Here is a 450,128-nt window from a genome sequence, read left to right on the forward strand (position 1 = left end):
GAGCCCGGCGTGGCCGAATACCAGGACTGGATGCGCGCCCAGTTCGACTGAACAGGCCCGCGCCCGTGACAGCGGCCTACCGTCGGTAACGGTGCAAGATTTGCGGTAAAAACCCGTGCTAGAGTGCTCGGCCCTTGTCTGGAGCCTGTCATGAGCCTGTTGATTCGCAGTAGCGCGGCCCTTCTTCTGTGCTTGAGCCTGCCCTTGGCAGCCGCCCCGGCCCCCTTGCACGGGCAGTTCCTGCCTCCCGATGATCTGACCCTGCGCGACAGCGTCCCGCAACAGCAGCAGTTGTTACAGGTCATCGAGTATTCGGTGGTGATCGGCAGCCAGCGCCAATCGAACCAGCAACCGATTCCCGTGACTTCGCCAGTGTGGGTGCGGCTCAAGGGCAAGCCGTTGAACAAGGGCGCCACCATCAGCCAGGTGCTGGTGAACTTCGACGGTGAAAGCAAAAGCCTGAAAAAGCCGCAGTTCGATGCCAAGACCCGGACCCTGACCCTGTATTACCCGCTGGCCCAGTACCGTGCGGTGATGGACCTGTTGCGCAACGACACGGTGTATTGCCAGTTCCTCAGCTATGCCAACGGGCACATCTGGGCTGACCTGCATACCGGCAGCGTGCGTTCGCGTTGAGGCCATATGCGGGCTGGGGGTAAACTGCCCGCCCCGTGAAATGTCTGCGAGCTGGAGTCGGCAATGCGTAAAGATAAGAAACAAGTGATTGGTGACGAGATCAGCGACGAGCAGATCAAGTTGTTCCTCGATTTCGAGCCGGTCGATGCAACTTCGCCGTCCCTGCACAAGCTGATCAAGGCCTATCGTGGCCTGCGCATCGATGATTTCGAACGCTTCCTGACCTTCTTCGTCGAGGCCGGTTTCGACCTGGATGGCAAGGATGAGCACGGCCAGACCTTCGTCGACCTGATCCGCGATCAGCGCAACGCCGCCGACTACATCGAGCTGATGGACAACGCCCGCGGCTGATCTTCTCGCCAGGCATAAAAAACGCCCCGTCCTGCGAAGGACGGGGCGTTTTTCATTCAGCGCGGATCAGATGCAGCTTTCGGTTTCCTTGCTTGGCTCGACCAGCTCCAGGCTCAGGTTGTTTTCGCTGTTGATCTGGTGGTACAGCGTTGCGTCGGTTTCCAGGACCTTTTCCCGTGCCGGGAAGATTTCCTTGAGCTTGGCAGCCCATTCGCCGCTGGCCTTGGCCGGGAAGCATCGCTCGATCAGCTCCAGCATGATCGAAACGGTCACCGAGGCACCTGGCGAGGCGCCGAGCAGGGCGGCCAGAGAGCCGTCCTTGGCGGCCACCAGTTCGGTACCGAACTGCAGGATGCCGCCTTTCTTCGGATCCTTCTTGATGATCTGCACCCGCTGGCCGGCCACCTCCAGGCGCCAGTCCTCGGCCTTGGCCTCGGGGTAGAAGCGGCGCAGGGATTCCAGGCGCTGTTCCATGGACTGCATGACTTCGCTGACCAGGTACTTGGTCAGGTCCATGTTGTCCCGGGCCACGGCCAGCATCGGGCCGATGTTGCCGGCGCGTACGGACATCGGCAGGTCGAGGAACGAGCCGTGCTTGAGGAACTTGGTGGTAAAGCCGGCATAAGGCCCGAACAGCAGGGACTTCTTGCCTTCGACCACGCGGGTGTCCAGGTGCGGCACGGACATTGGTGGCGAGCCCACCGCCGCCTGGCTGTAGACCTTGGCCTGGTGCTGCTTGACCACTTCCGGGTTGTCGCAACGCAGCCACTGGCCGCTCACCGGGAAACCGCCGAAGCCCTTGCTTTCCTCGATGCCCGAGGCCTGCAGCAGGGGCAGGGCCGCGCCACCGGCGCCGAGGAACACGAACTTGGCGTCGACTTCGCGGGTACTGCCGCTGTTGACGTCCTTGATGCTCACGGTCCAGCCGTTGGCCTTGTTGCGCTTGAGGCCAGTGACACGCTTGCAGTACTTGACCTGGGCATCAGGAGCGCTGGTCAGGTGCTTGAGCAACTGGTTGGTCAGGGCGCCGAAGTTGACGTCGGTACCGTTGAGCACGCGAGTGGCGGCGATGGTTTCGTCCGCTGGGCGGCCCGGCATCATCAGCGGCATCCACTCGGCCATCTTGGCCTTGTCTTCGGTGTATTCCATGTCCGCGAAGGCATGGTGCTGGCTCAGTACTTCAAAGCGCTTCTTGAGGAAGGAAACGCCTTTTTCGCCCTGTACGAAGCTCAGGTGCGGCACGGGGCTGATGAAGGACTTGGACGAGCCGAAGGTGCCTTTCTTGGTCAGGTAGGACCAGAACTGCTTCGACACCTCGAACTGGGTGTTGATGTGCACGGCTTTCTTGATGTCGATGCTGCCATCGGCGGCCTGTGGCGTGTAGTTCAGCTCACAGAGGCCGGCGTGGCCGGTACCGGCGTTGTTCCACGGGTTGGAACTTTCCGCGGCACCCGAATCCATCAGCTCGACGACTTCCAGCTTGATCGCGGGGTCAAGCTCTTTGAGCAGTACAGCAAGGGTGGCACTCATGATGCCGGCCCCGACCAATACGACGTCTACTGCTTCGTTATGCGCCATTAACGCGTCTCCAAAATCTGCAGCACCAAATTGACGGCATGGCTGCCAGGAGTGACGGGGCGGTTCACGTAATGCCCCAGGTTACCCATGGCCAGGATCGCCATGTCCGAATCTTCGCAATTTTTTGCAACTACCACGGACGCTGCCAACCGGGCCTCAAGGTGCGTATGAACGCATCTCGGGGAGCCTCGGGCAATTCGACTTATGGTCGATACATCCGCTCGTGCAACCAAATCCGTCAGCGGACAGGCTTCAAGCACCAGTTCTTGAGGAGTGCTCGGTCCTGTGTAATCGGGCTGTTGTAGAGGCCAATGGTGCCAGTTCAGACGCAAAACTATTCATTTGCTCGCCACACTCTTGTGAAGTTGTGAAAACCCGTTTTTTCACGCTCTTTTGAAGACGTGAACCTCAAAAAAGGGCTGCCTCAGCCTGGCACCTGGCCCGCGCGGTGATGCCGGCAAAGGATGCGGGCACGACGGGCAAACAGCTTTAAGTGGCCGAGCAACGGCAGCTCTGCAGTTTCGCGAAAAGTGGAGGTTTGCAAGGTGAACAGCAAGCACGCCAGCTTCACTCGAACTGTGTGGGCGGCTCTCTGTGGGCGGTGCGGGGTGCCAAAGCAGTGGCGTTGGCGGTACTGCGAGGCCCGATCAGGAGACGTCCTTATAATCGGGGGGAGATTGTAACGAAGAAATGCGCAGAAATGATCCTGTTTCGCGACTTTTATTAGGCTTTTGGTCAGGTGGCCAGTATCGGTTGCACCCGGGAGCGAGCGCAGCGCGGGCTGACCCGGGCGCTGGCGGGCAGCGCCTGGTGCAACCAGTTCAGGCGAATTTCCTGGATTTCCACCCAGCCATCGCCTACCGGGGCCAGCAGGCAGTGCTTGAAGGCCTGGCAACGTCCCTGGCTGTCCAGCAGGGCGAAGCTGCGAAACTGTTGACGCGGGGCGAACAGGGAACGGAGGAAGTTCATGACCAGGTACCTGAATGTGTCATTGACGATAAGAATGCCCTTGAGCCGTTACATCATGATGTATTGCCAGTGAACGGCAGGTTACAGGAACCCGGTTGTACGGGACCTGTCTGAGTCTTGACTAAGTCATGCCTGGCGCTGGTTTGCCGTCCTTGTGCACCGCTATACTGCGGGCCTGTTTGTGCCTGATTCCTGGAGAGATGAGCATGTTGCAACGCCTGTTGTTCGGTTTGATCACTGTGACCAGCCTGTCGCTGGTGGGTTGCGCCCACAGCCCGCAACAACTGAGCCCGGAGCCCAAGCTCACTGCCCAGCTGGCGCCTGTCGGCCATGGCCAGCCGGTGGTGGTGAAAGTGGTTGATGGACGTCCTTCGCCGACCCTGGGCACCCGTGGCGGCCTGTACCCGGAAACCAGTGCCATCACCGTGCAGAGCGCGCAGATCCTGCCCAAGCTGCAGGCCCAGGCCGAAGCCGCAGTGCGCCTGCTGGGCTTTACCCCGACCGCCGGTGGCGCCAACGCCCCTCAGTTGACCGTGACCCTGGCCGAGCTCAAGTACCAGTCGCCTAAAGAAGGCCTGTACGTGACCGAGGCTACCATCGGTGCCACCTTCCGCTCGGATGTGCAGAACGCCAACCGTCGTTACAGCGGCCGTTACGGTGCTTCCCTGGACCAGCGTTTCGGCATGGCGCCGAACCAGGACACCAATACCAAGCTGGTGGGTGATGTGCTCAGCGATGCCCTGACCCGTCTGTTCAAGGATCCGACCGTGGGCCAGATCCTCGGCGAGTAACCCGCGCCTGGCCGGGGTTTGAGCCCTGGCCAAGCAACGAAAAAGCCCGGCTGCCTGATGGCGCGCCGGGCTTTTTTATGGGCGCGGATCAGGCCGCCTCGACGTAGAAGTCCAGCATACTGACGCCCGTCAGCAGGTCTGTTTCCGGCAGGTCCGCGTGCTGGTGCCCGCCCAGGGCGCAATACACCAGCCAGTGCCGGTCCTGCACGTTGAACGCCAGGGCGCCCACCAGCGCCTGCTGTTCTTCACTGGGGGCGATCAGGTAAAGGCGGTCCTGGTTTTCGGCGTGCAGCATGACAAGCTCCGTGGGTTTCGAGGGGCGACAGACTGGCTTGTTTAGATGACGAAAAGATGACGCTTTAAATTAATGGACCGGCGTCTCGTTACTGGTCGGAAAGCCCCCCGCGTTTTGTCGGGGATTGAGTAGAATCCGCGCCGCGGGTGCACTCGACGGCCCGTATACGGCTTTCCTCCGAGGTTCATGATGTCGCTGCAACTGATCTGGTCGATGTTCAACGCCCATCCCGCCAAACTGATCAACCTGCTTGCCCTGCTGTTCGCCTGCCCAGGCAGCTGGCTGCTGCACGCCACCCGCCGTCGTGAACTGCGGGCCCTGGCCAATCTGGCCGTGCAGAGCGAGGGACGGGCGGTGGATCAGCCGCTGCTGATGCTGGATCCCGCAACCTTGCGCATCAATAGGTTTTTCTACCGCTTCGGCTTCGCCTGCCTTGGCCTGGCGTTGCTGGTGTCCTGGATCAGCACCCGGTTCTGATCAACCCCCAGGTTGCAGAAACGACAACGGCGCCCGCAGGCGCCGTTGTGCTTTCCAGTCCGGCCGTTACAGCGCCAGACCGGCCTTGACCCGATACTGGTTGCGCACCGGATTGGCGTATTGCAGTACCAGGTACGGCCGGTGTTCTGCCGGGCAGGCATCGAGCCGGCGCTGCCATTCCTGTTCGGCCTTGGCCAGCTCCTGGGCCGGGAAGACCTCGGCGGCCGTTGGCACCTGCAGTTGTGGATCGGCATCGCTCCACTGGGCATAGGCCAGGTAGTGCACCGGGAACAGGCGGTAGCCGCCGAGGATCTGCCGGTCCATTTCCATGGCCAGTTGCTTGGTGTCCTCGAAGGATTCGCTGATGGGCGCGGCGAAGTTCACGTGGACCCGGCCTTTATAGCCGGTGATGCCCTTGGCGATGCTCACGTCATCCTCGCCTGGTGCCTTGGTATAGGTGCCGGTGGTGGCGCGGATGTATAGCTCGCGGGCCTTGGCCTGGTCGCAGGGGTCGTATTCGTAGCTGATGGACACCGGCGTCAGGTTCAACGACTGGATGACCTCGCCGAACGGCTCGTCCTTGCGGCTCATGTGGAACATCTTGAGGATCGCCGACTCGGTGCGATCGTCGCCATCCTTGGCCCGGCCCTCGGCCTGGGCGATCCAGATCGACTGGCCGTCGTTGCGGATCGAGTGGTTGATATAGGCCGACAGCAGCTGGTAGGCCGCGAGCTTTTCCCGGCGACCGCTGATGGAACGGTGCACGATGAAACTCTTGTTCAGGCGCATCAGGTCGCTGACAAACGGCTTCTGCAGCAGGTTGTCGCCAATGGCGATGCGTGGCGTCGGCAGGCCGGCGTGGTACACCGCGTAGTTGACGAAGGCCGGGTCCATGACGATGTCGCGGTGGTTGGCCAGGAACACATAGGCGGTGCCCGACTTGAACTGCTCGACGCCGGTGTAGGTCACGCCGTCGGTGGCCCGCTCGATGGTGTGGTCGACGTAGAATTCGACCTTGTCCTGCAGGGTGGCCACCGAAGTGACCCCGGCAAACTCACGGCGCAGGCGGTGAGCGATCAGGGGTTTGAGCAGCCAGCCGAAAGTCTTGGCAAAACGCGGGAAGCGAAAGTGGGTGAGGATATCTAGAAACGCCTTGTCACCGAGCAGCCGGGCCAGCACCGCTGGTACTTCGCTGTCGTGGTAAGGTCGGATGGCATCGAATTCGCCCATCATGCTCTCTTGTTAGAAACGGCTAGGGTAAGAAAAGGTTCGGATCGAAAAAAAGCCGGGCACGGTCTGAAAATTCAGCTCAAACAAAAAAAGCCCTGCAAATAGACCGGCGATTATACGCATAAGTCACTCTGGAGACGGCGATGCTGGAAACCGACCATTATCAGTGCCCTTACTGTGGCGAACAGGCGGAGGCGGTGCTGGACCTGTCTGGCGGCGACCAGACCTATATCGAAGACTGCCCGGTGTGCTGCCGGCCCATTGTATTCACCCTGCAAACCGACGGTCGGGAATGGATGCTCGACGTTCACAGTGAAAACGACTGAATGGGGAGTGGCCCTTATGCAGCGCATCTACGAGCCGGAAAACCTGCTGGAAGGCGAGTTGCTCCAGTGCATGCTGGCCAGCGAGGGGATCGAGGCCCATCTGCAGGGGCGCGATCTGTTGGGCGGGGCAGGGGAGCTGCCGCTGTTCGGGCTGCTGGGGCTGTCGGTGGAAAACCACCAGGCGCAACAGGCGCGAGAGCTGATCGCTGCGTACAATGCGGCCCTGCCGTTGCCCTTTGATGAACCGGACAATTTTGCCGGGGTGCTGGTCTGTTAGGCTGAGCGCCGATTTGCCGAGAGTTGTATTGCCCCATGTGTGGACGTTATGCCCTGTTTCGCTGGAACCCCGCGTTTGCCGCCTTGCCGGGATTTCCCGCCGACCAGAAGGCGCAGTGGAACATCTCGCCCAATGATTCGGTGCTGATCCAGCGCGCGGAAAACGGCCAGCGCACCCTGGCCCGGGCCCGCTGGGGGCTGACACCGCCGTGGCTCACGGACCTTTCCCGGACGCCCGCCCATGCCCGGGCGGAAACCCTGGCGGAGCAGCCGATGTTTCGCCAGGCCTTTCGCGAGCGGCGCTGCCTGCTGCCGGCCAATGGTTTCTACGAATGGCGCGGCGGCACCCGCAAGCGCCCCTACTGGCTGACGCCGGGGGAAGGTTCGTCGATCTTTTTTGCCGCGATATGGGAGGCCTACCCGGTGCAGGAGCAGGTCTGGCTGAGCACTGCCGTGGTAACCCAGGCGGCTTCCAATCTGCGTCGCCCGCTGATCCTCGATGCCGCCGGCCAGCAAGCCTGGCTCGATCCCGAGACCCCCTTGCATGCCCTGCAAGCCTTGCTGGCCAGCCCGCCGGCAGCCCTGCGCGAGCGGGTCCTGGCCAACCTGGTCAATGACCCCAAGCTCAACGGCCCCGAGTGCCTGACCCCCGCCTGAAGCATCAACTGCAGGAGCTGGCTTGCCAGCGAAGAGGCCCCCTGGTTTGCTGCCCAAGCCAGGATCGCTTTCGCCGGCAAGCCGGCTCCTACAGGTCCGTGATTAGACTTTGAACTGGTTGATCAGGCGCCGTTGCTGTTCGGCGAGCTTGGTCAGCCCGGCGCTGGCCGCACTGGACTCATCGGCACCGCCCGCCACTTCATTGGCCACCTGGCCGATATTGATCACATTGCGGTTGATGTCCTCGGCCACCGCGCTCTGCTCCTCGGCGGCGCTGGCGATCTGGGTGTTCATGTCGTTGATCACCGACACCGCCTGGGTGATGGTTTCCAGGGCCTGGGCCGCCTTGGCCGCGTGTTCCACACTCTGGTCGGTCTTGTGCTGGCTGTCCTCCATCACCCGCACCACTTCCCGGGTGCCCTGCTGCAGTTGCTGGATCATCGACTGGATTTCTTCGGTGGCCTGCTGGGTTTTCTGCGCCAGGTTGCGCACCTCGTCGGCAACCACCGCAAAGCCCCTGCCTTGCTCGCCGGCCCGTGCCGCCTCGATTGCCGCGTTAAGCGCCAGCAGGTTGGTCTGCTCGGCAATCCCGCGAATGGCGATGAGGATGGCGTTGATGTTCTCGCTGTCCTTGGCCAGGGTCTGCACCACGCCCACCGCACGGCCGATTTCCTCGGCCAGGGCGCCGATGGCGCTGGAGGTGTCGCGCACGATCTGCATGCCCTGGCTTGCGGCCTGGTCGGCGTGGCTGGCGGCTTGCGCGGCCTGGGTGGCATTGCGCGCGACGTCCTGGGCGGTGGCGGTCATTTCGTGCACCGCGGTGGCTACCTGATCGATTTCAACCATTTGCTTGTGCACGCCCTGGTTGGTGCGAATGGCGATGTCTGCGGTGTGTTCCGAAGAATCGCTGACGCTCTGAACCGAGGTCACCACTTGGCTGATCATCGCCTGCAGCTTGGCCAAAAAGGTGTTGAAGCCTTTGGCGATGGAGCCCAGCTCGTCAGCGCGATCGCTGGTCAGGCGTCGGGTCAGGTCGCCTTCGCCCTGAGCGATGTCGTCGAGCATTGCCACCATCTGCCGCAGCGGCCGGGCAATGCCGTGGCCCACCAGCCAGATCACCAGCAAGCCGAGGCCGGCAATCACCAGCCCGACCATGGCCATGCCGAAGGTGTCGGCCTTGCGTTGTTCGGCCAGGTCACCTTGCAGTTTGTCGAGGTCGGCCATCACCGCGCTCAGCGGCAGTTGCAGCATCAGGGTCCAGTGCGCATCGGTCTGGCCGATGCCGAAGGGCAGGTACAGGCTGATGGTGCCGTTGGCCTGGTCGATGTCGTAGGTCACTTCGCCGCGCTTGAGGCTGGACAGCTTGGTCAGTGCATCACTGCTGAGCACGTCGCTGACTTTTTCACCGAACTTGCTCGAGTCCTTGGTATAGGCGACCAGGCGACCGTTACCGCTGATCAGGGCCATGTGCCCGGCGCCGCCGTAGAGCTTCTGGTTGGCGCCCACCAGCATGTCCTGGATGAAGTTCACTGACAGGTCGGCACCCACGATGCCCTGGAACTTGCCGTTGAGCAGGATCGGCTGAATAAAGGAGGCGAGCATCACCACCTTGTCGCCGACCTTGTAGGGCGCGGGGTCGATGGCGCAAGGCTTTAGGCTGTCCTGGGAGCAGAGATAGTACTCGCTGGTGCGCACGCCGGTGGAAAGCAGGGTCCGATCATTGACGTCGGCCAGTTTGTCCAGGCCCAGGCTGCCGTCTTCGTTGCGAAACCACCAGGGCAGGAAACGCCCGTTGGCCGCATCGATACCCACCACCGAGGTGCCTATGTAGGCCGCGTCGTTATGGTCGATGGCGCCGGGTTCCCAGCCAATGTAGGCACCGAGGATCTTCGGATTCTGGGTGACGTTTTCCTTGATCAGGGCAATCAGTTGTTCACGGCTCAGGCTCAGCCCGGCGTGGCCTTGCGAGTCCTGGGTGCCCATCAGCGCATTGACCCGCACCAGGCCGCCGGCGATCAGCAGGGGCGCTTCCAGTTCGCGCTGGATCTGGCTGACCTGGGTCTGCGCCAGGCCACTCAGGCGTTGCTCGATGACCTGCTCGAACTGGGCCTGGGTACGCTCTTGCACCATTTGCTGGGTCCTGGCCCCGGAGAACAGGGCGTACAGCACCAGGGCTGCAACCACGCTGAGAACGATGGCGCCGGCCAGGGCGGCGACGGAAAACTGGATCGACTTGAACTTCATAGAGGCTCCGGGCGCAGGAATTTAGGTCTGCCGAGCTGTATCGGCCGTTGCAGCGCTGGCCATTAGCCTTACACGGAAAAAAGACTGTTTCAGGGAACTGGATGTCGTTCTTGGCGAGCGGTGGGGCTAACCCGGGCGGGACTTGCGCAAGGAATGAATTTTTTCCTACACGGCAGGTATGTATCTGAAATGCGACCGATTGCTGTTTTTACATCTGGCGCGGATACATTTCCGCCCTTAGGATACGCGCCACGTTTTCAGGGAGGTTTCATGATGAAGAAGTCATTGGTCGTATGTGCATTGAGTGCCGCAGTACTGCTCAGCGGTTGTGAAACGGTCAATACCACCAGCGGTGGCGTGGTCGGTGTGGATCGCAAGCAATCCATGTTCAGCATGGTTTCCAGCGCTGAAGTGAACCAGTCCTATGCCCAGTCCTATCAGCAGACTCTGGGTGAAGCCAGCAGCCAGGGCGTACTGGACAAGACCAGCGCCAACGCCAAGCGCCTGCAGGTCATTGCCAACCGCCTGATTGCCCAGGCGCCGACTTTCCGCCCCGACTGCGCGCAGTGGAAATGGGAAGTCAACCTGATCAAGAGCGACGAGCTCAACGCCAACTGCGGTCCTGGCGGCAAGATCATTTTCTACTCCGGGCTGATCGAGAAGCTCAAACTCACCGACGATGAAATCGCCGCGGTCATGGGTCATGAAATTGCCCACGCCCTGCGCGAGCACGGTCGCGAAGCCATGTCCAAGCAGTACGCGGTCGGTGCCGGCAAGCAGATCGCCACCTTGTTCGGCGTTCCGCAGGAAACCGTAGCCCTGGGCGACAACGGGGTGAACCTGCTGATGACCCTGCCCAACAGCCGCGAGAATGAAAACGAAGCGGACCTGATCGGCCTGGAACTGGCCGCCCGTGCCGGTTACAACCCGAATGCGGCCATCAGCCTGTGGAACAAGATGGGCCAGGCTGCCGGTGGCTCCGCGCCGCCCGAGTTCATGAGCACTCACCCGGCTTCCACCAGCCGTATCGCTTCCTTGCAGGCGGCGATTCCCAAGGTGATGCCGCTGTATCAGGCCGCCAAGAAGTCCTGATCCCTTCGCGTCATTGTCGATGACGCTGTCGCCGGCACGCCGGCTCCTACGGGTTGCGTAGGGGCCAGCTTGCCGGCGATTTCGTTTATACCCAGCCGCTGATCTGCATGGCCTTGTACACCGCCACCACGGCGAGGATGAAGAAGGCCGACGCCGCCAGGCGACGGATCAGGGTCAGGGGCAGCTTGTCTGCGGCGAAGTTGCCTGCCAGGACCACCGGTACGTTGGCAATCAGCATGCCCAGGGTGGTACCGATGATCACCAGCCACAGATCCGGGTACTGCGCCGCCAGCATGACGGTGGCGACCTGGGTCTTGTCACCGATTTCTGCCAGGAAGAAGGCGATCAGGGTGGTCAGGAATGGGCCGAACTTGCGTGCGGTATTGGCTTCGTCGTCGTCCATCTTGTCCGGAACCAGGGTCCACAGCGCGGTGGCGGTGAAGCTGGCGGCGAGGATCCAGTGCAGGGTCGAGTCCGAGAAGAAGCTGCCGAACCAGGCGCCTACCGCACCGGCCGCCGCATGGTTGGCCAGGGTCGCGGCAACGATGCCGGCGATGATCGGCCAGGGTTTGCGAAAACGTGCGGCGAGAATCAGGGCAAGCAGTTGCGTCTTGTCGCCGATTTCGGCCAAGGCAACGATTGCGGTGGGAACGAGCAGGGAGTCCAGCATCATCAGGGTTTTCCTAAGGGGCGGGTCGACACGGCTATGACACGTACAGCCTTCCCGCCCCGGGTAAGGTGTGCGTGTCATAGGTCTTGTCAAACCCTGCGGTCCGTCTGTGCGGACTCTTGGGTCGCATGCGCCATGGTCTGTTGACCAAGTATGTTGACGCATGCCGGACGAGCGTGGCGCTCGTGGGAGACTACTCCCCTAGGACGGAGCGGATTCTGCCTAGGCAAAACCCTTTCGGCAAGCCTTGTTTGCGAAAAAGGATTTCAGCCGCGCTTGGCCCGATAAATGCGAAAGCCCTGGCCTTCGGCCTTGATCGCACAGGGCCCCAGGTGCTCTTCGATCAGCGGCTGGTAGCGCAGGAAGCTGTTGGCAACTACTCGCAGTTCTCCACCTTTTTGCAGATGTTTGGCTGCTTTTCGCAGCAGGTTTTCCGTTGCCTGGTAGTCGGTATGGACCCCGGTGTGGAAGGGCGGATTGGTCAGGATGCCGTTCAGCCCCATGGGCGCGGCGTCGATTCCGTCACCGGTCAGCACCTCGGCTTCCAGGCCGTTGGCCGCCAGGGTCAGGCGGCTGCTGGCGGCGGCGAAGGCGTCTACATCCAGCAGGGTCACGCGGCTGTCCGGGTAGCGGCGTTTCACGGTGGCCCCGAGCACTCCGGCACCGCAGCCGAAGTCCAGCAGGTGGCCGGCGGGCAGGTGGTCCAGGTGCTCCAGCAGCAGCGCGGTGCCGCGATCCAGGCGGCCATGGCTGAACACCCCCGGCAGGCTGATGACTTTCAGCGGGCCTTCGGCCAGCGGCAGTTCGTACTCCTGGGCCAGGCTCTGTAGGGTGAGCGGTTCGGGAGCATTGGCCACCGTGACCTGCCACAGCTGGCAGTGCCGGGCGCTATCGAGCTTGCGCGGTTTGCCGAAGGGGTTGAGTTGCTTGGCCGCACTCTCCACGCCGCTGCGCTTCTCGCCCACCAGGTACAGTTCGCGCCCGGCCAGGCGCGAGGCCAGGGCGTTGAGCAGGTAGTCGGTGAGGTCCTTGGATTTGGGCAGGAACAGCACGGCGCTGTCGAAGGATTGGGCCGGTGCGTCTACGCCAAAGTGACTGCGGCCGGGAAAGCGCGCCTCCAGGGCTGCCTGGTCGCCGGCGTGCCAGCTCCAGCCCCGGGCATTGGGCAGGCGGCCCAGCAGATCGTCGGCGGCCAGGCCGGCCAGCAGCAGTGAGCCTTGAAACAATTCAGCCTGACGCAACAGTACTTCACTGCGTGTGTCCATGATCCGCCCCCGAAAAAAGTGGCGAAGTTTATCAACTCACGACCCGCAGCGGGGCGCCGCTGAAGAAGGCGTGGGCGTTTTGCGTCAATTGACCGACGATTCGCTGGCGGGCCTCGCGGCTGCCCCAGGCGTTGTGTGGAGTGACGATCAGGCGCGGAATGTCGCCGGCCAGCAGGGGGTTGCCAGCCACCGGGGGTTCGACGCTGAGCACATCGGTGGCTGCACCACCCAGGTGACCATTGCGCAATGCATCGGCCAGGGCCTGTTCATCGATCAGCCCGCCGCGGGCGGTGTTGACCACCAGGGCTCCGGGCTTGAGCAGGGCCAGTTCCCGGGCACCGATAAAGTGGCGGGTGTGCTCGTTGAGGGGGCAGTGCAGGGTCAGGGCGTCCACTTGCGGCAGCAGTTCCTCCAGCGGCAGGCGGTCCGGGCGGGTCGGGCGGCCTGGAATCTGCCCCAGCAGCACACGCATGCCAAAGGCTTCGGCCAGGCGGGCCACCGCGCTGCCCAGTTCGCCATTGCCCAGCAGGCCCAGGGTCTTGCCCGCCAGTTCGATGATCGGGTAGTCCAGCAGGCAGAACTGACTGGCCTGTTGCCAGCGCCCGGCAGCCACGGCCTGCTGGTAATCGGCGACCCGGGTGGCCAGGTTGAGCAGCAGCATCAGGGTGTGCTGGGCCACCGAGGGAGTGCCGTAGCCCTGGCAGTTGCTGACGGTGATCCCCTGCTTGCGGGCTGCGGCCAGGTCGACATTGTTGGTGCCGGTGGCGGCCACCAGGATCAGTTGCAGGTCGGGGCAGGCGGCCAGGGTTTCGGCTGTCAGTGCCACCTTGTTGCTGATGGCCACCCGGGCTCCCTGCAGGCGTTCGGCGACCTGTTCCTGCGCTGTGTGGGCATGTACTTGCAGAGGGCTGAAGCTGTCATGCAGCGCACCCAGGTCCAGGTCACCGAGGTCCAGTGAGCTGTGATCGAGGAAGACGGCGCGGCGATTGTTAGTCATGAACTGTACCTTTTGCACGAGGGTTCTAAGGCGTAATCTGCCGAGCCTAACAGATGAAATAATTAGACATACACAGGAGCCTGCATGTACTTCACCGAGTTCTTGACCGTTGCCCTCATCCATCTTCTGGCAGTGGCCAGCCCCGGCCCGGACTTCGCCGTGGTGGTGCGTGAAAGCGTGACCCACGGCCGTCGAGCCGGCACCTGGACCGCGCTGGGTGTGGGCTGCGCAATCTTCCTGCACGTGGGTTACTCGCTGCTGGGGATCGGCCTGATCGTTTCCCAGTCCATCGTTCTGTTCAACGCACTGAAGTGGCTGGCTGCGGCCTACCTGCTGTACATCGGCTACAAGGCCCTGCGTGCCCAGCCGGCCAAACCGGCGGCCGACGACCTGCACAAGGAAGCCGGGGTCCGCACTGCGCGTGGGGCCTTCACTTCAGGCTTTGTCACCAATGGCCTGAACCCCAAGGCGACGCTGTTCTTTCTCTCGCTGTTCACCGTGGTGATCAACCCGCATACGCCGCTGGCGATCCAGGCCGGGTATGGCGTGTATCTGGCGGTGGCCACCGCTGTGTGGTTCTGCCTGGTGGCCATGCTCTTCAGCCAGCAGCGGGTTCGTGCCGGCTTTGCCCGCATGGGCCACTGGTTCGACCGCACCATGGGCGCAGTGCTGATCGCCATCGGCGTGAAGCTGGCCTTCACCGAGATGCATTGATTGCGCTGAGCTGATTCAGGGCCGCCACGTAATGCCGTGGCGTATCCCCGAGCAAACGGCAGAACATCGCGCTGAAGGCCCGGGCGCTGCCGTATCCCAGCGAGTCGGCCACGTTGTGCACGCTTTCCCCGGCGAGCAGGCGTGGCAGGGCTTCCATCAGGCGCACCTGCTGGCGCCAGGCATTGAAATTCATCTGCACCTGCTGCTGGAACAGCCGCGCCAGGGTTCGTGAACTGGCGCCGACCTGCTGCGCCCAGTCTTCCAGGGTGTGGGGGTGATCCGGGGTCTGTATCAAGGTCCGGCAGATGGCTTGCAAGCGCCGGTCCTGGGGCATGGGAATGTGCAGCGGAAGGTTTTCCAGGGCGGCGATTTCTTCCAGCATCAATTGCTGGATCAAGGGGTTTTCCGCTTGTTCCGGACCTTGCACGGCACGCAGGATCAACTCCCGCAGCAACGGTGTGACCGCCAGGACGCAGCATTGGCGCAATGCGGGCGCAGACAGCTCCGGGTCGATGAACAGAGAGCGCATGCGCACCTCGCCAACCATGAAGATTTCATGCTCCACCAGTGGCGGGATCCACACCGCCCGGCTCGGTGGGATCACCCAGGCGCCCTGGGCGGTGACCAGGCGCATGGTGCCGCAGGCGGCGTAGAGAAACTGCGCCTCGCGATGGCGGTGCAACGGTTGATGCGCGGCGTCGGGGTAGTCCCGTGGATAGGCGCTGACCGGCCCATGGTGGAAGTGGTCGATTAACATGTCCGGTCCAATGACTTTGTTGTCAGAAATGCGGTGGATTGCCAAATTAGCATAGGCGGCACAATAACCAACCCCGGTGTGTCGCCATGAATCAAGCCCGAAACGTCATCCGCTACGTCAACGCCGCCCATGTCATCGATCACATGTTCATGCTGATCTTTCCCGCTGCCGTGCTGGGCATGACCCAGGCCTTTGGCCTGGACTATGCCGGGCTGATCGGTCTGTCCCTGGGCGGTTTCATCGCCTTTGGCGCCTGTTCGCTACCGGCCGGTTGGCTGGGGGATCACTGGAGTCGGCGGCAGATGATGCTGCTGTTCTTTTTCGGCATCGGTGGCGCTTCGATCCTCACCGGGCTCAGTAATAGCCCGAGCATGTTGGTGATCGGGCTGACCCTGATGGGAATATTCGCCGCTATCTATCATCCGGTGGGCACCGCGATGCTGGTGGCCTATGCGCAGAATCGCGGGCGCGAGATCGGCATCAACGGTATGTGGGGCAACCTCGGCGTGGCCTTCTCGGCCTTGATTACCGGCTTGCTGGTGGCGCAGTTCGGCTGGCGCTCGGCGTTCATCCTGCCAGGGGGCGTGGCCATCCTTCTGGGTGTCGGCTTTGCCTTGCAGGTGCGTGACGAGCCTGCCCCCGCACGCGCCCATGTGCCGCTCAAGGGCAAGGGCGGGCAGCAGATCTCCATGCTCCTGGTGTTCGGCCAGGTCACGGTGAACGATGCCATGGTCGCCAACTTCGTTGCGCCCCAGTGGCAGTCGCGAATCTTCGCCTTGCGTTACTGCCTGTCGTTCGGTGCCAGTGCCACGGCGATTCCGCTGATTGCTCTGGTGGAACCGCGCCAGGGCCTGAGCGGCCTGTACCTGGTCCTGGCAGGGGGCGCGGCGCTGACGTTTGCCGCGGCGCTGGCCTTTCCCCGCACCCCCGCGGAAGCGGCAGTGGGGCAAAGCGCCTGAGGTCGTGCAGGGCCGTAACAATACTGGCCTGAAGCTAGTATTTGTACGGCCCTGCAAATCATTCCTTTGGCTGATTTAGCGGGCGCGCAGGAGCTCTAGAGTGGTTATCCTCCAGTCACGACCGAGCCGTCAGAAAAGGGATTCTTATGTTGCAGACTCGCGTTATTCCTCCCGCCGAAGGCGCCTACCAATACCCACTTCTGATCAAGCGCTTGCTGATGTCCGGCACCCGCTACGAAAAAACCCGCGAGATCATCTACCGTGACCAGTTGCGCTACACCTATCCGACCCTGATCGAGCGGGTGGCGCGCCTGGCCAATGTGCTGACCGCGGCCGGGGTCAAGGCGGGGGACACCGTGGCGGTCATGGACTGGGACAGCCATCGCTACCTGGAGTGCATGTTTGCCATCCCGATGATCGGTGCGGTGATCCACACCATCAACGTGCGTCTGTCGCCGGAGCAGATTCTCTACACCATGAACCATGCCGAGGACCGCTTCGTGCTGGTCAACAGCGAGTTCGTCGGCCTGTACCAGGCGATTGCCGGGCACCTGACCACGGTGGAGAAAACCCTGCTGCTCACCGATGCCCCGGAGAAAACCGCCGAGCTGCCGAACCTGGTGGGCGAGTACGAGGCCTTGCTCGCCGCGGCCAGCCCCCAGTACGCGTTCGAGGATTTCGACGAGAACTCGGTGGCCACCACCTTCTACACCACCGGCACCACCGGTAACCCCAAGGGCGTGTACTTCACCCACCGCCAGCTGGTGCTGCACACCCTGGGGGTGTCCACCATCATGGGGGCCATCGACAGCGTGCGCCTGCTGGGCACCAACGATGTGTACATGCCCATCACCCCGATGTTCCACGTGCACGCCTGGGGCTTGCCGTACGTGGCCACCATGCTCGGGCTCAAGCAGGTCTATCCCGGGCGCTACGACCCGGAGTACCTGGTGGAGCTGTGGCGCCGGGAGAAGGTCACCTTCTCTCACTGCGTGCCAACCATCCTGCAGATGGTGCTCAATGCCAAGGCAGCCCAGGGTACGGATTTCGGCGGCTGGAAGATCGTTATCGGCGGCAGTGCGCTGAACCGCGCGCTGTACGAGGCGGCCAAGGCCAAGGGCATCCAGCTGACGGCTGCCTACGGCATGTCGGAAACCGGACCGCTGGTGTCCTGTGCACACCTGAACGATGAACTGATGGCGGGCAGCGAGGACGAGCGCACCACCTACCGCATCAAGGCCGGGGTACCGGGGCCGCTGGTGGAAGCGGCAATCATCGATGCCGAAGGCAACTTCCTCCCGGCGGACGGCGAGGCCCAGGGCGAGCTGGTGCTGCGGGCGCCCTGGCTGAGCGAAGGTTATTTCAACGAACCGCAAAAAGGCGCCGAGCTCTGGGAAGGCGGCTGGCTGCATACCGGTGACGTGGCGACCCTGGACAGCATGGGGGTGATCGACATCCGCGACCGGATCAAGGACGTGATCAAGACCGGTGGCGAGTGGATCTCCTCCCTGGACCTGGAGGACCTCATCAGCCGCCACGTGGCGGTACGTGAAGTAGCAGTGGTGGGCATCGCCGATCCGCAGTGGGGCGAACGCCCATTCGCCCTGCTGGTCATCCGCGAGGGCCATGAGATTGGCGCCCGCGAGCTCAAGGAACACCTCAAGCCCTTCGTCGAGCTGGGCCACCTGAGCAAGTGGGCGATTCCCAGTCAGATCGCCCTTGTTACTGAAATTCCCAAGACCAGCGTTGGCAAGCTCGACAAGAAGCGCATCCGCGTCGACATCAGCGAGTGGCAGGCCAGCAACAGCACCTTCCTCTCCACGCTCTGAGCGTCCTCTGCCGTGCCCGCCAGGGCACGGCATGCCCACCCGGCAAGCCTTTGCCTTGTACTCACGGATTTTTCAGTCATTCTTGCCGCGCCGTTTTTCAAAGGTTATGGCAAAGGGCTGTTCCAGTGCGGTGGGTGGCTGCAAATCACACTTTAGAGGGATCAAGCAGTAATCCCTGCTGGATATAGTCCGTTCACGGATTTTTCTGAACAACGGAGCATTGTGGGGTGCTCGCGCCACGCAACTTCGGAGCCGGAACAAGTGTTCATTCAACCGGTATTCGAAGCGTTTTCAGAAAAGCGTACTGCCATAACAATAATGCACATGGAGTAGCGTCGATGACATCAGCAAACCAGTTCTGGCGCCGGGCGAAACTGCCCCTGGCCGTCGGTCTCGCCTCCACGCTCGCCGGGCCGGCATTCGGCGTCAGCTTCAATATCGGTGAAATCGAAGGCAGCTTCGATTCGTCCCTGTCGGTGGGGGCCAGCTGGTCGACCGCCGGGCGCAACAAGGACCTGATCGGGGTCAACAACGGCGGCAAGGGCCTGTCCCAGACCACCGATGACGGCCACTTGAACTTCAACAAGGGCCAGACCTTCTCGAAGATCTTCAAGGGTATCCATGACCTGGAATTGAAGTACGGCGATACCGGTGTGTTTGTCCGTGGCAAGTACTGGTATGACTTCAAGCTCCAGGACGAAGACCTGGACTTCAAGAACGTCAGCAACGACAACCGTAAAGAGGGCGCCAAGTCTTCCGGCGGGCAGATTCTCGATGCCTTCATCTATCACAACTATTCCATTGCCGATGAGCCGGGCTCCGTGCGTTTCGGTAAGCAGGTGGTGAGCTGGGGCGAAAGTACCTTCATTGGTGGCGGTATCAACTCGATCAACCCCATCGATGTGTCGGCGTTCCGCCGTCCTGGCGCCGAGGTCAAGGAAGGCCTGATCCCGGTCAACATGTTCTACATCTCCCAGAACCTGACCGAGAACCTGTCGGCCGAAGCCTTCTACCAGTTGGAATGGGACCAGACCGTTACCGATAACTGCGGCACCTTCTTCTCGCAGCCGGACAACATTTCCGACGGCTGTGACGACAATCTGCGTCTGCTGGCCAAGCGTTCGACCATCGCCGCCACGGCGCCGGGGCGCGCGGCCCTGGCCGCGATGCAGGCTCGTGGCGTCGATGTCAACGAAGAAGGCACGCTGGTGCGTCGCAGTGGCGACCGAGATGCCCGTGACAGCGGCCAATTCGGTGCGGCGTTCCACTACAACTTCGAGCCGCTGGACACCGAGTTCGGTGCCTACTTCATGAACTATCACAGCCGAGCGCCGATCTTCAGTGCCACGGCGGCACCACAGTCGGCTTACAACATCGCTCCTGGCTTTGGCTCTCTGGCGCCGGTGTGGATCGCCGGTAATTCGAAGTACTTCGTTGAGTATCCAGAAGACATTCGCCTGTATGGCTTGAGTTTCTCCACCACCCTGCCTACGGGGACGGCGTGGAGCGGTGAAATCAGCTACCGGCCGAATGCGCCTGTACAACTCAACTCTACCGATATTCTCTATTCCGCCGTTCGACCTCTGAAGGGGGCATTCGCCAACGCCTCGCTGCTTGAAGGTGTAGCGGGGCAGGACCTTCACGGCTATCGCCGCAAGGAAGTCACTCAGTTCCAGACCACCTTCACGCACTTCTTCGATCAGGTCATGGGCGCCAGCCGTCTGACGCTGGTGGGTGAGGTGGGGGTTACCCACGTCGGAGGCCTTGAGAGCAAGTCGGATGTCCGCTATGGACGTGATCCGGTGTTTGGTCCTGGCGCCTTGCCAGCCACCGGCGGGCAAAACACCTGTCGTGCGCTTAACTCCACCACCATTGCCGGTGCAGGTCCTGGTGCAGACGCCAGCAATCTGAGCGCCAACTGCAACAACGATGGCTTCACCACCGCCACCTCCTGGGGCTACCGCGGCCGTGCCATCTGGGAGTACCCGGATGTGTTCGCTGGTGTGAACCTCAAGCCGAACGTGGCTTGGTCCCATGACGTCAAGGGTTACTCGCCAGGTCCTGGCGGCAACTTCGAAGAAGGCCGCAAGGCCATCAGCCTGGGGCTGGATGCCGAGTACCAGAACACCTACACCGCGAGCCTGGCCTACACCAACTTCTTCGGTGGCGACTACAGCACCGTGGATGACCGGGATTTCCTCGCCTTGAGCGTTGGCGTGAACTTCTAAGCACACTGCATTTTCAGGAAGAACAACAATATGAAAATCACCAAGAGTCTGTTGCACGTCGGTGTGCTGGGACTGTCACTGCTGGCCACCGGGGTCATGGCCGCGGTCTCGGCCGATGAAGCCGCCAAGCTGGGTACCAGCCTGACGCCGATGGGCGCGGAAATGGCCGGCAATGCCGCCGGCACCATTCCGGCCTGGAAGCCACTGGCGACCAATGCTGGCACCGTGGACAGCAAGGGTTTCCTGTCCAACCCCTACGGCAGCGAGCAGCCGCTGTTCACCATCACCGCGCAGAACGTCGAGCAGTACAAGGACAAGCTGGCGCCGGGGCAGTACGCGATGTTCAAGCGCTACCCTGAAACCTTCAAGATGCCGGTCTACCCGTCCCATCGCGGGGCCACCGTGCCGGCTGACGTGTTCGCCGCGATCAAGCGCAACGCCACCAGCACCAACCTGGTGTCCGGCGGCAACGGCCTGGAGAACTTCGAAACCGCGATTCCGTTCCCGATCCCGAAAAGCGGCGTGGAAGTCATCTGGAACCACATCACCCGCTATCGCGGTGGCAGTGTGACCCGCCTAGTGACCCAGGCCACGCCACAGGCCAACGGCTCCTACAGCCTGGTGTACTTCCAGGACCAGTTCGTGTTCCGCGACAAGATGAAGGACTACGATCCGAAAAACCCTGGCAACATCCTGTTCTACTTCAAGCAGAAAGTGACCGCGCCAGCGCGCCTGGCCGGTGGCGTGCTGCTGGTGCACGAAACCCTCGACCAAGTGAAGGAGCCGCGTTCGGCCTGGGTCTACAACGCGGGTCAGCGCCGCGTACGCCGCGCCCCGCAAGTGTCCTATGACGGCCCGGGTACCGCTGCCGACGGCCTGCGTACTTCCGACAACCTGGACATGTACAACGGTGCGCCGGATCGCTACGACTGGAAGCTGGAAGGCAAGAAGGAGATGTACATCGCTTCCGACAGCTACAAGCTCGACTCGCCGACCCTGAAGTACGCCGACATCATCAAGGCCGGCCACATCAACCAGGACCTGGCTCGCTATGAACTGCGCCGGGTCTGGCATGTGGTGGCAACCTTGAAGGAAGGCCAGCGCCACATCTACGCCAAGCGTGACTTCTACATCGACGAAGACACCTGGCAGGCCGCGGTGATCGACCACTACGACGGTCGTGGCCAGCTGTGGCGCGTGGCCGAGGCTCACGCCGAGAACTACTACGACAAGCAAGTGCCGTGGTACGCCCTGGAAACCCTCTACGACCTGCAGTCCGGCCGTTACCTGGCCCTGGGCATGAAGAACGAAGAGAAACAGGCCTACGACTTCGGTTTCACCGCCACCACCAGCGATTTCACCCCAGCCGCCCTGCGTCAGGACGGGGTTCGCTGAGCCGCTGCAAATAGAGGCCGCATCCTCGGAAAAAGCCCCGACCTGGTTCGGGGCTTTTTTTTGCCTGAGGCCCGGCCTTGGAATCCATCGGGGTACAGACGGCTTTCTCTAAGCTAATTAGCCACTTAATCAATAAATAAACGAAATATCCTTCAATCATTCAGAGTTATCTGACCAATTTGCTCATAGTCTTTTTCGCCCGAATGGTCGCAAAAATCTTCAACAGGTGGCCTTTTACCGCTAGTCTGCGGACATCTGCTACGCCGACAACCGTACATCAATAAGAGTTGGCCATGACTGACCTGTCCCCCCTGCAACGGCCTGCCAGCGCGGTGATCCCCGCTCTGGAGGGGCGTTTTTATCGACCCCCCCTGCCCGATGGATACGTGCAGCGGCCGCGTCTTTGCGAGCGCCTGGGCGCCGGGTTGAAGGGGCGATTGCTGCTGGTCTGTGCGCCTGCCGGGTTTGGCAAGAGCTCGCTGGCCGTGGAGTTTTGCCAGGGCCTACCGGATAACTGGCAGAGCCTGTGGCTGGGGTTGAGCCGCCGGGACAGCGATCCCGGGCGTTTCCTCGAGCGTCTGTTGGCCGGTCTGCAGCAGTACTTTCCCCAATTGGGACGGCAGTCCCTGGGCCTGTTGAAAATGCGTCAGCGCCACCAGCCCTTCGCCTTTGAAGAGTGGCTGGACGGCCTGCTGGATGAGCTGGCGGTGCAATTGACCGGTGCCAGTCCGTTATTGCTGGTGCTGGACGACTATCACCTGGCCCAGGGGCCGGTCCTCGATCGTTGCCTGCAGTTTTTTCTCAATCACCTGCCCGATGGCTTGCTGGTGCTGGTCACTAGCCGCCAACGTCCGGACTGGCACCTGGCGCGGCTGCGGTTGTCCCGGCAACTGCTGGAGCTGCACGAGCAGGATTTGCGCCTGACCCACGACGAGTCCCTGAGCCTGCTCGACCGGCACAGCAGTTCGCTGCGCGGCGAAGCCCTGGAAAACCTGATTCAGCGCAGCGAAGGCTGGGTGGCCGGGCTGCGTTTCTGGCTGCTGGCGGCGTCCGAGGCGGGAGCCGGGGGCGCGCTACCCCAGGGCCTGCATGGCGGGGAAGGACTGATCCGCGACTACCTGCTGGAAGAGGTCATCGACTGCCTGCCCGCCGAAGTGCAGTCATTCCTGTATGACACGGCGCCCCAGGAGCGGTTTTGCGCCGAGCTGTGCGATGCCCTTCGCGAAGCCCATGACAGCGCCGAGATCCTGGGTTTCCTCCAGGCCCACCAGGTATTCCTGGTGCCCCTGGATGAACACGGCCATTGGTATCGTTATCACCACCTGTTTTCCGACCTGCTGCGCACCCGGCCCACGGCCAATGCCCTGGTGCCAGCGGCCAGCCTGCACCTGCGCGCCTGCCGCTGGTTCAACGCCCAGGGGCTGCTCGACGAGGCGGTGGAGCAAGCGCTGCGCGCCGGGCACCTGGACGTGGCGGCCAACCTGGTGCAGAACCTGTCCGAAGAGCAACTGCTGGCGGAACAGAACGTCGGCATGCTGCTGCGCTGGAAGATGGACCTGCCCGACAGCCTGCTGATCAGCACGCCGCGGCTGATCGTGCTCTACAGCTGGGCCCTGGGCCTGGCCTGCCAGCTGGATGCGGCGGAGGAACTGGCCAATCACCTGAGTCGTTTCCTGCCGGCCCCTTCGGCCACGGCGCAGAAGTCGATGTTGGCGCAATGGCTGGCCCTGAGCGGAATCATCGCCCGTGGCCGCGGCCAGCGGGAAAACACCCTGGCCTATTGCAGCGAGGCCCTGGAAAGCCTGCCGCCCAAACGTTATGGGCAGCGCCTGATGTGCCTGTCGACCTTGTCCAACCTGGCCATTACCGATGCCGATCTGTGGCGGGCCCGCAGCCTCAATCGCGAATCCCTGGAGCTGGCGCAACGGGTCGGCAATCCGTTGTTCGAAGCCCTGGCCCACTACGACCGTGCCCGGGTCCTGCAGGCCCGCGGCGAAGTGCTGCGGGCGCAGGAGGAGGTACACCAGGGGCTGCGGCGCCTGCAGGGCCTGTCGGCCCAGCGGTTGTATGCGGTGCGGGCCCGGCTGACCCTGTATGACGGTTATCTGCTGACCCTGCGCGCCCAGCCCGAGGCCGGCCTGTTGCGCTTGCAGGCCGGCCTGGTGGAGGCCCGGGCCTGTCGCGATATCAGCGTGCTGATCGGTCACTGCGTGATCGCCAAGCAGGAAGGCCTGGGTGGCGAGTTCTCCCGAGCCTTCGCCGAGCTGGCGGAAGCCGAGCGCTTGATGCACATCTGGGACGTGCCACCGATCTATTACCTGGCAATGATCACCCTGGTGAAATGCGAGCTGTGGCTGGCCCAGGGGCGTACCGATCTGGCCGAAGCCTGGCTGGCCCGCCTGGGCCAGACCTACACCGGCGAACAGGCGGCGGCGCCTCCGGAGTTCCACCCGCAACTGCCGTTGCACATCGAATTGCAGCAAGCCCAGCTTGAAAGCATCAAGGGCGACCTGGGCCGGGCGGAGCAGCGCTTGAATCGGTTGGTCGAGCATGGCCAGCAAAGCGGCCGGCAGTTGCTGAGCGTCATGGCCCTGACCCAGAAAGCCGCACTGTTGCTGGCGGCCGGTCGCGGTCCGCAGGCCCGCCAGGACCTGGCCCAGGCTCTGGAGGCCGGGGTTGGAGGCGCGGTGCAGCCGTTCATGGCATTGCTCCATGGCCATCCCGGCTGGATGCGTGAGCAGTTGCAGCAGGGCGTATCGACAGCCCTGACCCAGGCGTTGCTGGAGCGGTTGCCGGCAGCATCGCGTGAACCTCAGGAGATCGTGGCCCATAACGAGTCCTTGAGCTCCCGGGAGCTTTCAGTGTTGCAGTTGATCGCCCAGGGCTGCTCCAACCAGGAAATCAGCGAGCGCCTGTTCATCTCGTTGCATACGGTGAAGACCCATGCCAGCCATATCAACAGCAAGCTGGGGGTAGAGCGCCGGACCCAGGCCGTGGCCCGGGCCCAGGAGCTGGGGTTGCTGGGGTAGGCGCTGCGCCACTGGCTGCCGGGGCTAGCGGGCCAGGTGCTCCTTGCAGTAGTCGGCGAACAACCGCGCCGGCTTGGTCAGTTGGCCACGTTTGAGCCAGGCGGCCACCAGGCCTGAACCTGTGACGTCCTCGACAATGTCGACACACACCACCGGCTTGCCATCGTAGGAAAAAGGCGAGTGGGGGCGGGTGACCAGGATCGAGAAACCGAAGCCCTGGCCGACCATCCCGCGCACCATCTCGATGGACGGTGAGCTGAAGGCAATCTGCGGCGTCAGCCCCAGTTCTTCGAACAGGCTGACGAAATAGGTGCGGCTCGGTTGCACGTCCAGCAGGATCATCGGCTCCAGGCACAGGTCGCGCAGCGATACCTGGGGCTGCTTGGCGTAGCGATGGCCGGCCGGCAGCAAGGCGTAAGGCCGTTGCGGCGGCATCAGTGGCTCGGTTTCGATGGTGCCGTCCAGGTCATGCTCATAGAGGATCGCCAGATCGAACGCGCCACCGGTTAGGCCCTGTACCAGTTCCTGCTGTTCGCCATCACGGATGCGGATTTCCACCCCGGGATAGAGCGCGCTGAAGCCGGCGATCAGTTGTGGCAGGTACAGCGGTGCCACGGTTTCGAAGCAGCCGATGTCGATCTGTCCGGCGACCACGTCGTTGTCTGCCAGGGCGTTCTGCTCGAACTCCTTGGCCATGCGCAGCAGCTCCTGGGCCTTGCGGTAGAAACGTGCCCCGCTGGGGGTCAGGGAGACGCCGAGGGCATGGTGACGAATCAGCAATTGCACGCCGAAGCTGTCCTCCAGGCCCTTGATGGCGGTGGAGATCGACGGCTGGGCAATGTATAGCTTGCGTGATGCCTCGGCGACGCTGCCGCACTCGACGGTGGTGATGAAGTACTTCAGTTGACGCAGATTGTAGGCAGCCACAGCGAACCTCGTTCTTTGCCCGGGCACGGGGGAAGGGCGGCCGGGTCAGGGTGACCCGGGACTTGCATGAATCACCGCGCATGCAGTGCGCTTGATGCAAGCAAGTTACGCACCTGCAAGGCTCCCCCGGCGTGTTTTTTGTCCCGCAACAATACTCACAAGTGCCGTGAGGGAGGGCATGGCCGAGGCAGTTTTTTCATCGCTTGCGAGCACATTTTTCCTCGCTTGGCTTCAGGCACTCTCCTCGCCGGGGTCGGCGGGCGGGGCTTCCTCGGTCGAGGTGGCGTCGAAGTCCAGGGTGACGCTGAAGCGTTGCTCCTCCACCAGCACGTCGATGCGCCAGCCCAGGCGGGCACACAACTGGCGCATCAGTTCCAGGCCCAGGCCGTAGCCGTAATCGCTGGAAGGCTCGATCTGCTTGGTTTCGCGGATGCGGTTGAGAATGCGCAGGCGCGGGTAGTCGAAGTGGATCTCGATGGTGCCGTCATCGGCATATTGCAGGGCGTTGCGCAGGAAGTTGCCGACCACGATCCGGCAAGCGGTCAGAGGCAGGCGGCAGGGCGTGGTGCCGATGTCCAGGAGCAGTTCGATATCCCGTGTCCCGATCAGGTAGCGCTGTTCCTGGATCAGCTCGTTGACCAGCCCGCTCATGTCGACGGGCTCCTCGGGCAGGGCTTCGGGCAGCTCGCGGCTCATCCACAGCAAGGTCTCGGCGATACGTTGCATGTTCAGTACCGAGCGTTCGATACGTTGCAGAGGCGGCGGCAGGGCGCCGCCGGATTGCAGGGTCAGCAACTCGATATTGGCCTTGAGCACGGCCAGAGGGGTACGCAGTTCATGGCTGGTGTAGCGCAGCAGCCGGCCTTCACGCAGGCTGGCAGCCTGGACCTGTTGCATGCTCTGGGCCAGGGCGTCGGCCAGCATGTTAAATTCCTTGAAGCTGAAATTGGGCCGTTCGCCAGCAACCGTGTCGGGGTCCTTGAGGGTACTGGACCACTGGGACAGGCGCCCCAGGGGCCGCACCAGCCACCAGACCAGCAGGGCAATGATGATCAGTGCCGGTATGAACACCGCCAGGCTGATGAAAATCACCCCGTGCAGTTCTCGGTCCAGGTAGGCGTCGGACAGTGGCGTCTCGACTTCGCCACCTTCTTCCTGGTCATGGTCGACGTCGTACATGTACAGGGTCTTGCCGTCCGCCAGGGGTTGGGCAAGGATCGCCCGGCCCTCATCGTCGTCATCGGAATCCAGGTCGCCAAAGACCTGGACTGCACCGAAGGACAGGCTCGGTGGCGTGTCCAGCAATTGGCGAACTTTCTCGGGCAGTGCCTCCTTGCCGATGACGCTGGTATAGAAATAGTTGTGCGGCGGCGGGGTCGTGGGGTCCTTGTTGTAGTGCCTGGCGAAGTACTGGGCTTCTTCTTCCATCATCGCGCTGGCGGTGTAGAGCAGGCCGCGAACGCTGTATTCCGGCAGCAGCAGGCTGTAGATCAGCAGTACCACGGCGATCAGCAGCAGGAAGCTGCCGCTGATCACCCATTTCAAACTCAGGCCGTTACGCATGTGACCTCAGCTGTATGCCAATACCGGGAAGGGTGTGGATCAGGGGCTGGTCGAAGGACTTGTCCACAGTCTTGCGCAGCCGGTGCATATGCACCTTTAGGGTGTTGCTGTCGGGCGGCTCGTCGCCCCAGATCGTCGCCTCCAGGCGTTCCCGGGTGACAGGCTCGGGGCTGGCACGCATCAGGCATTCCAGCAAGGTCCAGCAGATGGGCGACAGGTGCAGTTCCTGGCCAGCGCGGCTGACCTTGCGGGTGGTCAGTTCCATCACCAGGTCGGCCACCTGCAGGCGGCTGGCCTGGCCGCTGCGGCGCAGGCTCAGGGCACGGATCCTGGCCACCAGCTCGGCCAGTTCGAAGGGTTTGACCAGATAATCGTCGGCACCGGCGGCAAAGCTGGCAAGCTTGTCCGACAGGGCATCCAGCGAGGTGAGCATGAGGATGGGGGTCTGGCTGCCGTGCTTGCGCATTTGTTCGCACAGCTGCTGGCCGTCCAGCCGCGGCAGCATGATGTCCAGGAGGATTACGTCGTAATGCTGGCTGAGGGCCAGGTTAAGGCCGGTCTGGCCGTTGCTGGCGTGGTCGCAGACGATGCCGCCGATTTCCAGGTATTCGATGACGGTATTGGCCAGGTCGAGGTTGTCCTCGACCAGCAGCAGGTGAATATGCACGGAAATGTCCCCTTGGACCCTTGGCATTCTATGGGCCGAAGGATAGCGGAAGCCGAGGTTTTTCCATCGATGTTTACCTACTCTTAACCCGGCGCTCTCTAAGCTCAGGCCCTTCTTAACTGCAGAGCGCGGCACAGCCATGAACCTGCCTTCAGTGCTCAAAGGCATCCTGCTGGTGTTGATTCTTCTCGGCCTGATGGCTTGCGTCCTGCCCTCCGGGGCACCCCTGGTACGACTTGGGGAGGGCGGCCTCTGGAGCCTGTTCCTGCTGGGGCATGACCAGCAACGGGCGGAGGCCGGTCATGTCGCGGGCATCGTCTGATGATAGCGGCGCCGACTACACCGACCAGTTGGTGTTGTGTCTGATGCTGATCCTGTGTGTATCGCTCTCGCTGGGCGCCTATATCGTGCGCTTCAACGCCCAGATCGACCGTCAGCGCGAGCTGTCGCCGGTGCACTTGTTGGAGTGTGGTCAGGGGCGCGGGGCCTTTATCGTCGCCCCCCATGGCCGGCTTAGCAGCAGCGACACGTGCTACCTGGTGGATGAGGACGACTAGCCTCGCCGCCTGGCAGCGCCCAGAATGATTCGCCTTCGAGTTCCAGCGCAAGAAACGAGGTTCTTGCGCTGAAATCTCGTTCTACAGTGCAGGCGTACTGAGATGAAGGCGGCGAACCCCAGGGTTGCCGGCCTGATTTCCCTGGCGGATTGAAGGAGAACTGCGATGTCCTGCGTATTCAAGAAAATGGCGTCCCCGGTTGGCCAACTGACCCTGGTCGCCCGGGGAGCGAAGCTGGCGGCGATTCTGTGGGAGCACGAGCGGCAGAACCGGGTGCGCCTGGGCCCACTGCAGGAAGCCGCGGAGCATCCGCTGTTGCTGGAGACCGAGCGCCAGTTGCGCGAATACTTTGCCGGTACCCGCGAGCGTTTCGAGCTTGAGCTGGACTTTGTCGGCACCGAGTTCCAGCGCCAGGTCTGGCAAGCCCTGCTGACCATTCCTTTCGGCGAGACCCGCAGTTACAGCCAGATCGCCCGACAGATCGGCAATCCCACTGCAGTGCGTGCGGTAGGGGCGGCCAATGGGCGTAATCCGATCTCGATCGTTGCTCCCTGCCACCGGGTGATCGGCGCCTCGGGCAGCCTCACCGGTTTCGCCGGCGGCCTTGAGGCCAAGCAGTTCCTGTTGGCACTGGAAGGCGAGGAAACGTTGCAACTGGCGTTTTGAATGTACTGAAGGCCCGGTGGTTGATGTGCTAACAAGTAGGCGTCACCAGCTGGGCCTTCAGGCTATTACCTGCAAGATGCAGGCTTAGGTTTTACGCCAGACCGTACGATTGATGTAGTCGGTATAGCTGAGCACCACTCGAACGACTTGTAGCGATACCGGTCCACCTTGGTAGTCGGGGACAAGCGGAATTACCCGTTGTTGCCCATTGTGCTGAGCGGTGATGACCTTTACAGCAGCGAGTATCGAAGATTTATCCAGCCCGCTCATGATCAAGGTGCCTTCGTCCATCCCTTCTGGGCGTTCGTGGGCATTGCGTAAAGTTACTGCGGGAAGATTGAGCAGCGAAGCTTCTTCGGTGATGGTGCCACTGTCGGACAGGACGCAGAACGCCGACATCTGCAATTTGATGTAGTCCAGTAGTCCGAAGGGTTTGACGAAGCGGATCAGCGGATGATCCAGTGATTCACCCAATGCTTCCAGGCGTTTACGGGTACGCGGGTGTGTGGAAACGATCAGCGGGTAGCCGTACTCGTCGGCCAGAGCCCGCAGGCTTGCCAGTAGATCGCGAAGATTGTCGGGGGTATCGACGTTCTCTTCGCGATGTGTGCTGACAATGAAGAACTTCCCGGCTTCTAGGCCACTGCGCTCAAGCACATCGGACTTCAGGATCTTGGGCATGTAATAGTCCAGGACTTCCTGCATGTGTGAACCAGTCTTGATGATGGTCTCCGGACGTATGCCTTCGGCGATCAGATAGCGCCGGGCATGTTCGGTCAGCACCATATTGATGTCGGACAAGTGGTCCAGCACCTTGCGGTTCAGTTCTTCAGGTACTCGCTGGTCAAAGCAGCGGTTACCGGCTTCCATGTGGAATACCGGAATTTTGCGCCGTTTGGCTGCAATCACCGCAAGGCAGGTATTGGTGTCGCCATACAGCAAAAGGGCATCAGGTTGTTCGAGTTCAAACACCTGGTCGGCCTTGGCGATAACTTCGGCAATGGTTTGTGCTGCTGTTTCACCGGCAGCGCCAAGGAAATGGTCGGGTTTACGAATCTCCAGGTCATCGAAGAAAACCTGGTTCAGTTCGTAATCGTAGTTTTGCCCCGAATGCACCAGTATGTGATCGACCTGCTTATCCAGCTCGGCAATCACTCGGCTCATCTTGATCAGTTCAGGCCGGGTTCCGACCAGGGTCATGACCTTAAGCATTGAGCTGCTCCTGGATGTAGTCGAGTTTGAGCAGCAGATGCTTGATGCCGGAAATGTCCAGACGTTCTGTATTGTGCGAGGTGTAGTCGTCCAGTTCGGAAATCTTCTCCTCACCCTCTACGAAATACTTCTTGTAGTTCAGGTCACGATTGTCTGCGGGAACCCGATAGTAGCGGCCCATATCCTCGGCTTTGGCCATTTCCTCACGCGATACCAGTGATTCATAGAGTTTTTCGCCATGGCGAGTACCAATCACCCGGACAGGGCTGTCGAGGGAGAACAACTCTTTCAGGGCTTGTGCCAGATCACCAACGGTAGAAGCAGGCGCCTTCTGCACGAACAGATCACCTTGTTGCCCATGTTCAAAAGCATGCAGTACCAGATCCACTGAGTCTTCCAGAGACATAAGGAATCGGGTCATCTGGGGATCTGTCACTGTCAGTGGCTCGCCCTTTCGGAGTTGCTCTACGAATAGCGGAATAACTGAGCCACGGGAAGCCATGACATTGCCGTAGCGTGTTGCGCAGATCACGGTACCGCCTTCCGGGATCATTCTCGACTTGGCTACCATGAGTTTCTCTGCCATGGCTTTGGAGATACCCATGGCATTGATTGGATACACCGCCTTATCGGTACTCAATACCACCACCCGTTTTACTCCACAGGCAATTGCGGCATTAAGTACGTTTTCAGTGCCCTGTACGTTTGTACGCACCGCCTCCATAGGATAAAACTCGCAGGATGGTACTTGCTTGAGCGCTGCTGCATGGAAGACATAGTCAACGCCAACCATGGCCTGCCTCAGGCTGTCCGGATCACGTACGTCGCCAATGTAGAACTTGACTTTGTCGTTCGCCAAGGCGATCCGCATGTCTTCCTGCTTCTTCTCGTCACGGGAAAAAATACGTATTTCGCGCACGTCGGTATTGAGGAAACGTCGCAACACCGTATGACCAAATGAGCCGGTGCCACCGGTGATCATCAATACCTTGTCGTTGAACATAAAACCTTCCAAATCGTGTAAGCCCAGCAACGGGTCAGGAAAAATATTGGTCAACTCCCCGGCAGGGAGCCACCCTTCCAATCGCCTTAGCGATTGGCGTGCATACTTTTGATAAGCTCTGGCCAAGAGGCAGCAATATACCCGGTAGCCTCACGGAAACGTTCACCGTTGAGTGAGCGGTCGATCACTAACGCATCATCAGGTTGGATTTCTATCTCATGGCCATATTCGTTGGCGACCATCCGTAACAAGTCCAACTTGTTAACCGGTGCTGCGGCAACATGATACAACCCACGGAGCTGCGGATGGGGCAGAACGTAGTCTTTCATCACCCGCGCCAACTCTACTGTGGGCAGGCCGGAGAATATGGCTTTGGAGAACCCCTTGACGCAGCCTTGCTGAGACAGGAACCAGTCAACCAGAGCGTTGCTTGATCCTAACTCATGGCCGATGATCGAGGTGCGCAGAGTGATCGCATGAGGCTCATCATGAAGCTCGCCGATGTACTTCGACTTGCCGTACAGATCCTCGGCGTCAGAGATATCCGATTCCAAGTAGCCGCCTTTGTTTCCAGAGAACACGCAGTCGGTACTCACGTGGATCAGTCGCGCGTGCGCTAGGGCGCACAAGCGTGCAAGGCGATGAGGCAGCATGGCGTTGATGGGCAGTGCTGTCAGAGGATCATTGGCATCGGCCAGTTGCTTGATCAAACCGACGCAGTTAATCACCACATCCGGGCGAACCTTCGCCAGTACTGTGGCCAGAGCGTCCTGATCCAGGACATCGACCCCTGTGATCAAGTGTGAGTGATAGGTTTCGGCGAAGTACCGAAGGGCTGATGGGCTGCGCAGCGTGCCCCACGTGTCATGCCCGGTATCACTGCTGAATACGCGAAAAACTGCTTGTCCGAGCATACCCGTGACGCCAAGAACTAATACTTTCATTTCAACCAACCTTACTTTTTGAGTCGTTTTCGAGCAGATCTACCAACACGGAAACCTGTCGGTTCATGTCGAAGTGTTCGTCAAAATATGCTCGGCCTGCGCGTCCCATGGCCTCTCGCTCACTTATGTCCAGCGCCTTCAGGCGACGTATGTTCGCTACCAGAGGTTGCACCTCTTCAGCAGCGGACGTATAGCCGGCTCCGGCCTCAAGTACGATCCTGGCACCTTCACCGTTGATGCTGGCTATGATCGGGCGCCCTGCTGCCAAATAGGCCTGAATTTTACTCGGGATTGTCTGGGCAAAAATGGGCTCATCTGTAAGCGAAACCAACAAAGCAGAGGCTCGCTCGAAAATCTGCGGCATGCTCTCCATTGAAAAGCGACCAGGCAAGATCAGATTGTCCAGGCCGTAAAGTTTCTTTTGGTTCTCAAGCCACTCCAATCGGCTACCGCTGCCGATCAATACCAGGCGAATCGATGAGTCGCTACGTAACTCCAATGCTGTTTGCAGCAGGGTGTCCAGAGACTGCGCGGTGCCAAGGTTACCGGCAAAGACCACACAAAAATGCTGATCGAGCAGATGACTGAGCGAGTCGGGGATCGCGGTTGCAGAAGTAGTCTTAGCGTCGAAAGAGTTTGGGTAATAAATAATCTTTTTTCTGGCGGCGTATTGCGCTACTGGATTGACAAAAGCTTTTGATTGAACCAGCAGAATATCGCAACAGCTATAGATCGCCTTTACCATACAGCCGACTGCTTTGAGCACGTGGCGATTTTTGACAAAGCCTGTCGCAGAAAGGCTTTCGGGCCACAAATCCTGTACCCACAGAGCCAGCTTTGCACCTTTGATCCACTTGAGCAGAATCGCCGGAACCACCTGAGTGATAGGAGAGGGAGCAAAGACCAAGATGGCGTCGAATTGGCGCTTGCGCAGCAACCAAGGAAAACATATCAATCCCAGGAGCATGAACGAAAGATAGTTGAGTGCGAGATTTCTGGCCCCGCCGAGGCCGCGTGGCCATAGAGGTACCCGTACTACCTCGACGGTGTTCTGGAATCGCTCACGCTGTACGCCTCCTGCAGTATAACCGTTAAAAACCCTACCTTCCGGGTAGTTAGGCTTGCCTGTAGCAACAGTTACTTCATGACCTTGTTTTACCAAGTTTGAGACGATGTCATTTATGATGAAACTTTCAGGATAGAAGTACTGACTTAACATCAATATCCGCATTATCAGCCCTTCCTATTTTTGAGAACAGAAAGGAATAGTTCTTTATTCAACTCGACGGATGTGCTGTCAGAGAGTTTTTCAAGAGCTTTTTTATAGACGGATACTCGTTGAGATTGTCGTTCATCTTTTGGAGTTGATGCGAAATTGTCTATTGTTTTTGCAAAAAGTAGAGGATCATCCAAGGAAAGATCCCAGCCTAGGTTCTCCTTCTCAAGGTTTCGCCAAGGTGTTTGATCACTCAGCAATACTGGGGTTCCTACGCTTATTGATTCCGCAACTACATGGCCGTAGTTTTCTCCTTTAGTAGGAAAGAAGAAAAGATCGTAGCTCGCGAAGGTGTCTTTTACATTTTCGGGCATTACATTACCGCAGTAACTCACTTCAATATTGGCTGGCAATTGACGAATATATGACTCGCATTCCATCCAGTACTCCGGATCTTCTTTTGGTCCATAGATGTCTAGTTTGATGTTTTTTGTTACGTGCGCCAAGACTGCCAATGCATAATCCAGATTTTTCATTCGACATATCCGAGAAAGAAAGATAACTCGTAGGGAGGAAGTGTCTGGATTTGTCGGCAATGGTGGAGGTAGATGAGTCTGATCGAGTTTTGTTGGAAGATCGATTGCTACAAAAATATTTTTATCCAATAGCCAGGATAAATTGCGTAACGAGTCATTTTTTTCATATTGGCTGGAGGCATGAAAAGTAATTCCTCGATATATCCAAGAACATAAGCGTATATAAATATTTTTTTTGGTGGTCTTGATACTTAAGGCCCCCTCTGAAAATTCCCCACGGGGTGCCAGGATGATCGGCTTGTCAGTCGACTTTAGAAATTTCCAGCCTAATAAAGGCTTTAACGTAAAATTTGGGTCGAAGAAACTGTTCAGGTAGACCAAATCATGAGGTGTTGAATCTACTACTCTAGCTATACCTCGCACAGTACAGCGATCGGGGGATAGGTAGTAGACATTGGCATTACCTACTTTTTGCCAAGTATTGACGGAGACTGAGCCATATGCCAGAGATTCATCTTGATCGCGATCACGTGTAATGATCCAGAACTCGAAGTGCTCACTGAGATGATCTGCCATGTTGGCTAATGTACGTATTGGTCCGCCAGCTTTGTAGCCTGGAATATAATAACCTAAAAAGGTCAAGACCTTAACTTTGTTTTTTACATCAGGTCTCATAAAATTTCCTATAATTCTGATGATGCTGGCAGAAATCAGTGTGAATTTACTATAAGTGAATTAGCTAAAAAAATTGATTTTAAATTTTATCGTGTGTTTCAAGCGTCGAATGAAAACAACAAGGCCTGCCATTGAAAGTGTCCGACCATTGCTGTGCAAAATTAGAAATGATTTTTGAGCTTCTTGAAAGCTGCTTCTAAACTTGTAAATATCATCAGCTTCTGGATCGCAGGTGAGATCATGCTCGATGGTGTAGTCAAGCAAATAGAAAGACTTGTTCGTTTTTCGATATTGCATCATGAAGTAATCATCAGTTCCATAGAATTTAAGTCGTTTATCATACCCCTTGAAAGTTTCAGTGAAGTATGACCAGCGAATAATCATTCCACTGTTGATCGCTGTGTTGTGTCGTGAGTCCATCAATCCTGGACTCAAGTGCTTGTAGGGGAAGCTTTTGAAAAGAATCTGTTTGCCTGGGCTGACAATCCTATCTTTGAATTTGACGATTGGGAGATACAGATTGGCTGAATTACAGGAGTTCACTGCTTGTTTGTGGGAAATAAATAGCTGTGAGTCGAAAGATGTATCGTGATCGAGCAAAATAATGAAGTCATGTTTTTTTGGGGCTGACTTTATAAAGTTGTTGTATATTTCTGAAAGGCTTTTGTTTTCGGGGGTGTGCTTGTAGATGATATCAAGTTGGCCAGAACGAGCATTTAAGTCATTAAGTTGACTTGGGTCTTTTGCTTGTAGACTGTTATCCCATATAAGTAAGGTTGAGTCTTTTAGTGTGGGGGCCGATTTTAATAGTGATGATATGGTTTCCGATTGGGTGAATGTTTTTTCATATAGTACGATTAGAATGAAGTAATTCATTTTTTATCTCTGAGTCTATAAGTGTTACTTCAGCCTAACGAGGAAGACAGTCCTCGGGATAACAATTTTTACTACCTTGTAGAAGTGGAGCATCATCTCTAAGTAGGTGAATTGGTACGGCCTATCTTAGTTGTGATGGAAAAACGTGCCTGTAAGGTTTTTGAAGTTAAATCAGTATGGCTGTCCATTCCTTTTGTATGTCGTCCCACCTCTTAATAGGTTTTGCGGGTACTCCGACGGCAATGACATTTTTTGGGATGTTTTTTGAAACTACACTGTTTGCCCCGATAATAGATCCACTTCCTATAGATGTATTTGGAAGTATTGTCACGTTATCCCCGATCCATACATTATCTTCAATGATTACATGTCCGGGGCTTGATAGAGGTCGCTCGATAGGTGCTATGTGGGGACTTGAATGAGCTTCTCCGCTATAAACTCCATGAGAATGGTCTGTTATGTGCACCTTGCTTCCTAAAAGTACGTTTCGTCCTATGGAGATTTTGTTAACGCAGGCAAGGTGAACAAAGTCGCTTGCGGAAAAATTATCTCCGATCTCAATGTGTGGCTCAAAAATCTGGTCACGATACTCTGAGATGGCTTCCAACCAAAAGTGATCACCCAGAGAGAAGTTTCCTGCTATTGTTATGTTTTGTATTCCAAGAATTCTAGAATTTGCTCCCAATGTGCATTTTGTTCTTGATCTTGGATTGATCTTTAGGATGAAAAAAACTCTTAATAAGGTCAGTATTCTTTTTGATATTTTATATATTAAAAATACATGATGTTTCTTAAAGGTTTCCAGAATGTGCTTCATTTTGGTTTTTATGATCTCTTTCGGTATTGTCGATTAAGTATTATCGAAAGCGTTTGCTTGTGGCTATGGCGAACTTTAATGCAGACCTTGGAATCATTGTGATCAGTAATACATATATTGCTGGAAAGCCCAGTGAAAATTGGAACGCTTTTTTGAATTTACGATAGATTTCATAGTCTAGAACACCTTGAGCTCTCAAAATCATCATGCCTTTGATAGTGAACGCCTGTGAGATCTGGCCAAAGCCTACACAAGCCTCAAGTTTTTTTTCTAGTGTGTATTTTGCTGGTAAAGAAAAAATGAAATTTACCCATTTTTCTATACCAATATCGAATATTTTTTTTGAACTTGCCCAACTGGTTTTATCGAGGCCTGGTTTATTCAAAGATGTGATCGATACTTCTTTGGCCCAATGAGCATTGAAAGGAATGCGTGATAGATGTTCGAATATTATTCCTGTTTGAAGGAAAGATGTATCACGATATCTTGAAAAATCGGCGGTGGAAATCAGGCTTTTATGGTAGATCAAACAGCTCAAGCAACTCATTAATGCCCCAAGGTCCCCTAATAATTCATTGTGGTTTTTATAGTCGGTAGTAGGGATTTCTAATTTGCTGAATAGATTGCTCACAATTATGTCGTAGGTTGCCTCCTTCTTTAAAAGATTGAGGATGTACGGTATTCCATTTTTTGGCAGAAGATAAGTATCCCCCATTAACCAGATGTAATCTGTATCGGGAACTTTGAGTGCACGCTCGATATTTTCATCTGGGCCCAGGTTGGTTTCGTTTCGATAGTAACTTATTAAAGGGTAGTTCTTTTTCCATTTCTCTACTACTTCGTATGTGTTGTCTGTAGAGGCGTTGTCGCATATGAATACCTGTATGCCGTAAGCCTCAAACAATGGCACATGAGTTTTTAATGAATAGTCTAGGAAGTCGGCGCGATTGTAAGTTGGTATCGATATAGATAGCGCTGAGTTTATTGGGGCACTCATGAGTGTGTTTCCTTGTGTCGAATAAATAAATAGTAAACCCAGGGCAGAACAATCAGATAGGCACTCAGGAATCCCAAGAAAAAATATTCAAATGGTAGATATATCGCAATCAGTGCAGTGGTAATAGATACATAGATACCATTGAAAACAGAAACGGCGACCAGAGGCTCTTTTTTTTGAGCTCTCATATAAACTGCCATGGAGTTAATGGTAAGTTGAGCAAGATAGGCCAAGGCAATAATAAGAAAGGAAGCCGTCGGCAGTAGGCGGTCTAGAATCGGCAGGTAGTCTTGAAAAATACTCAATGCTATGTATAGAGCTGTTATCCCCAAGATATAGGTCATGATCGCAAGAAGAGCGTGCTTGTTAAAGTCGGAGTTAAGTTTGACGTACTCCTTTTGCGCGACATAGATGTTCATTCGAGGGGTTATTATCGTGATCCAGATGTTTGCGATGCTGAATATGGCTAGGCAGACCGCGATAGAGAGACCAACTTTTCCTGCGTCAATCGTGCCGTAGTAATGAAATGCTAGAGGAGTAAATATGGAAAATATAAAGTAGCCGCTGATCCAGCTTATTGCAAAGCGCCATATCAATGGCATGATTTCCCGCATCCAGGGATGAGATTCTCCTGTTGCTTTTTGATAGAGTTGATACAGCATTCTGTTGTAGTGGAACGTGATGAGTGCAGTCCCAGCCAACGCCCCCGCTAGCAGCGAGAGTGAGAGGGCGTAGAGACTTGCCCCCGTAACAAGTAGGATTAGAGTAGTGATAAATGTCACCACACTTATATGAAAACGAATTTTCTGAACGTCTCCTACCGAGTTACAACCTTCGATGAACGATAGCACCATGCTGTTGATGAACACGAAGACTGATGCAGCCCCATAGATGAGCCATGCAAGCTTCCAATCTGTAGTAGTATCTCTCGCGTTTAAAATCGTATAGCCAATAATCAAGACTATAGGGAATACAATCAAAGCCATGAGCGAAGACCACTTCGCTGAAAAACGCAGAAGTGTCGCCAGACGTATCAGGTGGTACTCGTCTCCGGTTATTGTTTTGTCGCTTCTGAAGTTAAGATGCGCAAATTCATGTGCAGAGAATAAAAGTAATATCGCGGAAAAACCCATGTCAGCAAATATTGCCAAGGCGGCCAGGCTAACGAAGGTATACCAATAACCTTGTGCCTCTGGTGTTAAATATAACGGCAGAAGTACAAGCAATAAAGGTCCGGAAAAGAGTCGCCATATCTGATTTATAGCTGTGTGACGAAAGTCTTTATTAAAGAGGCTCTTCAGGTTCATTTTATTCCTGGTATTTTATCAATCTCATAAAACAGCCCATCTAGAGAAGAGAAAACAGGTTCGTATACGAGTTCACTTGGAGCTTTATTCAGTGAGTAGTAATTTAACTTCATTCCTGTGGCATTGAGGCTTTGAAATTCATTTTCTAGTGTATATTTCAATGAGAAACGATCTTGGAATGCTTCTAGTAATGAAATTTTATCAATAGGGGATTTTGTGTAGCAATCAATAGCTTGGTTGAGAAAGTACTTGCTGGAAATTACTTTCTGAACGAGTTGGAAAAAATCTGTGGGAGTGATGAAGTCTCGAGTGATATTTTGGGCAGAGGTATTAAAGACTCTAGCTTGCAGAGTAGCTCTGACCAGATCGGTGATCAAAAACCTTGATTGCATATCGAGGGTATGGCTGAAATAGTTGAAAACTCGGATGTCTATTATTTGATGATGTGGCATGGCTCTATGCTTTGCTTCTGCATAGACCTTGGCAATGGCATACCAATCTGTCGTTTTCAGTTGGTTAATATCAAACTGTGCTGTGGAATGATGAGTGATAGGTGTTTCAAATTGACCGCCGTACACGGCTCCACTACTTAAGAATATGTACTTGCAGGAGGGATGCTTCTGTATATATTCAAGGGCCAAGCCATCGTAGTGCTCTGTGATTTCAAAAATTTGCCCTCCCATTGTTGCCGCTCTGGCGGGGTCACCTACGCCCACAAAATTTAAGATAACATCAAAATTTATATGGTGGGTGAACTCGGTGTACTCCAATACCTGATATTGCTTTTCTTCAATTACTTTTAAAACCAATGCGTCGAGGCTGGAAATGTGTCTGACAAAAAGAGTCAGATGTGTATCTGTCGTTTGTGAAAATGACAAAATAAGATCTTTGGCTATCTGGCTGCTAGCACCTAACATGGCAACATTCATTAGATGCTATCCATCGTGTCGGGGTGATTGCTGGTCAATGGCCCTGCCATATTCAAGTCTTGGTCGGCACTCCCTAGCATCGGACATAGATACTTCCAATAGCAGCGGACGAGGCGATTCCAGAAAGCTTTCCAGTGCAGAGCTAAAAGCTTGCATACTTATTATGGTTTTTGATTCGACGCGGTAGGCCTCCCCGATTTTTTTGAATTGTGATGTGTATCCGTTCCAGTAAGTAGAGGAGTTTCTTCCCTCAAAATACATTTCCTGGAAACCTCGTACCATGCCCAAAGAATGGTTATTCATAACGATTGTCAGGATCGGGAGCTTATCTCTTGCGATAATGTCCAACTCTTGGATATTCAGCTGCGCACCACCATCACCAGTAATGACAATGATTGGCTTCTTTCCTGCGTAGCACGCGCCAATTGCAGCAGGTATTGCAAACCCCATGCTGCCCAGGCCGCCAGAGTGATGCATGGCTTGTTGGGCGTTGAGGCGTAATGTATGTGCAGCCCACATCTGGTTGTTGCCTACATCCAAAATGTAATCCAGTGCTACCCTCTCTGTTAGTTTATTCAGTTGGGTGAACAAGCCAAAGGGGCTGAGGTTCCAAGTGGTATATTCGTCAATAAAAGTTACTCTGAACTTCTCTTTCAATAATGCAGTCCAGACGCTCCAGTCATTGTTGACGGGTATTTGCAATGGGGAGAATCGGGAAAAATACTCGCTCAGTTCAATTTGGTATGAAAAGTCGGCAATGACACGATTGTTTAGCTGCCCTTCCTGCAAGTCTATCTGAATGATTTCGGCGTTCCGAGCGAAGTCTTCTGGTTGTGCTCCAGTCTGACGTACATCCATTCGACTTCCCAGTACCAGCAACAAATCACAGTTTTGCACAGCGTGGTTGGCTGCCCTAGTGCCATAGGCGCCAAGCATTCCCAAGTATAGGTCGCTGGCTTTTATTTTTTCGGCCCCCTTTAAGCTGGCTACATAGGGGATGCCTCTGAGCTCAATCTGTTCTAGCCACTTCTGAAAGCCTGAACTGTTGACAGCCCCACCTCCAATTAGCAGGAGTGGTTTTTTTGCGTTCTGAAGTTTATTTATTATAAAGTCCAGATCACTCATAGCTATTGAAGGGCGTTGGACTTTAGGCTCTGGAGTCATAGGATTGTTGAGCAGGGCTTCGTCGATGTCTGCTCTTTGTATATCCATTGGAATATCAAGTAATACTGGGCCGGGGCGTCCTTCTTTAGCGATCTGGATCGCTTTTCGCAAACAGGGTACCAACTCATCTGCGCTTTTAATCTGATAGGCATATTTGGTAATACTGGTGACCAAGGCTACGCTATCCAGTTCCTGAAAACCCTGCTGACGAATGTCCCTTTTGCCTTTTAGCTCATGGGTGTTGACTTGACCTGTCAGGAAAATGCAGGGGTGGCTATCAAGCCAGCAGTCTGCAATGCCAGTGATCAAGTTGGTCGCACCAGGGCCGCTGGTTGCAAGGGCTAACCCCAGAGTCTTGTGGTGGGTTACTCGAGATACTGCAGATGCAGCAAAGGCGGCGCCTTGTTCATGGTGCATTGAAACCAATTTGGTCTTACCTAATAGATTAATACTATCTACTAGGTGAGTAATCATTCCACCAATCAACTCAAACCCATACAGAACATCATTATCTGCAAGAATTTTTGCTACTGCATCCGAGGCTTTCATAATTTAGAAACCAATCCCGAAGAACTCTTCCAGCTTTTCACCAACAAATTCAAAGTGTTCTTGGCCTAGCGCAGGTTGTACACCCAGCCAGAAAGTTTGATTCATTGTGCGATCTGTATTTGTTAACTCGCCAACGACCCGGTATTCAATATTTTGGAAGTAGGGCTGGCGGGTGAGGTTACCGGCAAACAGCAGCCGTGTACCAATCTTGTTTTGGTCGAGAAATTTGAGCAAGTCTACTCGTTTAACGCCACTGCTCTCTTTGAGGGTGACTGGGAAACCGAACCAGGAAGGTTCACTGTTTGGTGTAGCTTCAGCGATTTCCAAAAACTCTGTCAGGCTGGCCAGACGATCCTTGAGTAGCTTGAAATTACGCTTGCGGGTATCGATGAAGTCCTGAGCGCGCTCAAGTTGGGCTAGGCCGCAGGCTGCCTGCATGTCAGTAATTTTTAGGTTATAGCCCAAGTGCGCATACACATACTTGTGATCGTAACCTTGAGGCAGGCTTCCGTATTGCTGCCCAAAGCGATCACCACAAGTGTTATCGCAACCAGGAGCGCAATAGCAATCACGCCCCCAATCACGAAATGATTCGGCAATTACTTTCAGCAATGGGTTGTTGGTAAATACTGCACCTCCTTCGCCCATGGTGATGTGGTGTGCGGGGTAAAAGCTGAGTGTGGCGATGTCGCCAAAGGTGCCCACCAGTTTGCCGTCATAGGTTGCGCCTAAAGCATCGCAGCAGTCTTCGATCAACCAGAGGTTGTACTTTTCGCAAAGCGCTTTGACTTTGCCCAAATTAAACGGGTTGCCTAGGGTGTGGGCCAGCATGATCGCTTTGGTTTTTGGCGTGATCGCGGCCTCGATCAATTCGGCATTGATGTTGTGGGTTGCCATGTCGACGTCGACGAACACCGGAATAGCGCCAAATTGGACGATGGGATTAACGGTTGTTGGAAAGCCCGCAGCAACACCGATCACCTCATCGCCTTTCTTGATGGCGCGCTCCCCGAGCTTTGGCGAGGTCAGGGTGCTGAAGGCAACCAGATTCGCCGAGGAGCCTGAGTTAACTGAGAGAAGAAATTTCACTCCGAGAAACTCGGCCAGCTTCTTCTCAAACTCGGCATTAAAGCGACCAGTAGTCAACCAGCCATCCAAAGACGCTTCGACCATCAGTTGTAATTCACGTGCGCCAATCACTTTGCCCGAGGGGGGGATGACAGTTTCACCTGCCACGAAAGGTTGGCTCGCCAAAGCGACTTGTGCGTACTGCTCAACGAGCTTACTGATTTCCTGACGGAGCATATCGGGAGTCATGAACGTTCCTGCTTAAAAATTTATTTAGTTGCCGGTGGCATGCATGGCTGACATGTATGCGTGAATTTCGTCGAGGCATTGAGCTTGTATGTCTGCGCCACTTAAGAAGGCTCGGTGCCATTGGACGATACGTGAAAGTGTTTTTTCCAGGTTCCAAGTTGGAGCCCAATTCAGCCGAGCACGCGCCTTGGAGATATCCAGCTTTAGGTAGTTTGCTTCATGGGGGTGAGAGTCGCGATCCAGTTGCCAGTGGGCGCCATCTCCCCAAGAATCGACCATGTAGTTGAGTATCCACTCAACTGGCCGAGCATCCTCATCCTTGGGGCCGAAGTTCCAGCCCTGAGCAAACTGGTGCCCGTTCTTCCATAGATGCTCAGCGAGGACCAGATACCCACTCAAGGGCTCAAGTACGTGCTGCCAGGGACGAGTTGCCTGGGGATTGCGTACTGTTACAGGCTGACCTTTCTCGAATGCTCGCAGGATGTCGGGGATCAGACGATCCTCTGCCCAATCGCCGCCGCCTATAACGTTTCCCGCTCGGGCACTTGCCAGCGCTGCTGCCTGTGGGGTGTTGAAGAATGAATTACGGTAAGAGGCGGTTATCAGTTCCACGCAGCCTTTGCTGTTGCTATACGGGTCATGTCCTCCCATGGGCTCATCTTCGCGGTATCCCCATTCCCACTCCCGGTTCTCATAGCACTTGTCGGTGGTGACGTTGACTATCGCACGCAGGTTTGGGCAAAGGCGGGCGGCTTCAAGAACATGCAAGGTGCCCATCACATTGGTGGCGTAAGTCTCTAAGGGTTCACGATAAGACAAGCGCACCAGTGGTTGGGCTGCCATGTGAATCAGCACGTCTGGATTGAAGCCCACCATGCTGTGGGTGATAGCCTGCAAGTCACGAATGTCACCAATGCAAGATTGCATACCTTTAACAACATTAGCCACATCGAACAGTGCAGGTGTCGTTGGTGGCATCAATGCAAAGCCTTGTACTTGTGCTCCCATGCTTTGTAGCCAAAGCGCCAGCCAGCTGCCTTTGAAGCCTGTATGACCGGTCAGGAAAACTTTCTTGCCTTGCCAAAAGGCCGGAGTAACTGTCGCCTTCATATTCAGTCCCAACTTTTCCATGGGGCCTGGCCCGACTGCCAGAGTTCTTCCAGCAAGTGCTTGTCCCGCAGAGTATCCATGGGTTGCCAAAAGCCAGGGTGCTCGAAAGCCATCAGCTCGCCTTCTTCGGCAAGCCTCATAAGAGGTTCTTGTTCCCAAGTGGTGCTGTCATCGGTCAAGTAGTCGAGCACTTTAGGGGTCAGGATAAAGAAGCCACCATTGATCATGGCTCCATCGCCCTTTGGTTTTTCCTTGAAGTTAAGAACCTGGCCTTTTTTTATGTCCAGGGCACCGAAGCGACCAGGGGGGAAGGTTGCAGTCAAGGTGGCGGCCTTGCCATGTCTTTTGTGAAAGTCAATTGATGCTCTGATGTCCAGATCGCTGACACCGTCGCCATAAGTGAAGCAGAACGATTCTTCATTTTTTACGTAATCAGCCACTCGACGCAGACGCCCCCCAGTCATGGAGTCATCACCTGTATCAATAAGCGTCACATTCCAGGGCTCGGCCCGTTTGTCGTGGACTTCCATTGCGTTGTCACGCATGTTGAAGGTGATGTCTGACATGTGCAGAAAATAGTTAGCGAAGTACTCCTTGATTACATATCCCTTATAACCACAGCAAATGATGAAATCATTGATTCCATGAGATGAGTACATCTTCATGATGTGCCAAAGAATTGGTTTTCCACCAATTTCCACCATGGGCTTTGGACGGACACTGGTTTCTTCACTTAAACGAGTTCCCAGGCCACCGGCCAAAATAACTGCTTTCATGCTTTCTCCGGATTAGTTTGAGCTTACAAAGGCATCGGAATAGAAATTTTTTACAGGCAGGCCGGCTGTCGTCAATATGTCATGCGCGGAGTGAATCATCGCTTCGGAGCCACAGGCATAGACTACGGCGTCGCTCAGTTCGATAGCATCTGCAATCAGAGCATTATGAACATGGCCTCTACGTCCTGACCATTGGATAGGCGCTCGCGACAATACGGGAGTAAAGACCATATCGATTCCGGGAAGCTCTGGACGCCAATAAATATCTGATTCAGTTCTTCCACCCCAGTAGACATGAACGTATTTACCAGTCAGTTGATCTGGGTTTAGTGCTAGAGTCTCTAGTATTGCTTTTACGGGGGCTATGCCGGTCCCTGTAGCTAAGAATACAAGGTGGGTTGCTGCGGAGTTACGCAGGCAGAAGGTTCCCAACGGGCCTTCCAGTCGTAGCAGGTCATTTACCTGGGCCTGGTTAAACCAGTATTGGCTCATGACCCCCTCGTAAACCCGCTTTATGTGGAGTTCAAGCTTTCCGTCGTCTCGCTGAGCATTGGCGATTGAATAACTACGGCGTATTCCTTCCTTTCCGATAATGTCGATATACTGTCCAGAAAGATAAAATAGTGTGCTAGCAGGCGGAGTTCTTAGTAATACCCGAACAATATCTTTGCTCATGAGCTCAATCGAGTCGATCCGGCAAGGTACAGTTTTGATTTTGATGTCTGCAAGTTGGCCAAGGTCCTCGATGTCAAGCTCGATATCGCTTGAAGGGGCTCGACAGCAAGTTAGAATGTAGCCAGCTGTTGAGTCGGTTTCCGTAAGGGCCAGCTCTTCCTGAAGTATGGTCGTCGTACCTTTCAGTAATTTGGCCTTGCAGATTCCACATCGACCAGTTCGGCAGCTGTATTCCAGGATAATATTTTGAGACCTGCCATTGTCGAGCAGGGTTTTTTCTTGCTCTGCAGCGAAGCTTTTGTGATTGGATAAAGTTATGGTATGCATGCTTTAAACATCGCTCTTAATTACGACGTTTTTTCTGAACTTTAAGGTGACACTATCAAGTGTTATAAAAGTTTCCAGCAGAGCGTCGAAGGTTGTCTGTGTAGGCGCCTCTCGGTGATGGAGCCTGCCTATACGTTGTTGTCGATATTCATGAGTCAAGGCATCTCCGCCTCTCTCGCGGGTTGGTTCGTCCTGTAACGGTGTCAGTGTGCTCGAACTAGCATTTTTGACACGCTACCGCCCCAGGATTTGGCGTCGATTCCTGAGAACGATTCTTAGCAATGTTCTCCCGCTGATGCTACAGCCCTGCTGTGGGCGCTTATAGCTCAATGGGAGGGTCTCCATATTAGGCTGAAGGGGCCTAGACCTTGCGAATGCTGGATAGGGGGAGTTCAATCCGCCGCTGCTGATTGAGCAGGGTGAGCAGCAATACAACACGCTCATCACCAATGCTGCTTTCGAATATGGCTTCCAGATCGGCAAAGCAGCCTTCTGTGATGCAAACTCTTGTTCCCTTGTACGGCAACGATGTATCCATGTCTGTTACACGCTGTCGCAAACTCTCTATCAAACTTACTGGCACCGCCAATGGCTGCCCATTGAAGGCGACTAGCCGATTCACCCCTCGTGTCGACCGTAGCGGTGCCCAGCTAGCGTCATGCTCAAGTGCGATAAACAGATAACCTGGGAACAGGGACTCAGTACCGCTTTGTCGACGCCCTTGGACGACGCGTTCACATCCGCGCTGGGGGCGGTAGCAGTGGAAGCCCTGGCGCCGCAGGTTTTCTTCGGCTCGCAGGTCTTGTCGTGGCTTGCATTGCACCAGGTACCAAGTGGTAGAGCTGTCTGGTTGATACGTAGCCATTGAGTCAACAGTCTCTATACACGCCTGCCATTTTGGTAGCTGTGTGATCATATTCATTATTGCAATAGGTCGCGCTACGCTAAGGAGTTCCGACTTTAAGGTTATGAGTAGCGTGATTTCATGCTGCGCATTGTAACCTGCGAGCCGCTCATCCGCACTTAGGCATGTCACGTATTTAGTCGGCCCGCTGGTTGACGGGCCTGTTCTGGATTTCAAGTCAGAGGGGCATTGGAATCACGTATGGTAGTCATCCTGATGCCCGTCTGTAGCGCTTCCCACCTCGCCTGGTTTGGGTCAAGGCGGAGGCGGCTATTGCGAGTGTTTCGAGATGCTGCTGATTAACTGTTGCCGTGTCGAGAGGCTTGCTCGGTTTTTTTGGTGCTCGTCTCATGGCCTTTGTTTTTTCTCACTGCGTGGGGAGGCGATTGAGTTTGCTGCCCTTCACGGGGCGACTTCTCTTTCTTGCATGAAAAGCCTGGTGCAATTCGATTCTGTAGAGAGTTTTATATGAGACCCTTAAAAAGCGCGCTCATCCGCGAAACCTTCCCCGTCGGCCCGCTGCAGTGCAACTGCACCATCATTGGCGACCCGCTGACCAAGAGAGCCCTAGTCGTCGATCCGGGCGGCAACCCCGACCTGATCATGGCGCGCCTGGACGCACTGGGCCTGAAGGTGGTGAGCATCATCCATACCCATGCCCATCTGGATCACTTCCTGGCCTCCGGGCAGATGAAGGAAAAGACCGGCGCCACCCTGCACTTGCACAAGGACGACCAGTTTCTCTGGGACAACCTTGAGATGCAGTGCAGCATGTTCGGCGTGCCCTACACCCCTGTGCCGTCTCCGGATCGCTGGCTGGGTGATGACGAAGAGCTGGCCTGCGGTTGCGGCGTGGCCTTGCACACTCCAGGGCATACCCCAGGTTCCATGAGCTTTTGGTTTTCCGAGGCTAAGCTTCTGATTGCCGGCGACACGCTGTTCAAGCGCGGGGTCGGACGCACGGATTTGTGGGGTGGCGACCAGGCCACGCTGGTGCGTTCGATCAAGCAACGTCTCTATACCCTCGACGAAGACGCCACGGTGGTTGCCGGGCACGGCCCAGACACCCGGCTGGGAGACGAAATGCGCCAGAACCCGTTCGTGCGAGCCTGACTATTTGCCCGTCGGTTCACGGAATTTTTGCCGTTCTGCGTGTTCCAACGCCAGCAAAGGTCCATTGCCAACGTCCGCTGCACCACAGAATGCAAAATGTAGGAGCTTTCCATGTTCACCTCACGTCGTTTGATTGTTGTCGCTACTGCTGTGGCCTTGTTGTCCGGCTGCGCTTCGCCTAACCCCTATGACAACCAGGGGCAGGCCGACGGCGGCTCGTCTGGCATGAGTAAAACCGCCAAATACGGTGGGCTGGGAGCCTTGGCCGGTGCGTTGGCTGGCGCTGCCATCGACCACAACAACCGTGGCAAGGGGGCCCTGATCGGTGCTGCAGTGGTCGGTGCTTCCGCTGCAGGTTATGGCTACTACGCTGACCAGCAGGAGAAAAAACTGCGCGCCAGCATGGCTAATACCGGGGTTGAGGTGCAGCGCCAGGGCGATCAGATCAAGCTGATCATGCCGGGCAATATCACCTTCGCCACTGACTCGGCGAATATCGCGCCCAGCTTCTACCAGCCCCTGAACAACCTGGCCAACTCCCTGCGTGAGTTCAACCAGAACCAGATCGAGATCGTCGGCTACACCGACAGCACCGGCAGCCGTCAGCACAACATGGATCTGTCCCAGCGTCGCGCCCAGAGCGTAGCGACCTACCTGACGTCCCAGGGGGTCAGCGGTTCCAACCTGTCCGCTCGTGGCGCCGGTCCGGACAACCCGATCGCCAGCAACGCCGATGTCAACGGCCGTGCGCAGAACCGTCGGGTCGAGGTCAACCTCAAGGCGATTCCGGGCCAGCAATACCAGCAACCGAACCAGCAGTACCAGCAGCCCTATCAGCAGCAAGGTCAGCAATACCAGCAGTATCCCTGACCAGACTGGCTGAACCCCAGGCATAAAAAAGCCCGCCCGATGCAGATCGGGCGGGCTTTTTTAATGGCTGAGGCGTATTACTTCTTCAGGCCATATTGTTCGTCGAGCATGCCTGGGGCATTCGGCGTCTTCGGCGCGTAGTCCCGTGGTGGTTCCTGGTCCCGTGGAGGGGTCAGGCGCTCACGTGGAGCCTGCACCGACTCCGAGTGCAAGGCGGCCAGCAGGCGCTGGCGGGTCAGTTCGTCCAAGGCCAGGCGATTGGCGCCCTCGGCGAGGTGATCCTGCACTTCCTGGTAACTCTGGGTCAGTTTCTTGACCAGGGTTGCGGTGCTGTTGAAGTGAGTGACCACTTCATTCTGATAATTGTCGAAACGTTCCTGAATATCATCCAACTGACGCTGCGTGCGGTTAGGCGCGGCATTGGGCAGCAGGCGAGCGACCAGGAATCCAATGGCGACACCCGCGACCAGGGCAAGAGTCGGCAACAACCAAACTAAGAGCGAGTGTTCCACGAGTCCTTCCTCTATAAACGGCTTTGCTTTACGTTAACGGCTCGAACCTGCGCTGTATACCGCGATTCACTCGCAATAGATTGGCACAGACCTTTTGCTAGACGAGTCGACCCCCTTCGAGGTCACGGAGTTCCTTCCTTGCTTATGCGTGAAACCCCTGTAGTGATTGCCGGCCCGGTGGGCCAAATCGAAGCCCTGTATCTGCAGGTGCCCGATGCTCGTGGGATGGCGCTGATCTGCCACCCCAATCCGGTGCAGGGCGGCACCATGCTCAATAAGGTGGTGTCCACCCTGCAGCGCACTGCGCGGGATGCCGGCCTGACCACTCTGCGCTTCAACTACCGTGGCGTGGGCGCCAGTGAAGGCAGCCACGACATGGGCAGCGGTGAAGTCGACGATGCCCAGGCGGCAGCCCAGTGGTTGCAGACCCAGCATCCGCAACTGCCTTTGACCTTGTTCGGGTTCTCCTTTGGCGGTTTTGTCGCGGCCAGCCTTGGCGGACGCCTGGAAGCCCAGGGCGCGCAGCTCAAGCACCTGTTCATGGTGGCACCGGCGGTCACCCGTCTGAGTGATAGCGACCAGCTGCCGCAGAACTGCCCGTTGACCCTGATCCAGCCGGAAACCGATGAAGTCATCGACCCTCAGGCTGTCTACGGCTGGTCCGACGCGCTTGTTCGTCCCCATGAGCTGCTGAAAGTGGCAGAATGCGGGCACTTTTTTCATGGCAAGCTCACCGACCTGAAAGATCTGGTGCTGCCGCGACTTTCGAATTGATAGCAGTCTGATAAGCGATTACCCATGACTACTCGTACGCGTATCCTCACCGGCATCACCACCACCGGCACTCCGCACCTGGGCAACTATGCCGGTGCGATCCGCCCGGCGATCGTCGCCAGCCGCGACAGCAATGCCGACTCCTTCTACTTTCTGGCCGACTACCACGCATTGATCAAGTGCGATGACCCGTTGCGCATCCAGCGTTCGCGCCAGGAAATCGCCGCCACCTGGTTGGCCGGTGGCCTGGATGTGGAACGCGTGACTTTCTATCGCCAGTCGGACATCCCGGAGATCCCCGAGCTGACCTGGCTGTTGACCTGCGTGGCGGCCAAGGGGCTGCTCAACCGTGCCCATGCCTATAAGGCTTCGGTGGACAAGAATGTCGAGGCCGGTGAAGACCCGGACGCCGGCATCACCATGGGCTTGTACAGCTACCCGGTACTGATGGCGGCGGACATCCTGATGTTCAACGCGCACAAGGTGCCGGTGGGCCGCGACCAGATCCAGCACGTGGAAATGGCCCGGGACATTGGCCAGCGTTTCAACCACCTGTTCGGCCAGGGCAAGGAGTTCTTCACCATGCCCGAGGCGCTGATCGAGGAAAGCGTTGCCACCTTGCCAGGCCTGGATGGCCGCAAGATGTCCAAGAGTTACGACAACACCATCCCGCTGTTCACCAGCGCCAAGGACATGAAGGACGCGATCTCGCGGATCGTCACCGACTCCAAGGCGCCAGGCGAGGCCAAGGATCCGGACAACTCTCATTTGTTCACCCTGTACCAGGCGTTCTCCACCCCTGCGCAAGCCGCCGAGTTCCGCAGCGAGCTGCTTCAGGGCCTGGGTTGGGGCGAAGCCAAGAACCGCCTGTTCCAATTGCTGGATGCCGAACTGGGCGAAGCCCGCGAGCGTTATCATCAACTGATCGCACGCCCTTCGGACCTGGAAGACATCTTGCGTGCCGGCGCCGTCAAGGCCCGTGCCGTGGCCACGCCGTTCCTCAACGAACTGCGCGAAGCCGTGGGCCTGCGCTCTTTCGCCGCCCAGGTACAGGTGGCAGCCACCACCAAGAAAAAAGCCGCCAAGGCCGCGCGTTTCATCAGCTTTCGAGAGGATGACGGCAGCTTCCGTTTCCGTTTGCTGTCGGCCGATGGCGAGCAACTGCTGCTGTCGCGTAATTTCGCTGATGGCAAGGCTGCAGGTGCTGTCACCAAGCAACTGCAATCGGGCCAGGAGCTGGATCTGCGGACCGAGGGCAATGCATTCGGTATCTGGCTGGACGGCGCCTGTGTGGCGGACAGCCCGGACTTTGCCGATGCCAGCGCCCGTGACGCGGCTGTAGATGCACTGCGCATCGCTCTGACCCCGGCGCAGGACTAATCGGCATCTTCCCGACCAAGGGCTGATTGCCATTCCCCAGGGCCGTCGCTAAAGTGACGGCCCGTTTTTGTTGCCTTGCTAACGAATTATGACGCCCCTAGAACGATACCAAGCAGATCTGAAACGCCCGGATTTCTTTCATGATGCGGCACAGGAAACGGCTGTGCGTCATCTGCAGCGCCTGTATGACGATCTGATCGCGGCCGAGCAAAACAAGCCGGGCCTGCTCGGCAAGCTTTTTGGCAAGAAGGATCAGACGCCGGTCAAGGGTCTGTATTTCTGGGGCGGAGTGGGGCGCGGTAAGACCTATCTGGTGGACACCTTCTTCGAAGCCTTGCCGTTCAAGGAAAAGGTACGCACGCACTTTCACCGTTTCATGAAGCGCGTACACGAAGAAATGAAGACCCTGGGCGGTGAGAAGAACCCGTTGACCATCATCGCCAAGCGTTTCTCGCAAGAGGCGCGGGTGATCTGCTTCGACGAATTCTTCGTGTCTGACATTACTGACGCGATGATTCTTGGCACCCTCATGGAGGAGCTGTTCAAGAATGGCGTGACCCTGGTCGCCACTTCGAACATCGTCCCCGACGGCTTGTACAAGGATGGCTTGCAGCGCGCGCGCTTCCTGCCGGCGATTGCCCTGATCAAGCAGAACACCGAGATCGTCAACGTCGACAGCGGTGTCGACTACCGCCTGCGTCACCTGGAGCAGGCGGAGCTGTTCCACTATCCATTGAACGAAGAAGCACAGGAAAGCTTGCGCAAGAGCTTCCGGGCGTTGACGCCGGAGTGCACCCAGGCGGTGGAAAACGATGTGTTGATCATCGAGAACCGCGAGATCCGCGCATTGCGTACCTGCGATGATGTGGCCTGGTTCGACTTCCGGGAACTGTGCGACGGCCCGCGCAGCCAAAACGACTACATCGAGCTGGGCAAGATCTTCCATGCCGTGTTGCTCAGTGGCGTGGAGCAGATGAGCGTCACCACCGACGACATCGCCCGGCGCTTTATCAACATGGTCGACGAGTTCTACGACCGCAACGTCAAGCTGATCATTTCCGCCGAGGTCGAACTCAAGGACCTCTACACCGGTGGCCGCCTGACGTTCGAGTTCCAGCGCACCCTTAGCCGCCTGCTGGAGATGCAGTCCCACGAGTTCCTGTCGCGGGCGCACAAGCCATAAGCGTTGCCAGATGAAAAAGGGCCTGCATTGCAGGCCCTTTTTTTATGCCGCCTGTTGCTGGAACTGTTGGCGGTACTGGTTGGGTGAAAGTTCGGTGTGCTGGCGGAACAGTCGGGCGAAGAAACTGGCGTCGTCGTAGCCGACTTCGTAGCTGATGGTCTTGATGCTCTTGCGCGTTCCCGAGAGCAGGCCCTTGGCGGTTTCGATGCGCAGGCGCTGCAGGTAATGCAGGGGCTTGTCGCCGGTGGCGGTCTGGAAACGGCGCATGAAGTTGCGAATGCTCATGCCGTGCTCGCGGGCCACGTCCTCGAAGCGGAACTTGTCGGCGAAGTGCTCTTCGAGCCAGTGCTGGATCTGCAGGATGATCACATCCTGATGCAGCTTCTGGCCGCCGAAGCCGATGCGCCCTGGGGCGTAGCTGCGCTGTACCTCATAGAGAATGTCCCGGGCCACGGCCTGGGCCACGTTGGCACCGCAGAAGCGTTCGATCAGGTAGATGTACAGGTCGCAGGCCGAGGTGGTACCGCCCGCGCAGTAGAGGTTGTCGGCGTCGGTCAGGTGCTTGTCCTGATTGAGCTGGACCTTGGGGAAGCGCTCATTGAAGGCGCTGAAGAAGCGCCAGTAGGTAGTGGCTTCCTTGCCATCGAGCAAGCCGGCTTCCGCCAGCCAGAACACCCCGGTGGCTTCGCCGCAGAGCACCGCGCCGCGAGCGTGCTGGGCGCGCAGCCAGGGCAAGATCTGCGGGTAACGCTGGCACAGGGTGTCGAAGTCGTCCCAGAACGCCGGGAGGATGATGATATCGGTGTCTTCCAGCGGGCCGTCCACCGGCATGATCACGTCGCTGAAACTGCATACGGGTTGACCGTCGGGGCTGACCAGGCGGGTTTCGAACGCCGGGGTCAGGCCTTGGCCCAGTTGTTTGCCGTAGCGCAGGCTGGCCAGATGGAAGAAATCCTTGGCTTGCATGAGGGTGGAAGCGAAAACCCGGTCGATAGCCAGGATGCTGACGCGCCGCAAGGGCGTGGAGGTTTGGTTAGACATAATTCAATTGTTCTTATAGGGGAAAGTGGTCACCAGACGGCTGGATCGTCTTATTTTTTGTCGGATGTGTCCAGTGTCCCGTGCAGGTGGCTAGCCTTAGGCTCTGGCAGCCAACCCATGATCAATAACCATCACAGGTGCCTGCATGATCCCTAGAACCTTGTTCAGCTCCGAGCACGAACTCTTCCGTGACAGCGTGCGTACATTCCTTGAGAAAGAGGCAGTGCCCTTCCATGGAGAATGGGAAAAACAGGGCTATATCGACCGTCAGTTGTGGAGCAAGGCGGGGGAGGCCGGAATGCTGTGTTCGCACATTCCCGAGGAGTACGGCGGCCTGGGGGCGGACTTTCTCTACAGCGCGGTGGTGATCGAGGAGATTGGCCGGCTGGGGCTGACGGGCATTGGTTTTTCCCTGCATTCGGACATTGTCGCGCCCTACATCCTGCATTACGGCAGTGAATCGCTGAAGCACAAGTACCTGCCCCGGCTGGTCTCGGGGGAAATGGTCACGGCCATTGCCATGACCGAGCCGGGGGCGGGCTCCGACCTGCAAGGGGTGAAGACCACGGCAGTGCTCGACGGCGACGAATACGTGATCAATGGTTCCAAGACCTTTATTACCAACGGCTACCTGGCGGACCTGGTGATAGTCGTGGCCAAGACCGATCCCAAGGCCGGAGCCAAGGGCACCAGCCTGTTTCTGGTTGAGGCCGATACTCCCGGGTTCTCCAAGGGCAAGCGCCTGGAGAAAGTGGGAATGAAGGCTCAGGACACCTCCGAGCTGTTCTTCCAGGATGTGCGAGTACCCAAGGAGAATCTGCTGGGGCAGGCTGGGGCAGGTTTTGCCTATTTGATGCAGGAGTTGCCCCAGGAGCGCCTGACCGTGGCCATTGGTGGCCTGGCCAGTGCCGAGGCGGCGTTGCAGTGGACCCTGGAATACACCCGCGAACGCAAAGCCTTTGGCAAGGCAATTGCCGATTTCCAGAACAGCCGTTTCAAGCTGGCGGAAATGGCCACGGAAATTCAGGTCGGCCGGGTATTTGTCGATCGCTGCCTGGAGCTGCACTTGCAGGGCAAGCTCGATGTGCCGACGGCGGCCATGGCCAAGTACTGGGGGACTGACCTGCAGTGCAAGGTGCTTGATGAATGCGTGCAGTTGCACGGCGGCTACGGCTTCATGTGGGAGTACCCGGTGGCCCGGGCCTGGGCCGATGCCCGGGTGCAGCGCATTTATGCCGGGACCAACGAGATCATGAAGGAGATCATTGCCCGCTCACTATAGGGAGCGGGCCGCCGGCGAAGGGTGCGAAGCGGGTTATGCGACGTATCCATTCGCTGGCAAGCCAGCAACTGTGGGCCTATTAAGGCGCGGGGTTGGGGTGATCCTTGTGGATTGCCTCGATCCCGGCGAGGACCTCCTCCGACAACTTCAAGGCGGCGCTGGCGATGTTGCTGTCCAGCTGTTCCAGAGTGGTGGCGCCGATGATGTTGCTGGTCACGAACGGCTGTTGAGTGACGAAGGCCAGGGCCATTTGTGCCGGATCCAGGCCGTGCTCGCGGGCCAGCGCCACATAACGGCTGCAGGCTGCTTCCGACTGAGGGTTGAAGTAGCGGCTGAAGCGGCTGTAGAGGCTCAGCCGTGCCTTGGCTGGCCGCGCGCCGCCTTCGTACTTGCCGGACAGGTAGCCAAAGGCCAGGGGAGAGTAGGCCAGCAGGCCGCATTGTTCACGAATGGCAATTTCCGCCAGGCCTACTTCGAAGCTGCGGTTGAGCAGGTTGTAGGGGTTCTGGATCGAAACCGCCCGCGGCCAGCCACGGCTCTCGGCCAGGGCAAGGAACTTCATGGTGCCCCATGGCGTTTCGTTGGACAGGCCGATATGGCGGATCTTGCCGGCCTTGACCTGCTCGTCCAGGGCTTCGAGGGTTTCTTCCAGCGGAGTGAAGTCTTCATCGGCCTGGTGCTTGTAGCCCAGTTGGCCGAAGAAGTTGGTGCTGCGCTCGGGCCAGTGCAGTTGGTACAGGTCGATCCAGTCGGTCTGCAGGCGCTTGAGGCTGGCATCCACGGCTTCGACAATATGCTTGCGGTTGTGCTTGAGCTGTTTGTCGCGAATGTAGTCGATGGTGTTGCCCGGACCTGCGATCTTGCTGGCCAGGACCCAGTCGGCGCGGTCGCCGCGCTGCTTGAACCAGTTGCCGATATAGCGCTCGGTGGTGGCGTAGGTTTCGGCCTTTGGCGGCACTGGGTACATCTCGGCAGTGTCGATGAAGTTGATTCCGGCGTTCTTGGCCCGCTCGATCTGAGCGAAGGCTTCAGCCTCGGTGTTCTGCTCGCCCCAGGTCATGGTGCCCAGGCAAATTGCACTCACATTCAGATCGGTTCGGCCCAGCTGGCGGTAGTCCATCGGGTGCTCCCTTGGCAAAACAATCATAAAAGCAGGTTGAAATTTTTTTCGCAATCTGCATAATTCGGCAGCTCTTTCTGCAGTGGAAGTGATGCGCCGCCTGCCGAAGAATCTTGCCGTATATCAGACGCGCTGACCCGAGCCCCCGATAGCGTCTGTGTCCGGCTGCCTTTGACCTTGTCAAAGTAAGCACTATTCAGTAAGATCCGCCGTCTATTTTGCTGGGCGGCCCCTGAGGCTATAAAGAATGAAAACTTTTACTGCTAAACCGGAAACAGTAAAGCGCGACTGGTTCGTCGTCGACGCTGCTGGTCAGACCCTGGGTCGTCTGGCCACCGAAATCGCGAGCCGTCTGCGTGGCAAGCACAAGCCTGAGTACACTCCTCACGTTGACACCGGCGACTACATCGTCGTGATCAATGCCGAGCAGGTACGTGTTACTGGCGCTAAAACCACTGACAAAATGTACTACTCCCACTCCGGTTTCCCGGGCGGCATCAAGTCGATCAACTTCGAAAAGCTGATCGCCAAAGCCCCTGAGCGCGTGATCGAGACCGCGGTAAAAGGCATGCTGCCTAAGAACCCGCTGGGTCGCGACATGTACCGTAAGCTGAAAGTCTATGCGGGCGCTGCACACCCTCATACTGCTCAGCAGCCCCAAGAACTGAAGATTTAACGGAATAGTTCATTATGTCGGCGACTCAAAATTACGGCACTGGCCGTCGCAAGACTGCAACCGCACGCGTTTTCCTGCGTCCGGGCACTGGCAACATCTCGATCAACAACCGCTCCCTGGATAACTTCTTCGGTCGCGAAACTGCCCGCATGGTAGTTCGTCAACCGCTGGAGCTGACCGAGACCGTTGAGAAGTTCGATATCTACGTCACCGTTATCGGCGGCGGTGTAAGTGGTCAAGCTGGCGCAATCCGCCACGGTATCACTCGCGCTCTGATGGATTACGACGAAACTCTGCGCAGCGCGCTGCGTAAAGCTGGTTTCGTAACCCGTGACGCACGTGAAGTTGAACGTAAGAAAGTGGGTCTGCGTAAAGCGCGTAAGCGTCCGCAATACTCCAAGCGTTAATTCGCTACTGCGTTCAAAAACGCCCAGTCTCCTCGCGGAGCTGGGCGTTTTTTATTGTCTAGAATTTGCTCTGTGACAACTTGCCACATCCGCGGAGGCCCTATACTGCAAGGCTTCGGGCCGGCTCGGCTTGGTAATTACCTTGTCAGAATAGGGGCTTTTCATTACCATTCGGCAAAATTTTTATAAGTTCAGATTTTTACTTAGTAGATGCCTGATTTAACAGGCCACAAAGCTGATGGGAGAGGACTGAATGAGCAATGACGGCGTGAATGCAGGCCGGCGTCGCTTCCTAGTAGCAGCCACATCCGTGGTGGGTGCTGCTGGAGCGGTGGGGGCTGCGGTCCCGTTCGTGGGGTCATGGTTTCCCAGTGCCAAGGCGAAAGCCGCAGGTGCACCGGTGAAGGTGAATATCAGCAAGATCGACCCAGGTCAGCAGATGATTGCTGAATGGCGTGGTCAGCCGGTATTCATCGTCCGCCGTACCGAGGAAATCCTGGGGAATCTTAAAAAGATCGAGGGCCAGTTGTCTGACCCTGACTCCAAGAACTCAGTACAACCAACCTACGTCGACCCGGAAGTGCGTTCGATCAAGCCAGAGATTCTGCTGCTGATCGGTATCTGCACCCACCTGGGCTGTTCTCCGACCTTCCGTCCTGAAGTGGCGCCCGCGGATCTGGGCAAGGACTGGGTAGGTGGCTATTTCTGCCCTTGCCACGGTTCCCACTACGATCTGGCTGGTCGCGTCTACAAGTCGCAACCTGCGCCTTTGAACCTGCCAGTACCCCCGCATTCCTATGAGTCGGATGACATCATCGTCATTGGCGTCGACACGGAGAAAGCGTGATGAGCAAGTTCATGGATTGGGTTGATGCGCGCTTCCCCGCGACCAAGATGTGGGAAGACCATCTCAGCAAGTATTACGCTCCGAAGAACTTCAACTTCTTCTATTTCTTTGGCTCCCTGGCGCTGCTGGTTCTGGTCAACCAGATCGTAACCGGTGTCTGGCTGACCATGAGCTACACCCCTTCGGCGGAAGAGGCCTTCGCTTCCGTTGAATACATCATGCGCGACGTCGAGTACGGCGCGATCCTGCGCCTGCTCCACTCCACCGGCGCTTCGGCGTTCTTCATCGTGGTCTATCTGCACATGTTCCGTGGCCTGCTCTACGGTTCCTACCAGAAGCCCCGTGAGCTGGTGTGGCTGTTCGGCATGCTGATCTACCTGGCACTGATGGCCGAGGCCTTCATGGGCTACCTGCTGCCGTGGGGCCAGATGTCCTACTGGGGCGCCCAGGTGATCATCTCGCTGTTCGGTGCGATCCCGGTCATCGGCGACGACCTGACTCAGTGGATCCGCGGTGACTACCTGATTTCCGGTATCACCCTGAACCGCTTCTTCGCCTTGCACGTTGTTGCCCTGCCGATCGTGATCCTCGGTCTGGTGGTGCTGCACATCCTGGCACTGCACGAAGTGGGTTCGAACAACCCGGATGGCGTCGACATCAAGAAGAACAAGGATGAGAACGGCATCCCGCTGGATGGTATTCCTTTCCACCCTTACTACACCGTGAAGGATATCGTCGGCGTAGTGGTGTTCCTCTTCATCTTCTGCTCGATCGTGTTCTTCTTCCCGGAAATGGGTGGCTATTTCCTCGAGAAGCCGAACTTCGAACAGGCCAACCCGTTCAAGACGCCTGAGCACATTGCTCCGGTGTGGTACTTCACCCCCTTCTACGCGATCCTGCGTGCGGTGCCGGACAAGCTCATGGGCGTCATTGCCATGGGTGCTGCCATTGCCGTGCTGTTCGTGCTGCCTTGGCTCGACCGTAGCCCGGTCAAGTCCATGCGCTACAAAGGCTGGCTGAGCAAGATCTGGCTGCTGGTGTTCTGCATCTCGTTCGTGATCCTAGGTGTGCTGGGTGTATTGGCACCGACTCCGGGCCGTACGCTGCTGTCGCAGGTATGTACCTTCCTGTACTTCGCCTACTTCATTCTGATGCCGTTCTACACCAGGCTCGAGAAGACCAAACCGGTTCCGGAAAGGGTGACTGGCTGATGAAAAAGCTATTTGCTGTACTGATTCTTGCTGCTATGCCTGTATTGTCTTTCGCGGCCGAGCACGGCGGCCCTGAGTTGGAGAAGGTCGATATCGACCTGGCCGACAAAGCTGCCTTGCAAGACGGCGCGCGTACCTTTGCCAACTACTGCATGGGCTGCCACAGCGCCAAGTTCCAGCGTTATGAGCGGGTTGCCGACGATCTGGGTATCCCTCACGATCTGATGTTGAGCAAGCTGGTCTTCACCGGCGCCAAGATCGGTGACCACATGAACATCGGCATGCAGCCGGCAGATGCCAAGACCTGGTTTGGCGCTGCGCCACCGGATTTGACCCTGGTGGCCCGTGTGCGGGGTACCGACTGGCTCTATGGCTACCTCAAGTCCTTCTATGAGGACCCGGCGCGCCCTTGGGGTGTGAATAACAAGGTTTTCCCGAACGTGGGCATGCCTAACGTTCTGGTTGGCCTGCAGGGTCGCCAGGTGATCGGTTGCAAGCAGGTGCAGATCGTCGAAGACGGCAAGAAGCAATACGATCCGCTGACCGGCACGCCGCTGACTCATGAAGCCTGTGACCAGCTGACCATCAAGGAGAACACCGGGACTCTCAACGAGGCTCAGTTCGACGAGAAGGTCAAGAACCTGGTGACCTTCCTGGCTTACTCGGCCAACCCGGTCAAGCTGCAGCACCAGCGCATCGGTACCTACGTACTGCTGTACCTGGCCTTCTTCTTCGTGTTCGCCTATCTGCTCAAGCGCGAATACTGGAAGGATGTGCATTGATAGCGTTTTAAGCATCAGTTGTTGAACGTGCGCGCCCAAGGGCGTCTCTGAAACTGTAACAACCCTGTATCATTCGGGGGTTACCAGAGACGCCCTGAGGGCGCGCTCGTTTTTTCTGCTTCCGATAATTTCAACAAGCGAGGAGGATCGCCATGGGCGTGACCAATCGGTTGGCCTGTTACTCCGACCCCGCCGACCACTATTCCCACCGGGTGCGCATTGTGCTCGCAGAGAAGGGTGTCAGCGCCGAGATCATCAGTGTGGAGGCGGGGCGTCAGCCGCCGAAGCTGATCGAAGTGAACCCTTATGGGAGCTTGCCAACGCTGGTCGACCGCGACCTGGCGTTGTGGGAGTCGACAGTGGTGATGGAGTACCTGGATGAGCGTTATCCGCATCCGCCACTGCTGCCGGTTTATCCTGTGGCGCGAGCCAACAGCCGTCTGCTGATACACCGGATCCAGCGTGACTGGTGCGGGCAAGTGGATCTGATTCTTGATCCGCGGACCAAGGAGGCTGCTCGAGTGCAGGCGCGCAAGGAGTTGCGTGAAAGCCTGACGGGTGTTTCTCCTTTGTTTGCCGACAAGCCATTTTTCCTCAGTGAGGAACAAAGTCTGGTGGACTGCTGCCTACTGCCCATACTCTGGAGATTGCCGGTCCTGGGTATCGAACTGCCGCGGCAGGCCAAGCCGTTGCTTGATTATATGGAACGCCAATTTGCGCGTGAGGCTTTCCAGGCGAGTCTGTCTGGTGTCGAACGCGATATGCGCTGAGGCTTAAGGAGCCGCTATGAACTCCAGTCGACCTTATCTGGTCCGCGCGCTCTATGAGTGGATTGTGGACAACGATTGCACCCCGCACATGCTGGTCAATTCTGACTATCCGGCAGTGCAGGTGCCCCAGGGTTTTGCCAGTGATGGGCAGATCGTCCTGAACATTTCTCCCAGTGCCGTGCGTCATCTGCATATGGATAACGACGTAGTGACCTTCGAAGGGCGCTTCGGTGGTGTGCCGCACAGCCTGCATGTGCCGGTTGCGGCGATCCTGGGGATCTATGCCCGTGAGAATGGCCAGGGCATGGTCTTCGATCTGGAGTCGCCTCTGGATGAAGAGGATGATCTCGAGCCGGATGACGACCTGCCGCCACCGGACAGTGAGCCGCCGCGCCCCAGTGGCCGACCCAGCTTGAAAGTGGTCAAGTAATAAAAAAGGCGATCCATTCGGATCGCCTTTTTTGTATCTCGCGGTTGTGTGTCAGTCGATGTATTCGAACAGTTTGACGATCTTCTGTACACCGGACACGCCTTGAACCAGGTTGGTGGCCTGGGTGGCCTCCTGTTGGGTGAGCAAGCCCAGCAGGTAGACGATGCCGTTCTCGGTCACCACCTTGATTCGCGAGGCGGGCACGCTGGCGTCGGTGAGCATCTGGGTCTTGATCTTGGTGGTCAGCCAGCCATCGTTCTGGCGGGCCAGGAAGCCGGAAGGTGGCAGTACCTGCAGTTCGTTGTGCACCTTCTTGACGCGCTGCACTTCGCTGGCGGCCTGTTCGGCCATGGCCTTGAGGTCCGGGCGGGGTGTTTGTCCGGCCAGCAGGACGATGCCGTTGAAGCTGGTGACAACGATGTGCGAGTTGTTTTCCAGGTCTGGGCTGGCTTTGGCGACGTTGACGGCGACTTTGGTCTCGATCAGCGAATCGTCGATCTTGCTGCCAAAGGTGCGGGTGCCGCGGTCATCATCGATGGGTTTGTCGCGGGTGGCGGTAATCACCGAGCTGCAACCAGTGATGCTCAGGCACAAGGTCAAGGCCAGGAGGCCAAGGCGATTAGGGGTCATTCTTCACTCCCGAACAATTGGCTGTCGATCAGATCGCAGAGGCAATGGATCGCCAGCAGGTGGACTTCTTGAATGCGTGCAGTGACGGTGGCCGGTACGCGGATCTCGACATCTTCAGGCAGCAGCAGGGAAGCCATGCCGCCGCCGTCACGACCAGTCAATGCTACGACAATCATTTCGCGATCATGTGCGGCCTGGATCGCTTGAATAATGTTTGCGGAGTTGCCGCTGGTGGAAATCGCCAGCAATACGTCACCGGGCTGGCCCAGGGCGCGGATCTGCTTGGAGAAGACTTCGTTGTAGCTGTAGTCGTTGGCGATCGAGGTAATGGTAGAGCTGTCGGTAGTCAGGGCAATGGCCGGCAGGCTCGGGCGTTCGCGCTCGAAGCGGTTGAGCAGTTCGGAGGAGAAATGCTGGGCATCGCCGGCGGAGCCGCCGTTGCCGCAAGAGAGCATCTTGCCCTCGTTGAGCAGGGCGTTGACCATGACCTGGCTGGCTTGCTCGATGTGCGGTGCAAGTACGTCCATCGCCTGTTGCTTGGTGTCGATACTGGCCTGAAAAAGCTGGCGAATTCGGGATTGCATGTCCATCTGTGTGACCTTAAGTGGCGCGGCTTGGTGGCACGTAAATGTGCAGCCCGCAAAGCAAAGAGCAAAAAAGTTGAGTGAAAATGGGTGCGGCCTGAGGGCTTCTTTCAGCTGTCGAAGGCATTGCGTAGCCAGTTCAAGCGGGCTTCTGCACCCGAGGCGCCGTCAATGGCGACCACGTCGAAACGGCAAGGATGGCTGGACCAGCGTGATTCGCTTTGCAGGAAAAGCTGCGCGGCAAGGATCAGTTTTTGACGCTTGCGCCCATCGATACTGCCCAGTGCGCCACCCCATTGCGTGTGTTTTCTGTAGCGGACTTCGACGAATACTACTGTATCGCCGTCAAGCATGACCAGATCAAGCTCGCCGCGTTTACACAACCAGTTCTGCGCCAGCAGGCGCAGTCCGTGCTGTTGGAGATGCCGAAGCGCTTGGCTTTCGGCATCTCGTCCGCTGTGCTGGCTTGATCCTTGGAGCATTATCGCGGCGTGTCGGGCAGGCGGGTCACCTGGCCCCCGACGAACTTGGCCCATGGCAGCTGACGCTCGATGCGTTGCCCGGCAGCCATGCCCAGGCTGCCGGATTCACCTTCTATCCGGCTGTCTGGCAGGGCCTTGAGTTGGCCCAGGCGTGGCGCCAATCGATAGGCGTCGACGCCCATGGCATACAGGCGCCCTAGGCTGCCGCCGGCTTGCGGCCATTGTGCGGTGACCTGGCGGCGCAGCGGGCCGTTGGCATCCAGCAGCCATGGGGTTTCGCAGAACATCACGCCGTTCATGTCGTTGTACTGGTTCTGGTCGCCGCTGGCGCTGAACACATTGGAGGTGGCGTAGACCGGTACATCACCAGCGTATTGGAAGTTCAAGGTCGGCTTGATCTGCTGCGCCTGTTGCGGAGTGGAGGCGAGGAAAATGAACTCGATATCCTGGCGACGTGATGGCTGTGCGGCTACCTGGGTGCCTACGGTGCTCTGCAGGCTCTTGGCGCGGCCTTCGCTCTGGCGCAACTGGAACAGGTCGGCAATCTGCTGTGCCAGGGCGACGGGCTGATCGACGCGTTCGATACCGATTACGCTACCACCGTTGGCTTCCCAATCCTGACGGAATGCCTTGAGCACGCGATCGCCCCATTCGCCTTTCGGAACCAGAGCGGCGGCGCGGTGCAGGCCGTCGGCGCGGGCGCGACGGGAAACCTCGCGGGCTTCGTCTTCGGCTGCCAGGCCGAACTGGAACAACTGCGCCGGGCCTTGTTCGCCTTCGCTGTAGTTCAGGGCCAGGGTGGTGATCGGCAGCTGCGGGCGAGCGGCAAGTTGCTTGACCAGGGGCTTTTCCAGTGGGCCGACGACCAGTTGCACGCCAGCGGCCTGAGCCTTGCGGTAGAAGTCATCCAGCGAGCTTAGGCGCGAGCTGTCATAGAACTCGATGCTGGGTGGATTCTGTCCGGCTTGCTGAGCCTGGTAGTGAGCAGCCATGAAACCTTCGCGCAGTGCTTTGGAAACCGATGCGAGGGGGCCGTCCTGTGGCAGCAGCAAGGCAATTTTCGATACCGGCTGGCTGGCCAGTTCCTTGAGCTTGATCAGGGGTTGGGGCAGTTGAATGGCAGCCGGGTGCTTTGGATTCTGGGCGCGCCAGGTATCGATGGCTGCCTGCTGCTGTTCCAGGGTGCCGGCGCTCTTGACTGCCAGGGCCAGGCTCATCCAGCCGGCCAGGTCGTCATTGCCGGCAGGCTGCAACTGATCGGTCGGCAGGGCGGCAATCAGTGCCCAGATGGCTTCGTGGTTTTTGGCTGCTGCATCATCCTTGAGCAAGGGCGCGATAACGATGCGCTCTTTGGCGGCGGCCAATGTCTGGCCGTCGGCTTCCAGTGCGCGAGCATGAACGCTGCCGGTGCGAATCTGTTGAGCTGCCGGCAGTTCGCTCAGGTGTTGCAGGCTTGGATGGCTCAGTGCGGTGAGGGCAGCCTTTGGCTGGTTGCGCACCAGGGCCAGCTCTGCGGACAGGGTGCTGGCGAAGATTTGCTGGGCAGGCTTGAGTTGATCCAGCGGCACTTGCTGCAGGATTTGTCCGGCGCGTCCGGCATTGCCTTGACGATACGCCAGGTCGGCGGCGCTCAGGCGCAGCAGGGCTGCTTTTTCCGGAGTTTTGCTGGTGGCGGCCTGTTCGAGCAGTTGCTCGATACTGGCATCCGGTGTCCGTGGAAGTTCGCCAAGGCTGGAAGAGGGCGAGCTGGCGCAAGCCACCAGAAGGGTAGCCAGGCAGAGGGCAAGAAACAGCCGCAGGCAAGCGATCATGTAAGTGTTCCTGATACTCGATCAAATGAGCGTGGAATTGTACCCAAGCGCTGGCTGGGGTGCGATGTTACTGGCGATAAACCGTCGATTTAGCTCAAGCAAATGTTGCTTGGCTGCCTGAAAGGACGCAGCACAGCGCCATACCGGCTGATCGCAAGGCGTATTGAGAATGCTTCAACGCGCTACAATGGCGCTTTTGCCGATCAAGAGGTGTGCGCTTTGACTGCTCCAGGTCCTTTGAATTCCGCTGCTGGCTCGCTTTATGTGGTGGCGACGCCCATCGGCAACCTGGACGATATCAGCGCCCGGGCCTTGAAGCTGTTGCGCGAGGTGTCGTTGATCGCTGCCGAAGATACCCGGCATTCCCAGCGCCTGATGCAGCACTTTGGTATTTCCACGCCCCTGGCTGCCTGCCATGAGCACAACGAGCGTGATGAGGGCAGTCGCTTCATTACTCGTCTGCTGGCTGGGGATAATGTCGCCTTGATCTCCGATGCGGGCACGCCGCTGATTTCCGATCCCGGCTACCACCTGGTGCGCCAGGCGCGGGCGGCGGGTATCAATGTGGTTCCAGTACCGGGGGCTTGTGCTCTGATCGCGGCGTTGTCGGCGGCGGGCTTGCCTTCAGACCGGTTCATCTTCGAAGGCTTTCTGCCGGCCAAGGCGGTCGGGCGCAGGGCGCGCCTGGAAGCGGTCAAGGAAGAGCCGCGTACGCTGATTTTCTATGAGGCGCCGCATCGCATACTTGAATGCCTGCAGGATATGGAGTCGGTATTCGGTGGTGAGCGGCCGGCATTGCTGGCGCGTGAATTGACCAAGACCTTCGAGACCCTGAAGGGGCTGCCACTTTCCGAGCTGCGCCAGTTCGTCGAGTCCGACAGCAATCAGCAGCGTGGGGAGTGCGTGGTGCTGGTCGCGGGGTGGACAGCACCGGAAAGTGATGAGGCGATCAGTAGTGAGTCGATGCGTATCCTCGACCTGTTGCTCAAGGAAATGCCGCTGAAGCGGGCTGCTGCTTTGGCTGCGCAAATCACTGGCGAGCGCAAGAATGTGCTGTATCAGGTGGCCCTGGATAAACAGAAAGAACAATAAATTGCGTAGCAGGGTGGCCAAAGGCTTTTAGCGCTTGTTCTTCGTTCGCTCTGCCGTTAACCTGCGCGGCGGAGAGTCGATTGGACAGTCGCTGCCCTCTATGAAAATTAGAGGGGGGAGGAAAGTCCGGGCTCCATAGGGCGGAGTGCCAGGTAATGCCTGGGGGGCGTGAGCCTACGGAAAGTGCCACAGAAAATAACCGCCTAAGCACTTCGGTGCCGGTAAGGGTGAAAAGGTGCGGTAAGAGCGCACCGCACGTCTGGTAACAGTTCGTGGCTAGGTAAACCCCACTCGGAGCAAGACCAAATAGGGTTCCAAGGCGTGGCCCGCGCTGGAACCGGGTAGGTTGCTAAAGATGTCCAGTGATGGCCATCGTAGAGGAATGACTGTCCTCGACAGAACCCGGCTTACAGATCGACTCTCCACCTTTTCCCTCCCTGCTTGAATCAATAGCAGAAGCGTTTTTGTAATACCGAAAAAATCTTACTCTTAATAAATTACTTTAACTTCGCGCTGCAGCTTATTGAGCTGTCGGAAGTTGATGCTCTGAAACACCCTTCGAATTCCCGTTACCTCTCCTTTAAGTCTCCTAAATCTCCGTTCTATAAGGCTTTTCCGTCGCCGCGCGCCTTGACGGTGGTGTGGGCGCATTCCTATAGTGTGCGCAAGTGGCGGAAAGTGGCATGAAGTGGGTTTTTTGAGCGCAAAACGCTAAAATTTGGAGAAACGCTGACGTGTTTCGCGGAGCTAACGCTATCAGTCTCGATGCAAAAGGCCGTCTCGCCATGCCGAGCCGGTATCGTGACGAGCTCGTTTCGCGAAGTTCCGGGCAGTTAATCGTCACCATCGATGCCGTTGATCCCTGTTTGTGTGTTTACCCCCTCGATGAGTGGGAGCTGATTGAAACCAAACTGCGCGCACTGCCTTCTCTTCGTGAAGAGAACCGTCGTTTGCAGCGTTTGCTGATTGGTAACGCCGTCGACCTTGAACTCGATGGCAGTGGTCGTTTTCTGGTGCCGCCACGCCTGCGTGAATATGCCAAGTTGGATAAGCGCGCAATGCTGGTGGGCCAACTGAACAAGTTCCAATTGTGGGACGAGGATGCTTGGAATGCTGTTTCCGCAGCGGACCTGGCAGCTATTCAACAACCGGGCGCCATGCCTGATGAACTGCGTGATTTGATCCTGTGACTATTGATAGCGGCTTTAACCACATCACCGTACTGCTTGACGAAGCCGTCGAGGCTCTCGCCGTACGTCCTGATGGCTGCTATCTGGATGGCACCTTCGGGCGTGGCGGGCACAGCCGGCTGATTCTCAGCAAGCTCGGGCCCCAGGGGCGCCTCCTCGGATTCGACAAGGATCCCCAGGCGATTGCCACCGGGCAAGCGCTAGCGGCCGAAGACGGCCGCTTTGTCGTTGTACAGCGCAGTTTCGCCGAGCTTGGTTCGGAAGTTGCCGAACGCGGCCTGGCGGGCAAGGTCAGCGGTGTCCTGCTGGATCTGGGGGTGTCTTCGCCGCAGCTGGACGACCCTGAACGCGGCTTCAGTTTTCTCAATGACGGCCCGCTGGATATGCGCATGGACCCGACTCGCGGCATCAGTGCTGCGCAGTTCATCGCCACCGCTCCGGTAGAGGAAATTGCCCGGGTATTCAAGGAGTACGGCGAGGAGCGTTTCTCCGGTCGCATGGCGCGAGCCGTGGTCGAGCGCCGCGAGATCCAGCCGTTCGAGCGTACCGCCGATCTGGCTGAAGTGTTGAAAGTCGCCAACCCGGCTTGGGAGAAGGGCAAGAACCCGGCTACCCGTGCTTTCCAGGGGCTGCGCATTCACGTCAACAATGAACTGGGTGATCTCGAGGCGGGCCTTGAAGCTGCACTGGAGTCCCTGGAAGTGGGTGGTCGCCTGGTGGTGATCAGCTTCCACTCCCTGGAAGACCGCATCGTCAAATTGTTCATGCGTCGTCTGGTCAAGGGCGAATCGGACAACCTGCCGCGCAATCTGCCGGTACGTTTCGAAGCCTTTGTGCCGAAAATCAAGATCCACGGCAAAGCGCAGTTCGCCTCCGAGGCAGAGCTCAAGGCCAACCCGCGTGCCCGCAGTGCCGTCATGCGCGTCGCGGAGAAGCTTCGGTGAGCAAGCTTTTCGCCAAGCCACTTCCGGGCGGAAGCTTTTTCATGTTCCTGCTATTCGTCGGCGTTCTGGTTTCCGCGATTGCGGTGTCCTACAGCGCCCACTGGAACCGTCAGTTGCTCAATACGCTGTACGGCGAGTTGAGCGTGCGTGACAAAGCCCAGGCCGAATGGGGTCGCCTTATTCTTGAGCAAAGCACCTGGACTGCTCACAGCCGCATTGAAGTGCTGGCCACCGAACAGTTGAAAATGCACATTCCCGGCGCGGCCGAAGTTCGCATGGTGGCGCCATGAAGCTCGAAGGCGCGCTCTATCCATGGCGTTTCCGTGTAGTGCTGGGTTTGCTGGCGGTCATGGTGTCGGCGATTGCTTGGCGCATCATCGACCTGCAAGTGGTCGACCGTGACTTCCTCAAGGGGCAGGGCGATGCACGCAGTGTCCGGCACATTCCGATTCCCGCGCACCGCGGTCTGATCACCGATCGCAATGGCGAGCCGCTGGCCGTCAGTACGCCCGTGACCACCCTCTGGGCCAATGCCAAGGAAATGCAGCTGGCCAAGGATCGCTGGCCGGCGCTGGCCATGGCACTTGGCCAAGACCCGAAAGCCCTGGCCGAGCGGCTTGAAGCCCAGGCCAATAAAGAGTTCATCTATCTGGTCCGAGGCCTGACGCCTGAACAGGGCCAGTCCGTATTGGATCTGAAGGTCCCCGGTGTCTATGGCATCGAGGAGTTCCGACGCTTCTATCCAGCCGGCGAAGTAACCGCGCACATGGTGGGTTTCACCGATATCGACGACCGCGGTCGCGAAGGGGTGGAACTGGCCTACGACGAATGGCTCGCAGGGGTTCCGGGCAAGCGCCAGGTGATCAAGGACCGGCGCGGCAGGCTGATCAAGGACGTCCAGGTCACCAAGAACGCCAAGGCCGGCAAGCCCTTGGCGTTGTCGATTGACCTGCGCCTGCAATACCTGGCCAACCGCGAGCTGCGCAACGCCATCGTCGAGAACGGTGCCAAGGCTGGCAGCCTGGTGATCATGGATGTGAAGACCGGCGAGATCCTGGCCATGGTCAACCAGCCGACCTACAACCCGAACAACCGGCGCAACCTGCAGCCGGCGATGATGCGCAACCGCGCGATGATCGACGTGTTCGAGCCTGGCTCGACCATGAAAGCGATCTCCATGAGTGCCGCACTGGAAACCGGACGCTGGAAGCCCAGCGATACCGTCGAGGTCTACCCGGGCACCCTGCAGTTGGGCAAATACACCATCCGTGACGTTTCCAAGACCGAAGGTCCGGTACTCGACCTGACCGGCATCCTGATCAACTCCAGTAACGTCGGCATGAGTAAGGTGGCCTTCGATATCGGCGGCGAAACCATTTTCCGCCTGGCACAGAAAATCGGTCTGGGCCAGGACACGGGGCTCGGCTTCCCTGGTGAGCGGGTCGGCAACCTGCCGAACTACCGCGAATGGCGCAAGGCGGAAACCGCGACCCTGTCCTATGGCTACGGCCTGTCGGTGACCGCGATCCAGCTGGTGCACGCCTTTTCCGCATTGGCCAACAACGGCCGTATTGCACCGCTGACACTGATCAAGTCCGACAAGACTCCGCAGACCACCCAGGTGATTCCGGAAAATGTCGCCAAGACCATGCAGGGCATGCTGCAGCAAGTGATCGAGGCCCCGCGCGGAGTATTCCGTGCCCAGGTTCCGGCCTATCACGTGGCCGGCAAGAGTGGTACCGCGCGCAAGACTTCGGTGGGTACCAAGGGCTACGCCGAGAACTCCTACCGCTCGCTGTTCGCCGGCTTCGGTCCGATGAGTGATCCACGCTACGCGATCGTGGTGGTGATCGACGAACCGAGCAAAGCCGGTTACTTCGGTGGCCTGGTATCGGCGCCGGTGTTCAGCAAAGTGATGTCCGGCACCCTGCGCTTGATGAACATCACCCCGGACAACCTGCCGACCACGCAGCAGGCCAACGCCGCATCCGGCACCCCTGTACGAGCCAATGGAGGGCGCGGCTGATGTCTCTTAGCCTGAACAAGATTTTCGCCCACGCCGGTCGCGACCTGCTGATTCGTGAGTTGACCCTGGACAGCCGTAACGTGCGGGCCGGGGACCTGTTTCTTGCGGTGCCCGGCGCCAAGTTCGATGGGCGTGCGCACATTGCCGATGCCCTGCAGCGCGGCGCTGCCGCGGTGGCTTATGAAGTGGAAGGGGCAACTGTGTTGCCGCTGACCGATGTACCGCTGATTCCGGTCAAGGGCCTGGCGGCGCAGCTGTCGGACATAGCCGGGCGCTTCTATGGTGACCCGAGCCGCCAGTTGAACCTGGTGGGCGTGACCGGCACCAACGGCAAGACCAGCGTTACCCAACTGGTGGCTCAGGCCCTGGACCTGCTGGGCCAGCGTTGTGGCCTGGTAGGTACCCTGGGGACCGGGTTTCATGGCGCGCTGCAAAGCGGGATGCACACCACGCCGAACCCGATTGCCGTGCAGGCAACCCTGGCAGACCTGAAGAATGCAGGAGCCAAGGCGGTGGCCATGGAGGTCTCGTCCCATGGCCTGGATCAGGGGCGCGTGGCGGCACTGGCTTTCGATGTGGCGGTGCTGACCAACCTGTCCCGTGACCATCTGGATTACCACGGGACCATGGAAGCCTATGGCGCAGCCAAGGCCAAGCTCTTTGCCTGGAACGACCTGCGTTGCCGGGTGATCAACCTCGACGACGATTTTGGCCGGCAACTGGCGGCGGACAAACATGAGTCACGACTGATCACTTACAGCCTCGAAGACGCCGCTGCTTATCTGTACTGCCGCGAAGCGCGTTTTGACGATGATGGCGTGCGCGCGACCCTGGTGACTCCACAGGGTGAGCACCACCTGCGTAGTTGCCTGCTCGGGCGCTTCAACCTGAGCAACGTGCTGGCTGCGGTAGGTGCGTTGTTGGGTCTTGAATACGCGCTGGACGAAATTCTTGCGGTCCTGCCCAAGCTTGAAGGCCCCGCCGGACGCATGCAGCGCCTGGGTGGCGGTACTCAGCCGCTGGTGGTGGTGGATTACGCCCACACCCCGGATGCCCTGGAAAAAGTCTTGCTGGCCCTGCGTCCGCATGCCAAGGGGCGCCTGCTGTGCCTGTTCGGTTGTGGCGGCGACCGGGACCGCGGCAAGCGTCCGTTGATGGCTGAGGTGGTCGAGCGTCTGGCCGACGGCGTGCTGGTGACTGATGACAACCCGCGCAGCGAAGACCCGGCCCAAATCTTCGACGATATTCGTGCCGGTTTCAGCGCGGCAGAAAAGGTGGAATTCGTAGCCGGTCGCGGGCTGGCCATTGCTCGCCTGATCGCTTGCGCGTCGGCTGATGACGTGGTGGTGCTGGCCGGTAAAGGCCATGAGGATTACCAGGAAATCAACGGCCAGCGACATGATTTTTCTGATCTCGCCGAGGCGGACAAAGCCTTGACCGCGTGGGAGGTGGGCCATGCTTAAAGCCCTGCAACTCAGTGAAGTCTCGGCTCCATTGGACGCCCGCCTGATCGCGGGCGATGCTCGTTTTAGCGGCGTCAGTATCGATAGCCGGGCGATTCAGGCCGGCCAACTGTTTATTGCTCTGACCGGCCCACGCTTTGACGGCCACGATTACTTGAATGAAGTGGCGGCCAAGGGCGCCGTGGCTGCGTTGGTTGAACGTGAGGTTCCCGACAGCACGCTGCCGCAACTGCTGGTCAAGGACACTCGCCTGGCGCTGGGGCAGTTGGGTGCGCTCAATCGCGCCGCGTTCAGCCGCCCGGTCGCTGCGGTAACCGGCTCCAGCGGCAAGACCACGGTCAAGGAAATGCTTGCCAGCATCCTGCGCACCCGTGGTCCGGTACACGCCACTCGGGGCAACCTGAACAATGACCTGGGTGCGCCCCTGACCCTGCTGGAACTGGCCCCGGAACACACAGCCGCAGTGATAGAGCTGGGCGCTTCGCGCATCGGCGAGATTGCCTACACCGTGGCCATGACTCGCCCCCACGTAGCGATCATCAATAACGCCGGTACCGCTCACGTCGGTGAGTTTGGCGGGCCGGAGAAGATTGTCGAGGCCAAGGGGGAAATCCTGGAGGGCCTCGATAGCGCCGGGATCGCCGTGCTCAACCTGGACGACAAGGCTTTCCCTATCTGGAAGGCCCGTGCTGCCGGCCGTCAGGTGCTGAGCTTCGCGCTGACTGACAGTTCTGCCGATTTCTTTGCCTCCGATATCGGTCGCGATGCCCGTGGCTGCCCATCCTTCAAGTTGCACAGCCCCAAGGGTGTGGAGGCGGTGCAATTGAACCTGCTGGGCACCCATAACGTTGCCAATGCCCTGGCTGCGGCAGCCGCGGCCCACGCCATGGGCGTCTCGCTGTTCGGCATCGTCACCGGCCTGAATGCGGTGCAGCCGGTCAAGGGGCGTACCGTCGCCCAACTGGCCAAGAACGGCATGCGGGTCATTGATGACACTTACAACGCAAACCCCACCTCAATGTGCGCCGCCGTTGATATACTCGCCGGCTTTTCCGGCCGCACCGTCCTGGTGCTCGGAGACATCGGCGAGTTGGGCGAGTGGGCGGAGCAGGGGCACCGCGAAGTAGGTGCATATGCCGCTGGCAAGGTTTCGGCCCTCTACGCCGTAGGCCCGATGATGGCTCATGCCGTTGCCGCCTTCGGCGAGCACGCACGCCACTTCGCCAGCCAGGCTGACCTGATTGCCGCCCTGGGCGGCGAGCAAGACCCAAATACCACCATTTTGATCAAAGGATCGCGCAGCGCGGTGATGGAAAACATCGTCGCGGCTTTGTGCGGCTCCAGTACGGAGAAACATTGATGCTGCTGCTGCTAGCGGAGTACCTGCAACAGTTCTACAAAGGCTTCGCGGTCTTTCAGTACCTGACCCTGCGCGGGATCCTCGGGGTACTGACCGCGCTGTCTTTGGCGCTGTGCCTGGGTCCGTGGATGATCCGCACCCTGCAGAACCGCCAGATCGGCCAGTCCGTGCGTAACGATGGTCCGCAATCTCACCTGTCCAAATCGGGCACGCCGACCATGGGCGGTGCGCTGATTCTCTCGGCCATCGGTATCAGCACCCTGCTGTGGGCCGACCTGCGCAACCACTATGTGTGGGTCGTGCTGCTGGTGACCCTGGCCTTTGGTGCCATCGGCTGGGTCGACGACTATCGCAAGGTGATCGAGAAGAATTCCCGTGGCCTGCCCAGCCGCTGGAAGTATTTCTGGCAATCGGTGTTCGGCCTGGGCGCGGCGATCTTCCTTTATATGACTGCCCAGAGTCCGGTGGAAACCACTCTGCTGATCCCGATGCTCAAGGACGTGAGCATTCCCCTTGGCATCGGCTTCGTGGTCCTGACCTATTTCGTCATCGTCGGTTCGAGCAACGCGGTCAACCTGACCGATGGCCTCGATGGCCTGGCGATCATGCCGACGGTGATGGTGGGCGGTGCGCTTGGGATCTTCTGCTACCTGTCGGGTAACGTGAAGTTCGCCGAATACCTGCTGATTCCTTATGTACCGGGGGCGGGAGAGCTGATTGTCTTCTGTGGTGCGCTGATTGGCGCGGGCCTGGGCTTCTTGTGGTTCAACACTTACCCGGCGCAGGTGTTCATGGGTGATGTTGGCGCCCTGGCCCTGGGCGCTGCCCTGGGCACTATCGCGGTCATCGTCCGTCAGGAAATCGTTCTGTTCATCATGGGCGGCGTGTTCGTGATGGAAACCCTGTCCGTGGTGATCCAGGTTGCCTCCTTCAAGTTGACCGGCCGCCGTGTGTTTCGCATGGCGCCGATTCACCACCATTTTGAACTCAAGGGCTGGCCCGAGCCGCGCGTGATCGTCCGTTTCTGGATCATCACCGTGATTCTGGTGCTGATCGGCCTTGCCACCCTGAAGCTGAGGTAGAACGAGTGTCTCTGATCGCTTCTGACCACTTCCGCATCGTTGTCGGCCTCGGCAAGAGCGGCATGTCCCTGGTTCGCTTCCTGGCGAGCCGGGGCGTTGCCTTTGCGGTGGCCGATACGCGGGAAAATCCACCTGAGCTGGCCACGCTGCGGCGTGACTACCCGCAGGTGGAGGTGCGTTGTGGCGAGCTGGACGTGGACTTCCTGTGCCGTGCCGACGAACTCTACGTGAGCCCTGGCCTGGCCCTGGCGACCCCGGCCCTGCAGGCTGCTGCTGCCCGTGGGGTGAAATTGTCCGGTGATATCGAGCTGTTCGCGCGTAACGCAAAGGCACCGATCGTGGCAATCAGTGGTTCCAACGCCAAGAGCACCGTGACCACCCTGGTGGGCGAGATGGCAGCGGCGGCGGGCAAGCGCGTGGCGGTCGGCGGCAACCTCGGGACCCCGGCCCTGGACCTGCTCAGCGATGACGTCGAGCTGTACGTGATGGAGCTGTCCAGCTTCCAGCTGGAGACCACCGACCAGTTGGGCGCCGAAGTGGCCACCGTGCTCAACATCAGCGAAGACCACATGGACCGTTACAGCGGCCTGCCGGCCTACCACCTGGCCAAGCACCGGATCTTCCGTGGTGCCCGGCAGGTGGTCTTCAACCGCCAGGACGCTCTGACCCGGCCATTGATCGGTGAAGGCCTGCCATGCTGGACCTTCGGCCTGAGCAAGCCTGATTTCAAGGCCTTCGGCCTGCGCGAAGAGGACGGTGAGAAGTACCTGGCCTTCGAGTTCCAGAACCTGATGCCCGTGCGCGAGCTGAAGATCCGCGGCGCCCATAACCAGTCCAACGCCCTGGCAGCCTTGGCCCTGGGTCATGCAGTGGGCTTGCCGTTCGACGCCATGCTCGCGGCGCTGCGCACCTTCGCCGGCCTCGAGCATCGCTGCCAATGGGTTCGCGACCTGGATGGCGTGGCGTACTACAACGACTCCAAGGCCACCAACGTGGGCGCCGCCCTGGCGGCCATCGAAGGCCTTGGCGCCGACATCGAAGGCAAGATCGTGCTGATCGCCGGTGGTGACGGCAAGGGCGCCGACTTCAAGGATCTGCGCGGCCCGGTGGCGGCTAATTGCCGCGCGGTGATCCTGATGGGGCGCGACTCCGATCAGATCGGCGAAGCCATCGGTGACGCCGTGCCGCTGATTCGTGTCGGCTCGCTGCAGGAAGCCGTGGAGCAATGCCGCGTCACTGCCCAGCCCGGTGATGTGGTGCTGCTGTCGCCGGCCTGCGCCAGTTTCGACATGTTCAAGAACTACGAAGACCGTGGCCACCAGTTCGTCCGCGTTGTGGAGGAACTGGCATGAACCTGAGAAACATCATCAAGCCCTATCCATCGCCGATCATCACCGGTCGGGGCATCGACCTCGATTTCCCGATGCTCGCCGGTTGCCTGACCCTGCTCGGCCTGGGCCTGGTCATGATTGCCTCTGCCTCCACTGAAGTGGCGGCGGCGCAGTCGGGCAGCGCCCTGTACTACATGATTCGCCACCTGATCTACATCCTGCTGGGCCTGGGTGCCTGCATCGTCACCATGATGATCCCGATCGCCACCTGGCAGCGCCTGGGCTGGTTGATGCTGATCGGTGCCTTCGGCCTGCTGGTGATGGTGATCATTCCAGGGATCGGCCGGGAAGTGAACGGTTCGATGCGCTGGATCGGCTTCAGCTTTTTCAACGTCCAGCCTTCCGAGATCGCCAAGGTGTTCGTGGTGATCTACCTCGCCGGTTACCTGGTGCGGCGCCAGAAAGAAGTGCGCGAGAGCTGGATGGGCTTCTTCAAGCCGTTCATCGTGCTGCTGCCCATGGCTGGCCTGCTGCTGATGGAGCCGGACTTCGGCGCCACTGTCGTAATGATGGGCGCCGCTGCGGCCATGCTGTTCCTGGGAGGGGTCGGGCTGTTCCGGTTTTCCCTGATGGTGGTGCTGGCGGTTGCCGCGGTGGTGCTGCTGATCCAGATGCAACCCTATCGTATGGCACGTCTGACCAACTTCGCCGACCCCTGGGCCGACCAGTTCGGTGCCGGCTACCAGCTGTCCCAGGCGTTGATCGCCTTTGGTCGCGGCGAGTGGCTGGGCGTCGGCCTGGGCAACAGCGTGCAGAAACAGTTCTACCTGCCGGAGGCTCACACAGACTTCGTGTTCTCGGTACTGGCTGAAGAGCTGGGCGCCGTCGGTTCGCTGTGCACGGTAGCGCTGTTCGTCTTTGTCTGTATCCGCGGCATGTACATCGGCCTGTGGGCGGAAAAGGCCAAGCAGTTCTTTGCCGCCTATGTCGCCTACGGATTGTCGTTCCTGTGGATTGGCCAATTCCTGATCAACATCGGGGTGAACGTGGGCCTGTTGCCGACCAAGGGCCTGACCTTGCCTTTCCTCAGTTATGGCGGCAGCTCGCTGGTGATCTGCTGCGCCTGTCTGGGGTTGTTGCTGCGTATCGAATGGGAGAGCAGGACCCACCTGGGCAGTGAAGAGATGGAGTTCAGTGAAAGTGACTTTGCCGAGGAGCCGAGCCATGGGCGCTAATGTCCTGATCATGGCCGGCGGCACCGGAGGCCACGTGTTCCCGGCACTGGCCTGCGCCCGCGAGTTCCAGGCCCGTGGCTACACCGTGCACTGGCTGGGCACCCCGCGCGGCATCGAAAACGATCTGGTGCCTGCGGCCGGGCTGCCGTTGCACCTGATCAACGTCAGCGGTTTGCGGGGCAAGGGCAAGCTGTCCCTGCTCAAGGCGCCGTTCGTGTTGATCAAGGCCGTGCTCCAGGCGTGGCGGGTCATTCGCCAGTTGAAGCCGGTCTGTGTCCTGGGTTTTGGCGGTTATGTGACCGGCCCTGGTGGAGTTGCCGCGAAGTTGTCCGGGGTGCCGGTCATCGTTCACGAACAGAACGCCGTGGCCGGTACCGCCAATCGGCTGCTGGTGCCGTTGGCTGCCCGAGTCTGCGAAGCTTTCCCGGACACCTTCGGTGCCTCGCAAAGCCGGCGCACCACGGGCAACCCGGTACGCACCGAACTGTTCCTCGAAACACCGCGCGAGGCCCTGGCCGGACGCAAGGCGCGTTTGCTGATCCTGGGCGGAAGCCTGGGCGCAGAGCCGTTGAACAAGCTGTTGCCGGAAGCCTTGGCACAGGTCGCCCCCGAGCTGCGCCCGGAGGTGTTCCACCAGGCCGGCAAAAACCACGATGAAGTCACTGCAGAGCGCTATCGCGCCGCCGGCGTCGAGGCGCAGGTGCAGCCCTTTATCAAAGACATGGCCCAAGCCTATGGCTGGGCCGACCTGGTGGTCTGTCGCGCAGGCGCGTTGACCGTCAGCGAACTGGCTGCCGCCGGTCTGCCCTCGATGCTGGTGCCTTTGCCCCACGCGATCGACGACCACCAGACCCGCAATGCCGAATATTTGGCTCGTGAAGGTGCTGCCTTCCTGATGCCGCAAAGAACGACTGGTGCTGCGGACCTTGCCGCTCGCCTGACAGAGGTTTTGATGCAACCAGAACGACTCGACAACATGGCCCAGGCCGCCCGCCGCCTGGCCAAGCCCGGCGCCACCCACGACGTAGTGAATATCTGCCTGGAGGTGGCCCATGGTTGAGAATCAGAAAGCCATGCCGCAGCCGGAAATGCGCCGCATCCGCCGCATCCACTTCGTCGGTATCGGCGGTGTGGGCATGTGCGGGATTGCTGAAGTGCTGCTGAACCTGGGCTACCAGGTTTCCGGTTCCGACCTCAAGGCATCGCCGGTTACCGAGCGCCTGGAGTCCTTTGGCGCACAGATTTTCATCGGCCACCGCGCCGAGAACGCTGCCAATGCCGATGTGCTGGTGGTTTCCAGCGCCGTGAACACCTCCAACCCGGAAGTTGCCACCGCTCTGGAACGGCGTATTCCTGTGGTGCCGCGGGCGGAAATGCTCGCCGAACTGATGCGCTACCGTCACGGCGTAGCTGTGGCCGGCACCCACGGCAAGACCACCACCACCAGCCTGCTGGCCTCGGTATTCGCCGCTGGCGGCCTGGACCCGACGTTCGTCATCGGCGGGCGGCTGAATGCAGCGGGCACCAATGCACAACTGGGCACCAGCCGTTACCTGATTGCCGAAGCCGACGAAAGCGATGCCAGCTTCCTGCACCTGCAACCGCTGGTGGCTGTGGTCACCAACATCGACGCCGACCATATGGCGACCTACGACGGTGACTTCAACAAACTGAAGAAAACCTTTGTCGACTTCCTGCACAACCTGCCGTTCTACGGGCTGGCAGTGATGTGCCTGGACGATCCGGTGGTGCGCGAGATCCTGCCGCAGGTCAAGCGTCCGACCGTGACCTACGGCTTCAGCGAAGAAGCCGACGTGCGCGCCATCAATGTACGCCAGCAAGGCATGCAGACCTTCTTCACCGTACTGCGTCGCGACCGCGAGCCGCTGGACGTGTCGGTGAACATGCCGGGCAACCACAACGTGCTGAACTCCCTGGCGACCATCTGCATCGCCACCGACGAAGGCATCAGCGATGAAGCCATTGTCCAGGGCCTGTCGGGCTTCCAGGGTGTGGGCCGACGCTTCCAGGTCTATGGCGAACTGCCAGTGGAAGGGGGCAACGTGATGCTGGTGGACGACTACGGTCACCACCCGACCGAAGTCGCTGCGGTGATCAAGGCCGTGCGCGGTGGCTGGCCGGAACGCCGCCTGGTGATGGTCTACCAGCCGCACCGTTTCAGCCGTACCCGCGACCTGTACGACGACTTCGTGCAGGTACTGGCCGATGCCAACGTATTGCTGCTGATGGAGGTCTACCCGGCCGGCGAAGAGCCGATCCCGGGCGCCGACAGCCGTCAGTTGTGCCACAGCATCCGTCAGCGTGGCCAACTGGACCCGATCTACATCGAGCGTGGGGTCGACCTGGCACCGCTGGTCAAGCCGTTGTTGCGCGCCGGTGACATCCTGCTGTGTCAGGGTGCCGGTGACATCGGTGGCCTGGCGCCAAAACTGCTCGGCAGCCCGCTGTTCGCCGGTGCTGTAGCCGCTGGCAAGGGGGCGAAATGACCGCTGCCTACGCCAACCTGTTCTCTACCGTGAAACCGAGCGATTTCGGTCGCGTCGCCGTTCTTTACGGTGGCAAGAGCGCCGAGCGCGAAGTGTCGCTCAAGTCCGGCAAGGCCGTGCTTGAAGCGCTGCAGAGCGGCGGTGTGAACGCCTTCGGCATCGACGTCGGCGATGATCTGCTGCAACGTCTCTTGAGCGAGAAGATCGATCGTGCCTTCATCATTCTCCACGGTCGTGGCGGTGAAGACGGCAGCATGCAAGGGCTGCTGGAGTGCCTGGGGATTCCTTACACCGGCAGCGGCATCCTCGCTTCGGCCCTGGCCATGGACAAACTGCGTACCAAGCAGGTCTGGCACAGCCTGGGCATTCCGACGCCGCGCCACGCCGTATTGAGCTCCGAGGCCGATTGTATTTCCGCGGTGGCGGAACTGGGCCTGCCTTTGATCGTCAAACCGGCTCATGAAGGCTCCAGTATCGGTATGGCCAAGGTGACTTCCGCGTCCGAATTGATCGACGCATGGAAGGCGGCCAGTACCTACGATTCGCAAGTGTTGGTCGAGCAATGGATCCAGGGTCCGGAGTTCACCATCGCGACCCTGCGTGACCAGGTGCTGCCACCCATCGCCCTGGGCACTCCCCACACATTTTACGACTACGACGCCAAGTACCTGGCTTCCGATACCCAGTACCGGATCCCGTGCGGGCTCGACAGCTCCAAGGAACAGGAACTCATGGAACTCACGGCGAAAGCCTGTGAGGCGCTCGGTATCGCCGGTTGGGCACGTGCCGACGTGATGCAGGACGCCCAGGGGCAGTTCTGGTTCCTGGAAGTGAATACCGCTCCGGGCATGACCGATCACAGTCTGGTTCCGATGGCGGCCCGCGCGGCCGGCCTGGATTTCCAGCAACTGGTATTGGCCATCCTGGCAGCCAGTCTTGAGGCGAGAGGTTAAGTCCATGCAAGGCGCGTCGCTTCGTCATCAGCAACCCGCACCCGGCCGCAAGCCGGTGCCGCGGGGTGCCAGCCGAATGGTGGCCAAAGAGCCGATGTCGGCGCGCCTGCCGAAAGCCAACTTCGGCTTTCTGAAAAGCCTGTTCTGGCCGGTGCTGCTGGTGGCTCTGGGGTTTGGCACCTATGAAGGGGCCCAGCGCCTGCTGCCGTACGCCGACCGCCCGATCACCAAGATCGCGGTGCAGGGGGACTTGAGCTACATCAGCCAGCAGGCGGTGCAGCAGCGGATCGCGCCTTATGTCGCGGCGAGCTTCTTCACCATCGACCTGGCGAGCATGCGCACCGAGCTGGAGCAGATGCCCTGGATCGCCCACGCCGAGGTACGTCGGGTGTGGCCGGACCAAGTGGTGATTCGCCTGGAAGAACAACTGCCGGTGGCCCGCTGGGGCGACGAGGCGCTGTTGAACAACCAGGGCCAGGCCTTCACCCCGCGTGAACTGGCGAACTATGAGCACTTGCCGCAGTTGTTCGGGCCGCAGCGGGCCCAGCAGCAAGTGATGCAGCAGTATCAGGTGTTGAGCCAGATGCTGCGGCCGCTGGGCTTTTCGATCGCCCGTCTGGAGCTGCGCGAGCGCGGCAGCTGGTTCCTGACCACCGGCGCCGGCAGTGCCGGCCCGGGTATCGAACTGCTCCTGGGCCGCGATCACCTGGTGGAGAAGATGCGCCGCTTCATTGCCATTTATGAAAAAACGCTGAAAGAACAGATCACGAACATCGCGCGCATCGATCTGCGCTACGCCAACGGCCTGGCCGTCGGCTGGCGCGATCCGGCGGCACCCACGACGGCGCAACCTGCCGTCGCGAAGAATTAAGAAGAGGCAGGACCATGGCAAATGTGCAAAGCGGCAAAATGATCGTCGGCCTGGATATCGGTACCTCCAAGGTTGTGGCGCTGGTGGGCGAAGTCGCGGCCGATGGCTCGCTGGAAATCGTCGGCATCGGCACCCATCCTTCCCGCGGCCTGAAGAAGGGCGTGGTGGTGAATATCGAATCCACCGTGCAGTCGATCCAGCGTGCGGTGGAAGAGGCGCAACTGATGGCGGGCTGCCGTATCCACTCGGCGTTCGTCGGTGTGGCGGGCAATCACATCCGCAGCCTGAACTCCCACGGCATCGTGGCGATTCGCGACCGTGAAGTCAGCTCGGCGGACCTGGAGCGGGTCCTCGACGCTGCCCAGGCCGTGGCGATCCCGGCTGACCAGCGGGTTCTGCACACCCTGCCGCAGGATTACGTGATCGACAACCAGGAAGGCGTGCGTGAACCCCTGGGCATGTCCGGCGTACGCCTGGAAGCCAAGGTGCACGTGGTCACCTGTGCAGTGAATGCCGCGCAGAATATCGAAAAATGCGTGCGCCGTTGCGGCCTGGAAATCGACGACATCATCCTCGAGCAGCTGGCTTCGGCCTACTCGGTGCTCACCGACGACGAGAAAGAGCTGGGCGTGTGCCTGGTGGATATCGGCGGCGGCACCACCGACATGGCGATCTTCACCGAAGGCGCGATCCGCCACACCGCGGTGATTCCGATTGCCGGCGACCAGGTGACCAACGACATCGCCATGGCCCTGCGTACCCCGACCCAGTACGCCGAGGAAATCAAGATCCGTTACGCCTGCGCCCTGGCCAAGCTGGCCGGTGCCGGCGAAACCATCAAGGTGCCAAGCGTTGGCGACCGCCCACCGCGCGAACTCTCGCGCCAGGCCCTGGCCGAGGTGGTCGAACCGCGTTACGACGAACTGTTCACCCTGATCCAGGCCGAACTGCGCCGCAGTGGCTACGAAGACCTGATCCCGGCGGGCATCGTGCTCACTGGCGGCACTTCGAAGATGGAAGGCGCGGTGGAACTGGCCGAGGAAATTTTCCACATGCCGGTTCGCCTGGGCGTGCCCCACAGTGTCAAGGGCCTGTCCGACGTGGTGCGCAACCCGATCTATTCCACCGGTGTCGGCTTGCTGCTGTACGGGCTGCAGAAACAGTCCGACGGCATCTCGTTCTCTGGCATCGGCAGCCGCGACAGCTACAGCAGCGACGAGCCCAAGGCGGCACTGCTCGATCGCATCAAGAGCTGGGTGCAGGGCAACTTCTAAAGATTTACCGCAACACCGTTTCAAAGCAGTAGGCAGTAGGCGAAAAACTAGAGAAATGAAAGGAGAGGGAAAATGTTCGAACTCGTAGACAACATCCCGCAAAGTCCGGTAATCAAGGTTATCGGTGTTGGCGGTGGCGGCGGCAACGCGGTCAATCACATGGTCAAGAGCAACATCGAAGGCGTCGAGTTCATCTGCGCCAACACTGATGCTCAAGCGCTGAAAAACATCGGCGCGCGGACCATCCTGCAACTGGGTACCGGCGTGACCAAGGGCCTGGGTGCGGGTGCCAATCCGGAAGTCGGCCGTCAAGCCGCCCTGGAAGACCGCGAGCGTATCGCTGAAGTACTGGCGGGCACCAACATGGTGTTCATCACCACCGGCATGGGCGGCGGTACCGGTACCGGTGCGGCGCCGATCATTGCTGAAGTGGCCAAGGAAATGGGCATCCTCACCGTTGCGGTGGTGACCCGTCCGTTCCCGTTCGAAGGCCGCAAGCGCATGCAGATCGCCGATGAGGGCATCCGCGCGCTGAGCGAAAGCGTCGACTCGTTGATCACCATCCCCAACGAGAAACTGCTGACCATCCTCGGTAAGGACGCCAGCCTGCTGTCGGCTTTCGCCAAGGCGGACGACGTGTTGGCCGGTGCCGTTCGCGGTATTTCCGACATCATCAAGCGTCCGGGCATGATCAACGTCGACTTCGCCGACGTACGTACCGTGATGAGCGAAATGGGCATGGCGATGATGGGCACTGGCTGCGCCAGCGGTCCGAACCGTGCACGTGAAGCCACTGAAGCGGCGATCCGCAACCCGCTGCTGGAAGACGTGAACCTGGAAGGCGCACGCGGCATCCTGGTGAACATCACCGCCGGTCCTGACTTGTCCCTGGGCGAGTACTCCGACGTGGGTAGCATCATCGAGGCCTTCGCTTCCGAACACGCCATGGTCAAGGTCGGTACCGTTATCGATCCGGACATGCGTGACGAGCTGCATGTAACCGTAGTGGCCACCGGCCTGGGCGCAAAAATCGAGAAGCCTGTGAAGGTCATCGACAATACCGTCCAGACTTCCATGTCCGCCCAGTCGCAAGCGCCAGCCCCTGCTCGCCAGGAACTGCCGTCGGTGAACTACCGTGACCTGGACCGTCCGACCGTCATGCGCAATCAGGCGCAGTCGAACGCGGCGACCGCGGCGAAGCTGAATCCGCAAGATGATCTGGACTACCTGGACATCCCGGCATTCCTGCGTCGTCAGGCCGATTGATGGAATGCATCAGGGGTATTAGGGTGATTGGTGTTCAGCAAAGGCATGGTCTGCTATTATCGCCAGCCTTTGTTGATACCAGTTCGCAATTTGCGCTGAAGCGGCCCAAGCCATGATTAAACAACGCACCCTGAAGAATATTATCCGTGCCACAGGTGTAGGCCTGCATTCCGGGGAGAAGGTATACCTGACCCTCAAGCCTGCGCCTGTCGACACCGGCATTGTGTTTTGTCGTGCCGACCTGGACCCTGTGGTGCAGATTCCTGCTCGCGCGGAAAATGTTGGCGAAACCACGATGTCGACCACTCTGGTCAACGGTGACGTCAAAGTGGACACGGTGGAGCACTTGCTCTCGGCCATGGCTGGCCTGGGCATCGATAACGCCTACGTCGAGCTCTCCGCGTCTGAAGTCCCGATCATGGATGGCAGTGCCGGACCCTTCGTATTCCTGATTCAATCTGCTGGCCTCGAAGAACAGGACGCAGCTAAAAAGTTCATCCGCATCCTTCGTGAAGTGACCGTGGAAGACGGCGACAAGCGCGCCACTTTCGTGCCTTTCGATGGTTTTAAAGTGAGCTTCGAGATCGATTTCGATCACCCGGTTTTCCGTGACCGCACCCAGAGTGCAAGCGTGGACTTCTCCAGTACTTCGTTTGTAAAAGAAGTCAGCCGCGCCCGTACCTTTGGTTTCATGAGTGATATCGAGTACCTGCGCAAGCACAACCTCGCACTCGGCGGCAGCGTGGAAAACGCAATTGTGGTCGATTCGGATGGCGTACTGAATGAAGACGGTCTTCGCTACGAAGACGAATTCGTCAAGCACAAGATCCTGGATGCAATTGGCGACCTCTACCTGCTGGGCAACAGCCTGATAGGTGAGTTCAAAGGCTTCAAGTCGGGCCATGCACTGAACAACCAGCTACTGCGCAAGTTGATTGAGCAGAAAGATGCCTGGGAAGTCGTGACCTTCGAAGATGCCAGCACTGCACCGATCTCTTACATGCGTCCGGTTGCGGCCGTGTAAGTCACTCTCTCTTTCCTTTTGTTTTTGAAGGCCATCCCCCCGGATGGCCTTTTTTTATGCCTGCGGTTTCAAGCGCCGCGCTTGGAGCCGCCCTGGGACATGTTGGAAACCACCCGGTTGCGCCCGCTGTACTTGGCCTGATACAGCGCCTTGTCGGCGTCGCTCACCCATTGTTCAAGACCGATATCGGCGTTACCCGACCAGGTGTTGATGCCAATGCTCACGGTCAGCGGCGCGGCGTGTTCGCTGATGGCCGGCAAGGCGGCGATACTGGTGCGGATCTTCTCGGCGAGTACGGCGGCGCCGGCACTGTCGGTACCTGGCAGGATGACCGCAAACTCCTCGCCGCCATAGCGCGCCGCCAGGTCCGATGGGCGCCCGACGCAGGCGCCAATGCTCTGTGCCACCGCACGCAAGGCCTGGTCCCCCAGCGGATGGCCGAAGCGGTCGTTGAAGGATTTGAAGTGATCGACATCGACCATCAATAGCGACAACGGCAGGTTGGCGCGCCGAGCCCGCGACCATTCGTTGCCCAGCACCTGGTCCAGGGTCCGGCGATTGGCCAGGCCGGTGAGGGCATCGACGGCTGCCAGGCGCGCCAGTTCCTGCTCGGCGCTCTGCCGGCGCCGCAGTTCGCGGCACAACTGCCAGGTCAGCCAGAACAGGGCGATGCAGAGGGCGCCAGTGGCGCCGCTGATCAGCACCGCGGTGCGTTGCCAGGCTCCGAAGACCTCGTCGATGGACAGCGCGACAATCACGATCAGGGGCAGATCGCCGACCTGGGAAAAGGTGTACAGCCGCTGCTTCTGATCAACGCTGGAGACGCTGCTGAAGCTGCCGTTGCCTTCACGCAGAATGCGGACGAAGTTGGGGCGGCTGCTGAAGTTCTTGCCTATCAGGTCGTCTGCCAGCGGCGGTTGCTGGGCCAGCAGAACGCCGTCGCGGCTCACCAGGTTGATCGTACCGTTGCGACCGATATCCAGATTTCTGAACAGCTCGTTGAAGTAGCTCAGGCGCATGGCCGCTTCGGCCACCCCGATGAACTGGCCATGCTCGTCGCTGAGCCGGCGGCTGAAGCTGATCCGCCAGTCGTGATCGGCGGTGCGCGCGCGGAACGGCGGGCTGATCATCATCCTCGGGTCCGGATTGTCGATGTGCGATCGAAAGTACTCGCGATCGGCGTAGTTGCCCGTGCGCGGCACGACCGAGGCCGAGTCGGCCAGCACGTCGCCGTGCCTGTCCAGCAGCAGGATGTCGCCCTTGTAGGGCGCTGCGGTGGCCCGGTCGAACAGCGCCAGGTGACGTATGGACGCCGAAACATCCTTCAGATCGTCACGTTGCGCGGCACTGATCAGTCCCTTGAGAGACAGGTCGTAGAGCTCGACGTTGCGCAATACATCGGCGTCGATCAGTTGCACGATGTTGTTGGCGGCACGTGTGGCAGCCTGTTCGGCAGCGGCGTGTTCGCGGATCAACAGGTAGGTGACGATGCCGAGAATGGCTACAACGATCAGCGAGCTGGAGAGGATCAGCAGGCGCTCGGTATTTGACGCGATCTTCCCTGTGCGGGGTGTCGCACTACTCACGTTCATGATTTTGATTTCTGCTGCGTCGACAGTTTTGAGTCTAGTGTGGACGTGGGCTACAGAAATCGGTCACGCCTGCGCGCTTGTATAAATCTCCGATAAAAAAAAGACCAGCAAAACATGCTGGTCTTTTTGTTTGGGCGGCTTAGAAGACGTTGATCGGGTAGTCGACGATCACCCGGTATTCGTCGGTGTCGTTGTCCAGCGCGCCGTAGCCGTTGCCGCCACGGTTGGTGGCCCACTGCAGGCGTACGGCGAGGTCCTTGGCGCTGCCACCCTGCACCACGTACTTGAGGTCCAGGTCGCGCTCCCAGTGCTTGGCGTTCTTGCCGTCGGCGCTGTACCAGCTGGCATAGCCGCGGCTGGCCGGATCGACCTTGGTCAGGTCCAGCTCGCCGCGCGAGTAGGACAGCGCCGAAGTCAGGCCCGGCAGGCCGAGACCGGCAAAGTCATAGGCGTACTTGAGCTTCCACGAACGCTCGTTGGGGCCGTTGAAGTCCGAATACTGCTGGGAGTTGTCCAGGTAGATGCTGTCGCCCTGGGCGATGTAGTCGAACGGTGTGTTGCCGTTGACCCGCTGATAGGCCGCGGTGACGCTGTGGTTACCCACGCCGACGGTGAAGTGCAGGCTGTAGGTGTTGTTGTCGATGTTGCCCAGCAGCGCCTGGCCGGTGTCCTGAGTGTGATAGAAGTGCAGGCCCGGGTTGAGGCTGACCAGTTCGTTGACCGCGTAGGTGTAGTCCAGGTCGTAGTAGTACTGGTTCCAGATGTCCTTGAGTTCGGACGCGTAGAGGCTGCTGGTCAGCCCTGGCACGCCGCTCCAGGCCACGCCGGCCCAGTTCAGGTGCAGGCTCTCGTCGCTCTCGCGCAGGCTGCCGTAGGAAGTACCGATGCGTTTGTGTCCACTCTGGTTGTACGGCTTGGTGAAGCTGGCCTGGCCGCCCTCGATCAACCAGCCGTCGAAGCTGTGGTTGGTCAGGCTCACGCCGCGGAAGGTCTGGGGCAGCATGCGGCTCATGCCACCGGCGATCACCGGGTTGTTGAGGAACAGGTCGCCAGCCTTGAGCTCGGTATCGAAGGCCCGCATTTTCAAGGTGGCGCCGGCGGTGGAGAACGAGCCGGGTGCCTTGTGCCGGCCATCGTCGCTGATAGGCAGGATGCTCGACTTGGTGGTGCCGCCACCACCGTCCAGCTTGAGGCCGAGCATGGCGTTGGCATCAAGGCCGAAACCCACGGTGCCCTGGGTGTAGCCCGACTCGAAGACGCCGAGAAAACCCTGGCCCCATTCGATGTTGTCTTTGTTCTGCTGCAGGCGGTTGCGGTTCATGTAGTAGTTGCGGGCGTTGAGCTTGAGGCTCGAACCCTCGACAAAACCCTCGGCCTTGGTTTCTTCGGCGGCTTGCCCGAGTGTCGGGATCGTTGCGGCGATTGCAATGAACAGGGGGCTGATCTTCAGTGAGGTCTTGAACAACGTTTAGCTCCTTTGGTGAACGACAATGGCTTCTTATTGTGAATTCGGGTGTTTCTTGTTCTGGGTATGACGAGTGTGCCGAGGGTTTCTATACGGCAAAAAAAAGCCGCTGAACTCAGCGGCTTTAAGACAACTTACTCCCGGGTTGAAAGCAGAGAAGTTGTCGAGGGAAACAAGTCGGAAGCGTGGATCAACTGTCTTTCTGAGTGTCGCTCTTGCTTTGCTCGGCAGTGATCTTCTGGGCTTGCTGAGTGTTTTGCTGCTGGGCTGCCTGGGCGATCTGGGCTTGTTCGAAAGCGGCGGCGCGTGCGGCATTTCTTGCCACGAATCCCTGGGATTCTTCGGCCATGGCCATTGGTGCCACGAACAGGGAAGACAAAACAAACGCGCTGGCGATACCCATACTGTTGGACATTTCTGAAGACCTTCTTGCAGAGCAAGTTCAATTCGGTGCGACAAAAATATAACCACGTGGCTGTTGGAAAAAGAGCCGAACAGGATAAGGACTGTTACAAAAAAAACAATAGTAGGAGCTGGCTTGTAGGAGCTGGCTTGCCAGCGAACGCGTCCTATTGCCTTGCGCCGGATGTGTTGACGCCTTCGCCGGCAAGCCGGCTCCTACAGAATCCGAGAATCCCGAGTCAGAGAGGCAGGTACAGGCCGAAGGTATTGATGCCCCGGTCGCTGCGCACGAACACATCGCCGCCATGCATCAGGGCGATGGCCTTGACGATGGCCAGCCCCAGGCCGTGATTGGCACCGCTGTTGCTGCGCGAGGCATCCACCCGGTAGAAACGCTCGAACAGCCGTGGCAGGTGTTCACTGGCAATGTCCTGCCCCGGGTTGCTGACGGCGATCGCCACCTGGTGTTCCTGGACCTCGATCCGCACCTGGATCACTTCCCCGGCTGCGGTGTGCTGCACCGCGTTGCTCAGCAGGTTGATCAGGGCCCGGCGCAGGTGGGCAACCTCGATCCGCACCTGGGCATCGCCCTGAACCTCGACCCTGACCTGGGCGTCTTCGAGGATGAAGTCCAGGTAGTCCAGGGTCGTTGCCACTTCCGCCGCCAGGGAACTGGTGGTGAGCTTGGTGGCCTTGCTGCCCTGGTCGGCACTGGCCAGGAACAGCATGTCGTTGATGATCGAACGCAGCCGCTCCAGCTCTTCGAGGTTCGATTGCAGTACCTCGAAGTAATGCTCCGCCGAGCGCCCCCGGGTCAGGGCGACCTGGGTCTGGCCGATCAGGTTGGTCAGGGGCGAGCGCAGTTCGTGAGCCACATCGGCGTTGAACGACTCCAGGCGCGAGTAGGCGTGTTCGACCCGTTCCAACGTGGAGTTGAAGGAATTGACGAACTGCTTCAGTTCCGGCGGCAGTGGCGACAATTGCAGGCGCCCGGACAGTCGTGGCGGTGCCAGGCGCTGGGCTTCCTGGGAGAGCTTGATCAGCGGCTTGAGGCCGATCCGCGCCACCCAGTAGCCCAGGGCCGAGGCCAGCAGCACGCCGACAATGGCCAGGCCGATCAGGGCCATCAGCAACTGATGCTGGGTCTGGTGGAAGGTGTCGGTGTCGATGGCGATCAGAAAGCGCAGGGTCGGGCGCTGTTCCTTGGCCGGCAACTGGCTGACCAGGACTTTCAGCGGATAGGGGTGATCGCTCAGGTTCAGGTCACGCATGCCCAGGGGGCCTTGGGCGAATTCGCGGATCTGCGCGTCGGGGCTGCCGTATTCATAGCCGGGGTCGCCGCTGATGGCCCAGAAGCGGATGCGCTTGTCTTCCTCGCTCAGCAGCTTGAGCTTGGCGTTGATCTTGGCCCAGTGCTCGGGGTTGCCGTAGCGGGTCAGGGCCGACTCCAGCACGCTGTAGCGCGCATCCAGTTCGGCTTCCGGGAGCAGCCCCAGGCCCTTGTCCACCTGCTGGTAGAGGGCCCCGCCAATCAGCAGGAAGATCAGCAGCGCCACCAGAGTGAACAGCCCGCTCAGGCGCAGGGCGATGGAGTTACTCGGCACCGCGGCTCTCCAGCACATAGCCCATGCCACGGATGGTGTGCAGCAGTTTCTGTTCGAAGGGGCCGTCGAGCTTGGCCCGCAGGCGCTTGATCGCCACTTCGACGACATTCGCGTCGCTGTCGAAATTGATGTCCCAGACCATTTCAGCGATGGCGGTCTTGGACAGGATCTCGCCCTGGCGCCGGGCCAGCACGCTGAGCAGGGAAAACTCCTTGGCGGTCAGGTCCAGGCGGCTGCCGGCACGGCTGGCCTTGCGGCTGATCAGGTCGATCCACAGGTCGGCGATGCTGATCTGCACCGGCTCATGCCCACCGCTGCGACGGGTCAGGGCTTGCAGGCGGGCCACCAGTTCAAGGAAGGAGAAGGGCTTGCCCAGGTAGTCGTCGGCGCCATCGCGCAGGCCCTTGATGCGGTCTTCCACGCGTTCGCGGGCGGTGAGCATGATCACCGGGGTCTGCTTGCGCGCACGCAGTGCTCGCAATACGCCAAAGCCATCCAGGCCGGGCAGCATCACATCCAGCACTATCACGGCATAGTCGCCCTCCAGAGCCATGTGCAGGCCTTCGACGCCGTCCCGGGCCAGGTCGACGGTGTAGCCTTGCTCGGTCAACCCGCGGTGCAGGTAATCGGCCGTTTTTTCTTCGTCTTCGATAATCAGAACGCGCATGACCCGCCTCAGGTAGTGGTGGCCGGCAACAGGGCCGGCTGGGGCCGGTGGAACAGCCGTTCAAGCCACAAGTATATGACCGGCGTGGTGAACAGCGTCAGGGCCTGGCTGACCAGCAGGCCGCCCACCACGGCAATCCCCAGGGGCTGGCGCAGTTCGGCGCCGGCGCCGTAGCCGAGCATCAGCGGCAGGGCACCGAGCAGGGCGGCCAGGGTGGTCATGATGATCGGCCGGAAGCGGGTGATGCAGGCCTGGTAGATCGCCTCCTCGGGAGGCAGGCCGCCGTGGCGCTGGGCTTCCAGGGCAAAGTCGATCATCAGGATGCCGTTCTTCTTGACGATGCCGATCAGCAGCACCAGGCCGATCAGCGCCATGATGGAAAAGTCCTGGCCGCACAGCCAGAGCATCAGCAAGGCGCCCAGCCCGGCCGAGGGCAGGGTGGAAATGATGGTCAAGGGATGCACGAAGCTTTCGTACAGCACCCCGAGAATGATGTACACCGCCACCAGCGCCGCCAGGATCAGGTACGGCTGGCTGGCCAGCGAGCTCTGGAAGGCCTGGGCCGCGCCCTGGAAATTGCCGCTGATGGCCGTTGGCATGCCGATCTCGCTCTTGGCCTGGTTGAGCAGGATGACCGCATCGCCCAGGGCCACGCCGGGGGCCAGGTTGAAGGACAGGTTGGCCGCCGGGAACATGCCGTCGTGGGCAATCGACAGCGGGCCGATGGTGGGCGCATTGAAGCGCGCCAGGGCAGAGAGCGGGACCATTTCTCCGGTCAGCGGCGAGCGCAGGTAGAAGTAGTTGAGGCTCTCGGCCTTGCCCCGTTGCTGGGTGTCGAGTTCAAGGATCACGTTGTACTGGTTGATCTCGGTCTGGAACTCGTTGATCTGGCGCTGGCCGAAGGCGTCGTACAGTGCCTCGTCGACATCGCTGGCGGTAAGGCCGAAACGCGCGGCAGCCGTGCGATCGATCTGGATGTGGGTGATGCTGCCGCCCAGTTGCAGGTCGTTGGAGATGTCACGGAAGGCCGGGTTGCTGCGCAGCTTTTCCGTCAGGCGCTGGGTCCAGGTGCTCAGGGTCGGGCCGTCGTTGCTTTTCAGTACGTACTGGTACTGGGCGCGGCTGGGACCAGAGCTGAGGTTGATGTCCTGGCCGGCCCGCAGGTACAGGACAATGCCGGGCACCTTCATCAGTTGCGGGCGGATGCGGTCGATGAAGGCACTGGCAGACACGTCCCGGTCGTCACGGTTCTTGAGGGAAATCCAGAAGCGGCCGTTGGCGATGGTCTGGTTGCTGCCCGAGACCCCCACGGAGTGGGAGAAGGCCTGCACTGCCGGGTCGGCGGCGACGATCTCGGCCAGCGCCTGGTGCTTTTTCACCATGTCCGGGTAGGAAATGTCCGCCGCAGCCTCGGTAGTACCGAGCACGAAGCCGGTGTCCTGCACGGGGAAGAAGCCCTTGGGGATCAGGATATAGCCGGCAATGGCCATGCTCAGGGTCAGGCCGAAGATCCCCAGCATCAGTTTCTGGTGGGCCAGGGCCTTGCGCAGGCCGCGCTCGTAGACCGCCAGCAGGCGCTCGCCGAAGCCCGGCTTGGCATGGGCCGGGTGCACCGGCGCGCGCATGAACAGGGCCGCCAGGGTGGGGGCCAGGGTCAGCGAGACCACCACCGAAATCATGATGGTGGAAGTGGCGGTCAGGGCGAACTCCTTGAACAGCCGGCCCACCACGCCGCCCATGAACAGCAGGGGAATGAACGCCGCCACCAGGGAGAAGCTGATGGAGACCACGGTGAAGCCGATCTCGCCGGCGCCCTTGATTGCCGCCTCGCGCATGCCGTCGCCGGCTTCCAGGTGGCGGTGGATGTTCTCCACCACGACGATGGCGTCATCCACCACAAAGCCCACGGCCACGACAATGGCCACCAGGGTCAGGTTGTTCAGGCTGAAGCCCAGCACGTACATCAAGGCGAAACTGGCGGTCAGGGACACGCCCAGCACCGCGGAGACGATCAGGGTCGCGGACCACTGGCGCAGGAACAGCGCCATCACCGCCACCACCAGCAGCACGGCGATCAGCAGGGTGATCTCCACTTCGTGCAATGAGGCGCGGATGGTCTGGGTCCGGTCCACCAGCACCTTGACCTGCACCGAGGCCGGGAGCATGGCCTCCAGGCCTGGCAGGGCAGCCTGGATGCGGTCCACGGTCTCGACGATATTGGCGCCGGGCTGGCGCGAGATCACCAGGTTGACCCCCGGTTGGTCGCCGGACCAGGCCTGGACGTAGGCGTCTTCCGAACCGTTGACTACCAGCGCCACATCCTGCAGGTGCACGGGGGCACCGTCCTTGTAGGAAACGATCAACTGGCCGTATTCCTCGGGATGGAACAACTGGTCGTTGGTGGACAGGGTGGAGATGCTCGACTCGCCATACAGTGCACCCTTGGCCAGGTTGAGGCTGGTCTGCTGGATCGCCAGGCGGATGTCGGCCAGGGTCAGGCCGATGGCCGCCAGTTTGTCCGCCGAAGCCTGGACCCGGATCGCCGGGCGCTGCTGGCCGGTGATGTTGATCTGGCCGACCCCGTCGATCTGGCTGATCTGTCGGGCCAGCAGGGTTTCCGCGTAGTCACTCAGCTCGGTGCCGGGCATCTGCGTCGAACTGATGCTGAGGATCAGCACCGGGCTGTCCGCCGGGTTGACCTTCTTCCAGGTGGGCAGGGTGGGCATGTCCTTGGGCAACTTGCCAGCGGCGGTGTTGATCGCCGCCTGCACTTCCTGGGCGGCGGTGTCGATGCTCTTGTTCAAGGTGAACTGCAGGGTCAGCAAGGACGAGCCCAGGGCGCTGCTGGAGGTCATCTGGGTCATGCCGGGAATGGCGCTGAATTGCACCTCCAGGGGCGTGGCCACGGAAGAGGCCATGGTGTCCGGGCTGGCACCGGGCAGGGCGGCGGACACCTGGATGGTCGGGAACTCGGCCTCTGGCAGCGGAGCCACCGGCAGGCGCGGGAAGGCAATGGCGCCCAACAGCACCAGGGCGAAGGTCAGCAGGACGGTGGCAACCGGATGGTCGACGCACCAGGCTGACACCGAGCCATGGCCCTTCATGGCTGGGGCTCCGTCGCCTGTACCACCTGGGGTGGATCGCTCAGTACCTGGACCTGGGAGCCGGGCTTGAGCCGCGACTGGCCGTCACTGACCAGCACATCGCCAGCCTGGACCCCGGAGATGATGTTCAACCCGCTGTCCTGATACACCACCTGCACCGGCACGACTTCCACCTGCTGGCCCTTGACCCGGTACACGAAGTGCTGGTCCAGGCCGCGCTGGACCACGGTCGGCGGTACGGTGAGGGCGTTCTGGTCCAGGGCGGTCTGGATTTTCACCGTCACCAGTTGCCCGGGCCACAGCTGCTGCTGGGCGTTGCTGAACTCCGCCTTGGCGCGGATGGTGCCGGTCCCGGCGTTGATCTGGTTGTCGATCAGGGTCAGGTGGCCGTTGCCCAGCAGGGCCCCGGCGCTGTTGCTGTCAGCGCCGAGGAAGGCCTTGACCGCCGCCGGGTCCTGGGCGCGGATCAGTTGCTGCAGGGTTGGCAGCATTTGCTGGGGCAGGGAAAACTCCACGGCGATCGGGTCGATCTGGGTTACCGAGAACAGGCCCTGGGTATCGCTCATGCGTAGGAAGTTGCCTTCATCAACGGTACGAATCCCCACCCGGCCGCTGACGGGAGAGCGGATCTGAGTGTAGGAAAGCTGTACCTGAGCGGCATCAATGGCAGCCTGGTTACCCTGGGCCGTGGCGTTGAGCTGATTGACCAGGGCCACTTGCTGGTCATAGGTCTGCTTCGAGATGCCGTCATCCACCGACAGTAGCTTGTAGCGCTTGAGGTTGATCTGGGCCACCTGCAACTGGGCCTGGTTCTGCGCCAGCTGGGCCCGGGCCTGATCGAGGTTGGCGCGTATCGAACGATCATCGATGGTCGCCAGCAGGTCGCCGGTCTTGACCAGTTGCCCCTCCTTGACCAGCAGCCGGGTCAGGATGCCATCCACCTGTGGGCGAATCACCACGCTGTGCAGCGACAGCACCGTGCCGATGCCGCTGGCGTAACGCGGCACATCCTGCTGGTGCACGCTGACCACCCGGACCGGAATGGCCGTGGGCGCGGCCAGCCTGGCAGTGGCGGGCTTGTTCAGGAACCACGCGACACCGGCGATGAGCACCACGAGTACCGCTGCGGTCACGACTGTTTTCTTGGCAATGGGCATGGGGTGAGAGCGCCGGGCAATGATGTCGGAAGGATGGCCATGATCTGGGCACAGTTATAGCCCGACAACCCGGTCAGCACCGTGACGGCCAGCTGTCAGCGCTGTCAGAAAACTCCCGGTGGGCCCCGATCAAAGATGGCTGGCGCGCAGGTATACTGGCGCCCACTGCGGCCTGCACCCCGGCGCGGATTTCCTTTCTCTCCTGGAGTTTCCATGACTTCCCCTGCACAACCCGCTGCGGATGACGCCCTGAACGTCGACCCGGCCGCCGACGCAACCGCTACCGACACCCCGAGCACAGCGGCGATCCCGGCGTTCAAGTTTCCCTTCAAGCCTTCCGAGTTTGCTCCTGCCAAGAATGCACAGCAGCCCTGGTACAAAAATGGTGCCAGCAACGGACACACCAAGACCCCCGGCGCAGCGCCTCCCGGCACTCGTCGCTCCATGGGCAAACGCTGATATCGCCGACATTCGCAGAAAAAATCCCGATTTGCGCTTTTTTAATCGCAATGATGGCTAATTGCTTTAAACCTGAGCTGGATCAGTATTTGTGGCATCAGTGCGCTTAGAGTCAGCAGCCCTGCCGACTCCACCCAACACATACGAGCGCGCTATCCATGAAGATCAACCTTCCGGTTACTGGGCGAAACGTGGACTTTGCCCCTGATGCGAATATCCTTTCGACCACTGATCTGACTAGCGCGATCACCTACGCCAACCCTGATTTCATCAAGATCAGTGGCTACAGCCGTGAGGAGTTGCTGGGCGCGCCGCATAACCTTTTGCGCCACCCGGACATGCCCTCCGCGGCCTTCGCCCACATGTGGCGCACCCTCAAGCGCGGCCGTTCGTGGATGGGCATGGTGAAGAACCGTTGCAAGAACGGCGATCACTATTGGGTCAGTGCCTATGTCACGCCCGTGACCCGCGATGGCCAGGCGGTGGAATACCAGTCGGTGCGCACCAAACCCAGCGTCCGTCAGATCGAGGCGGCGGAGCGGGCCTATGCCCAGCTCAACGGTGCCGGCCCCTCGTGGTGGAGCCTGTTGCCGGTGATCAGCCTGCGGTTGCGTCTCTGGGCCTCCATCAGCGCCGGCTTCATCGGCAGCTACGGCGTTTCAGTGTGGCTGCTGCCCGAATCCTGGATGGTCCAGGGGGCCGTGATGGCCATGGGGTGGTGCCTGAGCCTGACGGCGGTCGGCGTGCAAGCGCGTCCACTGGATCGATTGGCCGAGCGCGCCCGGCAGATCGGTGACAACCCCTTGAGCCAGGGCATCTATACCGGCCGTACCGACGAGTTCGGGCGCATCGAGTTCGCCCTGCAGATGCTCGAAGCCCAGGTGGGCGCGGTAGTGGGGCGCATCGGCGATGCGTCCCAGCGCCTGGAGGGGCATGCCGCGGAACTGGTGGAGCATCTGCACAGCAGCCACAACAGCACCCTGGAGCAGCAGGCGGAAACCGATCAGGTGGCGGCGGCCATTCACCAGATGGCGGCCAGCGTCGCCGAGGTCGCCACCCATGCCCAGCAGGCCTCGGTGGCGGCGGACCAGGCGGAAAGCGAAACCCGTGAGGGCCACCTGCTGGTGGGCGAAAGCCGCAGTGCGGTGCTGCGCCTGGCCAGCGAGCTGGAGCGGGCCACCGAGGTCATCCATCAACTGGAAAGCCATAGCACCGACATTTCCGGGGTGCTGGAGGTGATCCGCAGCATCGCCGAGCAGACCAACCTGCTGGCCCTGAATGCGGCAATCGAGGCGGCGCGGGCCGGGGAGCAGGGCCGGGGTTTTGCCGTGGTCGCCGATGAAGTGCGCGGGCTGGCCCAGCGTACCCAGGATTCCACCAACGAGATCCAGCGCATGATCAGCACCCTGCAAATGGGCGCGCGCAATGCGGTGGAGGCCATGCAGCACAGCAGCCAGCACCTGGAGAGCAGTGTCGACCAGGCCAAGCGCGCGGCGGTGGCCCTGGACGGCATCAGCCAGCGGGTCAACCAGATTACCGAGATGAGCTTGCAGATCGCCGCAGCGGTGGAAGAGCAGAGCGCAGTCAGCGAGGACATCAACCGCAACATCATCGGCATTCGCAATGCCTGTGAGGCGACCGTCAGTGCCGGCCAGCTCAGCCACGTCAACTCAGGCGACGTGGCCGGGCTGGCGGGGGACTTGCGGCAACTGGCCCTGGAGTTCTGGCACAAGCGCGGCTAGGGCTGTTCGCCGACCCGCCGTTGTCCGCGGCTCAGGCGGCGCGCAGGGAAATGAAGGCGTAGTCCAGAGGCGTTTCACTGACCACCTGGGCACCGGCGGCCTGGACCTGACCGGCGATATCGTCTCCGGACAGGTGAAAGCGCCAGGGCTGGCCCGGTGCTCCGGGTGGTGCAGCCTGGACCTGGTCGATGGCGTTAGCCAGGGCGCCCATGTCCGGCAGGTAAGCGGTGAAACCGTCGCCCTTGAGCGCTGTGGTGCGAATGCCCAGCAAGGCGCAAATGGCCTCCTTGGTGTGGATGTCGTCACGGTCGGCCTGGCGCGAGCGGCGGATCAGCTCGGCCAGCTCCTGATCCACCAGTTCATTCCCCAGAATCAGTTGCGGGCCCTGTTCCCAGGATTCCGGCGGGCATTCCTTGGCCTGCGGGTTGAGGGGAATGTGCGGATTGATTTCCATGGGGTAGATGCGGCACACCAGTGGCCGGCGCTGGTAGATGCGGCACAGCTGGTCTTCGTCAAGATTCCGGCAGGGGCCGACGTTGTAGGCGGCGAAGGTGATCGCCACATAGGCTTCGGTGGCGCCACTGCGGACCCGGCAGGAACGGCGTTCGGCGTGCTCGCGCTGCTGCATCGGCAGCCCCAGGCCATTGCCGAGGAAGGCTTCCACCAGAATGATCACCTGGCCGCCGTCGGCCGCCCAGTCGCGGGCTTCCAGCAGGGTCAGGGGCACGTGGTGATCGTTGCAGCATTTGCCGCAGCCGACGCAGGAAAACTGAGTGTTCATTGCACGAAGCGCCTTGTGGATCAGCAGGAGTCAGGTGGGAAAACCGTCATGGACGCTACCCGGGGCTATGCCGAAGCAAGTTATGCGCCATTCACCGGGCCTTGAGGGCCGGCCGGATCGAGTCCCACTCGCTGACCGCAGCCTGGCCGGTCTGCCTGTTGTACAGGCACAGTTCGATGCCCGATTGGCCGCGCATGTGTTTCTGCGGGTAGCGGCCTTGCAGCAACAGGGCGCTGACGCCGACCTGGTCGGGAAATTGTGCGATGGTTCCCACGGGTTTGGGGTTTTGCAGGCCGCTGGCCTGGGTACAGCTGATTCGGATGGCCTGCTCCAGGGCGGCCCAGGCATCGTCGCTGGAGGCGCTGGCCTGGCCGGTGAGGGTGGCCAGGCAGAGCAGGCACAGAGTCTTGGCGTTCATGGGGGCGGCTCCTTGGGGCGCAGGGGCTTTGGGATCGCCGGGGCTGATCCGGCCGTTCGCAGCCTTCGGCGGCAGCTACAGGATAGTGACCGGCGGATCAGTCGAGGGTTTCGTGACGCACGATGTACATGCCGACGCTTTCGTAGAGGCGCCGGGCCCCCAGGTTGCCTTCCAGTACCCGCAGATCGACGCAGCCTTCCCGGCGTTCGGCGAACAGGATGAAGGCTTGCTGCAGCAAGGCGCGCCCCAGGCCCTGGCCGCGCGCTCGGGGGTGTACCACCAGGTCCTTGATGTAGGCGCTGGTCCAGCACTGGGCGACGCCGATCACACCTTCGGCATCCCGGGCCACCAGGCACAGTTCGGGGTCGTATTCGGCATCGCTCTCGAAGGCCTGGCGCCAGCTGTCCAGCACCGGGACGTCGCCGCCACCGTCCTGGTAGCCCAGATGCATCAACTGATGCACAGCCTGCGCATGCTCGGGGCTGTAGTTGTGCACAGTGATGCCGGCAGGCCACTGCGGCGCTGCCAAAGGGGCAGTGAGATCGCGGCGCATCAACAAACAGTGGATCTGGCTCATGCCTCAGGCGCCCTGGGTGGCAATGGTCTTGGCTGCGTCGATCAGGCAGCGGGTCAGTTCTGGCGAGGAAAACTTGGTGAGCACGGCGTTGGCACCGGCCACACGGGCTTTCTCGCTGTTCATGGCGCTGTCCAGGGAGGTGTGCAGCAGCACGTAGAGATGGGCGAAGTCCGGGGTTTCCCGCAGGGTGCGGGTCAGGGCGTAGCCGTCCATCTCCGACATCTCGATGTCCGAGACAATCAGGTTGATCTCGTTGGCCGTGCCTTGCAGTTCCAGCAGGCAGTCGATGGCTTCCTTGGCGCTGCGGGCGGTGTGGCATTGCAGGCCGAGGTTGCGCAAGGTGTGTACCGATTGCTGCAGTGCCACCTGGCTGTCGTCCACCACCAGGATCCGCGCGTTGCCCAGGGCTTCGGCGTCTTCCATGCTCAGCTCGGTGGGCGCCATCTCGATCTGGGCCGGGGCGATGCCATGGATCACTTTCTCGATATCCAGTACCTGCACCAGGGTGCCGTCCACTTGGGTCACCCCAGTGATGTAGGACCGCAAGCCGCCGGAACCGAAGGGCGGTGGACGGATATCGGTGGTCAGGCAATGTACGATCTTGCTCACGGCCTGCACGTGCAGGCCCTGTTTGGAGCGGCTGACGTCAGTGACGATCAGGCAGCCGCTGTCGGGGTCGGCCAGGGGCCGCTCGCCGATGGCCCGGCTGAGGTCGATCACCGACAGCGAGTTGCCCCGCAGGGTGGCGATGCCTTTCACATGGGGGTGGGATTCGGGCAGCTTGGTCAGCGGCGGGCAGGGAATGATTTCACTGACTTTAAGCAGGTTGATTGCCATCAGCTTGCCGCTGCGCAAGGTAAACAGCAGAAGCGATAGCGAATCTGCGCGGGCTTTGTTGGAGGACATAAAAACCTTCTCTGGAGAAAATTGGCTCGTGGCACGGGCCACGGACAACCATTGATAACGGGTTATCGACGTGTTCAGGGCTGGCTTTAGCGGTGTTCCCGCTTTCCGTCGGCGGCGCGACCCTGGCCGGCAAGCCGGCTCCTGCAGAGGGGCGGGGCGCTTTGTCGGCGCTGGCGTTTACCGCAGGCCCAGGCGCTTGGCCAGGCGGCTCAGGTTGGCCCTGTCCAAGCCTAGCTCACGGGCGGCGCTGGCCCAGTTGTGCTGGTGCCGCTCCAGGCAACTGCTGATCAGTTGGCGCTGGTAGTGGTCGGTGGCCTGGCGCAGGTCGCCGGCTACGGCAGGCATGGCCTGGGTTGCAACAGCAGGCTCGACGGGGGCGCTGGTTCTTTCGCTGGCCCGGGGCAGGTCCAGATCGCCGGCATCCAGGCTGAGGATCTTCGGTCGCTCGGGGTGGTTGCCCAGCGCTTTCAGAGCGCTGCGCCCGATCAAGTGCTCCAGCTCGCGAACGTTGCCCGGCCAGTGGTAGGCCAGCAGCGCCTGTTGCGCCTCAACGCTCAGGCGCAGGCTGCCCAGGCCCATGCGCGAGCGGTTCTGTTCCAGGAAGTAGCCACTGAGCAGCAGCACATCGCGGCCGCGCTCGCGCAGTGCCGGCACCCGCAGGGGGTAGACGCTGAGACGGTGGTAGAAGTCGGCACGATAGCGGCCGTTGCGCACTTCTTCCGCCAGATCGCGGTTGGTGGCGGCGATCAGGCGCACGTCGACCCGATGCTCCTGGTCCGACCCCAGGCGTTGCAGTTGGCCGCTTTGCAGCACCCGCAGCAGTTTGGCCTGTACTGTCAGCGACAACTCGCCCACTTCATCGAGAAACAGCGTGCCGCCATTGGCCAGTTCGAATTTTCCCCGGCGATCCTGGGTGGCCCCGGTGAAGGCGCCGCGCACGTGGCCGAACAGCTCGCTCTCCACCAGGGTGTCGGGCAGGGCCGCGCAGTTGAGGCTGATGATCGGCTGCTCGGCCCGGGGCGAAGCCGCGTGGATAGCCTGGGCGACCAGTTCCTTGCCGACGCCGGTTTCTCCGGTGATCAGCACCGTCAGGTCGCTGCCGCCCACCAGCTTGATTTCCTCCAGCAAGCGTTTGTGGGCCTTGCTCTGGCCGATCATCTCGCGGTTCTGCCCACTGGCCTGGCGATAGACCTCGGCCCGCTGGTGCTCGTTTTCGGCGCGCTGGGCCAGGCGTTCGATGCGCTGGGCGGCGCTGACCGTTGCGGCGGCGAGGCTGGCGAAGGCTTGCAGGGCATCCAGCTCAATGGGTTCGAAGCGCTGCGGGTCCAGGGCATCGAGGGTCAGCAGGCCCCAGGGGCGCTCGTCGACGAACAGCGGGCAGCCCATGCAGTCATGCACTTCCAGGTGATCATCGAGCCCTTCCACCAGGCCGTCGTAGGGGTCGGGCAAGTCGCTGTCGCTGGCAAATCGGGTCGGGCCCGGGCTGCTGAGCAGGGCGGCGAAGCGCGGATGCTCGCTGACCTTGAAACGGCGGCCCAGGGTGTCGGTGCTCAAGCCGTTGACCGCCAGGGGCACCAGCCACTCGCCATCCAGGCGCAGCAGTGCGGTGGCATCGCAGGGCAGCAGGGCGCGCAGAGCTTCCAGCAGGCGGCGATAGCGCTCGCCTTCGGGCAGTTCGCGGGACAGGTCGGTGACCAGGGGAAGCAGGGCGGTGAGCAGGGATTTTGCAGTCATAATGACTCCGTGGTGTCTTAATGACTATAAAAGACAGAGTGTCTTTATGACTATATTTATTTTAACTTGTTGATATTTAACGTATTTATTTCTGGCACGAAAACTGATTAGGCATAGGAAACCTGCAAGCAGTCATAAAGTCCAGGAGTTGTCCTTATGCTAAGCGTTCAAGATCGTGCCATTATCAAAGCCACTGTGCCCCTGCTCGAAAGCGGTGGCGAAGCCCTGATTACCCACTTCTACCGGATGATGCTCTCCGAGTACCCGCAAGTGCGGCCACTGTTCAACCAGGCGCATCAGGCCAGCGGCGATCAGCCCCGGGCCTTGGCCAATGGTGTTCTGATGTATGCCCGGCACATCGACCAACTGGACCAGTTGGGGGACCTGGTGGCCAAGATCATCAACAAGCACGTCGCCTTGCAGATCCTTCCGCAACATTACCCCATCGTTGGCGGTTGCCTGCTGCGGGCCATTTCCGAAGTGCTGGGCAGCGAGATCGCCACCCAGGAAGTGATCGATGCCTGGGCCGCCGCCTATAACCAGCTGGCGGATATCCTGATCGGCGCCGAGGCGGCGATCTACGACGAGAAAGCCCAGGCGCCCGGCGGCTGGCGCGGTGCCCGTGAGTTCCGGCTGGTGCAGAAGGTGGAAGAAAGCGCGGAAATCACCTCCTTTTATTTCGAACCGCTGGACCAGGGGCCGATCCTCGCCGCTGAACCGGGGCAGTACATCGGTTTGCAGCTCTTTATAGGGGGCGAGGAAATCCGTCGTAACTACTCCCTCTCGGCACTTTCCAACCAGGGCCAGTACCGCATCAGCGTCAAGCGCGAAACCGGCGGCGTGGCCTCCAACTACCTGCATGACCAATGCCCGGTGGGCACCAGCGTCATGCTGTTCCCTCCTGCGGGGGAGTTCACCCTGGCGGCCAGCGACAAACCGCTGGTGCTGATCAGCGGCGGGGTGGGCATCACTCCAACCCTGCCGATGCTGGAGGCGGCGCTGGCCACCGAGCGTCCGGTGCATTTCATCCACTGCGCCCGCAACGGCCAGGTGCATGCCTTTCGCAACTGGGTCGATGAACTGGCCCAGCGGTATCCACAGCTCAAGCGCTTCTATTGCTACGCCGAGGATGACGGTGTCAGCCCGGCGGCGGACAAGCTGGGCATGCTGACCCGCGAGCAACTGGCCGAGTGGCTGCCGGAGCAACGCGACCTGGACGCCTACTTCCTCGGGCCCAAGGGTTTCATGGCCGCGATCAAGCGCCACCTTCAGGCCCTGGGCATTCCCGAGCAGCAGAGCCGCTATGAGTTCTTCGGTCCGGCAGCGGCCCTGGAATAACCACCCCGGCCGGCTCCCCTCGGGCGCCGGCCTTTTCTCTCTCCCCTTCGTTTCATGTCGCTCCGGCATTCGCTGATTTTCCCGAAACCGCCTTTATTCTCGGCGTATTTGGTATGGCGGTTAATCCACTCTTAACCTGCTTGTCGCTATTGTCCGCAACTGGCAAAGCGCCCGAAGCCGCGTTGCAGTGGCGCTGTACGTCCCTGCATTCAAAGGTCATGTTCAACGTGTAGACTTCCCGGCAGCCGGGTGTGCCTCTGCGAGCATTGGCCTGCACGCGATCGACGGGTTCATCGAAGACAATCTCGGTCTGCCGCCTCGGGTCTCGGGGGCAGGCTGAACACAACAGAAAAAGGAATAGGGATGAGTGACGACAGACTGGGTTTGGGACGCGAACGGCGTTTCCTGGTGCTGCTGGGGATTATCTGCCTGGCACTGATCGGCGGAGCCCTGTACATGCAGGTGGTGCTGGGTGAGGCGCCGTGCCCGCTGTGCATCCTGCAGCGTTATGCCTTGCTGCTGATTGCACTGTTTGCCTTCATCGGCGCGGCCATGAGTTCGCGACGTGGGGTCACGGTCATGGAAACCCTGGTGGTCATCTGCGCCCTCGCCGGCGCGGGCGTGGCGGGGCACCATGTGTACACCCAGTTCTACCCCTCGGTGAGCTGTGGCATCGATGTACTGCAGCCGATTGTCGACAGCCTGCCGTTGGCCAAGATCTTCCCCCTGGGCTTTCAGGTGGACGGTTTCTGCTCCACGCCGTACCCGCCGATCCTCGGTCTGTCCCTGGCCCAGTGGGCGCTGGTGGCGTTCGTGCTGACGGTGATCCTGGTGCCTCTGGGTGTGGTACGCAATCGCAAGAAAACCTACTGATTCACTCGTAAAAGCCCCGGCTCCCCATGGGAGGGCCGGGGCTTTTTTGTGCCGTTCATTCGGCACCTGAAAAGTCCGTGATTTGCGGCAAGCGCAGGTGCGGCAAAAGTGCGACATGTTGTCACAGTGCCGCGGTCGCAGAGGGGCGGTTGAGTCGCTGCAACAGACTGCATTCTGGCGCGCTGGTTCAATGAGAGCCTGTCAGTTTGTGTACGCGAGCCTGTCGGCCGAGAACCATAGCCTGCTATCGATACAAATCTTCACAGCGCCCGTTTTACAAGGGGTGAAGCCTGATGGAAGGCGGCCCTCAGGGGGGATCGAGAGTCCTGGAAGGTGGGGGGGTCAGGTCCTTTTTGGGGCTTTTTGTTGCAAATGAAAATCGCTATGATTGCGATCCTTCGCAACAATCATGAGGGATTGTTGCGCCATGGGATAAAAATTATTTCGGGATAAGACATGGTTTATAAAACGCGACATATCTACAATCGCCCGCACTGAATTTCCGACGCTGCTCAACCCTGAGCACACGAGGACGGTCGAGGGGCGGATAGAGCGCTCCATGCGACTGCGGGTGTCGGCGCCTTCCAAACTTCCGCACCAAATGGAATTGGTCTGTAACAAGGCCTTTGACCACGAGATCGAATAAGAACCACTGCTAGCCCGGGATGTGTCGTTGAGCGCTTAACGCAACGGGCAGGCCCTTATTCAATTGAAGAAAAATGCCAACCCTTGGCAGGGTGAAGTGTTGGCGATCAAAACCCAACTGCATTGCGCAAGCTGCTTTAGAGGTCGTGAGATGAGTAAAAACAGGTACCCCAGATTACTAGGCTTATTGCCGCTGCTCGGCATGTTAATGCTGGGAGGCTGCAAGTGGACCTTGCTCGATCCCAAGGGTCAGGTCGGTCTGGATGAACGAAACCTGATCATCACGGCAACCATCCTGATGCTGCTGGTGGTTGTGCCGGTCATCATCATGACCTTCGCCTTCGCCTGGAAATACCGCGCCTCCAACAAGGACGCGACCTACGCGCCGAAGTGGTCCCACTCCACCAAGATCGAGATCGCGGTGTGGCTGGTTCCGGTGCTCATCATCATTGCCCTGGGTTATGTCACCTACAAGTCGACCCACGCCCTGGACCCGTACCGTCCGCTGGATTCCGACGTCAAGCCAGTGACCATCGAAGTGGTCGCCATGGACTGGAAGTGGCTGTTCATCTATCCCGACCAAGGGATCGCCACCGTCAACAAGATCGTTTTCCCGGCCCATACCCCGGTGAACTTCCGCGTGACCTCCGACACCGTGATGAACTCGTTCTTCATCCCGGGCCTGGGCGGCCAGATCTACGCGATGGCGGGCATGACCACCAAGCTGCACCTGATTGCCAACCAGAACACCGAACTTGAAGGCATCTCCGCCAACTACAGTGGCGCGGGTTTCACCGGCATGAAGTTCAAAGCGATCGCTACCAGTCAGGAAGATTTCGACGCCTGGGTAAACGAAGTCAAGAAGGCACCTAAACAGCTGGACACCGCTGAATACGAAGCCCTTTCCAAGCCAAGCCAGAACAATCCTGTAGAGCTCTACTCCGCCTACGCGCCAAACCTGTTCCAGACCGTCATCGACAAGTATGAAGGCATGAAACCGGGCAAGCCGCTCAAGCACGAGAAGAAAGAAAAGGAAGTGGCCGCAACGGAAGGGATGGACGTGAGTTCGCATTCAGCTGCCGGGGCAGAGGAGTAAACGATGTTTGGTAAATTAAGTCTGGAAGCGATTCCGTTCCACGAGCCGATTGTCATGGTCACCGTTGCCATGATTCTGCTCGGTGGCGTGGCGCTGTTCGCGGCAATCACCTACTTCAAGAAGTGGACCTACCTGTGGACCGAGTGGCTGACGTCCGTCGACCACAAGAAAATCGGTGTGATGTACATCATCGTCGCCATGGTCATGCTGCTGCGTGGTTTTGCCGACGCCATCATGATGCGTACCCAGCTGGCCATGGCCACCGAGGGTTCGCCTGGCTACCTGCCACCTGAACACTATGACCAGATCTTCACCGCCCACGGTGTGATCATGATCATCTTCATGGCGATGCCATTCTTCACCGGCCTGATGAACCTTGTCCTGCCGCTGCAGATCGGCGCGCGTGACGTGGCCTATCCGTTCCTCAACTCCCTGAGCTTCTGGCTGCTGGTATCGGGCGTGGTGCTGATCAACCTGTCCCTGGGCGTTGGCGAATTCGCCAAGACCGGCTGGGTTGCCTATCCGCCGCTGTCGGGCCTGCAATACAGTCCGGGCGTGGGTGTGGACTACTACATCTGGGCGCTACAGCTATCAGGGCTGGGGACAACGCTGACGGGGGTCAACTTCCTGGCCACCGTGCTGAAAATGCGTACCCCGGGCATGAAGATGATGGACATGCCGATCTTCACCTGGACCTGCACCTGGGCCAACGTGCTGATCGTGGCTTCGTTCCCGATCCTCACCGCTACCCTGGCATTGCTGACGCTTGACCGTTACATGGATTTCCACATTTTCACCAATGAACTTGGTGGCAATCCAATGATGTACGTGAACCTGTTCTGGGCCTGGGGTCACCCCGAGGTGTACATCCTGATCCTGCCGGCGTTCGGTATCTTCTCCGAAGTGATCTCGACCTTCTCCGGCAAGCGCCTGTTCGGCCACCATTCGATGATCTACGCTTCCGGCGCGATCTCGGTACTGGGCTTCATGGTCTGGCTGCACCACTTCTTCACCATGGGTTCGGGGGCCAGCGTCAACGCCTTCTTCGGCCTGGCGACGATGCTGATCTCGATTCCGACGGGGGTGAAGCTGTTCAACTGGCTGTTCACCATCTACCACGGCCGTCTGCGCATCACCAGCCAGGTTCTGTGGACCCTGGGCTTCATGGTGACCTTCGCCATCGGCGGCATGACTGGCGTACTGCTGGCCATTCCGGGTGCCGACTTCGTTCTGCACAACAGCCTGTTCGTGATCGCTCACTTCCACAACGTGATCATCGGCGGCGCGGTATTCGGCTACATCGCCGGCTTCAGCTTCTACTTCCCGAAAGCCTTCGGCTTCAAGCTGCATGAAGGTTGGGGCAAGGCTGCGTTCTGGTTCTGGATCTCCGGCTTCTTCGTCGCGTTCATGCCGCTCTATGCACTGGGCTTCATGGGCATGACCCGTCGTCTGAACGCCACCACCAACCCTGAGTGGGTGCCGTATCTGTACGTCGCCATGGTAGGTGCGGTGATGATCGCCGTGGGTATCGCCTGCCAACTGATCCAGCTGTACGTCAGCGTGCGTGACCGCAAGCAGAACATGTGTGTATCCGGCGACCCTTGGAACGCCCACACCCTGGAATGGTCGACCTCGTCGCCACCTCCGTTCTACAACTTCGCGGTACTGCCGAAAGCCGAAGGCATCGATCCGTTCACCGAAGCCAAGGAAAACGGCACTGCCTACGCGCAGCCTGGCCGCTACCAGCCGATCCACATGCCCAACAACACCGCTACCGGTCTGGTCATGGGTGCTCTGCTGACCGTGTTCGGTTTCGCCATGATCTGGCACATCTGGTGGCTGGCCATCGCAAGCCTGGCCGGCACCGTGATCTATTTCGCGATCCACGCTGCCCGTGATGATCAAGGCTACATGGTGCCGGTCGAAACGATCGAGCGCATCGAAGCCGAACAGCACAAGCGTCTGGTATCGGAGAACAAGATCCCGGCTACCCGTGTTGAAACCTCGTTGGAACAGGCTTAATCCATGTCGAACTTAGTGACCAATGCTGGACACGCCCATGTCGATGACCATGGGCACGATGACCATCACCACGACTCGGGCGAGATGACCGTATTCGGTTTCTGGCTCTACCTGATGACCGACTGCATTCTGTTTGCGTCGATCTTCGCGGTATACGCGGTACTGGTTAACAACGTAGCGGGTGGCCCGTCGGGCCACGACATCTTCGAACTGCCATACGTACTGGGTGAAACCGCCCTGCTGCTGTTCAGTTCGATCACCTACGGCTTCGCCATGCTGGCGTTCTTCCGGGGCAACAAGAAGCAGGTACTGGGCTGGTTGGCCATGACCTTCCTGTTTGGCCTGGGCTTCATCGGCATGGAGATCAACGAGTTCCACCTGCTGATCTCCGAAGGCTATGGCCCTAGCCGTTCCGGCTTCCTGTCCGGGTTCTTCACCCTGGTCGGTACCCACGGTCTGCACGTGACCAGCGGTCTGATCTGGATGGCGATCATGATGTACCAGGTGCAGAAAAACGGCCTGACGACGACCAACAAGACCCGTCTGAGCTGCCTGAGCCTGTTCTGGCACTTCCTGGACGTGGTGTGGATCTGCGTATTCACCGTTGTTTACCTGATGGGGACTATGTAAATGGCCAACACACACTCCCACGACGAAGCCGGTCACGGCAGCGTCAAGTCCTACGCCATCGGCTTCATCCTGTCGGTCATCCTGACACTGATCCCGTTCGGCCTGGTGATGTACCCATCGCTGCCCAAAGACGTGACCCTGTGGATCGTCCTGGCGTTCGCAGTCATCCAGGTGCTGGTGCACCTGGTGTACTTCCTGCACCTGGACCGTTCCGAAGCACAGCGCAACAACGTGGTGGCGTTCATCTTCGCCGCGTTGGTCATTGTTCTGCTGGTTGGTCTGTCGTTGTGGATCATGTTCAGCATCCACACCGTCATGATGGCGAAGTGAGGTAAACCCGATGTCGCTCAAGCACTTTATCCAAATCACCAAACCGGGGATCATTTTCGGTAACGTGCTTTCTGTGGCAGGCGGGTTCTTCCTGGCCTCGAAAGGGCATGTCGATCTGGCCATTTTCCTGGCCGCCATGATCGGCACCTCGCTGGTGGTAGCGTCCGGTTGCGTGTTCAACAACTGCATCGACCGTGACATCGACCTGAAGATGGAGCGCACCAAGAACCGCGTGCTGGTCCAGGGCCTGATTTCCCTGGAAGTGGCACTGGTCTACGCCTCTATCCTCGGTGTCGCCGGCGTCGCCCTGCTGTACTACGTGGCCAACCCGTTGGCCGCGTTGTTCGCGGTAATCGGCTTTGTCATCTACGTCGGCTTCTACAGCCTGTACCTCAAGCGCAAGTCGGTTCACGGCACGCTGGTGGGCAGTCTGTCCGGGGCCATGCCGCCAGTGATCGGCTATGTCGCGGTCAGCAACAGCTTCGACATGGCTGCGCTGACCCTGCTGGTGATGTTCAGCCTGTGGCAGATGCCGCATTCCTACGCTATCGCGATCTTCCGCTTCAACGATTACCTGGCCGCATCGATTCCGGTGCTGCCAGTGAAGCGTGGCATCCGCGTGGCCAAGAAGCACATCCTGCTCTACATCCTGGCATTCCTGGTGGCGACCCTGATGCTGACCTTCAGCGGTTACGCCGGCATGAGCTACCTGGCGGTAGCGGCGGCCATGGGCATGTACTGGTTGTACATGGCCTGGACCGGCTACAAGGCAGTGGATGACACCGTGTGGGCGCGCAAGCTCTTCGTGTTCTCGATCTTCACCATCACCGCGCTGAGCGTGATGATGTCGGTGGATTTCAAGGCCCCGACCGAGCTCCTGCTGACCTACGCACACTAAGCTGTCCAGGCCACAGGAAAAGCCCCGCCTTCGCAAGAAGCGCGGGGCTTTTTTCATTGCGCTGGATTGATGGTCACATCATTTAAAGTTTTTCGGCCCGAAGGCCTGGCCTGGCCGGGTAAAATGCGCCGTTCGTGGATAGAACCTGAGTGGATGCAATGGAAAACCGTATTGAACTGTACGACTCGAAGGTGCGCTATGGCGTCATCAGTCGCGGACTGCACTGGGCCATGGCCCTGGCCTTTGCCTGGATCTACAGCACCACCAGTGCGCATTACCTGCTGGCCGATTCGGCCCTGGACAAGTTCCTCTGGCCGACCCACAAGCAAGTCGGCCTGCTGTTGATGGCCCTGCTGCTGGTGCGTGTGGTCTGGAGCCTGTTGAACCGTCATCGCCGGCCGCCGAGCCTCAACCTTGCAGCAACCCTGGGGCATGGGCTGCTGTATGCCGGGATGTTTGCCATTCCGTTTCTCGGCCTGTTGCGTCAGTACGGCTCGGGTCGCGCCTTTTCCGCCTTCGGTCTGCCGGTAATGAACGGCTTCGACGGGCCGAAGATCCAGTGGATGACCGAGCTGGGCAACAATTTCCACAGCCTCCTGGGCTGGACCCTGCTGGTGCTGATCGTCGGCCATGTGGCGGCGCTGATCCTGCACTGCATCAAGGGCCAGGGGCATATTCTGCGGCGCATGGCCGGCAGTGCACGCTCGGCGTGAGCCGCGCACCCGAACACGGAAAAGCCCCGCCTTCGAGAGACGCGCGGGGTATTTTATTGAGAGCCCTTGCGTGGGCTGCCCAACTATTCAAATGACCCAACTCATGCAGGAAGCAGAATGATGAAGAAAACAGCGGTTATCGTGTTCAGCGGCGGACAGGACTCGACAACCTGTCTGATCCACGCCTTGCCGCTCTATGACGAAGTGCACTGCATTACGTTCGACTATGGTCAGCGGCACCACGCGGAAATCGAGACCGCGCAGCGGCTATCCAAGCAGCTGGGGGCGACCGTGCACAAAGTGCTGGACGCTTCGTTGCTCAACGAACTGGCGATCAGCAGCCTCACTCGGGACAACATTCCGGTGCCCACGGTGAACAGTTCAGGCGAGAGCTTGCCCAGCACCTTTGTACCCGGAAGAAATATCCTGTTCCTTACCCTGGCCTCTATCTACGCCTATCAGGTAAAAGCCGAGACCGTGATTACCGGAGTGTGCGAGACCGATTTCTCGGGTTACCCCGATTGCCGCGATGAATTTGTAAAGGCATTGAACAAGGCCCTCGAACTGGGCATGGAGTACAAGTTGCGCCTCGAGACTCCACTGATGTGGCTGAACAAGGCAGAAACCTGGGCTCTGGCGGACTACCACAATCAACTGGAGCTGGTTCGCGAGCAAACCCTGACTTGCTACAACGGCATCATGGGCAGTGGCTGCGCCAACTGCGACGCCTGCAATCTGCGGGCAAAAGGCTTGAACGCTTATCTGGAGAACAAGACGCAAGTCATGGATAGCCTGAAGAGCAAGATGGGTCTGAAGTGAGGATTTGAGCAGCTTGCTGCCCTTGGAGCCCAACACTGAACCTGCCTGGCAGATAGGTGTTGAGCTCCGGCGTCGCTCTACAAACAGCGATCGATCATTTTGCCTGGCTATCCGTTATGTATCTCTTGAACAGTGATCGTGCGCCATAGGCGGGCAATATATTGAAGAATGCAAAACAGACCTTGATTGCGATCTGAACATAAATCATGTTCAGGATGTCGTTGTTTTGCATGGATCCATAGAATGCGATGTAGCAAAACACGAAGCTGTCGATGATGACCGCAAACAAGGTGCTGAGGAATATCCGCAGAAATAGGAATCTGGAATTTGTGAGTTCCTTTATCTTGCACAGCAAATATGAGTTTATGTTTTCAGAAACAAGGAAGGAAACGGAAGACGCTACGAGTACAGACGACACCTGGATAATAACGTCGTTATAAGGTGTATCGAGTTTCCAGCCTGGCAGTCCGGGGAGAAAAGTGGACGCGTAGAGCAGGATGATGATCATGGCGTTGCTTGCAAATGCAAACAGAATGGCTCTTCTGGCGAGCCTGAGTCCGAAGTTCTCGTTCAGCAGGTCAACGATCAGGAATGTCAGAGGGTACAGAAAGGTGCCGGGGGTAATAATGATGTCGAGGGATTCAAGGTAGATCGGCTTTGTTGCAGCGATGCTGGTGAAAATATAAAAGGTAAAGAGCAGCAGGTTGAGGATGATGTAGATCATCCATGAGTTTTCATTGCGGTCGTTCAAGTCGTATGCAGTAAGTGTTCCTCCTTGTGAGTAGAACTTTTTATACAGGTTTTTAACTTCCATTTTGTTTAAGTTATCCATTATTTCGCTGTTCACTACTTCGCTCAGCTTTATTTTTATGACCTTGCCGGTGTCGATGATCATGATCACGGCCAGGTTTTTATTGTTCTCAAATCCCAGAAGCTTGTACTTGCTGTTCTCGATATCACCTTCATAGGCAGTCATTGAAGCGTTCCTCAATGATATCGCCGACAACGGATATACGATCCGGGTCGAAGACGACCTCGTTCATGATCAGCAGTTTCCTGGTCTGTTTGTCGTAAGCCAGTTTTTCCTTTTCATCGGTGATCGTCCCCTTTTGCACGATCAGCAGGCCGCCGACCTCATACATGCCCTTGATATCGTTTTCCAGGCGCACGGCTATCAAGTTGCAGGATGTACCGAAGTAGTAGGTCAATGGGAAACAAGTGGCGAGTTCGCCAATACGTTTATCCATGTTGGCCATCAACTGGCTTTCCTTGAGGATCGGAACAGCAGCCGGGTTCATGTTCCCTTGCGGGGAAATGCTGCTTTCGATGATCTCTTTCTCTTCAAAGTCGACGGTTTCTATTTCCTCATAGGAAATACCGAAGAAGTCGGAGATTTTTCGAATGGTGGACTGCTGGACGTTGCTGACCTTGCCTTCCAGGATGTTGTATATGGTTGTTCTGGTCAGGCCACTGGCGTTGCATAAAGACAGTTGTGTCTCTCCGCGACTTTTAATCAGGTATTTGATATTGCTTTTTAAATACTCTGTTCTTTCTCTTCTGTGCATCAAATGCCTCACCATTTCCTTATAGTCGTAATGCATCGAATTTTTTAGCGTTCACATCGCGCATGACATCGATTGCCTGGTGCCAATAGCGGGATCTCTGTGGCAGAAGCCTGTCAGTTGCTTTTGTGTTGTCTGGTAATTCGCTAGTGCTCCTTTAGCCAGCCTGTATCCGTCCTAGGATACTTCGCTACGGGGTCTGTGGGCGATCAAGTCGCTGAGAGGGGCCGGTTTGCACAGGGCCGCAACGGACAAGTGTTGCATGCGTCAGCCATGACAATAAAGCCCCAGGGGTTGGGCATTATCACTCTCGCCCTGAGGCTTGCACCGGCAAGGCTGCGCCGATGTCCTTCCACTTCAAAAAAGAAGCATTTAACTTTGGGGATGTTTAATTTTTTGATTAATTCTGTTACGCCTTATACAGTCTTGACCCAGGGCCCGGATCAGCCCGATTCAAACCAACGAACGTAAAACCCAGGAAGCACGCCCTCGTTCGTGGCGCGCAGCACTCAAGGAAGGGGCACAGATTTATGGCAGCCGATACCGAACCACTGAGGAACCAGGCCGACTTGCTGCGATGTGGCTTGGCGGACCTGCGAACAGAAGACGCCGAACTGGCCAGGATCCTGGACGCTGAAGTAAGCCGGCAACAACGCACGCTTTCCCTGGTTTCATCCTCCTGTGCAGCCACCCCGAGAAGCCTTGCCGCCTCGGCCTCGGCGTTGGTCAACGTGACGGCGCAGGGGGTTGCGGGCAAACGCCATCACGCCGGGTGCGAAAACGTCGATCTGGTGGAATCCCTGGCGATCCGCAGGGCACGGGAGCTGTTTGCCGCGCAATACGCCGCGGTGCAATCGCACTCGGCCTCGAACGCCAACTACCAGGTGTTGTCCGCGCTGCTTGAGCCGGGGGACACCCTGCTCGGGATGGCCCTGGATCATGGCGGCGACCTGACCCACGGCAGCTCCCTCGCTTTTACCGGTGCCCACTACAAGGCGATCCGCTACGGCACCACGGCCCAGGGCACCATCGACTACCAGGAGGTACGTCAGCTGGCGATGGCCCATCGCCCGCGCATCATCATCTGTGGGGCAACGGCTTATTCGCGGGTCGTGGACTTCCAGCGTTTTCGCGACATTGCCGATGACGCCGGGGCCATCGTCCTTGCCGACATCTCCCATATCGCCGGCCTGGTTGCCACGGGGCGTCATCCGAGCCCGATCGATGTGGCGCACGTCACCACCACTTGCACCCACAAACAGCTCGCCGGGCCACGCGGCGGCCTGATTCTTTCCGGGCGGGACGCGGACACCAAGGTGCCCGGCCTGAGGTCGAGCTTTCGTCGGGTGCTCGACCAGGCAGTTTTCCCCGGGATGCAGGGGGCGCCTGCAGTCAACATGATCGCCGCCAAGGCGGCCGCGCTGGGCTATGCCATGTCTGCACAGTTCGATGCCTACATGGGGCGGATTCGCGCCACGGCGGATGAAATGGCCTGCGCGTTCATGGCGCGGGACTACGAGGTAATGGGCGGCGGGACGGAAAACCACACGATCCTGTTGCGTTTGCCTAAGGGCATCAGCGGCTCCCTCGCCGAATCGGCATTGGAAAAGTGCGGAATCATCGTCAGCAAAAAACGCGCACCGGGGGAGACTCGATCGTCATTTGCCGCCAATGGCTTGTGTATCGGCACGGGCTCCATCGCACAGCGCTATGTGGACCCCCAGGGCTGCCGGCAGATCGTCGACCTGGTGTGCCGGATACTGGATCAGCTGCAGCCGCGAGGCGAGCAGCCATACGTTCTGGAGCCTGCGCAGCAGGAGTGCTTCCGGCTGGAGACCGAGGCGTTGTGTGCGATGTACCCCATCCTTGAGTACGGGGATCGCTGAAGAAAAAAAAGCCCCGTCTTCACGCTGGAATACGGGGCTTTTCAGGTCTGCAGAAGGCTGTGCTGGCGCTTCGCGAGCAAGCTCGCTCCTGCCGCGGCGGGTTACAGCTGTTGTTGCGCGCTGTAGCCTTCGAACGCGGTCTGCTGCTGGATCGCGGTAACGATGTTCTTGCGGGTGGCCTGCTGTTCGTTGCCATCCTTGTCGAGGAACATCTCGCTTTCCAGTTCCGCCTCGTCGCCTTCGCCGACAAAGCTGAAGCCGAGGAATTCGAAGGCTTCACGGTCGACGTTGGCCTTGGAGCGCGGGCGCATCGGCAGGGTGACGCTGACGCCGTCCTTGCTGATGGCGAACACTTCCATTTCCTTCTTCGGACGCGCCTTGCTCTTGCCGCCGCTGGGGTTGCTGATGGCCTGGTGGGTCTGGTTCAGCACCTTCAGGGCCAGGCCGTAGACCAGTTCCTGGAAGTCCGGATCGTCCTTGTAGCTGGAGAGAATCCGGCTGATGGGGAATTTCTTGCTCAGGTCTTCCAGGGCGGCCAGGTCGGCGGCCTCGGCGTCTTTGAGCTGCTTGAGCTGGCCCATGAGTTCATAGGCGGTGTCGTCGTCAAAGCGGTCGTGGGCCTGGCGAATCGCTGCGCGCAGTTCGCGAATCTGGTCACTTTCTTTCGAGGTGTGGAAGGCGTCGAGCACCATCTCGCTGATGGTCTTGGCCTGGGACACGTGTTGTGAAAGATGAATGGCGTTTTCGTATTCGGCCTTGTTGGACAGGGCGACTACGGATTCTTCGGTGTTGGAATCAGGCATTGAACATCCACTACTTGGTTTAACAGGTTTGAGGCGCGAAAGGCCCAGGGGGATTTTCGGGGGCGCCTAATCTATTGGACCCGGGCCCTATTGTCACGGACCAAGCGACCCGAGCAGCAGGAGCGTCCCTACAGACCGGTTTGCGCGGTGAAGATTCCCCGGTGCTCGAAGTGCTTGGCCGCGCGGCTTTCAAGCGTTGAGCCGCAGTTGCAGGAAGTTGCGGTACAGCTTGAATGCCCGTCCGCAGAACAGACCAACGGTAAAGCCTGCGGCGGCGCCACTGATACCGAGCATCTGCACGCTGCTGGCATGTTCGGGGTGCACGGCGGTTTGATAGCCGATCCAGTATTTCACGGCGAAGAACAGCAGCGAGATGCCGAGGATCTTCAGGGTGCCGGGAACCAGAATGGCCTCGGCGCCGGACTCCAGCAGCACTCCGGTGCTGGAGAACAGCAACATGGCCAGCAGGCTGCCGAGTATTGCGCCGCTGGCCCAGGCACCCAGCGCCAGCAATGGATGATCGCCAAGGTTCACCGACCACAATGACCACACCAGCAGGATCGCCGGTGTCAGGAGCAGCGAACGGCGGCTCTCGCGAGTGGTGGCGAGGGCGCGCAGGCCGTAGTAGCAGATCAGGGCGAAGACCGCATACACCCACATCGGGGTGCCTTGAAGGATATCGAGCATCTGTAGCGTCCTTGCTTCAGCGGAAAATGAGCGATCCATACTGCGCTTTGTATCCGCCGACGTGAAGCCTCCTCCCTCTGCGCATCTCACGGCTATCGCCTACGGCTGAAAACGTGGCGCGTGAAGCTCAGCGCACCTGCGTATCGCTGACCCCAGCCTCCAGTTCCTGGCGCAGATCGCTGCCCCGGCGGGCGATGAATACCAACTGCGCGGCATGCTCGGTGGGCTGATCGGCGGCCAGGGTGAACTGGCTGCGGTTGCCCACATGCTGCAACCAATAAGGTTGTTCATTGCCTTCAAGGCGCACCAGGCCCTTGAGGCGCAGCAGGTCGGCGGGCAGGCGCGCCAGCCAGTCCCGCAGCGCCTTGGGCTGCAGCGGTCGCGAGCTTTTCCACACCCAGCTTTCGAACAACTGGTCGTGGGCCTGGGGCAGGGCCTTGAACAGCACTTCGGTGGAGCGCACCGGCGGCGCCAGCAGCAGCTCGGGGGGCAGCTCGGCCTGCACCGTGTCGAACACCGGGGCGCGATTGCCGAGGCTGGCGCGGATGCTCTGCAATTGCTCGGCGCTCACCAGATCGGCCTTGTTCAGCAGCACCCAGTCGGCGCAGGCCACCTGGGCTCGGGACAGGCGGGCCATTTCCCCTTCCAGGTCCTGGTAGCCGCTGGCGTCCACCAGAGTGATCACCGCGTCCAGGTGCAGGCGGTTGCGCAGTTGCGGGTAGCCGATGGTCTGCACGATGCGCTGCGGGTCGGAGACGCCGCTGCACTCGATGACAATTCGCTCCAGGGCCGGGCGCAGTTTGGACAGGCTCACTAGTTGCGCCAGCAGGTCCTCCTGCACGGTGCAGCAGATGCAGCCGTTCTGCAGGCTGTACACCGCGTCGGTGACCTCGGCGATGATCGCCGCATCGATGTTCAGCTCGCCGAAATCGTTGACGATCACCGCCAGCCGGCCGCTGTCGGCGCGTTGCACCATGCGGTTGAGCAGGGTGGTCTTGCCGGCGCCGAGAAAGCCTGCAACCACGGTTACCGGGATGCTCGGGGTGCTGTTCATTATTCCTTGCCCTCGATCACCGGTGGCAGGCCTTCCCACACCGCTTGCAGCGGGGTGTCGCTGAAGGTGCCCTGGCGGTCGTAGACCAGTTGCCCCTCGACGAAGGTCAGTTGCACCTGGGTGTGGTGGATGTAGTTGCGTGCGCCCTGGGCGAACAGGTCGCGGTCGAGAACGATCAGGTCCGCCGACTTGCCGGCCTCCAGGCTGCCGGTCAGGTGTTCCAGGCCCATGGCATGGGCGCCGTTGAGGGTCGCCACTTGTAGCGCCTGTTCCAGGCTGATGGGGTCACCGAAGGTGTCGGGTTCCTGGTTCCACGGGTTCTGCCGGGTGACCATGGTTTCCAGGGCCAGCCATGGATCGATGGACGCCACCGGCCAGTCGGTGCCGAACACCGCGATGCCACCGGCTGCCAGCACGCCCTTGAAGTCATAGATGCGCTTGAGGCGTTCCTGGCCGTAGCCGGAGCGTGCGCCGCTGGCGAACGGAGTCGGGTACCAGGCTGCCGGAGAGAACTCGGCGATCACGTCCAGGGCCTGGAAACGCTTGAGGTTGCCCGGGTGCAGCAGGGTGCTGTGGGCGCATTGGTGACGGATGCCGCTGTTGCCGTTGCGCCGCCGGGCCTCGGCCACGGCATCGAGGAATACGTCGGAGGCGCCGTCGCCGGTGCAGTGGGCGATCACCCGCAGGCCGCGCTTGTCCATGTCCACCACCATGTCGGTGATGTGTTCCGGGGTCAGGTTGAGCTTGCCGCGCCAGCTCGACTCTTCCGGCCAGGGGGTCAGCAGGTAGGAAGACTTGGGCTCCACGGTGCCATCGAAGTGGAACTTCACCGCGTTGGCACTCAGGCGCGCGCTGCGATAGAAATGCCGCTCGCCACTGAGCAGTTCCCAGCGCCGGCGCACCGGGAAGATGTCGTCCTGCCAGCTGATGGCGGCTTCCACCCGCAGGGTCAGCTCGCCGGCATCGTCCAGTTCCTTGAGGGCCTGCAGGCGGTTTTCGCAGACGTGCACGTACTTGGTGGCGGTGACCCCGCGAGAGGTCTGGAAGTGCACGCCATCGCGATAGGCACGGCGCAGCACCGACACCGGAGTCGGCGGCATGGCGGCATGGATCAGGGCGTAGGCACCGTCGATCAACAAGCCGTTGGGTTCGCCGGTCAGCTCGTCGCGCTCCAGGTAGCCGTTGCGCGGGTCGCTGGTGTGGCGGTCGATGCCGGCCAGTTCCAGGGCCTTGGAGTTGACCATCATGGTCCCCCACATGCGGTCCAGCAGGGCCACCGGGCGGTCCGGCATGACGCTGTCGAGCCATTCGCGGCCCGGGGTCAGCCCGGCCTCGCGGAAGGTGTAGCGCACCCAGTACTGGCCGTAGATCCAGCCGTCGCCGGGATGGCTGTCGGCATAGGCGTGGATCGCTGCTGCCAGTTGCTCCGGGGTCGGGTCTTCGATGCCCACGTCCAGGTCGTCGGCGTAGCGCGGGGCCAGGGCCAGGTCCGGGTGGGTGTGCATGTCATGCAGGCCGGGCATGCAGAAGGCCCCGTCCAGATCGTGCTGGCGGGTATTGGGCCCGATCAGCGAGGCCAGGGAAGCGAGGCTGCCCACCGCGATCAGCTTGCCCTGGCGGATGGCCACGGCGTCGGCCCAGGGCTGGGCCGGATCGAGGGTGTACATCCGGCCGTTGTGCAGCACCAGTTCAGCGTATTGATCGACGGCGCTATGGGTGGAGTTGAATTGGTCGGAAGCGGTCACGGGGTCAACCTCTCAAGCAGGGGGCCCTTCAAAGGTGGGCAAAAAAGTATGGCGCAGCAGTGTTCTTGTCAGAGGTACGAGGGCCGCGGGGCGGCCCGGGTAATGGGTTCAGCGGGTGGCGCCCAGGGTTTCGACAAAGCCGGCAATGCGCTGGCAGGCGTCCTTGAGCACCTCGTCGGCGACGGTGAAGGAGATCCGCACGAAGCCCTCGGCACTGGCGCCGAAAGCCTGGGCGTCGAGCACCGAGACCCCGGTGGCGCGGAACAGCTGCCAGGCGAAATCCATGCTCGACAGGCCGGTGCGGCGCACGTCCACCAGCATGAACATCCCGGCTTCCGGCTCGCGGCAGTCCAGCAGTTGCACCTGCTTGAGGCCCGCTACCACCAGGTCGCGGCGCCGGCGATAGACCTCGCGGGCGCTGCCGATCACTTCTTCATCGAGCTCCAGGGCCTTGAGCGCGGCTTCCTGGATAAACCCCGGCAGGCCGTAGAGCATGCACAGCAAAAGGTTGTCCAGATGCCCGACCAGGGCCGGCGGGGCGATCACCCAGCCCACGCGCCAACCGGTCATGGCATGGGTTTTCGACAGGCTGTTGAGGATTACCGTGCGCTCGGCCATGCCCGGCAGCGAAGCGATGCTCAGGTGTTCGCGGTCGTAGGTCAGTTGCCCGTAGACCTCGTCGGAGATCACCCACAGGTCATGCTTGCGCGCCACCTCGGCCACGGCTTCCAGCTCTTCACGGCTGTAGACGTTGCCGGTGGGGTTGCACGGGGTGGCCAGGGCAATGCCGCGAGTCTTGTCGGTAAGCGCCGCTTCCAGGGCCGCGGCGGTCAGGCGAAAGCCATTGGCCGCCGGCTGCTGGACGCAGGCGATCTGCGCCCCCGAGGCGTGGATGCAGGCCTCGTAGGTCAGGTACATGGGTTCTGGTACCAGCACTTCGTCGCCGCTACTGAACAGGCACAGCGATGTGGCGAACAAGCCGTTCTGCGCACCCGCCACCAGCGCCACGTTGTCGGCGCTGACCTCGATGCCCAGCAGGCGGCGCTGCTTGGCGGCGATGGCCTCACGCAGGGCCGGGCGGCCGAGGACGTGGGTGTAGTGGGTGTCGCCTTGCTCCAGGGCGGCACTGGCGGCGGCGCTGATGCGCTCGTCGGTGGCGAAGTCCGGGTCACCGACGCTGAGCACGATCACGTCTTCGCCGCGCCCACGGGCCTCGATGGCCGCGTAGTGGATGTCCCAGGCGCTGACGGATTCGCCGCTGATGCGCTGTACGAAAGGTGAGTAACGCATGTTGTTCTCCTCACGGGCCTGGTGGCCCGCGCTATCAATGGGTTCAGGCCTGACGCTGGGGCGCCCGGTTTCGTTCGGGGCTGCCCAGGCGTGCGCACAGATGTTCGATGACAAAGGCCAGGACGATGTAGATCAGTGCCACGGCCAGCAGCGGCTCGTAGACTTTCAGGGTCTGGGCCCGTACCAGGTTGGCCGCGCCCAGCAGGTCGGTGACCGCCACGGTGGACGCCAGTGCAGTGGCCTTGAGCAGCAGCACGCATTCCCCCACCAGGGTCGGGCGCACCAGTTCCAGGGCCCGGGGCAGCCACACCCGGCGCAGGGTCAGCCAGTGGCCCATGCCATAGGCGCGGGCGGCTTCCAGCTCGCCTCGGGGCACGGCCCGCAGGCCGCCACGCAGCACTTCGCCGACGTAGGCGCCGACACTCAGGGTCAGGGCCAACGCCACATACCAGAAACCTTCGCGCAGATAGGGCCAGAGAAAGCTGCCGCGGATCGGCGGGTAGGCGGCGAACAGGCTGCCGACCCCGTAATAGAGGATGTAGATCTGCACCAGCAGCGGCGTGCCGCGAAACACACTGATGTAGAACTGCATCGGCGCACGAACCAGAGGGTTGCGCGACACCCGGCCCAGGCCCACTACGACGGCCAGGGCAAAGCCGCAGATTCCGCTCAGCAGCAGGAGCTTGAGGGTGATGCCCAGGCCGCGCAGCAGCTCGCTGGAAAAACCGTTGATCCAGGAAAAGTCCATCCGAGTCTCCTAGTGCTGGGGCAGCCAGCGGTTGGTGCGTCGTTCGAGCACGCGGAACACGCTGCCGGACACCAGGGTGATGACAAAGTAGAAGGCTGCGACCGCCAGGTAGAACACCAGGTAATGCTTGGTGGAACCGGCTGCCTGCTTGCCCACCGAGAGCAGCTCGCTGTAGCCGACGATGCTGATCAGTGCGCTGTCCTTGACCAGCACCAGCCACAGGTTCGATAGCCCGGCCATGGCATAGGGCAGCATGCTCGGCAGCAGGATGCGCCGCACCAGCAGCCAGCGTTCGATGCCGTAAGCGCGGGCCGCTTCGATCTGACCGTAGGGAATGGCCTGGATCGCGCCCCGAATGATCTCTGCCGAATAGGCGCCCTGGACGATGCCCAACACCAGCACCGCGGCGATGAAACCGTTGACCGTGACGCTCGGCCGATCCATGGCGGCCATGGCCATGTTCAGCAGGTCGGTGCCGGCGTAGTAGAGCAGCAGAATCAGCAGCAGCTCGGGCATGGCGCGGTACAGGGTGGTGTAGGCGTTGGCCAGCTTTACCAGCCAGCGCGGGCCCTTGAGCTTGATCATCGCCACCAGCAGGCCGATGCCCAGGCCGAGCACAAAGGCCCCGGCGGAAATCTGCAGGGACACCAGCGCGCCCTGGGCCAGGGCGCCGAGCCAGCCGTCGGCGACGAACAGTTGGGAAAGGTCGGACAGAGAAATCATGACGTATCCAGTCAACGCCGGCGGCCCGCGCAAACGGGCCGGCCGGACGGCTTAGTTGGCAGAAATGTCGACGCTGAAGTAGCGGCTGCGGATCTTGTCGTAGGTGCCATCGGCCTTGAGCGAGGCCAGGGCGGTGTTGATCCGCTGCTGCAGGGCGCTGTCACCCTTGCGCAGGCCGACCCCGATGCCGGAACCGAACAGCGGGTCCTTGGGCGCCAGGCCCTTGTCCGCCAGGCCGGCACCGGCCGCGGTCTTGAGGATCGGCTCGATGGTCAGGGCGTCGGCCAGCATCACGTCGATGCGCCCACTCTGCAGGTCGGCGATCATGTCGTCCTGGGTGGTGTAGTAGCGCAGGGTCGAGGTCTTGCCGTAGTAGGTCTTGGCGAAGGTCGCGTTGGAGGTCGAACCCTGCACGCCGATCAGCTTGCCCTTGAGGCCTTCGGGGGTGGTGACCAGCTCCAGGCTCTGGTCGGCGACCCACATGGCCGGGGTCTGGTAGTAGGGCGCAGAGAAGTCGATGACCTTTTCCCGTTCGTCGGTGATGCTCAGGGAATTGAGGATGGCGTCGATCTGGCTCGATTGCAGGGCCGGGATCAGGCCGTCCCAGGCCACTTCCTTGAGTGGGCACTGGGCCTGCATGCGGTCGCACAGAGCCTTGATCAGCTCCGGTTCGAAGCCGCTCCAGTCGCCGTTGCCGCTTTTCATCGAGAACGGCGGGTAGGGTTCCAGGGCGATGCCGAAGACGATCTTGTCGGCGGCCACGGCGTGGCTGGCCAGTGCACTGAACAGGCAACCGGTGGCGAGCACCTTGAGCAGGTTTTTCATGGCTTTACCCTTTATCGAAGTTGTTGTTTTCAAGGATTGAAGCGAAACGTCAGACGCGGTTTTCCTGAGCCATGACGAATTGCCGGCAGCGCTCGCTGACCGGGTTGAGGAACACTTGCTGGGGTGGCCCTTCTTCTTCCACCAGCCCCTGGTGAAGGAACATCACCTTGCTCGACACGTCCCGGGCAAAGGCCATTTCGTGGGTCACCAGGATCATGGTACGGCCTTCCTCGGCGATGCCCTGGATGACCTTGAGCACTTCGCCCACCAGTTCCGGGTCCAGGGCCGAGGTCGGTTCGTCCATCAACAGCACCTGGGGGCGCATGGCCAGGGCCCGGGCGATGGCCACCCGCTGCTGCTGGCCGCCGGAGAGAAAGGAAGGGAAAGCGTCGCGCTTGTTGGCCAGGCCGACCTTTTCCAGCAGGTGCTCGGCATGGGCGATGGCGTCCTTGCGGTCTTCACCGAGGACATACACCGGCGCTTCGATGACGTTTTCCAGGACGGTGCGGTGGGGCCACAGGTTGAAGCTCTGGAACACCATGCTCAACTGGGTGCGCAGGCGCGCCACCTGGGCCGGGTCGGCGACCTGCGGGTTGCCGGCACGGTCGGTCCTGATGCGCACTTCTTCGCCATTGATGCGCAGGCTGCCGCTGCAGGGAATCTCCAGCAGGTTGATGCAGCGCAGCAGGGTGCTTTTGCCCGAGCCGCTGGAGCCGATCAACGACACCACTTCGCTTTCATTGGCGCGCAGGGCGATGCCCTTGAGCACGTGGTGATCGGCGTAGCTCTTGTGCAGATCATCGATCGCCACCACGGGATTGACGGAGTTGGGCTGCGATTGCAAGGGTCGACCCTCTTGTTATTGTGCGATGGCCGGGCAGTACCCGGCACAGGGTAGGGCTTGAGAATTAGCCATCGACGGCGGCGGGTCAATCGAGCATTTTTAGTGGGACACGGTAATTTTTTTCAGTAATGGGCTTTTTTTTCGGCGACGAGCAAGGCTATTGCCGGACGCCGATTGCAGCTATGGTGCTGCCACTCGTTTTTTTGTAGTCGAGGCATGATCGGTATGCGTTATCCCTCCATGACCGCGTTGCGCGCTCTGGACGCGGTGGCCCGCCTGGGCAGTGTCGCCGAGGCCGCCAATGAGCTGAACCTGACGCCCAGCGCCATCAGCCACCAGATCAAGAGCCTGGAGCAGACCCTGGGTTTTGCCCTGACCGAGCGCCAGGGCCGCAGCATTCGCATCACCTACCAGGGGGAGCGCTATGCCCGAGACATCCACCTGCTGCTGGCCAATATCCTCGAGGCCGGCCAGCGCTCCGATGGCCAGCAGGTCAGCGGCCGGCTGTGCATCAGCAGCCCGCCGGGGTTCGCCACCTATTGGCTGTGCACCCATATCGCCGAATTCCAGGCGCTGTATCCCCAGGTTGAACTGCAGTTGGTGTCGCCCCGCACGCCGGGGGACACCAGCGACAGCAGCGTCGATCTGTTCGTGGCCTATGGCATGGGCGACTGGCCCAACCAGCACGTGCAGAAGATCGTCTCCCTGCGCTATTTCCCGGTGTGCAGCCCGAGCCTGGTGAATGCCATGGGTGGCCTGAAAACCCTTGATGGCCTGGATCACGCCTTGCTCCTGCACATGATCGACTACTCCGACTGGCGGGTCTGGCTGGCGGCCGCCGGGGCGCCGAATGTCGACGTGCGCCGGGGCATCGTGTTTGCCGACGCGCACTTCGTGCAGTCGGCCTGCATCGCTGGCCAGGGCATTGCCATGGGCGACAACCTGATCAGCGGCGAAGCCCTGGCCCGGGGCCAACTGGTGCAGCCCTTCGGCACCGAGATCGAGTCCAATCGCGGCTACTACCTGGTGGCCGACCTGCTCAAGTCCGAGCGGCCGGTGGTGCTGGCGTTCAGCGAGTGGGTCAAGTCCCAGCTGCAGGGCATCACCCGCTTGCACCCGGAACCCCGGCGCAACGGCAAAGCGTGAATTTTATTGAGCAATCGCCGCGATTTTTTTCGATTGTTGCCCCTTGGGTGCAGCGACTAATGTCCCTCGACATCAGCCGGGCGCAGGGTGTCGCCCGCACATAAGAACAAGAGGAAGTAGTCGATGACCACCTGTGCGCAGTCCCTGGTTCGTTTGCTGGAAGGTTATGGCGTGGACACGGTATTCGGGATTCCCGGCGTGCACACCGTCGAGCTCTATCGCGGCCTGCACGGCAGCCGCTTGCGCCACGTCAGCCCACGGCATGAACAGGGGGCCGGATTCATGGCCGACGGCTACGCCCGGGCCAGCGGCAAGCCTGGGGTGTGCTTCATCATCACTGGCCCTGGCATGACCAATATCCTCACGGCCATGGGCCAGGCCTATGCCGATTCGGTGCCGATGCTGGTGATCTCTACCGTCAACCGTCGCGAGCACCTGCGCCTGGGCCACGGCCACCTGCACGAACTGCCGGACCAGCGAGCAATGGTGGCCGGAGTCTGCGCCTTCAGCCACACCCTGCAAGCGCCTTCGGAGTTGCCGGAACTGCTGGCGCGGGCCTTTGCCGTATTCAAGTGCGCACGGCCGCGGCCGGTGCACATCGAGATTCCCCTGGACGTGCTGGAGATGCCCGCCGATAACCTCAACCTGATGCCCCGCAGCCTGCCTGGTGCGCCGGCGCCGGCCGGGGCTTCGATCGAGGCGGCGCTGGCCTTGCTCAACAGTGCCCACCGCCCATTGATCCTGGCCGGTGGTGGTGCCCGGGGTTGCGCCGAGGTCTTGCGGCAATTGGCCGAGCGCCTGCAGGCGCCGGTGGCCCTGACCACCAACGCCCGCGGCCTGCTGCCTTGCGGCCACCCGCTGTTGCTCGATGGCGTGCAGTCCTCGGCCCATGGCCGGGCATTGATCGACGAAGCGGATGTGGTGCTCGCCGTGGGCACCGAGCTTGGGGAAACCGACTACGACTTCTTTGGCCTCGGGCCGCTGCGCTTCAAGGGTTCGCTGATTCGCCTGGACATCGACCCAATGCAGGTCATGGGCGTGCAGCGGGCCCATGTCGGCCTGGTGGGGGATGCCCTGGAAGGTTTGCAGGCACTGCTGGGCAAGGTGGCGCCTGCCAATTCCCGCGGGCGCTGGGCACTGGACAGCGTGCAACGGGTGAACCAGGCCGAGCGCGCCAGCTGGACGCCCAAGCAGCAAGGCTTGCAGGGCCTGCTGGACCTGCTGCGGGACAATCTGGATGCACCGATCCTGGTGGGCGACTCGACCCAGCCGGTGTACCAGGGCGCCTGTGGCTACCAGGCCCCGGCTCCGGCCAGCTGGTTCAACGCCGGCAGTGGTTACGGCACCCTGGGCTACGGCTTGCCGGCGGCCATGGGCGCCAAGCTGGCGCGCCCCGAGCGGCCAGTGGTGGCCCTGGTGGGGGACGGTGGCCTGCAGTTCGCCAGCGGCGAGCTGATCGCGGCCAAGGAAGCACAGATCGGCGTGATCCTGCTGGTGTGGAACAACCAGTGCTACGGCGAGATCCGCGACTACATGCAGGCGCGGGATATCGTGCCGCTGGGGGTGGACATCCTCACCCCGGACTTCCAGGCCATGGCCCGAAGCTTCCATGTGGCGCACCACCGCGCCGACTCCCCCGCGCAGCTGCAAGACCTGTTGCACACCCTCAAGGACACCCGGCAGCCGGTGATGATCGAGGTCGATGCCGGCGCCTACCTGGCGCTGGACTGAACCCAAGCCGGGCACAAGGAGCGCGCTTTACAGGATGCAGGTGGGTTACATTGGCGGCGCCCGACCGGGCGCGCCTTGCCACTTGAGGATTCAGGGATGAATTGCATTTTCTGCCAGATTGCCGCCGGCACCTTGCCTGCCGCACTGGTGTACCGCGATGAGCACTGCATGGCCTTCATGGACGTGCATCCGCTGGGTGAAGGGCACCTCCTGCTGATCCCCCAGCAGCACGTAGAGAAGCTCGAGCAATTGCCCGGTTTCATCCGCCAGCACCTGTACCAGGTCTTCGATGGCCTGCTGGCGGCGCAACGGCGTGCCGGCTACGGCGTCGAAGGCACCCACCTGCTGGTCAATGACGGCCGCGCCACCAACCAGCACATTCCCCATGCGCACCTGCACTTGATCCCGCGCAAACGCGGCGATGGCCTGGGGTTTGCCGGGCGCTTGCTGCTGCATTTCACTGGCTTGTTCGGCCGTCGGACCCAACTGGAGGTGTTGCAGCAGCAGGCCACGAGCATCGCCGAGCAGGTGCGGGTGCCCTGGGTCAGTGAAACCCCGGTGGGTAACCGCTGATATGCACCTGAGCCGCGCGCTGGCGCTTGAAAATGCCGAAACCCAATACCTGCGGGCCCGGGTCCAGGGTCTGGCGAGCCTGCCGGGCAACCCTTATCGGGCCTGCCTGTATGGTGAGCCGGGTTGTGGTGCCTTCGTCGTCGGCGGCAACCCCAGCCCGATGATGAACCGGGTACATGGCGACAGGGCGCAGGATGCCCGGCGCCTGGTCGATCTGCTGCAGAGCTGCGTGGCTTACGCCCCGGCGATCGCCTTGATCGCCGAGTCAGCCAAGGTTGTGCCCACCCTGGAGCTGCAAGGGCTGCCGTTGCAGCGCCTGAAGGGCTGGACTCATGGGCAGCTGTTCGCTCCTGTGGGCGAGATTGTGGCGCCGCCTTCAGTGCTGGATATCGAGCCGGTGACCGCCTCGACGCTGGAAGTGTTCTGCACGCTGCACCGCGAAGGCTTCAATACCCCTGCGGCCGCTCGGCCGGCCACCCAGGCGGCCTTTGGTGGCTTGCTCAACGATGGGCGCGGGCATTTGTACCTGTTGCGGGAGCAGGGCGTTGCGGTGGCCGGCGCGGCGCTGTTCATCGCCGACAACGGCGTGGCGTACCTGGGCACCGCCTTTACCACCCGGGCCGCGCGGGGCCTGGGTTATCACCGGGCCCTGATCGCCCATCGCTTGCAGCAGGCTGCTGCTTTGGGGGCCCGGAGCGTGGCAGCCACCGCCCTGGTGAACTCGCAAAGCCGGCGCAACCTGGAGCACTGCGGCTTGCGCTTGTCCCACCTGCAAACCCTGTATCGGGCCGTGCCCTAGCGGGGGCTCTATGGCGCCGGGTCGAAGCGGATCGACTGCAGGATGGCCCCCAGGGTGGCGAAATCCTGGAAGAACCCTACGCTGTCGGCCACCACCTGACGCTGGCCGCTATCGATCACCGCCGTCAGGCAGGTACCGCCAACGGCATGAAAGCCGGTTTCCTCATCGCTGATGCCGCAGGTCTGATAGGCCAGCAGGCCTTTCCAGCCGGGGCCTGAAATCTCTTGCACCGGGCTGGGTTCATCCCTTCCGGCGCTGCGCATCCACACGCCGCTTTCCTGATAGAAAAACAAACCTTCGGCGGCCTGTTCCAGGCTGCCCTGCTGCAGGCACAGGTACAGGGTGTACTCCTCCTGGAGGCGTTTTTTCGGGTGGTCCAGGGTGAGGCAGTTCTGCGCCTGGCCAAGCTTCCAACCTTTGGGGTATTGCAGGCTGAAGCCCTGACCCTTGAAGCGTGGTGAATCCATGGGCAATACCGGAACTCCGGCTTCCTCGCGCGAGGGTTCGTACAGGCTGGGATCGTTGCGACAGGCAGACAGCGGGCGGGCCTTGGCCTTGTGCAATTGGTCGAGGCGATGAGTCCGGGGATCCGCACTGGCGCTGACACAAGCGCAGCCGTAGCCGTAGTGGTTGTTGGTGCGCACCCATTGCTGGTCGTTGAAAGTGGGCCACTCGCCCTCGGCCTGATAGCCGCCCTGGCTGGCGATCTCCCAGACGCCATCGCGGTCGGTCAGGGTGGCGTTGGCTGGCGTCGGATTCTCGAACCAGCCGCACCGGCGTTCGACTTTGGCTGGCGCGGCACTGGCGGTTAAGGCAAGCAGTACCAGGAGTGTGCAGATCAGGGCACGCTGAAACATGAAGCATCCTTGTTCGAGGGTAGGAACCGCAGGTCGTGTGCTGGCATTAGCTTCGGCAGAGGCTGGAATCCTGGTTCATCAATAGCGCCACTTGCGTACCAGATCCTCGCCGTAGCGCTGGCTGATCAATGCTTCGGCAGCATCATCGTCGTCATACACCTCCGCCAGGCAGAGCAGCATCAGCGCATCCAGGTACTCCTCGGGGGAGTCGAAAAAGCGTGTCAGCGCAGCGCCTGTGTCGTGATCGAAGTAGTAGACCGCGCCGGATTCGCGGTGAAAGCAGAACAGGTTACCGTTGCCCAGATAGTCGCCGAAGGCCACCAGCTTGCCTGCCAGTACCAGGTCGACATCGCTGGTCTCGACGATACCGGGATAGGCCTCCAGCAACGGCTGGATCGGCGTGTGCCCAGGCCCGACGCTACACAGCACCTCCGCCAGGGACAGCACCCCCAATTGCCGATGGTAGTCGCGCAGCGACCGAGGCAACGGGCAGCCCAGGCGTTGCTCCAGCGCCTGCAAGGCGTCCTCGCTGACAGGCGTCAGTTCCGGTTCGTTGACGTGCCCTTCCCATAGCGCGCCGTAGGCACCAATGACCGCCAGGTACCAGCTCAGCCGTGCAGCCTGGTCAGGCAGGTCCGGCCAGGCCAGGGGCGGGCAGCCGGCGGGGGGCCAGTCGGCGTTGGAGTCGTGCTGTTCGGACATGGGTCTTCCTTGGATGAGCTGGAGGCAGGGGAGTGATTATGCGCGATGGCGCGTGCGTTCCAGAGTGATGATCGAGGGTTCGAAGCCCAGCGAGCTGAAAAATTCCGCTGCCCCGGGGCGCCCGGCCCGCAGGACCCAGGTGATCTCGGGGTTGTCGCCCATCACCCAATGCACCAGGGCGCGGCCGATACCGCGCCGCTGGTGCTGCTCGGCAACGACCACCATGGACAGGTAACCGTTGGACAGACCGTCGCTGATGCCTCGGGCGAAGCCGACGATCTGCCCCTGCAGAAGGGCGACCGCCGTGCGCTGGGAGTTTGCCAGCAACTGGGCGAAGTATTCGCTGCTGCCCACCCGATGGCCCCAGCCGTTATCGCCGAGAAACTGCCGCAGTGCTTCGCTTTCAGCGGCGTGTGCGTCGCGGATCAGCATGGTGAACTCTCCAATGGGCAAGTACGGGCAGATCTCGCCCCGACTGTGCTCGGGGCCGACCCATGTAGTTGAGTGCTTCGGCCCAGTGGGCATCGTTGTCGCAGCGGCGTGCCGGCTCGACCGTGGGCGACCTGGAGGATACAAGCCTGCCTCGGAAACTGGCAGCCCTCGGAGCCTGAACGCAACCGGCCAAGGGAGCTCTTCGAAACTCGTACGGCTGTTCGCGGCGTTCAGGCATTGGCCACGGATTTGTGGCCAGGGCAACGTGCTGCTCGCCGGTCAACTCCTCCTGGTGTGTTGAAAAAAAACGCCGGGAGCAGGTCCGGGGCCTGGAACTTCCGCCGGTATTTGCGGACAAATTCCTCCAGGGCAATGCCCGTCGGAAATTCGGTTTGCAAGCGCTGGCGACAGGCGCTCAGACCGCTTTCCAGGGCGCCTGAACGCCGTTGCCGGAATGCGCTTGCGCCGCGGCAGTGGTTTTTCTGGAGGCAGGTTTCTTGTTATCGTGGCCTCCCTCTTTCACGGACGAATATCGAGACAGCCCATGGCTAACTCCACCCCGTCACGCTTTGGCAAGATCCTCCAGGGTCTGCTGTTCGCCCTGATCGGCATCGGCCTGTTGGTCATCGCCATCAATCTCACCCTTGATCGCCGCGAGTTCCTCGCCAGCGCCCAGACCGCCGACGGTATCGTCAGCGATTTGAATGCCGGGGGTTCGCACCCCGAGATCGCCTTCACCAGCAGTACCGGTGAGAAGATTTCCTACCCCCAGGGTGGCTTTATCTTCGGCTACCAGAAGGACCAGCCGGTGCGGGTGTATTACCAGCCCGAGCGGCCGGCCAACAGCGCAATCATCGACGACCCGGCAGCACTCTGGGCCACCCCGGGTGTGCTCGGCCTGATCGGTCTGGTATTTACCCTGGCCGGCCTGGTGGGTGTCATCAGCCAGCGCGGACGAGCCACACAACGAGCAAAAGGACTTTGACCCCATGAACCTCAGCATTCCGATTCCGGTCAACGAAAGTAAATGGCTGTACCAGACCGCCAGCGGCGGCGGCCTGACCGTAGCCCTCGTGGCGGGTAGCGGCGGCTCGATCATCCTGCGTTCACCCCAGGGCAAGGACGTCAGCTATCGCTACGGCGGCCTGGGGGTGGGCGCCGGTTTTGGTGCGCGCCTGCCGCGTTTCGGCAAGGTCAATATCCAGGTCAAGGGCAAGAGCGTTGGAGGCGCAGGCGCGGCGGAGGCCTTTCCCAGCACCGGTAAGGTGTTTGTTAGCGATGCTCTGCGCAGCAGCGACCTGACGGAGGACGACATCACCGGCCCTTGCATGTACACCGAAGTGGGTGCAGGGCTGGTGGTGGGTGGTTCGGCCACGGCCTTGCTGTTCGGCTTGGACCCCAAGCTGCTTGCTATGGCGGTGGCCCTCAACTCCAGCCCGGTGACCTCGATCATCGCTTCGTCCCGGGTCAACGAACAGTTGATGCGCTCGGCCAAGGGCGCGTTGGTGATGGCGGGGATGAACGCGGGCGTACAGGCGGGTGGTGGCGCGGCGATCTACATGGGCTATCTGTTCTAGCCACGGCGCCGGCGCGCCGGGAATCACAGGCGCGCCAGGCATTCCTGGAGAATATCCAGGCCCTCCTCGAAGATTTCAGGCTCGGTGGTCAAGGGCGCCAGCAGGCGAATGATGTGCCGCGACTTGCCGCTGGGCATCAGCAGCAGGCCCGCATCCCGGGCGCTGCCTAGCAGCGTGCTCAGTTGCTCTGGCGCCGGTTCGCCCCGGGCATTGACCAACTCGATGCCGCGCATGGCTCCCACCCCCGTCAGACGGCCCAGGAAGGGGCAGAGCCCACTGCTTTTCCAATGCTCATAGCGTTGCACGATCGCCCGCTCCTGGCGCTCGCCCCAGGCTTGCAGGTGCTCGTCGGTCATTTCATCCAGGGTCGCGAGCGCCGCCGCGCAGGCAATCGGGTTGCCCGAGTAGGTGCCCCCCAGGCCGCCCTTGGGCAGCACGTCCAGCAATGCTTTGCGACCCACCACGGCGCCCAGTGGAACCCCGCCGCCAATGCTCTTGCCCAGCAGGATCAGGTCCGGCTCGATGCCCAGGCGCGAGAAGGCAAAACGCTGCCCGGTGCGGCCGAAGCCGGACTGGATCTCATCGGCGATCAGCAAAATGCCATGTTCGTCGCAGAAGCGGCGCAAGGCCTGGGCGAAGGTCGCATCCAGGGCCAGGAAGCCGCCTTCGCCCTGTACCGGTTCGAGGATGAAGCAGGCCACTTCCTCGACATCGATTTCCACACTGAACAGGCGCTGCATGGCCTTCAGCGCTTCGGCGCAGGTGACGCCGTTGTCGGCGCTGGGGTAGGGCAGGTGGTACACCGGCCCGGGTAGTACTCCGACCTTCTGCTTGTAGGGCGCCACCTTGCCGTTGAGGTTGAGGGTGGCCAGGGTGCGCCCATGGAAGCCTCCGTCAAAGGCGATCACCGCGCTGCGCCCGGTAGCTCCGCGCACGATCTTCAGGGCGTTTTCCGCGGCCTCGGCGCCGCTGTTGGTGAGCATGCCGCTGACCGGGTAACTCACCGGGATGAAGTTCGCCAGGCGCTGCATGAACTCGATGTAGGGCCCGTGAGGCGCGGCATTGAAGGCGTAGTGGGTGAGCCGGGTGGCCTGCTGCTGGATGGCTGAGACTATGCGTGGGTGGCAGTGCCCGAGGTTGAGCACGCCGATACCGCCGACAAAGTCGATGTAGCGCTTGCCATCGATGTCCCAGACCTCGGCGTTGCGTCCGTGGCTGAGGCGGATCGGGTGGACGGTGGAGATCGAACGGCTGATGTTCTCGTGGCTCATGGATGCGGGCTCTGGGTGCCGGAAACAAGCCGTTATCTAAGCCGGGGCCGGGGGCCCTGGACAAACGAAATAAAGTCGCCGGGTCAGTATGAAAATTCCCGATGTGCCGAAGCGGTTGTCTCAGTGCTGCTGGGCCTTGTGCCCATTACGCAAATGCCGCACCAGTGCCGCAAGGACCACCAGCGCTATCACCCCGAGGAAGATCGGCAGGCGATAGGGTTTCAGGTCGCCAAGAAAATGCTGCAAGGCTTCGCCGGCCCAGTAACCGGCGCTGACGAACAAGATGGCCCATACCGCAGCCCCCAGCACATTGAGCAGGGCGAAACGCCAGGGTGCCAGGCCACTGGCGCCGATCACCATCGGGCCCACCAGGCGCATGCCGTAGAGAAAGCGCACGGCGAACACCGAAGTCGAAGGGTAACGCCGGATTAGGCCCTGGACCCGTTCGATGGCCGCCTGATGGCGCTTGAGCTTGGGCAGCAGGCGCGCCCCGCCATAGCGCCCGGTCCAGAACAGCAACTGATCGCCGAGGATGCCCCCCAGGGTGGCCCAGCCGATCACTTGCGGCCACTGCAGGCTGCCCTGATGCGCCGCCATGCCGCCGAGAATCAACACGGTTTCGCCTTCCAGCAGGCAGCCGATGAAGATCACCCAGTAGCCGTAGGCGGCGATCAACGCGTTGAGGTCGAGGTGTTCGAGCATGGGCAAGGGCTTCCGCAGGGGGCATGAAAACAAGCCGGGCGATGATCAGGTTACACATGGCTCTGATTCCTTTCACCGGCACAAGTGCCCGGGATCTTCCAGCGCAGGTACCGCCAGGGCGCCGGCCAGTCCATCAAAACCTAGCGTAGACGCCAGCCTCGGCGGCGGACACGGCTAGACCTACGGATCATTGCTTGTGTGGAGCAAACTGGGTTCAGGGGGTATGTGAAAGCCCCTGCGAGTGCAGACTGGATGCGCGAGCAGGATCAGTCGTTATCTGCGTCGGCTTGCTCGGCCCAGGCGGACTTGGACGAGGGATAGCGTACTTCAACCTGAGCGCCGGCTTGAATCAGGGCCTCCTGCCAGACCCTGAACTGTTGCGGCCAGCTCTGGCTCACCTTGAAGGGGCCGCCCGCCAGCAAGTCCCTGGCCACACTGGGGCTAACGCCCATGGTTTGCCTGACCAGCGCAAAGACCTTCGCGGGGCAGGGGCCCACCTCGGTGATCCAGAGTGCTGGATCACTGGAGGCGAGGGGCGGGTAGTCCGCAAGCGGAGCATACTGCCGGGTCAGCACTGCCCTGGCATCGCTATAGCTCAGTGAAGCCAGGGCCCGGGCACTGGCCAGATGTTCATCGCAGAACCACTCGTAGCCATGAGGGTGTCCCGCGCACCCTTGGCCCAGCGGGCGATAATCGGCGAACTGCACCATGCCGCCGCCAGTTCCGGCATGGCACATCTCCGAGGAAAAATCGTTGTGGCACAGGTCGCATACAGGTGGCTTCATCGATCGATCACTCTGGGCATGCTCGGCCTCTGGGCTGAGGTCACGCAGTCTGCCCCAACACCCACGCCCAGAACATCCCCGCGCCATACAACCCCAGCCCGAACACCGAATGCGCGATCAGGCTGCGCAGCCGGGCCACATTCGGTTTGGGCATCTTGCTCGCCGCGATCCCGGCGCCCATGCCCGGTTGCATCAGCAGGAACGGCGCAGCCACCGTCAATACGCCGATGATCAGGGCCGGTGCCAGGGTTGGCTGTTGTGCCCATTGCAGGCCGCAGGCCAGCAGCAACAGGGCGGCAAACAGGACGCCGATCAGGTAATGGGCCAGCCAGCCCACGGCCCGTTCCCCCGGAACCGTGCCGGCTTGGGCAATGCTCTGGTGCAAGAACTGGCCACGAGGAAAATGCCCGATCCAGCGTCCGACCATGGCCCAGTTGGGGCCAGGAATGTTCAACACTCGCGCCAGAAACAGCGTCCACAAATCAAGGACCAAGGTAGCGCCGACACCGATCAGCAGTGCCGGTAAAATCAACGCCATGAACTCATGCATAAAGACTCCTGGGTAGGGATGGCTGCACTTCAGCCTCGGCTATGGGTGTGATAATGTTTCATTCAATTAAGTGATTGAATGATCAATAAAGCAGCAGGAGCTGTCAATGACCGATTCGATTTCCCCTCAACAGCCTCTGGCGGACATGGCCGAGCTGGCACGTATTCTCGGCCACCACCACCGCCTGATCCTGCTGGAGCACATTGCTCGTGGCGAGCAGCCGGTGGAGCGCCTGGTGGAAGCCTCGGGACTCTCGGTGGCCAACACCTCGCAACATTTGCAACAGCTGCGCCGGGGCGGTTTCGTGCAGACCCGGCGCGACGGCAAGCGGGTGCTCTACAGCCTCAGCCAGGGGCCGTTGGCCGCACTTCTGGGGGGCTTGCGCCAATACGTCGATTACAACCACGGGCAGATCCGTGAGCTGCTGGCCGACAGCGAGCAGCAACCGGGGCGCCTTGAGGGCATCTCCCGGGAAGAGCTGCGCCAACGCCTGCAGGAGGGTGGCATGACCCTGCTGGACGTGCGCTCGCCGCAGGAGTTCGCCCTTGGGCATTTGCCGGGGGCAATCAATATCCCGGTGGAAGAGTTGGAGCAGCGTCTGGCCGAGTTGCCCGCGGGCCAGGAGTTGGTGGCTTACTGCCGCGGGCCCTACTGCGTGCTGTCACACAATGCCGCGGCCTTGCTTCGCGCCAAGGGTTTCAGGGTGCGGCGCCTGGACGACGGTTTCGTCGATTGGCAGGCCGCCGGCCTAGGGGTGGAAACCACCCGGTAAAAGTGTCGCAGAGTCGGCCATACAGGACATTGCCTATAGGGCCATGATCCATATCAACAGGGTTTTCAGAAAAATCCGCTACAAGGGCATCAGGCTCGGACCCACAAGGTATCGAGCCCCGGGCCTGTACCGTGAAGGCCGGGATAACCAATAAAAACCTTTGTGGATATCGGCCGAGGGGACCACCCCAGGCGGATTTTAAAGGAATAACCTGATGGCTTTTTCTCTGTCACGCCTGTGCCTTCTGGGCGCTGCGTTGCTCTGCGTACCCCTACTGCATGCCAGCGAGCCGACCCCGGCAGCGGCGGCCTCCACCCCAGATTCCGAACTGATCCAGCGTGGCCAGTACGTGGCCCAGCTCGGCGACTGCATTGCCTGCCACACCGCCAAGGGCGGGGCCACCATGGCCGGTGGCCTGGAGCTGAAGACGCCCATGGGCACCATCTACTCCAGCAACATCACCCCGGATAAAGACACCGGCATCGGCAGCTACAGCTTCGAAGCATTCGACCGCGCCATGCGCGAAGGCGTAACCCCTGACGGCAGTCATTTGTACCCGGCCATGCCCTATCCGTCCTACGCCAAGATGACCGAAGAGGACATGCGCGCCCTCTACGCCTACCTGATGCACGGGGTGGAACCCGTAGCCCAGGGCAACCTGGAAGCCGACATGGGTTTCCCCTTCAACCAGCGCTGGGGCCTGTGGTTCTGGAACCTGGTGTTCGTCGACAAGCAGCCCTTCAAGCCTGACCCGGCCAAGGACGACCAGCTCAATCGCGGCGCCTACCTGGTCCAGGGCCTGGGCCACTGCGGTTCCTGCCATACCCCGCGGGGCATCGCCTTCCAGGAGAAGGCCATGAGCGACAGCGAATCCGGCGGCCAGCACTACCTGGCCGGCGAGACGGTGGAAGAGTGGCGGGCCCTGAGCCTGCGCAACCTGTGGACCGTGGAGGACACGGTGCAACTGCTCAAGACCGGGCAGAACCGCTTTGCCACGGTGTCCGGCAACATGGCTGACGTGATCCACCACAGCACCCAGCACTTCACCGACGCCGACCTGACGGCCATCGCCGCGTACCTCAAGTCCCTGCCGGCCGGCAAGGACGACTTGCCCATGCCATCGGTGGCCCTGACCCCAGCAGCCCCGCCGAACAATCTGTTCACCTCCCGTGGTGGCCTGGGCTACGCGCAATTCTGTTCCGACTGCCACCGTCAGGACGGCGCTGGTGTGCCGCAGATGTTCCCGTCCCTGGCCGGCAACCCCAGCGTCGCTTCGGCCAACCCGACCTCCTTGCTGCACATCACCCTGACTGGCTGGAAGACCGCCCAGACCGCGGCCCATCCACGGGTCTACACCATGCCCGGCTTTGCCCAGTTGGCCGATGGCGAGATCGCCGAGATCCTCAGTTTTGTCCGCAGCAGCTGGGGCAACAACGGCTCCGCCATCAGCGCCGAGCAAGTGAAGAAGATGCGGGCGCAACTGAGCCCGCAAGTGGAAAGCACCCTGTTCGAAACCCCGCGCCTGGCCAACCTGCTGGCGGCGCCGAATGCCGAGCAAGTGGTGCGTGGCATGCGCCTGCACCTGGAAACCAAGGCCCTGCTGCCGGACAACGTCGGCAACTCGCTGAATTGCACCAGTTGCCACCTCAACGCCGGCACCGTGGCCGACGGTTCACCCTTTGTCGGCGTCTCGGCGTTCTTCCCCGGCTACGCGCCGCGAGCGGGCAAGACCATCACCCTGGAAGAGCGCATCAACGGCTGCTTCCGCCGCTCCATGCACGGCAAGCCGCTGCCGGTGAACGGCGCCGACATGCAAGCCATGGTGGCTTACTTCGAGTGGATGAAAATGAACACCCGCCCAGAAGACAAAGTGGCCGGCCGCGGTGTGGGCAAGATCGACCCGGCCCTCAAGCCCAATGCCGACAATGGCAAGCAGGTGTACGCCAAGCAATGCGCGGTGTGCCACGGAGCTGACGGTGAGGGCCTGAAACGTGCCGACGGCAGCCTGATCTTCCCGCCGCTGTGGGGCGATCAATCCTTCAACATCGGTGCTGGCATGGCCCGGACCTACACTGCGGCGGCCTTCGTCAAACGCAACATGCCGATCGGTTTCCACGAGAAGTTCCCCCTGGGCCAGGGCGGTCTTTCGGATCAGGAGGCGTTGGACGTGGCCGAATACTTCTCCCACCAACCGCGTCCGGACTTCCCGGACAAGGTCAAGGACTGGCCTAACGGCGGCCGTCCGGCGGACGCCCGTTACTGAGGGCTTGACCCTGTAGTCGCCGCCTTTGGCTGCGGCTACAGGCCCCGCAGAAAATTCTGCCGACGCTCCCTGGCTCCGAGGTAAGATTGCCATCCTTTGCGTCAGCCTTCGCTGTCGGTCCTTCAAGGATGAATCATGCGGCTTCGCTCGATCCTGTTGCTGAGCCTGTCTCTGGTGCTCGGCGGCTGTACCTTTGTCTCCACCCTCAAAGCCACCACCGTGAGCTACCGGGTGCCGGCCGATGCCGGTGACACCGCGCTGATCCGCATCGTTGCCCAGGGGTTGGTGCGTGGCGTGCCCTACAGCGATTGCATCGACTGGCGCAAACCGAGCTCCGGGCTGATGGTTCGCCCCCATCGTGGCATTGCCAATCCCAACTTCCGCAACCTGGGCATTCCGATGACGGCCGCTACCGACCGCATGCGCCGCCAGGAAGGCTTTGGCGCCAACGAGCTGAAGATCCCGGCCAATCGTCCGTTCGCCTTCATGTTCTACAACACCGAGCCCGGGATGGATAAGGACTACCGCGCAGTTTGCGAGCAAAGCGTGACCTTCGTGCCCGAGGCCGGCGCCACCTATCAGATGGTGTTTCTCCAGGATCAGATGTGCACCGCCATGCTGCGCAAGATCGACGACAAGGGCGAGATGCTGCCGGAGCGGGTGGCGCTGCGGCCTACCGATTACTGCAGCGCCGATGCGCGCTAGGGCAAGAACCTACGGACCATAGTGCTTGCAGATTTCCTCCCAGATATAGGCGCCGCGAAAGCGGATCCAGCGGATGAACAAGCGGTCGCGAAAGGCCTGCCAGCGGCTGCTGCGCCGCAGTGCCAGGCTGTCCTCGATTTCCTCCAGCAAGGACTCCCGCTCGAAGCCGATCCAGATCTCCGGGATCACCGACATCAGGTTGATGTAGCACACCGGGGCCACCTCTTCGTAGAGAATGCGCTCCACCTCGGCCCGGTCGTAGGCCAGGGTTTCCCGGGCGATGTAGGCGTAGTCCACCTCGTTGTCGACAAAGGCGTCCGAGAGCAGGTAGCGGATGGTGTCTCGCTGTACCGGGGTGATCGAGCTTGAAGGCATGTTGGGGCGGGTCCTTCCTGGTGGCCGGCGACAGCGGATTCTATCTCGGCGCAATCATCCGTGTCGGCGCCGTGCCATTGGCGTTGTGTTGATAGATCGCCACGGGCTGCCCCTGCTCATTGAAAAACACCTGGCCGATCCCCGACGAGTTCCACAGCCGCTCCCCGGCCTCGGCATGCTCGGGCACATGGGGCATCACCTTCATCCGCCGGCGCTTGGTGAACCAGTTCAATGGCGAGCGCGGCGAGTAGAGCCAACGGTTGAGGCGGTCGAACCATTCCAGCAGGGCGGCGGGGAATTCGTTCTTGATGCCACTGCTGGTGATCTGCCAGATCCGCGGGCCGCCCTGGCGGTGACGGATCAGCACTTCGTAGACGAAGGAATAATGCACATCCCCCGAGAGAATCACGTAGCTGCCCGGGGTTCGCGAGTGGCGAAAGATGTTCAGGATCACCTGGGCGGAACCGCGATGGGCCATCCAGTTTTCCGCGTCCACCAGCAGCGGGTAGCCGCACCAGCTGAAGACCTTCTGCACCGTTTCGATCAGCTTGACGCCGAAGATCGGCGCCGGTGAAACGATGATCGCCGAGGGGTGATCCAGCAGTTCATGTTGCAGTTCGCTCAGGGCTTCCCAGTCCAGCAGGCCGGAAGGCTGGCCCAGGTTGGACTCGCTGCGCCAGCGCCGGGTGCGGGTGTCCAGCACCACCAGGGCCGGGGTGCTGGGCAATACGTATTGCCACTGCTGGAAACCCAGCAACTGGTCGATCAGTTCGTTTTGGGCCTGGCATTCCAGCATGCGTTCCGGAGTTTGTGCCGTGGTGCTCAAGGCGCGGGTCTGCTCCAGCAGTTGGGCGAAGGCATCCGGGTTGTTGCCCCAGCCCTGGCACAGCATGTAAGCCAGCAGGGCGTTGCCGATGATGCGCTTGGAGAAGGGATGGCCGTAGGCGGTTTCTTCCCATTGGGCGCTGAGGTTCCAGTCGTCGGTGATGTCGTGGTCGTCGAAGATCATCAGGCACGACAGGTGGGCAAAGACCCGCGCGGCACCCTTCAGTCCCTGGACAAACTCGTCGATGCGCTGCTGTTCCCGGGTGTAGCGCGTTTGCTGTTCCGGCGTCAGTTGCGGCGGCTGCGGCGTGATCAGGGTCCAGGGCAGCGGCGACCAGACCAGCAGATACATGGCCAGCACCTCGGCGAACGTCACCAGGTGGTTGTCAGCGTTGCTGCTGGTGAAGATCGGTTTTTTCACCCCGCCGAAAAACCGCTCGCGCAGGGTTTCATTGCTCTTCAGTGCCGGGAGCAATTCGGCCCGCTGGTAGTAGCTGGCGCCATGGCGGTACAGCCCCTGACTGTCGGCCACCACGGCACCGTCCAACTCTTCATCGAACAGCTCGAGGCGCTCGATCAGGGCGTGGACGGCCCGCAGCATGGGCCCGGCCACATCGTCGGCGTACACCTGGTCGCCGCTCATCATCAACAAGGCCGGGCGTTGTGCAGGCTCGGGTTGTTGCGCCAGCAGGCGGTCGACGCAGAGCAAGCCGTCAGCGGACGGGTGATGGGGCTTGCGGCAGGAGCCGTGGAGCAAGTTGTCGATGCGGCTGTGGAGCACGAACTCCGGGGTCCTGGCATCGCCATACAGCAGGTGTGGCGCCCAGTCGGCAATGGATCGGGCGCCGTCCTCGGTGTCGTTTATCAACAGGTCATAGGCAATCGTCACGTCCTGGGGCAGGGCGGCGTCCAGTGCCACATCGATCAGATGGATAAAGGCATGGCGACCGACGGGAATGACCTGGCATTGCTGCGGGTCGAGGGCCAGGTCCAGGGTCGTGCTGCCAGCGGGCTGCAGGCGCAGGGTCAGCGCCAACGCCCTGGAACCCACCAGCCACAGCACCAGCCGCGTCGGCTCCAGGCGGCGCAGCAACGGGCCGGCGAGAACAGGAGGCAGGGCAGTGGGGGGCGTGGTCAAGGGCATGCGTAACGGCGACTCTAGCGATTCGAAAGGGCGCGCAATAGTAGCTCGGTCGATGTTGAAGAAATGTCGGCTGCGAGTATTGGATTAGCCCTTTTGTATCTGATTATTTAGTGGCGCTGGCCATCAACACCCCGCCACCCATTACACCCAGGCCCACGCCGGAGGTGTGCAATGACCATCAAGCCCCCCGGCCATGTCACCTTCGCGCCTTGCGGCGAAGCCCTGCACCCGCTGTTCCGGGTCAATCCGGTTGTGCCGCTGCGTGATGCCCGGGAGCAGGTTTTGGTCTCACACCCCCTGCATAAGTAAAACGCCCCGATCCAATCGGACCGGGGTGCCTGATGCTAAATGCAACGCCGCCTGGAATGGCTACCGCGCCAACTCACGCCACTTCAATCTTCGCAGGTTCAATCAGCAACTGCCGTTGTTGCTCCGGTCGCGAGGCTTCGAACGTCTCGGCCTGGGCGGTGGCCCACATGCGCAGGTAAAACTCGCTGGAGCAGCGGCCATTCAACAGTTCGCCGGTTTTAAGGAAGACGTGGGTCTGCGAGTAGAGGCGCACTTGGGTGTCGCTCACCCTCCGTACCAGGTGTTCGGCATTCAGTTGCCAAGGGTGTTGCAGGCCGGCGGCGGCGATCATTTCCGAAAGGGCGATCAGGGTGTTGCGGTGGAAGTTGTAGACTCGCGCCGCCTTGTCCGGTACCACCAGCGCCTGTTGGCGCAGTGGGTCCTGGGTGGCGACGCCGGTGGGGCATTTGTTGGTGTGGCAGGACTGCGACTGGATGCAGCCGACGGCAAACATGAAGCCGCGCGCCGAGTTGGCCCAATCGGCGCCCAAGGCCAAGACGGCGGCAATGTCGAAGGCGCTGATGATCTTGCCGCTGGCCCCGAGGCGGATCTTGTCCCGCAGGTTCAGGCCTACCAAGGTGTTGTGGATAAACAGCAAGCCTTCGCGCAGTGGCATGCCGATGTTGTCGCTGAACTCGCGGGGCGCGGCGCCGGTGCCGCCTTCGCTGCCGTCGACGACGATGAAGTCGGGGAGGATGTCGGTTTTCAACATGGCCTTGGCGATGGCCATGAACTCCCAGGGCTGGCCCAGGCACAGTTTGAACCCTACGGGTTTGCCGTCGGACAGCGTCCGAAGGCGGGCAATGAACTGCAGCAGTTCAATCGGCGTGGAGAACTCGCTGTGGCGAGCCGGGGACACGCAGTCCTGATCCATGCGCACGCCTCGGGTGCTGGCGATTTCAGCGGTGACTTTGTGCTTGGGCAGTATCCCGCCGTGGCCGGGCTTGGCGCCCTGGCTGAGCTTGATTTCAATCATCCGCACCTGCGGACTCTTGGCCTGGGTAGCGAAACGCTCGGGATCAAACCGCCCTAGTTCGTCACGGCAGCCGAAGTAGCCGCTGCCCAGTTCCCAGATCAGGTCGCCGGCGTGTTCGCGGTGGTAGGGGCTGATGCTGCCTTCGCCGGTGTCGTGGGCGAAACCGCCGAGCTTGGCGCCCTTGTTCAAGGCGCGGATGGCATTGGCGCTGAGGGCGCCGAAGCTCATCGCCGAGATGTTGAAGATTGAGGCGCTGTAGGGCTGGCTGCACTGTGGGCCGCCGACGGTAATGCGGAATGCGACCGGGTCATGCGGTTCGGCGGGGGTCATCGAGTGGCCGATAAATTCGGAACCGACCTGGTACACGTCACGTAGGGTACCAAAGGCTTTTTCCGCGCTCTGGTTCTTGGCGCGGGCGTACACCAGGGAACGCTGGTTACGGGAAAACGGCAGTTGGTCATCATCGGCTTCCAGCAGGTATTGGCGCAGTTCCGGGCGCACCCGTTCCACTAGGTAGCGAATATTGCCGATCACCGGATAGTTGCGCCGTACTGAATGTCGGGTCTGGCGCAGGTCATACAGGCCCAGCAGGCTGAGCACCGCCGCCGCCAGGGTCACTGGCCACCAGCCGGGGAAGCTCGAGGCTAGCAGCAGGCCGCCGAGGGTCAAGACAATGCACAGGGTGAAGCATGAGTAACGGCTCAATAACGACAGTTTCATGCAGGTTTCCTTATCACAGGGCGGTCTTCGCCGATGCTGCGCGTATGTTGGCGTCAGGCCGGAAGTGCTTTCAGGGCGTCATAACGGGTTTGGAGTTCCTGGCGCTGCAGGGCGTCGTTGCTGGGCCTTGGCGTGCCGGCGCTTTTCCAGCGGGGTTTCCGGAGTCAGTGGACGCACCGGCACCGGCGCGCCGTTTTCATCCACCGCGACCATGGTGAAGTAGCAGCTGTTGGTGTGGCGCACGCTGCGTTCGTGGATGTTCTCGGTCATCGCCTTGAGGCCGACTTCCATGGAACTGCGTCCGGTGTAGTTGACCGAGGCGAGGAAGGTCACCAGTTCGCCGATGCGGATCGGCTCGCGGAACATCACCTGGTCCACCGAGAGGGTCACCACGTAGCGCCCGGCATAGCGCTTGGCACAGGCAAAGGCCACTTCGTCGAGCATCTTGAGCAGGGCGCCGCCATGCACGTTGCCGGAAAAGTTGGCCTTGTCCGGGGTCATGAGCACGCTCATGGTCAATTGATAGCTGCCAGGTTCCATGGTGTTCCTCGTGCCATCAGTGGAGCGTTGTGAGTGGTCTGTCGCCCCTTCGGGCCGGCAGAAGCGGTGTGCACCGGTTTCCTCGCAGTACGGCAGGAAAGGCTCTAGCCTGATACTTTGCGCCAGTGGTCAGGCCGTGGCGGTGAGTCTAACAATCGGCTTTTTCGTTAGCTAGCTAACGATTTGTGAGAGTCTTTCTCCGCTTTTGCAACAATGCGACAGAATGTCTCAGTTAGGATTCGGCAACGCAGCCGTGCCCTGACTGCCTTGCGGCAGGGGTACGCGCAAACACTGGAACGACGACGGCGACCTGCGCTCGATCGTCATGAGCCTTGGGGTGTGGTTGATGAATGAGTACCTGCATAACGTGGCAATCGGCCTGGTGGCCGTGCTGCCGGTGGCCAACCCGCTGACCAGCATTTCCCTGCTGCTGGGGCTGGGTTCCAGCCTGTCGGTGGCAGAGCGCAACCGGCAGATCTTCAAGGCCAGCCTGTATGTCGCACTGATCATGCTGGTGAGTTTCTACGGTGGCAGCCTGGTGATGAAGGTGTTCGGCATTTCCATTCCCGGGTTGCGGATTGCCGGTGGGCTGATCGTGACCTACCTGGGCTTCACCATGCTGTTCCCCAAGAACAACCTTGATGAAACCACACTGCAGCATGACCTGCTGTCGGACCAGGACAAGGTCTTGCCCAACTACCGCGACCTGTCCTTCGTGCCCCTGGCTCTGCCGGGCACCGCCGGGCCCGGGACCATTGCCTTGATTGTCAGTTCGGCCTCGACCCTGCAATCGACCTACGGTGAAATACCCTGGGTGATCCACGGCGCGGTGGTCACCGTGACCCTGCTGACGGCGCTGATCTTCTGGATGGCCTTGCGCTGCTCGGGGCAGATCATGAAGGTGCTCGGCGAATCGGGGATCGATGCGATTTCCAGGGTCGTGGGTTTTCTGCTGGTGGGCATGGGCGTGCAGTTTGTCATCAACGGTGGTCTGGAACTGGTGGCCGGGGCGACAGTGCATTGAGTGCCCGTGCAATGAGGCGTCGTACCGGGAAATTCCTCGCCAGGTAAAAAGCCCTCCGCCAGAAACTGGGGGAGGGCTTGCGCGCAAAGCATGATGGAACTACTCGATATCAATGATCGCCAGTGGGCTTTTGCAGTACCCAGTGGGCTTCACCATTAGGCGTGGGAGGCATGATGTTATTAATGCCGATCGAGCGGGTGTCGCGGGTGTTGCCAACAGGATGCCAGGTACCACCTTGTGGGCATTTTTCACCCACTTTTGCTGTGATTGCAGTCATTGTGAATCTCCTTTGACAGGTCACCGAAATGAGTGACAGAAAGGACATGGCGCTGCATTTTCGTAAAACAATACAGGTCAGAATCATCGTTGGCTTTTTCAGAGTTATCCGCTCGAAAGCCAGGATGCAGGTGGCGCCGTGGATACGGTGATCGCTAGGCCATTGCCTTTCGCGGTTCTGTGCTCTGCACCAGTGCCTGCGGTTCTCCCTGCTCGATTACCCAGCGCATCAGGTCCGTCACACTGACCCGGTGCTTGCGCTCAACCCAGTGCCGGCCTTCGGGGCTGTAGCGTTCGGTGTAGCGGCTGAGGATCAGGTGCTGCTGATCGATCGACAACTGCAGGCTGACTTCGCGGCAGTGCAGGGCGTTGTCGCCTTGTTTGGCCACGCGTTGCAGCAGGATCAGCGCCGGGTGTTCAGAAGTCATCATGGGTGGAGCCCTCGCAATGGTGTTTGGCGGGTTCGGTGATGTCCAACTGGCCTTCACGCACGAAGGCCGCACGGTGTTCGGCAATGACGCTGCGCATCGCGCCGTAGTAGTCGGGCAGTTGCTGCAAGCTGTCGGTGAGCGGCAGCAGGGCGGCGCGATCATCGATGGTGCCGCCGACCAGGGCCACGGTGTTCAGGATGCGCAGGGTGTCGCTGGGGTCGCCGAACGGGTCGACCACCAGGTTCAGAACCTTGCCGACCGAGTCACGGCTGTTGCCGTTGCCCAGCAGCGGCAGTTCGACGATGGGGCCGTCGCCGATACCCCAGACGCCGAAGGTCTGGCCGAAGTCGGAGGTGTGGCGCGGGATGCCCGCCGGGTCGGACACGTTGATCAACCCCAGCACGCCCACCGTGGTATTGAGGGCAAAGCGCCCGAGGGTGTTGACCGAGCGCTGCGCATTACCTTGCAGCACATCGTTGATGAAGACCTTGGGCTCGCCGAAGTTGCTCGCGAAGTTGTGTACGTCCTGTTGCATGAAGTCCGGCAGGTGGCGGTAGCCGCGTGCAACCGGGGCCATGACATGGTCGACGACGGTACGGTTGAAGGCGAACACGCTGCGGTTGAAGGATTGCGCCGGGTCGTGCACCGCATCGCTGACCGGGGCACAGAGGCTGGCCTCGCGAGGGGGAGGGCTGCTGCAGCTCGCCATATAGGCTGCACTCAGCAGCAGGGCAGTGTGACGGGCAAGGGCGGCGCGACGGTTGAGGACGAGCATGAACGGCAGGGCTCCAAAGGGGGAGGCCGATGCTGGCATGCGCATTTTGCGCAAAGATTTCCTCTTTATTGCGTGGTTGAAGGTTTGTTGCGGTATTGAAATAAATGACGGGGTGCGTCGAATGGTTTTGAATAACCTGTCCTGAACCTCTTAAGTGATGCCTCTGGTGAGCCGTCTTTTGATCGTGGACGACGACATTGAAGTCCTCGCTCTGCTGAAGAAATTTTTTGTCCAACAGGGCTACCAGGTGGTGGTGGCCACCGATGGCGCGTCGCTGTGGGCGGCTCTGGAGCGGGAGGTTCCGGACCTGATCATCCTCGACCTGATGCTCCCCGGCGACAACGGCCTGACCCTGTGCCAGCGCTTGCGCCAGCAGCACGCCACGCCGGTGATCATGCTTACCGCCATGGGCGAGTTGAGCGACCGGGTGGTGGGCCTGGAGATGGGCGCCGACGATTACCTGAGCAAGCCCTTCGACGCCCGCGAACTGCTGGCCCGGGTACGGGCGGTGCTGCGTCGGGCTGGGGAGAGCCGGCCGGTGAGCGCGGACGTGCCGCGACCGCTGATCAAGTTCGCCGACTGGCAGCTGGACCTGACTCGCCGTGAGCTGCGCTCGCCGGAGCAGGTGATGATTCCGCTGTCGGCGGGGGAGTTCGACCTGCTGCTGGTGTTTGTCGAGCACCCGCAACGCATCCTCACCCGCGAGCAGTTGCTGGACCTGGCCCGAGGCCAGGCCCATGACGCCTTTGATCGCAGCATCGATGTCCAGGTCAGTCGCCTGCGGCGCAAGCTGGAGTTCGACACCAAGCGCCCGGCGATGATTCGCACGGTGCGCAACGGCGGTTACCTGTTCACCCCCAGCGTGACCCGCCAGTGAAGCTGATCAAGCCCTTGTGGCGTTATCGCCTGCGCGACACCGTGGCGCGCTGGATCGCCCTGACCATCATCATGGCCATGCTCACAGCCCTGGCGTTCAATGCGCTGTTCGTGCAGTTGGCCGGGGTCTGGGCTTACCCGCCACTGGCGGAAACCGGGTTGCTGGAGAAGACCGCATCCATCGTGCAGATGATCGAAGCCTCGGAGCCTGCGCAGCGCACGCGGTTGGCGGCGGCGGTGAGCGGCGATCATATGAGGGTCAACTGGCTGCCGACGCGAGAAGGCTTCAACCTGCCCATCGTGGATGATTCCCGTGTCGGCTCCAAAGGCATTCGTGAATTGCTGGAGCCGCCACAACGGCAAATCGAGGCCTATCAGCCGTCTGACTGGCCCGGTGAAGGTGGACGTTACGCGCTGATGGTGCAGTTGACCGACCAAAGCTGGCTGATGTTTTCCTCGGCATCCCGCAGTTGGGGGCTGGAGGAGGGCACGCGCAACCTGATCGTGATCGCCCTGGTGCTGATTTCCACCGGCCTGGTGGCCTTGATCGCCACTCGCCGGCTGGCCAGGCCATTGCAGCAGTTCGCCCAGGGGGCGCGGCGCTTTGCGGTGGACTTTCGCGCGCCGCCCATCGATCCGGTGGGGCCCCACGAGATCCGTCAGGCGATTCTCGCCTTCAACGCCATGCAGGCGCAGTTGCAGCACTTCATCAAGGACCGCACGCAGATGCTCGCGGCCATTTCCCATGACCTGCGCACACCCCTGACCCGCATGCGCCTGCGCGGCGAGTTCATCGAGGATGCCGACCAGCAGCAGCGCTTGTTCCGCGATGTGGACGAGATGCAGGCGATGATCAATTCGGCCCTGGAGTTCTTTCGCGACGATGCACGGCTGGAGCAGGCCACCCATTTCGACCTGGCCGAACTGTTGCAGACCCTGGTGGACGACTACCGCGACCAGTCCATGGAGATCCACTTCACCGGACCGCCGCGCCTGGTGTATTGCGGCCGGCCCCTGGGGCTCAAGCGGGTGATGAGCAATCTGCTGGATAACGCGCTCAAGTACGGTGTGCAGCCAGCCATCGTGCTGGAGCAGGGGGCGGACCAGGTGCGGGTGCGCGTGCTCGATCGTGGCCCGGGGATTCCACCCGAGGCTCTGGAACAGGTGTTTGCACCATTCTTCCGGCTGGAGAGCTCGCGCAACAAGAGCACCGGCGGCGTGGGCTTGGGGCTGTCGGCAGCGCGGGCCATTGTCCGCGAACACGGTGGCGAGTTGCGGCTGTTCAATCGTGAAGGCGGTGGGCTGGAGGCGCGGGTGGAGTTGCCGCTGTAGCCGCTGCCGCAGTTGAGGGCTTGCGTCAGAGCTCCATTGCCTCCGGCCCTGGCCCGCTAGGCTTTTTTTCAAGCTGCCCGTAGCGTGACTTGCGCCATCCTGCATTTGCAGGATGGTTTCTGCCCTGGTGCGCCGGGATACTCGATCAGGCACTACCGCGCCCCTGGGCGCACCCTCGCCGAAACCGATAACAACAAGAACGGTGGGCACTATGAACGCAACCCTGGTCGTCCGGAACGCGCCTGCCGCCTGGACATTGATCGATCCGCCTGTGCAGTACCTGGCCCCGGGCCAAGGTTCTGAACATCACGTCTTCCGCTGTTCGTCCACTGGCATGCGCCAGACATCACGGCCTCAAGCGCCGCCCTGAGTTTGTCCTTCCTGCAATCGCACTTCTCTGTCTGTGGCCTCTGTCGCGGGCCGCTATTGCTCGTCCCAAAGAAAGGATCTGCATCATGACTGGTAAACCTTTAGCCATGCTGGGCGCGATTTTGTTGAGCGTCAGTCTCGGCGCTCATGCGGCGCAGCCGCCGGTACAGCCCTACCTGGCGCCTCAGGCGCTGGAACTGGCGGCCTTCCTGCCTCCACCACCCCTTGCCGGCAGCGCCGAGGACCGCCAGGACCTGGAGACCGTACTGCTGGTCCAGGGCCAACGCACGCCGCAGCAGGTGACGCAGGCCAAACGCGACGATCATCTGAGCGACGCGGTATTTCCCTTTGCCGGGGAAATTTTCGGGCCGCAGTTCACTCTCGACAGGCACCCGCTGACTGCGCAGTTCTTCCGCCGCACCCTCAAGGACCTGGTGCAGACCCTGATGCCTGCCAAGGCCCATTTCGCCCGCCCCCGGCCTTATGAGCTGAGCGCCGAGGTAAAGCCGGTGCTGGCGCCGCCGATGGGCGAGTCCTACCCCAGCGGGCACACCATGGATGCCTACCTGAGCGCCATTCTCCTGGCGCGGATGGTCCCGGAAAAGCGTGACGAGCTGTTTGCACGGGCCGCTGCCGCGGGGCAAAGCCGAGTGGTGGCCGGGGTGCATTACCCCACGGACCTTGAAGGGGGGCGGATCTCGGCGGTGGCCCTGGCCGTCGAGCTGTTGCACAACCCTGAGGCCCTTGACGACTTCAACCGGGCCCGGCGCGAACTGCGCGCCACCCTGGCCCTGGATTGACCTCCTATCCCTGAGCGCCGGCTACGGGCGGCGCTCCTTCACTGACGAGGAACAGTGCCATGTCCGTGTATCGCACAAGCATTGTGCTGCTGGGGTTGTGGCTGGGCCCGGGCGGTATCAGCCAGGCGGGAGATGAGGACTGGGAGGAGCTGTTCACCGAGGGCGAGGCCCGGATGTTTTTCGATAACCAGTACTTCGCCCGGGATTACCGCAACGGGCCCAACAACAGTGGCCGTAACCGCTACAAACTGCGTAGTGAGCGCAATGGTTATCGCCAGGAGTGGGGCCAGTCGGTGCAGCTGTATTACCGTTCCGGTTTTACCCCCGGGCTTCTGGGCCTGGGGTTCGATGCCTTTGCCATGCAGGCCTTCAAGCTCGACAGTGGCGGTGGGCGCACCGGCACCGGCACCCTGGCGCTGGACGGCAAGGGGCATCCGCGGGACAGCCATGGCAAGGTTGGCGGTGCCCTCAAGCTCAAGGTGGCTGAGGCACAGCTGCGTTATGGCAATTTCACCACCCAGGCGCCGGTACTGGCGGCCAACAACAGCCGGATCATTCCCGGGATGGCCTACGGCTGGCAGTTACAGCGCGACTGGGACGGGCTGAGCCTGGAAGCGGCGTGGCTGAGTGCCTTGTCCGGCCCCACCGAAAGCAGGGCCCGAGGCGGGATTTCCACGGTATACGGACGTTTGTCCGGGGCGCGGATCAATATCGACAGCGCCCAGTACCTGGGGCTGAACTACAAGGGCGAGCAATGGCGCGGGGCTTATTACCTGGGGCAACTGGAGGACGTCTGGACCCAGCATTACCTCAACCTGGGCCACACCCTGGAACTGGCTGGCGAGCGCAGCCTGAGCAACACCTTCAACCTGTATCGCACCCGGGATAGCGGCGCCTCGTTGTTTGGCCCCATCGACAACCTGATCGCCTCCCACGCCCTGGCGTACCGTTTCGATGCCCATCGTTTGACCCTGGCCTACCAGCGCTCGTTTTCGGATACCCCGTTCGACTACATAGGTTTCGGAGACGGCCAGACCGGGCAATCCATCGTCCTGGCCAACTCCGCGCCCTACTCGGATTTCAACGGGCCACGGGAACGCTCCTGGCAATTGCGTTACGACCAGCGCCTGGCCTGGCTTGGGCTGCCGGACCTGAACCTGGGGCTGCGTTATCAGCGGGGCTGGGGAGTGGATGGCAGTCATGCCCCGGCCAACAGCATCTACCGTGGCCTGTATGGCGAAGATGGCCGTCATCACGAAACCGACCTGGATTTGAGCTACACCTTCAGCAGCGGTTCGCTGAAGGGCCTGCACCTGCGGGCCACGCAGATCTGGCACCGAGGCAACAGCGCCCAGGCCGATGGTTCCATCGACCAGTTGCGGATTCGCGTGCAGTATCCGCTGGCGCTGTTCTGAAGGGGGGGGTGGAACTCAGGACCAGTCGAAGCAGAACAGCACCAGCCCTTCCACCGGTTCGTAGAACATCACGATCAGGTCGGCGCCGCTGATTCCGTAGTGGCTGGCCGGTACGCTGAGCGCGTGCTCGAAGCGCCGGCCAGCGGGGCTCAAGGGCCAGACGTCGATGTCGCCGCTGTCATCCGTGGCTTCGACGATATCCATGGGAAATTCCACGGTTTCCACCCAGTTGCCATAGCCCTCGGCGATGCCGGCCATCTGGTCGATGAAGGTCATGTGGTAGTCGCTGTCCTCCGGCCAGGTCAGGCGGCCGAGTTCCTGGTAGCGCTGGCGCGAAGCCTGGTAGGTGGCGTGCTCTTGGGCGTAATGGCGTTGCAGGCTGGCCCGCACGTTGCGCCGGGGCTCGGGCAGATCGGCATTGCCCGGGTGCAGGAAGAAGTAGCGCGGGTCGCCGCACAGGCGGTAGCGGCCGTTCTCGATCTTGAAGCCGATCCAGTTGGTCTTCAGCAGTTCGCTGCCAAAGCCGCAGTCTGCCGTCAATTCGCCTACCAGCCCCTCATCGGGTTCGATGGGGCTCAGCAGGTGCAGGCGCCCGGACCAGCCGGGGTTGATCAGGTTGGCGTCGATGGACAGCAGCGGCAGCAGGTGCTCGGCCAGTTCCTGCTGGTCGGCGACGAACACCTCCTGGGCATCGGGGTAGGCGACGGCGCCGGCCGGCAGTTGGGTGCATTCCGGGGTCTGGATCGTGGGCATACAGCGGGTCCTTGCTCAAACGGGAACAACAGGGAAAGAAGGCCGCGCCTCAGGCGCGGCTGTTACGGAAACTGCCGGGGGTAATGCCCACCACCTTCTTGAAGGCGCGGGTCATGTGGCTCTGATCGAAGAAGCCGCAGCTGAACGAGGCTTCCGCCAGGCTGGCGCCGGTGCGCAGCAGGTTCTGCACCTGGGCCACGCGCTTCTGGATCTGGTAGCTGTGGGGCGAGACGCCGACGGTCTTCTTGAACACGCGGATCAGGTACAGCGGGTCCATGTCCACCAGTTGCGCCAGTTCTTCCAGGGGAATGTGCCGGGCGTATTCGTCTTCGAGCTTCTTCTTGATGAACTTGACGGCGCTGCGCTCGGCGCTGGCGATGGCGGCAATGGGGGCGCCGCTGCGTTCGAAGAGTTGGGTCACCAGGTCCAGGAGGATGGATTCGCGCTCCAGGCTGGGTGGGGAATTTTCGATGATCTGGTGTTGCTGGAGAAAGGTCAGGGCAAAGCTGGGGTCCAGGTTCAGGGCATTCTGGAACAGATGGATGTGCTCGGCGCCGAAGCGGCCCTGGAAAATCACCCGGTTGACCCAGCCCGGGTCGAGGTAAAGCATGCGGTACATCCAGCCCTGGTCATGCCCGGGGAGGCCGTCATGAATTTCCCCCGGGGTGATGGTGACCACGCTGCCGGCGCTGCCCAGGTAGTAGCTGCCTCTATAGAAGAGTTTTTCCACCCCGCTGCTTATAACGCCTACTGCATACCGATCATGTGAATGCCTGCCAAAAGACTGAGTGCTGTAACGCGCCGATAACAACTCACAGTCGCCTTCTGGTATTCGCCAAAACTGCACGAAATCCTTGTCTGGCCTAAAGACTTTGCCGGGTTGGTGCTCATCCATGAGTTTGTCCAGTTTTGTGCAATACGTTGGAAAAGAGGGCCGCTAAATTTAGCACCCATTTCACAACGCGAGCTAGGGGAAGTGATGCCTACAAAACTAGTTATTGGGGATTACAAAAAGTCTTCATGGTCATTTCGTGCATGGCTGGTTCTTGTAACGGCAGACGTCTCCTTCGAGACCCTTCAGGTCAAGCTGGAACAGGATGACACCCGCCAGCAGATCCTGCGCTATTCGCCCTCGGGCAAGGTGCCGGCACTGCTGCTGGACAAGGTGGTGATCAACGACAGCCTGGCCATCTGCGAGTACGTTGCCGGTGCCTATCCGGCGGCCAACCTGTGGCCCCAGGACCCGCTGGTCAAGGCCCAGGCCCGCGCTGCCGCGGCGGAAATGCACTCCGGGTTCGTCAACCTGCGTACCCAGATGTCCTTCGGCCTGAACACCGGCGATACCCCCGAGCCGCTGACCGCCGACACCCAGGAAGAGATCCAGCGGATCTTCGACATCTGGACCAACCTGCGCCACGCCAGCGGCTCCAAGCAGTTCCTGTGCGGCGACTTCGGCATCGTCGATGCCATGTTCGTACCTGTGGTGTTCCGCTTCCGTCGTTATGGCGTGGCGGTGCCGGCACAACTTCAGGCTTATGTCGAACAAGTTCTGGCCTACCCGCCAGTACAAAAGTGGCTGAAGTTGGCTGCGGAAGAAGTTTGAAAAAGCCGAACTAGTTATAACGAATAACGCTAACTAAAAATTAATGGCTATTTGACGGAAGGCAGAAAAGACCCTGGTGTTTTTTCTGCTTTTTCGAGTCTGACTTTTGTTGCAGGAAGGGGAATTTATGAGTGTTCATAAAGTGACTGCCAAGGATGTTGGCCGTGAAGGGCAAGTTTACGACGTGATCGGCATCGGTTTTGGTCCGGCGAACATCGCCCTGGCCATCGCCATGGAAGAGATGGAATTTGCCGGCACCCGGCTGTTTCTCGAGCGTCACGCGAGCACTCAATGGCAGCCGGAGATGATGCTTTCCGGCAGCGATATCCAGAACCACCCGAGCCGTGATCTGGTAACGCCGCGCAACCCGCGCAGCCGCTACACCTTCACCAACTTCCTGTTCGAGAACGACCGCCTGTTCGAACATCTGAACCTGGGCCTGGAGTTCCCCCTGCGCAGCGAGTTCGCCGAGTACGTACGCTGGGTTGCCGGCTTTTTCGCCCGGGACGTGGCCTACAACCAGAGCGTGAGCCAGATCCAGGTCGACCCGGCCAGCAACCTCTACACCATCACCACCCAGGCCGGCGTGCAGTATCAGGCGCGCTCCGTGGTCCTGGCCCCGGGCCGCACCCCGGTGATTCCGCAGGTGTTCGCCAACGCCGCGGCGGACCGGGTGTTCCACCTGACCCAGTACCTGGGGCGCCTGGCCAGCCTGGCGCAGAAGGGTGAGCTCAAGCGCGTGGCGGTGGTCGGCGGCAGCCAGAGCGCCATCGAAATCATCCTGCACCTGCGCCACACCTACCCGAACCTGGAAATCGTCAGCGTGCAGCGCGGCTACGGCTTCCGCCTCAAGGACACCAGCCAGTTCAGCGAGCACGTGTACTTCCCGTCCTTCGTCGACCAGTACTACAACAGCTCCGCCGAGGCGAAGAAGAACATCAACCGCCACCTGCACTACACCAACTATTCCGCTGCCGATGCTGACGTAATCAAGGAACTCTACGTGGGCATGTATGAGGACAAGCTGCAGGGCCGCGAGCGCGTGATCATCAAGGGGCTCAGCGAGATCCAGGGCTGCACGCCGGACGGCGAGGGCTACAGCCTGTCGCTGCGCAACAGCAGCACCCACGCCATCGAGGAGCTGGGCGGGCTGGACGCGATCGTCCTGGCCACGGGTTTTCGCAACCTCGGCACCGGCCCCCAGGAAGAACGCTACCCGGCGATCCTCAAGGACCTGGCCGAACACCTGGAGAGCGACGCTCAGGGCGTGATCCGCATCGGGCGCGACTACAGCCTGGCCGCAGCCAAGGGCAGCCATCTGCCCGCGTTGTACCTCAATGGTCTGTGCGAATCCTCCCACGGCTATGGCGATGCCGGCTCCTTCAGCCTGCTGTCGCTGCGCTCGCGGGACATTTTCAACTCGCTGAACCAGCAACTGGGCCTGGCCCAGGCTGCAGAAAAGATCGCTTGAGCCGCTGCATCGAATCCTGAACCTCGACCCCTTTATGTGAGCAGGCAGCAATGGATATTTCAGAAATGGATGAGTTGGGCGTATTTGCGGATGTGGAGTCTTCGGCGCGCAGTTACTGCCGCAGCTTTCCGGTGGTCTTCGACCAGGCCCAGGGCAGTCATCTGTATGACCTGAAAGGCCAGGCCTATATCGACTTCCTGAGCTGTGCCGGGTCCGTGAACTATGGCCACAACCCCAAGGCGGTGAAGGCCGCGGTGATCGACTACCTGCAACGGGACGGCATCCAGGCCGCCCTGGACATGCACAGCCGGGCCAAGCAGGAGTTCATCTACAACTTCCGCAAGATCATCCTGGCGCCCCGGGCCCTGCCCTACAAAATGCAATTCACCTCGCCCACCGGCACCAGCGTGGTGGAGTCGGCGGTCAAACTGGCGCGCAAGGTCACCGGGCGCCGGCACATCGTGGCCTTCACCAACGGCTTCCACGGCATGTCCAACACCTCCCTGGGGCTGACCGGCAACCGTGACAACCGCCAGCCAGGGGTGGATCCCTATGTGTTCCGCATGCCGTTCGACGGTTACCTGGAAGGCCTGGATTCCATCGCCTACTTCGAGCGCCTGGTCAAGGACAACAGTTCCGGCATGGACCTGCCGGCAGCGGTGATCCTGGAAACCATCCAGGGCGAAGGCGGGATCAACGTGGCTTCGGCAGAGTTCCTGCAGCGCCTGCGCCAGCTGACCGCCGAGCACGGCATCCTGCTGATCGTCGACGACATCCAGGCCGGCTGCGGCCGCACCGGGACCTTCTTCAGCTTCGAGCCCTCGGGCATCACCCCGGACATGGTGTGCCTGTCCAAGTCCCTCAGCGGCTACGGCTTGCCGTTCGCCCTGCTGCTGCATCGCCCGGAACTGGACCAATGGTCCCCTGGCGAGGACAACGGCACTTTCCGCGGCAACACCCTGGCCTTTGTCGCCGCCACCAAGACCGTGCAGGAGTTCTGGAGCGACGACCGCCTGGTCAAGCACATCCAGGCCAACGAAGCACAGCTCAAGGAGTGGCTGGCTGAGGTGACCGAACGCTTCGCCGGGCATATCAAGGATGTGCGCGGACGCGGGCTGTTCTACGGCATCGAGTTCCACGACCCGGCCCTGGCCGCCGCGGTGATGCGTGCCTGCTTCGCCCGCCGCCTGATCATCGAGCGCTGCGGTCCGGTGGACCAGGTACTCAAGCTGATGCCGGCGCTGACCATCAGCAGCGAAACGCTGCAGGCCGGCCTGGCGAGCATTTTCGACGCCATGCAACAGGTGCTGGAGCAGGGCAAGTTAAGTGACCCGGACCAGGACGTCGATCCTCTGGTCTTCATTAATGGAGTCGCGCATGTCGACTAATACCAACCGTGCCATCATCGAGCTGACCATTGGTGGCTTGATGCTCAGCCTGTCGGCGCTGGCGGTGGCCTTTGCCCACATCGGCGCCGGTGGGGCCGGGTTCTACCGCATGCTGTTCGCCTCGATCCTGTTCTTCCTGCTGCTCAAGGTGCGGCGCATCCCGGTGCTGCTCAAGAGCGCCAAGGCGCAGCTGTACACGGCCCTGGCCGGGGTGTTCCTGGCCATCGACCTGGTGCTCTGGCACCAGAGCATCTACATCGTCGGCCCGGGCATCGGCTCGATCCTGACCAACTGCCAGGTGTTCTTCATGACCCTGCTGGGGCTGTACCTGCTCAAGGAGAAACCGTCGATCTACTTCCTGATCTCCATCACCCTGGCGTTTATCGGTCTTTACCTGTTGCTGCTGCCGGAAATGACCAGTGCAGTGGGCATCAAGGGTGTGGTCTATGGCGTGCTTTCGGGCCTGGCCTACGCCATTTGCGTGTATTTCCTCAAGGTCAACACGCAGTTGCCTGACGGTGGGGGCGACAAGATCGCACAGATGCTCAACCTGAGCCTGTGGGCCGCGCTGGTGCTGCTGGTGTATGCCCTGGCCATGGGGGAAAGCCTGGCCATCGTCGATGGGCAGACCCTGGTGATGCTGATCATCTATGGGGTGATGGTGCAATTCGTGGGTTGGTTGCTGGTCAACCGCTCCATCGGTGCCATCAGCCTGGGCCTGGCGGGGCTGATCCTGCTGCTGGAACCGGTGATCACCTACTTCGTCGATGTGGCGTTTCTCGGCAAGGCCAGCTCGGCGCTGCAGATCGCGGGTGCGCTGCTGACCATCTTTGCGGTGTACATCGGCTCTATCAAACCACCGGAGAAGGTGACGCCGGTGACCGAGGCTGCCTGAGGCCTCGAGCTGATCCAGTGCTCTGATTCATAGATCCGCTCGACTTTTGCTGCGCACAGACCCGCCTGTCTGCGCGCAGTTTTTTTTGCCCGGGATTCAGGCCGACAAGGCCAGGCGCGTGGCTCGCGGATCTGTCGCAGCCTGGGCCTGGGTGCCTTCATCTTCTTCCAGTACCCGCGAGGCGCGGCCCACCAGCAATGGGTCCGGGGCGTGGGCGACTTTCAGGTCCTTGCCCGGGTAGTCCAGCTCGTGCAGGAAGTGGCGGATACAGTTGATTCGCGCGCGCTTCTTGTCATCGGACTTGATCACCGTCCAAGGGGCATCGGCGGTGTCGGTGTGGAAGAACATCGCCTGTTTGGCGGCGGTGTACTCGTCCCACTTGTCCAGGGACTTGATGTCGATGGGCGAGAGCTTCCAGTGCTTGAGCGGGTCGTCCCGACGGGAGATGAAGCGGCGCAGCTGTTCTTCGCGGTTCACCGAGAACCAGAACTTGAACATCAGGATGCCGCTGTTGCACAGCATGCGCTCCAGCTCCGGGGTCTGGCGCATGAACTCCAGGTATTGCAGGGGCGAGCAGAACTCCATCACCCGTTCCACCCCGGCGCGGTTGTACCAGGAGCGGTCGAAGAAGACCATTTCCCCGGCGGTGGGCAGGTGCTGGATATAGCGCTGGAAGTACCACTGGCCCTTTTCCTGTTCCGAGGGCTTTTCCAGGGCCACGATCCGCGCGCCGCGGGGGTTGAGGTGTTCCATGAAGCGCTTGATGGTGCCGCCCTTGCCAGCAGCGTCACGGCCTTCGAACAGCACCACGATGCGCTGCCCGGTTTCCTTGACCCAGCTTTGCACCTTGAGCAGTTCGATCTGCAGTTCGTTCTTGGCCTTTTCGTACTCGGCGCGGCGCATGCGGTTGCGGTACGGATAATTGCCCGGCAGCGCAGCGGACACGCTGTCTTCGTTGGAGCCGCGCGGCGCGCTGGCTACCTGCAGGGCCATGGGCTTCTGGCTGATGGCGCTGATCTCGGCCTCGGCGGCTTTCACCGGTGCAGCCTTGCTCGCTGTGCGTGGGCGACGCGGGCGCGGCGTTGCGGGTTTGCGCGGGGTGCTCTTGGAAGGGCTGGCGGAACTGGCTTCCGGCAAGGCTTTGGGTTGGGTGCGGAGGGTGGATTCTTCACTCATATAAGGAGGGCCTGTGCGTCTCGTTCAAATGTTCACTTACAAGTGTATGGCCCTCAAACGTCGGCTCTTTGACCTCCATCAAGGATGTGCCCGAGAGATGCTTGTATCAGGCGCGCGGGGCCCTGGCGCCGGCTACGGAAGCAATTCCTGCTGATGCACCGCGAGCCTCGGGAATCCAATGCGAGTGTCGCCCCTGGCAGGGGGAGCGACATTCCTCGGAACCTGCATGGAAGGATGCTGAATATGGATACTGATACCGTTGTTCATTCAAGCCGCCGTCGTCTGGCGCGTCGCTGGCAAAGTCTGTTGCTGCTACTGGGCCTGGGTGCGCTGGCGCAATCGGCGCTCGCCATCAACGTGGCGTTTGACGGCTCCTGTGCCACCCAGGCTGACCGTACCGCGGTGAGCAATGCGGTGGCTGTCGCTACTACCTGGTCGACCAATGCCTACAACCAGGTCAACAACAATGAAGCGACCTTTCGCCGCAATCAGGACCTGGCCTACCGGACCTGGTTCGGTACCTTCAGCCAGGATCGCTACCAGCGGGTGCGTGCAGTGCTCGACGGGGTGCGTTTCAAGCTCAACAGTGGCAACACCCTGACGGCCTATTGCCGGGTCAACCCGAATGACCCTTGCGACGCGCCCGGGGATATCGCCGCCACCTACGTCAACGCCCGCGGGGACGTGCAGGCCTGGTTCTGCACGGCATTCTTTGCCCTGCCGCCGCGCGTGGGTTTCGATACCCAGGCCGGTACCGTGGTGCATGAACTGACCCATTCCATTGGCCACACCACCGATATCCCCGGCGCCTACGGCGTGGCGGGATCGCAGAACCTGGGAGCCAACCGCCCGAGCGACGCGGTGGAGAATGCCGACAACTACGAGTACTACGTGGAGGACTTGTACGACTGAGCAGGGCGAGGAAAGAGGCCCGCAACGGGAGGTGTGCGCCGTGCTGGCACTTTTCTGCAGGCGAAAAAAAAGACCTTGGATTTCAAGGTCTTTTTCATGTTTGGTGCCGAGGGAGACTGGAGTCTTCCATGCAATCCGTGGCCTACAGCTTAATTGAATAGTTAGGGATACACGCAGGGATACAGATTGCTTGGGCCTATGATCGCAGATCATAGATTTAGGCATAAAGCACCCGTAACCAGCCGTGCATCCCTAGCAACCTAGCTGGTGTGGCAAGGATTGCAGCAGTAGTAGCAACCATTGATTCGCAGGTTCGCGTTTACGGCTCGAGCAGCGTTTACAGCACCGATACAGGTGAGATGACTTCCTAGTGGTACCTGATTCTCTGGCTGCGGCATAAATCTGCATCCAATCGTCGTGTTGTGCACTTCGTAGTCGCCGTTGGGTTGAACGTTTCTGTTCACGATAAATGATTGCATTTGCTAGTCCTCGCTTCCGTGTGTCGGATCGGTAGTGACTCAACATTTTTAACCATGTCTGTTGTGCTGGCTGAGATACGTGATGACCAGCAGGGATGGAGGTTAGCTGGGAGATGGCAAAAAGCAATCAATCGCGAAATGCCGCCGGGGACCCTGGGACTATCTGAAGAATACGGGGTCGGAAACCCGCGTGATCGTGTCAGCGAAAGCTTTTACAGCTTACTGAAATTTCAATGTTGAAATTGAAAGGATGTTCAGGGGGAAAGGGCATCGTTACCTGATCGGTAAAGGTGAGCATTGGTGTTGTAGATCCCGAACGTTTGGATACCGTCAACCTGAGTGACTGTGTCAAGCACGTCAACCTGTCAACCAACGTAGAAAACTCAGCCGCTAACCAGGTGCGGCGGGTTCTCTGCCCCGCGTCTTTCAGATTTGCTCAGGGTCCCCGGCAACCTCTCAAGACCTTGTGCATTTGCACTGATGAACTGTGTGTTCACCCGGTTCACCAGTTCACTAAGCTGGGTACTTTGTCGCTAACACAGTCCCGCGGGTTTCCGACCCCGTGTTCGTATGCATGAGTCAGGGCCCCCAGCCTATTTTTTAGGGCTCATACCATGTCGTTTTAGAGCCGACGGAGAATCGTCGTTCGCTGAAGGCGCTTTATAGAAAGGGGAGTGGGGGGCTGCGTTCTCTAAGAAAACGATGTAACAGGTGTAACTGGTGTGACGTATAGTCTTAACTTATTGTATTTATTGAGAAAAATACGCGTAACACGGTTTTGTGAGTGTTCTCACTACGCGTGTAACAAAGCTCAACTGTGTAACACTGAATTACCTCAAGCAAAGTCCTTGCAGGCTGCTCGTAAGAGTTAATTGAGGATTAGATGAACCACAGGTTTCGACTACATATCCTCTTTTTCGAGTGTGGAAGCGACCGTGGTGAGATGATTCAAGTGATTTCAAGCATGAGCCATGCTGCTAATGTTTGATTGCAAAGCCGAAGCTCGGGAGCTACGTTGTGATGCGGCGCCGATAGCAGGCGGTATCTTCTTCCGATTTATGCCGACACACGCCGAAAACGACGCGGTGAAGAACGATGAGATAAGACGTCAAGAATACTACGCTGGAAGCGGGAGGATTCTCCCGTGTAGGTATGTCAAAGTTCGATAGCTTCATTACATACTTTGCTGTGGATAATTTTAAGAAGGGAAGAAAAATTGCCTAGGATTGACTACGAAAAACTGCTTCAGAATGTCTCTATTGAAGATATAGCCAATCGTCTAGGCATGACGCTTAAGAAAACGGCTGTGAATCAATTCAAAGCTCTATGCCCTTTTCATGATGATAAAACACCCTCTCTATTAATAGACGCTAGACGAGATAGCGGTAGGCAGCATTTCTATTGCTTTTCTTGCGGAGCGCATGGGGACGCCATTGATCTAGTTAAGGAAAAGCTGAATCTTGGTTTCAAAGATGCAGTCGAATGGCTTTCCCCTAGCACGTCGATTGCCCGTAGTGGGGGGCGAAATAAATTAATTGAGAGAAATAGCACTGCCCCTGCTGTTGATCTTTCAGCGCTTCAGTTTGGATACAATTTATACAAAAAGGGATCAGATCATGCTGCACTAGATGCTTGGATCAATGAGCGTCGACTTGATGCTACTGTTATAAAGCGCGCCGGTTTTGTGTACGCGCCACGTAATTTTTTATCCCGAGCGCTTGAGACAGAAACCAACCGATCTGTCAGGCGCGAATACACTGGCGACTTAGAGGATGCGTTTCTCATCCGGAAGTTGATTCCAGGAGTAACTGCAGAGATGCACCTGCCGTTGAATTCCGGTAGTGAGTCAATAAATAGGTATAGTGACTTTTTTATAGCGGACCGAGTAATATTTCCAATCCATGATGAAAAAGGTCAGTTGCTAGGATTGGCGGGCCGAGCTTCGAGAAGTGCTGCTGGATCAACAGTGCCGAAGTACCAATTCACGCGTGAATTTCCTAAGTCAACCGTGCTATATCGAGCAGACTTCGCCTTCAAGCTTGTGAGAAGTGAGGCGAAGAAAGGTAATAAGAACATAGTCGTTTATTTGTGTGAGGGATTTCTTGATGCACTTCGGTTTGAAAGTCTCGGGTTTCCTGCTGTTGCAATCATGGGAAGCTCAATTAGCGAGCCTCAGGTCAGGCTTCTTCAAGCTTTAAGTGAGTCCCTACCAAAGGCTACGACTTTAACTGTTGTTGTTAGTTTCGATAGGGATGAGGCCGGCTTGCGGGGCGCGGCAGATGCGTGCTTGAAACTCATGAATGCTCCAGTCGAGTGTGCCTTCCTATGGCCGACGGATCTCCAGCTTAAAGAAATTGGCGTCAGTAGTGAAAGCAGAAAAGATCCAAACGACTATCTTGAACTTTGCTCCGGAGAGTCAGCGAAAATTTTATTACAGAGCGCAACATATCCGCCCCATCTTTCCATTCTCGCATACTCCTTTAGTACTACTGCTGAGGATATTTTAGATGAAGATGTATGGGGTGCAGCGCCGCGGACTCGTAGATTTAGGGCCTTCAGTCAAGCGTTTAGTCAGATCGAAAAATCGATAGGGTCTGATTCCAAGGAGTATCTTCTGCGGTCGCTTTCACACACTGACTCATCAAATAACATTCCTGTTTTTGCAGAGTGGCTGAGCTTCATTAGTGAGTCTGCCTCTGAAATTAATAAGTCGTATTCTGATGATTTTCTAAACAATGCAGGCGCACGTCTTAACCACTCTCGCATACTTGCATACATGGGGTCGAGACGAGGTGAACTTCCGTGTGATGAACCGCGTTGGGAACGTTTAGATATTGCCGCTACAGCGTTCAATACATTGTTGACGGATCGCTTGAAAAACATACGAGCCAGTGGGCCAATCGGTACTTATAACGCAGTCTGGGTGCCTCGGTCTTTCGGTGGTTCAGAGTTTAGGTTGAAGATTATGCCTCTCCCTGAGGACTTGATTGTTCAACAGTATCTACTAAACGAGATTCTTACTGAGCGTTGGGATCATGAAGGTTTTACTGATTTCCCGTTTAGCAGGAGAATACCTGCGGTACGCTACTATCGAGAGAGTCGCAGAACAGTTACTACGGGCTTCGATATCAAAGGTGACGGAAATGGCGAAGCATTAACTTCGCAGACTCTCAGTTTTGCCTATCAGATCGACATGGATGTACTTGAAGGGCGTCAGCCTGCAACAGATCAAGGGATGTATCGTCCGTACGCTGAGTGTTGGCGTGATTTTATGGCCTCCTTAACCAAGCAGGCCACAGATATTGGATATGTTTACTCAATAAGGTTAGATGTAAAAAGGTATTATGATCGTCTTCGGCGATATGTCGTTCGCGATCGATTGCTAGCACCGCTTCAATCTGCAATATCATCGGTCTCTGATAATACTCCAGAGTTCGCAGAGCTACTTAAATTTGATACGCAAAACCCAAATGCTCCTGCCAAAGCAGCTTTTGTTCTTGATAGGCTTGACGAGCATCTATTTGGTGTAAATTACGCAAGGCCTGATACGGGGCTTAGTGAAGAGACTAATCCTTTAATGGGGATTCCACAGGGGCCAGTATTATCTGCCTGGATTGGTTCAGTAGCTTTGTTTCCAATCGATGAAGAAGCTTATCGCTTCATGTCCGCGCTAAATGTTGATTCCAAGCGCGTTGGTTATGCTCGATATGTGGATGATATCGTGCTACTCGCAGATGATCCGGAGACTTTGGCTCACTTGAGGGAGGCTGTTGATCGGTGTGCCCGTAAGCTTGAACTGACGCTCCTTGCGAAGGCTGACGAAATTCCGGCGATGAGCGCCGAGGATTTTGCTACATATATTAATCAAGGAAGAGCTCTTGCTGCCTATGGACCAGCATGGGAGCCACCGTTAGTCGGTGATGGTGAGTCAGGTTGGGATTTCTGGTCTGCGGCACCAGCAACTGATCGTCAGTCAGCTTTGCATTTACTGCATAACGTAGAACTATACAAGGCATCTAAATCAACACTCTTGCAAACTGTTAAAACTGCGTTTCAGGCACCAGACCTTCGTGCATCAGAGCTACCCAAGGCTGCAAGATTAATTTGGTACTCAATTGCTGTAGAGCAACTTGGGAGTATTGAGGCTGCTGAGGTTTTTTCTCAATATATAGAAACTTGGGATCACTGCGTGCACGATGCAGCTTGGAGCCTTCGACCTGAGGAAAATGAGTGGGAATCACCCGTTTTGTTCGCGCTCGAAGGCCTCGAACATTTAATTGACAAGCAGGCTCGCGATATTGCGGAACTTTCCGCTGAAGAGAACGCACTAAGACGACGTCGTATTGCATGGCTTGCTGATCTAGTCTTAAGCACGGCATTCGAAGCCTATGTGTTTAATTCAACACCAGGTCCTCAGCATCAACTTGATGTGCGTTTGGAGCTTGTGCGCTGGAAAGCAGCGCGGCTTCTGGGGCGGCATAAAAACTCAGAAGCACATCTACACGTAGAACGATCTAAACTGGTACAAGTCTGGCAACCATTTGAGTGGATGCATGAAGCAGTAGCATTGCTTTCAGATGCAGACCAATCAGCAGAAGATCCACTAACTCCTTTTGTCGCCCCAACTGAAGATCATGTGCGGAAGGGCACAATTTCAGGTTTCGCCGCCGATGTGTTTATTGCATTACTACCGGGAGACGATATTCGTTCAAAGTTTTTAAATGATGGAAGTCAATCGGCGGCGATAAATATTGCTTTGCAAACCATTGTTAGCATTGTTTCGAAAGAGCAGCTGCCAGTGTGCTTGAGTCGACGTAATCACCTCATATGGAACACCACAAAAACTAATGTCGTGAATCGGCTAATACTTCCACCTTTGCCAGGTATTAAAACGTACCGTCTTTTGTCATGTCTAGGAAGCAGTGCAAGCGAAGATGGAACGGTATTAGTAGATGCAATCGAGGCTCTCGATTTTTCTGCTGTGGCTGCCGCTCCGGCCTTTATCGGTGCAGATAATGGTAGCGTAGTCCGGTTACTGAATACTGAGTGGATGTCTGTACCGCTAGCTGGCTCTCTGACTCGGCTTCGGAGCGATTTGCCAGCGGAAGATTATATTAATCTGCGCGAGCGGGTCCTACCAGTAAACATCAACGTGTCCACCGAGACTTTAAAGCTTGCTGCGAAATTGTTCAGATCAGTTGCACAAGTGGTCATTTCCTATTCGGAGAATAATGAGGGCAAAGAACTGGTTCCTGCGTGGCCCTACATTGCAACTGATCTCAATAAGCAGATGTATTATCTAATCGCAGAGGGAGTATCACGAGATGAGCTCGGTAACAGAGCTTTTGTACGTGATGGCGGAAGAGCTTTGCGGACGGCTGAAGTACCTATCTATGAAGCAAGTCTTTGGAGGGTCGGCGTTGCGATTTCAGATTATCTGGGCCTTTATGACGATGTCTCCAAATTTGGCGATGCTGAATCGGATGTTGCACTTGACGCTGTAGCACTAACAAACCCTGCTCGATACGTTCTTCGAGCGCAACTTCGTAAACTTCGAGGAGCGTATGCTGACTCCCAAATAAGCAAAAGAAGAAGTGATGATGGTTTATTGCCTGCCACTGTCAATCGCTCTCTGCGCTTGTTAGAAACATTTCCAGAGCAACTAGAAGACTCTCTAGATCCGATTCTTTATGTCCTCGCCTCGGAAGCTGAGTCGGCAGGCATGTACCTGGCATTTCGCGAGAGTTGGAAAAGCAGTGATGCCGCGTCATTTTTGGTACTGTTAACAAACAAAGTTCTAGGGCGCCTACCTCTATCAGTTAGTCAAGTGCTTGCAGTAAGTGATGAAGGGGGTACCGGTGTAAGGCGTGATCTCTTTGGTTTACTGTGTTTTTCTAAACGGCTGTTTTCTGTTTCAATGGAGTCCTCGGTCTCTGAAATTCCATCATGGAAGGCATTGCGTGCAGGTGTTATCAGCACAGGTATAAACGTGGCTTTTGAAGGGCTGATTGCTTCTCTACGAAGCCATGGGGCATTTGAACGGTATGAGAATTTTGATTTTCCAGAGGCTTGGGGTATTCCTTCAGCTCCGCCTCATCTCTTGGAGGAAAAATCAGCCTCAGACAATGCAATCCAATCAAACAGCAAGGTCTTATTGATTGAACAATGTCGTAGGTTAGTACAGCATCTTGGACATCGATTGGTTCAAGATAATTTAGAGCGGCTATCTGACTCCCTATGTGAGCAATTAGGGATAATTGCTAAGGCACTTGCTTCAATTGACTATCATGATAACGAGGCTGACTCTTTTCTCGAGTGGCCATTTGAAATGTTGAGTGATAATTGTTTGGGGTTGCTCAATCTGGAGTTGCTAGAGTCTGTTGTGTTGCTGGTTAGAAGGATAGATGAAGAGCTTGGTTTTGAGTCAATAACAGTAGTCGAGAAGTCTTATGGTTATAATCCTCAGACAAAGCGCTTCACCGATTCAAGAAACGGAGTCAGGGATGTCACTTCGTGGATGATCTCCCAGTTTCCCCGGTTCTCTAAGCATATTGAAGAAGTAACTCATGATGGGCGATTTTTGCGAGTTTGGTCAGAAATTTTTGATCGTGAGAGTGGCAAACTTTTATCTGTCTCCGCGCTTGGTGAGCCATTTGCTTCGATCGCTATTATTAAGCCAGGTATTGATACTTCTCTCCAGGTTGAAGTGGTAGAGGAAGAAAATGGAAGTGGCTTAGTACCAGCGATAAGGGAGGAGGATTATGAATTTCACACAGATTCCATAACTGGGGCTGTCGGGATCAATTCGCCGTCTGTTTTTCCCTTGCCACGAGCTTCCATGTCAACTAATAGTGTTCATGGTGATGAGGAAGGTGCGGTAGGTGGTTTAGTTGAGGATGCTTTATTAGAATTTAAAAATTCACCTTCCTGCAATACTGATATTCCTGTGGGAAACGTGGTTGAGCACGGTCTGGGCCGCGACGCTAATGCATTTAGAAAACAGCAGGCAGAGCAGTGGACTCGGCGCGGTGAAGCTTGCAAGCCCAGAGGGCTGGTTCGTATTGCATTGCTTCAGGCTGACTTTGATTTGACGTATCAGCACCCTTTCGTCGAGGCTTGCCCGACGCATTGGCCTTTTGGTTCAAAGGTCAATGAGGGTATCTCCTTGAATCTAAAGGTTAATGCTGACTCGAAATATGGGCGATTGCTGAATGCCGCAGAAAGGCACGATACCGCACATATGTGGACAAAATTAGAATCTCTGCCTAGTTGGTCAGAACACCGCCGTCGCTCGATTCTGAAACGTGTCGTGGATACATGTCAAAATTTCGGGGTGGACTTGCTTGTTCTTCCTGAATACTCCGTAAGACGTGAGACAGTTGAGTGGTTGAAAACGTATATCATAAATAAAGGTGTTTCGGTTTTGGCTGGGACGTACATGAATATATGTGATAAGTCTGATGAAAATCACTTGTCTGCTCCACTGACGTTGCTCTGGCCTTTGCCTAAATCGGCGTCGAAAGTGTTTCTTGCTTCCCTGCGGAAGAAAAAATTGGGTTCCGATAAAGACTATGATGCGTTACAGCGGGGGCATGTTCTTGAGTTCTCGAGAAATAAAAAATATCGCTCTATCGCATTAGAAGAATTTTTTCGACCTTCTGCTTTGCCGTTGAAGCCCTTATTTAATTCAGGGGAACTCGCAAGCAAACTAGAAAGTGTTATCGGATTCGAGCCGTCGGCCGATGTTATTACTCATCTATTCACAGAGGCGAAGCTCCCTCTCAAGTATCTTTTGGAATTAATATGCTCTGAGGCTTTCTTGGTCTCCAGTCCGGCTAATTACATTCAAATGGGGGAGGACCTTAAGGCAATGTGGCGTAGATTTGGCCGGCCAGCGGAAATTGATGAGGTTTTTAGCGATCTTAAGGCATTGTCCGAGAAACTCTCGATCACTGGTAATGGGGCTGAGGCACGAAGATCAATTCTCGCGGTACCTGCAGCCACATCGCGTTCTGCCGACTATTGGTTCGCTGGACAGTCCGGATTCTTGGCTGCGGGTACAACAACGGTATTCTGCAATAGTATAGATGGTAAAACTCTCGTAGGTGGGAGCTGTTTTATCGGGCAGGGAAGTTGGAAGTCTGAAGAGACTACAATGGGTTATCTTGCCAAGATAACTCCTTATCACGGATGGTCTAAGGGGATTTATTACAACAATAGAGATGATGCTTTAAGTAAGAATGATCAAGCATTGGTGATTGCAGACGTGGATCCGCATAATATGCTCGAAGGTAAACCTCGTGCTCAGACGATGCCGTCTCCACTTCAGCTTGTAGCTTATTTGCCTTTGGTCGAGTCTATTGACTGGGAACGTACGCAATCAAATTTACTTAAAGTTCTTTCCATTTCCCTACCCGAAAGCGTTCTTGCTTCAAAAGAAAAAAGCAAAAAGCGTCCGCAAGACGAGGGTGAATTCTGGAAGGCGGTTGGGCGATCCAAAGACACGCTTGATGAGACAAATCTTGGTGACCTGTGGCGGAAGTTTCCCGATGCGACTCCGCTTTTGTCTCGCGCAAAGGCTCATCATAATAATGGGGATATGCAACCGAACGCACCAAAAGGCTCTCTTGGGCTATTCGCCGCGCCTGCATTTTATGACTGGATCGATGTGAGTTTAACGTTGACGGAGCATCAGGAACTTCCATCAATCGCTGTCCACCCATGGAAGGCCCCCGAAGATTAAGTGCCTGTTGCGATACCTTGCAACCGAATATAAAACAGCCCGCGAATGCGGGCTGTTTTGGGTTAGGCTGCGAGTAGATCGGCTAAAGAAATTTCACGTGCGGCAGATGCCAGATCGGAATGAGCAAGGCTTGAATGAAACGGACCGAACCGTGGTACGTCGAGTCTGGATAGAGCATCCCCGATCCCACCTTTCTGATAGCTGACGGCAAGTATCCGTGCGCCTATAGCTATGAGTTGATCTGTAACGGCATTCCACTCTTCGTCTAACGTAAGCCCTACAGCCCTCAGGGCCGCATTTTTGGCTTCGTCTGCTCGCTGCTTGGCGTTTGAGATTTGCGTTTCAAGGGAGTCAAGTTCCGCCTGTAAAGCCACGAGGATGAGCTCCTGCCTTCTAACGTGCTCATCTGTGGTTGCGAGTTGCTTGGCCGCCTTCTGAATTTCACCGTTGGCAGCTTTCTCGCCTTCGCTGTCGCCACTGGCGAGACTTCTGGCATACAGACTCGCAGCGTCTCTTTCTGCTTGCTGCGCTTTTTCCAGGGATTGCTCCGCATCCGTCTGAATCGTCAGAAGGCGCTCATTCAAGTGCGACTGTGTCCGTTCTAACGCTTCGACCTCAGCAGCAGTTTCGGACATGGTTTGGATCGACTGCGATTTGATCTCGTCAACCTGCTCCATGCGTTCTAAGTACGCGATCTTTTTATCGATACGTTCAATTTCGGATGGGATGTCTCGTAAGCGGCTGTTGGCAGATGATAGTCGCTCCATAGCTTCACGCCCCTCAGGGCTTCCTATCATGTTGCCGTTCGGGCTGTAGTTGCTGGGGGCGTTGCGCCATTCGGCCTCCAGAACAGTAAGACTGTTTTCGATGGTTTCGCGCTCAGCGACCAGAGCGGCTCGTTGCTGTTTCAATTCATTCATTTTCATGTTTATGGTCCGTGATGAGTTTTGATTACGTTGATTTGGCTGGCGAGGCCGGGAGTGAGCCGGCGTTACCTCGATTAGCTGAGATGCCCTCAGGCAGCCCGAGCCTCGCTGTTATCCGTTCCCGGAATTGCCTTCACGATGTAGCAGCGCTGTTGGCCTAAGCCGGGCAATCGCACCAGACTCGATGCCTTGCCGTCGCTGCTCGGCTCCAGCACACCGCGTTGCAAGAGTTCCTTGTTTACTGCGGTAAGGTTCATGCCCCGGAATATCTCCGAGCGCCAGGCCTCGGTCAGCACGTAATAAGTGTTGGTGGTATGCATGGTGTCGCCCATGCCGTGTTCCATGGTCTTGCGAAAACCCAGGCGGTCGATGGTGCGGGGGCCGTGTTCATCGATCTTGGCGGCAGTGGACTCCCATCGCGTGAACCGGCTTTCTCCAAAGCGCTCGATCACCTGGCGCAGTCGGGCCACGATGGCATCGGCCTCCAGGTTGCCCGCGCCACCTCGCTCAGCCAGCCACCCATGCAAGCAAACCCGGGCGGCAGTCGTGGCGGTGCCATCTGGCCAGCTGGTGACACCAAAGGCCGTCGCCAGCTCGCCCGCCGCAGCGGCGAGGCCGAAGCGCAGGGCTGCACGTTGAGCTTGACCGCTGGCTGTAGCGGGTAGGTTTTGGGTGATGAATTGCTCCAGAGTGCGGCGAACGATCACCGACCATCTCAGCATCTCGCCGGGCTCACTCAGGGCCTTCAGGAAGGCGGTGAGGGGTGTGCCGTAGAACTTGGCTACGCGAGCCTTGAGCGCATCGGAGAGGGCGGCGGCATCCTCAAAACCGTTCAGCGCATCAAACATGCCGAGGCCTTTGCTTGCGTCCGCTGGGACCGCGAGCATGCGGACCTCCATGCCAGCTTCCAGCTCCTTGTTGGCCTCGGCCATGTGTTGCGCCAATGTCTTCTCGCCGGTCGAGAGAAATAGCAAGCGCCACTCCTGCACCTGTCGACCCGCTTGTCCTCGATCATTGGCCCGGGCTTTACCGGTGCCGTTGCCGAGCATGTAAACCGTCTCGCCAATGATGCGGGCATCGCACATGCCAATTTCATCCAGCACCAGAAGCCCGTCTGAGTGCGCGGCGGCGATGGACTCCAGAGCGTTGTCTGTAGAGCGCCACGAACGCACCAGGCGCGGCCCGCCATAAACCGAGGCGGCTACCTGCAAGTGGGTGGTTTTGCCGCCCGAGCTGTCACCGTAGAAGTGGAAGCCGCCCGACTCATGGCCCAGCAAGTTCAGCAGAGGGCCCGCAAAGGCCACGCTAACGACAAACGCTAAGCGGTGATTGCCAACGCACAGGGCTCCGATCTGCTGCTGCCATTGCTCCAGGGAGCCCGCCTCGCTGATCGGCGGGAGCTGGGCACCGGCCTCGTAGAAGTGCAGGTGTTCTTCGTGCGATCCAATCTGTTGTTCGGGCAAAAGGAAGGCGTTGCCGTGCCAGCCCAGTCGCGTCACCAGACGGGCCCGCTGTGCGCTGTCAAAGCCGCCGAGGTAGCTCTGCAAGTCGTTGCGTGCGTTACGTCCCGAGCGGCTTCCGGCGAGACGTAAGCCCATGTCCACCAAGGGGCCTAGAACGTCTTTACCGAAGTCGCCGGTCATGGTCCTGGCCGGAATGTTCCAGCGCTTCTTGGCGCCGTCTGGATCGTCGAACTCGACCAGCAGGCCCCAGTTATGGCCCTTCTCGTCACGGGTGCGAGCGATGATTTCCAGGGGCGAGCACACCGGGCGTGCCTCACCATCATCACCGGCATAAAACACCCCTTCGGGCGTCAGGCGAAAGCCACTGGGCATCAGGTCATTTTTCGATTTCGCCGGGCGCTTGGTCGCTGTCTTTGTCTTGATGGGCTCCTCTGTTTTTTCGTCCGCCGTGTTCACGAAAAACTCACCGCTGCGCACCAGCTCGGCAACGTGGTCCGCGGTCCAGCCCTTGGTCAGTGCGTCGGCAGCGTCGTCGCCTTCTAGCCACTTGCCGCCTTTAGCGAATGAGGGATTGCCGTCCTTGGTGGTGGGCTTGCGCTTGAACACCTCAAGTGACACTCGCTGTACTGACTCCGCGCCCAGTTCAAGCAGCTTCGGCTCGATGGCGTCCATGCACGCTTTACCGCTGGCATCGTTGTCCGGCCAGAGCAGCACCGACCGCCCTTTGAGCGGCAACAGGTCGGCCTTGTGCCAGGAGTTCGAACCGTTCGGCCAGCAGGTGGCCACGTACTCAGGCATCAACTCAGCGGCGGCGTCTGCGGCCTTCTCGCCTTCACACAGCACCACCGGGGCGTCGATACGCTGGGCCAATTCATCCAGGCGCAGCAAGGGGCGTGGTTCAGGCAGGCCCTGCCAGCGCCATTGCGTTGTTTGGCCATCGGAGCGTTTGCACCAGGTCAGCGGGGCAAAGACCTTTCTCGGCTCACCGTCTTCGTCCGGGCCCAGGTCGAACCGATACAGCGCCATGACCGGCTGACCTTGAGCGTCGCGGTAGATCCATACCTTGGACGGTGCGCCGTGTTGGCGGTGTTTGGCCGGGCACTTGCTCATGGCCTCTGCTGGGATCGGCTGGATGGCGATCCACTCGGGCGACTTGCATTTGGCCGGTGTGGGTTTGGCTTGCGCTGTTCCAGCAGAAACGCTCAGTAGATCCGCAAGCTTGTTGCAGGCTTCCACATCTGTGCCGCCGTCGAGGTAGCGCACCAGGTCAATCAGGTCGCCGCCCTTGTCGCCGGTGGCAAAGTCCGCCCAGGTACCTTTGCTCAGGTTGACCTTGAGTGAGCCTGCGCGTTTGTCGGTGCGCGTGGGGTTCGGTGCGTTGTATTCCTTGCCTCCGTCTACGCGTTTGCCGTTGGGTAGCCAGTGGGCCAGCACGCGGTCAATGTTCTTGAGAGCGGCGCTTTTCACGTCGGCAAAGCTGGGCCGTTTTGAGGCGTTGCTGGTGCGTTGGGTCATGGCTCGGCCCTCGACACGAAGAGTGAGTCGTTCACATCGTCGAGGAGCGCCTTGGCCATCTCGCCGAGATAGAGCGCACACCAGCTATAACGCTCGCCTTTATCGCTCATGGCCGCGTCAAGAGTGAGCTGGTTGCTGTAGTGCTGAAGGAGTGAAATCGTTTCGAGCGCGTCCTCAATCGACACTCCTGCATTGACTCGAAACAGGCATTGGCCGTTGGTGCTGCCGAAAAAAGATGCCCGGCCCAAGGTGGTTTGAATGCTCATAGCGCACCGCCTTTCTGGTCCAGAGGAACAGAAGAAGCATCACCATGCAGGGTGAGTGTTTTGATCAGGCCCAGGGTGCCGCGAACGTCCCAAATAACCGAGGCGATAACGTGATTGGAGAGGCGTGACTGATCACCTTCGAAGTGATCTTCGAGCAGCGTAAGTACGGAGTCTGCACGGTCAATAGCGCAGGTGATTGCGTCGATAGGGATACCGGCTTCAACGTCATTGCTGACGCACAGCAGGTCTTCGGGCAGGGCAAGGCTGCGCTGAGTGCTCATTGGGCACCCCCTGCGCTTTCCAGGGCACGAGCCTTGGCCATGTGGGTGTTGTAGCGAGAAAGGCGTGTAGCGAGGCTGGAGTTGGCGTGTAACGCGGCGAGAGCCATTGCCCTGTGGGCAGCGGCGCGAATTTTGGACGGATTGAGGGCGTGCATGGGTGTAGCTCCTTTTCTGAGTAGGAGCTGCCACTGATCGTCGCCAAACGAATTAGGGTGGCAGCTGTGCGCAGGTTGGCGAACCGGGGAAAAGGAACCCGGCAGACCCGAAGGTCTCCCACGCACAGCCACCATAAAACGGACATGCGGGCACAAAAAAAGCGCCTGCAATCGTAATGGGGGCGCCTGTGCGCCTTTTCTATCCGGGTCGCCAAACCCGTTCGCTGAATTTGCAGCGAAGGTCAAAGGGTAGCTCTCGATTTTTGAAAGTGCAACTGCGGTGATGGCTTGCAGATTGTTCAGGTGCGGCATAAATTGTTCGTGCATGTAGATTTACCTCAACGCCTCCGGATAGCCCCCGGGGGCGTTTTCATTTCAGGCATGAACTTCCCAGCGCAGGGAAAGCAGAGGAAGGAAGTCGCCCTCGATGCAGGAGCGTGCGTCTTCGTAGGCATCGATCTGCTGGCCTTCATCGACGATGACGGCGTGAGGGGGCATGCTGGGCAACGCGAGCGCGCACCAGGTGCCGTCAGCCCAACTCATCACGGCCACTACGTGGTTTCGTCTGGCCTGCTCGGTTCGGTAGCGCTCCAGGCGTTGCATGCATCGCGACGAAAAGCCGATTTTTCGAAGTACGGAGAAGGGCTGCAGGACGGCTCGGTGGGCTATGCGCTTTTTCATGCGGCCACCTGATCGCGTGCTGCGATGCGCGCTCGCGTCCATGCCTGAACCTCTCCCAGTACCCAAGCGACCGGAGCACTTCGGGCATTGCTGTTACTTAGCTTTACCGGTAAGGGAAATCCGCTTTCAGGTTGGCGCATCAGCTTGTAGATCGTCGGGCGTGCGAGCCCTACGATTGAAATGACCTCAGGCATACGGATGAGGGTCGTGGAGGGATCATGCGAGGAGATGGCTTTTGAAACGGTAGTCATAGCGATCTAACCCTTTGTTAATTGAGACAACGGGTCATACGCTACGCGGGGGAGAGGGAGTGGACTGTGTCCGCTCCCTTTTTTATTTCAGTGGTCTAAGGCCTAGGGCGGTTAGGTGTTCTCGAATGGTCTTTTCGGTGCCATGAATCCCCTGCTTGAAGAGCAGCTTGGTCAATTCAGCATCGGTCAGTCGGCGCTTTTCAATCATTCGCCCATTGATGATTTGTTCGGCGGCAGCTTTGATTTTTGCCCGTCTCTGCATGGCATCTAATTGTATTTTTGAACTGGGGTTGCTGTTTCCTTTACCGGCTTCCCGACCTCGCCTTGTTGCTTTTTCAGAAAAGGCGTTGTTAAGAACTTGATGCATTAGGCTTGATGGGTTGAAGCCATTTTTTTCTACGTCTATCTGCTCAACTTGGCGATATAGATTCGCCATCAATAGTGCCTGATTCGCCTCTCCTAACAACGTAGCGAATTCTTCTCGGGCTCTGATTTCGTTACCGCTACGGCGGTCTCGTTCCTTTTCAGCTAAGGCGAGATATTGGCGTGGAGAGTCATGTCTCAGCTGTTCTATCAGATCTGCATCAATGTCGTAGGTCGCAAGCTCAATATCGAACAACCAGTTTGCGAGTGTTTCCACGGCTTGGGTGCCAAGAATTAGGGCAAAGGTCGCAACAAGTTGTGAGTCTGTTACGGGATGGCGTAGCTCGAGCAGTCGTCGAATTACACTCGGCAATGAGCTTGCTGCTTCATAGCTGGCATGCTCATAGATGACATCACGTAGTCGATAAGTAGCTCTGGTCACCGTCACTGCGCATGAAGCATATGACTCGCCTTCGAGCCAGAACGATGTAGCTGTGTTGATCAGGTCGAAGGCGTCTCTGAAGTATTCGTTGAATTGCGGAAACAGTACTAGATTGCGAACGGCTGTTTCGACGTCGTGTTGGTCGAAAACCAGGCACTCTACGTCGAGTCCTGCAATTTCCAGTTCCCCTGTCTCGATACCTTGCTCAATGTCCACTTAGATCACCCCGTCGCCCCAGGTTCGGTGTGCTGTACCAGCGGCACAAATAGTGCTTAGCGGCTGCCAGCAGCAGGGAAGGGGAGTTATCGTTGTTACACGATTTAGCTCCGTTACACTGGATCTGCTCGAATTTTGATTCGCGTGTAACTTTAAAAATATTGTTTATTATCAACTGGTTAGTGCTGTTCGTTACACCGGTAACACGCGTAACCCCTGTTTTAACAGAGTGTGGAGAACTCCCCCTCATAGTGCTTTACCGAATTGACCTTGAATCACGTTCCCCTGCTCTAGGGCGTCCAAGTGATCGGCGTACCACTGCATCATTGTTATGCGCTGTTCGAGATACTGAGCCTTGTTGTAGACCCCTGAGATTCCTTCCTCCTTGTGGGCCAGTTGTGCCTCAACGTGCTCCTTGGGCCAACCATGTTCTCGCAGCAGCGTGCTTGCTGTGTGCCGGGTACCGTGACCCACAAGGCGGCCTTTATACCCGATGGTAGCGAAGACTTTGTTGATCGTGTTTTCACTGATGGTCGGGTTCTTGGCGCCCACTCCGGGGAACAGCCAACGACTGCGGCCAGTCAGGCAATGGAGTTCCTTAAGGGCGCTTATGGCTTGATGGGGGAGAGGGCAGACGAAATCCCGGCGCATCTTCATCTTTGCCGCAGGTGTCGTCCAAGTGGCCTTATCGAGGTCGAACTCTTTCCATTCAGCCAGGCGAACCATGCCCGGACGTGAGGCTGTCCAGATGCAAAGCCATGCTGCTGTTCGTGCCGTTAGTCTGCTGGGGGTGTTTTTAAGTGCGGTGAGGAACTCGCCTAGCTCAGGTTCTAATAGGTGCGGGTGCTGTTGAGTTTTTGGCGCTTGGGCAGCTATATCCCGAAGCCGGCTTCCCGGGTCGTTCTCGGTGAGCCCTAACCCGATAGCCCGCCCAAATATCTGGTTGATCCAGGTGCGGCACTTTTCCGCTACGTTGTGGGCATCTCGGGCTTCGATGGATGCTTGGAGTTCGGCGCAATCGGTACGGGTGATTTCGTCGAGCGGTTTGTCCCCCAATGCCGGGAGAATGTCCTTGTCGAGGTAGGTGCGGATTTTGTTGAGCGTTGAGGGAGCCAGTCCCTTTTCTTCTTTTGCCTTTAGCCAGGCGTCAGCAGCAGCTCTGAAGGTTCGTGTCTTGGCTGCATCTATGGCGGCCTTGGCAGATCGCTTTTGCTCAAGGGGATCAATTCCGCTGCTTATGGTCTTGCGCAGTTCGGCACATTTTTCCCGGGCCAATGCACCGCTCACCTCGGGGTAACCCCCTAGCCCCATCCAGGCCCAATTGCCCGCAGGGCGTTTGTAACGGAGCTGCCAGGATTTACCACCATCAGGCTTGACCCTGAAGTACAGGCCGTTTCCGTCCAGCTCGCGATACTCCTTTGCTTCAGGTTCTAGCCCTGTAAGTGTCGTGTCTGCGAGAGGGCGGCGCTTGATATCTGCGCGCTTCATCCTTGTATCCCAAAGTTCGGTATTTTTCTCAGGATACAAGCGGGGATACAGGGATACAACGGATAAGGGGAGATAGGGGTAGATAGCCAGACACAAAAAAACCGGCTCAAGTGGCCGGTTTTCCTGGTGCTGAGAGCCTTATGGAGACTTTCAGATACTGCTATATGGTGCCCCGAGGGAGACTCGAACTCCCACTTCTTGCGAAAACGGATTTTGAATCCGCCGCGTCTACCAATTCCGCCATCAGGGCTCAATGGCGGCGAAGTATAGAGAGGCGCTTACCGTTGGTCAATCGGCTTTCATGGTCAATTTTTACTTATTCCGCTAAACTTTCCGGCCCTGCTAGACGAACCCCATCATGCGCGTTGCTGACTTTACCTTCGAGCTTCCTGATTCGCTGATCGCCCGCCATCCACTGGCCGAGCGTCGCGGCAGCCGCCTGTTGACCCTGGATGGGCCAACCGGCGCCTTGGCCCACCGTCAATTCACTGATTTGCTTGAGCATTTGCGCCCGGGCGATCTGATGGTGTTCAACAATACCCGGGTGATTCCGGCACGTCTGTTCGGTCAGAAGGCTTCCGGCGGCAAGCTGGAAATCCTCGTCGAGCGGGTGCTGGACAGCCACCGTGTTCTGGCCCATGTGCGCTCCAGCAAGTCGCCCAAGCCTGGGTCGAAGATCCTCATCGACGGCGGTGGCGAAGCCGAGATGCTGGCGCGCCATGACACGCTCTTCGAGCTGGGCTTTGCCGAAGAAGTGCTGCCGCTGCTGGACCGGGTCGGGCACATGCCGTTGCCTCCTTATATAGACCGTCCGGATGAAGGCGCCGATCGCGAGCGTTACCAGACCGTGTACGCCCAGCGCCTGGGCGCGGTGGCGGCACCGACCGCAGGGCTGCATTTCGACCAGCCGCTGCTGGAGGCCATTGCCGCCAAGGGCGTGGAGACCGCGTTCGTCACCTTGCACGTGGGGGCTGGTACCTTCCAGCCGGTGAGGGTCGAGCGCATCGAAGATCACCATATGCACCATGAGTGGCTGGAAGTCGGCCAGGACGTGGTGGATGCAGTTGCTGCGTGCCGGGCTCGCGGTGGCCGGGTGGTGGCAGTGGGCACCACCAGCGTGCGCTCCCTGGAAAGCGCCGCGCGCGATGGCGTGCTCAAGCCGTTCAGTGGCGACACCGACATCTTTATCTACCCGGGCCGGCCGTTCCATGTGGTCGATGCCCTGGTGACCAACTTCCATCTGCCGGAATCCACGCTGTTGATGCTGGTTTCGGCGTTCGCCGGCTATCCCGAAACCATGGCCGCCTATCGCGCCGCGGTGGAAAATGGATACCGCTTTTTCAGCTACGGTGATGCGATGTTCATCACCCGTAATCCCGCGCCGACCGCTCCCAAGGATCTGGCCCCCGAGGAAACTGTATGAGTCGCACTTGTCGTATGTCCTTCGAGCTCCTGGCCACTGATGGCAAGGCTCGTCGCGGTCGCCTGACCTTCCCCCGCGGCACGGTGGAAACCCCGGCCTTCATGCCGGTGGGCACCTATGGCACGGTCAAGGGCATGCTGCCGCGGGATATCGTCGCTACCGGCGCCGAAATCATCCTCGGCAACACCTTCCACCTGTGGCTGCGCCCGGGTACGGAAGTGATCAAGGCCCACGGTGACCTGCATGATTTCATGCAGTGGAAAGGCCCGATTCTGACCGACTCCGGTGGCTTCCAGGTGTTCAGCCTGGGGGCCATGCGCAAGATCAAGGAAGAGGGCGTGACCTTCGCCTCGCCGGTGGACGGCGCCAAGGTGTTCATGGGCCCGGAAGAGTCGATGCAAGTGCAGCGCGACCTGGGTTCGGACATCGTGATGATCTTCGATGAATGCACGCCGTACCCGGCTGATGAAGACGTGGCACGAATCTCCATGGAGCTGTCCCTGCGCTGGGCCCAGCGCTCGAAGAATGCCCACGGCGACAACACCGCGGCGCTGTTCGGTATCGTCCAGGGCGGCATGCACCAGGACCTGCGCATGCGCTCCCTGGAAGGCCTGGACAAGATCGGCTTCGACGGCCTGGCCATTGGTGGCCTGTCGGTGGGCGAGCCCAAGCATGAAATGATCAAGGTCCTGGACTACCTGCCAGGCCAGATGCCAGCCGACAAACCTCGTTACCTTATGGGAGTTGGCAAGCCGGAAGATCTGGTTGAGGGTGTGCGCCGCGGTGTGGACATGTTCGATTGCGTGATGCCAACCCGCAATGCCCGCAATGGGCATCTGTTCATCGATACAGGCGTGCTGAAGATCCGTAACGCGTTCCATCGCCATGATGATTCGCCGCTGGACCCAACTTGTGATTGCTACACCTGCCAGAACTTCTCCCGTGCTTATCTGCACCACTTGGACAAGTGTGGGGAAATGCTCGGGAGTATGCTCAATACCATCCATAATTTGCGCCATTACCAGCGTCTTATGGCTGGTTTGCGCGAGGCTATTCAACAAGGTACATTGGCCGCCTTTGTCGATTCCTTCTATGCCAAACGCGGGTTACCCGTGCCGCCTTTAGAATAAGTTCTAAAGACGTTAAGACACTAATTCTGAAATTATCGGAGTGTTAAATGAGCTTTTTGATCCCTGCCGCGTATGCGGACGCCGCTGCACCTGCCGCTGCCGGTCCTGCTGGCACTGGTTTCGAGTGGATTTTCCTGGTCGGCTTCCTGGTCATCTTCTATCTGATGATCTGGCGCCCACAGGCCAAGCGCGCCAAAGAGCAGAAGAACCTGCTGGGTAGCCTGCAGAAAGGCGACGAAGTTGTGACCACCGGCGGTATTGCCGGCAAGATCAACAAAGTGACCGATGACTTCGTGGTTCTGGAAGTGTCGGACTCCGTTGAACTGAAGTTCCAGAAGGGCGCGATCGCTGCCACGCTGCCAAAAGGCACGCTGAAAGCGATCTAAGTTTCATCTTTTACCAATCGACGGGGCGCGCAAGGCGCCCCGCGTCATAAACGGGCGGCGTGATGCTGAACAAATATCCTCTGTGGAAGTACCTACTGATCCTGGCGGTGCTGGCGATCGGTTTTATTTATTCCGCTCCCAATCTATACCCTGATGATCCGGCCATTCAGGTCAGCGGCGCGAGTACCGCGTTGCAGGTCACTCAGGCGGATCTGGATCGTGCGAGCAAAGCGCTCACCGACGCCGGCATCAACGTCAAGGCTTCTTCCATTGCCGCCAACGGCAAGGGTGGCCTGCTGCGCTTGACCAACAAGGAAGACCAGCTTCCGGCCAAGGATGTAGTGCGCAAGGCGCTGGGCGATGACTATGTGGTGGCGTTGAACCTGGCGCAAACCACTCCGCAATGGCTGCGCAACCTCGGTGCGCACCCGATGAAACTGGGTCTGGACTTGTCCGGTGGTGTGCACTTCCTGCTGGAAGTGGACATGGACAAAGCCCTCGACGCCCGCCTGAAAGTCTACGAAGGCGATGTCAAGAGCCTGCTGCGCAAAGAGCGCCTGCGCTATCGCAGCCTGCCGCAGCTCAATGGCGCCATCCAGCTGGGCTTCAGCGATGAAGACAGCCGTGAGCAGGCCCGTTCGCTGATCCGCAAGAACTTCAATGATTTCGATATCGTACCGGCCGACCTCAATGGCCAACCGGTGCTGCGTCTGGCGATGACCCCGGCCAAGCTGGCGGAAATCCGCGAATACTCCATCAAGCAGAACTTGACCACCGTACGTAACCGGGTCAATGAGCTGGGTGTGGCCGAGCCTCTGGTTCAGCGCCAGGGTGCCAACCGTATCGTGGTTGAGCTGCCGGGCGTGCAGGACACCGCTGAAGCCAAGCGGATCCTGGGCAAGACCGCCAACCTGGAGTTCCGTCTGGCCGCCGAGCCGGGTGCTTCCAAGGCGACTTCCGAGTCCTTCGAATTCCGTGAGGGCAATCGTCCTCCAGCGCAGATCGAGCGTGGCCTGATCATCACCGGTGACCAGGTGACCGATGCCCAGGCCGGTTACGACGAGCATGGCCGTCCACAGGTGAACATCAAGCTTGATGGCCACGGTGGCGAGCTGATGAACCGTTCGACCCGCAGCAACGTCGGCCGCAGCATGGCGGTGATCTTCATCGAGCAGAAGCCGATCACCACCTATACCAAGCAGGTGGTCGACGGCGTCGAGAAGGACGTGCCGGTCCAGGCGTTCAAGGAAGAGAAGAAGATCATCAGCCTGGCGACCATCCAGTCGCCGCTGGGCAGTCAATTCCGTATCACTGGCCTCAATGGTCAGGGCGAATCCTCCGAGCTGGCGCTGCTGTTGCGTGCCGGTGGTCTGGCGGCGCCGATGTACTTCGCTGAAGAGCGCACAATCGGTCCGAGCCTGGGTGCTGACAACATCACCAAGGGTATCGATGCGTCGCTGTGGGGCATGCTGTTCGTGTCGCTGTTCATCATCGCCATCTACCGCTTCTTCGGGGTGATCGCCACTGTGGCGCTGGCCTTGAACATGGTGTTGCTGCTGGCCCTGATGTCCCTGCTGGGGGCTACGCTGACCCTGCCGGGTATCGCCGGTATCGTGCTGACCATGGGCATGGCGGTGGACGCCAACGTGCTGATCTTCTCGCGGATACGTGAAGAGATCGCCGCCGGCATGACCGTGCAGCGGGCAATCAACGAAGGCTTCGGCCGGGCATTTACCGCGATTCTCGATGCCAACCTCACCACCTTGCTGGTGGGCGGCATCCTGTTTGCCATGGGCACCGGCCCGGTCAAGGGCTTTGCGGTAACCATGTCCCTCGGGATCTTTACCTCGATGTTCACGGCCATCTGGCTGACCCGTGCGATGGTCAACCTGATCTTCGGCGGTCGTGACTTCAAGAAGTTGTGGATTTAAGGGGCTGCCATGTTACGTACTATCAACTTTATGGGCGTGCGCAACGTTGCGTTCGGCGTCACTGTGCTCCTCACCGTTCTGGCGTTGTTCAGCTGGTTCCACAAGGGGTTGAACTACGGTCTGGACTTCACCGGCGGTACGCTCATCGAGCTGACCTACGAGCGTCCGGCGGACGTGATGAAGGTGCGTTCGCAACTGAACGACGCCGGTTATCACGAAGCCATCGTACAGAGCTTCGGTGCGACCACCGACCTGCTGGTGCGGATGCCGGGTGAAGATCCGCAGTTGGGCCACCAGGTGGCCGAAGCACTGCAGAAGGCTGGCAGTGACAACCCGGCGCAGGTCAAGCGCGTCGAGTTCGTGGGCCCGCAAGTGGGTGAAGAGCTGCGTGACCAGGGGGGGCTCGGCATGCTCATGGCGCTGGGCGGCATCCTCATCTACCTGGCGTTCCGCTTCCAGTGGAAGTTCGCGGTCGGTGCCATCGTTTCGCTGATCCACGACGTGATCGTGACCGTGGGCATCCTGTCGTTCTTCCAGATCACCTTCGACCTGACGGTGCTGGCGGCGGTGCTGGCGATCATCGGTTACTCGCTCAACGACACCATCGTGGTGTTCGACCGGGTGCGTGAGAACTTCCGCGTGTTGCGCAAGGCCAGCCTGATCGAGAATATCAACATCTCGACCACCCAGACCCTGCTGCGCACCATGGCCACTTCGATCTCCACTTTGCTGGCGATCGTGGCTCTGCTGTTCTTCGGTGGGGACAACCTGCACGGTTTCTCGATCGCGTTGTTTGTCGGCGTTCTGGCGGGTACCTATTCGTCGATCTACATCGCCAACGTGGTGCTCATCTGGTTGAACCTGAACAGTGAAGACCTGATTCCTCCGGCCAACACCGAGAGGGAAGTGGACGACCGTCCTTGATAGTCTGACCTGTTCCGGCTGTCAGTTAAAAAGGCGCGAGTGTTGAACTCGCGCCTTTTTTTTTGCTCCAAGGCTGGGAGAAGCGCGGGCTTTTGACCCGCATGTATGGTCAGGAGGTTCACGTGAACAAGTCGTTGCTGGTTGGTGCGGTATTGGGTGCTGTCGGTGTCACCGCCGGGGGTGCTGTTGCCACCTACAGCCTGGTTAAAAGCGGCCCTGAGTATGCGCAAGTGCTGGCCGTTCAGCCGGTCAAGCAACAGATCAAGACCCCGCGGGAGGTCTGCAAGGACGTCGCCGTGACCCGGCAGCGCCCGGTCAAGGATGAGCATCAGATCCTGGGCACCGTGGCTGGCGCAGTGGGCGGTGGCCTGTTGGGCAGCATGATCGGTAATGGCAATGGCAAGAAGCTCGCCACGGTTGCCGGTGCTGTTGGTGGGGGCTATGCGGGGAACAAGGTGCAGGAAGGCATGCAGGAGCGTGATACCTACACCACCACGCAGACTCGCTGTAACACGGTCAATGACATCAGTGACAAGATCGTTGGTTATGACGTGAAGTACGACCTGGGTGGCAAGCAGGGCCAGGTGCGTATGGATCGGGATCCGGGCAACCAGATTCCGGTGGATAAAGAAGGGCGCCTGATTCTCGGTCAGAACCAGAATCAGCCCGGCCAGTAACCCTCAGCTGCAGCAGCTGTTTGCCGGCGAAGGCGATCTCAAGGTCCCATTCGCCAGCAAGCTGGCTCCTACGGGATCTGCGGGCATAAAAAAAGCACCCCTTGGGGTGCTTTTTTTGTCGCTGGTGCTTAGCGCTTCAGCGAAGCCGGCAGGTGCGGCTGGATTGCGGTCAGAACTGCCTTGAAGCATTTGGTGTTGCCGGCCACGACGTGGCCTTTTTCCAGGAAGTCGTGACCGCCGGTGAAGTCACTCACCAGGCCGCCGGCCTCCTGGATCAACAGGGCGCCTGCTGCCATGTCCCATTCGGACAGGCCCGATTCCCAGAAGGCGTCAAAGCGACCGGCGGCGACGTAGGCCAGGTCCAGGCTTGCTGCGCCAGCGCGACGGATGCCTGCAGTCTGGCCAACCAGGGCGCGGAACATGCCCAGGTAGTTGTCCAGGTTGTCCATCTGGTCGTCACGGAAGGGGAAGCCGGTGCCCAGCAGGGCGCCGTCCAGGCTGGTGCGGCCGCTGACGCGCAGGCGGCGACCGTTCAGCTGGGCACCGCGGCCACGGCTGGCGGTGAATTCTTCCTGGCGAACCGGGTCCAGAACCACGGCGTGTTCCAGGCGGCCACGGTATTTGCAGGCGATGCTCACGGCAAAGTGCGGGATGCCGCGCAGGAAGTTGGTGGTGCCGTCCAGCGGGTCGATGATCCACAGGTAGTCTTCGCCTTCGCCGCTGCCGGCGTGCAGGCCGGTTTCTTCGCCGAGGATGGCGTGGGTCGGGTAGGCTTTGCGCAGCGCGTCGATGATCTTCTGCTCGGCAGCGCGATCAACTTCGGATACGTAGTCTTTGGCGTCTTTTTCGTCGACCTTGATGGTATCCAGGCGCTCGATGGAGCGGAAAATCAATTCACTGGCGCTGCGGGCGGCGCGCAGCGCGATATTCAGCATTGGCTGCATGGATAGGTCACCTAAGGTTGTTAAAGAAAGCCGAGCATTCTAGCAGAAAACTTTTGCAGATGAAGGTCGGCGTTCGCTTTGATTGCATTGATCCGCTGTGTGGCGCATTTCCTCAGCGGGTATTGGCCGCTCCTGTCGCGGGCTCTCAATAAGGCAGCGGAATTGGCAGATGGTTATTTTTGAGGCGGTGGTGCAGCCTGTTCTGTAATATTTGCTCCCCCTTCCCGTGTCCGAGAGCGCCTCCCTTGCTGCAGAACATTCGTGTCGTCCTGGTCAATACCAGTCATCCGGGCAATATCGGCGGGGCTGCGCGTGCCATGAAGAACATGGGCTTGTCGCGGCTGGTGCTGGTGGAGCCGCGGGTATTTCCGTCCCATGAGGCGGATGCGCGGGCTTCTGGTGCCACCGATATTCTCGAAAATGCCCAGGTGGTGGCGACGCTGGAGGATGCTCTGGCGGGTTGCACCCTGGTGTTCGGCACCAGCGCTCGTGATCGGCGCATTCCCTGGCCGCTGCTGGATCCCCGCGAGTCGGGCCTCAAGGTCGTGGAGGAGGCCGGGCAGGGGGCGCAGATCGCTCTGGTGTTCGGTCGTGAAGATTCCGGCCTGACCAATGACGAATTGCAGCGATGTCATTTCCATGTGCATATCCCGTCGGATCCGGAGTTCAGCTCGTTGAACCTGGCCACGGCGGTGCAAGTGCTGACCTATGAAGTGCGCATGTCCTGGTTGGCAGCCCAGGGCCAGCCGAGCAAGGTTGAGAAGGATGAGGTGGCGTCGCCGCGCAGTGATGAGTTGGCAACCATGGATGAGCTGGAGAGGTTCTACGAGCACCTGCAGCAAACCCTGGTGGCCATCGACTTCCTCGATCCGGAGAAACCTCGACACTTGATGGCGCGCTTGCGTCGGTTGTACGGTCGCAGCTCGGTCAGTCGGGCGGAAATGAATATATTGCGAGGCATCCTCACGGAAACCCAGAAAGCGGCTCGTGGGGAGCTACAGAAGCGGAAGGATCAGTGATGTTCGAACGTCTGCGTGAAGATATCCAAAGTGTTTTCCATCGTGACCCGGCTGCGCGCAACGCCTTTGAGGTGCTGACCTGCTACCCGGGGATGCATGCGATCTGGATCCATCGCCTGTCCGGCGCCTTGTGGGGGATGGGCTGGAAGTGGCTGGCGCGGCTGGTCTCGAACTTCGGGCGCTGGCTGACCGGGATCGAGATTCATCCGGGGGCCAAGGTCGGTCGTCGCTTCTTTATTGACCATGGAATGGGCATCGTCATTGGCGAAACCGCCGAGATCGGTGATGACGTCACGCTTTACCAGGGGGTGACCCTGGGTGGCACCAGTTGGAATAAAGGCAAGCGCCACCCGACCCTGGAAGATGGTGTAGTGGTGGGGGCTGGCGCCAAGGTGCTGGGGCCGTTCACGGTCGGGGCCGGGGCCAAGGTCGGTTCCAATGCCGTGGTGACCAAGGCGGTGCCGGCCGGTGCGACCGTAGTGGGGATCCCGGGGCGGATCATCATGAAATCCAATGATGAGCAGGAAGCCAAGCGCAAGGCCATGGCGGAAAAGCTCGGCTTCGATGCCTATGGCGTCAGCGAAGACATGCCTGACCCCGTGGCGCGGGCCATTGGTCAGTTGCTTGATCACCTGCAAGCGGTCGATGGTCGTCTGGAGGGGATGTGTGGCGCGCTGAAGGATCTGGGCAGTGACTACTGCGCCAAGGACTTGCCTGCCCTGCGTGAAGAAGACTTTGCTGAAGTCAAGGGCAAGGGCGACAGCCAGGTCGGCTGATGCCCCGCAAACCGGCTTCTCCTGCAGGAGCCGGTTTGCCGGCGAAAAAGCCCCTGAGATGCCATAAGCGACCCGCGGGTCAGTTGTTGCCATCGCGCTGTGCCATTACGTCGCAGACTTTGCTATGATTCGCGCGCTCTTTTGCGGGTAAATCCGACTAAAGTAGTTGGTCTTATAGTTGACCTGATTACTCGGGTATTGCATACTCGCCTCCATTCCGAAACTCCGTGGTACTTGTCCATGCGACTGACTACTAAAGGCCGATACGCCGTGACCGCCATGCTCGATCTGGCGTTGCACGCGCAACATGGCCCGGTCTCCCTGGCCGATATCTCCGAGCGCCAAGGCATTTCCCTGTCCTATCTCGAACAGCTTTTCGCCAAATTGCGCCGTAGCAATCTGGTGTCCAGCGTCCGGGGTCCTGGTGGCGGCTATCAGCTGTCCCGCGACATGCAGGGGATCCAGGTGGCCCAGGTGATCGATGCGGTGAACGAATCGGTCGATGCAACCAAATGCCAGGGGCTGGGTGATTGCCATGCCGGCGACACCTGCCTGACGCACCACTTGTGGTGCGATCTGAGCCTGCAGATCCACGAATTTCTAAGCGGTATCAGCTTGGCTGACCTTGTCACTCGCCGTGAGGTGCAAGAAGTAGCCCAGCGTCAGGACCAGCGCCGTTGTAATGGCAAGGCGCCGCGCCTGGACAAGATTGAAGCGTCCGCCGTCGAATGACAGCCAAAGAGCTAGCGGCACGCCAGCCAGCCTGATTTAGGAGAGAGTCCATGAAATTGCCGATTTACCTTGATTACTCAGCGACCACCCCGGTTGATCCGCGCGTCGCGCAGAAAATGAGTGAATGCCTGCTGGTCGACGGGAACTTCGGTAACCCGGCGTCCCGCTCCCACGTGTTTGGCTGGAAAGCCGAAGAATCGGTGGAAAACGCCCGTCGCCAAGTGGCCGACCTGGTTAACGCCGACCCGCGTGAAATCGTCTGGACTTCCGGTGCTACCGAATCCGACAACCTGGCAATCAAGGGTGTCGCGCATTTCTACCACACCAAGGGCAAGCACCTGATCACCTCGAAGATCGAGCACAAGGCTGTCCTGGACACCATGCGCCAACTCGAGCGTGAAGGCTTCGAAGTGACCTACATCGAGCCGGGCGAAGACGGCCTCATCACTCCGGCCATGGTCGAAGCAGCCCTGCGTGACGACACCATCCTGGTTTCGATCATGCATGTGAACAACGAGATCGGCACCATCAACGACATCGCTGCCATCGGCGAACTGACCCGCTCCAAGGGCGTGTTGTTCCACGTCGACGGCGCTCAGTCCACCGGCAAGGTCGACATCGACCTGCAGGCCCTGAAGGTCGACCTGATGTCCTTCTCCGCCCACAAGACCTACGGCCCGAAAGGGATCGGCGCGCTGTACGTCAGCCGCAAGCCGCGGGTGCGCCTGGAAGCCACCATGCACGGCGGTGGTCACGAACGCGGCATGCGTTCCGGTACCCTGGCTACTCACCAGATCGTCGGCATGGGCGAAGCCTTCCGCGTGGCCAAGGAAGACATGGCTGCCGAGAACCTGCGCATCAAGGCCCTGAGCGACCGCTTCTACAAGCAGGTCGAGCACCTGGAAGAGCTGTACATCAACGGCAGCATGACTGCCCGCGTACCGCACAACCTGAACCTGAGCTTCAACTACGTTGAAGGCGAGTCGCTGATCATGGCCCTCAAGGACCTGGCAGTGTCTTCCGGTTCGGCCTGTACTTCGGCCTCCCTGGAGCCTTCCTACGTGCTGCGTGCCCTGGGTCGCAACGACGAGCTGGCTCACAGCTCGATCCGCTTCACCTTCGGCCGCTTCACCACTGAAGAAGAAATCGATTACGCGGCGCAGAAAGTCTGCGAAGCCGTTACCAAGCTGCGCGCTCTGTCGCCGCTGTGGGACATGTACAAAGATGGCGTCGATATCTCGAAGATCGAGTGGGCGGCGCACTGAATATAAGTCGCCGCACAGGGTTCTGTAGAGCGTACCGATAACGGCGATTTGCAGAACCCAAGAGCGACTCTCTGATGAGTGAGGATTAAGAATCATGGCTTACAGCGAAAAGGTCATCGACCACTACGAGAACCCGCGCAACGTCGGCAAGATGAACGCGGAAGATCCGGATGTCGGCACTGGAATGGTCGGCGCTCCTGCCTGCGGCGACGTGATGCGCCTGCAGATCAAGGTCAATGAGCAGGGCATCATCGAAGACGCCAAGTTCAAGACCTATGGCTGCGGTTCCGCCATTGCTTCCAGCTCCCTGGCCACTGAGTGGATGAAGGGCAAGACCCTGGATGAAGCCGAAACCATCAAGAACACCCAGCTGGCTGAAGAGTTGGCCCTGCCTCCCGTGAAGATTCACTGCTCGGTACTCGCCGAAGACGCCATCAAGGCTGCCGTACGCGACTACAAGCAGAAGAAAGGCCTGATCTGACCGATCGGCTTTCACAGATTTGGCGACAAGTAAGGAGTCACGATGGCTATCAGCATGACAGAAGCGGCTGCTCAACACGTGCGACGCTCCCTCAACGGGCGCGGCAAGGGTGATGGGATTCGTCTGGGTGTTCGCACCACGGGCTGTTCCGGCCTTGCCTACGTGCTGGAGTTCGTCGACGAGATTGGCGAGGACGATCAGGTATTCGAGAGTCACGGCGAGAAAGTGATCATCGATCCGAAAAGCCTGACCTATCTGGACGGCACCGAACTTGATTTCGTCAAGGAAGGGTTGAACGAAGGCTTCAAGTTCAACAACCCCAACGTGCGCGGTGAGTGTGGCTGCGGCGAAAGCTTCAACATCTGAGGCTTGTCGTGGGTACTCCTTGTCATTTCGCTTTATTTGAGCTGCAACCGAGCTTCCGCCTGGATCTCGAGCAGTTGGCCGCGCGCTACCGTGAGTTGGCGCGTGGGGTTCATCCAGACCGTTTTGCCGATGCTTCCGAGCGCGAGCAGCGCCTGGCCCTGGAGCAGTCGGCAAGCCTCAACGAGGCTTACCAGACCCTCAAGAGCCCGCCCAAGCGCGCCCGTTACCTGCTTGCTTTGAATGGCGGCGAGTTGCCGTTGGAAGTCACGGTGCATGATCCGGAGTTTCTTCTGCAGCAGATGCAATGGCGCGAAGAGCTCGAGGATTTGCAGGACAGCGCCGACCTGGCCGGAGTGGCGGCATTCAAGCGTCGGCTCAAGACAGCCCAGGATGAACTGAATGAAAGCTTCGCAGCCTGTTGGGATGATGCGGCGCAACGCGAGCAGGCCGAGCGCCTGATGCGGCGCATGCAGTTCCTCGACAAGCTCACCTACGAAGTGCGCCAGTTAGAAGAGCGCCTCGACGATTAACCCAGTGCCGCTCCGGTCGCACGCCTGATATACAGATAAGTCCAGATAAGCATGGCCCTACTGCAGATCGCCGAACCCGGCCAAAGTCCTCAACCGCACCAGCGTCGCCTGGCTGTGGGGATCGACTTGGGTACTACCAATTCGCTGGTCGCTGCCTTGCGCAGTGGTCTTTCCGAGCCGCTGGCCGACGCGCAGGGACAGGTGATTCTGCCGTCCGCGGTGCGTTATCACGCCGACCGCGTCGAGGTGGGCGAGTCTGCTCGCCTGGCTGCACCTACCGACCCTTTGAACACCGTGCTTTCGGTCAAGCGCCTGATGGGGCGTGGCCTGTCCGACGTCAAGCAGCTGGGTGAGCAACTGCCCTATCGCTTCGTCGAGGGCGAGTCGCACATGCCGTTCATCGAGACCATCCAGGGGCCGAAAAGCCCGGTGGAGGTATCGGCTGAAGTGCTCAAGGTGCTGCGTCAGCGTGCTGAGGCGGCCCTGGGTGGCGAGCTGGTAGGTGCGGTCATCACCGTTCCTGCCTATTTCGACGACGCCCAGCGTCAAGCCACCAAGGATGCGGCCAAGCTGGCCGGCCTGAATGTACTGCGCCTGCTCAACGAACCTACTGCGGCAGCTGTGGCTTATGGCCTGGATCAGCATGCCGAAGGCGTGGTGGCGATCTATGACTTGGGTGGCGGCACCTTCGATATTTCCATTCTGCGCCTGACCGGCGGCGTCTTCGAAGTCTTGGCTACCGGTGGCGATACTGCCCTGGGCGGCGATGACTTCGATCACGCCATTGCCGGCTGGATCATCGAGGGCGCGGGCCTGTCCGCCGACCTCGACCCGGGTACCCAGCGCAGTCTGTTGCAAGCCGCTTGTGCGGCCAAGGAAGCCTTGACCGGCGCCGCGTCCGTGGAAGTGGTGTATGGCGATTGGCGTGCCACCCTGACTCGCGACGCCTTCGACGCCCTGATCGAGCCGATGGTTGCCCGCAGTCTCAAGGCCTGTCGTCGTGCTGTACGCGATTCCAATGTCGAATTGGATGAAGTGCAGGCGGTGGTCATGGTGGGCGGTTCGACCCGTGTGCCGCGTGTGCGTGAGGCGGTGGCTGAAATGTTCGGTCGCCAGCCGTTGACCGAGATCGATCCGGATCAAGTGGTGGCCATTGGGGCCGCGATCCAGGCCGATACCTTGGCCGGCAACAAGCGCGAAGGCGGCGAATTGCTGCTGCTGGACGTGATTCCGCTGTCCCTGGGGTTGGAAACCATGGGCGGGCTGATGGAGAAGGTGATTCCGCGCAACACCACCATTCCGGTTGCCCGTGCCCAGGACTTCACCACCTACAAGGATGGCCAGACGGCCATGATGGTTCATGTGCTGCAGGGCGAGCGCGAGCTGATCAGCGACTGCCGCTCCCTGGCGCGTTTCGAATTGCGCGGCATCCCACCGATGGTGGCCGGTGCGGCGAAGATCCGCGTGACCTTCCAGGTCGACGCCGATGGCCTGCTCAGCGTTTCTGCGCGAGAGCTGGGTTCGGGCGTCGAAGCCAGCATCCAGGTCAAGCCATCCTACGGTCTGACCGACGGCGAGATCGCCAAGATGCTCAAGGATTCCTTCCAGTACGCCGGCGACGACAAGGTGGCCCGTGTACTGCGCGAGCAGCAGGTTGATGCTCAGCGCCTGATCGAGGCGGTGCAAGGTGCCTTGGACGCCGATGGCGAGCGTCTGCTGGACGCCGAAGAGCGCATGGTTATCGAGCTGCAGATGCAGGAATTGAGTGAATTGATGCGTGGCACCGATGGTTATGCCATCGAGCAGCAGACCAAGCGTCTGTCGCAAGTGACCGATGCCTTTGCTGCCCGACGCCTGGATTCGACGGTGAAAGCCGCGCTGGCGGGGCGCAACCTGAATGAAATCGAGGAATAACTGATGCCGCAGATCATTTTTCTGCCACACGCCGTGTTCTGTCCGGACGGCCTGGTTGTAGAGGTCGAGCCTGGCGTCTCGGTGCTCGAGGTGGCGCATGACAACCACATCGAGATCGAAAGTGCCTGTGGCGGCGTCTGTGCCTGCACCACCTGCCATTGCATCATTCGTGAAGGCTTCGACTCGCTGAACGAGGCTGACGAGCTGGAAGAAGACCTGCTGGACAAGGCCTGGGGCCTGGAAGCGCAGTCGCGCCTGTCCTGCCAGGCCATCGTCGGCGATGAAGATCTGACCGTCGAAATTCCAAAATACTCGCTCAACCATGCAGCCGAAGCGCCGCACTGATTTCAAGGAACTGGCATGAGCCTCAAGTGGGTTGATGTACTGGAAATCGCGATCCAACTGGCTGAGTCCAAGCCGGATGTGGATCCGCGTTATGTGAACTTTGTCGATCTGCACCAATGGGTTCTGGCACTGCCGGAGTTCAGCGACGATCCGGCTCGCGGAGGCGAGAAGGTTCTTGAAGCAATTCAGGCCGCCTGGATCGACGAAGCTGACTGAATCCGCGGGCTACGCAGTTAGGCAATCCCTATAAACCCGCGTATAATTCGCGGGTTTAATTTTTCGCTTTAATCACCGTTTCTGGAGTTACACCATGGCTGTTCAACGTACTTTCTCCATCATCAAGCCTGACGCTGTTGCAAAAAACGTTATCGGCAAGATCGTTTCCCGTTTTGAAGAAGCCGGCCTGCGCGTTGTAGCTTCGAAAATGAAGCAACTGTCCAAGGCCGAAGCTGAAGGCTTCTACGCTGAGCACAGCGAGCGTGGCTTCTTCGGCGAACTGGTTGCCTTCATGACTTCCGGCCCGGTTGTTGTTCAGGTTCTGGAAGGCGAAAACGCCATCGTTCGCAACCGTGAGCTGATGGGCGCTACCAACCCTAAAGAAGCTGCTGCCGGCACCATCCGTGCTGACTTCGCCGAGTCCATCGACGCCAACGCCGTTCACGGTTCGGACTCCGAAGCTGCCGCTGCTCGCGAAATCGCTTACTTCTTCGCAGCTACTGAAGTAACCGCTCGCTGAGTAAGGCTTGCGCGTGAGAGGTGAAACCATGACTGCATCGATCGGCAAAACTAACCTGTTGGGGCTTACTCAACCGGAAATGGAGAAATTCTTCGACTCAATCGGGGAGAAGCGTTTCCGTGCCGGTCAGGTAATGAAATGGATTCACCACTTTGGCGTCGATGATTTCGACGCCATGACGAATGTCGGCAAGGCCTTGCGCGAAAAGCTCAAGGCTGTTGCCGAGATTCGCGGTCCGGAAGTGGTCAGCGAGGACATCTCCAGCGACGGCACCCGTAAATGGGTGGTGCGCGTGGCGTCCGGCAGTTGCGTCGAGACCGTCTACATTCCCCAGGGCAAGCGCGGCACTCTGTGCGTTTCGTCCCAGGCGGGCTGTGCCCTGGATTGCAGTTTCTGCTCCACCGGCAAGCAAGGCTTCAACAGCAACCTCACCGCCGCCGAAGTCATCGGCCAGGTGTGGATTGCCAACAAATCCTTTGGCAGCGTCCCGGCGACCGTCGACCGTGCCATCACCAACGTGGTGATGATGGGCATGGGTGAGCCGCTGCTGAACTTCGACAACGTCATCGCTGCCATGCACCTGATGATGGACGACCTGGGCTACGGCATCTCCAAGCGCCGGGTGACCCTGTCGACCTCCGGCGTGGTGCCGATGATCGATGAGCTGGCCAAGCACATCGACGTCTCGCTGGCGTTGTCTCTGCACGCACCCAATGATGCGCTGCGCAACCAGCTGGTACCGATCAACAAGAAGTACCCGCTGAAGATGCTGCTCGAGTCCTGCCAGCGCTACATGTCGGCCCTGGGTGAGAAGCGTGTGCTGACCATCGAGTACACCCTGCTCAAAGACGTCAACGACAAGCTTGAGCACGCGGTGGAGATGATCGAGCTGCTCAAGGATGTACCGTGCAAGATCAACCTGATCCCGTTCAACCCGTTCCCGCATTCCGGGTACGAGCGTCCGAGCAACAATGCCATTCGTCGCTTCCAGGACCAGCTGCATCACGCCGGTTTCAATGTCACCGTGCGCACCACGCGTGGTGAAGACATCGATGCTGCCTGCGGTCAGTTGGTCGGGCAGGTGCTGGACCGCACCCGTCGTAGCGAACGCTATATCGCCGTGCGTGAGTTGAGCGCCGACGCCGATATGCCGCAAAGCGCCGCAACCCGTACCTGAGAGAGGATCTCCATGGCCCTGCGCTTTGCGCTGCTCCTGCTTGTTGCCAGCCTGTGTGCTGGCTGTGTTCTGTCGGGTGATTCCAACCCGATGAACACCAGCAAGGGGCGCGACGAGGCGCGCGAGGCCTATGTGCAGTTGGGCCTGGGCTACTTGCAGCAGGGCATGAGCGAGCGGGCCAAGGTGCCACTGAAGAAAGCCCTGGAACTGGCCCCCGCCGATGCCGACGCCAATGCTGCCCTTGCACTGGTGTTCCAGGCCGAGATGGAACCGGCCCTGGCCGACGAGCATTTTCGCCAGGCCCTGGCGGCGCGTCCGGACAGTGCCCGGATCCTCAATAACTACGGCAGCTTTCTGTTCCAGGAAAAACGTTACAAAGAGGCTTATCAGCGCTTTGAGCAAGCCGCTGCTGATACTCTGTACCCCGAACGTTCCCGAGTGTTTGAAAACCTCGGCATGACCGCTTCAAGGCTTGGCCAGCGTGATCTGGCCCAGCTGCAGCTGGAAAAGGCCTTGCGTCTCAATCATCAACAGCCCCGTGCATTGCTGGAAATGGCTGAGTTGTCTTACGAAGACAGGCATTATGTGCCCGCGCGCGACTATTACGATCGTTTTAGCCTGCTCGGCGAGCAAAATGCACGTAGTCTATTGCTCGGCGTTCGACTGGCAACGGTGTTCGAAGATCGCGACAAGGCCGCCAGTTACGGTCTGCAACTAAAACGACTTTATCCCGGTACGCCGGAATATCAGCAATACCTGTCGGAGCAATGATGAAAGCGGCCCATCCCGAAGTTCAAGCAGTGACTCGCGTAAACCCCGGTGAGACCCTGCGTCAGGCCCGCGAAAGCAATGGTTGGTCGCTGGCCGAAGTGGCCCACAAGCTCAACCTCACCGTGAGCTCCCTGAGCAACCTGGAAGCTGGCGCCTTCGACAAGCTGCCGGGGCACACTTTCGCCCGTGGCTATATTCGTGCCTACGCCAAATTGCTGGGCATGGATCAGGCGGTACTGGTCCAGGAGTTCGATCAATACACCGGTACCGACTCCCAGGGCAGCAGCGTCCATGCCCTGGGGCGCATCGAAGAGCCGGTGCGGGTTTCCCACACTATCTTGCGCATTGTCAGTTTGCTGCTGCTGGTGGCGGTGGTTGGTGGCGGTTTCATCTGGTGGCAGGATCAGTCCTCCCAGCGCGGCAAGGAGCCGGTCTCCCTGAGCCCCGAGCATGTCGAGGTCGAAGGCGCCGATGGCACTACCCAGATTCATCCTATCGACGAGCCCGAAGACCAGGCGGTTGCCGAGGGGCAGAGCGAAGCGCTGGACAACGCCGCTCAAAGCGAAGGCCAGGCAGCGAGCGAGACTCCTGCCGCCCCAGCCGTTTCGACCGCGCCGGCGCCGGCTGCCACTGCGTCCCTCCCCGCAGCTCCCGTGCACAACGCGCCGGCTCCGGCGCCTGTCGCACCGGCTGCCGTGGCGCAAGCGCCTGTCGCACCGGCTGCCGTGGCGCAAGCGCCTGTCACGCCGACCGCGCCTGCTGCTGCGGTTGCACCGGGCAGCGCTGCGGCAACTGCAGTTGCAGGCGCGGGCCAGGTACAGATCCAGTTCAGCGCCGACTGCTGGGCCCAGGTCATCGATGCTAACGGCAAGGTTCTGCTCAGCGCCCTCAAGCGCAAGGGTGAAAATGTCGATGTCAGCGGCAAGCCGCCTTTTGCCGTACGTCTGGGCTATGCCCGTGGCGCACAAATCACTTACAACGGTCAGGCGGTGGATATCGCCCCGTTCACCAGCGGCGAGACTGCTCGCCTGAAGTTAGGTCAATAAGTCATGCACGGCGAATCTCCAATCAAGCGTCGCGAATCCCGCAAGATCTGGGTCGGCTCGGTACCGGTCGGAGGCGATGCCCCGATTGCGGTGCAGAGCATGACCAACAGCGACACCAACGACGTGGCCGCAACCGTCGCCCAGATCAACCGCCTGGAAGCCGCCGGTGTCGATATCGTGCGGGTTTCGGTGCCGGACATGGACGCCGCCGAGGCGTTCGGCCGGATCAAGCAGCAGGTCAAGGTACCGCTGGTGGCCGACATCCACTTCGACTACAAGATCGCGCTGCGCGTGGCCGAACTGGGCGTCGATTGCCTGCGGATCAACCCGGGCAATATCGGTCGTGAAGACCGGGTACGCGCGGTGGTGGATGCTGCCCGTGATCGCGGGATCCCGATCCGTATCGGGGTCAACGCCGGTTCCCTGGAAAAAGACCTGCAGAAAAAATACGGCGAACCGACCCCGGCTGCATTGGTGGAGTCGGCGCTGCGTCACGTAGAACACCTGGAACGCTTGAATTTCAAGGACTTCAAGGTCAGCGTGAAAGCCTCGGACGTGTTCATGGCCGTCGAGGCCTACCGCCTGCTGGCCAAGGAAATCATCCAGCCCCTGCACCTGGGGATCACCGAAGCCGGTGGTTTGCGCTCAGGCACAGTGAAATCCGCCGTCGGCCTCGGTATGCTGCTGGCCGAAGGAATTGGCGATACCATTCGCATTTCGCTGGCGGCCGACCCGGTCGAGGAAGTGAAGGTCGGCTACGACATTCTCAAGTCCCTGCACCTGCGTTCCCGTGGCATCAACTTCATCGCCTGCCCGAGCTGCTCGCGGCAGAACTTCGATGTGGTGAAAACCATGAACGAACTGGAAGGACGGCTTGAAGACCTGTTGGTGCCGTTGGATGTTGCAGTGATCGGTTGCGTGGTCAACGGTCCGGGTGAAGCCAAAGAGGCGCACATCGGCCTGACCGGTGGTACACCGAACCTGATCTACATCGATGGCAAGCCGGCACAGAAACTGACCAATGACAATCTGGTGGACGAGCTTGAAAAGCTGATCCGGCAGAAGGCGGCCGAAAAGGTCGAGGCCGACGCAGCGCTGATCGCTCGCGGCTAACCGAACGTATTTAAGGATTTTTTGTGAGCAAGTCTCTGCAAGCCATTCGTGGCATGAATGACATCCTGCCCGAGCAGACGCCCCTGTGGCGTTATTTCGAGGGTACTGTGGCGCGCCTGCTGGATAACTACGGTTACAAGCAGATCCGCATGCCGATCGTCGAGTTCACCGAGCTGTTCAAGCGCTCCATCGGTGAAGTGACCGACATCGTCGAAAAAGAGATGTACACCTTCGAGGATCGCAACGGCGACTCCCTCACCCTGCGTCCGGAAGGCACCGCTGCCTGTGTCCGTGCAGTGCTGGAGCACGGCATTACCGGCGGTGGCCAGGTGCAGAAGCTGTGGTACATCGGCCCGATGTTCCGTCACGAGCGCCCGCAGAAAGGCCGTTATCGCCAGTTCCACCAGATCGGTTGCGAGGTATTCAACCTCGACGGGCCGGACATCGATGCTGAGCTGATCGTGTTGACCTGGCGCCTGTGGGGCGAGCTTGGCATCCGTGATGCGGTCAAGCTCGAACTCAACAGCCTGGGTACCGCCGAAGCGCGCGCGCGCTATCGCGACGCGCTGGTGGAGTTCCTGTCGGCGCGCATGGACAAGCTGGACGAAGACAGCCAGCGCCGCCTGAAGACCAACCCGCTGCGGGTGCTGGATACCAAGAACCCGGACACTCAAGCCGTGCTGGTGGATGCGCCCAAGCTGGCCGACTACCTGGACGAAGAGTCCCGCGTGCACTTCGAAGGCCTCAAGGCCCGCCTGGATGCTGCGGGTATCCCCTATGTGATCAACCCCAAGCTGGTGCGCGGGCTGGATTACTACAGCAAGACCGTTTTCGAATGGGTCACCGACAAGCTCGGTGCCCAGGGCACTGTCTGTGCCGGTGGCCGTTACGACGGCCTGGTGGAGCAGATGGGCGGCAAGTCTACGTCGGGCGTTGGCTTTGCCATGGGGATCGAGCGTCTGGTGCTGCTGCTGGAAACCCTGGAGCAGGTCCCGGAAGAGATCTCGCGCCAGGTCGACGTTTACCTCTGCGCCTTCGGTGAGGCCGCCGAACTGGCCGCTCTGGCGCTGAGCGAGCGTGTTCGCGATCAATTGCCGAACCTGCGTCTGCAGATCAATGCCGGTGCTGGCAGCTTCAAGAGCCAATTCAAGAAGGCCGACAAGAGCGGCGCGCTGTATGCGCTGATCCTCGGTGACGACGAACTGGCCCAGCAAGTGGTAGGTTTCAAACCCCTGCGTGGCCAGGGCGAACAACAAAGCATTGCCTGGGATGCACTCGCTGCGCACCTGGCCACCTGCGTCGTGCAGGGTTGAAGCTGTCAAACAGCCGATTTAGCGAATAAGGAGTATTGGGGTGTCGAGTACCGAAGATGAACAGCTGGCGGAATTGAAAGACTGGTGGCAGCGTAACGGCAAACCCCTGGTGACTGGCGGCCTGCTGGCCCTGGTTATCGTGTTCGGCTGGCAAGCCTGGCACAAGTATCAGAACAATCAGTCGCAAGGCGCTTCGGTGCTCTATCAGCAACTGCTGGAAACTACCCTGACGCCGGATGGCAAGCCGGATGCGGCTCGTGTTACGGACCTGGCGGGCAAGCTCAACAGCGAGTTCGGCGGTACTGCCTACGCGCAGTACGGCAACCTGTTCGTGGCCAAGGTGGCAGTAGACACCGGCAAGCTGGACGATGCAGCGGCACAGCTCAAGGCCGTGGCCGACAAGCCCGCCAACCCGACCCTGGGTGAAGTGGCGCGTCAGCGCTTGGCACAGGTACTGGCGGCGCAGAACAAGGCCGACGAGGCTCTGAAGCTGCTCGACGGCGATGCCGACAAGGCATTCCTGGCGACTCGTGAAGAACTCAAGGGCGATCTGCTGGTCCAGCTGGGCCGTGTGGACGAAGCCCATGCGGCATACCAAAAAGCCAAGGCGGCGCTCTCGGATGAAGCGGCAGTCGGTGGCCTACAAATCAAGCTGGACGACCTGGCCAAAGGGGATGCATGACGTGATCCGTTGGAAACATGCAGCATTGCTGGCTCTGGCCTTGTTGGCCGCGGGTTGCAGCAGCAACAGCAAGAAAGAACTGCCACCGGCGGAACTGGTCGACTTCAAAGAAGAAGTGGTCCTGCAGAAGCAGTGGAGCCGTTCGATCGGTGACGGTCAGGGCGAAACCTACAACATGCTGGTGCCAGCCATCGATGGTGACACCATCTATGCCGCTGACGTGACCGGCGTGGTGGTTTCCATGGATCGCATGAACGGCGACGTCAAATGGAAGAAAGATCTCGAACTGCCTGTTTCCGGCGCCGTTGGCGTGGGTTATGGGCTGGTCATGATCGGCACTCTGAAAGGCGAAGTGGTTGCCCTGGATGCCTCCAGCGGTGAAGAGAAATGGCGTGCCCGTGTGACCAGTGAAGTGTTGGCTCCGCCAGCTACCAACGGTGACGTGGTGGTGGTGCAGACTCAGGACGACCGCGTGATTGGCCTTGAAGCAAGCACCGGTCACCAGATCTGGCTCTACGACAGCACTCCAGCGGTGTTGACCCTGCGGGGCACCAGTGCGCCGTTGGCGACCAACCGTCTGGCCCTGGCCGGTCTTTCCACCGGCAAGGTGGTCGCGCTGGATATTCGCAACGGCGTGCCGGTGTGGGAACAGCGTGTAGCCATTCCACAAGGCCGTTCCGAACTGGATCGGGTCGTGGACATCGACGGTGGCCTGCTGCTGTCCGGTGGCACCCTGTACGTTGCCAGCTACCAGGGGCGTGTGGTTGCCCTGGACCTGGAGAGCGGCCGTCCGCTGTGGCAGCGTGATGCTTCCAGCTACGCCGGTGTGGCCCAAGGGTTCGGCAGCGTTTATGTCAGCCTGTCCTCGGGTACCGTGGAAGGCGTGGACGAGCGTTCGACTACCGCGCTGTGGAGCAACGACTCCCTGGCTCGCCGCCAACTGTCGGCACCGGAAGTCTTCTCCAGCTACGTAGCCGTGGGCGACCTGGAAGGTTACCTGCACCTGCTGAGCCAGGTTGACGGTCGCTTCGTCGGTCGTACGCGCATCGATAGCGACGGCCTGCGTGCTCGTCCGCTGGTGGTGGGCGACATGATTTATGTGTATGGCAACAGCGGCAAACTGGAAGCCCTGACCATCAAGTAATGGTTTGACTATGCTTGGGGTGATCCCCAAGCGAACTGCAGGAGCGAGCGTGCTCGCGATGGATGCCAGGTGACGCCAGCTTGCTGGACGAGCGCGGCGCCATGGAGTTAATCGCGAGCACGCTCGCTCCTACAGTGCTGCCCCGAGCACCAGCCGCTGCCTCGCAGCGGCTTTTGTATTTTCTGAATTAACGCAGTGGAGAGCCGCATGGTTCCCGTAATCGCCCTGGTGGGCCGACCTAACGTCGGCAAGTCCACCTTGTTCAACCGCCTGACTCGGACTCGCGACGCCATTGTCGGCGACCTGTCCGGTCTGACCCGTGATCGCCAATACGGTGAGGCCAAGTGGCAAGGGCGTACCTATATTCTGATCGACACCGGCGGTATCTCCGGTGACGAGCATGGAATGGATGAAAAGATGGCCGAGCAGTCGCTGCTGGCCATCGAAGAAGCTGATGTGGTGTTGTTCCTGGTGGACGCCAAGGCCGGGTTTACCGCGGCCGACCAGATGATCGGCGAGCACCTGCGCAAACGTAACAAGACTTCCTACGTGATCGCCAACAAGGTCGACAACATCGACCCGGACATGGCCCGCGCCGAGTTCGCGCCGCTGGGCATGGGCGATGCCATCCCGATCGCCGGTGCTCATGGCCGCGGTATCACCCAGATGCTGGAAATCGCCCTGAGCGAATTCCCCAAGGATGACGCTGACGAGCCGGAAGAAGGCGAGGAAGAGATCGTTGCCGAGGGTGAGGAAGCCAAGCGCATTCCGGGCCCGAGCGAGAAGGACGGGATCAAGATCGCCATCATCGGTCGTCCCAACGTCGGCAAGTCGACCCTGGTCAACCGCATGCTCGGTGAAGACCGGGTGATCGTCTACGACCAGCCCGGCACCACTCGCGACAGTATCTACATCCCGTTCGAGCGCAACGACGAGAAGTACACCCTGATCGACACCGCCGGTGTGCGCAAGCGCGGCAAGATCCACGAGGAAGTCGAAAAGTTCTCGGTGGTCAAGACGCTGCAGGCGATCAAGGACGCCAACGTGGTGATCTTTGTCATGGACGCCCGCGAAGGTGTGGTGGACCACGACCTGAACCTGCTGGGCTTTGCCCTGGAAGCCGGTCGGGCCCTGGTGATCGCCCTGAACAAGTGGGACGGCATGCAGCCGAGCGAGCGCGACTACGTGAAGACCGAGCTGCAACGCCGGCTGTTCTTCGTCGACTTCGCCGATATCCACTTCATCTCGGCGCTGCACGGTACCGGTGTGGGCAACCTCTACCAGTCGGTGCAGAACTCCTTCAAGTCGGCGGTAACCCGCTGGCCCACCAGCCGCCTGACACAGATCCTCGAAGATGCCGTTGGCGAGCACGCGCCGCCTATGGTCAACAATCGCCGGATCAAACTGCGCTATGCCCACTTGGGTGGTGCCAACCCGCCGCTGATCGTGATCCACGGCAACCAGGTGGAGAAGGTGCCCAAGTCTTATGTGCGCTATCTGGAAAACACCTACCGCCGAGTCTTGAAGCTGGTAGGTACGCCGATCCGCATCGAGTTCAAGGGCGGCGAGAACCCGTACGAAGGCAACAAGAACACGCTGACCGACCGCCAGGTCAACAAGAAGCGTCGCTTGATGTCGCACCACAAGAAGGCCGACAAGAAGCGCCGCGACAAGCGCTGACCGGCTTAGGAGCCGGTTTGCCGGTGAAGCTCCGGACCTGCTTCAGAGCTTCGCTGGCAAGCCAGTTCCTACGGGATCTGTGTGGATAAGAGGGCGCCCCGGGCGCCCTTTTTCATGCCTGGCGTTTGGGCTATTCTCGGGGACCTCCGCGCCGCCGTAGTGCGGACTGCTCAGCAGGGAATCCTCATGATCATCAGTAAGTTGCCGAATGTCGGCACCACCATCTTCACGCAAATGTCCCAGCTCGCGGTGGAAACCGGAGCGCTCAACCTGTCCCAGGGCTTTCCTGATTTCGATGGCCCGCAAGCCCTGCGTGATGCGCTTGGCTGGCATGCCGCCAATGGCCATAACCAGTACGCACCCATGACCGGCCTACCGGCACTGCGCCAGCAGGTCGCCGCGAAAATCGCCCGCAGCTATGGCGTCCAGGTCGATGCTGACGCTGAGGTGACCATCACCCCCGGTGCGACCCAGGCAATCTTCTGTGCCATCCAGGCGGTGATCCAGCGCGGTGACGAAGTCATTGTGTTCGACCCCAGTTACGACAGCTATGAGCCGTCGGTGGAGCTGGCCGGTGGGCGTTGTGTGCATGTGCCGTTGGCCGGGCAGGGCTTTGCCCTCGATTGGCAGAAACTCGGTGAAGCCCTGAGTCCGCGCACGCGGATGATCATCCTCAATTCGCCGCACAACCCCAGTGGTGCCTTGATCAGCCGCGCCGAGCTGGACCAGTTGGCCGCCCTGATCCGTGATCGCGATATCTATCTGGTCAGTGACGAGGTCTACGAACACCTGGTGTTCGATGGCGTACCCCATGTCAGTGTGCTGGCCCATGAGGAGCTGTATCAGCGGGCCTTCGTGGTCAGCTCGTTCGGCAAGACCTACCACGTGACCGGCTGGAAGACCGGTTATGTGGTTGCACCACCGGCCCTGAGCGCCGAGCTGCGCAAGGTGCATCAATATGTCAGCTTCTGCGGGGTCACGCCTTTGCAGTACGCTCTGGCGGACTTCATGGCCGAACACCCGGAACATGTCGAAGAGTTGCCGGCCTTTTACCAGGCCAAGCGTGATCTGTTCTGCGATCTGCTGAGCGCCTCGCGTTTCAGCTTCAACCGGGTGTCGGGTACCTATTTTCAATTGGTGGACTATTCGCAGATTCGTCCAGACTTGAATGATGTCGACATGGCGACATGGATGACCCGCGAACACGGCGTGGCGGCCATTCCGGTGTCGGTGTTCTATCAGCAGCCGCCCCAGGGGCAGCGCCTGGTGCGTCTGTGTTTTGCCAAGCGCGAGGAGACGTTGCGCCAAGCAGCGGAGAAACTATGCGTGATCTGAGTGCATTACCCGATCTGAATCTGGCCCTGATCCAGACCACCCTGGCCTGGCACGACCGCCAGGCCAACTTCGAGCATTTCGAGCAGTTGCTGGAGCAGGCCCGTGGTGCAGATCTGATCATCCTGCCGGAAATGTTTACCACCGGATTCTCCATGGAATCCGCGACTCTCGCGGAAGCGGAGAATGGCCCTACCAGCAAATGGCTACGTGGCCAGGCGAAAAAGCTGAATGCGGTGATCACCGGCAGCGTGATAATCCAGGCAGCGGATGGCAGCCATCGCAATCGCTTGCTGTGGGCGCGCCCTGACGGTGAGGTCTGGCACTACGACAAGCGCCACCTGTTTCGCATGGCCGGCGAGCACAATCACTACACGCCGGGGGAACGGCAGGTACAGTTCGAGCTCAAGGGTTGGCGTATTCGCCCGCTGATCTGCTACGACCTGCGGTTCCCGGTGTGGAGCCGGGACGCCCAGGACACCGACCTGCTGCTCTACACCGCCAATTGGCCGGGTGCCCGCCGCCTGCACTGGAATCGCCTGCTGCCAGCCCGGGCCATTGAAAACCTCTGCTACGTTGCGGCGGTGAACCGGGTGGGCACCGACGGCAAGGGCTTTGCCTATACCGGAGACAGCCAGGTTCTGGACTATCAGGGCGAAACCCTGCTCAGCGCCGGGGAGGCCGATGGCGTCTTCCAGGTGTGCCTGAACGCGGGTGAACTGGCGGCTTACCGTGCGCGTTTTCCGGCGAACCTCGACGCCGATACCTTCATGTTCACTTAGGATCGCTTCGGCACTGCACACTTTTTTACAGGTTGTGAATATCAAGCTTCGAGGGTGAAGGCCGATAGCAGGATCAGTTCAGGAGGAATCAACCATGACTACCATCACTGCCACCATCGTCAATCCTTACCCCCTGTCGGCACCCAAAACTGCTTCGACTGAAGCCGAAGGCAACAGCGCCAGCCCGCTGGCGCCGGTGGATGACAGCAAGGACGGTCAGGATAAGGAGCTGCGGGTCAACTCTGGCGATGCCAATATCGATGCGGTAAAGGCCGGTGGTGATCCGGTCAAGGCGCTGCAGAAACAGATCGAGCAGACCCAGAAAACCCTGACCGAACAGCAGGCCCAATTGGCCAATGTGCAGAAGGGCCAGGCCAGCGACGAACAGAAAGCCCAGCAGGTGATGGAAGTCCAGGCGCAGATCGCCGTGACCAACAGTACCTTGCAGGTGCTGCAGGCGGCTTTGCTGCAAGCCATGTTCAGTGTTGATGTGCATGCCTGAAACAGTCGTTGCTGACATTTAGCTGGTGTTATCTGTTCCGGCATAAAAAAGGCCCCGGGGAGTCGAGCTCCTCGGGGCCTTTCGCTTTTGGCAGCCTTTAGGCTGCCTTGGCCTGCTGCTCGCTCAAGGAGCGGTTCAGCGCACTGAACAGCGCCTTGAAGCTGGCGGTGGTGATGTTTTCGTCGATACCGACGCCGTGCACGGCGCGCTCACCGTTGACCCGCAGTTCGATGTAGGCCGCCGCCTTGGCGTTGGTGCCGGCGCCGATGGCGTGCTCGTTGTAGTCCATGATCTCCACCGGAACCGGCAGCCCGGCCACCAGCGCTTCCAGGGCACCGTTGCCCTTGCCGCGCCAACTGAGGTTGGTCTCGCCCTGACCCTTGCTCGAGACTTCCACTTCCACGGCGCTGTGGCCGTTCTCTTCCTGCAAGCGATGGCTGACCAGCGCGTAGGGAGTGTTGGCCTGCAAGTACTCGCTGTGCAACAGCGCGTGGATCTGCTGGGCGGTCATTTCCAGGCCCAGGCGGTCGGTTTCCCGCTGCACCACCTGGCTGAACTCGATCTGCATGCGACGTGGCAAGCTGATGCCGTATTCCTGCTCGAGCAGGTAGGCGATACCACCCTTGCCCGACTGGCTGTTGACGCGGATCACCGCCTCGTAGCTGCGACCGATATCGGCCGGGTCGATCGGCAAGTACGGCACCTCCCACAAGCCATCGGCTTTCTGCTGGGCGAAGCCCTTGCGGATCGCGTCCTGGTGCGAGCCGGAGAACGCGGTGTGGACCAGGTCGCCGACATAAGGGTGACGCGGGTGCACGGCAATCTGGTTGCACTCTTCCACGACTTTGCGCACGCCGTCGATGTCGGAGAAATCCAGTTCAGGGTTCACACCCTGGGTGTAGAGGTTCAAGGCCACAGTGACCAGGTCGACGTTACCGGTACGTTCGCCGTTGCCGAACAGGCAGCCTTCGACACGGTCGGCGCCGGCCATCAGGCCCAGCTCGGTGGCGGCCACGCCCGTACCGCGGTCGTTGTGGGTGTGCAGGCTGATGAGCACGCTGTCACGACGGTTGATGTTGCGGCAGAACCACTCGATCTGGTCGGCGTAGATGTTCGGTGTGGCGACTTCAACGGTGGCCGGCAGGTTGAGGATCACCTTGTTGCTTGGCGTGGCGTTCCAGACTTCCACCACGGCGTCGCAGACTTCCTTGGCGAACTCCAGCTCGGTGGCGCTGAAGGTCTCTGGCGAGTACTCGAACTGCCACTGGGTTTCCGGTTGCTGGGCGGCGTATTTGACGAACAGCTTGGCCGCATTCACCGCGATCTCTTTCACACCGGCCTTGTCCTGGTTGAAGACAATGCGGCGGAACGAAGGGCTGGTGGCGTTGTACAGGTGGACGATGGCCTTTTTCGCACCACGCAAGGACTCGAAGGTGCGGGCGATCAAGTCTTCACGGGCCTGGGTCAATACCTGGATGGTGGTGTCGTCCGGAATGTGCCCGCCTTCGATCAGGGTGCGCACGAAGTCGAAGTCGGTTTGCGAAGCGGCCGGGAAAGAAGCTTCGATTTCCTTCACACCTACAGCCACCAGGGTCTTCCAGAAGCGCAGCTTCTTGACGGCATCCATCGGTTCGATCAACGACTGGTTGCCATCACGCAGGTCCGAACTGCACCAGATCGGCGCGCTGGTGATGGTTTTCGACGGCCAGGTACGGTCCGGCAAGTTGATGGTCGGGAACGCGCGGTACTTGGAGGATGGGTCTTTGAGCATGGTCATGGAGAAATCCTTATTGTCCGGGCCGAAAAGAGGCGGCCTGCCGGTGAGTCAAGAGTGAGGTTGACGCAGGGGGATGAGGCACCGCGATTCAGCCTGGCAGTCGTGCGCTGACGAGGCAGAGGCTCCGGTGTTGACGACGCTGAATGAGGGTGTGAGAGGTTTTCATGTGCTCAACCCTAACCACTGGGGTGAGAGATGGCAAGCAGTCGAAAAAAATTGAGAGGAATACTCGAAAACAAAGCTATATCGAGATTTTATGCTGGGTATTCTTTGAAAGAATACTAACGATTGCGCAGTCGAGTAGGGCTGCGCAATCCCCGTGGGCGTCGGCTCGCCGCTGAATCAATGCCTGATGCAGGCAAGCGGCGCTGCGCGATCAGGGCTGGAAGGCCCCGATAAAAATGGCCGGATCGACCCGCGCATCATTCAGGCTGACGTTCCAGTGCATATGCGGCCCGGTGGCGCGGCCGGTCGCCCCCACCTTGCCCACCACGGCGCCACGGGCCAGGGACTGGCCGATCTTCACGTCGATTTTCGACATGTGGCAGAACATGCTGATGAAGCCCTGGCCGTGGTCGACGAACACGGTGTTGCCGTTGAAGAAGTAGTTGCCGATCAGGATCACTTTGCCCGCCGCCGGGGTCTTGATCGGTGTGCCTGCCGGCACCGCGAAGTCCAGGCCCGCGTGAGGGTTGCGCTCTTCACCGTTGAAGAAACGGCGTACGCCGAACTTGCTCGACAGCGGGCCATTCACCGGCTTGTCCAACAGCAGGTTGCTTGGGGTGTTGGGGCTGAAGCTGCGGTAGGCGCGGATCTGTTCCGCCAACTCGCCGTCGATGCGCTTGAGGTCCGCCGGGTTCGGATTGACCTGGCGCTGGTTCTTCAGGGTGATGTGCTGCTCCGGGTATTTCTTGTTGCCGACCACGAAGTTCAGGCTGCGCCCGCCGGTGCTTACTTGTTGAGTGCCGGGCTTGACCGTCAGCGGGATGCCGACAATCGCCAGCCAGTTGTTCTGCTCCTTCACCACCAGCACCGGCTTGCCCTGGTAGCTGGCCTTGGGCGCCTGGGCGGCGCTGCCCAGGTCGACCACCGCTACGCCACCGGGCACGGGTTTGTTCAGCAGGCGGGTGATGTAGCTGTCGGCGTGAGCATTGAAGGCCAGGCACAGCAACAGCAGGGAGCAGAGAAAACGCGGCATGGATCAATCCAGTAGAGAAAGGGTGACGGGCGTCAGGTGGTTGTCTTCGACGCGTACTTGCAGCTCGCCTTCGCCCAGGCGGGCACTGAGGCGCTGGCCTGGGCGGGTCTGGCCGGCACTGCGAATGGCCTGCCCGCGATCGTCCAGCAGGATGCTGTAACCGCGCCCCAGGGTGGCCAGGGGGCTGACCACATGCAGGGTCTGCATCTGGCTGTGCAATTGCAGGCGGCGGCCCTTGAGGCCTTCGCGCATGGCCCGGGGCAGGCGTTCGGCCAGGCTGTCCAGACGCTGGCGCAGCAGTGCCAGTTGCCGCCCTGGATGCTGGGCTCCGAGGCGGGTTTCCAGGCGGATCAAGCGTTCGCGACGGGTATTGAGGCTGCGCTCGAAGGCGCGGCGCAGGCGCATGTCCAGGTCGTCCAGGCGCTGTGCCTGCTGGCGCAGGCGTTCACCGGGATGGCGCAGGCGTCGGGCCAGGCCGTCCAGGCGCAGCCGGTCGCGCACCAGCCGGTCGCGCATGCGCATCACCAGGCGTCGATGCAGGTTGTCGACCCGGCGTTGCAGGTCACTGGAATCGGGGGCCAGCAGTTCGGCTGCTGCGGAAGGCGTGGGCGCGCGAACGTCGGCCACGAAATCACTGATGGAGACGTCGGTTTCATGGCCGACGGCGCTGACGATCGGTGTCACGCAGGCATCCACCGCACGGGCCACGGCTTCTTCGTTGAAGCACCAGAGGTCCTCCAGGGAGCCGCCGCCACGGGCCAGGATCAGCGCGTCGAAGCCCCGGGCGTCGGCCAGCTGCAGGGCCCGGACGATCTGCGCCGTAGCCTCGCGGCCCTGCACGGCGGTAGGGATCAGGGTCAGCACGACCTGCGGTGCGCGGCGCCGGAACACACTGATGATGTCGCGGATCACCGCGCCGGTGGGCGAACTGATGATGCCGATGCGTTGCGGATGGGCCGGTAGTGGCACTTTGCGTTCGGCGCTGAACAGCCCTTCGGCGCTCAGCTTGTCTTTCAGGGCATCGAAAGCCAGGCGCAGGGCGCCATCACCGGCCGGTTCCACGGTGTCGAGAATCAGCTGGTAGTCACCGCGCCCTTCGAACAGCGAGACCTTGCCCCGCACCTTGACCGCCAGGCCGTCCTTCAGCGCCTGGCGGACCCGCGCGGCGTTCTGCCGGAACAGTGCGCAGCGCACCTGGGCGCCGCTGTCCTTGAGGGTGAAGTACACATGGCCGGAAGCCGGGCGGGCGAGGTTGGAGATCTCGCCCTCCACCCAGATATTGCTGAACACGTCCTCGAGCAGCACCCGGGCGCGGCCGTTGAGCTGGGTGACGGTGAGGACCTCGCGGTCCAGGCCGAGTCGTGTGAAGGGATCTTTAATCATGGGGCGCAGTTTAAAGGCCTGTCTCTGAATGGAACAACGCAAATCAACTACAAGTGATTGCGAAAATGTTCGACGAATTGCGCCACCAGGGGCGTCGGCTCCTGTCGATAGGCGAGGGCCACGGTGCTCTGGCAATCGGCATCCGCCAGCGGCAGGAAGCGGATGCTGGCCGGGGCGATGTCCTGCATCGACTCGGGCAGCAGGGCGATGCCGAAGCCGGCCTGGATCAGTTGCAATTGGGTGGTCTTGCGCGACATCACCCGCGCCGCCCTGGGAAAAAAGCCCTGGCGCATGCACAGCTCGGCCGAGAGGTAACTCAAGCCGCCCCGCTGGGGGTGGGGGATGGAGATGAAGGCTTCCTCGCGAAGCTGGGCCAGGTCGACGCCCCCGGCCGGAGGGGCCAGCGCCAGTGGGTGCTGAGGTGGCACCGCCAGCAGCAAGGGTTCGGCGAACAGGGGCGTGATCTGTACACCTGCCCGTTGACGTAACACCGGCAGGCGCAACAGGCCGATATCCAGGTGCCCCTGCGCCAACTCTTCCAGTTGCGCCTCGGAAGACAGCTTGGCGATGTCCATCGAGGCTCCAGGGCAATGCTGCAAGTAGCTGCCGATGCCCTGGAGTAGCCGGCCGCTCATGGGCACGGTGCTGGAGTGGCTCAGGCGCAAGGTGCCCAATTGCCCCATGCCTACCTGAGTGGCCAGTTCGCTGGCCTTGTGCAATTCACTCAGCAGGTTGCGTGCCTTGGGGAAAAACGCTTCACCGGCCGCCGTCAGCCGCGGCAGGCGCGCGGTGCGCTCGAACAGTGGGGTCTGCAATTGGTTTTCCAGCTCCTTGATCTGCCGGCTGAGGGCTGACTGGGCGACGAACAGGCGCTCGGCGGCGGCGCTGAAGCTGCCGCATTCGGCGATTTCCACGAAATAGCGCAGTTGGCGGGTCGAAATCACGAGGTATGCCTTTTTGCGATGAGTTGGCGACTTCGACGATATTAGTCGCAAGGCTCACTGCTGGCTAAAGTCACTGCGTATTCAACTGGGAAGTCGCAGCGATGAGCGTGGTAATCGAGGGTTTGAACCAGTGGTCTTTCGGCCCGGGCAGTTGGTTGGTGATCGGCCTGGGTATCGCGCTGGCGTACATAGTGTTCGGCATTGCCGGGTTCGGTACGGCGCTGGTGGCGGGACCGATCCTGATCCTGTTCATGCCATTGTCGAAGATCGTGCCGTTGCTGGTGCTGCTGGATTTCGTCGCCGCCTTTGGCAATCTGCTGCCTTCGCGCAGGGACGTGGCAAAACCCGAGTTGTTGCGGCTGCTGCCCTGCATGGCGCTGGGCTGCACCTTGGGGGTGATTTTCCTGCTCAACCTCAAATCCGATCTGTTGCTGCTATTGATGGGGCTGTTCATCAGTGCTTATGCCATCTACAGCCTGTGGGTGAAGGCGCGTCCGACCCAACTGGCGGCCGGCTGGGCGGTGCCGATGGGGATTGTCGGTGGGCTGTTTGGCGCCCTCTTCGGCAGTGGCGGCTTTCTATATGCCATCTACCTGAACAGCCGCCTGCCCAAGGACCCGGCGCGGGCGACCCAGAGCGCGCTGATCAGTTGCAGCACCGTGGTGCGCTTGAGCCTGTTCGCCCTGGCCGGGGTCTATGCCGAGTTGCCGCTGCTGCTATTGGCGCTATGCCTGTTGCCGGCGATGGCCTTGGGGTTGTGGATTGGCCGCCGGCTGACGATGAAACTGTCCCGGGAGGCTTTTGTACGCCTGGTGACCTGGCTGGTGCTGGCCAGTGGCGTTGCCTTGATCGGCCGTTACCTGAGCACTTGACCTGCTGGGGCCAGGGATTAAGCTGCGGGCCTTTGAATTCGTTCGCCGGGCCGGCTCCTACAATTGATGACAGGAGCCGGCTTGCCGGCGAAAGCGTGAGTACCGTCCCCGCATGTTCCAGGCTTATCCATGAACTCCCAAAGCATCCTCGTCCCGAAAATTTCCACCCTGCCGGTGCACGAGCCCCGGGCCCGGGCGATCGTGCGCTGGCTGGTGCGCAAGAACATCGTTGAGGAAAGCCTCAGCACCTGCGGGCGCACGGGCAATCGCATGGGGCACGCCATTGCCGCCGGGGCACGGGAGGTGGTGCTGCGGCCAGAGGCGCTGCCCTTCGGCGAGCCGATCAATGGCCTGGAGATCATCACCAAGCGCTGCATCTATACCCCGGCCAAGGGCTTTCTCGAAGAGGCCGGCTGTGCCGAGTGCCGGCAGGAAATCGGCGAAGCGCTGTTCGAAAGCCTGGAAGACTGGATGCCAGGGCGTACCGACAACTTCACCTGCCCCGAATGCGGCCATGAAGATGACATCAACGGCTTTCTGTTTCTTCAGGAATGCGGTTTTTCCAACTTGGGCTTTATCTTCAACAACTGGGCCGAAGCGGGTTTTAAACAGAGCTTTATCGACGAGTTCGCCGACTGGCTGGATCAGCCGATAAGTTGGGTCAAGGTCGAGTTGTAGCGCGCGGATATCTCCATCTATCACTCCAGCGATATTAGCCAGAGTTTTACATTGAGCCCGGGTAGCTGTCTGAGTATAATGGCGCGCTTCCATTTTCCCGCCCGGGAGCCCCCGCGATGCTGCGTATCAGCCAAGAAGCCCTCACCTTCGACGACATTCTCCTAGTGCCCGGTTATTCCGAAGTACTGCCTAATGAAGTCAGTCTTAAGACCCGTTTGACCCGTGGCATCGAGCTGAATATTCCACTGGTTTCCGCCGCCATGGACACCGTCACTGAAGCCCGTCTGGCAATCGCCATGGCTCAGGAAGGCGGCATCGGCATCATCCACAAGAACATGACCATCGAGCAGCAGGCTGCCGAAGTGCGCAAGGTCAAGCGTTTCGAAGCCGGTGTGGTCAAGGACCCGATCACCATCGAGGCCGACGCCACCGTGCGTGACCTGCTCGAACTGACCAGCATGCATAACATCTCCGGTGTGCCGGTACTGCACAACGGCGACCTGGTGGGCATCGTGACTTCCCGTGACGTGCGTTTCGAAAGCCGTCTGGAAGTCAGCGTCCGTGAAGTGATGACGCCTAAAGAGCGCCTGGTCACGGTCAAGGAAGGCGCCGACAAGACCGCCGTCCGCGAGCTGCTGCACAAGCACCGCATCGAGCGTGTACTGATCGTCGACGACGCCTTCGCTCTCAAGGGCATGATGACCGTCAACGATATCGAGAAAGCCAAGGCTTACCCGCTGGCCAGCAAGGACGACCAGGGTCGCCTGCGCGTCGGCGCTGCGGTCGGTACTGGCAAGGACACTGGCGATCGCGTTGCTGCGCTGGTCAATGCCGGTGTCGACGTGGTGGTGGTGGACACCGCCCACGGTCACTCCAAAGGCGTGATCGACCGCGTTCGCTGGGTCAAAGAGAACTTCCCGCAAGTGCAGGTGATCGGCGGCAACATCGCCACTGGCGCTGCCGCCAAGGCCCTGGCCGAAGCTGGCGCCGACGCAGTCAAGGTCGGTATCGGCCCGGGCTCGATCTGCACCACCCGTATCGTTGCCGGTGTTGGCGTGCCGCAAATCAGCGCCATCGCCAATGTTGCAGCGGCGCTGGTAGGCACTGGCGTGCCGCTGATCGCCGACGGCGGTATCCGGTTCTCCGGTGACCTGTCCAAGGCCATCGTCGCCGGTGCTTCCTGCGTGATGATGGGTTCGATGTTCGCCGGTACCGAAGAGGCTCCAGGCGAGATCGAGCTGTTCCAGGGCCGCTCCTACAAGGCTTACCGTGGCATGGGTTCCCTGGGCGCCATGTCCCAGGCCCAGGGCTCTTCCGACCGCTACTTCCAGGACTCCTCCGCGGGTGCCGAGAAGCTGGTGCCGGAAGGTATCGAAGGTCGCGTGCCGTACAAGGGCACCCTGACCGCGATCATCCATCAGCTGATGGGCGGCCTGCGTTCTTCCATGGGCTACACCGGTAGCGCCAACATCGAAGAAATGCGCACCAAGCCGGAGTTTGTCCGCATCACCGGTGCCGGCATGGCTGAATCCCACGTCCACGACGTGCAGATCACCAAGGAAGCGCCAAACTATCGCGTAGGTTGATAGTGATCGCCTCCAGGCCAAGGCCCGGAGGCGATTGACGAATTTAGTAACCGGGGCTGTGTTTTTCAGCCCCGTGTCGTTTCTGAAATTAGACGAGACTGACCATGGCCCTCGACATTCACGCTCACCGTATCCTGATCCTCGACTTCGGTTCCCAGTACACCCAACTGATCGCCCGCCGTGTGCGCGAGATCGGGGTCTACTGCGAACTGCATCCGTTCGACATGGACGACGAAGCGATCCGCGAATTCGCTCCCAAAGGCGTCATCCTCGCCGGCGGCCCCGAATCCGTGCACGAAGCCAACAGCCCTCGCTGCCCGCAGGCGGTGTTTGACCTGGGCGTCCCGGTCTTCGGCATCTGCTACGGCATGCAGACCATGGCCGAGCAGTTGGGCGGCAAGGTCGAAGGTTCCGAGCTGCGTGAGTTCGGCTATGCCCGGGTTGATGTAGTCGGCAAGAGCCGCCTGCTGGACGGCATCGAAGACCACGTCGACGCCGACGGCCTGTTCGGCCTAGACGTTTGGATGAGCCACGGTGACAAGGTCACCAAGATGCCGGAAGACTTCCACATCCTGGCCAGCACCCCGAGCTGCCCGATTGCCGGCATGTTCAACGACGACCTGCGCTACTACGGCGTGCAGTTCCACCCGGAAGTGACCCACACCAAGCAGGGCGGTCGCATCCTGTCGCGCTTCATCCTCGATATCTGCGGCTGTGAAGCGCTGTGGACCCCGTCGAAGATCGCCGAGGACGCCATTGCCCAGATCCGTGCCCAGGTTGGCACCGACAACGTCCTGCTGGGCCTGTCCGGCGGCGTCGACTCCTCGGTGGTCGCGGCCCTGCTGCACAAGGCCATCGGCGACCAGCTGACCTGCGTCTTCGTCGACAACGGCCTGCTGCGCCTGCACGAAGGCGAGCAAGTAATGGCCATGTTCGCCGAGAACATGGGCGTCAAGGTGATCCGCGCCAACGCCGAGGAGCAGTTCCTCAATAACCTGGCCGGCGAAGCCGACCCGGAGAAGAAGCGCAAGATCATCGGCCGTACCTTCATCGACGTGTTCGATGCCGAATCCTGCAAGCTGGAAAACATCAAGTACCTGGCCCAGGGCACCATCTACCCGGACGTGATCGAGTCGGCTGGCGCGAAAAGCGGCAAGGCCCACGTGATCAAGTCGCACCACAACGTGGGCGGCCTGCCGGAAGAAATGAACCTCAAGCTGGTCGAGCCACTGCGCGAGCTGTTCAAGGACGAAGTCCGCCGTCTGGGCCTGGAACTGGGCCTGCCGTACGACATGGTCTATCGTCACCCGTTCCCGGGCCCGGGCCTGGGTGTGCGCATCCTTGGTGAAGTGAAGAAGGAATACGCCGACCTGCTGCGTCGCGCCGACCACATCTTCATCGAAGAGCTGCGCAAGGCCGACTGGTACCACAAGGTCAGCCAGGCATTCGTGGTGTTCCAGCCGGTGAAATCCGTGGGCGTGGTAGGTGATGGCCGTCGTTACGCCTGGGTCGTGGCCCTGCGCGCCGTGGAAACCATCGACTTCATGACCGCACGTTGGGCGCACCTGCCTTACGAACTGCTGGAAACCGTCAGCGGCCGGATCATCAACGAGATCGAAGGCATCTCCCGCGTCACCTACGACGTGTCGAGCAAGCCGCCGGCCACGATTGAGTGGGAATGATCGGGGCCGAGTGATCGGCGCTTGATCCATTCGCGTTAGCCAATGGCGATCGGGACCTTCGGGTGTCGATCGCCATTGTCGTTTCTGGGGGATTGCCTGCGGTACACATCGGCATTTGTGTTGCAGGACCTTTGGAAGCGGCGCTTTTTCGCCTTCCGGCAATATCACGTAAGACATGCTCGGCCCCTTGTCCTGGGCTTCTCTCTACCCTTGGATCTCCCCCCCGCCTGTTTTTGCTGCGGCTTGTTCGCGGCGGGGTTTGATCGGAGGGCACAAGGTTGTCGGTTGACAACCTTGTGTGACTGGCGATACTGGAGGCTATGGATGGCTCGTGCAACTCATCCCAAGAAGGACATTGAAATGGCCCTGCGCTACGCCGAATGGCAGGGCTGGCGCATCGAGGTCGGCGGTGGTCATGCCTGGGGGCGGATCTACTGTCCGTACAACAACGAAGTGTGTCGCTGTGGCGAGTTTTGCATCACCAGCGTATGGCGCACGCCGAAGAATCCGACCCAGCACGCCCGGGCGTTATGCCGGGTGATCGATAACTGCACCCTGAACCAGCTGCGTGGAGCCAAGTCGCCGGCAGCCCGCAAGGAGTAAGCACCATGGAATACCTGTTCACCCTCAACTACCTGCTGCCGCTGGAGGGCTGTGATCCGCTGCAACTGGTGGAGCGCCTCGGTGCGGCGGGTTGCACCGACGTCCTGGTGGGCACCGGCCTGGCCGGGCGCCTGGCCCTGGAGTTCAGTCGCGAGGCCGAGAGTGCCGAAGCGGCGCTGCTCAGTGCCCTGGGGGATATCAAGCGGATCATTCCCGAAGCGCGGCTGGTGGAGGCCAGCCCGGATTTTGTCGGCCTCAGCGAGATCGCCGAGATCGTCGGCGTGTCCCGGCAGAACATGCGCAAGCTGATGCTCGGCCATGCCGACAGCTTTCCCCTGGCGATCCATGAAGGCAGCGCTTCGCTGTGGCACTTGGCGGAGGTCCTGAGCTGGCTGGACAGCAAGGGCGGCTACGCCCTCAAGCACCCGGTGATCGAGGTGGCGCGGGTGGCGCAGCAGGTGAACACCGCCAAGGAGTCGCAGCGCATCGGCCCCCTCAGCGATGAACTGGTGGCCTTGCTGGGCTGATGGGGCAGGGTGGGGCTTAGCGCCGCGCCACGTCGGAGAAGTAGAACTTGTCCAGGGTGTGCCGTGATTCGGTGTACTCGAACTGGCGCCCGTCCTGGAGAAAGGTCTGGTTGCTCACCACGATCACGTGGCTCTGGCCGTCCAGGTCGAGCAACTGCTGGTCGTCCTTGCTCCGCGGGCTGGCCTCGATGGTGCGTTGGGCGTAGCTGATGCTCAATTGCAGGGTTTGTTCGATGTAGGCATAGATCGACTGCTCGGCGATTTGCCGGTCCAGCCCCGGAATCAGATCGGCGACAAAGTGGTTGATGTCGAGAATCACCCGTTTGCCGTCAATGCGCCTGACCCGCTTGATCCGGGTGATCAGGCTGCCTTCTTCGGCTTGTAGATGGGCCCGCAGCGGGCCTTCGAGAGGAAACTGGCTGAACTCCACCACCTCGGTGCTGACGTCATCCCCCAGGCCTGGATAGGTTTCCTGGAAGCTGACGATGCCGCCCAGTTGGAACTCGATGGGATTGGGCGAGAGCACGAAGGTGCCCTTGCCGTGGATCTTCTGCGCGAAGCCGCGCTCCTGCAGCAGTTCGATGGCCTTGCGCACGGTGCCGCGGCTGGCCTGGTAGCTGTCCATCAGTTCGCTTTCCGAAGGCAGGCGGGCGCCACGCTCCAGACGTTCGGTGGTGATGCTGGCAAGCAGATCGCTGTAGATCTGGTTGTATTTGCTCATGGGATGGCTCTGTGCCGCGCTGTGCTCAAGGCAGGCACCTTAAGGGCTGCGCGGGGTATTTGTCCATGTACCTGGCAGGCCGGAGTCGGCTCGGAAAAGCACATTTCGAGCGTTGGCCCGAAGAAAAATCCAAACTCGTCTGTACGAGTTGTTGATTTAACTCGTACAGACGAGTAGTTTCCTCCTCGGCGTGCTGCCAATAACAAAAATCTCAGGTGGAAGAACGAGCATGAGCCACGACTATTCAACGATCGCCAGCGAGTTGCTGCACAGCCTCGGTGGCGCCGACAACCTCGAGCAGGCTGCCCATTGCGTGACCCGCCTGCGCCTGGCCCTGAAGGACCCGAGCCGGGTCGACAGCGCCACGCTCAATCAGATCGACCTGGTCAAGGGATCGTTCTTCACCGGCGGCCTGTTCCAGGTCGTGATCGGCCCCGGCGAAGTGGAAAAGGTCTATGCGGCGCTGCGTGAGCAGACTGGCCTTGCGGCCTCGACCATTGCCGATGTGAAGGACAAGGGCGCGCAGAAGACCCATGCCATGCAGCGCCTGGTGCGGGTGTTCTCCGATGTGTTCATGCCTATCCTGCCGGCCCTGATCATCGCCGGCCTGCTGATGGGGGTGAACAACCTGCTGGGTGCCAAGGGCATGTTCATCGAGGGCCAGACCCTGCTCGAGGCCTACCCGGGCCTGGACGGGCTGTGGAGCCTGATCAACCTGATGGCCAACACTTCCTTCGTGTTCCTGCCGGCCCTGGTGGGCTGGTCGGCAGCCAAGCGCTTCGGCGGCAGCGAGATCCTCGGCATCGTCCTGGGGCTGATGCTGGTGCACCCGGATCTGCTCAACGCCTGGAACTACGGCAAGGCCGTGGCCGGGCTGGATGGCCAGAGCCTGCCGTACTTCGACATCCTCGGCCTGTTCCAGATCGAGAAGGTCGGCTACCAGGGGCAGATCCTGCCGATCCTGCTGGCAGCCTATGTGATGAGCGTGATCGAAAAATGGCTGCGGGCCCGGGTGCCCAACGCCATTACCCTGCTGGTGGTGCCCATCACCACCATCGTGGTCACCGGGGTGCTGGCCCTGGCGATCATCGGCCCGGTGACCCGCCATCTGGGGATCCTGATCACCGAAGGCGTGGTCACCCTGTTCGACCTGGCGCCGGTGGTGGGTGGGGCGATCTTTGGCCTGCTCTATGCGCCGCTGGTGATCACCGGCATGCACCACATGTTCCTGGCGGTCGATCTGCAACTGATCTCCACCCAGGGCGGCACCTTTATCTGGCCCATGATCGTCATGTCCAACCTGGCCCAGGGCAGCGCGGCCCTGGCGGTGTTCACCATGAGCCGCAATGCCCGGGACCGCAGCATGGCTTCGACCTCGGCGATCTCGGCCTATTTCGGCATCACCGAGCCGGCGATGTTCGGCGTCAACCTGCGCTACAAGTTTCCGTTCTATGCCGCGCTGATCGGTTCGGCCCTGGGCAGCATCTTCCTCTCGCTGAACAAGGTCCAGGCCTCGGCTATCGGCGTCGGTGGGCTGCCGGGGTTCATCTCGATCATTCCGCAATACATCCCGATGTTCGTGATCGGCATGGTCGTCGCCCTGGTGGTGCCTTTCGTCCTGACCTGCGGCCTGAGCCTGAAGATCATCCGTCCCGGCTACCGAGTGGCCTGACCGGCCCTGCAGGAGCCGGCTCGCCGGCGAATGCCCTCGCACTTTCCAAAGGATTCCCCCATGCAAGACTGGCAGCGTTCGGTGATCTACCAGATCTACCCGAAAAGTTTTCACAGCCACCAAGGGCAGGCCACCGGCGACCTGCTGGGAGTGGTAGACAAGCTCGACTACCTGCACTGGCTGGGGGTCGATTGCCTGTGGTTGACCCCGTTCCTGCGTTCGCCGCAACGCGACAACGGCTATGACATCAGCGACTACTACGCCATCGATCCCAGCTACGGCAGCATGGCCGACTGCGAGTTGCTGATCGCCGAGGCCGGCAAGCGCGGGATCAAGCTGATGCTGGACATCGTGGTCAACCACACCTCCATCGAGCACGCCTGGTTCCAGCAGGCGCGCAGCAGCCTGGACAACCCCTACCGGGATTTCTACATCTGGCGCGATGAGCCCAACAACTGGGAGTCCAAGTTCGGCGGCTCGGCCTGGGAATACGAAGCGCAGACCGGGCAGTACTACCTGCACCTGTTCGATCACACCCAGGCCGACCTCAACTGGGACAACCCCCAGGTGCGTGCCGAAGTCTTCAAGATGATGCGCTTCTGGCGGGACAAGGGCGTCGGCGGCTTTCGCCTCGACGTGATCAACCTCATCTCCAAGCCTGCGGACTTCCCTGAGGACCAGAGCGATGGCCGGCGCTTCTATACCGATGGCCCGAACGTTCATGAGTACTTGCAGGAAATGCATCGGGAAGTGTTCGCCGGCCATGACCTGGTGAATGTCGGCGAGATGTCGTCCACCCGCCTGGAACACTGCATCCGCTACTCGAACCCGGGGTCGAAGGAGCTGTCCATGACCTTCAACTTCCATCACCTGAAGGTGGATTACCCCAATCAGCAGAAGTGGTTGCGGGCCGATTTCGACTTCCTTGAACTCAAGCGCATCCTGTCCGACTGGCAGTGCGGCATGCAGGCCGGCGGCGGCTGGAATGCGCTGTTCTGGTGTAACCACGACCAGCCCCGGGTGGTATCGCGCTTTGGCGACGACGGCGAACACCGTGTGGTGTCGGCGAAGATGCTGGCCACCGCATTGCACCTGCTGCAGGGCACGCCCTTTGTCTATCAGGGCGAAGAGCTGGGCATGACCAATCCGCATTTCCAGCGCATCGAGCAGTATCGCGACGTCGAGACCCTGAACATCTACCGCCTCAAGCGCGAGGCCGGTGAAGAGCCGCAGGCCATCATGGCGGCGATCCAGCAGAAGTCCCGGGACAACGGGCGTACGCCAATGCAGTGGAATGCCGGGGCCAATGCCGGTTTCAGCAGCGGCACCCCCTGGATCGAGGTTGCGGCCAACGCTGGCCAGATCAATGTCCAGGCACAGCTCGACGACCCGCAATCAGTGCTGCACCACTATCGCCAATTGATCGCGTTGCGCCGTGAGCAGGGTTTGATCCAGCACGGCGTCTATCGCCAATTGCTGCCCGAGCATCCGCAGGTCTGGGCCTACGTGCGGGAAGGGCAGGGCGAGCGACTGCTGGTGGTGAACAACTTCTACGGTTCGCCGTGCGAGGTTGAATTGCCGCAGGAGGTCGTCGAGCCGGGCATGCAGCAGCGTCTGCTGATCAGCAACTACCCGGGGGATGGCGCCCGCAGCCGGCATTTGCGGCTGCGGCCCTATGAGTCCTTCGTCCTGCACCTGACCGACTGCTGACAATCCTCGCAGAAGCCGCCGGGCGGTTTGCGTCTGCCGTGAATGCGCTGTTGCAGATACAGCGCAGGGCTTCGTTCGTCGGCAAGCCGGCTTCTGCGGATCGAAATATCACAATAAAAATAATGGGGTGGCTTATGAAAACAACAATAAATCGCGGCCTGGCGGCGTCCTGCCTGTGCCTGGCATTGCCCTTTCCGGCCCAGGCCCTGGAGTTCGCCGGCTACTTGCGCAGCGGCCTTGGCACTTCGGTCAACAGCGGCCCGCAATCCTGCTTTCAGCTACCCGGCGCGCCCTCCAAGTACCGCCTGGGCAACGAGTGCGAGCAGTACGCCGAGCTTGAGCTGCGCCAGGACCTGTACACCCTGGAGGACGGTTCGGTACTCAGCGTCGACGGCATGGCCTCGCTCTACAACCGCTACGACCGCAACCTGACCTTCCAGGGCGAAAACGGCTCGGCGCGCATGCCGCAGATGTACGCCCAGTGGTCGAACCTGCCCAGCCTCAATGGCGGCTCGCTGTGGGCCGGGCGCCGTTACTACAAGCGTAACGACATCCATATTTCCGACTTCTACTACTGGAACCAGAGCGCCACCGGCGGCGGGGTCGAGGACGTGCGCATCGGCGATCTGAAATACAGCTACGCCTTTTCCCGCAAGGACAACCTCTACCAGAAGCAGGCCGTGAGCCGTCATGACTTCAACGTTGCCGGTTTCCAGACCAACCCCGGCGGCGAGCTGGAGCTGGGCCTGAGCTACCTGGAAAAGCCCGATCGCCGTGGTGCCCACAATGGCTGGGCGATCACCACCCAGCATGTGCAGAAAGACTTCTTCGGTGGCAAGAACAAACTGGCCCTGCAATACGGTGAGGGGCCCGGTACCGGCCTGGGCTACACCGGCAATCCCTACCTGGATGACGGCAACAAGAGCTATCGCCTGGTGGAGTTCTTCGATTGGCAGGTCACCCCGCGCTTCGGCGGCCAGGTAGAGGCGGTCTATCAGAAGGACATTCGCCCCGACGGCCAGGACCAGAACTGGATCTCCCTGGGTGTGCGCCCGGCCTATGCCATCACCGAACAGTTCAAGCTGGTGACCGAGTTTGGTCATGATCAGGTGGAGGCGCCCGGGGGCACCCGCAAACTCAGCAAGTTCACCTTCGCGCCCACCTGGTCACCCAAGGGGCCGGAGTTCTGGGCGCGGCCCGAGGTGCGCCTGTATTACACCTATGCCAGTTGGAACGAGGCCGCCAAACGCGCGGCCAACGAACTGGCGGCCGGCTCCGCGCTGTCCGACAGTGGTGTCTTCGGCACTGCCCGACACGGGGCGAACGTCGGTTTGCAGGTCGAGTACTGGTGGAAATAAGCGATGCTGTCGGGGCTCGCGCTCCATCGGCACTTCAAGGAATCATTAGCAGGTGACGTCATGGCCATAACCCAACCCTTGCAATTGCTCGCGCCCCTGTCCGGTGTGCTGCTGCCCCTGGACCAGGTTCCGGACCCGGTGTTTTCCAGCCGGGTGATCGGTGACGGCGTGTGCATCGACCCGACTTCCCAGACCCTCTGTGCGCCTCTGTCCGGGGTGGTCAGCAACCTGCAGCACAGCGGCCATGCAGTGAGCATCACCGGTGAACAGGGCCAGCAGGTGCTGATGCACATCGGGCTGGACACGGTGAACCTCGCGGGCAAGGGCTTCACCTGTCTGGTCGAGGAGGGTCAGCAGGTCTCGGCAGGCCAGCCGTTGATCGAGTTCGATGCTGATTATCTGGCCCGGCACGCGCGCAGCCTGTTGACCCTGATGCTGGTGGTCAGTGGCGAGGCGGTGACGGGGCTGGTGTCCGGCAGCCTGCTGGTGGAGCTGGGACAGCCGGTGTTGCAGATCGAGCCCGCCTGCGCAGAGGAAGGGGCCAAGGTCGAGGGCGCTGAAGCAGAGGCGCTGTTTTCCAAACCGCTGATCCTGGGCAACCCCCAGGGGCTGCACGCACGTCCGGCGGCGTTGCTGGCCCAGGCCGCCAAGGGCTTTGCCGCGAATATCTGCCTGCACCGGCGCCAGGACTCGGCCAATGCCAAGTCCCTGGTGTCGATCATGGCGTTGCAGACGGTGCAGGGCGATGTCTTGCAGGTCAGTGCTGCGGGTGCGGATGCCGAGCAGGCGATCCAGGTTCTGGTGGAACTGCTGGCCTCGGGTTGTGGCGAGAAAGTCAGTGCTGCGGCGCCGAGTCCTGAGCCAGTAGCGGCGCGGGATGAGTCGCAGGAGACGGTTCTGCGGGGTGTCTGTGCGTCACCGGGTTCGGCGGTTGGCCAGGTGGTCCATGTGGCTGAGCAGCGCCTGCAGATAAGCGAGTGGGCGGCAAACCCGCAGCAGGAGCGTGAAGTCCTTGAGCGGGCCTTGCGAGAGGCGGTGCGGGGCCTGCAACAGCTGCGGGACAATGCCCCGGGTGAAGCACAGCAGGAAATCTTCCGTGCCCACCAGGAACTCCTCGACGACCCGAGCCTGTTGCAGCAAACCGAAGCCCTGATCGTCACCGGCAAGAGCGCCGCCTTTGCCTGGAACAGTGCCATCGAGGTTACCGCCGAGCTGTTCAAGGGCCTGGGCAGCACGCTGCTGGCTGAACGCGCGGTGGATCTGGCGGACGTCGGCCAACGGGTGCTCAAGCTGATTCTCGGGGTGCAAGAGCATGCCGTGAGCTTGCCGGACCAGGCCATTCTGATTGCCGAGCAACTGACCCCCTCGCAGACCGCCAGCCTGGACACGGCCAAGGTGCTGGGGTTTGCCACTGTCGGCGGCGGCGCCACCAGCCACGTGGCGATTCTCGCCCGAGCCCTGGGCCTGCCGGCGATCTGTGGGCTGTCGCCCCGGGTCCTGTCCCTGGCCAACGGCACCCGGGTGCTGCTGGATGCCGATCGCGGCGAACTGCATACGGACCCGGACCCGCAACGCTTGCAGCAACTGGAGTCCCTGCGTCAGCAGCAACGCCTGCGCCAGCGTCAGGACCTGGCCCAGGCGGCGCAACCGGCGGTGACCCGCGATGGTCATCATCTGGAGGTCACGGCCAACATTGCCTCTCTGGCGGAGGCCGAGCAGGCCATGAGCCTGGGAGGCGAGGGCGTCGGCCTGTTGCGTTCGGAGTTCCTCTACCAGGACCGCAGCCACGCCCCCAGTCTGGAGGAGCAGGCCGAAACCTATCGGGCCATCGCCCAGGCCCTGGGCCCTGAGCGCAATCTGGTGGTGCGCACCCTGGACGTGGGCGGCGACAAGCCCCTGGCCTATGTGCCCATGGACAGTGAAGCCAACCCCTTTCTCGGCCTACGGGGCATCCGCCTGTGCCTGGAGCGCCCCGAACTGCTGCGGGAGCAGTTCCGGGCGATTCTCGCCAGCGCCGGGCAGGCACGCCTGCACATCATGTTGCCCATGGTCAGCCAGCTGGCGGAGCTGCGTCAGGCGCGGCAGCTACTGGATGACGAGGTTCGGGCCCTGGGCCTGGCGGAAAGGCCCAAGTTGGGCATCATGATCGAGGTGCCTTCTGCGGCCCTGATGGCAGATCGCTTTGCTCCGGAGGTGGATTTCTTCTCCATCGGCACCAACGACCTGACCCAGTACACCCTGGCCATGGACCGTGATCATCCGCGCCTGGCCAGTCAGGCCGACAGCTTCCACCCGTCGGTGCTGCGCCTGATCGCGCGAACGGTGCAGGCCGCCCATGCCCACGGCAAGTGGGTCGGAGTCTGTGGTGCACTGGCGTCCGAAACCCTGGCAGTGCCGCTGTTGCTGGGCCTGGGGGTGGACGAACTGTCGGTGAGCGTGCCGTTGATTCCGGCCATCAAGGCCCGGGTACGCGAGCTGGATCTGAGCGAATGCCAGGCGCTGGCAGCTCGGATCATCGATCTGGAGGACGCGGTTCAGGTACGTGAATACCTGCACAAGCAGCAAGTCGCAGCCGATTCACTGGTTCTGGAGAACTGAAGATGTTCGAGAAATTGCAACGCGCGTTCTGGAAAGCCCTGACTCCGGACCTGATCCCTGATCAGCCGAAGGCCCCCAGGGCCAACGGCAATGTTCTGAATGACGCAATGCTGGCGGCGCTGGGTGGCAGCGCCAACATCAAGAGCCAGCAACCCCTGGCCCTGACCCGCCTGCGCCTTGAGCTGCATGATCCGCAACTGCTGGACAGCAGCGCCCTGCGCGTGGCGGGGGTACCGGCGGTGATGCTCCTGGCCGGTGGCGTGGTGCACCTGCTGTTGGGGTTGCAGGGCTGAGGGGCCTGTTCGCCGGCCAACCGGCTCCTGCAAGAGCAACGGGCTTGCCAGCGAGCAGACTCTCGAAAACACCCATCGTTTCCCCGTCTCGCCTGCGTCCCGTCGCCGCGCCGGCCTTACTGTTTCTCAACTGCGGGTGTATCGTATTCGCCTTTTGCGGGCCTGGGCCCGCGGCTGATACGTGAGGTAGTTGAGTCCATGTCCTTTACCCGTCGACAAATACTCGGTGGTCTGGCCGGTCTGGTAGTGGTGGGCGTGGGGGCGGGCGGCGCATCGCGTTATTGGCTGGGAAAGATGGCTGACGCTGAGGCGGGGCACGATTACGAGCTGATCGCCGCGCCACTGGACGTGGAGCTGGTGCCTGGGCACAAGACCGAGGCCTGGGCCTTCGGCCCTTCGGCGCCGGGTACCGAACTGCGGGTGCGCCAGGGCGAATGGCTGCGGGTACGCTTCATCAACCACCTGCCGGTGGCCACCACCATCCACTGGCACGGCATCCGCCTGCCCCTGGAAATGGACGGTGTGCCTTACGTCTCGCAACTGCCGGTGCTGCCCGGCGAATACTTCGACTACAAGTTCCGCGTGCCGGATGCCGGCAGCTACTGGTATCACCCCCATGTGAACAGCAGTGAAGAACTGGGTCGCGGCCTGGTGGGCCCGCTGATCATCGAAGAACGCGAACCCACCGGCTTCAAGTACGAGCGCACCCTGAGCCTGAAAAGCTGGCACGTGGATGAAGAGGGCGCGTTCATGCCCTTCAGCATCCCTCGGGAGGCGGCGCGCGGTGGTACGGCCGGGCGCCTGTCCACCATCAACGGTGTGTCCCAGGCGGTGATCGACCTGCCGGCCGGGCAGATCACCCGGGTGCGCCTGCTGAACCTGGACAACACCCTGACCTACCGCATCAACATCCCGGATGTCGAAGCGCAGATCTATGCGCTGGACGGCAACCCCATCGAACCGCGCCCCTTGGGCAAGGAATACTGGCTGGGCCCGGGCATGCGCATCTGCCTGGCGATCAAGGCGCCGGCGGCCGGTGTGGAGTTGTCCCTGCGCAACGGACCGGTGCGCCTGGGCACTTTGCGCTCGGTGGCCAACAACGACGCGCCCACCCAGTGGCCCGCCGCCTTGCCGGCCAACCCCGTGGCCGAGCCGGATCTCGACAACGCCGAGAAGCTCAACTTCAATTTCGAATGGGTTGGCTCGGTCTCGGTGAACGTGGACAATGGCAAGCCGCCTAGCCTGTGGCAGATCAACGGCCAGGCCTGGGACATCACCGACAAGACCTGCGCCGACCGCCCGATTGCCACCCTGAAAAAGGGCAAGAGCTACATTTTCGAATTGAAGAACATGACCCAGTACCAGCACCCGATCCACTTGCACGGCATGAGCTTCAAGGTCATCGCCTCGAACCGCAAGAAGATCACCCCCTACTTCACCGACACCTACCTGCTGGGCAAGAACGAGCGTGCCCGGGTCGCCCTGGTGGCGGATAACCCGGGGGTCTGGATGTTCCACTGCCACGTGATCGACCACATGGAAACCGGCCTGATGGCCGCCATCGAGGTGGTGTGATGCGCCAGATACGCCCGGCGCCGATCATCGACCGCAGCCGCGACCAGGACTTCATGCGTGAAGCCCTGGCCCTGGCCGCGCAGGGCGCTGCCCTGGGCGAGGTGCCGGTTGGCGCGGTGCTGGTGCTGGATGGGCAGGTCATCGGCCGTGGCTACAACTGCCCCATCAGCGGCAGCGATCCCAGCGCCCACGCCGAGATGGTGGCGATCCGCGAAGCGGCCCAGGCGGTGAGCAACTATCGCCTGCCCGGCAGCACCCTGTACGTGACCCTTGAACCTTGCAGCATGTGCGCCGGGCTGATCGTCCATTCGCGCATTGCCCGGGTGGTGTACGGCGCACTGGAACCCAAGGCCGGCATTGTGCAGAGCCAGGGGCAGTTCTTCACCCAAGGGTTTCTCAACCATCGAGTGCTGTACGAGGGCGGAGTTCTGGCCGAGGAGTGCGGCACGGTGCTGAGCGAATTCTTCAAGGCGCGTCGAGCGCGCTGATCTCAAACCGGTTCGCGGCCTACACAAAACCGTAGGAGCCGGCTTGCCGGCGAAGAGGCCCTTGAGCCTTGCGCCGCTCTGGCGGGCGCCTTCGCTGGCAAGCGGAACGCCGCCCGGCCAGCTCCTGCGGGGGAAGGCGGGTTATTTCTTGGCGACTATCACCGCACGCATCGGCGCCGGCAGGCCTTCGATGGTCTTGCTGTGGTCGTTGGGGTCCAGGAAGTCGCTCAGGGACTGGTACTTCATCCACTCGGTGCCGCGCTGCTCCTCGACGCTGGTCACGCTGACATCCACGCACCGCACGTCGCTGAACCCGGCGCGCCGCAGCCACAGTTCCAGGGCCGGCACCGACGGCAGGAACCACACGTTGCGCATCTGCGCGTAGCGGTCTTCCGGTACCAGCACCTGATGCTGGTCGCCTTCCACCACCAGGGTTTCCAACACCAGTTCACCGCCCTTGACCAGGCAGTCCTTGAGCGCCAGCAGGTGCTCGATGGGCGAACGGCGGTGGTAGAACACCCCCATGGAAAACACCGTGTCGAAGCCTTCCAGGTTGGCCGGCAGGTCTCCGAAGGGGAAGGGCAGGTGCCACACCGAAGGCTCCGACAAGTAACGCTGCACCGCCTGGAACTGGCAGAAGAACAGCCAGTTGGGGTCGACGCCGATCACGCTGTGGGCGCCGGCGCCAAGCATGCGCCACATGTAGTAGCCATTACCGCAGCCGACATCGAGGATGCGCTTGCCCTCAAGGTTCAGGTGCGGGGCGACCCGCGACCACTTCCAGTCCGAACGCCATTCGGTGTCCACGTGCACGCCGAACAGGTCGAACGGGCCCTTGCGCCACGGCGACAGGCCCATCAGTGCGGTGCGCATCTGCGCCCGAGTGGCGTTGTCGCAGTCGGTGTCCAGGCGCAGGCCATTGATCAGGTCGATTTCGCTGGGCTGGATCTTCGGCAATGCATCCAGGGCGCTTTGCCAGCGCTCCAGGTCGCCATGGCCTTTTTCCATCTTGGCGTCGAGCTGGGCTTGCAGCCCATTGGCCCAGGTGGCCAGGGGCGTACCCGCCAGACGGCGAGCGAGGGGGGACAGATCAATCATGGCAGGGCAATCAACGAGGCAAAGTTAAGGCATTGGAACCACGGCACGACTTTCGAGAACCCGGCAGCCAGCAGGCGTTCGCGGTGTTCTTCGAGGCTGTCGGGCTTCATGACGTTTTCGATGGCACTGCGCTTCTGGGCGATTTCCAGTTCGCTGTAGCCGTTGGCGCGCTTGAAGGCGATGTGCAGGTCGGTGAGCAGGGCGTGTTCCTGGTCATCGTTGAAGCGCAGCTTCTCCGAGAGGATCAGCGCGCCACCGGGTAGCAGCGACTGGCGGATGCGCCCGAGCAGGGCCAGACGCTGCTCGGGGGCGATGAACTGCAGGGTGAAGTTCAGGGCCACCACCGAGGCCGGCTGGAATTCCAGGGCCAGGATATCGCCCTCGATCACCTGCACCGGCAGCAGCTCCTGGAACATCGAATCCTGGCCGTTGAGGTATTCCCGGCACCGTTCGACCATGGCTGCGGAGTTGTCCACCGCGATGACCCGGCAGCCATCCGTGCGCACATGGCGGCGCAGGGCCTGGGTCACTGCCCCCAGGGAAGAGCCCAGGTCGTAGAGCACGCTGTTGGGCTGGGCGAACTGCGCCGCCAGCACCCCGAGGTTCTCGACAATGGTCGGGTAACCCGGCACCGAGCGCTTGATCATGTCCGGGAACACCCGCACCACATCCTCGTTGAAGGCGAAGTCGGGCACCTGGGCCAGTGGCTGGGCGAAAAGGCGGTCGGGTTCTTTGCTCACGGCGGTTCCGGCGATGGAGATAAAAAGAGGGCGGCATTGTAGCCGCTGCCGCAGGCTGCGATAAGGCCCGCAGGGCCTTCAGGGGCGCAAGGGCGACGCAAGGTGGGGTCCTTTCGCCGGCAAGCCGGCTCCTACGGAGAGTAGGGACCGGCCTGTCGGCGCAGGCGGCTCAGCGTGGCTTCTGGCTGAACGCCGAAGCGGCAATGCCCCACTGGCCCAGCCAGTAGAAAATGATGATCAGGTAGGGCGCGGCGTCGAAGGCCAGCACGAAGCGGCTGATGCCGATCAGGCTGTCGGAGAAGGCAAAGCTCAGGGCGCCCAGCGCTGCCAGTACCGCGGACCGCGTGGGCACCGCTGAGCCGAGGCGTGCCAAGGCGCGCCAGAGCATGGCGCTGATGGTCAGGGCGTAGACGATCACCGGCACCAGCAACGGCCCCAGGCCGTGGGAGATCAGGATGCTCAACAGCACCGCGCCAATGGCCAGTGCCACCAGCAAGGGCAGCAGCGCCGGGCGCCGGCAGTCGCTGAGATAAGCCTTGAGGTAGGCCAGGTGTGCCACCAGGAAGGCTCCGAGACCGAACACGAACAGGTCCGTGGGCCAGGCCAGCAGGACATCCCCCAGCACCGAGAACAGCAGGCCGATGATGATCCAGCGCCGGTAGTCCCCGGGCGGTGCATCGTGCAGCCAGCCCAGCAGGGCCAGCACCGGCAGTGGCTTGACCAGCAGGCAGAGCAGGGTGGCATGCACGCTGACGCCGTAGAGGAAGGTCGCGGCGCCCATCAGCGCCAGTATCAGCCAGCCCATGTCAGTTCACCGTGATCGAGCAGTCGAAGGCCTTCACCGGGGCCTCTTCCGGTGCCCAGGGTTGCTGGTAGGTCAGCAGCAGCCGGCCCTGGCCGCTGGCGAAGGCCTGGAAGCGCCAGGTCGACTGCCCGCCACTGCCCACCAGGCCGGTGTCTTCGGGGTTGCTGTAGACCTCGGGGCTGACCTTGCGCAGGATGCCGCCGGCCGAATCCTGGATCGCCCAGCGATAACCGGTGGTGGGGTTGCTTGGCAGGGTGAGGATCAGGTTCTGCCCATTGTGCAGTTGCAGCGGGCATTCACTCTGGTTTTCAACGGTGACGTTCTGCTTGGGCTGGCTGGCGCAAGCGGTCAGCAGGGCGAGGCTGAGCAGGGCAAGAAGGCGGGGTGTGGGCATGGGTCAGGAAGCTCCGATCATTCATGACGAACGGCGAGCATAACTGAAGATGATGGGCGGTGTGGGGAGGGGAATAAAGGTTGGCGGTTATGGCCTGTTCGCCGGCAAGCCGGCTCCTGCGAGGGGGGCCCTGCAGGAGCCGGCTTGCCGGCGAAAGGGGTTAGAACAGTACTTTGGCCACGTCGGCAAAACGCTTGGCAAAATGCACGGTGATGCCTTCCTTGAGGTAGTCCGGCAGTTCTTCGAAATGCCCGCGGTTGGGCTCCGGCAGGATCAGCTCGTGGATCTTCTGGCGCCGCGCGGCGATGACTTTCTCGCGCACCCCGCCAATGGGCAGCACGTGGCCGGTGAGGGTCAGCTCGCCGGTCATGGCCACGCCTTTCTTCGGCGGCTGGTTGCGCGCCAGGGACAGCAGGGCGCTGGCCATGGTCACCCCGGCACTGGGGCCGTCCTTGGGGGTGGCGCCTTCGGGAACGTGCAGGTGGACGAAGGCTTCGTCGAAGAACTTGCTGTCGCCGCCGAATTGCTTGAGGTGCGAGCTGACGTAGCTGTAGGCGATCTCCGCCGATTCCTTCATCACATCCCCCAGTTGCCCGGTGAGCTTGAAGCCGCGGTTGTGGGTGTGAATGCGCGTGGCCTCGATAGGCAGGGTGGCGCCGCCCATGCTGGTCCAGGCCAGGCCGGTGATGACCCCGGTGCCGCTCAGGACCTGCTCGTTACGGAACACCGGCATGCCCAGGGAAGCCTCCAGGTCCTTGGGCGCGATCTTGATCGTGGCGTCCGGCTCGTCCAGCAGCTTGACCACGGCCTTGCGTACCAGCTTGCCCAGTTGTTTCTCCAGCTGGCGCACCCCGGCTTCCCGGGCGTAGCCATCGATCACCGTGCGCAGGGCGCTGTCGCTGATGCTCAGGCTGGTCTTGGCGACACCGGCCTTTTCCAGCTGCTTGGGCCACAGGTGGCGTTTGGCGATGGCCAGTTTTTCTTCGGTGATGTAGCCGGACAGGCGAATCACTTCCATACGGTCCAGCAGCGGGCCGGGAATCGAATCCAGGGTGTTGGCAGTGCACACGAACAGGACCTTGGACAGGTCCATGCGCAGGTCCAGGTAATGATCGAGGAAGTCGACGTTCTGCTCCGGGTCCAGGGTCTCCAGGAGGGCCGAGGCCGGGTCGCCCTGGTAGCTCTGGCCCATCTTGTCGATCTCGTCGAGCATGATCACCGGGTTCATCACCTCCACTTCCTTGAGGGCCTGCACCAGCTTGCCCGGCTGGGCGCCGATGTAGGTGCGGCGGTGGCCCTTGATCTCGGCTTCATCACGCATGCCGCCGACGCTGAAGCGGTAGAACGGCCGCCCCAGGGATTCGGCGATGGATTTGCCGACGCTGGTCTTGCCGACACCGGGTGGGCCTACCAGCAGCACGATGGAGCCGCTGATCTCGCCCTTGTAGGCGCCCACCGCGAGGAATTCGAGGATACGGTTCTTGATGTCGTCGAGCCCGGCGTGGTGCTTGTCCAGCACCTTGCGCGCGTGCTTGAGGTCGAGCTTGTCGTCGCCGAAGACACCCCAGGGCACGGCCGTGGCCCATTCCAGGTAGTTGCGGGTAACCGCATATTCCGGCGAGCCGGTCTCCAGGATCGACAGCTTGTTCATTTCCTCGTCGATGCGTTTCTGCGCCTGGGGCGGCAGCACTTTGCCAGTCAGGCGCTGTTCGAACTGCTCCAGGTCGGCGCTGCGGTCATCCTTGGTCAACCCCAGCTCCTGCTGGATCACCTTGAGCTGCTCCTTGAGGAAGAACTCGCGCTGGTGCTCGCCGATCTTGCGGTTGACCTCGGCGGAAATCTCTTTCTGCAGGCGCGCCACTTCGACTTCCTTGCGCAGCATCGGCAGGACTTTTTCCATGCGCTTGAGCATGGGTACGCAGTCCAGCACTTCCTGCAGTTCGTTGCCGGTGGCGGAGGTCAGGGCGGCGGCGAAGTCGGTCAGGGGCGACGGATCGTTGGGGCTGAAGCGGTTGAGGTAGTTCTTCAGCTCTTCGCTGTACAGCGGGTTGAGCGGCAGCAACTCCTTGATCGCATTGATCAGCGCCATGCCGTAGGCCTTGACCTCGTCGGTGGGCTCGCTGGGCTGATGGGGGTACTCGACCTCCACCAGGTAGGGCGGACGATGGTGCTTGAGCCAGGTGCGGATGCGCACCCGGGTCAGGCCCTGGGCAACGAACTGCAGCTTGCCGTTTTCACGGCTGGCGTGATGGACCTTGACCAGGGTGCCGTACTCCGGCAGCGCGGAGGTATCGAAGTGCCGCGGGTCCTCCTGCGGGGTGTCCATGAAAAACAGGGCAAGGGAGTGATGCTCGGATTTGCTCACCAGTTCCAGGGTTTCAGCCCAGGGCTCTTCATTGACGATGACCGGCAATACTTGCGCAGGAAAGAAGGGACGATTGTGAATCGGGATGATGTAGACCTTGTCCGGCAGATTCTGTCCGGGCAGGGCCAGGCCGGTGCCATGGGCAGCCTGGTGTTCGGTGTTTTCCGGATCGACGTAGTCACGTGGATCTTCGGGAAATTCTTGCTGGTCGCTCATGGAGGCTCCTGCGCGATGGACTATGCAGCTTAGATGGGGCGGGTCGCCGCGGGTTTCAATGGGGGACTGGTTTCAGCGTTTTTCCGAAGCGGTGGGAAATGCCGCTGCATCGCCCCTTGCCCTGGCAGAGAAGCGTTGCATAGCCGCGGTCTAGGCTGTTCTTGCTGCATGTCTGGGGGTTTTTGCGAAGGGATTCAAGCTCACTTGAAGGGGCTGTTTGACATGGGTTGTCAATAAAATGACTGCGATGTCACCTGTTTTATTGCGTGATCTTGTGTAATTTGAGGATTAATCTGATTGCCCGGAATGCCGGAATGAAGCTGGCATTTATTTGACGCGCGCATTCAGCTTCTCAGAGGGATGGGTATGAAGAAGGGATTTTTCAGCTTCCGGCAGGGGTTATCCGCGTTGGCCTTTTCAAGGCCCGCCGGGGACTTGGAGCGACTGAGAGCAGCCTTATGAAGTGGCGCCGAACCTTTCAGGCAAGGATTGTCGGGGTGCTGGCGCTATTGCTGTTGGTATTGATTGCCGCGGTGTATTTCGCGGTCAAGACCGCCACTACCCAAGCGGTGGAGCGCCAGGCGCAATTGCAACTGAAGATCGGCACCCGGGTATTCGAACGGCTGCTGGACTTGCGCGGTCGCAACCTGCAGTACGGTGTCGACTGGCTGGTGGTGGATTCCGAGTTTCGCCGGGCGGTGCTCAGCGGCAAGCCGGTGGATATCCTTGCCGCCCTGGCCCAGCATAGCGGCGGCATCCGTTCCAGCGAGATGTTCGTGCTCAGCCCCGAGGGCCGGGTCATCGCCAGCACCCTGCCGGTGATCGCCCGGGACCAGCACTTTCCCTACGACCAGGCCCTGCGCCGGGCCATGCGGCACAACACCCACATGCTCTTCGTCGCAATCAAGGGCCGGCCCTATCTGCTGGTCCAGGGGGAAGTGCTGGAGTCGCTACCCATCGCCCGGGTAGTGATGGGCTTTCCCATGGATGAGCTGTTTGCCCAGGAACTGCGCTCCATGAGCAACCTGGAAGTGTCGTTTCTGACGGTCGATGGTCAGCATCCCGGCGAGCTGTTCAGCACCCAGCCGGAGTTCTTCTGGTCGCCCATCATCAATGTCCTGGCCGACTCCCTGTGGCAATCCCTGCCGCAGTTGAGCGAGACCCATGGCCAGCGTTTCCTCAACCAGGCCTTGCAACTGGCCAATACCGGGGATGCCGGCGATCCGCGGGTCATGGCCTTGCTGCAAAGCCCCCTGGAGCAGGCGTTGCAGGCCTTTGCCCCGCTGGACCGGGAGTTCATGTGGATCGCCATGGTGGCGCTGGTGGTCTCCCTGGTCTGCGCCCTGCTGATGGCGCGGCGGGTATCGCGGCCCCTGGAAGACCTGGCCCAGGCGGCAAGACGCATCGGTGCCGGTAACTATCAGGCCCCGGTAACCATCAAGCGCAGCGACGAGTTCGGGGTGCTGGCAGATGCCTTCAACGCCATGCAGAGCGCCATTGCCACCCGCGAACGGCAACTGGCCCACAACGCTCTGCATGATCCGCTGACCGGGCTGCCGAACCGGGCCCTGGCCATCGAACGCCTGACCAAGGCCATTGCCGCCCGGCGCAATGTGGTGCTGCTCTACCTGGGCATCGACAACTATCGGGCGATCAACGAAGGCTTTGGCACAGAAGGCCTGGACCAGATGATGGGCGAGCTCAGCCGGCGCCTGCGGGAAGTATTGTCCCAGGGCGATACGGCGGCCCGGATCACCGCCAGTGAATTCCTCCTGCTGCTGGAGAACACCGAACTGGACGGGGCCATGGCCATGGCTGACCGGCTGCATGACCTGCTCAGCCGGCCGCAACTGATCCAGGGCGATGAGGTGCGCCGGCAGATCTGCATGGGGATGGCGGTGTACCCCGCCGACGGCAAGTCCGCCGAGGAGCTGATCAGCCGCGCCGCCATCGCCCGCCATGATGCTTCGCTCAAGCCCGGTTACTTGCAGGTCTACCAGCAGGACCGAGACCTGGCTCACCAGCGGCAGATCAGCCTGATCCGCGACCTGCGCCGGGCGGCCGCCGAAGGTGAGCTGTTCCTGTTGTACCAGCCCAAGCTCGATCTGCGCCGGGACTACCTGCACCAGGCCGAAGCCCTGCTGCGCTGGCAGCACCCGGTGTTCGGCGTGGTCTCGCCGGCGGAATTCATTCCCCTGGCCGAGCGCACCGGCAGCATGCACAGCCTCACCGCCTGGGTCATCGAAGCCTGTATCCGCCAGCTGGCGGAGTGGAACCGCCGGGCCCTGCCCGTACGCCTGTCACTGAACATCTCGGCCAGCGACCTGGAGGACGACGGCCTGGAGGTACGGGTCAGCGATTACCTTGAGGGCTATCAGGTGGCAGCCGAACAGTTGGTGTTCGAGATCACCGAGAGCGCCATCATGCGCGACCCGGAGCAGGCCCTGGCCGTGCTGCAACGCTTGCGCGGCTGCGGCATCAGCCTGTCGGTGGACGATTTCGGTACCGGCTATTCATCCCTGGCGCAGTTGCAGCGCCTGCCGGTGCAGGAACTGAAGATCGACCAGTCGTTCATCCGCAATCTGGATGAAACCAGCGGCGATGCGGTGATCGTGCGCTCCACCATTGAAATGAGCCACAAGCTGGGGCTCAAGGTGGTGGCCGAAGGCGTGGAATATGAGCATTGCCTGAAATTGCTGGAAAGCTGGGGCTGCGACACGGTGCAGGGCTATCTGATCAGCCGACCGTTGCCGACCGAGGCCTTTGAGCGCTGGCTGGTGAACTCCCGGGTGTCGAGCTGAAAGCTGGATGGCCGAGGGGCCATCCAGGGGGCGCGCTCAGGGAGCGGCGGACTCGGCCTTGGTCAACAGGCTTTGCAGCTCCGGCTCTATGCCTTCCTCACTGAGGTTGTCCATGATTTCCAGGATGCAGGGCGCATAGCGGGGCTCGATGGCCGCTTCCGACCAGTCCAGTTCATAGATCGCCATGACCCTCACGTCCAGGTAGGGCGAATCCACCAGCAGGCGTTTCAGCAGCTCAATGGCCGGCGGGCTGCGCAACTCTCCCAGGGACACCGCGCAGCGGTGCTGCCAGTACTCGGGGCGCGACAACAGGGTTTCGCCGAGGCGTTGCCATTGCGCCGGGGTAAAGGCGTGGAGGACTCCCTTGGCCACCTGCTCGGTGGTGTATTCGTTCCAGTTGGCGGCTTCCGAGTCACCGAACCAGTGGTGTAACCGTTCAAACAACTCATCACGCTTATCCGTACTCATGATGTCTTTCTCCTGCGAGGGCGGTCGCGCCAGCACGCTGTTCCTGGCGTGCCGCCCAATGCCATGGCGTTTATACCGGCGTGCCAGAACCGATGCTGCCTCATTTGCGCAGGGCTTCCCAGCATTAACGGCGCGCGCTGACCAACCGTGTCTTGGCATTCTGGTGCAGGCCGCCCGATAGCGCGGCCCCGATTGTCCCGGTTTACCAGGTGCCGGCGAACTTCACCGCCGCCGCGGCGCGTGACGGCACCTTGAGGGTATGCAGCAGGGAAGACACGTGGATGCGCACGGTGAACGGCGAGATATCCAGCTCTCGGGCGATTTCCTTGTTGGTCTTGCCCTGGGCGATCAGGCGCAGGACTTCCTGTTGCCGGGTGGTCAGCTGGCTCACTTCGGCGCAGGCGTCCAGGGGCAGCAGCAGGCCGGAAGGCGCGTACTTGACCACCACGTCGCCTTCGCGGATGGCCTGAATCGCCTGGCCGATCTCGTCCGGGCTGATGCTCTTGCCGATGAAACCGTCGGCCCCGGCGGCCATGACTTCGGCGATCAGGTCCTGGTTGTCGACCATCGACACCACGATGATCGAGGTGCGCGGCAATTGCTGGCGCAGGCCGGCAATCATGCTGACCGAGGTCAGGCCGGGAAAGCGCAGGTCGAGAATCAGCGAGTCCGGCTCCTCGCCGCTCTCGGCCAGGGCCATTACCGCAGCCAGGTCGCCGGCCTCTTCGAGCACGGCATCGGGCAGCAAGCGCTGGATGGTGCGCAGCATGCCTTCGCGAAACAACGGGTGGTCGTCGGCGACGATAATCCGGCATGTCATGTTTGAAACTCCTTGAAACATCCAGTCCTGTGGGCATGCTAACTTGGCGCACGGCGTTGTAACTGCCCGCTGGTCGTGTCCGATGGGCCAGTTTGCCGAACGGCAAAAGACCACGGCAGCGCATATTGCACAAGGAGGTGATTGCATGAAAGTTGAGAAAGACAGTGAACTCGATCAGGCCACCCTGCGGATTATCGTCGCCGGATGCGCCCTGGTCTGGTTTGGCGTGATCGGCTTCCTGCCGGGGCAGGATGTGGATCCCTACGTGCCGGTGATGATCTACATTTCCCTGTTCATGCTGGGTTCGATCGTGCTGCGCATGGCCATTGCCCGTTGGCCCGGGCACTACCCGGCGCGGCGCATCCTGGGCATGGTCTATGACTACACCGGCACCTGTTACGGCCTGGTGGTAGGCGGCGAGGGGGCGCTGCCGATCTATGCGGTGATGGTCTGGGTCAACCTGGGCAATGGCATGCGTTTCGGCTCGCGCTACCTGGCCATCGCCACCGTGCTGGCGCTGTTCGCGCTGTTCATGGTCTACCTGCTGACCCCCTATTGGCAGGCCCAGCCCTACATGGTGCTGATGCTGATGATCACCAGCACGGTGATCCCGGTGTACGCCCACATCCTGCTCAAGCGCACCCGCCTGGCTTCGGAAGAGGCGATTGCCGCCAACCTGGAAAAGTCCCGTTTCCTGGCCCAGGCCAGCCATGACCTGCGCCAGCCGATCCACTCCATCGGCCTGTTCACCGCCTGCCTGCGCGAAGCCAGCCTGGGGGTGGATGAGCGGCGCCTGGTGGACAACATCGATCGTTCGCTGCTCAACGTCTCGCAGCTGTTCCGCTCGATCCTCGACCTCTACACCCTGGACAACGGGCGAGTGCAGCCCAAGTACGAAACCGTCCACCTGGGCGAACTGCTGCGCGACCTGGTGCGCCAGAATTCCGAGGCGGCGCGCTGGGCCGGTGTCGAATTACGGCTGCGGCCCTGCGCCCATTGGGTGCGGGTCGATCCGGGGTTGCTGGCGACCATGGTGCAGAACGTGCTGTCCAACTGCTTCAAGTACGCCGCGGAACGACCGGTGCTGATTGGCGTGCGCCGGCGTGGCCAAGGCCTGGCCATTGTCATCTATGACCAGGGCCGGGGGATTGCCGAGGAGCATCTGCCGAAGATCTTCGATGAGTTCTACCGGGTTCGCCAGGTACGGGACAAGGACGTCGAAGGCGTCGGCCTGGGCCTGTCCATCGTCAAGCGCCTGGGGCAGATGACTGACCTGCAGGTGGCGATTCGTTCGCGGGTCGACCACGGCACCACGGTCAGCCTGCACGGCCTGTCACTGGCCGCGCCACAGCGTTTGCACGGTCGTGACGAGGCGTTGCAGAGCGGCTTGCTGACCGGGCTGCGGGTCTGTCTGGTGGAGGATGACCGTAACGTGCTGCTGGCCACTTCGGCGCTGCTGGAGCGCTGGGGCTGCGTGGTCCAGGCCGAATCGAGCGGGGAGAACCTGCTGACCGATTGCGACATTATCGTCGCCGACTATGACCTGGGCACCCGGGCCTCGGGTATCGAATGCATCGACAGCATCCGTCAGCAGCGGGGCTGGGAAGTGCCGGCGCTGATCATCACCGGGCACGACATCGAGAAAATCCACGCCGCCCTGCACGACCGCAACATCGCCATACTGTCCAAGCCGGTGCGGCCGGTGGAACTGCGCAGCACCTTGCGAGCCCTGCGCGAGGCACCGCTGGTGCCTGCCCACAGGGCTGCGGCGCCAGAGACAGTTACCAGGTCCGGCACGGGATAAGCAGGGGGTAGTTGGTCATGGTCAGCTTCTTGTTCTCGCCGCTGGCCAGTTCGACGAAGTCATCCAGCATGCCCGAGTACGAAGAGATCGAACTGCGCTCGGTGTAGTAGTGGGTGGTCACCGGCCCGTAGTTGGTGTTGCTCTGGCCGGTGCCCACGTACTCGTTCCAGCGGCTGGTGCCGTACACCATATCGTGGCCCTGGACGAAGTAGCGGCCCGGTTGCAGCCCCGTGAACTGGAAGATGCCGTTGCCGTCGGTGCGGGTCACCCGGTGCACGGCCAGGGCTTCGGGGACCATGCTCACCGGTGCGCCTTCGGGTTGGGACGCGCGCAACTTGTGCCAGGCCTGCAAGTGCGGGGTGGCCGGGTAGAGATAGATCTCGACGTTGCGGCTGTCTTCGATACCGTCATTGCCGACGATACAGAACTTGCCGGTGAGCGTTGCGGTGCCGGGTTGCAGCGCGGCGCGCGCGGCCTGGGTGTCGAAGGGCTCGTCGGGGTACTGCACGGTGGGAATCTTGACTGGCGGGTATTCGTCCAGGGTTCGCCCTTGGCGCGGCGCGCAGGCAATCAGGGTACAGGCGAGCAGGGCCAGGCCTGTCACCATGAAGAGACGGGGTTTCATCAACTCAGGACCTTTTCAGGAGGGAGCGGTGCTCGCCCGACGCTGTCCCGCTGCTACACCGGGGCAGCCCGTCGCGGCGAACCTGGTTGGCCAGGGGCTAGCGGTTTATTGCTTGCTGCACTCGGCCGGCAGCGCTACTGCTCCACCCATGGTGGCGAAGGCGACCATGCCGCCGCTGGGCAGTACGCAATTGTATTCGCCGGCACTGGTGCTGGCGGTGAAGTAGGTCTGGGACGCGTCGCTGCGCACGTTGGAAACCGTGGAAACCGGCTTGCCAAGGGTGATCTGGGCGCGGTTCTTGAGGTCGTCGTTGCTCGGTTTGGCGATGGCGCAACCGCCCAGGGCGAGTGCCAGGAGGCTGAGCAGGGCAACGGGGCGGAGGCTGGACTGGAGTTTCATGATGAATCTTCCTTGGTGTTGTTGTGTTTTCAACGGCGCAGCCGCTCCCGACACCGCAGGCTGGCAACGGTGGGGAGATCAGATGGTTGCTCGGCACTATAGCCCCGGGTTGGGGGAGGGTCGATTAGCACAAATGGGCTAATGTCGCTTTGCAATTACGGGACTGCTGGGCAGGCGAACAGGGCCGCTTGAGAGGGCCGGCGAGGCGCCGCCGGTCCTGGAGCCGGGGTCAGGTCAGCAGTTGTTCCTGCAGGCGTCGGCCCAGTACGTCCAGCAGGTCGCAGCCATCGCGCAGGGGGATGACGCACAGCTGGGCGAAGTCCTGGAGCAGGGCCGGGTTGCTCTGCAGGTTGTCGTGGCTGGCGATGTTCTCCAGCAACTGGGTGGCCGCGCGGATGCGGTGTGCGGCGGCTTCGTGGAGAGCGTCCAGCGGGGCCTGGGTGTCCACCAGCAGGGCGGGGATGTTGTAGTCGTTGCTGGTGAGGGGCATGTATTGCTCCACGGCTTTGTCCAAAGTGCAGGCTACAAACAGGTCAGGCATTTGCTGGTGCTTTGCGCGCCTGACGATATGGGGGGCTTCCACACCCCTGTCACTGAGTTTTCAATGACCCCCAGACCTTAAGGGCAGAGCCCTTGAGGGGCAAGGTGATGCGATGGGACGTGAGTTGTAGGAATTTTCGGTGACCGTCCTTTGATGGGCTGCCGGTCGAGCAAGATGGAATGACAAGCCCCTTGTAGGAGCCGGCTTGCCGGCGAAGAGGCCCGCAAGCCATGCAGCGCCCGGGCCCGCGTCTTCGCTGGCAAGCCAGCTCCTACGCAGAGGGCGAACGGCACAAAAAAAGGCGGCTACCAGAAGGTAGCCGCCTTTTTCATGCCTGCCGGTAAAGCTTATTCCGACAGTTTGTAGGCAATGATGTAGTCGCCCATCTTGGTGCCCAGGGAGCCGTGGCCGCCCACGACCACCAGCACGTACTGCTTGCCATCCTTGCCGGTGTAGCTCATCGGCGTGGCCTGGCCACCCGCTGGCAGGCGGGACTTCCACAGCTCCTTGCCGTTCTTCACGTCATAGGCGCGGATGTACTGGTCCAGGGTGCCGCTGAGGAAGCCCACGCCACCACCGGTAACCATGGAGCCGCCCATGCTCGGCACGCCCATCGGCAGGCCGATCGGGATTGGCGAGCTGTCACGGCTGGTGCCGTTCTTGTGCTTCCACACCACCTTGTTGGTGGTCAGGTCGATACCGGCCACGTAGCCCCAGGCCGGAGCCTGGCAAGGTACGCCGAGCGGCGACATGAACGGATGCATGATCACCGCGTAAGGCGCGCCGGTGTTGGGTTGCACGCCCGAGGTCTCGCTTTCGCGCTTGCTCCCGGCGGCCACTTCGGCACGCGGCACCAGCTTGGAAACGAAGGCCATGTAGTTCGGGCTGGTGAACAGCAATTGACGGACCGGGTCCAGCGAGACGCTGCCCCAGTTGAACACGCCCACGTTGCCCGGGTAGATCAGGCTGCCCTGCACCGATGGCGGGGTGTACTGACCTTCATAGCGCAGTTCCTTGAACTGGATGCGGCACAGCATCTGGTCGAACGGCGTCGCGCCCCACATGGCTTTCTCGTCCAGTGGCGGCGGCAGCAGGTTCAGGTCCGAACGGGCCTGGGTCGGTGCGGTGTGGTCGCCTTCGACTGCGCCGGTCGGGGCCGGTACTTCACGGATCGGCACGATCGGGGTGCCGTCGCGACGGTCCAGTACGTACAGGCTGCCTTGCTTGGTCGGCTGGATCAGCGCCGGCTTGACGCCGTCCGCGGTCTTCATGTCCAGCAGAGTCGGCTGGCTGCCCACGTCCATGTCCCACAGGTCGTGGTGGGTGAACTGGTAGTTCCAGCGCAGCTTGCCGGTGTCGATGTCCAGGGCCACGGTGCCGGCGCTGAATTTCTCGGCGCCTGCGGTGCGGTTGCCGCCCCACTGGTCAGGCATCTGGTTGCCCAGTGGCAGGTAGACCATGCCCAGTTTCTCGTCGACGCTGGCCAGGGACCACATGTTCGGCGAGTTGCGGGTATAGGTCTTGCCTTCCGGCAGCGGAGTGGTCTCGTCCGGGTTGCCCGAGTCCCAGTTCCACACCAGGTGGCCGTCGTGCACGTCGAAGGCGCGGATCACGCCGGACGGCTCGTTGGTCGACTCGTTGTCGGTCACGTGGCCGCCAATGATCACCAGGTTACGGGTGATGGCCGCCGGGGAGGTGGAGTAGTAGCCGCCCGGGGTGAATGGGCCGATACCGGCCTTCAGGTCCACGGCGCCCTTGGTGCCGAAGTCTTCACAGACCTTGCCGGTGTCGGCGTTGATGGCGATCAGGCGCGCATCGGCGGTAGGCAGGAACAGGCGACGCGGGCAGCTGGTGGCGATGGCCTGGCCCGCGGGGGACAGGGTGGCCGGCTGGCTGATGGCGTCGGCGTTCTTGAAGTTGGCTTCGTCGTAGTACGACACGCCACGGCAGGTCATGTGTGCCCAGCCACGGAAGTCGTCACCGTTGGGGCCCTGGATCTGCGGGTCGAAGCGCCAGATTTCCTTGCCGGTATCCGGGTCCAGGGCCAGCACCTTGCTGTGGGCGGTGCAGGCATAGAGCTTGCCGTTGACCTTCAGCGGGGTGTTCTGGTTGGTGATTTCCACCGGGTCCTTGTCGGTCGGCATGTCGCCGGTGCGGATGCGCCAGGCTTCCTGCAGCTTGCCGATGTTGGCCGGGGTGATCTGCTTCAGCGGCGAGTAGCGATCGCCGAACTCGGTGCGGCCGTAGGCCTGCCATTCACCGTCGGGGATGGCCGGCGCGGTGCTGGTCATGTCCGCGGTGTCGCGGCCCAGGTCACCGGAGATTTCCCCGGGGTTGGTGAACTGGCTGCCAATGGCGGCGCCACCGGCCAGGACCACGGCCACGCTCAGGGCAGCGGTGCCCAGCGGGGCCGGGCCATCGCGCAGCAGCGGGCGACGGAACCAGGGCAGCAGCAGGACCACGCCGAGGGCGAACCACAGCGACAGGCGTGGCACCAGTTGCCACCAGTCCAGGCCGATTTCCCATAGCGACCAGACGGTACTGGCGAACAGTACCAGGGCGTACAGGCCCAGCGCCGCGCGTTTACCGGCCAGCAGCAAGAGGCCGGTCAACGTCAGGCCGATACCGGCCAAAACGTAGTACAGCGAGCCGCCGAGCATGCTCAGCTTGATCCCCCCGGCCAGCAAGGCCAGGCCCATTAGCAGCAGCAAGATCCCGAGCAGGCTTGGCAGCAAGCGGCTCGGACTTGAAGCACCCTCAGTGCTCATAGTGTGGTTCTCCGTGACGTTTAGAGTGTTCCCGCGCATGTTCACTGTAGATGACGATCAGGCGCGGGCTTGGTTCAGCTGAAAACTGTGAATGGCGTCGTTGTGTGCCTGTCGGCCTTAGAACGAACTCTGGATCTTGATCCCGCCGATCAGGGCGTCGTCCACCCGGCTCACGCCGCCGGGGTGGCGGATGTATTGCAGGTTGGGGCGCACGGTCAGCCAGTTGGCCAGGTGCACGCCGTAGTACAGCTCGGCGCTGTATTCGGTGTCCTGGGGCGGCAGGTAGCTCGGGTTGTCGTAGTCGTAGAGCGCCCGGGCCTGGTTGCTGGCCTGGGCGTTCTTGCGGTACGCCGGGTTGACATGGACCCGGGCCAGGGCAAAGCCGATGTCATCCTTGGCCCGGGCATCGAACAGCCCCTTGTAGACCAGGCCCGCCTGGACATAGTTGTCGATGGCGTTGGTCTTCTTGTCGTGGGCGGTGACGTTGGCGAACAGGCTCAGGCCGCGGGAGTGGTCGCTGGCCTGGCTGGTGACCTGCTGTTGCGCGCCCAGCCACAGGCCGTGCTTGCTGGAGCTGCTGCGGTAGGCCTCGCCGGTCAGGGCTGCAGGCTGGCCATTGCCATCCTTGTAGACGTCGCTGGCCTTGGCGCTGCTGTAGTAATAGCCGGCGCGGTACTCACCGGCCAGGCCGTTGAGTTTGGGTGTCCACACCAGTTCCACTGGCAACAGTGTGCCCTGGGTGCCGCTGCCGCTGAGCTTGAAGCCGTTGTCGCGATCGAGGTTCGAGGGGTTTTGCTCATAGGCACCGATCTGTGCGTAGAGCTCGGCGTTCAGGTGGTACTTGACCCGCAGGGCCCACTGGCTGACCGGCCAGTTGTACCAGACGCTGCCGGCCCAGTTGCCCACCTGGGAGCCGCAGAACGCCAGGTTCTGGAAGTCGCAGGGAAAGCTGTTGAAGTCTTCGCCCTGGCCGAAGCGGCCGGCCTTGATGTCGAGCTTCTGGTCGAAGAATTTCTGCTGGTACCACATTTGCGTCAGGCGCCAGGTCTGGCCGCGGCCCCAGACTTCCTGGGCCGAGGTGAAGCCGCCGACCCGCGGGTCGTTGATCCGGTCGTTGCTGATGTTGTCGCCGTCGCGCTTGGTCACCGTCAGTTGGAATTCGGCGTCGTCCCAGCCGAGGATCTTCTGCAGGTCCAGGTGGCTGCCGAAGGCAAACTGGTCGCTGTAGCGCGCGGTGCGGTCGTGGTCGTAGCCACCGTGCAGGTTGGCGCCCATCTCGCCGACGTAGTCGATCTTGAAGTCGTAGCCTTTGTTGGCCAGTTCCGTGCGGGTGCCATTCCAGTCGCCGAGCATCCATGGTGAGTCACTGTCGAAGGCCGGTGCGGCCTGGGCGCAGGCGGCAAATCCAAGGGCGCCGAGCAGGCTCAGGCTCTTGGGCAGGGCGACGGAAGTCAGGACAGCGCTGTCTTTTAAACGCTGAAAAGTGGGCATAGGCATTCGGATAAGGTCTTTTTCTAGGAATAGGCAGAAGCAAGGGCATGGCGCGTAGCATCGATGCAGGTTGATCGAGAACGGCAGGCCACTGATTTCAAAGGGAAAGATGAAACGGTTCAGCTTTATTAGGGGGCTAAGGATAAAGCGCCGTCTCCGGGAGAGAAAGCGCTTTTATTGACATGAACAGTTTCGCAATCGGTAACAGTTCCCGGCCCGGGCTCTGCTCAGCGTGGGGCGCTGGCCTGGGCGAGGCTGGGTTTGTGCCGGGTGTGGCTCAGAGCAAAGTGCGCCACCAGGCCGAAGATCAACCCCCAGAACGCGGCGGCCAGGCCCAGGAAGCTCATGCCCGATGCCGTGACCAGGAAGGTGATCAGCGCCGCTTCACGCTGTTTTTCGTCGGCCATGGCGCCGCTCAACCCGGCGCTGATGGCGCCGAACAGGGCCAGGCCGGCCAGTGCCGCAATCAGTTCCTTGGGTAGGGCGGCGAACACCGAGGCCAGGGTCGCGCCGAAAATCCCCATAAGGATGTAGAACAGGCCGCAGGCGATCCCGGCGATGTAGCGCTTGTCCTTGTCTTCATGGGCTTCGCGGCCGGTGCAGATGGCAGCGGTGATGGCCGCCAGGTTGATCCCGTGGGAGCCGAACGGCGCCAGCAGTGCCGAGGTGATGGCTGTCCAGGAAATGATCGAGCGGGCCGGGGTGTTGTAGCCGGCGCTGCGCATCACCGCCATGCCCGGCACGTATTGCCCGGTCAGGGTGACCAGGGCCAGGGGCAGGCCGATGTTGATGATGGCGTGCCAGCTCCACTCGGGAGCGATGAAGATCGGCTGGGCCATCGCCAGGGTGATGGCACCGCCATTGAGTTCGCCCAGGCCTGCGGCCATCGCGCAGCCCACCAGCAGCACCGCGAGGATCGCGTAGCGGGGTGACAGGCGCTTGCCCAGCAAATAGGCGGCGATCATCGCCAGCACCAGGGCCGGTTGCAGGCTGACCGAAGTGAACAGGCCGGCGCCGAAGCGGAACAGGATGCCCGCCAGCATGGCGGCGGCAATCGCCTTGGGCAGGCGGCTCATGAGCTTGTCGAAGGCCCCGGAAAGCCCGACCAGCGCGATGAGCAATGAGGCCACTATGTAGGCGCCGATGGCCTGGGGCAGCGACACCGTGGGTAGCATCGACACCAGCAGCGCCGCGCCGGGGGTGGACCAGGCGGTGATCACTGGCACTTTCAGGCGCCAGCTCAGCAGCAGGCCGGTGAGGCCGCTGCCGATGGAGATGGCCCAGATCCACGATGACACCTGGTCGCTGGGCAGATGGGCTTCGCGGGCGGCCTGGAACACGATGATCAAGGGGCCGGCGTAGGAAATGATCACGGCGATCAGGCCGGCGATCACGGCGGAGAGGGACAGGTCCTTGCTGAGACTGTGCATGGCATCTCGACTGGGCATGGGTGGGAGGGATTGAGTCGATTGGGTTGGTGCTGCCTGAGTGTATTTCAATGAATTGAATCGATTCAATTGTTTCTCGGGATGGCTGTACCGAAGCTGGCTGTGTTTTGTTGGTAAGTTAATGATTTATAAGAATTTATAGATAATATAAAAACTTTTTAGCGTTTTTTAGTCGCCAGTTTGGCTTGAAGATCGAATCAATTTTCCAAATGAGTCGATGTTAAGGGGCGATCCATGGCTGTGATATGCTCCGGTCCACCTCAACGCAGCCGATGGTCATCAGCCTCCATGTGGGTTCCCCAGTTAAGCGAGTTCAATCAACCGGTCTACCTGTCCATCGCCGACGCCCTGGCGCGGGATATCGGCAGCGGTTTGTTGAATGATGGTGACCGCTTGCCGACCCTGCGCGAGCTGGCGGTAACCCTGAATGTCACCCCTGGCACCATCAGCCGCGCCTACAGCGAAGCTCAGCGGCGCGGGTTGGTGCAGGGCGAAGTCGGCCGCGGCACTTACGTGCTGGCGCAGCCGCCGCTGGTGTTGCCCGAAGGTTCCAGCGCTCCGTCCCTGTCCCTGGGGCAGGCCGAAGCCCTGGACCTGTCGATCATCAAGCCCTACAGCGAAACCCTGGAGTACTGGTTGCGTGGCGCCCTGGTGGGCATGGCCCGCAGCAGTGACTTCGGCCGGGCGCTGGACTACGCCCCCGATGGAGGCCACCCGGCTCATCGCGAGGCCGGGGCGCAGTGGTTGCGGCATTCCTTGCCCGAGGCCAACTGGCAGCAGGTGGTCATTACCTCCGGTGCCCAGCACGGGCTGATGGTGGCCATCAGCGCCCTGAGCAACGCCGGCGACCTGGTGCTTTGCGAGTCGCTCTGCTACCCGGGCATCATCTCCGTGGCCCACGGCCTGGAGCGGCGCCTGCGGGGCGTGGCCATGGATGAAGAGGGAATACTCCCCGAGGCCCTGCGCGAGCAGTGCCTGCGGGAAAAACCGGCGCTGCTGGTGTGCGTCGCCAGTTGCCAGAACCCCACCACGGCGATCATGTCGCCAAGGCGTCGGGCGCAAATTGCGGCAATCGCCGAAGAGTTCGACTTCCTGATCATCGACGACGATATCTACGGCTTTCTCGCCACCGATCCGTCGATCAAGCCGCTGTCGAGCTATGCGCCGCAGCGTTCGGTGTACCTCACCAGCCTGTCCAAGGCGATCATGCCGGCGTTGCGCGTGGGTTACCTCTACAGCCCGCCAAAGCTGCTGTCGCGGCTGAGTTCCATGGTCCGTAGCAGCGTGTGGATGCCGTCGCCGCTGACCGCGCAATTGGCCAGCAATGTGATTGTCGAAGGCTTGGACCGCAAGCTGGTACAGACCCAGCGCAATGAAGCGGCAGCACGCCAGGCGATTGCCCGGGACGTGTTTGCCGGCCTGGAGATCCGGACCCAGCCCCACAGCTATCACCTGTGGCTGACCTTGCCGGAGCCCTGGACGGGCGATGAGTTCGCCACCCTGGCCCGAGCCAATGGCGTGCTGGTGATGAGCGGCAGCCAGTTCCAGGTGGAACGCGGTGCCAGCTCCCGTTGTGTGCGGGTGGTATTGATGTCGCCCACCACCCAGGACGAGTTGCGCTTTGCCCTGACCCAGCTGGCCAGCCTGATCGAGGCTGACCCGCGGCGTTACCGCTAAACCCTTGGCCGGCAAGCCGGCTCCTGCGGGGCCGTGTAGGAGCCGGCTTGCCGGCGAACAGGGCCCTAAAAGGTAGTACGCAACCCCACTTCCACACTGCGCCCGGCGGCCGGCGCGATATCCCGCAGGATCGAGCTGGCATAGCGCACGGTCTGGTTGGTCAGGTTCTCGCCCTTGACGAAGGCCAGCCACTGGCTATGTCCGATATCAAAGCGATAACCGGCACTGGCGCCAAAGGTGGTGTAGCCATCGGTGCCGCTTTCGTTGTCCGGCACCCGGCCCTGGCTGGCGGCATGTTGTACATCCAGGCGTGCCTGCCAGCGGTCCAGTTCCCACAGCAGGCCACTGTTCAGGCGCAATGGAGCGATGCGGGGCAGGTCCTGGCCGTTATCCAGGTTCTTGGCCCGGGTGTAGTCGCCGGACAGTTCCAGGGCGAACTTGCCGTAGGCGTTTTCCCCCAGGGTCCAGCGATCCTGGGCCTCGATCCCACTGAAGCGTGCCCGCACTCCGCTGTAGGCGTATTCCGGGATGCCTGTCGCATCTTCTTCGCCTTCATCGTTGAGGGTGCGCCCCGTGCCCAGCAGGCCGATGTAGTTGGAGAAGTGGCTGTAGAACACGCCGACGCTGCCTTTGTGGATGCCGTTGTCGAAGCGCAGGGCCAGGTCGCTGGACACGGCTTTTTCCTTCGATAGCTTGGCGCTGCCCACTTCATAGGTGCCGGTGGCGACGTGGGCGCCGTTGGCATACAGCTCGTAGAAGGTCGGGGCGCGCTCGGTGTAGCCCAGGGTCGCGGCCAGGGACCAGACCGGGGTCAGGGTGTAGACCGCCCCCGAGGACAGGCTGCCGGCGGTGAAGCTGCTGGACTTGTCGGCCTGGGCGAAGCGTGCGTTGCCCTTGCTGTCCGGGTCCACGGTGGTGTGTTCCAGGCGCCCGCCGAGGCTGAGCCGCAGGCGTTCGGTGGCTTGCAGTTCTTCGAGGATGAACAGCGCGCCGCTGTTGGTATCGGTCTGTGGCACGAAGGCTTCTTCGCCCAGGGCGGAGAATTCGTTGCGGTTGACCTGTGCACCGATCACCCCTTCGAGCGGGCCCAGCGGCTGGTGCCGGGCCTCGACACGGGCCTCGTAGCCCTTGTTCTTGAAGGTGGTGCCGGTTTCACCGCCCTCGATCTCGCGGTGTTCGTAGTCGGTGTAGCCGGCGTTGAACTTGAGCGAGCTGAACGGGCCCTGCAGGTTGCGCAGTTCCGAAGCGAAGGCGTAGTGGTCCTGCTTCATGCGGATGCGCACGTCTTCTTCGGCGGGGGAGCCGTAGTTGGAGTCGTAGTTGCTGTAGGACAGGCCGGCATAGCCGTCGTCCCAGGTGTAGGAACCGCCGATGGCACCGCCGTCCTGGCGACCGTCGCTGTTGCCCAGGCGGCCTTTCTTGCCATCCCCGTCTTCACTGGCCGCAGCGTGACGGCTGCGGGCGTAGCCGGGAATCTTCAGGTCATTGAACTGCCGCGAGTTGGCATCCAGGTGCAGGGCAAAGGTGCCATCGCCGGCTTCCAGCTTGCCGGCGCTGCTGCGGGTGGTGTCGGCGCCGCCGTAGCGCAACTCGCCCGCCCCGTGGATGCCCTCGATGGCCTCGGTGGGAATCCGATTGTCGAAGCTGTTGACCACCCCGCCAATGGCGTTACCGCCGTACAGCAGGGCCGCCGGGCCGCGGACGATCTCGATGCGCTCGACGTTAACCGGGTCCAGGGGCACCGCATGGTCGTAGGACAGCGACGAGGCGTCGAGGGCCCCGACGCCGTTCTGCAGAATGCGAATCCGGTCGCCATCCAGGCCGCGAATGATCGGCCGGCTGGCCCCCGGCCCGAAGTAGGATGAAGACACGCCCGGCTGTTTGTTCAGGGTTTCACCGAGGCTGCCTTTTTGTTCCAGGGTCAGTTGGTCGCCTTCCAGCACAGTGCTTGGGGCGGCCAGTTCGGTGCTGCCCAGGGGGTTGGCGGTGATGACCTGCTGGGGCAATTCCACGGCATGGGCCTGGGAGGCGATCAGCAGCGCGGCGGACAGTGGCGACAGGCGCCAGAGCAGGGAACGAGAAGGGCGGGGAGTTGAGCGGGACATCGGTCATTCCTTGGCGAACAGAGCGCTAGGCGCTTTGAGTCAGTGAGCAGGCGGGACACGGGGGTGCCCAAAATACGGGTGAGTTGTTATTGATTGATACAATATAACATCTCTTTTATTTCGAAAAGCCAGGAACTTTTCGCCGTTCATGCCCGATCGCCTCGGTGGCGGGCTGCGACTACAGTTACTCAAGCGTGCTGGCGCGGGGCCAAGCCCTCGGCTAAGGTGCGCGGCTTTCCTCATTTTCTTCCCGCAAAGGCCTGGCATGACCGACACCCACACCGACCCGCTGCATGGCGTGACCCTGGAACAGATCCTCAAGGCGCTGGTGGAACACTACGAGTGGTCGGGGCTGGCCGAACGCATTGATATCCGCTGCTTCAAGAGCGACCCGAGCATCAAGTCGAGCCTGACCTTCCTGCGCAAGACGCCCTGGGCGAGGGAGAAGGTCGAGAAACTCTATGTGAAGTTGCAACGCACCAAGCGCCCGCTTTAAGGAGCCCTATGGCTGGCTTCTCGCTGCCGGGGCTGTGCACTCGGCGTGGCCTGATTGCCGTGGCGGCGATCCTTGGCTGGTTCGGGCTGACCGTCCAGCTGTACCTGATCCTGCTGTTGCGCTGGGACAGTGGCGCCAGCCTGCTGGGCGGGCTGGTGAACTTCTTCAGTTTCTTCACCGTGCTCAGCAATACCCTGGTGGCCAGCGTGCTGACCTGCGCCCTCAACCTGCGGGTTTCCAAGGGGCAGGCGTTCATGCTCCAGCCCTGGGTCAGCGGCGCCGTGGCGGCGAGCATTCTGCTGGTGGGGCTGGCCTACAGCCTGCTGTTGCGCCACCTGTGGCATCCCCAGGGTTGGCAATGGCTGGCGGACGAGTTGCTGCATGACGTGATGCCGCTGCTGTTCCTGGTCTATTGGTGGTGTTGCGTGCCCAAGGGCGGGCTGCGGATGAGGCACATCGGGTGGTGGACGCTCTACCCGATTGTGTATTTCGCCTACCTGTTGCTGCGCGGGCACTTGCTTGGGCTGTACCCCTATCCCTTCATCTCCGTGGACAGGCTGGGCTACCCCCGGGTGCTGCTCAATGCCCTCGGGATATTGGCGGGGTTCGTCCTGGTATCCCTGCTGTTGCTGGGGCTGGACCGCTGGCTGGGTAAACTCCGGTCCCGGGCCCCATAGGAGCCGGCTTGCCAGCGAAGGGGCCCTTGGGACCGCCTTCGCTGGCAAGCCAGTTCCTACCCTGATGCGCGATTATTCTTCTTCGCTGCTGTCCAGGCGCCAGTAACCGGCGGCCTTGACGAATTCGTCGTTGAGCTGGTGCTCATCCAGCAGCACTCGACGCACCTGGCGCGACACCTTGCTCTCGGTGGCTACCCAGGCATACAGCTTGCCTTGCGGCACCTGCACCTGGCGCACCGTGCTGATCAGGTCCTGCCCGCCTGCGTCCCGTTCAACCCAGATCACCTGCACCTGGGCGGCGCTTTCCAGAGCCTGGCGTTCGGCGGCGTTCTGCACCTCGATCACCGCCAGCACCTGGCGCCCGGCCGGCAGTTCTTCCAGGCGCCGGGCAATGGCCGGCAGTGCGGTTTCATCGCCGATCAGCAGGTAGCTGTCGAAGATATCCGGCACCACCATCGAGCCCCGTGGCCCGCCGATGTGCAGGAACTGGCCCGGTGCGGCCTGTTCGGCCCAGGTGGAGGCAGGGCCGTCGCCGTGGAGCACGAAGTCGATGTCCAGCTCGCCCAGCTTCAGGTCGTAGCGGCGCGGGGTGTAGTCGCGCATGGCGGGCATCGGGCCGCTGTCCTTGCCCGGGCCCAGTACCAGGGTTTCCAGGGCGGCTTGCTGTTCGGCGTTCTGCGGGAACAGCAGCTTCACATGGTCGTCGCTGCCCAGGCTGATGAACCCGGCCAGCTCAGGGCCGCCCAGGGTGATGCGGCGCATGCGCGGGGTCAGGTCGACCACGCGCAGCACCTCCAGGCGGCGGCGCTTGATCTCGTGCATGACCCGATGGATGGACAGTTCTGGGCTGGCAGTCATTGGCTTTTCTCCGGGGCGGGGTGGCTCACAGGACCATCGACAATGGCCTTGGCGGTGTTGTTCAGCAGGTCGCGCACCCGAAGGATTTCTTCCGGGCTCCAGCGGCCATGGTGCATTTGCAGGGCGTGGCGCAGGTTGTGCACCGCCTCGTGGATTTCAGCGGGGCGATCATGTCCGCGCAGGGAACGCTTGCTGACCTCGATGCGCATGCGCACGCCGTCCAGGGCGATGGCCTGCTCCTGCAGGGAAAGACGTCCGGCGTCGGTCACGCTGTAGCGCTTTTTGCCGCCTTCGGCATCGCCCTGGATCATTTCGCTTTCTTCGAGAAAGGTCAGGGTCGGGTAGATCACCCCGGGGCTGGGGCTGTAGGCGCCGTCGAACATGCTTTCGATCTGGCGGATCAGGTCGTAGCCGTGGCAGGGCTGCTCGGCGATCAGCGCCAACAGCAGCAGTTTCAGGTCGCCGGGGGCGAATACCCGGGGCCCGCGGCCACCGCGTTCGCGGCCCGGGCGGCGTTCGAAGATCTCATGGCTGTCCCCGTGCTCGCGATGGGGAGGGTGGTGGTGCTCTCTCATTTTCTCTATCTCCGTTTCGATTTAGACATAACTTAAGATATATCTTAAGAATGACGCAAGCACTTCTGCCTGCGGCAAAGCTGCCGTTTGTCGGAGAGAGAGGGGGCTGCCTGTCGTGATTCAGCGTTGCGCCACGCTGCCCAGGCATTGGGTGCCACTGCCCGGTTGCAGGTAGGGCATGAGGATCGGCGCCATGCCCTTGAGCACCTGCACCGGCAAGGCCGAGGTGAATCTGAAGGCCTGGGCCGAGGCCCCCGGCACGTAGGCGGTAAGGGTGCCGAAATGGTGGTCACCGATGTAGAACACGAAGGTTGCGGTGCGGTTGATGGATTTGGAGCTCAACACCCGCCCGCCGGCGCCAATGGCTTCGATGCGGTTGTCGCCGGTACCGGTCTTGCCGCCCATGGCCAATGGCGTGCCATCAGCCAGCTTGAAGCTGCCGGACACCCGTTTCGCGGTGCCGGCATCCACCACCTGCGACAAGGCCCCGCGCAGCGCCGTGGCCACCTCCGAGGGCATCACCCGCTTGCCCTTGTCCGGGTCGTTGAGCAGGCGGGTTTCATAGGGCGTGCCGGCGGCGAAGTGCAGGCTGTCGATGCGCAAGGTTGGCAGGCGCACGCCGTCGTTGAGGATGGTGCCCACCAGTTCCGCCAACGCCGCGGGGCGGTCGCCGGAGCTGCCGATAGCAGTGGCCAGGGACGGTACCAGGTGGTCGAACGGATAGCCGACGCTCTGCCAGCGCTGGTGGATATCGAGGAAGGCCTCGATCTCCAGCATGGTGCGGATACGGCTGTCGCGGGCACTGCGATGGCGGCTCTTGAACAGCCAGCTGTAGACCTCCTGGCGCTCGAACTCGCTGGCCTTGACGATCTGGGTGAAGTTCGCCTCCGGGTTGTTCATCAGGTAGCCCAGCAGCCAGAGGTCCAGGGGGTGGACCTTGGCGATGTAGCCCTGGTCCGGCAGGTCATAGGCGCCGGGGCCGTAGCTGGCGTAGAGCTTGTCCAGGCGCTCGTCGGTGAGCTTCTCGCTGACCTTGGCGCTCTTCATGTGGGCCCGGACGAAGCGGTTGAAGCTCTCCTGGCTGGCGTCCGGCAGCAGGTAGCGGTGCACGGCGGCGAGGCGGATTGCCGTGGGGTGCATGCTGTCGAGGAAGGTTTCCAGGCGCGACTGGGTGTCCTTGTTGCGGTACTTCTTCCAGAAACGCAGCAGGAACGAGGTGCCCTCACGGTCGGCAAAGCGTGCCAGGTACTCCTGGCGCCGCGGGTTCTGGTCGTCCTTGAGCAATTCGGCGCTGCTGCTGTCGCCGCCATAAGTGCTGTAGCGCACCAGGTCGCGCATCAGGCGGATGAACGGCAGGTTGATGGATTCGCGCAGGGCATCGCGCAGGGTCGGGCTACGGCCGTTGTCTTCGTTGCGAAAGTTGTGGAAGTGATGCACCCCGCCACCGGTGAAGAAGGCCTCGCCGGGGCTGGCGGAGTAGGTGCGGTCCAGGGCGGCGTCGAGCATCTTCGGCAGGCTGCGGTCGCTGTTCTGCATCAGGTAGTCGAGGGCCCAGCGGCTCAGGCGGTCCTGCTCGTTCACCGGGATCTTTTTCAACTGCGCGGGTGCTTGCGTGGCGTACTTGTCGTGCAGCTCGGAAATGATCTGCAGGTAGGTGGTCAGCACCCGCAGCTTGGCGGTGGAGCCCAGTTCCAGCTTGCTGCCTTCGTTGATGTCGAAAGGCTGGTCGGTGCTGTCGGTCTGCACCCGCACCCGCGAGCCGTCGGGGGTCAGTTCGAACAGGGTGAAGCTGTAGCGCACCTGGGTGGTGCTGGTGGGGGTCAGCAGGCGTTCGCCGAGCACACCAATCTGCGCGGCGAAGGCCGGGTCCGCAAGGTGCTTGAGGTATTCGGTGGCCTGGCGCTGCAGGTCGCTCTGCAAGGTGCTGGTGGCCGAGAGGTCGAGGCGGTCCAGGTCATACAGCGGCCGGTTGAGCAGGGCGGCGAGGCGGCTGCGGGCGACGCTGATGCCCTTGTTGGTCTCGATCGGCTGAATGGTCGGCTGCTGCTGCCAGTCCCGGTAGGTCACCTGGCTGGCCAGGGCGGCGCTGCTCAGCGCCGGGTCGATGACGTTGTTCTGTGCCAGCAGGCGGATATGGCTGTCCGTCAGTTCCGCCAGTTCTGCGCGACCCTTGGCCAGGTAATGGGAGGGACGGCGCTGGGCAATCATCAGCGACAGCACCTGGCGCAGGGCCAGCCCTCGTGCGGCGAGGCTTTTCGAGTCCATGGCGGTGCTGCCGAGCACCTGGTTGACCTTGTCGAAGTCAGCGCCATACCAGACCCGCAGCCCCTCGGCCATGCCGTGCACTTCGCCGTGGCCGGGCACCGCGGACAGCGGCACGCTGTTGAGGTAGTCGCGCACGATGCGTTTGCGGGCCTCCAGGGTCTGTGGGCCGTCCTGATAGGCCCGCACGCTGGCGGAAACCATCTGCCGGATCTTCTCGCCCCCGGATACCGTCAGGCCATCCGGCGAATGGCGGTATTTTTCCAACTGGGTGGCCAGGGTGCTACCCCCGGCGCTCTGCCCCGGCAGGTGCAAGAGCCGGGCGATCTGCGACCAGGCGGCCTTGGCAAAGCGCGGCCAGTCCACCGCCGGGTTGGCCTCGGCCGGCTTGGGGGCCAGCAGATCGCGGTTCTCGATGAACAGCAGGCTGTGCACCACTAGCGGCGGAATGCTGGCAAAGCTCTCATACAGCTGTTGCGGGTAATTGAACTGGTACAGGGGCGCGGCGCGGCAGTCGGTAATGGACAGGCCAGCCTGGATCTTTTCGGTGTAAGGCACGAAAAATCCGCTTTTGCTGTAGTCCATCAGTGCCGGGGAGAAACGCGTCTGGGCGTCGATCAGGTAACCGCGCTTGAGCAAGCGTGGCAGGAACTCCCCCAGGGCGCTGTAGCCCAGGCGCCGGTCGAACGGCCCGGCACCGGGATAGAGCACGGCATCACTGGGGCCGGGCTCCAGGGAGTAGCTCAGGTCAGCGGCCAGCCGGCTGAATTCCCGGGCCTGGAGTTTCGAGGTGCGCATCTCCCGGGCAGTGGCAAAGCCAAGGGCAATCAGGGCGATCAGCAGCAACAGCCAGAACAGGCGCCAGGCATAACGGCGGGATTTGCGGCGTTTCGGTAAAGGCGTTTCGTCCTCGCTGTGGCTTGGCACTGCGTTCTTATGCGAATCGGTCTGCCACAGAGCGCCCATAGTCGATTGATCCATTCACGCAGATTGATCGGACTTGCCTGAAGCTTAGTCGGTGGTGGGCGTCGGTGAAGAAAATGTGAAAACGACCCGGCCCCGCTTCTGTGGCGAGGGAGCAAGCTCCCTCGCCACAGGGTAGAGCCTTTTCCCAGGTAAATACGCCCTAGGTAGGGGCATGACGATGCACCAGGCCTGTGCAATACTCCCGGCCCTTTCCGAGTGAGGTTTCAGGGCAAAAAGCAGGTAATGCTTCTCCGTGAAAGCGGTATTTGCCGAGATTTCTCTCTGAATATTGCAACTTATAGAGTGAAAAGCCCTGTCGGGAGCTTTTTATACTGCGCACCCCGCTGATCTGGCAGGTCTTGTCCTACCAGACGCTCCGTCCCACAAGGCCGGTGCGGTCGAGCAAGCTTCGGCTATCCGCTGGCGCTTCGAAGGCTCGGTGGTTCATATCCAATAACAAAATGAGGTTGTATCTCTATGCCAGTTGGCAACCAACTGCCCCACGGCGAGACCGCTCAGGGCGGCCCGCTGAAACGCGAACTCGGCGAACGGCATATTCGCTTGATGGCCCTCGGCGCCTGTATCGGTGTCGGCCTGTTCCTCGGCTCGGCCAAGGCCATCGAAATGGCCGGCCCGGCCATCATGCTGTCCTACATCATTGGCGGCCTGGCGATCCTGGTGATCATGCGCGCCCTCGGCGAGATGGCGGTGCATAACCCGGTCGCAGGTTCCTTCAGCCGTTACGCACAAGACTACCTGGGCCCCCTGGCGGGCTTTCTCACCGGCTGGAACTACTGGTTCCTGTGGCTGGTGACCTGTGTTGCGGAAATCACCGCAGTGGCGGTGTACATGGGGATCTGGTTCCCCGATGTGCCGCGCTGGATCTGGGCCCTGGCGGCCCTGGTGAGCATGGGCTCGATCAACCTGATCGCGGTCAAGGCCTTCGGTGAGTTCGAGTTCTGGTTCGCCCTGATCAAGATCGTCACCATCATCGCCATGGTGGTCGGCGGCATCGGCATCATCGCCTTCGGTTTCGGCAATGACGGCGTGGCCCTGGGCATCTCCAACCTGTGGAGCCACGGCGGCTTCATGCCCAATGGCGTGACCGGCGTGCTGATGTCCCTGCAGATGGTGATGTTCGCCTACCTGGGCGTAGAGATGATCGGCCTCACCGCCGGTGAAGCGCGCAACCCGCAAAAGACCATTCCCAACGCCATCGGCTCGGTGTTCTGGCGCATCCTGCTGTTCTACGTGGGCGCGCTGTTCGTGATCCTGTCGATCTACCCGTGGAACGAGATTGGCACCCAGGGCAGCCCCTTCGTGATGACCTTCGAGCGCCTGGGTATCAAGACCGCCGCCGGCATCATCAACTTCGTGGTGATCACCGCCGCGCTGTCCTCCTGCAACGGCGGCATCTTCAGCACCGGGCGCATGCTCTACAGCCTGGCGCAGAACGGCCAGGCCCCGGCCGGCTTCGCCAAGACCTCGAACAACGGCGTGCCGCGTCGCGCGTTGCTGCTGTCGATCTTCGCCCTGCTGCTGGGCGTGCTGCTGAACTATTTGGTGCCGGAAAAAGTGTTCGTCTGGGTGACCTCCATCGCCACCTTCGGTGCGATCTGGACCTGGGTGATGATCCTTCTGGCCCAGCTCAAGTTCCGCAAGGGCCTGAGCCCGGCAGAACGTGCCGGCCTGAAGTACCGCATGTGGCTGTACCCGATCAGTTCCTACCTGGCCCTGGCCTTCCTGGTACTGGTGGTGGGGCTGATGGCCTACTTCCCGGATACCCGTGTGGCGCTGTATGTCGGCCCGGCGTTCCTGGTGCTGCTGACAGTGCTGTTCTATCTGTTCAAGCTGCAACCGACCAATGTCCAGCAAGGTTCGGCGCGGTCGGCGTCCTGACCTGCGCTTGGGTGATGCGGCTGGCTTGAGCATCCCGGACTGAAACGCTGAGACCAGAAATCCGGCGACCTGCAAAGGCCGCCGGATTTTTTTTGCCCGGATCAACCGCCCAGGGTGCCGCTGGTATCGGCGTCGAAGATGGCCTTGGCCTGCAGCGCCGCCGGCGCCAGCAGGGCAAGCAACGCCGTTTCGCTGTGGAGCTGATGGGCGGCCAGGGTCTTGGGTGTCGGCTCGATGGGAATCAGCACCTCTTCGCCGGGTCCATGCAGCCAGATCGCCGTGACCTGCAGCGCCGAGATGAACAGCAGGCGCAGTTCATAGCTTTTTCCCTGCAGTTGCGGCGCCTGTTCCGCCAGGTCCAGGGCGTTGACGGCGGACGCCGCCAGGCTGCCATGGTTCAGCGCAGAGAAGCCGGCCTTGCCGGCCACCTCGGTCAACTGCGCATCGGCAATCGACACTCCGGCATCGAACACCAGGTAATGCCAGTCACCGGCCTTGGCCTCGGCCAGCCCCTTGCCCTGGGCCAGGTCCTCCAGGCTCAGGGCGTAGCCGCGAAAGGCCTGGGACAGATTCAGGTTACGGGCACTGGCCTTGGCAAACCCGCGGTTGATACCGAAACCCTGGGTCTGCAGGGCCGCCTGAAGGGCCGCGCGCAGGTGCTGGACGCCATCGACAGGCGCCTTGGGGTAAGTCAGTTGCATGTCGCCTCCTAGTTTTTTCGGGTGAAGTAGGTGTGGGTCCAGTTGCCGCCGCCGTTGTAGGAACCGGGGAAACTGTTCAGGGCGCGGGTCGAGTAACCGTAGATCGAATCCGCCACCAGGATGTAGCCGCCATCGCTGCCGTAGATCGTCAGGAAATGCGCACCGCCGCCGTACCAGGCACAGCGCAGGCCCACGGGGCGGCCCATGCCGAGCTGGTTGTCGATGGCCGGCATCTGCATCCTGTTCTCACGCATGCCGCCGTAGCAGCGGGTGGTGCGCAGGGCCGAATCCAGGTAGCCGTAGACGTTGCAAGGCCCGGGCTGGCTGCAGCAGGAGTTGCGGCCCAGTTCGGCGTTGGCCACTCCGCACTGGGTCCAGGAACCGGTGCCGTAGTAGTTGCCCACCGATGCGGACAATGCGGCCCAGCACCAGTTGCTCTGGGTTTGCTGCTGCACGCGGAAGTTGAGCCGGGCAGCGGCCTGGGGCGCAGCTTCGGTGTGTGGATCGACTTCGCTCAGTTGCGGGTCGAGCAGGCTGCCGGCCAGGCACTGGGGCAGGGCCTGGGGAGCGTGGCCTGGGGTCAGGTTGCTACTTAACATGTTCATCCTCCATGAATGAAATCCAGCCTCCGGCTGGTGTCGTCGTTGCGTGTCGGGCTACTGCGCGTAGCCGGACCCGGGAAATTACGCTGCGCTGGGCCAGCCTCGATGGCCTGCGTTGACCGGGTCTGCAAACAACCTTAGAAGATTGATGCGTCAATGCAATTAAAATATGCGTTTATGCATATTGTCTGCCGTGGACGTCCCTGGAAAGAGGGGCATCCATGGCGATGGCCGGGGCTATTTTTCGTCGAGGAAATGTTCCAGGGCTGCATTGAACAGGCCCGGGTCCTGGAGGAAGGCGAAGTGGCTGACGTTGGGCAGGATCAGCAGCCCGGCGCCGGGAATCGCCTGGGCCATGTATTCGGTGTGCTCGCGCTTGATGGCTTCATCGTGGTCGCCATCGACGATCAGTACCGGCGTCTTGATCTTCGCCAGGTCGGCGTCGCTCCAGTTCGGCTGGCTGGCCCACATGTGGCCGATCTGCTCGACAAAGGCCGGGTACTCCTTGGGCGTGAGTGACAGGCGGGTGTACTCCTGGCCGGCGCGCTCGATGTAGGCGGCGAAGGTCGGGTTGTTCTCCACGCCTTCCTTGACCCCTGAGGTCTGGGTGTTGGCGGCATAGGCGAAGACCTTGCCGACCCGCTGCGGGTAACGCATGGCCAGGTCCAGGCCGAGGATCGCGCCGTCGCTCCAGCCGACGAAATCGGCGCGGGGGATCTTCAGCTGGTCCAGTAGGGCGATCACGTCGTCGGCCATCAGATCGTAGCCGTAGGGACGGGCGTCCCGGGTGCTGCGCCCGTGGCCGCGGCTGTCGACGCTGATCACCGTGTGCCTGGCCGCCAGGGCCTTGGCCTGCAGCCCCCAATAGTCGGCATTACCCAGGCCGCCATGCAGCAGCACCACCGGTGAGCCGTGGCCGAGCTTGCTGTAATACAGGCGGATGCCGTTGACTTCGGCATAACCGGCTTGCGCCCCGGCCACCGGGGCCGGTGTGGGCGGCAGGCTCTGCCAGCGTTCGCCGGCAAAGGCGCTGTTGAAGGACATCAGTAGAGCGATCACTGCAAACAGACGACGAGGCATGGGCTTCTCCGTGCATGGGCCCTCTGGTCGGACCGACCTTGGGCAGGTGGTTACCGCGATTGAGTCGATGCGAGACAGGCTAGACGTCGATGATCACCAGGGTGCCGTGGCTGCCGGGCAGCACGCTATGGGCCTGGCCGGCCTCCACCAGGTACATCTGGCCCGTCGCCACTTCCACCACGGCCTGGCCAATGCCCAGGTGCAGGCAGCCCTGGGTCACCAGCAGGCCTTCGTTGAAGTCGTGGGTTTCTTCCGGGTAGGGCTGGCCGTCCATGCGCAGCACCTTGATGCGGGCCGGGCCGACCTGGCCCACCAGCGTGGATTGCCAGGGCGCTGGCAGTTGGCGGGACAGTTGTTCGAATGACAGCAAGGGCATGGCGGGTCTCCGAAAGGTCAGTGGGGTTGGGGTCTGCTTTCGGTGGTCCGGTCAAGCAAGGTCTGGGTCGGGTTTTCTAGAACTCGTTCATCAACAGCACACGGCATTCGCGGCGCTGAAAAGCATTGATCTGCGGCACCAGGCGGGTGAAGTGCTCGGTCTGGCAGTGGGTGTCGAGGGCCGCTTGGTCCGGCCATTGTTCGACGAAGATGAAGTGCCCGGGGTCTTTCTGATCGACGAACAGATCGTAGGCGATGCACAGCGGTTCCTGGCGGGTTTTTTCCACCAGTTCGGCGTACCACGGGCGCACGGTGTCCAGGTGTTCGGGCTGGATGAAATCTTCAGCGATGACCTTGAGCATTGCAATCTTCCTTGGGTGACGCCCCGCGCTCCCCGGCAACCGGGGAGCACTGGGCAGTGGGGCTTAAGCGGCGGCTTCGGTGTTGGGTTCGAAGCTGTCGGCCCGGGCCAGTTGCCACATGCGCGAGTAGAACTCGCCGTTGACCTCGCCGGTGAGCAGCTCGCCGGGCTTGAGGAACACGTGCAACTGGGAGAACAGCTTGATCTCGGTGGCCGACATGCGTCGCACCAGGTGCTTGGCTTCCAGTTGCGAAGGGTGTTGCAGGCCGGCGGCAGCGAGCATTTCCGCCAGTGCCTTGAGGGTGTTGCGGTGGAAGCTGAATACCCGCTGGGCCTTGTCCGGCACCACCAGGGCGCGCTGGCGCAGGTTGTCCTGGGTGGCGACGCCGGTGGGGCACTTGTTGGTATGGCAGCTCTGGGACTGGATGCAGCCGATGGCGAACATGAAGCCCCGGGCCGAGTTGGCCCAGTCGGCACCGATGGCCAGCACGCTGGCGATGTCGAAAGCGCTGACGATCTTGCCACTGGCGCCGAGCTTGATCTTGTCCCGCAGGTTCAGGCCCACCAGGGTGTTGTGGACGAACAGCAGGCCCTCGCGCATCGGTGCGCCGATGTGGTCGGTGAACTCCACGGGGGCCGCGCCGGTGCCGCCTTCCTTGCCGTCCACCACGATGAAGTCCGGCAGGATGCCGGTTTCCAGCATGGCCTTGGCGATGCCCATGAACTCCCAGGGGTGGCCCAGGCAGAACTTGAAGCCCACCGGCTTGCCGCCGGACAGCTCACGCAGTTGCTGGATGAAATGCATCATCTCGATCGGGGTGGAAAAGGCGCTGTGGCTCGACGGTGATATGCAGTCCTCGCCCATGCGGATGCCCCGGGTGTCGGCGATTTCCTGGGTCACCTTGTGCTTGGGCAGGATGCCGCCGTGGCCAGGCTTGGCGCCCTGGCTCATCTTGATCTCGATCATCCGCACCTGGGGGTTCTGCGCCTGCACGGCGAAGCGCTCCGGGTCGAAACGGCCGTCGCTGGTGCGGCAGCCGAAGTAGCCGCTGCCCAGTTCCCAGGTCAGGTCGCCGCCGTGTTCGCGGTGGTAGGGGCTGATGCTGCCTTCACCGGTGTCGTGGGCGAAGTTGCCGAGCTTGGCACCCTGGTTCAGGGCGCGGATGGCGTTGGCGCTGAGGGAGCCGAAGCTCATGGCCGAGATGTTGAACACCGAGGCCGAGTAGGGCTGGGTGCATTGCGGGCCGCCGACGGTCACGCGAAAGCTGTTGGGATCACTCAGGGGCGCCGGGCGCATGGAGTGGCCGATGAATTCGAAGCCCGACTGGTAGACATCGATCAGGGTGCCGAAGGGTTTGTCGGCGCTTTCGTTCTTGGCCCGGGAGTACACCAGGGAGCGTTGGGCGCGGGAAAAGGGCAGGGCGTCGCTGTCGGATTCCAGCAGGTACTGGCGGATCTCCGGGCGGATGCCTTCCACCAGGTAGCGGATATTGCCCAGAATCGGGTAATTGCGCCGCACCGCGTGCGGGCTTTGCAGCAGGTCGAAGATCCCCAGCAGGCTCAGCAGGCCGGTGACCAGGGCGAATGGCCAGAGCCAGTCGTGTTCGAGAAAGGGCAGGCTGGCGAGGGTGAAAATCACACAGGCGGCAAAGAAGGCGTAGCGGCTCAGAAGGGACAGGCTCATACGGTTTCCTTGGTTCGGACTCATTAAGGTCGTTTATCAGTACTCATTCTTATGGGTGCACAAGATCTTATTGTTGTGTGGGGCTGCCGGGGCGGCCCTGAAGGGGTATCAGGCGCTTTGCGCCTGGAGAAAAATCGAAAACAGCTCGGACTGGGATTTGATGCCCAGCTTGCTGTAGATGTGCTTTTTATGAACTTTCACGGTTTCGGCGGAGATTTCCAGCTTACGAGCGATCTCCTTGTTGGAGCAACCGCTGAGCATCAGGCGCCCCACATCCAGCTCCCGGGCGGTGAGTTGTGCGCCCCGCAGTTGTTGCATGGAGTGGTCCAGCTGGCTGCGCCAATCGGGCATTGGATGCAATTGCGCTGGGTTGTCTTGCTCAATGCTTTCGTGGGGCAGGCGCTGGCGCAGCAAGGCCACCACCCAGGGCTCGATCAGTGACAGCAGGGCGATCTGGGGTGGGGCGAAGCGTTGTCGCGAACCCAGGGACAGGCACAGGGTGCGGCCGTCCGCCAGCTGGCAATTGAACTGGATTTCATCGGCCACCACATTCAGACGAAAGTAGCGTTGGTAGTACTCGGTCAGCTGGAAGTGTTCCGGGGCCACTTCCGCCAGGCGCAGCAGGCCGCTGCGCGATTGTTCGCGGCTGGCAACGTAGAAGGGGTCGAGCAGGTACAGGCCGTTGAGGTAGTCCTGGAACAACTGGTCGGGGCTGCCGTCCTCCCCCGGGCATTCGGCGAACACCAGGGGTTTGCGCTCACTGCAAAACAGCAGCGCCACCCAGCTGTCGAAACTCACGTACTGCTCCAGCAGGCGCACCAGCTGGGGCCAGAAACTGGCCTGGTCCAGGGCTTCGATCATCTGCCCCACCGAGCGGTGCCAGGCGATGTCATCCAGCGACAATGTCATGCATCTACCCCTATCGGGTTACCCCGGCTGCGTGATTTGCGGGCCGGTTGCTGCTGCGCATACTGCGGCACAGCCAAAGAACAAGGAATACCCATGAAGGTTGAACTGGCCCAGTTGGCGGGCCGTGATAACGCCACAGCTTACAACCTGGAACGGGCCCTGGCGGCCATTGCCGCCTGCGCCGCCGATACCCGGTTGATCGTGTTTCCAGAAACCCACCTGATGGGTTTCCCCAGCGCCGAGACCGTGGCCGCCGTGGCCGAGCCGCTGGATGGCCCCACCGTGCAGGCCGTGATCCAGGCCGCCCGGGCGCGCAATATCGCGGTGGTGATCGGCATGGCCGAAAACGACGACGGCCGATTCTATAACACCACTTTGCTGATTACCCCCGAGGGCATCGCCCTGCGTTATCGCAAGACCCACCTGTGGGCGTCCGACCGCGGTGTGTTCACCCCCGGTGACCGCTACGCCACCTGCCTGTGGAACGGTGTGCGGGTCGGCCTGCTGATCTGCTACGACATCGAGTTCCCCGAAAGCGCCCGGGCCTTGGCGCAACTGGGCGCCGAACTGCTGATCGTGACCAATGGCAACATGGACCCCTACGGGCCCACCCACCGTACCGCGATCATGGCCCGGGCCCAGGAAAACCAGGCGTTCGCGCTAATGGTCAACCGAGTGGAAGAAGGCGATGGCGGCCTGCTGTTCGCCGGCGGCAGCGCCCTGGTGGACCCCCTGGGCAGCCTGCTATTCGAAGCCGGGCGCGAGGAAGGTCAGTTCAAGGTCGAGCTGGATCTCAAGCAACTGCAGGTGGCGCGCCAGGACTACCGCTACCTCGAAGACCAGCGCCTGAAGCTTGCGGGCGAAGTGCTCGAACACGGCGATGGCGTGCGTGAACTGCTGATTCCGATCCGCTGAAAGGGCCGTCCGCGGACGGCCAATCCCATAAGAAAGACCCCCTGCTGCACTCTTTTCAGTCCTGCCATAAATCTAATAATTGCGGAGTACTCGCTCATGGCTCGCTTGCAACGCACCCTTTCATTGGGCGCGGTGGTGCTGTTCGGTATCGCTTACATGACGCCGATCATTGTCCTCGGTACCTTTGGCATCCTCGCCCAATCCACCGCTGGCATGGTGCCGGCAGCCTATCTGGCAGCGCTGGTGGCGATGTTCTTCACCGCCATGAGCTACGGGCGCATGGCCGCGGCGTTTCCCGTGGCCGGCTCGGCTTACAGCTATGTGCGCAAGGCCATCAGCCCCAAGCTGGGTTTCATCGCCGGCTGGGCGGTGCTGCTGGATTACCTGTTCCTGCCCATGGCCATCTGGCTGATCGGCGCCGCTTACCTGCATTCGGCGTTTCCCGGTGTACCGCAGTGGGTCTGGGTGCTGGCTTTCATCGGGGTGACCAGCGCGATCAATATCGTTGGCCTGAAACTGGCCAACGGCATCAACGGCCTGCTGATGCTGGTGCAGTTCCTGGTGCTGATCGCCTTTGTCGGCCTGTGCATCCACTACCTTGGTGGCGAGGCCGGGCGGCCGCTGTTCACCCTGGCACCGTTCTTCAACGGGCAGATGCACCTGCCGCTGATCATGAGCGGGGCGGCAATCGCCTGTTATTCGTTCCTGGGCTTTGACGCGGTCAGCACCCTGACCGAGGAAACCCGCGACCCACGGCGGACCATTCCCCGGGCGATTATGCTGATTACCCTGGTGGGCGGGCTGATCTTTGTCGCGGTGTCCTACTTCGTCCAGGTTGCCCATCCGTCCTTCGAGTTCGCCGATGTGGATTCGGCGGCCTACGAGATTGCGCGCAATATCGGCGGCGACCTGTTCGTCTCGATCTTCCTGATCGGGCTGATTGTCGGTCAGTTCGCCTCGGGGCTTTCGGCCCAGGCCAGCGGCTCGCGACTGCTGTTCGCCATGGGCCGCGACGGGGTCTTGCCCAAGTGCTTTTTCGGCAGCCTGCACGGGCGTTTCGGTACCCCGGTCAACAGCATCCTGCTGTGCGCCGTGGTGGCGTTGCTGGCATTGAAGCTGGATGTCACCACCTCGACGTCCTTCATCAACTTCGGCGCCTTCCTGGCCTTCAGCCTGGTCAACCTGTCGGTGATCTTTCATTACTGGGTGGGGGCCCGGCAGCGTGGCCTGCGGGAGTTGATCCTGTTCCTGATCTTTCCCCTCATCGGTCTGGCGGCCGATCTGTGGCTGATGTCCAGCCTCGATCACCTGGCGATCTACCTGGGGGCAAGCTGGCTGGTTATTGGCCTGGTGTACCTGGGTTTCCTCACTCGCGGTTTTTCCCGCCAGCCTCCGGAAATGGATTTTCAGGAAGCGGCATAGAACTGTCGGCAGTTTCCTTATTGCAATCGGTTCTCGTTTGGGCGATTTGGATATGTTATTGTATAACGAATCCAGCTCACCCAGATGCCCAGGAGGCCTCATGAAACCCGGTATCCATCCTGACTACCGCACCGTGCTTTTCCACGATACCGCTGCCGACGTGTACTTCCTCATCGGCTCCACCGTCGATACCGATCGCAGCCACACCTACAGCGACGGCAAGACTTACCCCTATGTGGCGCTGGACGTTTCCAGCGCCTCGCACCCGGTGTACACCGGCCAGCAGCGCAAGACCCAGTCCGAAGGCCGCATCGCCGGCTTCAACAAGCGTTTCGCTTCCTTCGGTTCCGGCGCCAAAGCCGCCCAGTGACTGCGTGCACGGCGAGTGTTGCGACTGCGCAACACTCGCTGAAGGTGGTTGGCGGCCCAGCCGCAGCGGACCGATGGTATTAAAAAGCCACTATCTCGATTGGAAATTCTTCTAGTCTTCAATCAGGCAACAGGGATTACCGTTGCCAGCTCTAACAATGAAGGACACGTGCATCGACGTTGACCCGAGGTGTCTCATGGGTGAGCTAAACGTTGCCACTGTCACACGCCGACCCGAGATTCTGCTGGTCGATAGCCAGGAAGTGATCCTGCAACGCCTGCAGCAGTTGCTCAGCCCGCTTCCCTACACGCTGCATTTCGCCCGCGATGCCACCCAGGCCCTGCAGCTCCTGGCCAGCCGGGAGGTGGACCTGGTGATCAGCGCCGCCCATCTGCCGCAGATGGATGGCCCGACCCTGCTGGCGCGTATCCATCAGCAGTACCCGAGCACCACCCGCATCCTGCTGACCGGCGACCCGGACCTGAAATTGATTGCCAAGGCCATCAACGAAGGGGAGATCTACCGTTACCTGAGCAAGCCCTGGGATGACCAGGAATTGCTGCTGGCCCTGCGCCAGGCCCTTGAGCATCAGCACTCCGAGCGTGAGCGCCTGCGCCTGCAGGATCTGGCCCAGCAGCAGAATGCCGAGCTCAAGGCGCTCAACACGCTGCTGGAAAAACGCGTGGCGGCACGCACCTCGGAGCTGCAGCAGACCGCCGACATGCTCGACCTGGCCTATGAGGAGCTCAAGCACAGCTACGCCACTGGCGCCGAGCTGTTTTCCCTGCTGGTCAACCAGCGCTTGCCCGCGGACAAGCAGACCAACCGGCGGATCATCGAGCTGGTGCGGGCCTACTGCAAAGTCCAGGGCATCGACCCTGGCGCCCAGCGTGACCTGGCCATGGCCGCGGCGTTGCACAACATCGGCAAGCTGAGCTGGAGCGACAGCATGATGACCAGCCCGGCGGATTTGCTGCATCACCATCAGCGCGAGCGTTATCGGGCCTATCCGGCGCAGAGTGAATCGTTGCTGATGACCCTGGAACCGGTGCAGGACGCCGCGCGGCTGATCCGCCATCACCAGGAACACTGGGACGGCAGCGGTTTTCCCGACCACCTCAAGGGCGACGCGATTCCCCTGGGCTCGCGGCTGCTCAAGCTGGCGGTGGACTTCATCGAGTTGCAGTGCGGGCTGATCCTGGAACGGCACATGAACAGCGACGAGGCCCTGGTGTTCATCCGCAAGTACGCCGGCCGCTTGTACGACCCGGACCTGGTGGAAGGTTTCATCCAGGTGTGTGCGGTCTACCTCAGCGACGTGACCCTGGGCGACCCTTCGGTGAAGGTTCTGAGTACCCGGGAGCTGGCGGCGGGGATGATCCTGGCGCGCAACCTGAATGCCGATAACGGCATGCTGCTGCTCAACGCCGGCAAGGTGCTCAACCTGCCGCTGGTGGACAAGCTGATCGCTTTTGAAACCATGGAGGGCGCCCGCTACAGCGTGTTCGTCAAGTTGCCCCAGGAAAAGCAGGCAAGGGCCTGAAGCCGGGTGGCGGTCACATCGAAAAATGCCGGCGGCGGATGACGAGCCGCCGCCGCGCATGTGATCCTTGCGCCCTCATTCTCAAGGCTCCCGGATTCCCATGTCGCTGTCGTCCGTTGCTGCACCCTCCATCATTCGTATCGCCGCTGCCCTGCTGATCGGTGCCGACGGCCAGACCCTGCTGGTGCGCAAGCGCGGCACCCAGGCCTTCATGCAGCCCGGTGGCAAGATCGAAGCCGGTGAACAGCCGGTGCACGCCCTGGCCCGTGAGCTGGAAGAAGAACTGGGATTGCGCATCGACCCGGCCCAGGCCCGTTACCTGCAACAGTTCTCGGCACCGGCGGCCAACGAGCCGGGGCATGTGGTGGAAGCCGAGGTGTTCCTGGTCCATATCCATAGCCCGGTGACCCCGGCGGCAGAGATCGAGGAAGTACGCTGGATCGACCCGGCCGGCGATGGAGATTTGTTCCTTGCGCCGTTGACACGCGATCTGATCTTGCCGTTTTATCGCAAGGCCCGAGCGGGCCACGCCTGACCCCCTCCCATTGCCAAGGATTGCCATGATTCCACTCCACGACTACCTGATCTTCGCCGCTGCTTCCCTGCTGATGGTGCTGACCCCGGGGCCGAACATGATCTACCTGATTTCCCGTTCGATCTGCCAGGGGCGCAAGGCTGGGGTGACGTCGTTATTGGGGGTGGTGGCGGGGTTCTTCGTCCACCTGTTCGCCGCCGCGCTGGGCCTGACCGCGGTGTTCATGGCGGTGCCCATGGCCTATGAGGTGCTCAAGTGGGCCGGCGCCCTGTACCTGCTGTGGCTGGCCTGGCAGGCGCTCAAGCCTGGCGCGCGCTCGCCCTTCGAAGCCCAGCAGCTGCCGGCGGATTCGCCGCGCAAGCTGGTGACCATGGGCTTTCTGACCAGCGCCCTGAACCCCAAGATCGCGGTGTTCTACCTGTCGATCTTTCCGCAGTTCATCCACCCCGAGCACGGTTCGGTGTTCTCCCAGAGCATCATCCTGGGCCTGACCCAGATCAGCGTGAGTTTCTCGGTGAACCTGCTGATCGCCCTGTTTGCCGCCGGTATCGCCTCCTGGTTTGCCAGCAACCCCACCTGGCTCTCGGTGCAGCGTTATTTCATGGGCTTTGTGCTGGCGGGGCTGGCCGTGCGCCTGATGTTCGAACAGCGTCGCGTCAACTGATCGAGGAGCGCCAGCATGAGTGATTTTCCAAGCCCGCAAGCGGTGGTAGAAGCACAACTGCAGGCCTACAACCGCAAGGATCTGGAGGCCTGGCTGGCGACTTATGCCGTAGATGCCCGGCAATACGAACATCCGGCCACCTTGCTGGCCAGGGGGCACGAGGAAATACGAGCTCGGGCCGTGGTGCGTTTCCAGGAACCCAACCTGCATGCCCGGCTGATCCAGCGTACGGTCATGGGCAACGTGGTGGTCGATCACGAACTGATCAGCCGCACCTTCGCCGACGGCAGCGGCACCTTGGAAACCGTGGCCATTTATGAAGTGCAGGGCGGCAAGATAAAATGCGCTTCATTCATTACCGGACACAAGACCCTCGACTGAGCATGCAGATCCAGCGCCTGACCCCTGACGATGTGGAGCAATACCGGGCCTTGATGCTCGAGGCCTATGAGCGCCATCCCCAGGCCTTCACCTCCAGCGTCAAAGAGCGGGAAAAACTGCCTCTGGCCTGGTGGGCCGCACGCCTGGACGGCGAGCTCGACCTGTTGCTGGGGGCGTTTTCCGAAGGGCGGTTGCTGGGGATCGTCGGCCTGGCCTTCGAGCTGCGGGAGAAGGCCCGGCACAAGGCGACCCTGTTCGGCCTCTATGTCACCGGCACGCAGCGCAACAGCGGGCTGGGCTACCGCCTGGTCCAGGGGCTGCTGGCCGAAGCGGCTGAATACGAAGGGCTGCGCCTGATCCAGTTGACCGTGACGGCCGGCAATGAAGCGGCGCTGGCCCTGTACCAGCGCTGCGGTTTCGTCCAGTTCGGCCTGGAACCCCAGGCAGTGCGGGTGGGCGAGGACTATTTCGACAAGATCCACATGTGGCGCCGATTGCCGGTCGAAGGTTGACCCCGGTTCGCCGGCAAGCCGGCTCCTGGGCAAGCCAGCTTGGGGTCAGCGTACGGCGCTGACGCCGTCCAGGGTCGAGAACGAGGTGTCCTTGGCCGTGAGCAAAAAGTCGCGCATGTAGGGCGCATCCAGCATGTCGGCGCGAATCGCCGCGTACAGGGTGGCGAACAGGCCCTTTTCCCCAAGCCTCTTGGCCTTCACATAACCCCGTGAGCTGTACTCGTGCAGGGCCCAGTGGGGCATCCCGCACACGCCCCGGCCGCTGGCCACCAGTTGCATCATCATCACCGTCAGTTCCGAAGTCCGTACCTGGGCCGGTTCGATGTCCGCCGGTTCCAGGAAGCGGGTGAAGATGTCCAGGCGGTCGCGTTCCACCGGGTAGGTGATCAGGGTTTCGCTCAGCAGGTCTTCCGGGACTACGTATGGCTTGCTTGCCAGCGGGTGCTGGTTGGCGACCGCGAGCATGGCTTCGTAGGTGAACAGCGGCACGTAGGTGATACCCGCCAGCTCCAGGGGGTCGGAGGTCACCACCAGGTCCAGGTCGCCCCGGGCCAGGGCTGGCAACGGAGCGAACGAGAAGCCGGAGGCCAGGTCCAGCTCCACTTCCGGCCAGGCGTCGCGGAACTGATCGATGGTCGGCATCAGCCACTGGAAGCAGCTGTGGCATTCGATGGCCATGTGCAGGCGCCCGGCAGTGCCGCCGGCCAGTCGCGAAATGTCGCGTTCGGCGCCGCGCAGCAGGGGCAGGGTCGCATCCGCCAGTTGCAGCAGGCGCAGACCGGCGCTGGTGAAACGCACCGGCTTGGTCTTGCGCACGAACAGCGGCATGCCCAGGCGCTCTTCCAGCTCCTTGAACTGATGGGACAAGGCGGACTGGGTCAGGTGCAGGCGTTCAGCGGCTTCCACCAGGCTGTCGGCTTCGCGCAAGGCGTGCAGGGTCTTCAGGTGACGGATTTCGAGCACCAGGATCTCCATGAGTAAATTTTGTGGTTAAAGCGAAAAGGTTGAGTTTGTCTCATGTTGACGGGCCTGTCGACCATCCCGCGTTCATCGATTCGCGGGCATCTTTGCCGATACGGGCGACAGCGCCTGTGTGTTGTGCACCGGGTGCCGGGGGCAAGCGCCGACCCTTGCCGCGGAAAAAGTACCGCTGGGGCAATCTTCATCAAATTGTCACGCAACTGTGGCAGCGCGAATCATCCAGGTTCATCAGACTCGCGCTCCACTGGGGTTCTGCGTTTCGGTGTTTTTCATGCGGGTACGATTTCTTTCGACTGTTCTACTCTTGGCCGGGCTGTTGCTCGGCCCGCTGTGTTTTGCGGCCGCGCGCTGCGATGTCAATGTCCCGACCCAACGGGTCGACCTGCCGCAGGTGAGCCTGGCCTACCAGAGCATTGGGCGCACCTCCGACCCGGCGTTGCTGCTGGTCATGGGCCTGGGCGGGCAACTGATCCACTGGCCGGATGAGGTGGTGGTGGCCCTGTGTCAGCAAGGGTTTCGGGTGATCCGCTACGACAATCGCGATGTCGGCCTGTCCACCTGGCGCCAGGCCCCGGCCAGCGCCAACCTGACCTTCGAAGTGCTGCGCTACAAGCTGGGCCTGCCGGTGGCGGCGCCCTACACCCTGACCGACATGGCCGATGACGCCCTGGGCCTGATGGACGCCCTGCATATCGAGCAATTCCACGTGCTGGGGGCGAGCATGGGCGGGATGATCGCCCAGCACCTGGCAGCCATGGAGCCGCGGCGGGTCGAGAGCCTGACGCTGATCATGACCAGTTCCGGGGCCGAAGGTTTGCCGGCGCCGAACGCGGCGCTGGTGCAACTGCTCTCGCGGCGCAACGCACCGAGCCGGGAAGCGGCGCTGGAGCAGCAGGCCGACCTGCTGGCGGCCCTGGGCAGCCCGAAGGTCAGCGATGACCGCCAGGTCCTGTTGCAACAGGCGGCGGTGGCCTATGACCGGGCGTTCAACCCGGAAGGGGTCAAGCGCCAGATCATGGCGATTCTTGCCGAGCCGAGCCGGGTGGCATTGCTCAAGCAACTGCGGGTGCCGACCCTGGTGGTGCATGGCACCGCCGACCCGTTGCTGCCGGTGATGCACGGCGTGCACCTGGCGGCGCAGATCCAGGGCAGCCAGTTGAAGTTGATTCCGGGGCTGGCCCACCGGTTCCAGGAAGCCTTCAAGGCGCCGCTGCTGGCGGCGGTGCTGCCATACCTGCAAACCCACCGGGAAGACACTTCCCACTGGGCGCAGATCGAGCCGCTCGATAGCAGCAACATCCTCTAGGGCAGCGCGGCAAGCCGGCTCTTGCGGTTGGGTGCAGGAGCCGGCTTGCCGGCGAATGAAGCGCTGCGGTTTCAGCGAACGATCTTGTCCACCTGGATGCCGAGTTTCTTCAGCCGGTACCAGAAGCTGCGCTCGGAAATACCGATCAACTGCGCCGCTGCCGCCTGGACACCGTTGCTCTGCTGCAGGGCGGCGAGAATGTAGGCCTTTTCCACTTCCGCCAGGGCCGCTTCCAGGTCGCTGGGCACTTGCGGGCCGACACTGATGGCTGCGCTGCTCTCTGTGCCCTGCGCCTGGGGGCCGAACAGATACCCTGGCAGGTCCTTTTCTTCGATGACCTGGCCGCTGGCGACGATGGTGGCCCGCTCCACGCAGTTCTGCAGTTCGCGGATATTCCCCGGCCAGGCGTAGCTGGCCATGGCCTGCAGGGCTTCGGGGCTGAAGCCGCTGATGCGCTTGCCGGCGGTGGCACCCAGGCTGTGGGCAAAGTGCCGGGCCAGCAGGGCGATATCCTCGACCCGTTCGCGCAGTGCCGGCAAGGGGATCGGGAATACATTCAGGCGGTAGTACAGGTCTTCGCGAAATTCCTTGTTGGCCACCGCTTCCAGCAGGTTCTTGTTGGTGGCGGCGATCACCCGCACATCCACCTTGCGCTCCCGTGGATCGCCCACCGGCTCGATCACCCGCTCCTGCAGGGCACGCAGGATCTTGGCCTGCAGGGCCAGGGGCATGTCGCCGACTTCGTCGAGGAACAGGGTGCCCTTGTCGGCTTGCTGGAAACGTCCGACCCGGTCCGCCACGGCGCCGGTGAAGGCGCCCTTGCGGTGGCCGAACATCTCGCTTTCCAGCAGGCCCTCGGGAATGGCCGCGCAATTGACCGCGACAAAGGGCTTGTCGGCCCGGTTGCCGTGCTTGTGGATGGCCCGGGCGACCATTTCCTTGCCGGTGCCGCTTTCCCCGGTCAGGAGGATGGTGGCGTTGCTTTCGCGCACCGAATCCACGGCTTGCAGCACCCGACGGAAGGCCGGGCTGTCGCCCACCAGGCTGTCGATCTGCTGATGCTCTGCGAGCTCGGCGCGCATGCGCTGGTTGTCTTTGAGGATGTCGCGAAACTGCAGGGCCTTGCTGACGGTGATGTCCAGTTCGTCGATGTCGAAGGGTTTGGCGATGTAGTCGTAGGCGCCGTTGCGCATGGACTGCACGGCATTCTTCACCGTGCTGTAGGCGGTCATCACGATCACCGGCAACTGCGGGTAGCGCTGCTTGATTTCCCCCAGCAACTGCGGCCCGTCCATGCCGGGCATGCGCCAGTCGCTGATCACCAGGTCGATGTCTTCCTGCTCCAGCACCTTGAGCGCGTGCAGGCCGTTGCCTGCGGTGAATACCTGGATGCCGTTCTGGCTCAGGGCCGAGGACAGCAGGTCGCAGAGTTTCGGCTCGTCATCGACCACCAGCAGGTTATGCGTCATCACTGTCCTCGTCGTCTTCTTCACCGTTGGCCGGAATGTACAGGCTGAAGGTGGCGCCAGCATCTTTTTCGCTGGTGCACTCGATATGGCCGTCATGGCTTTCCATGATCGAGAAGACTTTAGCCAATCCCAGGCCGGTGCCCGAGGCCTTGGTGGTGACGAATGGGGTGAAGATGCGTTCCAGCATGTCCGGCTCGATGCCCTGGCCGGTGTCGCTGACGCTGATGATGGTTTCGTCGTCGCGCTGGGAAATGCCCAGGGTCAGGCGGCCGCCGTCGGGCATGGCGTCGATGGCGTTGAGAATCAGGTTGAGGCAGGCCTGCTTGAGTTGCCGGGCATCGGCGTGGAGGGTCGCGCCGGGGGCCTGGTCGTCGATCCGCGCGTCGATGTTGTGGGTGGCCAGTTCCGGGGTGCAGAAGCCCAGCAATTCCTCCACCAGCGGGCGGGCCAGCTGGGTGGCGCGTATCGGCGCGCTGGGCTTGGCGAAATCGAGGAATTCGGTGATCAGGTCGTTGATCCGGCTGACCTCGCTGATCACGTATTCCAGGTGGCGCTTGTCGTTTTCCGGCAGGTTGGCCCGGCGGTGCAGCAACTGCGTGGCGGTCTTGATGATGCCCAGCGGGTTGCGGATCTCGTGGGCCAGGCCCATGGCCACTTCGCCCAGGGCGTGCAGGCGGTCGCGGCGGCGCAACTGGGCTTCCAGATGCTGCAGTTCCCCCAGGCGCTCGGTCATGTGGTTGAAGGTGCTGCTCAGCTCCGCCAGTTCGTCGCCGCCGATCACCGGCACCCGTTGGCGGTAGTCGCCGGCGATCACCGCCTGCACGCCCTTGGACAGGCCCCGCAGCGGTCGGGTCAGGCGTTGGGAAACCAGCCAGCCGACGCACAGCGAGGCTGCCGAGCTGAGCAGGAAGATCAGGATGAACAGGTTGCTCTGGTTGACCAGGCCCACCAGGCTGCTATGGCGAAGCAGGCCGCTGAAGATCACCCCCACCAGGTCGCCGCTGTCGTTGAAGATCGGCCGGTACAGGCCGCTGTAGCGGCTGGTGAACTGCTCGGTGGGCTGGCGGGTGGCGCGCAGGATGTCTTCGATCTTGTGCGGCACCTGGGGCGGGTGGTCCTCGAAGCGCTGGGTGGCGAAGATTTCCGAGAAGTCATCGGCCTTGGCCAGGTACAGGCGCAGGTCCAGGGAATGCACGTCGGCCACGCTGGTGAGGAAGCTGGCGTCCAGGTAGGTGGCGATCAGCAACTGGTAGTCGACCCCGTCGAGCTGGGTCTGGAACGTCGAGACCACCGCCCCGGTGGCCACGCCGCCGACCTGGATGGTCTGCAGCACGGCATTGGAGGCGGTACTGATCTGCCCCACCACGTCATCGGCGGCAGTGGTGAACACCACCTTGTGATCGTTCTTGCGGATCAGCGCCACCACGTCGATGCCCATGGAATCGGCGATGTCGGCGGTGAGCTTGTCATGCTTGGCCGCATTGCGGTCCGTGGGCGGGCGCGTATAGCGCAGGAACAGCTGGGCGATCCGCGCGTTGTCATGGAGGATTTCGGTGATCTCGTCCTCGACGATCTTGGTGGACTCCTGCAGCCAGATCCGCACGTTGCTGTCGAAGATTTCCGACAGGGTAGTGGCCGCCAGTTCCGCGGCGATCATGGTGGGAATCACACTGACCAGCCAGAACGCCAGCACCAGCTTGCGTTGCAGGCTCCAGCGGGAAATGGCGAAGGGGCGAGGAGGGCGACGATCTTTTCTGGTCATGTACTTTCGCTTATTGCAGCAGCCATGGCGGGGTCGGAGCGATCCGGGCGGACAAAGCGTTTTATCAGTTTGAGCAGGGCATTGAGCAAGGGATTGCGATGCCGGAAAAACAACATGTTACCGGTGAACTGGCAACCCAGGCGCAACTTGCTGGCATAACCGGCCTGGCCGCACTCGTACAGGGGAATGCGTTGCTGAATACAGTAGTCGACGTTGGCCAGCCAACTGCGGAAATACAGATTGTGCTCACGGGTGACACTGAGGTCGTGGGCAAAGAACTTGTCGATCAGCCGATGCTGGTCGATGAGCACCAGGTTGAAGGCCACCAGTTGCTCGTCGACCCAGTACAGGACGCAGGCCGCGCGTTCCCCCAACTGCTCGAGGATGCCGGTGAAGTAGCCTGCCGGCAGGCGTTCGAACTGCAGGTCGCTACGATTCAGGGTGGCCTCGTAGAGGCGCATGATGTCCGGCAGCACGTCGTCGATCTGGCGTCGCCATTCTATGCGTGGCGCCGGTGTCCGGAGTTTGCGGCGCAGGTCCTTGCGGGTGGATTTGCCCAGGGTGCCCAGGTAGGCGTCGATCGAGGCAAAGGGTACCGGCAGCAGCGCCGTGGGCAGGCTCGGCATGGCTTGCAGGCCCGCGGCCAGGCAACTGGCAGCCCATTGCCGGTCATTGCTCGGCGCATCCTTGACCGCCATCAGGCCGATGCCGAAGCTGTCGGCATCGCGTCGCGCCAGTTGCAGCAACTGCTCCAGCAGCTCCTGGCGGCGTTGCGCAGGCACATGGCTGGCGGTGCCGGCATTGCACTGTTCGGCCACAGGCGAGCCTATGGCGTACAGGCGCAGCTCCAGGGCCCCGGGCCACTGGCGTGCCAGGCGTTCGGTGAAGCGCTTGGCCAGCCCGGAGACCGTGGTATCAAGCCGGTACTGGGTGGTGAAGGCCGGCGCCACTGCCACCAGGGTCGAACCCTCGTAGAGCGCCAGGTAGCGCCAGCGAAAATCGGCGATCGCGGCTTTTTCCACGGCCAGGTAATAGTCCCAATCCTCCAGGGCCCCTGGGAAACAGTCATTCCAGGCGCTGCGATCGATGGCCTGGATGGTTGAAAAGGCTTGGGCGGTTATCACGTCTCTTCCTTAAGTCACGCCAGCTGTCGGTAGTCTTCGCGCACCGCAGGTGCCACCACTCGCTGCTGGATGAAATCTGCGCTCAGTTCGATCACCCGCTGGTACTGCAGGTCCACGGTGATCATGTGATAGCAGTTGTCGAGGAGGATCTTGGTCACCGGGCCGCCGAGCTTGCGCTCCACGTAGTCGGCGTTCCAGATACTGGTGATGTCGTCTTCGCTGGAGTGCAGCACCAGGGCCGGGGTCAGGATCGACGGCATGCGTTTCTTGACCACGGCGTTCATCCGGTGCAATTCGCGCACCGTCACGCCCTCCATGGTCAGGAGCCCGGCATTGCTGCTTTCACCGGCTTTCATCTGCTTCTCGACGATGGCCCGCAGGCGTTCGTTCTTGATGCCGTAGGGTGGCTTTTCCTCGAAGCGGCAGATGTGCACGCCAAAGGGGATCTTCATCAGCAACGGGGTGAGGAAGGCCAGTTTGTTGATGCTCCAGCCGTCGTACTTCAGGGTGGTGGAGTACATCAGCAGGCCGCTGATCCGTCCCGGATGCTCGGAGGCCAGGTACATGGACATCACCGCACCCATGGACAGGCCGCCGACGAACACCTGCTCGTGGCGCTGCTGTACATCGGCGAAGGTCTTGCGCACGCCCTCGTACCAGTCCTGCCAGCCGGTGGCCTGCAGGTCGCTGTTGTCCCCGCAGTGCCCGGGCAGGGTCGGTACGTACACCGTGCACGTACCGTCCTTGGCCAGGCCCTGGGCCACCCGACGGAGTTCCGTCGGGGTGCCGGTCAGGCCGTGGATCAACAAGACCCCGACCGGACCCGTGCCGAGAACGAAGCCGGCGCTGCCTTCGCCCAGATCGATCTCAGCCTTGCTCATCGCTTCATGGCCCGATCCAGCAGGCGATCCAGCAGTGCGATGCCCAGGTCGATTTCCGCGTAGCTGATTTCCAGCGACGGGGCCAGGGTGATGACGTTCTTGTAGTAGCCGCCCACATCGAGGATCAGGCCCAGGCGCTGGCCGTTGATTTCGATGTCGCCCTTCATGCCTTCCTCGACCATGTAGTCCAGGGTCGCCTTGTCCGGGGTGAAGCCGTCGGTGGTGCAGATCTCGCAGCGCAGGGCCAGGCCCAGGCCGTCGACGTCGCCGATGATCGGGTAGCGCTTCTGCAGGTCCTGCAGGCCGGCCAGGAAGTACTTGCCCTTCTCCATGACCATCGCGCCGTAGTCGATCTCGCTGGTCATCTTGAACATTTCCAGGCCCACGGCGGTGCCCAGCGGGTTGGAGGCGAAGGTGGAGTGGGTCGAACCTGGCGGGAACACGCCCGGGTTGATCAGCTCTTCACGGGCCCAGATGCCGCCCAGCGGGTTGAGGCCGTTGGTCAGCGCCTTGCCGAACACGATCACGTCCGGCTTGACGTCGAAGTGCTCGATCGACCACAGCTTGCCGGTGCGGTAGAAGCCCATCTGGATCTCGTCGACCACCATCAGGATGCCGTGCTGGTCGAGCACGTGCTTGAGCTCGCTGTAGAAGTTCATCGGCGGGATCACGTAGCCGCCGGTGCCCTGGATCGGCTCGACATAGAAGGCGGCATATTCGCTCTGGCCGACCTTCGGGTCCCAGACGCCGTTGTATTCGGTTTCGAACAGGCGGGCGAACTGCTGCACGCAGTGGCTGCCGTACTCTTCCTTGGTCATGCCTTTGGGGCCGCGGAAGTGGTACGGGAATGGAATGAACTGCGCACGCTCGCCGAAGTGGCCGTAGCGGCGGCGGTAGCGGTAGCTGGAGGTGATCGACGAAGCGCCCAGGGTACGGCCGTGGTAGCCGCCTTCGAAAGCGAACATCAGGCTCTTGCCGTTGGTGGCGTTACGCACCACTTTCAGCGAGTCCTCCACCGACTGCGAACCGCCGACGTTGAAGTGCACGCGGCCGTCGAGGCCGAACTTCTTCTTGGCGTCGACCGCGATCATTTCCGACAGCTCGATCTTGCCTTTGTGCAGGTATTGGCTGGCGATCTGCGGCAGGGTGTCGATCTGTTGCTTGAGGGCGTTGTTCAGGCGTGGGTTGGCGTAGCCGAAGTTCACCGCCGAGTACCACATCTGCAGGTCGAGGTAGGCCTGGTCGCTGGTGTCCCAGACGTAGGAGCCTTCGCAGCGGCTGAAGATGCGCGGTGGTTCGATGTAGTGAACGGTATCGCCGTAGGAGCAGTACTTGGCTTCTTTTTCCAGAAGGATCTGGTCTTCTGCGGTAGCGATGCGGATATCAGACATGGTGGAAGAGTTCCTGGGTTTCAAGAGAGAAATTGGTTGCGTTGGCGGCGTTGTTCGGCAGCTTGGCCAGCAGCGCTGGCAGTTCGGCGAAGGAGTCGAACCGCGCATGGGGAATCTTGTTGCGTTCGCAGTAGTCGGCCAGGCGATCCTTGGCGAACACGAAGTCGGCGGTGGAAGCCACGCACATGTCCGACTGGCCGTCGCCGATCACCAGCACGCGCTTGCCCCGCGGGGTGGATTTGCACTTGCAGTTGCCGGAAGCGGCGCGGCAGGCGTCGCTGGCGTAGGGGAAGTCGATGCGCCAGCTGTTGTGGTCGACCTGGCGCAGGCGGTTGGCGAGGATCGGCAGCAGGGTCACGTAGTTGCGTGCCAGGATGCGGGCGATGCCCTGCTCGATGCCGTCGCTGACCACTTCGATGGAAGCGCCCAGGCCGATCACGTGATCGACGAAGTCGGGGAAGTCGGGGTCGATTTCGACACTGTCGAAGTAGCCCAGCAGTTCGGTGGGCGAAGCCTTGACCAGGGCCAGTTGGCGGCTGAGGCATTCTCGGGAGCCGATGTGACCGTCCAGCCATTCCTGCTCTATGCCTTCCCAGCTGGGGTCGGCGAAGCGTTGGAGAACGTTATCGATCACGTCGGCGCGGGAGATGGTCCCGTCGAAGTCACATACGATATGCCAGTGCATCATCTGCTGTTACCTGTTGAATAAGAGCGCTCTTTGCGCTTGTGGCAGGGGTAGAGCAGGGACTGTGCCAAGTGGCGAAAACCCAGCGGGGCTGGGGCCTTGGCGAGGAAGGAGAGGGATTTGTAGAGTTCTGGCTACAATTTTTGTAGGTCCCTACAAAGAACATCAGTGCTTGCGCCCAAGGGCCGCTCTGATGATTGATGCGCGCATGTTCAGACAAGGAAACTCATTCATGCCCAGGCTTTCTTCCCCCGCCTTACTGGCCGGCCTGCTCTCCCTGACCCTCGCCAGTGGCGCCATGGCCGACTCCGGCATCACCGGTGAACTGGGCCTGGGCCTGGGCTATCAACCCCATGACCCCACAGGCAGCAGCTACGACACCGTACCGCTGCCGTACATGGACCTGGATTGGGGAGATGTCAGCCTGAACGGTGATGATGGCCTGACCTGGGATGCCTTCAAGAGCAACGGCTTGAGCATCGGCCCCTACATCAATTACCTGCAGGGGCGTAATTCCGACGGCGCGCTGCGCGGCCTGCGGGACGTTCGCGACATGGCCGATATCGGCGCCTTCATCGAGTACGCCCCCGAAGACTTCTGGCGGCTGTTCGCCGCCGTGGGCCAGGCGGTGGGCGGGGCCGGGGGCCAGGGCGGGGTGCTGGGCAAGGTCGGGGGTGAAATCGGCTACCCGCTGGGCCTGGGCATCATTGGCAGCAACAACCTGACCCTGCACTTCGCCGATGGCCGCCAGAGCCAGACCTTCTTCGGCGTCGACGCCAAGGAGTCCCTCGCCTCCGGCATTGGCCAGTACAACGCCAGCGGTGGCGTGCAGAACTTCACCCTGAGCCAGAATTTCCACTTCCCCCTGGGGGACAACTGGGCGCTGGTGGCCAGTGCCAGCTGGACGCGTCTGGTCAATTCCGCCGCCGACAGCACCATCGTCCGCGACAAGGGCGAGGTCAACCAGGGGCAGGTGCAGACCGCCATCAGCTACAAGTTCTGAGGAGCGCCGCCCAGGCCTGAGCACGGCCTGGGGCGGCTACAGCAAAAACTGGTCTGGCCTTTGCAATGGTCGCCATGAATTCAATTTCTCAGGAAGTTCTTCATGGCTCGACCTGCCTATCGTCTACTCGCCTATTCCCTCTGGGACCTGATCCCGATTGCCATGGCCCTGGCGCATTTCGCTTTTGTGCTGTGGTTGGTGCTGGATTTCCACGCCCTGTCCTGGTGGGTCATCCTGCCGGCGGCGCTGCTCTACGCAGTCAGCCTGTCGTGGAGCATCAACAGCATTTCCCATAACCAGATCCACAACGCCTATTTCACCCCCGGGTGGATGAACCGCGGCTTCGACCTGCTGCTGTCGGTGACCATAGGTTTTTCCCAGACCCTGTACCGCGACATCCACAACCGCCACCACCGGGGCAACTCCGACCTGCCGGACGCCAATGGCAAGACCGTCGACCCGCTCTCCATCTACCTGCATGGCAAGGATGGCCAGCCGGACAACCCCTGGGCCTACACCTTCCTGAGCTTTTTCCGCGACGACCCCAAGGAGATCTACCAGGAAATGCAGCGCAAGCGGCCTGACGATGCCCGTTGGGTAAAGGTGGAAATCGGCGTCACAGTGGCCTTCTACCTGGCTCTGGCGCTGTATGACTGGCACGCGGTGCTGGTGCTGCTGCCGTTCTGGTACCTGGGGCAGTCACTGTCGTCGCTCAATGGCTACTACGAGCACCTGGGAGGCAACCCGGACCTGCCGATCGCCTGGGGCGTGAGCTCCTACAGCCCGCTGTACAACCTGATCTGGATGAACAACGGCTACCACGCCGAGCATCACTACCGGCCGAAGATGCACTGGACCAAGGTCAAGGCTTTCCACCGCGAGATCCGCGAGCAGCAACGGGCTGCCGGGGTGAAAGTGATTCCGGTGTCCCACGGCCTGGGATTCCTGGTTGCCCACCGCAAGGTCTAAACCCCGTTGCTGTAGGAGCTGGCTTGCCAGCGAAGGGGCCGGCAAGCCGGCTCCTGCACAACATCCCTTCGCTGTAGCAAAGAGGCCCTCAGGCCTCTTCACCCTCCGCCAAGAGGGCAATCCCGCCGATGATCACAAAGACGCCGACCCAATGCAGCAGGCTGATCTGCTCGCCCAGGCCCAGCCACGAGCCCAGCAGCACCACCACGAATACCAGGGAGCTCAAGGGGAAGGCCAGGGACAGGCTGCTGCGCCGCAGGATCAGCATCCACACGAAAAACGCGCCGATATAGCAGGCAATCGCCATCAGCACCCCGGGGTTGACCGCGACCGCCGCCAGCCATTGCAGGTTGAAATCCATCTGGCCCAGCTGGTCGCCGCCAACCTTGGTGGCGATCTGCCCGGCGCTTTCGAAACCGATCAGCAGGGCCCAGAGCACGATGGTGCCCAGGCGTTCGTGCAGCCAGCCGTGGGAGGTATTGGAACTCATCAAACGCTTCCTTCTATTCGTTGAACAAGGCTCAGGTGCTGGCCACGCACACCAGCATCACCCCGGCGGTGATCACCAGGGTGCCGAGCCAGCGACGGCGGCTGACGGTCTCGCCCAGCACCACCTTGCCCGCCAGTACCACGCCGCAATAGGCCAGGGCCGCCGCGGGGAACAGCAGGCTCAGGGGCGCCCGGGACAGGGCTTCGAGCCAGACGAAGAACTCGATGGCGTAGGCGCCGATGCCGCACCACAGCAAGGGCGCGTTGAACACCTGGCCCCAGAAAGCGTTCAGGCGAAAACCGCCTTCCAGCTCTGGCAGGCGGTCCAGGCCGAGCTTGAAACAGAGTTGGCCGACCACGTCCAGGACAATGGAAAAGGCCACCAGCAGAACAACGGTCAGGGTCACGGGAACAGCTCCTCGAACAGCGAGATCAGGGCTTCATTGGTCACCGAGTTGCGCAGCAGGTCGTCCTGGCTCCAGCGCTCGGCCGGAGGCTGGTCGGACTTGGCTTCCCAGCGTTTGAAGGCGTTGCTGAAGGCCGGCTGGGCGAACTCGCCGCAGACGTCGATGCCCAGGATCCGCTTGCGCGCGGCCAGGGTGCGCAGGGCCTGCAGCAGGTGGGTCAGGCGCATGCCGCCCTGGTCCCAGTTGGTGGCTGCGTCTTCGCTGGCCAGCACATCCTTGTCGATGGTGATCCAGATCGCCTCGGTGGGCAGGCTGTCGATCATCTGTTCGAGAAAGGCCTGCCAGTCCAGTTCCGCCAGGTTGCGCCAATGCAGGTGGTTTTCCTGCTGCTGGTGCCCGGCGCCGTCGCCGACCCGCCCCCAGACCTTGGACGGCGCGTGCTGCCAGGGGAACAGCTGCAGCTTGCCGTGCTTGAGGGCGGCGACATTGCCGCCGCGCAGTTGTGGGTTGTGCAGGTCTTCGCTGCAGGGGCCGAGGGTGACGATGCGCTGGATGTGCGGCAGTTTCAGCGCCCGGTTGACCCAGGAGCCGCAATGCCGGCGCGGAGCCAGGCGTACCCAGTCCGGGTGGTTGTCGAAGTGGATCAGGCTCACCGGCTCTTGCAGGTCGCCGAGAAAGGCCGGGGTCAGGTGGTGATAGTCACCGGAGCCGACAAAGAAGATTTCCGGCTGCGGGCCGCTGTGGCGAGGCCGCTGGCGCAGGCGTTCGGTGAAGTGACGGTAGGTGCGCTCGGTGGACCACAGGCGCAGCTTGGGGCCCAGGTCCAGCAGGTCGAGACGCCGAGCCTGGCCGCTGTTCAGGCGTCGGATGATCGGCTCCTGGGCGGTCAGGCTGTGGTCGAGATCTAAGATATTCAAGGTGTTCTTTACCCATGGCAGCGCCCTCCAGAAAACGGCGTGATCAGGCTGAAACGCAGGCTGGACGGGCTTTGCCGGGTAAATGCAAGGGTCGGGCCAGGGTCGTTGCCGGGTTGCCGGCGAAAGACCGCGGCGCAGGCTTCGCGAGCAAGCTCGCTCCTACGGGAATGGCAGGGCTCAGGCGTGCAGGCGCACCCAGACGCTGACCAGGATCGTCGCGGCGATCAGCCAGGCCACGGCAGCCACTGCCAGGGAAGCTTCCAGGCGCAGGCGATCGACCATCACATACAGGGTCGCCAGGTAGACGAAGTAGGGAATGATCGACCACATGCCGAACAGGATGGTGGTCTTCAAGTCATCGAGGGAGCGGCCCTTGCCGACGATGTAGTGGGCGATCAGGGCAAAGGTCGGGAACAGCGGCACCAGGCCGGCGATGTAGTAGTTCCGGGTCTTGGCCAGGGCCGCCAGAATCACCACCACCGCCGCGCCCAGGGCGGCCTTCAACAATAGATCCATGGTTACTCGCGCCTTGGGTTAGTGGCTCAGGCCGTACTTCTTGACCTTGTCGAACAGGGTGGTCTTGGCCATGCCCAGCTCCTGGCTGGCCTGGGTCAGGTTGCCGCCGCTGCGCTGCAAGGCATCGTTGAGCAGGTTGCGCTCGAAGGCTTCCACCGCCTCGGCAAAGCCCAGCCCCTGGGCGACACTGCTGCCGGGCTTCTTGAAGGCCGGCAGGCCGAGGGCAAAGCGTTCGGCGACGTTGCGCAACTCGCGCACGTTGCCCGGCCAGTCGTGGCTCATGAGGGTCGACAGGGTCTGGTTGTCCAGCTCCGGCACCGCGCGGTCAAAGCGCAGGGACGACTGCTGCAGGAAATGCTCGAACAACTGCAGGATGTCTTCGCGGCGTTCGCGCAGGGGCGGCAGTTCCAGGGTCACCACGTTGAGGCGGTAGTACAGGTCGCTGCGAAACTCCTTGGCCCGGCTCATTTCGTCCAGGTCCGACTTGGTGGCGGCGATCACCCGGCAATCCACGGCCACGCTCTGGTTGGAACCGAGGCGCTCCAGGGTGCGTTCCTGCAACACGCGCAAGAGCTTGATCTGCAGGTTGATCGGCATGCTTTCCACTTCGTCGAGGAACAGCGTGCCCTGGTGGGCGTGCTCGATCTTGCCGATGCGCCGTTTGCCGGCGCCGGTGAAGGCGTTGGCCTCGTGGCCGAAGATCTCGCTTTCGAAGAGGTTCTCGGGCAGGCCGCCGCAGTTCAGGGCGACGAACTGCTGCTGGTGGCGCCGGCTGAAGTCGTGCAGGCAACGGGCGACCAGTTCCTTGCCGGTGCCGGTCTCGCCTTCGATCAGCACGTTGGCCGAGGTATCGGCAACGTTGGCGATCAGCTCCCGCAGGTTCTGCATGGCCGGCGAGCGGCCGATGATCCGCCCTTCCAGGGAACTGCGTTCGGCCAGTTGGCGGCGCAGGGAGGTCACTTCCCGGGCCAGGCCCCGTTGCTCCAGGGCGCGGCGGGCCACATCCACCAGGCGCTCGGGGGAGAAGGGTTTTTCCATGAAGTCGTAGGCGCCTTTCTGCATGGCGCCCACGGCCATGGAAATATCGCCGTGGCCAGTGATCAGCACCACCGGCAGGCTGCGGTCCCGGGCCTTGAGGCGGTTCAGCAGTTCCAGGCCATCGATGCCCGGCAGGCGAATATCGCTGACCACGATGCCGGGAAAGTTTTCACCGACCTGGGCCAGGGCTTCTTCGGCGCTGCCCACACCGATGCAGGGAATGTCTTCCAGGGCCAGGGCCTGTTGGCAACCCAGCAGGACATGGGGGTCGTCTTCGACGATCAGCACGGTCAGCTCGTTGTTCATATCGGCTCGGCTCGAGTGGGGCTTGCCAGGGGCAAGCTGAGGACAAAGGCGGTGCCGCCGCTTGCCGGGTGTTCCACCCCCAGGCTGCCGCCGGTAGCGGCGGCGAGGCTGGCGGACAGGGTCAGGCCGAGGCCCAGGCCCTGTTCGCCGGGTTTGGTGGTGAAGAAGGGTTCGAACAGGTGCTTGCGCGCTTCAAGATCGATGCCGTGGCCGTTGTCGCGCACCCGCAGGCGGTACTTGCCCTCGCTGAGTTCGCCCTCCAGCCACAGTTGCGGCGCCGGTTGGGCCTGCATGGCATCCAGGGCATTGCCGATCAGGTTGACCAGGATCTGCTCCAGGCGGGTCTGGTCGATCTGCAGGGTCTGCTCGGTGAAGTCGCGGTGCAGTTGCAGGGGCAGGGGTTCGAGGCGCGCATTGAGCACTTGCAGGGCTGCGTCAACGGCCTTGTCCAGGCTGGCCTGGCCCTGGTCGTCGCCACGGCGGGCGAAGGAGCGCAGGCTGGCGGTGATGCGGCCCATGCGGTCGATCAGTTCATTGATGGTCTTGAGGTTGGCGCTGGCGGTGTCCAGGGCGCCGCGTTCGAGGAAGCGCACGGTGTTGCCGGACAAGGTACGCAAGGCCGCCAAGGGCTGGTTCAGTTCGTGGGCGATGCTGGTGGACATCTGGCCGATGGCCGCCAGCTTGCCGGCCTGGACCAGTTCGTCCTGGGCGCGGCGCAGGGTTTCCTCGGCCTGGCGGCGTTCGCGGATCTGGCCCTTGAGCCGTTCGTTGCTGGCCCGCAGGTCGGCGGTGCGTTCGGTGATCCGCCGTTCCAGCTGGCTGTTGGCTTCCTGCAGGGCTTCACGGGCGGCCAGGCGAGTGGCGATGACCTTGCGCCGTTCGTTCCAGGCGATCAGCAGAAAGGCCACCAGGGCAAAGGCCACCGCCACCAGGATGCCCTGGTTGATGGCTTCGCGGCGCAGGTCCTGCAACGGGGTGAGCAGGGTGAAGTTCCAGGGGGTATCGCTCAGGGGCCGGGTCTGGGACAGGTAGCTGATGGCTTTCTCGTCGGACACCAGCTCGGTGTTGGCCGGAAAGGTCAGCTTTTCCACGCCTTCGGCCAGGCGTTCCCGGGCCAGGGGTTCCAGTTCGTTGAGGGGGAACCAGTAATATTGCAGGCTGCGGGCCAGGCGTTCCTTGGTGTCGTCGCTGAGCGGGCGGACCGACTTGAGGCGGCGCGCCGGGTCGCTGGACAGGATGATGATGCCGTTTTCGTCGCTGACGAAGGCTTCCAGGCGGGCACGCTGCCAGCGTTCCTCCAGGGCCTCCAGGCGTACCTTGACCACCGCCACGCCGATGATCTTGCCTTGTTCTTCCAGGCCATGGGCCAGGTAGTAGCCAGGTTCGCCGTTGGTGCTGCCGATGCCGTAGAAGCGCCCGGGCTGGCCGCGCACGGCGTTCTGGTAATAGGCCCGGAACGACAGGTCTTCGCCCAGGTAGCTGTCGACGTCACGCCAGTTGCTGGTGGCCACCACCCGGCCCGTGGTGTCCATGACATAGATGGCCCGGCTGCGGCTGCGGCGGTTCAGGCCTTCGAGGTATTGATTGACGGTTTGCCGGTGTTCCGGCGAAGGATCGCCCAGCAGCTGGGAAACACTGGATTCCAGTTCCAGCAGGCTCGGCAGATAGGTGTACTTGCTGATCTCACTTTCTACGGCGCGGGCATGCAGCTCCAGCTGGCGCTGGCCATTTTCGCCGAGGGTGCGGATGCCGTTGTGCTCGCTGATCCAGAACCCGACGTAGCCCAGGCCGATCATCAGCAGGATGACCAGGGGCGGCAGGAACAGATGTCGGATCAGGCGGGGTTTCACGGCGAGTGATGGCGGCGCGGCGCGATAGAGAGTGGGGTCGCATTTCATCACAGATGCCTTGGGTCAACCACTGCGCAGTGTCTGTAGGCGCCGGCTTGCCGGCGACCAGGGCGGCACTGACGATAGGGGAGTCAGATACCGTCCCGTCGCAGGCAAGCCGGCGCCTACAGGAACGCGGGTTTTAGTGCTGCAGGATCTTCTCGAGGAAGTGCTGCGCACGTTCGGAACGGGCGCTGATATCGCCGAAGAACTCTTCTTTCTGGCAGTCCTCGATGATCTGGCCCTTGTCCATGAAGATCACCCGGTTCGCCACTTTGCGGGCAAAGCCCATTTCGTGGGTCACGCACATCATGGTCATGCCTTCATGGGCCAGTTGCACCATGACGTCCAGCACTTCGTTGACCATTTCCGGGTCCAGGGCCGAGGTCGGTTCGTCGAACAGCATGACGATCGGGTCCATGGCCAGGGCGCGGGCGATGGCCACACGTTGTTGCTGGCCACCGGAGAGTTGCCCCGGGTGCTTGTGGGCGTGGGCGGCGAGGCCGACGCGGTCCAGCAGTTGCAGGCCTTTCTTGGTGGCCTCTTCCTTGCTGCGGCCCAGCACCTTGATCTGCGCGATGGTCAGGTTCTCGGTGATGGTCAGGTGCGGGAACAGCTCGAAATGCTGGAACACCATGCCCACGCGGGAACGCAGTTTCGGCAGGTTGGTCTTGGGGTCGGCGATGGAAGTGCCGTCCACCACGATGTCGCCTTTCTGGAAGGGTTCCAGGGCGTTGACGCACTTGATCAGGGTCGACTTGCCGGAGCCGGACGGCCCGCAGACCACCACCACTTCACCTTTCTTGACCTCGGTGCTGCAATCGGTCAGCACCTGGAAGTCCCCATACCACTTGTTGATGTTCTTGATAGAGATCATACGGCGAACCTTTTTTGCAGACGCTTGACCAGCAGCGAGGCGGCAAAGCTGATTGTGAAATAGACCAGACCAGCGATGATCAGGAATTCATTGGAGCGGCCGATGATGTCGCCGCTGGACCGCGAGGCGTTGAGGAAATCCACCAGGCCCACGGTGTACACCAGGGAGGTGTCCTGGAACAGGATGATGCTCTGCTGCAGCAGCAGCGGGGTCATCTTGCGAAACGCCTGGGGCAGGATGATCAGGCGCATGGTCTGGCCATAGCTCATGCCCAGTGCCTGGGCGGCGCCCATCTGGCCCTTGGGGATCGACTGCACGCCGGCACGGACGATTTCGCAGAAGTACGCCGCTTCGAACATCATGAAGGCCACGATGCACGAGGTGAATGCGCCGATCGGGGTGTCTTCGCCGGTGATCCAGCGCAGCACGAAAGGCACCGCCAGGTAGAACCAGGTGATCACCAGCAGCAGCGGGATCGAGCGGAAGTAGTTGACGTAGGCGCCCGCCAGGTTCGACAGCAGCTTGTTGTGAGACAAGCGCATCAAGGCCAGCAAGGTACCGAGGATGATCCCGCCGACCACACCCATGACCATCAGCTTGAGGGTCATCAGCATGCCGTTCCACAGGCCGGGAATGGCCGGGATGATGCCCGAGAAGTCGAATTCCATTATTTACCTCCCACGGAGATCAGGCCGGGGACCGAAACTTTCTTCTCCACCAGGCGCATCAGCAGCATCAGGCTCATGTTCAGGGTGAAGTAGATCAGGGTAGCCAGGGTGAAGGCTTCGAACAGGTTGGCCGAGAACTCGGCGGTCTGCTTGGTCTGGGCCAGCAATTCCATCAAGCCGATCAGCGACGCCACGGAGGAGTTCTTGAATACGTTGAGGAATTCCGAGGTGAGCGGCGGAATGATGATCCGGTAGGCCTGGGGCAGCAGCACGTTCCAGTAGATCTGCGGCAGCGAGAAGCCCATGGCGCGTGCGGCGGATTCCTGGCCACGGGGCAGGGCCTGGATACCGGTACGTACCTGTTCGCAAACCCGTGCGGCGGTGAACAGGCCCAGGCACACGACAACGCTCAGGTAGGCCGAGGTGGTCGGGTTGAGGTCCTGCTTGTACCACTCCTGGAGGTTCTCCGGCAGCAGGTCCGGCACCAGGAAGTACCAGATGAACAGCTGCACCAGCAGCGGCACGTTGCGGAAGATCTCCACGTACACGGTGGCGATGCCCGACACCAGGCGGTTCGGCACGGTGCGCATGACGCCCAGGATCGAGCCCAGCAGCAGCGCGATGATCCAGGCCACCACGGCGATGGCGATGGTCCAGCCCAGGCCGGAGATGAACCAGTCGAGATAGGTCTCGCTGCCCACGCCGGTGGACTTGAAGAACACGCCCCAGTCCCAGTTGTAATTCATTAGGGTTACCCCTCAGATCGTTCGATGTACAAGCACCCGCCTGGGGACGTCCGTTCCCGCCTGATCATGACGATCAGGCACACACGATCGGCTCGACAACCACCGGTTCGAGTGTTTCCAAAAAATGCCAGCAGGTAGTGACAGACTCCTGAAAGGGCAGGGCCCCTTCAGGAGATAAGGTTAGTCAGGAATCAGGACTTTTTGTCGTCAGCCGCTTTGTCGGTCGGGTTGGCGATCAGGGCCTTGAGCTCGTCGCTCATCGGGAACATCAGGTTCAGGCCTTTTGGCGGGATCGGCGACTGGAACCACTTGTCGTAGATCTTGTTGATTTCGCCCGATTTGTAGGTGGCGACGATGGCGTCATCCACGGCTTTCTTGAACGGGGCATCGCCCTTGCGCACCATGCAGCCGTAGATTTCGTAGGACTGAGGGGTACCGGTCACGGCCCAGTCGGTCGGTTTCTTGGCCTTGGCCATTTCACCGGCCAGCAGCGCGTCGTCCATCATGAAGGCTACGGCGCGGCCCGATTCCAGCATCTGGAACGACTCACCGTGGTCCTTGGCGGAGATCACGTTCATGCCCATCTGCTTGTCGGCGTTCATGGCCTTGAGGATGCGCTCGGAAGTGGTACCGGCTGTGGTTACCACGTTCTTGCCTTTCAGGTCCGCGAAGTCCTTGTAGGAAGAGTCCTTCTTGGACAGCAGACGGGTGCCGATCTCGAAGATGCCAACGGAGAAGTCGACTTGTTGCTGACGCTCGACGTTGTTGGTGGTGGAGCCGCACTCGACGTCCACGGTGCCGTTCTGCACCAGCGGGATACGGGTCTGGGAGGTGACCAGGTTGTACTTGACCTTCAGGTCAGGCATGTCGAGGTCTTTCTTGATCGCTTCGACGATTTTCAGCTGGATGTCGTGGGAGTAACCCACTGGCACGCCGGAAGCGTCAGCGATGTAGGAAAACGGAATGGAAGCGTCGCGATGTCCGAGGGTGATGGTGCCGGACTCTTTGATTTTCTTCAGTGTGCCGGTGAGCTCGGCAGCGAAAACTGGAGTGCTAATCAGAGCGGCAGCGATAGCTGCGCCCAACAGATGGGGAACGATGCGCATCAATATTTCCTCGACATTTGTTTTTTTTATGAAGCCAGTTCGACGGCTCTTTTATACAGCGAATGCCTTGACGGCTCCTGTTGTGTTGGCACGACAGGCATTCGTCGCACAGTGTAGAGCATGAGTCGTGCCAGACCCATTGATCATCGTCAAACCCTTGATTTTCAAGCCTATAGAATATTTATGACCTGGGGATTTCAGCGGCTGTATCCGGTTATCCGAACCCCTGTGGCTTTGTCATTCGGAAAACCGAACGCGCCCCTGCCATTGTAGGAGCCGGCTTGCCGGCGAAACGTTCAATCCTGCTGGCCCACAAAAAAGCCCCTGGACCTTCCGGTGCAGGGGCTTTGCTTGCCTATGTGGCTCAGGCAGCCTTGATCTTGCCGCGATTGTGCTCGACTTTTTGCAGATAATCCTGCAGTTGCTGCTGCTGCGCCTCGGTGGTGAACAGCCCGAGCTTGCTCCGGCGCCAGAGAATGTCCTGGGCTTTCACTGCCCATTCCTCGCTGCACAGGTAATCCACTTCGCGGGTATAGAGGCCGCCGCCCAGGTGTTCGCCCAGGTCGCTGAGGCTGTGCACGCCTTCCAGCAGGCGCCAGGTACGGCTGCCGTAGCTGGTGGCCCAGCGCTGGGCGATCTGGCTGGGTACCCAGTCGAACTTCTTGCGGATGGCTTCTGCCAGTGCCTGTGGCGTGCTCATGTTCTCGCCACCGGGCAGGGTGGCCTGGGCTGTCCAGCTCGGCTTGGCCTGCTTGAAGTACGGCGCCAGCTGCGCCATCGCCGATTCCGCCAGTTTGCGGTAGGTGGTCAGCTTGCCGCCGAACACCGACAGCAGGGGGGCCTCCTCGCCATGGCCGGAAAGGGCCAGGGTGTAGTCGCGGGTCACGGCCGAAGGGTTGTCGGATTCGTCATTGCACAGCGGGCGAACGCCGGAATAGCTGTGCAGGATATCGCTGCGGCTCAGCTGTTTCTTGAAGTGCGCATTGACCACTTGCAGCAGGTAATCGGTTTCACCTTCAGTGATCGCTACCTTGGCCGGGTCACCGGTGTATTCGCGGTCGGTGGTACCGATCAGGGTGAACTGGTTGAGGTAGGGAATGGTGAAGACGATGCGCTGGTCCTCGTTCTGCAGGATGTGCGCGTGCTCGCCCTCGTACAGCTTGGGCACGATCAGGTGGCTGCCCTGGATCAGGCGGATACCGTATGGCGACTCCAGCTTGAGGTCGTCCTTGATGAACTTGGCGACCCAGGGGCCCGCGGCGTTCACCAGGGCCTTGGCGCTGATGGAGAACAGGCTGCCATCGGCGCGCTCCAGCTCCAGTTGCCACAGGCCCTTGCTGCGGCGGGCGCTGATGCAGCGGGTCTGGGTATGAACATGGGCGCCGTGTTCGCGGGCGGCCATGGCATTGAGCACCACCAGGCGCGCATCGTCGACCCAGCAATCGGAGTATTCGAAGCCCTTGGTGATTTCGGCTTTCAGGGCGCTGTCGGCACCGAACTTCAGGCTGCGCGAGCCGGCGAGTTTTTCCCGCTTGCCCAGGTGGTCATACAGGAACAGGCCGGCGCGAATCATCCAGGCCGGGCGCAGGTGTGGCCGGTGCGGAAGGACGAAACGCATGGGCTTGACGATATGCGGGGCCTTGGCCAGCAGCACTTCGCGTTCGGCCAGGGCTTCGCGCACCAGGCGGAACTCGTAATGTTCGAGGTAGCGCAGGCCGCCGTGGATCAGCTTGCTGCTGGCCGAGGAGGTATGGCTGGCCAGGTCGTCCTTTTCGCAAAGGAACACGGACAGGCCGCGACCTGCCGCATCGGCGGCAATTCCAACACCATTGATCCCACCGCCAATGACGGCGATATCGTAAACCTCGGAAAGAGGGCGCGCGGGCAAGGTAGAAGTGGGCATCGACAGGCCTCGTGTTACTTTGATATTTGAATTCGAACATTAATGTTCATTTTCGAAAATACTAGCGCATAAAGATGCACGCATCCAGCGTGCTTCGATTGAAAAAACTGATCGAAGCAGCGCTAAAGGAAAGTTTTCGAACATTGTCGACGGGTAACTGTAGCCGCTGCTGTTGCCTTGGGCTGGATGGCGGGATCGGCCGCGGCGATTTCGAAAGCGATGAAGCATCGAGGCTTGTCGTTCGAGCGCGGCCGGATCCGCAGGAGGGGGAGCAGTCAGACCACTTCGAGGCGGATCTTGTGCTGGTTGAGCAGTTGGGTCAGGGCCGGTACCGGTTGCTGGTCGGTGACCAGGCAATCGATCAGGCTGATGGGCCCCAGGCGGATCATGGCGTTGCGCCCGAACTTGCTGGAGTCGGCAGCCAGGATCACCTGCCGGGCATTGGCGATGATCGCCTGGGATACCCGCACTTCCTGGTAGTCGAAGTCCAGCAGGCTGCCGTCCTCGTCGATGCCACTGATGCCCACCAGGGCGAAGTCGACCTTGAACTGGTTGATGAAGTCGACACTGGCCTGGCCTACCACGCCGCCGTCACGGCGCACATTGCCGCCGGTGAGCAGTACGTCGAAATCATCCTTGGCGCTGAGCATCGAGGCCACGTGCAGGTTGTTGGTGATGATCTTCAGGTGGCTGTGATTGAGCAGGGCCCGGGCGATGGATTCGGTGGTGGTGCCGATATTGATGAACAGCGAGGCGTGATCGGGGATCTGCGCGGCAACGGCTTCGCCGATACGCTGCTTTTCGTCGCGCATCTGGTCGGCGCGCATGGCGTAGGCGGTGTTTTCTACGCTGGAGTCATAGGCTGCGCCACCGTGGTAGCGGCGCAGCAGATTGGCTTCCGCCAGCTGGTTGATATCGCGGCGGATGGTTTGCGGGGTTACGACGAACAGCTGGGCCAATTCCTCGATGCTGACGTAGCCGCGTTCGCGAACCAGATCGAGGATTTGCTGCTGACGGGGAGGCAGATTCATGGGGCTTCCTTTGGGCTGCCGTGCAAAATTTGCCCATGATGCCGCAGGAATCCCCTCCCTACCAGTTACAAGCGGTTACCAATCCACGGCTTGGCTTATTTGGCCTCGTCGTGGGGTTCCCAGTCGCGGGTGCGGCTGACGGCCTTCTTCCAGCCTGCGTACAGGCCTTCTTTTTCCGCTTCCGCCAGTTGTGGTTCGAACTCGCGCTCGATCACCGCCTTGCCCCGCAGTTCTTCCAGGCTGCCCCAGAAACCGCAGGCCAGGCCCGCCAGGTAGGCAGCGCCCAGGGCGGTGGTTTCACGCATTTGCGGGCGTTCCACCTGGGTGCCGAGGATGTCGGCCTGGAACTGCATGAGGAAGTTGTTGGCCACGGCGCCGCCGTCCACCCGCAGGGCTTTGAGGCGTTCGCCGGAGTCCTGCTGCATGGCGTCGAGCACGTCGCGGGTCTGGTAGGCGATGGACTCCAGGGCGGCACGGATGATGTGGTCCACGCGCACGCCGCGGGTCAGGCCGAACAGCGCGCCACGGGCATAGGGGTCCCAGTAGGGAGCACCCAGTCCGGTGAAGGCCGGCACCAGATACACGCCGTTGCTGTCCTTGACCTTGCCGGCGAAGTATTCGGTGTCGTGGGCGTCGTTGATGATCTTCAGTTCATCACGCAGCCACTGCACGGTGGAACCACCGTTGAATACTGCACCTTCCAGGGCGTAGGCCACTTCGCCACGGGGGCCGCAGGCGATAGTGGTGAGCATGCCGTGCTGGGATTTAACCGCCTTGTCGCCGGTGTTCATCAGCAGGAAGCAGCCGGTGCCATAGGTGTTCTTGGCCTGGCCCGGCTCGACGCACATCTGGCCGAACAGCGCGGCCTGCTGGTCGCCGGCGATACCGCCGATGGCGATGCCGCTCTTGGTGCGGCCATATATTTCCGACGAGGACTTCACTTCCGGGAGCATTTCCCGCGGGATGTCCAGCACCTCCAGCATCTTCGCGTCCCACTCCAGGGTGTGGATGTTGAAGAGCATGGTGCGCGAGGCGTTGGTGTAGTCGGTGACGTGGGTCTTGCCGCCGGTGAATTTCCAGATCAGCCAGCTGTCGATGGTGCCGAACAGCAGCTCGCCGTTGCGCGCACGCTCGCGGCTGCCTTCGACGTTGTCGAGGATCCACTTGAGCTTGGTACCGGAGAAGTAGGGGTCGGTCACCAGGCCGGTGGTTTCGCGGATGTAGTCTTCCAGGCCGTCGCGCTTGAGCTGCTGGCAGATCTCGGTGCTGCGGCGGCACTGCCAGACGATGGCGTTGTAGATCGGCCGGCCGGTGTTCTTGTCCCAGACCACAGTGGTTTCACGCTGGTTGGTGATACCGATGGCGGCCACCTGGTCGTGATGCAGGCCGGCTTGTGCCAGGGCCTCGACCATCACCGCGCTCTGGGTGGCGAAGATTTCCATCGGGTCATGTTCGACCCAGCCGGCCTGAGGGTAATGCTGGGCGAATTCGCGCTGGGCGGTGCAGACCACGTTGGCGTCGCGATCGAAAATGATCGCCCGGGAACTGGTCGTACCCTGATCGAGGGCAATGATGTAGTTCTTATTCTGAATGTCGGTCATGTCGATTGCCTTGGACGAAATAAGGGAGTGAGAACAGGCGCGCGATCGATTTGGGCAGGATCACGCGCCACTGGATTCAGGAAGCTTTGACTTTGCCTTCGGTGACCTGTTCGGCCTCCGGGGCGACAGCAGCGCTGGGCAAATGGCGGGCAATCAAGCCGCGATAGGCTGCCGCACCCAGGCAGGCGCCGAGGATCGGAGCGAAGATTGGCACCAGGAAATACGGAATATCACGGCCGCCGGTGAAGGAAATTTCACCCCAGCCGGTCACGAACGTCATCAGTTTAGGCCCGAAGTCCCGCGCCGGGTTCATCGCAAACCCGGTCAGCGGGCCCATGGCACTGCCGATCACGGCAATCAGCAGGCCGATCAGCAGCGGAGCCATCGGGCCGCGCGGCAGGCCATTGTTGTCATCGGTCAGGGACATGATCACTCCCATCAGGATGGCGGTGATCACCAACTCCACTAGGAACGCCTGGGCAGTGGACAGCGCCGGGTTGGGGAAGGTGGAGAACACCGAGGCCAGTTCCAGGCTGGCCTGGGAGCCACGGACCATCTGGTGGGTTTGTTCGAAATCGAAGAACAGGTTGCTGTACAGCGTGTAAACCAACAGCGCCGCGCAGAAGGCGCCAGCGATCTGGGCGAGGATGTAGAACGGCAGTTTGCGCTTCTCAAAATCGGCGAACAGGCACAGGGCGATGCTCACGGCCGGGTTCAGGTGCGCGCCGGAAACTCCGGCGGTCAGGTAGATCGCCATGCTCACGCCGATCCCCCAGATGATGCTGATTTCCCATAGGCCGAAGCTGGCCCCCGCGACCTTGAGCGCGGCGACACAGCCGGTGCCGAAGAAGATCAACAGCGCAGTACCCAGAAACTCGGCGATGCATTGGCCCGATAGCGACGGTTGTTGCAGAGCAGTTGTCATGTGAACCTCGATTTTTGTTGTTGTCTGGCGCTGCTGCAAAAGGCATGGAGCGCGACTTCAAACGAAGGCGGAATCCCCATTCCGACCTCGCCTTGCTACTGGGTACAACCTTGGATCTACCGCATGATATTCAGAAACGAAAAAATATAGACAAGAAACACCGCTGTCAAAGGTCGAAAGTGAACGGATGGTCATTTTATAGATATCAATCAAATGAATGATTCCGGGGCATAGTCGCGGGAACGACAGGCATGGTTGCTTTCGTAGGCACACGGGCCGGTTATCAAGGCTTGGAATAGAGCCTTTTGCTGGTGAATGACCTAAAATTCGCGCGCTTGGTTTTGCCTTTTCATTCCTCGCCTGGAGCTGCCATGACCCCTGCACTGGACCTGCTGAAAAAAGTTCGCGCCGAACATCGCATCCACAGTTACGAACATGACCCCAAGGCCGCCTCCTATGGCCTGGAGGCCGCGGAGAAGCTTGATCTTGATCCTGCGCAGGTATTCAAGACCTTGCTTGCCAGCAGTGAAAAGGGTGAGTTGCTGGTGGCGGTGGTGCCGGTCGTCGGAAGTCTTGACCTGAAGGCCCTGGCCCACGCAGCGGGCGTGAAGAAGGCTGAAATGGCCGACCCGGCTGCCGCCCAGCGCGCCACGGGGTACCTGCTGGGAGGCATCAGCCCGCTGGGGCAGAAGAAGCGCCTGCGGACCTTTATCGATAACAGTGCGCAGCCGTTCGCCAGCATTTTTGTCAGTGCCGGGCGCCGTGGCCTGGAAGTCGAGCTGGCGCCGGCGGTACTGGCCGAGCATACCCAGGCCAGGTTCGCCGATATCGGTCGTCCTTGAGTCGCAACGGCTGCGGCCAGGGCCGCTGCTGTATGCAGGAAAATCCCGACTTCTGTGTCTGTCGCCCGTCGGGGGCCAGGGCCCATGCTGGGGGCCAGTTATTCACGGAGAAGGGATATGCAGCTTGAGTTTCATCAGGTCGATGCGTTCAGCGAGCGCCCGTTCGCGGGTAATCCGGCCATGGTTTACCGGCTTGAGTCCTGGCTCGATGACAGGCTGATGCAGCAGATTGCTGCCGAGCACAATCTGGCAGAAACCGCTTTTGTGGTGCGTGAGGCCCAGGGCTGGCGGATTCGCTGGTTCACCCCGGTGACGGAAGTGCCGTTGTGTGGGCATGCAACCTTGGCCAGCGCCTATGTGTTGTTCGAGGTTTATGGCCAGACCGCGCAGCGTATCGACTTTCTCAGCCAGTCCGGGCCCCTGAGTGTCACCCGTGAAGAGGGCCTGTTGTGGCTGGATTTCCCGCTGCGCAGCCCGAGCAGCCAGGCAGGGCGGGAGGCGGTGGCGCAAGCGCTGGGGGTTGAGGTCGTCGAATTGCTGGGGGCCAACGAGCTATTGGCCGTGCTGGAGTCGGAGCAGGCGGTGCGTGAGTGCCGGCCGGATATGACGGCGCTGGCGAAACTGCCCTGGCCCGGGGTGATCGTGACTGCGCGTGGGGAGCAGCACGACTTTGTCTCGCGCTATTTTGCCCCCGCCATCGGTATCGATGAGGACCCGGTGACCGGATCCACCCATTGCTGCATGGCGCCTTACTGGGCGAAGCGGTTGGATAAGCCGCAGTTGAGCGCCTACCAGTGCTCTGCCCGAGGTGGCGCATTATTTTGTCGTCTGGAAGGTGAGCGGGTGAAGATCGGTGGGCATGCCCGGCTGATTGCCAGTGGGCAGTTGCATCTGCAATGACTGTGCTGGGTGTTTCGCCGGCAAGCCGGCTCCTACAGTGCGCTGTCGTAGGAGCTGGCTTGCCAGCGAAGACGGCTCAATGCGCGCTGCTGTAGCGGCGCACCCCTGAGTCGCTTTGCGGGATCTGCGCTGCGGTACTGCCCGAGGCCTGGAACAGCACCAGGTGTTCCGCCGCGACCCGGATACCCACATCGGCGCCGACCTGATGATCGGCGTGGCTCGGAAAGATCGATTCCAGCTGGCTGCCGGTGGGCAGCTGCAGGCGATACAGGGTCGAGGCGCCGAGGAACGTCTTGCCCACGACGCGGGCTTTCAAGGCGCTGTCGGGGGCGTGGACGATGTCGTCCGGACGCAACAGCACATCCACCGCACCGCCGGTTGGCCAGGTGTAGGCACGGTTGCCCTGCAGCAAGCCGAGTTCGGTCTGTACCGATTCCGGGCTGCTCAACTGGCCGCGAATGAAGTAGCCCTGACCGATGAAGCTGGCGACGAAGGGCGTCTGGGGTTCGTGGTAGAGGTTGTACGGTGTGTCCCACTGTTCCAGGCGGCCCTCCTTGAATACCCCTACCTGATCGCTCACGGCGAAGGCTTCTTCCTGGTCGTGAGTGACCAGGATCGCACTGGTGCCACGGGCCTTGAGGATGTCACGCACCTCGTGGCTGAGCTTGCGTCGCAGTTCGCCGTCGAGGTTGGAGAAGGGCTCGTCGAGCAGCAGCAGTTGTGGTTCGGGAGCCAGGGCACGAGCCAGGGCCACCCGTTGTTGCTGGCCACCGGACAGTTCGTGGGGGAAGCGCTGGCCGAGGCTCTTCAGGTTCACCAGCTCCAGCAGTTCGGCCACCACCCGCTCTTTCTGCGGGTGTTTGCGAATGCCGAAGGCAATGTTGTCGGCCACGCTCAGGTGCGGGAACAGGGCGTAGTCCTGGAACACCATGCCGATCCGGCGTTTCTCCGGCGCCAGGGTGAAACCGGCGCTGGAGATGGTCTCGCCCGCCAGCTGGATTTCCCCCTCATGCACCGGCTCGAACCCGGCGATGGCGCGCAGGGTGGTGGTCTTGCCGCAGCCGGATGAGCCCAGCAGGCAGCCGATATCCCCGGCATTGAGGTGCAGGTTGAGGTTCTGCACCACGCGTTGGTCCTGGTAGCCGCAAGCGAGGTTGCGCAGGTTCAGTAGCAAGGGCTGGCTCATGCGTGGTGGTACGCCGGCTCGACGAGGAATTCGAGCAGGGCCTTTTGTGCGTGGAGGCGGTTTTCCGCCTGGTCCCAGGCCACCGAACGCGGGTCGTCCAGCAGGTCGAGGCTGATCTCTTCACCGCGGTGGGCGGGCAGGCAATGCATGAACAGAACGTCCTCGGCGGCCAGGTCCAGCAGTGCACGGTTGACCTGGAAGGGAGCGAACAGTTGCAGGCGCTTGGCGGTCTCCTCTTCCTGGCCCATGGAGGTCCAGACATCGGTGCTCACCAGGTGGGCGCCACGCACGGCTTCGCGAGGATCACGAACGATGGTCACGCGGTCGCCGGCCTGGGCTACGAAATCCGCGTTGGGCTCGTACCCTTCGGGGCAAGCGATGCGCAGTTGGAAGTCGAACTGGATGGCCGCTTCTATATAGCTGTTGCACATGTTGTTGCCATCGCCGATCCAGGCCACGGTCTTGCCCTGGATCGAGCCGCGATGCTCGAGGAACGTCTGCATGTCAGCCAGCAGTTGGCAGGGGTGCAGGTCATCGGACAGGCCGTTGATCACCGGTACGCGGGAGTTGGCCGCAAACTCGGTCAGGGTGCTGTGGGCAAAGGTGCGGATCATCACGGCATCGAGCATGCGCGACATGACGATGGCGCAGTCGCCGATGGGCTCGCCGCGCCCTAGTTGCGTGTCCCGTGGCGAAAGGAAGATGGCCTGGCCGCCCAGCTGGATCATGCCGGCTTCGAAGGACAGTCGGGTTCGGGTCGACGACTTCTCGAAAATCATGCCAAGCACACGATTTTTCAAGGGCTCGAAGAGTACGCCGCGGTTACGCAGGTCCTTCAGCTCGATGCCTCGACGAATCACACTGACCAGCTCTTCGGGCGTGCAATCCATCAGGGAGAGAAAGTGCCTTGCGCTCATCATTAACTACCTTTTTGCAACGGACCGCAGATTCTCAAAGCCTTGTTTAGTCGAACAACGGGCTGGACCTGCGGCGAAAGCCGCACGGGGCGACGAAATAGGGGAAGGCGCGATCTTATAATTAAATGTCGCGTCTTACCAATAGTAGTGCTACGGCGATTATGGGCATGAGAGGCCAGGACGCGAATGCGCTGGCACTTTTGAGACCAGTTTCCAGACAGCAGCCGGGCATTTGTACACTGCCCCGGCGCGCCTTGGCAATCGAGCGCGGCGCGGGTGATGCCCATGCAGTCGTTTTCTGACCTGGAGGGCGGGGGCTGCGTCCCGGATAATCCGCGGGCTGGCAGCCTGAAACATTTCCTAATGCAAAGTGCTGAGGTTATAAAGGCGAATCAGTGGCAGGGACGGGTGAACGATGGAATCCAGGGAGCAACAACTGATGACGCTCTTGGGGCTCACGGCCCGGGCACTCACCGACATGACAGCTTCGGTGACGGCGTTTTCCTTCGAGCTGCTGCGCAGTGAAGATCCGGTGACCCGAGCGGCCGCGCGCAAGATGATCGACCGGATGATGAGCCTCAGTGCAGGCCTGGACGAGCATTGGCGATTGCTCGCACAACTCTCGGGTGGCTATGGAGAGCGGGAGGCCGTGGATGCAACCACCCACGTCTCAGCGGATGGGCCGCCACGGTTGCCCTCCAACTGAAGGCGCCGATCATGGCCGGGGCTGATGGCCGTGAATTCATGGGACGAACGTCACTGGTGTCCTGTCAGGGGAGCGCCCATAGTTTTTGCTTCCGGCAAGCGAATACGCTGCGCTCTCAGACAATAGAAACTGGCCATGACCAAGACTCTCCATCACCGTGCCTGCCACCTGTGTGAGGCCATCTGTGGCCTGACACTGGAAATCACCGAAGAAGACGGCAGTGCTCCGCGCATCAGCTCGATCAAGGGCGATCCTCAGGACAGTTTCAGCCGCGGTCATATCTGCCCCAAGGCCGTAGCCTTGCAGGATATCCAGAATGACCCGGACCGCCTGCGCCAGCCGGTGCGCCGGGTTGGCAATGAGTGGCAACCGATCGAATGGGACGAGGCCTTTGCCCTGGTGGCCGAGCGGCTGGCGAGCATTCAGCAGCGTCATGGCAACAACGCGGTGGCGACCTACCAGGGCAATCCCAGCGTGCACAACTATGGGCTGATGACCCACAGCAACTACTTTCTCGGCCAGCTCAAGACGCGCAATCGCTTCTCGGCCACCTCGGTCGACCAATTGCCTCAGCACCTGACCAGCTACCTGATGTATGGCCACGGCTTGCTGTTGCCGATTCCGGATATCGATCACACCGATTTCATGTTGATTCTTGGTGGCAATCCCCTGGCGTCCAACGGCAGCATCATGACCGTTCCGGATGTGGAAAAGCGCCTGAAAGCGATCCAGGCCCGTGGCGGCAAGGTAGTGGTGGTCGATCCGCGGCGCAGCGAAACCGCGGCCATGGCCGACCAGCATCTGTTTGTCCGCCCGGGGGGCGATGTCGCGCTGCTGTTTGGCCTGCTCAACAGCATCTTCGAAGAGGGGCCGACCCGCGACAGTCACTTGCAGGTGGATGGGCTGGCCGAGGTGCGCCAGGCCATATCCCGGTTCACGGCGGAGGCCATGAGCCCCCTGTGCGCCATTGCGGCGCCGCAGATCCGCCAACTGGCCAGGGATTTCGCCTCGGCCGACAGAGCGGTCTGCTACGGGCGCATGGGCGTCTCGACCCAGGCCTTCGGCACGCTGTGCCATTGGTTGCTGCAATTGCTCAACCTGGTCACCGGTAACCTCGACCGCGTGGGTGGCGCCTTGTGTACCAGCCCCGCGGTGGATCTGGTAGCGGCGACTTCGGGCGGCCACTTCAATGCCTGGCAGAGCCGGGTTTCCGGGCTTCCGGAATACGGCGGCGAGTTGCCGGTGTCGGCCCTGGCAGAAGAGATGCTCACCGAAGGGGAGGGGCAGGTACGGGCGCTGATCACGGTGGCGGGCAACCCGGTGCTGTCCACGCCCAATGGCCGGCAGCTGGAGCAGGCGCTGGATGGCTTGGAGTTCATGCTCAGCATCGACCTGTACATCAACGAAACCACCCGCTATGCCGACTTGATCCTGCCGTCCACCTCAGCCCTGGAAAATGATCACTACGACACCACGTTCAATCTGTTCGCGGTGCGCAACGTCAGCCGTTTCAACCGGGCGATCCTGCCCAAGCCCGAAGGTGCACTGCACGACTGGGAGATCTTCGTCGGCCTGGCCAAGGCCTTTGCCGAGCGCACCGAAAGCTCGCTCAAGCCGACCATCGCGCCGGCGCAAATGATTGATATGGGGCTGCGTGCCGGGCCTTATGGCGACGCCTCGCCGTTCAAGCTGTCATTGGCGACGCTGGCCGAGCATCCCCATGGCATCGATCTGGGGCCGCTGCAGCCGAATCTGGCCGGGCGCCTGAAAACCGAAAACCGGCGGGTCCAGGCTGCGCCGCCGGCGATCATGGCCGACCTGGAGCGCTTTGCTGCCCTGAAGGCGCCGCAGGAGGGGGAACTGTTGTTGATCGGCCGCAGGCATGTGCGCAGTAACAACTCCTGGATGCACAACTATCACCGCCTGGTGAAGGGCAAGCCTCGTCACCAACTGCTGATGCATCCGCAGGATCTGGCTCTCCGGGGTTTGCAGGACGGTCAACGGGTACGCATCAGTTCACGGGTCGGCGCGGTGGAAGTCGAAGTGCTGGCCAGCGCCGAGATGATGCCGGGGGTGGTGAGCCTGCCCCATGGCTGGGGGCATGGGCGTCCGGGCGTGCGGATGAACATAGCCACGGAGCAGCCGGGTTGCAGCGCCAATGACCTGACCGACGAGCGCCAGCTCGATGTGCTGTCGGGAAATGCGGCGTTGAACGGGGTGCCGGTCAGGGTGCAGGCGGCCTGAGATGTCTGTCGGAGAGGCCGAGCAGGGTGCTCAGGATTCCGTTACAATGCGCCACCGTGCCGACAACAGAGTCGGAAAGTTCAGCCGAGGTGTTCCATGGATATCATCGAAACTATTAAAGAGCAGATTGCCAACAACACCATTCTGCTTTACATGAAAGGCTCGCCGAATGCCCCGCAGTGCGGCTTCTCTGCCAAAGCCGCTCAGGCCGTAATGGGCTGTGGTGAGAAGTTCGCTTACGTGGACATCCTGCAGAACCCGGAAATTCGCGCCAACCTGCCCAAGTACGCCAATTGGCCAACCTTCCCACAACTGTGGGTGGCCGGTGAGCTGGTCGGCGGCAGCGACATCATGGCTGAAATGTTCGCCAACGGTGAATTGCAGAGCCTGATCAAGGCCGCTGCCGAAAAAGCCGCTGCCAAGACCGAAGCGTAAAAGCGCGCCTGCTCGCGAGGGTTTCCGGGAATCGACATGCTACTCGTGTGATTCTCGGAAACTTGCGGCAAGCACTCTGCTTCGGTTTGTTACGCGAACATATCCGCGTAATAAAAAAAGCCCCGCTCTCATAAGAGAAGCGGGGCTTTTTTATTCTTCGGGTATTACGAGTTGAGTTACTCGTCACCCATTTGCGATTGCAGATAGTTCTCGATACCCACTTTATCGATCAGGCCCAATTGGGTTTCCAGCCAGTCGATATGCTCTTCTTCGGATTCCAGAATATCTTCCAGCAGTTCACGGCTGCCGAAGTCACCAACCGATTCGCAATGGGCGATCGCGGCCTTGAGGTCGGCATGGCCGGTGCGCTCGATACGCAGGTCGCATTCGAGCATTTCCTTGGTGTGCTCACCGATATGCAACTTGCCCAGGTCCTGGACGTTGGGCAGGCCTTCGAGGAAGAGGATGCGCTTGATCAGCTTGTCCGCATGCTTCATCTCGTCGATGGACTCGTGGTACTCGTGCTTGCCCAGCTTGTTCAGGCCCCAATCTTCATACATGCGCGCATGCAGGAAGTACTGATTGATCGCGACCAGTTCATTGGCAAGGATTTTATTGAGATGCTGGATGACTGTAATGTCGCCTTTCATGATGGGGTCCTGCCCTGTATTTAGTGGAACATGGGCAGAGTCTGAGCTGCATGAACATTACTGTCAAACCTAAGTTATTGAATAATATATAAAAATTAATCGGAATAAGAATGTTTGTGTTCCGCGTTTTGTCTCTAAGCGATTGAATTACAGGCATAAAAAAACCGGACGCCAGGTCCGGTTGTTTGTAACGCCGCTAATTATTGATTAAATCAGGCGACATTAAATTCCACAGGGTAGGGGATTGACGCTTGGCTGCTCTGCAATTCGGTCAGGGTTTCGCGAACCACTTGCTTGGCCAGGCAGGCACATTTGCCGCACTGGCTGGCAACGCCGGTGGCCTGGCGTACTTCGCGGTAGCTGCAGCAACCTTCGTAGATCGCTTCGCGAATTTGTCCGTCGGTGACACCGGTGCAGAGGCAGACATACATAAGATGAGAACCGTCGCTGGTTAGGGCTCAATTGCGATGGATCTTAATGTTAACGAGAATGATTGTCAAAGTGGTTTCTACGCCCTTTGTTGCTGATTCTTGCTTGAGTGACGAACGGCTTTTCTTGGCGTTAATGACAGATCATTCGCATTTTTCGCGTTGGAGGCCGGCCAGAGGAAAAACCACTAAGGACAGCTTAAAAACGCCGTGTATGATGGTCGGTCCTTGCGAAGAGGGCGCACGTCACGGGGCTGTCGCATCAGCATGGCAGGCTCGGGGCCAACCCTTCTTCTTCATTACTACGTCCACACCAGGAGATATCCAATGAGCGTACTCGTAGGCAAACAAGCCCCTGACTTCACCGTTCCGGCCGTTCTCGGCAATGGCGAAATCGTCGACAGCTTCACCCTGTCCTCGGCCATCAAAGGCAAATACGGCCTGGTGTTCTTCTACCCACTGGACTTCACCTTCGTGTGCCCGTCCGAGCTGATCGCTCTGGACCACCGCATGGCTGATTTCAAGGCACGCAACGTTGAAGTGATCGCTGTGTCCATCGACTCGCACTTCACTCACAACGCCTGGCGTAACACCCCGATCAATGCCGGCGGCATCGGTCAGGTTCAATACATCATGGCTGCTGACATGAAGCACGAAATCGCCAAGGCCTACGACGTTGAGTCCGAAGGCGGCGTGGCTTTCCGTGGCGCGTTCCTGATCGACGACAAAGGCGTTGTCCGCTCGCAGATCGTCAACGACCTGCCACTGGGCCGCAACATGGAAGAGCTGATCCGTCTGGTCGACGCTCTGCAGTTCCACGAAGAGCACGGCGAAGTCTGCCCTGCCAACTGGAAGAAAGGCGACAAGGGCATGACCGCTTCGCCAGAAGGCGTTGCTGCTTACCTGAGCGAGAACGCCGGCAAGCTGTAAGGCTTGGCGTCACGCATAAAAAAACCGGCCTTAGGGCCGGTTTTTTTATGGGGCAAAGGAAAGCGACTATTCAGTCGTCGAAATCCTGCCAGCCGCCCATCTGTTTCCAGCGGTTGACGATGCCGCAGAACAGCTCGGCGGTCTTCTCGGTGTCGTAGCGAGCCGAGTGGGCCTCGCGACCGTCGAAGTCGATGTCTGCGCTCTGACAGGCCTTGGCCAGCACGGTCTGGCCGTATGCCAGGCCAGCCAGAGTGGCGGTATCGAAGCTGGAGAACGGGTGGAACGGATTGCGCTTCATGTCCAGGCGCGCCACGGCGGCATTCAGGAAGCCCAGATCGAAGCTGCTGTTGTGGCCTACCAGAATGGCGCGCTTGCAGCCATTGGCCTTCAGCGCCTTGCGCACCCCGCGGAAAATATCGGTGAGGGCGGTTTCTTCGCTCACAGCCATGCGCAGGGGATGATCAAGCTTGATCCCGGTGAATTCCAGGGCTGCAGCTTCGATGTTCGCGCCTTCGAAAGGCTCGACCCGGAAGAAGTAGGTGTGTTCGGGGAACACGAAGCCTTTTTCGTCCATGCCGATGGTGGTTGCGGCAATTTCCAGCAGGGCGTCGGTGGCCGAGTTGAAGCCACCGGTTTCAACATCGACGACTACCGGCAGGTAACCGCGAAAGCGTGCCGCCATTGGATGGCGAGGACCGCCGCTGCTACCTTCTTGTTCGTCGTCGAAATGGTCGTCACTCACGAGTGATCCTCCAGCAGGCGCCAGCGCAGTTTTTCACCGGCGCGCAGCGGAATGACAGTCAGCTCGCCAAACGGCAGGCTGGCAGGAGCGGTCCATTCTTCACGGACCAGGGTGATGCTGTCGGTGTTGGCCGGCAGGCCGTAGAAGCGCGGGCCGTTGAGGCTGGCGAAAGCTTCCAGCTGATCCAGGGCGTTGCGTTGTTCGAACGCTTCGGCGTACAGCTCGATGGCGGCGTAGGCGCTGTAGCAGCCGGCGCAACCGCAAGCGGCTTCCTTGGCGTACTGGGCGTGAGGTGCCGAGTCGGTGCCGAGGAAGAACTTCGCGTTGCCGCTGGTGGCCGCATCCAGCAGGGCTTCCTGGTGGGTGTTGCGCTTGAGGATCGGCAGGCAATAGAAGTGCGGACGAATACCGCCCACCAGCATGTGGTTGCGGTTGTACAGCAGGTGATGCGCAGTGATGGTGGCGCCGACGTTCGCCGAAGCCTCCTTGACGAACTGCACGGCTTCAGCGGTGGTGATGTGTTCGAACACCACTTTCAGGCTGGGGAAGCGTTCAACCACACGCCGCATGTGCTCGTCGATGAAGATTTTCTCGCGGTCGAAGACGTCGACGTCGCCGCGGGTTACCTCGCCGTGGATCAACAGCGGCAGGCCGACTTCGGCCATGGTTTCAAGCACCGGGAAAATCTTGTCGATGCTGGTCACGCCCGAATCCGAGTTGGTGGTCGCGCCGGCCGGGTACAGCTTGGCGGCGTGGACGAAACCGCAGGCCTTGGCCGCGCGGATTTCCTCCGGCTGGGTACGGTCGGTCAGGTAGAGCACCATCAGTGGCTCGAAGCGGCTGCCGGCCGGGCGCGCAGCTAGAATGCGCTGGCGATAGGCGTCGGCTTCCGCGGCGTTGCGCACCGGAGGTACCAGGTTGGGCATGATGATGGCGCGGCCAAAGGTGCGCGCGACATCTGCGACTGTATTGGGCAACACGGCCCCATCGCGAAGATGAATATGCCAGTCGTCGGGACGCAGCAGGGTCAGGCGGTCGGACATTGGAGGTTCCAGGCGGGTAAAACTCGGGGGAATGCTACCGGAAAAGACTCTTCCAGGCACTCGCTATCAAGTTTTGCGACGAGCAACCGATATCCCGAAGGTATGGCGTATTAACGCCTGTCGATTTTTCTGTTGTACACGTCAGTGGAGCCTCCCGTGCGCCAGCGTTATCTAGCCTTGCTCAGTGTGTTTGCCAGCCTGCCCGCGATGGCTCTCACTTTCCAGACTCGCCTGGAGAGCATTGAGTGGACGGTCGAAGGTGACAAGTTCGAGTGCCGCCTGATCCAACCGGTTACCGATTTCGGTTCCGGCGAATTCGTTCGTCGCGCCGGCGAGCAGGCGATTTTCCGCCTCAAGAGTTTCAACCCCATGCAGGCCGGTGGTTCCGCGACCCTGCTTGCGGCCGCCGCCCCCTGGCAGCCGGGGCGTGGCGACATCAACCTCGGGGCGGTCAAGGCCGGTACCGATGGGGTGCTGTTCAACAGCAACCAGATGCAGGCCGGACGTCTGATCGTCGGTTTGCTGGAGGGGCGCAGCCCGGTGGTCCGGCACTTCTCCCGCGAAGGCGGAGTGTCCGAGGTACGCCTGTTGCCGGTGAAGTTCAGCAAGGCCTATGGCGACTATCAAAGCTGCATGGCCAAGCTGTTGCCGATGAACTATGAACAGGTCAAGCAGGCCGAGATCGGTTTCCCCGGGGGGGGCATCGACCTGGACGCCCGGGCCAAGGCCAAGCTGCAAGTGATGGTGGACTTCATCAAGGCCGACCCCACGGTCAATCATGTCGAATTGGACGGGCACTCTGATAACAGTGGCAACCGCCTGACCAACCGTGACCTGTCGCGCCGTCGTGCGCTGGCGGTCATGGAGTTCTTCAAGGCCAATGGCCTGGCGGAAAACCAGATCGTGGTGCGCTTCCATGGCGAGCGCTATCCCCTGGCCCCCAACACCAATGCGGCCAACCGGGCGAAGAACCGGCGGGTCAATGTGCATCTGGAGCGGGTCGCTCCTGTCGAAAAGCCGGCCCCAGCGCCTCAGGCGGCTTCCGGATCCAGCGCAGCGGCGACTTCCTGATACGGCTGTCGTCGTCGCTCGCTCGACATAATCTGTCGCTTGGTCGTCATAAGCTGTCGCGCCTCTGTAAATTATCCGCGTGGATCGGTAGACTTGGCGGCTTTCCGTACAACCCCGTGGAGTGATGGCATGGCGGACGTTAACAAGGTCGTTCTGGCGTATTCGGGCGGCCTGGACACTTCGGTGATCCTCAAGTGGCTGCAGGATACTTACAACTGTGAAGTAGTGACTTTCACTGCTGACCTGGGCCAAGGCGAAGAGGTCGAGCCGGCCCGCGCCAAGGCGCAAGCCATGGGCGTCAAAGAGATCTACATCGACGATCTGCGCGAAGAGTTCGTGCGTGATTTCGTCTTCCCGATGTTCCGCGCCAACACCGTCTACGAAGGTGAGTACCTGCTGGGTACTTCCATCGCTCGTCCGTTGATCGCCAAGCGCCTGATCGAAATCGCCAACGAAACCGGCGCCGACGCCATTTCCCATGGCGCCACCGGCAAGGGCAACGATCAGGTGCGTTTCGAACTGGGCGCCTACGCCCTCAAGCCGGGTGTGAAGGTGATTGCCCCTTGGCGCGAGTGGGACCTGCTGTCCCGCGAGAAGCTGATGGACTACGCCGAGAAGCACGGGATCCCGATCGAGCGTCACGGCAAGAAGAAATCCCCGTACTCGATGGATGCCAACCTGCTGCACATCTCCTATGAAGGTGGCGTGCTGGAAGACACCTGGACCGAGCACGAAGAAGACATGTGGCGCTGGACTGTCTCCCCGGAGAAGGCCCCAGATACCCCGCAATACCTGGAACTGACCTACCGCAACGGCGATATCGTGGCACTGGACGGCGTCGAGATGACCCCGGCCACCGTGCTGGCGACCCTGAACCGCATTGGTGGCGAACACGGTATCGGTCGTCTGGACATCGTCGAGAACCGTTACGTGGGCATGAAGTCCCGCGGCTGCTACGAGACACCTGGCGGCACCATCATGCTGCGTGCTCACCGCGCCATCGAGTCCATCACCCTGGACCGCGAAGTGGCTCACCTCAAAGACGAGCTGATGCCCAAGTACGCCAGCCTGATCTACACCGGCTACTGGTGGAGCCCTGAGCGTCTGATGCTGCAACAGATGATCGACGCCTCCCAGGCCCACGTGAATGGCGTGGTACGCCTGAAGCTGTACAAGGGCAACGTGATCGTGACCGGTCGCAAGTCTGACGAGTCGCTGTTCGACGCCAACATCGCTACCTTCGAAGAGGACGGCGGTGCCTACAACCAGGCGGACGCAGCTGGCTTCATCAAGCTCAACGCCCTGCGCATGCGCATTGCCGCGAACAAGGGTCGGACCCTGGTCTGATGCTTTGAGTGGTTGAAGAAAGCTCCGCGATAAGCGGGGCTTTTTTTTGCCCTGGATAATTGCAGTGAGCGTCGGGGCCTAATTCAGATCAGCAAATGTCTGTTGGGCAAGGTAAGCCACTTCTTGATGGGCGAAGTACCAAGTACCGCTACTGAGAGTGCTTGTAGGTTGGAGTTTTATTAGTACGAAAAGTAGCTGATTTGACGATTGATCCTAGGCGGTTTGGATATTGAACCACTTTTATCTAGGTCGTTTTGTAAGGCAATTCGGTATTGTTTGTAAGGATCGTCCTCGTAAGGTCGTAGCCCTCTGTAGCACGGTGTCAGAGTCAATTCTCTGGGGTATTGTGCGGGCTCTAAAAAACTCTCAGGACTGAGATGGACCTATGAAAAGAGTATTGATCGTGGATGATCACCCTGTTGTCCGTTTGGCTGTGCGCATGTTGATGGAGCGCCATGGCCTTGAAGTAGTAGCGGAAGCAGATAACGGCACGGATGCATTGAAGTTGGCTCTTGAATATGTTCCAGATATCTTGATTCTGGATATTGGAATTCCGCAACTTGATGGGCTCGAAGTTATAAACCGGCTGATGTCCAGAGGTATGTCGATCAAGATTCTGGTATTGACCCTGCAAGTTCCTGGGCCTTTCTCCATGCGCTGCATGCAGGCCGGTGCTGCCGGTTATGTGTGCAAGCAGCAGGACATCACCGAGCTGTTGAGTGCCGTGCGTGCGGTGCTTGCGGGATACAGCTACTTCCCCAACGAGGCCTTGCATACTTTTCGCTCAAGCCAGGGCATCAGCAGTGAGCAGCAGATGATCGAGCTGCTTTCAGGGCGCGAATTGATCGTATTGAAACAACTCACCAACGGCATGAGTAACAAGGAAATTGCCGAGGGGTTGTGCTTGAGCAACAAGACCATCAGTACCTACAAGCGCCGGCTGCTGGCCAAGCTCAATGCTCGTTCACTGGTTGATCTGATCGAGTTCGCTCAACGGCATCGGTTGATATGAGCCTTTAGAGCACGTGCGCATTGAGACGGTGTTGCTGGATGGGCTCGCTTGAGTGCCGACGCAGCCGGTCAGTGGGGGAGGCTGACCGGCCAGATTTGCGGCTGGGCACAGGTACAAAAAAACCTCCATGGGGAGGTTCTTTTGTGACTAGAGGTCAAAGTCGTAATCGGCCAACTGTTTTTGCAGGCGCCGTTCCTCGAGGAGATTGTCGATGGTCCGGCGCTTGCTCAGATTGGTTTTCGCTACTTCGACCACCGGTTCTGCGTCATCTGTTTCAGCTGCGACGAAATCGTCTTCTACGTCCAGTTGTTCTTTGCCAGTACTCATAAGGTCGACTCCAGGCTAGGACTGCCATTGGCGCTCCTTATATCGATATTCTCCTGGCGGGTAAAAAAGATTTTTTCAATCGATCTATCGGCAAAATCAATGCTTGCTCAATCGTCGGAAGTCTTTTGCTTGTATTCGCACAGGTCTTCGATTCGACAGCTGCCACAGCGTGGCTTGCGTGCCAGGCAAACGTAGCGGCCGTGGAGGATCAGCCAGTGATGGGAGTCCAGCAAAAACTCCTTGGGCACGAACTTCATGAGTTTCTTTTCGACCTCGACCACGTTCTTTCCCGGGGCCAGCCCGGTTCGGTTGCTGACCCGGAAGATATGGGTGTCCACCGCCATGGTCAGTTGCCGGAAAGCGGTGTTGAGGACCACGTTGGCGGTCTTGCGGCCCACCCCGGGCAGAGCCTCCAGCTCTTCCCGGGTCTGTGGCACTTCGCTGTTATGGCGTTCCACCAGCAGGCGACAGGTCTCGATGACGTTCTTGGCCTTGCTGTTGTACAGGCCGATGGTCTTGATGTATTCGGACAGGCCTTCGACACCCAGGGCGTAGATTGCCGCTGGGGTGTTGGCTACGGGGAAGAGCCTGGCAGTCGCCTTGTTGACTCCGACGTCGGTCGATTGCGCCGAGAGAATCACCGCGATCAGCAGCTCGAACGGCGAGGAATAGGCCAGCTCGGTTTTCGGTTCGGGGTTGTCTTCGTGTAGCCGGCGAAAGATTTCCAGGCGTTTGGCGGCATTCATGGGTGATTCATTTCCTCGAAGGCGGTCGGTTTAAGGTCCAGGAGCCAGCCCAGGCTCGTTTTGCGGCCAGCAGCGCACCCAGCAGGATAAAACCGCCGGGGGCGAGGGTCAGCAGGCGTAGCCCCCCATGTGGCAGCACGACCCAGCCATTGCCTGCATCCGGCTGGCCGACAAGCCAGCCCAGATGGCTGCCCAGCGTACCAGCGCCCAGCAGCTCGCGCAGGGTACCCAGGCCGATCAGGGCCACACAGAAAGCGCCGGCCAGGCGCAATCGGTTGCGGTGCTGGAAGAAGCCCGCCTGTTCCAGTACCACGCATTGCAGGGGCAGCAGGCCCAGGTACAGGCTCAATTGCTGGTGCAGCTCATAACTCCAGGCCTGCAGCGCCAGCCACAGGCAACTGCCGAGGCTGGCGCTGAGCAGCAGGCTGGCCAGCCAGTGGTGGCGGGCCTCGATGGGCGGACGCAGCAAGCGCATGCCGGCGCCGTAGAGGCCGATCAGCAATACCCAGGCCAGGGCCAGGCCGATTGCCTTGACCCAGGAGTCCGTAGCCCCGATCAGGGGTGGCAGCATCAGCAGCCCCGGCAATGACAGCGGCTTATTCATGAGGCGTTCCAGGGAGCAGTTGTCCGCGGTGTTCGTCGAAGTAGCGCAAGGCATCATGCAAGGCACTGATCACCGCACGGGAAGTGATGGTGGCGCCGGCAATCTGATCGAACTGCCCGTTGTCCTTTTTCAAGGCCCAGGCGCTGTCGCCCGGATCATTGCGGGATTTTCCTGAAAACCCCTGGAGCCAGGCATTGGGCCAGCTGGCGATACGTGCTCCCAGCCCCGGAGTCTCATCCTGCCGGAGGGTCTTGCTGCCCAACAGGCGCCCCTGGCTGTCGATAGCGATCAGCAACTCGATGGGGCCGGCGTAGCCTGTGACCTGGCTGCGCAGCAGCACGGCGCTGGGCCGGCCATTGCGGGTGGCCAGGTAGCCATCGAGCAGGCGACTGTTGCTCAGTTGCCCATCGGCCAAGGGCAATGGCTGGTCCAGGGGCTGGTTGTCATAGCTGCCGGCGGGCAGCACATCCAACAGCTTGCGTGCCTGCAAGGCCCGTTGTTCGGCTTCTATGCGTGGAGTGGCGGCATATTGCAGCCACAGGGTGGCACCGATGCCCAGGGAGCCGAGCAGCATCAGCAGCAACAGGCTGCGAGCCCCTTTCATGAGGGGCGCTCCAGCGGTTTTTCGGAGCTCAGGCGCTCCAGGGCCGGTACCGCCAGGTTCATCAGCAGCACGGCGAATGCGAGCCCGTCGGGGTAGCCACCCCAGGTGCGGATCAGGTAGGTGAGCAGGCCAACGCCAACGCCAAACAGCAGTCGGGCCTTGGCGGCCTTGGGGCCGGATACCGGCTCGGTGACGATAAAGAACGCGCCGAGCATGCTGGCGCCGCTGAGCAGGTGGAACAGCGGCGAACCGTGGGAGTCGGAGCCGCTGCCGTTCCAGCACAGCAGGCTGATCAGCAGCAGGCTGCCAAGCATGCCCACGGGCGCTTGCCAGCCGATGACCCGCTGTTGCAGCAGAAACAGGCCGCCAGCCAGAAATCCAAGGTTGACCCACTCGGCACCACGGCCGCCGAAGTGACCGAAGGCGGGGTTGCCGGCAAAGAGTTCATCGACGGTCAGGCTCTTGTTGATCCGCAGGCTGTCCAGCGCCGTGGCCTGGGCCCAGGCGTCCGGGGGCGGGTTGCCTCCCAGGCCGAATACCTGCTGCAGCCCGCCGAGCAGGTCCAGGGCATGGGGCGCGGGCCAGTGAGTCATGGATTGCGGGAAGCACAGCAGGGCCAATGCATAACCCAACATCGCCGGGTTGAAGGGGTTCTGGCCGACACCGCCGTACACCTGCTTGCCCAAGAGCACGGCGCTGGCAGCAGCGCTCAGCGGCAGCCACCAGGGGCAATAGGGTGGCAGGGCCAGGGCCAGCAAGGTGGCACTGACCAGCGCACTGCCATCGCTGAGGGCAGGTTGCAGGGGACGCCGCCGCAGGAACAGCACCAAGGCTTCCATGGCCAGGGCCCCACTGGCTGCTAGCAGTAGATTCAGCAGTGGCCCCCAGGCATACAACCACAGCAGTACCAGCAGCCCCGGCAGCGTGGCCAGCAGCACGCGCTGCATGGCCTGGCGCAGGCGCGGGTCGACTGTTTCAGGGCACGTCATGGGCGTTTACCTGGCGCTCGGCTTCGCTCAGGCGGGCTTGGGCCTGGGCCAGTTGTTCGCTGCTGGTATCGGTCTGGCGTTGCAGTTTGCTCAGTTCGGCTCGGGCGTAGGCCAGTTCGGTCTTCAGTTGTCGCAGTTGTGGGGCGATCGGGCGTTTCTCGATCCGCTCCAGTACTGGTGCCGGTTTGCCACTGGCGTCTTCCGCGGCGTGCAGCGCCTGTTCGGCCGCCGCCAGGGCCGCGGCCAGGGTTTGCAGTTCGGCTTCGGGGGCTGCTGCGGCCTGGGCCTTTTTCAGTTCGGCGCGGCGCATCGCCAACTGGATCTTGGCTCGCTTTAGGTCGGCATCCCGGGCCACCGGCGCGGTCGGTGTAAGCGCCTGGGTTTCCAGTTGGGCCAGTGCCTGCTCGGCCACTTCGAACTGGCGCTGCAGGACGATCAACTGCGATTGCTGCTCGAAGGTCGGCGGATGACCGAAGGCCTTGAGGGATTTGTGCAATTGCGCGCGACTCATGGCCAGCTCGATCTTGGCCTTTTTCAAGGCGGCATCGGCCGCCGCGGCTTTCTGTGCGCGGACCCGCTCGATAGCCGACTGAACCGGATCCTGGCTGGCGTCGCTGGCCTGGGTGGCGCGCTGGGCCCTGGCCTGACGTTCGGCCAGGCGCCGGGCCTCTTCGCGCTGCAAGCGATCATTGCGCTGCTCGAAGCGGCGCCGGGCGTGATCGCGTTTGGCGGCGCGAGCCTGCAACTGCTCGGGGCTGCTGGCCAGGCCGCCGACAATGGGCAGCACTCGGGCCATGGGCAACGGCAGCATGTCGATGCAATCCACCGGGCAGGGCGCCACACAGAGGTCGCAGCCGGTGCATTCGTCGATCAATACGCTGTGCATGAGCTTCGCCGCGCCGACGATGGCGTCTACCGGGCAGGCCTGGATGCACTTGGTGCAGCCGATGCATTCGGCCTCGCGGATATGGGCGATCTGCGCCGGGGCCTCGCCACGGCTGTGGTCCAGTTCCACCACCGGCAACTGGAGCAGTTGTGCCAGGCCGGCGATGGTTTCCTGGCCCCCTGGCGGACACTTGTTGATGGCCTCGCCACTGGCGATGCCCTGGGCGTAGGGTTTGCATCCGGCGTGGCCGCACTTGCCGCATTGGGTCTGGGGCAGAAGGGCGTCGATGCGTTGAATCAGACTCATGTCTTGGGCAGTCCGTTGAAGCCGAAAAACGCCACTGCCAGCAGGCCGGCGCTGATCAGGTCGATCGGCAGGCCTTGCCAGGGCAGGGGAATATCGTTGGTGGAAATACGCTGGCGCAGGTCATTGAACAGGCTCAGTACCAACCAGAAGCCCAGCCCGGCACCCAGGCTCATGGCGCCGAGGGTCGCCAGCCCAAGGTTTTCCCCGCTGGCGATCAACAGCAGGCCGAGCATCCCGGCATTGGCCAGCAACAAGGGCCAGAGGCCATCGAATGGCAAACCGGGCAGGACCCGGGGCAGCCAGTGTAGCGCCGGCCTGATCAGCAGCACACTCAGGGACAGCCAGGTAAACAGCTGCAAGGACTGCAGCCCCCAGGGCACCAGCACGCCACGATAGAGGACATGGCCGAGTACGCAACTGACCAGCATCAAGACCGTCGTTGCCAGGCCCAGCGCATGGATCCGAAGCCGAGCGCTATCGGCTGGGGCCTGCAGCAGCGGGTCGACGCCCAGCGGCCACTGCAACACGAAGTTGTTGATCAGGGCAGTGCTGACAAGGGCGAGGAGGAAGTCGGTCATGGTCGGGGCCGGTACGGGCAGGCTGTCCTTCAAGAGTAGGCAAACTCCAGCGTCGGCGCAGGGCCCGCCAGATATGCAAATCCCCCCGCTGCGCCGGGCGCAACGGGGGGATGGGGTCCAGCCTGCAGCCTTACTTGATCCGCTGGCCGGGCTTGGCGCCGCTGTCCGGGCTCAGCAGGTAGATTTCTTCACCGCCAGGGCCGGCAGCCATCACCATGCCTTCGGAGATGCCGAACTTCATTTTCCGTGGCTTGAGGTTGGCGATCATCATGGTCAGGCGGCCATCGAGCTTGGACGGATCAGGGTAGGCGCTCTTGATGCCGGAGAACACGTTGCGCTGTTCGTCGCCGATATCCAGGGTCAGGCGCAGCAGCTTGTCGGCACCCTCCACGGCTTCGGCCTTGACGATCAGGGCGACACGCAGGTCGATGGCGGCAAAGGCATCGAAGTCGATTTCCGCGGACAGCGGGTCCTTCACCAGTTCACCGTTGCCTTTAGGGCCACCGGTGTCGGTCTGGCTGGCGGCCAGGTCTTCCTTGGAGGCATCGGTCATGGCTTGCACTTTTACCGGGTCGATCCGCGTCATCAGCGGCTTGAATTCGTTGAGCTGATGGTTGGCCAGCAGTTGCTGGTGGTCGTTCCAGGTCAGCGGGGCCACGTTGAGGAAGGCCTCGGCATCGGCAGCCAGCAGTGGCAGTACCGGTTTGAGGAAGATCACCAACTGGCGGAACAGGTTGATGCCAGTGGCGCAGATGGCCTGGACTTCATCCTGCTTGCCTTCCTGCTTGTTCAGCGACCATGGAGCCTTGTCGGCGATCCAGGCGTTGGCGCGGTCGGCCAGGCCCATGATCTCGCGCATGGCACGGGCGAAGTCACGGGCTTCATAGGCGTCGGCGATGCTTGGCGCCGCGGCCAGGAAAGCCTGGGTCAGCTCGGGGGCGGCATTGCTGTCCACTATCACCCCGGCATTGCCCTTGTGGATGAAGCCGGCGCAACGGCTGGCGATGTTCACCACCTTGCCCACCAGGTCGGAGTTGACCTTCTGCACGAAGTCTTCGAGGTTCAGGTCCAGGTCGTCGACACCACGGCCCAGCTTGGACGCGTAGTAGTAGCGCAGGTATTCCGGCGACAGGTGCTCCAGGTAGGTGCGGGCCTTGATGAAGGTGCCCCGGGACTTGGACATCTTCTGGCCATTGACCGTCAGGTAGCCGTGGACGTTGATGCCGGTCGGCTTGCGATAGCCGGCGCCTTCGAGCATGGCGGGCCAGAACAGGGCGTGGAAGTTGACGATGTCCTTGCCGATGAAGTGATACAGCTCGGCGGTGGAGTCCTTGCCCCAGAAGGCGTCGAAATCCAGTTCCGGACGACGGCTGCAGAGGTTCTTGAAGCTGGCCATGTAGCCGATCGGCGCGTCCAGCCACACATAGAAGTACTTGCCCGGCTCATCCGGGATCTCGAAGCCGAAGTACGGTGCATCGCGGGAGATGTCCCACTGCTGCAGGCCGGCGTCCAGCCACTCGGCGATCTTGTTGGCCACGGCGTCCTGCAGGGTGCCGCTGCGGGTCCAGCTCTGCAGCATCTGCTGGAAGTCCGGCAGCTTGAAGAAGAAGTGCTGGGAGTCCTTGAGCACCGGAGTGGCGCCGGAGATCGCCGACTTAGGATCCTTCAGGTCGGTCGGGGCATAGGTGGCACCGCATTTTTCGCAGTTGTCGCCGTACTGGTCCTCGGTGCCGCATTTCGGGCAGGTGCCCTTGATGAAGCGGTCGGCCAGGAACATTTTCTTTTCCGGGTCGAAATACTGGGTGATGGAGCGCGTGGCGATGTGCCCGGCGTCCCGCAGCTTGAGGTAGATCTGGCTCGACAGCTCACGGTTTTCTTCAGCGTGAGTGGAGTGGAAGTTGTCGAAATCCACCAGGAACTCGGCAAAGTCGGCGCAGTGTTCAGCCTGCACGTTGGCGATCAACTGCTCCGGGGTGATGCCTTCCTTCTCCGCGCGCAACATGATGGCCGAGCCGTGTGCGTCGTCCGCGCAGACATAGATGCATTGGTTGCCGCGTAGCTTCTGGAAGCGCACCCACATGTCGGTCTGGATGTACTCAAGCATGTGGCCAAGGTGGATGGAACCATTGGCATAGGGCAGGGCGCTGGTGACGAGGATGTTGCGTGGCTCGGACATGGGGCTCGGCTACTTGATGAAACGGAGGTCGGCCACTATAAAGCGCCGGAGCGGAATTTTCACCCTTCCAGGCACATTGTGCGCAGCAAGCTTTCTCGCCACGAAGGAGTCGGCGGCGTAGGATAGCCGGCTGATTTTCCTGTCTTGTTATCGGAGTTGCCCATGAGCGCCGTCAATCGCGCAGCGGTGGAAGCCGTCCTTCGTCAATACACCGACCCTTACCTGAACCAGGACCCGGTCAGCGCCGGCTGCGTGCGGGACATCGAGGTCCAGGGCGACCGGGTTACGGTCCGCATGGAACTGGGTTATGCCGCCGGCCTGTTCAAGAGTGGCTGGGCGCAGATGCTGCAACTGGCCATCGAGGGCCTGGACGGCGTGAGCTCGGCCAAGGTCGAGATCAGCAGCGTCATTGCCGCGCACAAGGCCCAGGCGCAGATCCCGGGCCTGGCCAACGTCAAGAACGTGGTGGCGGTGGCTTCCGGCAAGGGCGGTGTGGGCAAGTCCACCACCGCGGCCAACCTGGCCCTGGCCCTGGCCCGCGAAGGCGCCAAGGTGGGGATTCTCGACGCCGACATCTATGGCCCGAGCCAGGGCATCATGTTCGGCATCGCCGAAGGCACCCGGCCGAAGATCAAGGACCAGAAGTGGTTCGTGCCCATCGAGTCCCACGGCGTGGAGGTCATGTCCATGGCCTTCCTCACCGATGACAACACGCCGATGGTCTGGCGCGGTCCTATGGTCTCCGGGGCCTTGCTGCAACTGGTGACCCAGACCGACTGGGGCAACCTGGACTATCTGGTGATCGACATGCCGCCAGGCACCGGCGACATCCAGCTGACCCTGGCGCAGAAAGTCCCGGTGGCCGGTGCGGTGATCGTCACCACGCCCCAGGACCTGGCTCTGCTGGATGCGCGCAAGGGCGTGGAGATGTTCCGCAAGGTCAATATCCCGGTGCTGGGCGTGGTGGAGAACATGGCGGTGCACATCTGCTCCAACTGTGGCCATGCCGAGCACCTGTTTGGCGAAGGCGGCGGCGAGAAGCTGGCCAGCCAGTACGACGTCGAGCTGCTGGCCTCGCTACCGTTGTCGATGCTGATCCGCGAGCAGGCCGACGGCGGCAAGCCGACGGTGATCGCCGAGCCGGAAAGCCAGATCGCCATGGTCTACCAGGAGTTGGCGCGGCATGTGGGCGCGCGCATTGTCTTGCAAGAAGCGGCCGCCCCGGCGATGCCCAACATCACCATCAGCGACGACTGAAGCCTCAGGCGGGTGAGTCATGTAGGAGCCGGCTTGCCGGCGAAGGCGTCCTCAAGATCGCTTTCGCCGGCAAGCCGGCTCCTACCGTTGCGACGGCAGGATCAGACCCGCAGGCCGCCGTCCATTTCCAGGATGCGCCCGGTGTAGTAGTCGTTCTCGAAGATATAGGCCGCCGAGTGGGCGATCTCTTCCGGCTTGCCCATGCGCTTGAGGGGAATACCGGCAGTCATCTTTTCCAGGGCCTCGGGTTTCATGCCCAGAGTCATCTCGGTTTCGATAAAGCCCGGGGCAATGCCCGCCACGCGGATACCGTAACGCGCGAGCTCCTTGGCCCAGGTGACCGTGGCTGCCGCGACCCCGGCCTTGGCTGCGGAATAGTTGGTCTGGCCGATATTGCCGGCGCGGGAGATCGAAGAAATGTTGATGATCGCGCCGTTGTTTCCGAGCTCGATCATCTTCGCCGCCACTTCCCGGGTACAGAGGAAGACCCCGGTCAGGTTGACGTCGATCACCGCCTGCCACTGGGCCAGGCTCATCTTGGTCATCTGGCCGTCCTTGACCTTGACCAGCAGGCCGTCGCGCAGGATCCCGGCGTTGTTGATCAGGCCGTGGATGGCGCCAAAGTCCTCGGCGACCTGGGCCACCATGTGGTTCACCTGCTCTTCATCGGCGACGTTGCACAGGTAGGCACGGGCTTCGACGCCGTGGGTCTTGCACGCCGCGACAGCCTGGTCGAGCTTTTCCTGGTTCAGATCGACCAACGCCAGGCGCGCGCCCCTGGCTGCGAAATACTCAGCCATGGAGCGGCCCAGACCTTGGCAACCGCCGGTGATAATGATTACTTTGTCAGTGAGTTGCATTCGCATGTCCCGCTAGCTGGTCTTGAGGGGAGTCCTTTTCGGGAACCCTCGCTCGGCTGCCGGACCTGGCCTGGCTGCAGATGAGAATTGCCCTGTTGGCGTAGCTGGAACAATGCTCCAGGCGCCCGTCCGTTTTCGACGGATTCTATATAAGGAGTCATAAAGTGAGCGTTGAAGCTGCCAAGAATGCACGAGAACTGCTGCTCAAGGAATATCGTGGGGTGCTGTCCACTCACTCCAAGGCCATGCCGGGATTTCCCTTCGGGTCCGTGGTGCCCTATTGCCTGGACGCCGAGGGCCGGCCGCTGATCCTGATCAGCCGTATCGCCCAGCACACCCACAACCTGCTGAAGGATCCCAAGTGCTCGCTGCTGGTGGGTGAGCGCGATGCCGATGACGTGCAGGCAGTCGGTCGCCTGACCTACCTGGCCGAGGCTGAGAAGCTCGAGGACGAGGCCGCCATCGACGCCGCAGCCGAGCGTTACTACCGTTACTTTCCCGAGTCGCAGAACTACCACAAGGCCCATGACTTCGATTTCTGGGTGCTCAAGCCGGTACGCCACCGCTACATCGGCGGCTTCGGGGCGATCCACTGGGTCGACCAACTGACCCTGGCCAACCCCTTCGCCGGAAAGGCCGAGCTGAGCATGGTGGAACACATGAACAGCGACCATGCCAAGGCCATTGCCCACTATGTCCAGTTGACCGGGTTGCCGGACAACGCGCCGGCGCAGATGGCCGGGATCGATACCGAAGGCATGCACCTGCGCATCGGCCAGGCGTTGTATTGGCTGCCCTTCCAGGCGCCTTGCAATACGCCGACACAAGTACGCGAGGCCCTGGTTTTCCTGGCCCGAGCTGATCAATGGCCGAAAAATCCGCCCCTGGGTGCTTGAATTCACGAATTGGCGACGTCATTTACGGTCTACTGGAAGGCATTCTTCCGCAGAGGAAACCATTTGATGCGCCCTTTTCTGTTGCTCTTTTTACTTTTCCCGGTGCTCGAGCTGTTCGTCTTCGTCAAGGTCAGCGCGGCCATCGGGTTTTTCCCGGCGCTGCTGCTGATCATTCTCGGTTCGATGCTCGGTGTGCTGGTGTTGCGCGTGGCCGGTCTGGCCACGGCACTGCGTGCCCGTGAAAGCCTCAATCGCGGTGAGCTGCCGGCCCAGCAAATGCTCGAGGGCCTGATGCTGGCCCTGGGTGGTGGTTTGCTGATCCTGCCGGGTTTCATCAGCGATGTGTTCGGCCTGCTGATGCTGTTGCCGATCAGCCGTCGCCTGCTGGCCAATAAAATGCGTCAGCGTGCCGAGGAGCAGGCCCTGCGCCAGCGCGCCTTTGCCGACGACATGCGTGCTGCCCGTGGCGGCCCTGCGCCCCAGCAGCCGCTGGGCCGCGAGCCCAACGTGATCGAAGGCGAATTCGAGCACCGCGACTCCTGAGTCAGAAGCTCACGTCTCACGGCACCTTCGGGTGCCGTGTTCGTTTTGGCGCCAGCGATGTAAAAAATTTCATCGGCCAGCCCTTGTAATAACCTTATGCGCCCTTATGTAACGGTCACCGCAAGGTTTCTGGTGCTGACACCAGACAGACTTCCGCGGCTCGCTTGTCGAGCCGCACCCGGCAAAGCCGGATTTGCTAACCCGCCGGTATCGACACCGGCCGTTGAAAACCACAATTAGGAGAGATCGACAATGAAGCTTCGTCCTCTGCATGACCGCGTCGTCATCCGTCGCAGCGAAGAAGAATCGAAAACTGCCGGCGGTATCGTTCTGCCTGGTTCGGCTGCTGAAAAACCTAACCGTGGCGAAATCGTCGCTGTAGGTACCGGCCGTGTGCTGGACAACGGTGAAGTACGTGCGCTGGCCGTGAAAGTGGGTGACAAAGTGGTGTTTGGCCCGTACTCCGGCAGCAACACCGTGAAAGTCGATGGCGAAGATCTGCTGGTAATGGCCGAGAACGAGATTCTCGCTGTTATCGAAGGCTGATTTCCCGCGTATTTTCCCGCTACTACACAGTATTTAAGGAATATCGATCATGGCTGCTAAAGAAGTTAAATTCGGCGATTCCGCCCGCAAGAAAATGCTCACTGGTGTCAACGTTCTGGCTGACGCAGTAAAAGCGACCCTGGGCCCGAAAGGCCGTAACGTGATCATCGAGAAGAGCTTCGGCGCTCCGACCATCACCAAGGACGGCGTTTCCGTTGCCAAAGAAATCGAGCTGAAAGATCGCTTCGAAAACATGGGCGCGCAGCTGGTCAAAGACGTTGCCTCCCGTGCCAACGATGACGCTGGCGACGGCACCACCACCGCTACCGTTCTGGCTCAGTCGATCGTCAACGAAGGCCTGAAAGCCGTCGCTGCCGGCATGAACCCGATGGACCTGAAACGCGGTATCGACAAGGCGACCATCGCCATCGTCAAAGAACTGAAGGGTCTGTCCAAGCCATGCGCTGACTCCAAGGCCATCGCTCAGGTCGGCACCATCTCCGCCAACTCCGACAACTCCATCGGCGACATCATTGCCGAAGCCATGGAAAAAGTCGGTAAAGAAGGCGTGATCACCGTTGAAGAAGGCTCGGGCCTGGAAAACGAACTGTCTGTCGTAGAAGGCATGCAATTCGACCGCGGCTACCTGTCCCCTTACTTCATCAACAAGCCGGACACCATGGTCGCCGAACTCGACGGCCCGCTGATCCTGCTGGTGGACAAGAAGATCTCCAACATCCGCGAAATGCTGCCAGTGCTGGAAGCCGTTGCCAAAGCCGGCCGCCCACTGCTGATCGTGGCTGAAGACGTTGAAGGCGAAGCCCTGGCGACTCTGGTTGTGAACAACATGCGTGGCATCGTCAAAGTCGCTGCCGTCAAGGCACCTGGCTTCGGCGACCGTCGCAAGGCCATGCTGCAGGACATCGCCGTTCTGACCGGCGGTACCGTCATCTCCGAAGAGATCGGCCTGAGCCTGGAAAGCACCACCCTGGAGCACCTGGGTAACGCCAAGCGCGTGATCCTGTCCAAAGAAAACACCACCATCATCGACGGTGCTGGCGTTGAAGCGGACATCCAGGCTCGTGTGACTCAGATCCGTCAGCAAGTCGCCGACACTTCGTCCGACTACGACCGTGAAAAACTGCAAGAGCGTCTGGCCAAGCTGTCCGGCGGCGTTGCAGTGATCAAGGTTGGCGCTGGTTCCGAAGTTGAAATGAAAGAGAAGAAGGCCCGCGTTGAAGACGCCCTGCACGCTACCCGTGCAGCCGTTGAAGAAGGCGTGGTACCTGGCGGTGGCGTAGCCCTGATCCGTGCTCTGCAAGGCATCAACGACCTGAAAGGCGACAACGCCGACCAGGACGTGGGTATCGCTGTACTGCGTCGCGCTATCGAAGCTCCACTGCGCCAGATCGTTGCCAACTCCGGTGACGAGCCAAGCGTTGTCGTGGACAAGGTCAAGCAGGGTGCCGGCAACTTCGGCTACAACGCTGCTACCAGCGAATACGGCGACATGATCGAAATGGGCATCCTGGATCCAACCAAGGTAACCCGTTCCGCGCTGCAAGCAGCTTCGTCCATCGGCGGTCTGATCCTGACCACCGAAGCCGCTGTTGCTGAAATCGTGGAAGACAAGCCTGCAGCTGGCGGCATGCCAGACATGGGCGGCATGGGTGGCATGGGCGGCATGATGTAAGCCAGCCTTACCCCTGTACTGAAAAAGCCCCGCCGGTGAAAGCCGGCGGGGCTTTTTTATGCCCCGGATATGGGGGGCGCCTGGATCTTCGCGGGCAAGCCTGCTCCACTTCTGCAGGAGCGGGCTTGCCCGCGAACGACTTCAGCGCTGGCTCAGTTCATTCGCCGCTGCCTTCGGCGCCTTCCAGCCCAGCAATTGCTGCTTGAAGCCATAACTGGCGCTCTGGTAGTAGCTGATGCCGCGCTGGATCAACGGATCGCTGTCCGGTACCCGGGATTCCTGGCTGGCGCCCAGGGCCTGGTCATGCCGGCGCAACCCCTGGCGCGGGCTGAGAATCGCCAGGTCCTGGCCGTCGAACAGGCCCAGGTGCTGATAGTTGCCCACCAGCACCCGGGGAGGCAGAGGGTTGTCCTGCAGCAGGTTGCGTCCGAAGAAGGTCGACTCGTAGTCCAGGTTCAACAGGCCCAGCAGGGTTGGCGCCAGGTCGATCTGGCTGGCCAGCTGTGCATTCTCCCGCGCCGGAATCAGCTTGGGCGCATAGATGAACAACGGAATCTGATAGTTGCTGATGGGCAGGTCTTCCTTGCCCGCGCTGCCTGCGGTGTGGTCGGCGACAAATACGAAAATGGTGTTGTCGAACCAGGGCTTCTGGCGGGCGGCCTTGAGGAACTCGCCAATGGCGTAGTCGGTGTATTTGACCGCGCCGTCCCGGCCCTTGCCGGACTTGATGTCGATCCGGCCATCGGGATAGGTGTAAGGGCGATGGTTGGAGGTGGTCATCAGTTGCAACAGGAAGGGCCGCTGCTGTGCGTAGTCGGCGTCCGCCAGCTTCAGGGTCTGGGTGTAAAGGTCTTCGTCGGCCATGCCCCAGGCGTTCTTGAAGTGGATCTCGGATTCCTCGACGCTGCTCTGGTCCACCACGCGGTAGCCGTTGCCGCTGAAGAAGGCATTCATGTTGTCGAAGTAACCCCGGCCGCCATAGACAAACACACTGTCGTAACCCACGGACCGCAGTTGCTGGCCAAGGCTGGCGAAACCACTTTCACGACCGATGCGCTTGACGATGGAGCGCCCCGGGGTGGGGGGAATCGCCAGGGTGATGGCTTCCAGGCCGCGGTCGGTGCGGGTGCCGGTGGCGTAGAAGTTGTTGAAGTACAGGCTCTGTGCGCGCAACGCATCCAGGTTCGGGGTCAGGTTGCGGTCGTCGCCGTTGCTGCCCATGTATTTGGCGCTGAAGCTTTCTATGGTCACCAGGACGATGTTGGGGGTGCGTGGAGCCCCCGGGTTGTCGATGGCGCGCCGGATATCCAGCGGGTCCTTGCCGATGAAGCGAGCATTGGGTTCATTCAGTTCGGCGCGCATCTGGCGGGCCACCACATCGGCGGGCAGGCTGCGATAGAACTGCTGGTAGTCCAGCTCGTTGTTACGAAAGGCGGCAAAGAACTGATAGGGGCCGTTGCTCGCCAGTTCGTTCTGATAGGCGTTGCCGCCTTGGCTGCGCGGGCTGTCCTGGCTGAGCAGTTGCAGGCTGGCGCCGACCACCAGCAGCAGGCCGAGGGCACTGAGCAGGCGGCCACGCAGAGGCGGCAAGGGCGCATCCAGCGCAGCCTTCAGGGGCTTGCGCAGGGCCAGGCTCAGGGCGATTGCCGTCAGGGCCAGCAGGCTCATGTACAGGCCGATCGGGTAGGACTCGAGAATGTTGTTGAGAACCTCGTCGGAGTACACCAGGTAATCGACGGCGATGAAGTTGAAGCGCACGCCGAATTCATCCCAGAACAGCCACTCCGCCACGGCCGTGAACAGCATGGCGAACAGGCTCAGGCTGAACAGGCCCTGCAACAGCCAGCGGTGGCCGCGCCGACGCCACAGGGCGGGTGGGCAGAGCACCAGGTACAGGCCCAGGGGCAGGGCGGCATAGGCCAGGAAACCCAGGTCGTAGAGCAGGCCGACGCCAAACAGCGGCAGCCAGCCGCTACCGGCTTCGTCGAGGTGGGTGAGCAGCAAAATGCCGCGGGTCAGCAGGAAAATCGCCAGCCAGGTGCTGGTCAGCAGCAGCACGAATCGCGCCGGAGCTGTCTTGAGAAGATCCATCAGAGGGTGTTCCTTGGGGGCAAATGGCCCGCAGTCTGGGGTTGTCCCTGTAGTCAGCTTGTGAACCGCTGGTGAAAATATTGTTAAGCCCCCAGGCCCGGGAAAACTCTGCCAGGCACCGGCCGACAAGGCTGGCGGCGAGCCGGACTTGGCCTTAAGCTGCGCGAGCCAAGATGGCCGTAACCCTGTACGGAGAGAGTGCCGATGCGAATTCTACTGGTTGAAGACAACCGCGATATTCTCGCCAACCTGGCTGACTACCTGGGGCTCAAGGGCTATACCGTGGATTGCGCCCAGGATGGCCTGTCCGGGTTGCACCTGGCGGCCACTGAGCATTACGACCTGATCGTGCTCGATATCATGCTGCCGGGAATCGATGGCTATACCCTGTGCAAGCGCCTGCGCGAAGACGCCCGGCGTGATACTCCGGTGATCATGCTCACCGCCCGCGACCAGCTCGACGACCGCCTTCAGGGCTTCAAGTCCGGGGCGGATGACTACCTGCTCAAACCCTTCGCTCTCTCGGAACTGGCGGCGCGTATCGAGGCGGTGATGCGCCGTTCCCAGGGTGGCGGCCGTCGGTCGCTGCAGGTTGGCGACCTGAGCTACGACCTCGATACCCTGGAGGTCACCCGCGAAGGCCGCTTGCTCAAGCTCAACCCCGTGGGCCTCAAGCTGCTGGCGGTGCTGATGCAGAAAAGCCCCCATGTACTGCGTCGGGAGATCCTCGAAGAAGCCCTGTGGGGCGACGATTGCCCGGACAGCGACAGCCTGCGCAGCCACGTTCACCAATTGCGCCAGGTGATCGACAAGCCGTTCGCCAAGCCGCTGCTGCACACCGTGCACGGTGTCGGGTACCGCCTGGCCGAGGGCCGAGATGGAGTTTAAGCAGAGCCTTGCCCAGCGCATCATCATCGCCTTTGCGTTGATGAGCGCACTGGTGGCGGGGGCGTTCGCCATGGGTATCGTGGCGACGGTGCACCTGGTGGAGGAGAAGCTCATCTCCGCAGGCCTGGGCGGTGACCTGCAACGCCTGTTGCTGATGGATAACGTCGGCGACTGGAGCCACCGTCCCGAGCCCGACCAGTTGTTCTACTACAGTGGCGGGCGCGGCGACTTCGAGCTGCCCAAGGATTTGCGCCATCTGGATCCGGGTTTCCACGAGGTGTTCCGCGAGGAGTTGTCCTATCACGCCATGGTCGAGGTGGTGGACGGTCGGCGCTATGTGCTGCTGCAGGACCAGAGCGATTTCGAAGAGCGCGAGCGAGTGCTGTTCGCCGTGGTGCTGGTAGGTTTTGTCCTGAGCCTGGCGCTGGCGGTGTTTCTCGGCTGGATCCTGGCTCGCCGGGTGATGGCGCCGGTGGTGCGTCTTGCCCGGCAGGTGCGCCACCGGGATCAACTGCTGGGCCTGGCTCCGCCCCTGGCGCCGGACTACGCGGCGGACGAGGTGGGAGAGCTGGCCATTGCCTTCGATGCAACCCTGGGCCGCTTGCGCCAGGCCTTGAGCCGCGAGCGGCTGTTCACCAGCGACGTCAGTCACGAACTGCGCACGCCATTGATGGTTCTGGCTACCTCCTGCGAGCTGCTGCTGGAGAATCCACGGCTGGACCCTCGTGGGCGAGCCCAGGTCGAACGCATCGCTCGCGCTTGCGACGAGATGCGCGAGCTGGTGCAGACCTTCCTGATGCTGGCCCGAGCCCAGCGTGAAGATGCCAGCATGTCGCCGCAGCTGAGCCTGAGCCAGGCGGCCAGTGACTTGACCGGTATCTGGCGCGAAGCCATCGAGGCCAAGGGGCTCGAGCTGATCTTCGAGCCCGGAACCCCAGGTGACAATCGCTACAACGCCACCTTCCTGCATGCGGTGATGGGCAACCTGCTGCGCAACGCCTTGCACTACACCGAACAGGGTTTCATCCGCCTGAGCCTGGTGCCCGATGGATTCGTGGTGGAGGACAGCGGCGTGGGCATTCCCGAGGAGAAGCGCGAGGCAATGTTCCAGCCGTTTGTGCGGGGCGATGAAAAGCGTGGGGAAGGCCTGGGGCTGGGGCTGTCCCTGGTGCAGCGGATCTGCGAGAACCAGGGCTGGACTGTCAGCCTCACTACCATGACGCCCAATGGCTGTCGTTTTTTCGTTCAGCTGAACTCGGCCAAGGCCTGATTGTTCTTTCCCGGCCCTGTTTTACGGGGCCGGTCACTTGTCGTTTTTTCCTCTTAAGTGGCCCCAGGCCACTGTCCTCAGCCTGTAAAACCCTGAAATATTTCCTCGTTGGACGGTACGAAGTTTTCACAAAGGGATGACCTGTCGCTGACACGTCGCTGCTTAAGGTGGCGCCATCAGTTGCAGGAGACTTTGATGATGGCTACGCCGATCAAGCTGGAATTTTCCGAAAAATACGATGCCCAACACGCCCAGGAATACCTGCTCAAGCACCAGGATGGTCTGGCGCGGCAGTTGTCCCACAAGCGTGACGAACAATTGGCCCGTACTGCGCTGGCCCTGGCGGGAGAGCCCGGGCTGGTACTGGACCTGCCCTGCGGTGCCGGTCGTTTCTGGCCGCTGCTGGCAGAAAAAACCAATCGAGTGATCATTGGCGCTGACAATTCAGCAGCTATGCTGAGTACCGCCACGGTGGCCCAGCCGGCCGACGTGGTAAAACGGGTACGGCCCTTGCAGACCTCTGCGTTTGCCATTGATTTGCCGGACAACGCCGTGGACTGCATTTTCTCCATGCGTTTATTGCACCACATAGGCCAAGCGGAGCACCGCATGGCGCTGCTACGGGAGTTTCAGCGGGTCAGCCGTGACAGCGTGATCATCTCGTTGTGGGTCGATGGCAACTTCAAGGCCTGGAAACGCAAGCGCATGGAGCGCAAGCGCCAGGCTGAAGTTGGGCAGGAGGGTTACCAGAATCGTTTTGTGTTACCGGCGGCCACGGTCGAAGAAGAATTCAGGCAAGCCGGCTTTCGTGTCCAGGAGCACCTGGACTTCTTTCCGCTCTACGCCATGTGGCGGGTCTACGTATTACGCAAGAGGTAAGAGGATGGCTGTTGAATGTGCTTCGGAACTGGATGCCGCGCCCACAGATTGCTTCGAATACTTCTGGAATAAACAAGGTGAATGGGTCGAGGAACCCAATCAGCGTCGAGGCGGCGAGAGCGGCGTCCAACGCATTCAAAGCAGTAGCGGCGGCCTGCTCTATGCCAAGCGGCAGATCGGGCACATTCATCGCAGTTGGTTGCACCCTTTCGGGCGACCGACGGTCCTGCGTGAGCGCGAGGCTCTGCAAGGCCTGCGCCTGCTGGACGTAGAGGTCCCGGAACTGGTGTTCTGCGGGGCCCGGCGTGGCCCGGAGCGACAATGGCAGGCGTTGCTGGTCACCGCAGCGCTGGAGGGCTTCATGGAGGTCGACAACTGGTATGCCGCCGGTGGGCGCGAGCGCCATGGTGAAGCCTTTCATGATAGTTTGTTGCAGGCAGTGGCTGCGACCCTGGCGCGCATGCACAAGGGGCGCTGGCAACATGGTTGCCTGTACGCCAAGCACGTTTTCGTACGGGTGGACGGCGAGGGCGAGCAGGCTCAGGTGCGAGTCGCACTGCTGGATTTCGAGAAATGCCGCCAGCGCTTGAGCAGCCGCCGGGCCGCAGCCCATGACCTCAAGCAACTGCGTCGCCATTCGTCGTGGAATGACGCGGACTGGCAAAAGCTCTACTACTTTTACAAGACGGTGTTTGGCAGCCCCATCAAAGGTTTATAGCGATGAAGCTAGAAATTGCACGAGGTTTGTTCCTGGCAGGAGCCTTGGCAGTCGCTTCTTTGGCCGTAGCTGCCTGGGAGCAGCCGCGCACGCAGGTCCTGAGCGCCCAGGGAGACGCCCATTGCCCGTTGCCGCGGGTGGCCAAAGCCTCGGTGGCGGTCAAGCCCGATCATGACCTGTTGCTGTTCATGTTCGGCATGGCTCAAGGATTGAAACCCCAGAGTTGAAGCTTGTTCAGCCCCTAGAAAAAGGCCTCGCAATGCGAGGCCTTTTGTTTGCCCGGAAATGATCAGATCAGATGCAGGTGGTTGTCCCACAGGCCCGCTGGAAGGTCCAGGGGCTTGGCCACGATCTGCGTCTGGCGGCAGTCGTAGAAGCGGCAGCGACCTTGTCCCGAGGTCACCACGAAGCCATCGGCTACCGCTCCGACACCGGCGCAATCGGGCAGCGGGGCGTCGACCCGCACGGCACCGCTGTCCAGGTCCCAGATAAAGAAGCGGTTGCCCCGGGGAGCGGTCAGGGCCACCAGCCGCAGGTCGCTGTGCACTGCCACGCTGGCGGTGTAGTGCCCCATGGCCTGCAATTGTTCCTGGGCTACCGGGAAGGGGGCGAAAGGCTGGCCGGGACGCTTGATCGCCAACAGTTCCGAGGATTCGTGGGCGGCGCCCATGAACTGCTGGCCGGTGACTATGGTGCCGTCGCCGGCAATGCCCATGTGGCGCACGCTGTTCATCTGCTGGGCCAGGGTTTCCTTGCTCAGCAGCGTGCCATCGCGCTGCATCAGGACCAGGCTCGGTTCCATGGCGTCGAGGTTCATCTCCACCCGGCTTTCGGCTTCGGTACGGATACCGCCGTTGGCCACCACCAGGGTTTCCCCGTCGGGCATCCATGACACCTGGTGGGGGCCGATGCCATGGGTGGACAGCTCGCTGTTGTGCACCAGGCGCTCACCCTCGAAGCGGTAGACACCCAGCAGGCCCCGGCCCGGGTCCCGGGTATCGTTCTCGGTGGCGTACAGCCATTCGCCGCTCTTGTGGATCACCGCATGTCCGTAGAAATGCCGGTCCGGTTGCGCGGTCAGGGTCTGCAGGAGCGCGCCGTTGCGCAGGTCGATCAGGTAGCTTTCGGTGCCCGGGCGCCGCGCCACGAACAGGGCGATGGGCAGTTGCGGGTGGTTGATGATGTCATGGCAACGTTGGCCGACCTGGGTGGCAAACACCTGTTTACCGTCCAGTTGATAACCGACGGCGTAATGCTTGCCGTCACCATCGTCCCTGGCCGAAAGCAGCAGGGGCTGCTTGCCCTTTTGCTTGAACAGCGTCCAGCCGCCCAAGGTCACCGCACTGAGCAGCAGGCTGCCCAGCGCCAAAGCCTGACGTCGCAGCATCATCAGTCACCGTCGTTGGCGTTGAAGCCCAGTTGGATCCCCAGCGCCTTGGCCAATTCGCCTTCATGCAGGCGGTGGACCACGTTGAGGCTGTCATACAGGTCGTTGAGTTGCTGGCGGCCAGCGTCGTCACTGAGCATTTCGGTCAGCGAGCGCTGGGTGCTGGCGAAGAGTTTCAGCGAGGCAGCGTAGGCGGCGTCGATCTTGTCGGCCAGAGGCTTCTGATCGGCAGGCAACAGGCCGCGCAGGCCCTTGTTGTCGACCCCGGCCCAGACCGTCTGGGCTGCGCTGAGGCTGGCTTCCAGGCCCTGCAGGGACGACTGGCTGCGCCAGGCATCGGCCTGGAACGGCTGCGGGATGCCCTTGGTCTGGCGGCCCATCGGCGTGCCGAGCTTCTTCTTCAGGGTATCCAGAGCCGTGACCTGGACCCGCAGCAGGTCGGCGATGGCCTCGTGGGAATCGGCGTACCGCTGGTTGGGGAACTTGCTCATCTGCGCGAGCATGCCGTCGTTGGTGTTCCAGCTCGACAGGATTTCTTCGGCCAGTTGTTTCTGGCGCTCACCAATGGCAGTCAGCAGCGGGCAGTAGCGGGCTTTCTGCGCGCTGTCGGCCATGTCGATCTTGCTGTCGAAGAGGATGTATTCGTAGGCCGACAGCCCCTGCACCACGACGCTGGACTTGGCCAGGGCGGCGGCATCGATCTGCGGGTTGGCGGTGACCAGTTGCTCCACCTGACGGCCCACCAGGTTCTTCTTGTCCGGCCAGAACTGGACCTGCCAGGAGCGGTTGCCCTCGGCCAGTGGGCCGATCAGCAACGGCTGGAGCTCGGCCCAGGCTTTTTGCGCATGGAGGAAGTCGGCCCGGGCGGTGTCCAGGCTTTCCTTGCCTTCACAGAAGGCCAGGGCACTAATGGCCAGCTGGCGGTCGGCGTCGACCCAGCGACTGTAGGTCGGCAGGATGACCTGCTTGGCGATGGCCGCCGAGGTGACGGCTTGTGGGTCCTGGGGCGAGCAGGCGCCCAGGGCGAGTGCGGCAAGGCTGGTGAACAGCAGTTTGGGGCGGAACATGTTCGGGCTCCCTTTATTGTGGAGAAAACGTGTGAGTCGAGCGTTACAGAGAATTCAGGAATGCCAGCAACGCGGCGCGCTGCTGGGCATTGAAGGTCAAGACCTGTTGTTTCGCGCCTTCGGCTTCGCCGCCGTGCCAGAGCACCGCCTCCATCAGGTTGCGGGCGCGGCCGTCATGCAGGAACTGGGTGTGGCCGCTGACGGTTTCGGTAAGGCCGATGCCCCACAGCGGCGCGGTGCGCCAGTCGCGGCCACTGGCCTTGAACTCCGTGCGGTGGTCCGCCAGGCCTTCGCCCATGTCATGCAGCAGCAGGTCGCTGTAGGGGCGTATCACCTGGTTGGCCAGCTCGGGTTCGGCGGCGTTAGCCGCGGTGGTGAAACTTGGGGTATGGCAGGACTGGCAGCCGGCCTGGAAGAACAGGTTCTTGCCGGCCAGGACTTGGGGCGAGTCGACATCGCGACGTGCCGGCACCGCCAGGTTGCGGGTATAGAACAGCACCAGGCGCAGGATGTTGTCGCTGACCTCCGGCTCGCCATCCGGGCCGTTGCCATTGGGGGCCTGCTTGCAGGCGGTTTGCGCGTCGGTGCAGTCATCGAAGGGTCTCAGGCGGGTGGTCAGGCCCATATCACCAGAAAACGCGTGAACATTTTGTTGATTGAGGTTGGGTTGCCCGGCTTTCCAGCCAAAACGCCCGAGTACGGTCTTTTGCAGGGCGTCATCCCAGACCCAGTTGGGCCGGCCGGCGATGGCGTTTTTATTCGCCGGCCTGGCATTGGCCAGGATCGCCTCTTCGGGAATGGCTTCCAGCAGCCCCAGGCCGATCATCGGTGGCGCCACCCGGGCGGAAAAACGCGTGTCCGGGTGCATAGGCCCGTAGCCCAGGTCGGTGATCTGCAGCTTGGGTTTGCGCAGCTCCACTTGGGTGCCGTCCTGGAAGCGTACCGGCAGGGGATCGTAGTCCACCCGTACCCGGCCTTCGGGAGCGACCCCGGGAATGGCCATGTCCTGCAACTGGCCGCCGTACACCGGCTCCGGAACGATGCCTGCCTGTTCGATGAGCCTGGCAAAGGCCGGATCGTCGGGGATCGACAGGCGCACCAGCATTGACACCGCGTTCAGCGCATCCGGCGCCGGGGGATGGCCGCGCCCGTCCTTGATGTGGCAGTTCTGGCAGGCGTTGGTGTTGAACAACGGGCCGAGGCCGTCGCGGGCGGTGGTGGTGGAGGGGGCGATGACCCAGGGGCTGCGGAAGAAACTGTTGCCGACGCTGAAGTCCAGGCGCCGGGTGGGTGGCAGGTTGGCCGACGGCAGGGAGAAGGCATTGCGATCGCTCTTGTTGACCGTGGTCGCGCCGCCCGCCCGGGCTTCTCCAGGTTCGGCCTGGGTAAAGCGCGGCGCGTCATCGCAGGCACTCAGGCTCAGGGCCATGAACAGAGCGGACCAGCGAAGCGGCAACGAGGGCATCGGACATCCTGCAAGACGAGCAAAACAAGGGCGCAAAGTCTAACAGGGCGGCCTGGATTGAATAAGAGGAATTATCGTTTGGTTTGACCCAGGACAAGCTGGACGGGGCGCAGGCAACGATGTTGCAGGTTGTGCAAACGGCTGCGGCGGGCACAAAAAAGGCGACCCGAGGGTCGCCTTTCTGCCTGGCGCAATGCGGATCAGAATTCGTGATCGGCGTTGTCCGGGTTCAGGTCGCTGATGCCCAGCTTGCCGGCGGCCTGCTCGATCGAGCCGGTCTGCTTGACCAGGGCGGCGATGGCGTCACGCACGATCTGGTTGCCGGACTCGTTGCCCGCCGCAATCAGCTGGTCGTAGTGCTCGCCCTTGTTGGCGTGGTCGACCATGACCTGGATCTTGGCTTCGGTGGCCGCCAGGTCGGCTTTCAGGGCCGCGTCGGCGGCCGGGTCGGCCTTGGCCACCAGGGACGACAGGCTGGCGCCGCTCATCTTGGTGCCGTCGGTACGGGTGTACTCGCCCAGGTAGACGTTGCGGATGCCCTTGGCGTCGTAGAAGTGCGAGTTGTGGGTGTTGTCGCTGAAGCAGTCCTGCTCGTCTTCAGGGGAGTTGGCTTCCAGGGAAACCTTCATCCGCTCGCCCGCCAGTTCACCCAGGGACAGACTGCCCATGCCGAACAGCATCTTGCGCAGGCCGGTCTCGGCCGGCTCGGCTTCCAGGGTGGCGCGGTAGTTGTCGGCCACGTCCGGCTTCCAGTTGCCGACCATTTCTTCCAGGTCGTTGACCAGCAGTTGGGTCACGGCCTTCAGGTAGGCACGACGACGATCGTTATGGCCACCGGTGGCACCGGCACCTTCCAGGTAGTCCGAAGCAGGGCGGGCGCCGGCGCCAGGGCCGGTGCCGTTGAGGTCCTGGCCCCAGAGCAGGAATTCGATGGCGTGGTAGCCGGTGGCGACGTTGGCCTCGGCACCGCCCAGCTCGTTCAGGCTGGCGAGTTTTTCCGGGGTGATGTCTTTTACGTCGACCTTGTCTTCGCCGACCTGGATCTCGGTGTTGGCGATGATGTTGGCGGTGGCACCCGGGTTGCCCAGTGCGTGCTCGTAGCTCTTGTCGACGTAGTCGATCAGGCCTTCGTCCAGGGGCCAGGCGTTCACCTGACCTTCCCAGTCATCGATGATGGTGTTGCCGAAGCGGAACACTTCGCTCTGCAGGTAAGGCACGCGAGCGGCGACCCAGGCAGCCTTGGCGGCTTTCAGGGTGTCGTCGTTGGGCTTGGCGAGGAAGGCATCGATGGCGGTCTGCAGGGTTTTCGCGGTGGATTCGGAGTCGCTGTATACGGCGAAGACCATGTCGGCGTAATGCGCGACCACGGCCTTGGCAGCCGCTTCGTCGACCTTGCCGGCTGCATCGGCCGCTGGGGTGGCAGTGCTGGTGGCCGGGGTCGGCGCTTGGGCGGCAGCCTTGTCGTCTTTACCTTCGCCGCAGCCGGCGAGGGAAATTGCGATGGCCAACAGACTGGCGGTAGCCAGAGGCATACGAATCATGGCGAACATCCTGCTTCGAGAGGGGAGTGGACGGCGCGGGGGCGCGCAAAAGCTGCGACATAATGCGAAAGATTTGCATTATGTGTAAAGGGTTGTGCCTGGAAATATTTCTTATTCAACAGGGGATTGCGCTGGGTCAGGTTCGCCAGCGCCGTGCCTGGCTCAGAGGATTGCCGCATTGCTGCGCTGGGCCTGTTTCAGGTAGGCCCCCAGCTCCCGGGCGGGCAGGGGTTTGCTGTAGTGGTAGCCCTGACCTTCGTGGCAGCCTTCGGAGATGATGTAGGCCTCCTGCTCGGCAGTTTCCACGCCCTCGGCGATCACCTGCATGCCCAGGCTCTTACCCAGCTGGATGATCGCGCGCACGATGGTGGCATCGTCGTCGTCGTCCAGCAGGTCCTGGACGAAGCTCTTGTCGATCTTGATCTTGTCCAGGGGCAGGCTCTTGAGGTAGCTCAGGGACGAATAGCCAGTGCCGAAGTCGTCGATTGCAATCAGGGCGCCGGAGCGGCGCAGGCTCAGCAGGTGCTGGGCGGCGGTGCTGATGTCTTCCATCAGGCCGGTTTCGGTGACTTCCAGCTCCAGGCTGCGGGGCGGCAGGCGGTAGATCTGCAACAGATTGTTGACCACCCGTGGCAACTCGGCGTGGTGCAGTTGCACGGTGGACAGGTTGACCGCCATGCGCAGGTCGCTGAAGCCCATGTCGTGCCATTCCCGCAGCTGGCGGCAGGCCTGGTCCAGCACCCATTCGCCGATGGCGATGATGGTGCCGTTCTGTTCCGCCAGGGGAATGAACAGGTCTGGCGGCACCAGGCCATGCTCGGGGTGCTGCCAGCGGATCAGCGCTTCGACGCCCACCACACGGTGGTCGCGATAGCTGATCTGCGGTTGGTAGACGAGGAAGAACTGATCCCGGGCCAGGGCCTCGCGCAGGTCTTTTTCCAGCTCGCGGCGGCGACGCATCTCGCTGTCGACGCTGGCGATATAGAACTGATACCGATTGCGTGACCGGGTCTTGGCCAGGGTCATGGTCTGTTCGGCTTTTTGCAGGAGTTTTTCCGTGCTGTCGCCGTCTTCCGGGAACAGGGTGATACCGATGGTGGCACGCAGGCGGATTTCCTGGTGATCCAGGGCGAAGGTGGCCTCCAGGTCATCGAGGATGCTCTGGGCCAGTTCCGCAGCTTCGTAAGGCTGTTCGATATCGGCCTGGACCAGGGCGAACTGATCGCCCCCCAGGCGCGCCAGGGCGCCAAGCCGGCCGCTGTGGCCGCGCAGGCGGTCGGCCAGGGCCAGCAACAGCTGGTCGCCGGTCTGGTAGCTGAACTGTTCGTTGATGCCCTTGAAATCATCCAGGCCGACACAGAGCACCGCCACCCGGCGTTGCAGGCGCCCGGCGTCCACCAGGATCTTGTCCAGTTGCTGTTGCAACTGCTGGCGGTTTGGCAAGCCGGTGAGGAAGTCGTACTGGGCCATGCGCAACAGGCTGTTTTCCGCCTCGTGACGCAAGTGGGTGTTGCGCTCGATGGAGGCCAGCAACTGGTTGGCGGTATTGATCCAGATCCCCAGCTCGTTCTTCTCGTGGCCCTTGAGCAGGGGCAACTGGTGTTCGCTGGGGCGGTCGGGGTTGATGGTTGTCAGGTGCTCGATGATTCGCGACAGCGGCTTGGTCAGCAGCCAGTGATAGACCAGGTACAGCACCAGGCCCATGGCCAGGGCCCGCAGGACTCCGGAAATGAAGATGATCACCGAACTGACGATGAAACCCTGGCCATAAGTGGCGGTGTCGAGGGTGATGCTCAGGTCGCCGTAATATTCGCTGTAGGGGCCACGGCCCACCAATTGCGTAGTGAAGGTGCGTTCCTGACCGAGGATCAGGTCGGTCAGCCAGCGGCTGGAGGATTTCTGCAGGTCGCGGGATTTCTCCGCGAGCATGGTCTCGTTCGGGTGGCCAATGGAGGCCATGCGCACAGCGTCATCCTGGAACAGGCCTTCAATGACTTGCATGCCCATTTCCCGGTCCAGGCTGTAGACGGCCTGTGTCGATGGGTCGCGAAACATGTCGAGAATGCGCTGGGCATCGCTAGCTACCGCCTGCCGAGTCTTGTAGGCATCGAAGACGATCTGGGCGCAGCTCAGGACCACGCCCACTATGAGTGCCGACAGCAGCACAACCCGGAGCAACTTCACCGACAAGCTGTTTTTGAGTTCCAGCTTCAAAGGGCTATTCCTTGTTCCGTGCGTGTAGCGTCAAGTTGCCATGAGTATTGGCAATCCCGTGATGGCCGTCAAAGTGACATTAGTGCCGAGAACAGGATGTCTGCGGGCCAGGCCCGGGTGATCAGAATCAGGATTGCTCGTGCTGTGGATAGTGTGTCGGTAGCGACGCCTTGCAACTTGAGGGGCGGCGTTGTTTTTTACCTGCCATGAATCTTAGCGCTTCAGGTGGGCGGGACAAGATCCCGGCTTTGCCACAGGCAAAAAAAACCCGGCCAGGCCGGGTTTTTTACACTGCAAACGGACTTAAGCGACGAAGTTCTTGCCTTCGAACTGCTCAGCCACGAATTTCCAGTTGACCAGGTTCCAGAACGCTTCGACGTATTTTGGACGAACGTTGCGGTAGTCGATGTAGTAGGCGTGTTCCCAGACGTCGCAGGTCAGCAGCGGGGTGTCGCCGCTGGTCAGCGGGTTGCCGGCGCCGATGGTGCTGGCCAGGGCCAGGGAACCGTCAGCCTTTTTCACCAGCCAGCCCCAGCCGGAACCGAAGGTGCCAACCGAAGTCTTGGTGAATTCTTCTTTGAACTTGTCGAACGAACCGAACGCAGCGTTGATGGCTTCAGCCAGGGCGCCGGTAGGTTGGCCGCCGGCGTTTGGCGCCAGGCAGTTCCAGTAGAAAGTGTGGTTCCAGACCTGGGCTGCGTTGTTGAAGATGCCGCCCGAAGAGGTTTTGACGATCTCTTCCAGAGTCTTGCCTTCGAACTCGGTGCCTGGCACCAGGTTGTTCAGGTTCACGACGTAGGTGTTGTGGTGCTTGTCGTGGTGGTATTCCAGGGTTTCCTTGGAAATGTGCGGCTGCAGAGCGTCGTGTGCATAGGGCAGCGGCGGCAATTCGAAAGCCATGATGATTCTCCTAATCAGGTCAGTTGCGGTGAGCGCAAGGCCGATCACGGGCGGCCAGACAAGCGCCGGGGAGTTTGTACTCTTTGCGGCGCAGGGTTCGGATCATAGCACCGGGGGTGCGGCTTAACCACGCAACAACTGTGTGGGATAGAGGTTCCAGAGCCTTTTGGAATAAGTCACGCGGCGCTGATCAACTGCAGGGCGACGCTGAACATCATCACCGCCACCAGCAGGTCGAGTATCCTCCAGGTGCTCGGGCGCGCCAGCCACGGAGCCAGCCAGGCGGCGCCCAGCGCCAGGGTGAAGAACCACAGCAGCGAAGCGCTCGCGGCCCCCACCACATAGGCGCCCGGTTCGGTCTGCTGGGCCCCCAGCGAGCCGATCAGCAGCACCGTGTCCAGGTACACGTGGGGGTTGAGCAGGGTCACCGCCAGGGCGCTGAGCATCACCGCCCGCAGCGAACGCACGGTCTGTCCTTCGCCCTGCTGCAGGCTCTGTTTCGAGCAGGCCCGGCGCAATGCCTGGGCGCCATACCAGATCAGGAATGCCGCGCCGCCCCAGCGTGCCACCGCCAGCAGCATCGGGCTCTGGGTGAGCACGGTGGCCAGGCCGAACACGCCGGCCGCCACCAGTAGCGCATCACAGGTGACGCACAGTGCCGCCACCGGCAGGTGGTGCTCGCGGCGCAGGCTCTGGGCCAGGACGAAAGCGTTCTGAGTACCGATGGCCATGATCAGGCCGAAGGCCACCAACAGGCCATTCACATAGCTTTGCCACATGGTTATTGCTCCTCGCCGGCGGCCAGTTGTTGCAATACCTGCATGGCCCGCCCGGCATCCGCCTGGCCGACAAACAGGTGGTCGTGGTAGTAGCCGGCGATCACGTTGCAACTGATCCCGGCCTTGCCCAGGGCCCCGGCGAAGGCAGCGGTCAGGCCCACGGCTTCGAGCGCCGAATGCACGTTGAGGGTGATCCAGGCGGCTACATAGTCAAAGCCCAGGCCCAGGCGCTCGGCCTGCTGGCGCGGGAGAATCACGGTCAGGCCTTCGCGCTCGCGAAAACTGCCCAGCACTTCGCAGTCCTGCAGCAGGCTGCGGTCGGGGAGGGAGCAGAACACGTACTCGCCGTCATTGAGCTGCGGGCTCATGCTGCGCAGCAGGGTTGCGAGGGAGGTTTCACCGGCCATGAACGGAATCCTTGAACGAAGAGGCATTGCTGAGGCTTTACGCTGGCTATTTTCCCGGCCCGGGTTGTATAAGAAAAACCAATATTGCTGATCTCTCATTAGGAAAACTGATGTTCGACTACAAGTTGCTCTCGGCCTTGGCCGCAGTGATCGAGCAGGCAGGGTTCGAGCGGGCGGCCCAGGTGCTGGGTTTGTCACAGTCGGCGATTTCCCAGCGGATCAAACTGCTGGAGGCCCGGGTCGGCCAGCCAGTGCTGGTGCGGGTGACGCCGCCGGCGCCGACGGAAATCGGCCGGCGCCTGCTCAACCATGTGCAGCAGGTGCGCCTGCTGGAGCGCGACCTGCAAAGCCTGGTGCCGGCGCTGGACGAGGAGGGCCTGCCGGAGCGCTTGCGCATCGCCCTCAACGCCGACAGCCTGGCCACCTGGTGGGCTGGCGCAGTGGGCGATTTTTGCGCCGAGCACCATCTGCTCCTGGACCTCGTGGTGGAAGACCAGACCGTCGGCCTCAAGCGCATGCGCGCCGGGGAAGTGGCGGCCTGCGTCTGTGCCAGCGAGCGCCCGGTGGCCGGGGCCCGCAGCCTGCTGCTGGGGGCCATGCGCTACCGGGCCATGGCCAGCCCGGAATTCATCGTCCGGCATTTTCCCCAGGGCGTGCGTGCCGAGCAGTTGCCGCGCACACCGGCGCTGGTGTTTGGCCCCGACGATTTCCTGCAGCATCGGTACCTGGCTTCCCTGGGCGTGGACGGTGCTTTCGAGCATCATCTGTGCCCGTCTTCCGAGGGCTTCATTCGCCTGACCGAGGCCGGCCTGGGCTGGGGGCTGGTGCCCGAGTTGCAGGTCCGCGAGCAGCTCGAGCGGGGCCTGCTGTTGGAACTGTTGCCGGATAAACCCATCGATGTGCCGCTGTACTGGCATCATTGGCGCAACGGCGGCCAATTGCTGGGGCTGCTCACCGAGCACCTGGCACGTTTGTCGGCACAATGGCTGGTGCCCTGGGAGCAGCCGTAAGCGTCAAGCGACAAGCTGCAAGTAGACAGCTTGCGCACTGATTTTTAACTTGCAGCTTGCAGCTTGCAGCTTGCAGCTTGCAGCTTGTAGCTCGTAGCTCGTCACTGCTTTCTTAGGAATATTTCATGAAGATTCTGGTTACCGGCGCAAGCGGCTTCATCGGCGGGCGCTTCGCCCGCTTTGCCCTTGAGCAGGGCCTGGAGGTGCGGGTCAATGGCCGTCGCGCCGAAGCCGTGGAGCATCTGGTGCGCCGTGGCGCTGAGTTCGTCCAGGGTGACCTGAGCGATGCCGATCTGGTGCGCGAGCTGTGCCGTGACGTCGACAGCGTGGTGCATTGCGCCGGTGCCGTGGGCTTGTGGGGGCGCTACCAGGACTTCCACCAGGGCAATGTGCTGGTCACCGAGAACGTGGTCGAAGCCTGCCTCAAGCAGCGGGTGCAGCGGCTGGTGCACCTGTCTTCGCCCTCGATCTACTTCGACGGCCGGGATCACCTGGGGTTGACCGAGGAACAAGTGCCCAAGCGCTTCCGGCATCCTTATGCGGCCACCAAGTACCTGGCCGAGCAAAAGGTCTTCGGCGCCCAGGAGTTCGGCCTTGAAGTGCTTGCCCTGCGCCCGCGCTTCGTCACCGGCGCCGGCGACATGAGCATCTTCCCGCGGCTGTTGAAGATGCAGCGCAAGGGCCGCCTGGCCATTGTCGGCAACGGCCTGAACAAGGTCGATTTCACCAGTGTGCACAACCTCAACGAGGCGTTGTTCAGCAGCCTGCACGCCAGCGGCTCGGCCTTGGGCAAGGCCTACAACATCAGCAACGGCACACCGGTGCCTTTGTGGGATGTGGTCAATTATGTGATGCGCCAGATGCAGGTGCCGCAAGTCACCCGTTATCGCTCCTTCGGCCTGGCCTATGGCGTGGCGGCGCTCAACGAAGGTTTCTGCAAGCTCTGGCCGGGGCGACCGGAGCCGACTCTGTCGCGCCTGGGAATGCAGGTCATGAACAAGAATTTCACCCTGGATATCAGCCGTGCCCGGCATTATCTCGGCTATGAGCCCAAGGTCAGCCTGTGGGCGGCCCTGGATGAGTTCTGCGCCTGGTGGAAAGCCCAGGACATAAGCTGAAACCAAAGACTGAACCGAGTTTGCCCGGCCCGGTCCATTGGCCGGGCGAATTAGCGGTTTATACTCGCCGCACTCAGCCACCACCGCGTTTCACAAAGGTTGCCCCATGCGTAACGATGCAAACGATGACTTCGACGACGTTCCCAGTCTGCGCGCCGATCCTCTCGACGACGATGTCTTCCCCACCACCAGCGCTGCCCGCGAGCGTACCTCCGTGCATTCGCGCGGCACGCCGGTAGTCAAGGTCAAGAGCCCCAGCACCGGCCCGCTCTGGGCATTGGTGGGCGCCTTGTTCTTTGCCTTCATCGGCCTTGCCTGGTGGAGCTTCCAGCAGATTTCGCTGATGGAACAGCAATTGGTGGCGACCCAGGAAAGCTTCGCCAGGATCAGTGAGGAAGCGGCCGGACGCCTGCAGGACATCTCCGGCAAGGTGGTGGCCAGCCAGACCAATGTCACCACGGACAGTGAAGCGCTGAAGCTGCAGATCAAGCAACTGGAGAGCCGCCTGCAGGACCAGAGCCGACAGCAGCAGGGCGTGGCGGGGCAGGCCACCGATCTGGACAAGCGCCTGGCGCAGATGAGCGCGCAGACCGCCGAACAGCAAGCAGCCAACAGCCAGTTGCAGGCTCAGGTGAAAGCCTTGAGCGGTGAACTGGCGAGCCTGAAAAGCGCCCAGACCGACAATGGCAAGGTCGATGCCCAGCTCAAGAGCCTGGGCGCCGACCTGGCCACGCTGAAGAAACAGGGTAATCCGAGCGCCGCCATCGAGCGTCTGGAACAGGACCTGATCGTGCTCAAGAGCCAGCAGGACAACCGTCCCGCCGCTGCGCAAAACGGTGCCAGCACTGCCGAGTTCGACGCCTTTCGCGGCCAGGTGACCCGCAACATCAACACGCTGCAAAGCCAGATCCAGAACCTGCAGCAGCAGATCAACACCCGCCCTTGATGGGGGCCGCCTTCCCACGCCTGGCGTGGGAAGGCGTCGGTTCACCCCCCGTGTGCTGAATGTTTCCGCATATCCTGCAGCCGTCTACGCTCTTCGAACGCCAACACGAACGAGGAGCGGGCGATGAGACTGTGGCTTGGAAATACCTGGGTGGGCTGGCTGCTGCTGTTGTGCTTGGGCCCGCTGCAGGCGGCGCCGTCGGTGGATGATGGCGCGGCGGCCCGGGCGCTGCTGGAAAAGGCCCTGGGCTACTACCACGATCAGGGCGACAAGGCATTCGCTGCCTTCAGCCGCCAGGGCGAGTTCGTCGACCACGACCGCTATGTGTTCGTGGTGGATACCCAAGGCGTGATGCTGGCCAGTGGCGGTCCCTCGTCGGCGTTGATTGGCCGTGATGTGTCGCAAGTCCTGGGGCCGGACCTGCGCAAGGCGTTCAAGCAAGCGTTGAAGACGCCCGAGGGCAATGGCATCCAGCAGGCCGAGTACCGCTGGCAGAACTGGGCCGACGGCAAGATCGAGCGCAAGCATGTGTATTTCCAGCGGGTCGGCGAACGCATCCTGGCGGTGGGTTACTACCAGCCCCGGGCGTCGGCCGAGCAGGCCAGGGCATTGCTGGAGAGGGCAGCCACGGCCCTGAGCACGGACCGCAACGGCACGCTCAAGGCGATCAACCAGTTGCAGGGCGGTTTTCTCGAAGACGATCTGTACGTGTTCGTGGTGGACATGGACAGCCGGCGCTACCTGGCCCATGGCACCAACCTGCGTTTGCTCAACACCGACTTCGCCAAGATCAAGGATCCCGAAGGCAAGCCGGTGGGCGAGCCGATGCTGGCGCTCATGGCTCGCGAGGATCAGGGCGAATACCAATACCGCTGGAAGAACCCGGTGACCGGCAAGGTGGAGGACAAGCACGCCTACCTGCGCAAGGTAGGGAATCTGCTGGTTGCGGTGGGCTACTACAGCCCTTGATCATGCTGTCCTGCAGCCGCTGCCGCAGGCTGTCGACCAAAGCGGCTACAGGAGCTCGGGGTGGGTTAACGCGCCTTGTCTTCACGACCGCGCAGCAGGCGATTGGGCATGGCGATCGCCGCTGCCAGCCCCAGCAGGGATACCCCGGCACTGACCAGCAACAGATGCTTGAAGGTCGTCAGCAACTCGGCTCGCAAGGCGTCCCGCGCCGGGCCGGGGGCGGCGTTCAGGCCTTCCAGCAGGGCATTGCCGGAGTGCCCTTCAACCATCAGCCCGGCGCCACCGAGATGGGCCAGGCTGGAATCCTGGAGCAAGGCCAGCAGCAACGCCGACATCAGCGCCACGCCCACCGCCCCGCCGAGGGCGCGGAACAGGTTGGTGGTGCTGGTGGCCACGCCGATATCCCGTTGTTCCACCGAGTTCTGCGTGCCCACCAGGGAGGTGGGGAACTGCATGCCGCCGGCGATCCCGCAGAGCAGCATGAACAGGCCGCTGAGCAGCTCCGCCTGCGGCGGCACCAGGGCCATGCCGAGGATCGACAGCGGCATCAGCAGCGCGCCACTGAGGATCATCGGCTTGTAGCGCCCGGTGACCGAGGTCAGGCGCCCGGCACAATAGGCGCCCATTGGCAGGCCCATGGCCAGCGGCAGCAGGTGCAGGGCGGCACTGTCGGCCCCGGCGCCGGTGATGCTCTGGAAGCGCAGCGGCATCAGCACGATCAGGGAAATGGCCTGGAAGCTGGTGAAGAAGATCGTGCACCAGCACAGCAGCGCGTTGCGGTTGGTGAACAGGTGCATCGGCAGCAGGGGTTCCCGGGCCCGGCGCTCATGCCAGACGAACAGTGCCAGGACGATGACCGCGATGGCCAGCAGATCGAGCACTTCGGCGCTGCGCCAGGAATAGCCCTGGCCTACCTGGGTGATACCCAGCAGCAGGGCGGTCAGGCCGATGATCATCAGCACGGTACCGAGGTAGTCGATGATCGGCTTGCGCTGGGGCACCGGCAGCCCGATCAGAGTGCGATGCGCCACCCACCAGGCGCCCAGGCCCAGAGGCAGGTTGATCAGGAACACCCAGCGCCAGGAAAGGAATTCGGTCATGTAGCCGCCCAGCACCGGGCCGGCGACGCTGGCCACTGCGTACATGCTGCTGAAGTAGCCCTGGTAGCGACCGCGCTCCCGAGGCGGAACTATGTCGCCAATAATGGCCTGGCTCACGGAGATCATGCCGCCGGCGCCGATACCCTGAAAAATCCGCGCCAGCACCAGTTGCTCCATGTTCTGTGCCAGGCCGCAGAACAGCGAGGCCAGGGTGAACAGCCCCATGCCGAACAGCATCAAGCGGCGGCGGCCGTAGAGGTCGCCGAGCTTGCCGTAGATGGGCACTGCCACGGTCATCGCCACCATGTAGCCGGAGATCACCCAGGCCAGCAGGCCGACGTCCTTGAACTGGGCGGAAATGGCCGGCATGGAGACGGCGACGATGGTCTGGTCCAGGGCGCCGAGAAAGATCGCCAGCATCAGGGCGATCAGCACGCTGCGAATGGCCGGTTTGGGCGAGACGGGCTGTTGGAAGTGGGTCACGAAAGAACCTGCGGGCAGAGATTGACCCGGCGGAGCAAGGCCGGTGGAAGTGCGCTTCAGTGTACTAGATAGGAGCCTACTAGATAGCCATACAAGGAAGTCTCCGGGGATTTTTCATCTGGGCTTAACTGATGGAAACGATGCTCTGTGAAGACCTGGGCGGTCAGACGAAAACGCAGATTATTCGGCGGTAATTAGCTGGTAATGGGACGCATTCTGTATAGTGCCCGGCACTGGGCCGGTGCTCTGAACACCGGCCCGGTCAATGTCCATTGATGTTGCTATTGCTTGCATTTCGCCCGGGCGTATTCGTTTATCGAAGAGCCCTGGCGGTTGTCTGATGGTTCGCCCGCTGGCGCCCCCGTCGCCCGTCACACTGAGGCCTGGACTGTAGTGATGAACAAGCCTGCCCTTGCGTCGATTCCGGTGTTCAAGCTCTATGGCGAGAGCCTGGACTGGCCTACCCCGGACCTGCTTCATTGCGAGCCCATCAGCCAGCGCAGCCGCGAGCACCATTGGGAAATCAAGCCCCATCGGCATGCCGACCTCTGCCAGTTGCTGTTTGTATACCGTGGGCAGGCGGAACTGGAGATCGAAGGCCAGCGTACCCTGCTGGACAAATCGATGGTCCAGGTCCTGCCGCCGCTGTCGGTCCATGGCTTCCGGTTTTCCGAAGACATAGAAGGTTATGTGGTGACGCTGGCAGCGCCGCTGGTAAGCCATCTGCAAACCCAACTGGGGCAGGGGCAAAATACCCTGGCCAGGCCCGAGGGATATCCGACGGGGGCAGACGAGGCGTACCTGAACGGTTTGTTCGCCGCCTTGCAGCAGGAGTACCAGGGGCAGCAGCCGGCCCGGGAAATGCTCATGCATGCGCTGGTCAGCATGATTGTGGTCTGGGTCGGGCGCCAGGCGTTGCAGCGCAGCAGTGCCAGCCGGCGTCCCCAGCGGGCCCGTGAGTATTTCAATGGCTTCATCCAGTTGGTGGAAGCCCATTACCGCGAGCATGTGAAGGTCGAGGACCTGGCCCACAAGCTGGGCATTTCCGTGTCGCACCTCAACGGCACCTGCCGTGAACTGGCAGGGCAGCCCGCGCTGCAGATCATGCACGAACGCCAGCTACTGGAAGCCAAGCGGCTGCTGACCTACACCGGGATGACCATCTACGAGATTTCCGCGGACCTGGGGTTTTCCGACCCCACCAACTTCACCCGGCTGTTCCGGCGCCGGGAGGGGATCTCGCCCAAGGTATTTCGCGACCGCCTGAAGGCCGATCAGGCCGGCGACGCCGATTCGCTGACGCTCACCTGAGGGCGTTCAAGGTGGCGTTGTGGGGCATACAGCGCTCCAGGTTGCAACTGGCGTAGTTGCGCGGTTGCATGCGCGCCTGCTCCACGCGATAAGCGGCAGTACCGTATAGCGCCAGGGTCACGGTGCAGGTCATGAAGATGGCCAGGTACCTTCTTGTCTTGACGTTCATGGCAACGACCTCTGAACCCATACCCCTTTGGTTTAAAGGGGTACTGTTATCAGCATAGGTCAGTTGCGTGGGCTTGCCCGGCCTGTTTGGCAGGGTATTCAGCAGTTGGATCGAGCAGCCTGGCCAGCGCCGTGCATCTATCTACAAACCTTCGTCCCAGAGCGGTTGCTGGGGAAACCTGAGGACCAGGAAGTCGAGCATGCTGCGCAAGGTCGCCGGCATGTGCTTGCGCGAGGCATAGACCGCGTACATGTTCATCGTGCGCGGTTCGGCGTGGGGCAGCAGGCGTACCAGCTCTCCACGCTTGATGTACTCACCGGCCTGGTAGCTGGGCAGCATGGCGATCCCGGCGCCGGCCATGGTGGTGCGCAGCAGCGTGCTGGCCTCGTTGGCGCTGATGTTGCCCTGCACCGGCACCGATACCTGTTCGCCATCCTGTTCGAAATGCCACAGGCTCTTGCCGAAGTAGGAGTGGGTCAGGCAGTTGTGCCGGTTCAGTTCCTCCACCCGCTGGGGCGCGGGGTGCTCTCGCAGATAGGCCGGCGAGGCGCAGATCACCGAGCGGCAGACCGTCAGGCGCCGGGCGATCAGGTTCGGGTCCAGGTCGTTGCTGGTACGGATCGCCAGGTCAATGCGTTCATCCACCAGGTTTACCGTGCGATCGAGCATCTGCAGGTCGATGCTGACCCCCGGGTAGCGCTTGACGTAGTCGGCCACGGCCTCCGCCAGTTGCGACTGGCCGAACGAGGTACTGACGCTGATGCGCAGCAGGCCGCGGGGTGCATCGTCCGGCTCGCCGACCGCGGCCTGCATGTCGCTGGACAGCTCCAGCATCTGCCGGCAGCGGGGCAGGATCTCACCGCCGGCGGCGGTCAGGCTGAGCTTGCGCGTGGTTCGGTGCATCAGCCGGGCGCCGACCCAGTCCTCCAATTCCGCCAGATAACGTGACACCACCGGACGCGACAGGTCCAGGTGATCGGCGGCGGCCGACTGGCTGCCCAGGTCGACGACGGTGACGAAGACCCGCATTGCTTGGAGACGATCCATGATTTGCCCGCTTTCAGAAACAAACTATGTTCAAGCATCGCATTTTTTGTAACGAGTCTGGCAACTAAGCTCTGTCCATCCCAACCCAGCCAACAGATGCCGGAGCTGCCCTCATGATCGGATTCACTTCACTCAAACGCTTGCTGCTGGCCACTGCCACCCTGGGCTTTGCCGCCCATGCCGCGGCCGCCGAGCCGACCCTGAGCCTGGATGTCTACAACCCGGGCGCCAACGCAATCTTCCCGGTGACCTCGGTGCTGGTCAGCGGCAAGAAGGACGCGATCCTGGTGGACGCCCAGTTCGGCAAGTCCCAGGCCCAGCAACTGGTGGACAAGATCCGCGCCAGCGGCAAGCACTTGACCACCATCTACATCAGCCATGGTGACCCGGACTACTACTTCGGCCTCGACACCCTGACCGCCGCCTTCCCCGACGCCAAGGTGGTGGCTTCGCAGCCGACCGTGGATCACATCAAGGCCACGGTGGATGGCAAGCTGGCGTTCTGGGGCCCGAAAATGGGCGCTGACGTACCGGCCAAGACCATCGTGCCGGGCGTGCTCAAGGGCCACAGCCTGACCCTGGAAGGGCAGAAGCTCGACGTCATTGGCCTGGACGGCAAGCAGCCGGACCGCAGCTTTGTGTGGATCCCGTCGATCAAGGCGGTGGTCGGTGGCGTGGTGGTCGCGGAAAACATCCACGTGTGGATGGCCGACACCCAGACCCCGCAGTCCCATGCGGACTGGCTGGCTACCCTCAAGACCATCGACAGCCTGCAACCCAAGACCGTGATCCCCGGGCACTTCCTCGGTGACAGCGCGCGTTCCCTGGCCCCGGTGCACTTCACCGCGGACTACATCAAGGCCTTCGACGAGGAAACCGCCAAGGCCAAGGATTCCGCCGAGCTGATCGAGGCCATGAAAAAGCGTTACCCGGACCTGGGCGAGGACAGCTCCCTGGAGCTGAGCGCCAAGGTCGCCAAGGGCGAAATGAAGTGGTGAAAACGGTTTGACCCGCTCCCTTGTGGGGGCGGATGCCTCTGTACTCTCTTAGCCAACTGGAGACATGTCATGAGCAAGATCGCAATCATTGGTGCCACCGGCCGTGCCGGTAGCCAACTGCTGGAAGAAGCCCTGCGTCGCGGCCACAGCGTGACCGCCATCGCCCGCAACACGGCGAAGATCGGTCCGCGTGCCGGCGTGGTCAGCCGCGATGTGGATGTGGCCGACAGCGCCGCGCTGCAAGCGGCAGTGGCCGGTCACGATGTGGTGATCAGCGCGGCGCATTTTTCCAGCATCGCTGCCAATGCCATCATCGACCCGGTGAAAAAGGCCGGGGTCAAGCGCCTGCTGGTGGTAGGCGGTGCCGGTTCGCTGTTGCTGCCGGGTGGCAGCAAGGTCATCGATAGCCCGGGCTTCCCGGAGGAATACAAGGCCGAAGCCAGCGCCGGCGGGGTGTACCTGGAGACCCTGCGCAAGGAGCAGGACCTGGACTGGACCTTCCTTTCGCCATCGGCGGAGTTCGTCGAGGGTGAGCGTACCGGGCACTTCCGCCTGGGCCAGGACGACCTGCTGGTCAGCGCAGAGGGCCGCAGCTGGATCACTTTTGCCGACTACGCCATCGCCATGCTCGACGAGGTGGAAAAGCCGGCCCATAGCCGTCAGCGTTTCACCGTCGGCTACTGATCACTGGCTGATTGACCCGTTAGCCGCCTGTTGCAGGCGGCTAACGGGTTGTTCCGGCAAGCGTTGAAGGCCCCTCGCGGGGCTATTATCTGCCTGCCGGTATTTCAGCGCTGCCGGGCCTGTTCCACCAGCCAGTCCAGCAGTTCCTGCAGGGCCGGCGAAGGCCCCGGGCGCTCCGGGTACACCAGGTAATACGCCTGCCCTGTCGGCACCTTCAATTCAAAGGGCATGACCAGCCGCCCGGCACTCAGGTCATCGCCAATCAATGCCCAGTCGCCAATCGCCACGCCTGTGCCCTGGGAGGCCACGGACATCGCCAGGTCCAGGGTCTCGAAGTGCTGGCCCTTGCCCAGGGTGTCCAGGGGCGTGCCAGCGGCCTTGAGCCAGGTTTGCCAGTCCCGCTGATCATGGGAGGGGTGCAGCAGCAGGTGCTGTTGCAGGTCTCTGGGGCTCGTCAGCGGCACCGGGCCTTCCAGCAGGGGCCGGGAACAGACCGGAGTCAGCTGTTCATTGAACAGGTGTCGCGAGCCCAGGGTCGGTGCCGGTGGCGCGCCGTACATGACCGCGGCGTCGAACGGCTCGCGGCCGAAATCCACGCCATGGGCAATGGTGGTGGTCAGTTGCACCGGCACATCGGGGCGCTCCTTCTGCCACTGCAGCAACCGCGGCAGCAGCCAGCGCATCACGCAGGTCGGGGCCTTGAGCCGCAGGTTGCGCTTCTGGCCGCCGATCTCGTCCACCGCGCCATTGATCATTTCGAACACCTGCTGCACCCGTGGCAGCCATTCCAGCCCCTCGGCGGTGAGGCTCAGGCCCCGGGCCTGGCGCAGGAACAACGGATAGCCCAGGTGACTTTCCAGCCCGGCGATCTGCCGGCTCACCGCTCCCTGGGTGATGTGCAACTGCTCGGCGGCGCGAGTGAAGTTGCAGCACTGGGCGGTGATCAGAAAAGTGTGCAGCGCGGGCAAGGGAGGAAGGCGTTTCATGGCTGGCCGAGGCATGACGTGGGGACATGGCTAGTATGACTTTTTATCCATTGTTGCGGCTACAGGCCCACCGTTCCAATAGCCCCTCTATCGGCGCCCGCAGGCGTTTTCCAGCCTGTGGCCGACGTGCGGTTTTCCTCCAATAAGAAGGGCGATGAGATGGCGACGTGCGGTGAAGTACTGGTCAAGCTACTGGAAGGTTATGGCGTCGAGCAGGTGTTCGGCATTCCCGGGGTACACACCGTGGAGCTGTATCGCGGCCTGGCCCGTTCGCCCATCCATCATGTGACTCCGCGCCACGAGCAAGGCGCCGGCTTCATGGCCGACGGCTACGCCCGAACCAGCGGCAAGCCCGGTGTGTGTTTCATCATCACCGGCCCCGGCATGACCAACATCACCACCGCCATGGGCCAGGCCTACGCCGATTCGATTCCCATGCTGGTGATCTCCAGCGTGCAGGCCCGCAGCCAGTTGGGGGGCGGGCGCGGCAAGCTCCACGAGCTGCCCAACCAGAGTGCGCTGGTCAGTGGCGTGGCGGCGTTTTCCCACACCCTGATGTGTGCCGACGAGTTGCCAGCGGTGCTGGCCCGGGCCTTTGCCCTGTTCCAGGCCGGGCGCCCACGCCCCGTGCATATCGAGATTCCCCTCGATGTGCTGGTCCAGGACGCCGACCACCTGTTGACCAGCGAGCCGGTGCAGATCGCCCGCGCCGGCGCCGCCCCGGCCGCTGTCGCGCAGATGAGCCAACTGCTGGCCAGTGCCAAGCGGCCGCTGATTCTCGCGGGCGGGGGCGCCATCGATGCCGCCCCGGCCCTGACCCGCCTGGCCGAGCTGTTGCAAGCGCCGGTGGCCCTGACCATCAATGCCAAGGGCATGCTGCCTTCGGCGCATCCGCTGCTGATCGGTTCCACCCAGTCCATGGTGGCGACCCGGGCCCTGGTGGCCGAGGCCGATGTGGTCTTGGCCATTGGCACCGAGCTGGCGGAAACCGATTACGACGTGACCTTCGCCGGTGGTTTCGAGATTCCCGCTACCCTGCTGCGTATCGATATCGATGCCGACCAGACCGTGCGCAACTATCCGCCGAAAGTGGCGCTGGTGGCCGACGCCCGGATCGCTGCCGAAGCGCTGCTGGCGCAACTTGCCGGGCTGGAATTGGCAGCGCGTCGCAGCGACTGGGGCCAGGTCCGCGCCGCCGCCTTGCGCAGTGAGCTGAGCCAGCTCTGGGACGGCCCGACCCAGGCCCAGACCCTGTTTCTGCAGACTGTGGTCCAGGAACTGCCGGAGATTGTCCTGGTGGGCGATTCCACCCAGCCGGTGTACAGCGGCAACCTGACCTTCAACCCCGAGCAGCCACGACGCTGGTTCAACTCCTCCACCGGCTACGGCACCCTGGGTTATGCCTTGCCGGCGGCCATTGGCGCCTGGCTCGGCGGCGGTTCGCACGCCAGCCAGCGACGGCCGGTGGCCTGCCTGATCGGCGATGGCGGTTTGCAGTTCACCCTTTCGGAACTGGCCTGCGCGGTGGAGGCTCGCACCCCGATCATCGTCCTGCTGTGGAATAACCAGGGCTACGAAGAGATCAAGAAATACATGGTCAACCGCGCCATCGAGCCGGTGGGCGTCGACATCTACACCCCGGATTTCATTGCCGTGGCCAAGGGCCTGGGCTGCGCCGCCGAGCGCATCGACAGCGTCGAGCAACTGCGCGCGGCGCTGCGCTCGGCGGCGGATCGCCAGGGCCCGACCCTGATAGAGGTCGATCAGAACCGCTGGACCCAAGGAGTACAGGCATGAGCGCGCAACCCCTGTTGAACGGGCTGTACATCGACGGCCAATGGTTGGCGGGCAGCGAGCATCTGCAGGTGATCAACCCCAGCACCGAGGGCGTACTGGCCCAGGTTGCCGGTGGCGGTCCCGAGGCCGTGGAGCAGGCGCTGTGCGCTGCCAGCGCCGGCCTTGCGCGTTGGTCGCACAGCAGCGGGGCTGAACGTGCCGCGGTCCTGCGACGGATTGCGGCCGGGGTGGCCGAACGCCGGGAGCAACTGATGCACCTGCAGTCGAGCAACAACGGCAAGCCGCAATTCGAGGCCGCCATGGATGTGGACGATGTGATTGCCACCTTCGAGTACTACGCCGGGCTGGCCGAAGGCCTGGATGCCGCTCAGGACGCCAACGTGGCACTGCCCAGCGAGGCCTTCAGTGCCCGCCTGCGCCGCGAGCCCTGTGGCATCGTCGGGCTGATCGTGCCGTGGAACTTCCCCATGGTCACCACCGCCTGGAAGCTCGCTCCGGCCCTGGCGGCCGGTTGCAGCGTGGTACTCAAGCCTTCCGAAGTCACCCCTTTGCCGGAACTGGAACTGGCGGCAATCATCGCCGGCAGCGGCTTGCCCCGGGGCGTGTTCAACCTGGTCTGCGGCACCGGCCTGGCAGTGGGCGCGCCCCTGGCAGCCGACCCGCGAGTGGCGAAAATCTCCTTCACCGGCAGCAACGCTGTGGGGGTCCAGGTGATGCAACGCGCGGCGGAAACCGTCAAGGGCGTGAGCCTGGAGCTGGGGGGCAAGTCGTCGTTGCTGGTGCTGGCGGATGCCGATCTGGATCTGGCGGTGGAGCTGGCCTGTGGCGGCGGCTTCTTCAACGCCGGGCAGATGTGCTCGGCCACCAGCCGAGTGCTGGTGGCCGATGAGTTGGCCGATGAGTTCCTGTTGCGCCTCAAGGCCCGGGCCGAAGCCATTCGTGTGGCCGACCCGTTCGACCCCGAGGTGGAAATGGGCGCGCTGGTCAATCAGGCGCAATACCGGCGGGTGCAGGCCCATATCGAGGAAGGCTTGAATGTGGGGGCCAAGCTGGTCTGCGGCGGTGGCCGCCCGGCCGGCTTGCAGCAGGGGTATTTCATCCAGCCCACGGTGTTCACCGAGGTGCCGCTGGACAGTGCGCTATGGCGTGAGGAGATCTTTGGCCCGGTGCTCTGCGTGCGCAGTTTCAGCAACGAGCAGCAGGCCATCGAAATGGCCAATGACAGCGAGTTCGGGCTGGTGGCCAGCGTAGTGGGAGCGGATGCAGCGCATGCCGAGCAAGTGGCCAATGCCCTGCAGGCCGGTCTGGTGTGGATCAATGCGCCCCAGGTGATCTTTCCTCAGACGGCGTGGGGCGGCTACAAGCAGAGCAGCATCGGTCGTGAACTGGGGCCCTGGGGGCTACAGGCCTTTCAGGAAATCAAGCATGTGATCCGCGCTCGTTAGGCAGGCCTCAGCTGCTCACCCGCAGGCGCGCCATATCCCGCAACGGCGGCGCGCCGAACAAGCGGCTGTACTCGCGGCTGAACTGCGACGGGCTTTCATAACCCACCCGATAGCCCGCCACCGAAGCCTCCAGCCCCTCGGCCAGCATCAGCCGCCGGGCTTCTTGCAGGCGCAACTGTTTCTGGTACTGCAGCGGGCTCATGGCGGTCATGGCCTTGAAGCGGTGGTGCAGGGTCGAGACGCTCAGGTTCACCTCCCGGGCCAGATCATCGATGCGCAACGGGTGCACGAAATTGCCGTTGAGCCACTTGATGGCCTGGTTGACCCGGTGGCCCTGGCTGTTGGCAGTGGCGATCTCATACAGGCGGTGGCCCTGGGGGCTGCGCAGCAGGCGATAGAGAATTTCCCGGCGTACCAGCGGCGCGAGCATGGCGATGTCTTTCGGGGTGTCCAGCAGGCGGGTCAGGCGCAGCACCGCGTCGAGCATTGCCGGGTCCAGGCGCTCCACGTACAGGCCGCGCCCGGTAGGCCGGGCGGGTACGCCGATGGGGCCGGCATCGGCAATCAATGCATTGATTTCCCCGGGGTCGATGTCCAGGCGCAAGGCCAGGATCGGCTCCTCTGGTGAAACGATCGCCACCTTGCCGCTCAGGGGGACGGAAACCGAGACCACCAGGTAATTCAAGGGGTCGTAGTTGTAGCTTTCATCGGCCAGGCGTACTTCCTTGCGGCCCTGGGCCATGATGCACAGCGCCGGCTGTGCCAGCACAGAACCGAATTGATGAGAGCTGCTGTGGCGCGAGACGAACAACGAGTCGATGGCCGTGGCGTAGCTGCCGTCCTCGGCGGTGTTGCGTGCAATGATCGCGGCCAGTTCCACGCGCTGCCGTTCCATCTCCGGGGCCAGGGGCGGTGGCGGGGTTTCCAGTGATGGCATGGGGCAGCCTCCGAGTGTTTGCAGTCGGCACAGCTTAAGTTTGTGCAAGAAGCGCGGGTAGGCGAATCCTGCGTAAAACTTGCCTGATCCTGCTGCTTGCGCGCGCGATAGGCAAGATCAGCCGAGGCTCCTGAGCTTCACTTGCTTGAAACACCGTTGTCATGCTTTTGCCCAATGGCGCGGAGTCGGGGAGGGAGCAAAGGGCTTGTCGCAGGATTGGGCAAATCAACGGCAGAAATCGACTAACGCGCGCGAGGGCCTGCCCCGTATCGTTGATCCTGTCGCAGCCCGTCCCATGGCTGCCTCGACAACACCCTGGGAGGGTCGCACATGTCCACGCATATTCCCGTCAGTCACATGGCCTTTGTCCGAGCCCGGGCCGGGCGTTCCAAGGAGCTGGGTGCGCGCTTGAGCAGCCTGATCGAACCGTCCCGCCAGGCCTGTGGTTGCCTGCATTTTGCCCTGCAGCATTCGCAGTGCGATGCCGACCTGTGGCTGGTGTCCGGTTTCTGGAGCAGCCAGCAGGCGATGACGGCCTATTTCAATTCCCCGGCCATGGCGATCTTTGCCGAGCTGGTGCAGGACCTGGTGGTCAACAGCCTGGATTTTCATACCTTCAGTACCGTGTCGGCGCTGCAAGCCCATGGCGAATATCCGCAACTACAGCAGGCGCCGGTGCACAAGCTGGCCAGTTGAAGGTTTAGAATGGCCGACTTTTCATTGGCCAGGACTCGCAACATGGCACGCAAAGAGTTTGCACACTACGAAGCAGTTTCCGCTGTGGTTCCAGGGGAGGGGGGATACAGCGCCGCCATCGCCGTCAAGGCTCTCGGCGCATCAAGCGCACCACGCTTTCATAAAGTCCTGGATGAGCAGAAATTCAAGACGGCGCATGACGCCGACCAGGCTGCCGCACAACAACTCGAACAGTTGGCCGACGTCGATCAGGACGGCGAATTGAGCTGGAAGAACTACTGAGTCCAAGCGCTATTTGACTGCCCCCGGGCGGTGCATCCTGAACAGAGCCTCTGGCCCCAGTTGGAAGTAATCCGCCGGCCCGCCGCCGCGCAGAATCGGCTCTGCCGCGGCGGTGTCGTAGATCCCGTCCTTGAGCAGCCACTTGGCGATATGCACGGCGACCACTTCGCCGAGGATCAGCCAGCTCGGCACCAGTTCCTTGTCCGCCCGCTGCAATTGAATGATCTGGGTGACCTTGCACTCGAAGGACACCGGGCTCTCGGCTACCCGGGGCACGCTGATGACTTTCGACGCCACGGGGGTCAGGCCGGCCAGTTCGAACTCGTTTACCTCGGCCGGGACTGCGGCGCAGCTCTGGTTCATCTGCTCGGCCAGAGGTCGGGTGGCCAGGTTCCAGGCGAACTCGCCGGTCTGCTCGATATTGTTCAGGCTGTCTTTGCGCCCGACGCTGGAGAAACCGATGATCGGTGGAATGTAGTTGAAGGCGTTGAAAAAGCTGTAGGGCGCCAGGTTCAGGCGACCCTCGCGATCCTGGGAAGAGATCCAGCCGATGGGGCGCGGGCCGACGATGGCATTGAACGGGTCGTGGGGCAGGCCGTGGCCTAGGGCAGGTTGGTAAAAGTGGATATCGTCGGGCATGGCTCAAGGTTCCTGCTTGGGGCGAGTTAAGGGCGTCATAGTGCAGTGCGCAATCGCCCAATTCCAGCGTCCTGGCCCTTGAGCGTTCCACGCTGTGGGTGTTTTCCCCTGGCCAGAAACGACTAAGCCCGGCCAAGGCCGGGCTGTGGTGTCAGGTGCATCAATCAGCTGATGCTGGCGGAACCGGTGCGGTCGTAGCCATCGGCAGCGAAGGTAGCGGAACCGGTGCGGTCGTAGCCATCAGCGGCGAAGGTGGCGGAGCCGGTGCGGTCGTAGCCATCAGCGGCGAAGGTGGCGGAGCCGGTGCGGTCGTAGCCATCAGCGGCGAAGGTAGCGGAACCGGTGCGGTCGTAGCCATCGGCGGCGAAGGTAGCTGAACCGGTGCGGTCATAGCCATCGGCAGCGAAGGTGGCGGAACCAGTGCGATCGTAGCCATCAGCGGCGAAGGTGTTGGCAGCCAGTACCGAGAGGGTCAGGGCGAGGATCAGTTTGCTTTTCATGATGGTGACTCCGGGTTCGTTGAGGTGAATACGTTGGGCTTGGGATGAATCCTACTCCGGTAAAGTTGATATAAAAGCGCAAATTAATGCTTATAAATATCTACTTTATCGATGTTTATGAGGTCAGCCCTCGCCGCCAAATACCGCGTTCAAGCCTCACTGCATAGACGAGCCAAGTACCCACTTGGATTCATTAGCAGGCTATGCATCCAGCATTAACTGATCATTAATTGAGCAGATTGCTTGTAAGAAAATATTTCAACGATTTTTTCATCCGCGCCTTACCTGTTTTTCACCCCTTGACGTTCAGCCTCCGCGCAGGCCTGCAGTCCATAGACAGGCCGCCTTGAATGCGACCTTTGGAGCACCTTTGCGAATGAACAAGCTACCCCAGATCACCCTGGCCTTCTGGGTCATGAAAATCTGCGCGACCACCCTCGGCGAAACAGCGGGGGATCTGCTGTCGATGACCCTGAATGTGGGTTATGCCATCAGCTCGATGATTCTGATCAGTGTGTTCCTGCTGACCCTGGTCACCCAGCTGTGGTCCAAGACCTACAACCCGGTGCTGTACTGGATCGTGATCCTCTCCACCAGTACCGCCGGCACCACCATGTCGGATTTCATGGACCGCACCCTGGGCCTGGGCTATGCCAGTGGCTCGTTGATACTGATCGGTATTCTGCTGGCGATCTTCGCGCTCTGGCGTCTGAGCGGCGACTCGCTGAACGTCAACAAGATCCAGACCTTTCGCGGCGAGATGTTCTATTGGATGGCGATCCTGTTTTCCAACACCCTGGGCACCGCCCTCGGCGACTACCTGGCGGACGATTCGGGGCTGGGCTTTGCCGGCGGGGCGCTGTTGATCGGCTTGACCATCGCCGTGGTGGTGCTGCTCAAGTACTTCACCAGGCTCTCGTCGGTGCTGTTGTTCTGGGTCGCTTTCGTATTGACCCGGCCGTTCGGCGCAACCTTGGGCGACTTCCTCACCAAACCCCACGAAAAAGGCGGCCTGGATTTCGGCACCATCGGCTCGTCGGCGGTATTGGCGGGAATCCTGCTGGTGATGATCGTGGGGGCGGCCTGGGCCCAGAACCGCGATGGGCGCCAGGGCGCTGCCGAACTTTCCTGACCTGTACAGCCTCTGTAGGAGCCGGCTTGCCGGCGAAAGCTTCCCCACAGATCGCGAAAAGCGCCCGGGCCTTGCACCCGGGCGTTGTTGTTTTCAGTCAGTCTCGATCCGCGAATGCTTGCGGGTGTCTTTCATGGTCGCGTAGACCAGCAGCGAACAGGCGATGCAGGCGGTGACGTACCAGTAGTAGCCGGTTTCCATACCGATGCTCTTGAACCACAGGGCGATGTATTCGGCGGTACCGCCGAAGATCGACACGGTCAGTGCGTACGGCAGGCCCACGCCCAGGGCGCGGATTTCCGTAGGGAACAGCTCGGCCTTGACCACCGCGTTGATCGAGGTGTAGCCGCTGACGATGATCAGCGCCGCCATGATCAGGAAGAACGCGCCCCACCAGGTCTGGATGGTGTGCAGGGTGGTGAGGATCGGCACGGTGAACAGGGTGCCGAGGATACCGAAGGCAATCAGGATCGGGCGCCGGCCAACCTTGTCCGAGAGAGCACCGATCACCGGTTGCAGGCACATGAACAGGAACAGCGTGGCGGCGGAAATGGTGGTGGAGTCGGAGATGCTCATGCCGACAGTGTTCACCAGGTATTTCTGCATGTAGGTGGTGTAGGTATAGAAGGCCAGGGTGCCGCCCATGGTCAGGCCGACCACGGTCATCAACTCCTTGGGATGACGCATCAGGGTGCGCATCAGGCTTTCCTTGGGCTTTTCCTTCTTCTTGGTGAAGGACTCGGTTTCTTCCATGCCGCGACGCAGGTACAGGGCTACCACGGCGCAGAGGGCACCGATGCCGAACGGAATCCGCCAGCCCCAGGACTGCAGTTCCTCGGTGGTCAGAATGTTCTGCAGCACGATCAGCACCGCCAGGGCGATGAGCTGGCCGGAGATCAGGGTCACGTACTGGAAGCTGGAGAAGAAGCCACGACGTTCCTTGGTCGCCATCTCGCTGAGGTAGGTGGCCGAGGTACCGTATTCACCGCCTACCGACAGGCCCTGCATCAGGCGCGCCAGCACCAGCAGGATGGGGGCGCCGACGCCGATGGTTTCGTAACCGGGGGTCAGGGCGATGATCAGCGAGCCGAAGCACATCAGCAGCACCGAGGCCATCAAGGCGGCCTTACGCCCTTTGCGGTCGGCATACAGCCCCATCAGCCAGCCACCGATCGGGCGCATCAGGAAGCCCACGGCGAAGATCGCGGCGGTGTTCAGCAGTTGGGCGGTGGTGTCGCCCTTGGGGAAGAAGACTTTGGCGAAGTACAGCGAGAAGGCGGCGTAGACGTACCAGTCGTACCACTCGACCATGTTGCCCACGGAACCGCTGAAGATCGACTTCAGGCGGCTGGCGGTGGTCTTTTCTGTGGCGGGCGCAGCCGCCGACCCGGCAGGCAGGGTATTAGAGATATCCATGAAGGACCCTTCTATTCATTGTTTTTGTGGAGTGCGCGCGAGCGCAGCCTGCTGGGGCTATAGCAGGACCTGTGCCAAGGGCGAGAAGCCCGGGCTAGAGGGGGGGAGGCGGGAGTAATGAGCGGAAATCCGCCTATCGGCACCTTGTGGGTAAGCGGGAAATTGCCGAAAGCGGCCGTGCCCCTGGGCATGTGGGCGAAGGCGTCGATGGGGGCGGTGCCGGGCTTGAGGCTGATTCTCCGGCAAGCCGGGTCCTATAGGGGTTACTCCTCCTTGAGGAATTGTTCCCTGGTCAGTCCATGGCGCTGCATCTTTTCGTTAAGAGTCCGGCGGGGCAGTTGCAGCTCGTTGAGCACCGCCTTGATATCACCCTTGTGCCGGCTCAGGGCCGCGCGCAGGCATTGGGCCTCGAAGGCTTCCTGCTGCGCCGCCAGGGACTGGCCGGGTTCGATGGCGTCGGGTTCCGGCTCGCCCAGGCCCAGCACCTGGCGCTCGGCGGCGTTGGCCAGCTCGCGCACGTTGCCCGGCCAGTCGTGGCTGAGCAGGCGGCTCAGTTGCGCGCCGCTCAAGGGCGCGACGCTGCGCCCCAGGCGTTCCCCGGCATTCTGGGCAAAGTGCTCGTAGAGCAGTGGGATGTCCTCGCGGCGCTCGCGCAAGGGTGGCAGGCGCAGTTCAGCCACGGTCAGGCGGTAGGCCAGGTCTTCACGGAAACGCCCGGCACGGGCCTCGTCCAGCAGGTCGGGCTTGGTGGCGGCGATGATCCGCAGGTCGACCTTGATGCTCTGGTTGGAACCCAGGCGTTCCAGCTTCTGCTCCTGCAACACCCGCAGCAGCTTGACCTGCTGGGCCAGGGGCATGCTTTCGATCTCGTCGAGAAACAGCGTGCCGCCGTCGGCGTATTCCAGCTTGCCGATGCGTTTGCCCTGGGCGCCGGTGAAGGCGCCGCTTTCATGGCCGAACAGCTCGGCCTCGAACAACTGCTCGGGGATCGCCGCGCAGTTCAGGGCGACGAAGGGCTTGCCGGCCCGCGGGCCGAAGTCGTGCAGGCAGCGGGCAATCAGTTCTTTGCCGCTGCCGGTCTCGCCGCGGATCAGCACGTTGACCGGCAGGGCTGCCAGTTCCAGTACCTGGCGGCGCAGGGTCTGCAAGGCCCTGGAGACCCCCAGCAAGGTGGCGTCGAGCTTGGCCCGGCTGTCGGCCTGTTGGTGCAGGCGGCGGTTTTCCAGGACCAGGCGGCGCTTGTCCAGGGCCCGGCGCAGGCTGCTGAGCAGGGTGTCGGGGCTGAAGGGTTTTTCCAGGAAGTCGTAGGCCCCGTCGCGCATGGCTTCCACCGCCATGGGCACATCGCCGTGGCCTGTGAGCAGGATGATCGGCAGGTCCGGGTCCAGGCGCTGGACCTGGGCCAGCAGTTCCAGGCCACTGATGCCGGGCATGCGCACATCGCTGAGGATCACCCCGGGAAAGTTCTTCGGCAGTTGCGCCAGACAGTCCTCGGCCCGGCTGAACAGCTGGACCTCGAAGCCCGACAGGCTCAGCCACTGCTCGACGGCGGTACGGATGCTGGCTTCGTCGTCCACCACGATCACTGAGTTCAGCATTGGATATGGGCCTCCAGGTCGATGGGCAGGCTCAGGGTGAACACCGCCCCTTGCTCCTGGTTGGCCACGCTCAGGCGGCCACCCAGCTCGTGGACTATGGCATAGGACACCGCCAGCCCCAGCCCCAGGCCATCACCCACCGGTTTGGTGGTGAAGAATGGATCGAAGACGCTCAGCAAGTGTTCCTCGGCAATACCGCCGCCGTTGTCGGCCACCCGCAGTTGCCAGAGCTGGTCTTCGGCTTCGAGACTGATCTCCAGGCGCTTGTGCGGTTTGTCCTGCATGGCGTCCAGGGCATTGCGCAGCAGGTTGATCAGCACCTGTTCCAGGCGGATGGCGTCGCCCCGGACCCAGGCCGGGCGGGTCAGTTGCAGCACCACTTCGACGTCTTCGGCACGCAGCCGGGCTTCCAGCAAGTGCAGCGACTGGTCCACCACAGCGGTCAGGTCCAGGCGTTCTCGCAGGCCACTGGGGCTCTTGCGGGCGAAGGTCTTGAGATGGCTGGTGAGGGCGGCCATGCGGGTCAGCATGTCGTCCAGTGGGCGCAGGGCTTTGTAGGCTTCGTCCACCCGGCCGTGATCCAGCAACAGCCTGAGGGTTGCCAGCTGCATGCGCTGGGTGGTCAGGGGCTGGTTGATTTCGTGGGCCAGGGCGGCGGACATCTGCCCCAGGGCCGCGAGCTTGGCCGATTGCACCAGGCCTTCCTGGGCGGTGCGCAGATCGCGGGTACGTTCCTCCACCAGTTGCTCCAGCTCCTGGCGATTGCGCTGGCGGACTTTCCCCAGGCGCCAGCGCTGGTTGAGGAACAGCAGCAGGAACACCAGGGTCAGCCAGGCACCGGCGGCGGCAAGCCCGGCATTGCGGGTTTCCTCGAAGGCATTCGGCGGTTTGCGCAGCAGGTGCAGGGTCCAGCCTTCGGCGGCCAACGGCAGGGACTCCCAGAGATAGCTGGCGCGGCCCTCGGGGCCTTCGACCCGGGCCAGGCTGCTGTTGTCGTCAAAGCGTTGCAGCGTCTGGTGCTGCAGCGGGGTCAGGGGCTGTTTGTCGTACTGGCGGGTGAGCTTGATTTCTTCCAGGTCGTTGCTCGACAGCGGCTGCAAGTGCCGGTAGCGCCAGCCTGGCTGGTTGGCGATGAACACGATGCCCCGGGCATCGCTGACCAGCAGGGTGTCGTTGCCCTGGCTCCATTCATGTTCCAGCTCGGGGAATTCCAGCTTCACCACCATGGCCCCGAGGAAGTCCTGGTTGTCGGCCTTGACTGCGCTGGCCAGGAAATACCCCGGGATGCCGCTGGTCACGCCCACCGCGTAGAAGCGCCCGCTGCCCTGGCTGCGGGTCTGCTTGAAGTAGGGGCGAAAGCCGTAGTTGTGGCCCACGTAGCTGCTGGGCAGGCGCCAGTTGCTGGCGGCCACGGCCAGGCCCTCATGGTTCAGCAGCTCCAGGGTCGAGGAGCGGGCCGCGCCATTGATCTTTTCCAGCTTGCGGTTCAATGCGTCCTGGGTTTCGGTGGCCACAGGCCCCTGCAGCGCCGCGCGCAGTTCCGGGTCCAGGGCCAGGACCGCCGGCAGAGCGCGATAGCGTTCGATCAGGGTATGCAGCGAGTTGGCATACAGCCCCAACTGCTCATTGGCACGGGCGGCTTCCTCCACCAGCGTCTGCCGTTCTGCATGGCGCATGGCCAGGCCGGCGCTGAGCACGGTGCCAGCAAGAATCACCAGGATATAGAACGTCAAGCGGAGGGGGCGAGAGATCTGGGCCATGAGTCGGGGCAGGCTGCAATGGGGGCGGGAACGATAGCATGAGCGCCGGGGCTAACGTTGATCGCGGACAGTGTCGGGAAAGGGCGGTGCATAAAAAAAGCGGCGGGCCATTCAATGAACAGCACCGCCGCCTGGGCCGAACGGAGGAAGGGCTTACTGCACTTCTACCGCCAGGCTGTCACTGATCTTCTTCTGCCAGATGGCGGGACCTGTGATGTGTACCGACTCGCCCTTGCTGTCGACGGCGACGGTCACCGGCATGTCCTTGACCTCGAATTCGTAGATCGCTTCCATGCCCAGTTCGGCAAAGGCCAGGACCTTGGACTTCTTGATCGCCTGGGCTACCAGGTAGGCAGCACCGCCGACGGCCATCAGGTACACGGCCTTGTTGTCCTTGATCGCTTCGATCGCGGTCGGGCCGCGCTCGGACTTGCCGATCATGCCCAGCAGGCCGGTCTGCTCGAGGATCTGGCGGGTGAACTTGTCCATCCGCGTGGCGGTGGTCGGGCCAGCCGGGCCGACCACTTCGTCACCGACCGGATCGACCGGGCCGACGTAGTAGATGAAGCGACCCTTGAGGTCCACCGGCAGGGTTTCGCCCTTGTTCAGCATCTCGACCATGCGTTTGTGCGCAGCGTCGCGGCCGGTGAGCATCTTGCCGTTGAGCAGTACGGTTTCGCCCGGCTTCCAGCTTTGCACTTCTTCCGGGGTCAGGGTGTCGAGGTTGACCCGACGGGCCGACGGGCCGGCTTCCCAGACGATTTCCGGGTAGGCGTCCAGCGGTGGCGCTTCCAGGCTCGCCGGGCCGGAGCCATCCAGTACGAAGTGCGCGTGACGGGTGGCGGCGCAGTTGGGGATCATGCACACCGGCAGGGAAGCGGCGTGGGTCGGATAGTCCATGATCTTCACGTCGAGCACGGTGGTCAGGCCACCGAGGCCCTGGGCGCCGATGCCCAGCTGGTTGACCTTCTCGAACAGCTCCAGGCGGATCTCTTCGATGCGGTTTTGCGGGCCACGGGCCTTGAGCTCGTGGATGTCGATGGATTCCATCAACACTTCCTTGGCCATCACTGCCGCTTTCTCGGCGGTGCCGCCGATACCGATGCCCAGCATGCCCGGTGGGCACCAGCCGGCGCCCATGGTCGGAACGGTCTTGAGTACCCAGTCGACGATCGAGTCGGACGGGTTGAGCATGGCCATCTTCGATTTGTTCTCGGAGCCGCCGCCCTTGGCCGCCACGTCCACTTCCACGGTGTTGCCCGGGACGATGGAGTAGTGGATCACCGCCGGGGTGTTGTCCTTGGTGTTTTTCCTGCTACCTGCCGGGTCGGCCAGGATGGAGGCGCGCAGGACGTTTTCCGGCAGGTTGTAGGCGCGACGCACGCCCTCGTTGATCATGTCGTCCAGGCTCATGGTGGCGCCGTCCCAGCGCACGTCCATGCCCACGCGCACGAATACCGTGACGATGCCGGTGTCCTGGCAGATCGGCCGGTGGCCGGTGGCGCACATGCGCGAGTTGATCAGGATCTGCGCTATGGAATCACGGGCAGCCGGCGATTCTTCCCGCAGGTAGGCCTCGTGCATCGCCTGGATGAAGTCCACGGGGTGGTAGTAGGAAATGAACTGCAGGGCGTCGGCAACGCTCTGAATCAGGTCGTCTTGCTTGATCACGGTCATGAGTCGCGCTCCTCTAAAAGACGGGAACATTTAATAAGGTGCCTGCACTTGGGTGCATCGGTCGGATGCAGGCACCTTCTAAGGCACGCCGGACAGACAACTGGCGCGACGCTAAAAAGGCGCGGCAGTATACCTCGCCTGGGGGTTGGGTACACCCGCCGGCCGGGCCAACCAAAGTCGCCCATCGGATGGGCACTGTTCTTGCCTGAGTCGGCGCTGAAACCTGCCGACGGGGTTTTAAATTTGAATAGTCATTTGCCGGGCTCAGCACTAAAGTGGCAAGTGGCCTGCAGGGTAGGAAACTCTTTAAGCCTCCTTTCTCACGGTGAGTCAACGATTGACCCATAAAGCCATCCAGAGCCTGTTATTCAAGCGCTTCGCCATTGCCGCGGGCACTTACGCACTGATCCTGCTGCTGTTCTGGCTGGCCGTCGTCACGGGGCATTCCCGTGCTTCGAGCGGCAGCGCGCTGCTGGGCACTGGCCTGGTGCTGGCCAGCCAGGGGCTGCTGTGCTGGGTGTTCGTCAGCGGACGCAACCTGCAGTTCGCCGACCCCAGCCTGACCGAAGTCCAGGTGGTGCTGGGCATCGCCTGGCAGACCTGGCTGATGGCCCATCTGGATCAGGCCCGCGGGGTGTTCCTGGTGTTCTACCTGCTGCCGTTGCTGTTCGGCCTGTTTCACCTCTCCCGCCGGGCCTATCTGCGCAGCGCGGCGCTGATCTTCTTCTGCTTTGCCGGGGTCAACCTGTGGGACGGCTATCGCCTGCTCCTCGGTGATCCGCAACTGGCCGCGCTGCAGGTCTGCGTGCTGCTGGTGATGCTGGTGTGGATGTGCCTGTATGCCGCCTATGTCCAGGCTTCGCGCTCACGCATGCGCCAGCGGCGCTTTGCCTTGCAGGCCCATCAGGACACGCTGCGAGGCATGATGCGACAGCTGGAGGACCTGGTAGCCACCGATGAACTGACGGGCCTGTTCAACCGCCGGCACTTCCTGCGCATTGCCAGCCGCGAGCTGCAAGCCATGGATCAGGAGCAGGTGCATGGGCTGGCGCTGATCGACCTGGACCATTTCAAGCGCATCAACGATCTCCACGGCCATGCTGCCGGCGACCAGGTACTGCAGGCCTTCGCCGCGGTGGCCACGGCTTGCCTGCGCGATGGCGACGTATTGGCCCGTTACGGTGGCGAGGAATTCGTGGTACTGCTGCCCGAGTGTGACGCCGAGCGCCTGACCTCCTGCTGCGAGCGTTTGCGCCTGGCGTTCACCGAAGTGCAACTGGTGGGCCTTAACGTACGAGACCTGAGCCTGTCGGCGGGGATGACCCTGCTGCGGGCCGGCGACGATCTGGACCATGCCCTGCAACGCGCCGATCAGGCGCTGTATCGGGCCAAGCGCGACGGTCGCAATCGTTGCTCTGCGGCCTGGGAAAACCTCGATGCCTGAATTGACCGTTGGCAGCCGGTGCTGGCCGGTGGCGCCTGGAAGCAATCTGCTGGATGCCCTGAATCAGGCTGGCGTGACGGTGCCCTACAGTTGCCGCGCCGGTAGTTGCCATGCCTGCCTGGTGCATTGTGTCCAGGGCTTGCCCAGCGATAGCCGGCCAGATGCCTTGAGCGACGAACAGCGCCGGCTCGGCTGGCGCCTGGCTTGCCAGTGCCAGGTGGTGGAGGACCTGCACGTCGAGACCTTCGACCCTGTGCGTGATGGCCTGCCTGCGACGGTGAGCGGCCTGGACTGGTTGTCGAGCTCGGTCCTGCGCCTGCGCCTGCAGCCGCAGCGGCCCTTGCGTTACCGCGCCGGCCAGCATCTGGTGCTGTGGGCCGCCGGCCAGATCGCCCGGCCTTATTCCCTGGCCAGCCTGCCGGAAGACGACCGCTTTCTGGAGTTCCACCTGGATTGCCGGCATCCGGGCCAGTTCAGCGATGCGGCGCGCCAGTTGCAATTGGGCGACCCGATGCGCCTGGGGGAGTTGCGGGGCGGCGCCTTGCACTACGATCCGGACTGGCAGCAGCGCCCACTCTGGCTACTGGCCGCGGGAACCGGCCTGGCGCCGCTGTTCGGCATACTGCGCGAGGCCTTGCGCCAGGATCACCAGGGCCCTATCCGTATCATTCACCTGGCCCATGACAGCAGTGAGCATTACCTGGCCAAACCCCTGGCGGCCCTGGCGGCGAACCGGGCCCAGCTGTCCGTCGAGCTGTGGACCGGGGCCGAGCTGACAGCCGCTTTGGCGCAACTGCGGCTTGTTTCCCGGCAAACCCAGGCCTTACTCTGCGGTCACCCTGACAGTGTCGAAGCCTTCGCCCGGCGCCTGTACCTGGCGGGGCTGCCGCGCAATCAACTGCTGGCCGATGTGTTCCTGCCCCGCGGTTGAGCGCTGATTCTTCCAGAGCGAGATCCCCATGACCGACGCCATCGAGTTGCAACGTGAGGGCGGGCTGCTGACCCTGCGCCTGAACCGTCCCGACAAGAAAAACGCCTTGACCCGCGCCATGTACGCTCGCCTGGCCGACGCCCTGAGCGAGGCCGATGGCGATCCCGAGATCAACGCCGTGATGATCTGCGGCAGCAGCGAATGCTTTACCGCCGGCAATGACATCGCCGACTTCCTCCAGCAACCGCCCCGGGACCTCGACAGCCCGGTGTTTCGCTTCATGCGCAGCCTTGTGCAATGTCGCAAGCCGGTGGTGGCCGCAGTGGCCGGCGCGGCAGTAGGCATCGGCACCACGATGCTGCTGCATTGCGATCTGGTCTATGTCAGTCGCGATGCACGGCTGCGCATGCCGTTCGTCAACCTGGCGCTGTGCCCGGAATTTGGTTCGAGCCTGATCCTGCCGCGCTTGCTGGGGCAGGCCAAGGCGGCGGAGTTGCTGTTGCTGGGCGAAGGCTTCAGTGGCGAACAGGCCGCCGCCTGGGGGATTGCCAGCGCCGCCCTGGGGGATGGTGTGGCCACCTTGGCCAAGGCCCGGGAGGCGGCCTTGCGTTTCAGCCAGTTGGCGCCCGAAGCGGTGCAGGTGAGCAAGCGCCTGATGAAGGCGCCGGACCGCGAACAACTGCGCCAGGTCATTGAGCAAGAGGGCGTGGAATTCACCCGGCGCCTGCAGTCCCCGGAAGCCATCGCCGCGTTGTCCGGGTTTCTCAGCAAGGGCTGAGACCCTGGAAAGCGGTTTCACGCGGGCATGAAAAAGCCCCGGTGTTTTCGGCACCGGGGCTTTTTGTTCAGCAAGGCGAAGACTCAGACCATCGGGTCGCCCACGTGCAGGATCTTCATGCCGTTGGTGCCGCCGGTGGTGTGGTAGCTGTCGCCCTTGGTGAGAATCACCCAGTCGCCTTTCTCTACGACACCGCGCTTGAGCAGCTCATCGATCGCTGCCTGGCTGACCTGCTCGGGCGGCAGGGAAGCCGGGTCGAACGGGATGGTGTAGACGCCACGGAACATGGCTGCGCGAGCCTGGGTTTCGCGGTGCGGGGAGTAGGCGTAGATCGGCACCGAGGAGCGGATGCGCGACATGATCAGCGGGGTGTAGCCACTTTCGGTCAGGGCGATGATCGCCTTCACGCCCGGGAAGTGGTTGGCGGTGTACATGGCAGCCAGGGCGATGCTCTGGTCGCAGCTTTCGAACACCTTGCCCATGCGGTGGCTGGAGGTCTTGCTGGTGGGGTGCTTTTCCGCACCGACGCAGATCCGCGCCATGGCCTGCACCGCTTCCAGCGGGTAGGCACCGGCGGCGCTTTCCGCCGAGAGCATCACCGCATCGGTGTAGTCGAGCACGGCGTTGGCCACGTCGGACACTTCGGCGCGGGTCGGCATCGGGTTCTGGATCATCGACTCCATCATCTGGGTCGCAACGATCACCGCCTTGTTGTGGCGACGGGCGTGCAGAATGATTTTCTTCTGGATGCCCACCAGCTCGGCGTCGCCGATTTCCACGCCCAGGTCGCCACGGGCAACCATGACCGCGTCGCTGGCCTTGATCAGGCCGTCGAGGGTTTCGTCGTCGGCCACCGCTTCGGCGCGTTCGATCTTCGCTACCAGCCAGGCAGTACCACCGGCTTCGTCACGCAGCTTGCGCGCGTATTCCATGTCGGCGGCGTCCCGTGGGAAGGACACGGCCAGGTAATCGACTTCCATCTCGGCCGCGAGCTTGATGTCGGCCTTGTCTTTCTCGGTCAGGGCCGGGGCGGTCAGGCCACCACCACGACGGTTGATGCCCTTGTGGTCGGACAGCGGGCCGCCGATGGTCACCACGCAATGCAGCTCGCTGGCGGTGGCGGTTTCCACACGCATCACCACGCGGCCGTCGTCCAGCAGCAGCTCGTCGCCCACGCCGCAGTCCTTGACCAGATCCGGGTAGTCGATGCCGACGATATCCTGGGTGCCTTCGGTCAGCGGATGGCTGGTGGAGAAGGTGAACTTGTCACCGATCTTCAGCTCGATGCGCTTGTTGGCGAATTTGGCGATGCGGATCTTCGGGCCCTGCAGGTCGCCGAGGATGGCCACGAAGCGGCCGTGCTTGGCTGCCAGGTCGCGGACCAGTTTGGCGCGAGCCTTGTGCTCGTCCGGAGTGCCGTGGGAGAAGTTCAGACGGGCAACATCCAGGCCCGCGAGAATCAGCTGTTCGAGAACTTCCGGCGAGTTACTGGCCGGGCCAAGGGTGGCAACGATTTTGGTACGACGAACGGACATGCACGGACTCCTGAGTTCAAGCGCAACGAGAGGCTACTATGCTCCGAAGTTGTAGTCATTGTTCGTTTGCACTACTTATTGCTTTGTTTGTTTACCGCAACAACCTTGAAGATTTTTGCCGATGAGTCGATACACTGCACAAGACAGGAGATACCCCATGCGATTCGTACTCATTGCTGCCCTGGCCGTCAGTGTTGTCGGCTGTACCCGCTGGTCCATGGACCATCATTTGAATAACGCCTACCGCGCTTATGACCGCGGCAACTGCGAGAGCGTGATGCTCGAGTTGAGCCAGGTCGACCGTGACAGCCGTGCCCGTCGCTACATCCAGCCGGAAGTGTCGATGCTGCGCGGGCAATGCCTGGAGCGCCAGAAGTTGTTCGTCGATGCCGCGCAGACCTACCAGTTCATCATTACCCAGTACCCCACCAGCGAGTACGCGTTTCGCGCCCGGGCTCGCCTGGATACCCTGCAACAGTTGGGGCACTACCCGGCAAATGGCGCCGCTCAAGTTCGTCGCACGGCGTTGTAAAAGAGATTCACTAGGGGGCGGTGTAATTGCCCCTCGTGCTTGAGCTAACATCTGCACAGGCTGTTCGAAAACTGCCCCGGCCCGGCTGGTGGCAGTGGCGTTGGAATCCTTCTGGCAGTCTTCCTCGCGCATCGAATCCGGGAGGGCGGGCCGATTCAGGGCCTGTTCCGAAGCACTAGTGCGGTCATGCTTAATGACCTTTCATAGCGATACCCAGCATGTTCATGGAACCTCGGATCGAGCGGCACCAACTGCCGTCCTTTTTAAAAGTATTCAATCGTTTCACCGACAAGCCGGTGGGTTTCCTTGGCAACCTGTCGGCCGACGGGCTGATGCTGATCAGCCAGTTGCCGATGCTGATCGGTGCCGAATTCGACTTGCGGGTGAAAGTCCCCGGCGGTGACGGCCAGGTGCAGTTCATCGACTTCAGCGCCTGCTGCCTCTGGTGTCATGAGGACCTGACGCCGCACCACTACGACAGCGGTTTCAGCCTGTTGCGGGCCGGTGCGGAGTTTGTCGAGCTGGAGCAGGCGTTGCGTCATTACTTCAGCTTTCACCCGTTGCAGACCTCGGCCTGAGGCGCTCGGCAGCAGCTACAGGCTGCCGGCTTTCTTCCAGCTCAGATAGCGGCTGACCAGTTCGGCCCCCAGTTCTCCCGGGCGGGCGTCGAGCAGGGCGACGCCGTGGGCGCTCAGGCGTTCGTGCAGCTCGGCGCGGCTGTTCAAGTAGTTCACCGTCGCGCTGTAGGCCAGGGCTTCGGGCAGGGTTTGCACCGGGCTCTGGCGCAACTGGTCGAGCACCTCTTCGCGCAGGCTGGCCACCAGCACCCGATGCTGGCGGCCGATGCGCTTGACCGCCGTCAGCAGTTCCTGGTCATCCTCGTCCCGCAGGTTGGTAATCAGCACCACCAGTGCCCGGCGTTTCTGCCGCGCCAGCAGCTCGCTGGCGGCGGCCTGGTAATCGGCGGGGCGCTGGCTGGTGTCCAGGTCGTAGACGCCATTGAGCAGCACGCTCAACTGGGCCGAGCCCTTGACCGGTGCAAGGTAGCGCGAGCGTTCCCCGGCAAAGCTGTACAGACCCACCGCATCGCCCTGGCGCAGGGCGACATAGCTCAGCAGCAGGCAGGCATTGAGGGCATGGTCGAAGTGCGCCAGCTCGCCATCCTGGCTGCGCATGCGGCGCCCGCAGTCGAGCATGAAGATGATCTGCTGGTCGCGTTCGTCCTGGTACTCCCGGACGATGGGCGCGCGTTGGCGGGCCGTGGCCTTCCAGTCGATCTGCCGCAGGCTGTCGCCTTCGCGAAACTCCCGCAGTTGGTTGAACTCCAGGCCCAGGCCGCGGCGTTGCCGCTGGCGCACACCGAGTTGGCTGAGCCAGTTGTCCACCGCCAGCAATTGTGCGCCGTAGAGCCGGGCGAAGTCCGGGTAGACCCGGGTGCTGTCGTGCACCTTGAGCAGGCGCCTGGCGCTCCATAATCCGAGAGGGCTGGGCAGGCTGACTTCGCACTGGTCGAAATTGAAGTGGCCGCGCTGCAGTGGGCGCACGTTATAGCCGATCCGGCTGACCTGCCCCGGCTCCAAGCGCGTGGACTGCGGCAGGTGCTCGAAGCCCAGGCCCTGGGGCGGGTGGTCGAACAGCTGCACATCCAGTGGTTGCCGGTAGTCGTGCAGGATCTCCAGTTGCACTTCGCTCCAGCGGCCCAGGGGCAGGCTGCCGGGTAGCTGGCGCTGGATCTGCGGCGAGGCCACGCGCAGCAGGCGCAGGGCGTCCAGCAATGCCAGCAGCAACAACGCCAGCAGCAGGCCCCAGGCAATCGAGTCCAGGCGCGGCAGGGCCTCGCTGCCCAGGGCGCGGGCGGCGCCGAGCAGGGTGTACAGGCCGGTCAAAGTACCCAGCCAGATCAACAGCAGACGGGTCGGCTTCATTGGCGTGGGCGGCTCACAGGCGCGGTGCCGGAATCTGTTCGAGCATCTGCTTGAGCACCTGTTCCACCGACAGGCCTTCGATGTCCAGCTCCGGGGCGACCCGTACTCGATGCCGCAGCACGGCCATGGCGCAGCCCTTGATGTCATCGGGAATCACGAATTCGCCGCCACGCAGCAGGGCTCGGGCACGAGCGCCGCGCACCAGGGCAATGGAGGCGCGGGGGCCGGCGCCCAGGGTCAGGCCTGGCCAGCTGCGGGTGGCCCGGGCCAGGCGCACGGCATAATCGAGCACCTGCTCGTCCAGGGGCAGTTCGCTGGCGATGCGCTGCAGGGCCAGTACGTCCTTGGCCTGGAGTACGGTGCGCAGAGGCTGTACATCGAGCATGTCGGCGCGGGTCGAGCGCGTCACCTGGCGGACCATGGTCAGTTCTTGTTCGGCATCCGGGTAGTCCATGCGCAGCTTGAGCATGAAGCGATCCAGCTCGGCCTCCGGCAGCGGGTAGGTGCCTTCCTGTTCGATGGGGTTCTGGGTAGCCAGGACCATGAACGGCTGGGCGATGGGCAGCGCTCGGCCTTCGAGGGTGACCTGACGTTCCTGCATGGCTTCCAGCAGGGCGGCCTGGGTCTTGGCCGGCGCGCGGTTGATCTCGTCCGCCAGCAGCAGGTTGGTGAACAGCGGGCCCTTGCGCAGCTTGAACTGCTCGGTCTGCAGGTCGTATACCGCATGCCCGGTGACGTCGCTGGGCATCAGGTCGGGGGTGAACTGGATGCGCGCGAACTCGCCGCCAAAGCAGCGGGCCAGGGCTCGTACCAGCAGGGTCTTGCCGAGCCCGGGTACGCCTTCGAGCAGCACATGGCCGCCAGCGATCAGGGCGGTCAGCACATCATCGATGACCGCTTCCTGGCCGATCACCGCCTTCTGCAGTTCCAGGCGCACCGCCTGAGCCAGCTGGCTGGCCCGCTGGCGCTGCTGGGCAGCATGGACCTGAGGCTGTGGGGCCTCGGAAGGCTCGGGGAATTCGATCGGTTGTTCGCTCATAGGGCATTCCTGAGAGTTTGCAGGCGGGCGACCTGGTGGCTGAAATCAACGCTGGAAAGGCGCTGTCCGGACAAGGGTTGCAGGGCCTGTCGAATGGCCTCGACAGGTTGTTGGCTGAGCAGGGCCAGCACGTCCCACTGGGCCTCGGCCGGCAATTGCTCGAAGCCCGGGTGGCGGCGCCGTGCACGGCGCCGGATATCCAGTTGCAGGGCCTGCAGCAACGCACCCTGGCCAGCATGGCGCAGCAGGAAGTCGGCACTGGCCCGCAGGTGTTCACGCAGTTGGCGCCGCGCCTTGGGGGCCGGAGCCAGCAACGGCCCGTGGCGCACGCCGGCCTGCCAGAGCCACAGGCCGAGCAGCAGGGCCAGGGCTACCAGCGCCTGGGGGAAATAGCGCCAGAGCAACTGCCAGAGGTCCGGGTGATCGGTATTGAACAGCAGCGTCACGGCGCTATCGGTATTGAGGTACCACAGCAGCCAGGCGTTGTCGTACAGGCCGATGGCCGGGGCTTTCCAGATATCGGCATCGGTGAGCACGATGACCGCGCCCTTGCCGTATTCAAGCTGGATCATGTGGGTCGCCACGCCGCTGTTGGCCCAGGATTGCGCCAGGCTTTGCGGGTCGTCCAGGTGGAAGTCGGTGTCGAAACTGATGTAGGCCGGAGCCTGTTCGTCTTCCAGGTAGACCTTGGTCAGCTTCGGATAGGCATCGTCGGCTTCCGGCTCCGGTGGCTCGTCAAGGTCCTGGCTGAGCTGCTGGTGGATCTGCACCCGGTCCAGCAGCAGGTCGCCGCTCTTCTGGCTGTCCTCGTCCCACAGGGCCTCGGCGACGAAGAGCAGGCGGCCGCCGGCGCGGGCCCACTCCAGGAGCTGGTCGACCTGGGGCGGGCTCATGTTCGAGCGCTCCCCCAGCAGCAACAGGCTGTTGCCGGCCGGGGGCAAGCTGGCCAGGACGTCCAGGCTATTGGCGTGTTGCACCTTGAGGCCCCGTTCGCGCAGGAACATCTCGGCCGCCAGGTAGGGGTTGGCCCGGGCCTCGGGGGAGGGGCCGTGATCGACCAGTTCCTGATAGGGCGTGGCATGGCGATACAGGTAATAGCCGCCGGCCCCGAGGACCAGAGCCAGGAGCAGGACCAGGCCGCCCCACAGGTAGCGCTTCATGGCTGTGCTCCGGGGCCGAACAGGCTGCGCCAGGCGCCGCACAGTTGTGGTTGCAGGTCGGCGCCGGGTACCTGATGACCGTACGCCATGTTCTGCCAGTGGCGGGTCAGGCTGATGCTGAAAGCCTCCAATTGTGGCTGCTGCAGCGCCTTGATGCGCTCCAGCACCTGGCCTTCGGTATCGGCCACGCTGAGGGGCAGGTGGAAGTCTTCCAGCAAGCGACTGAGCAGCGCCCGGTACAGCAGGCCCAGGGCTTCCCGGGGCTGGCTGGCCCAGAGTTCAGCGGCGCGGGCGGCGACATCGGCGGGCAGGGTTTCGCTGCTGACTTCCAGGCCGAACAACTGCTGGGGCATGGCCGCGGGGCGTTTCTTGCGCGGCAGCGGACGACGGCTGACGAAGGCCTGCAGCCAATCGCGGTAGCGCCAGATCAGCCAGCCCAGAGCCGCCAGCAGCAACCCCCAGAGCAGAATCTCCAGGCCCTTGGCGACCCCGCCGAAACTGTCCTTGCCGAGGCTTTCCAGCAGGTTCTTGAGCCAGCCTGGAGGCTTGCCCTTGGCGTCCTTCTTCTGGGCTTGCTCGTCACCGAAACGGTAGCGAGTGACCGACTCCTGGTTCTTGAAGGGGGGCTTGTCCAGGATGGCCTGGATGCTGTTCCTGGAGGCCTTGCTGGTCAGCGGTTGCTGCAGCAGCCGCGGGGTCTCGGGGCCGGCCGCGGAACTGCTGGGGGCGGCGGCCCAGAGCGGTTGGGGCGGTGCCAGGAACAGCAGGCCGGCGAGCAAGAGCAGCGTGCTGGCACCGGTCAGGCGCTGGCGCAGGCGACGGAATACCAGCTCGATGTCCCAGGCCTCCAGCTCGGTGCGTCGGTTCAGGTACAGGCTGAAACCGCAGGCCACGTAGATCGGCTCCCAGATCACCAGGACCAGGGCGTAGAAGACGTTGGTCAGGTGTTCCAGCCATAGCCAGTCCTGTTGGGCGGCGATCATCAGGCTCTGCCAGCTCCAGTCCACTTCGACCTGTTGTGGCAGCAGCAGGTAGAACAGCACCATCAGGCCAATCCACAGGGCGCCTTCCAGGTGCATGCCAATCAGGGTCAGCCAGCGCGCGGCCCCGGCATTTTTCTGTAGCAGCACCGCCAGGCGTTGTTGCCGGGCGTCGGCGCTCAGGCCTTCAAGTTGTACCACCGGCAGGGTGAAGCTGCGGCTCATGCTGAAGCGGCGCCAGGTCAGGCTGGCCAGCAGTTGCGGCTTGAGCAGGCGAGGCCATTGTTTCAGCGCTTGCCCCAGGCTGGGTGTTTCGCCGAACAGGGCTTTAGACAGAATAAACAGCGGCAGGCGTTCGAAGGCCGGCTTCAGCCACCAGAACAGCAGGATCGCCAGCGACGGCGATTCCCAGAGCAGTAGGCTCAGCAGGGCGAACACTGGCAGGCTGACGATGGCCCAACTGGTCATCAGCAAGCGCCGATGACGCTGGCTCAGTAGCACGCCCAGGTCCATGGCCTCCCAGGCGCTGCGGGGGCGGATCACCACGCTGGCATCACTCAGGCGCATGGGATTCACGTCCGGCCAGGGTCAGGTAGGCCGCCACCAGGCCCCAAAGGGCACTGCCGACGCTGTATTTGACCCAGGCGGCCGGCCAGGTCATGGAGGACCAGTAGGCTTCGACAAAGGCGGCGATCAGCAAGAAGCCGATGACGCCGTAGATCAGTTGCACGCTGACGCGCGCGGCTTGCAGCAGGGCTTCGCCGCGGGTCAGGCGGCCCGGCGCGATCAAGGCCCAGCCAAGCTTCAGCCCGGCGGCGCCAGACAGGGCAATGGCGCTGAGTTCAAAGGCGCCGTGGCCGATCACGAACGGCCAGAAGGTCTGGCCGAAGCCGATCTGGGTCAGGTGGCCGGCAATGGCGCCGATCATCAGGCCGTTGAAAAACAGGAAGAACACACTGCCCACGCCGAACAGCAGGCCGCTGGCAAAGGTCTGAAAGGCGATCCCGATGTTGTGCATGATGTAGTAGCCGAACATCACCCAGTCTTCGCTCGAGGCCCGTTCGGCGGCCCGCCCCAGGCGCCCGGCGGTAGGGTCGTACATGCCCTGCATCTCGCTGACTTGCTGCGGGCTCACCAGGCTGTAGATCAGATCGGGAAACAGGTACACCAGCACCCCGATGGCCAGCAGGCTGCCGAAGAACAGCAGGCTGGCCAGCAGCACCAGGCGCCACTCCTGACGCACCAGGCGGGGGAAACCGGCCAGCACGAAACTCAACAGATTGGCCCCGAAGGCGCTGCGCTGTCGGTACAGCTGCTGGTGGCCGCGCAGGGCCAGTTGTTGCAGCGGATCGATCAGGTAGCTGCTGTAGCCGCGTTCTTCGGCCAGGGCCAGATGCTGGCACAGGCGCCGGTAGTCCTGGACGAAGCTCTGGCATTCCTCGGCTTTGGCCCGGCCATGTTCCAGACGCTCGAGCAATTGCTCGAACTGCTGCCATTGCGCCTGGTGGCGGTGTTCGAAAAGGCTTTGTTTCATGGGGTTCCCAGGAAGCCGCGGGCAATGCCATTGAGTTCGGCCGTGGCCTGGGCACTGGGTACATGCAGCGGTTGTGCGAGGATGCCGGCCAGTTCCCGGGTACGTTCGGCCGACAGCTGGCCCTGGCGCTCGGCAAAGCCGAGGATCGCCCGTTGCTCATTCAGGCTCAGGGCGAAGGGCGCGCTGCGGGGGACGGCTGGCGGCAGTTCGGGGCGTTTGACCGGCTGCTCGCGGTAGATCACCAGGGTGCCGGCGGCCAGATCGCCGAGGCGTTTGAAGGTCGGGTGCTGCAGGCAACTGATGGCGCCGAGGAAATAGCCGAAAGGCAGCATGTCGGCGAAGCGCAGCAGGTTGCGGGTCAGGGAGGCACTCCAGCCAATCGGGGTGCCGTCGTCCTGCACCACTCGCAGCCCCATCAGTTGCTTGCCGGGGGAGCGACCCTGGTTCAGCACCTCGAACAGCACCATGTACCACCAACTGATGAGGAACAGCAGGATGGAGCCGAGGCCGACGCCGACTTCGTCGAAAAAGCCCAGGATGATGAACAGCAGGCCCAGCACCAGCCCGCGGATGCCCAGGTCGAGACTGAAGGCCAGGGTGCGCACCAGCAACCCCGCAGGCCGCAGCGGCAGGTCGATGCCCTCGGGGGTTTCGACCTGGTAGCGCGTATCCAGTGGCGGGTGCAGCGATGCGTTCCTTGGCGTTGCTGTCGTCTCAAGCATGGGTAACTTATCGGCTTGGTCTGGTAAAAAATCCAGCGCCGATGCTAGCAGTGTCTGAGGGGCAAACGACATCATTAACTACGAATTCGCCAAGTCCAATGCCTTCGCCCCGGTTCGTGCGGCTGGCCCTGACGGCGCCTGAACGCCTAGACTGCGGCGGTCTTTCAGTTCAGGAACAGGCCGTGACTTCCCTCTTTTGGTACGACTACGAAACCACCGGCATCAATCCGCGTTGTGATCGCCCGTTGCAAGTGGCCGGTATCCGCACCGACCTGGCACTCAACGAGATCGACGAGCCGGTCAACCTCTACTGCCAGCCCAGCGACGATATCCTGCCCCATCCGATGGCTTGCATGATCACTGGCATCACCCCTGGCCGTCTGGCCGAACAAGGCCTGGGGGAGGCGGATTTCATGACCCGGGTGCACGAGCAACTGGCGCGCCCCGGGACCTGCGGCGTGGGCTACAACACCCTGCGTTTCGACGATGAGATGACCCGCTACAGCCTGTACCGCAATTTCTTCGACCCCTACGCCCGGGAGTGGCAGGGCGGCAACAGCCGTTGGGACCTGATCGACGTGGTGCGCACGGCTTATGCGCTGCGCCCCCAGGGGATCGTCTGGCCCGAGGAGCAGGGGCAGGTAAGCCTCAAGTTGGAGCGCCTGACCGCAGCCAATGGCATCGATCACGGCCAGGCCCATGACGCGCTGTCCGATGTCCGGGCGACCATCGCCCTGGCGCGATTGGTTCGCGACAAACAGCCCAGACTCTATGACTGGCTGTTCCAGTTGCGCAGCAAGCAGCGGGTGATGGATCAGGTCCGCCTGTTGCAACCCATGGTGCACATCTCCGGGCGCTTTTCTGCGGCGCGCCACTACATCGGCGTGGTCCTGCCCCTGGCCTGGCATCCACGCAATCGCAATGCCTTGATTGTCTGCGACCTGCACCTGGACCCTCAGGGGCTGTTGGAGTTGGACGCCGAAACCCTGCGCCAGCGTTTGTACACGCGCCGGGAAGATCTGCTCGAAGGCGAGTTGCCGGTGCCGTTGAAACTCATCCATATCAATCGCTGCCCGGTCGTGGCGCCATTGAGTGTTCTGCGCAGTGAAGATCAACAGCGGCTGCACTTGGACATGGAGCTATATCAGCGTCGGGCTGTGGCCTTGAGCGAAGCTCAAGAAGTTTGGCGGGATAAACTTTCGGTGATTTATGGGCCGGATGAATTTGCCGCAAGCGATGACCCGGAGCAACAGTTGTACGACGGTTTTATTGGTGACCGTGACCGGCGTTTGTGTGAGCAAGTACGTGAGGCTGACCCGTTGCACTTGGCCCAGCAACAATGGCCATTCGATGATGAGCGCTTGCCGGAATTACTCTTTCGCTACCGTGCCCGCAACTTTCCAGAAACATTGAACAAAGCCGAGCAAGAACGTTGGCTGGTTTTTTGTCAGCAGCGTTTGCTAGATCCGCGACTCGGTGCTCCCAATACCCTGGAAAGTTTCCGGCAAGGGCTTGAGCAATCGTTGTTAAGTGCGGACCCGATGCAGCGTCAGGTTCTGGATCAATGGCAGGACTATGTGCAGGCCCTGACGAGGCGCCTGGCTCTTTGAGCAGCGGCCCCGCTCCTTGAGCGGGTTGCCAGGGCATAAAAAAACGCCAGCATGCTGGCGTTTTCTCTGTAGGGCTGCAAAGCCCGGGCGCTCAACGGAGAGGCTTAGCCCAGCAGGGTGGCCCAGCCTTCTACCACGTCGCCGCCCCACTTGGCTTTCCACTCTTTCAGAGTCTTGTGGTTGCCACCTTTGGTTTCGATGACTTCGCCGTTGTGCGGGTTCTTGTACTGTTTAACTTTACGGGCGCGCTTGGTGCCGGTGGTTTTAACCGCGGCGCGAGGTGCTTTAACTTTCGAGTCCGGATCCAGCAGGGCGATGATGTCGCGCAGGGATTTGGAGTACTCGCCCATCAGGCTGCGCAGTTTGCCTTCGAACTCGAGTTCGGCTTTCAGTTTGTCGTCTTGGGACAGGTTCTTCAAACGCGCTTGCAGTTCTTTGATGGCTTCTTCAGTGGCACGGTATTCGTTGATCAGGGACATGAGGACTACCTTATTGAGCGCTGAGTGGCTGGGTGACAGTGTCGCAATAATAGTCAGGGAGTTTGAGCAAGTAAACATAATACCGCTGTTTTATTCGTCTCTCTTAGTGTGTTTAGGCGTAAAAGACATTTCGCTATTTAATAGGTTGATGCATTCGGGCCGGTTATTCACAAACTAGTTGAGCACTATTTACAAGTGCCATTACGGCGCCTGGAGTAGCGGCCGCTAAGCCGGGCCGGAGCGGCCCTTGGTGATCTACCCGGGGCGCTGGATGCAATGAATACTGCAGTTTTGTCGCGCAATCGCTAGAATGGCGACCTTTGCGAAGTTCTGGAGTTTCCCCCCCATGCGCACCTTTCGGTTGGTGATTTCTTGCCCTGACCGCGTTGGCATCGTTGCCAAAGTCAGTAACTTTCTAGCCTCCCACAACGGTTGGATCACCGAAGCGAGCCACCACTCGGACAATCTCAGTGGCTGGTTTTTCATGCGCCACGAGATTCGTGCCGATTCACTGCCCTTTGGCCTGGAGGCTTTTCGCGAGGCCTTTGCGCCGATCGCCGAAGAGTTCTCGATGGACTGGCGCATTACCGATACCGCCGAGAAAAAGCGCGTGGTACTGATGGCCAGCCGCGAATCCCACTGCCTGGCCGACTTGCTGCACCGCTGGCACAGCGATGAGCTGGATTGCCAGATCGCCTGTGTGATTTCCAACCACGATGATCTGCGCAGCATGGTCGAGTGGCACGGCATTCCTTATTACCACGTGCCGGTCAACCCGCAGGACAAGGAGCCGGCCTTCGCCGAGGTGTCGCGCCTGGTCAAGCAGCACGACGCCGAAGTGGTGGTGCTGGCGCGCTACATGCAGATCCTGCCGCCGGAGCTGTGCAGCGAGTACGCGCACAAGGTGATCAACATCCACCACAGCTTCCTGCCATCCTTTGTCGGTGCCAAGCCTTACCATCAGGCCTCGCTGCGCGGTGTGAAGCTGATCGGCGCAACCTGCCACTACGTCACCGAGGAACTGGACGCCGGTCCTATCATCGAGCAGGACGTGGTGCGGGTCAGCCACAGCGACAGCATCGAGGACATGGTGCGTTTCGGTCGTGACGTGGAGAAAATGGTCCTGGCCCGCGGCCTGCGCTATCACCTGGAAGACCGCGTGCTGGTGCACGGCAACAAGACTGTGGTGTTCTGATTGAAAAAAAACCAGGCGCGGGGGTTCAATACCCCGCTCCTGGTTTTGCACATCACGAGGTCAGCCCGATGACCGATCCACTGGATAAAGCCACGTCCAAGGCACCCGCCACCCTCGGCGAAGGTTGCCTGAGCCGTTATGACCCCGATGAGTTGAGCCCTGACGACGGCACCGATTTTCCCGATGCCGCGCAGTTGTGGGAGCAATTGCAGCAGGAACCCCAGGCGCCATCCCGGCCCAAGCCTGCTTGAGCCTGCCGCCGGCTAGCCGGCGACAGGGCGTTGGGCGCTTTCAGATCCTGAAACTGCCCACCAGTTGCTTCAAGCGTGCTGCCTGCTGCTCCAGATCGGAGCAGGCCCGCAAGGTAGCCTGGAGGTTTTCCACGCCTTCCTGATTCAGCGTATTGATCTCGGTAATGTCCATATTGATGGACTCCACCACCGAGGTCTGCTCTTCGGTCGCCGTGGCCACCGACTGGTTCATGCCGTCAATCTCGCCTATGCGCTGGGTCACGCTGTTGAGTCGTTCCCCGGCCTGGTTGGCGATTTCCACGCTGTCCTGGCTGTGGCGCTGGCTGTTGCTCATGGTGCTCACCGATTCGCGGGCGCCCACTTGCAGCTCCTCGATCATGCCCTGCACTTGCTGCGCCGACTCCTGGGTGCGGTGCGCCAGGTTGCGCACTTCATCGGCAACCACGGCAAAGCCGCGTCCTGCCTCGCCGGCCCGGGCCGCTTCGATGGCCGCGTTGAGGGCCAGCAGGTTGGTCTGCTGGGAAATGCTGGTGATCACTTCGAGGATCTGCCCGATGTTCACGGTCTTGCTGTTGAGGGTTTCGATGTTGCTGCTGGAGGCGCTGATCATGTCCGACAGTTGGTTCATCGCCTGGATGCTGCGATCCACCACTTGCTGGCCGTCTTCGGCGAGGTTGCGCGCATCGCTGGCCTGTTGCGAAGCCTGGGCGGCATTGCGGGCGATTTCCTGGGCGGCGGCCCCGAGCTGATTGATGGCGGCGGCCACGCTGTTGGTGCGGCTGGCCTGCTCGTCGGAGTTGAGCATCGACGAGTTGGAGGCGCTGACCACGCGCAGGGCGACTTCGTTGACGTGCTCGGTGGCCGAGGACACTTCGCGGATCGAGCCGTGGATGCGTTCGACGAAACGGTTGAAGGCGGTGCCGAGGATACCGAACTCGTCCTGGTTATGGATGTTCAGGCGTCGAGTCAGGTCGCCTTCGCCATCGGCGATGTCCTGCATGGCGCGGGTCATCACGTGCAGCGGCTGCATCAGCAGGCGGATCAGCAGGCCCAGCAGGGCAATGGTCAGGGCCACGGCCGTCAGGGTGGCGATGATCGCCGAGGTGCGGAACTCGCTGAGCATGGCGAAAGCCTTGTCCTTGTCCACGGACAGGCCGATGTACCAGTTCACCGAGGACAGGCCCTTGATCTGGGTGAAGGTGACAATACGCGGCTTGCCATCGACAGTGATCTCGCTGAGTTCACTGCTGATCTTGGGGGTGTCCTGGGGGTAGACGTCCTTGAGGGTCTTCATCACCAGGTTCTTGTCCGGGTGTACCAGGATCTTGCCGTCGGCGCTGATCAGGAAGGCGTAGCCCATGCCGTCGAAGTCCAGGGCATTGATGCTGTCGGTGATTACTTGCAGGCTCAGGTCGCCGCCGACCACACCGATCCTCTGGCCGGCCTTGATCACGCTGTCGACGATGGATATCACCAACTGGCCGGACGCCAGGTCGATATAGGGTTCGGTCAGGGCCGAGCCGCTGCTGTTTTCGGCACTCTTGTACCAGGGGCGGGCGCGAGGATCGTAGCCATCCGGCATCTTGCTGTTGGGACGGATGATGAAGGTGCCGTCATTGTTGCCCAGGTAGGCCCCCATGAAGGTCGAGCTGACGGATTTCTGTTCCAGCAGGTTGCTGACATTCGCAGGGTCCGTGTTGAGGGCCACCGACTGGGAGATGTTCTCGATCAGCAGGGCGCGACCGGCGAGCCAGGTCTGAATATTTTTTGCCGTGACGTCGCCCATTTCCTGAAGATAGTTGTCCAGATCATCACGAATGGCGTTGCGTTGCAGGTAATCGTTGTAGAGCGTGAATAGTGCAAATGCAGCTATGACGATCAGCGAGGCGGCAAGCAGGATCTTGTGGCTGAAGCGCAGATTTTTGTTCATGGCTTGGGGTGTCCGCTAAGGTCTTTGAGTCCAGGGCATCGGGTTGGAAAAACGCACAGAAGGGCGGTGTTATAAGTAAGCTGATATCTCCATCTATCCCACGGGAATTACCTGACCTTTATTTCAGATACTTCTGATCCATCATTTATTCATATCGACCGTGTAAGGCCAAAGATTAACCAGGGGTGACAAAATGCCTGACTCATCGCAACTCGTAATCGGTGCCGGCCTCGATGGCCTGCCGATCGCCCAGGCCATGCGCCTGGCCAACCGCCACGGTCTGGTGGCGGGCGCCACGGGCACCGGCAAGACCGTCACCCTGCAGCGCCTGGCAGAAGCCTTCAGTGATGCCGGGGTGGCGGTATTTGCCGCAGACATCAAAGGCGACCTCTGTGGGCTGGGTGCTGCGGGCAACCCCCAGGGCAAGGTTGCCGAGCGGATCGCCGGCATGCCCTGGCTCAAGCATCAACCACAGGCCTATCCGGTGACCCTGTGGGATATCCATGGGCAAAGCGGTCATCCTCTGCGCACCACCCTGAGCGAAATGGGCCCGCTGCTGCTGGGCAGTTTGCTGGAACTCACCGACAGCCAGCAGTCGGCGCTCTATGCGGCGTTCAAGGTGGCTGATCGCGAAGGCCTGTTGCTGCTCGACCTGAAGGACCTCAAGGCGTTGCTCAACCACCTCAAGGACAACCCGCAGCTGCTCGGGGACGATGCTGCGTTGATGACTACCGGCTCCAGCCAGGCGCTGTTGCGGCGCCTGGCGACCCTGGAGCAGCAGGGCGCCGAAGCACTGTTCGGTGAGCCGGCGTTGCAGCTGGAGGACATTCTGCAGCCGGCCGCCGATGGTCGCGGGCGGATTCATCTGCTCGATGCCAGCCGCCTGGTGCATGAGGCGCCGAAAGTCTATGCGACCTTCCTTTTATGGCTGCTGGCCGAGCTGTTCGAGCAACTGCCGGAGCGGGGCGATGCGGACAAGCCGCTGCTGGCGCTGTTCTTCGACGAAGCGCACCTGCTGTTCGCCGGTACTCCCAAGGCCTTGCAGGACCGGCTGGAGCAGGTGGTGCGGCTGATTCGCTCCAAAGGTGTGGGGGTGTATTTCGTTACCCAGTCGCCCGGGGACCTGCCGGACAATGTCCTGGCTCAATTGGGATTGCGTATCCAGCATGGCTTGCGGGCCTTTACTGCCAAGGAACAGAAGTCCCTGCGCGCCGTGGCGGATGGTTTCCGTCCCAACCCCGCCTTCGATGCGCTGGCGGTACTGACCGAGCTGGGCATCGGCGAAGCGCTGGTGGGCACCTTGCAGGACAAGGGCACGCCAGAAATGGTCCAGCGGGTACTGGTGGCGCCGCCGCAGTCGCGGATCGGGCCGCTGACCGAGGCCGAGCGCCAGGCCCTGATCGCCAGTTCGCCGCTGCTGGGGCGCTATGACAAACCGATCGACCGCGAATCAGCCTATGAAGTGTTGCTGGGGCGCAAGGAGTTGGCACCGCAGGATCAGCAGCCTTCTGGCAAAGCAGCGGCTGAAGAGCCCAGCCTGGCCGACCGGGCGGGTGAGTTACTTGGCACGGCTGCCGGGCAGGCATTGAAGTCGGCCATGCGCCAGGCGGCTAATCAATTGGGACGGCAACTGGTGCGGGGCTTGATGGGTTCCCTGCTCGGCGGCAGCAAGCGACGCTGAAGTACAGGCTTGAGTCAGCCCCGCGGTTTGGCGTGGCTGGCCAGGCGCTCCAGGGCTGCGCGCAGGTTGGGGTCGGTGATGCCCTCTGCGGTGGCCTGGATGGTTTCAGCGGCGTTGTTCGACAGGTCCATGGTGTGTCCCGCGGCCCCTTGCTGGACCGTCGGCGGCTGGACCTTGAACAGGATGCGCGTCAGGTTGCTGAACTCGTTGAACTCCAGCAATTGACGTTGCAGGCGCTTTTGCTGATAGCGCAGGCGCGTTGCCCAGTGCCCGTCGGTGACGATCAGCAGCAGGCTGCCTTCACGCCAGGAAGCAACGTGGCAATGTTCGCGAGCGGCCGGCTGCAGCTGGCTTTCCAGCAGGCGCTGCAGATGCGCCAGGCGCTGGGCGTGGCCGAGTATGGCTTTCAGAGGCTTGGCTTCGCGAAGAAGAACGGCGGGAGCGCGTGCCGTAAGGGGGCGAAATGCCATGATCAGAAACCTGAAGTTACAGAGGCGCCATGGTAGCAGAAAGCGCCCGCCACGCCGGCGCCATCGCTTGTTCGTACTTTGATCAATTTCTGGTTCTTTGCTGATCGTAATCATTAACTTCTGTGGTCAATGGGCTTGAAGTTCAGCGAAAAGCCCTTATTTTAGGTGAGCCCCGTCACAGCGCTGTGCCAGCATCGTGGAATAACGCCACTTTCCTCACCATCGTTTCCGGGTAGAATGCTCGTTCGCATGCGGCCATGAGGGCTGCTCGGGCGACTCACGGGGCCGCCCTCCAACCCTATGTGTGGAAGATCCTGCCGATATGTTTGCGCCTTTGTTAAAGAAACTTTTTGGAAGCAAGAACGAGCGTGAAGTCAAACGCATGCTCAAGACGGTACAGATCGTCAATGCCTTCGAAGAGCAAATGGTGGCCCTTTCGGACGATCAATTGCGTGCCAAGACTGCCGAGTTCAAGGCCCGTATCGCCAAGGGTGAAACCCTCGACAAACTGCTTCCCGAAGCCTTCGCGGTCGCCCGTGAAGCCGGTAAGCGGATCATGGGAATGCGCCACTTCGATGTGCAGCTGATCGGCGGCATGACCTTGCATGAAGGCAAGATCGCCGAGATGCGCACCGGTGAGGGCAAGACCCTGGTAGCGACCCTGGGTGTGTACCTCAACGCGCTGTCCGGCAAGGGCGTGCACGTGGTGACCGTGAACGACTACCTGGCTCGCCGCGACGCCAACTGGATGCGCCCGCTGTACGAATTCCTCGGCCTGAGCGTCGGCGTGGTCACGCCGTTCCAGCCGCCTGAAGAGAAACGTGCTGCCTACGCCGCCGACATCACCTACGGCACCAACAACGAATTCGGTTTCGACTACCTGCGCGACAACATGGCTTTCAGCATGGAAGACAAGTTCCAGCGCGAGCTCAATTTTGCCGTGATCGACGAAGTCGACTCGATCCTCATCGACGAAGCCCGTACTCCGTTGATCATTTCCGGCCAGGCTGAGGACAGCTCCCGCCTGTACACCGAGATCAACAAGCTGATCCCGCGCCTGGAACAGCACATCGAGGAAGTGGAAGGCCAGGTCACCAAGGCCGGTCACTTCACTGTCGACGAGAAGACCCGCCAGGTCGAGCTCAACGAAGCCGGTCACCAGTTCATCGAAGAAATGCTGACCCAGGTCGGCCTGCTGGCTGAAGGCGAAAGCCTGTACTCGGCGCACAACCTGGGCCTGTTGACCCACGTTTACGCCGGCCTGCGTGCGCACAAGCTGTTCAACCGCAACGTTGAATACATCGTCCAGGATGGGCAGGTGGTCCTGGTGGACGAACACACCGGTCGTACCATGCCCGGTCGCCGCTTGTCCGAAGGCCTGCACCAGGCCATCGAAGCCAAGGAAAACCTCAATATCCAGGCCGAGAGCCAGACCCTGGCCTCGACCACCTTCCAGAACTACTTCCGTCTGTACACCAAGCTGTCCGGCATGACCGGCACCGCCGACACCGAAGCCTTCGAGTTCCATCAGATCTACGGTCTGCAGGTGATGGTGATTCCGCCGAACAAGCCGCTGGCCCGTAAGGACTACAACGACCTGGTGTTCCTGACCGCGGACGAGAAATACGCCGCGATCATCAACGACATCAAGGAATGCATGACCCAGGGCCGTCCGGTGCTGGTAGGCACCGCGACCATCGAAACGTCCGAGCACATGTCCAACCTGCTCAACAAGGAAGGCATCGAGCACAAGGTCCTGAATGCCAAGTTCCACGAAAAGGAAGCGGAAATCATTGCCCAGGCCGGTCGCCCGGGCGCCCTGACCATCGCCACCAACATGGCCGGTCGTGGTACCGACATCCTGTTGGGCGGCAACTGGGAAGTGGAAGTGGCTTCCCTGGAGAACCCGACTCCGGAGCAGATCGCCCAGATCAAGGCCGACTGGCAGAAGCGTCACCAGCAAGTGCTGGAGTCCGGTGGCCTGCAGGTGATCGCTTCCGAGCGCCATGAGTCCCGTCGTATCGACAACCAGCTGCGTGGCCGTGCCGGCCGCCAGGGCGACGCCGGTTCCAGCCGCTTCTACCTGTCCCTGGAAGACAGCCTGATGCGTATCTTCGCCTCTGACCGGGTGAAGAACTTCATGAAGGCCCTGGGCATGCAGTCCGGCGAGGCGATCGAGCACCGCATGGTGACCAACGCCATCGAGAAGGCCCAGCGCAAGGTCGAAGGCCGCAACTTCGACATCCGCAAGCAGTTGCTGGAGTTCGACGACGTCAACAACGAGCAGCGTAAAGTGATCTATCACATGCGCAACACCTTGTTGGCCGCGGACAACATTGGCGAAACCATCGCCGACTTCCGCCAGGACGTGCTCAACGCTACCGTCAGCGCCCACATCCCGCCGCAATCGCTGCCTGAGCAGTGGGACGTGGCAGGCCTGGAAGAAGCCATCCAGAGCGGCTTCGGTGTCAGCCTGCCGATCCAGCAATGGCTCGACGAAGACGATCACCTGTACGAGGAAACCCTGCGCGAGAAGCTGCTCAACGAGCTGATCGCCGCGTACAACGAGAAAGAAGACCAGGCCGGTGCCGAAGCCCTGCGCACTTTCGAGAAGCAGATTGTTCTGCGGGTACTGGACGACCTGTGGAAAGACCACCTGTCGACCATGGACCACCTGCGTCACGGTATTCACCTGCGTGGTTACGCGCAGAAGAACCCGAAGCAGGAGTACAAGCGCGAATCCTTCACCCTGTTCTCCGAGTTGCTCGACTCCATCAAGCGCGACTCGATCCGCGTGCTGTCCCACGTCCAGGTGCGTCGCGAAGACCCGGCCGAGGAAGAGGCTCGCCTGCGTCAGGAAGCCGAGGCTCTGGCCCAGCGCATGCAGTTCGAACACGCCGAGGCACCGGGGCTGGATCAGCCGGAAGCCCTGGAAGAGGGCGTCGAGGTCGATGTGGCCCTGGCCACCGCGCCAGTGCGCAACGAGCAGAAGCTTGGCCGCAATGAACTGTGCTACTGCGGTTCGGGCAAGAAGTACAAACACTGTCACGGCCAGATCAACTAAGATCCCCGCCAGACACTGAAACACCCGCGCCGTGACGGCATCAGCCGTCGCGGCGTTTTTCCATTTGCGGCACCGTCTTTTGAGACGACGGTGCAGACACCTGATAAGAGGAGCGCATTCATGGCTGTTGGTCTTGGTCCTTTGCCTACGTTGCACCCGGTTGCCGGCTTCGAGCTCGGTATCGCTTCGGCCGGCATCAAGCGCCCGGGGCGCAAGGATGTGGTGGTCATGCGTTGTGCCGAAGGCTCCACGGTGGCGGGGGTGTTCACCCTCAACGCGTTCTGCGCCGCACCGGTGATTCTGGCCAAGCAGCGGGTACAAGGCCCGGTGCGGTATCTGCTGACCAACACCGGTAACGCCAACGCCGGCACTGGTGAGCCGGGCCTGGCCGCGGCGTCCCGCACCTGCGCCAAGCTGGCGGAGCTGACCGGCGTCGATGCCAGCGCCGTGCTGCCTTACTCCACCGGGGTGATCGGCGAGCCATTGCCGGTAGAGAAAATCGAAGGCGCTCTGCAAGCTGCGCTGGACGACCTGTCCGTGGACAACTGGGCTGCCGCCGCCACTGGCATCATGACCACCGACACCCTGCCCAAGGGCGCCAGCCGCCAGTTCCAGCATGATGGCGTGACCATCACCGTGACCGGCATCAGCAAAGGCGCGGGGATGATCCGCCCGAACATGGCAACCATGCTCGGCTACATCGCCACTGACGCCAAAGTCTCCCGCGAAGTGCTGCAGAACCTGTTGCTGGACGGTGCCAACAAGTCCTTCAACCGCATCACCATCGACGGCGACACGTCGACCAACGACTGTTGCATGCTGATCGCCACGGGGCAGGCCAAGCTGCCGGAAATCACCAAGGCCGAGGGCCCGCTGTTCGCTGCCCTGAAGCAGGCGGTGTTCGAGGTGTGCATGGAAGTGGCCCAGGCCATCGTCCGTGACGGTGAGGGCGCGACCAAGTTCGTCACTGTGGAAGTCAACGGCGGGGCTACTTGCCAGGAGTGCCTGGACGTGGGCTACACCGTGGCTCACTCGCCACTGATCAAGACCGCGCTGTTCGCTTCGGACCCGAACTGGGGCCGCATCCTGGCGGCAGTAGGTCGTGCCGGAGTGCCGGACCTGGATGTCAGCAAGATTGACGTGTTCCTCGGCGAAGTCTGCATTGCCAGCCGTGGCGCCCGTGCCGCCAGCTACACCGAAGCCCAGGGCGCGGCGGTGATGCAGCAGGAAGAAATCACCATCCGCATCGAACTGGGGCGTGGCGCGTGCAGCGAAACCATCTGGACCACCGACCTGTCTCACGAATACGTGAAGATCAACGCGGAATACCGCACCTAAGAACCTCGCCGGCGTTGCCGCTCCTGCTGTAGGAGCCGGCTTGCCGGCGAAGCGCAGATCCAACGCCCGGCCCGCAAGGGCCTGGCCAACATGCCTGAGCAGAGGAAGTAGTGCGGTGAAACGAGTACATGTGGCTGCGGCCGTTATCCGGGATGCCAGCGGCAAGATCCTGATTGCCCGGCGTGCCGATACTCAACATCAAGGTGGCCTGTGGGAGTTCCCCGGCGGCAAGGTCGAGCCCGGGGAGGCGGTCGAAGCCGCGCTGGCCCGCGAGCTACAGGAAGAGCTGGGCATCGTCGTCACCGCAGCGCGCCCGCTGATCAAGGTGCAGCACGATTATCCGGACAAGCAGGTACTGCTGGATGTCTGGGAAGTCTCGGCGTTCAGCGGTGAGCCTCACGGCGCCGAAGGGCAACCTCTGGCCTGGGTCACTGCTCGTGAGCTGGCCGACTATGAGTTCCCCGCGGCCAATCAGCCGATTGTCGCTGCCGCGCGTCTGCCAGCCCAATACCTGATCACCCCGGAAGGCCTGGAAACCCCGACCCTGTTGCGAGGCATGCAAAAAGCCGTGGCCCAGGGCTGCAAGCTGATTCAACTGCGGGCTCCCGGCGGCTACGACCCGCAATACCGCGACCTGGCGGTGGATGCGGTGGGCCTGTGCGCCGGCAAGGCGCAACTGATGCTCAAGGGGCCCTTCGAATGGCTGGGGGATTTCCCCTCGGCGGGCTGGCACATCACTGCGGCGCAACTGCGCAAGTACGCCAGCGCCGGGCGGCCGTTCGGCAAGGATCGCTGGTTGGCGGCTTCCTGCCATAACGCCGAGGAGCTGTCCCTGGCCCAGCAGATGGACGTGGACTTCGTGACCTTGTCTCCGGTACAGCCCACCCAGACCCATCCGGATGCACAGCCATTGGGCTGGCAACAGGCCGAGCAACTGATCAGCGGTTTCAACAAGCCGGTGTATCTGCTGGGTGGCGTGGGGCCCGCCGAATGCCAGCAGGCCTGGGCAGCGGGTGCTCAAGGTGTAGCGGGTATCCGCGCCTTCTGGCCGCAGGATTGAAGACATCCTCAATGGCAGCCTGGGCCCAGGTCTGCGGGAGCAGGCTTGCCTGAGAGGCATCGTCGGGCGCTTGCAGGCCCTTTCGCCCGCAAGCCGCGTGGTCAGGGCTTGGCGGCGGCCTGCCAGAGGATTTCGGCAATGCCCTGGCGCTTGGCGATCAGTCGCGCGGCGACAAACAGCAGGTCCGACAGGCGATTGATGTAGGCCAGCCCAACCCCTTGCAAAGGCTCAACGGCATTCAGGTGCTGACAGCGACGTTCGGCGCTGCGGGCCAGGCTGCGGCAGACATGGGCCTGGGCGATCAGCGCCGAGCCGCCGGGCAGGATGAAGTTCTCCAGCGGGCCCAACTCCTCGTTCCACAGATCGATGGCCGCCTCCAGGCGCTGTACTTCGGCCTCGTTGAGGGCCTGATAGACCGGCATCGCCAGCTCGCCACCCAGGTCGAACAACCGATGCTGACAGGGAGCCAGCACTGTGATCACTTCCTCGAGCCGGGGGCAGGCACCGCTCTGCTCACCGAGGCCTGCCAGTAGCAGGCCCAATTGGCTGTTCAGGGTATCAACCTCGCCAATGGCTTCGACCCGAGGGTGATCCTTGGGCACCCGACGGCCATCCCCCAGTCCGGTTTCGCCTTTGTCGCCAGTGCGGGTGTATATCTTCGACAAGCGAAAGCCCATGTTCAGTTCTCCAGTGGTAACGGTTCTTGGACCAGCGGCTGGCTGCTGGCCAGGGGCAGGCGCAAGGTGAAGCAAGTGCCCTGCCCGCGAGTGGACTGCACCTCCATCTGCCCCTTGTGGTTATTGGTGATGATGAAGTACGACACCGACAGGCCGAGCCCGGTGCCCTGGCCGATTTCCTTGGTGGTGAAGAAGGGCTCGAAGGTACGCTTGCGCACGTTTTCGCTCATGCCGATTCCGTTGTCCTCCACCTGGATCTCTGCCCAGGGCGGATTCAAACGGGTACGCAGGATGATACGTCCGGGTTCGCTGTCATCTTCGCGCTGATGGATGGCCTGGGCGGCATTTTTCAGCAGGTTGAGCAGCACCTGCTCCAGTTCGTTGGCAGTGCCGGGAACCGGGCCCAGGTTCGGGTCGAACTGGCGAATGATCGCCTGGCCCTTGAAGTCGAAGCCAATGGCCAGGTCGAAGTCATTGCTGGCGATCTCCACCGCCTGGTCGATCAGCGCCGGCAGGTCGCAGGGGGCCATCTGCCGGTTGCTGCGCCGGCTGAAGCTGAGCATGTGGGTGACGATCTTCGCCGCCCGGGCTCCGGCCTGCTGAATGCCATCGAGCAGTTGCGGCACTTCGCGGCTTTCCAGGTAGCGATTGACGGTCTGCAGTTCAACACCGATCTGCTGCGCGTGCTCAAGGTTCTTTGGCAGATCGGCAGACAGTCGTCGGCGAATGTTCTGTACGTTGTGCAGGATCGCTCCCAGCGGGTTGTTGATCTCATGGGCCATGCCGGCCGCGAGGCCGCCCACCGAAAGCATTTTCTCCGATTGCACCATCATCTCTTCCAGGGACAGGCGCTGGGTGATGTCGTCGATACGGATCACCACCCCGCGTCCGGCGCCCCCCATCAGGGGGTAGAAGGTCAGGGCGTAGTGCTTGGGTTCTTCGTCCTTGAACCAGGTGACCCGCTCCACCTTGGTCACCGTGTGCTGTTCGACGGTTTCCTTGAGCTGCGGCAGGAACGGCTTGAGCGGTTCGAAGGCGAGGAAGATCGGCTGGTTCAGGGCTTCGTCGAGCCGGGTGCCGGACAGGGCGCTGGCTTCCTGGTTCCACTGGGTGACGTAGAGCTGTTCATCCAGAGCGATCAGCGCCGAGGGCATGGAGTCGATGATGCTGTTGAGGTAGTTCTGAAAGCCGGTGAGCTTCTTCTCGATCTTGCTGCGCACCTGGACTTCCAGTTCCAGCTTGCGGTTGGTATGGCGGGTTTCCTCCGCCAGCCCCTGGGCCTGGTCGTAGGCGGCCTGGGAGTCGTCCCGGGCGCGCTTGAGCTGCTGCTCGCGAGCTTCGATACGCGACAGCATGGTATTGAAGGCTTCTGCCAGGCTGCCGATTTCATCGTGGTTGCCCCGGGCTGCGCGCAGGGCGTAGTTCTCCTCGCGGGTGACCTGGCGCGACAGTTCCTCGAGCTGATGGATCGGCTGGGTGATCAGGCGCTTGATCTGCCGGGCGATGACCAGCCACAGCAGCACACTGAAGATCAGGATTCCCAGGCTGGCGGTCAGGGTGCCGGTGTAGAAGGCCATCGGCAGTTCGCTGGTGGCCACCAGCAGCAGGTGGCCGGGGGGCTGGCCCGGGCGGGGCAGGGTGATGACCTGGTTGCTGCGAAACTCGGTCATTTGCCAGGCTTCGATGTGCCGGTAGCGTTCGGGCAGCTTGAGGCGTTCGCCGTGCTGCAACTGGGCCAGGCGCTGGCCCTTGCCGTCATAGAGTGCGGCAGCCCGCAGCGGGGTATAGCTGTCGAGTTCGTTGAGCAGCTTCTCGGCATCTTCGGGGGAGTTCAGCGCCTGAATCGCCAGGGTCGGATTGGACACCAGGCGGCCAATGGTCTGCAGCGCCTGGGGCGCCATGCTTTCCTGGGAGATCCAGTAGGCCGCGCTGATAAAGGTCAGGTTGGCGACCAGCAGAACGGTGGTCAGCAGGACAAGCAGGGCGGCCAGGAGCTTTTGGCCCACTGGCAGGTTTTCGAGGCGCTGGCGCAATGGCATCGGCTATATCGCTGGAAATGAGCAAGTGGGGAGCGTAGCCGCTGCTCAGGCGCTGGGCAATCCGCGTTGCTGCAGCTGGTTCACCAGGCGCTGTTGCAACTGCTGCAGATGAGGCAGTTGCAGGCGATGCCGGGCAGCGGCTTCACAGGCGTAACCCAGCAGGTAGCTGATTTCGGTGCGTCGCCCGTTGCTGACATCCTGGTGCATGGAGGAATAGTTGGCGGCGGTGGCCAGGATCACCCGTTCCACTTCCTGTTGCAGGTTTTGCGCGGCGGCGGGTTGCCCGCAGCATTGCAGCAGCTCGCTCAGCTCGGCGCACAGGGTGGCCACTTCGCACTGATGCTGCTGCAAGCCACCGTTACGGCAGTCATGCAGTACCGTCAGTGGGTTGATCGCGCAGTTGAGTGCCAGCTTGTGCCAGAGCCGGGTGAGGATCTGGGTACTCCATTCATGGGGAATGCCGCTGGCCGCCAATTCGTCGAGCCAGATCGGCGGAGTGGGGTGCCCCGAGTCCCCCAGCCAGGTGTAGCCGTGGCCGGCAAAGACCACGCGCCAGTCGCCATCGCGGAAGGCGCCTTCGGTGCTGGAGGCGGCAATGCAGCGTGCCTGGGGTACTCGGGCGGCCACGGCATCCTGGCTGCCTAGGCCGTTCTGCAGCAGGATCAGTTCGGCTCCCGGCGCCAGGCGCGGGGCGATACTGGCCACTGCCGCCTCGGCGTCGTAGGCCTTGCAGGCCAGCAACAGGCGCTGGATGGGGGTGCTGCTGGTGCTGGTTTCTCCGGGAATTTCCAGCAGGCTGCTCTGGCCCTGTTCTACCAGGGTCAGGCCGCCGGCCGCCTGATAGGCCCGCAAGCGGGCGGGGTCACGCAGAATCAGGCGTACCGGCAAGCCGGCGCGGGCCAGGCGGGTGGCCCACAGGGTGCCGAGGCTGCCGGCGCCGAGAACATGCCAGGTGGTGGACATCAGGTTTTCGCTCTGTTTGGCCGCCCGGGGGAGGGCGCGGGGTGAAGGAGGGGAAAGACCCGTTATAATGAGCGCGGATTTTAACCGCAAGCCGGGCGTGTTCGATGTTTTGAACAGCGCCCCTTTTTATTTGGAGAGATTACATGCCGTCGTTTGACGTGGTATCCGAACTGGACAAGCACGAAGTCACCAACGCGGTGGAAAACGCCGTCAAGGAACTGGATCGCCGCTACGACCTCAAGGGCAAGGGCAGCTTCGAGTTCAAGGACAAGGAGCTGACCGTCAACCTGACCGCCGAGGCCGAGTTCCAGCTTGAAGCGATGATCGAGATTCTCAAGCTGGCCCTGGTCAAGCGCAAGATCGACGTGCAGTGCCTGGAGGTCAAGGACGCCTATGCCTCGGGCAAGGTGATGAAGCAGGAAGCGGTCCTCAAGGAAGGTATCGATAAAGAACTGGCGAAGAAAATCGTCGCCCATATCAAGGACGCCAAGTTGAAAGTGCAAGCCGCCATTCAGGGCGAGCAAGTACGGGTGACCGGCAAAAAGCGTGACGACCTGCAAGAGGCCATCGCCGCCCTGCGTGCCAAAGAGTTCGGCATGCCGCTGCAATTCAACAACTTCCGCGATTGATCGGCTTCTCCGGGAACCTCTAGAGCTTATTGGCGTCCGAGGCCGGAGGAATGGCAGAAACGATTGAGCTCCCGCGGGGCTGGTCGTTCTGCCTGTCAGTCATGTGCGCCGCAACCCCGGGAATCTGGAGAAATAGATGGATTTGAACGCTGAAGTAGACAATCTGGTCCGGGCCTCCCAGGCCTGGATTCCAATGATCATGGAATACGGCAGCCGGGTGCTGCTGGCTGTCATCACCCTGGCCATCGGCTGGTGGTTGATCAACAAACTGACTCACAAAGTGGGCAAGTTGCTGGCCCTGCGCAATGCCGACCTGGCGCTGCAAGGTTTTATCAGCAGCCTGGCCAACATCATTCTCAAGGTCCTGCTGATCGTCAGTGTGGCTTCGATGATCGGTGTCGAAACCACCTCCTTCGTGGCCGCGATCGGTGCTGCCGGCCTGGCCATCGGCCTGGCGCTGCAAGGCAGCCTGGCGAACTTCGCCGGTGGGGTATTGATCCTGCTGTTCCGCCCGTTTCGTATCGGTGACTGGATCGAAGCCCAGGGCATCAGCGGTACCGTCGACAGCATCCAGATCTTCCACACCGTGCTGCGTACCGGTGACAACAAGACAGTGATCGTGCCCAACGGCAACCTGTCCAACGGCATCATCACCAACTACAACCGTCAGCCGACCCGCAAGGTGGTGTTCGACGTGGGTGTGGACTATGACGCGGACCTGCAGAAGGCCCGCGAGGTGTTGCTGGAACTGGCCAAGGATGAGCGGGTACTGGCCGATCCGGCCCCGGTAGCTGTGGTTTCAACCTTGGGCGATAGCGCCATTACCCTGTCGCTGCGGGTATGGGTCAAGACTTCGGACTATTGGGACGTGCTGTTCCAGTTCAATGAGTTGTCCCGTGATCGCTTGAAGGCAGCGGGCATTGATATTCCTTTTCCACAACGGGTGATTCGAGTGGTTCAGGAAGCAGCAGCGCAATAAGTCAGTTTCATGACCTGGCCGTTCGGTCAGCTAATGTTGTTCAAGACAAGGGGCTATCAGCCCCTTGTTTGTTTTCAAGTCCGGACTTGGCAACTATGTAAGTTCGCATCGGCAAGGTCTGAAGTAGCTATTGAAGCCTACTTTATTAGTTAGCTTGCTATCTTGGTCAGCGGGTTCAATAGGGTACTTTTGCAAGGCAAAAAAAACCGCCAACCTGGCTCAGGTTGGCGGTTCTTATTAGTACTGCGTGTTAAAGCAATCCGCTGAGCCGTGAATTACAAGATGCTCAGTGGGTACTCTACGATCAGACGCAGGTCGTTCAGGTTGTCGTAGTTGGTCGCGCGGTAATCGCTATTGGTACCACGATAGATCGCGTTACGCAGACGGAAGGACAGGTCTTTGGCCGGGCCTTCCTGAAGCACGTACTTGGCTTCTACGTCCCATTCATGCTCTTTGCCGTCACTGGAGTCAGCAACGGTAACGTTGCTGCCGCGAATGTAGCGAGTCATGAAGCTCAGGCCTGGCACGCCGAAGGAGGCCATGTTCAGGTCGTAGCGAGCCTGCCAGGATCTTTCGTCTTCGCCCACGAAGTCGGAGATTTGCACAGAGTTGGCTACGTAAACGGTGCCACCACCATCAACGCCGTAGTTGTAGCCGGTCTTGCCGCTGGACTGCTGGTAAGCCACGGTGAATTTGTGGGCTTCGATGCTATAGGCAGCTGCCAGGCTCCAGACGCGGTTGTCCAGGTCGCCAGCCAGCTTCTTACCATCATCCTTGCTGCGATAGCCGTTGAAGTCGAAGTTCAGAGATTGTTTTTCGCTCAGCGGCAGGGTGTAGTTGACGTTGAAGTACTGCTTCTTCCAGTAGTCTTCAACATCGGAAGCGTGCACGGCGAAAATGAAGTTCTCAAGACCCGAGTAGGTAGCACCTACGATGTTTGCAGAGCTCAGGCCCGGGTTCTGTTTGCCAGTAACGCGGCTGCGACCGTTGATGCTGTCACGGCCCATGCCGGTCTGGGCGCTCAATGCGGTGAAGCGACCACCGATCAGTTCCAGGCCCTTGATTTCGTTGCTGGTGATCAGGGTACCGGTGGCAACTTCAGGCAACAGACGGCCGTCGTCTGTAGTAAATACTGGGCTGGATACGAACTGGTTGCCGTATTTCAGTACAGTATCGGAGATGCGGAACTTCGCAGCGCCGCCCAGTTTCGACTGGGTGTTTTCAGGCTCGCCGGAACCATTGGTGGCGAACAGGCCGTTACCCGCACGACCCGAACCGCCGTCGAGTTTCACGCTGCCCATGGCCATGGCATCGACGCCGAAGCCGACGGTGCCTTGAGTGAAGCCGGACTGATAGGTGAGCAGTTCGCTGATACCGGTGTCTTGACGGTAGCCGCTGGTTTTATCGTCAGTGCCTGTGGTGTAAGTACCGTTACCACGACGCACGTTACCAACGCCGTCCTTATAGTCACGGTTCATGTACATTGCGCGAGTTTTCGCGGTCAGGGTGCTGTCTTCGATAAAGCCTTTTGCATCGTCCTGGGAGGATGCAATTGCAAACTGCGAGGTGCCTGCTGATACAGCCAGGGCGATCATGCTCCACTTCATCACGCGCATCGTGATTTGCTCCTTTGGTTTTTAGAAGAGTACTGCCGTCCCACCTGTTTTTTTATCTGGGCGGCTCTTTCTTTTTGTGTCGGCGCAAACTTATATCACGCTGACAATGTTGGCGATACTTGCCTATCTATCCTTTCAGCTTCTTTACGGCCCTGTCGCAATTTGCTCGATAGGCGTCGTAATTCTGCAGTCAGTCTGTATCCAGGCCGACAACTTTCAGCAGTGTTTTTCGAAGCCGAGAATGAAGGAAACAAGTCCCCATGCACACACTCTAAAAAGCACCGCGGGGCAGCCCTGCCACTATTATTATGAGTCTGTAAGGCCTGACTTCCGTTAGACCGTTGCAGACGATGCGGGGTTGAATGCAACAAGCGTGCACAAACTGAATCTAGCCACCCATTTTTCTTCAAAGAGCCGTTCGGGCCTGTAAAAACCGCATAAAATCGCTGTTTCAAGGGGCGTTTTGTTTGGCTTGACTCTGTGGTTTTCCTGGTGCAGGGCTGTGCATTAAGTTGCACAGTGCGGCGAAACGTTACCGCTGCACACTGCAAAGTGAGTAAACGGCGGATGCTTGAGGAATTTAGCGTAGACCGCCTGTGCGATTCTGGTGCAAAACTTTTGCAACGCTGTGCACGATTCATACAGTCAGGCCCAGGCACAATAAGGGGCGCAAGGGTTGGTTCGGGTCATTTTCCGAATGGTCTGCGGGTTGTGGGCGCAAATGGTGCGAGGCGCGAGGAAATGTCCTGCTGTGGGGCGTGGCCTTTGCATCGCGATCGGCTCCTTGCCGTGCCTGAGTGTGTGCTGTCCGGTCTCTGGCTCATTGGTCATGAAGCGCAGGGCATTCGCAGGTATGCTGCGCGTCTGTCGCCTGGCAGGAGTCCGTCTACTGGACGCCGGGCTGAAACAAGCTGAGCGGGAGTAAACGCGGTGTTCACTTTAGATTCACGGCTGCAACAAGACACATTGACCCTCGGGGATTTCCCCCTCTGCCGGTTGCTGCTGTCCAATGACGCCAACTATCCCTGGTTCATCCTGGTGCCGCGTCGCGAGGATATCAGCGAGTTGTTTCAACTGGATGTCACCGACCAGCAACAGCTATGGCAGGAAACCACCGCGCTGGCCGAGTTGCTCAAGGACTCGTTCGATGCCGACAAGTTGAATGTGGCGACGTTGGGCAATGTGGTGAGCCAACTGCATATGCACGTGATCGTGCGCAGGCGTGATGATGCGGCATGGCCGGCACCGGTATGGGGCAAGCATCCGGCCAAGCCTTACAGCACCGAGCAAGTGGCGGCGATCCGTGAACGCCTGCGGTTGGTGCTGACCGATGATTTTCAGTTTCTGGAGGGGTGAGGCATGAGTCTGCAAGAGCGTGTAACCGACCTGGAGAGCCGCCTGGCGTTTCAGGATGACACCATTCAGGCCTTGAACGATGTGCTGGTGGCGCAGCAGAGGGCAGTGGAGCGCCTGCAGTTGCAGATGGCGGCATTGCTCAAGCGCCAGGAAGAAATGGTCGGGCAGTTCGAGTCGTTCGAAGAGGAAGCGCCACCGCCTCATTATTGAGGGGGATCGTTAGCCATAAAAAACCGCGCCTGGGCGCGGTTTTTTTATGGGCGGCCGATCAGCGGCGCGGCAGCGCGGCAATCACGTCTTCGGCTTGCAGGCCCTTGTCACGGTTCATTACCGAGAACTCAACGCGCTGGCCTTCCACCAGGACGCGATGGCCTTCTCCGCGAATGGCGCGAAAGTGCACGAAAATATCATCGCCGGAATCCCGGGAGATAAAACCGAAGCCCTTGGAGGTGTTGAACCACTTCACGGTACCGGTATCACGATTGCTCATATCGTAGCTTGGCGTGGCGGAAGCGGAAGGTGATGACTTGTAGAAGCTGATGGCCAGGTGCAGGACTACGGCGATCAGTGCAGTCAGCAAGCTGACCAGAACCGCCGGTTGGCCACCAATGACTGGCATGGGGGCCAGCAGGGTGAGGGTTTGCAGTACAACGACCAGCACCAGCAGGGCGCTGACCAGATTTTGCAGGTGATGACGAGAGCCTTTGTTCCAGTAGGGAATAACTGGAGCCAGGATCAGGTTGAGCAGGCCGAAAAGGGCCAGGTAAAGAGCATCGGGTTGTTGCAGGTAGGGAACCGCGTCAGATCTCAGACTCGGAATCAAGGACAGCAGCAAAGCTGCAATGCCTGTCAGCAGGTGGACGATTTTCAACATTTTGATTAACTCACGTTAAGAAGGAAGCACAAGGAGGAGCTGATCACGCACGGTTCGCTTCTGAACAAATAGGTGAGGCGGTGGTTACGTACGCGGTGTCAGCCTATGCGCGCTGGCCGAAGAAATAGGCAACAGCGACACGGGCTCTATTTAACAGCAAAGCCCAGGCCTTCTCAAATCAGCAGCGGGGCTTGGCCCGGGCGTACAAATGAGCGCTTCTGCAGGCCGAGCTCGGAGAATCGGGCAAAGGCCTGTTCTAGACAGATGGCGGTGATTTTTCCAAGGAACGTCGGATTTCTGCTGCTGTCTGACCTGACTCGAACTCAGTGAGGTTTATCCCGGGCCGGGCCACGGGACAATCCACCGCAGGCCGATTGACGATCCTGGGCGGCGCAGGGGCGGTACTCTTGCTAGAGTGGTCCGGCAGATGAATGGGTGAATCCATCCCGATAACGGAGAGAAACATGGCAATTGATATCGGTATCAGCGAAGAAGATCGTAAATCCATCGTCGACGGTCTTTCCCGTCTGCTTTCGGATACCTACGTGTTGTACCTGAAAACCCATAATTTCCATTGGAACGTCACCGGCCCGCAATTCCGTACCCTGCACTTGATGTTCGAAGAGCAGTACAACGAACTGGCCCTGGCAGTGGACCTGATCGCCGAACGCATTCGCGCCCTGGGCTTCCCGGCTCCGGGGGCCTATTCCATCTATGCCCGGCTGTCTTCGATCAAGGAAGAGGAAGGGGTGCCTGCCGCCGAGGAAATGATCAAGCAACTGGTCGCCGGCCAGGAAGCAGTGACCCGTACCGCCCGCGGCATCTTTCCGTTGCTGGACAAGGTCAGCGACGAGCCCACGGCGGATCTGCTGACCCAGCGCATGCAGGTGCATGAAAAAACCGCGTGGATGCTGCGCTCTCTGCTGGAAAACCGTTAAGCCCGCTCTTGCGAATGGCGTCCCGCACGCCGTTCGCACCCTCGCCCAGCAGGCAGCACCTGCGTTCTCCAGACCTTCCGGGGTTGCAGCCCGGATAGATGCCTGACGGTCGGTGACGCCCGCGATGGGGTCATACGGCTGCACAGGGCCGATTTAATGGATATAATCCCGCTCTTTGCTACGTAGCCCGGGCTTTGGCGTGGGCTCTGGCTGTAGTTCAAGCAATAATCTGGATTGCCGAGACGCCCCCCATGCCCATGTACGACTATCAATGCGCTTCCTGTGGTCATCAGCTGGAAGCCATTCAAAAGATCAGCGCCGCGCCGCTGGTCGACTGCCCAGCCTGCAAGGCGCCCGAGCTGAAAAAAATGCTGTCCATGCCTGGTTTCCGCCTGAGCGGCACCGGCTGGTACGAAACCGACTTCAAGACCGGCTCCAAGAAGAACCTGGCCGGTGGCGACAAAGCTGACTAAGTTGAACGACACGCGCGAGTTCTTGCACTATCCGGCACCTTGAGGTGCGCAAGGCCTCCATCGAATTTCGAATTACGAGAAGTGAAACCACTACCATGATGCGCAGCCATTATTGCGGCCAACTGAACGAAAGCCTGGAAGGTCAGGAAGTAACCCTTTGCGGATGGGTCCACCGTCGTCGTGACCACGGCGGGGTGATCTTCCTCGATATCCGTGATCGTGAAGGTCTGGCCCAGGTGGTGTTCGACCCGGACCGCGCTGAAACCTTCGCCGCCGCCGACCGCGTGCGCAGCGAATTCGTGGTCAAGATCACCGGCAAGGTACGCCTGCGTCCGGCCGGTGCCGGCAACGCCAACATGGCTTCGGGCATGATCGAAGTCCTGGGCTACGAGCTGGAAGTGCTGAACGAAGCGGAAACCCCGCCGTTCCCACTCAACGAATATTCGGACGTGGGTGAAGAAACCCGTCTGCGCTATCGTTTCATCGACCTGCGCCGTCCGGAAATGGCCGAGAAGCTGCGCCTGCGTTCGCGCATGACCACCAGCATCCGTCGCTACCTGGACGAGAACGGTTTCCTCGACGTGGAAACCCCGATCCTGACCCGCGCCACCCCAGAGGGCGCCCGCGACTACCTGGTGCCGAGCCGCACCCACGCCGGCAGCTTCTTCGCCCTGCCGCAATCGCCACAGCTGTTCAAGCAACTGCTGATGGTGGCCGGCTTCGACCGCTACTACCAGATCGCCAAGTGCTTCCGCGACGAAGACCTGCGTGCCGACCGTCAGCCTGAGTTCACTCAGATCGACATCGAGACCAGCTTCCTCGACGAAAAAGACATCATGGGCCTGACCGAAGGCATGATCCGCAACCTGTTCAAGGAAGTGCTGGGTCTGGAATTCGGCGAATTCCCGCACATGACCTTTGAAGAAGCCATGCGTCGCTACGGTTCCGACAAGCCGGACCTGCGCAACCCGCTGGAACTGGTGGACGTTGCCGACCAGCTCAAGGAAGTGGAGTTCAAGGTGTTCAGCGGCCCGGCCAACGATCCGAAATGCCGCATCGCCGCCTTGCGCGTTCCAGGCGGGGCGAGCATGCCGCGCAAGCAGATCGACGACTACACCAAGTTTGTCGGCATCTACGGCGCCAAGGGCCTGGCCTACATCAAGGTCAACGAGCGCGCCAAAGGCGTTGAAGGCCTGCAATCGCCGATCGTCAAGAACATTCCGGAAGCCAACCTGAACGTGATCCTCGATCGCGTGGGCGCGGTCGACGGCGACATCGTGTTCTTCGGGGCCGACAAGGCCAAGATCGTCAGCGAAGCCCTGGGCGCGCTGCGTATCAAGCTCGGTCACGACCTGAACCTGCTGACGTGCGAATGGGCGCCGATGTGGGTTGTCGACTTCCCGATGTTCGAAGAGAACGACGACGGCAGCTTCACCGCCCTGCATCACCCGTTCACTGCGCCGAAGTGCTCGCCGGAAGAACTGGAAGCCAACCCGGCTACCGCTCTGTCGCGCGCCTACGACATGGTTTTGAACGGCACCGAATTGGGTGGCGGTTCGATCCGTATCCACCGCAAGGAAATGCAGCAAGCGGTATTCCGCCTGCTGGGCATCAGCGAAGCGGAACAGGAAGAGAAGTTCGGCTTCCTGCTGGACGCCCTCAAGTACGGCGCGCCGCCGCACGGTGGCCTGGCCTTCGGCCTGGATCGCCTGGTGATGCTGATGACCGGCGCCCAGTCGATCCGCGAAGTGATCGCCTTCCCGAAAACCCAGAGCGCGGCCTGCGTCATGACTCAGGCACCGGGTCTGGTGGATGCCAAGGCTCTGCGCGAGCTGCACATCCGCCTGCGCGAACAGCCCAAGGCTGAATAAGCCGGCCCGATAAGGCGCACCTTCGGGTGCGCTTTTTCTATGGGTCGAGTTTTTGTTGCCCGCACCCGCCAGGCGGCGTGGGCAATGTTTCAAAGAGAATTTGGAGCAAGTTATGGCAGGTCATTCCAAGTGGGCGAACATCAAGCACCGCAAAGAGCGTCAGGATGCCAAGAGAGGCAAGATTTTCACCAAGTGGATTCGTGAGCTGACTGTCGCGGCCCGTCAGGGCGGCGGCGATCCCAACTCCAACCCACGCCTGCGCCTGGCCCTGGACAAGGCCCTGGGTGCCAACATGAGCCGCGACATCATCGACCGGGCCATCGCCCGTGGCACCGGCGCTGCCGGCAGCGACGATGTGGTCGAGCTGACCTATGAAGGCTACGGCCCCAACGGCGTGGCGGTGATGGTCGAGTGCATGACCGACAACCGCAACCGCACCGCGGCAGCTGTTCGTCATGCCTTCAGCAAGTGTGGCGGCAACCTGGGTACCGACGGTTCGGTGGCCTACCTGTTCGAGCGCAAGGGGCAGATCACCTTCGCCGAAGGTGTCGATGAAGACGCCTTGATGGAAGCGGCGATGGAAGCCGATGCCGACGATGTGGTCAGCAACGAAGACGGTTCGATCGACGTGTTCACCTCGTTCGCCGGTTTCTATGGCGTGCGCAATGCCTTGGAAGCGGCGGGTTTTACTGCTGCGGACGCGGAAATCGTCATGCTGCCGACCACCAGTGCCGAACTGGATCTGGAAGGCGCCGAGAAGGTCCTCAAGCTGATCGACATGCTGGAAGACCTGGATGATGTGCAGAACGTCTATTCCAACGCGGATATTCCAGAGTCGGTCGCCGAGCAACTCGGCTGATTCAACTGCACTAACCTTGAGGCCGGAGGTGCGAAGCCGTGATCATTGCGCGGCAGGGCGCTTCCGGCTTCTGCCTTTTCGCTGTTCCGGTCCTGGCCGGCAAGCCTCTTTATTCAAGCAGCAGGCGTTATGACTCTTATTCTTGGCATCGACCCCGGTTCGCGCATTACCGGTTATGGCGTGGTTCGAGACACGGGGCGCGGCTGTGTGTACGTGGCCTCTGGTTGTATCCGTACCGGGGCTGGCGAGCTGCCCGACCGGCTGCAGATCGTCTATCGCGGGGTGCGTGAAGTGATCCAGACCTACGGTCCGGTGACCATGGGGATCGAGAAGGTGTTCATGGCGCGCAACGCCGACTCGGCGCTCAAGCTCGGCCAGGCGCGGGGGGCAGCGATCGTTGCCGGTGCCGAAGAGGGGCTGGAGATTGCCGAGTACACCGCCACCCAGGTCAAGCAGGCCGTGGCCGGCACTGGCGGGGCCAACAAGGAACAGGTGCAGATGATGGTCATGCACCTGCTCAAACTGACCACCAAGCCGCAGATCGATGCCTCGGATGCCCTGGCCATTGCCATCTGTCACGCTCATACCCGTTCCAGCCTGCTGCCCCATGGTCTGGGGACAGCACGCAGTCGTGGCGGCCGCCTGCGTCTCTGATAGCATCAGCGCAGTCATTTTAGGGGTTGAGCGTTTTGCGCCTGGGTAGCCGGCGCAGACGCTCGCCCAACGAGTCGCCAGCTGCGGGCTGGCCATCGCCTAAGGATCTGAAACGTGATTGGACGCTTGCGCGGCACCCTGGCTGAGAAACAGCCGCCGCACCTGATTCTTGATGTAAACGGGCTGGGATATGAAGTCGAAGTGCCGATGACCACCCTGTATCGCCTGCCGTCGGTCGGCGAGCCCCTGACCCTGCACACCCATTTGGTCGTCCGCGAGGATGCGCAGTTACTCTACGGTTTTGCCAGCAAGCGCGAGCGAGACTTTTTCCGCGAGTTGATCCGTCTCAATGGTGTGGGCCCGAAACTGGCCCTGGCGTTGATGTCCAGCCTTGAGGTGGATGAGCTGGTGCGTTGCGTGCAGGCCCAGGACACCTCGGCCCTGACCAAGGTGCCCGGAGTCGGCAAGAAGACCGCCGAGCGCCTGCTGGTAGAACTCAAGGACCGTTTCAAGGCCTGGGAAGCCGTGCCGAGCATGTTTGCCTTGGTGCCGAACCAGCCGGATGCGCCGGCGCCAGTGGCCAGCGCCGAGTCGGACGCGGTCAGCGCGCTGATCTCCCTGGGCTATAAGCCGCAGGAAGCCAGCAAGGCCGTATCCGCGATCAAAGACAAAGGTTTGAGCAGTGAAGACATGATCCGCCGAGCCCTGAAGGGAATGATTTAAGTGATTGAAGCCGACCGTCTGATCGCCGCCACGGGCCCCCGTGAGCGCGAGGAAATCCAGGACCGGGCGATTCGTCCGGTCAGCCTGGCCGACTACATCGGCCAGCCTAGCGTGCGCGAGCAGATGGAGCTGTTCATCCAGGCCGCCCGTGGGCGCAACGAGTCCCTGGACCACACCCTGATCTTCGGTCCCCCGGGCCTGGGCAAGACCACCCTGGCCAACATCATCGCCGAGGAAATGGGGGTGTCGATCAAGAGTACGTCCGGCCCGGTGCTGGAGCGCCCTGGCGATCTGGCGGCCTTGCTGACCAATCTTGAGCCTCACGACGTACTGTTCATCGACGAGATTCACCGGCTTTCGCCGATTGTCGAAGAAGTGCTGTACCCGGCCATGGAAGATTTTCAGCTCGACATCATGATCGGCGAAGGCCCTGCGGCGCGCTCGATCAAGCTCGATCTGCCGCCGTTCACCCTGGTAGGGGCAACCACGCGTGCGGGGATGCTGACCAACCCGCTGCGGGACCGCTTCGGCATCGTCCAGCGCCTGGAGTTCTACAGCACTGCGGACCTGGCAACCATTGTCAGCCGTTCCGCCGGCATTCTTGGTTTGCCCCTGGATCCGGAAGGCGCCTTCGAGGTCGCGCGCCGTGCCCGGGGCACTCCGCGGATCGCCAACCGTCTGCTGCGTCGGGTGCGGGATTTCGCCGAGGTGCGGGCCAAGGGGCATATCACCAAACCGATCGCCGACCTGGCGCTGAACCTGCTGGACGTCGATGAGCGTGGCTTCGACCACCAGGACCGACGTCTATTGCTGACCATGATCGAGAAGTTCGACGGCGGACCGGTGGGGGTCGACAGCCTGGCCGCGGCCATCAGTGAAGAGCGCCATACCATCGAGGATGTGCTGGAGCCGTACCTGATCCAGCAGGGCTATATCATGCGCACCCCCCGTGGTCGTGTGGTGACCCGGCACGCCTACCTGCACTTCGGTCTTAACATTCCGTCACGAATGGGGGACATGCCCGTGGTAGACGAATTCCTCGATGCCGTGGACGATTAATAACCCGCTCTTTGTCGATTTATTCGGGGTTTGTGCTGTCCTAGGGACTGGCATGGTTAAAACATCACGAAAAGTCGTACAAGAATGAAAAAACAGTTGCCTGGCCGGATTGGCAACCTGAGGAGTAAGCACTAGAGTATGCGCGCGCAAAACGGGCTTGAGCCGTTCGCACATCGTTGTCGCGTTTATTACGAGGACACCGATGCCGGCGGCATCGTGTATTACGTTAATTACCTTAAGTTTATGGAGCGGGCTCGAACCGAGCGGCTACGACACCTGGGCTTTGCCCAGTCGCAGCTGGTGGGGGAGAACCTGTTATTTGTCGTGCACTCCAGCGAAGCGCGTTATCACGCGCCGGCGCGACTGGACGACGAACTTCTGGTCAGTGCCCAAGTTACCGAATTGAACCGGGTCAGCCTGCGCTTCACTCAGCAGGTCAGGCGAGCCAAAGACAATGCACTGCTCTGTGAAGGGCAGTTCCTGGTGGCCTGTGTGCGCGCCGACAATTTCAAACCCCGCGCCATTCCAGACGCTCTGCGTACGGCCTTTGCCGACGAGAGCAGCGCGGGTACACACTCAGAGCAGGAGATAAAGCGTGGAAGCTAACGTCGTCGACCATTCCTCCATGTGGAGCCTGGTCAGCAATGCCAGCGTTGTAGTGCAGTTGGTAATGCTGACCCTGGTTGCCGCATCGGTGACTTCATGGATCATGATCTTTCAGCGCAGCAATCTGCTGCGTGCCGGTCGACGTGCCCTGGAGAGCTTCGAAGAGCGCTTCTGGTCCGGTATCGACCTGTCCAAGCTGTACCGCCAGGCGGGCAGCAACCCTGATCCGGATTCCGGCGTGGAGCAGATCTTCCGTGCCGGTTTCAAGGAGTTCTCCCGCCTGCGCCAGCAACCGGGTGTCGATCCTGAAGCGGTCATGGAAGGCGTGGCCCGTGCCATGCGCGTAGCGATTTCCCGCGAAGAAGAAAAGCTCGAGCAGAGCCTGCCGTTCCTCGCCACTGTCGGTTCCGTCAGCCCGTACATCGGCCTGTTCGGTACCGTCTGGGGGATCATGAACTCCTTCCGTGGCCTGGCTCAGGCCCAGCAAGCGACCCTGGCTACCGTAGCCCCGGGTATCGCCGAAGCACTGATCGCCACGGCCATCGGCCTGTTCGCGGCCATCCCGGCGGTGATCGCCTACAACCGCTTCGCCGCTCGTGGCGAGACGCTGATCAGCCGTTACTACACCTTCGCCGACGAGTTCCAGGCGATCCTGCACCGTAAAGTGCACACCAGCGAAGAGTGAGCAGGTAAAACCCATGGCCCGAGTTCGCCACAAACGCAAGCCGGTTGCCGAGATGAACGTGGTGCCTTACATCGACGTGATGTTGGTACTGCTGGTTATCTTCATGGTGACCGCGCCGATGCTCAACCAGGGCGTGAAAGTTGACCTGCCCAAGGTTTCCAGCGAAGCCTTGCCCCAGGACAACAACACCCAGGTGCTGACCATCTCGATCAAGGCTGACAAGACCTACTACTGGAACCTTGGCAGCGAAGTCGACACCGAAAAGCAACAGGACAAGGCGATGACCTTGCCGCAAATGACCGACGCGGTGACCAAGATCATCCGTGCCGGCAATGAAGGCGGCAAGCACACCCAGGTGTTCATTCGCGGTGATAAATCCGTCGACTACGGCGCCGTGATGGGTGCCATGGGCGGCCTGCAGAAAGCCGGAGTCGGTAACGTTGGCCTGATTACCGAGGCGCCCTGATGCACCAACAGCGAGAGCCGTCCGCCTCGGAAAGCTACTTCTGGCCTAGTGTCTGGGCAATTGCCCTGCACGTGCTGGTGTTTGGCATGCTGTTCGTCAGCTTTGCCATGACCCCGGAACTGCCCCCGGCCAAGCCGATCGTTCAAGCGACCCTGTACCAGCTCAAATCCAAGAGTCCGGCAACCACCCAGACCAATCACAAGATTGCGGGTGAGGCGAAGAAATCCGCCGCGCGCCAGACCGAAGCCGAACAGTTGGAGCAGAAGAAGGTCGAGCAGGAAGAGATCAAGGCCGCGGAACAAAAGAAAGAAGAGGCTGCTCAAAAAGCCGAGGAAGCGAAAAAGGCCGATGAGGCCAAGAAAGCCGATGAGGCGAAGAAGGCGGATGACGCCAAGAAAGCCGCAGAAGCGAAAAAGGCTGAAGAGAAACAATTGGCTGATATAGCCAAGAAGAAATCCGAAGAAGAAGCCAAGAAAGCTGCTGAAGAAGAGGCCAAGAAAAAGGCCGCTGAAGAAGCGAAGAAGAAAATCGTCGAAGACGCGAAGAAGAAAGCCGCGGAAGACGCGAAGAAAAAAGCTGAAGCAGACGAGGCGAAGAAAAAGATCGCCGAGGATGCCAAGAAGAAAGCTGCGGCCGACGCTGCGAAGAAGAAGGCCCAGGAAGCAGCGCGCAAATCTGCCGAAGAGAAAAAGGCCCAGGCCCTGGCGGACTTGCTGTCCGATAAGCCGGAGCGTGAAGCCACCAAGTCGGATGAGGTGGGTGACAGTGTCGCAGGCAGTTTCGATGACCTGATTCGCATTCGTGCGGCGGAAGGCTGGGCTCGTCCTCCTTCGGCGCGCAAGGGAATGACGGTGGAACTGCGGATCGGCATGTTGCCTGATGGCACGGTGACCACGGTCAGCGTGATCAAGTCCAGTGGTGATGGTCCGTTCGACGCTTCGGCGGTGGCGGCAGTCAAGAACATTGGGCGTTTGACAGAAATGCAGGGTTTGAGTCCGAAGGATTTCGCGCCCTATCGTTCATTCAAGATGACATTCACACCTGAGGATCTAGCCTTGTGAGAAACCTTCTTCGAGGAATGCTTGTCGTTATTTGCTGTATGGCAGGGATAGCGGCAGCGGACGAAAAAAACATTCTGGTCACCAGTGGCAGTGATCGGGCGACGCCGATTGCGGTAGTGCCGTTTGGCTGGCAGGGCGGCAGCGTGCTGCCGGACGACATGGCACAGATCATCGGTGATGACCTGCGCAACTCGGGTTACTACGCACCGATTCCAAAGCAGAACATGATCAGCTTGCCGACCCAGGCCAGCGAAGTCATTTTCCGCGACTGGAAAGCCCTGGGCGCCCAGTACGTGATGGTCGGTAGCATTGTTCCAGCCGGCGGTCGCCTGCAGGTGCAGTACGCGCTGTTCAACGTCGCGACCGAGCAGCAAGTGCTGACCGGCAGCGTGTCGGGTAGCGTTGATCAGTTGCGGGACATGTCGCACTACATTTCCGACCAGTCCTTTGAAAAACTCACCGGCATCAAGGGGGCGTTCTCTACGCGCCTGCTGTATGTGACGGCTGAGCGTTTCTCGGTGAACAACACCCGTTACACCCTGCAGCGTTCGGACTACGACGGTGCTCGGGCGGTAACCCTGTTGCAGTCTCGCGAGCCGATCCTGTCGCCGCGCTTTGCTCCGGATGGCAAGCGCATTGCGTACGTGTCGTTCGAGCAGAAGCGCCCGCGCATCTTCGTTCAGCACATCGATACCGGGCGTCGTGAGCAGATCACCAACTTCGAAGGCCTGAACGGCGCTCCAGCCTGGTCGCCAGATGGCACCCGCCTGGCTTTCGTGCTGTCCAAGGACGGCAACCCGGATATCTATGTGATGAACATGGCGTCCCGGCAGATCAGCCGCGTCACCAGTGGCCCGGGCATCAACACCGAACCGTTCTGGGGCAAGGATGGTTCCACCATCTATTTCACCTCCGACCGTGGCGGCAAGCCGCAAGTCTATAAAAGCAATATCAATGGCGGTGGCGCCGAGCGTGTGACCTTTATTGGTAACTACAACGCCAACCCGAAACTTTCTGCTGACGAAAAGACCCTGGTAATGATTCACCGCCAGGATGGTTTCACCAACTTCCGGGTAGCGGCTCAGGATTTGCAGCGCGGTAGCGTAAAAATCCTTACAGACACTAACCTTGATGAGTCAGCTACTGTTGCGCCCAACGGCACCATGGTAATCTACGCCACCCGCCAGCAGGGCCGGGGAGTCTTGATGCTCGTGTCCATTAATGGACGTGTGAGGCTCCCGCTTCCTACCGCTCAAGGCGAAGTCAGAGAACCGTCCTGGTCCCCTTACCTGAACTGACGCGGCGCTACAATGTTTCACTTAACACACTGGGGTTCATTAGGAGTTTCACGATGGAAATGTTGAAGTTTGGTAAGTTTGCTGCGCTGGCTCTGGCCATGGCTGTGGCTGTAGGTTGCTCCTCCAAAGGCGGCGACAATGCCGGTGAAGGCGCTGTTGATCCAAACGCTGGTTACGGCGCTAACACCGGTGCTGTTGATGGCTCCCTGAGCGAAGAAGCTGCTCTGCGCGCAATCACCACCTTCTACTTCGAATACGACAGCTCGGACCTGAAGCCAGAAGCCATGCGCGCTCTGGACGTTCACGCCAAAGACCTGAAAGCAAACGGCGCTCGCGTTGTTCTGGAAGGCAACACCGACGAACGTGGTACTCGTGAGTACAACATGGCTCTGGGCGAGCGTCGTGCTAAAGCCGTTCAGCGCTACCTGGTTCTGCAGGGCGTTTCCCCTGCACAGCTGGAGCTGGTTTCCTACGGTAAAGAGCGTCCAGTTGCTACTGGCCACGACGAGCAGTCCTGGGCTCAAAACCGTCGCGTCGAACTGCGTAAGTAATTCGTCATGCGAACGTGCCGTCGTGCTGTAACTATTTTGGCTCTCAGTCTCACGCCGCTTGCGGCGTGGTCTGCGGTTCCTGTGGTCGATAACAACTCCGGCTATAACAATAGCGGGAGCAGTTATCCGCCAGCGGGTTATGGCACGAACGGCGCCTATGCCGGGGGAGGGGTTTCGACCCCTGTCTCGGCACAGGGCGAGCTGTTCCAGCAACTACAGCAAATGCAGGAACAGATTGCACGCCAACAGGGTGTGATCGAAGTTCTGCAAAATGATGTAGCGCGGATGAAGCAAGAAAGCCTGGAGCGTTACCAGGATCTTGATCGACGCATAGGAAGCGGTGTCGCACCTGCCGCAACTCCTGAGAATTCTTCTGCCGGTGGCGATAACAGCGCTGCCGGTGCCGCTGCTCAGGCGCCAGCCGCCAGTAGCGAACCCGGTGATCCGGCCAAGGAAAAGCTCTACTACGATGCTGCCTTCGACCTGATCAAGGCCAAGGATTTCGACAAGGCCAGCCAGGCCTTCTCGGCATTCCTGCGCAAGTACCCCAACAGCCAGTACGCCGGCAATGCCCAGTACTGGTTGGGTGAAGTGAACCTGGCCAAAGGCGACCTGCAAGGCGCGGGCCAGGCATTTGCCAAGGTTTCCCAGCTGTATCCCAAGCACGCCAAGGTGCCGGATTCGCTGTACAAGCTGGCTGACGTAGAGCGTCGTCTCGGTCACACCGACCGGGTCAAGGGCATCCTGCAGCAGGTGGTGGCCCAGTATCCGGGCACTTCCGCCGCTCAGTTGGCCCAACGGGACCTGCAGCGCATGTAAGTGCGTTGGTCTCCGTTACAAGAAACCCGCGCTTGTCGCGGGTTTTTTCGTTAGAATCCATGCCCTTTTTCTGAAACACGCTTCCTGGGATCTGCGCGATGGCGGGGTTCCTTGAAGTGCCTGACGGAGGCGGACAGCCTGTTTAGCTGTTACGCCCGTGGCGACTATGCAAGACACATTGAGAATCACCGAAGTTTTCTACTCGTTGCAGGGGGAAACTCGGACTGCCGGGCTGCCCACGGTTTTTGTGCGCCTGACCGGTTGCCCGTTGCGTTGCCAATACTGCGACAGTGCCTACGCGTTCAGCGGCGGTAGCCAGCGGACCCTCGACAGCCTGCTGGAGCAGGTTGCCGGTTTCCGCCCTCGCTACGTCTGCGTCACTGGTGGCGAGCCTCTGGCCCAGCCCAATGCCATTCCCTTGCTCCAGCACTTGTGCGATGCCGGCTACGAGGTCTCGCTGGAAACCAGCGGTGCCCTGGATATCTCTGCGGTGGACCCGCGCGTCAGCCGGATCCTTGATCTCAAGACTCCCGGCTCCAAGGAAGCGCACCGCAACCGCTACGAGAATATCGAGCTGCTGACCGCCAACGACCAGGTCAAGTTTGTCATCTGCTCCCGCGAGGACTATGACTGGGCGGTGTCCAAGCTGATCCAGTACGGTCTTGAGCGACGCGCCGGCGAAGTGCTGTTTTCGCCCAGCCACCATGACTTGAATGCACGAGACCTGGCGGACTGGATCGTCGCCGACAACCTGCCAGTACGTCTGCAACTGCAGTTGCATAAATACCTGTGGAATGACGAGCCGGGGCGCTGACATGACTGAACAAGCACAGAACCCATCTTCGAGTGAAAAGCGTGCCGTGATCCTGCTGTCCGGTGGCCTGGACTCTGCCACCGTGGTGGCCATGGCTCGCGCCGAAGGCTACCGCTGCTACACCATGAGCTTCGATTACGGCCAGCGCCATCGGGCCGAGTTGCACGCCGCCGAGCGCGTGGCCCGGGACCTCGGTGTGGTGGAGCACAAGGTGATCGGTCTGAACCTCAACGGTATTGGCGGATCGGCACTGACTGATAGCACCATCGAGGTGCCAGAGGCGCCGGGGGAGGGCATTCCTGTCACCTACGTGCCGGCACGCAACACCGTCTTCCTGTCCCTGGCCCTGGGCTGGGCGGAAGTCCTGCACGCGCGGGATATCTTCATCGGTGTCAATGCGGTGGATTATTCCGGTTACCCGGATTGCCGTCCCGAGTTCGTCGAAGCCTTCGAGCGCATGGCCAACCTGGCGACCAAGGCCGGTGTCGAAGGGCAGGGCTTTCGTATCCAGGCGCCGCTGCAGAACCTCAGCAAGGCCGAGATCATCCAGGCCGGTGTGCGCCTGGGGGTTGATTACGGGCTGACGGTTTCCTGCTATCAGGCAGACGATAGCGGCCACGCGTGCGGCAAATGTGACAGCTGCCGTTTGCGTGCTGAAGGCTTCAAGGCGGCCGGAATCAGTGATCCAACACCTTATTTTTGATTTTTTTCATATAGGGTGTTGAATTCCCGTTAGAAATCAGTATTATACGCGCCACCACACAGCGGGTCGTTAGCTCAGTTGGTAGAGCAGTTGGCTTTTAACCAATTGGTCGTAGGTTCGAATCCCACACGACCCACCATATTTGGCGGTTTAGAAAATCCGGAAGGCCCACGAAAGTGAGGATTTCCGGGTTTTTTTTTGCCTTGAAAAAACCTTGATCCCGCCACTCAGCTGCTCAGCTTGCCTTCTTCTCACTGCTTGAATATCAACTCTTCTGCAGAGGCTGGCCTTTTGCCGGTAGCCGGGCTCATCTCTAAAAACCTTGATAAATTCAGGGGCTTTATCTGAATTCCCCCTTTTTTTCAGGGGTTATCGCTTTAAATTCAGAATAAGTGCGGGGCTCGTTGACAGCGCAAATGCCTCCCGCGTAAATCTTGCCGCCATTGCCGACAGGGGTTGCGTCCCTGGCAAGGAGAACACATACCAGGGTCGGTAACTTCGCAGTCAGCAGGGCTTTGCCCTGCCTGTACGAATCTGTCCCTGAGTCTGTGCGTGAGTCACAAGCCCGGCTTACTCAAGGTGACAGGATGTTCACAGAAGCAGTTGCAATATCCGTTAGGCGCAGTGCCCCCTCCAGCCCTTCCGTCATTCGTGGCAAGGGGTGCTTTCTCTACGATGAGCAGGGCAAATCCTTCCTCGACATGTCCGGTGGCAGCGGTGCCGCCAACCTGGGTTATCAGCGCGATGACCTGGTCGAAGTCCTCAAGCGTCAATCCGAACTGCTGATCCATACCGGTTGGAACATCGACAACCCGCAGCGCCATGAAGTGGTCGCCAAGCTGGAGGGGCTGGTGCCCTATGCGCAGGCTTCGGTGTTTGGCGCGGTCACCGGTGCCGAGGCAATCGAGGTGGCGCTGAAAATCGCCCGCGCCGCTACCGGACGCCAGGGCGTGGTGTATTTCCACAATTCCTTCCATGGCAAGACCCAGGGCGCCCTGTCGGTGACCTCCAACCGCGGTTTTCGCAAGCACCTGGCCGGTGGCGACAGCCTGCAACTGACCGCCCTGGCCCTGGACTATGACGCCGACCAGGACCCGGCCCTGGCCGCCTTGTGGCGTGAGCAACTGGCCGAGGATCTGCGCCAGGCGCAGCAGGCCAATTGCTTGCCCGCGGCGCTGATCATCGAGCCGATCCAGGCGGCGGAGGGCATGTATCCGGTGCCTCTGGCGTTGCTCGAAGCGATTGTCGAACTGGGCAGGACCTTCGGCGTGATCACCATATTCGATGAGATCTACACCGGTTTTGGCCGCACCGGGACGCCGTTTTTCAGCAACCCGCAACTGCTGCCGGACCTGTTGGTGCTGGGCAAGGCCCTGGGCAATGGCTTGCCGATTTCCGCGGTGGTAGGCCGCCCGGAACTGGTGGACTGCCTGGGCTATGCCGAGCATTCCTCCACCTTCACCCTGATGCCGCTGGCCTGTGCCGTGGCTTCCAAGGTGCTGGATATCTACCACCAGGAACAACCCTGGCAGTGGGCGGCGAGCAACGGCGCGTACCTGCGCCAGGCCCTGGAAGGCCTGGGGGGCCAGGACGCGCGAGTGGTCAATGTGCGCGGCCGCGGCATGATGCTCGCCTTCGATTTCGAGGGCCAGGGCCAGGGCGCTGATGTACTGGCGCTGCGCAACCGTCTGCTGGAGCACGGGGTGATCGTGCGCACCGGCGGGCGCAATCCGGCAACGGTCAAGCTGACCCCGCCACTGAGCATCTCCCAGCAGGAAATCCAGGCATTCATGCAGACGCTGCAGGGCGTTTGTCGCTCCCTCTAATAACAACAAGGCAGGGATATCATGTTGCAGGCTTTTACCCGCATGGCGGGTACCGATGTTGCGGGTGTCATCGATGTCCAGGGCAGCCTTGGCTTTGCCGCGCTCGACCAGTTGCGCGAGGGGGTCAGCGCCGAGCTGCAAGGGCTGCCGGAGCCGGTGCTGGCGCTGTATGCCAGCCATGGCCGGGCCATGTATGCGGCGTTGATCGCGGCCTTGTCCGCCGCCCGGCGAGTGGTGTTCATCGACCCGGCGAGCAACCTCGACGAGTTGATGCCGGTGCTCCAGCACCTGGGCGTTAACCTGGTCCTCAATGGCACGACACGGCCTGGTTCACAACTGACCCGTTCCTTGCCGGTGCTCGACCTGCAGCACCTGCAACCCCGGCCCGTGCCCCCTGGCCGGGAATACCCGTTGCGTTGCCAGGACTACGTGATCTTCACCAGCGGCTCCACTGGCGAGCCCAAGGCCATAGTGCAGCGCATCGAGGCCCTGGGCCGGCACATCGACAACTACATCGGCTATGTCGGAATCGGCCCCGGGCAGCGTGTGCTGCAACTGGCTTCCATGGGGTGGGACGCCGGCCTGATGGACATCTTCGCCAGCCTGAAGACTGGCGCCACCCTGTGCAGCCTCAACCCCCGGGAGCATGACTTCGCCGCAGTCGAGGCGCTGATCGCCGAACATGACATCGATGTGTTGCATATGACGGTGCCCTATCTGCGTGCCTTCTACACCGATGCGAGCGCCGTCTATGCCCGGCCCAAGCAACTGGTGATCGGCGGCGAGATCATCCACCCCTCGGACATCCAGCGCTTCAACCACGCCTTTGCCCCAGGCTCGCAGCTGTTCAACGCCTACGGGCCGACCGAATGCACCACCGCGCTCTACGCCCGCATCGACCAGGGGCAGACGCTGCAGGACCCGACCTGGGCCCTGGACCGGCCGGTGGAAGGCGTCACCCTGGACATTGCCCAGGAACCGGGGCAGCCCTACGGCGAAGGGGTGGGTGAACTGCTGCTCTATTCTTCCCTGGTGGCCCGGCGCCTGGACCCGGCCAGCGGGCTGATCGTCGAGCTGACCCAGCCCAGCCCCCTGGACTCGCAGCGCCAGTGCTACGCCACCGGTGATCTGGCGTGCCGCCAGCCCGATGGCGCCCTACGCCTGCTGGGGCGCAAGGATTCCATCGTCAAGATCAACGGGCAGAAGGTCAGCCTGGTCCAGGTGGAATCGGAGCTCAAGGCTCTGGCCCAGGTACGGGAAGCCTGTGTGATCGCCCATCAGGCCGGGGACAACCTGGCCCTGGTGGCCTTTGTCATTGCCCGTGACGCCAGCCTTGGCGAAGACCTCCTGCGTCAGGCCGCCAGGGCCGCACTGCCGGCGCACCGGGTGCCGGCGCGCTTCCTGCTGGTGGAGCGTTTTGCCTTGAACCGCAACAACAAGATCGACCGGCAGGCGTTGGCGCAACTGGCTGCCCGTGCCATGGCGGCGCCGGAGCCGGCACAGGCCGCACCGGAGCCTTTCTGGCAAGCCATCGGCCAGGTACTTGGCGGGCAGAGCCCGGACCGGGCCAAGAGCTTTATCGACAATGGCGGCGATTCGCTGCGGGCCTTGCAAGTGGTTGCCACGCTGAAGAGAAAGGGCCTGGTGCTGGACCTGGAAGAGTTGCTGTCGGATCAGGCCCTGGGGCAATTGCCGGTACACGCGGCGGCGGCCAAGGCCCGGCCCGGGGTTTCCCGGCCGCAGGTCGAGGGCCTGCCCAATCGCCGCTTCCTGCTGAGCCGCGGCATCAGCGACCTGGATCACTGGAATCAGGCCCTGGTGCTGGACATAGCCGCCGGCCAGGAGCCACAGCGAGTCAGCCAGGCGCTGCGGGCAATTTTCCGTCATCACTTTATCGAGGCGGGCGTTCAGGATCAGGGGCTGCAGCCCGCCGGGACGGATCTGCAGCAAGCGGTGCAGCGGACCTGCGCAGCCATCTCTCTGAGCCAGGGGCAACTCTTCTGCTTCAGCCAGCAACAGGATGCCGCTGGCCATCACCTGATCATTGCCGGGCACCAGTTCCAGGTCGATCGCTACTCCTGGATGCTGCTGGTTTCCGAGCTGGACGAATGCCTGGGGCAGGGCCTGGAGTGCATGCAAAGCTGGCCGCGGCCGACGGCCTTCGAGGAGTGGCAGCAGAGCTACCAGCGCGAGCATGCCGCGGCGACCCATGAAGCGTTCTGGGAAGCCCTGCCCTGGGGCCGCTGCGTGCAGTTGACCGGGCAGCGCCCCGAGTTTCCCCGGCGCGAGGCCTTTCGGCGAGCCGAACTGTGCCTGGGGCTGGTCCGCGACCTGCCGCAGTGGGCCCAGGGTGTGGCCGAGACCAGCCAGTTGCTGCTGGCGGCCATCCTGCGCGCCATGAGCCAGAGCGATGACAACCCGTTCCAGAAAGTCCATTTGCTCGACCATGGGCGGGCCCTGGACAAGAGCGGCGCCGAGCTCAACAGCGTGTTCGGCTGGCTGACGGTGATCTACCCCCTGGTGCTGCAAGTTGCCAGCCTGGAGCTGGAGCAGATCGCCAGGGAAATCAAGGCCGGCCAGCAAGCCAGCCAGGGCATTGCCCACAGCTTCGGCAACCGTTATTTCGCCACGCCCGAGGCCGAGCGCCTCAAGGGCCTGTTCGATTGCGGCTACAGCTACAACTTCCTGGGCGCCGTGGAGAACCCGCCCGGGGCCCGGGTCGGCGTGCATCCCTTGAGCCTGCAACTGATGCAGGGCAGCCCCAGCCATCACCTGGAGTTCACCGGCTACCTGGCCGCGGGCGAATTGCTGCTGAAAATCGACTATGACCCGCAGGTCTTCGGCGAAGAACGCCTGGAGTCGCTGCTGATCGGGATCACCGCTGCCTTGAGCTAGAGAAACCTCCATGAACGCCTTACCCGATAACAACAAGAAACCCCGTTCACTGGTCGCCGTGCTGATTTTCCTCGGCTGCCTGCTGATCTGGTCCACCAACTGGATCGCCATTTCGCTGCAGGTGGAACACAGCGATGTCGGCTCTTCGCTGATGCTGCGCTTCCTCATTGCCTACGGGGTGCTGTGGCTGTGGCAACGGCTGTTCGCCGGCCCGCAGCAGCCGGTAACCCGCAAGGCCTACTTGCTGATGGCCGGGGTGGGGGCGGTGTACTTCTATGCCGGCATCGGCCTGGCCTACCTGGCCACCGCTTACCTGGGCAGTGCGCAGATGGCCTGCCTCAGCGCCTTTGTGATTTTCTACATCATCGGCATCAAGCGCCTGTTCCTGCATGTGCCGGTCGCCCTGCACAACCTGCTCGGCGCACTGGTGAGCATCGCCGGGCTGGGGCTGTTCATGCTTGGCGATCCGGGGCGGCCGCTGTCGCTGGCGGGGGTGGCCCTGGGCCTGACTTCCTTCCTGGCGGTGGCCATCGGATCGGTGCTTTCGGAGCACATCCAGAAGACCTGCCAGCTCGGCACCTTGCACATCAACAAGGTGGCGGCCGGCTGGGCCTGCGCTCTATACGCCGTCAGCCTGTTGCTGGGCGGCCATGGCTTGCAACTGCCGGGCACCCTGGCCGATCTCGGCATCCTGCTGTACCTGGGGGTGGTGTGCTCGGCGCTGGTGTTCGTGCTGTTCATCGATCTGATCAAGCGGATGGGCGCCGAGAACGCCGGCTACGTCGGCGTGCTGTACCCCATCGGCGCCAGCTACCTGTCGGTGTGGCTGGGGGAAACGCCCCTGAGCCTGCACCTGATGCTCGGCAGTGCCCTGGTGATGCTGGGCAGCCTGATCAATTTCAAGTTTCGCTACCACCCCGCCCCCAAGAAAGTGGAGTTCAGCTGAATGAGCAATGTACGGATACGCCAGGCCACCACGGACGATCTGATCGGTATTTTCGAGGCCCACCGCAACTCGGTAGAGCGCCTGTGCACCTCTGAATACAGCGATCAGCAGATCCGCATGTGGCTCGATGGGCGCTCCCCGGAAACCTACCGCGAAGCCGTGGAAAAGGGATCGCTGTGGCTGGCCGAGGGCGAGCAGATCGAAGGGTTCGTCGAACTCGACGGCAATGAGGTCAGCAAGCTGTTCATCCGTGGCGATGTGGCCAGGCGTGGCCTGGGCAGCCGTCTGCTGGAGGTGGCGCTGGCTCGGCTGCGGGCCAGCGGTGCCAGCTCGGCCTACCTGGAGGCGACCCTGACGGCCGAAGGCTTCTATGCCTACCACGGCTTCCAGAAGATCGGCGAGGGCACCTTCAGCCGCGGCAACAGCCCGGTGTCCATCGAGATCATCAAGATGGAACGCCCGCTTTGATCTGACCGTCAGCGGCCACTTCAGCACAGCAGGTCTTGCCCGTCCCCGGTTCGCGGGGGCGCGGCCGGCTGCACCCGGAAAACGGCACACGAGGCTTATCCAAGATGACAGGGATGTTATTGAAATTGACGGTGCTCGATCAGAATCTGTGCGCCGGGTGCGGCGCCTGCGCCCTGGTGTGCCCACAGCAGGTGATCGTTTTCGACCCGGACCGGGTGGTGCCGCTGCTGGAGGGCATCGGCGACAGCTGTGAAAGCTGCACCGAGTGCCTGGCGGTGTGCCCGGGGCTGCAGCCGGATACCGATCGCTCCGAACTGGAACTGTTCGGCCGTACCCGCCGCGCCGAAGAGCGCTGGCTGGGGATCAGCCGCCAGGCCATCGGTGCGCGTTCCACCGACCCGCAGATAGTCCGGCGCTCGGCCAGTGGCGGCACCGCCACCACCTTGCTGCTGACCGCCCGGGAGCACTTTGACGTGGACCTGACCCTGACCATGGGCCGTCACCCCGGGCAGGGCTGGCGCAGCGCGCCGCAACTGGGCAGCGCTGCAGCGGCGATCATCAACAATGCCCAGTCCACCTACCAGCTGGCGCCTTACCTCAATGCCCTGCGCGAATGCTACGAACAGCAGCCGGACGCGCGCATCGCCGTGGTGGGGCTGGCCTGCCACGTCCAGGCGATCCGCAAGCTGCAGCGCCGGGACACGGCCATCGGCCACTGGGCCCGCAGCCGAATCATCTGCGTGATCGAGACCGCCTGCTCCTCCAACACCCTGCCGGCCGGCACCCATAGCATCATCAGCGAGGTGCTGGGGCAAGACCCGCAGCAGGTGCGCGATATCAAGTACCGCGAAGGCGATTACCCCGGCCGGCTGCAAGTCACCTTGCTGGACAGCCAGACCTTTGGCATCGATTTCTGGGAGATCCTCGGCAAGCTCAAGGATAACAAGACCTTTCGCTGCCTCAGTTGCGGTGACTGGATGAGCGGGCTGGCCGACGTCAGCGTGTGTGACGGCGACCCCAACATTTTCGAAGCCAGCCTCAACGGTTCCGAAGAACAGAAACACGGCCGCGCGCTGATCCGCACCGAGATGGGCCAGGCCCTGGTGGACAGCGCCATCACCCATGGCCGGCTGGAAAGCTGGGGAGTCGACCTTGGGGGCTTCAACCTCGGCCTTGAACGCAAGAAGAACCGTCGGCGCTTCTATGAAACCCAGCCGCTGGTGTTGCCCGCCGGCCCCGGGGTGGGCGACCACTTCGAGGACGAAGCGCTGGTGGACGACGCCGAACTGATCAACCCCGCCAAATACAGGAGTAGCCCATGATCGATTACCCGGACCGGCCCATCGATTTCACCCTCGGCCGCCAACAGCAAGTCTGGGCCAACATCGACGGCTACCTGCCATCGGACAAGTCCATCAGCCATCGGATGATCCTGTTTGCCGCCCTGGCCCGGCATCCGGTGCGCCTGCGGGACCTGAACCGCGGCAAGGCGGTGACCCTGTTGCTCGATGCCCTGCAGCAACTGGGCCTTGAGGTGACGCCAGGGCAGACGCCCCAGACCCTGGAGATCAGCGGTGAGTTCGCCCTGGCGACCCACGAGCGGCGGGTCGACCTGGGGCCCTCCAGCGCGGCCGCGCGGTTACTGATCGGGATGCTGGTGGGGCTCAATGTGCCGTGCATCGTCGATGGCGACGAAACCCTGCGCAACCGTCCCTTCGACTGGATCGTCGAGCCCCTGAACCAGATGGGCGCCCACCTGGAGTACCTGGGGCGTCCGGGCGCGCTGCCGATCCGTATCCACCAGGCTGCATTCCGCGGCGGCGCGGCGCAGATCCACATCGGCAGCGCCCAGGCCATCAGCACCTTGCTGTTTGCCGGGGTGGCGGCACGCAAGCCGATGTCGATCCGGTACCCGGTGGTGGCCCGGGATCACACCCAGCGCATCATCAACAGTTTTGGCGACCGGCTGCTGGACGAGCAGTTGCAGATCCACTACCAGCCACGGGACTGCGCGATTCCCGAGGAGATCAGCATCCCTCGCGACCCCTCGGCCATTGCCTATCCGGCGGCGTTGTTCCTGCTGTGCAACCGCCACCAGGAGCAGCAGCGTCTGAGCTTCGACAATGTGTGCCTGAACCCTACGCGCCTGGGCTTTTTCAACTGGCTGCTGGCCTGTGGTTTCAACCTGACCCTGGAGGTGGACAGCATTCGTCATGGCGAGCCGGTGGGCCGCCTGCTGCTGCGCGGGGGTGGCCAGCCCAGGGCTCACGACTTGCGCGACAAGCACCAGTTCCACGCAATGATCGACGAAGTGCCGCTGGCCCTGGCCATCAACTGCGTGCTGCCCGGCAGCGCGACCTTCAGTGACCTCTACGAGCTGACCTTCAAGGAGTCGGACCGGATCGCCGCCACCCGCAGCATGCTCAATGCCCTGGGCCTGGACTACCAGGTCGACGGCTACGACGTGCGGGTGGAAGGCGGGCAGGTGCCCAGTGTGCAGGGAGCGATCCCGACTTTCGGTGACCATCGCCTGTCGATGACCGCCCACGTCCTGCTGCTGGCTCACGGGCTGCAGGCCACCATCCTCGAAGGGCATTGCTACCAGACTTCATTTCCAGGGTTTGCCCAGTGCCTGGATCGCCTGACCGGACGGGAGGCCTGATGAGCAGCAGCCGATACACACTCACCGCCTGTGGCGCCGATGGCGTGATCGCCGTGCATGAACCTCTGGCCGCCCTGGCGGCCACTGAAGTGCAGGTGGCGGTGGACTACTCCATGGTCAGCCCGGGCACCGAGCGTCATTACCTGCAGCAGGTACGCGAGAGTGGCGAGCAACTGCCGCTGGGCTATTGCGCGGCCGGGGTGGTTAGCGCCGTAGGGCCCGAGGTGGAAGGCGTGCAGCCGGGGGACCGGGTGGTGGCCATGGGCTGGAAGATTGCCACCCATTCCAACTGGATCCAGGTGCCCCAGCGGCTGGTGTGCAAGGTACCGCCGCCACTGACCCAGGACCAGGCGATTCTTGCCACCCTGGGTGCCACTGCGGTGCATGCGGTGGACCGTGCGCAATTGCAGGCGGGGGAGCAGATCCTGGTGGTGGGCATGGGCCTGGTGGGCAAGATGCTGAGCCTGGTGGCGGCCTGTCATGGTGCGCGGATCTGGGGCGCGGACCTCAACCCCGCCGCCATCGACCCGGGCCTGCCGGTGCAGGTGCTCGACCTGCTGGCCGAGCCGGGGGCGATGGCCGGGCAGTTCACCCGGATCTTCCTGTGCATCGATGCTGATATCAGCGCCTTGTTCCCGCGGTTGCTGGCCCTGCTCAGTCCGCAGGGCAACGGGGCTGGCCGCTCGCGGCTGGTGAATGTCGGGCGGGTCAGCCTGACCCTGGAGCTCTCGCCGCAAATGGGCAACATCGACATCATCAACGTGTCCCGCTGCGGTAACGGTTACCGCGACGATGCCTACCATCACGGGCGCAAGAGCGTGCAGTGCCCGGCAGGGGAAGCCACGGTGGAGCGCAACATCGCTCGTTGCCTCGACTACCTGGTGGCCGGCAAGGATTGGCTGAAGCACTTGCAGCGGGTCGAGATGGACCTGGGGCAGGCGTTGGCGCACTACAACGGCGCGGCGTTCTTCGCCCCTGGAATCAACCTGATCAAACACAGGGAAGCGTGACGGCATGGCTCATCTATCTATTGCTTCGTGCCTGGACGACGTCTTCGCCCGGCATGCCACGGATACCGCGCTGAGCTGCAACGGCGCACGGCTCAGCTACCGGGAGCTGGAACAGCGTTCGGCACAGGTGGCGGCCCGCTTGCTGGGCTTGGGCCTGACGCCTGGCAGCACCCTGGGCCTGGAGGTGGAGCGCTCGATTGAACAACTGGTGCTGCTGGTGGGCATGGTGCGGGCCGGCCTGTCGTACTGCTATCTGGACCGCAACAACCCGCCCCAGTGGAACCAGTCGGTGTGTGAACGCAGTGGCGTGCGCTGGCGGGTCACGCCGGAGGTTGCCGGTGGCCCGGGGTATCTGGCGCTGGATGAGTTGCTCGCGCCCACGGACGAGGCTGCGTGCTGGCCGCCGCTATGCGGTGCCGAGCCGGTGTACGTGAACTTTTCCAGCGGCACCACCGGCGCGCCGAAGATCATTCCCTGTACCCATCGCGGGGTGTTGGGGTTCTGCGACCGGCCGCGACATTTTCCGCTGCAGCCGGGCTTTCGCATGCTGTACGCCTCGAACCTGACCTTCGACGCCTCGCAGTTCGAGATCTGGACCGCGCTGCTCAATGGCGGCGAATTGCATATCCATGTTCCCGGCGCCCTGACCCTGGAACACCTGCATCGTTACATCCACGAGGCCGGGGTCGACAGCCTGTGGCTGACCTCGACCCTGTTCAACACCTTCGTCGATATCGACCGCGGCTGGCTGCGGGGCGTCAAGCGGCTGATGGTCGGCGGTGAGGTCCTGTCCGCAGGGCATGTCCGCCAGGCCTATGCTGCCGCCGATGGGCTGGTTCTCTACAACGGTTATGGCCCCACGGAAAACACCATGGGTACCTGTGTCTATGCCATTCCCCGCAGCTTCGACAGCACCCGGGACATTCCCATCGGCCAGGCCGTGGACGATGCCACCCTGTTGCTGCTGCGCCCTGACGGGCAGCCGTGCGAGGTGGATGAACCCGGCGAGCTGCTGATCGCCGGGGGCGGCTTGTCCCCGGGGTATCTGGGGGATGCCGGGCTGACCCGGGAGCGCTTCATCGACCTGCCATGGCAGGGCCGGACGCTGCGTTGCTACCGCAGTGGCGACCTGGTTTCCCGGGATGGCCAGGGGCTCTATCACTTCCATGGCCGCAGCGATGACCAGATCAAGCTGCGTGGCCAGCGCCTGTCGCTGACCGAGGTCGCCGCCGCCTTCAAGCGTTACCCGGGAATGTTCGATTGTGTGGTGTTGCTGGATGACCAGGGAACCGAAGCGCAGTTGCTGCTGGTGTACCTCAAGGCGCCTGGGGTCGAGCCCCGGGTGCTGGCCGAATATGGCCGGCAAAGCCTGCCGCCGTTCATGGTGCCGTCGCGATTTGTCGAGGTTGAGCGCTTTGCCCTGCGCTCTTCCGGCAAGCTGGATATTGCTGAGCTCAAGCAGCGCCTGTGTCTCGGGCAGCCGGCCACTGAAACGGACGACTCGCCGGCAGGGCGTTTTCTCGCGCGTTTCGGCGTGTCGGCTCATGACCTGCAGCGCAGCTTCTTCGACAGCGGTGGCAACTCGCTGGCGGCGATCAAGCTGGTGGGCACGGTGAACCGTCACCTGGGCTGGGAAGGCCTGGGCCTGGAGCAGTTCTACCGCATGGCCACCCTGGGCCAGTTGCTGGACTGGCTACAGGCCCAACCCGGCCTGGCGTCCCTGCTGGAAAACGGTGCGCAGGAGTACTACGTGATCGAGTCGGAGCAGGAGTCCTTGCCCGCCGCCCATGCAGGGTTTTCGATCAATACTCACCTGGGGCGTTTTGCCGTGGTCCGCGCCACCTCGGCCAGCCACGCCCGGGAGGCGCTGCGCAGCGGTTCCGGGCGGTTGCCGGCTGCCGGCGACAGCCGCTGGATCGGCTTGAACAAGAGCCAGTTGTCGATGGTGTATGCCGAACTGTTCAACAAGGATCTACGGGCCAACAACGTGCTCTACCTGTTCCGGCCCGAGCAGTTGCCGGCCGCCGGGCTGGACCTGCAGGCGTTGGCCCAGGGCTTGAAGCGGCGCTATCCACTGGCGGGCTGTCGGGTGGCGCGGGTCGAGGGCGAGTACTGTCTTGATCTGGCCCCCGAGCCGCCGGCGCGCCTGTGGCTGGAGCCTGTGGCGGAGTTTCCCAGCCAGCAGGCCTGCGTGGAGCATTTCCTTGAGCGGCCGCTGTCACTGTTCGAGCAGGACCTGTGCAGCCTGTTCAAGGTGCGCATCGACGGCACCTTGCACCTGGGGCTGTGGCTGCACCACATCCTTGGCAACCATGTCGGCCAGTTGAGCCTGCTGCGCAGCGTGGAACAGTTGGCGCTGGGCGTGCAGTCGCCGCCGGTGGCGGATTTTTCCTTTGTCGGCAATAACCTGATGCAGGCCGAGGAATATGAGCGTCTGGCAGATGCCGGCACCGAGGCCTGGGAGCAAGAGGCCGAGGAGTACGCGCCGCTGGCCGATGTCCCGGCGCCGGCGGCCACTGCCCAGGCGCTGCAGTTGCGCGCGGCACTGGCCATGGACCCGATGAAGCTGGCCTCGCCGCAGCGTCTGTTTCACCTGTTGCAGGCGTTTCGCCAGGGCTGCGCCGAGGGCTTGGGGATAGAGGCGCCGATCGTCAATCTATTGTTCGCCTGGGCTGAGCGTTCGGTGATCAGCGGATTCTCCAGTTACACGGTGCCCGTGCCCCTGGCTCCCGGGCGCTTCGCCGAAGGCTGCGAGCCACAGGCCTGCATGGATTACCTGAATGCCAAGCTGGCCCGGGCGGCCTTGGGTTACGAGGAAATACTCGCGGCCCTGGGCCTGTACGGCTTTGCTCCGGCGTTCCTGTGCAATTTCGTCGAGCTGCCGGCCAGTGACGCCCGGTGGTTGCAAACGCGGATTGCCAACCCGGTTAGCGAGTGGCCCAAGACCCTGCTCGACCTGACGGTGGTCAAGTCGGCGCTGGGCTGCGAAGTGCTGCTCAACAGCTATCTGCCCGAGCCGCAGGCCAGGGCATTTCTCGAATCCTTTGTCGCGGCGGGGCAACGTCAATGAAACTGATCTGCTTTCCCGACTTCGTCGGCCATCCGATCTGTTTTTCCGCCCTGGGCCGGGCACTCAAGGGGCGGGTGTCGCTGGTGCAGGTCAACTACAGCGACTACTGGCCCTATTCCAGTGTCGAAGACCTGGCCCGGCAGATTGCCCAAGAGCATGAGCTGACGACCCTGGACGCGGTGCTCGGTTACTCCTTCGGCGCTTATGTGGCGGCCTGTTGCGTGGCCCGCAGCACGGCACCCGCCAGGCCGCTGCTGTTGGTGGACCCGCCGCTGCTGGCCGAGCTTCGAGGGTTGGCCCCTGACGCCATTGCCCGGCGTTTGGCGGCCGATCCGCAGTACGCCTACGTCGATGACCTGGTGGACGCGCAGTTGGTCAATCGCGAGTGCGTGCACGGCAATATCCTGCTGCTGTCCCAATGGCAGGCGGTGCCGCTGAAGGGGCGCGCGGTGGATGTGCTGTTGTCCGCCGGGCGCAGTGCCGAGGGGCTGGCCCCGGGCCTGGGGCTCGATCCGGCCCAGGACAATCGCTACTGGCGGGACGAGCAGCACCACCATGGCTCGGTGATCAATAGCCCCGATGTGCTCACCTGGCTGCTGGACCCTGGGGCCTTGCAGCGCATTGCTTGGTGATCGAAGCCGGCCCGTTCGGGGTGCCCTCAGTTCCAGCTAAGTTTTCCCTCGTAGCCTCTGCCTCGCGCCAATACACGCGCCGTTATGGAGAGGCACCCGATGAAGCCGCTGAGCAAGACCGATTGGCTGAACAAGGTTCCGGAGGTGACGCTGTCCTTCTGGATCATCAAGATCATGTCCACCACCGTGGGCGAAACCTGCGCCGACTACCTGGCCGTCGACGCCGGCCTGGGGCAGGGCGTGACCAGCATCGGCATGGCCCTGTTGCTGGGGCTGGCGCTGTTCGCGCAGTTCCGCAGCCGGACCTACACGCCATGGATCTACTGGCTGAGCGTGGTCCTGGTGAGCATCGTCGGGACCCAGATCACCGATGTGCTCACCGATCAGCTGGGCATCAGCCTGTACCTCAGCACCGCAGTGTTTGCAGGTTTGCTGGCGGTCAATTTCGCTGTCTGGTACGCCGTTGAGCGCAATCTGTCGATCCGCCAGATCGTTACCCCGCGACGCGAGCTGTTCTACTGGGCCACCGTGCTCTGCACCTTCGCCCTGGGAACCGCCGCCGGGGACCTGGCCACCGAGGCGCTGGGGCTCGGCTTTACCCTGGGAGCGCTGATCTTTGCCGCACTGATTGCCGTGACCCTGGTGGCCTGGCGCCTGGGGGGCAATGCGGTGCTGACCTTCTGGATCGCCTACATCCTCACCCGACCGTTAGGCGCCGCCCTCGGCGACCTGCTGACACAAGCCAAGACCTACGGTGGCCTGGGCCTGGGCGCCACCTGGACCAGCGCAATCTTCCTCTGCGTGATTCTTTTGCTGGTGACCGTCGCGCAGCTCAACGTCAACAACCGTCAGCGCCTTTCCCACTGATTATCCGACCCTCACTCAAGGACTCATCATGGCCTTTATCCGCTCTGCCATTCGCTACACCACGACCCTTTCCATGATTGCCCTGCTGGGGCTGGCCGCGGGGTGTTCCAAGCCTGCCGATGCGCCCAAGCCCGGCACTGCCGCTTCAGCCCAGGCTACCGGGGCCACGGCCTCCAGGCTGGGCGACCTGGCCGAGTTCCAGGCCATTGCCCGTGATGTGGCCGGCTTGGTGGACAAGCAGGACCTGGCGGGGGCGAAGCGCCGGATCAAGGATCTGGAAGTTGCCTGGGACTCCGCCGAAGCCGGCTTGAAGCCCCGTGCCGCCGGTGACTGGCATGTATTGGACAAGGGCATCGACCGAGCACTTGACGCCCTGCGCGCCGGCACCCCGCAACAGGCCGAGTGCAAGTCGGCGATGGACGATCTGCTGGCAACGTTCAGTCGCTTGCAAGGCAAGGCCTGACCCTCATCTTTTCCAGCAGACCGGCAGGCGAGTGATTACCCTTGGGGGGACTCGACCCGGGCCCGGCCTTGCTCAAGCGCAGGCCGGGCCTGTTTCACTACGGAGGCACTATGCGGATCTTGCTGGTGGAGGACGACGGGATGATCGCCGAGGCGATACAGGGCGCCCTCAAGGATGCAGGCTACGCCGCCGACTGGGTCAGCGATGGGGTGACCGCCCTGGCTGCCCTGGACAGCCAGCATTACGACCAGGTGCTGCTCGACCTCGGCCTGCCCGGCAAGGACGGGTTGCAGGTGCTCGACAGTATTCGCCGCCGTAACAACCCGGTGCCGCTGTTGATCATTACCGCTCGTGACAGCCTCGATGACCGGCTGCGAGGCCTGGACGGCGGCGCGGACGACTACCTGCTCAAGCCCTTCGCCATGGCCGAGCTGCTGGCGCGAATGCGTGCGGTCATGCGTCGCAAAGGCGGTAGCGCGGCACCGCTGCTGGGCAATGGTGTGGTTTCGCTGGACCCGGTATCGAAACAGGCAAGCTCGTTCGAGCAGCCTGCGGTGCAGCTGTCGAACCGCGAATTCGCCTTGTTGCAGGCGCTGTTGATCCGCCCGGGGGCGATTCTTTCCCGTAGCGAGCTGGAAGACCGCATCTACGGCTGGGGCGAGGAGGTGGAAAGCAATGCGGTGGAGTTCCTGATCCATGCCTTGCGCCGCAAGTTGGGAAGCCAGGTGATCAAGAACGTCAGGGGGATGGGATGGATGGTTTCAAAAGACGTCTGAGCGAGTCGGTCCAGCTCAGGCTGTCCATTGCCCTGTCAGTGGCGGTGCTGATCGTTGCGCTGCTGGCCGGAGTCTTTGCTTATGTCTCGGCCTTCGACGAGGCCCTGGAGATGCAGGACAACACCCTGCGCCAGGTGGCCGCGCTGTTCGAGCGCCAGCACATGACCCTGGCCTACCCGCCGCCGGGGCAGGTCGTCGCCGACGATAACGAGGAATCCAGGGTGGTCGTTCAATACCTGGCCGATGGCGCCAGGGCGGCGGCGGACAGTGATGCCGAAATCCCCCTGCCGCTGCCCACCACCCTGGCGGACGGTCTGTCGACCCTGACGGTGGGCGGCGAGCCGTTTCGGGTGCTGGTCAAGACCACCAGCGCTGGCCTGCGGATTGCCGTGGCCCAGGAAACCGGCGCTCGTGACAGGGATGCGCGGGAAAGCGCCTGGCGTGGACTGTTGCCCTTCCTGATCCTGTTCCCCGTGCTGTTGCTGGTGATTGCCGATCTGGTGCGCAAACTGTTTCGTCCCATCGAGCAGTTGGCGGCCGAGATCGATCTGCGTGACGAGCAGGAATTGCACCCGATCGACGAGCGCCATCTGCCGACCGAGGTGCGGCCTTTCGTGCGGGCCATCAATCGCCTGTTGCTGCGGGTGACTCAGTCCATGACGACGCAGCGGCGTTTCGTGGCGGATGCCGCCCATGAATTGCGCTCGCCGCTGACGGCCTTGTCCCTGCAGGCCGAGCGCCTGGCATCGGTGGAGATGCCCAGCCTGGCTCGGGAACGCCTGCAACTGTTGCGCCGGGGGATCGAGCGCGGCAGGAAGCTGATCGATCAATTGCTCGGGCTGGCGTCTGCACAATCGGCCATCAATGGCCGGGTTGAGCCGGTCTCGGTGCACGGGGTGTACCGCCGGGTGCTGGAGGACCTGCTGCCCCTGGCGGAGGCCAAGGCGATCGACATCGGCCTGGAAGGTGGGCCGGACAGGCAGGTGCTGATCAGCCAGGAGGACCTGTTGACCCTGGTGAAGAACCTGGTGGACAACGCCATCCGCTATACCCCGCAAGGTGGGCGGGTAGACCTGTCGGTGGCCCAGGTGCAGGACGAGATCCTGCTGCAGGTCAGCGACTCGGGGCCGGGTATTGCCGTGGCTGAGCGCGAGCGCGTGTTCGACCCTTTCCATCGCGGGCTGGGCAGCGATGAAGTGGGCTCCGGGCTGGGGCTCGCCATCGTCAAGGCCATTGCCGATCGGCATGCCGGCCGGGTCTGGCTGGATTACTCCGACCAACGGACCAAACGCGGGTTGTGTGTGACGGTGGCTTTCGCCCGGGTGCAGGTGCCGCCGGCAGGGTAGGGCGCGGCTGTTGGGCAGAATAGGCTTTTGAATACCCTGGATATTCTGTAGCCTTGCGCGGCTCCAATGTTGTCCGTACCTGATGAACTCACTCTCCCGGCGGGGCCTTAAGCGGTCCGGAGCCGGTGGTATACTCGACTTTCGCGCCTCAAGCGCCTGCAGGTCTTGCGAACATGACGCAAATTTCTGAACGCCTTCTGGTTCAAGCCCACCTCGACGCCAAGCAGCCCAAACCCTTTAGCGCTGCGCAAGAGGCCCATCTGCGTGCCGCCATCGCTGCCGAGCTCAAGGCTCAGGATGCGGTGCTGGTTGCACACTTCTACTGTGATCCGGTGATTCAGGCCCTGGCCGAAGAAACCGGTGGCTGCGTGTCCGACTCCCTGGAAATGGCCCGCTTCGGCAATGCCCATCCGGCCAAGACCGTGCTGGTTGCCGGGGTCCGCTTCATGGGTGAGACGGCGAAGATTCTCAACCCTGAAAAACGGGTGTTGATGCCGACCCTGGAAGCCACCTGCTCCCTTGACCTTGGCTGCCCGGTGGAAGAGTTCTCGGCCTTCTGCGACCAGCATCCCGAGCGCACCGTGGTGGTCTATGCCAACACGTCGGCGGCGGTCAAAGCCCGTGCCGACTGGGTGGTGACGTCCAGTTGCGCCCTGGAAATCGTCGAAAGCCTGATGGATAACGGCGAGAAGATCATCTGGGGCCCCGACAAGCACCTGGGCACCTACATCCAGCGCCAGACCGGTGCCGACATGCTGCTCTGGGACGGTGCCTGCATCGTTCACGAGGAGTTCAAGTCCAAGCAGCTGGAAGACATGAAGGCGCTGTATCCGGATGCGGCCATTCTGGTGCACCCGGAGTCCCCCAGCTCGGTGATCGAACTGGCCGATGCGGTGGGCTCCACCAGTCAGCTGATTGCTGCCGCGCAGCGCCTGCCGAACAATACCTTCATCGTCGCCACCGACCGCGGCATCTTCTACAAGATGCAGCAGCTGTGCCCGGACAAGGTGTTCATCGAGGCGCCGACGGCCGGCAATGGTGCGGCGTGCCGCAGTTGTGCCCATTGCCCGTGGATGGCCATGAATACCCTGGAGCGTACCCTGCAGTGCCTGAAGGATGGCAGCAACGAGATCAGCGTCGACCCGGCGCTGATCCCCAATGCGCTCCGCCCTCTGAAGCGCATGCTGGATTTCACCCAGGCCGCGCGGATGAAACTGGCGGGCAACGCCTGATCGGTTCTTCTGCTCGCTTAAAAAAAACGCCCCGATCTGTCGGGGCGTTTTTGTAGGCGGCGGGCTTACTTCTTCTGCTTGGGAATGCGCACCAGCTGGCTGTTGGAGTAGATGTCGTGCCAACTGCGTTTCTGCTTGTCCACCAGCACCCAGAAGAAGCCCAGGCCGGCACACAGCCAGGACGCGATCGACACCATGAAGCGCAACAGTGCCTGCCACAGGCTGATACGGCTGCCGTCGGCGTTCTGCACCCGGATACCCCAGACCTGCATGCCCAGGGTCTGGCCGGAGTGGGTCCAGAACTTGGCGAAGAAACCGAACAGTACGAACAGCAGCACCGTGGAGTACAACGGGTCACCGTCCAGGGCGCCGGACTCGGTCAGGGTACGCATCCGCGCCTCGCCGATGATCTGCATCTGGATCAGCTTGTAGACGCCGCCCGTGACAATCAGCAGGGCAACGCACAGCAGGAAATCATAGAACATCGCTGCCAGGCGACGACCCAGGCCGGCGGCGGGGAACTCGCCTTGGGGGCTTAGCAGATGTTTCGACATGACAGGCTCTCGACTGAAAAAAGAAGCCATTTTACGGAATTGCGCGCACAAAAAAGCCCCTGATGTCAGCATCAGGGGCTTTTTCGTTACAGACGATTAAGCTTCTGCTTGTACTTCGTCAGCCTGCATGCCTTTCTGGCCTTGCACAGCGATGAAGGTCACTTTTTGGCCTTCTTTCAGGCTCTTGAAGCCGTTGCCCTGAATGGCGCGGAAGTGTACGAACAGATCCGGACCGCTTTCTGGAGTGATAAAACCAAAACCTTTCTCGTCGTTAAACCACTTGACGGTACCGCTCTGACGTTGGGACATTTCTTATTTCCTTTGACGCTAAAAAATTAATGACAGTCTCTTTCTCATGAAAGAGTACTGGGCTGGGTTGCAGGAAAGTAAGAGACGTCGAACGGGTTGTAGCAAACTTGTTAGCTACTGCCCAGGTCACGATTCCAAGCGACCCATGCAAACACAGTGGGGAAACTCTACGCCAACTATGGGAGAAAAAACAAGCCCCGCGAAGCCCCGGTTTTACTCAGCTTGCCGAGGTTTGGCGGAACTAGCGTACGGGGCTTATTCGATAGAGTTGTTCAATTGTTTTCGGGCGTTATAAGTGAAGTTCAGTATCGAAAATATGCACTGTTTTATGGCGGTTGCGTTACAGATTAGTGCACTTTTAACGCAACCGCGTTACTTATAGAAACAGTCCCTCAGCCGCGGTAGTAGCGTTGTGGCACGAATGGCATTTTGCTTACAAGCATTGGCACCTTTTTCCCACGAACTATTGCTGCAACTGGCGTATCGAGTGCGCAGTGCTCTATGTCGAGGTAGCCCATGGCCAAGGGGCCGCCCAGGGTCGGACCAAAACCGCCGCTGCACACGCTGCCGATAACCTTGCCTTGGGCGTCGACGATCTCTGCACCTTCACGTACCGGTGTGCGTTCCTGGGGCAGCAGGCCGACGCGTTTGCGGCTGACACCGCCTTGCTGTTGGGCAAAGATCACCTCGGCACCGGGGAAGCCGCCGGCGCGGGCGCCATCGGCACGACGTGCCTTGGAGATGGCCCACAGCAGGCTGGCCTGGATCGGCGTGGTGTCGCTGTTCATGTCATGGCCATAGAGGCACAGGCCGGCTTCCAGGCGCAGGGAGTCGCGGGCGCCGAGGCCGATGGCCGCTACTTCCGGCTCGGCCAGCAGGGCACGGGCGAGTTTTTCCGCCTGGGCCGCCGGCACCGAGATTTCGAAACCGTCTTCGCCGGTGTAGCCCGAACGGCTGACAAAGCAGTCTACGCCCAGCAGGGTCACCGGCTTGAACTGCATGAAGGTCATCTGCGCCACCTCCGGCGCCAGGCGCGCCAGCACCGTGACCGCAGCCGGGCCTTGCAGGGCCAGCAGGGCCCGTTCCTCGAACAGCGGTTGAATGTCGCATTGCTCGCCCAGGTGGCGGCGCAGGTGGGCCAGGTCCTGGTCCTTGCAGGCGGCGTTGACTACCAGGAACAGCTGTTCGTCCCCCAGGTTGGCCACCATCAGGTCATCAAGGATGCCGCCCTGTTCGTTGGTGAACATGGCGTAGCGCTGCATGCCCACCGGCAAGTCGATGATATCCACCGGCACCAGGGTCTCCAGGGCCTGGGCGGCATTGGCGCCGCGCAGCAGGATCTGCCCCATGTGGGACACATCGAACAGCCCGGCCTGTTCACGGGTGTGCTGGTGCTCCTTCATCACTCCCAGCGGGTACTGCACCGGCATGTCGTAGCCGGCGAACGGCACCATGCGGGCGCCGAGTTCCAGGTGCAGGCTGTGCAGCGGGGTTTTCAACAGTGTTTCGGTGGACATGGGCAACTCCTGAAAAAAACGTGCGGATACAGGCTGCGTATCAGCACTCGATAATGTTCACGGCCAGACCGCCACGGGCGGTTTCCTTGTATTTGCTTTTCATATCGGCGCCGGTCTGGCGCATGGTGCGGATGACCTTGTCGAGGGAGACGAAGTGCTGCCCGTCGCCGCGCAGGGCCATGCGCACCGCATTGATGGCCTTGACCGAGCCCATGGCGTTGCGCTCGATGCAGGGCACCTGCACCAACCCGCCAATGGGGTCACAGGTCAGCCCGAGGTTGTGTTCCATGCCGATTTCCGCGGCGTTCTCTACTTGCTGCACGCTGCCGCCGAGGACCTCGCACAAGGCCCCGGCCGCCATCGAGCAGGCCACGCCCACTTCACCCTGGCAGCCGACTTCGGCGCCGGAGATCGAGGCGTTTTCCTTGTAGAGGATGCCGATGGCTGCGGCGGTGAGGAGAAAACGCACCACCCCGTCTTCGTTGGCCCCGGGAATGAAGCGCATGTAGTAGTGCAGCACCGCCGGAATGATTCCGGCCGCGCCATTGGTGGGGGCTGTGACCACCCGTCCGCCGTTGGCGTTTTCTTCATTCACCGCCAGGGCATAGAGGTTGACCCAGTCCAGCACCGACAGGGCATCGCGCAGCGCCGCTTCCGGGTGCTTGCACAACTGGCGGTGCAGGGCCGCGGCACGGCGCTTGACCTTGAGCCCGCCGGGCAGGATGCCTTCGTTGCGGCAGCCAGCGTCCACGCAGTCCTGCATCACCTGCCAGATCTTCAGCAGTCCAGCGCGGGTTTCCGCTTCCGGGCGCCAGGCGCTTTCATTGGTCAGCATCACCTGGCTGATGGACAGGCCATAGGTAGCGCAATGTTGCAGCAGTTCCTTGGCATTGCGGAAAGGGAAGGTCAGGCGGGTGGTGTCTTCAACGATGCGATCGGCTCCGGCGGCATCTTCATCCACGACGAAACCACCGCCAACGGAGTAGTACTCGCGGCTGCGGATCTGCAAACCGGCGCTGTCGAAGGCACGAAAGATCATGCCATTGGGGTGATAGGCCAGGGGCTTGCGGATCATGGCCAGGTGTTCTTTCTCGTTGAACGCAATGCTGTGTTCGCCGAGCAGGTTGAGGCGCGCGCTGCTGCGTATTTCCTGCAGGCGCGCGGCGATGTTTTCGGTATTCACGGTGTCCGGGTGCTCGCCTTCCAGGCCTAGTAGCACCGCCTTGTCGCTGCCGTGGCCTTTGCCGGTGGCGCCCAGCGAGCCGTACAGCTCGACCTTGACGCAGGTGGTGCTGGCCAGCAGTTGATCGCGACGCAGGCCTTCGACAAAACGCGCGGCGGCGCGCATCGGGCCGACGGTATGGGAGCTGGAGGGGCCGATGCCAATCTTGAACAGGTCGAACACGCTCAGGGACATGTTGGTTCTCCGGTTTCTTATTGTATTGATCGGCAAGCAAGCACTTGCAGGAGCTAGCTTTCCCGCGATACAGGCAGCCGCTGCTCTACCCGATTGATGCGTTATCGCTCATCGCCGGCGAGCCGGCTCCTACAGGTATACGCGGTATCTGCAGGGGCACGGCTCTCCAGTGATGGACGGCTTACGCGTCCTGGTAGCTCTCGATCGAAGGGCAGGCGCACACCAGATTGCGGTCGCCGAACACGTTGTCGACCCGGCCAACCGGCGGCCAGTACTTGCCTTCCACCAGGGATGCCACTGGGTACACCGCCTGTTCACGGCTGTATGGATGGGACCACTCGCCCACCAGTTCGGCCGCGGTGTGCGGAGCGTTCTTCAGCGGGTTGTCGTCCTTGTCCAGGGCGCCGTTTTCCACTGCGCGGATTTCTTCGCGGATGCGGATCATGGCGTCGCAGAAGCGGTCCAGCTCTTCCTTGGATTCGCTTTCGGTCGGTTCGATCATCAGGGTACCGGCCACCGGGAACGACATGGTCGGCGCGTGGAAGCCAAAATCGATCAGGCGCTTGGCCACGTCATCGACGCTGATGCCGCTGCTGTCTTTCAAAGGACGCAGGTCGAGGATGCATTCGTGGGCCACCAGGCCGTTGCTGCCGGTGTAGAGCACCGGGTAGTGCTCTTCCAGGCGGCGCGAGATGTAGTTGGCATTGAGGATCGCCAACTGCGAGGCGCGCTTGAGGCCGGCGCCGCCCATCATGCTGATGTACATCCAGGTGATCGGCAGGATGCTGGCGCTGCCGAACGGAGCGGCACAGACCGCGCCTTTCTTGTTTTCCAGCGCGGCATGGCCGGGCAGGAAGGGCGCCAGGTGCGACTTGACGCCGATCGGGCCGACGCCCGGGCCGCCACCGCCGTGGGGAATGCAGAAGGTCTTGTGCAGGTTCAGGTGCGACACGTCGCCACCGAACTTGCCCGGCGCGCAGAGACCGACCATGGCGTTCATGTTGGCGCCGTCGATGTACACCTGGCCGCCGTTGTCGTGAATGATGCCGCAGATTTCGCGGATGCCTTCTTCGAACACGCCGTGGGTCGACGGGTAGGTGATCATCAGCGCGGCGAGGTGCTCGCGGTGCTCGATGGCCTTGGCCCGCAGGTCCTCGATGTCGACGTTGCCGCGGGCGTCGCAGGCGGTGACCACCACGCGCATGCCGGCCATGTTGGCGGTGGCCGGGTTGGTGCCGTGGGCCGAGGAGGGAATCAGGCAGATATCGCGGCGCTCGTCGCCACGGCTCTGGTGATAGGCACGAATGGCCAGCAGGCCGGCGTACTCGCCCTGGGAGCCGGCGTTGGGCTGCAGCGACACCGCGTCGTAGCCGGTGGCAGCGCAGAGCATCGCTTCAAGTTCGGTGGTCAGTTGCTGGTAGCCGGCGCTTTGCTCGGCGGGAGCGAAGGGGTGCAGCGCGCCGAACTCGGCCCAGGTGATGGGGATCATTTCGCTGGCGGCGTTGAGCTTCATGGTGCAGGAGCCCAGCGGGATCATGGTGCGATCCAGGGCCAGGTCCTTGTCCGCCAGCTTGCGCAGGTAGCGCATCAGCTCGGTTTCCGAGTGATAGCGGTTGAATACCGGGTGGCTGAGGATCGCCGACTGGCGTGCCAGGGCTGCGGGGATGGCGCTGGTGACCGCCGCCGCGAGTGCCGCGAAGTCCGGCGCGGGCTTGCCGTCGGCCAGCAGGCTCCACAGGGTTTCAACGTCGGCTTGAGTGGTGGTTTCGTCCAGGGACAGGCCCAGGCGCTCGGAGTCTATCACCCGCAGGTTGATGCCCTGGGCGCGTGCCTTGTCGTGCAGCGCGGCGGTGTCGGCACCAGTGCGCAGGCTCAGGGTGTCGAAGAAGCTTTCCTGCTCCACGGTCAAGCCCAGCTGGACCAGGCCCTTGGCCAGGATCGCGGTCAGCTGGTGGATGCGCTGGGCGATCTGGGTCAGGCCCTTGGGGCCGTGGTACACGGCATACATGCTGGCGATGTTGGCCAACAGGACCTGGGCGGTGCAGATGTTGCTGGTGGCCTTCTCGCGGCGGATATGCTGCTCGCGGGTCTGCATGGCCAGGCGCAGGGCCGGCTTGCCGAAACGGTCCACCGAGACGCCCACCAGGCGGCCGGGCATGTCGCGCTTGAAGGCATCGCGCGTGGCGAAGTAGGCCGCATGCGGGCCACCAAAGCCCAGGGGTACGCCGAAGCGCTGGGCACTGCCGATGGCCACGTCGGCGCCGAATTCCCCGGGCGGGGTCAGCAGGGTCAGGGCCAGCAGGTCGGCGGCCACGGCTACCAGGGCGTTGGCAGCGTGGAAACGCTCGGTCAGCTCGTGGTAGTCGAACAGGTCACCGTTGCTTGCCGGGTATTGCAGCAGGGCGCCGAAGAACGGGCTGACGTCGGTCAGCTTGCGCTCATCGCCCACCACCACGTTGATCCCCAGGGGCTCGGCACGGGTGCGCAGCACATCGAGGGTCTGTGGGTGGCAATGCTGCGAGGCGAAGAAGGCGTGGCTGCCCTTGTTCTTGCTCAGGCGCTTGCAGAAGGTCATGGCTTCGGCGGCGGCGGTGCCTTCGTCCAGCAGCGAGGCGTTGGCGATCGGCAGGCCGCTCAGGTCGCTGATCAGGGTCTGGAAATTCAACAGGGCTTCCAGGCGACCCTGGGAGATTTCCGGCTGGTACGGGGTGTAGGCGGTGTACCAGGCGGGGTTTTCCAGGAGGTTGCGCAGGATCGGCGACGGCGTATGGCAGTTGTAGTAGCCCTGGCCGATATAGGTCTTGAACAGCTGGTTCCTGGCGGCGATGGCCTTGATCGAGGCCAGGGCCTGGGCTTCGCTCAGGCCGTGGCCCAGCTCCAGCACGCTGGTGCCCTTGATGCTCTCGGGAATCACGCTGGCGCTCAGGGCTTCCAGGGAGTCGAAGCCGAGGCTATTGAGCATGGCTTGCTCATCGCCCTGGCGCGGGCCGATGTGGCGCGCGATGAATTCGTTGGCGGTGCTCAGGTTGACGGTCATGGCGGCTCCTCAGGCTTCGGCGCTGGCTTTGATCAGGCGGTCGTAGGCGTCCTGGTCCAGCAATTGGCCAACGGCAGCGGCATCGGCAGGGATGAAGCGGAAGAACCAGCCTTCGCCCAGCGGGTCTTCGTTGACCAGTTCCGGGCTGTCTTCCAGGGCCGGGTTGGTGGCGACCACTTCACCGTCCAGGGGCATGTACACGCCGCTGGCGGCTTTCACCGATTCCACGGTGGCGGCTTCGGCGCCCTTGTCGTAGCCCTGCAGCTCCGGCAGTTGCACAAACACCACATCACCCAGGGCGTTCTGGGCGAAAGCCGTAATGCCGACGGTGACACTGCCATCCGTTTCGGTACGCAGCCATTCGTGATCTTCAGTAAAACGCAACTCGCTCATGGAAACTCCTCAGGGCCAGACTCGTCTGGTGGACGCGATTGAATGCTCGGACAGCGCCGAGCCGAATGGCAATGTCCATAGCAAGAACACGGCCAATATTTATTTGGCCTTTGTAAATCAAGGGGTTGAGTGTTTTTTGTAGAGAATGGAATTTCACGGCCGTAGCGAAAACGCTACAGCACGGGGTGCGGAAAAAAGGCTTTGAGGATCAAAGCCTTGCACGGCTGCGATTGCAAGGCTTTGTAGCGAAATCGTTCCACTGTAGCGCTTTCAGTACAGATGGAGGTCGCTTTCAGAGCGGCAGGCGCAAGCTCAGGCCTTGCTGGGAATGCCGTATTTGCGCAGGCGATGGGCAATCGCGGTATGGGAGGTCTGCAAGCGGTTGGCCAGTTGCCGGGTCGAGGGGTAACTGACGTAGAGGTTTTCCAGCAGCTCCTTCTCGAAGGCTTCCACGGCCTGTTCCAGGCTGGCCACTTCGGCATCGTTCTGGCGGGCTACCGAGGTGCCGGCAATGTCCAGGTCACCGATGTCCACCAGGTTGCTCTCGCAGATCGCCGCCGCACGGAAGATCACGTTCTGCAATTGCCGCACGTTGCCCGGCCAGCGGTTGCCCAGCAGCGCCGGGTAGGTTCCCGGTGTCAGCCGGCACACCGGCCGCTGGATCTGCGCGCAGGCCTGCTGCATGAAGTAGCGGGCCAGCAGCAGGATGTCCTGGCCGCGTTCGCGCAGCGGTGGCACTTCCACGTTCAGCACGTTGAGGCGATAGAACAGGTCTTCGCGGAAGGTGCCTTCGTTGACCATTTTTTCCAGGTCACGATGGGTGGCGCTGAGGATGCGCACGTTGACCTTGATCTCGCGATCGCCACCGACCCGGCGAAAGCTGCCGTCATTGAGAAAGCGCAGGAGCTTGGCCTGCAGGTAGGGCGACATCTCGCCGATTTCATCGAGGAACACCGTGCCCTGGTTGGCCAGCTCCATCAGCCCCGGCTTGCCGCCGCGCTGGGCGCCGGTAAAGGCGCCGGGGGCATAGCCGAACAGCTCGCTCTCGGCCAGGTTTTCCGGCAGTGCCGCGCAGTTCAGGGCCAGGAACGGCGCGCCGTGGCGGGCGCTGATGGCGTGGCAGGCGCGGGCCACCAGTTCCTTGCCGGTGCCGGTTTCACCCTGGATCAATAGTGGTGCGTCCAGCGCTGCAACCCGCTGCGCCCGGGCCTTGAGGGTGCGGATCGCCGGTGATTCGCCGAGCAGGGCATCGAAGCCTTCGGCGTGGTCGTGATGCAGGGCCGAGAGCCGTTCACCGATACGGTTGGGCGGGTACAGGGTCAGCAGGGCACCGGCGTCGGTAATGGGAGTAGCGTCCAGCAGCAGGGTCTGGCCATTGACGGTGATTTCCCGCAGCGGCAGGCGAAAGCCGTTTTCCAGCAGGGCCTCCAGCAGTGCGGGGTCGGCAAACAGCTCGGCGACGCTTTCCCCGGCCGGTTCGCGACCATACAGGGCGATCAGCGCCGGGTTGGCCAGCAGCACTTTGCCGGCACTGTCCAGGGCCAGCACCGGATCGGTCATGGCCGCCAGCAGGGCGTCCAGTTGCAGGTGCCGGCGTTGCCCGGGAAGGATGTCCACCACCGTCACCGCCTGCACGCCACGTACGTTGAACAGCGCATCGCGCAGTTCTTCCAGCACCTGGGGGCTCAAGGTCGGGGCATCGATATAGACGTTGGGCGGCACCATTTCCACCGCATCCAGGTTGAGGTTGCGCCCGCCCAACAGGGCCAGGACTTCCTGGGTGATGCCGACGCGGTCGATGAAGCTGACGTGGATACGCATGGGGTGACTGACGGTTCTGCAAAGCGGAGGGTGGCCAGTATGCCTTGGGGCAGGGGCTTAGTCGAAATCGTCACGCATGCCGCAAGAGCCGGCTAGCCGGCGAAGGCGGGCCGGGCAGCGATGCAGGGCCGTGGTCAGTTCGCCGGCACGTCGGCCCCAGCAGGGGATCGGGGGTTATGCAAGGTGCTCGGGTTTCACCGGGTCGCCGGGCTTGACGTCCAGTTGCTTGCGTACGTCCTCGAACATTTCGTCGTAGTACTTGTGCATCGAGGCAATGCTGGCGCTTTTGGGCAGGCCGTGCTGCTGGGCGAGGCGGGTGGCGTGGCGGGCGAAGTCGAAAGCCAGGTCCTTGGCCAGGAAGAACTGCTCCTTCAGGGACTTGTCTTCGATGGTGCCGTGCAGGGTGAACAGCATGCCCTTGCCCTCCTTGGGATCGTGGGCCACTTCGTAGTCAATGCACAGGTTGTAGCTGAAGTCGTCCTTGTTCAGCGCATGGCGCTCGATATGCAGGTGACCGGGCTCAAACATGGCCATAGGCTTCTCTCCTCCAGGGCTTTGAAATGAGGGCAGGCGCCGGGCCTGCCCCGAGTTTTCACTGCAAGCGTCTTACAGGTAACTGATGCCAGGTTGCGCGGTGCTGATGCGGGTGCCGGCCTTGCCCTGGACGATCGCTTCGATGTCCGAGAGTGAACCGATCACTGCGGTTTTGCCAGTGTGCCGGGCAAATTCGCAGGCGGCCTGGACCTTCGGCCCCATGGAGCCGGCGGCAAAGCCCAGCTTCTCGATTTCGTCCGGGTGGGCCTGGCCGATGGCCTTCTGGGTCGGTTTGCCGAAGTCGATGAACGCCGCGTTGACGTCGGTGGCGATCACCAGCAGGTCGGCTTCCAGTTGCTCGGCCAACAGCGCCGAGCACAGGTCCTTGTCGATCACGGCCTCGATGCCCTTGAGCTTGCCATCCTCGCCGTACATGGTGGGGATGCCGCCACCGCCGGCGCAGATCACGATGCTGCTTTTTTCCAGCAGCCACTTGATCGGACGGATCTCGAAGATGCGCTTGGGTTTCGGGCTGGCCACTACCCGGCGGTACTTGTCGCCATCCGGGGCGATGGCCCAGCCTTTTTCCTTGGCCAGCTTCTCGGCTTCTTCCTTGCTGTAGACCGGGCCGATGGGCTTGGTCGGATTCTTGAATGCCGGGTCCTTGGCGTCCACTTCCACCTGGGTCAGCAAGGTGGCGAACGGCACCTCGAAGTCCAGCAGGTTGCCCAGTTCCTGTTCGATGATGTAGCCGATCATGCCTTCGGTCTCGGCGCCTAGCACGTCCAGCGGGTAGGGCGAAACCTGGGTATAGGCCGCCGCTTGCAACGACAGTAGGCCGACCTGCGGGCCATTGCCGTGGGCAATCACCAGTTGGTTGCCGGGGTGGATCTTGGCGATCTGTTCGGTGGCGATGCGGATGTTGGCGCGTTGGTTGTCCGCGGTCATGGGTTCACCACGGCGGAGCAGGGCGTTACCGCCCAGTGCAACGACGATACGCATAATGCAGTCCTTCTAGAGTCCGGTGCCGGCGCCGCCTGGGCGGCCCCGGTGCTGGAGGGGGATTACAGGTCGGCCAGGGTCGAAACCAGGATCGCCTTGATGGTGTGCATGCGGTTTTCCGCTTGCTCGAAGGCGATGCAGGCGGGCGACTCGAACACGTCGTCGGTCACTTCAATGCCGTTGGCCAGGTGCGGATACTGCTCGGCGATCTGCTTGCCGACCTTGGTATCGCTGTTGTGGAAAGCCGGCAGGCAGTGCATGAACTTGGTCCGTGGGTTGCCGGTGGCTTTCATCAACTGGGCGTTGACCTGGTAGGGCAGCAGTTGCTCGATACGCTCGGCCCAGGCTTCCACCGGTTCGCCCATGGAGACCCAGACGTCGGTGTGAATGAAGTCCACGCCCTTGACCGCGGCTTTCGGATCCTCGGTGAGGGTGATGCGGGCACCGCTTTCCTCTGCGTATTGCTTGCAGCGCTGCACCAGGTCGTCATGGGGCCACAGGGCCTTGGGCGCGCAGATGCGCACGTCCATGCCGAGCTTGGCGCCCACCAGCAGCAGAGAGTTGCCCATGTTGTTGCGCGCATCGCCCAGGTAGGCGTAGCTGATCTCGTGGATCGGCTTGTCGGCGTGCTCACGCATGGTCAGCACGTCGGCGATCATCTGGGTCGGGTGGTATTCATCGGTCAGGCCGTTGAACACCGGAACCCCGGCGAATTTCGCCAGTTCTTCGACGATTTCCTGCTTGAAGCCGCGGTACTCGATGGCGTCGTACATGCGCCCCAGCACTCGGGCGGTGTCCTTCATGCTTTCCTTGTGGCCGATCTGCGAGGAGTTGGGGTCGATGTAGGTGACGTTGGCGCCCTGGTCATAGGCCGCCACTTCGAAGGCGCAACGGGTACGGGTCGAGGTCTTTTCGAAGATCAGGGCGATGTTGTTGCCCTTGAGGTGCTGCTGCTCGGTGCCGGTGTACTTGGCGCGCTTGAGGTCGCGGGACAGGTCCAGCAGGTAGCGCAGCTCACGTGGGGTGTGGTGTTCCAGGCTCAGCAGGTTACGGTTGTGGATGTTGAAAGCCATGATGGATCTCCTTTGATTTCGGTCGTCCACTTGCCGAGGCCCTTTGTAGGGGCAACGGCAAGCTGCTATGTCGGATAGGGCGCTTAGTAGTCGATCGGGTCGCGGATGATCGGGCAGGTCATGCAGTGGCCGCCGCCACGGCCCCGGCCCAGTTCGCCGGCGCTGATGGTGATGACCTCGACCCCGGCCTTGCGCAGCAGGGTGTTGGTGTAGGTGTTGCGGTCGTAGCCGATGACCACGCCGGGCTCCACGGCCACCACGTTGTTGCCGTCGTCCCATTGCTCGCGCTCGGCGGCGAAGGCGTTGCCACCGGTTTCCACCACGCGCAGGGCCTTGAGGTTGAGGGCCTTGGCCACGGTGTCGAGGAAGCTGGTCTCTTCGCGGCGCACATCGATGCCGCCGGGCTTGCTTTCGTCAGGGCGCAGGCTGAAGGCGACGATCTGGCTCACCACTTCCGGGAAGACCGTGACCAGGTCGCGGTCGCAGAAGCTGAACACGGTGTCCAGGTGCATCGCCGCGCGGGATTTCGGCAGGCCGGCGACGATCACGCGCTCCACGGCCTTGTGCTTGAACAGGTTCAGCGCCAGTTGGCCGATGGCCTGACGCGAGGAGCGCTCGCCCATGCCGATCAGGACCACGCCGTTGCCGATCGGCATCACGTCGCCGCCTTCCAGGGTGGCGTTGCCGTGTTCCTGGTCCGGGTCGCCGTACCAGATCTGGAAGTCGGCGTTGGTGAACTCGGGGTGGAACTTGTAGATGGCGGTGGTCAGCAGGGTTTCCTGACGTCGCGCCGGCCAGTACATCGGGTTCAGGGTCACGCCGCCGTAGATCCAGCAGGTGGTGTCGCGGGTGAACTGGGTGTTGGGCAGCGGCGGCAGGATGAAGCTGGAGTGGCCGAGGAAGTCGCGGAACATCTCGATGGTCTTGCCACCGAAGCTGGTGGGCAGGTCATCGGCCGATACACCGCCGATCAGGTACTCGGCGACCTTGCGCGGCTCCAGGCTGCGCAGCCACGAACCGACTTCGTTGACCAGGCCCAGGCCGACCTGGTTGGCGGTGATCTTGCGCTCCAGAATCCAGTCCAGGGCTTCGGGCATGGCGACAATGTCGGTCAGCAGGTTGTGCATTTCCAGCACATCGATATCCCGCTCACGCATCTTGGTGACGAAGTCGAAGTGGTCGCGTTTGGCCTGGGCCACCCACAGCACATCATCGAACAGCAGTTCATCGCAGTTGTTCGGGGTCAGCCGCTGATGGGCCAGGCCTGGGGAACAAACCATGACTTTGCGCAGTTTGCCGGCTTCGGAATGTACGCCGTACTTAACTTTTTCCGTGGTCATTACTGTGATCCTCCAGAGACAAAACAATCGGGGGTGTTGCTAGAGCTATAGGGTCAGGAAGCCGTCGTAGAGTCCGTAGGCCGCCACCAGGGCGCCTATGACCACTGCGGCAAAAATCAGCTTCTCGACGTTGGTGAAAATTGGTTTGTGCAGTTCCATCTTGGCCTTGGCGAACAGCACCACGCCGGGGGCGTAGAGCAGGGCCGAGAGCAGCAGGTACTTGACCCCGCCGGCATACAGCAGCCAGATCGCGTAGAGCAGGGCGATGCTGCCGATGATCAGGTCCTTCTTGCGTTCGGCCAGGGCCTGTTCATAGCTTTCGCCGCGCACCGCCAGCAGTACTGCGTAGGCCGCCGACCACAGGTAGGGCACCAGGATCATCGAGGTGGCGAGGTAGATCAGCGACAGGTAGGTACTGGCCGAGAACAGGGTGATGACCAGGAAGATCTGCACCATGGCATTGGTCAGCCACAGGGCGTTGGCCGGTACGTGGTTGGCGTTCTCGCGGCGCAGGAACTCCGGCATGGTGTGGTCCTTGGCGGCGGCGAACATGATTTCCGCGCACAGCAGCACCCAGGACAGCAGCGCCCCCAGCAGCGAGATGATCAGGCCGACGCTGATCAGTACCGCGCCCCAGTGGCCCACCACATGCTCCAGCACTGCCGCCATGGACGGGTTCTGCAGCTTGGCCAGTTCCGGCTGGGTCATGATCCCCAGGGACAGCACGTTCACCAGCACCAGGAACAGCAGCACGGTGATGAAGCCGATGACGGTGGCCTTGCCCACATCCGAGCGTTTCTCCGCCCGGGACGAGAAGATGCTCGCGCCCTCGATGCCGATGAACACCCACACGGTGACCAGCATCATGTTGCGCACCTGGTTCATCACGCTGCCCAGGTCCGGATTCTTCACGCCCCAGATGTCGGCGGTGAAGATATCCAGCTTGAAGGCGAACAGGGCGATCAGCACGAACAGCAGCAGCGGCACCACCTTGGCAACCGTGGTCACCAAGTTGATGAAGGCCGCTTCCTTGATGCCGCGCAGCACCAGGAAGTGCACGGCCCAGAGCAAAACAGAGGCGCCGATCACGGCCGCGGGGGTGTTGCCCTCGCCGAAGATCGGGAAGAAATAGCCCAGGGTGCTGAACAGCAGGACGAAGTAGCCGACGTTGCCCAGCCAGGCGCTGATCCAGTAACCCCAGGCCGATGAAAAGCCCATGTAGTCACCGAACCCGGCCTTGGCGTAGGCGTAGACGCCGCCATCCAGATCAGGTTTGCGATTGGCTAGAGTTTGGAAGACGAAGGCCAGGGTCAACATGCCGACAGCGGTAATTGCCCAACCAATAAGAACAGCACCAACATCGGCGCTGGCGGCCATGTTTTGCGGTAAGGAGAAGATCCCGCCGCCAATCATGGAACCCACTACCAGGGCGACTAAGGCGCCCAGTCTTAGTTTACCGGGGGATTCAGACATTGCATGACTCCAATGCAGGAGAAGAGAGACGTCAGAGTAAATCTGCTTGCAATCCGAACAGCTGACTCAGATCAGTTCATTACTGCATTTCGTTGTGAATGAATGACTTAAGATTTGTTGCGGGGGGTAGAATGCTGTCCGGAGAGGGCCATTCCAGACAGGTTTCGATCTCCTTATCAGTAGCGGTTCTCATTGCCGACGACGTTTGAAACTAGACCCTTTTGGGGAATGTGCAAATCTTTCAGCGGCATTGATTAATCACTTGGTAGTGATGGCACTTAGTGCATATACATAACAAAACAGTCGGTTATTCAGGGCTTTCTACGAGGTGTCCAGAGGCCCGTTGCATAAAGGATAAATAATTGACTGTTACTGTTAGACGCAAATTTGTAGAAGTTATTTAATAGCGTGTAGCTTTAATCGCCAGATCGACTCACTGAAGCAGAGGTAGGGATGTCACAACCGGCGCAGAAGCTGCAACTCGGTGCATTGATCGCCCTGGTGGTGGGTTCCATGATTGGCGGCGGGATCTTCTCGCTGCCGCAGAATATGGCGGCCCGGGCCGATGCCGGAGCGGTGCTGATCGGCTGGGCCATCACCGCGGTGGGGATGCTGACCCTGGCCTTCGTCTTCCAGACCCTGGCCAACCGCAAGCCGGAGCTCGATTCCGGGGTCTACGCCTATGCCAAGGCCGGGTTCGGCGACTACATGGGCTTCTCTTCCGCCTGGGGTTACTGGATCAGTGCCTGGCTGGGCAACGTCGGCTACTTCGTCCTGCTGTTCAGCACCCTGGGCTATTTCTTTCCGGTGTTCGGCCAGGGCAATACCCCGGTGGCCATCGGCTGTGCCTCGGTCCTGCTGTGGGCCGTGCATTTCCTGGTGTTGCGGGGGATCAAGGAGGCGGCGTTCATCAACCAGCTGACCACGGTGGCGAAGATCGTGCCGCTGGTGATGTTCATCGTCATCGCTGCCGTGGCATTCAAGGCGGATATCTTCACCCGGGATATCTGGGGCCGCAGCAACCCGAACTTCGGCGGGGTGATGGACCAGGTGCGCAACATGATGCTGGTGACGGTGTTCGTGTTCATCGGTATCGAGGGCGCCAGCGTGTATTCGGCCCGGGCGCAGAAGCGTGCCGATGTCGGGCGGGCCACGGTGATCGGTTTTCTCGGGGTGCTGGCGCTGCTGGTACTGGTCAACGTGCTGTCGTTGGGGATCATGAGCCAGCCGGAGCTGGCGCAATTGCAGAACCCTTCCCTGGCGGCAGTGCTGGAGCATATCGTCGGCCCCTGGGGCGCCTTGCTGATCAGCATCGGACTGGCGATTTCCCTGCTGGGGGCCTTGCTGTCCTGGGCCTTGCTGTGCGCCGAGATCCTCTACGCCACCGCCCGGGACCGGACCATGCCGGCTTTCCTGAAGAAGGAAAACGCCAACCATGTGCCGGTCAATGCCTTGTGGCTGACCAACGTGATGATCCAGATCTTTCTGCTGATCACCCTGTTCTCCGCCGGCACCTACACCAGCCTGATCTACCTGGCGTCGTCGATGATCCTGGTGCCCTACCTGTGGTCGGCGGCCTATGCGGTGCTGCTCAGCGGTCGCGGGGAAACCTACGAGCAGGCCTCCCGGGAACGCAAGAAGGACCTGTTCATCGCCACCGTGGCCCTGAGCTACGCCATCTGGCTCCTGTACGCCGGCGGCTTGAAGTACCTGCTGCTATCGGCCTTGTTGTATGCGCCGGGGGTGATCCTGTTCGCCAAGGCCAAGCATGAGCAGGGCGAGCCGTTGTTCACCCCGCTGGAAAAACTGATCTTCGCGGCTGTGGTCATCGGCGCCTCATTGGCGGCCTATGGCTTGTACAGCGGTCTGCTGGCGCTGTGATTCATCACCTGCCCTACCAGGGCGCCTACGACTGGCCGGCGATGCTGGGCTTTCTCAGGGCCCGCGCCATCGAGGGCCTTGAGGTGGTGCAGGGCGATACTTATGCCCGCACCTTCGCGCTGGCGGGCGGGCAAGGCATCTTGAGTGTCTGCCCGGGGCCTGCAGGCCATTTGCAGGTGCAGTTGCAGGGGGCCGAGCAGGCCCTGCTGCCCCAGGTGCTGGCGCGCTTGCGCCGGCAATTCGATCTGGACGCGGACCTGTCCCTGATCAACCGCCATCTGGCCCGTGATCCGCTGCTCGCACCGTTGCTGGCGGCACGCCCTGGCCTGCGAGTACCCGGGGCCTGGGACGGTTTCGAGCTGGCCATTCGCGCCGTGCTGGGCCAGCAGATCACCGTGCAGGGCGCGATCCGCCTGGCGGGCAAGCTGGTGGCCGTGCATGGCCGGTTGCTGGCCAGTCCCGACCCGCAGTGGCCCGGCTTGACCCACCTGTTTCCCACTCCCCAGGTGCTGTCCACTGCCAACCTGGCCGACCTGGGAATGCCCCGCAGCCGGGCACGCACGCTGTCTGCCGTGGCCCAGGCCTTGCTCGACGATCCACTCCTGTTCGAACCCAGGGCCAGCCTGCAACAGGGGGTGGAGCGCCTGTTGCAATTGCCGGGAATCGGCGATTGGACCGCGCAATACATCGCCCTGCGCCAGTTGCGCGAGAGCGATGCCTTTCCGGCGGCGGACGTAGGCCTGTTCAACGCTGTGGCACGTCTGCAGGGGCTGCGGCCCAATGCCCGCCAACTGCTGGCCCGGGCCGAGGCCTGGCGGCCGTGGCGCGGTTATGCGGCGCAGCATTTGTGGGCGACCATGGGCTGAAACGGTCCGCCGGTTCCTACGGGATCAACTGCCAGCCAAGGCCTTCACCACCATCTGGGGCGATGGGCGCCCAGGGCGGTGGCCGGGCAACTCCACTGCACCGGCGTTCCATTGATGTGCAACGGCACCCGCAGGCGCCGCGCCGGCCCCCAAGGGGTCTGTTCCAGCACCAGCCCCTGATCCTCGTGGTCTTCGGCGCGCAGTGGAGTTTCGGCGGTTGCTGACGGGGAATGATCAACCAGCAACTGGGCGGTACGGGCCAGGGACAGGCGCGCCGATGCGCCCTGCTCGCCGCTCAGGGACCGGGTCAGTGCCCGCAGGGCGCTGGCTGCCATCAGGTAACCGGTGGCGTGATCCAGGGCCTGGACCGGCAGTGGCACAGGCCTGTCCGCGGCTTTCCAGGCCATGCCGGCTTCGGCGATGCCGCAGCTCATCTGCACCAGGCTGTCGAAGCCCCGGCGGTTGCGCCAGGGGCCGCTCCAGCCGTAGGCATTGAGGCTGACTTCGATCAGCCCCGGAGCGATTTTCTGGCGTTCCCGGGCGTCATAACCCAGGTGTTCCAGGGCATCGGCGCGGTAGCCATGCAGAAGCAGGTCGGCCTGCGCCAGCAGGCCTTCGAACAGGGCACGCTGCTCAAGGTCGTGCAGATCGAGGCGCGCGCAGCGTTTGCCCAGGGTCACCTCCGGCTCCAGGGCCGGCTCGTTCCAATGTGGCGGATCGATGCGTAACACCTCGGCGCCCAGCCCCGCCAGCAGGCGGCTGGCCACCGGGCCCGCCAGGACCCGGGTCAGGTCCAGTACCTTGAGCCCGGCCAGGGGCCGGTCGACGCCACCGCTCCAGGCCCTGTGCCGCTGATCGGCCTGGGGCAGCCAGTGCACCAGGGGTTCGCTGTTTACCGCCTGGCCCTGGGGGTGGGCCTGCCACTGCGCCCAGCTGCGCATCTGCGCGGCACAACCGCCCTGGTCGACTATCGCCTGCTCCAGTTCCAGGGCGTTCCAGGTGGCCACCTGGGCGGCCATGGCCGAACGTTCGGTCACCGCTCCCAGCACCCGTTCGGCGGCGGCCCGGTGGTGAGGTGCGTTGGTGTGCAGGCGAATCCAGCCGTCGCGGCTGGCGTAGTCGCCGGCAATCGGGTCCCAGGGGGATGGCAGGCTCCAGCCCTGCGGGCGGATCGAGCTGGCGAACCAGAACGAGGCCAGGCGCCGGTCGACGCTGACCTCTGGCAGGCGTCCGGTCTGGCTGTACAGGAGTTCAGCGACTGCCTGCCCGGCAGCGGCAATGCTGGCGCTGGCCAGGTCGGTCACGGCGAAGGCCGAGGGCAGGGAGCCCTGGCCGGTTTGCCGGATGCTTGATGACGCCAGGCCCAGCGCGGCCTGGATGGATGCGAGTAACTCGGTCATGGCCCACTCCGTGGATCAGAGGAGGGCATTGCACCCTGAAACTGCCGCGGCTGTCGATCACCCCAGGTCATCGGCCGCGGCTGGCGCCGGAGCAGCGCTTACACGCGGAACTGATCCATGAGTTTCATTTGCTGGGTGGCCAGGGCATTGAGCTGGCTGCTGACCTGGGCCGACTCACTGGCCTGTTCGGTGAGGGTTTCGGTCACGGTGCGAATCGCCGAGACGTTGCGGTTGACCTCTTCGGCCACCGCGCTCTGCTGCTCGGCAGCGCTGGCGATCTGCAGGTTCATGTCGCTGATCACGGTGACCGCGTCGCTGATCTTGCCCAGGGCCTGGACTGCCTGCTGGATCTGCCCGGCATTGTTCTGCGCCTGGCTCTGGCTGGCGTGCATGGTGGTCACCACATCCCGGGTGCCGCTCTGGATGCGTTCGATCACCACGCGGATTTCCTCCACCGAGTCCTGGGTGCGCTTGGCCAGGTTGCGCACTTCATCGGCCACCACGGCGAAACCGCGGCCGCTTTCCCCGGCGCGAGCCGCTTCGATGGCGGCGTTGAGGGCCAGCAGGTTGGTCTGCTCGGCAATACTGCGGATCACTTCCAGCACCGACCCTATCTGTTCGCTGCTCACCGCCAGGGCTTCGACTTCCCCCACCGCCTTGCTCACCTCGTCGGCCAGCAGGCTGATGTCCCGGGTGCTGCGCTCGATGATGGTCATGCCTTCCTTGGCCGACTGGTCTGCGCCACGGGCGGCCTGGGCGGCATTGGAGGCACTGTTGGCAACATCGTGGGCAGTGGCGCTCATTTCGTTGGAGGCGGTGGCCACCTGGTCGATTTCGCGGAACTGCACCTGCATGCCTTCACTGGTCTGGCGGGCGATCTCCGAAGACTGGTCGGCGGTGCCCCGGGCTTCGGTGATGCTCTGCTTGATCTGGGCGATGGTCGGTTGCAGCTTGTCGAGGAAGCGGTTGAACCAGCCCACCAGTTCGCCGAGTTCGTCTTTCTTGCTGTAGTCCAGGCGCTGGGTCAGGTCGCCGTCGCCGCTGGCGATGGCCTTGAGCATCTGCGCCACGCTGTTGATCGGGCGGGTCACGCCCGAGGCGCTGAGCCAGATCAGCAGCAGGCCCAGCAGGCCGGCGCCGACGGCCACCAGTACGGTTTTCACCGTGCCGCTGGTCTGGGCTTCATCCAGCAGGCCTTGCAGTTTTACCGAGTCTGCCAGCAGCACTTGTTGCGGCAGGTCGATGGTGACGCCCCAGGGCTTGGCATCGGCAATCGGGCTGAAGGGGTAGACCGCGCGGATCAGTTCGCCCTGTTGCAGGACCTTGTTCTGGTTGCCGGCGAGCAGCGCGAGGATGTCCTTGCCCTGGGCGCCTAGGGTTTCGTTGATGTTCTTGCCGACCTGGCTGGCGTCGGCGCCCACGGCCGCCAGCAAGCCGCTGCCGGCGACGATCATCATGTGCCCGGCACCGTTGAACAGAAAGCGCTGGGATTCGCCGGCCGCGGCCTGCAGGGAATCCAGGGCGATGTCGACGCCAATCACCCCGATGACCTTGCCGTCCACCAGCAAGGGCTGGGAGATGGTGGTCATCAGCACCTGTTTCTTGTCCTCGCCGATGGTGTCGGCGTAGGGGTCCAGCAGGCAGGTACGGCGGCTGTCGCGGGGGCAGGTGTACCAGACGTTGTAGGGGGTGCCGCTGAGGTTGAGGGTGGTCTTGGTCAGGTCGTCTTCCACCATCACGGTGTTCAACTGCTGGCCCCCGGATCGGCTCCAGTAGGTGGCGAAGCGCCCGCGTTCGTTGGAAGCACGGGCTGCGTCATTGAGAAATTCGCTGTCCTTGCCATCCAGGGCGTTGGGTTCGTAGGCCAGCCAGATGCCGAGCACTTTGGGATTGCGCTCGAAGGCGGTCTTCAGGCTGTGGTTGAGCTCTTCGCGCAGTGCCGCAGCTTCCAGGCCGCGCTTGCTCGCCATGTCACGCAGGTCGCGTACCTGGTCCGCCAGTGCGGTGATCACCAGGTTGCTTTCACCGAAGGTCTTCTGCACCCGTACTGCCTGGTCGGCGGCCTTGGCCTGCAGCAACTCTTCGACCCCGGCGGTGAGCATCCGCGTGCTGGAGGTGTTGACCAGTTGGTTGTTCTGCTGGCTCTGGTACAGGTTCATGCCGACGATCAGCGCCACTACGCCCAACAGGCACAGTCCGGACAACAGCACTATTTTCAGGCGAATGGAGAGAGAGTCGAACATGGGGGGCGATCTCGCGAAAGGACGGATGGAAAGCACGGAATCGGATGACTCCGGTCGCCAAGTCCATTCAGCGCTATGCCCGGAACATCGGCTCGGGCGGCCTTTGCGTGAGGGGAGGCCGACGAACGGTCATGTTCTTGACATATATGGCCTCGGGGGCAAGGGCATAGCTGCCAGCGGGCGCAGGTCAGGAGGCCTGCGGCAGGGCTTCTGGGCGTGACCAGATCCACAGGTTGCCCAGGGTCATGCCGGCAATGGCGGCATACATCGTCCAGTGATGGTTGAGCAGGGTCAGCATCAGCCCGGCACACAGCAGCATGCTGACCGTGGCGCTGATCTTGGCCTTGCGGCTGACGATCCGGCCGTTGCGCCAGTTGCAGAGGATAGGCCCGAACAGGCGATGGTTCTCCATCCAGGCGCTTAGCCGTGGCGAGCTCTTGGTGGCGGCCCAGGCAGCGAGCAGGATGAACTCGGTGGTCGGCAGGCCGGGTACGACGATGGCGATCAGGCCGATGGCCAGGCTGACATAGGCCAGCGCGCCAAACAGCAGGCGGGAAATCTTCGACGAGGAGGGGCGAGTGGGGGTCATGGTTTCGATGATGAGGTAACGCGTCGTACGGCTCAATCCGCGAATGCCGCCGGCCGACAAAATACCGCTGCGGGCAGGGGCACGCCTTGGCGCGCCACCTGCCCGCAACTACGCGGGTCAGGCCGGTTGTGCGGCGCCGGAGTAAGCCTGTTCCAGCAGCACGGTGAAGCGGTTGAAGGCATCCAGGGCACCTTTTTCCGCCGCGGCTTCTTCTTCGGCGGTGAACTCCAGGCCGTCGAGGATGCGGGTGAAGGTTTTCCAGCCTTCGGCGCGGCCACCGGCTGGTTCGCCCAGGTGACGGGCACCGAAGGTTTCGCTCAGGCCCAGGCCCACGGCGCGCTTGATCAGGAACGCGGCACCCAGCTTGGAACCCTCGGAGACGAAGATCCAGCCCAGGGCTTCGGCCTGGCTTGGGTTACTGACGGCACCGGCCACTGGTGCAGGAACCTCGGTTTCCAGGTCGGCCAGGTCAGCCTTGGCAGCTTCGGCGCGGCAGCGCTCGGCCAGGTCCGGGACGATCTTGTTCAGTTCGGCATCGTTGTACAGGTCCACCAGTTCCGACTGGAACAGGTACTGGGCCACCACGAAACGGGCGAATGCACCTTGGGTTTCGAAGGGCGCATGGGCCTTGACCAGGGCGTCGAGCTTGGAATGCGGCTCGTGGGTGATCTGGTTCAGGCGTTGGGAGCGCAGGTGGTGACGCTGGGAGGAATCCTGGGAGGTCATGCAGATGTCCTTGAGAATGAGAGGCACTTAGTGACTAGACGAACAAGAAGACGCGACACAGTAAAAAATCCTCACTGCCCTGGATGAAAAAGGGCAGTGAGGCGGTTTGGCGTCAGATATCCCACACCAGGTTGACCGAGAAGTTGCGGCCGGGCTGGGTCAGGCGGTCGAGGTTGGCGGGTGCGGTCTGGCCGGCTTCGCCGACGCTGTCGTAGCCGCGCACGTCGTCCCAGTTCCAGTATTTCTTGTCGGTCAGGTTGTACAGGCCGGCGTTCACGGTCAGGTCGTCAGTGACCTTGTAGAAGCCGCTGAGGTCGAGGATGCCGTAGCCCGGTGTCTTGAACTGGCCGCTGGTGGTGCGGCCATCCGGGGCCTTGAAGGTACTGTTGTCGACCCGGTCCTTGCGTTTGACCAGGGTCCAGCTCAGCAGCGCGCCATAGTTGTCCTGGTCGTAGCCGAGACCAAACACGCCCTTGAGCGGGTTGACGCTGTTGATCGGTTCGCCGTTGTCATTGTTGCGACCGTAGGCGTAGGCCAGCGAGCCGATGCTGTACAGGCCCTGTGGTGCACCGAAGGCATCGAGGTTGAGACGGCCCCTGGCTTCGGCGCCCTTGATGGTGGCGTGTTTGATGTTGTTGCTCTGGATCACCGATTGCAGCGCGCCGGCGGTGATGGCGTCTTCGTTGATGAAGTCGCGGTACTGGTTGTAGAACACCGAGACATCGAAGGAGCCGGCGTCGAAATTACCTCGCAGGCCGGTTTCGTAACCTTTGCTAGTTTCCGGCTTGAGGTTGGAGTTGGGCTCGACGATGTACCCGGTGGTGATGTTTTCAAAGCGGCCGTAGAGCGCCTTGGCCGACGGCGTGCGGAAGCCCTCGGAGTACTGGCCATAGGCCGTGTAGTGCTCGTCGAAGCTGTAGGTCAGGCCGAACTTGGGCGAAACCCGATGCCAGGTCTTCTTGTCGTCGCTGACCGGAAAGTTGCCGGTGGGGTTGGCGACATTGAGGAACTCCTGGGTCAGCTTGGGCTTGAGTTGGGTGTAGTCATAGCGCAGGCCCGGAGTGAAGGTCCAGGCGTTCCAGCTGATCTGGTCCTGGACGAACAGGCTGTAGGTGTTGATGGTCGGGTCCGGGAAGTCGCTGGACTTCTTCACGCTGTCACCGGCAGAAGGGCTCGGAGCGCCAATCGCGGTACAGCCGGCACCGACGGCCAGGCAACTGGCGGTGCCATAGCGCGAGCCCGTGACCTTCTGCTGCTTGAGAGTGGTGCCGTAGGTCAACTGGTGATCGGTTTCACCCAGGGCGAAGGCCTTGTCCAGCTGAGCGTCGAACACCCATTGTTTTTCCTGGTACAGGGTTTTCCGCTCACGCTGCACGTCACGCGCCACCGGGCTGAAGATCGACACCGGGTTGTAGCGCTCGGAGGTGGTCTGGTCGGTCTTGGCGATCTGGTAGTTCAGGCTCCACTTGATCTGGTCGGCGATCGGCGAGTTCAGGGCAAAGCTGTTTTCCAGGCCGAAGCGTTCGCGGGTGATGGTGTCGTTGCCGACGCGCGAGCGATACCAGTTCTGGCCAACGCCATTGAGGAACAGGCCGCCCACCGCACTTTTCTGATTGGTGTCGCGGTCGTCCTTGTACTTTTCGTAGGTCAGGCCCAGGCGTGCGTCGTCCGCATAGTTCCAGCCGAGCTTGGCCAGTACGTTGGTGGTCCGGGCGTCTTCCGGGTTGGCGGCAGTGCGGTTCAGGCCGGTGCCGTTGTTGCTGCCATAGGACTCGGTCTCGTGGCCGTCACG

General features: G+C 61.4%; 418 protein-coding genes, 2 tRNA genes, 1 other RNA gene, 6 pseudogenes and 1 riboswitch (2 of these 428 running past the window's edge). Of the genes and pseudogenes, 221 read left to right on the forward strand and 206 right to left on the reverse strand.

Going from position 1 to position 450,128, the window contains the following annotated elements:
• The 3 genes from AC1RGE_RS16775 to AC1RGE_RS16785 form a co-directional block, all read left to right on the forward strand.
• Nucleotides 1–51, forward strand: the 3' end of a protein-coding gene (locus tag AC1RGE_RS16775) for a WbuC family cupin fold metalloprotein (RefSeq protein ID WP_346624780.1). It extends 423 nt beyond the left edge of the window; the window shows 51 of its 474 coding nt (coding positions 424–474); its start codon lies beyond the left edge, outside the window; the stop codon is at nt 49–51.
• A gap of 99 nt (nt 52–150) precedes the next feature.
• Nucleotides 151–636: a hypothetical protein gene (locus tag AC1RGE_RS16780; protein ID WP_492584657.1), complete on the forward strand. Its 486-nt coding sequence runs from the start codon at nt 151–153 to the stop codon at nt 634–636.
• 63 nt (nt 637–699) lie between these two features.
• Entirely contained in the window at nt 700–987 is a 288-nt protein-coding gene (locus tag AC1RGE_RS16785) for a PA4642 family protein (RefSeq protein WP_011063382.1), read from the forward strand.
• Between the two features lie 66 nt (nt 988–1,053).
• On the opposite strand, the gene mqo is transcribed toward AC1RGE_RS16785, so the two are convergent.
• Nucleotides 1,054–2,565 carry a malate dehydrogenase (quinone) gene (gene mqo / locus AC1RGE_RS16790; protein ID WP_011063381.1) on the reverse strand — a complete coding sequence of 504 codons (1,512 nt, stop codon included), beginning with the start codon at nt 2,563–2,565 and terminating at the stop codon, nt 1,054–1,056.
• Between the two features lie 735 nt (nt 2,566–3,300).
• A complete protein-coding gene (locus AC1RGE_RS16795; protein ID WP_019096022.1) occupies nt 3,301–3,534 on the reverse strand; it encodes a hypothetical protein in 234 nt (77 codons plus the stop codon).
• Between the two features lie 206 nt (nt 3,535–3,740).
• On the opposite strand from AC1RGE_RS16795, the gene AC1RGE_RS16800 reads away from it, so the two are divergent.
• Entirely contained in the window at nt 3,741–4,325 is a 585-nt protein-coding gene (locus AC1RGE_RS16800) for a YajG family lipoprotein (protein WP_011063379.1), read from the forward strand.
• Between the two features lie 88 nt (nt 4,326–4,413).
• Here the strand turns inward: AC1RGE_RS16800 and AC1RGE_RS16805 are convergent, their stop codons facing one another.
• Nucleotides 4,414–4,620, reverse strand: coding sequence for a hypothetical protein (locus AC1RGE_RS16805; RefSeq protein WP_011063378.1), 207 nt, complete (start codon nt 4,618–4,620; stop codon nt 4,414–4,416).
• 189 nt (nt 4,621–4,809) lie between these two features.
• On the opposite strand from AC1RGE_RS16805, the gene AC1RGE_RS16810 reads away from it, so the two are divergent.
• A complete protein-coding gene (locus AC1RGE_RS16810; protein WP_015636955.1) occupies nt 4,810–5,097 on the forward strand; it encodes a hypothetical protein in 288 nt (95 codons plus the stop codon).
• A gap of 66 nt (nt 5,098–5,163) precedes the next feature.
• Here AC1RGE_RS16810 and AC1RGE_RS16815 read toward each other — a convergent pair whose 3' ends face one another.
• Entirely contained in the window at nt 5,164–6,330 is a 1,167-nt protein-coding gene (locus tag AC1RGE_RS16815) for a 1-acyl-sn-glycerol-3-phosphate acyltransferase (protein ID WP_015636954.1), read from the reverse strand.
• Nucleotides 6,331–6,470: 140 nt separating this feature from the next.
• Here AC1RGE_RS16815 and AC1RGE_RS16820 point away from each other — a divergent pair, with 140 nt between their 5' ends.
• Genes AC1RGE_RS16820 through AC1RGE_RS16830 form a run of 3 tightly spaced genes read left to right on the forward strand, consistent with a single transcriptional unit; the run spans nt 6,471 to nt 7,586 of the window.
• Nucleotides 6,471–6,653 carry a CPXCG motif-containing cysteine-rich protein gene (locus tag AC1RGE_RS16820; RefSeq protein WP_011063375.1) on the forward strand — a complete coding sequence of 61 codons (183 nt, stop codon included), beginning with the start codon at nt 6,471–6,473 and terminating at the stop codon, nt 6,651–6,653.
• A gap of 16 nt (nt 6,654–6,669) precedes the next feature.
• Nucleotides 6,670–6,930: a putative signal transducing protein gene (locus AC1RGE_RS16825; RefSeq protein WP_011063374.1), complete on the forward strand. Its 261-nt coding sequence runs from the start codon at nt 6,670–6,672 to the stop codon at nt 6,928–6,930.
• Nucleotides 6,931–6,965: 35 nt separating this feature from the next.
• Nucleotides 6,966–7,586 carry an SOS response-associated peptidase gene (locus AC1RGE_RS16830; RefSeq protein ID WP_011063373.1) on the forward strand — a complete coding sequence of 207 codons (621 nt, stop codon included), beginning with the start codon at nt 6,966–6,968 and terminating at the stop codon, nt 7,584–7,586.
• A 102-nt stretch (nt 7,587–7,688) separates the two neighbouring features.
• Here AC1RGE_RS16830 and AC1RGE_RS16835 read toward each other — a convergent pair whose 3' ends face one another.
• Together AC1RGE_RS16835 and AC1RGE_RS16840 are read right to left on the reverse strand one after the other, a co-directional pair.
• The gene (locus AC1RGE_RS16835; protein ID WP_371261320.1) at nt 7,689–8,531 is read right to left on the reverse strand and encodes a methyl-accepting chemotaxis protein; all 843 of its coding nucleotides are present in this window, start codon (nt 8,529–8,531) and stop codon (nt 7,689–7,691) included.
• 12 nt (nt 8,532–8,543) lie between these two features.
• Nucleotides 8,544–9,830, reverse strand: a pseudogene (locus AC1RGE_RS16840) (methyl-accepting chemotaxis protein); the annotation flags it as partial.
• A 273-nt stretch (nt 9,831–10,103) separates the two neighbouring features.
• On the opposite strand from AC1RGE_RS16840, the gene AC1RGE_RS16845 reads away from it, so the two are divergent.
• Nucleotides 10,104–10,922 carry a M48 family metallopeptidase gene (locus AC1RGE_RS16845; RefSeq protein ID WP_011063371.1) on the forward strand — a complete coding sequence of 273 codons (819 nt, stop codon included), beginning with the start codon at nt 10,104–10,106 and terminating at the stop codon, nt 10,920–10,922.
• An 85-nt stretch (nt 10,923–11,007) separates the two neighbouring features.
• Here the strand turns inward: AC1RGE_RS16845 and AC1RGE_RS16850 are convergent, their stop codons facing one another.
• The 3 genes from AC1RGE_RS16850 to AC1RGE_RS16860 form a co-directional block, all read right to left on the reverse strand.
• The gene (locus tag AC1RGE_RS16850; RefSeq protein WP_011063370.1) at nt 11,008–11,592 is read right to left on the reverse strand and encodes a TMEM165/GDT1 family protein; all 585 of its coding nucleotides are present in this window, start codon (nt 11,590–11,592) and stop codon (nt 11,008–11,010) included.
• Nucleotides 11,593–11,683: 91 nt separating this feature from the next.
• Nucleotides 11,684–11,807: riboswitch (yybP-ykoY riboswitch) on the reverse strand.
• A gap of 51 nt (nt 11,808–11,858) precedes the next feature.
• Nucleotides 11,859–12,857, reverse strand: coding sequence for a methyltransferase (locus tag AC1RGE_RS16855; protein WP_011063369.1), 999 nt, complete (start codon nt 12,855–12,857; stop codon nt 11,859–11,861).
• A 31-nt stretch (nt 12,858–12,888) separates the two neighbouring features.
• The gene (locus AC1RGE_RS16860) at nt 12,889–13,854 is read right to left on the reverse strand and encodes a 2-hydroxyacid dehydrogenase (RefSeq protein WP_072442938.1); all 966 of its coding nucleotides are present in this window, start codon (nt 13,852–13,854) and stop codon (nt 12,889–12,891) included.
• Between the two features lie 84 nt (nt 13,855–13,938).
• On the opposite strand from AC1RGE_RS16860, the gene AC1RGE_RS16865 reads away from it, so the two are divergent.
• Nucleotides 13,939–14,568, forward strand: a complete 630-nt coding sequence (locus tag AC1RGE_RS16865) for a LysE family translocator (RefSeq protein WP_011063367.1) — start codon at nt 13,939–13,941, stop codon at nt 14,566–14,568.
• Here the strand turns inward: AC1RGE_RS16865 and AC1RGE_RS16870 are convergent.
• Nucleotides 14,552–15,325 carry an AraC family transcriptional regulator gene (locus AC1RGE_RS16870; RefSeq protein WP_011063366.1) on the reverse strand — a complete coding sequence of 258 codons (774 nt, stop codon included), beginning with the start codon at nt 15,323–15,325 and terminating at the stop codon, nt 14,552–14,554. The two genes, AC1RGE_RS16865 and AC1RGE_RS16870, sit on opposite strands and share 17 nt — an antisense overlap.
• 86 nt (nt 15,326–15,411) lie before the next feature.
• On the opposite strand from AC1RGE_RS16870, the gene AC1RGE_RS16875 reads away from it, so the two are divergent.
• The 5 genes from AC1RGE_RS16875 (at nt 15,412) to AC1RGE_RS16895 (ending at nt 24,765) form a co-directional block, all read left to right on the forward strand.
• The gene (locus AC1RGE_RS16875; protein ID WP_492584659.1) at nt 15,412–16,284 is read left to right on the forward strand and encodes an MFS transporter; all 873 of its coding nucleotides are present in this window, start codon (nt 15,412–15,414) and stop codon (nt 16,282–16,284) included.
• Between the two features lie 146 nt (nt 16,285–16,430).
• The gene (locus tag AC1RGE_RS16880) at nt 16,431–18,113 is read left to right on the forward strand and encodes a fatty acid--CoA ligase (protein WP_220223247.1); all 1,683 of its coding nucleotides are present in this window, start codon (nt 16,431–16,433) and stop codon (nt 18,111–18,113) included.
• Nucleotides 18,114–18,451: 338 nt separating this feature from the next.
• Nucleotides 18,452–20,341, forward strand: coding sequence for a DUF1302 domain-containing protein (locus AC1RGE_RS16885; protein ID WP_019093007.1), 1,890 nt, complete (start codon nt 18,452–18,454; stop codon nt 20,339–20,341).
• A 30-nt stretch (nt 20,342–20,371) separates the two neighbouring features.
• Nucleotides 20,372–21,736 carry a DUF1329 domain-containing protein gene (locus tag AC1RGE_RS16890; RefSeq protein ID WP_011063362.1) on the forward strand — a complete coding sequence of 455 codons (1,365 nt, stop codon included), beginning with the start codon at nt 20,372–20,374 and terminating at the stop codon, nt 21,734–21,736.
• Between the two features lie 293 nt (nt 21,737–22,029).
• Nucleotides 22,030–24,765, forward strand: a complete 2,736-nt coding sequence (locus AC1RGE_RS16895) for a winged helix-turn-helix domain-containing protein (RefSeq protein WP_183000066.1) — start codon at nt 22,030–22,032, stop codon at nt 24,763–24,765.
• Nucleotides 24,766–24,789: 24 nt separating this feature from the next.
• Here AC1RGE_RS16895 and AC1RGE_RS16900 read toward each other — a convergent pair whose 3' ends face one another.
• From AC1RGE_RS16900 to AC1RGE_RS16910, 3 genes are all read right to left on the reverse strand, one after another.
• Entirely contained in the window at nt 24,790–25,692 is a 903-nt protein-coding gene (locus AC1RGE_RS16900; RefSeq protein WP_011063360.1) for a LysR family transcriptional regulator, read from the reverse strand.
• Nucleotides 25,693–25,923: 231 nt separating this feature from the next.
• Nucleotides 25,924–27,255 (reverse strand): sensor histidine kinase, encoded by a 1,332-nt coding sequence (locus tag AC1RGE_RS16905; RefSeq protein WP_492584661.1) that lies wholly within the window; start codon nt 27,253–27,255, stop codon nt 25,924–25,926.
• A complete protein-coding gene (locus AC1RGE_RS16910) occupies nt 27,248–27,922 on the reverse strand; it encodes a response regulator transcription factor (RefSeq protein ID WP_492584663.1) in 675 nt (224 codons plus the stop codon). The genes AC1RGE_RS16905 and AC1RGE_RS16910 overlap by 8 nt, the downstream gene beginning before the upstream one ends.
• Before the next feature lie 139 nt (nt 27,923–28,061).
• On the opposite strand from AC1RGE_RS16910, the gene AC1RGE_RS16915 reads away from it, so the two are divergent.
• The 3 genes from AC1RGE_RS16915 (at nt 28,062) to AC1RGE_RS16925 (ending at nt 29,145) form a co-directional block, all read left to right on the forward strand.
• Nucleotides 28,062–28,244 carry a hypothetical protein gene (locus tag AC1RGE_RS16915; protein WP_492584665.1) on the forward strand — a complete coding sequence of 61 codons (183 nt, stop codon included), beginning with the start codon at nt 28,062–28,064 and terminating at the stop codon, nt 28,242–28,244.
• Nucleotides 28,225–28,479 carry a hypothetical protein gene (locus AC1RGE_RS16920; protein WP_492584667.1) on the forward strand — a complete coding sequence of 85 codons (255 nt, stop codon included), beginning with the start codon at nt 28,225–28,227 and terminating at the stop codon, nt 28,477–28,479. Before AC1RGE_RS16915 ends, AC1RGE_RS16920 begins: the two co-directional genes overlap by 20 nt.
• A 165-nt stretch (nt 28,480–28,644) precedes the next feature.
• Nucleotides 28,645–29,145 (forward strand): methylated-DNA--[protein]-cysteine S-methyltransferase, encoded by a 501-nt coding sequence (locus tag AC1RGE_RS16925; protein ID WP_011063355.1) that lies wholly within the window; start codon nt 28,645–28,647, stop codon nt 29,143–29,145.
• A gap of 84 nt (nt 29,146–29,229) precedes the next feature.
• Here the strand turns inward: AC1RGE_RS16925 and wecB are convergent, their stop codons facing one another.
• The 16 genes from wecB to rfaH form a co-directional block, all read right to left on the reverse strand.
• Complete coding sequence (gene wecB, locus AC1RGE_RS16930; protein WP_011063354.1) at nt 29,230–30,357, reverse strand: non-hydrolyzing UDP-N-acetylglucosamine 2-epimerase; 1,128 nt, start codon at nt 30,355–30,357, stop codon at nt 29,230–29,232.
• Complete coding sequence (locus tag AC1RGE_RS16935; protein ID WP_011063353.1) at nt 30,350–31,360, reverse strand: nucleoside-diphosphate sugar epimerase/dehydratase; 1,011 nt, start codon at nt 31,358–31,360, stop codon at nt 30,350–30,352. The genes wecB and AC1RGE_RS16935 overlap by 8 nt, the downstream gene beginning before the upstream one ends.
• An 86-nt stretch (nt 31,361–31,446) precedes the next feature.
• Entirely contained in the window at nt 31,447–32,304 is an 858-nt protein-coding gene (locus tag AC1RGE_RS16940; protein ID WP_011063352.1) for a dTDP-4-dehydrorhamnose reductase family protein, read from the reverse strand.
• 1 nt (nt 32,305) lies between these two features.
• Nucleotides 32,306–33,535, reverse strand: a complete 1,230-nt coding sequence (locus AC1RGE_RS16945; RefSeq protein ID WP_011063351.1) for a glycosyltransferase family 4 protein — start codon at nt 33,533–33,535, stop codon at nt 32,306–32,308.
• Between the two features lie 2 nt (nt 33,536–33,537).
• Entirely contained in the window at nt 33,538–34,731 is a 1,194-nt protein-coding gene (locus AC1RGE_RS16950; RefSeq protein WP_492584669.1) for a glycosyltransferase family 4 protein, read from the reverse strand.
• Between the two features lie 60 nt (nt 34,732–34,791).
• Nucleotides 34,792–35,607 (reverse strand): glycosyltransferase family protein, encoded by an 816-nt coding sequence (locus tag AC1RGE_RS16955; RefSeq protein ID WP_492584671.1) that lies wholly within the window; start codon nt 35,605–35,607, stop codon nt 34,792–34,794.
• Between the two features lie 166 nt (nt 35,608–35,773).
• Complete coding sequence (locus AC1RGE_RS16960; RefSeq protein ID WP_011063348.1) at nt 35,774–36,424, reverse strand: DapH/DapD/GlmU-related protein; 651 nt, start codon at nt 36,422–36,424, stop codon at nt 35,774–35,776.
• A 40-nt stretch (nt 36,425–36,464) separates the two neighbouring features.
• Nucleotides 36,465–37,421: a glycosyltransferase family 2 protein gene (locus AC1RGE_RS16965; protein ID WP_492584673.1), complete on the reverse strand. Its 957-nt coding sequence runs from the start codon at nt 37,419–37,421 to the stop codon at nt 36,465–36,467.
• Entirely contained in the window at nt 37,418–38,728 is a 1,311-nt protein-coding gene (locus tag AC1RGE_RS16970; RefSeq protein WP_401261181.1) for a hypothetical protein, read from the reverse strand. Before AC1RGE_RS16970 ends, AC1RGE_RS16965 begins: the two co-directional genes overlap by 4 nt.
• On the reverse strand, nt 38,725–39,657 hold the full coding sequence (locus AC1RGE_RS16975; RefSeq protein WP_011063345.1) for an NAD-dependent epimerase/dehydratase family protein: 933 nt from the start codon (nt 39,655–39,657) through the stop codon (nt 38,725–38,727). The genes AC1RGE_RS16970 and AC1RGE_RS16975 overlap by 4 nt, the downstream gene beginning before the upstream one ends.
• A 6-nt stretch (nt 39,658–39,663) precedes the next feature.
• Complete coding sequence (locus AC1RGE_RS16980; RefSeq protein WP_492584675.1) at nt 39,664–41,370, reverse strand: thiamine pyrophosphate-binding protein; 1,707 nt, start codon at nt 41,368–41,370, stop codon at nt 39,664–39,666.
• A gap of 3 nt (nt 41,371–41,373) precedes the next feature.
• Nucleotides 41,374–42,687, reverse strand: coding sequence for a lipopolysaccharide biosynthesis protein RfbH (gene rfbH, locus AC1RGE_RS16985; RefSeq protein WP_011063343.1), 1,314 nt, complete (start codon nt 42,685–42,687; stop codon nt 41,374–41,376).
• 24 nt (nt 42,688–42,711) lie between these two features.
• Entirely contained in the window at nt 42,712–43,797 is a 1,086-nt protein-coding gene (rfbG, locus tag AC1RGE_RS16990; RefSeq protein ID WP_011063342.1) for a CDP-glucose 4,6-dehydratase, read from the reverse strand.
• 2 nt (nt 43,798–43,799) lie between these two features.
• On the reverse strand, nt 43,800–44,573 hold the full coding sequence (gene rfbF / locus AC1RGE_RS16995; protein ID WP_011063341.1) for a glucose-1-phosphate cytidylyltransferase: 774 nt from the start codon (nt 44,571–44,573) through the stop codon (nt 43,800–43,802).
• 12 nt (nt 44,574–44,585) lie between these two features.
• A complete protein-coding gene (locus tag AC1RGE_RS17000; protein WP_492584677.1) occupies nt 44,586–45,575 on the reverse strand; it encodes an FAD-binding oxidoreductase in 990 nt (329 codons plus the stop codon).
• A gap of 361 nt (nt 45,576–45,936) precedes the next feature.
• Complete coding sequence (rfaH, locus tag AC1RGE_RS17005; RefSeq protein WP_492584679.1) at nt 45,937–46,497, reverse strand: transcription/translation regulatory transformer protein RfaH; 561 nt, start codon at nt 46,495–46,497, stop codon at nt 45,937–45,939.
• A 450-nt stretch (nt 46,498–46,947) separates the two neighbouring features.
• Between rfaH and AC1RGE_RS17010 the strand changes: the two genes are divergently transcribed.
• Together AC1RGE_RS17010 and AC1RGE_RS17015 are read left to right on the forward strand one after the other, a co-directional pair.
• Nucleotides 46,948–47,592, forward strand: coding sequence for an MBL fold metallo-hydrolase (locus AC1RGE_RS17010; protein ID WP_492584681.1), 645 nt, complete (start codon nt 46,948–46,950; stop codon nt 47,590–47,592).
• A gap of 111 nt (nt 47,593–47,703) precedes the next feature.
• Entirely contained in the window at nt 47,704–48,462 is a 759-nt protein-coding gene (locus AC1RGE_RS17015; protein WP_011063337.1) for a YiaD family glycine zipper/OmpA-like lipoprotein, read from the forward strand.
• A 77-nt stretch (nt 48,463–48,539) separates the two neighbouring features.
• On the opposite strand, the gene AC1RGE_RS17020 is transcribed toward AC1RGE_RS17015, so the two are convergent.
• A complete protein-coding gene (locus AC1RGE_RS17020) occupies nt 48,540–48,974 on the reverse strand; it encodes a Z-ring associated ZapG family protein (RefSeq protein ID WP_011063336.1) in 435 nt (144 codons plus the stop codon).
• 144 nt (nt 48,975–49,118) lie between these two features.
• On the opposite strand from AC1RGE_RS17020, the gene AC1RGE_RS17025 reads away from it, so the two are divergent.
• The 3 genes from AC1RGE_RS17025 to zapE all read left to right on the forward strand — a co-directional run bounded on the left by AC1RGE_RS17025 (nt 49,119) and on the right by zapE (nt 52,311).
• Nucleotides 49,119–49,748: an alpha/beta hydrolase gene (locus AC1RGE_RS17025; protein ID WP_492584683.1), complete on the forward strand. Its 630-nt coding sequence runs from the start codon at nt 49,119–49,121 to the stop codon at nt 49,746–49,748.
• A 24-nt stretch (nt 49,749–49,772) separates the two neighbouring features.
• On the forward strand, nt 49,773–51,128 hold the full coding sequence (locus tag AC1RGE_RS17030) for a tryptophan--tRNA ligase (RefSeq protein ID WP_015636937.1): 1,356 nt from the start codon (nt 49,773–49,775) through the stop codon (nt 51,126–51,128).
• A gap of 88 nt (nt 51,129–51,216) precedes the next feature.
• Entirely contained in the window at nt 51,217–52,311 is a 1,095-nt protein-coding gene (gene zapE, locus AC1RGE_RS17035) for a cell division protein ZapE (protein ID WP_019093692.1), read from the forward strand.
• Nucleotides 52,312–52,353: 42 nt separating this feature from the next.
• On the opposite strand, the gene AC1RGE_RS17040 is transcribed toward zapE, so the two are convergent.
• Nucleotides 52,354–53,253, reverse strand: coding sequence for a GlxA family transcriptional regulator (locus tag AC1RGE_RS17040; RefSeq protein ID WP_169892244.1), 900 nt, complete (start codon nt 53,251–53,253; stop codon nt 52,354–52,356).
• A 244-nt stretch (nt 53,254–53,497) separates the two neighbouring features.
• Here AC1RGE_RS17040 and AC1RGE_RS17045 point away from each other — a divergent pair, with 244 nt between their 5' ends.
• Nucleotides 53,498–54,634 carry an acyl-CoA dehydrogenase family protein gene (locus AC1RGE_RS17045; RefSeq protein WP_492584685.1) on the forward strand — a complete coding sequence of 379 codons (1,137 nt, stop codon included), beginning with the start codon at nt 53,498–53,500 and terminating at the stop codon, nt 54,632–54,634.
• A gap of 79 nt (nt 54,635–54,713) precedes the next feature.
• On the opposite strand, the gene AC1RGE_RS17050 is transcribed toward AC1RGE_RS17045, so the two are convergent.
• Entirely contained in the window at nt 54,714–55,754 is a 1,041-nt protein-coding gene (locus AC1RGE_RS17050) for an NADP(H)-dependent aldo-keto reductase (protein WP_053153710.1), read from the reverse strand.
• A gap of 247 nt (nt 55,755–56,001) precedes the next feature.
• On the opposite strand from AC1RGE_RS17050, the gene rplM reads away from it, so the two are divergent.
• From rplM to AC1RGE_RS17085, 7 genes are all read left to right on the forward strand, one after another.
• Nucleotides 56,002–56,430 carry a 50S ribosomal protein L13 gene (gene rplM, locus AC1RGE_RS17055; RefSeq protein WP_007928449.1) on the forward strand — a complete coding sequence of 143 codons (429 nt, stop codon included), beginning with the start codon at nt 56,002–56,004 and terminating at the stop codon, nt 56,428–56,430.
• A gap of 14 nt (nt 56,431–56,444) precedes the next feature.
• Nucleotides 56,445–56,837 (forward strand): 30S ribosomal protein S9, encoded by a 393-nt coding sequence (gene rpsI / locus AC1RGE_RS17060; RefSeq protein WP_003228056.1) that lies wholly within the window; start codon nt 56,445–56,447, stop codon nt 56,835–56,837.
• Nucleotides 56,838–57,090: 253 nt separating this feature from the next.
• Nucleotides 57,091–57,684 carry a ubiquinol-cytochrome c reductase iron-sulfur subunit gene (gene petA / locus AC1RGE_RS17065; RefSeq protein ID WP_011063329.1) on the forward strand — a complete coding sequence of 198 codons (594 nt, stop codon included), beginning with the start codon at nt 57,091–57,093 and terminating at the stop codon, nt 57,682–57,684.
• On the forward strand, nt 57,684–58,895 hold the full coding sequence (locus tag AC1RGE_RS17070; RefSeq protein WP_011063328.1) for a cytochrome b: 1,212 nt from the start codon (nt 57,684–57,686) through the stop codon (nt 58,893–58,895). Before petA ends, AC1RGE_RS17070 begins: the two co-directional genes overlap by 1 nt.
• On the forward strand, nt 58,895–59,677 hold the full coding sequence (locus AC1RGE_RS17075; RefSeq protein ID WP_011063327.1) for a cytochrome c1: 783 nt from the start codon (nt 58,895–58,897) through the stop codon (nt 59,675–59,677). The genes AC1RGE_RS17070 and AC1RGE_RS17075 overlap by 1 nt, the downstream gene beginning before the upstream one ends.
• A gap of 152 nt (nt 59,678–59,829) precedes the next feature.
• The gene (locus tag AC1RGE_RS17080; RefSeq protein ID WP_011063326.1) at nt 59,830–60,447 is read left to right on the forward strand and encodes a glutathione S-transferase N-terminal domain-containing protein; all 618 of its coding nucleotides are present in this window, start codon (nt 59,830–59,832) and stop codon (nt 60,445–60,447) included.
• Between the two features lie 16 nt (nt 60,448–60,463).
• The gene (locus AC1RGE_RS17085) at nt 60,464–60,877 is read left to right on the forward strand and encodes a ClpXP protease specificity-enhancing factor (protein WP_011063325.1); all 414 of its coding nucleotides are present in this window, start codon (nt 60,464–60,466) and stop codon (nt 60,875–60,877) included.
• 51 nt (nt 60,878–60,928) lie between these two features.
• Here AC1RGE_RS17085 and AC1RGE_RS17090 read toward each other — a convergent pair whose 3' ends face one another.
• From AC1RGE_RS17090 to AC1RGE_RS17105, 4 genes are all read right to left on the reverse strand, one after another.
• The gene (locus AC1RGE_RS17090) at nt 60,929–61,507 is read right to left on the reverse strand and encodes a BON domain-containing protein (RefSeq protein WP_011063324.1); all 579 of its coding nucleotides are present in this window, start codon (nt 61,505–61,507) and stop codon (nt 60,929–60,931) included.
• A complete protein-coding gene (locus AC1RGE_RS17095) occupies nt 61,504–62,097 on the reverse strand; it encodes a phosphoheptose isomerase (protein WP_015636934.1) in 594 nt (197 codons plus the stop codon). Before AC1RGE_RS17095 ends, AC1RGE_RS17090 begins: the two co-directional genes overlap by 4 nt.
• Nucleotides 62,098–62,201: 104 nt before the next feature.
• Nucleotides 62,202–62,573: a YraN family protein gene (locus AC1RGE_RS17100; protein WP_011063322.1), complete on the reverse strand. Its 372-nt coding sequence runs from the start codon at nt 62,571–62,573 to the stop codon at nt 62,202–62,204.
• The gene (locus AC1RGE_RS17105; protein ID WP_011063321.1) at nt 62,573–64,384 is read right to left on the reverse strand and encodes a penicillin-binding protein activator; all 1,812 of its coding nucleotides are present in this window, start codon (nt 64,382–64,384) and stop codon (nt 62,573–62,575) included. The genes AC1RGE_RS17100 and AC1RGE_RS17105 overlap by 1 nt, the downstream gene beginning before the upstream one ends.
• A gap of 219 nt (nt 64,385–64,603) precedes the next feature.
• Between AC1RGE_RS17105 and rsmI the strand changes: the two genes are divergently transcribed.
• From rsmI to lpxC, 18 genes are all read left to right on the forward strand, one after another.
• Nucleotides 64,604–65,476: a 16S rRNA (cytidine(1402)-2'-O)-methyltransferase gene (gene rsmI / locus AC1RGE_RS17110; protein WP_443693867.1), complete on the forward strand. Its 873-nt coding sequence runs from the start codon at nt 64,604–64,606 to the stop codon at nt 65,474–65,476.
• A 72-nt stretch (nt 65,477–65,548) separates the two neighbouring features.
• Nucleotides 65,549–65,902: RNase P RNA component class A (gene rnpB / locus AC1RGE_RS17115), an RNA gene on the forward strand.
• A gap of 308 nt (nt 65,903–66,210) precedes the next feature.
• Nucleotides 66,211–66,666: a division/cell wall cluster transcriptional repressor MraZ gene (gene mraZ / locus AC1RGE_RS17120; protein WP_011063319.1), complete on the forward strand. Its 456-nt coding sequence runs from the start codon at nt 66,211–66,213 to the stop codon at nt 66,664–66,666.
• Nucleotides 66,663–67,610 carry a 16S rRNA (cytosine(1402)-N(4))-methyltransferase RsmH gene (gene rsmH / locus AC1RGE_RS17125; RefSeq protein WP_011063318.1) on the forward strand — a complete coding sequence of 316 codons (948 nt, stop codon included), beginning with the start codon at nt 66,663–66,665 and terminating at the stop codon, nt 67,608–67,610. The genes mraZ and rsmH overlap by 4 nt, the downstream gene beginning before the upstream one ends.
• A complete protein-coding gene (gene ftsL / locus AC1RGE_RS17130; protein ID WP_011063317.1) occupies nt 67,607–67,900 on the forward strand; it encodes a cell division protein FtsL in 294 nt (97 codons plus the stop codon). The genes rsmH and ftsL overlap by 4 nt, the downstream gene beginning before the upstream one ends.
• Nucleotides 67,897–69,636, forward strand: a complete 1,740-nt coding sequence (locus AC1RGE_RS17135; RefSeq protein WP_011063316.1) for a peptidoglycan D,D-transpeptidase FtsI family protein — start codon at nt 67,897–67,899, stop codon at nt 69,634–69,636. The genes ftsL and AC1RGE_RS17135 overlap by 4 nt, the downstream gene beginning before the upstream one ends.
• Nucleotides 69,636–71,099, forward strand: a complete 1,464-nt coding sequence (locus tag AC1RGE_RS17140) for a UDP-N-acetylmuramoyl-L-alanyl-D-glutamate--2,6-diaminopimelate ligase (protein ID WP_492584687.1) — start codon at nt 69,636–69,638, stop codon at nt 71,097–71,099. Before AC1RGE_RS17135 ends, AC1RGE_RS17140 begins: the two co-directional genes overlap by 1 nt.
• Entirely contained in the window at nt 71,092–72,459 is a 1,368-nt protein-coding gene (locus tag AC1RGE_RS17145) for a UDP-N-acetylmuramoyl-tripeptide--D-alanyl-D-alanine ligase (protein WP_492584689.1), read from the forward strand. Before AC1RGE_RS17140 ends, AC1RGE_RS17145 begins: the two co-directional genes overlap by 8 nt.
• Nucleotides 72,459–73,541: a phospho-N-acetylmuramoyl-pentapeptide-transferase gene (mraY, locus tag AC1RGE_RS17150; RefSeq protein ID WP_011063313.1), complete on the forward strand. Its 1,083-nt coding sequence runs from the start codon at nt 72,459–72,461 to the stop codon at nt 73,539–73,541. The genes AC1RGE_RS17145 and mraY overlap by 1 nt, the downstream gene beginning before the upstream one ends.
• A 5-nt stretch (nt 73,542–73,546) precedes the next feature.
• Nucleotides 73,547–74,893, forward strand: coding sequence for a UDP-N-acetylmuramoyl-L-alanine--D-glutamate ligase (murD, locus tag AC1RGE_RS17155; protein ID WP_236203320.1), 1,347 nt, complete (start codon nt 73,547–73,549; stop codon nt 74,891–74,893).
• Nucleotides 74,890–76,107 carry a putative lipid II flippase FtsW gene (gene ftsW, locus AC1RGE_RS17160; protein WP_011063311.1) on the forward strand — a complete coding sequence of 406 codons (1,218 nt, stop codon included), beginning with the start codon at nt 74,890–74,892 and terminating at the stop codon, nt 76,105–76,107. Before murD ends, ftsW begins: the two co-directional genes overlap by 4 nt.
• The gene (murG, locus tag AC1RGE_RS17165; RefSeq protein WP_065365214.1) at nt 76,097–77,167 is read left to right on the forward strand and encodes an undecaprenyldiphospho-muramoylpentapeptide beta-N-acetylglucosaminyltransferase; all 1,071 of its coding nucleotides are present in this window, start codon (nt 76,097–76,099) and stop codon (nt 77,165–77,167) included. The genes ftsW and murG overlap by 11 nt, the downstream gene beginning before the upstream one ends.
• A complete protein-coding gene (gene murC / locus AC1RGE_RS17170) occupies nt 77,160–78,614 on the forward strand; it encodes a UDP-N-acetylmuramate--L-alanine ligase (protein WP_011063309.1) in 1,455 nt (484 codons plus the stop codon). The genes murG and murC overlap by 8 nt, the downstream gene beginning before the upstream one ends.
• Nucleotides 78,611–79,567 (forward strand): D-alanine--D-alanine ligase, encoded by a 957-nt coding sequence (locus AC1RGE_RS17175; protein WP_011063308.1) that lies wholly within the window; start codon nt 78,611–78,613, stop codon nt 79,565–79,567. The genes murC and AC1RGE_RS17175 overlap by 4 nt, the downstream gene beginning before the upstream one ends.
• Before the next feature lie 4 nt (nt 79,568–79,571).
• Nucleotides 79,572–80,438, forward strand: coding sequence for a cell division protein FtsQ/DivIB (locus AC1RGE_RS17180; protein WP_015636926.1), 867 nt, complete (start codon nt 79,572–79,574; stop codon nt 80,436–80,438).
• 14 nt (nt 80,439–80,452) lie between these two features.
• A complete protein-coding gene (gene ftsA / locus AC1RGE_RS17185) occupies nt 80,453–81,712 on the forward strand; it encodes a cell division protein FtsA (protein ID WP_011063306.1) in 1,260 nt (419 codons plus the stop codon).
• Between the two features lie 72 nt (nt 81,713–81,784).
• On the forward strand, nt 81,785–82,978 hold the full coding sequence (gene ftsZ, locus AC1RGE_RS17190) for a cell division protein FtsZ (RefSeq protein WP_011063305.1): 1,194 nt from the start codon (nt 81,785–81,787) through the stop codon (nt 82,976–82,978).
• 112 nt (nt 82,979–83,090) lie between these two features.
• On the forward strand, nt 83,091–84,002 hold the full coding sequence (lpxC, locus tag AC1RGE_RS17195; RefSeq protein ID WP_011063304.1) for a UDP-3-O-acyl-N-acetylglucosamine deacetylase: 912 nt from the start codon (nt 83,091–83,093) through the stop codon (nt 84,000–84,002).
• 68 nt (nt 84,003–84,070) lie between these two features.
• Here the strand turns inward: lpxC and AC1RGE_RS17200 are convergent, their stop codons facing one another.
• From AC1RGE_RS17200 to AC1RGE_RS17230, 7 genes are all read right to left on the reverse strand, one after another.
• Nucleotides 84,071–85,594 carry a sensor domain-containing diguanylate cyclase gene (locus tag AC1RGE_RS17200; RefSeq protein ID WP_011063303.1) on the reverse strand — a complete coding sequence of 508 codons (1,524 nt, stop codon included), beginning with the start codon at nt 85,592–85,594 and terminating at the stop codon, nt 84,071–84,073.
• 139 nt (nt 85,595–85,733) lie between these two features.
• The gene (locus AC1RGE_RS17205; RefSeq protein ID WP_492584691.1) at nt 85,734–87,059 is read right to left on the reverse strand and encodes an OprD family porin; all 1,326 of its coding nucleotides are present in this window, start codon (nt 87,057–87,059) and stop codon (nt 85,734–85,736) included.
• A 190-nt stretch (nt 87,060–87,249) separates the two neighbouring features.
• Complete coding sequence (locus AC1RGE_RS17210; RefSeq protein ID WP_011063301.1) at nt 87,250–87,474, reverse strand: hypothetical protein; 225 nt, start codon at nt 87,472–87,474, stop codon at nt 87,250–87,252.
• A 226-nt stretch (nt 87,475–87,700) separates the two neighbouring features.
• Nucleotides 87,701–89,065, reverse strand: coding sequence for a heavy metal sensor histidine kinase (locus tag AC1RGE_RS17215; protein WP_011063300.1), 1,365 nt, complete (start codon nt 89,063–89,065; stop codon nt 87,701–87,703).
• Entirely contained in the window at nt 89,055–89,732 is a 678-nt protein-coding gene (locus AC1RGE_RS17220) for a heavy metal response regulator transcription factor (RefSeq protein ID WP_011063299.1), read from the reverse strand. The genes AC1RGE_RS17215 and AC1RGE_RS17220 overlap by 11 nt, the downstream gene beginning before the upstream one ends.
• Before the next feature lie 8 nt (nt 89,733–89,740).
• The gene (locus tag AC1RGE_RS17225; protein ID WP_492584693.1) at nt 89,741–92,836 is read right to left on the reverse strand and encodes a multidrug efflux RND transporter permease subunit; all 3,096 of its coding nucleotides are present in this window, start codon (nt 92,834–92,836) and stop codon (nt 89,741–89,743) included.
• On the reverse strand, nt 92,833–93,993 hold the full coding sequence (locus AC1RGE_RS17230; protein ID WP_011063297.1) for an efflux RND transporter periplasmic adaptor subunit: 1,161 nt from the start codon (nt 93,991–93,993) through the stop codon (nt 92,833–92,835). The genes AC1RGE_RS17225 and AC1RGE_RS17230 overlap by 4 nt, the downstream gene beginning before the upstream one ends.
• A 213-nt stretch (nt 93,994–94,206) precedes the next feature.
• On the opposite strand from AC1RGE_RS17230, the gene AC1RGE_RS17235 reads away from it, so the two are divergent.
• The 3 genes and pseudogenes from AC1RGE_RS17235 to AC1RGE_RS17245 form a co-directional block, all read left to right on the forward strand.
• Complete coding sequence (locus AC1RGE_RS17235; RefSeq protein WP_011063296.1) at nt 94,207–94,452, forward strand: hypothetical protein; 246 nt, start codon at nt 94,207–94,209, stop codon at nt 94,450–94,452.
• A gap of 158 nt (nt 94,453–94,610) precedes the next feature.
• A pseudogene (locus AC1RGE_RS17240) lies at nt 94,611–94,892 on the forward strand (PAS domain-containing protein); the annotation flags it as partial.
• Nucleotides 94,893–95,204: 312 nt separating this feature from the next.
• Nucleotides 95,205–96,194 (forward strand): annotated as a pseudogene (locus AC1RGE_RS17245) (methyl-accepting chemotaxis protein); the annotation flags it as partial.
• A gap of 31 nt (nt 96,195–96,225) precedes the next feature.
• Here AC1RGE_RS17245 and AC1RGE_RS17250 read toward each other — a convergent pair.
• The 5 genes from AC1RGE_RS17250 to norR form a co-directional block, all read right to left on the reverse strand.
• Entirely contained in the window at nt 96,226–96,975 is a 750-nt protein-coding gene (locus AC1RGE_RS17250) for a YkgJ family cysteine cluster protein (RefSeq protein WP_011063294.1), read from the reverse strand.
• Between the two features lie 91 nt (nt 96,976–97,066).
• On the reverse strand, nt 97,067–97,393 hold the full coding sequence (locus tag AC1RGE_RS17255) for a hypothetical protein (protein WP_015636919.1): 327 nt from the start codon (nt 97,391–97,393) through the stop codon (nt 97,067–97,069).
• 97 nt (nt 97,394–97,490) lie between these two features.
• Nucleotides 97,491–97,970 (reverse strand): GNAT family N-acetyltransferase, encoded by a 480-nt coding sequence (locus AC1RGE_RS17260; protein ID WP_015636918.1) that lies wholly within the window; start codon nt 97,968–97,970, stop codon nt 97,491–97,493.
• Between the two features lie 3 nt (nt 97,971–97,973).
• The gene (locus AC1RGE_RS17265; RefSeq protein WP_011063291.1) at nt 97,974–98,876 is read right to left on the reverse strand and encodes a chemotaxis protein; all 903 of its coding nucleotides are present in this window, start codon (nt 98,874–98,876) and stop codon (nt 97,974–97,976) included.
• A gap of 177 nt (nt 98,877–99,053) precedes the next feature.
• Nucleotides 99,054–100,610, reverse strand: a complete 1,557-nt coding sequence (gene norR, locus AC1RGE_RS17270; protein WP_015636917.1) for a nitric oxide reductase transcriptional regulator NorR — start codon at nt 100,608–100,610, stop codon at nt 99,054–99,056.
• 156 nt (nt 100,611–100,766) lie between these two features.
• Here norR and hmpA point away from each other — a divergent pair, with 156 nt between their 5' ends.
• The 9 genes from hmpA to queC (AC1RGE_RS17315) all read left to right on the forward strand — a co-directional run bounded on the left by hmpA (nt 100,767) and on the right by queC (AC1RGE_RS17315) (nt 109,974).
• Nucleotides 100,767–101,948, forward strand: coding sequence for an NO-inducible flavohemoprotein (hmpA, locus tag AC1RGE_RS17275; RefSeq protein ID WP_492584695.1), 1,182 nt, complete (start codon nt 100,767–100,769; stop codon nt 101,946–101,948).
• A 363-nt stretch (nt 101,949–102,311) separates the two neighbouring features.
• On the forward strand, nt 102,312–102,821 hold the full coding sequence (locus AC1RGE_RS17280; RefSeq protein ID WP_011063288.1) for a disulfide bond formation protein B: 510 nt from the start codon (nt 102,312–102,314) through the stop codon (nt 102,819–102,821).
• A gap of 796 nt (nt 102,822–103,617) precedes the next feature.
• Nucleotides 103,618–104,562: a ubiquinol oxidase subunit II gene (gene cyoA / locus AC1RGE_RS17285; protein WP_011063287.1), complete on the forward strand. Its 945-nt coding sequence runs from the start codon at nt 103,618–103,620 to the stop codon at nt 104,560–104,562.
• Between the two features lie 3 nt (nt 104,563–104,565).
• Nucleotides 104,566–106,584: a cytochrome o ubiquinol oxidase subunit I gene (cyoB, locus tag AC1RGE_RS17290; protein ID WP_492584697.1), complete on the forward strand. Its 2,019-nt coding sequence runs from the start codon at nt 104,566–104,568 to the stop codon at nt 106,582–106,584.
• A 3-nt stretch (nt 106,585–106,587) separates the two neighbouring features.
• Nucleotides 106,588–107,214 (forward strand): cytochrome o ubiquinol oxidase subunit III, encoded by a 627-nt coding sequence (locus tag AC1RGE_RS17295; RefSeq protein ID WP_492584699.1) that lies wholly within the window; start codon nt 106,588–106,590, stop codon nt 107,212–107,214.
• The gene (cyoD, locus tag AC1RGE_RS17300) at nt 107,215–107,544 is read left to right on the forward strand and encodes a cytochrome o ubiquinol oxidase subunit IV (RefSeq protein ID WP_011063284.1); all 330 of its coding nucleotides are present in this window, start codon (nt 107,215–107,217) and stop codon (nt 107,542–107,544) included.
• 10 nt (nt 107,545–107,554) lie between these two features.
• On the forward strand, nt 107,555–108,442 hold the full coding sequence (gene cyoE / locus AC1RGE_RS17305) for a heme o synthase (protein ID WP_011063283.1): 888 nt from the start codon (nt 107,555–107,557) through the stop codon (nt 108,440–108,442).
• Between the two features lie 158 nt (nt 108,443–108,600).
• Entirely contained in the window at nt 108,601–109,155 is a 555-nt protein-coding gene (locus AC1RGE_RS17310; protein ID WP_210483245.1) for a cytochrome b, read from the forward strand.
• Nucleotides 109,156–109,275: 120 nt separating this feature from the next.
• Nucleotides 109,276–109,974 (forward strand): 7-cyano-7-deazaguanine synthase QueC, encoded by a 699-nt coding sequence (gene queC / locus AC1RGE_RS17315; RefSeq protein WP_011063281.1) that lies wholly within the window; start codon nt 109,276–109,278, stop codon nt 109,972–109,974.
• A 94-nt stretch (nt 109,975–110,068) separates the two neighbouring features.
• Here the strand turns inward: queC (AC1RGE_RS17315) and AC1RGE_RS17320 are convergent, their stop codons facing one another.
• Complete coding sequence (locus tag AC1RGE_RS17320) at nt 110,069–110,950, reverse strand: queuosine precursor transporter (protein WP_015636913.1); 882 nt, start codon at nt 110,948–110,950, stop codon at nt 110,069–110,071.
• The gene (locus AC1RGE_RS17325) at nt 110,937–111,539 is read right to left on the reverse strand and encodes a helix-turn-helix transcriptional regulator (protein ID WP_011063279.1); all 603 of its coding nucleotides are present in this window, start codon (nt 111,537–111,539) and stop codon (nt 110,937–110,939) included. Before AC1RGE_RS17325 ends, AC1RGE_RS17320 begins: the two co-directional genes overlap by 14 nt.
• Before the next feature lie 527 nt (nt 111,540–112,066).
• On the opposite strand from AC1RGE_RS17325, the gene glyA reads away from it, so the two are divergent.
• On the forward strand, nt 112,067–113,422 hold the full coding sequence (gene glyA, locus AC1RGE_RS17330; protein ID WP_103289319.1) for a serine hydroxymethyltransferase: 1,356 nt from the start codon (nt 112,067–112,069) through the stop codon (nt 113,420–113,422).
• Between the two features lie 101 nt (nt 113,423–113,523).
• Here glyA and AC1RGE_RS17335 read toward each other — a convergent pair whose 3' ends face one another.
• From AC1RGE_RS17335 to AC1RGE_RS17375, 9 genes are all read right to left on the reverse strand, one after another.
• Nucleotides 113,524–114,225: a hypothetical protein gene (locus tag AC1RGE_RS17335; protein ID WP_011063277.1), complete on the reverse strand. Its 702-nt coding sequence runs from the start codon at nt 114,223–114,225 to the stop codon at nt 113,524–113,526.
• Between the two features lie 189 nt (nt 114,226–114,414).
• Entirely contained in the window at nt 114,415–114,912 is a 498-nt protein-coding gene (locus tag AC1RGE_RS17340; RefSeq protein WP_492584701.1) for a hypothetical protein, read from the reverse strand.
• 127 nt (nt 114,913–115,039) lie between these two features.
• Complete coding sequence (locus AC1RGE_RS17345; protein WP_492584703.1) at nt 115,040–115,966, reverse strand: CobW family GTP-binding protein; 927 nt, start codon at nt 115,964–115,966, stop codon at nt 115,040–115,042.
• The gene (locus AC1RGE_RS17350) at nt 115,966–117,711 is read right to left on the reverse strand and encodes an amidohydrolase (protein WP_053159991.1); all 1,746 of its coding nucleotides are present in this window, start codon (nt 117,709–117,711) and stop codon (nt 115,966–115,968) included. Before AC1RGE_RS17350 ends, AC1RGE_RS17345 begins: the two co-directional genes overlap by 1 nt.
• A 108-nt stretch (nt 117,712–117,819) precedes the next feature.
• Nucleotides 117,820–119,001, reverse strand: a complete 1,182-nt coding sequence (locus AC1RGE_RS17355) for a pyridoxal phosphate-dependent aminotransferase (RefSeq protein WP_492584704.1) — start codon at nt 118,999–119,001, stop codon at nt 117,820–117,822.
• Between the two features lie 43 nt (nt 119,002–119,044).
• Nucleotides 119,045–119,749: an ABC transporter permease gene (locus AC1RGE_RS17360; RefSeq protein WP_492584706.1), complete on the reverse strand. Its 705-nt coding sequence runs from the start codon at nt 119,747–119,749 to the stop codon at nt 119,045–119,047.
• A 9-nt stretch (nt 119,750–119,758) separates the two neighbouring features.
• On the reverse strand, nt 119,759–120,472 hold the full coding sequence (locus tag AC1RGE_RS17365; RefSeq protein WP_015636909.1) for an ABC transporter permease: 714 nt from the start codon (nt 120,470–120,472) through the stop codon (nt 119,759–119,761).
• Between the two features lie 51 nt (nt 120,473–120,523).
• Nucleotides 120,524–121,297: a transporter substrate-binding domain-containing protein gene (locus AC1RGE_RS17370; protein ID WP_011063271.1), complete on the reverse strand. Its 774-nt coding sequence runs from the start codon at nt 121,295–121,297 to the stop codon at nt 120,524–120,526.
• 49 nt (nt 121,298–121,346) lie between these two features.
• Nucleotides 121,347–122,141: an ABC transporter ATP-binding protein gene (locus AC1RGE_RS17375; RefSeq protein WP_492584708.1), complete on the reverse strand. Its 795-nt coding sequence runs from the start codon at nt 122,139–122,141 to the stop codon at nt 121,347–121,349.
• Between the two features lie 225 nt (nt 122,142–122,366).
• Between AC1RGE_RS17375 and AC1RGE_RS17380 the strand changes: the two genes are divergently transcribed.
• The 4 genes from AC1RGE_RS17380 to AC1RGE_RS17395 all read left to right on the forward strand — a co-directional run bounded on the left by AC1RGE_RS17380 (nt 122,367) and on the right by AC1RGE_RS17395 (nt 126,390).
• A complete protein-coding gene (locus tag AC1RGE_RS17380) occupies nt 122,367–123,287 on the forward strand; it encodes a LysR substrate-binding domain-containing protein (RefSeq protein WP_015636908.1) in 921 nt (306 codons plus the stop codon).
• 123 nt (nt 123,288–123,410) lie between these two features.
• Nucleotides 123,411–125,018, forward strand: coding sequence for a 5-guanidino-2-oxopentanoate decarboxylase (locus AC1RGE_RS17385; protein ID WP_019094242.1), 1,608 nt, complete (start codon nt 123,411–123,413; stop codon nt 125,016–125,018).
• A 96-nt stretch (nt 125,019–125,114) separates the two neighbouring features.
• Complete coding sequence (locus AC1RGE_RS17390; RefSeq protein ID WP_011063267.1) at nt 125,115–125,591, forward strand: HIT family protein; 477 nt, start codon at nt 125,115–125,117, stop codon at nt 125,589–125,591.
• Nucleotide 125,592: 1 nt separating this feature from the next.
• Nucleotides 125,593–126,390, forward strand: coding sequence for a GNAT family N-acetyltransferase (locus AC1RGE_RS17395; RefSeq protein ID WP_258611141.1), 798 nt, complete (start codon nt 125,593–125,595; stop codon nt 126,388–126,390).
• 8 nt (nt 126,391–126,398) lie between these two features.
• Here the strand turns inward: AC1RGE_RS17395 and AC1RGE_RS17400 are convergent, their stop codons facing one another.
• The 3 genes from AC1RGE_RS17400 to AC1RGE_RS17410 all read right to left on the reverse strand — a co-directional run bounded on the left by AC1RGE_RS17400 (nt 126,399) and on the right by AC1RGE_RS17410 (nt 128,381).
• Complete coding sequence (locus tag AC1RGE_RS17400) at nt 126,399–127,247, reverse strand: DUF4087 domain-containing protein (protein ID WP_492584710.1); 849 nt, start codon at nt 127,245–127,247, stop codon at nt 126,399–126,401.
• 78 nt (nt 127,248–127,325) lie between these two features.
• A complete protein-coding gene (locus AC1RGE_RS17405; RefSeq protein ID WP_019094245.1) occupies nt 127,326–127,949 on the reverse strand; it encodes an SMI1/KNR4 family protein in 624 nt (207 codons plus the stop codon).
• Nucleotides 127,950–127,985: 36 nt separating this feature from the next.
• Nucleotides 127,986–128,381 (reverse strand): GNAT family N-acetyltransferase, encoded by a 396-nt coding sequence (locus AC1RGE_RS17410; RefSeq protein ID WP_011063263.1) that lies wholly within the window; start codon nt 128,379–128,381, stop codon nt 127,986–127,988.
• Nucleotides 128,382–128,925: 544 nt separating this feature from the next.
• Here AC1RGE_RS17410 and AC1RGE_RS17415 point away from each other — a divergent pair.
• Together AC1RGE_RS17415 and AC1RGE_RS17420 are read left to right on the forward strand one after the other, a co-directional pair.
• Nucleotides 128,926–129,366, forward strand: coding sequence for a DUF3592 domain-containing protein (locus tag AC1RGE_RS17415; protein ID WP_026020098.1), 441 nt, complete (start codon nt 128,926–128,928; stop codon nt 129,364–129,366).
• Nucleotides 129,367–129,370: 4 nt separating this feature from the next.
• Nucleotides 129,371–129,958: a hypothetical protein gene (locus AC1RGE_RS17420; RefSeq protein ID WP_011063260.1), complete on the forward strand. Its 588-nt coding sequence runs from the start codon at nt 129,371–129,373 to the stop codon at nt 129,956–129,958.
• 23 nt (nt 129,959–129,981) lie between these two features.
• Here the strand turns inward: AC1RGE_RS17420 and AC1RGE_RS17425 are convergent, their stop codons facing one another.
• From AC1RGE_RS17425 to AC1RGE_RS17440, 4 genes are all read right to left on the reverse strand, one after another.
• On the reverse strand, nt 129,982–131,229 hold the full coding sequence (locus AC1RGE_RS17425) for a 2-aminoadipate transaminase (RefSeq protein WP_492584712.1): 1,248 nt from the start codon (nt 131,227–131,229) through the stop codon (nt 129,982–129,984).
• Between the two features lie 120 nt (nt 131,230–131,349).
• Nucleotides 131,350–131,931: a DedA family protein gene (locus AC1RGE_RS17430; protein WP_492584714.1), complete on the reverse strand. Its 582-nt coding sequence runs from the start codon at nt 131,929–131,931 to the stop codon at nt 131,350–131,352.
• Nucleotides 131,932–132,197: 266 nt separating this feature from the next.
• Complete coding sequence (locus AC1RGE_RS17435; RefSeq protein WP_492584716.1) at nt 132,198–132,716, reverse strand: hypothetical protein; 519 nt, start codon at nt 132,714–132,716, stop codon at nt 132,198–132,200.
• A gap of 40 nt (nt 132,717–132,756) precedes the next feature.
• The gene (locus tag AC1RGE_RS17440; protein WP_492584718.1) at nt 132,757–133,266 is read right to left on the reverse strand and encodes a DUF2938 domain-containing protein; all 510 of its coding nucleotides are present in this window, start codon (nt 133,264–133,266) and stop codon (nt 132,757–132,759) included.
• A 106-nt stretch (nt 133,267–133,372) separates the two neighbouring features.
• Between AC1RGE_RS17440 and AC1RGE_RS17445 the strand changes: the two genes are divergently transcribed.
• From AC1RGE_RS17445 to AC1RGE_RS17455, 3 genes are all read left to right on the forward strand, one after another.
• Nucleotides 133,373–134,038, forward strand: coding sequence for an ArsR/SmtB family transcription factor (locus AC1RGE_RS17445; RefSeq protein ID WP_015636898.1), 666 nt, complete (start codon nt 133,373–133,375; stop codon nt 134,036–134,038).
• A gap of 214 nt (nt 134,039–134,252) precedes the next feature.
• Nucleotides 134,253–136,301, forward strand: a complete 2,049-nt coding sequence (locus AC1RGE_RS17450; protein ID WP_093408307.1) for a c-type cytochrome — start codon at nt 134,253–134,255, stop codon at nt 136,299–136,301.
• Between the two features lie 135 nt (nt 136,302–136,436).
• On the forward strand, nt 136,437–137,006 hold the full coding sequence (locus tag AC1RGE_RS17455) for a hypothetical protein (protein ID WP_492584720.1): 570 nt from the start codon (nt 136,437–136,439) through the stop codon (nt 137,004–137,006).
• A gap of 9 nt (nt 137,007–137,015) precedes the next feature.
• Here the strand turns inward: AC1RGE_RS17455 and AC1RGE_RS17460 are convergent, their stop codons facing one another.
• Both AC1RGE_RS17460 and AC1RGE_RS17465 read right to left on the reverse strand, forming a co-directional pair.
• Complete coding sequence (locus AC1RGE_RS17460) at nt 137,016–137,381, reverse strand: DUF7079 family protein (RefSeq protein ID WP_492584722.1); 366 nt, start codon at nt 137,379–137,381, stop codon at nt 137,016–137,018.
• A gap of 40 nt (nt 137,382–137,421) precedes the next feature.
• Nucleotides 137,422–139,350: an alkaline phosphatase D family protein gene (locus AC1RGE_RS17465; protein WP_492584724.1), complete on the reverse strand. Its 1,929-nt coding sequence runs from the start codon at nt 139,348–139,350 to the stop codon at nt 137,422–137,424.
• A gap of 171 nt (nt 139,351–139,521) precedes the next feature.
• On the opposite strand from AC1RGE_RS17465, the gene AC1RGE_RS17470 reads away from it, so the two are divergent.
• On the forward strand, nt 139,522–139,659 hold the full coding sequence (locus AC1RGE_RS17470) for a DUF3077 domain-containing protein (protein WP_492584726.1): 138 nt from the start codon (nt 139,522–139,524) through the stop codon (nt 139,657–139,659).
• Nucleotides 139,660–139,732: 73 nt separating this feature from the next.
• Here the strand turns inward: AC1RGE_RS17470 and AC1RGE_RS17475 are convergent, their stop codons facing one another.
• Both AC1RGE_RS17475 and AC1RGE_RS17480 read right to left on the reverse strand, forming a co-directional pair.
• Nucleotides 139,733–141,394, reverse strand: a complete 1,662-nt coding sequence (locus tag AC1RGE_RS17475) for an FMN-binding glutamate synthase family protein (RefSeq protein WP_492584728.1) — start codon at nt 141,392–141,394, stop codon at nt 139,733–139,735.
• A 53-nt stretch (nt 141,395–141,447) separates the two neighbouring features.
• Nucleotides 141,448–141,934 (reverse strand): annotated as a pseudogene (locus AC1RGE_RS17480) (acyl-CoA thioesterase).
• Between the two features lie 346 nt (nt 141,935–142,280).
• Here AC1RGE_RS17480 and AC1RGE_RS17485 point away from each other — a divergent pair.
• Nucleotides 142,281–142,958 (forward strand): MarC family NAAT transporter, encoded by a 678-nt coding sequence (locus AC1RGE_RS17485; RefSeq protein WP_492584730.1) that lies wholly within the window; start codon nt 142,281–142,283, stop codon nt 142,956–142,958.
• Nucleotides 142,959–143,067: 109 nt separating this feature from the next.
• On the opposite strand, the gene AC1RGE_RS17490 is transcribed toward AC1RGE_RS17485, so the two are convergent.
• The 3 genes from AC1RGE_RS17490 to AC1RGE_RS17500 all read right to left on the reverse strand — a co-directional run bounded on the left by AC1RGE_RS17490 (nt 143,068) and on the right by AC1RGE_RS17500 (nt 144,440).
• On the reverse strand, nt 143,068–143,235 hold the full coding sequence (locus AC1RGE_RS17490; protein ID WP_492584732.1) for a hypothetical protein: 168 nt from the start codon (nt 143,233–143,235) through the stop codon (nt 143,068–143,070).
• Between the two features lie 154 nt (nt 143,236–143,389).
• The gene (locus AC1RGE_RS17495) at nt 143,390–143,665 is read right to left on the reverse strand and encodes a hypothetical protein (RefSeq protein WP_492584734.1); all 276 of its coding nucleotides are present in this window, start codon (nt 143,663–143,665) and stop codon (nt 143,390–143,392) included.
• The gene (locus tag AC1RGE_RS17500; protein ID WP_492584736.1) at nt 143,652–144,440 is read right to left on the reverse strand and encodes an MlaA family lipoprotein; all 789 of its coding nucleotides are present in this window, start codon (nt 144,438–144,440) and stop codon (nt 143,652–143,654) included. Before AC1RGE_RS17500 ends, AC1RGE_RS17495 begins: the two co-directional genes overlap by 14 nt.
• Before the next feature lie 166 nt (nt 144,441–144,606).
• Between AC1RGE_RS17500 and AC1RGE_RS17505 the strand changes: the two genes are divergently transcribed.
• The 4 genes from AC1RGE_RS17505 to AC1RGE_RS17520 all read left to right on the forward strand — a co-directional run bounded on the left by AC1RGE_RS17505 (nt 144,607) and on the right by AC1RGE_RS17520 (nt 149,232).
• Entirely contained in the window at nt 144,607–145,317 is a 711-nt protein-coding gene (locus tag AC1RGE_RS17505; protein ID WP_492584738.1) for a response regulator, read from the forward strand.
• On the forward strand, nt 145,314–146,648 hold the full coding sequence (locus tag AC1RGE_RS17510) for an ATP-binding protein (protein WP_492584740.1): 1,335 nt from the start codon (nt 145,314–145,316) through the stop codon (nt 146,646–146,648). The genes AC1RGE_RS17505 and AC1RGE_RS17510 overlap by 4 nt, the downstream gene beginning before the upstream one ends.
• A 455-nt stretch (nt 146,649–147,103) precedes the next feature.
• Complete coding sequence (locus AC1RGE_RS17515) at nt 147,104–147,817, forward strand: acid phosphatase (RefSeq protein WP_492584742.1); 714 nt, start codon at nt 147,104–147,106, stop codon at nt 147,815–147,817.
• Nucleotides 147,818–147,876: 59 nt separating this feature from the next.
• Nucleotides 147,877–149,232: an OprD family outer membrane porin gene (locus AC1RGE_RS17520; RefSeq protein WP_011063243.1), complete on the forward strand. Its 1,356-nt coding sequence runs from the start codon at nt 147,877–147,879 to the stop codon at nt 149,230–149,232.
• Between the two features lie 15 nt (nt 149,233–149,247).
• On the opposite strand, the gene AC1RGE_RS17525 is transcribed toward AC1RGE_RS17520, so the two are convergent.
• Nucleotides 149,248–149,985, reverse strand: coding sequence for a hypothetical protein (locus AC1RGE_RS17525; protein ID WP_011063242.1), 738 nt, complete (start codon nt 149,983–149,985; stop codon nt 149,248–149,250).
• 49 nt (nt 149,986–150,034) lie between these two features.
• Complete coding sequence (locus AC1RGE_RS17530) at nt 150,035–150,880, reverse strand: helix-turn-helix domain-containing protein (protein ID WP_011063241.1); 846 nt, start codon at nt 150,878–150,880, stop codon at nt 150,035–150,037.
• A gap of 84 nt (nt 150,881–150,964) precedes the next feature.
• Here AC1RGE_RS17530 and AC1RGE_RS17535 point away from each other — a divergent pair, with 84 nt between their 5' ends.
• The 4 genes from AC1RGE_RS17535 to AC1RGE_RS17550 all read left to right on the forward strand — a co-directional run bounded on the left by AC1RGE_RS17535 (nt 150,965) and on the right by AC1RGE_RS17550 (nt 155,342).
• Nucleotides 150,965–151,588: a glutathione S-transferase family protein gene (locus AC1RGE_RS17535; protein ID WP_011063240.1), complete on the forward strand. Its 624-nt coding sequence runs from the start codon at nt 150,965–150,967 to the stop codon at nt 151,586–151,588.
• 127 nt (nt 151,589–151,715) lie between these two features.
• Nucleotides 151,716–153,059 carry a SidA/IucD/PvdA family monooxygenase gene (locus AC1RGE_RS17540; RefSeq protein WP_011063239.1) on the forward strand — a complete coding sequence of 448 codons (1,344 nt, stop codon included), beginning with the start codon at nt 151,716–151,718 and terminating at the stop codon, nt 153,057–153,059.
• A gap of 65 nt (nt 153,060–153,124) precedes the next feature.
• On the forward strand, nt 153,125–154,447 hold the full coding sequence (ectB, locus tag AC1RGE_RS17545) for a diaminobutyrate--2-oxoglutarate transaminase (protein WP_019094259.1): 1,323 nt from the start codon (nt 153,125–153,127) through the stop codon (nt 154,445–154,447).
• Entirely contained in the window at nt 154,437–155,342 is a 906-nt protein-coding gene (locus tag AC1RGE_RS17550; RefSeq protein WP_011063237.1) for a DMT family transporter, read from the forward strand. The genes ectB and AC1RGE_RS17550 overlap by 11 nt, the downstream gene beginning before the upstream one ends.
• Before the next feature lie 96 nt (nt 155,343–155,438).
• On the opposite strand, the gene ppk2 is transcribed toward AC1RGE_RS17550, so the two are convergent.
• Nucleotides 155,439–156,335: a polyphosphate kinase 2 gene (gene ppk2 / locus AC1RGE_RS17555; protein WP_161466650.1), complete on the reverse strand. Its 897-nt coding sequence runs from the start codon at nt 156,333–156,335 to the stop codon at nt 155,439–155,441.
• Between the two features lie 426 nt (nt 156,336–156,761).
• Here ppk2 and AC1RGE_RS17560 point away from each other — a divergent pair, with 426 nt between their 5' ends.
• Nucleotides 156,762–157,430 (forward strand): M35 family metalloendopeptidase, encoded by a 669-nt coding sequence (locus AC1RGE_RS17560; protein ID WP_011063235.1) that lies wholly within the window; start codon nt 156,762–156,764, stop codon nt 157,428–157,430.
• 1,695 nt (nt 157,431–159,125) lie between these two features.
• On the forward strand, nt 159,126–166,652 hold the full coding sequence (locus tag AC1RGE_RS17565; protein WP_492584744.1) for a CHC2 zinc finger domain-containing protein: 7,527 nt from the start codon (nt 159,126–159,128) through the stop codon (nt 166,650–166,652).
• Between the two features lie 62 nt (nt 166,653–166,714).
• Here AC1RGE_RS17565 and AC1RGE_RS17570 read toward each other — a convergent pair whose 3' ends face one another.
• The 10 genes from AC1RGE_RS17570 to AC1RGE_RS17615 form a co-directional block, all read right to left on the reverse strand.
• Nucleotides 166,715–167,578, reverse strand: coding sequence for a coiled-coil domain-containing protein (locus AC1RGE_RS17570; RefSeq protein ID WP_239690406.1), 864 nt, complete (start codon nt 167,576–167,578; stop codon nt 166,715–166,717).
• Nucleotides 167,579–167,667: 89 nt separating this feature from the next.
• Nucleotides 167,668–170,556 carry a DUF927 domain-containing protein gene (locus tag AC1RGE_RS17575; RefSeq protein WP_492584746.1) on the reverse strand — a complete coding sequence of 963 codons (2,889 nt, stop codon included), beginning with the start codon at nt 170,554–170,556 and terminating at the stop codon, nt 167,668–167,670.
• Entirely contained in the window at nt 170,553–170,822 is a 270-nt protein-coding gene (locus tag AC1RGE_RS17580; protein WP_414159538.1) for a DUF3077 domain-containing protein, read from the reverse strand. The genes AC1RGE_RS17575 and AC1RGE_RS17580 overlap by 4 nt, the downstream gene beginning before the upstream one ends.
• On the reverse strand, nt 170,819–171,103 hold the full coding sequence (locus tag AC1RGE_RS17585) for a hypothetical protein (protein ID WP_194237135.1): 285 nt from the start codon (nt 171,101–171,103) through the stop codon (nt 170,819–170,821). Before AC1RGE_RS17585 ends, AC1RGE_RS17580 begins: the two co-directional genes overlap by 4 nt.
• Complete coding sequence (locus AC1RGE_RS17590; RefSeq protein WP_492584975.1) at nt 171,100–171,585, reverse strand: hypothetical protein; 486 nt, start codon at nt 171,583–171,585, stop codon at nt 171,100–171,102. Before AC1RGE_RS17590 ends, AC1RGE_RS17585 begins: the two co-directional genes overlap by 4 nt.
• Before the next feature lie 48 nt (nt 171,586–171,633).
• Nucleotides 171,634–171,939, reverse strand: coding sequence for a hypothetical protein (locus AC1RGE_RS17595; protein ID WP_492584748.1), 306 nt, complete (start codon nt 171,937–171,939; stop codon nt 171,634–171,636).
• A complete protein-coding gene (locus tag AC1RGE_RS17600) occupies nt 171,936–172,190 on the reverse strand; it encodes a helix-turn-helix transcriptional regulator (RefSeq protein WP_073698973.1) in 255 nt (84 codons plus the stop codon). The genes AC1RGE_RS17595 and AC1RGE_RS17600 overlap by 4 nt, the downstream gene beginning before the upstream one ends.
• An 82-nt stretch (nt 172,191–172,272) precedes the next feature.
• On the reverse strand, nt 172,273–173,211 hold the full coding sequence (locus AC1RGE_RS17605) for a hypothetical protein (protein ID WP_492584749.1): 939 nt from the start codon (nt 173,209–173,211) through the stop codon (nt 172,273–172,275).
• Between the two features lie 246 nt (nt 173,212–173,457).
• Nucleotides 173,458–174,699 (reverse strand): tyrosine-type recombinase/integrase, encoded by a 1,242-nt coding sequence (locus tag AC1RGE_RS17610; protein ID WP_492584751.1) that lies wholly within the window; start codon nt 174,697–174,699, stop codon nt 173,458–173,460.
• Between the two features lie 165 nt (nt 174,700–174,864).
• Nucleotides 174,865–174,949: transfer RNA gene (locus AC1RGE_RS17615), tRNA-Leu, on the reverse strand.
• Nucleotides 174,950–175,057: 108 nt separating this feature from the next.
• On the opposite strand from AC1RGE_RS17615, the gene queA reads away from it, so the two are divergent.
• The 6 genes from queA to AC1RGE_RS17645 all read left to right on the forward strand — a co-directional run bounded on the left by queA (nt 175,058) and on the right by AC1RGE_RS17645 (nt 181,170).
• A complete protein-coding gene (gene queA / locus AC1RGE_RS17620) occupies nt 175,058–176,122 on the forward strand; it encodes a tRNA preQ1(34) S-adenosylmethionine ribosyltransferase-isomerase QueA (protein WP_011063226.1) in 1,065 nt (354 codons plus the stop codon).
• A 14-nt stretch (nt 176,123–176,136) separates the two neighbouring features.
• The gene (tgt, locus tag AC1RGE_RS17625; protein WP_162470478.1) at nt 176,137–177,252 is read left to right on the forward strand and encodes a tRNA guanosine(34) transglycosylase Tgt; all 1,116 of its coding nucleotides are present in this window, start codon (nt 176,137–176,139) and stop codon (nt 177,250–177,252) included.
• Nucleotides 177,253–177,299: 47 nt separating this feature from the next.
• The gene (yajC, locus tag AC1RGE_RS17630) at nt 177,300–177,638 is read left to right on the forward strand and encodes a preprotein translocase subunit YajC (RefSeq protein ID WP_011063224.1); all 339 of its coding nucleotides are present in this window, start codon (nt 177,300–177,302) and stop codon (nt 177,636–177,638) included.
• A gap of 62 nt (nt 177,639–177,700) precedes the next feature.
• Nucleotides 177,701–179,569, forward strand: a complete 1,869-nt coding sequence (gene secD, locus AC1RGE_RS17635) for a protein translocase subunit SecD (protein WP_492584753.1) — start codon at nt 177,701–177,703, stop codon at nt 179,567–179,569.
• A gap of 9 nt (nt 179,570–179,578) precedes the next feature.
• Nucleotides 179,579–180,493: a protein translocase subunit SecF gene (gene secF / locus AC1RGE_RS17640; RefSeq protein ID WP_492584755.1), complete on the forward strand. Its 915-nt coding sequence runs from the start codon at nt 179,579–179,581 to the stop codon at nt 180,491–180,493.
• Nucleotides 180,494–180,615: 122 nt separating this feature from the next.
• Nucleotides 180,616–181,170 carry a glycine zipper 2TM domain-containing protein gene (locus tag AC1RGE_RS17645; RefSeq protein WP_011063221.1) on the forward strand — a complete coding sequence of 185 codons (555 nt, stop codon included), beginning with the start codon at nt 180,616–180,618 and terminating at the stop codon, nt 181,168–181,170.
• Nucleotides 181,171–181,298: 128 nt separating this feature from the next.
• On the opposite strand, the gene suhB is transcribed toward AC1RGE_RS17645, so the two are convergent.
• Entirely contained in the window at nt 181,299–182,114 is an 816-nt protein-coding gene (suhB, locus tag AC1RGE_RS17650; RefSeq protein ID WP_011063220.1) for a type III secretion system regulator SuhB, read from the reverse strand.
• 245 nt (nt 182,115–182,359) lie between these two features.
• On the opposite strand from suhB, the gene trmJ reads away from it, so the two are divergent.
• The 22 genes from trmJ to AC1RGE_RS17760 all read left to right on the forward strand — a co-directional run bounded on the left by trmJ (nt 182,360) and on the right by AC1RGE_RS17760 (nt 201,820).
• Entirely contained in the window at nt 182,360–183,133 is a 774-nt protein-coding gene (gene trmJ, locus AC1RGE_RS17655; protein WP_019094261.1) for a tRNA (cytosine(32)/uridine(32)-2'-O)-methyltransferase TrmJ, read from the forward strand.
• Nucleotides 183,133–183,909, forward strand: coding sequence for a serine O-acetyltransferase (gene cysE, locus AC1RGE_RS17660; RefSeq protein WP_011063218.1), 777 nt, complete (start codon nt 183,133–183,135; stop codon nt 183,907–183,909). The genes trmJ and cysE overlap by 1 nt, the downstream gene beginning before the upstream one ends.
• Nucleotides 183,910–184,149: 240 nt before the next feature.
• Nucleotides 184,150–184,641: a Fe-S cluster assembly transcriptional regulator IscR gene (gene iscR / locus AC1RGE_RS17665; RefSeq protein ID WP_011063217.1), complete on the forward strand. Its 492-nt coding sequence runs from the start codon at nt 184,150–184,152 to the stop codon at nt 184,639–184,641.
• A 50-nt stretch (nt 184,642–184,691) separates the two neighbouring features.
• Nucleotides 184,692–185,906, forward strand: a complete 1,215-nt coding sequence (locus AC1RGE_RS17670) for an IscS subfamily cysteine desulfurase (protein WP_015636881.1) — start codon at nt 184,692–184,694, stop codon at nt 185,904–185,906.
• 94 nt (nt 185,907–186,000) lie between these two features.
• Nucleotides 186,001–186,387 (forward strand): Fe-S cluster assembly scaffold IscU, encoded by a 387-nt coding sequence (gene iscU / locus AC1RGE_RS17675; protein WP_007929523.1) that lies wholly within the window; start codon nt 186,001–186,003, stop codon nt 186,385–186,387.
• 42 nt (nt 186,388–186,429) lie between these two features.
• Nucleotides 186,430–186,753 (forward strand): iron-sulfur cluster assembly protein IscA, encoded by a 324-nt coding sequence (gene iscA / locus AC1RGE_RS17680; RefSeq protein ID WP_007929524.1) that lies wholly within the window; start codon nt 186,430–186,432, stop codon nt 186,751–186,753.
• A gap of 8 nt (nt 186,754–186,761) precedes the next feature.
• Complete coding sequence (hscB, locus tag AC1RGE_RS17685) at nt 186,762–187,283, forward strand: co-chaperone HscB (RefSeq protein WP_011063215.1); 522 nt, start codon at nt 186,762–186,764, stop codon at nt 187,281–187,283.
• A 51-nt stretch (nt 187,284–187,334) separates the two neighbouring features.
• Entirely contained in the window at nt 187,335–189,197 is a 1,863-nt protein-coding gene (hscA, locus tag AC1RGE_RS17690) for a Fe-S protein assembly chaperone HscA (RefSeq protein WP_011063214.1), read from the forward strand.
• A gap of 3 nt (nt 189,198–189,200) precedes the next feature.
• Complete coding sequence (gene fdx, locus AC1RGE_RS17695; RefSeq protein ID WP_011063213.1) at nt 189,201–189,542, forward strand: ISC system 2Fe-2S type ferredoxin; 342 nt, start codon at nt 189,201–189,203, stop codon at nt 189,540–189,542.
• A 15-nt stretch (nt 189,543–189,557) separates the two neighbouring features.
• Complete coding sequence (iscX, locus tag AC1RGE_RS17700; protein WP_011063212.1) at nt 189,558–189,758, forward strand: Fe-S cluster assembly protein IscX; 201 nt, start codon at nt 189,558–189,560, stop codon at nt 189,756–189,758.
• Nucleotides 189,759–189,852: 94 nt separating this feature from the next.
• On the forward strand, nt 189,853–190,278 hold the full coding sequence (ndk, locus tag AC1RGE_RS17705; protein ID WP_011063211.1) for a nucleoside-diphosphate kinase: 426 nt from the start codon (nt 189,853–189,855) through the stop codon (nt 190,276–190,278).
• Between the two features lie 28 nt (nt 190,279–190,306).
• Nucleotides 190,307–191,455: a dual-specificity RNA methyltransferase RlmN gene (gene rlmN, locus AC1RGE_RS17710; protein ID WP_011063210.1), complete on the forward strand. Its 1,149-nt coding sequence runs from the start codon at nt 190,307–190,309 to the stop codon at nt 191,453–191,455.
• A gap of 12 nt (nt 191,456–191,467) precedes the next feature.
• Nucleotides 191,468–192,226 (forward strand): type IV pilus biogenesis/stability protein PilW, encoded by a 759-nt coding sequence (gene pilW / locus AC1RGE_RS17715; protein WP_011063209.1) that lies wholly within the window; start codon nt 191,468–191,470, stop codon nt 192,224–192,226.
• Nucleotides 192,226–193,272 (forward strand): RodZ domain-containing protein, encoded by a 1,047-nt coding sequence (locus AC1RGE_RS17720; RefSeq protein ID WP_492584757.1) that lies wholly within the window; start codon nt 192,226–192,228, stop codon nt 193,270–193,272. Before pilW ends, AC1RGE_RS17720 begins: the two co-directional genes overlap by 1 nt.
• Nucleotides 193,273–193,275: 3 nt before the next feature.
• Nucleotides 193,276–194,385, forward strand: coding sequence for a flavodoxin-dependent (E)-4-hydroxy-3-methylbut-2-enyl-diphosphate synthase (gene ispG / locus AC1RGE_RS17725; protein ID WP_011063207.1), 1,110 nt, complete (start codon nt 193,276–193,278; stop codon nt 194,383–194,385).
• A gap of 23 nt (nt 194,386–194,408) precedes the next feature.
• Nucleotides 194,409–195,698 (forward strand): histidine--tRNA ligase, encoded by a 1,290-nt coding sequence (hisS, locus tag AC1RGE_RS17730; RefSeq protein WP_492584759.1) that lies wholly within the window; start codon nt 194,409–194,411, stop codon nt 195,696–195,698.
• A gap of 40 nt (nt 195,699–195,738) precedes the next feature.
• Complete coding sequence (locus AC1RGE_RS17735) at nt 195,739–196,380, forward strand: tetratricopeptide repeat protein (RefSeq protein ID WP_011063205.1); 642 nt, start codon at nt 195,739–195,741, stop codon at nt 196,378–196,380.
• A complete protein-coding gene (gene bamB / locus AC1RGE_RS17740) occupies nt 196,373–197,524 on the forward strand; it encodes an outer membrane protein assembly factor BamB (protein ID WP_011063204.1) in 1,152 nt (383 codons plus the stop codon). Before AC1RGE_RS17735 ends, bamB begins: the two co-directional genes overlap by 8 nt.
• Nucleotides 197,525–197,731: 207 nt before the next feature.
• Nucleotides 197,732–199,204, forward strand: a complete 1,473-nt coding sequence (gene der, locus AC1RGE_RS17745) for a ribosome biogenesis GTPase Der (protein ID WP_011063203.1) — start codon at nt 197,732–197,734, stop codon at nt 199,202–199,204.
• Nucleotides 199,205–199,390: 186 nt separating this feature from the next.
• Nucleotides 199,391–200,539 carry a pyridoxal phosphate-dependent aminotransferase gene (locus AC1RGE_RS17750; RefSeq protein ID WP_065365253.1) on the forward strand — a complete coding sequence of 383 codons (1,149 nt, stop codon included), beginning with the start codon at nt 199,391–199,393 and terminating at the stop codon, nt 200,537–200,539.
• Nucleotides 200,527–201,318 (forward strand): amidohydrolase, encoded by a 792-nt coding sequence (locus AC1RGE_RS17755; RefSeq protein ID WP_011063201.1) that lies wholly within the window; start codon nt 200,527–200,529, stop codon nt 201,316–201,318. The genes AC1RGE_RS17750 and AC1RGE_RS17755 overlap by 13 nt, the downstream gene beginning before the upstream one ends.
• 94 nt (nt 201,319–201,412) lie before the next feature.
• Nucleotides 201,413–201,820: a hypothetical protein gene (locus tag AC1RGE_RS17760; protein WP_011063200.1), complete on the forward strand. Its 408-nt coding sequence runs from the start codon at nt 201,413–201,415 to the stop codon at nt 201,818–201,820.
• Between the two features lie 97 nt (nt 201,821–201,917).
• Here the strand turns inward: AC1RGE_RS17760 and leuA are convergent, their stop codons facing one another.
• The 4 genes from leuA to AC1RGE_RS17780 all read right to left on the reverse strand — a co-directional run bounded on the left by leuA (nt 201,918) and on the right by AC1RGE_RS17780 (nt 207,122).
• Nucleotides 201,918–203,597, reverse strand: a complete 1,680-nt coding sequence (gene leuA / locus AC1RGE_RS17765; protein WP_011063199.1) for a 2-isopropylmalate synthase — start codon at nt 203,595–203,597, stop codon at nt 201,918–201,920.
• Between the two features lie 376 nt (nt 203,598–203,973).
• Complete coding sequence (locus tag AC1RGE_RS17770; RefSeq protein WP_011063198.1) at nt 203,974–204,795, reverse strand: M23 family metallopeptidase; 822 nt, start codon at nt 204,793–204,795, stop codon at nt 203,974–203,976.
• A gap of 3 nt (nt 204,796–204,798) precedes the next feature.
• On the reverse strand, nt 204,799–206,178 hold the full coding sequence (gene xseA, locus AC1RGE_RS17775) for an exodeoxyribonuclease VII large subunit (RefSeq protein WP_492584761.1): 1,380 nt from the start codon (nt 206,176–206,178) through the stop codon (nt 204,799–204,801).
• A gap of 47 nt (nt 206,179–206,225) precedes the next feature.
• On the reverse strand, nt 206,226–207,122 hold the full coding sequence (locus AC1RGE_RS17780; protein ID WP_342402507.1) for a LysR family transcriptional regulator: 897 nt from the start codon (nt 207,120–207,122) through the stop codon (nt 206,226–206,228).
• Nucleotides 207,123–207,223: 101 nt separating this feature from the next.
• Between AC1RGE_RS17780 and AC1RGE_RS17785 the strand changes: the two genes are divergently transcribed.
• From AC1RGE_RS17785 to AC1RGE_RS17810, 6 genes are all read left to right on the forward strand, one after another.
• A complete protein-coding gene (locus AC1RGE_RS17785) occupies nt 207,224–207,994 on the forward strand; it encodes a sulfite exporter TauE/SafE family protein (RefSeq protein WP_492584763.1) in 771 nt (256 codons plus the stop codon).
• A gap of 129 nt (nt 207,995–208,123) precedes the next feature.
• A complete protein-coding gene (locus AC1RGE_RS17790) occupies nt 208,124–208,672 on the forward strand; it encodes a hypothetical protein (protein WP_011063194.1) in 549 nt (182 codons plus the stop codon).
• A 116-nt stretch (nt 208,673–208,788) separates the two neighbouring features.
• Nucleotides 208,789–210,258 (forward strand): IMP dehydrogenase, encoded by a 1,470-nt coding sequence (gene guaB / locus AC1RGE_RS17795; protein ID WP_015636874.1) that lies wholly within the window; start codon nt 208,789–208,791, stop codon nt 210,256–210,258.
• A 104-nt stretch (nt 210,259–210,362) separates the two neighbouring features.
• Nucleotides 210,363–211,940, forward strand: coding sequence for a glutamine-hydrolyzing GMP synthase (gene guaA, locus AC1RGE_RS17800; RefSeq protein ID WP_011063192.1), 1,578 nt, complete (start codon nt 210,363–210,365; stop codon nt 211,938–211,940).
• A 324-nt stretch (nt 211,941–212,264) separates the two neighbouring features.
• On the forward strand, nt 212,265–212,543 hold the full coding sequence (locus tag AC1RGE_RS17805) for a hypothetical protein (RefSeq protein WP_026019975.1): 279 nt from the start codon (nt 212,265–212,267) through the stop codon (nt 212,541–212,543).
• Nucleotides 212,544–212,548: 5 nt separating this feature from the next.
• Nucleotides 212,549–213,070, forward strand: coding sequence for a helix-turn-helix transcriptional regulator (locus AC1RGE_RS17810; protein ID WP_492584765.1), 522 nt, complete (start codon nt 212,549–212,551; stop codon nt 213,068–213,070).
• A gap of 16 nt (nt 213,071–213,086) precedes the next feature.
• On the opposite strand, the gene treR is transcribed toward AC1RGE_RS17810, so the two are convergent.
• Nucleotides 213,087–213,791 (reverse strand): trehalose operon repressor, encoded by a 705-nt coding sequence (gene treR, locus AC1RGE_RS17815; protein WP_011063188.1) that lies wholly within the window; start codon nt 213,789–213,791, stop codon nt 213,087–213,089.
• Nucleotides 213,792–214,020: 229 nt separating this feature from the next.
• Here treR and treP point away from each other — a divergent pair, with 229 nt between their 5' ends.
• From treP to tadA, 7 genes are all read left to right on the forward strand, one after another.
• A complete protein-coding gene (treP, locus tag AC1RGE_RS17820) occupies nt 214,021–215,463 on the forward strand; it encodes a PTS system trehalose-specific EIIBC component (protein WP_011063187.1) in 1,443 nt (480 codons plus the stop codon).
• 60 nt (nt 215,464–215,523) lie between these two features.
• Entirely contained in the window at nt 215,524–217,173 is a 1,650-nt protein-coding gene (gene treC, locus AC1RGE_RS17825; protein ID WP_011063186.1) for an alpha,alpha-phosphotrehalase, read from the forward strand.
• Between the two features lie 134 nt (nt 217,174–217,307).
• The gene (locus tag AC1RGE_RS17830) at nt 217,308–218,531 is read left to right on the forward strand and encodes a maltoporin (RefSeq protein WP_011063185.1); all 1,224 of its coding nucleotides are present in this window, start codon (nt 217,308–217,310) and stop codon (nt 218,529–218,531) included.
• A gap of 60 nt (nt 218,532–218,591) precedes the next feature.
• On the forward strand, nt 218,592–221,129 hold the full coding sequence (gene ptsP, locus AC1RGE_RS17835; RefSeq protein ID WP_492584767.1) for a phosphoenolpyruvate--protein phosphotransferase: 2,538 nt from the start codon (nt 218,592–218,594) through the stop codon (nt 221,127–221,129).
• A 2-nt stretch (nt 221,130–221,131) separates the two neighbouring features.
• A complete protein-coding gene (locus tag AC1RGE_RS17840) occupies nt 221,132–221,422 on the forward strand; it encodes a PTS sugar transporter subunit IIB (RefSeq protein WP_492584769.1) in 291 nt (96 codons plus the stop codon).
• Between the two features lie 198 nt (nt 221,423–221,620).
• Nucleotides 221,621–222,997, forward strand: coding sequence for a multicopper oxidase family protein (locus AC1RGE_RS17845; RefSeq protein ID WP_015636864.1), 1,377 nt, complete (start codon nt 221,621–221,623; stop codon nt 222,995–222,997).
• On the forward strand, nt 222,997–223,485 hold the full coding sequence (tadA, locus tag AC1RGE_RS17850) for a tRNA adenosine(34) deaminase TadA (RefSeq protein WP_011063181.1): 489 nt from the start codon (nt 222,997–222,999) through the stop codon (nt 223,483–223,485). Before AC1RGE_RS17845 ends, tadA begins: the two co-directional genes overlap by 1 nt.
• A gap of 141 nt (nt 223,486–223,626) precedes the next feature.
• Here the strand turns inward: tadA and cmoB are convergent, their stop codons facing one another.
• The 5 genes from cmoB to lon all read right to left on the reverse strand — a co-directional run bounded on the left by cmoB (nt 223,627) and on the right by lon (nt 229,103).
• Nucleotides 223,627–224,583, reverse strand: a complete 957-nt coding sequence (gene cmoB / locus AC1RGE_RS17855; protein WP_492584771.1) for a tRNA 5-methoxyuridine(34)/uridine 5-oxyacetic acid(34) synthase CmoB — start codon at nt 224,581–224,583, stop codon at nt 223,627–223,629.
• Nucleotides 224,580–225,323 (reverse strand): carboxy-S-adenosyl-L-methionine synthase CmoA, encoded by a 744-nt coding sequence (cmoA, locus tag AC1RGE_RS17860; RefSeq protein ID WP_011063179.1) that lies wholly within the window; start codon nt 225,321–225,323, stop codon nt 224,580–224,582. The genes cmoB and cmoA overlap by 4 nt, the downstream gene beginning before the upstream one ends.
• 169 nt (nt 225,324–225,492) lie before the next feature.
• A complete protein-coding gene (locus AC1RGE_RS17865) occupies nt 225,493–226,128 on the reverse strand; it encodes a lysoplasmalogenase (RefSeq protein WP_011063178.1) in 636 nt (211 codons plus the stop codon).
• Between the two features lies 1 nt (nt 226,129).
• On the reverse strand, nt 226,130–226,522 hold the full coding sequence (locus AC1RGE_RS17870; protein WP_011063177.1) for a protease inhibitor I42 family protein: 393 nt from the start codon (nt 226,520–226,522) through the stop codon (nt 226,130–226,132).
• 160 nt (nt 226,523–226,682) lie between these two features.
• The gene (gene lon / locus AC1RGE_RS17875) at nt 226,683–229,103 is read right to left on the reverse strand and encodes an endopeptidase La (RefSeq protein WP_011063176.1); all 2,421 of its coding nucleotides are present in this window, start codon (nt 229,101–229,103) and stop codon (nt 226,683–226,685) included.
• A gap of 458 nt (nt 229,104–229,561) precedes the next feature.
• On the opposite strand from lon, the gene AC1RGE_RS17880 reads away from it, so the two are divergent.
• Nucleotides 229,562–231,904, forward strand: coding sequence for a putative bifunctional diguanylate cyclase/phosphodiesterase (locus tag AC1RGE_RS17880; protein WP_015636861.1), 2,343 nt, complete (start codon nt 229,562–229,564; stop codon nt 231,902–231,904).
• A 36-nt stretch (nt 231,905–231,940) separates the two neighbouring features.
• Here the strand turns inward: AC1RGE_RS17880 and AC1RGE_RS17885 are convergent, their stop codons facing one another.
• The gene (locus AC1RGE_RS17885; RefSeq protein ID WP_011063174.1) at nt 231,941–232,372 is read right to left on the reverse strand and encodes a hypothetical protein; all 432 of its coding nucleotides are present in this window, start codon (nt 232,370–232,372) and stop codon (nt 231,941–231,943) included.
• 202 nt (nt 232,373–232,574) lie between these two features.
• On the reverse strand, nt 232,575–233,192 hold the full coding sequence (locus AC1RGE_RS17890) for a LuxR C-terminal-related transcriptional regulator (RefSeq protein ID WP_015636859.1): 618 nt from the start codon (nt 233,190–233,192) through the stop codon (nt 232,575–232,577).
• A 145-nt stretch (nt 233,193–233,337) separates the two neighbouring features.
• On the opposite strand from AC1RGE_RS17890, the gene AC1RGE_RS17895 reads away from it, so the two are divergent.
• Entirely contained in the window at nt 233,338–234,996 is a 1,659-nt protein-coding gene (locus AC1RGE_RS17895; protein WP_019093110.1) for an ATP-binding response regulator, read from the forward strand.
• Here the strand turns inward: AC1RGE_RS17895 and AC1RGE_RS17900 are convergent.
• The 6 genes from AC1RGE_RS17900 to AC1RGE_RS17925 form a co-directional block, all read right to left on the reverse strand.
• Nucleotides 234,974–235,621: a carboxypeptidase-like regulatory domain-containing protein gene (locus tag AC1RGE_RS17900; protein ID WP_026019976.1), complete on the reverse strand. Its 648-nt coding sequence runs from the start codon at nt 235,619–235,621 to the stop codon at nt 234,974–234,976. The two genes, AC1RGE_RS17895 and AC1RGE_RS17900, sit on opposite strands and share 23 nt — an antisense overlap.
• 105 nt (nt 235,622–235,726) lie before the next feature.
• Nucleotides 235,727–236,020, reverse strand: coding sequence for a hypothetical protein (locus AC1RGE_RS17905; protein ID WP_015636856.1), 294 nt, complete (start codon nt 236,018–236,020; stop codon nt 235,727–235,729).
• A 229-nt stretch (nt 236,021–236,249) separates the two neighbouring features.
• The gene (locus AC1RGE_RS17910) at nt 236,250–236,561 is read right to left on the reverse strand and encodes a hypothetical protein (RefSeq protein WP_019093113.1); all 312 of its coding nucleotides are present in this window, start codon (nt 236,559–236,561) and stop codon (nt 236,250–236,252) included.
• 347 nt (nt 236,562–236,908) lie between these two features.
• Nucleotides 236,909–239,329: a glucose/quinate/shikimate family membrane-bound PQQ-dependent dehydrogenase gene (locus AC1RGE_RS17915; RefSeq protein WP_015636854.1), complete on the reverse strand. Its 2,421-nt coding sequence runs from the start codon at nt 239,327–239,329 to the stop codon at nt 236,909–236,911.
• Nucleotides 239,330–239,446: 117 nt separating this feature from the next.
• On the reverse strand, nt 239,447–240,820 hold the full coding sequence (locus AC1RGE_RS17920; RefSeq protein WP_011063168.1) for a carbohydrate porin: 1,374 nt from the start codon (nt 240,818–240,820) through the stop codon (nt 239,447–239,449).
• Between the two features lie 227 nt (nt 240,821–241,047).
• Nucleotides 241,048–242,250, reverse strand: coding sequence for a benzoate/H(+) symporter BenE family transporter (locus AC1RGE_RS17925; RefSeq protein ID WP_401261245.1), 1,203 nt, complete (start codon nt 242,248–242,250; stop codon nt 241,048–241,050).
• Between the two features lie 306 nt (nt 242,251–242,556).
• Between AC1RGE_RS17925 and AC1RGE_RS17930 the strand changes: the two genes are divergently transcribed.
• On the forward strand, nt 242,557–243,945 hold the full coding sequence (locus AC1RGE_RS17930) for an aminotransferase-like domain-containing protein (RefSeq protein ID WP_053159944.1): 1,389 nt from the start codon (nt 242,557–242,559) through the stop codon (nt 243,943–243,945).
• 65 nt (nt 243,946–244,010) lie between these two features.
• Here the strand turns inward: AC1RGE_RS17930 and AC1RGE_RS17935 are convergent, their stop codons facing one another.
• A complete protein-coding gene (locus tag AC1RGE_RS17935) occupies nt 244,011–246,050 on the reverse strand; it encodes a TonB-dependent receptor (protein WP_072442625.1) in 2,040 nt (679 codons plus the stop codon).
• A 265-nt stretch (nt 246,051–246,315) separates the two neighbouring features.
• On the opposite strand from AC1RGE_RS17935, the gene AC1RGE_RS17940 reads away from it, so the two are divergent.
• Together AC1RGE_RS17940 and AC1RGE_RS17945 are read left to right on the forward strand one after the other, a co-directional pair.
• Nucleotides 246,316–246,546, forward strand: coding sequence for a VF530 family protein (locus tag AC1RGE_RS17940; protein WP_019093117.1), 231 nt, complete (start codon nt 246,316–246,318; stop codon nt 246,544–246,546).
• A gap of 8 nt (nt 246,547–246,554) precedes the next feature.
• Entirely contained in the window at nt 246,555–247,223 is a 669-nt protein-coding gene (locus AC1RGE_RS17945; RefSeq protein ID WP_011063163.1) for a Pr6Pr family membrane protein, read from the forward strand.
• A gap of 72 nt (nt 247,224–247,295) precedes the next feature.
• Here the strand turns inward: AC1RGE_RS17945 and AC1RGE_RS17950 are convergent, their stop codons facing one another.
• From AC1RGE_RS17950 to AC1RGE_RS17960, 3 genes are all read right to left on the reverse strand, one after another.
• On the reverse strand, nt 247,296–248,081 hold the full coding sequence (locus tag AC1RGE_RS17950) for a siderophore-interacting protein (RefSeq protein WP_346624759.1): 786 nt from the start codon (nt 248,079–248,081) through the stop codon (nt 247,296–247,298).
• Nucleotides 248,078–248,656, reverse strand: a complete 579-nt coding sequence (locus AC1RGE_RS17955; RefSeq protein WP_011063161.1) for a PadR family transcriptional regulator — start codon at nt 248,654–248,656, stop codon at nt 248,078–248,080. The genes AC1RGE_RS17950 and AC1RGE_RS17955 overlap by 4 nt, the downstream gene beginning before the upstream one ends.
• A gap of 120 nt (nt 248,657–248,776) precedes the next feature.
• Nucleotides 248,777–251,884 carry a transglycosylase domain-containing protein gene (locus tag AC1RGE_RS17960; RefSeq protein ID WP_492584773.1) on the reverse strand — a complete coding sequence of 1,036 codons (3,108 nt, stop codon included), beginning with the start codon at nt 251,882–251,884 and terminating at the stop codon, nt 248,777–248,779.
• A gap of 477 nt (nt 251,885–252,361) precedes the next feature.
• Between AC1RGE_RS17960 and AC1RGE_RS17965 the strand changes: the two genes are divergently transcribed.
• Nucleotides 252,362–253,783 carry an amino acid permease gene (locus AC1RGE_RS17965; RefSeq protein ID WP_011063160.1) on the forward strand — a complete coding sequence of 474 codons (1,422 nt, stop codon included), beginning with the start codon at nt 252,362–252,364 and terminating at the stop codon, nt 253,781–253,783.
• Nucleotides 253,784–253,884: 101 nt separating this feature from the next.
• Here the strand turns inward: AC1RGE_RS17965 and AC1RGE_RS17970 are convergent, their stop codons facing one another.
• From AC1RGE_RS17970 to AC1RGE_RS18000, 7 genes are all read right to left on the reverse strand, one after another.
• The gene (locus AC1RGE_RS17970; protein WP_492584775.1) at nt 253,885–254,484 is read right to left on the reverse strand and encodes a hypothetical protein; all 600 of its coding nucleotides are present in this window, start codon (nt 254,482–254,484) and stop codon (nt 253,885–253,887) included.
• Nucleotides 254,485–254,492: 8 nt separating this feature from the next.
• Nucleotides 254,493–255,083: a papain-like cysteine protease family protein gene (locus AC1RGE_RS17975; RefSeq protein WP_492584777.1), complete on the reverse strand. Its 591-nt coding sequence runs from the start codon at nt 255,081–255,083 to the stop codon at nt 254,493–254,495.
• 240 nt (nt 255,084–255,323) lie between these two features.
• Nucleotides 255,324–256,166 (reverse strand): alpha/beta fold hydrolase, encoded by an 843-nt coding sequence (locus tag AC1RGE_RS17980; protein WP_401261248.1) that lies wholly within the window; start codon nt 256,164–256,166, stop codon nt 255,324–255,326.
• Between the two features lie 79 nt (nt 256,167–256,245).
• On the reverse strand, nt 256,246–256,542 hold the full coding sequence (locus tag AC1RGE_RS17985) for a cupin domain-containing protein (protein WP_011063156.1): 297 nt from the start codon (nt 256,540–256,542) through the stop codon (nt 256,246–256,248).
• A 76-nt stretch (nt 256,543–256,618) separates the two neighbouring features.
• The gene (locus AC1RGE_RS17990) at nt 256,619–256,903 is read right to left on the reverse strand and encodes a putative quinol monooxygenase (RefSeq protein ID WP_019093120.1); all 285 of its coding nucleotides are present in this window, start codon (nt 256,901–256,903) and stop codon (nt 256,619–256,621) included.
• Nucleotides 256,904–256,966: 63 nt separating this feature from the next.
• The gene (locus AC1RGE_RS17995; RefSeq protein WP_011063154.1) at nt 256,967–258,586 is read right to left on the reverse strand and encodes an FMN-binding glutamate synthase family protein; all 1,620 of its coding nucleotides are present in this window, start codon (nt 258,584–258,586) and stop codon (nt 256,967–256,969) included.
• Nucleotides 258,587–258,694: 108 nt separating this feature from the next.
• Complete coding sequence (locus tag AC1RGE_RS18000) at nt 258,695–259,495, reverse strand: helix-turn-helix transcriptional regulator (RefSeq protein ID WP_011063153.1); 801 nt, start codon at nt 259,493–259,495, stop codon at nt 258,695–258,697.
• 93 nt (nt 259,496–259,588) lie between these two features.
• Here AC1RGE_RS18000 and AC1RGE_RS18005 point away from each other — a divergent pair, with 93 nt between their 5' ends.
• The 8 genes from AC1RGE_RS18005 (at nt 259,589) to AC1RGE_RS18040 (ending at nt 265,837) form a co-directional block, all read left to right on the forward strand.
• Nucleotides 259,589–260,410: a carbon-nitrogen hydrolase family protein gene (locus AC1RGE_RS18005; RefSeq protein WP_015636841.1), complete on the forward strand. Its 822-nt coding sequence runs from the start codon at nt 259,589–259,591 to the stop codon at nt 260,408–260,410.
• Between the two features lie 96 nt (nt 260,411–260,506).
• A complete protein-coding gene (locus AC1RGE_RS18010) occupies nt 260,507–261,832 on the forward strand; it encodes an APC family permease (protein WP_019093122.1) in 1,326 nt (441 codons plus the stop codon).
• A 100-nt stretch (nt 261,833–261,932) separates the two neighbouring features.
• Complete coding sequence (locus tag AC1RGE_RS18015; protein WP_011063150.1) at nt 261,933–262,202, forward strand: type B 50S ribosomal protein L31; 270 nt, start codon at nt 261,933–261,935, stop codon at nt 262,200–262,202.
• A 196-nt stretch (nt 262,203–262,398) separates the two neighbouring features.
• Nucleotides 262,399–263,745 carry a response regulator c-di-GMP phosphodiesterase, NosR family gene (gene nosR, locus AC1RGE_RS18020; protein ID WP_258611121.1) on the forward strand — a complete coding sequence of 449 codons (1,347 nt, stop codon included), beginning with the start codon at nt 262,399–262,401 and terminating at the stop codon, nt 263,743–263,745.
• Between the two features lie 100 nt (nt 263,746–263,845).
• A complete protein-coding gene (locus AC1RGE_RS18025; RefSeq protein WP_011063148.1) occupies nt 263,846–264,280 on the forward strand; it encodes an NUDIX hydrolase in 435 nt (144 codons plus the stop codon).
• Nucleotides 264,281–264,305: 25 nt separating this feature from the next.
• The gene (locus AC1RGE_RS18030) at nt 264,306–264,944 is read left to right on the forward strand and encodes a LysE family translocator (RefSeq protein WP_011063147.1); all 639 of its coding nucleotides are present in this window, start codon (nt 264,306–264,308) and stop codon (nt 264,942–264,944) included.
• 15 nt (nt 264,945–264,959) lie between these two features.
• Entirely contained in the window at nt 264,960–265,325 is a 366-nt protein-coding gene (locus AC1RGE_RS18035) for a nuclear transport factor 2 family protein (RefSeq protein WP_019093123.1), read from the forward strand.
• A 2-nt stretch (nt 265,326–265,327) separates the two neighbouring features.
• Nucleotides 265,328–265,837: a GNAT family N-acetyltransferase gene (locus AC1RGE_RS18040; RefSeq protein WP_019093124.1), complete on the forward strand. Its 510-nt coding sequence runs from the start codon at nt 265,328–265,330 to the stop codon at nt 265,835–265,837.
• Nucleotides 265,838–265,882: 45 nt separating this feature from the next.
• Here AC1RGE_RS18040 and metR read toward each other — a convergent pair whose 3' ends face one another.
• The gene (gene metR, locus AC1RGE_RS18045) at nt 265,883–266,800 is read right to left on the reverse strand and encodes a transcriptional regulator MetR (protein WP_011063144.1); all 918 of its coding nucleotides are present in this window, start codon (nt 266,798–266,800) and stop codon (nt 265,883–265,885) included.
• Between the two features lie 289 nt (nt 266,801–267,089).
• Between metR and AC1RGE_RS18050 the strand changes: the two genes are divergently transcribed.
• Complete coding sequence (locus AC1RGE_RS18050; protein ID WP_015636833.1) at nt 267,090–268,124, forward strand: alpha/beta fold hydrolase; 1,035 nt, start codon at nt 267,090–267,092, stop codon at nt 268,122–268,124.
• A gap of 71 nt (nt 268,125–268,195) precedes the next feature.
• Here the strand turns inward: AC1RGE_RS18050 and AC1RGE_RS18055 are convergent, their stop codons facing one another.
• Genes AC1RGE_RS18055 through AC1RGE_RS18080 form a run of 6 tightly spaced genes read right to left on the reverse strand, consistent with a single transcriptional unit; the run spans nt 268,196 to nt 275,439 of the window.
• Nucleotides 268,196–269,593 (reverse strand): sigma-54-dependent transcriptional regulator, encoded by a 1,398-nt coding sequence (locus AC1RGE_RS18055; RefSeq protein ID WP_015636832.1) that lies wholly within the window; start codon nt 269,591–269,593, stop codon nt 268,196–268,198.
• Nucleotides 269,583–271,355, reverse strand: a complete 1,773-nt coding sequence (locus tag AC1RGE_RS18060) for a sensor histidine kinase (protein ID WP_011063141.1) — start codon at nt 271,353–271,355, stop codon at nt 269,583–269,585. The genes AC1RGE_RS18055 and AC1RGE_RS18060 overlap by 11 nt, the downstream gene beginning before the upstream one ends.
• Entirely contained in the window at nt 271,352–272,479 is a 1,128-nt protein-coding gene (locus AC1RGE_RS18065; protein WP_015636831.1) for a GNAT family N-acetyltransferase, read from the reverse strand. Before AC1RGE_RS18065 ends, AC1RGE_RS18060 begins: the two co-directional genes overlap by 4 nt.
• 14 nt (nt 272,480–272,493) lie before the next feature.
• Nucleotides 272,494–273,360 carry an alpha/beta hydrolase gene (locus tag AC1RGE_RS18070; RefSeq protein WP_492584778.1) on the reverse strand — a complete coding sequence of 289 codons (867 nt, stop codon included), beginning with the start codon at nt 273,358–273,360 and terminating at the stop codon, nt 272,494–272,496.
• A complete protein-coding gene (locus AC1RGE_RS18075) occupies nt 273,357–274,751 on the reverse strand; it encodes an aspartate aminotransferase family protein (protein ID WP_011063138.1) in 1,395 nt (464 codons plus the stop codon). The genes AC1RGE_RS18070 and AC1RGE_RS18075 overlap by 4 nt, the downstream gene beginning before the upstream one ends.
• On the reverse strand, nt 274,744–275,439 hold the full coding sequence (locus tag AC1RGE_RS18080) for an HAD-IB family phosphatase (protein WP_072450845.1): 696 nt from the start codon (nt 275,437–275,439) through the stop codon (nt 274,744–274,746). The genes AC1RGE_RS18075 and AC1RGE_RS18080 overlap by 8 nt, the downstream gene beginning before the upstream one ends.
• A gap of 229 nt (nt 275,440–275,668) precedes the next feature.
• On the opposite strand from AC1RGE_RS18080, the gene AC1RGE_RS18085 reads away from it, so the two are divergent.
• Nucleotides 275,669–276,439 carry a MipA/OmpV family protein gene (locus AC1RGE_RS18085; RefSeq protein ID WP_072450844.1) on the forward strand — a complete coding sequence of 257 codons (771 nt, stop codon included), beginning with the start codon at nt 275,669–275,671 and terminating at the stop codon, nt 276,437–276,439.
• A gap of 102 nt (nt 276,440–276,541) precedes the next feature.
• Complete coding sequence (locus AC1RGE_RS18090) at nt 276,542–277,408, forward strand: fatty acid desaturase family protein (RefSeq protein ID WP_492584780.1); 867 nt, start codon at nt 276,542–276,544, stop codon at nt 277,406–277,408.
• An 88-nt stretch (nt 277,409–277,496) separates the two neighbouring features.
• Here AC1RGE_RS18090 and AC1RGE_RS18095 read toward each other — a convergent pair whose 3' ends face one another.
• From AC1RGE_RS18095 to AC1RGE_RS18160, 14 genes are all read right to left on the reverse strand, one after another.
• Complete coding sequence (locus tag AC1RGE_RS18095) at nt 277,497–277,898, reverse strand: DMT family transporter (protein ID WP_011063134.1); 402 nt, start codon at nt 277,896–277,898, stop codon at nt 277,497–277,499.
• A gap of 31 nt (nt 277,899–277,929) precedes the next feature.
• Nucleotides 277,930–278,304, reverse strand: a complete 375-nt coding sequence (locus AC1RGE_RS18100) for a DMT family transporter (protein ID WP_011063133.1) — start codon at nt 278,302–278,304, stop codon at nt 277,930–277,932.
• Nucleotides 278,301–279,221 carry an arginase family protein gene (locus AC1RGE_RS18105; RefSeq protein WP_011063132.1) on the reverse strand — a complete coding sequence of 307 codons (921 nt, stop codon included), beginning with the start codon at nt 279,219–279,221 and terminating at the stop codon, nt 278,301–278,303. The genes AC1RGE_RS18100 and AC1RGE_RS18105 overlap by 4 nt, the downstream gene beginning before the upstream one ends.
• Before the next feature lie 177 nt (nt 279,222–279,398).
• On the reverse strand, nt 279,399–279,728 hold the full coding sequence (locus AC1RGE_RS18110; RefSeq protein WP_169892259.1) for a GlpM family protein: 330 nt from the start codon (nt 279,726–279,728) through the stop codon (nt 279,399–279,401).
• A gap of 27 nt (nt 279,729–279,755) precedes the next feature.
• A complete protein-coding gene (gene aauR, locus AC1RGE_RS18115; RefSeq protein ID WP_011063130.1) occupies nt 279,756–281,081 on the reverse strand; it encodes a two-component response regulator AauR in 1,326 nt (441 codons plus the stop codon).
• Nucleotides 281,078–282,979, reverse strand: a complete 1,902-nt coding sequence (aauS, locus tag AC1RGE_RS18120) for a two-component sensor histidine kinase AauS (RefSeq protein ID WP_011063129.1) — start codon at nt 282,977–282,979, stop codon at nt 281,078–281,080. Before aauS ends, aauR begins: the two co-directional genes overlap by 4 nt.
• 133 nt (nt 282,980–283,112) lie before the next feature.
• Nucleotides 283,113–283,847, reverse strand: a complete 735-nt coding sequence (locus AC1RGE_RS18125; protein ID WP_011063128.1) for an amino acid ABC transporter ATP-binding protein — start codon at nt 283,845–283,847, stop codon at nt 283,113–283,115.
• Nucleotides 283,844–284,515, reverse strand: a complete 672-nt coding sequence (locus AC1RGE_RS18130) for an amino acid ABC transporter permease (protein WP_011063127.1) — start codon at nt 284,513–284,515, stop codon at nt 283,844–283,846. Before AC1RGE_RS18130 ends, AC1RGE_RS18125 begins: the two co-directional genes overlap by 4 nt.
• On the reverse strand, nt 284,515–285,261 hold the full coding sequence (locus AC1RGE_RS18135; RefSeq protein ID WP_011063126.1) for an amino acid ABC transporter permease: 747 nt from the start codon (nt 285,259–285,261) through the stop codon (nt 284,515–284,517). The genes AC1RGE_RS18130 and AC1RGE_RS18135 overlap by 1 nt, the downstream gene beginning before the upstream one ends.
• Nucleotides 285,262–285,452: 191 nt before the next feature.
• Nucleotides 285,453–286,367, reverse strand: coding sequence for a glutamate/aspartate ABC transporter substrate-binding protein (locus tag AC1RGE_RS18140; RefSeq protein ID WP_011063125.1), 915 nt, complete (start codon nt 286,365–286,367; stop codon nt 285,453–285,455).
• Nucleotides 286,368–286,731: 364 nt separating this feature from the next.
• Nucleotides 286,732–288,270, reverse strand: coding sequence for a glycerol-3-phosphate dehydrogenase (gene glpD / locus AC1RGE_RS18145; RefSeq protein ID WP_015636824.1), 1,539 nt, complete (start codon nt 288,268–288,270; stop codon nt 286,732–286,734).
• A gap of 275 nt (nt 288,271–288,545) precedes the next feature.
• Nucleotides 288,546–289,301: a DeoR/GlpR family transcriptional regulator gene (locus AC1RGE_RS18150; protein ID WP_011063123.1), complete on the reverse strand. Its 756-nt coding sequence runs from the start codon at nt 289,299–289,301 to the stop codon at nt 288,546–288,548.
• Between the two features lie 95 nt (nt 289,302–289,396).
• Nucleotides 289,397–290,902, reverse strand: a complete 1,506-nt coding sequence (gene glpK, locus AC1RGE_RS18155; RefSeq protein ID WP_019093252.1) for a glycerol kinase GlpK — start codon at nt 290,900–290,902, stop codon at nt 289,397–289,399.
• A gap of 76 nt (nt 290,903–290,978) precedes the next feature.
• A complete protein-coding gene (locus tag AC1RGE_RS18160; protein ID WP_015636822.1) occupies nt 290,979–291,827 on the reverse strand; it encodes an MIP/aquaporin family protein in 849 nt (282 codons plus the stop codon).
• A 371-nt stretch (nt 291,828–292,198) separates the two neighbouring features.
• On the opposite strand from AC1RGE_RS18160, the gene ybaK reads away from it, so the two are divergent.
• Nucleotides 292,199–292,669: a Cys-tRNA(Pro) deacylase gene (gene ybaK, locus AC1RGE_RS18165; RefSeq protein WP_011063120.1), complete on the forward strand. Its 471-nt coding sequence runs from the start codon at nt 292,199–292,201 to the stop codon at nt 292,667–292,669.
• Between the two features lie 117 nt (nt 292,670–292,786).
• Nucleotides 292,787–293,569 carry a PhzF family phenazine biosynthesis protein gene (locus AC1RGE_RS18170; RefSeq protein WP_492584782.1) on the forward strand — a complete coding sequence of 261 codons (783 nt, stop codon included), beginning with the start codon at nt 292,787–292,789 and terminating at the stop codon, nt 293,567–293,569.
• 76 nt (nt 293,570–293,645) lie between these two features.
• On the opposite strand, the gene AC1RGE_RS18175 is transcribed toward AC1RGE_RS18170, so the two are convergent.
• Nucleotides 293,646–294,755 (reverse strand): ABC transporter ATP-binding protein, encoded by a 1,110-nt coding sequence (locus AC1RGE_RS18175; protein WP_011063118.1) that lies wholly within the window; start codon nt 294,753–294,755, stop codon nt 293,646–293,648.
• A complete protein-coding gene (argF, locus tag AC1RGE_RS18180) occupies nt 294,752–295,672 on the reverse strand; it encodes an ornithine carbamoyltransferase (protein ID WP_019096003.1) in 921 nt (306 codons plus the stop codon). The genes AC1RGE_RS18175 and argF overlap by 4 nt, the downstream gene beginning before the upstream one ends.
• A gap of 415 nt (nt 295,673–296,087) precedes the next feature.
• Between argF and plzR the strand changes: the two genes are divergently transcribed.
• The 3 genes from plzR to grxD all read left to right on the forward strand — a co-directional run bounded on the left by plzR (nt 296,088) and on the right by grxD (nt 299,057).
• The gene (gene plzR, locus AC1RGE_RS18185; protein WP_015636818.1) at nt 296,088–296,378 is read left to right on the forward strand and encodes a PlzR type 4 pili assembly inhibitor; all 291 of its coding nucleotides are present in this window, start codon (nt 296,088–296,090) and stop codon (nt 296,376–296,378) included.
• A gap of 135 nt (nt 296,379–296,513) precedes the next feature.
• Complete coding sequence (locus tag AC1RGE_RS18190; RefSeq protein WP_492584783.1) at nt 296,514–298,622, forward strand: molybdopterin oxidoreductase family protein; 2,109 nt, start codon at nt 296,514–296,516, stop codon at nt 298,620–298,622.
• Between the two features lie 96 nt (nt 298,623–298,718).
• On the forward strand, nt 298,719–299,057 hold the full coding sequence (grxD, locus tag AC1RGE_RS18195; RefSeq protein WP_011063114.1) for a Grx4 family monothiol glutaredoxin: 339 nt from the start codon (nt 298,719–298,721) through the stop codon (nt 299,055–299,057).
• Nucleotides 299,058–299,233: 176 nt separating this feature from the next.
• Here grxD and bfr read toward each other — a convergent pair whose 3' ends face one another.
• Nucleotides 299,234–299,707 (reverse strand): bacterioferritin, encoded by a 474-nt coding sequence (gene bfr / locus AC1RGE_RS18200; protein ID WP_011063113.1) that lies wholly within the window; start codon nt 299,705–299,707, stop codon nt 299,234–299,236.
• 212 nt (nt 299,708–299,919) lie between these two features.
• Nucleotides 299,920–300,138: a bacterioferritin-associated ferredoxin gene (locus tag AC1RGE_RS18205; protein WP_492584785.1), complete on the reverse strand. Its 219-nt coding sequence runs from the start codon at nt 300,136–300,138 to the stop codon at nt 299,920–299,922.
• 324 nt (nt 300,139–300,462) lie between these two features.
• Between AC1RGE_RS18205 and AC1RGE_RS18210 the strand changes: the two genes are divergently transcribed.
• Nucleotides 300,463–301,065 (forward strand): peroxiredoxin, encoded by a 603-nt coding sequence (locus AC1RGE_RS18210; protein ID WP_011063111.1) that lies wholly within the window; start codon nt 300,463–300,465, stop codon nt 301,063–301,065.
• 70 nt (nt 301,066–301,135) lie between these two features.
• On the opposite strand, the gene rnt is transcribed toward AC1RGE_RS18210, so the two are convergent.
• Together rnt and pyrC are read right to left on the reverse strand one after the other, a co-directional pair.
• Entirely contained in the window at nt 301,136–301,807 is a 672-nt protein-coding gene (gene rnt / locus AC1RGE_RS18215) for a ribonuclease T (protein ID WP_011063110.1), read from the reverse strand.
• Nucleotides 301,804–302,850, reverse strand: coding sequence for a dihydroorotase (gene pyrC, locus AC1RGE_RS18220; RefSeq protein WP_492584787.1), 1,047 nt, complete (start codon nt 302,848–302,850; stop codon nt 301,804–301,806). Before pyrC ends, rnt begins: the two co-directional genes overlap by 4 nt.
• A 156-nt stretch (nt 302,851–303,006) precedes the next feature.
• On the opposite strand from pyrC, the gene AC1RGE_RS18225 reads away from it, so the two are divergent.
• The 3 genes from AC1RGE_RS18225 (at nt 303,007) to AC1RGE_RS18235 (ending at nt 306,280) form a co-directional block, all read left to right on the forward strand.
• Nucleotides 303,007–303,921 carry a flagellar protein MotY gene (locus AC1RGE_RS18225; RefSeq protein WP_072450835.1) on the forward strand — a complete coding sequence of 305 codons (915 nt, stop codon included), beginning with the start codon at nt 303,007–303,009 and terminating at the stop codon, nt 303,919–303,921.
• A 129-nt stretch (nt 303,922–304,050) separates the two neighbouring features.
• Nucleotides 304,051–305,268 carry an argininosuccinate synthase gene (locus AC1RGE_RS18230; RefSeq protein ID WP_011063107.1) on the forward strand — a complete coding sequence of 406 codons (1,218 nt, stop codon included), beginning with the start codon at nt 304,051–304,053 and terminating at the stop codon, nt 305,266–305,268.
• 385 nt (nt 305,269–305,653) lie between these two features.
• Nucleotides 305,654–306,280 (forward strand): response regulator transcription factor, encoded by a 627-nt coding sequence (locus AC1RGE_RS18235; protein ID WP_011063106.1) that lies wholly within the window; start codon nt 305,654–305,656, stop codon nt 306,278–306,280.
• Between the two features lie 147 nt (nt 306,281–306,427).
• On the opposite strand, the gene AC1RGE_RS18240 is transcribed toward AC1RGE_RS18235, so the two are convergent.
• The 8 genes from AC1RGE_RS18240 to metG all read right to left on the reverse strand — a co-directional run bounded on the left by AC1RGE_RS18240 (nt 306,428) and on the right by metG (nt 313,496).
• Nucleotides 306,428–306,607 carry a PA3496 family putative envelope integrity protein gene (locus tag AC1RGE_RS18240; RefSeq protein WP_011063105.1) on the reverse strand — a complete coding sequence of 60 codons (180 nt, stop codon included), beginning with the start codon at nt 306,605–306,607 and terminating at the stop codon, nt 306,428–306,430.
• Between the two features lie 107 nt (nt 306,608–306,714).
• Nucleotides 306,715–307,353 (reverse strand): endonuclease III, encoded by a 639-nt coding sequence (nth, locus tag AC1RGE_RS18245; RefSeq protein WP_015636814.1) that lies wholly within the window; start codon nt 307,351–307,353, stop codon nt 306,715–306,717.
• Nucleotides 307,354–307,360: 7 nt separating this feature from the next.
• Nucleotides 307,361–307,957 (reverse strand): Rnf-Nqr domain containing protein, encoded by a 597-nt coding sequence (locus AC1RGE_RS18250; RefSeq protein WP_210483291.1) that lies wholly within the window; start codon nt 307,955–307,957, stop codon nt 307,361–307,363.
• Entirely contained in the window at nt 307,950–308,561 is a 612-nt protein-coding gene (locus AC1RGE_RS18255) for an RnfABCDGE type electron transport complex subunit G (RefSeq protein ID WP_065365280.1), read from the reverse strand. The genes AC1RGE_RS18250 and AC1RGE_RS18255 overlap by 8 nt, the downstream gene beginning before the upstream one ends.
• The gene (locus AC1RGE_RS18260) at nt 308,558–309,550 is read right to left on the reverse strand and encodes an RnfABCDGE type electron transport complex subunit D (protein WP_072442644.1); all 993 of its coding nucleotides are present in this window, start codon (nt 309,548–309,550) and stop codon (nt 308,558–308,560) included. Before AC1RGE_RS18260 ends, AC1RGE_RS18255 begins: the two co-directional genes overlap by 4 nt.
• Nucleotides 309,537–310,742 carry an RnfABCDGE type electron transport complex subunit B gene (locus AC1RGE_RS18265; RefSeq protein ID WP_220223196.1) on the reverse strand — a complete coding sequence of 402 codons (1,206 nt, stop codon included), beginning with the start codon at nt 310,740–310,742 and terminating at the stop codon, nt 309,537–309,539. The genes AC1RGE_RS18260 and AC1RGE_RS18265 overlap by 14 nt, the downstream gene beginning before the upstream one ends.
• Nucleotides 310,739–311,320, reverse strand: coding sequence for an Rnf-Nqr domain containing protein (locus tag AC1RGE_RS18270; RefSeq protein ID WP_181000764.1), 582 nt, complete (start codon nt 311,318–311,320; stop codon nt 310,739–310,741). Before AC1RGE_RS18270 ends, AC1RGE_RS18265 begins: the two co-directional genes overlap by 4 nt.
• A gap of 130 nt (nt 311,321–311,450) precedes the next feature.
• Nucleotides 311,451–313,496, reverse strand: a complete 2,046-nt coding sequence (gene metG, locus AC1RGE_RS18275) for a methionine--tRNA ligase (RefSeq protein WP_492584789.1) — start codon at nt 313,494–313,496, stop codon at nt 311,451–311,453.
• A gap of 162 nt (nt 313,497–313,658) precedes the next feature.
• Here metG and apbC point away from each other — a divergent pair, with 162 nt between their 5' ends.
• Complete coding sequence (gene apbC, locus AC1RGE_RS18280) at nt 313,659–314,753, forward strand: iron-sulfur cluster carrier protein ApbC (RefSeq protein ID WP_011063097.1); 1,095 nt, start codon at nt 313,659–313,661, stop codon at nt 314,751–314,753.
• 101 nt (nt 314,754–314,854) lie between these two features.
• Here the strand turns inward: apbC and AC1RGE_RS18285 are convergent, their stop codons facing one another.
• Nucleotides 314,855–315,613 carry an SDR family oxidoreductase gene (locus tag AC1RGE_RS18285; RefSeq protein WP_011063096.1) on the reverse strand — a complete coding sequence of 253 codons (759 nt, stop codon included), beginning with the start codon at nt 315,611–315,613 and terminating at the stop codon, nt 314,855–314,857.
• A gap of 164 nt (nt 315,614–315,777) precedes the next feature.
• Between AC1RGE_RS18285 and AC1RGE_RS18290 the strand changes: the two genes are divergently transcribed.
• The 4 genes from AC1RGE_RS18290 (at nt 315,778) to groL (ending at nt 319,291) form a co-directional block, all read left to right on the forward strand.
• On the forward strand, nt 315,778–316,509 hold the full coding sequence (locus AC1RGE_RS18290) for a HugZ family pyridoxamine 5'-phosphate oxidase (protein ID WP_019092987.1): 732 nt from the start codon (nt 315,778–315,780) through the stop codon (nt 316,507–316,509).
• 66 nt (nt 316,510–316,575) lie between these two features.
• Nucleotides 316,576–317,052: an FxsA family protein gene (locus tag AC1RGE_RS18295; protein WP_011063094.1), complete on the forward strand. Its 477-nt coding sequence runs from the start codon at nt 316,576–316,578 to the stop codon at nt 317,050–317,052.
• Nucleotides 317,053–317,304: 252 nt separating this feature from the next.
• A complete protein-coding gene (locus AC1RGE_RS18300) occupies nt 317,305–317,598 on the forward strand; it encodes a co-chaperone GroES (RefSeq protein ID WP_011063093.1) in 294 nt (97 codons plus the stop codon).
• A 49-nt stretch (nt 317,599–317,647) separates the two neighbouring features.
• Nucleotides 317,648–319,291, forward strand: coding sequence for a chaperonin GroEL (groL, locus tag AC1RGE_RS18305; protein ID WP_011063092.1), 1,644 nt, complete (start codon nt 317,648–317,650; stop codon nt 319,289–319,291).
• A 141-nt stretch (nt 319,292–319,432) separates the two neighbouring features.
• Here the strand turns inward: groL and AC1RGE_RS18310 are convergent, their stop codons facing one another.
• Nucleotides 319,433–321,382, reverse strand: a complete 1,950-nt coding sequence (locus AC1RGE_RS18310; RefSeq protein WP_492584791.1) for an LTA synthase family protein — start codon at nt 321,380–321,382, stop codon at nt 319,433–319,435.
• 204 nt (nt 321,383–321,586) lie between these two features.
• On the opposite strand from AC1RGE_RS18310, the gene colR reads away from it, so the two are divergent.
• The 5 genes from colR to AC1RGE_RS18335 all read left to right on the forward strand — a co-directional run bounded on the left by colR (nt 321,587) and on the right by AC1RGE_RS18335 (nt 325,364).
• The gene (gene colR / locus AC1RGE_RS18315; RefSeq protein WP_011063090.1) at nt 321,587–322,270 is read left to right on the forward strand and encodes a two-component system response regulator ColR; all 684 of its coding nucleotides are present in this window, start codon (nt 321,587–321,589) and stop codon (nt 322,268–322,270) included.
• Nucleotides 322,260–323,540, forward strand: coding sequence for a sensor histidine kinase (locus AC1RGE_RS18320; protein WP_011063089.1), 1,281 nt, complete (start codon nt 322,260–322,262; stop codon nt 323,538–323,540). Before colR ends, AC1RGE_RS18320 begins: the two co-directional genes overlap by 11 nt.
• A gap of 198 nt (nt 323,541–323,738) precedes the next feature.
• Nucleotides 323,739–324,419, forward strand: a complete 681-nt coding sequence (locus AC1RGE_RS18325; RefSeq protein ID WP_011063088.1) for a class I SAM-dependent methyltransferase — start codon at nt 323,739–323,741, stop codon at nt 324,417–324,419.
• Nucleotides 324,420–324,423: 4 nt separating this feature from the next.
• Nucleotides 324,424–325,137: a lipopolysaccharide kinase InaA family protein gene (locus AC1RGE_RS18330; protein WP_492584793.1), complete on the forward strand. Its 714-nt coding sequence runs from the start codon at nt 324,424–324,426 to the stop codon at nt 325,135–325,137.
• A gap of 2 nt (nt 325,138–325,139) precedes the next feature.
• Nucleotides 325,140–325,364 carry a hypothetical protein gene (locus AC1RGE_RS18335; protein ID WP_041119677.1) on the forward strand — a complete coding sequence of 75 codons (225 nt, stop codon included), beginning with the start codon at nt 325,140–325,142 and terminating at the stop codon, nt 325,362–325,364.
• Nucleotides 325,365–325,426: 62 nt separating this feature from the next.
• On the opposite strand, the gene AC1RGE_RS18340 is transcribed toward AC1RGE_RS18335, so the two are convergent.
• The 8 genes from AC1RGE_RS18340 to AC1RGE_RS18375 form a co-directional block, all read right to left on the reverse strand.
• Nucleotides 325,427–326,524, reverse strand: coding sequence for a DUF1513 domain-containing protein (locus AC1RGE_RS18340; RefSeq protein WP_053160069.1), 1,098 nt, complete (start codon nt 326,522–326,524; stop codon nt 325,427–325,429).
• Between the two features lie 2 nt (nt 326,525–326,526).
• The gene (locus AC1RGE_RS18345) at nt 326,527–327,591 is read right to left on the reverse strand and encodes an imelysin family protein (protein ID WP_011063084.1); all 1,065 of its coding nucleotides are present in this window, start codon (nt 327,589–327,591) and stop codon (nt 326,527–326,529) included.
• Between the two features lie 43 nt (nt 327,592–327,634).
• Nucleotides 327,635–329,056, reverse strand: coding sequence for a di-heme oxidoreductase family protein (locus AC1RGE_RS18350; RefSeq protein ID WP_011063083.1), 1,422 nt, complete (start codon nt 329,054–329,056; stop codon nt 327,635–327,637).
• A gap of 200 nt (nt 329,057–329,256) precedes the next feature.
• On the reverse strand, nt 329,257–330,597 hold the full coding sequence (locus tag AC1RGE_RS18355; protein WP_011063082.1) for an imelysin family protein: 1,341 nt from the start codon (nt 330,595–330,597) through the stop codon (nt 329,257–329,259).
• A gap of 162 nt (nt 330,598–330,759) precedes the next feature.
• Nucleotides 330,760–332,811 (reverse strand): putative bifunctional diguanylate cyclase/phosphodiesterase, encoded by a 2,052-nt coding sequence (locus AC1RGE_RS18360; RefSeq protein ID WP_011063081.1) that lies wholly within the window; start codon nt 332,809–332,811, stop codon nt 330,760–330,762.
• A 303-nt stretch (nt 332,812–333,114) separates the two neighbouring features.
• Nucleotides 333,115–333,711 carry a superoxide dismutase gene (locus tag AC1RGE_RS18365; RefSeq protein WP_011063080.1) on the reverse strand — a complete coding sequence of 199 codons (597 nt, stop codon included), beginning with the start codon at nt 333,709–333,711 and terminating at the stop codon, nt 333,115–333,117.
• Between the two features lie 176 nt (nt 333,712–333,887).
• Entirely contained in the window at nt 333,888–334,490 is a 603-nt protein-coding gene (locus AC1RGE_RS18370) for a LysE/ArgO family amino acid transporter (RefSeq protein WP_011063079.1), read from the reverse strand.
• A 2-nt stretch (nt 334,491–334,492) separates the two neighbouring features.
• Complete coding sequence (locus tag AC1RGE_RS18375) at nt 334,493–334,897, reverse strand: ACT domain-containing protein (RefSeq protein WP_011063078.1); 405 nt, start codon at nt 334,895–334,897, stop codon at nt 334,493–334,495.
• A gap of 110 nt (nt 334,898–335,007) precedes the next feature.
• On the opposite strand from AC1RGE_RS18375, the gene AC1RGE_RS18380 reads away from it, so the two are divergent.
• From AC1RGE_RS18380 to AC1RGE_RS18395, 4 genes are all read left to right on the forward strand, one after another.
• On the forward strand, nt 335,008–335,907 hold the full coding sequence (locus AC1RGE_RS18380; RefSeq protein ID WP_011063077.1) for a LysR family transcriptional regulator ArgP: 900 nt from the start codon (nt 335,008–335,010) through the stop codon (nt 335,905–335,907).
• A gap of 125 nt (nt 335,908–336,032) precedes the next feature.
• The gene (locus AC1RGE_RS18385; RefSeq protein ID WP_011063076.1) at nt 336,033–337,025 is read left to right on the forward strand and encodes an NAD-dependent epimerase/dehydratase family protein; all 993 of its coding nucleotides are present in this window, start codon (nt 336,033–336,035) and stop codon (nt 337,023–337,025) included.
• Nucleotides 337,026–337,131: 106 nt separating this feature from the next.
• Entirely contained in the window at nt 337,132–337,971 is an 840-nt protein-coding gene (locus AC1RGE_RS18390) for a coiled-coil domain-containing protein (RefSeq protein ID WP_011063075.1), read from the forward strand.
• Between the two features lie 123 nt (nt 337,972–338,094).
• Nucleotides 338,095–338,940: a cache domain-containing protein gene (locus AC1RGE_RS18395; protein WP_072442656.1), complete on the forward strand. Its 846-nt coding sequence runs from the start codon at nt 338,095–338,097 to the stop codon at nt 338,938–338,940.
• A gap of 65 nt (nt 338,941–339,005) precedes the next feature.
• Here AC1RGE_RS18395 and AC1RGE_RS18400 read toward each other — a convergent pair whose 3' ends face one another.
• A complete protein-coding gene (locus AC1RGE_RS18400; RefSeq protein WP_019092982.1) occupies nt 339,006–340,523 on the reverse strand; it encodes an MDR family MFS transporter in 1,518 nt (505 codons plus the stop codon).
• A gap of 396 nt (nt 340,524–340,919) precedes the next feature.
• Here AC1RGE_RS18400 and AC1RGE_RS18405 point away from each other — a divergent pair, with 396 nt between their 5' ends.
• The gene (locus tag AC1RGE_RS18405; protein ID WP_011063072.1) at nt 340,920–341,834 is read left to right on the forward strand and encodes a helix-turn-helix domain-containing protein; all 915 of its coding nucleotides are present in this window, start codon (nt 340,920–340,922) and stop codon (nt 341,832–341,834) included.
• On the opposite strand, the gene AC1RGE_RS18410 is transcribed toward AC1RGE_RS18405, so the two are convergent.
• A complete protein-coding gene (locus AC1RGE_RS18410) occupies nt 341,827–342,003 on the reverse strand; it encodes a hypothetical protein (RefSeq protein ID WP_015636796.1) in 177 nt (58 codons plus the stop codon). The two genes, AC1RGE_RS18405 and AC1RGE_RS18410, sit on opposite strands and share 8 nt — an antisense overlap.
• Before the next feature lie 141 nt (nt 342,004–342,144).
• Complete coding sequence (locus AC1RGE_RS18415; protein ID WP_342400737.1) at nt 342,145–343,050, reverse strand: LysR family transcriptional regulator; 906 nt, start codon at nt 343,048–343,050, stop codon at nt 342,145–342,147.
• Between the two features lie 113 nt (nt 343,051–343,163).
• On the opposite strand from AC1RGE_RS18415, the gene AC1RGE_RS18420 reads away from it, so the two are divergent.
• Both AC1RGE_RS18420 and AC1RGE_RS18425 read left to right on the forward strand, forming a co-directional pair.
• Nucleotides 343,164–344,048: an MBL fold metallo-hydrolase gene (locus AC1RGE_RS18420; RefSeq protein ID WP_072442658.1), complete on the forward strand. Its 885-nt coding sequence runs from the start codon at nt 343,164–343,166 to the stop codon at nt 344,046–344,048.
• Between the two features lie 69 nt (nt 344,049–344,117).
• Nucleotides 344,118–344,732 carry an NAD(P)-dependent oxidoreductase gene (locus AC1RGE_RS18425; RefSeq protein ID WP_015636794.1) on the forward strand — a complete coding sequence of 205 codons (615 nt, stop codon included), beginning with the start codon at nt 344,118–344,120 and terminating at the stop codon, nt 344,730–344,732.
• A gap of 104 nt (nt 344,733–344,836) precedes the next feature.
• Here AC1RGE_RS18425 and AC1RGE_RS18430 read toward each other — a convergent pair whose 3' ends face one another.
• Nucleotides 344,837–345,718, reverse strand: coding sequence for a LysR substrate-binding domain-containing protein (locus AC1RGE_RS18430; protein WP_011063067.1), 882 nt, complete (start codon nt 345,716–345,718; stop codon nt 344,837–344,839).
• A gap of 159 nt (nt 345,719–345,877) precedes the next feature.
• Here AC1RGE_RS18430 and AC1RGE_RS18435 point away from each other — a divergent pair, with 159 nt between their 5' ends.
• Entirely contained in the window at nt 345,878–347,515 is a 1,638-nt protein-coding gene (locus AC1RGE_RS18435; RefSeq protein WP_011063066.1) for a 5-guanidino-2-oxopentanoate decarboxylase, read from the forward strand.
• A complete protein-coding gene (locus AC1RGE_RS18440; RefSeq protein WP_011063065.1) occupies nt 347,512–348,960 on the forward strand; it encodes an aldehyde dehydrogenase family protein in 1,449 nt (482 codons plus the stop codon). Before AC1RGE_RS18435 ends, AC1RGE_RS18440 begins: the two co-directional genes overlap by 4 nt.
• Before the next feature lie 7 nt (nt 348,961–348,967).
• Here the strand turns inward: AC1RGE_RS18440 and AC1RGE_RS18445 are convergent, their stop codons facing one another.
• Nucleotides 348,968–349,897 carry an AraC family transcriptional regulator gene (locus AC1RGE_RS18445; protein WP_019092978.1) on the reverse strand — a complete coding sequence of 310 codons (930 nt, stop codon included), beginning with the start codon at nt 349,895–349,897 and terminating at the stop codon, nt 348,968–348,970.
• A gap of 330 nt (nt 349,898–350,227) precedes the next feature.
• Between AC1RGE_RS18445 and AC1RGE_RS18450 the strand changes: the two genes are divergently transcribed.
• Both AC1RGE_RS18450 and AC1RGE_RS18455 read left to right on the forward strand, forming a co-directional pair.
• Complete coding sequence (locus AC1RGE_RS18450; RefSeq protein WP_011063063.1) at nt 350,228–350,593, forward strand: putative quinol monooxygenase; 366 nt, start codon at nt 350,228–350,230, stop codon at nt 350,591–350,593.
• A 9-nt stretch (nt 350,594–350,602) separates the two neighbouring features.
• Nucleotides 350,603–350,875 carry a hypothetical protein gene (locus tag AC1RGE_RS18455; RefSeq protein ID WP_011063062.1) on the forward strand — a complete coding sequence of 91 codons (273 nt, stop codon included), beginning with the start codon at nt 350,603–350,605 and terminating at the stop codon, nt 350,873–350,875.
• 9 nt (nt 350,876–350,884) lie between these two features.
• Here AC1RGE_RS18455 and AC1RGE_RS18460 read toward each other — a convergent pair whose 3' ends face one another.
• Together AC1RGE_RS18460 and AC1RGE_RS18465 are read right to left on the reverse strand one after the other, a co-directional pair.
• Nucleotides 350,885–351,514, reverse strand: coding sequence for a flavin reductase family protein (locus AC1RGE_RS18460; RefSeq protein WP_011063061.1), 630 nt, complete (start codon nt 351,512–351,514; stop codon nt 350,885–350,887).
• Between the two features lie 164 nt (nt 351,515–351,678).
• Nucleotides 351,679–352,014 (reverse strand): hypothetical protein, encoded by a 336-nt coding sequence (locus tag AC1RGE_RS18465; RefSeq protein ID WP_053153492.1) that lies wholly within the window; start codon nt 352,012–352,014, stop codon nt 351,679–351,681.
• A gap of 376 nt (nt 352,015–352,390) precedes the next feature.
• On the opposite strand from AC1RGE_RS18465, the gene AC1RGE_RS18470 reads away from it, so the two are divergent.
• Entirely contained in the window at nt 352,391–353,146 is a 756-nt protein-coding gene (locus AC1RGE_RS18470) for a COG4705 family protein (protein WP_015636788.1), read from the forward strand.
• 93 nt (nt 353,147–353,239) lie between these two features.
• Here AC1RGE_RS18470 and AC1RGE_RS18475 read toward each other — a convergent pair whose 3' ends face one another.
• The 4 genes from AC1RGE_RS18475 to AC1RGE_RS18490 form a co-directional block, all read right to left on the reverse strand.
• The gene (locus tag AC1RGE_RS18475; protein ID WP_011063058.1) at nt 353,240–354,562 is read right to left on the reverse strand and encodes an MFS transporter; all 1,323 of its coding nucleotides are present in this window, start codon (nt 354,560–354,562) and stop codon (nt 353,240–353,242) included.
• 263 nt (nt 354,563–354,825) lie between these two features.
• Nucleotides 354,826–356,160 (reverse strand): sigma-54-dependent transcriptional regulator, encoded by a 1,335-nt coding sequence (locus AC1RGE_RS18480; protein ID WP_011063057.1) that lies wholly within the window; start codon nt 356,158–356,160, stop codon nt 354,826–354,828.
• Nucleotides 356,154–357,920: an ATP-binding protein gene (locus AC1RGE_RS18485; protein ID WP_011063056.1), complete on the reverse strand. Its 1,767-nt coding sequence runs from the start codon at nt 357,918–357,920 to the stop codon at nt 356,154–356,156. Before AC1RGE_RS18485 ends, AC1RGE_RS18480 begins: the two co-directional genes overlap by 7 nt.
• Nucleotides 357,921–358,073: 153 nt before the next feature.
• Nucleotides 358,074–359,597 (reverse strand): fumarate hydratase, encoded by a 1,524-nt coding sequence (locus AC1RGE_RS18490; protein ID WP_011063055.1) that lies wholly within the window; start codon nt 359,595–359,597, stop codon nt 358,074–358,076.
• Nucleotides 359,598–359,934: 337 nt separating this feature from the next.
• Between AC1RGE_RS18490 and AC1RGE_RS18495 the strand changes: the two genes are divergently transcribed.
• Genes AC1RGE_RS18495 through AC1RGE_RS18505 form a run of 3 tightly spaced genes read left to right on the forward strand, consistent with a single transcriptional unit; the run spans nt 359,935 to nt 362,750 of the window.
• Nucleotides 359,935–361,041 (forward strand): GGDEF domain-containing protein, encoded by a 1,107-nt coding sequence (locus AC1RGE_RS18495; RefSeq protein WP_053153483.1) that lies wholly within the window; start codon nt 359,935–359,937, stop codon nt 361,039–361,041.
• Entirely contained in the window at nt 361,034–361,972 is a 939-nt protein-coding gene (locus AC1RGE_RS18500; RefSeq protein WP_011063053.1) for an iron-sulfur-binding ferredoxin reductase, read from the forward strand. Before AC1RGE_RS18495 ends, AC1RGE_RS18500 begins: the two co-directional genes overlap by 8 nt.
• Nucleotides 361,973–362,000: 28 nt before the next feature.
• The gene (locus AC1RGE_RS18505; protein WP_492584795.1) at nt 362,001–362,750 is read left to right on the forward strand and encodes an enoyl-CoA hydratase-related protein; all 750 of its coding nucleotides are present in this window, start codon (nt 362,001–362,003) and stop codon (nt 362,748–362,750) included.
• Nucleotides 362,751–362,833: 83 nt separating this feature from the next.
• Here the strand turns inward: AC1RGE_RS18505 and pyk are convergent, their stop codons facing one another.
• On the reverse strand, nt 362,834–364,285 hold the full coding sequence (pyk, locus tag AC1RGE_RS18510; protein WP_492584797.1) for a pyruvate kinase: 1,452 nt from the start codon (nt 364,283–364,285) through the stop codon (nt 362,834–362,836).
• A 157-nt stretch (nt 364,286–364,442) separates the two neighbouring features.
• Between pyk and AC1RGE_RS18515 the strand changes: the two genes are divergently transcribed.
• Nucleotides 364,443–364,817: a hypothetical protein gene (locus AC1RGE_RS18515; RefSeq protein ID WP_011063050.1), complete on the forward strand. Its 375-nt coding sequence runs from the start codon at nt 364,443–364,445 to the stop codon at nt 364,815–364,817.
• 218 nt (nt 364,818–365,035) lie between these two features.
• Complete coding sequence (locus AC1RGE_RS18520; RefSeq protein WP_011063049.1) at nt 365,036–365,395, forward strand: PilZ domain-containing protein; 360 nt, start codon at nt 365,036–365,038, stop codon at nt 365,393–365,395.
• Nucleotides 365,396–365,410: 15 nt separating this feature from the next.
• On the opposite strand, the gene AC1RGE_RS18525 is transcribed toward AC1RGE_RS18520, so the two are convergent.
• The 6 genes from AC1RGE_RS18525 to AC1RGE_RS18550 are packed head-to-tail and all read right to left on the reverse strand — an operon-like array spanning nt 365,411 to nt 372,177.
• A complete protein-coding gene (locus tag AC1RGE_RS18525; protein WP_011063048.1) occupies nt 365,411–366,742 on the reverse strand; it encodes a DUF58 domain-containing protein in 1,332 nt (443 codons plus the stop codon).
• 13 nt (nt 366,743–366,755) lie between these two features.
• Entirely contained in the window at nt 366,756–367,781 is a 1,026-nt protein-coding gene (locus AC1RGE_RS18530) for an AAA family ATPase (RefSeq protein ID WP_015636785.1), read from the reverse strand.
• A complete protein-coding gene (locus tag AC1RGE_RS18535; RefSeq protein ID WP_011063046.1) occupies nt 367,778–368,941 on the reverse strand; it encodes a DUF4350 domain-containing protein in 1,164 nt (387 codons plus the stop codon). Before AC1RGE_RS18535 ends, AC1RGE_RS18530 begins: the two co-directional genes overlap by 4 nt.
• Nucleotides 368,938–370,488, reverse strand: coding sequence for a DUF4129 domain-containing protein (locus tag AC1RGE_RS18540; protein ID WP_492584799.1), 1,551 nt, complete (start codon nt 370,486–370,488; stop codon nt 368,938–368,940). The genes AC1RGE_RS18535 and AC1RGE_RS18540 overlap by 4 nt, the downstream gene beginning before the upstream one ends.
• Nucleotides 370,475–371,455 carry a stage II sporulation protein M gene (locus tag AC1RGE_RS18545; protein ID WP_011063044.1) on the reverse strand — a complete coding sequence of 327 codons (981 nt, stop codon included), beginning with the start codon at nt 371,453–371,455 and terminating at the stop codon, nt 370,475–370,477. The genes AC1RGE_RS18540 and AC1RGE_RS18545 overlap by 14 nt, the downstream gene beginning before the upstream one ends.
• Nucleotides 371,452–372,177: an RDD family protein gene (locus AC1RGE_RS18550; protein ID WP_041752519.1), complete on the reverse strand. Its 726-nt coding sequence runs from the start codon at nt 372,175–372,177 to the stop codon at nt 371,452–371,454. Before AC1RGE_RS18550 ends, AC1RGE_RS18545 begins: the two co-directional genes overlap by 4 nt.
• A gap of 182 nt (nt 372,178–372,359) precedes the next feature.
• On the opposite strand from AC1RGE_RS18550, the gene sbcB reads away from it, so the two are divergent.
• Nucleotides 372,360–373,787: an exodeoxyribonuclease I gene (sbcB, locus tag AC1RGE_RS18555; RefSeq protein ID WP_492584801.1), complete on the forward strand. Its 1,428-nt coding sequence runs from the start codon at nt 372,360–372,362 to the stop codon at nt 373,785–373,787.
• Between the two features lie 104 nt (nt 373,788–373,891).
• Here the strand turns inward: sbcB and mvaT are convergent, their stop codons facing one another.
• The gene (gene mvaT, locus AC1RGE_RS18560) at nt 373,892–374,266 is read right to left on the reverse strand and encodes a histone-like nucleoid-structuring protein MvaT (RefSeq protein ID WP_011063041.1); all 375 of its coding nucleotides are present in this window, start codon (nt 374,264–374,266) and stop codon (nt 373,892–373,894) included.
• A gap of 346 nt (nt 374,267–374,612) precedes the next feature.
• Between mvaT and purU the strand changes: the two genes are divergently transcribed.
• Together purU and AC1RGE_RS18570 are read left to right on the forward strand one after the other, a co-directional pair.
• On the forward strand, nt 374,613–375,461 hold the full coding sequence (purU, locus tag AC1RGE_RS18565; RefSeq protein WP_011063040.1) for a formyltetrahydrofolate deformylase: 849 nt from the start codon (nt 374,613–374,615) through the stop codon (nt 375,459–375,461).
• Nucleotides 375,462–375,529: 68 nt separating this feature from the next.
• The gene (locus AC1RGE_RS18570) at nt 375,530–375,712 is read left to right on the forward strand and encodes a hypothetical protein (RefSeq protein WP_011063039.1); all 183 of its coding nucleotides are present in this window, start codon (nt 375,530–375,532) and stop codon (nt 375,710–375,712) included.
• Between the two features lie 40 nt (nt 375,713–375,752).
• Here the strand turns inward: AC1RGE_RS18570 and AC1RGE_RS18575 are convergent, their stop codons facing one another.
• Together AC1RGE_RS18575 and AC1RGE_RS18580 are read right to left on the reverse strand one after the other, a co-directional pair.
• Nucleotides 375,753–376,517, reverse strand: coding sequence for a methyl-accepting chemotaxis protein (locus tag AC1RGE_RS18575; RefSeq protein ID WP_370059447.1), 765 nt, complete (start codon nt 376,515–376,517; stop codon nt 375,753–375,755).
• A 93-nt stretch (nt 376,518–376,610) separates the two neighbouring features.
• A pseudogene (locus tag AC1RGE_RS18580) lies at nt 376,611–377,642 on the reverse strand (HAMP domain-containing protein); the annotation flags it as partial.
• A gap of 193 nt (nt 377,643–377,835) precedes the next feature.
• Here AC1RGE_RS18580 and AC1RGE_RS18585 point away from each other — a divergent pair.
• A complete protein-coding gene (locus AC1RGE_RS18585; RefSeq protein WP_072442674.1) occupies nt 377,836–379,323 on the forward strand; it encodes a helicase HerA-like domain-containing protein in 1,488 nt (495 codons plus the stop codon).
• A gap of 14 nt (nt 379,324–379,337) precedes the next feature.
• Here the strand turns inward: AC1RGE_RS18585 and AC1RGE_RS18590 are convergent, their stop codons facing one another.
• The gene (locus AC1RGE_RS18590; protein WP_011063036.1) at nt 379,338–379,793 is read right to left on the reverse strand and encodes a DUF721 domain-containing protein; all 456 of its coding nucleotides are present in this window, start codon (nt 379,791–379,793) and stop codon (nt 379,338–379,340) included.
• A gap of 322 nt (nt 379,794–380,115) precedes the next feature.
• On the opposite strand from AC1RGE_RS18590, the gene secA reads away from it, so the two are divergent.
• The 3 genes from secA to AC1RGE_RS18605 all read left to right on the forward strand — a co-directional run bounded on the left by secA (nt 380,116) and on the right by AC1RGE_RS18605 (nt 385,255).
• Nucleotides 380,116–382,857, forward strand: a complete 2,742-nt coding sequence (gene secA / locus AC1RGE_RS18595; RefSeq protein ID WP_011063035.1) for a preprotein translocase subunit SecA — start codon at nt 380,116–380,118, stop codon at nt 382,855–382,857.
• Between the two features lie 120 nt (nt 382,858–382,977).
• A complete protein-coding gene (gene argJ, locus AC1RGE_RS18600) occupies nt 382,978–384,195 on the forward strand; it encodes a bifunctional glutamate N-acetyltransferase/amino-acid acetyltransferase ArgJ (protein WP_015636776.1) in 1,218 nt (405 codons plus the stop codon).
• Nucleotides 384,196–384,310: 115 nt separating this feature from the next.
• On the forward strand, nt 384,311–385,255 hold the full coding sequence (locus AC1RGE_RS18605; protein ID WP_053153468.1) for a Nudix family hydrolase: 945 nt from the start codon (nt 384,311–384,313) through the stop codon (nt 385,253–385,255).
• Between the two features lie 101 nt (nt 385,256–385,356).
• Here AC1RGE_RS18605 and AC1RGE_RS18610 read toward each other — a convergent pair whose 3' ends face one another.
• The 3 genes from AC1RGE_RS18610 to AC1RGE_RS18620 are packed head-to-tail and all read right to left on the reverse strand — an operon-like array spanning nt 385,357 to nt 388,934.
• Entirely contained in the window at nt 385,357–385,932 is a 576-nt protein-coding gene (locus AC1RGE_RS18610) for a cob(I)yrinic acid a,c-diamide adenosyltransferase (RefSeq protein WP_011063032.1), read from the reverse strand.
• A 2-nt stretch (nt 385,933–385,934) separates the two neighbouring features.
• Complete coding sequence (locus AC1RGE_RS18615) at nt 385,935–387,971, reverse strand: sensor histidine kinase (protein ID WP_492584803.1); 2,037 nt, start codon at nt 387,969–387,971, stop codon at nt 385,935–385,937.
• Between the two features lie 45 nt (nt 387,972–388,016).
• The gene (locus AC1RGE_RS18620; protein WP_492584805.1) at nt 388,017–388,934 is read right to left on the reverse strand and encodes a putative 2-dehydropantoate 2-reductase; all 918 of its coding nucleotides are present in this window, start codon (nt 388,932–388,934) and stop codon (nt 388,017–388,019) included.
• Nucleotides 388,935–389,077: 143 nt separating this feature from the next.
• Between AC1RGE_RS18620 and AC1RGE_RS18625 the strand changes: the two genes are divergently transcribed.
• Both AC1RGE_RS18625 and AC1RGE_RS18630 read left to right on the forward strand, forming a co-directional pair.
• A complete protein-coding gene (locus AC1RGE_RS18625; protein ID WP_011063029.1) occupies nt 389,078–389,563 on the forward strand; it encodes a YajQ family cyclic di-GMP-binding protein in 486 nt (161 codons plus the stop codon).
• 136 nt (nt 389,564–389,699) lie between these two features.
• Entirely contained in the window at nt 389,700–390,542 is an 843-nt protein-coding gene (locus AC1RGE_RS18630) for a mechanosensitive ion channel family protein (RefSeq protein ID WP_011063028.1), read from the forward strand.
• 275 nt (nt 390,543–390,817) lie between these two features.
• On the opposite strand, the gene AC1RGE_RS18635 is transcribed toward AC1RGE_RS18630, so the two are convergent.
• The gene (locus AC1RGE_RS18635; protein ID WP_015636771.1) at nt 390,818–392,158 is read right to left on the reverse strand and encodes an OprD family porin; all 1,341 of its coding nucleotides are present in this window, start codon (nt 392,156–392,158) and stop codon (nt 390,818–390,820) included.
• Between the two features lie 930 nt (nt 392,159–393,088).
• On the opposite strand from AC1RGE_RS18635, the gene AC1RGE_RS18640 reads away from it, so the two are divergent.
• Both AC1RGE_RS18640 and AC1RGE_RS18645 read left to right on the forward strand, forming a co-directional pair.
• Complete coding sequence (locus tag AC1RGE_RS18640) at nt 393,089–393,514, forward strand: HIT domain-containing protein (RefSeq protein ID WP_011063026.1); 426 nt, start codon at nt 393,089–393,091, stop codon at nt 393,512–393,514.
• Between the two features lie 3 nt (nt 393,515–393,517).
• Nucleotides 393,518–393,724 carry a SlyX family protein gene (locus AC1RGE_RS18645; protein WP_011063025.1) on the forward strand — a complete coding sequence of 69 codons (207 nt, stop codon included), beginning with the start codon at nt 393,518–393,520 and terminating at the stop codon, nt 393,722–393,724.
• A gap of 58 nt (nt 393,725–393,782) precedes the next feature.
• Here the strand turns inward: AC1RGE_RS18645 and AC1RGE_RS18650 are convergent, their stop codons facing one another.
• Nucleotides 393,783–394,388 (reverse strand): cold-shock protein, encoded by a 606-nt coding sequence (locus AC1RGE_RS18650; RefSeq protein ID WP_011063024.1) that lies wholly within the window; start codon nt 394,386–394,388, stop codon nt 393,783–393,785.
• 464 nt (nt 394,389–394,852) lie between these two features.
• Here AC1RGE_RS18650 and AC1RGE_RS18655 point away from each other — a divergent pair, with 464 nt between their 5' ends.
• From AC1RGE_RS18655 to nadA, 31 genes are all read left to right on the forward strand, one after another.
• Entirely contained in the window at nt 394,853–395,326 is a 474-nt protein-coding gene (locus AC1RGE_RS18655; protein ID WP_011063023.1) for a Dps family protein, read from the forward strand.
• 251 nt (nt 395,327–395,577) lie between these two features.
• Entirely contained in the window at nt 395,578–395,799 is a 222-nt protein-coding gene (locus AC1RGE_RS18660; protein ID WP_258611106.1) for an FmdB family zinc ribbon protein, read from the forward strand.
• Nucleotides 395,800–395,894: 95 nt separating this feature from the next.
• Nucleotides 395,895–397,670, forward strand: coding sequence for an aspartate--tRNA ligase (gene aspS, locus AC1RGE_RS18665; protein ID WP_492584807.1), 1,776 nt, complete (start codon nt 395,895–395,897; stop codon nt 397,668–397,670).
• A gap of 112 nt (nt 397,671–397,782) precedes the next feature.
• The gene (locus AC1RGE_RS18670) at nt 397,783–398,529 is read left to right on the forward strand and encodes a YebC/PmpR family DNA-binding transcriptional regulator (protein ID WP_011063021.1); all 747 of its coding nucleotides are present in this window, start codon (nt 397,783–397,785) and stop codon (nt 398,527–398,529) included.
• A 129-nt stretch (nt 398,530–398,658) separates the two neighbouring features.
• The gene (gene ruvC / locus AC1RGE_RS18675; RefSeq protein ID WP_011063020.1) at nt 398,659–399,183 is read left to right on the forward strand and encodes a crossover junction endodeoxyribonuclease RuvC; all 525 of its coding nucleotides are present in this window, start codon (nt 398,659–398,661) and stop codon (nt 399,181–399,183) included.
• Between the two features lie 114 nt (nt 399,184–399,297).
• Entirely contained in the window at nt 399,298–399,906 is a 609-nt protein-coding gene (ruvA, locus tag AC1RGE_RS18680) for a Holliday junction branch migration protein RuvA (RefSeq protein ID WP_011063019.1), read from the forward strand.
• A complete protein-coding gene (gene ruvB / locus AC1RGE_RS18685) occupies nt 399,907–400,965 on the forward strand; it encodes a Holliday junction branch migration DNA helicase RuvB (protein ID WP_011063018.1) in 1,059 nt (352 codons plus the stop codon).
• Between the two features lie 138 nt (nt 400,966–401,103).
• Complete coding sequence (ybgC, locus tag AC1RGE_RS18690) at nt 401,104–401,571, forward strand: tol-pal system-associated acyl-CoA thioesterase (RefSeq protein ID WP_011063017.1); 468 nt, start codon at nt 401,104–401,106, stop codon at nt 401,569–401,571.
• On the forward strand, nt 401,561–402,256 hold the full coding sequence (gene tolQ / locus AC1RGE_RS18695; protein WP_011063016.1) for a protein TolQ: 696 nt from the start codon (nt 401,561–401,563) through the stop codon (nt 402,254–402,256). The genes ybgC and tolQ overlap by 11 nt, the downstream gene beginning before the upstream one ends.
• 13 nt (nt 402,257–402,269) lie before the next feature.
• On the forward strand, nt 402,270–402,722 hold the full coding sequence (gene tolR, locus AC1RGE_RS18700) for a protein TolR (protein ID WP_011063015.1): 453 nt from the start codon (nt 402,270–402,272) through the stop codon (nt 402,720–402,722).
• Nucleotides 402,722–403,783 (forward strand): cell envelope integrity protein TolA, encoded by a 1,062-nt coding sequence (gene tolA, locus AC1RGE_RS18705; protein ID WP_011063014.1) that lies wholly within the window; start codon nt 402,722–402,724, stop codon nt 403,781–403,783. The genes tolR and tolA overlap by 1 nt, the downstream gene beginning before the upstream one ends.
• Before the next feature lie 17 nt (nt 403,784–403,800).
• On the forward strand, nt 403,801–405,081 hold the full coding sequence (gene tolB / locus AC1RGE_RS18710) for a Tol-Pal system beta propeller repeat protein TolB (RefSeq protein WP_015636767.1): 1,281 nt from the start codon (nt 403,801–403,803) through the stop codon (nt 405,079–405,081).
• A gap of 53 nt (nt 405,082–405,134) precedes the next feature.
• Complete coding sequence (gene pal, locus AC1RGE_RS18715) at nt 405,135–405,632, forward strand: peptidoglycan-associated lipoprotein Pal (protein ID WP_003227510.1); 498 nt, start codon at nt 405,135–405,137, stop codon at nt 405,630–405,632.
• Between the two features lie 6 nt (nt 405,633–405,638).
• Nucleotides 405,639–406,451 carry a tol-pal system protein YbgF gene (gene ybgF / locus AC1RGE_RS18720; RefSeq protein ID WP_011063012.1) on the forward strand — a complete coding sequence of 271 codons (813 nt, stop codon included), beginning with the start codon at nt 405,639–405,641 and terminating at the stop codon, nt 406,449–406,451.
• A 166-nt stretch (nt 406,452–406,617) separates the two neighbouring features.
• Nucleotides 406,618–407,265: a 7-carboxy-7-deazaguanine synthase QueE gene (gene queE, locus AC1RGE_RS18725; protein ID WP_011063011.1), complete on the forward strand. Its 648-nt coding sequence runs from the start codon at nt 406,618–406,620 to the stop codon at nt 407,263–407,265.
• Between the two features lies 1 nt (nt 407,266).
• A complete protein-coding gene (gene queC, locus AC1RGE_RS18730) occupies nt 407,267–407,968 on the forward strand; it encodes a 7-cyano-7-deazaguanine synthase QueC (RefSeq protein WP_011063010.1) in 702 nt (233 codons plus the stop codon).
• Nucleotides 407,969–408,031: 63 nt separating this feature from the next.
• A tRNA-Lys gene (locus AC1RGE_RS18735) sits at nt 408,032–408,107 on the forward strand.
• 448 nt (nt 408,108–408,555) lie between these two features.
• Nucleotides 408,556–409,794: an aspartate aminotransferase family protein gene (locus AC1RGE_RS18740; RefSeq protein ID WP_065365363.1), complete on the forward strand. Its 1,239-nt coding sequence runs from the start codon at nt 408,556–408,558 to the stop codon at nt 409,792–409,794.
• A gap of 21 nt (nt 409,795–409,815) precedes the next feature.
• A complete protein-coding gene (locus AC1RGE_RS18745) occupies nt 409,816–412,689 on the forward strand; it encodes an AMP-binding protein (protein WP_492584809.1) in 2,874 nt (957 codons plus the stop codon).
• A 10-nt stretch (nt 412,690–412,699) separates the two neighbouring features.
• Nucleotides 412,700–413,635 carry a DMT family transporter gene (locus tag AC1RGE_RS18750; RefSeq protein ID WP_125062103.1) on the forward strand — a complete coding sequence of 312 codons (936 nt, stop codon included), beginning with the start codon at nt 412,700–412,702 and terminating at the stop codon, nt 413,633–413,635.
• Nucleotides 413,636–414,103 carry a GNAT family N-acetyltransferase gene (locus AC1RGE_RS18755; RefSeq protein ID WP_019094547.1) on the forward strand — a complete coding sequence of 156 codons (468 nt, stop codon included), beginning with the start codon at nt 413,636–413,638 and terminating at the stop codon, nt 414,101–414,103.
• A gap of 113 nt (nt 414,104–414,216) precedes the next feature.
• Nucleotides 414,217–415,425, forward strand: coding sequence for a Coenzyme F420 hydrogenase/dehydrogenase, beta subunit C-terminal domain (locus AC1RGE_RS18760; RefSeq protein ID WP_011062905.1), 1,209 nt, complete (start codon nt 414,217–414,219; stop codon nt 415,423–415,425).
• Nucleotides 415,422–416,765: a 3-phosphoshikimate 1-carboxyvinyltransferase gene (locus AC1RGE_RS18765; RefSeq protein WP_072442692.1), complete on the forward strand. Its 1,344-nt coding sequence runs from the start codon at nt 415,422–415,424 to the stop codon at nt 416,763–416,765. Before AC1RGE_RS18760 ends, AC1RGE_RS18765 begins: the two co-directional genes overlap by 4 nt.
• Nucleotides 416,765–417,775, forward strand: a complete 1,011-nt coding sequence (locus AC1RGE_RS18770) for a zinc-dependent alcohol dehydrogenase (RefSeq protein WP_492584811.1) — start codon at nt 416,765–416,767, stop codon at nt 417,773–417,775. The genes AC1RGE_RS18765 and AC1RGE_RS18770 overlap by 1 nt, the downstream gene beginning before the upstream one ends.
• Nucleotides 417,776–417,779: 4 nt before the next feature.
• Nucleotides 417,780–420,845: a non-ribosomal peptide synthetase gene (locus tag AC1RGE_RS18775; RefSeq protein ID WP_492584813.1), complete on the forward strand. Its 3,066-nt coding sequence runs from the start codon at nt 417,780–417,782 to the stop codon at nt 420,843–420,845.
• Complete coding sequence (locus AC1RGE_RS18780) at nt 420,842–421,477, forward strand: thioesterase domain-containing protein (RefSeq protein WP_011062902.1); 636 nt, start codon at nt 420,842–420,844, stop codon at nt 421,475–421,477. Before AC1RGE_RS18775 ends, AC1RGE_RS18780 begins: the two co-directional genes overlap by 4 nt.
• Nucleotides 421,478–421,576: 99 nt before the next feature.
• The gene (locus AC1RGE_RS18785; RefSeq protein ID WP_492584815.1) at nt 421,577–422,344 is read left to right on the forward strand and encodes a COG4705 family protein; all 768 of its coding nucleotides are present in this window, start codon (nt 421,577–421,579) and stop codon (nt 422,342–422,344) included.
• A 28-nt stretch (nt 422,345–422,372) separates the two neighbouring features.
• Nucleotides 422,373–422,807: a hypothetical protein gene (locus AC1RGE_RS18790; protein ID WP_019094553.1), complete on the forward strand. Its 435-nt coding sequence runs from the start codon at nt 422,373–422,375 to the stop codon at nt 422,805–422,807.
• Nucleotides 422,808–422,917: 110 nt separating this feature from the next.
• A complete protein-coding gene (locus AC1RGE_RS18795) occupies nt 422,918–423,583 on the forward strand; it encodes a response regulator (protein WP_019094554.1) in 666 nt (221 codons plus the stop codon).
• Nucleotides 423,559–424,929 carry an ATP-binding protein gene (locus tag AC1RGE_RS18800; protein ID WP_492584817.1) on the forward strand — a complete coding sequence of 457 codons (1,371 nt, stop codon included), beginning with the start codon at nt 423,559–423,561 and terminating at the stop codon, nt 424,927–424,929. Before AC1RGE_RS18795 ends, AC1RGE_RS18800 begins: the two co-directional genes overlap by 25 nt.
• Before the next feature lie 173 nt (nt 424,930–425,102).
• The gene (gene nadA / locus AC1RGE_RS18805; RefSeq protein ID WP_492584819.1) at nt 425,103–426,161 is read left to right on the forward strand and encodes a quinolinate synthase NadA; all 1,059 of its coding nucleotides are present in this window, start codon (nt 425,103–425,105) and stop codon (nt 426,159–426,161) included.
• 65 nt (nt 426,162–426,226) lie between these two features.
• Here the strand turns inward: nadA and AC1RGE_RS18810 are convergent, their stop codons facing one another.
• The 12 genes from AC1RGE_RS18810 to arcD (AC1RGE_RS18865) form a co-directional block, all read right to left on the reverse strand.
• Nucleotides 426,227–426,715 carry an RDD family protein gene (locus tag AC1RGE_RS18810; protein ID WP_011062898.1) on the reverse strand — a complete coding sequence of 163 codons (489 nt, stop codon included), beginning with the start codon at nt 426,713–426,715 and terminating at the stop codon, nt 426,227–426,229.
• A 96-nt stretch (nt 426,716–426,811) separates the two neighbouring features.
• A complete protein-coding gene (locus AC1RGE_RS18815; protein WP_007977299.1) occupies nt 426,812–427,024 on the reverse strand; it encodes a cold-shock protein in 213 nt (70 codons plus the stop codon).
• Nucleotides 427,025–427,416: 392 nt separating this feature from the next.
• Nucleotides 427,417–428,541, reverse strand: coding sequence for a glycine cleavage system aminomethyltransferase GcvT (gene gcvT, locus AC1RGE_RS18820; protein WP_011062897.1), 1,125 nt, complete (start codon nt 428,539–428,541; stop codon nt 427,417–427,419).
• Between the two features lie 40 nt (nt 428,542–428,581).
• The gene (locus AC1RGE_RS18825) at nt 428,582–429,958 is read right to left on the reverse strand and encodes an L-serine ammonia-lyase (RefSeq protein WP_011062896.1); all 1,377 of its coding nucleotides are present in this window, start codon (nt 429,956–429,958) and stop codon (nt 428,582–428,584) included.
• A 181-nt stretch (nt 429,959–430,139) separates the two neighbouring features.
• Nucleotides 430,140–432,995, reverse strand: a complete 2,856-nt coding sequence (gene gcvP, locus AC1RGE_RS18830) for an aminomethyl-transferring glycine dehydrogenase (protein WP_492584821.1) — start codon at nt 432,993–432,995, stop codon at nt 430,140–430,142.
• Between the two features lie 9 nt (nt 432,996–433,004).
• Nucleotides 433,005–433,388, reverse strand: coding sequence for a glycine cleavage system protein GcvH (gcvH, locus tag AC1RGE_RS18835; RefSeq protein ID WP_492584823.1), 384 nt, complete (start codon nt 433,386–433,388; stop codon nt 433,005–433,007).
• 312 nt (nt 433,389–433,700) lie between these two features.
• Nucleotides 433,701–435,209, reverse strand: coding sequence for a transcriptional regulator GcsR (gene gcsR / locus AC1RGE_RS18840; protein WP_011062893.1), 1,509 nt, complete (start codon nt 435,207–435,209; stop codon nt 433,701–433,703).
• A 174-nt stretch (nt 435,210–435,383) separates the two neighbouring features.
• A complete protein-coding gene (locus AC1RGE_RS18845) occupies nt 435,384–435,743 on the reverse strand; it encodes a DUF5064 family protein (protein ID WP_011062892.1) in 360 nt (119 codons plus the stop codon).
• Between the two features lie 72 nt (nt 435,744–435,815).
• Entirely contained in the window at nt 435,816–436,745 is a 930-nt protein-coding gene (gene arcC, locus AC1RGE_RS18850; protein ID WP_011062891.1) for a carbamate kinase, read from the reverse strand.
• Between the two features lie 62 nt (nt 436,746–436,807).
• Nucleotides 436,808–437,818, reverse strand: coding sequence for an ornithine carbamoyltransferase (locus AC1RGE_RS18855; protein ID WP_015636749.1), 1,011 nt, complete (start codon nt 437,816–437,818; stop codon nt 436,808–436,810).
• An 83-nt stretch (nt 437,819–437,901) separates the two neighbouring features.
• Nucleotides 437,902–439,158, reverse strand: a complete 1,257-nt coding sequence (arcA, locus tag AC1RGE_RS18860; RefSeq protein WP_011062889.1) for an arginine deiminase — start codon at nt 439,156–439,158, stop codon at nt 437,902–437,904.
• Nucleotides 439,159–439,203: 45 nt separating this feature from the next.
• Nucleotides 439,204–440,631 carry an arginine-ornithine antiporter gene (gene arcD / locus AC1RGE_RS18865; RefSeq protein WP_011062888.1) on the reverse strand — a complete coding sequence of 476 codons (1,428 nt, stop codon included), beginning with the start codon at nt 440,629–440,631 and terminating at the stop codon, nt 439,204–439,206.
• A gap of 453 nt (nt 440,632–441,084) precedes the next feature.
• On the opposite strand from arcD (AC1RGE_RS18865), the gene arcD (AC1RGE_RS18870) reads away from it, so the two are divergent.
• Nucleotides 441,085–442,512, forward strand: coding sequence for an arginine-ornithine antiporter (arcD, locus tag AC1RGE_RS18870; RefSeq protein ID WP_401020556.1), 1,428 nt, complete (start codon nt 441,085–441,087; stop codon nt 442,510–442,512).
• Nucleotides 442,509–443,378 carry a DNA-3-methyladenine glycosylase family protein gene (locus tag AC1RGE_RS18875; RefSeq protein ID WP_401261326.1) on the forward strand — a complete coding sequence of 290 codons (870 nt, stop codon included), beginning with the start codon at nt 442,509–442,511 and terminating at the stop codon, nt 443,376–443,378. Before arcD (AC1RGE_RS18870) ends, AC1RGE_RS18875 begins: the two co-directional genes overlap by 4 nt.
• A gap of 44 nt (nt 443,379–443,422) precedes the next feature.
• On the opposite strand, the gene AC1RGE_RS18880 is transcribed toward AC1RGE_RS18875, so the two are convergent.
• The 6 genes and pseudogenes from AC1RGE_RS18880 to AC1RGE_RS18905 all read right to left on the reverse strand — a co-directional run.
• Nucleotides 443,423–444,778, reverse strand: a complete 1,356-nt coding sequence (locus AC1RGE_RS18880) for a CoA transferase (protein WP_492584825.1) — start codon at nt 444,776–444,778, stop codon at nt 443,423–443,425.
• 98 nt (nt 444,779–444,876) lie between these two features.
• Nucleotides 444,877–445,632 carry a methyl-accepting chemotaxis protein gene (locus AC1RGE_RS18885; protein WP_370508323.1) on the reverse strand — a complete coding sequence of 252 codons (756 nt, stop codon included), beginning with the start codon at nt 445,630–445,632 and terminating at the stop codon, nt 444,877–444,879.
• 102 nt (nt 445,633–445,734) lie between these two features.
• Nucleotides 445,735–447,021: pseudogene (locus tag AC1RGE_RS18890) on the reverse strand (methyl-accepting chemotaxis protein); the annotation flags it as partial.
• Between the two features lie 187 nt (nt 447,022–447,208).
• On the reverse strand, nt 447,209–447,610 hold the full coding sequence (locus AC1RGE_RS18895) for a YbaN family protein (protein WP_053153419.1): 402 nt from the start codon (nt 447,608–447,610) through the stop codon (nt 447,209–447,211).
• A gap of 117 nt (nt 447,611–447,727) precedes the next feature.
• On the reverse strand, nt 447,728–448,336 hold the full coding sequence (locus AC1RGE_RS18900) for a biliverdin-producing heme oxygenase (protein WP_011062882.1): 609 nt from the start codon (nt 448,334–448,336) through the stop codon (nt 447,728–447,730).
• Nucleotides 448,337–448,448: 112 nt separating this feature from the next.
• On the reverse strand, nt 448,449–450,128 hold the 3' portion of the coding sequence (locus AC1RGE_RS18905; protein ID WP_492584827.1) for a TonB-dependent receptor. Its footprint extends 939 nt past the window's final position; only the last 1,680 of its 2,619 coding nucleotides appear in the window; the start codon falls outside the window, past its right edge; it ends in the stop codon at nt 448,449–448,451.

This window comes from Pseudomonas sp. GW823-FHT02C05 (assembly GCF_058797595.1).

Bases quoted from the DNA above. Each gene is read 5' to 3' on its own strand.
- gcvH (WP_492584823.1), bottom strand. From the start codon at position 433,388: ATGAGCGAGTTGCGTTTTACTGAAGATCACGAATGGCTGCGTACCGAA.
- AC1RGE_RS17095 (WP_015636934.1), bottom strand. From the start codon at position 62,097: ATGGACATGCAATCCCGAATTCGCCAGCTTTTTCAGGCCAGTATCGAC.
- ftsW (WP_011063311.1), top strand. From the start codon at position 74,890: ATGAACCTGAGAAACATCATCAAGCCCTATCCATCGCCGATCATCACC.
- AC1RGE_RS17075 (WP_011063327.1), top strand. From the start codon at position 58,895: ATGAAAAAGCTATTTGCTGTACTGATTCTTGCTGCTATGCCTGTATTG.
- ectB (WP_019094259.1), top strand. From the start codon at position 153,125: ATGGATGAGTTGGGCGTATTTGCGGATGTGGAGTCTTCGGCGCGCAGT.
- AC1RGE_RS18230 (WP_011063107.1), top strand. From the start codon at position 304,051: ATGGCGGACGTTAACAAGGTCGTTCTGGCGTATTCGGGCGGCCTGGAC.
- AC1RGE_RS18210 (WP_011063111.1), top strand. From the start codon at position 300,463: ATGAGCGTACTCGTAGGCAAACAAGCCCCTGACTTCACCGTTCCGGCC.
- AC1RGE_RS16865 (WP_011063367.1), top strand. From the start codon at position 13,939: ATGTACTTCACCGAGTTCTTGACCGTTGCCCTCATCCATCTTCTGGCA.
- AC1RGE_RS17880 (WP_015636861.1), top strand. From the start codon at position 229,562: ATGAAGTGGCGCCGAACCTTTCAGGCAAGGATTGTCGGGGTGCTGGCG.
- AC1RGE_RS17750 (WP_065365253.1), top strand. From the start codon at position 199,391: ATGATCATCAGTAAGTTGCCGAATGTCGGCACCACCATCTTCACGCAA.
- AC1RGE_RS17870 (WP_011063177.1), bottom strand. From the start codon at position 226,522: ATGCCCACACCCCGCCTTCTTGCCCTGCTCAGCCTCGCCCTGCTGACC.
- AC1RGE_RS17490 (WP_492584732.1), bottom strand. From the start codon at position 143,235: ATGACTGCAATCACAGCAAAAGTGGGTGAAAAATGCCCACAAGGTGGT.
- AC1RGE_RS18800 (WP_492584817.1), top strand. From the start codon at position 423,559: ATGGATGGTTTCAAAAGACGTCTGAGCGAGTCGGTCCAGCTCAGGCTG.
- AC1RGE_RS18575 (WP_370059447.1), bottom strand. From the start codon at position 376,517: ATGCTCAACTCCGACGAGCAGGCCAGCCGCACCAACAGCGTGGCCGCC.
- AC1RGE_RS17535 (WP_011063240.1), top strand. From the start codon at position 150,965: ATGCCTACAAAACTAGTTATTGGGGATTACAAAAAGTCTTCATGGTCA.
- glpK (WP_019093252.1), bottom strand. From the start codon at position 290,902: ATGACCGACATTCAGAATAAGAACTACATCATTGCCCTCGATCAGGGT.
- AC1RGE_RS17760 (WP_011063200.1), top strand. From the start codon at position 201,413: ATGACTACCATCACTGCCACCATCGTCAATCCTTACCCCCTGTCGGCA.
- AC1RGE_RS17520 (WP_011063243.1), top strand. From the start codon at position 147,877: ATGTCCGTGTATCGCACAAGCATTGTGCTGCTGGGGTTGTGGCTGGGC.
- AC1RGE_RS17945 (WP_011063163.1), top strand. From the start codon at position 246,555: ATGGCTGGCTTCTCGCTGCCGGGGCTGTGCACTCGGCGTGGCCTGATT.
- AC1RGE_RS18130 (WP_011063127.1), bottom strand. From the start codon at position 284,515: ATGGAATTCGACTTCTCGGGCATCATCCCGGCCATTCCCGGCCTGTGG.
- AC1RGE_RS18620 (WP_492584805.1), bottom strand. From the start codon at position 388,934: ATGTCCACCACCTGGCATGTTCTCGGCGCCGGCAGCCTCGGCACCCTG.
- AC1RGE_RS16805 (WP_011063378.1), bottom strand. From the start codon at position 4,620: ATGCTGCACGCCGAAAACCAGGACCGCCTTTACCTGATCGCCCCCAGT.
- AC1RGE_RS17840 (WP_492584769.1), top strand. From the start codon at position 221,132: ATGTTCGAGAAATTGCAACGCGCGTTCTGGAAAGCCCTGACTCCGGAC.
- AC1RGE_RS17220 (WP_011063299.1), bottom strand. From the start codon at position 89,732: ATGCGCGTTCTGATTATCGAAGACGAAGAAAAAACGGCCGATTACCTG.
- fdx (WP_011063213.1), top strand. From the start codon at position 189,201: ATGCCGCAGATCATTTTTCTGCCACACGCCGTGTTCTGTCCGGACGGC.
- AC1RGE_RS17910 (WP_019093113.1), bottom strand. From the start codon at position 236,561: ATGCCTGACCTGTTTGTAGCCTGCACTTTGGACAAAGCCGTGGAGCAA.
- xseA (WP_492584761.1), bottom strand. From the start codon at position 206,178: ATGATTAAAGATCCCTTCACACGACTCGGCCTGGACCGCGAGGTCCTC.
- AC1RGE_RS17180 (WP_015636926.1), top strand. From the start codon at position 79,572: ATGCAAGGCGCGTCGCTTCGTCATCAGCAACCCGCACCCGGCCGCAAG.
- AC1RGE_RS17895 (WP_019093110.1), top strand. From the start codon at position 233,338: ATGAAAGTTGAGAAAGACAGTGAACTCGATCAGGCCACCCTGCGGATT.
- AC1RGE_RS17670 (WP_015636881.1), top strand. From the start codon at position 184,692: ATGAAATTGCCGATTTACCTTGATTACTCAGCGACCACCCCGGTTGAT.
- AC1RGE_RS17100 (WP_011063322.1), bottom strand. From the start codon at position 62,573: ATGCTCCAAGGATCAAGCCAGCACAGCGGACGAGATGCCGAAAGCCAA.
- AC1RGE_RS18420 (WP_072442658.1), top strand. From the start codon at position 343,164: ATGATCGGATTCACTTCACTCAAACGCTTGCTGCTGGCCACTGCCACC.
- AC1RGE_RS17080 (WP_011063326.1), top strand. From the start codon at position 59,830: ATGGGCGTGACCAATCGGTTGGCCTGTTACTCCGACCCCGCCGACCAC.
- AC1RGE_RS18785 (WP_492584815.1), top strand. From the start codon at position 421,577: ATGAAGCCGCTGAGCAAGACCGATTGGCTGAACAAGGTTCCGGAGGTG.
- AC1RGE_RS18000 (WP_011063153.1), bottom strand. From the start codon at position 259,495: ATGACATTGTCGCTGGATGACATCGCCTGGCACCGCTCGGTGGGGCAG.
- leuA (WP_011063199.1), bottom strand. From the start codon at position 203,597: ATGACCATGCTCAAAGACCCATCCTCCAAGTACCGCGCGTTCCCGACC.
- AC1RGE_RS16835 (WP_371261320.1), bottom strand. From the start codon at position 8,531: ATGATCAGCCAAGTGGTGACCTCGGTTCAGAGCGTCAGCGATTCTTCG.
- AC1RGE_RS18540 (WP_492584799.1), bottom strand. From the start codon at position 370,488: ATGCGCCTGAGTGATGCCAGCGTGGTGATCCGCCCCCGCAGCGCCTGG.
- AC1RGE_RS16820 (WP_011063375.1), top strand. From the start codon at position 6,471: ATGCTGGAAACCGACCATTATCAGTGCCCTTACTGTGGCGAACAGGCG.
- AC1RGE_RS16810 (WP_015636955.1), top strand. From the start codon at position 4,810: ATGTCGCTGCAACTGATCTGGTCGATGTTCAACGCCCATCCCGCCAAA.
- AC1RGE_RS17885 (WP_011063174.1), bottom strand. From the start codon at position 232,372: ATGAGTACGGATAAGCGTGATGAGTTGTTTGAACGGTTACACCACTGG.
- bfr (WP_011063113.1), bottom strand. From the start codon at position 299,707: ATGAAAGGCGACATTACAGTCATCCAGCATCTCAATAAAATCCTTGCC.
- colR (WP_011063090.1), top strand. From the start codon at position 321,587: ATGCGAATTCTACTGGTTGAAGACAACCGCGATATTCTCGCCAACCTG.
- cysE (WP_011063218.1), top strand. From the start codon at position 183,133: ATGTTCGAACGTCTGCGTGAAGATATCCAAAGTGTTTTCCATCGTGAC.
- AC1RGE_RS18125 (WP_011063128.1), bottom strand. From the start codon at position 283,847: ATGATCTCTATCAAGAACATCAACAAGTGGTATGGGGACTTCCAGGTG.
- AC1RGE_RS18895 (WP_053153419.1), bottom strand. From the start codon at position 447,610: ATGACCCCCACTCGCCCCTCCTCGTCGAAGATTTCCCGCCTGCTGTTT.
- AC1RGE_RS18030 (WP_011063147.1), top strand. From the start codon at position 264,306: ATGATTCCACTCCACGACTACCTGATCTTCGCCGCTGCTTCCCTGCTG.
- AC1RGE_RS17415 (WP_026020098.1), top strand. From the start codon at position 128,926: ATGGCTAACTCCACCCCGTCACGCTTTGGCAAGATCCTCCAGGGTCTG.
- AC1RGE_RS17450 (WP_093408307.1), top strand. From the start codon at position 134,253: ATGGCTTTTTCTCTGTCACGCCTGTGCCTTCTGGGCGCTGCGTTGCTC.
- secA (WP_011063035.1), top strand. From the start codon at position 380,116: ATGTTTGCGCCTTTGTTAAAGAAACTTTTTGGAAGCAAGAACGAGCGT.
- AC1RGE_RS17250 (WP_011063294.1), bottom strand. From the start codon at position 96,975: ATGAACACTCAGTTTTCCTGCGTCGGCTGCGGCAAATGCTGCAACGAT.
- murG (WP_065365214.1), top strand. From the start codon at position 76,097: ATGGGCGCTAATGTCCTGATCATGGCCGGCGGCACCGGAGGCCACGTG.
- AC1RGE_RS17985 (WP_011063156.1), bottom strand. From the start codon at position 256,542: ATGCCCTTGCTGTCATTCGAACAACTGTCCCGCCAACTGCCAGCGCCC.
- rfbG (WP_011063342.1), bottom strand. From the start codon at position 43,797: ATGAAGGCGACAGTTACTCCGGCCTTTTGGCAAGGCAAGAAAGTTTTC.
- AC1RGE_RS17410 (WP_011063263.1), bottom strand. From the start codon at position 128,381: ATGCTGATCCGCGACGCACACGCCGCTGAAAGCGAAGCACTGCGGCAG.
- AC1RGE_RS18585 (WP_072442674.1), top strand. From the start codon at position 377,836: ATGCCTGACTCATCGCAACTCGTAATCGGTGCCGGCCTCGATGGCCTG.
- AC1RGE_RS17590 (WP_492584975.1), bottom strand. From the start codon at position 171,585: ATGCACGAACAATTTATGCCGCACCTGAACAATCTGCAAGCCATCACC.
- AC1RGE_RS18175 (WP_011063118.1), bottom strand. From the start codon at position 294,755: ATGAGCCAGCCCTTGCTACTGAACCTGCGCAACCTCGCTTGCGGCTAC.
- AC1RGE_RS18810 (WP_011062898.1), bottom strand. From the start codon at position 426,715: ATGTCGAAACATCTGCTAAGCCCCCAAGGCGAGTTCCCCGCCGCCGGC.
- AC1RGE_RS18440 (WP_011063065.1), top strand. From the start codon at position 347,512: ATGAGCGCGCAACCCCTGTTGAACGGGCTGTACATCGACGGCCAATGG.
- AC1RGE_RS18740 (WP_065365363.1), top strand. From the start codon at position 408,556: ATGTTCACAGAAGCAGTTGCAATATCCGTTAGGCGCAGTGCCCCCTCC.
- AC1RGE_RS18040 (WP_019093124.1), top strand. From the start codon at position 265,328: ATGCAGATCCAGCGCCTGACCCCTGACGATGTGGAGCAATACCGGGCC.
- AC1RGE_RS18500 (WP_011063053.1), top strand. From the start codon at position 361,034: ATGCCTGAATTGACCGTTGGCAGCCGGTGCTGGCCGGTGGCGCCTGGA.
- AC1RGE_RS17320 (WP_015636913.1), bottom strand. From the start codon at position 110,950: ATGACTGCCTATGAAGGTGATATCGAGAACAGCAAGTACAAGCTTCTG.
- AC1RGE_RS18395 (WP_072442656.1), top strand. From the start codon at position 338,095: ATGAGACTGTGGCTTGGAAATACCTGGGTGGGCTGGCTGCTGCTGTTG.
- AC1RGE_RS18375 (WP_011063078.1), bottom strand. From the start codon at position 334,897: ATGGCCGGTGAAACCTCCCTCGCAACCCTGCTGCGCAGCATGAGCCCG.
- AC1RGE_RS18825 (WP_011062896.1), bottom strand. From the start codon at position 429,958: ATGTCCCTGAGCGTGTTCGACCTGTTCAAGATTGGCATCGGCCCCTCC.
- AC1RGE_RS17955 (WP_011063161.1), bottom strand. From the start codon at position 248,656: ATGAGAGAGCACCACCACCCTCCCCATCGCGAGCACGGGGACAGCCAT.
- AC1RGE_RS17990 (WP_019093120.1), bottom strand. From the start codon at position 256,903: ATGCTCAAGGTCATCGCTGAAGATTTCATCCAGCCCGAACACCTGGAC.
- AC1RGE_RS17475 (WP_492584728.1), bottom strand. From the start codon at position 141,394: ATGAAACTGTCGTTATTGAGCCGTTACTCATGCTTCACCCTGTGCATT.
- glpD (WP_015636824.1), bottom strand. From the start codon at position 288,270: ATGCCCACTTCTACCTTGCCCGCGCGCCCTCTTTCCGAGGTTTACGAT.
- AC1RGE_RS17920 (WP_011063168.1), bottom strand. From the start codon at position 240,820: ATGCCCACTTTTCAGCGTTTAAAAGACAGCGCTGTCCTGACTTCCGTC.
- AC1RGE_RS17585 (WP_194237135.1), bottom strand. From the start codon at position 171,103: ATGAGCACTCAGCGCAGCCTTGCCCTGCCCGAAGACCTGCTGTGCGTC.
- AC1RGE_RS16845 (WP_011063371.1), top strand. From the start codon at position 10,104: ATGAAGAAGTCATTGGTCGTATGTGCATTGAGTGCCGCAGTACTGCTC.
- AC1RGE_RS18255 (WP_065365280.1), bottom strand. From the start codon at position 308,561: ATGAAAGGGGCTCGCAGCCTGTTGCTGCTGATGCTGCTCGGCTCCCTG.
- AC1RGE_RS17380 (WP_015636908.1), top strand. From the start codon at position 122,367: ATGCGTTATCCCTCCATGACCGCGTTGCGCGCTCTGGACGCGGTGGCC.
- AC1RGE_RS17755 (WP_011063201.1), top strand. From the start codon at position 200,527: ATGCGTGATCTGAGTGCATTACCCGATCTGAATCTGGCCCTGATCCAG.
- pyk (WP_492584797.1), bottom strand. From the start codon at position 364,285: ATGTCCGTTCGTCGTACCAAAATCGTTGCCACCCTTGGCCCGGCCAGT.
- queA (WP_011063226.1), top strand. From the start codon at position 175,058: ATGCGCGTTGCTGACTTTACCTTCGAGCTTCCTGATTCGCTGATCGCC.
- AC1RGE_RS16955 (WP_492584671.1), bottom strand. From the start codon at position 35,607: ATGAATTACTTCATTCTAATCGTACTATATGAAAAAACATTCACCCAA.
- AC1RGE_RS18265 (WP_220223196.1), bottom strand. From the start codon at position 310,742: ATGAGTCTGATTCAACGCATCGACGCCCTTCTGCCCCAGACCCAATGC.
- AC1RGE_RS17810 (WP_492584765.1), top strand. From the start codon at position 212,549: ATGGAATACCTGTTCACCCTCAACTACCTGCTGCCGCTGGAGGGCTGT.
- AC1RGE_RS18650 (WP_011063024.1), bottom strand. From the start codon at position 394,388: ATGTTGAAAATCGTCCACCTGCTGACAGGCATTGCAGCTTTGCTGCTG.
- cyoD (WP_011063284.1), top strand. From the start codon at position 107,215: ATGGCCAACACACACTCCCACGACGAAGCCGGTCACGGCAGCGTCAAG.
- gcvT (WP_011062897.1), bottom strand. From the start codon at position 428,541: ATGTCCACCGAAACACTGTTGAAAACCCCGCTGCACAGCCTGCACCTG.
- mqo (WP_011063381.1), bottom strand. From the start codon at position 2,565: ATGGCGCATAACGAAGCAGTAGACGTCGTATTGGTCGGGGCCGGCATC.
- AC1RGE_RS17925 (WP_401261245.1), bottom strand. From the start codon at position 242,250: ATGCACAGTCTCAGCAAGGACCTGTCCCTCTCCGCCGTGATCGCCGGC.
- AC1RGE_RS17975 (WP_492584777.1), bottom strand. From the start codon at position 255,083: ATGTTAAGTAGCAACCTGACCCCAGGCCACGCTCCCCAGGCCCTGCCC.
- AC1RGE_RS16870 (WP_011063366.1), bottom strand. From the start codon at position 15,325: ATGTTAATCGACCACTTCCACCATGGGCCGGTCAGCGCCTATCCACGG.
- AC1RGE_RS17950 (WP_346624759.1), bottom strand. From the start codon at position 248,081: ATGACTGCCAGCCCAGAACTGTCCATCCATCGGGTCATGCACGAGATC.
- AC1RGE_RS17720 (WP_492584757.1), top strand. From the start codon at position 192,226: ATGAAAGCGGCCCATCCCGAAGTTCAAGCAGTGACTCGCGTAAACCCC.
- AC1RGE_RS18335 (WP_041119677.1), top strand. From the start codon at position 325,140: ATGAAGCTAGAAATTGCACGAGGTTTGTTCCTGGCAGGAGCCTTGGCA.
- ruvC (WP_011063020.1), top strand. From the start codon at position 398,659: ATGACTCTTATTCTTGGCATCGACCCCGGTTCGCGCATTACCGGTTAT.
- AC1RGE_RS18285 (WP_011063096.1), bottom strand. From the start codon at position 315,613: ATGCAACTCACTGACAAAGTAATCATTATCACCGGCGGTTGCCAAGGT.
- AC1RGE_RS18240 (WP_011063105.1), bottom strand. From the start codon at position 306,607: ATGAGTACTGGCAAAGAACAACTGGACGTAGAAGACGATTTCGTCGCA.
- apbC (WP_011063097.1), top strand. From the start codon at position 313,659: ATGAGCGCCGTCAATCGCGCAGCGGTGGAAGCCGTCCTTCGTCAATAC.
- groL (WP_011063092.1), top strand. From the start codon at position 317,648: ATGGCTGCTAAAGAAGTTAAATTCGGCGATTCCGCCCGCAAGAAAATG.
- AC1RGE_RS18615 (WP_492584803.1), bottom strand. From the start codon at position 387,971: ATGCCATTGCGCCAGCGCCTCGAAAACCTGCCAGTGGGCCAAAAGCTC.
- AC1RGE_RS18770 (WP_492584811.1), top strand. From the start codon at position 416,765: ATGAGCAGCAGCCGATACACACTCACCGCCTGTGGCGCCGATGGCGTG.
- AC1RGE_RS18235 (WP_011063106.1), top strand. From the start codon at position 305,654: ATGAAAAGAGTATTGATCGTGGATGATCACCCTGTTGTCCGTTTGGCT.
- AC1RGE_RS16800 (WP_011063379.1), top strand. From the start codon at position 3,741: ATGTTGCAACGCCTGTTGTTCGGTTTGATCACTGTGACCAGCCTGTCG.
- AC1RGE_RS17960 (WP_492584773.1), bottom strand. From the start codon at position 251,884: ATGGGCGCTCTGTGGCAGACCGATTCGCATAAGAACGCAGTGCCAAGC.
- AC1RGE_RS17370 (WP_011063271.1), bottom strand. From the start codon at position 121,297: ATGAAAAACCTGCTCAAGGTGCTCGCCACCGGTTGCCTGTTCAGTGCA.
- lon (WP_011063176.1), bottom strand. From the start codon at position 229,103: ATGAGCGACCAGCAAGAATTTCCCGAAGATCCACGTGACTACGTCGAT.
- AC1RGE_RS16965 (WP_492584673.1), bottom strand. From the start codon at position 37,421: ATGAGTGCCCCAATAAACTCAGCGCTATCTATATCGATACCAACTTAC.
- rfbH (WP_011063343.1), bottom strand. From the start codon at position 42,687: ATGACTCCCGATATGCTCCGTCAGGAAATCAGTAAGCTCGTTGAGCAG.
- AC1RGE_RS18455 (WP_011063062.1), top strand. From the start codon at position 350,603: ATGGCCGACTTTTCATTGGCCAGGACTCGCAACATGGCACGCAAAGAG.
- AC1RGE_RS16980 (WP_492584675.1), bottom strand. From the start codon at position 41,370: ATGAAAGCCTCGGATGCAGTAGCAAAAATTCTTGCAGATAATGATGTT.
- AC1RGE_RS17830 (WP_011063185.1), top strand. From the start codon at position 217,308: ATGAAAACAACAATAAATCGCGGCCTGGCGGCGTCCTGCCTGTGCCTG.
- AC1RGE_RS17575 (WP_492584746.1), bottom strand. From the start codon at position 170,556: ATGACCCAACGCACCAGCAACGCCTCAAAACGGCCCAGCTTTGCCGAC.
- AC1RGE_RS18370 (WP_011063079.1), bottom strand. From the start codon at position 334,490: ATGTGGCAAAGCTATGTGAATGGCCTGTTGGTGGCCTTCGGCCTGATC.
- AC1RGE_RS17325 (WP_011063279.1), bottom strand. From the start codon at position 111,539: ATGCACAGAAGAGAAAGAACAGAGTATTTAAAAAGCAATATCAAATAC.
- AC1RGE_RS17915 (WP_015636854.1), bottom strand. From the start codon at position 239,329: ATGAGCACTGAGGGTGCTTCAAGTCCGAGCCGCTTGCTGCCAAGCCTG.
- AC1RGE_RS18075 (WP_011063138.1), bottom strand. From the start codon at position 274,751: ATGTCTGATATCCGCATCGCTACCGCAGAAGACCAGATCCTTCTGGAA.
- AC1RGE_RS16925 (WP_011063355.1), top strand. From the start codon at position 28,645: ATGTCCTGCGTATTCAAGAAAATGGCGTCCCCGGTTGGCCAACTGACC.
- AC1RGE_RS18880 (WP_492584825.1), bottom strand. From the start codon at position 444,778: ATGACCGAGTTACTCGCATCCATCCAGGCCGCGCTGGGCCTGGCGTCA.
- AC1RGE_RS18355 (WP_011063082.1), bottom strand. From the start codon at position 330,597: ATGATTCGTATGCCTCTGGCTACCGCCAGTCTGTTGGCCATCGCAATT.
- AC1RGE_RS17515 (WP_492584742.1), top strand. From the start codon at position 147,104: ATGACTGGTAAACCTTTAGCCATGCTGGGCGCGATTTTGTTGAGCGTC.
- guaA (WP_011063192.1), top strand. From the start codon at position 210,363: ATGGCCCTCGACATTCACGCTCACCGTATCCTGATCCTCGACTTCGGT.
- ftsZ (WP_011063305.1), top strand. From the start codon at position 81,785: ATGTTCGAACTCGTAGACAACATCCCGCAAAGTCCGGTAATCAAGGTT.
- AC1RGE_RS18365 (WP_011063080.1), bottom strand. From the start codon at position 333,711: ATGGCTTTCGAATTGCCGCCGCTGCCCTATGCACACGACGCTCTGCAG.
- ispG (WP_011063207.1), top strand. From the start codon at position 193,276: ATGCACGGCGAATCTCCAATCAAGCGTCGCGAATCCCGCAAGATCTGG.
- AC1RGE_RS17255 (WP_015636919.1), bottom strand. From the start codon at position 97,393: ATGAACGCCAAGACTCTGTGCCTGCTCTGCCTGGCCACCCTCACCGGC.
- AC1RGE_RS18330 (WP_492584793.1), top strand. From the start codon at position 324,424: ATGGCTGTTGAATGTGCTTCGGAACTGGATGCCGCGCCCACAGATTGC.
- AC1RGE_RS18630 (WP_011063028.1), top strand. From the start codon at position 389,700: ATGGATTTGAACGCTGAAGTAGACAATCTGGTCCGGGCCTCCCAGGCC.
- AC1RGE_RS16830 (WP_011063373.1), top strand. From the start codon at position 6,966: ATGTGTGGACGTTATGCCCTGTTTCGCTGGAACCCCGCGTTTGCCGCC.
- AC1RGE_RS17595 (WP_492584748.1), bottom strand. From the start codon at position 171,939: ATGAAAAAGCGCATAGCCCACCGAGCCGTCCTGCAGCCCTTCTCCGTA.
- AC1RGE_RS17470 (WP_492584726.1), top strand. From the start codon at position 139,522: ATGACCATCAAGCCCCCCGGCCATGTCACCTTCGCGCCTTGCGGCGAA.
- AC1RGE_RS17090 (WP_011063324.1), bottom strand. From the start codon at position 61,507: ATGACCCCTAATCGCCTTGGCCTCCTGGCCTTGACCTTGTGCCTGAGC.
- AC1RGE_RS17050 (WP_053153710.1), bottom strand. From the start codon at position 55,754: ATGGACTACCGCCAGCTGGGCCGAACCGATCTGAATGTGAGTGCAATT.
- ppk2 (WP_161466650.1), bottom strand. From the start codon at position 156,335: ATGGCCCTGCAGGTAGCCAGCGCGCCGCGCGGCTCCAACGAAGACAGC.
- AC1RGE_RS16970 (WP_401261181.1), bottom strand. From the start codon at position 38,728: ATGAACCTGAAGAGCCTCTTTAATAAAGACTTTCGTCACACAGCTATA.
- AC1RGE_RS18250 (WP_210483291.1), bottom strand. From the start codon at position 307,957: ATGAATAAGCCGCTGTCATTGCCGGGGCTGCTGATGCTGCCACCCCTG.
- AC1RGE_RS17235 (WP_011063296.1), top strand. From the start codon at position 94,207: ATGACTTCCCCTGCACAACCCGCTGCGGATGACGCCCTGAACGTCGAC.
- iscR (WP_011063217.1), top strand. From the start codon at position 184,150: ATGCGACTGACTACTAAAGGCCGATACGCCGTGACCGCCATGCTCGAT.
- AC1RGE_RS18415 (WP_342400737.1), bottom strand. From the start codon at position 343,050: ATGGATCGTCTCCAAGCAATGCGGGTCTTCGTCACCGTCGTCGACCTG.
- grxD (WP_011063114.1), top strand. From the start codon at position 298,719: ATGGATATCATCGAAACTATTAAAGAGCAGATTGCCAACAACACCATT.
- AC1RGE_RS17890 (WP_015636859.1), bottom strand. From the start codon at position 233,192: ATGACATGCCGGATTATCGTCGCCGACGACCACCCGTTGTTTCGCGAA.
- AC1RGE_RS17070 (WP_011063328.1), top strand. From the start codon at position 57,684: ATGAGCAAGTTCATGGATTGGGTTGATGCGCGCTTCCCCGCGACCAAG.
- suhB (WP_011063220.1), bottom strand. From the start codon at position 182,114: ATGCAGCCAATGCTGAATATCGCGCTGCGCGCCGCCCGCAGCGCCAGT.
- AC1RGE_RS17265 (WP_011063291.1), bottom strand. From the start codon at position 98,876: ATGTCCTCCAACAAAGCCCGCGCAGATTCGCTATCGCTTCTGCTGTTT.
- rpsI (WP_003228056.1), top strand. From the start codon at position 56,445: ATGTCGGCGACTCAAAATTACGGCACTGGCCGTCGCAAGACTGCAACC.
- AC1RGE_RS17440 (WP_492584718.1), bottom strand. From the start codon at position 133,266: ATGCATGAGTTCATGGCGTTGATTTTACCGGCACTGCTGATCGGTGTC.
- AC1RGE_RS18025 (WP_011063148.1), top strand. From the start codon at position 263,846: ATGTCGCTGTCGTCCGTTGCTGCACCCTCCATCATTCGTATCGCCGCT.
- AC1RGE_RS17395 (WP_258611141.1), top strand. From the start codon at position 125,593: ATGCACCTGAGCCGCGCGCTGGCGCTTGAAAATGCCGAAACCCAATAC.
- AC1RGE_RS17000 (WP_492584677.1), bottom strand. From the start codon at position 45,575: ATGCATACCATAACTTTATCCAATCACAAAAGCTTCGCTGCAGAGCAA.
- AC1RGE_RS18570 (WP_011063039.1), top strand. From the start codon at position 375,530: ATGACCGATCCACTGGATAAAGCCACGTCCAAGGCACCCGCCACCCTC.
- iscX (WP_011063212.1), top strand. From the start codon at position 189,558: ATGAGCCTCAAGTGGGTTGATGTACTGGAAATCGCGATCCAACTGGCT.
- AC1RGE_RS17280 (WP_011063288.1), top strand. From the start codon at position 102,312: ATGAGTGACGACAGACTGGGTTTGGGACGCGAACGGCGTTTCCTGGTG.
- AC1RGE_RS18745 (WP_492584809.1), top strand. From the start codon at position 409,816: ATGTTGCAGGCTTTTACCCGCATGGCGGGTACCGATGTTGCGGGTGTC.
- AC1RGE_RS18445 (WP_019092978.1), bottom strand. From the start codon at position 349,897: ATGCCATCACTGGAAACCCCGCCACCGCCCCTGGCCCCGGAGATGGAA.
- AC1RGE_RS16825 (WP_011063374.1), top strand. From the start codon at position 6,670: ATGCAGCGCATCTACGAGCCGGAAAACCTGCTGGAAGGCGAGTTGCTC.
- AC1RGE_RS17550 (WP_011063237.1), top strand. From the start codon at position 154,437: ATGTCGACTAATACCAACCGTGCCATCATCGAGCTGACCATTGGTGGC.
- AC1RGE_RS18525 (WP_011063048.1), bottom strand. From the start codon at position 366,742: ATGAAGCCGACCCGTCTGCTGTTGATCTGGCTGGGTACTTTGACCGGC.
- AC1RGE_RS16895 (WP_183000066.1), top strand. From the start codon at position 22,030: ATGACTGACCTGTCCCCCCTGCAACGGCCTGCCAGCGCGGTGATCCCC.
- AC1RGE_RS17435 (WP_492584716.1), bottom strand. From the start codon at position 132,716: ATGAAGCCACCTGTATGCGACCTGTGCCACAACGATTTTTCCTCGGAG.
- AC1RGE_RS18070 (WP_492584778.1), bottom strand. From the start codon at position 273,360: ATGAGCAAGGCTGAGATCGATCTGGGCGAAGGCAGCGCCGGCTTCGTT.
- AC1RGE_RS17200 (WP_011063303.1), bottom strand. From the start codon at position 85,594: ATGAACGTGAGTAGTGCGACACCCCGCACAGGGAAGATCGCGTCAAAT.
- gcvP (WP_492584821.1), bottom strand. From the start codon at position 432,995: ATGACCGTCAACCTGAGCACCGCCAACGAATTCATCGCGCGCCACATC.
- AC1RGE_RS18885 (WP_370508323.1), bottom strand. From the start codon at position 445,632: ATGCAGGTGCAGTTCCGCGAAATCGACCAGGTGGCCACCGCCTCCAAC.
- AC1RGE_RS17135 (WP_011063316.1), top strand. From the start codon at position 67,897: ATGAAGCTCGAAGGCGCGCTCTATCCATGGCGTTTCCGTGTAGTGCTG.
- iscU (WP_007929523.1), top strand. From the start codon at position 186,001: ATGGCTTACAGCGAAAAGGTCATCGACCACTACGAGAACCCGCGCAAC.
- tolR (WP_011063015.1), top strand. From the start codon at position 402,270: ATGGCCCGAGTTCGCCACAAACGCAAGCCGGTTGCCGAGATGAACGTG.
- metG (WP_492584789.1), bottom strand. From the start codon at position 313,496: ATGTCCGAGCCACGCAACATCCTCGTCACCAGCGCCCTGCCCTATGCC.
- AC1RGE_RS17905 (WP_015636856.1), bottom strand. From the start codon at position 236,020: ATGAAACTCCAGTCCAGCCTCCGCCCCGTTGCCCTGCTCAGCCTCCTG.
- AC1RGE_RS18505 (WP_492584795.1), top strand. From the start codon at position 362,001: ATGACCGACGCCATCGAGTTGCAACGTGAGGGCGGGCTGCTGACCCTG.
- AC1RGE_RS18795 (WP_019094554.1), top strand. From the start codon at position 422,918: ATGCGGATCTTGCTGGTGGAGGACGACGGGATGATCGCCGAGGCGATA.
- AC1RGE_RS18535 (WP_011063046.1), bottom strand. From the start codon at position 368,941: ATGAAGCGCTACCTGTGGGGCGGCCTGGTCCTGCTCCTGGCTCTGGTC.
- AC1RGE_RS17310 (WP_210483245.1), top strand. From the start codon at position 108,601: ATGGAAAACCGTATTGAACTGTACGACTCGAAGGTGCGCTATGGCGTC.
- AC1RGE_RS18450 (WP_011063063.1), top strand. From the start codon at position 350,228: ATGTCCACGCATATTCCCGTCAGTCACATGGCCTTTGTCCGAGCCCGG.
- AC1RGE_RS17210 (WP_011063301.1), bottom strand. From the start codon at position 87,474: ATGTCCAACAGTATGGGTATCGCCAGCGCGTTTGTTTTGTCTTCCCTG.
- AC1RGE_RS17430 (WP_492584714.1), bottom strand. From the start codon at position 131,931: ATGCTCGAACACCTCGACCTCAACGCGTTGATCGCCGCCTACGGCTAC.
- cmoB (WP_492584771.1), bottom strand. From the start codon at position 224,583: ATGATTGATCTGTCCCCCCTCGCTCGCCGTCTGGCGGGTACGCCCCTG.
- AC1RGE_RS17790 (WP_011063194.1), top strand. From the start codon at position 208,124: ATGAACTCCCAAAGCATCCTCGTCCCGAAAATTTCCACCCTGCCGGTG.
- AC1RGE_RS17540 (WP_011063239.1), top strand. From the start codon at position 151,716: ATGAGTGTTCATAAAGTGACTGCCAAGGATGTTGGCCGTGAAGGGCAA.
- AC1RGE_RS18090 (WP_492584780.1), top strand. From the start codon at position 276,542: ATGGCTCGACCTGCCTATCGTCTACTCGCCTATTCCCTCTGGGACCTG.
- AC1RGE_RS18590 (WP_011063036.1), bottom strand. From the start codon at position 379,793: ATGGCATTTCGCCCCCTTACGGCACGCGCTCCCGCCGTTCTTCTTCGC.
- pal (WP_003227510.1), top strand. From the start codon at position 405,135: ATGGAAATGTTGAAGTTTGGTAAGTTTGCTGCGCTGGCTCTGGCCATG.
- AC1RGE_RS18270 (WP_181000764.1), bottom strand. From the start codon at position 311,320: ATGACCGACTTCCTCCTCGCCCTTGTCAGCACTGCCCTGATCAACAAC.
- AC1RGE_RS18405 (WP_011063072.1), top strand. From the start codon at position 340,920: ATGAACAAGCCTGCCCTTGCGTCGATTCCGGTGTTCAAGCTCTATGGC.
- AC1RGE_RS18655 (WP_011063023.1), top strand. From the start codon at position 394,853: ATGGCAATTGATATCGGTATCAGCGAAGAAGATCGTAAATCCATCGTC.
- AC1RGE_RS18465 (WP_053153492.1), bottom strand. From the start codon at position 352,014: ATGAAAAGCAAACTGATCCTCGCCCTGACCCTCTCGGTACTGGCTGCC.
- AC1RGE_RS18205 (WP_492584785.1), bottom strand. From the start codon at position 300,138: ATGTATGTCTGCCTCTGCACCGGTGTCACCGACGGACAAATTCGCGAA.
- AC1RGE_RS16850 (WP_011063370.1), bottom strand. From the start codon at position 11,592: ATGCTGGACTCCCTGCTCGTTCCCACCGCAATCGTTGCCTTGGCCGAA.
- AC1RGE_RS18055 (WP_015636832.1), bottom strand. From the start codon at position 269,593: ATGACGCATAACCTGCTGGTGGTCGATGACGAGCCGAAACTCTGCGAC.
- cyoB (WP_492584697.1), top strand. From the start codon at position 104,566: ATGTTTGGTAAATTAAGTCTGGAAGCGATTCCGTTCCACGAGCCGATT.
- AC1RGE_RS18430 (WP_011063067.1), bottom strand. From the start codon at position 345,718: ATGAAACGCCTTCCTCCCTTGCCCGCGCTGCACACTTTTCTGATCACC.
- AC1RGE_RS18080 (WP_072450845.1), bottom strand. From the start codon at position 275,439: ATGATGCACTGGCATATCGTATGTGACTTCGACGGGACCATCTCCCGC.
- AC1RGE_RS16950 (WP_492584669.1), bottom strand. From the start codon at position 34,731: ATGAGACCTGATGTAAAAAACAAAGTTAAGGTCTTGACCTTTTTAGGT.
- ybaK (WP_011063120.1), top strand. From the start codon at position 292,199: ATGACCCCTGCACTGGACCTGCTGAAAAAAGTTCGCGCCGAACATCGC.
- AC1RGE_RS17385 (WP_019094242.1), top strand. From the start codon at position 123,411: ATGACCACCTGTGCGCAGTCCCTGGTTCGTTTGCTGGAAGGTTATGGC.
- AC1RGE_RS18190 (WP_492584783.1), top strand. From the start codon at position 296,514: ATGACCAAGACTCTCCATCACCGTGCCTGCCACCTGTGTGAGGCCATC.
- AC1RGE_RS18520 (WP_011063049.1), top strand. From the start codon at position 365,036: ATGTTCATGGAACCTCGGATCGAGCGGCACCAACTGCCGTCCTTTTTA.
- AC1RGE_RS18485 (WP_011063056.1), bottom strand. From the start codon at position 357,920: ATGGCCCAGATCTCTCGCCCCCTCCGCTTGACGTTCTATATCCTGGTG.
- AC1RGE_RS17045 (WP_492584685.1), top strand. From the start codon at position 53,498: ATGATCCCTAGAACCTTGTTCAGCTCCGAGCACGAACTCTTCCGTGAC.
- AC1RGE_RS16935 (WP_011063353.1), bottom strand. From the start codon at position 31,360: ATGTTCAACGACAAGGTATTGATGATCACCGGTGGCACCGGCTCATTT.
- plzR (WP_015636818.1), top strand. From the start codon at position 296,088: ATGGAATCCAGGGAGCAACAACTGATGACGCTCTTGGGGCTCACGGCC.
- AC1RGE_RS17900 (WP_026019976.1), bottom strand. From the start codon at position 235,621: ATGAAACCCCGTCTCTTCATGGTGACAGGCCTGGCCCTGCTCGCCTGT.
- AC1RGE_RS17930 (WP_053159944.1), top strand. From the start codon at position 242,557: ATGTGGGTTCCCCAGTTAAGCGAGTTCAATCAACCGGTCTACCTGTCC.
- AC1RGE_RS17785 (WP_492584763.1), top strand. From the start codon at position 207,224: ATGAGCGTGGTAATCGAGGGTTTGAACCAGTGGTCTTTCGGCCCGGGC.
- AC1RGE_RS18855 (WP_015636749.1), bottom strand. From the start codon at position 437,818: ATGGCTTTCAACATCCACAACCGTAACCTGCTGAGCCTGGAACACCAC.
- AC1RGE_RS17995 (WP_011063154.1), bottom strand. From the start codon at position 258,586: ATGAGCCTGTCCCTTCTGAGCCGCTACGCCTTCTTTGCCGCCTGTGTG.
- AC1RGE_RS17530 (WP_011063241.1), bottom strand. From the start codon at position 150,880: ATGGATGAGCACCAACCCGGCAAAGTCTTTAGGCCAGACAAGGATTTC.
- nth (WP_015636814.1), bottom strand. From the start codon at position 307,353: ATGAATGCCGCCAAACGCCTGGAAATCTTTCGCCGGCTACACGAAGAC.
- ybgF (WP_011063012.1), top strand. From the start codon at position 405,639: ATGCGAACGTGCCGTCGTGCTGTAACTATTTTGGCTCTCAGTCTCACG.
- AC1RGE_RS16860 (WP_072442938.1), bottom strand. From the start codon at position 13,854: ATGACTAACAATCGCCGCGCCGTCTTCCTCGATCACAGCTCACTGGAC.
- iscA (WP_007929524.1), top strand. From the start codon at position 186,430: ATGGCTATCAGCATGACAGAAGCGGCTGCTCAACACGTGCGACGCTCC.
- tgt (WP_162470478.1), top strand. From the start codon at position 176,137: ATGTCCTTCGAGCTCCTGGCCACTGATGGCAAGGCTCGTCGCGGTCGC.
- AC1RGE_RS18845 (WP_011062892.1), bottom strand. From the start codon at position 435,743: ATGGCCATGTTTGAGCCCGGTCACCTGCATATCGAGCGCCATGCGCTG.
- AC1RGE_RS17085 (WP_011063325.1), top strand. From the start codon at position 60,464: ATGAACTCCAGTCGACCTTATCTGGTCCGCGCGCTCTATGAGTGGATT.
- ybgC (WP_011063017.1), top strand. From the start codon at position 401,104: ATGCGCGCGCAAAACGGGCTTGAGCCGTTCGCACATCGTTGTCGCGTT.
- AC1RGE_RS17940 (WP_019093117.1), top strand. From the start codon at position 246,316: ATGACCGACACCCACACCGACCCGCTGCATGGCGTGACCCTGGAACAG.
- AC1RGE_RS17420 (WP_011063260.1), top strand. From the start codon at position 129,371: ATGAACCTCAGCATTCCGATTCCGGTCAACGAAAGTAAATGGCTGTAC.
- AC1RGE_RS18755 (WP_019094547.1), top strand. From the start codon at position 413,636: ATGAGCAATGTACGGATACGCCAGGCCACCACGGACGATCTGATCGGT.
- AC1RGE_RS17015 (WP_011063337.1), top strand. From the start codon at position 47,704: ATGTTCACCTCACGTCGTTTGATTGTTGTCGCTACTGCTGTGGCCTTG.
- treR (WP_011063188.1), bottom strand. From the start codon at position 213,791: ATGAGCAAATACAACCAGATCTACAGCGATCTGCTTGCCAGCATCACC.
- AC1RGE_RS17425 (WP_492584712.1), bottom strand. From the start codon at position 131,229: ATGAGCCACGAGAACATCAGCCGTTCGATCTCCACCGTCCACCCGATC.
- nadA (WP_492584819.1), top strand. From the start codon at position 425,103: ATGACGCAAATTTCTGAACGCCTTCTGGTTCAAGCCCACCTCGACGCC.
- AC1RGE_RS16815 (WP_015636954.1), bottom strand. From the start codon at position 6,330: ATGATGGGCGAATTCGATGCCATCCGACCTTACCACGACAGCGAAGTA.
- AC1RGE_RS17770 (WP_011063198.1), bottom strand. From the start codon at position 204,795: ATGCCGCGTTTTCTCTGCTCCCTGCTGTTGCTGTGCCTGGCCTTCAAT.
- AC1RGE_RS16975 (WP_011063345.1), bottom strand. From the start codon at position 39,657: ATGAATGTTGCCATGTTAGGTGCTAGCAGCCAGATAGCCAAAGATCTT.
- AC1RGE_RS18140 (WP_011063125.1), bottom strand. From the start codon at position 286,367: ATGCGCATCGTTCCCCATCTGTTGGGCGCAGCTATCGCTGCCGCTCTG.
- AC1RGE_RS16940 (WP_011063352.1), bottom strand. From the start codon at position 32,304: ATGAAAGTATTAGTTCTTGGCGTCACGGGTATGCTCGGACAAGCAGTT.
- secF (WP_492584755.1), top strand. From the start codon at position 179,579: ATGTTACGTACTATCAACTTTATGGGCGTGCGCAACGTTGCGTTCGGC.
- AC1RGE_RS18610 (WP_011063032.1), bottom strand. From the start codon at position 385,932: ATGGGCTTTCGCTTGTCGAAGATATACACCCGCACTGGCGACAAAGGC.
- arcD (WP_011062888.1), bottom strand. From the start codon at position 440,631: ATGTCTGAATCCCCCGGTAAACTAAGACTGGGCGCCTTAGTCGCCCTG.
- AC1RGE_RS18750 (WP_125062103.1), top strand. From the start codon at position 412,700: ATGAACGCCTTACCCGATAACAACAAGAAACCCCGTTCACTGGTCGCC.
- AC1RGE_RS17970 (WP_492584775.1), bottom strand. From the start codon at position 254,484: ATGCAACTGACTTACCCCAAGGCGCCTGTCGATGGCGTCCAGCACCTG.
- AC1RGE_RS17455 (WP_492584720.1), top strand. From the start codon at position 136,437: ATGCGGCTTCGCTCGATCCTGTTGCTGAGCCTGTCTCTGGTGCTCGGC.
- yajC (WP_011063224.1), top strand. From the start codon at position 177,300: ATGAGCTTTTTGATCCCTGCCGCGTATGCGGACGCCGCTGCACCTGCC.
- AC1RGE_RS17345 (WP_492584703.1), bottom strand. From the start codon at position 115,966: ATGAACAGCACCCCGAGCATCCCGGTAACCGTGGTTGCAGGCTTTCTC.
- queE (WP_011063011.1), top strand. From the start codon at position 406,618: ATGCAAGACACATTGAGAATCACCGAAGTTTTCTACTCGTTGCAGGGG.
- AC1RGE_RS17600 (WP_073698973.1), bottom strand. From the start codon at position 172,190: ATGACTACCGTTTCAAAAGCCATCTCCTCGCATGATCCCTCCACGACC.
- AC1RGE_RS18760 (WP_011062905.1), top strand. From the start codon at position 414,217: ATGTTATTGAAATTGACGGTGCTCGATCAGAATCTGTGCGCCGGGTGC.
- AC1RGE_RS17485 (WP_492584730.1), top strand. From the start codon at position 142,281: ATGAATGAGTACCTGCATAACGTGGCAATCGGCCTGGTGGCCGTGCTG.
- AC1RGE_RS17025 (WP_492584683.1), top strand. From the start codon at position 49,119: ATGCGTGAAACCCCTGTAGTGATTGCCGGCCCGGTGGGCCAAATCGAA.
- AC1RGE_RS17355 (WP_492584704.1), bottom strand. From the start codon at position 119,001: ATGCGTTACTCACCTTTCGTACAGCGCATCAGCGGCGAATCCGTCAGC.
- AC1RGE_RS17295 (WP_492584699.1), top strand. From the start codon at position 106,588: ATGTCGAACTTAGTGACCAATGCTGGACACGCCCATGTCGATGACCAT.
- AC1RGE_RS18320 (WP_011063089.1), top strand. From the start codon at position 322,260: ATGGAGTTTAAGCAGAGCCTTGCCCAGCGCATCATCATCGCCTTTGCG.
- murC (WP_011063309.1), top strand. From the start codon at position 77,160: ATGGTTGAGAATCAGAAAGCCATGCCGCAGCCGGAAATGCGCCGCATC.
- AC1RGE_RS18475 (WP_011063058.1), bottom strand. From the start codon at position 354,562: ATGGATATCTCTAATACCCTGCCTGCCGGGTCGGCGGCTGCGCCCGCC.
- AC1RGE_RS17460 (WP_492584722.1), bottom strand. From the start codon at position 137,381: ATGCCTTCAAGCTCGATCACCCCGGTACAGCGAGACACCATCCGCTAC.
- arcC (WP_011062891.1), bottom strand. From the start codon at position 436,745: ATGCGTATCGTCGTTGCACTGGGCGGTAACGCCCTGCTCCGCCGTGGT.
- AC1RGE_RS16945 (WP_011063351.1), bottom strand. From the start codon at position 33,535: ATGCGGATATTGATGTTAAGTCAGTACTTCTATCCTGAAAGTTTCATC.
- AC1RGE_RS17030 (WP_015636937.1), top strand. From the start codon at position 49,773: ATGACTACTCGTACGCGTATCCTCACCGGCATCACCACCACCGGCACT.
- AC1RGE_RS16880 (WP_220223247.1), top strand. From the start codon at position 16,431: ATGTTGCAGACTCGCGTTATTCCTCCCGCCGAAGGCGCCTACCAATAC.
- AC1RGE_RS18545 (WP_011063044.1), bottom strand. From the start codon at position 371,455: ATGAAACAAAGCCTTTTCGAACACCGCCACCAGGCGCAATGGCAGCAG.
- AC1RGE_RS16885 (WP_019093007.1), top strand. From the start codon at position 18,452: ATGACATCAGCAAACCAGTTCTGGCGCCGGGCGAAACTGCCCCTGGCC.
- AC1RGE_RS18550 (WP_041752519.1), bottom strand. From the start codon at position 372,177: ATGCTTGAGACGACAGCAACGCCAAGGAACGCATCGCTGCACCCGCCA.
- hmpA (WP_492584695.1), top strand. From the start codon at position 100,767: ATGCTAAGCGTTCAAGATCGTGCCATTATCAAAGCCACTGTGCCCCTG.
- AC1RGE_RS17935 (WP_072442625.1), bottom strand. From the start codon at position 246,050: ATGTCCCGCTCAACTCCCCGCCCTTCTCGTTCCCTGCTCTGGCGCCTG.
- zapE (WP_019093692.1), top strand. From the start codon at position 51,217: ATGACGCCCCTAGAACGATACCAAGCAGATCTGAAACGCCCGGATTTC.
- cyoA (WP_011063287.1), top strand. From the start codon at position 103,618: ATGAGTAAAAACAGGTACCCCAGATTACTAGGCTTATTGCCGCTGCTC.
- AC1RGE_RS18460 (WP_011063061.1), bottom strand. From the start codon at position 351,514: ATGCCCGACGATATCCACTTTTACCAACCTGCCCTAGGCCACGGCCTG.
- rfaH (WP_492584679.1), bottom strand. From the start codon at position 46,497: ATGAATATGATCACACAGCTACCAAAATGGCAGGCGTGTATAGAGACT.
- AC1RGE_RS16875 (WP_492584659.1), top strand. From the start codon at position 15,412: ATGAATCAAGCCCGAAACGTCATCCGCTACGTCAACGCCGCCCATGTC.
- petA (WP_011063329.1), top strand. From the start codon at position 57,091: ATGAGCAATGACGGCGTGAATGCAGGCCGGCGTCGCTTCCTAGTAGCA.
- AC1RGE_RS18635 (WP_015636771.1), bottom strand. From the start codon at position 392,158: ATGCGCGTGATGAAGTGGAGCATGATCGCCCTGGCTGTATCAGCAGGC.
- AC1RGE_RS16920 (WP_492584667.1), top strand. From the start codon at position 28,225: ATGTCGCGGGCATCGTCTGATGATAGCGGCGCCGACTACACCGACCAG.
- AC1RGE_RS18340 (WP_053160069.1), bottom strand. From the start codon at position 326,524: ATGCTGCGACGTCAGGCTTTGGCGCTGGGCAGCCTGCTGCTCAGTGCG.
- AC1RGE_RS18435 (WP_011063066.1), top strand. From the start codon at position 345,878: ATGGCGACGTGCGGTGAAGTACTGGTCAAGCTACTGGAAGGTTATGGC.
- AC1RGE_RS18410 (WP_015636796.1), bottom strand. From the start codon at position 342,003: ATGAACGTCAAGACAAGAAGGTACCTGGCCATCTTCATGACCTGCACC.
- treC (WP_011063186.1), top strand. From the start codon at position 215,524: ATGCAAGACTGGCAGCGTTCGGTGATCTACCAGATCTACCCGAAAAGT.
- AC1RGE_RS16785 (WP_011063382.1), top strand. From the start codon at position 700: ATGCGTAAAGATAAGAAACAAGTGATTGGTGACGAGATCAGCGACGAG.
- AC1RGE_RS18015 (WP_011063150.1), top strand. From the start codon at position 261,933: ATGAAACCCGGTATCCATCCTGACTACCGCACCGTGCTTTTCCACGAT.
- mraY (WP_011063313.1), top strand. From the start codon at position 72,459: ATGCTGCTGCTGCTAGCGGAGTACCTGCAACAGTTCTACAAAGGCTTC.
- rfbF (WP_011063341.1), bottom strand. From the start codon at position 44,573: ATGAAAGCAGTTATTTTGGCCGGTGGCCTGGGAACTCGTTTAAGTGAA.
- AC1RGE_RS18150 (WP_011063123.1), bottom strand. From the start codon at position 289,301: ATGAATCTGCCTCCCCGTCAGCAGCAAATCCTCGATCTGGTTCGCGAA.
- gcsR (WP_011062893.1), bottom strand. From the start codon at position 435,209: ATGCGTATCCACGTCAGCTTCATCGACCGCGTCGGCATCACCCAGGAA.
- AC1RGE_RS17500 (WP_492584736.1), bottom strand. From the start codon at position 144,440: ATGCTCGTCCTCAACCGTCGCGCCGCCCTTGCCCGTCACACTGCCCTG.
- ndk (WP_011063211.1), top strand. From the start codon at position 189,853: ATGGCTGTTCAACGTACTTTCTCCATCATCAAGCCTGACGCTGTTGCA.
- AC1RGE_RS17145 (WP_492584689.1), top strand. From the start codon at position 71,092: ATGCTTAAAGCCCTGCAACTCAGTGAAGTCTCGGCTCCATTGGACGCC.
- rlmN (WP_011063210.1), top strand. From the start codon at position 190,307: ATGACTGCATCGATCGGCAAAACTAACCTGTTGGGGCTTACTCAACCG.
- AC1RGE_RS18135 (WP_011063126.1), bottom strand. From the start codon at position 285,261: ATGAATTACAACTGGGACTGGGGCGTGTTCTTCAAGTCCACCGGCGTG.
- ptsP (WP_492584767.1), top strand. From the start codon at position 218,592: ATGGCCATAACCCAACCCTTGCAATTGCTCGCGCCCCTGTCCGGTGTG.
- AC1RGE_RS18765 (WP_072442692.1), top strand. From the start codon at position 415,422: ATGATCGATTACCCGGACCGGCCCATCGATTTCACCCTCGGCCGCCAA.
- AC1RGE_RS18900 (WP_011062882.1), bottom strand. From the start codon at position 448,336: ATGACCTCCCAGGATTCCTCCCAGCGTCACCACCTGCGCTCCCAACGC.
- AC1RGE_RS18530 (WP_015636785.1), bottom strand. From the start codon at position 367,781: ATGAGCGAACAACCGATCGAATTCCCCGAGCCTTCCGAGGCCCCACAG.
- AC1RGE_RS18085 (WP_072450844.1), top strand. From the start codon at position 275,669: ATGCCCAGGCTTTCTTCCCCCGCCTTACTGGCCGGCCTGCTCTCCCTG.
- AC1RGE_RS18010 (WP_019093122.1), top strand. From the start codon at position 260,507: ATGGCTCGCTTGCAACGCACCCTTTCATTGGGCGCGGTGGTGCTGTTC.
- AC1RGE_RS18645 (WP_011063025.1), top strand. From the start codon at position 393,518: ATGAGTCTGCAAGAGCGTGTAACCGACCTGGAGAGCCGCCTGGCGTTT.
- mvaT (WP_011063041.1), bottom strand. From the start codon at position 374,266: ATGTCCCTGATCAACGAATACCGTGCCACTGAAGAAGCCATCAAAGAA.
- AC1RGE_RS17405 (WP_019094245.1), bottom strand. From the start codon at position 127,949: ATGTCCGAACAGCACGACTCCAACGCCGACTGGCCCCCCGCCGGCTGC.
- AC1RGE_RS17390 (WP_011063267.1), top strand. From the start codon at position 125,115: ATGAATTGCATTTTCTGCCAGATTGCCGCCGGCACCTTGCCTGCCGCA.
- AC1RGE_RS17570 (WP_239690406.1), bottom strand. From the start codon at position 167,578: ATGAAAATGAATGAATTGAAACAGCAACGAGCCGCTCTGGTCGCTGAG.
- lpxC (WP_011063304.1), top strand. From the start codon at position 83,091: ATGATTAAACAACGCACCCTGAAGAATATTATCCGTGCCACAGGTGTA.
- AC1RGE_RS18060 (WP_011063141.1), bottom strand. From the start codon at position 271,355: ATGACCAGAAAAGATCGTCGCCCTCCTCGCCCCTTCGCCATTTCCCGC.
- tolB (WP_015636767.1), top strand. From the start codon at position 403,801: ATGCTTGTCGTTATTTGCTGTATGGCAGGGATAGCGGCAGCGGACGAA.
- AC1RGE_RS18050 (WP_015636833.1), top strand. From the start codon at position 267,090: ATGCGGGTACGATTTCTTTCGACTGTTCTACTCTTGGCCGGGCTGTTG.
- AC1RGE_RS17560 (WP_011063235.1), top strand. From the start codon at position 156,762: ATGGATACTGATACCGTTGTTCATTCAAGCCGCCGTCGTCTGGCGCGT.
- AC1RGE_RS18790 (WP_019094553.1), top strand. From the start codon at position 422,373: ATGGCCTTTATCCGCTCTGCCATTCGCTACACCACGACCCTTTCCATG.
- guaB (WP_015636874.1), top strand. From the start codon at position 208,789: ATGCTGCGTATCAGCCAAGAAGCCCTCACCTTCGACGACATTCTCCTA.
- AC1RGE_RS17365 (WP_015636909.1), bottom strand. From the start codon at position 120,472: ATGATTTCTCTGTCCGACCTTTCCCAACTGTTCGTCGCCGACGGCTGG.
- AC1RGE_RS17105 (WP_011063321.1), bottom strand. From the start codon at position 64,384: ATGATCGCTTGCCTGCGGCTGTTTCTTGCCCTCTGCCTGGCTACCCTT.
- treP (WP_011063187.1), top strand. From the start codon at position 214,021: ATGAGCCACGACTATTCAACGATCGCCAGCGAGTTGCTGCACAGCCTC.
- AC1RGE_RS17845 (WP_015636864.1), top strand. From the start codon at position 221,621: ATGTCCTTTACCCGTCGACAAATACTCGGTGGTCTGGCCGGTCTGGTA.
- AC1RGE_RS18480 (WP_011063057.1), bottom strand. From the start codon at position 356,160: ATGCTGAACTCAGTGATCGTGGTGGACGACGAAGCCAGCATCCGTACC.
- glyA (WP_103289319.1), top strand. From the start codon at position 112,067: ATGGCAGCCGATACCGAACCACTGAGGAACCAGGCCGACTTGCTGCGA.
- AC1RGE_RS18490 (WP_011063055.1), bottom strand. From the start codon at position 359,597: ATGACCGTGATCAAGCAAGACGACCTGATTCAGAGCGTTGCCGACGCC.
- AC1RGE_RS18310 (WP_492584791.1), bottom strand. From the start codon at position 321,382: ATGGATCTTCTCAAGACAGCTCCGGCGCGATTCGTGCTGCTGCTGACC.
- AC1RGE_RS17965 (WP_011063160.1), top strand. From the start codon at position 252,362: ATGCCAGTTGGCAACCAACTGCCCCACGGCGAGACCGCTCAGGGCGGC.
- wecB (WP_011063354.1), bottom strand. From the start codon at position 30,357: ATGCTTAAGGTCATGACCCTGGTCGGAACCCGGCCTGAACTGATCAAG.
- AC1RGE_RS17865 (WP_011063178.1), bottom strand. From the start codon at position 226,128: ATGGGCTGGCTGATACTGGCGCTGATGGGCGCCGCGACCTTCCTCTAC.
- AC1RGE_RS17495 (WP_492584734.1), bottom strand. From the start codon at position 143,665: ATGATGACTTCTGAACACCCGGCGCTGATCCTGCTGCAACGCGTGGCC.
- AC1RGE_RS18300 (WP_011063093.1), top strand. From the start codon at position 317,305: ATGAAGCTTCGTCCTCTGCATGACCGCGTCGTCATCCGTCGCAGCGAA.
- purU (WP_011063040.1), top strand. From the start codon at position 374,613: ATGCGCACCTTTCGGTTGGTGATTTCTTGCCCTGACCGCGTTGGCATC.
- AC1RGE_RS18775 (WP_492584813.1), top strand. From the start codon at position 417,780: ATGGCTCATCTATCTATTGCTTCGTGCCTGGACGACGTCTTCGCCCGG.
- AC1RGE_RS18625 (WP_011063029.1), top strand. From the start codon at position 389,078: ATGCCGTCGTTTGACGTGGTATCCGAACTGGACAAGCACGAAGTCACC.
- AC1RGE_RS16915 (WP_492584665.1), top strand. From the start codon at position 28,062: ATGAACCTGCCTTCAGTGCTCAAAGGCATCCTGCTGGTGTTGATTCTT.
- AC1RGE_RS18035 (WP_019093123.1), top strand. From the start codon at position 264,960: ATGAGTGATTTTCCAAGCCCGCAAGCGGTGGTAGAAGCACAACTGCAG.
- aauR (WP_011063130.1), bottom strand. From the start codon at position 281,081: ATGAACAACGAGCTGACCGTGCTGATCGTCGAAGACGACCCCCATGTC.
- AC1RGE_RS18350 (WP_011063083.1), bottom strand. From the start codon at position 329,056: ATGCCCTCGTTGCCGCTTCGCTGGTCCGCTCTGTTCATGGCCCTGAGC.
- AC1RGE_RS17260 (WP_015636918.1), bottom strand. From the start codon at position 97,970: ATGAGCCAGATCCACTGTTTGTTGATGCGCCGCGATCTCACTGCCCCT.
- AC1RGE_RS17580 (WP_414159538.1), bottom strand. From the start codon at position 170,822: ATGAGCATTCAAACCACCTTGGGCCGGGCATCTTTTTTCGGCAGCACC.
- aauS (WP_011063129.1), bottom strand. From the start codon at position 282,979: ATGAAATGCGACCCCACTCTCTATCGCGCCGCGCCGCCATCACTCGCC.
- AC1RGE_RS18260 (WP_072442644.1), bottom strand. From the start codon at position 309,550: ATGACGTGCCCTGAAACAGTCGACCCGCGCCTGCGCCAGGCCATGCAG.
- arcA (WP_011062889.1), bottom strand. From the start codon at position 439,158: ATGACCACGGAAAAAGTTAAGTACGGCGTACATTCCGAAGCCGGCAAA.
- AC1RGE_RS18345 (WP_011063084.1), bottom strand. From the start codon at position 327,591: ATGTTCCGCCCCAAACTGCTGTTCACCAGCCTTGCCGCACTCGCCCTG.
- AC1RGE_RS18670 (WP_011063021.1), top strand. From the start codon at position 397,783: ATGGCAGGTCATTCCAAGTGGGCGAACATCAAGCACCGCAAAGAGCGT.
- pyrC (WP_492584787.1), bottom strand. From the start codon at position 302,850: ATGTCCGACCGCCTGACCCTGCTGCGTCCCGACGACTGGCATATTCAT.
- nosR (WP_258611121.1), top strand. From the start codon at position 262,399: ATGGGTGAGCTAAACGTTGCCACTGTCACACGCCGACCCGAGATTCTG.
- AC1RGE_RS16855 (WP_011063369.1), bottom strand. From the start codon at position 12,857: ATGGACACACGCAGTGAAGTACTGTTGCGTCAGGCTGAATTGTTTCAA.
- AC1RGE_RS16905 (WP_492584661.1), bottom strand. From the start codon at position 27,255: ATGCGTAACGGCCTGAGTTTGAAATGGGTGATCAGCGGCAGCTTCCTG.
- queC (WP_011063281.1), top strand. From the start codon at position 109,276: ATGAAGAAAACAGCGGTTATCGTGTTCAGCGGCGGACAGGACTCGACA.
- hscA (WP_011063214.1), top strand. From the start codon at position 187,335: ATGGCCCTACTGCAGATCGCCGAACCCGGCCAAAGTCCTCAACCGCAC.
- tolA (WP_011063014.1), top strand. From the start codon at position 402,722: ATGCACCAACAGCGAGAGCCGTCCGCCTCGGAAAGCTACTTCTGGCCT.
- AC1RGE_RS18425 (WP_015636794.1), top strand. From the start codon at position 344,118: ATGAGCAAGATCGCAATCATTGGTGCCACCGGCCGTGCCGGTAGCCAA.
- AC1RGE_RS16795 (WP_019096022.1), bottom strand. From the start codon at position 3,534: ATGAACTTCCTCCGTTCCCTGTTCGCCCCGCGTCAACAGTTTCGCAGC.
- AC1RGE_RS18780 (WP_011062902.1), top strand. From the start codon at position 420,842: ATGAAACTGATCTGCTTTCCCGACTTCGTCGGCCATCCGATCTGTTTT.
- AC1RGE_RS17610 (WP_492584751.1), bottom strand. From the start codon at position 174,699: ATGAAGCGCGCAGATATCAAGCGCCGCCCTCTCGCAGACACGACACTT.
- AC1RGE_RS18380 (WP_011063077.1), top strand. From the start codon at position 335,008: ATGTTCGACTACAAGTTGCTCTCGGCCTTGGCCGCAGTGATCGAGCAG.
- ftsA (WP_011063306.1), top strand. From the start codon at position 80,453: ATGGCAAATGTGCAAAGCGGCAAAATGATCGTCGGCCTGGATATCGGT.
- AC1RGE_RS18325 (WP_011063088.1), top strand. From the start codon at position 323,739: ATGGCTACGCCGATCAAGCTGGAATTTTCCGAAAAATACGATGCCCAA.
- rplM (WP_007928449.1), top strand. From the start codon at position 56,002: ATGAAAACTTTTACTGCTAAACCGGAAACAGTAAAGCGCGACTGGTTC.
- AC1RGE_RS17525 (WP_011063242.1), bottom strand. From the start codon at position 149,985: ATGCCCACGATCCAGACCCCGGAATGCACCCAACTGCCGGCCGGCGCC.
- AC1RGE_RS16960 (WP_011063348.1), bottom strand. From the start codon at position 36,424: ATGAAGCACATTCTGGAAACCTTTAAGAAACATCATGTATTTTTAATA.
- aspS (WP_492584807.1), top strand. From the start codon at position 395,895: ATGATGCGCAGCCATTATTGCGGCCAACTGAACGAAAGCCTGGAAGGT.
- der (WP_011063203.1), top strand. From the start codon at position 197,732: ATGGTTCCCGTAATCGCCCTGGTGGGCCGACCTAACGTCGGCAAGTCC.
- AC1RGE_RS17400 (WP_492584710.1), bottom strand. From the start codon at position 127,247: ATGTTTCAGCGTGCCCTGATCTGCACACTCCTGGTACTGCTTGCCTTA.
- AC1RGE_RS18390 (WP_011063075.1), top strand. From the start codon at position 337,132: ATGCGTAACGATGCAAACGATGACTTCGACGACGTTCCCAGTCTGCGC.
- AC1RGE_RS17225 (WP_492584693.1), bottom strand. From the start codon at position 92,836: ATGAAGGGCCATGGCTCGGTGTCAGCCTGGTGCGTCGACCATCCGGTT.
- AC1RGE_RS17445 (WP_015636898.1), top strand. From the start codon at position 133,373: ATGACCGATTCGATTTCCCCTCAACAGCCTCTGGCGGACATGGCCGAG.
- AC1RGE_RS18160 (WP_015636822.1), bottom strand. From the start codon at position 291,827: ATGACAACTGCTCTGCAACAACCGTCGCTATCGGGCCAATGCATCGCC.
- pilW (WP_011063209.1), top strand. From the start codon at position 191,468: ATGGCCCTGCGCTTTGCGCTGCTCCTGCTTGTTGCCAGCCTGTGTGCT.
- argF (WP_019096003.1), bottom strand. From the start codon at position 295,672: ATGAGCGCAAGGCACTTTCTCTCCCTGATGGATTGCACGCCCGAAGAG.
- AC1RGE_RS18470 (WP_015636788.1), top strand. From the start codon at position 352,391: ATGAACAAGCTACCCCAGATCACCCTGGCCTTCTGGGTCATGAAAATC.
- queC (WP_011063010.1), top strand. From the start codon at position 407,267: ATGACTGAACAAGCACAGAACCCATCTTCGAGTGAAAAGCGTGCCGTG.
- AC1RGE_RS18385 (WP_011063076.1), top strand. From the start codon at position 336,033: ATGAAGATTCTGGTTACCGGCGCAAGCGGCTTCATCGGCGGGCGCTTC.
- AC1RGE_RS18815 (WP_007977299.1), bottom strand. From the start codon at position 427,024: ATGTCCCAACGTCAGAGCGGTACCGTCAAGTGGTTTAACGACGAGAAA.
- AC1RGE_RS17465 (WP_492584724.1), bottom strand. From the start codon at position 139,350: ATGCCCTTGACCACGCCCCCCACTGCCCTGCCTCCTGTTCTCGCCGGC.
- AC1RGE_RS18005 (WP_015636841.1), top strand. From the start codon at position 259,589: ATGAAGGTTGAACTGGCCCAGTTGGCGGGCCGTGATAACGCCACAGCT.
- AC1RGE_RS17010 (WP_492584681.1), top strand. From the start codon at position 46,948: ATGAGACCCTTAAAAAGCGCGCTCATCCGCGAAACCTTCCCCGTCGGC.
- tadA (WP_011063181.1), top strand. From the start codon at position 222,997: ATGCGCCAGATACGCCCGGCGCCGATCATCGACCGCAGCCGCGACCAG.
- AC1RGE_RS17805 (WP_026019975.1), top strand. From the start codon at position 212,265: ATGGCTCGTGCAACTCATCCCAAGAAGGACATTGAAATGGCCCTGCGC.
- AC1RGE_RS16890 (WP_011063362.1), top strand. From the start codon at position 20,372: ATGAAAATCACCAAGAGTCTGTTGCACGTCGGTGTGCTGGGACTGTCA.
- AC1RGE_RS17360 (WP_492584706.1), bottom strand. From the start codon at position 119,749: ATGGACTTTTCCTGGATCAACGGTTTTTCCAGCGAGCTGCTGCGCGGC.
- argJ (WP_015636776.1), top strand. From the start codon at position 382,978: ATGGCTGTTGGTCTTGGTCCTTTGCCTACGTTGCACCCGGTTGCCGGC.
- AC1RGE_RS18295 (WP_011063094.1), top strand. From the start codon at position 316,576: ATGCGCCCTTTTCTGTTGCTCTTTTTACTTTTCCCGGTGCTCGAGCTG.
- AC1RGE_RS17980 (WP_401261248.1), bottom strand. From the start codon at position 256,166: ATGCCTCGTCGTCTGTTTGCAGTGATCGCTCTACTGATGTCCTTCAAC.
- AC1RGE_RS17140 (WP_492584687.1), top strand. From the start codon at position 69,636: ATGTCTCTTAGCCTGAACAAGATTTTCGCCCACGCCGGTCGCGACCTG.
- AC1RGE_RS18660 (WP_258611106.1), top strand. From the start codon at position 395,578: ATGCCCATGTACGACTATCAATGCGCTTCCTGTGGTCATCAGCTGGAA.
- AC1RGE_RS18515 (WP_011063050.1), top strand. From the start codon at position 364,443: ATGCGATTCGTACTCATTGCTGCCCTGGCCGTCAGTGTTGTCGGCTGT.
- AC1RGE_RS18170 (WP_492584782.1), top strand. From the start codon at position 292,787: ATGCAGCTTGAGTTTCATCAGGTCGATGCGTTCAGCGAGCGCCCGTTC.
- AC1RGE_RS18095 (WP_011063134.1), bottom strand. From the start codon at position 277,898: ATGAGTTCCAATACCTCCCACGGCTGGCTGCACGAACGCCTGGGCACC.
- AC1RGE_RS16780 (WP_492584657.1), top strand. From the start codon at position 151: ATGAGCCTGTTGATTCGCAGTAGCGCGGCCCTTCTTCTGTGCTTGAGC.
- secD (WP_492584753.1), top strand. From the start codon at position 177,701: ATGCTGAACAAATATCCTCTGTGGAAGTACCTACTGATCCTGGCGGTG.
- arcD (WP_401020556.1), top strand. From the start codon at position 441,085: ATGTCACAACCGGCGCAGAAGCTGCAACTCGGTGCATTGATCGCCCTG.
- AC1RGE_RS17230 (WP_011063297.1), bottom strand. From the start codon at position 93,993: ATGCCCATTGCCAAGAAAACAGTCGTGACCGCAGCGGTACTCGTGGTG.
- AC1RGE_RS17340 (WP_492584701.1), bottom strand. From the start codon at position 114,912: ATGCTCGATATCCTTCAAGGCACCCCGATGTGGGTGTATGCGGTCTTC.
- cyoE (WP_011063283.1), top strand. From the start codon at position 107,555: ATGTCGCTCAAGCACTTTATCCAAATCACCAAACCGGGGATCATTTTC.
- bamB (WP_011063204.1), top strand. From the start codon at position 196,373: ATGCATGACGTGATCCGTTGGAAACATGCAGCATTGCTGGCTCTGGCC.
- norR (WP_015636917.1), bottom strand. From the start codon at position 100,610: ATGACTGCAAAATCCCTGCTCACCGCCCTGCTTCCCCTGGTCACCGAC.
- AC1RGE_RS17335 (WP_011063277.1), bottom strand. From the start codon at position 114,225: ATGCCTGATTCCAACACCGAAGAATCCGTAGTCGCCCTGTCCAACAAG.
- AC1RGE_RS17175 (WP_011063308.1), top strand. From the start codon at position 78,611: ATGACCGCTGCCTACGCCAACCTGTTCTCTACCGTGAAACCGAGCGAT.